This window comes from Cardiobacterium sp. Marseille-Q4385 (assembly GCF_916618745.1).
Classification (GTDB): Bacteria; Pseudomonadota; Gammaproteobacteria; order Cardiobacteriales; family Cardiobacteriaceae; genus Cardiobacterium.
The window spans coordinates 936099-1327500 of record NZ_OU745373.1; the positions used below are offsets into that span (position 1 = coordinate 936099).

The following is a 391402-nucleotide window of genomic DNA, read 5'->3' on the forward strand; positions in this document are numbered from 1 at the left end:
CCGAGGTGTAGCCAAGATGGGCCAGCAGCAGGCTCAACCAGAAAGCGAGTTGCAGGCGGCGGCTGGCGCGCTTGGCGCGGCGGTGTTTGTCGTGAAAGCGGGTGGGCATGGCGGCCTCGTGGTGGGTGAGCAGGCGGAGTATAGCGGGGTCTGCTTTTTTCGGTTTAGCACTGCGACAAGCGGGGTAAACTGCCGGTGTTGTCCGGCAGCAGGTGTCGGCAGCGTCATCTGGTTACAAGGAGTCATTACATGGAACCCATCCGTCAAGCCTTCGCGCAACTCATCGCCGCTCACAACGGCGAGTTGCGTCAGCAACTGCAACATGCCGCTGCCGCCTGCGCGCAGCAGGATTTTGCCCCTGCCCATACCGTGCTTGTCCCGCTGGCTGCCGCCGGCGAGGCGCAGGCGCAGTTCATCCTCGGCACGTTTTATTTGTATGCGCAGGGGGTGACGCAGGATGTGCATCAGGCTATTGTCTACTGGCAGCAGGCGGCGGCACAGGGCATGGCGTTGGCGCAAACTTCCCTCGGCGCGCTCTATGCGGCGCAGGGGCGGGACGATGAGGCACGCGGGCTTTTGGCGCAGGCAGCCGCTCAAGGCGAAGGTTATGCGGCAAGCGCCTTGCAGATGTTCGGTGAACAGCCGTCGGCAGCGGTGCAGCGCGCTATCCGCATTTTGCGGGAAGGGGATGCAGACGGCGCCCGGCGCAAGCTGGAAGCGCTGGCACGCGAGGGCAATGTGGAAGCTATCCGCTATTTGGCGGTGATGTTCCAGCGCGGCATCGGTGTAACGCAGGATTATGCGATTGCGCGTGAGTGGTGGGGCGTCGCCCTGGCGTTACAGGATGATGTGGCGCAGTACGCGATGGGCGAGCTTTATTTCAACGGCGATGGTGTCACGCGTGACTATGCGCAGGCGCGTAGTTATTGGGAGCAGGCAGCGGCGCAGGGCAACAGCGAAGCGCAGCGCGGCCTGGGCATGCTTTTCCGCGACGGGCATGGCGTGGCGCAGGATTATGCCGAGGCGCGGCGGTGGCTGGCGCAGGCGGCGGAACAGGGGCTGGCGGTGGCGCAGTATGAGTTTGGCGCGCTGCATCAGGCGGGCTTCGGCGGCGCAGTAGATGAGGCGGCCGCGCAGCACTGGTGGCAACTGGCGGCATTGCAGGGGCATGTGGATGCGCAGTTGGCGTTGGGCTCGCTATTTTTGCAGCGGCAGGATTTCACCGGCGCACGCGAGTGGTTGCAGCAGGCGGCGGCGCAGAATGACGCGCATGCGCAGTATTTGCTGGGCCTCAGTTATGTGTTTGCCGATGATGTTGAGGAGCATCTCGACGATATTCATACGCTATGGCACCGCGCCGCCGCTCAAGGACATGAAAAGGCGCAGGAGGCGCTGCGGAAACTGCACGGGGAATCGTAGAGGGTGGTGCCGCAGGTTGGGTGACGAAGCGGATGTATCCCGCTTGACGCGAGCCCAGGTTTTATCCCGCTTGGCGGGCTCAGTATTGACGCCGCTTGGCGGGCATGGTTGCGTCAGCGGCATGGCGTTTTATTGGTTTATCACGCTTTTGCGTTTTGCGGGTGGCTGCGTGAGGCGACGGCGGGCGCGGCGGCGCAGGTACCACGGAAGGAAGGCCCAGAGGATGAGGAAAGGAGGAATCAGGTCTGTCAGCCAATAGGGAACTCCGGATGCGAAGTCGGTCGCGAGGTTCAGGATGAAAGCCAATAATGGCAGGAAGTATAGGTACACCCGCCCAACTTGGCGCCAGTGAAGCGGCTGTTTTTGTATGTAGCAGCGGCTGGTATCGGTGTAGGGGATTAGCCAGAACAGGCGCTGTTCTTCGGCAATTTCCCACACACGCAGACTGTATAACGGGATGAGCGGGACGTACAGGGCGATAATCCAGCAGGTGGTGATGTAGCTGCCGTCTGTATGGAAGTCGCTTTTGCCGTACCAGGTGATGCCGAAGCCGTTGATGGAGGTGATGGAGCTGTTGAGCCCTGACATGATTGTTCTCCTGTGGGTGGTGTTTTATATCTGCCCGTGTTTGAGGGCGCGGATAAGGTAGCGCGTGGGGTTGATGCGTTCGAGTTGCGGCGCAGGCAGCGGAATGGGGGTGGCGTTGATGATGGCGGTGAGGATGTCGGCGTTCAGCCAGGCGTAGGTGCAGCCTTTGGAGCCGAGGCCCTGGTGCATGTATTGGCGCGGGTGGTGCGCGATGTCGCGCATGATGGTTTTGTGGGCATCGCGGCGCAGGGCGGCGTATTCGCGCAGGACGCTGGCGGTGTCGCCGATGGCACCGACGAGCGGCATGTGGTCGCGGCTGGCGCCCCGAATGCCGACGAAGTGTCCGCGCAGGCGGGTTTGTGCACCAGGCAGGTGTTGCAGGATGGCGGCGAGGTTTTTGGCATCGTCGCTGTCGCGCGGGGTCAGGTCGGTGTCTTCCGGGTCGAAACCGGCGCCGCTGTAGATGCTGTCGTCATCAGGGATGAGGGTGCGTTCGCCGCAGTACACGCCCGGCGGCACACGGTCGCTGTAGTAGGTGCTGCCCTGTCCGCGCAGGGGACGGATGGTGTCGCGCAGTGCGGTTGCCGGGTTGAGGGTTTGTTGCCAGCCGCAGCAGTGGATGATGGCAGCGTAGTCATCAAGCGCGGCAAGGCTGGTGATGGTGGTGTTTTCGCGGCGGATATTGGGATGGTCGGCAAGGGTAGCGAGCAGGGTGGGCAAGTGGATGACGCCGCCGCGCGGGTAGGTGAGGTCGGTGGCGTCGCCGCTGATTTCGTCGGCATTCAGCAGCTGGGCGTTAAGCAGGGCTTGCTGGCGTCGTGCTTCGCGCGGGTTTTCGGCGTGGTTGGTGACGCCGCAGGGGTTGTAGATGTTGCGCGGGTAGGTGTGCAGGGCGCGCATGGCGTGATGCCAGGTGGCGAGCTGGTAGGGGCGGTCGGGTGAGTCCTCGCTGTCGGGGTTGAGGTAGGGTACGGCGAGTGGAACGTGGCTGGCGGCGGGGTGGGCGTCGCTGTGGTAGAGGGTGACGCGGCGGCCGCTTTCAGCCAGGGCGCGCGCGGTGGTGCTGCCGGCGATGCCCGCGCCAATGATGGCGACGGGGCCGTCTGCGGCGGCGGGCTGGTTATTCCAGTGCGGGCGCGGTGCAGGCAGGGTGGTGAGGGTGGCGGTGAGCATGTCGCGTTTTGCGCCGTAGCCGGGGATTTTTTCGGGGGTAAAGCCGGCCTGGCTCAGGGCGTCGCGCACGGTAGCTGCGGCGCTGAAGGTGGCAATGGTCGCGCCCGGCGCGCTGTGGCGGGCGATTTCCTGCATGAGCGCAGGCGTCCAGCAGTCGGGGTTTTTCGCTGGTGCAAAGCCGTCGAGGTACCAGGCGTCCACACGGGCACGCAGCGGTGGCAGGGTATCGCGGATGTCGCCGAGGATGAGGTGCAGGTGGATGCGCGGGTGGATTATGAGCAGGTGGTGGCCCGCGTGGTTGTGCGGGTTTTGCGCCAGGATGGCGGCACGGAGGGTGGGCTGCGGCCAGTTTTGCCAGAGGCGGGCGAGGTCGTTTGCGGCGATGGGATGGCGCTCGAAGCTAAGATAGTGCAGGCGGGCGCTCGGCGGTGCGTCGTGTAGGAAGGTCTCGGCGGTGTGGATGAGGTTGAGGCCGGTGCCGTAACCGATTTCACCGATGGTGATGTTGCCGGTGCAGCGGGCAAAACGTTCGTGCAGATGGTTGCCGTTAATGTAGGTGTGTTCGGTTTCGGCAAAGCCGTTGCCGCTGTAATAAATGTCGTGGTAGCGCTCGCTGCGCGGGTTGCCCGCGTCATCCAGGTTGAGGTGGGCGTAATCGAGCAGCATGGTCAGGCAATGAGTTGGCGGATATGTTGCGCCTGGTGATTCAGGTAGTGGGTCAGGTTCTGCGGGTCGTCGATGGCACTCAAAGCAACAGACAGCGGGCGCTCTTCGGGTTTGATATCGAAAGCGGCAGCAAAGAGGGCTTCGTCGCCGCGCAGCAGTTCTTCGTTTTCTTTGCTGAAACCGTGACGCAGGCAGCGCAGCGGACGGAGGGTGTACTGGCGGCTGATTTCGCTGTCGTATTCGCTGGCATGGATGATGCGTTCGCGGATTTCCGGGTCAAGGCCGTTTTCGGCGCAGGCGAGGAAGGGACGATCGAGCATCACCGCCTGTGCACCGCTGATGATGGCTGCGACGATATCGGCACCGTCGGTGAAGTCGCCCCAGAGGACGAGCGGTTTGTCGCTGTATTTGCGCACTTGTTGCAGGAGCGAAAGGGCGCTTTGTTCGACGCGCGGCAGGTCGTTGCTGAAGTAGCTGCGTTCACCGCCCGCTTCCATGCCTTGCAGGACGAGGGCGTCCACGCCGTAGTCGTCCGCGCTGATGGCTTCAAGCAGGTTGCCGACGATAGCGAAGGTGAAGATGTTTTGTTCTCGGATGAGAGAGAGGGTTTCGCGGTCGGGCAGACCCTGGGCAAAGCCGATGGCGCGCGGTTTAGCGGCCATGGCGATGTCGAGCAGGTCAAGGAAGTGGTCGCCGCGCTGCGCCGTGAGCGGCTCGGTGAAGAGGCGGCGTTGCAGGATTTCGGCGGCGAAGCTGTCAGGGTTGTCGCCCTGCGGCTGCTGCGGCAGCAGGTGGGCAAAACAGAAAGACGGCGCGCTATGGTGTTTGCGGTAGGCGTTGATACGGGCGGTGAGGCTGTCGCGGTTGTCATGCGCGGCAATGCGGATGATGCCGTGTGCGCCATGAGCGCTGATTTTGCCGGACATTTCAGCGTCGATGAGATCAAAGGGCAGCGGCGCCTGCCAGAAGGGATATTGGCTTTCCAGTTGCTGGCTGAGGACGTTGGGGACGAGGTACATGCGTAATTTCCTTGATTGGTATATCTGCCGGAAATTATAGCGGAAAGCCGTTTGTTCAGCCGCGCATGCGGGATGAATGCTGTTTGGCCAGGCCATGTGGCTCCGCGATGCGATTAAAGGCAGCCGGGCTTTGTTTACGGCGTAAGGCGATGCTTGCGCTTAAAACAGACATAAAAAAAGCCGGGCTTTGCAGCCCGGCAAACAACCACCAAAGGAGGATATAGAGGAGATAACATCAATGATGTCGGGTGTGGATTATAGGGAGGTGCTATGGGGGTGTCAAGCTGGTGTGCGTTTGTTTTATTTTAATATCACTATTGCTTGTTTTTGCATCGTTTTTTATAAAGTTTTGAGGCTTCCTCCAGTCTGTTACCAACAATTTTTTGTGGAGTTGTTTGTTTTTTTGAATCTTGTTTGCGCCTTTGTTAGGTGTTATTTGAATTATTTTGATGCTTTTTGTGTATTCGGCGGCGTCGGATGGCAGTCACTCACGATGCAACATAAGTTTTCTGTGACTTCATTATGAATTTTGATGATGCAGTGTTTGTTCTTATCCACAGAGTGTCTGCAATACGGTCGTGCTTAACACCGATGGCTTGTGCCGTTTTAAGACTTATCGCGCAAGACTGACGCCCACCGCGTTAACGTGGTGGGCGTCAGCCGTTCTATTAATCTACGTTCAGAGGGTTTCGGCGATGATCTCGCCCATATGGATTTTCCGCCCGTCGTTCAGCGCTGCGCGTTCCCAGCCAATGACGCTGTTTTCGAAGAAGAGGATGACGGTCGAGCCAAGGTTGAAGCGACCGATTTCTGCGCCTTTCGGGTAGTGCAGGTTATCGGCGCGGTAGTCATAGTCGTTGTGGTTGTCGCGATTAAGGACGACGCCGTGCCACACAGTTTCGATGCTGCTGACGTTCAGTGCGCCAACCATGACGAGTGCCATCTTGCCGAAGGGGGTTTCAAAGAGGCAGACGACGCGCTCGTTACCCGCGAAGATGCCTGGAATTTTGTCGAGCAGCGGCAGGGCAACGCTGTGTTTATCGCCGGGGCAGAAGCGCATGGCGAGCAGTTGACCGTCGCAGGGCATGTGGATGCGGTGGTAGTCGTCCGGGGCGAGGTAGAGGGTGGCGCTGCTGCCACCGACGAAGTATTCCGCCCATTCTGCGCTGCCGAGCAGGGCGGCGACACTGTATGGCAGGCCTTTCGCTTGCAGGATGGTACCGGTGTCCACCGTGCCGTAAGTGGCGCAGCGTCCGTCCACCGGGCTGGTGATGGCGCTGTTTTCTGGAGCGATGGGGCGTGCGCCATCAGCGAGGGCGCGGGTGAAGTAGTCGTTCAGGCTGCGGTAGGCATAGGGATTCTTTTCAGCGGCGAAGTCGGTATTCGCACCGGTAATGCGGCTATAGGCGGCGATGATGCGATTTTTCAACCAGCGCGGTTTCTCGATGCGCGCGAGACGGTGCATGAGGGCACTCGTCAGGCGGCGCGGGATAAGGACGTAGAGGTGGATGTTCATGTCTGTGACTTCCTGTGGTTTGTTGTGCGCGCAGTGTATAGCGGGACTGGGGGGAATGCTATATGACCCAAAGCGGTGGTGAAAAAGCCGACGCTGACGTCGGCTTGCGGGTGTTTATTGGACGGCGGGCGGCGGTGGTGGCGGGCTTAACGGATGCGGTGGTGGTTCCGGAAGCGCCGTTTCTTCGCTGTCGCTTTTTTCGTTCTCGATTGGCTCGGGGTGTTTGTTCAGAATGGTTTCAAGGTTGGCAGGGGCGACGAAGCCGGGGATAAGGGTGCCGTCTTCAAGAATGATGGAAGGTGTGCTGCTGATGCCGAGTTTTTGCGCGATGGCATATTGTTCACGAATAATTTTGCTGCAATCGCCGCGCGAGTTGGGCAGAGGCTGGTCAGTCTGGGCGAGGAGCAGGGCACTCAGGCGGTCGGATGTGCACCACACTTGTGCCATGCGGAGGGCGGCGCTGCTGTTCGGGCCGCTGCGCGGGTAGGCGAGGTAGTGGATGGCGATGCCACGCTGGGTGTATTCAAGGATGTTTTGTTGCATCAGGCGGCAATAAGGACAGTCCACGTCGGTAAAAACAGTGATGTGGTACGCCGGCGCATTCGGCAGGACGCTGATCATGGTTTTTGGGTCAAGGGCGGCGAGGGTTTTTACCCGCTCGCTGGCGCGGAAAGTTTCAGTGACGTTGATTTGGGTTTGCAGGTCGATCATTTCACCCTGCATGACGTAGCGGCCATCGGCACTGATGTAGAAGACTTCGTTGCCTTGAGCGAACTGGTAGAGGCCGGGGACGGGGGATTCGACGGCATTGCTCATGATGCGCGGGTCGAAGACGGATTTGGCCAGTTCCATATTGGGTGAAGCGGCGTATGCCACCGTTATCCATACGGTGGTCAGCAGACTGAGGAGGATGCGCATTGTGTGGGTGTTTCCGGACGGTTCTTGCTGTGTATCTTACAGACAACAAAAGCGCCCTGTCATGAGGTTATTTTTAGATTACGGCCTGCGATCTTTGCAAAAATCGCTTTCTCTACTCCATCACCCACTCCTCTTAATTTTTCTTCCATTCCCTAAATTTCCTAGACCCAGAATTAGCGCACCATTCCAGCCCTCCCCCTCTATTTCCTCTTTCGTTATCCGTATTGCCCCACCAATAGCAGGCAACTTTCTTCATATGCGCCGCTTTCAGGAGACTTAAGCAAATCGCTTTAAATTGATCCCGCTTGAGGCGAGCCTGGATTCAGCCGCCGGGTGGCGGAAGTCGCATTATTGCCGTTTAAGGCGGAAGTCTTCGTCCGGCAGTTCCGGGTCGATTTTTTCGCCGTCGGGTTGGCGCAATTCGAGGTAGCCGTCGCCGATGTAGAAGGTGAGTCTGTCCGTCTGGTTGTCGAGTTGCAGGTATTGTTTGTCGGTAGTGGTGCGATACACGCCGCTGGTTTGTTCGCTGTTTTCGTCCAGTCCGAGGCGGATGCGGGTGAGATGGTAGTGGCCGTCATCGAGGGTGAGTTTGGTCTGGATGCCGTCGCAGACGGCGCAAGGCAGGGTGCCGCTGTATGTGCCGGTATGGTTGAGGGCTTGGGTTTCGGGGCTGTCGTCGCTGGCAGGCTGCGTGTCTGCGTCGGTGGCTATCTGGGTTGCGGCGCTGTCGTCGCTGGCAGCCTGGGCATAGGTGGTGGCGAGGAGGATGGTGGCGAGGGCGAGGGTTTTCATGGGGTGTGTGCCTCTGGCTGCGGTCGTGCTGCTGCGTTGTCTTGCAGGCTGCCGCCGAGGGCAAGGTGCAGGGTTACGCTGCGGGTGAGTTGCTGGTAGCGGTTGGCAAGCAGGGTTTCTTCAACGCTTCTGGTGGCGTCTTCTTTTTCCAGCACGTCTTGCAAGCTGGCGGCGCCTGCCTGGTAACGGATGCGGGTAAGGGCTTCGATGTCTTTGGCTTGTGCCAGGCGTTCTTGCAGGCTTTGTGCTTCTTGCTGGCTTTGCGCAAGGTTCAGGATGGCGTTTTGTGTTTCGCCGAGGGCGCGGTAGAGGGTCTGACGGAAGCTGGCGAGGCTTTGTTGGTAGCCAGTTTCGGCTTCGCGGCGCGCGATGTCTTTTTTGTGGTAGTTCAGGAATGGCAGGGTGATGTTGGCACTCAGTGCGGCGACGGGGTTTTGCAGGATTTGCAGGATGCGGTCGGCGCCGGTCGAGAGGTTCGCACCGAGGCTGAGGTCGGGGTAGTAGTCGCGTTCGGCGATTTGGATGTTGCCGATGTTTTGTTGCAGGCGGTATTGGGCGGCGCGCAGGTCGGGTCGTTGTGCCAGCAGGTGGGCGGGGATGGCGGCATTTATCGGCGGGACGCTGAGGCGGCTGAGGCTGGGTTCTTGGGTGATGACGCGCGTCAGTGGTTGGCCGCTGAGGCTGGCAAGGGTGGTTTCGGCCTGCTGGCGCTGGTTTTCGAGGGTGTTGCGGGTGTTTTCGAGGTTGGTGCGGTTTTGTTCGGCCTGGCGCAGGTCGAGACGTGAGGCGCTGCCCGCGTCCACTTTGGCCCGGGTGAGGCGCAGGGTTTCGGCGGCGTTTTTTTGGTAGGCGGCGTTCAGCGCGAGTTGGTCGTTGGTGTAGGCGATTTGCAGGTATTGGTTGGTGATGTCGCCGATGAGGCTGAGGCGGGTGGCAAGCAGGTCTTCGGCGCTGGCTTCTGTTTCCCAGCGTGCGTTGTTTTCGGCGAGGCGCAGTTTGCCCCACAGGTCGGTCTGGTAGTTGATGCCGAGGCCGGTTGTGTAGTTTTGTCCGGTCTTGCCGCCTTCGCTGAGGTTGCGGTTGGCGCTTGCGCCAAGGCTGCCGCTGTAGTCAGGCCCCCGGTTTGCGCCGGCGTTTTCCAGCGCCAGGCGGCTTTTTTGCCAGGCGTAGCCGGCGGCGGCGAGGTTCTGGTTGTGGGCGAGGCTTTGCGCGATGAGGTTATTGAGGGCGGGGTCGCCGTAGTCGCGCCACCATTCGGCCTGGCCGTTTTTTTGGTCGGCATGGGCGAACATCCATTGTTGCGGGATGGCGCTGGTCTCAATGTCTTGTTGCAGGTTGTGCGGGGGGGGGGTGGCGCAGCCGCTGAGGAGGAGGGCAAGGATGAGGGTTTTGCTGTTTTTCATGTGGGGTCCTTTGTGTTCGTGTCATTCGCGGCTGAGGGCTTCGACGGGGTCAAGGCGGGCGGCGTTACGCGCGGGCAGGTAACCGAAGAGGATGCCGATGCTGCTGGAGCAGATGACGGCGGCGATGACGGAGCTGGTCGAGTAGATGAGGCGGATTTCCGCGCCGCTCTGGTTGAAGAGCCAGCCGATGCCGTAGGCCAGCGCGATGCCGAGCGCGCCGCCGAGCAGGCACAGCATCAGGGCTTCGATGAGGAATTGCATGAGGATGTCGCTCTGGCGCGCACCGACGGCCATGCGGATGCCGATTTCCTGGGTGCGTTCGGTGACGGAGACGAGCATGATGTTCATCACGCCGATGCCGCCAACGACGAGGGCGATGGCGGCGATGGCCGAGATGAGCAGAGTGAAGACCTGGGTGCTGCTGGTGATGGCTTTGCGCAGGCTGTCGCTGTTGAAGAGCGAGAAGTCCTGGCTGCCGTGGCGGCGGGTGAGGATGCGGGTGATGGCGTCTTCGGCGGCGACGGGGTCGGCGTTGTCGCTGATGCGCAGGGTGATGCTGGAGACGTTGTTGCGCCCCAGCAGGCGGTTCATCGCCGAGGTGTAGGGCATGTACACGTTGATGCTGTTGCTGCCGCCGAAGCGGTTTTGTTTGTCGGTGTCGGCGATGCCGATGATGCGCACCGGAACGTTGTTGAGTAGCAGCACTTGACCGAGGGCGCCTGCATAGTTGTCCGTCGCGGTGCTGTTGTAGAGGGTTTCGGCGCCTTTTTTGTCGAGGATGGCGAGGGCGGCGTAGTCGTCGATGTCACGCGCGCTGAAGTTGCGTCCGGCGGTAATGGGGATGTTCTGCACCTGGAAGTATTGGTCGCCGACGCCGGTCAGGTTGCCGGTGTAGTCTTTGTTGCCGTGGCGGATGGTCGGGCTGGCGTTGACGGTCGGGGTGGCGCTGTCGATGAAGCTTTGCTGCGCGAGGATGGCGGCGTCCGCCGGGACGAGGGTGCGGATGCGACCGGCGCGACGATCGCCGAAGCGGCCGGGGAAGATTTCGATGGTGTTTGAGCCTAGGTCGCTGATTTGGCTGAGGACTTGTTGTTGCGCACCCTGGCCGAGGGCGACGACGCTGACGACGGAGGCGATGCCGATAATGATGCCGAGCATGGTGAGAAACGCGCGCAGTTTGTGGCCGAGGATGGCGCGCCAGGCCATGTGGATGGCGGAGGTGAAGCGCCCCGCCGCGCCGAAGGCGGTTTTTTTGCCAGTGGGGGCGGTGTCTGCCGTGCTACTTGCGGTTTCTTCGTGCTGCTGGCGGTGGTCGGCGATGATTTGGCCGTCCTTGATTTCGATGACGCGGTCGGCGTGTTCGGCGATGTGGCGGTCGTGGGTGACGAGGATGATGGTGTGGCCTTCGGCGTGCAGTTCGCCGAGGATTTTCATCACTTCTTCGCCGCTGTGGCTGTCAAGCGCGCCGGTGGGTTCGTCGGCGAAGATGATTTGTCCGCCGTTCATAAGCGCACGGGCGATGGAGACGCGCTGTTGCTGGCCGCCGGAGAGTTGGCCGGGTTTGTGTTCGGTGCGTTCGCCGAGGCCGAGGCGGGTGAGCAGCGCTTTGGCACGTTTTTCCCGCGCTTCGCCGTCCGTACCGGCGTAGATGGCGGGGATAGCGACGTTTTCCCAGGCTTTGAGGTCGGCGAGCAAGTGGTAGCGCTGGAAGATAAAGCCGATGTATTCGCGTCTGAGTGCGGCGCGTTCCTGCGGGCTGAGGTCGGTGGCGTTTTTGCCGTTGATGTAATACTCGCCGGCGCTGGGGCGGTCGAGGCAGCCGAGGATGTTCATCAGGGTGGATTTGCCTGACCCCGACTGGCCGATGATGGCGACCATTTCCCCCGCTTCGATTTCCAGGTTGAGGTCGTTGAGGATGGTGACCTCCCCTTCCCCGCTCTTGAAGCGGCGGTAGAGGTTTTTGATGCGGATAAGTGGTTCTGCCATTAGAACGGGCCTCCCGGTCCCATCGGGATGCTGCCTTCGCCGCTGCCCGAGCTGATGACGACTTCCTCGCCTTCTTTTAGCCCTTCTTTTATTTCGGTGTTGACGCCGTCGTTGATGCCGAGTTTCACCACGCGCGGCTGTGGCTTGCCGCCAACCATCACCTGCACTTCGTCCTCACCCTGGGCGTTGGTTTGCAGCGCCGTCATCGGGATGGTGAGGACGCCCTTCGCTTCTTCCACGGCAATGACCATGTTCGCGGTCATGCCGATGCGCAGTTTGCCGTCGGGATTGGGCACGTCCATCTTGCCGTAGTAATAGACGGCGGTATCGCTGCTGCCGGCGGTGGCGGTGGTGGTGTTTTTCGAGGTGGCGAGCGGGGCGGGGTCGATACTCTTCAATTTGCCCTCGTAGCGGGTCTTGTCGCTGCCAAGCAGGGTGAAATAGGCATTCATACCGGGTTTCAGCTCGCCGACATCGGCTTCGGCAATCTCCGCTTCGACCGTCATCGTCTTCGTCTGGGCGATAGTCGCCAGCGTCGGGCTGTCCTGCACCGCGTTCACCGTCTGCCCCTTTTCAACCGCGACGGAAATCACCACACCGTCCATCGGCGCCGTCACATTCGTATAACCGAGGCGCAGTCCGGCATTATCCAGTTCCAACTGGTTGCGGCGGATATCCGCTTTGGCCTGCTCAACGCTGCTCTGCGCCGCTTTCAACGTCGCCTGCGCCGCATCCAGCGTTTCCTGCGCTGCCGCGCCCTTCTTCACCAGCGACTGCTGGCGGTTGAAATTCTGTTGCGCCTCGCGCAACTTCGCCTGCGCCGAAGACAGCGCGGCCTTGCTGGAAGCGAGCGAAGCGGCGGCACTGTCGCGCGTGTTCTGCTGCGTGCTGGCATCAATCTCCGCGACCGGATCCCCCTGTTTCAACTGATCGCCAATCTGCACATAAAGCGCGCTGATCTCGCCGGACACCTGCGCGCCGACCTTGACCGATTTCAGCGGCTGCAACGAACCGCTGGCCAGCACCGTGTGGGCAATATCGCCCTTCGCAACCGGGGCGGTGATGTACTTGATACCGCCGTTGTCATCGACGGGTTTGTGGCTCGCCTGCCAATACCAAAAACCGCCCGCGCCCAGCACGAGCAGGAAGAACAAAAACTTCAAGGAAACACGACCGGATTGCTGATGCAGCATAATGACCCTCTATAAAGTCCGTGAGAAAATACCGATTGTAGCGGAAAGCCCTAAAGCGAAAATTAGCTGATAATTAGAAAGCGGCGAATCCGCGCAACATTGCCTAGCCTTCATTCAAACACAGGAAAACCTCCATGAAACACACTCTCCTCGCCCTGGCTCTCGTCGCTGCCCTGCCCGCTGCAGAAGCTGCCGGACGCCTCACCATCTATTGCAGCATGCAGAACGAAGTCTGCGAAAAAGCGGCCAAACGCTTTGCCGCCGAATACGGCGTGGAAACCCAGTTCATCCGGCAAAGCACCGGCACCATCCTCGGTAAAATCAAAAGCGAAAAAGACAACCCGCAGGCGGACGTGTGGTACGGCGGCACCGTCGAGCCGCACCTGCAAGCCGCCGACGAAGACCTGCTCGATTTAAGCGTGACCTCGCCCAAGCAGGCCGACATCCTGCCGCAGTTCCAAAAACTCGCCGAACAACCGCACGGGCGCCATCTCTCCCTTATCTACCTCATGCCCTTCGGCATCGGCGTCAATACCAAAAAACTGGCCGAACTCGGCATCGAGCCCCCCAAATGCTTCACCGACCTGAAAGACCCCAAATACCAACACCTCATCCAGTACGCCGATCCGCGCACCACCGGCACCGGCTACACCACCCTCGCCACCCTCATCACCCTGTGGGGTGAAGACGAGGCCTTTGCCTACCTCAAAGCCCTGCGCCCGAACATCGCCGAATACGTCAAAAGCGGACTTGCGACCAAAAGCCTCGCGACCGGCGAAGTCGCCGTGGATATTGGTTTCCTGCACAACTACATGCACGAAAAAGAACGCGGCGCGCCGGTCGCTGGCATCCTCCCCTGCGAAGGCGTGGGCTACGGCCTGGGCGCGGTCAGCGTCATCAAAGGCGCGCGCAACCGTGACAACGCGGTGAAATTCGTGGACTGGGCACTCGGCGTGGAAGCGCAAGAACTCGCCTGGCGCGAAACGAACTACTATCAACTGCCAACCAACCGCCACGCCAAAGCCCCGCCGCAAATGATCCCGGCTGCCGAACTGCAACTGATCGACATTGACTTCATCAACCGTTTCGGCGCTGCCAAAGAAGGCAAACGCCTCACCGACAAATGGCAGAAAGAAATCAAAGACGGGGAATGAAAACCGCCAAGCGGCGTAAATACTGGGTTTGTAGAGACGTTGCCTGCAACGTCCCAAAATCAGAAAACACGTAGCGTAGTTTCCCCGCTTGACGGTACGCTTGCCCGGAACGCAAAAAAAAAGCAGGTTACGCCCGCCCTATGCCCGTCAAGCGGCGTAGTTATTGGGTTCGCCAAGCAGCGTCAATACCGGACTCACCGTAACGTACTTTGCGCAGCATGAAAAAGCCCCTCTTGCGAGGGGCTTTGGCTGACACCGTGCTTTATTTCCCATTGCTGACATCATCGAGCAACTGCAGCACCCGCGTCATCGCGGCATCCAGTTCTTCTTTTTTCACGCTCTCCGGGCTGGCGGCAGGTTTGCCTGCGCTGTCCCAGATATTGAGATCCAGTTTGCCGTTGCTGACAGTTTGCCGCATCAGTGGGCTGCCGTCTGTGCGGTAGTAGAGCAGCACCGAAACATCGGGTTTGCTCAGGTCGCCCAAGGCGAGGAGGCTGCCGTCCGGGTAGTAGAAGCGGGTGCCGCGCGCCAGTTCACCTGCGGCACTGTACGGATCGTCTTTTTCCGGTGTTGCGGCGTCGCTTTCCAGGGCAAGGATGCCGTTCTGGTAGTAGCGGTTGCGGCTGGTGGGAATACCGTCTTTAAAGTCTTGTACGGCCTCGATACTACCGTCTTTGCGATACCAGACGGTTTTGCTGTCATTGATGTCGTTGGCAAAGCTGTGCGGATTCGCGTCTTTTTTCAGGATGACTGGTGCGGCTTGTGGTTTGTCGCCATCTTGATAGTAGTCCTGCACGACTAAACGACCATCGGCGGTTTTGCCGAGGGTTTTGCGGTAGTAGCCGCCAGCTGTAGCTTTGTCCACGGGGTTGCTGTCAGCGTCGAAGTAGTAGGTGTCGCCTGCGGCGGCGGTGTAGTCGAGGTTTATTTTTGCAGCTTCTTCGGCGCGCAGGATGCTATCTGGCAGGCGCGCGGTGAGACGGGCAGGCGCCGCTGCTTCGGTAACGGTGGGTGCAGACGCTTGTGGGGCGGCGATGGTTGGGGTGTGCGCACCAACGGCAAGGGCAATGGCGGCGGCGAGGATGGTGCTGAGTTGTGGCATGGATAGGCTCCGGTTATTGGGGGGGCGCATTATATGAGGTTTTTGTGATTTTTTCGGGAAGGAACCGGGTGATGCCGGGGATGTTGCGCTTGACACGGACCGTGCCACGGCAGCAGCCCCGCTATACTGGCATCATCACATAACCGCCCAATACCGGACCATCGCCAAGGAAACCCCATGCCGCCCAAACCTGCCCCGCGTCTGCTCACACCGGCCGATCCGCCCCGTGACCGCTCACGTTTCACCACCACCCACCTTACCCTGCTTGTGGTGCCTATCGTGCTGTGGTTGCTTTACAGCTGGCTGCGCCCCGCGCCGACCATCGTCGTTCCGCCGCCGCCCGCTGTGACCGCGCCAACCGCAGAAACAGCGCCCGCGCCAGCCGTGCGGCAGAAAGCCGCTCCGCCTGCCCCGCCGGCAGCGGATAACGCTGTGGCGCAGCAAGACCCGCTGGTGAACTATCCGCGCGCAGATAGTACCTGGGGCGACGTGCTCAATCCGCAAAAGCTCATCCCCGCCGAGGGTTACACCGCCTATTACCTTGACACGGGGCAGTCGCGTTCCCGCCACGTCGCTGACGATGGCCGGCCGCGCAGCATGTCGCAGACGCTGGATTACGTCATGCCCGCCTACACGCCCGAACCACACCATCTCCGCCATACAGAGCAGACCGAGCACATCCGCGTGCCCGATGTTGATACGCAGATCCCTTACGGCATTCCGGCCTACCGTTTTGCAGCGTACTGGGTTGGGCGGCTGCATGTCCCGCAGCGGGCGCGGTATCACCTCAACCTGACGCAACGCAGCGGCATAAGCCGCGTCCTCCTCGACAAACACATCCTGATGACCGGCAAGCCCATGGGCAGCCGCCTCTCCTTCGAACTGGAGGCGGGCGATCACCTGGTTGAGATCGAATACACCAACGATTGGAGCAGTGCCGATTTTCAGCTCTACCTTGACGCCGAAATTCCCGAAGTGCGCGTTGCAGACCTGCCCGCTACCCTGGCTGCCCTCGCCCTACCAACGAGTACCGTGGTCTATCTGGTCGATGTCCACGGCAGCGATGCCCCCAACGACAGCATCCGCCTATACGCGCCGCTTGATGGCACGCCCTACATCCTCCTCCTCAACAGCCGCCGGGCGGTGCAATGGACGCTGAACGGGCACCTACCCGCCGTCGTCGTCTATAACCTGGCCAACCGGGGCAGCCGCGTTCATGCCGACGGCCGGGTGCCGCTCCTCACCTGGGGCGAAGGTATCGAAACCGCACCACCTGACGAAACCCAAAACCCGCCGCAAAAGCCCGAATGCGAATGCCGGCAAGACGATTTCTATTGCCGCGAACGCAACCTCACCCTCTACGACTACGCCACCGCCATCCGGCAACTGACCGGCTACCCGCTGGCGGGCTTCAACCACGATGACAGCGTGCGGGAGCTGGCTATCCCCGCTATCCCCGTGACCGCACAAGACCTCGCCCCCGGAGAAAAAATCGTGCGCGAGATCAACGAACAGCGTATCTATTGCTACCGTACCCTATCCCGCTGACCGGAGTCCCCATGCCGCCAAAGTCCCCCAAATCCGCCCCGCGCCTCATCACCCCGGCTGCGCCGCATTACCGACCTTCGCGCCTTACCGTTACCTACCTTGCCCTGCTCGCCGTACCCGTCGTGTTATGGCTGCTCTACGCGCTGTTTCGTCCCGTGCCGGAAAAAGTCGTCCCGCCGCCTGCTGAAATCACCGCTCCCGTACCCACCGCCGATACCACAGCGCCGCCTGCAAGCGCACCGCCTGCACCGGTGGAAGCCGTGCCCTCCGCAGAAGAACGTGTCGCGGCGGCAGTCGCCGCAGCCAAGCAGCAAGCAGCGCCACCCGTGGTGCCGCCCTCCGCGTCCGTCGATCCCGCCGCCGTCCTGCATTACAGCGAGTCGGTGACGACGGAACCCGACGGGCAGGTGCAGACAGCTGTTGATATTGACCCGCTGGCGCACTATCCGCTGGCGGAGCACAATTGGGGCGACGACCTGAGCCCAAGCAGACAAATACCGGCAGCGGGTTACACCGCCTATTACCTCAATCTCAATACAACCAAGCCGCAGCGCAAACAGATCGTTGCCCGCGCACATGTAAGCGAGATCGCCGTGAATTACGGTTGGAGCGATTTCCACAACATCCCTTCGCAACAGTTCGCCGCCTACTGGGTTGGCAAACTGCGCGTACCCGCATCCACATCGGGGCTGTATCACATTGAGGGCGAAATCGGTCAGGCGAACGTGCGCGTCATGCTCAACCGGCGCATCATCCTTGATGCAAAAGGCAACCTTGACCATCAACCGTTCCGGCTGAATACCGGCGAATACCTGCTGGAAGTCGAATACAAAAGCCGCTGGCATACCACCGAATTCCGCCTCGACATCGTCCCCGCCCCCATCCTCAGGAATTCCCGCTGAAGCAAGATCCTTTAATCGGCTAATCGCCGCCGATAACGAATGGACTCAACCCATACCGCTGCGCAACCGCTATCCCTGCCCGTTACCAGCGGCAGCACCCAACAAAGTCAGGTATTCCCTCGCTTGGCGCAGTTTCAGCCTCTGTCGCACAAAGAGTTGGTTACACTGACTTCCCCCAATCACAGGAGAAAACATGAAGACCCAGCCCCTGACAGCCGTCCTTACCCTCTCCCTGCTCACCGCCTGCGGTGGCGGTGGTGGTGGCAACAATCTGCCTGCGGACAAACCCGCACCGGACAACCCGAATACGCCGACGCCGCAAGTCATCGATACCGTTGATGTCGGCGACATCAAACTGCCGCCGCATGCCGTTGCCCGGCCTCATGTCGAAATCCAGAAAAAAACACAGGAAGCACTCACCCTCGTCAATCAGGTGCGCGCCGAAAAAGGTCTCGCACCACTGCGTTACAACGAAAGCCTCGCGGCCTACGCCACCCTGCGCGCGCAAGAACTCGCCACCCTGAATGCGCACAAGCGCCCGAACGGCGAAAATCCGCTCGACGAACGCACCCTGACAGGCGGCGGCAACAAGGCGGCGGTGGGCGAAAGCATCGCCACCGGCAGCCCGTTTGCCCAGAACACCGTCGAACAATGGCGCAACAGCCCGAATCACTACAAGAGCATGACCGAAGCCGCCTACACCGACACCGGCATCGGTTACTACTACCGCAAAGGCAGCCAACACCTTCATCACTGGGCGGAAATCTTCGGCAGCAGCGGTGTGCGCAGCCACTACTTCTACGTTTCCCCGCTTTACGCCGTGACCATCCGCGCTGCCGTCGCCAAACTCACCAGCTATGACGCCAATGGCCGCCTCAGCCTGCACGGTATGGAAAACGCTGCCAACGCCAGCAACCATCGCGGCATATACAGCACCGCACAAAGTCTCGCGCTGGATAACGAACACACCATCATCCTGCGCCCGCATCAGGCAGCTGGCTGGTCATACCAGACCTTCGGCGAAATCGCCTCAACCCGGGGCGGTATTCCCGAAACCTACCTGAACGTCGGCAAACCCTTCATCCCCACAGAAAGCACCACCCTGCGCGCCAACTACAAAGGCAACGCTATCGGCGACATCAACCAAAGCAGCCGCGCCATCGCCGAAGTCAGCGCCAGCGTGGATTACAGCCGCAACAGCAAAACCATGACCCTGAGCCTCGGCAACAGCCAGAGCGGCAATCTTGACGGCAGCAACCTGCGCCGCGACAGCCGTCTGGATTTCAACGACACCCTGCACTGGGATAGCGGCACACAGCGCTTCCAGAGCAACAGTGGTCATGCCCGCCTCTACGGCCCGAATGGCGAAGAACTCGGCGGCCAGTTCAGCCGCAGTATCAGCGGCGGCGCCAGCTATCGTGGCGCTTACGGCGCAAAACGTGTCGAACCCTAAACGGCACTGCTATCGCCGGTTTTAGAGCGTGTTCATAGTCTTCGTAGCAGGACTCCCAAGAAAGCCAAAGCTACCATTTGCAGACTGGTACTCAACTTACGCTCGCAGTTTTTCCAAAGCCGTCTGTTCTTTTCCAACCAGGAAAAACTGCGCTCGACTACCCATCGCTTTGGCAATACCGCAAAGCGGTGTAATTCGTTTCGTTTGGCAATCTCTACCTCCGCACCAATCAACTCCTGTACTGACGAAGCAAATGCCTTACCCGTGTAACCACCGTCAGCAAGGATTTTTTGTACCGCCCCAAGATTATCCCGCCCACGTTCCAATGCTAGCAGGCAGCCTTTTCTATCCGTAACATCCGCCGTCGTTACCGCAAGCGCATGCGGCAAACCCTGCGTGTCAACCGCTATATGCCGCTTGATACCGCTAACCTTCTTGCCCGCATCGTAGCCTTTTTCCATGGCGGTATCCGTGTTCTTCACACTCTGCGCATCAATAATCAGGAAAGTGGTTGCTTCATGATGCCCCTGCTTGCGGCGCTCCGCAACTACCTGATTTTTTTAATGCTTCCTCAAGGATGCTGATGCCACTCTCGCGTGGCTCAGTCCATCTCTGGAAGTAGGAATGCACGGTGCGCCATTTGGGGAAATCGCCCGGCAAAGCGCGCCAGGAGCAGCCAGTGCGTTGCAGGTAGAGAATGGCACAAAAGACATCGTACAAGTCCACCTGACGTGGCGCTGTGCGTTTACGGGCACTTTCCAGCAGGGGGAGGAGAGGCGCAAATTGCTCGCGACTGATATCGCTTGGGTAGGTTTTTCTGTTCATGCCGATAGTTTACAGCAGAGGCTGAGACAATGAACACGTTCTTAGACATGACGCTGAGAAGGCGTTGCATTGCAGATAGTAGTAATCCCCCGCTTGCGGGGGATTTTTTATCGCGTGCCAAGCGGAATAAGCACTGGTTTTTTATCCCCCCTTCCGCCCTTCGGGCACCTTCCCCCGCAAGCGGGGGAAGGGATTTTTGTACGGAATTCGATATTGGGTAATCACCAAGCGGCGTGTGCTAGCCTCGCCAAGCGACGGAAATACTGGGCGCACCAAGCGGGATAAATACTGGCCTCGCGCGTAGGGTGAGCTTCAGCCCACCTTGACGTCAGAGCGTTGCGGTGGGCCAAGGCCCACCCTGCCTTAATCGGCCTTGCGGCAAGCGGGATAAATACCGACCTCGCGCGTAAGGTGAGCTTCAGCCTACCTTGATGTCAGAGCGTTGCGGTGGGCCAAGGCCCGCTCTACCTTAATCGGCCTTGCACCAAGCGATGTGTGCCGGGCTTGCCAAGCGGGTTTTTCAGGCGCGGTGGTCGAGCCAGGGTTGTAGCAGCGGGGCGTAGGTTGTAAGGGCGGCGGCAATGTGGTCGGCGAGGATGGCTTCGTTGCCGCGCCACAGGTGGCGCCACAGTTCGCCGCTGTCGGCTTTGCCCTGGTCGTCGTCTATCCATTTGTGGATGAGGAGCCGGTTTTTGTCCGCGCCGTCTTTTTTGTTGAGGTTGTCGAGGTAGGCCGGCATGAGTTCGATGGGGGCCAGCCACAGTTGTTGTTGTGCGCTGCGGCGCACGGCCAGCCAGGTGTGCAGTTGTTCTGCGGCGTCTTCTGCCGGCAGGACACGCAGTTGTTCGTCGCCATCGGCGTAGTGGATGTGGCTGTCGCCGCCGGTGCCAAGCGCGTTCCAGGCGAGGTGTTCGAGCCAGTAGCGGTATTGGTGTTTGGCTTTTTGGCGGCGGGCGGAGAGGCGCGGCCAGGTGTTGCCACTCGTCGGCAGGCGGGCGGTGAGGAGGGTGTCGCCGAGGTCCAGGGTCTGTTCGGCAAGCGCTGGCGGGGTGGTGCAGCCGCTCTGGGCGAGCAGGGCGCGGTAGTGTGCCTGGTTTTCGGCGAGGCGTTGCACGAGGAGGATGTTGCCGCTGATGCCTGCGGGCAGGAGGGGCAGGCGGGCGAGGCAGGCGGCAGGGTCGCGGCCTTCTTCGAGGGCGCGGTTGATGGTGTCGTTAATGTGGTAGTTGTCGAGGGCACTCGCGGCCAGCGGTTCGCGGGCGGCGGGGGTGTCGTCGTGGTTGTCGTGGCTGATGTTGTGGGCGCGGGCGTAGGCAGCGGCGGGGCGCAGGGTGTCGCGGATGAGTTGGTCCAGCGGGAGGGTGTCGGGGTCGGTAGGGTCGGCGGCGGAAAGGGTGGCGTGGCGGAGGCTGAGGAAGGGCGGCGCCGGCGGACGGGCGCGCCAGGGTTTGTCGCACGTTGTGCCAGAGCGGCGCAGGGCGGTTTCGGCGGGTCGGGTTCGAAGGTGGCGGGGTGGGTGATGTGGTAGTGGCGCGGGGCTTCTGCGCGCTGTTCGTCGAGGTATTGCAGGAGTTCCTGGATGGGGCTGGCGGGCAGGCGCGGTTCGTTGTCGCCGGGTTCGGCGGCGTTGTAGTAGATCCAGTAGGTTTCTCCGGCGCGGCTGATGCTGTCGAGCAGGGCGGCAAGGTCTTCTTGTTCGCGGTTGCGATCGCCGGGGCGGGGGCGGTCGAGGTCGATGAGGTTGTAGCGTTCGTCGTTTTGTCGCGCCGGGTAGCGGTCGTGGTCGGCGTTCATGAAGGCGATGAGTTTGTAGGGCAGGTTGCGCAGGCCGGTGAGGCTGCCGATGGTGATGACGCCGCTGGGTTCGCGGCTGTTTTGTTGGGCGCTGAGGTGGGTTTCGATGTTGTCGAGGATGAAGGGCAGCGGCAGGTAGAGTTGTTCGTTTTGCGGGGCGAGGTCGCGGTGCGCGCTGAGTTGTTGTTCGAGGCTGGTGAGGGCGCGGTTCAGGGTTTGCCAGGCGGTGCTGTCGTGGGCGTGCTGGTAGTCGCGGTGCAGGGTGTCGCGGATGTCGGCAAGCCATGCTTGGGCCGGGGTGTGGGCGGCAAGTTTGCGCCGCAGTTCGCGGCTGCGGTTGGCGTGTTTGGCGAGGGCTTCGAGGACGGGCAGGTCGGCGAGGCTGAGGCCGGGCAGCGGGATGGTGTCGCGGTTGTCGTCGTCGCTGCTGTCGGGCATGAGGACGCCGGCGATGAGGCGGTCGAGGGCGTAGGTGTAGGTGTAGCGGTGGTCGTGGTCGTCGGGGTGCAGGGTTTGTTGCAGGTGTTCGCTGTCGAAGCCGCGTTTGTAGCCAGCCTGGATGAGGGCGGCGGTGATGCGCTGGATGTGTTCGTGGTCGCTGCCGAGGCTTTGTGCGGTGTCGTCGTTGTGCAGCCAGTCGGTGATGGTGGGGGCGTCGTAGCGGCCACTCAGGTGGGTGTAGTGGCCGGCGAGGCTATGCCAGAGGCTGGTGGTGCCGGTGTCGGGGGTGCCGACGATGCGCGCGGGCAGGCGGTAGCCGTCGTAGTCGCCGCTGCTGGGGAAGACGGCGCGCAGTACGCTTTGTTCGGCGATGGGGTCGGGCAGGAGGATGAGGATGTCAGAGAGACGGCGTGTCGGGTCGGCGTTCAGCCAGGCGATGATGTCGCCGCGCAGGGTTTCGGCCTGGCGCAGGGTGCCGTGGCAGGCGTGGATGCGCAGGCTGTCGTCGTGGGCGTCGTGCGGGGCGGCGGCGGTGTGGGTTTCGTTTTGGCTGCGGATGTCGGCCTGCACGGCGCTGAGGAGGTTGCTGACGGTGATGGCGGGGGCGTCGTGCTGGGTGGTGTTGTCGTCGGTGCTGTAGGCGTGCAGGAGGCGGGCGCGGTCGCGCTGTTGTTTGCCGTAGCGTGAGAGCAGGGTGTTGCCGTGGTCGTAGTGTGCGGCTTCAGCCCGCGCCGGGTCGCGCAGTTTGAGGCGGCGCAGCCAGCGGCTGTCCACGATGTCGCTGTATTCGCCGTCGGCGGCGGTAAGGTGGTAGAGGCGGACTTCGCTGTATTCGCCGAGGCGGATGAGGGTGCGCAGGGTGGTTTCGGTGAGGTTGGTCGGCGCGTAGAGCGGGATGTAGGGCGGGAGTTTGTCGCGCGCGGCGGCGTCGTGCGCGAGTTTGTGCCAGAAGGTGCGGATGCGTTCGGCGCGGGCGGCGTAGGTGGCGGCGAGGGTGGCCTGCCAGAGGCGGTGTTGTTGTTGGTAGTGCTCGCGGTAGTGCCCGGCCAGCCAGGCGGGTTGGCGCTGCAGGCTGTTGCCCTGGAGGAGGTCGTCCAGCGCGGGCGGCGGGTCGTGCTGCCAGGCGTCCAGCCAGTCGGGACGCTGGTTGAGATAGTGGCTGTACAGGTTGGCGAGCTGGCCGCTGTAGTGCCAGAGGCGGCGTGTCATGTCGGCGGTGAGGCGGGTGGCGTCCGGCCAGTGCTGGTGCAGGTGCGGGTGAAGCGGGTGCGCGGGGTCGGCGAGGATGGTATCGCCGTGGCGGTAGAGATAGGTGTAGAGGTGCCAGCGGATGGCGGTGTTGTTGAGCGGGGTTTGCTCACCGCGCGGGGTGTAACCGGTGATGTGTTCGACAAGGCGCCAATAGAAGCTGGTCCAGTAACGCGGGCGGACGCCGCTGGCGATGCCGCGCGCATCCGCCAGTTTTTGCAGGAGGATGTCGCCTTCCGGCAGGGTGCTGATGATGAGGTCGTATTCGCTGAAAACGCCGCCGGTGTAGTGGTCGTGGTCGGCAAGGTAGGCGGCAAAGAGGGTGTCGTAGTCGGCGCTTTCGATGAGTTTGTACATGGTGGTGTTCAGCGGTCTTCGGCGAGGCCGTCCCGGATGAGATGGTAGTGGTCTTCGTGGAAGCGGTCGCGGTGCAGGTCGTTCAGCGGGTGCCAGTAGGCTTTGGCGGCGTCATCCGCTGCCTGCACGGGCGGCAGTGTGCCGTCGAGGTGGTAACGGTGCACATGGGTGATGACGCGGCCAATGGCGCTGCGGTCGGGGCGGTCGGCCGTGCGCACGCTGATGAGTTCGGCGGGATCGAGACGCAGACCGGTTTCTTCATGGAGTTCGCGCAGGGAAGCGGTGAGCAGGGTTTCTTCGGGATTCAGGAAACCGCCGGGCAGTGCCAGGAGACCGCAGCCGGGCTGGCCGCCGCGTTCGACGAGGAGGACGTGGCCGTCGCAGGTGATGAGGTTATCAACGGTAACGAAGATCGGCGGGTAGGGGCTGGCCGCCCAGGAGGCTTTGTAGTCGCAGACGTAGCGGGTTTCCTCGGCGAGGCGACGGTAATCGGGCGTGGTGCGGAAGGTGCGCAGCGCGGCTTCGACCGCGGGCGGCAGTTCGTCTTCACGCCAGTCTTCGCCATCTTTGAGCAGGAAGTAGCGCTCGCGCAGCGGTGTGGCGCTGAGATCGCGGTAGCGCGGCGCGCCGAGGTAGTCCCACTGCGGGAAAAGGCGCAGGTAGTAGGAGCTGGCGTCTTTTTCGTAGCCGTAGAGGGCGACGCTGGCATCCGCTGTGCCGCGCGCAGCGAGAACCTCGGCGACGGTGCGCTGGATTTGCGCCACCCAGCGCTCGTCGTGATAGGGGTCATCGTGAATGGGGCGCAGGGTGATGCGCGCGTTTTCTTCCGGGGTGAGGGCGGCGCGGATCATCGCTTCGCGTTCGGCGACGGTCCACGGATTGCGGCTGCTGCGCGCCACGTCTGCCGAGCCGCAGAGGATGATGAGGTGGTCGGCATGAGCGAGCGCACCTTGCACCATGTGCAGATGGCCACGATGGAAGGGCTGGAAGCGGCCAATATAGATGAGGGTGTCGTAGTGGGGCATGAGCTGTGATCGGTTGGGAGGAGGACGGCATTGTATAGTCGCTTGGCCGATTTTTTCCGCTGCGGCGAGAATCCGCCGCTTGGCGGCGGTTCAGGTAGCCCGACCGCACGACGGCAGAAAGAAAATGTAGAAACGTTGCCTGCAACGTCTCCCACCCAAAACCCAGCATTTACGCCGCTTGGTGTCGTTCTTACCCAAAATGCAAAAAGCAGGCTACGCCTGCCCGGTGGGCCGAGGCCCACCCTACGCGGACCCAGTGTTTACGCCGCTTGGTGGCTGTTCAGGTAGCACGACCGCACGACGACAGAAAGAAAATGTAGAGACGTTGCCTGCAACGTCTCCCACCCCAAAACCCAGCATTTACGCCGCTTGGCATCGTTCTTACCAAATATGCAAAAAAGCAGGCTACGCCTGCCCGGTGGGCCGAGGCCCACCCTACGCGAGTCCTGCGTTTACGCCGCTTGGCGGCTGTTCAGGCAGCACGACGGCAGGAAGAAAACGTAGAGACCTTGCCTGCAACGTCTCCCATCCCAAGATCCAGCATTTACGCCGCTTGGTGGCGTCCCAAAACGTAGAGCGGACTTTATAGTTGAATAGATAAAAAAGCGTAACAAGGCGCGTCGCCGCAGACAGTACAAGTAGTACGGCAAGGCGACGCAACACCGTTACGATTTTTTAGATGTTTAACTATAGTCCGCTGCAAACGTTCCTTCACTTCTTTTATGGCGGGCTGAAGCCCGCCCTACGCAAAAGCCGCTTATTTCCGCCGCAGGTAGATGAGCGCCTCGTAGGGGCGCAGCGGGGTGTGGGCGCTGAGGGCGGGCGCGGCAGGGTAGTTGCCGAGCAGCAGTTGGTAGTCGCCGGGGCGGGCGAGAGTTTCCGGCGGCAGTGCGGCGCTGCTTGCCTCGTCGTAGAAGTTGGCGAGCACGATGAGTTCGGCGTCGGCATTGTCGCGGCGGTAGGCAAAAATCTGCGGATCTTCGGCAAGCAGCAGAGTGTAGTCGCCGTCCTGAATGACGCTTTCCTGTTTGCGCAGGGCTATCAGCGCGCGGTAGTGATGGTAGATGGAGTGCGGATCGCGCACGGCATCGGCGGCGTTGATGCGCGGATAGTTAGGGTTGACGCGCAGCCAGGGCGTGCCGCTGCTAAAGCCCGCTTGCGGGCTGTCGTCCCACTGCATCGGGGTGCGGGCGTTGTCGCGGCTGCGCGCGCGCAGGAGGGTGTGGATTTCCGCCGCCGGGCGGCCTTGCGCCGTGAGTTCGGCGTAGAGGTTGGTGCTTTCCACGTCGCGGTAGTCATCAATGTCGTCGAAATAGGCGTTGGTCATGCCGATTTCTTCGCCCTGGTAGATGTAGGGCGTGCCACGCAGGCAATGCAGCACGCTTGCCAGCATGGTCGCCGAGGCATGGTGGTGTTCGCGGTCATTGCCGAAGCGGCTGAGGGCGCGTGGCTGGTCGTGGTTGTTCCAGAAAAGAGCGTTCCAGGCGTTTTCCGCCGCCATGCCGGTCTGCCAGTCGCTGATGAGGGTTTTCAGGGCGGCGAAGTCGAAGGGTTGCAGCGCCCATTTTTGCTGGTTTTTGTAGTCCACTTTGAGGTGGTGGAAGGTGAAGACGCTGCTGAGTTCGCCACTCTCCGCCCCGGCATAGTGGACGCAGGCGGCGAGCGTGGTCGAGCTCATTTCGCCAACGGTAAAGCTGTCCGGATCCTGCCCGAAGCTGGCGCGGTTCAGTTCTTGCAGCCATGCGTGGACGTGCGGGCCGTCGGTGTAGTACTGGCGGCCGTCGAAGTGGTTGGGGTCGTCCTCGAAGGCGCGTTTGCTGATGAGGTTGATGACATCGAAGCGGAAGCCGTGCACACCTTTGCCGCGCCAAAAGTTGACGACAGCGGCGAGTTCGGCGCGCACGTCGGGGTTTGTCCAGTCAAGATCGGCCTGGGTTTCATCAAAGAGGTGCAGGTAATACTGCCCGACTTCCGGCGCGTAAGCCCAGGCGGGGCCGCCGAATTTGGACTGCCAGTTGGTCGGCGCGCTACCGTCGGCCTTGCCGGGGCGGAAGAGGTAGTAGCGGCGGTATTTTTCCTCGCCGGCGAGGGCTTTCTGGAACCACGGGTGCGCGGTCGAGGTGTGATTGAAGACCATATCGAGCATGATGTGGATGCCGCGTTTTCCGGCCTCCTCGCAGAGACGCTCGAAATCGGCCATGCTGCCGTAGGCGGGGTCAATGGCGCAGTAATCGGCGACGTCGTAGCCGTTATCGCGCTGCGGCGAAGGGTAGATGGGATTGAGCCAGAGGTAGTCCACGCCGAGAGCGTGCAGGTAGTCGAGTTTGCTGATGATGCCGGGCAGGTCGCCGATGCCGTCGCCGTTCGTGTCGCAGTAGGATTTGGGATAGATTTGGTAAACGACTTTGTCTTTGAAGTTCATGGGGTTGTCCTGTTTGTAGTTTGTTCTCCTTACTCTTATGGGCAAGGGGTTTTCTATCTCTAGAGGTCAATAATGCCGCCCTCGCCGCGTGTGATGTCCACGTTTTTCTGCCGCACGGTAATGGCTTCGCCGTCGGTGAAGACGATGGGGGAAACCAGCGGTTTGCCCTGCGCCTTGATGTAAGCGAGATCGACTTCGGCCAGCACGTCGCCCTGGCGCACGCGGTCGCCCTGTTTGACGCGGGCGGTGAAGCCTTTGCCGCCGAGTTCAACGGTATCCATACCGATGTGGATGAGAACCTCCCGGCCGTTGTCGCAGGCGAGGCCGTAGGCGTGACCGGTCGGGAAGGCAACGGCGACGGTGCCGCTGTATGGCGCGATGACGGTGCCGTCGCTCGGTTCGATGGCGATGCCGTCGCCCATACTTTTGCTGGCAAAGCCCTGGTCGGCAACGTCTTCGAGGGCGATGAGGCGGCCGGTCATCGGCGCAATGAAGGTTTCGCTGCTGATGAGCTCTGCGGGCGCAGGGGCGGGCGTGTGGCCTTTTTCAGCGGCGCTGAGGCGGCGTTGGCCGATGAGACAGGTGAGGATGAAGGGCACGACGATAGCGGCAGCCATGGCGAGGGCAAAGGTTTGCCAAAATTGCGGGTTGATGGAGAGGATGCCGGGGATGCCGCCGACGCCGATACTGAGCGCCTGTACGCCACCGCCGACGGAGATGACGGCAGCAGTGGCCGAACCGATCATGCCGCAGATAAGCGGGAAGCCGTATTTGAGGTTGACGCCGAACAGCGCCGGTTCGGTAACGCCGAGGTAGGCGGAGACGCAGGCGGGTACGTTCACCTGCGCGGCGCGCGCGTTGTGGCGCTGCAAGACGCTCATGGCGAGCACGCTGGAACCTTGCGCGATGTTGGAGAGGGCAATCATCGGCCAGAGGATGGTGCCGCCGAATTTGGTGGTGAGCGTCATGTCGATAGCGTTGGTCATGTGGTGCAGGCCGGTCATGACCACGGGCGCGTAGAGGAAACCGAAAACAGCGGCGAAGAGGACGTTCCAGTCGGAGGTCAGGCCGTTATAGACGACATCGGCGATGCCGGAACCGATTTTCCAGCCGATCGGGCCGACGAGGACGTGAGCGATGATGACCGCCGGCACCAGCGAGCAGAAGGGCACGACGATCATGGAGATGACGGCCGGGGTGATGCGGCGGAAGAGGCGTTCGAGATAGACCAGCACGAAGCCCGCCATGATGGCGGCGATGACCTGCCCCTGATAGCCGATCATGTTGACGCGGGCGAAGCCGAAATCCCAATGCGGGATGTCCGCCGGGGCGGTACCCGCAACGGCAAAGGCGTTCAGCAGTTGCGGCGAGACGAGCGTCGCGCCAAGGACGATGCCGAGGATGGGGGTGGTGCCCATTTTGCGGGTAATCGACCAGACGATGCCGATGGGCAGCATATGGAAGACGGCTTCGCCGATGAGCCAAAGGAACTGGTACATCCCCGCCCAGAAGACGGAGGTCTGCGCCAGCGTCTGCCCGTCGAACATTTTGATTTCGCCGATGAGGTTGCGGAAGCCGAGGATGAGACCGCCGCAGATGAGCGCGGGGATGATCGGCGCGAAGATTTCGCCGAGGGCGCTCATGATGCGCTGCAACAGGTTCTGCTGGCTGCTGGCCGCAGCTTTTACCGCATCTTTGGATACGCCTTCGATGCCGGCCAGCGCGGTGAAGACTTTATAGAACTCGCTGACTTCGTTGCCGATGATGACCTGGAACTGCCCCGACTGGGTGAAGGTGCCCTTGACGCTGGTGATAGCCTCAATGCGCGACACGTCCGCCCGCTTTGGATCTTTGAGGACGAAGCGCAGGCGGGTAACGCAGTGGGTGATGGCATTGATGTTGTCCTTGCCGCCGATGGCATCAAGCAACAGGGCCGCGTCTTGCTGGAATCTGGACATGCAAATCTCCTTTTTTCAGGGTGGTATAGGAAAACCGATTTGCCGGATTATAGCCGCTGCCGCAGGAAAACCGGCACCGCCGCCCGGCATGCCACCGATCGCTGTTCTAACCCGTCAAGCGGGATAAACACAGGGTTCTGCCGCTATCGCCCTTTTATCGTTAAACCTCTAGAGAATGGCGTTGCGCCGCCTGAACAGGCCCCGCACAGACGCGCTATGCGGAAGAAATGTGTCGCACGGACAGAAAGCAGCGCATGACGTTCCTACCCAACGTCCATCTCTGTGTTTTCTTGTGGTTTTCCTGTTGATATGCATCAAATCTCCTGTGGTCTTTTTTTTGCTATGATGCGCAGACAACAAAAGCAATAATCATCGTGGGGCAAATCATGAGACAGTTAGCTTTCGCCGACTCGTTAGTACGGCGTTTTGCGGTAATGGTCATGTTGACCATTGCCGCTTTATTTTTTGCAGAAACCGCGTTAGCAGCACCAATGCCGACGGCGAAGGAGCTGCGCGCAGCGCTTTTCCACAGCGACGGCTCGTTGCAGGAATTCACCAGCAAGGTACCGGCGACGGAGTTCTTTCCGGATGCAACCGGCTACGGTGCGATTCAGGAACAGCCGCCGCTGGTGCCGGTGTTGAAAGGTGAGGAAACGATCGGCTATGTCTTCCTCAACTCGGATTATGTGCCGTCCGGTGGTTATTCCGGCAAGCCGATTCACATCATGATCGGCGTGGACAAGGATTTCACCATCACGAAGGCGAAGCTGGTCAAGCACTCGGAGCCGATTGTGCTGATCGGCATTCCGATCGAGAAGGTCAACGCTTATATCGACGCCTATACCGGGCGTAATTATCCGCGCGACGGCATGAATCAGGACGCGCCCGATGTCATCAGCGGCGCGACGGTAACGGTGATGGTCATCAACGAGACGATTGCCCGCTCGGCGATTGCCGCTGCGAAGGCGATGCAGGGTGGCGGCGCAGAGGAAGCCGCGCCCGCGCAGCCGAAGGAATTGACTGTCGTCGATATGGACAAGCAGGAGAAAAGCAGCTGGCAGGAGCTGACTGGCAGTGGCGCGGTGCGTTCGTTCCAGCTGCACGTCGGCGAAGTCAACGAGGGTTTCATCAAGGCGAAGCACCCTGAGGCAGCGGAGCGCGCGGAAAGCAGCAATCCGGAAGACGAATTCATCGAGATGTTTTATGCACCGGTATCGGTACCGTCTATTGGCCGCAGCCTGCTCGGCGACGCCGTTTATGAACAGATGACGAAACAGTTGCAGCCCGGGCAGCAGGCGATTTTAGTCGCCGGTAAGGGTCTGTATTCGTTCAAGGGTTCAGGCTATGTGCGCGGCGGGATTTTCGACCGCCTGAAATTGAAGCAGGACGGCAACGGTTTCCACTTCCGCGACCGCAACCACCGCCGCATCGGCGACATCATGGCCACCGGTGCGCCGCATTTCCCGGAAATCGCGCTCTTTACCGTGCCGGCCGAGCAAACGCTAGATGCCGCCCGGCCGTGGCAATTGGAACTCCTGGTACAACGCGCCACCGGCCCGCGCGACAAGGCTTTCATCACCTTTGATATGGATTACAACCTGCCTGCCGCCTACACCAAGCAAATCCCCAACCCGGATTACGTTGAGCCGCCGCCCACAGCCGCGCAAACCGCCGCTCCGGCAGATGCGGCAGGTGGTGTGGCTGCCGTCCATGATGACGGTGAATTGAGCGTGCAGGCGAAAATCGCGCAACAGGCGTGGCGTGACAAGACCGTCCAGATTGTCGTGCTGGGCATCGCCATCTTCGTGCTGGTCTGCGTTTTCATGTTCCAGGACTGGATTACCCAATACCCGCGCGCTTACAAGGCCTTCCGCAACTGCTACCTTGTCTTCACCCTGTTCTGGCTGGGCGGCTACCTCGGCGCGCAACTGTCGGTGAACGGGCAGTTATCGGTGGTGAACGTCCTCGCCTTCACCAACTCGCTCATCAAAGGCTTCGACTGGAACGTCTTCCTGATGGATCCCGTCATCTTCATCCTTTGGTGCGCGACGGCCTTCGGCTCGCTGATGTGGAATCGCGGCTTCTTCTGCGGCTGGCTCTGCCCCTTCGGTGCCTTGCAGGAACTCACGAACTACATCGCGAAAAAACTGCATGTGCCGCAGTTCAAATTCCCCTTCAAAGTGCACGAACGGATGACGGCCATCAAATACATCATCTTCCTGCTGCTCTTCGGCTTCTCGCTCTACGACATGGGGCTTGCCGAACATCTGGCGGAAGTAGAGCCGTTCAAGACCGCCATCATCCTCAAATTCGGGCGCGCCTGGCCGTATGTCGCCTTCGCCCTGATTTTGCTGCTCATCGGCCTCTTCATCGAGCGTTTCTACTGCCGCTACCTCTGCCCGATGGGCGCGGCGCTGGCCATCCCCGCCAAATTGCGTCTTTTCAACTGGCTGAAGCGCTATCCCGAATGCGGCAACCCCTGCCAAAAATGCGCGCAGGATTGCCCGGTGGAAGCCATCTTCCCCGAAGGCAACATCAACGAAAACGAATGTATCCAATGCCTGAACTGTCAGGTGCTGTATCATGACAAGTCGCGCTGCATGCACCTGCTGATTGCCATCGAAAAGGCGAAAAAACAGAAAGCACGCGAAGAGCGCAACGAAGAAATCCGCGCCGCCCGCGCCGGTGCCACTAAAGTGACACCTGAAAAGGCATAAACCCGTTAAACACAAACAACAGGAGAACACCATGTCAGACGAACAAAAAGCCGGCATCAAACGACGCGGCTTCCTCGGCGGTGTCGCCGCCGCTGGTGGCGCAGCCGTTGCCGGTGGCGCCGGCCTCTTGGCCTCATCACAAACCGCGAGCGCCGAAGCGGCCTCCGAACCCAGTGATCACGTTGCCCCGGGCGACCTTGACCAATACTACGTTTTCAACTCCGGCGGTCAGTCCGGCGAACTGCGCATCCTCGGTATGCCGTCCATGCGTGAGCTGATGCGTATCCCCGTCTTCAACTACTGCGGCGCCACCGGTTGGGGCCGTACCAACGAAAGCCGCCGCATCATGCGCGAAAAAATGCTGCCGGAAACCAAAAAATACCTTGAAGACAAGGGCGGCATCTACATGAACGGCGACCTGCACCACCCGCACATGTCCTTCACCGACGGCACCTACGATGGTCGTTACGTCTTCGTCAACGACAAGGCGAACACCCGCGTTGCCCGTATCCGCTGCGACGTAATGAAATGCGACGCGATAGTCGAAATCCCGAACGTCTCCGCCATTCACGGCATGCGCCCGCAGCGCTACCCGAAAACCGGCTACGTCTTTGCCAACGGCGAGCACATCATCCCGTGGCCGAACGACGGTAAAACCGTCCTCGACACCGAAGACCCGAAAAAAGACTACTGGACCGCCTTCACCGCTATTGACGGCGATACCATGGATGTCAAATGGCAAGTGCGCGTGGACGGCAACCTCGACAACCTCGATGCCGACTACCAGGGCAAATATGCCTTCTCCACCTGCTATAACTCCGAAAAAGGTCTGGACGTCGGCGAAATGTCCTCCAGCGAAACCGACTGGGTTGTCGTCTTCAACATCAAGCGCATCGAAGAAGGCGTGAAAAACGGCGACTTCAAAGAAATTAACGGTGTCCCTGTTCTCGACGGCACCCACGGCTCCAAATACACCCGCTACATCCCGGTACCGAACTCACCGCACGGCTGTAACGCTGCACCGGACGGCATCCACATCGTCCTGAACGGCAAACTCTCGCCGACCGTTTCTGTCCTCGACGTGCGCAAACTCGACGACTTCTTTGACGACAAGATCGAAGCCAAAGACCTCATCGTCGCCCAGCCCGAACTCGGCTTGGGGCCGCTGCACACCGCATTTGACGGCAAAGGCAACGCCTACACCACGCTCTTCATCGACAGCCAGATGGTCAAATGGAACATCGAAAAAGCGCGTCAGGCCTACCTGGGCGAAAAAGTTGAACCGGTTATCGAAAAAATCGACGTGCACTACCAGCCGGGCCACAACCACAGCTCGATGGGCGAAACCAAAGAAGCTGACGGCCAATGGCTGGTCTCGCTCAACAAATTCTCCAAAGACCGCTTCCTGAACGTCGGTCCGCTCAAACCGGAAAACGACCAGCTCATCAGCATCTCCGGCGACCACATGCGCCTCGTCCACGATGGTCCGAGCTTCGCCGAACCGCACGATATGATCATCGTTGCCCGCAACAAAGTGAACCCGCTCAGTGTGTGGAACCGTGACGACGACTTCTGGAAAGAAGCGCGCGAACAGGCGAAAAAAGACGGCGTCGATCTCGACACCGCCAACACCGTCATCCGCGACGGCGACAAAGTCCGCGTCTATATGACCGCGACGGCGCCCGCCTACGGTCTCTCCAAATTCGAAGTCAACGAAGGCGACGAAGTCACCGTTTACGTCACCAACAAAGAGCTCATCGAAGACCTCACCCACGGCTTCACCCTGGGCGACTACGGCATTGCAATGGAAATCAGCCCGCAGGCAACCGCATCCGTGACCTTCAAAGCAGACCGCCCCGGCGTCCACTGGTACTACTGCCAATGGTTCTGCCACGCCCTGCACATGGAAATGTCCGGCCGCATGCTGGTTAAAGCCAAAGCCTGATACGCGGTATAGAGAACGAACTCACGACGGCACTGCCGTCGTGAGTTTTTTTATGCCGGTTGCAAAGAGAGGAAGGCGAGGCAGTGCGGCAAAGACGGTACGGATAATGCAGCAAGTCAGCCAACACGGTGGCAGCCTTGCTGCCCTACTCTACCGCCGACGGAGAATCTCTTGGTTTCTCGCAAAAATGCCCCGCGAGCGGGGCTGTGTGCGAGGAAGTTTTTATGTTTTTACTGCCAGCCGCGTGTTATTCCGCTTGGCGGCGAGTCCAGTTCAATCGAAAACGTGCTCAAACGGCTCTTCTTCATCCCAGCGGTAGGCGCGCAAGCGGTATTTGGCACCCATCTGTTTTTTGTAGCGGGCGATGGCATCCGCCAGGTTTTCGACGACGACCTGCATGTGGTAGCCGCTGGCGTGGATGACGGTGTAGGCGTCGTTGGCCAGCATGACGTGACCCGGCAGGTAGATGAGGTCGCCCCGCATCAGTTCGCACAGTTCGACGCGCTGGTGCCGTTTCTTAAGAAGCATTTCTTGCAGATCGCTGTCGCGCGGGATGTTGCGTCCGGCGCGGCGATAGGCCCACTGGCTCAATGCCGAGCAGTCAAGCCCGGCGACGCCGCGTCCGCCCCACAGGTAGCTGCGCCCCAGTTGGCTGCGCGCGGCGGCGATGGGGTCGGCAATTTTGTCGGCAGCGGCGACATGGCGGCGGTGTAGCCAGTTACCGTCTGCGAGTTGCAGGTAATCACCCGCTTTGTCGATGATGGTGAGGCAGGAATCTTGCGGCAGGGCGGTGCGGTAGGGGCTTTTCAGGTCAGGTTCGGCAGTGATGGGGGTGATGGCAATCGTGGTGTAGGTGTAAGTGGGTTTATCAGGGACGGTTTCGATGGCATCTAGCGCCACCCAGCCGCTGTAATGGTCGCGCAGGGATTGGGCGTGGATATAGTCGCCGTCTTGCGCGTAGATTCGCAGCGGTTCGCCGTAGGTGTACTGGCTAAGGCGTGCGCTCGCGGTGTCGGGTGCGGCATACACCCAGGTTTCTGGCACGCGCACACGCGCGTAACCTTGCGGTTCTCCCGCCGGGTAGAGGCGGGCAGTGTTTCCGCTTTCGACTTCTATGTCGTACATAGTTGTTCCTTTGCCGCCAAGCGGCCATGGGTATGCCCGTCTCAGAAAGGCATCCGAGAAGGCGACGCGCCGCAGACCGTACTGGCGATACGGTCAAGGCGCGCTGATATGCTCAGGTGGATTGCCGGCCTGGCATCATTGATCGGGGTTGTCGCGGATCATCTCCATGACTTTGCCGACCATGTTTTTTGAGCCGACGTAAAGCGGCACGCGCTGGTGCAGGGCGGTCGGCTGGATATCGAGGATACGGCGGTAGCCATCGGTGGCACTGCCGCCCGCCTGTTCGGCGAGGAACGCTATCGGGTTCGCTTCGTAGTTCAGGCGCAGTTTACCGTTGGGGTAGCTGCTGCCGGATGGATACATATAGATGCCGCCTTTGAGCATGTTGCGGTGGAAGTCGGCGACGAGCGAGCCTATGTAGCGCGAGGTATAGGGGCGTTTGGTAGCGCTATCGAGTTCCTGGCAGTATTTGATGTATTTTTTCACGCCGAGCGGGAATTTGAGGTACTGCCCTTCGTTGATGGAATACATGCTGCCGTCTTCGGGAATGCGGATGTTTTCGTGCGAGAGGCAGAAGATGCCGAGTGAGGGATCGTAGGTGAAGCCGTTGACGCCGTTGCCGGTGGTGTACACCAACATGGTTGAGGAGCCATAGACGATGTAACCGGCGGCAACCTGTTTGTTGCCCGGTTGCAGGAAGTCTTCGAGCGTGACCGGGGTGCCGACGGGCGTCACGCGGCGGTAGATGGAAAAGATGGTGCCGACGGCGACGTTGACGTCGATATTGGACGAGCCGTCAAGCGGGTCGGTGAGGACGACGTATTTGGCGTTCTTGTTTTTCTCGCTGGGGAAGGCGACGAAGTCTTCTTCCTCTTCCGAGGCGAAGCCGGCGACGTTATCGCGCGCCATGAAGGCGGCCTTGATTTTCTGGTGGGCGAAAATATCAAGTTTCTTCTGCGCTTCGCCCTGCACGTTTTCTGAGCCCGCTTCTCCGAGGATGTCATTGACGAGACCGGCGCGGTTGATATCGCGGTGCAGCACCTTGGCGGCAAGGCGCAAGGCGGACAAGATACCGCTCAGTTCACCGCTCGCCTGCGGGTATTCCGCCTGCCGCATCACGATGAATTCACCCAGACTTTGCATGATTCCTCCAAAAATGCACAAAAATAAACACGACTTATTATAACGCCGCCTTGTCATGAGTCCAATGCCGCACAATGCGGGCAAAGGGGGCTAAAATTGCCCATTCATCCACAAAAGGAAATTCCCATGAGCGAACTCATCTGCCCGCAGTGCGGCTGCGACTATGCCTACCACGACGGCACCAGCAACATCTGCCCCGAATGCGCCTTTGAATGGCAGGACGGCGAGACCGTCGCTACTCATGACGACGATCAGGTGCTGGACGCTAACGGTACGCCGCTTGCCGACGGCGACACCGTCGTCCTCATCAAGGCACTGAAACCGAAAGGCAGCAGCCAGAGCATCAAGCAGGGCACCAAAGTGAAAAATATCCGCCTCATCCCCGGCGCTGACCACAACATCGACTGCAAAATCGACGGCTTCGGCGGCATGATGCTCAAATCCGAATTTGTGAAAAAGGCCTGACCATGCCCGCTCCGCTCTACCCGCAAGCGACTACCGCCGCCGAAATCACCGCCAACCTCGCCCATATCAACGCCCGCATCGCCGCCGCCTGTGCCGCCTGCGGACGCGATCCGGCCAGCGTGCGCCTGTTGCCCGTCAGCAAAACCGTGCCCGCCGAACGCCTGCACTACGCCTATGAAGCGGGCATCCGCCTGCTCGGCGAAAACAAAGTGCAGGAAGCCTACGACAAATGGCAGGCGCTGGCGGATCTGGATGGCCTCAACTGGGCCGTCATCGGCCACCTGCAAAGCAACAAGGTCAAATACGTCGCCCGCTTCGCCGCTGAATTTCAGGCGCTGGACAGCCTGGATATCGCCGAAAGCCTTGACCGCCGCCTGCAACAGGAAGGGCGCAGTCTGGATGTCTTCGTGCAGGTCAACACCTCGGACGAGCCGCAAAAATACGGCATCGCGCCTGACGCCGCCGCTGCCTTCATTCGTGCCTTGCCGCAGTACAGCAGCCTGCGCCTGCGCGGCCTCATGACCCTCGCCCTCTTTTCCGACGACAAAGACGCGGTGCGCCGCTGCTTCATCCGCCTGCGCGAACTGCGCGATGGCCTGCAACAACAAAATCCCGCCGTCGCCGAACTCTCCATGGGCATGTCCGGCGACTTTGAACTGGCCATCGCCGAAGGCGCGACCACCGTGCGCGTCGGCCAGGCCATCTTCGGTGCGCGCCGCACCCCGGATAGCGAATACTGGCCGGGACTCGCGCCGGAAGGACATTGAGCCACCGGCACTCGTCAATCTCCGGAAATTTCTTCTTCCGCAAGCGGGGCGCTAAGCGGGACAAAACCCCGCTTCCCGCCTGCTCACTGATGCCTTCGTAATCGCCATCGTTATCTCGTCAGCCGCCCTTTTCCCGTCTCGAACGAACCCCGCACATAAAGGAAATTACCATGTCCCTCGACTACGCCGCCCGCAACCCGCTACCGCTTGATGTCATCAGCATCCAGTCGCAAGTCGTCTATGGCACTGTCGGCAACAACGCTGCCCTGCCGACACTCGCCGCGCACGGCCTGCGTGCCGCCGCCGTGCCGACCGTCCTTTTCTCAAACACCCCGCACTACGACACCATCCACGGCGGCGCCATTCCCGCCGACTGGTTCGCGGGTTATCTCGCCGACCTCGACCGCCGCCGCGCGCTGGCAAGCACCCACGCCGTCATCCTCGGCTACCTCGGCAGCACCGAACAGGCGATACTGCTTGCCGACTGGCTCGACGCCCTGAAAGCGCGCGCCCCCACCATCCACATCGGCATCGACCCCGTTTTGGGCGACGATAACTGCGGCCTCTACGTCCGCCCCGAACTCGCTGCCTGCTACCGCGAACGCCTCGCCGCCTGCGCCGACCTCATCACCCCGAACCACTACGAACTCGGCTACTTGAGCGGCACCGCCCCGCAGCATGAGGCGGAAACCGTCGCCGCTGCGCGCAGCCTGCTCGGTGTACGGCTGCATACCGTCGTCGTTACCAGCAGCCCCGGCGGCGATAGCGACCACATCGCCAACCTCATCGTCACCCGCGATGACGTCGCGACTACCCGCCACCCGCGCATTGCCAGCGACGTCAAAGGCACCGGCGACGCTTTCCACGCTGCGCTCACCGCTGCCCTCCTTACCGGTAAACCGCTCCAAGACGCCGTGCAACAGGCGGGCGACTGGGTTGTCGCTGCCCTGCGCCACACCGCTGCCCACGACTATGGCGAGCTGGATTTCCCGCCGCGCGGTGCATAACGATGCCGCTTGGCGGCTGCTCAGGCAGCACAACACGGTAGAAAGGAAAACGTAGAGACGTTGCCTGCAATGTCTCAAAAACCACCCCCTCGCCTATCCCGCTTGGCATAAAAAAACCTCCCCACAGGGGAGGTTTTTTTATGCAGCACAGAGCAGGCATTCAGAGCAGCCCCTGCCGTTTCAGCTCGTTCTTCACATAGGCGTAATACACGGGGGCGATGATGATGCCGCCGATGCCGAAAATGCGCTCGAAGACAACCATCACCAGGAGCAGTTCCCAGGCGGTGGATTCGATTTCCGCGCCGATGATTTTGGCGTTGAGGAAGTATTCCAGCTTGTGGATGACGACAAGGAAGGTAAGCGAGGCCAGCGCCACATAGAGCGAGACGCCGAGACTCAGGATGATGATGACGGCGTTGGAGATGAGGTTGCCCACGACCGGAATTAGGCCGACGATAAAGGCAATCGCCAGCACGGTGAGGCGGAAGGGCAATTCAACGCCGAAGATCGGCAGCACCGCGTAGAGGTAGATGCCGGTGAGGGCGGTATCAATCAGCGAGATTTTGACCTGCGCGATGAAGACGCGCTCGAAGCTGCTCTGGAAGGTGATGACGCGGCGCAGCAGTTCGGCCTTGAACACGGGAATGACGCTGCGATCATGCTGTTTGTGCAAGCGGTGGAAACTGAGCATGGTACCGATAAGGATGCCGATGAGGATGTGCACGAAGATGGTGAGGCTGTTGCGGCTGATGCGGGTCAGGGTGTCGCTGTATTCGCGGATGAGGCCGGAGAGTGTGCTTTTGACTTCATCGAGATTGTCGGGGAGGAGGTTCAGGATAAAGGCGGGCAGGTCTTTGCTGTTTTTGGTGTCTTCGAGAATCGCCGCCAGCTTGCCGAGCATCACCCCGATGCGTTCACCGCTCAGCAGCTGAAAGGCGCTCAACGCGAACAGGAAAATGCCGAGCAGCACCAGGCCGATGGTCATGGTGGAGGAGAAAAGGTTGATGTGGCGCATGCTGGCGAAGCGTTGCAGTACGGTGTGACGCGGCAGCAAGCGGCGGCAGAGCCAGAGGATGAGGCCGTTGGTGCGGGTGATGAAGACGAAGGTGAGGATGATGGCGAGCAGGAGCGGCAGCAGGTGGTATTGCAGCACCGCCCACAGGGCGAGGGTCATCAGCAGGTAGGAAACGTTGCGGTAGAGCGCGTTATCGGACGGAGGCAGGGTGTGAGGCATGGTCATCAGGTAAAAAAACGGGGGGCGGGATTATAGCGGTTCCGCCTGCCGCGCGGCTTGCCCTGCGTGCTACCATGCCGCCCCCATCCGCAAGGAAACTCCGATGACCGCACCTGTTCCCGGCGATATTTTTGCCGCTTATTCCCCTCTCGGTGATTGTTATACCGCCTATCAATTCATCCGCTATCAGGAAACGAAGGCCAATCAACTGGCCACGACGCATATCCTGCCTTTTATCGGTTTTTATGCCCGCCCGGAGGATATCGATATTCATCATTTGACGCTGCCGCAAAAGCACATGATGTATGTCGGCGGACAGCATCATCAAACCGCCTTTCATGCGATTGAAGCTTTACACGGCTATATTCCGCAGGATCATATCCGCATCGGCCATTTGCCGCTCTTTGCCGATACCGAGCCGGTGATTTATGGCGGCAATATGAATGCCCCCGCCTTTATTCCTCAGGAAAACCGTGTGGCGCCTTATGACCGTCCCGTCGATAGCAGCGCCTGGCAGCACGATAGGGTGTTTGACATGGCTGCCTTTGTTGCCGCGCAGCCGCAGACGCGAGTATTGATCATGCGCAATGTCACGATTCTGCATTTCGAGAAAGTGACGCAATTAAGCCGATTGCGCGCGATTTCTTTTTTCGATGTGCGGATAGAAGCCGAGGTGATTCCCGATTTGTCGCTGTTGCCGGATTTGAATTTTGTCTGGATGGCGGGGGTGCCGCATGGCATCGGCAGTGCCGTGAAAAAGCAATTGCAGGCGCTTGCCAAGCAACGACCGCAGCGCATTACCTATGAAATGACCAAGTTGCGCAAACCGGAATGGTATGCCGCCTATGCGGACAATCCGTTATTTGCCTTTACCGAAGCGGAACATATTCCGCTGAAAGAGGCGAAAAAAGCCGTCAAGATTTATCAGGACACGCTCAAGCAGGCATTGGCTTTGCCCGCCGTCGCCCTGCAAGCCGGGCTGGAGCGCCTTGCTGCCGACTACGCCGCTGCTTTTAATCCGTTCGCCTGGATCGAAACGGAAGAACGCGAGTTGATCTGCGCCGCCTATTGGCAGATTGCCCATCTCGCCGCTGGGAAACACGGCGCAGAGGCTGATCTGGAAGCGGTACAAGCGGCCATTGACCGCGTGCGCGACTGGTGAACCCTCTCAGTAAAGGAACTTTGCATGACCGACCCGATTGAAGAACTGCGCAATACGATCCGCGCCCACGACCACGCTTACTACGTCCTCGATAACCCGACCATCGCCGATGCCGAATATGACGCGCTGATGCAGGAACTGCGTGCACTGGAAGCAGCCAGCGGCGCGCCGGTGCCCGATGATTCGCCCACCCGCCGCGTCGGCGGCAAGGCAGATGGCGCTTTTGCCCCCATCACCCATGCCGTGCCGATGCTGTCGCTGGATAACGTCTTCAACGCCGAGGATTTCGCCGCCTTCTACCGTCGCTTGCAAGAGCGCCTTGGCAGCGACGCGCTGCTGCATCTCTCCGCCGAGCCGAAATTCGACGGCCTCGCCATCAACCTGCGTTACGAAAACGGCGTACTGACCCGTGCGGCGACCCGTGGCGACGGCGCGACCGGCGAAGACGTGACCGCCAATGTGCGTACCATCCGCGCCATCCCTTTGCGCCTTTTGAGCGACACCCCGCCCGCCGTCATCGAAGTGCGCGGCGAAATTTATATGCCGAAGGCGGCCTTTACCGCGCTGAACGCGCAAGCCCTGCAAGCTGGCGGCAAGACCTTCGCCAACCCGCGCAACGCCGCCGCCGGCAGCCTGCGCCAGCTTGATCCCGCCATCACCGCCACGCGCCAGCTCAGTTTCTTCGCTTACGGCTACGGCGCGCACGACGGCTTTATCCTGCCCGCGACCTACACCGAGCTGCTCGCGCAATACCGCGCCTGGGGCCTGCCCGTCTGCCCGCTGCAACGCGCGCTCACCGGCGCGGATGCCGCCGCCGCTTATATGGTGGACATGGCTGCGCACCGCCACGACCTGCCTTATGAAATCGACGGCATTGTCTATAAGGCTGACCGTTTCGCCGAACAGCAGACCGCCGGATTCGTCTCGCGCGCGCCGCGCTGGGCGGTGGCGTGGAAATTCCCGGCAGTGGAAAAAACCACCATCGTCGAAGCCATCGACGTGCAAGTCGGCCGCACCGGCGCCGTTACCCCCGTCGCCCGCCTGCAAGCGGTGGAAGTCGGCGGCGTCACCGTCACCAACGCTACCCTGCACAACGCCGACGAAGTGGCGCGCAAGGACGTGCGCGTCGGCGATACCGTCTTCGTACGCCGCGCCGGCGACGTCATCCCCGAAATCGTCAAAGTTGTTCTGGAAAAACGCCCCGCCGACAGCCAGCCTTTCACCATGCCGACGCACTGCCCAATCTGCGCCTCCGAAGTCATCCGCCCCGAAGGCGAAGCGGTGGCACGCTGCTCCGGCGGCCTGCACTGCCAGGCGCAACGTGTGCAGGCGCTGATCCACTTCGCTTCGCGCAAAGCGCTGGATATCCAGGGGCTTGGTGACAAACTCATCGAACAAGTCGTGGCGAATGGCAGCGTGCAAAGCCCCGCTGACCTTTTCCGCCTGACGCTGGACGACTGGTCGGCGCTGCCGCGCATGGCGAGCAAATCGGCGCAGAACGTGCTGGACGCGCTAAATGCCGCAAAAGAGACGACGCTGTCCCGCTTCATCTACGCCCTCGGCATCCGCGAAGTCGGCAACGTCAGCGCCGAACTGCTCGCCCGCCACTACCGCGAACTGCCTGCACTGCTCGCCGCCGACGAAGAAGATTTGCAGGCCATTGACGGCATCGGTCCGGTGATGGCGCAGTACATCCGCCACTTCTTCCTGGATGACGCCAACCTCGCCGTCATCGCCGACTTGCAGGCCGCCGGTGTGCACTGGCCGGCAGTGGAAGCGCCTGTTGTCAACGCAGACAGCCCGCTCGCCGGTAAAACCGTGGTCATCACCGGCACCCTGCCGACGATGAGCCGCGATACCGCTGCCGCCCACGTCGCCGCTCTGGGCGGCAAAACGAGCAGCGCCGTGTCGAAAAAAACCGACTACGTGCTGGCAGGCGACAAAGCGGGCAGCAAACTGACGAAAGCACAGGAGCTCGGCGTCGCCATCATCGACGAAGCGCAATTATTGGCGTGGCTGGGCGAGCATTCCCACCACGCGGAGTAAATCCATGAACGACGACAACATCCTGCACATCTACACCGACGGCGCCTGCAAGGGTAATCCCGGCATCGGCGGCTGGGGTGCGTTGCTCTGCTACGGCCCGCACCAGAAAACGCTGAACGGCGCAGAAGCGCTGACCACCAACAACCGCATGGAGCTCACCGCCGCCATCGAAGCGCTACGCGCCGTCAAGCGCGCCTGCCCCATCGTCATCAGCACCGACAGCAGTTACCTGAAAAACGGCATTACCCAATGGCTGGCGGGCTGGAAGCGCAACGGCTGGAAAACCGCCGACAAGAAACCGGTGAAGAATATCGAATTGTGGCAGGCGCTGGACGCTCTGGTCAGCCAGTATCAAATCGAATGGCGCTGGGTAAAGGGACACAGCGGCCATCCCGGTAACGAAATGGCGGATCAACTGGCCAATGAGGCTATCCGCGCCTTGCAGCAGGGCGGTTAAGCGTGGCACCGTCCGTACTCGACATCGGTGCCATCAACCAAAGCAGCGGCGCTAACAAGCGGCGCAATTCAGCGCCGTAGCCGATTGCGGTACGCATTGTGCAGCGAGCAGTAGGTGGCGCTTTCGTCTGTCTGCATAATCTCGAAGCGGTGGATGATGCCGCTGTTGCGCCAATAACGGAGGCGGAGGGTGGTGGCGCTGCTCAGGGCAAGATGGGTGTCGAGACTGATACGCAGACTGTCGCCGCTGTCCGGCAAAATCAGGCGCTGGGCGAAAAGACGCGGGCGGGAACGATCGCAGCTTTCCAGGATAAAGTCGTGAACGGTGCGCGTCGTGGCGCCGCCGATAAGGTCAAGCCCGACAGGTGCGAGATGGAAAACGGCAGCGTATAAAGCGAGGGCGGCAGCGATCAGGCGCTGTTTCGGCGCATAAAGCAGCCAGGCCCCGCCGAGCAGGGCGATGCCGCCGAATGCGCGGGCGCAGAATGCAGCCATGCCTTCCTCGGGGAAAAGGATTTTCAGCGCAATCCAGCCGAGAGTGGACATGAGGCTGATGCCGCTGATGAAATGTCGCAACATGGGGGAAGCGTGAGACGAATAGACAAAAGCCCCGCCGAAGCGGGGCTCACAATTCTCCGCACAGTCTGCGGAAACTTTGCCGAAAGGGTTATTTGAGGAGATGTTCGATCGCAGCGCGTTCTTCACGCAGTTCGGCGGCGGTCGCATCCATTTTTTCACGGCTGAAGGCATCTATTTCCAGCCCCTGGACAATTTCGTAGTCGCCGTTTTTGCAGCGGCAGGGATAAGAATAGATGATGCCTGGGGCAATGCCGTAGGAACCGTCGGCAGGCACCGCCATGCTGACCCAGTCATCGCCCTGCGTGCCCAGCGCCCAGGTGCGCATGTGGTCAATCGCAGCGGAAGCAGCAGAAGCAGCGGAAGAAGCACCACGCGCCTTGATGATGGCGGCGCCACGTTGTTGCACGACGGGGATGAAGGTGTCCTTATACCAGGTGTCGTCCACCAAGCCTTTTGCTGCCTTGCCTTTAACGGTGGCATGGCTGATATCCGGGTACTGCGTGGAAGAGTGGTTGCCCCAGATGGTCATCTTGGCGACGTCGGTAGTGTGGGTGCCGGTTTTTTCGGCGAGTTGCGACAGGGCGCGGTTGTGGTCAAGTCGGGTCATTGCCGTGAAATTGCGCGGGTTGAGATCCGGCGCAGCCGCTTGCGCAATCAGCGCGTTGGTATTCGCCGGGTTACCGACCACCAGCACTTTGACGTCGCGCGAAGCGTGATCGTTCAGCGCCTTGCCTTGCGGCCCGAAAATGGCGCCGTTGGCAGTGAGCAGGTCTTTACGTTCCATACCGGGACCGCGCGGACGGGCACCCACCAGCAGGGCATAGTCGGTATCCTTGAAGGCTACGCTAGCGTCATCGGTCGCGACAACACCGGCGAGCAGCGGGAAAGCGCAGTCATTGAGCTCCATCACTACGCCTTGCAATGCACCCAGCGCCGGCGTAATTTCCAGCAGTTGCAGAATAACGGGCTGATCCGGCCCCAGCATATCGCCAGCAGCGATGCGGAAGGCCAGTGCATAACCGATATTGCCGGCGGCGCCGGTAATGGTGACACGGACGGGATTTTTCATGTGGATGCTCCGGTTGTTGAAAAAATGGGCAAAATGATTATAGCAGGATAGATTCTTGCCGAACAGTAATGTAGAATGCTTGCGTCCCTTCAGATAAGGAATTCACTATGTTTTTGAGAACTTCTGTATTGGCCTTCGCCGTGTCTTTCGCTGTTGCCAGCTCCGCGCAACAAGCGGCAACGTCGTCACCAGGCGATGGTAGCAATCCGCCCGCTCCGGAGATTTATCGCAACCCCAATGCCCAGCCGCAGCAGATTTTTTACAAGTGGTACTCACGCGGTCGTGCGCACTACGCAAAATATGCACCACGCGGTGTAAAAAACGTTATCAAAATTAATGGACAGGGGATGCTGGTCAGCGAACGTCCTGATAACAACACGTTTGCGGTTCTGCGTCCTGTACGTCCGGCAACGCCTAATGCACAAAATGCTAATGGCTCACAACCTTTGCCTGAGGGCACTATCACTCGCGAACAGCGTTGTGCAACGGCACGAAAAGATCTGGATACATTAAGTAAGCCCAAAGTTTTTCAGGATGATGGCAAAGGCAACTTGGTTCCGCTTTCGGCAGATGAAATAAGTGAGCGGAGCAAAATGGCTCAAGGCATTATTGATCAATTTTGTAACCCACAACCTAGTGTGCCTACCATTGGCGGTAGCCGTCCTCCGGCAGCCGGCAGCAGACCTGCACCCGGCGCATTGCCGCCACCTGCAGCACCCAGAAACCAACCACCGCAGCAACAAATGCCGGAAATGCCGGGTGATGTCCAGGGCAAAGAACGAGGATAAGACACAACACTATGCGCCTCTCACAATTCTGGCTCACCACGCAAAAAGAAACGCCGGCTGATGCAGAAGTTATCAGTCACCAACTGATGCTGCGTGCCGGCATGATCCGGCAAGCGGCGCTCGGCATATATTCCTGGCTGCCGCTGGGTTTACGAGTGCTGCGCAAAGTGGAGCAGATCATCCGCGAAGAAATGAATCGCGCCGGTTCGCTGGAAATTCTGATGCCGAGCGCCCAGCCTGCCGAATTGTGGCAGGAATCCGGGCGTTGGCAGGCGTATGGTCCGGAATTGCAACGTTTTATCGACCGTCATGAGCGCGAATACTGCCTGGGACCAACGCACGAAGAAGTCGTTACCGACCTGATGCGGCGTGATCTGTCCAGCTACAAGCAGCTGCCGCTCAACGTCTATCAAATCCAGACCAAATTCCGCGATGAAATCCGCCCGCGTTTTGGGGTGATGCGGGGTCGGGAATTCCTGATGAAAGACGCCTACTCTTTCCATCTTGACGAAGCCAGCCTGCAAGACACCTACCAAACCATGTTTGACGCCTACTGCCGCATCTTCGAACGTCTTGGCTTGGATTACCGTCCGGTACTGGCGGATAACGGCTCCATCGGCGGCACCGGCTCACACGAATTCCACGTTTTGGCGGCAACAGGCGAAGACGCCATTGTCTTTTCCACCAACGGCAACTATGCCGCCAATATCGAAAAAGCCGAGGCACAGCGCCCCGCCCAAATCCGCCCCGCTCCAAGCGCTGCGATGGAAAAACGGGAAACCCCGCACTGCAAGACCATTGCCGCCTTGGTCGAAGATTATGGCGTGCCAATTGAGCGCATCATCAAAACCCTGATGGTCGCCGGGGCGGAAGGTGGCGTCGTTGCCCTTATCATCCGTGGCGATCACGAACTCAATGCCATCAAGGCAGAACACCTGCCGGAAGTTGCCGCCCCATTGCGCATGGCCGAAGAAGCCGAAATTCGCGCTGCGCTGGGAGCAGGCGCCGGTTCCCTCGGCCCAGTCGGGGCAAACGTACCGATGATCGTGGATTACGACGCGGCGGTGATTGCCGATTTTGCGGCTGGTGCCAATGAAGACGGCTACCACTATTTCAACATCAACTGGGAACGCGATGTTCCCCTGCCCAAAATTGCCGACCTGCGCAACGTCGTCGAAGGCGATATGGCCCCTGACGGTAGCGGCACTCTCGCCATCCGGCGCGGCATCGAAGTCGGACACATCTTCCAGTTGGGAAAAAAATACTCCGAAGCAATGGGGCTGAAAATACAACTGGAAGACGGTGGCTCAGCTACCCCGCTGATGGGCTGCTACGGCATCGGTGTTACCCGTGTGGTTGCCGCTGCCATTGAGCAAAACCACGACGAACGCGGCATCATCTGGCCGCAGGCCATTGCCCCCTTCACCGTGGTCATCCTGCCGCTCAACGCTGCCAAATCGCCGGAAGTACAGCGTGCCGCCGAAACGTTATACGAACAACTGCTACAAGCCGGTGTGGATGTTGTGCTTGATGATCGCGGTAAACGTCCCGGTGTCATGTTTGCCGATATGGATCTCATCGGTATTCCGGAGCGGATCGTCATTTCGGACAAAACACTGGCCAACGGCGAAGTCGAATACAAACACCGCCGCTGCGAAAGTGCCGAAATGGTGCCGCTTGACGCTATCTTCGCCCGCCTGACCCAGGCATAAGCAAGCCATACCCAACCCAGGCCGTGATTCCCCGTGACTCACGGCTTTTTTTATCCACCTTGCGAGAACACACCATGAGCAAACCCACCGCCACCATCAAACAGCAACCGAGCGATTTTCATGTTGCCGAGCAGCTTGGCTTTGCCCCCAACGGACAGGGCGAACATCTGTGGTGTTATGTGGAGAAAACCGGCCTGAATACCGCCTATCTCAAACGCGAATGGGTGAGACTGCTTGGCTGCGCGCAAAAAGACATTGCCCACAGCGGTCTTAAAGACCGCCACGCCGTCACCTGCCAATGGCTGTCACTACCCGCCAAATACGGCACCCACCTGCCGGATAGCGGAGAAGGCTGGCGCATCCTGACACGCGCGCACAATGACCGCAAACTGCGCATCGGCACACATCGGGCTAACGAATTTACCCTTATCCTGCGCGATGTGCAGGGCGAACGCGCCGCTATCGACCATGCGCTTGCCGCACTGGCGCATGACGGCTTTGCCAACCTCTTCGGCGACCAGCGCTTCGGACACCACAATCTGCAAAAAGCCCGACACTGGGTTGAGCGCGGCGAACTGCCCAAAAAACACGACGAACGTGCCCTGGTGCTGTCCGTCCTGCGCGCTGACTGCTTCAACGCCCAACTGCAAGCCCGCATGGCGGCCAACACCCTGCACACACCACAAGCAGGCGACCGCGCCCTCCTGCGCGGCAGCAACAGCCATTTTCTCATTGAAAGTGTGGATGAAACCCTGCTGGAGCGCCTGCATAGCGGCGATATCGCACTCGGCGGCTGGCTACCCGGCAAGGAAAACAAACCGCTGCCGCCGGCAACGAAAACCTGGCTGGATAACGCTGATGCCGCCACACAAGCCGCCGTGCACTACCTCTGCCGCCATGCTGACAGCGGCTGGCGCGCCTTCACCGCCCGCGCACAAAACCTGCACCACGACTGGCAGGATGCGCACACCCTGTCACTCACATTCACCCTGCCGCGTGGCAGCTACGCTACAGCATTGCTGGCCGCCCTCTTTACCATTCATGATGCGGCGGAAAGCAAGCGGACATAAAAAAACGCAGCAAATGCTGCGTTTTTTATACGGATAAAAGATTCAGCCTTTACTCACGCTCACACTGCCATCGGCATTACGCAATGCGCTGACAAAAGCGTCCGCATCGAAAGAATCATCGTGGGTCACGACCACATTGTCATTATTGATATTGACCCAGCGGACACCTGCAATAGCCATGCCGGCGTCTTTGAGGGCATCTGCATTTGCCGGGGTCAGACCGGCTGCTTTAAATAAGGTTTGCGCCATGTTGTACTCCATTGATTAAGGGGAATGAAAACATGAATGACGATGCAAGCATTGTGCCAAAAGCCATCGTTAACCGATGAAATTCCACGTGTTTTTCAAAACAACATCATGAGCCTAAAATGATCATCCGCCTTGTCGCCCTCCGTCATCCCACCACCGGACACTGCCATGAACTTCTTCGAAAATCTCCTCGAAAACTTCCGCGAAGCCCCCGCCCTCACCGCCTGCGTCGTCTTTTGCGCCGCCGCCATCTTCTTCCTGCCCGATGAAGGCCGCATCGCCCTGCTGAAAAACCTCAGCGTCGGCGTCTTTGCCATCCCGCTTGGCATTCACATCTGGCGGAGAAGCAGACTCGATCACCTCGACGAAGGCTTCCCGCTCTTCACCACCCTCATCTTCCTCGCCGGCGGGGCCTACCTCGCCGTGCCGGCGCTGATCGACCTGCACCGCCCGCGTGTGACTGTTACCACCGAAGATTTCCACATCAAATGGCACAACTGCAAACATTGCTACGACAGCCGCTACCGCCTTGTCCTGCCGGAAAAACACGCCGAACTGGTGCTGGAAAAGAAACGCGTCCGCCCGTTGCAAAGCGCCCATGAAATCCGCGTCGAATACTGGCCGAAGAGCGACATCATCTACAAAATCGAGATCCTGCGCTGATGCCCCTGCCGCACAATTTTGCCGACCTTTATCGCGAAGCGCCTGTTTTCGCCGCTTGTGGTGCCGTCTATTTTGCCTGCGACATCTTCCTGCCAAACGAAGGCTGGCCCGCCCTGCTGCGCCCGCTCTTCCTGGCCCTTCTGCTTATTCCCTGCGCACGCTATCTGTGGCGCACCCGCCGACATGACCGCCTGGGCTGGCGTTACCAATACCCCCGCCTCTGCGTCGCTGCCGCAGGCACCGCTGCCATCATCATGGCCGCGCCCGTCTGCCTTGACCTCGTCGGCAGCAGCCGAAACCTGAGCACACGCGATTTCCACATCCGTGAGTCAATGCCTGACCGCGACAGCAGCGGCGATTTCCGCCTCGTTCTACCCGCCATCCGGCAGGATTTCCCTATTGATAACCGCCACTACCACCCGCTCAACCGCGCCACGAAGATCCGCGTCGCCTACTGGCCGCAGAGCGGCATCATCCAACGCATCGACATCCTGCAAAGCCGTTGAGCGGCACGAATCACTACTGGACAGCGACCTTCCTTCCATAAAAAACGGGGCGCACGGCCCCGTTTTTGATATTGCCGACACCCCTCAAGCGATGGTGATGCTTTTATCAAGATAGACATCCTGCACCGCATGCAGCAGCGCGACGCCTTCGTCGAAAGGTTTTTTGAAGCATTTGCGGCCAAGGATGAGGCCCATGCCGCCCGCGCGTTTATTGATGACGGCGGTACGTACCGATTCCGCCTTGTCGTTCGCGCCGCCTGCTGCGCCGCCGGAGTTGATGAGGCCGATTCTGCCCATATAGCAGTTGGCGAGCTGGTAGCGGGTGAGGTCAATGGGGTGGTCGGTGGTGAGTTTGCTGTACACCAGGTCGTCGGTGTTGCCAAAGCCGATTTTGCGATAGCCGTCGTTGTTCACCGCCTGTTTCTGTTTGACGATGTCCGCGCCGATGGTCACGGCGAGGTGGTTCGCCTGACCGGTGAGGTCGGCGGCGCTGTGGTAATCCACACCGTCGTGCTTGTAAGCGGGATTGCGCAGATAGGCCCAGAGCACGGTGAGCATTCCCAGCTCATGCGCACGGGTAAAGGCTGCGGCAACTTCTTCTATCTGACGACGGCTTTCCGGCGCGCCAAAGTAGATGGTGGCACCGACGGCGACCGCGCCAAGGTCGAAGGCCTGTTCAACGGTGGCGAACATGGTCTGGTCGTGCAGCGGCGGCAGGGTCAGGGTTTCGTTGTGGTTGAGTTTGACCAGGAACGGGATTTTGTGCGCGTATTTGCGCGCGACGCTGGCGAGTACGCCGTAGGTAGAGGCGACCGCATTGCATCCACCTTCGATGGCGAGTTTGACGATGTTCTCCGGATCAAAGTATTGCGGGTTGACGGCAAAGGAAGCGCCAGCCGAGTGTTCGACCCCCTGATCCACCGGCAGGATGGAAATGTAGCCGGTACCAGCGAGGCGGCCGTGGTCAACGATTTGCTGATAGGCGCGCAGCACGGCAGGCGAGCGGTCATTCTGCGCGAAGACGCGGTCGATGTAATCGGGGCCGGGCAGATAGAGGTTTTCTTTGGGAATCGCGGTGCAGCGGTGGTTGAGCAGGGTGTCGGCTTCTTGGCCAAGCAGTTGTTGCAAGTCTTGCATGATGAATCTCCGTACTAAGGGTGGTATGGCACGCGGTCGCCTGCGCACGAAGTCCAGAGGTTGCCGGAGGGCTGTCGGTACGGGTGGGCGGGAGACCGTCGAACCGCTGCGCAGTATAGCGCGTGGAAAGACGATGTTCACTGCCGCCGCCGGGCACAAAAAAAGCGCCTGACGGCGCTTTTTTATCGAGGGCTGTGAGGTTATTGGTAATAGGCGACTTCGACCGGCATACCGCTTTCTTCGCGCACCACTGCATCGATGAGATCGTTTTCGACACGCAGACCGCGTGAGGCGACGCTTTTATGTACGGTGTCGCGTGCTTCGGCGATGTTCTGCTCAAGGGTGCGCGCGTCCTCGCCCAGCGGTGCGTGAAATTCGAGGTACATGCTGTCGCCGAACCAGCCCACTTTCATCGGCTGGTTAACGATGTTGACCTGGGTGCCGACGCCCACCATGCCAAAGAGTTCTTCGATACCTTCCGGGTAGAGGCGGATACAGCCGTGCGAGACGCGCATACCCACACCTTCGGGCTTGTTGGTACCGTGCAGCAGGTAGGACGGGTTGGAGAGGCGCATGGCGAAGAGACCGAGCGGGTTATCCGGACCGGCGGGGACGACGGCGGGCAGCGGGTCACCGTTCGCCGCGTGTTCGGCGCGGATAGAAGCGGGCGGGGTCCAGGTCGGGTTGGCGCGTTTTTCCTTGATGCTGAGGATGCCTTTCGGGGTACCCCAGCCTTCACGACCGATGCCGATGGCGAAGACGTGAACGACATTGCTGTTCGGCGGGTAGTAGTAGAGACGCATTTCCGGCAGGTTGATGACGATGCCTTCGCGCGGCGCGTCCGGCAGGATGAAGCGGGTCGGTAGCAGGACCTGTTCGCCTTCACGCAGGTAGAGGCCATCCACGCCCTGGTTGGCGTGTTCCATCGCGTCGTAGCCGATGCCGTATTCACGGCCGATGTCGTAGAAAGTTTCGCCCTGCTTGGCGCTGATTTGCTGCACCTGGCCGATGACGTTGATGTCTGACGGCGGCAGGTCATATTTCTCGGCGAATGCCGTCGCCGCAAGCAGGACGGTTGCAGCGAGAAGAGTCTTTTTCATGGGGGCTCCGGTTATCTCGGGTTAACTGGTATTAAGCGGGGCTTTATATCAGGTCATGATGTGTCAGGCTAATGAGCGGATTTTCACGAAAACACCCTATTGCACGCCGCCTACCATCTGCGCGGACTGAAATACGCAACAGCTTCACCTATAATCACCCGCAAACACATAAAGCCACACAACTGCCACGAAATTCTCAATCTAATACGGAGCTAACCATGACCGACGCCGACATCGCCCGCCAGGCCACCATGCAACCCATTGACGCCATCGCCGCCAAAATCGGCATCAGCGCCGACGAACTCGAACACTACGGTAAATACAAAGCAAAAATCCGCCCGCGCGCGAGCGACAAGCCGGGCAAACTTGTCCTCGTCACCGCCATCAACCCGACACCGGCGGGCGAAGGCAAAACCACGGTCACCATCGGCCTTGCCGACGCCCTGAACCGTCTCGGCAAAAAAACCGTCATCGCCGTGCGCGAACCCTCGCTCGGCCCCGTCTTCGGCATCAAGGGTGGTGCGGCCGGCGGCGGCTACGCGCAAGTGCTGCCGATGGAAGACATCAACCTGCATTTCACCGGCGACTTCCACGCCATCGGTGCCGCCAACAACCTCCTCGCCGCCCTCATCGACAACCACATCCACCACGGCAACGCCCTGGAAATCGATCCGAAGCGCGTCACCTGGCGCCGCGCAGTGGACATGAACGACCGCCAGCTGCGCAACATCATCAGCGGTCTCGGCAAAAGCGTGGACGGCACCCTGCGCCCGGACGGCTTCGACATCACCGTGGCGAGCGAAGTCATGGCCTGCTTCTGCCTCGCGCGCGACCTTGACGACCTGAAAAACCGTCTCGGCGACATGATCGTCGCCTGGAACAAACGCGGCGAACCCGTGTACGCCCGCGACCTGCACGCACAAGGCGCAATGGCGGCGCTGCTCAAAGACGCCGTCAAACCCAACCTCGTGCAAACCATCGAAGGTACGGCGGCGCTGGTGCACGGCGGGCCGTTCGCCAACATTGCTCACGGCTGCAACAGCCTTATCGCCACCCGCACCGCCCTCGCCCTCGGCGACTACACCGTTACCGAGGCAGGCTTCGGTGCCGACCTCGGCGCGGAAAAATTCATTGACATCAAAAGCCGCAAAGGCGGCCTCAAACCCGATTGCGCCGTCATCGTTGCCACCGTGCGCGCCCTCAAATACAACGGCGGCGTCGCCAAAGACGCGCTCACCGCCGAAAACGTGGACGCGCTCGGCAAAGGCCTGCCGAACCTGCTGAAACACATCGCCAACCTCAAAAACGCCTTCGGCCTGCCGGTCGTCGTCGCCATCAACCGCTTCGTCAGCGACACTGATGCCGAACTCACCCTCATCGAAAAAACCTGCGCCGAACACGGCGCGAAAGTGGCCCTGTGCGAAGTGTGGGCACACGGTGGCAAAGGCGGCGAAGACCTCGCCCGCGCCGTCATCGACGCCTGCGAACAAGGCGAAAGCCATTGCGCCCCGCTTTATCCGGACGATATGCCGCTCGTCGACAAAATCCGCACCATCGCGCAGAAAATCTACGGCGCGGCGGACATTGCCCTGAGCGACGACGCGCGCAAAACCCTCGCTGATCTGGAAAAACTCGGCTACGGCAACCTGCCCGTGTGCATGGCAAAAACCCAGTACTCGCTCTCCGACGACCCGAAAGCGCTGGGCTGCCCGCAAGGCTTCACCCTGCACATCCGCGAAGTGCAAATCGCGGCGGGTGCGGGCTTCGTCATCGCCATCACCGGCAGCATCATGAAAATGCCGGGCCTGCCGAAAGCCCCCGCCTCGAACAACATCGACGTGGATAAAGACGGCAACATCACCGGCCTCTTCTAAGTATTCGCCGGATACACGAGAAACCCGCCGCGAGGCGGGTTTTTGCTGCGCGGAAGCAGGAACTAGCCCGCTTGGCGGGCGCAGTAATGACGCCGCTTGGCGGCCTCAACCCGCCGCAAGACTCTTTTCACGTTCTTGATGGTGGGCTGAAGCCTATTCTGCGCAAGAACCCGATATTTATCCCGCGTTGGCGCTTTTGTGGCGGCGGCGGCCCCGTCAGGATCTGTTGCAGGGCAAAGCGCAGGTAAGCCTGTTGCAGGGTAATTTCCGCTTTGCTGCGGTAATGGAGGTTCAGGGTGATGAGCAGATAGCGCCGAAAGATAGGGGCGAGGCGGCGCAGCGCCTCGCAGTGGTGGCAGAGTTGCAGGCCGGTTTTGCTACTGCCGGTATCGAGCGGCTGCCAGGCGGGCGTTTGCCCAAGCGGCAGGGCGCTGACTTCCAGCAGGTCCTCGTAGGTCGCTTGCGGATTCGGGTCGTCGGGGTCGTCGCAGGCGAGGAAGTTGTAGAGCCAGGCGATGTCGGCTTCGTGAGCGCGGTAATCGACGCCGCGACCAGTGATGCAGGTGGCGCGCCAAGCAATGAAGGCGGCGAGCTCATAGCGGCTGAGTTGGCCATCGTGCTCAATGAGGTGGCGAATGATGGGGTCGAGACGGTGCTTTTCGGCGATGTCGAAGGTGAACGCAGCGCGGCTGAGGTGAGCGGTGAGGGCGAGGCGCAGCAGCGGCTCACTTTGCGCGATGATGTCATAGGCGCGGCGGCAGGTAAAAAGACGTTCGCTGGGGAGGAGGCCCGCGCGTTCAAGATCAGCCAGTGCTGTGCCGCTGTGATAGGCGAAGATGGCGAGTAGCGCGGCGGCGGGGTCGGTAGGCGCAGGACGCAGTTCGGCAGCGAGGAGGCGGTCGTAGGCGGCAAGCGGGTAGGCGGGGTTCGGCTCGGGTGGCGGTGCGACGGGGCGCAGCGGGGTCGCGGCGCGGCTGCTGCGGCAGGCGTTGATGCGGGCGAGAATGGCGGGCAGGTCGGCATCGCTGATGTTGCCGCCCCAGGTCCGGATGCGTTCGCGCAGGGTGGGGTGGGTGCGTAACCGCCGCCAGCCCGGGCGACGGTAGTTAATGAAGTAGATGTGGGCGCGGTCAGGCGGTGGACGGCGCGGGTGGATGCCCTGTTGTTGCAGTGCCCAGGCTTTTTGCAGCGCGCCGATGAGGGCGGCGGGGTCACGGGTGTATTGCACGGCGCGGGCGTCCGCCATGGCTTCGCGCCGGCGGGCAAAGGCGGCTTGCAGGAGGCGGCCATAGAGGTAGAGGATGCTGATGTTGATACCGAATTGGTCTTTTTCGGGGCTGTCGCTGAGACCGCTCAGGCTGAGAACCTGGGTATCGGGGTCGGTGTAGAGCCGTTCTTGTTCTTCACGGCTGCCGGTGGCGAAGTAACCGGCAAGCATGGCGCTGAGGCGGTTGTAGAGCGCGGGGTCGCCGTTTTCGATGTGGCCGAATTCGTGGCCGAGGACGGCTTGCAGTTCGTCGCGCGTGAGGTTGTCGAGCGCACCCCGGCTGACGGCGAGGGCCAGGCTGTCGCCCGCGCCGCTGAGGGCGAAGGCGTTGATGCTGTCATCATCGCGCAGGACGTAGGCTGCGGGGGCAGGGATACCCGCAGCGAGGCTGAGTTCGGCAACGAGGTTAACGTAGCGGTTCTCCAGCGGATCATCATCGGGGCGGGCGGGACTGCCACCGAGGGCTTCGGCCTGTTCGCCCGCGCTTTGCTGCCCCAGCTCGCGTTTTCTGCCGTTATAGGCCTTTAACAGTTTGAAGACGGGCAGGAACACGGCAATGACAGCGACGCCAAACAGCACAAGCATCATGAGGTTGTTGAGACCAGCGTCGGGGCCGGTTGCGTTTGGCGTCATGAAGAGGGCCGCCATGAAGATGAAGAGCGGCACGATGATGATGAGGTAGCAAAGATAGCTGACGAGCGCCCCCAGCCAGAAGGCGAGGTGCAGACGGCGGCTGGCGCGCTTGGCGCGGCGATGTTTATCGAGGAAACGGGTGGGCATGGTGCTCTCGCAACAGAATGGGCAGATGGATTATAGCGAGACCCCTGCATCTCTGTGGGTGCGGCACCAGGGGGTAAGCGTGCACTTATCCCGCCTGGCGGTTTTTTTGTCCTGCGGACAAACCCTGCCAAGCGGGATAAAACCCAGGATTGTTGTTCAACGCCGTCCGCGCAGGTAGAGGATTTTGCCGTCGCCGCCGCTGATAATCATGCGGCAGGCGGGGCTTTGGATGCCGTAGCAGCCGTTTTCTTCAGCGATGGTGAGCGGTGCGGTCGGCAGTTGGTAGCGGGCAAGAATGGCGGTCGCGAAGCGGCGGGCGTCCCGGATGGTGGGCAGGCGGCGCATGGTTTAGTCCTCCTTTTTGGCTTTCAGGTTGTACCAGTCGAAGTTCCTGGTGCCGTACATCGTTGCGGCCAGGGCGGCAAAGAGCAGCAGGCTGCCGGCGAGCAGGGTGTATTCCTGGCTTTGCAGCAAGAGGTAGAGCACGGCGTAGGCGAGCGCGAGGATGCCGCCGAGGGTCAGGGCGCGGCTCGCACTGCCCAGCACGGCGCTGAGGTAGCCCGCGATAAGTCCGTTGCAGGCAAGCGCCGCAAGGACGTAGGCGGCGGTAAAGCCGATTTGCTCGCCGAGCGAGAGCAAGAGCAGGTAGAAGATGATGACCGCTGCGCCGACGAGGGTGTATTGCACGGGGTGGATGCGCAGGCCACGCAGGGTCTCGAAGAGGAAGCAGCCACCGAAGGTGATGATCAGGAAGAGGACGGCGTATTTGCTGCTGCGCTCGGTGAGGCGGTAGAGGTCGAGGCGGTTATCCAGGGTTTGGATCGCGCCGGGCTTGGGCGGGGTGTCCACCTGGGTGATGTTCTCGCGCGCGTGAGCCGCGTAGTGCTGGCGGTCGTTGATGATGCCGCTGAGTAGCTGCACGGCAATCAGCAGGATGGCGCTGATGACGGCGATGATGATGAGTTTTTGTGTGGTGTTTTCCATGTGGGGATTCCGGTGTGGGTGAGTGTGTAGTGTCGCGCCGTCAGTCCCGCCTTGCTTGAAGGCATCGTGAAGTGTCGGTGAATTTTCGTGCGGCAGGGTGAGCAGGGCGGCGACGGCGTGGATGCCGGCGAGGAGGACGGCGGGGTAGGTGATGGCAGCGGTGCTGACGCGTCCGCTGGTCAGGAGGACGAACGCGAGGGGGACGCAAAGCCAGGCACAGGCTCCGCTTGCGGCGGCAAGCAGGATGCCGCGCGTGTCGCGGCAGGCGCGACGGCGGGCAAGGAAGATGCCGCTGAGGACGGCAGGGGCGGGGTAGAGCAGCGTCGCGATGCAGGCGAAGATGAGGGTTTGCCGGTTATTGCCGCCAGCGAGTGGCAGCAGGACGAGCGCGGCGAGCAGGATGCCGAGGCAGGTGACGCCGGTAAAGCGGGTAATGACGCCGCCGGGATAGGGGGGTTGATGAGTCATGATGGGTTTCCATTGAGGGGGAAACCAGTATGGCGCGGTGCGGTCGGCGCTGTGTGAAGCGGTGGTGAAGTGTGTGGGGATTTTGGCGTGGGACAGGATGACGCCAGATTTGGCGCGGGGGCAGTATTTACGCCGCTTGGTGGCTTTTATTCCCCTTCCGCCGCAGTGCGACATTTTCCTACGCCAACGGGGAAGGGATTGGGGGTGTTTGCCGCGAGCCAGTGTTTACGCCGCTTGGCGGGATTTGGTACAGGATGATTGTTAGGATGGAGACGTTGCAGGCAACGTCTCTACATGTTCCTTTCTGCCGTAGTGCGGTCGTGCTATCTGAACAGCCGCCAAGCGGCGTCATTGCTGGGTTCACCAAGCGGTGTAGTTACTGGGCTCGCCAAGACTGAGCACGCGCACAAGTTCTGTGTTGTCCCGCTTGGCAACTTTTATTCTCCCCCTTTCGTCGCTGCGCGGCACTTCCCCCGGCAGCGGGGGAAGAGATTGGGGCGTTTGCCGCGCGCCCAGTGTTTACGCCGCTTAGCGGCGTTTTATGGGTCTTCGCGCGCAAGCAGCGGTTTGAGGAATTGGCCGGTGTAGCTCTTCGGGTTGGCTGCGATTTGTTCCGGTGTGCCGACGGCGATGATTTCCCCGCCGCCGCTGCCGCCTTCCGGACCCAGATCCACGATCCAGTCGGCGGTTTTGATGACGTCGAGGTTGTGTTCGATGACGACGATGGTGTTGCCGCCGTCGCGCAGGCGGTGCAGCACGTCCAGCAGTTGCCGCACGTCGTGGAAGTGCAGGCCGGTGGTCGGTTCGTCGAGGATGTAGAGGGTGCGGCCGGTGTCGCGTTTGGAGAGTTCGCGCGCGAGTTTGACCCGCTGCGCTTCGCCGCCGGAGAGGGTCACGGCGTTTTGCCCGAGGCGGATGTAGCTGAGGCCCACGTCGAGCAGGGTTTGCAGTTTGCGTTGCAGCGCCGGGATGTTTTCGAAGAAGTGCCAGGCTTCTTCGATGTCCATGTCCAGCACGTCGCTGATGGTTTTACCTTTGTAGGTAATGCCGAGGGTTTCGCGGTTGTAGCGCGCGCCGTGGCAGATGTCGCAGGCAACGTACACGTCCGGCAGGAAGTGCATTTCGACTTTGATGACGCCGTCGCCCTGGCAGGCTTCGCATCGGCCGCCTTTGACGTTGAAGGAGAAGCGCCCCGGCGTGTAGCCACGCGCGCGGCTTTCCTGGGTGCCGGCGAAAAGGTCGCGGATGGCGGTGAAGATGCCGGTGTAGGTGGCGGGGTTGGATCGGGGGGTGCGGCCGATGGGCGACTGGTCGATGTTGATGATTTTGTCGAACTGGTCGAGGCCGGTGATGCGTTCGTAGGGCGCGGGGTCGTCGCCGGCGCGGTTGAGGTGTTTAGCGGCGGCTTTGGCGAGCGTTTCGTTGACAAGGGTGCTTTTGCCGCTGCCGGAGACGCCCGTCACGCAGGTGAGGAGGCCGAGCGGCAGTTCGAGGTTGATGTTTTTCAGGTTGTGACCGCTGGCGCCGTAGAGGTGCAGCAGGCGCTTGTTGTCGCGCGGGGTGCGCGTGGCGGGCACGGCGATGGTTTCGCGGCCGGAGAGGTATTTGCCAGTGAGGGAATCGGGGTGGGCGCTGATTTCGGCGGGGGTGCCCTGCGCGGTGATGGCACCGCCGTGGATGCCGGCACCGGGGCCGATGTCCACGACGTAATCGGCGGCACGGATGGCGTCTTCGTCGTGTTCGACGACGATGATGGTATTGCCGAGGTCACGCAGGCGCAGGAGGCTTTCGAGCAGGCGGGCGTTGTCGCGCTGGTGCAGGCCGATGGAGGGTTCGTCGAGGACGTACATGACGCCAACCAGTCCCGCGCCGATTTGCGAGGCGAGGCGGATGCGCTGTGCTTCACCGCCGGAGAGGGTTTCGGCGCTGCGGGCGAGGGTGAGGTAGTTGAGGCCGACGTTGTTGAGGAAGCCCAAGCGGTCGCGGATTTCTTTGAGGATTTTGGCGGCGATTGCCCCGCGCGCGCCGCTGAGGTTGAGGTTATCCGCCCAGCGCTGTGCGTCGGCGATGGACCAGCGGTTAATGTCGGGCAGGGTGGTGTCGTCGATGTAAACGTGGCGGGCGGCGCGGTTGAGGCGGGTGCCATGGCAGGCGGGGCATTCGCGGTTGTTGAGGAACTGGCTGATTTCGTCGCGGACGTTGGCTTTGTCGGTCTCGCGGTAGCGGCGGTTCATGGTGGTAATGATGCCTTCGAAGGTGGCTTCGCGCAGGCGCACCGCACCGCCCGCGCCGATGCTCGGCATGGGGATTTTGGTGTCGCCGCTGCCGTAGAGGACGAGGTTCTGGATGTGTTCCGGCAGGTCTTCGAAGGCGGTGTTTTCGAGGTCGAAGTCGTAATGCGCGGCGAGTGCCTGCATTTGCGGGTAGAAGTAGGGGGTGCGGCGGTCCCAGCCTCGCACCGCACCGGCGGCGATGGAGAGGTAGGGGTGCATGATGACGCGGGCGGGGTCGATGAAGCTGTTCACGCCGAGGCCGTCGCATTCGGGGCAGGCGCCATGCGGGTTGTTGAAGGAGAAGAGGCGCGGTTCCAGCTCGCTCAGGGCGTAGCCGCAAACGGGGCAGGCGTATTTGGAGGAGAAGGTGTGCGTCGCGCCGCCGTCGTCCATGGCAACCAGCTGGACAATGCCATCAGCGAGACTGAGCGCGGTTTCCAGCGATTCGGCGAGGCGCTGCGCGATGCCGTCGCGGTTGACGAAACGGTCAACGACGACGCCGATGTCGTGCTTGCGTCGCCCGTCAATGGCGGGCAGGGTATCGAGATCGTAGGTTTCGCCGTCAATGCGCGCGCGCACGAAGCCCTGCTGGCGGATGTCCTGCAACAGTTTGCTGTGTTCGCCCTTCCTGCCCTGCACCAGAGGCGCAACCAGCATCCAGCGGCTTTCCGGCGGGAAGGCGAGGATGCTGTCCACCATCTGGCTCACGGTCTGCGCGTTCAGCTCGATGCCGTGTTCCGGGCAGCGCGGAATGCCGACGCGGGCGAAGAGCAGGCGCAGGTAGTCGTGGATTTCGGTGATGGTGCCGACGGTGGAGCGCGGGTTGTGCGAGGTGGATTTTTGCTCGATGGAGATGGCAGGCGAGAGGCCTTCGATGTGATCCACATCGGGCTTGTCCATGATGGAGAGGAACTGGCGCGCGTAGGCGGAAAGGGATTCGACGTAGCGCCGCTGTCCTTCGGCGTAGATGGTGTCAAAGGCGAGCGAGGATTTGCCGCTGCCGGAAAGACCGGTGATGACGATAAGCTTGTCGCGCGGCAGGTCGAGGTCGATATTTTTCAGATTGTGGGTGCGCGCGCCGCGTATGGCGATAGTGTCCATGTGAGTTCCGTATGGGTGAAAGGAAATATGATAAACCTTGCGCGCAAATGCCGTTACATAGCCGACACACAGCCGTATGCGTACGCTAATTTTCCCCTAACACAGGCCCGCCATAATGCGCAGCGTCGGCACCGCCCGACGACTCTTTTAAATCATTAAGGAGCCTTATATGAACCCCCTTCTCTTCGCAGGCAGCATTATCGCCGCTACTTTCGCCTTCGCCTCTGCCCCTGCTCTCGCCGATGATGATGACGCCTACTACGCCCGGCACCGCAAGCAGTTCATCACACACGAACGCGCCGCGCAGATTGCCCGGCAGGCCGTGAAAGGCGGACGTGTCACCAGCGTGGAATTTGATCACGAAGCCCGCGACGACCATTTCGATGTGGATGTGCGTACCGCCGATGGCCGCGAGTACGACGTAAAAATCGACGCACGCAGCGGCAAAGTGCGTTACGTCAAGCGGGACGATTAAATCCGCCGCCTATTCCAACAGCGCCACCCCGGCGCTGTTTTTTACGCCACTTGACGGGCGTAGGGCTGGCTTCAGCCCGCCGGGCAGGCATCGCCTGCTTTTTTGCATTTCGGGTAAACGCGGCCGCCAAGCGGGGTGAACTACGCACTTTTGCTTTTGAGACGTTGCAGGCAACGTCTCTACGAACCCCAGTATTTACGCCGCTTGGCGGTCCCAGTAATGACGCCGCTTGGTGGCCCCGGTAACCACGCCGTTTGGTGGCAGGATGGGATACGCGGCAGGGTGGGATAAGATGACGCCCCTGTTTACTACCCGCTCCCGCTATGAATTGCTGGCAAACCCTCGGCATCGCGCCGACCGGCGACGAAGCCGCCATCAAGACCGCCTACGCGGCACTCATCCGCCAACACCGTCCTGACCGTGATCCGGCAGGCTTCCGCCGCGTCCGCGCCGCTTACGAAGAAGCCCTGCGCCTGCGCCACCACTACGAAAACCGCCGCGACGAACCCCGCCGCCCCACGGGCTGGATGCCGGGCAAGCCGCCTGCTAGCGTCGCGGACAGTCGTGATAACAGCGTCAGCCCGCATGATCCCAGCCAGCCCTACCCGCTCGCTGAACCCGCCGCGCACAACTACCGCGATACCCCGCCCGCTGCCCCGGAACAACCTTACCCGCTCAGTGAGCCCGCCGCGCATGACTATCAGGACGGCAGCGCCCAGCCCACCTTTACCCCTTTCGAAGCCACCGTCCTCTTGCAGCAACTGCAACAGGCATGGCAGGGGCAGGACGACGCGCAACTGCTTGCCATCTTGCAAAGTCAGGCTGTCGAACCGGCACTCAGCAGCATCGACTTCCGCATCGACTATATTGCTGCTCTCAGTACCTTTTTCTACACGCACCGCGATCATCCTCTCAGCTACTTCTGGGCGCATGGACAATATCAACTTGGCCGTAACGACAGTTACGAACAGCAGCTTGCCGATTACTTGGAAGATTGCGAGATGGACTGGTGGAACAGCAATTCCGATGCCGATCTCTGCCGCCTCCTGCAACAACAGGCGGCAGAAGCGGCCCATGACATCATCGCCATCCATACCGCATGGCGCAGCCGCATGGCTGAATTTCTGCACAATAGTCTGACCTGCCCGCACAGTTACTACTGGGCAAGAGCCCGCTACCCTGAGGCTTTGCCTGAGCCTATCCCGCCTGTCTATAAAGATTACCCTGACGAACGCATTACTGAATTTGCCCGCGCCCTGACAGAAACAACGGATGATGACTCGCTGATAGCTCTGCTCGAAAATCAAGCCGCCGATCCTATTCTTGCCTATCCGCCTGCACGCCGTGACTACCTCACAAAACTTGTCATCCTTCGTAACGATTGGCACAACCGCCCCTCCGCGAACCACTGGCTGGAAACACACTACACCCTGCCCAACCTCAGCTTCGCTGACAAACAGCGCATCTATCTCAAATTGCTAATTGCCGACTGGCAGGATGCAGACGATGCCGAGCTACTTGACATCCTGCAAGCGCAAGCCTGCCGTCCAAGCCTTGAACACATTGATCTGCGCGGCGACTATGCCGCCGCCCTGCAGGCCCACCTCATGCAGCGACACCTGCCGCAAAGCACCCTGTGGGCGGATACCCATTACCAGCTTGGCCGCCACGACCCCGCCTGGCAGCAGCAGCGGCAGCTCGCATACATTGCCGAGGGCGACCATGCCTCCTTCATCGCCAGCCTTGATGACGCCTACCCCAACCTTGCCGCTTGGCTGGAAAAAACACCGCTGCGCCGCTACGCATCACTGTGGCGCGACTGGGCGGCAACGCGCATCCACCCCGCCTGCCGTGATTGGCAACGCCTGCGTACTGCTCTTGCCACCAGCATTCTCGCCATTCCCACTTACCGCTCGACGTGGCACAGAATCCGTCCCGTCCTCTTTGCCGCCGTCCTCATCCTTATCTTCCTTATCAGTAGTGCCGACATAGAAACTGTTGCCCCGCAAGAAGCCTTGCGCAGCATCATGATGCCAGTCTGCCTCTGTGTCTGTATCGTATTTGCACGGCTCACCTGGCCAAACAGGCCCATTACCTGCGATCCTGATCGCGTCCTCTTCAATGCCTGCCCGCCCTTGCGTATCCTACATGATCACTGTCGCCTCTTTCCCCAGGCGAGCTATTGGTTCGCTACAGATACTGTTATCGGCGTCATCATGTACCGCAGTGCCAACCAATTACTGCCATCATTCATGCCGCAACATCTCGTCTATACTCTCGGCACACTGTGGCTGATTGGCCGCATCGCGCAAACCCTGTGGCAATATAAACGCGCATTTGCCGCTGGCTGGCGTGCCATCTCCATCGAAGCCGACGGCAAAGAAATCTACTACATCCCCACCATAATCTGCCTGATCACCCTTTATACCAGCAACCCTCTGGTTCCGTGGCTACACAGCCTAGGGCTCAGTGCAGAGGCGGAAATGCCCGGCACCCGTACCCTCCGCATCATCACTCTCACCCTGGTAGCCATCATCTACCTCATTTACCTGTTGCGCATTCCGCTGGAAGAAAGCGCATTGCGCCGCGCCCTGTTCGATAACGGCTGCCTTGCCGTCCTCATCAGCTTGACCTTCGCCGCCTGCTACAACGAATCCGTTGCTTACATCATTGCGCTTGTCATGGGTCCCGTGACCGCACTGACCACCACCTACTACTATCGCGCATCACAACTTGCAGAAGACATCACCCAACTATTTGCACACCTTGCCACGGCCATTTTCTACCCGCTGTACGCGTCTGCCTGGTACTTCCCCCTGAGCACACAAATACCGCATAACGCGGCGCTGCTCACCGCACTCTTTCTTGCAGGTCTGACCCTCTACTACTGCCATCCCAGTGTCCTCTTCATCAAGGCCATCCTGCCCAATATCCTCTACTACCTCACCCGCACCTTGCTCTACCTCTTCACCGCCCAGGCGGCCATGCTCATCGCCGTGGTGCTCTTGGGTATCACGGGCAGTGCCATTCCTGCTGCCGCTTTTCTTGCCCTCATCGTCCTGCACATACTGGCTTCATGGAAAGCCGCATAAGCCGCGCCCCTTCCCAAACATGCCACAATATTCAGCCGCTCCATATCTTCCCCGCATCATGCCCATCCACATCCTCGCCCAATTCATCACCGCCCGGTGGCACCACGACAAATGGCAATACCAGCCCTTCTGGGGCCACACCCCATGACCGACCTCGCCCTCACCCTGCCCGCCGCGCTCAACATCAGCGAAAAAACCGCCGAACTCTTCGCCCGCGCCGGTATCACCACCCTGCGCGAACTCATCCTGCACCTGCCGCTGCGTTACGAAGACCGCTCGCACCTCACCCCCATTGCCGCCCTGCGCGACGGCGCGACCGTGCAAATCTGCGGCGAAATCGTCCACGCCGACCTCATCCAGCGCCAGCGGCGCATCCTCACCGTCACCGTACGCGACGAAGCGGGCGACCTGTGCAAACTGCTCTACTTCAACTACTACCCCAGCCAGCAAAAAGCCTTCGTCCCCGGGCGGCGCGGCCTCTACTACGGCAAAGCCTGCTGGACGCCACGCGGCTACCAGATCCACCATCCGGAAATCACCTGGCTCGAAGCCGGACAAATCCCGCAACTCGCCGAACACCTCTACCCCGTCTATCCCACCGTCAAAGGCCTCGGCCAAGCGCGCTGGCAGGGCATCATCAAAAAAGCGCTCGACCTCATCCTGCCCACCCTGCCTGAGGTCGACCCGCTCACCGCTGCCGGCTACCTCCCGCTGCCCGCCGCGCTCACCGCCCTGCACCGCCCGCCGGACAACAGCAGCCCGGACGCCCTGCTCGACCGCAGCCACCCCGCGCGCCGTCGCCTCATCCTCGAAGAACTCTGCGCACACCAACTCGCCATCCAGAACGCCCGTGCCCGCGTGCGCAGCCAGCGCGCCCTCGCCCTGCCTGCCGATGCCCCGCTCCTGCGCGACTTCCGCGCCGCCCTGCCCTACACCCTCACTCACGCACAAGAACGCGTCTGCGCCGAAATCGCCGCTGATCTCGCGCAAGCGACACCGATGATGCGCCTCGTGCAGGGCGATGTCGGCTCCGGCAAAACCATCGTCGCCCTCGCCGCCTGCCTGCAAGCCATCGCCGCCGGCAGCCAGGCCGTATTGATGGTGCCGACCGAACTGCTCGCCGAACAGCACGCCGCCAACATCCGCCACCTGCTCGCCAGACTCCCCGTCACCCTCACCACGCTCACCAGCAAAATGGCAGGCGCAGAAAAACGCGCCGCCCTCGCCGCCATCGCCGACGGCAGTGCCCAACTCATCATCGGCACCCACGCCGTCTTCCAGGAACACGTCGCCTACGCCCGCCTCGCCCTCGTCGTCATCGACGAACAACACCGCTTCGGCGTGCACCAGCGCCTGCAACTGCAAGAAAAAACCGCCGACTACGCCGCGCATCAGCTCGTCCTGACCGCCACCCCCATCCCGCGCACCCTCGCCATGAGCCTCTACGGCGAACTCGACCTGTCCATCATCGACACCCTGCCCGCCGGCCGCCGCCCCATCCAGACCAACGTCGTCGCGAACCACAAACGCGATGCCGTCATCGAACGCGTCGGTGCCAACTGCCGCAGTGGCCGCCAAGCCTACTGGGTCTGCCCGCTCATCGAAGAATCCGACGCGCTCGAATGCGAAAACGCAGAAGCGACCGCCAAACAACTGCAAACCCTGCTACCCGACATCCGGGTCGCCCTCATCCACGGCAAAATGGCGAACGACGAACGGCAGGCGGCAATGGCAGCCTTCATCGCGGGCGAAGCCCAACTGCTGGTCGCCACCACCGTCATCGAAGTTGGCGTGGACGTGGCGAACGCCACCCTGATGATCATCGAAAACGCCGAACGCTTCGGCCTCGCACAACTGCACCAACTGCGCGGCCGGGTCGGACGCGGCAGCGAACAATCCTACTGCCTGCTCATGTACCAGCCGCCGCTGGGCGACACCGCGCAACGCCGCCTGCGCATCATGCGCGAAACTACCGACGGCTTCCGCATCGCCGAAGAAGACCTTGCCATACGCGGCGCGGGCGAACTGCTCGGCACACGACAGACCGGCGAAGCCATGTTCCGCGTCGCCAAACTGCCGCTGGACGCCGACCTTCTCGGCGAAACCGAACGCCTCACCCGCGATTTCCGCGCCCATCACCCGGACTGGTGCCAGACCCTGCTTGATCGCTGGACGGCCTCCCGCGAACGCTACCTCAACGCCTGAATAGCCCCTCCCCTACCGATACGCGCCCGCTTGGCAAAAAATCAGCGTACATCCCGTTTAGCAACTGCCCACAAACCGGAAAGCGACACCAACACGCACCTCGCCCAGTGAGAAAAGCTCGGGAAGAGGTTAGACAAAACCCAGCGCTTGTCTCGCTTAACGGCCACCACGAACCTAGAATTTATCCCGCTTGACGGGGCATCCTCCCCTTCTCCAAGCTCTGGTTTGATCTCGCTTGACCCTGGTCAGGGAGCCCGCATTTACCCCGCTTGTCAGCTACCTGAAACGTAGGGCGGACTTTAGCCCACCAAGCGGCATACCTCGTGCGTCACCTGACCAACCGCCGCTAACGCAGTGTTTATTCCGCTTGGCGCATCTCCTCAAATAAATTGCATGACAGCCTCCCTCCCCTACCTTTGACAAGAAAGGGCTGCAGCATTTCATCTGCAAGACGCATGTATTCAACAAACCCAGCATTTATCCTGCTCGCGGCTACCTCAACCCCAAGATGAGCTTCAGTTCGCCAAACAGGTACAAGACCCAGCATTTACTCTGCTCGGTACTATTATCCCCCTTACGTCTACAGTCACCTCCCCCTCACGAATCTCATTCTGAAAGGATGAAATAGGCGCGCTACGCCGTCTATCCCGCAGCTTCAGCAGCAAGTTGGTCCAGCAGCGCTGCCAAAGCCATACGCTGATGTCCGCGAAAGCCACGGACACTCTCCGCACAGAGCAGGGCATCACGCACGGCATACTCGGTACCATCGGCAGCCGCACGGAAAAAGTCGTCCAGTGCACTTTCAGGATCAAGACGCCCCCCGCTGCGGTCGGTACTACATGCAAGAACAATATCGCCGGAACCATGCCCCCAATGACTGCCCATGCGCCCCAGCCCCGCTCCTGCCCGCTTGGCGAGACGGGTCAGCTGGCGGGCATCCAGCGGGGCATCCGTCACCATCACGATGATGATGGAGCCGCGTTCAGCAGGTGCAGGCGCGGCATCAAGAGCCTGTTGCAATACATCGCCACAGGGAATACCGTCCAGGCGAATATCCGGCAAGCGGCCAAAATTGGCCAGCACTAGCAGTCCGAGCGTGTGCGCACCAATGCGGCGCGATGCCGTGCCGATACCACCTTTGAGGCCAAAGCAGCTCATACCGCGTCCCGCGCCGACTGCGCCACGGGCAAAATCAGAGTGTGCAGCGGCGAGCGCTTCCGCCGCCATCGCTTCGCTGACGGCAAGACGCTGAATATCGTTGAGATAACCATCGTTGCATTCGAGGACGACCGGATTGACCGTTGATGTCTCGCGGCCGATATCGGGATTATCCGCGACAGCGTGGCGCACCAAAGCGGTATAGCAGGTACCGACGCTGAGCGTATTGGTCAAGAGAAGCGGAGTTTCAAGCGTACCAAGTTCACTAATTTGGATGAGCCCCGTACTTTTGCCGAAACCGTTCAGGACAGCGACACCACAGGGCAGTGGATCAGTGAAAAGATTACCGTCGGCGGGAATAATGGCAGTCACACCACTCTGACAATCACCATCCGCCAAGGTGTAATGGCCGACACGCACACCAGGCACATCGGTCAAGCGATCATATGTGCCGCTAGGCAAAATACTCGGCGGCAAAGCGCGGTGGAGACGCCAATAATCCAGCAATAATTGCAGACGAACATGATGATAGGCACTCATGGGGATACTCCGTGTTATGGATTTCCCCTAGCTTACACCGTTTATCCTGCATAGACAGCAAGAGTAAACTTCTCAACATACCCCGCAATAAAAGAGCCCTTTAACAGCAGAGGTGTTGCAAAAACCAATTGTCATAGACAAGGCTGTGGAAACGGGGCATAAAATAACTATACATACCACACAGATATTAACTAGGAGCATTCTCTTCCTTTAAGCGCACACATTGAAATGTAGTACGCCAAAACCTAGCAAAATATATAGTTGAATCGATAAAAAGCATAACAAAGTGTGCCACCGTAGATGTACAGACAGTAAGACAAGGTGATACAACGCCATTACAATTTTTCAGATGTTTAACTGAAAATTAAAACGTCCCTAATAACAGTAGCAAGAAGAATTAGGACTAGCTTTAGCCTTCACCATGTTATTATTCTTTATTTTGGCAATATCGTTTACAGTACGATATATCTTCATAATAATCACATAGTCATTTTATGAAATACCTGCCAAGCAGGCAACACAGCCAGATTATTTCTGGGATTAATACCACTTCCTACAATTGACAGATTCTTATATTTGGAAACGTAACAAGCTTTTACTTACTTCAGTGACTAGCTCCATAATACACATAGAATTAGTGCCTACAAACAGTATCATTTGTAGGCACTAAATTAACCAAGAATTATAAACAATTCTCTTACGACTCTTCTACCATCGCCGGACGATCAACAAATTCAACGTAAGCCATCGGCGCTTGGTCACCTGCACGATAACCACATTTCAGGATCCGTACATAGCCACCTGGACGCTCTTTATAGCGCGGTACAATTTCTGAAAATAATTTCTGCACAGCCTTGCGATCACGCAGACGCGAAAATGCAATTCGACGCCCCGCCACATCATCATGCCTTTTTGCATGAGTAATAATAGGTTCAATAACAGCACGCAGATCTTTTGCCTTGGGCAAAGTTGTTTTAATCAGTTCATGTTCAATTAGCGAAACTGACATATTTTTGAACATCGCTTTACGATGTGCGCTTGTACGATTAAACTTACGACCAGACAATTTATGTCTCATAAAAAACTCCCAATAACAAATGGAACGGGTTAGTGATTTTCACTACCAGACCAGTTATCTAAATCCATGCCAAGTTCTAAGCCATGTGCAGCTAGAACTTCTTTAATCTCATTCAGCGATTTCTTCCCTAGATTTGGTGTCTTCAAAAGCTCGACTTCCGTTCTACGGACCAAATCACCAATATTATTAATATTTTCTGCTTTAAGACAGTTAGCGCTACGTACCGTAAGCTCTAAGTCATCAACCGGCCGTAACAGCACTGGATCAACCTGAGCCTCTTCTACTGCCTCTGCCTCAATTTCTGTTGACTCCAAATTGACAAAAACAGCTATCTGTTTATGGAGAATAGTCGCTGCTTGTCGAATTGCTTGCTCCGGATCAATTGTTCCGTTTGACTCAATATCAATAACCAGCTTATCCAAATCAGTGTGTTGCTCAACACGAGCAGCCTCTACACGATAGGCAATACGCTTAATAGGGCTAAAAGAGGCATCAATACGCAAAATATTAGGCGTTGCATTATTCTCTTGAGCTGCGACCTGATAACCTCGCCCTTTCTCTACAACAACTGTCATATTGAAAGGAACATCTTGGGTTAGATGAGCAACTATATGTTCTGGATTACAAATTTCAATACTAGCAGGAGCCTTAAATTGTCCTGCTTTAACTGCACCAGCTTTACTAACGGACAAACGCATTTCTGCACGTTCACCTTCATGTAAAATCAAAGCTAGTCCTTTCAAATTTAACAAAACATCAATAACGTCTTCGCTAACACCCTCAATAGCTGAGTACTCGTGCAGAACGCCATCAATCTCACATTCAGTAACAGCAGCGCCTTCAATGGAAGACAGCAGAACGCGACGCAACGCTGTTCCCAACGTATAGCCAAAACCACGTTCCAGTGGCTCCAGCGTAACTCGTGACATATTCAATCCAATTTCTTGAATCTTAACAATACGCGGAGTCAACAATTCTGATAAAGCCATATCAAACGCCTATAAAAACAAAATAAAGAGACAGAAAATAACAAAAAATGCTTCACTTAGAATATAGTTCTACAACTAGCGATTCATTAATATCTGGAGACAAATCAATACGTTCAGGCACACGCTTAAACAAACCTGACATTTTCGCCGTATCCACCTCAATCCAATCAACAAATCCCCGTTGCGCTGCAACTTCTAAAGAACTTTGAATACGCAACTGCTTACGGCTTTTCTCACGCACTGCCACAATATCCTCTGCATTGACTTGATAAGAGGCTATGGTCACACGCTTACCATTAACTTCAATAGCTCCGTGTGAGACCAATTGACGTGATTCAGCACGTGTAGCACCGTACCCCATACGGTATACGACATTATCCAAACGCTGTTCCAAAAATTGCAGTAAGTTTTCCCCTGTAGAGCCTTTTCTCTGAGATGCTTTTTTATAATAATTACGAAATTGACGTTCCAACACCCCGTAAATACGCTTCAGCTTCTGCTTTTCACGCAACTGATTTCCATAATCAGACAACCGTCCACGGCGAACACCATGCTGACCTGGTGCAGAACCCATATTACATTTGGATTCAGTAGGACGAATCCCAGATTTCAATTCAAGATCAACGCCTTCTCTACGAGCCAGGCGACACTTAGGTCCGATATATCTAGCCATTAATCAAATACTCCGTGCAAAAATTAAACGCGACGCTTCTTAGGAGGACGGCAACCATTATGCGGAATGGGTGTTACGTCTGTAATGCTATGAATATTAAAACCTACTGTATTTAATGCGCGTACAGCAGACTCACGCCCTGGACCAGGACCTTTAATATTAACATCAAGATTCTGAACACCATATTCTTTAGCAGCATTACCTGCTCGCTCAGCAGCGACCTGCGCCGCAAACGGAGTACTCTTTCTTGATCCGCGGAAACCAGAACCACCAGCAGTTGCCCAAGAAAGCGTGTTACCCTGCCCATCAGTGATGGTCACGATAGTATTATTAAAAGAAGCATGGACATGCGCAACAGCGTCCACAACAACACGCTTTGCTTTTTTTCTTACATTTTTTTGTTTACTAGTAGTAGCTTTAGCCATAGGTTTTCTCTACATTTTATCGTTTAATTGGACGACGTGGACCTTTTCTAGTCCTAGCATTTGTTTTGGTGCGCTGACCGCGCACAGGAAGACTACGGCGATGACGCAACCCCCGATAACAGCCTAAATCCATTAAACGTTTTATACTCATGGAAACTTGGCGACGCAAATCACCTTCCACCTGATATTCAGCGACTGCCGCACGCAGAGCATCTACCTCTGCATCAGATAAATCGCGAATTTTTTTTGACGGTTCAACCTTTGCCGCTACACAAATATCTCGTGCGCGAGTCAAACCGATACCATAAATTGCTGTCAATGCAATAACAGCATGTTTTTGTGTTGGTACATTAATTCCAGCTATACGAGCCATTAAAAACTCCCAAAAATTACCGAATTATCAATATAATCCAGTTACAAACAAATTACAAGATAAATAACGGACAATAAAAATATAATGCGTTTATCTATTATAATAGCATAAAAAATCAACGCAACAAAAAGAATCTTCTAGCCTTGGTCGGGGCCAAACTTAGAGACCATTCCTATCAGCAAATCCGGATAGGTTCGCCCTCTTCATAAGTTGCTCATACTGTTTCGACATAACATAAGACTGAACTTGCGCAACAAAATCCATCGCAACGACAACAGCAATAAGCAAAGAAGTACCACCAAAGAGAAAGAGAACCTGACCGCTTGCCGAACCCATATTCAGTAAAGAAGGTAGAACACATACAAAGGCAACATACAATGCCCCTACCAAGGTAAGCCTCTCCTGAACCATATCCAAATACTCAGAAGTTTGCCTGCCAGGTCGGAAACCCTGAATGAAAGCATTTGATTTCTTCAAGTTATCCGCTAATTCACGATTTTCAAACATCATAGCCGTATAAAAGAAGGAGAATAGAACTATGAGCAAAGAAAATGTAGCAACGTACAACCAGTTCCCTTGAGAAAAACCATGAGCCATATCAGAAAAATATCGCCCGATTGCCCCAGACATTCCACCCAACAATGCAAGACCTGAAACTATCAAAGTTATTATTGCGGAAGCGAAAATTGCTGGTATAACACCTGCCATATTAATTTTTAATGGCAAATGTGATCTTTTTCCCATACCAAGAGAACCTAAACCTTGTCGCTTTGCATAATGTATTGCAATTTGTCGTTGTGCGCGTTCTATAAATACAATAAAAGCAAATAATGCTATTATAATCAACAACATTAAAAAAAATCTAAAAAAGGTAATATCACCTTCTTTAGCCTGCACTATTAAATTAACAATACCCGATGGTATATGGACAGCAATACCCGCAAAAATTAGCATTGAAATTCCATTACCAATACCACGTTCAGTTATTTGCTCTCCAAGCCACATCATGAATAAAGCACCAGTCGCTAAGGACATAGTTCCAAGGAGCAAGAAATGCTGTCCTTGATATAAGGTTAGCCCTTGAGCCATAACCATCTTGGAGATAGCATACCCCTGCACAAGAGCAAAGCCAAGAGCCAAGTAACGCGTATATTGACTAATCTTCTTTTGTCCACTACTCCCCTGTTGACGCAACTCTTTAAGCGGTGGATACATATGTGTAAATAGCTGCAAAACAATCGAGGCTGAAATATAAGGAGCGACACCTAAAGCAAGTAGTGATGCATTACTCAATGCACCACCAGAAAACATATTAAAAAGCTGAAATATCGAGCCTTCACCGCTCTCGAACAGTTGTTGAACCTTTGCATGATCTATACCTGGTACCGGAATATGTGCACCAATGCGATAAACTATTAATGCAAAAACTAAATACCAGAGCCTAGATACCAATTCTTTATTAGAATTACTAACCGCTTTCGACATGGTTAAGCATCCCCTGAAAAGTCACTCAACAACGGAACCACCCGCAGCTTCTATGGCTTTTTTTGCGCCTGAAGTGACATAAACTCCTTTCAACCGCAAAGGAACGGAAACATCTCCACTCAAAAACACCTTAGCCCCCAGGGCAAAAATAGGAACAAGATTATTTGCTTTCAAGATAGCTAAATCTATTGTTTCCGAAGCTGAAAATATCTTCAATTCTGAAGTTCGAATCTGCGCAATCTTTTGTGCAGATAAGCTACGAAAACCACGCTTAGGTAAGCGTCGCTGCAAGGGCATTTGCCCCCCTTCAAAACCAACCTTATGGAAGCCACCAGCTCTCGCCTTTTGCCCCTTATGTCCTTTACCGCTAGTTTTTCCTAGCCCTGAACCAACGCCGCGTCCTAAACGTTTACGCTTAACGTGAGAACCAGCCATCGGTTTTAAATTATTTAAAAACATTAGCACGCCTCTTCAATTTTTAAGAGATAAGAAATTTTATTAATCAGGCCTCTATTAGAAGGCGTATCATCTACAATGCATGATTGATGAATCTTCCTCAAACCTAGCGCAGATAAACACTGCTGATGATTATGCAATCGCCCAAATTTACTTTTAATCAACGTAACCTTTATTTTCTTATCCGACATTAGCCATCACCTCTTCAAGAGACTTTCCTCGCTTGGCTGCAATTTCACCAGGCGTAGTCATTCGCTCCAAACCAGCAATTGTTGCGCGCACAACATTTCCTGGGTTACGAGTTCCAATACATTTAGCCAAAACATCTTTAACCCCTAACACTTCAAAGACAGCTCTCATTGCCCCCCCCGCAATAATTCCTGTCCCTGCAGATGCAGGTTGCATATATACTTTAGCAGCGCCATGTGCACCTACAATAGGGTGTTGCAATGTATCATTATTCAAGATTATTTGAACCAAATTTTTCTTAGCTTGATCCATTGCTTTTTGAATTGCCATTGGCACCTCTTTAGCCTTTCCATAGCCGTAACCAACTCTACCGTTGCCATCACCGACAACTGTCAAGGCTGTAAAGGTAAATTGTCTCCCTCCTTTAACCACTTTTGTTACACGATTAACTGCTACTAGTTTTTCAAAAAACTCACTATCCAAAGGACGATCTTTTTGCTGAGCCATCAGTTACTTTCCTAAATCAAAAATTCAAACCTATTTCTCGAGCAGCATCCGCAAGCGCTTTAACTCGCCCATGATAGCGAAAACCACTACGATCAAAAACCACATCACAGAGCCCCAGTTCTTTAGCCTTCTGTGCAATTAATCTCCCAACTTTAGCTGCAGCTTCAATATTGCCTGTATATTTCAGATCGGTCTTAACTCCTAGTTGTAGAGTAGATGCATCCACCAAAACTCTAGAGCCATCTGCACTAATAATTTGCGCATACATATGCTTAGGTGTCTTGTGAACAACCAAGCTAAGTTTTCCAGCTTCCCGAATATTTAAACGCGACCGCTTGGCACGCCGCATACGATTGATCTTTTTTACATTCATTGTTATCTCCCTAAATTATTTCTTCTTAGCTTCTTTCATTAAAATTCTTTCCTCTGCGTAACGAACGCCTTTGCCTTTATAGGGCTCTGGTGGACGATAAGCACGTATTTTTGCCGCCACTTCACCAACTTGCTGTTTATCACTACCTTTAACGATAATTTCTGACTGGCTTGGCGTTTCAACAATAATACCTGGCGGAACAGAAAATTCAATGGGATGAGAGAATCCTAATGAAAGACTAAGCTTCTGCCCCTGAGCTTGGGCACGATAACCTACGCCGATCAGCTGCAAGCGCTTCTCAAATCCAACAGTAACGCCAATAACCATATTATGGACTAATGCGCGCATCGTTCCACACATGGCCCAATACGCCCCTTCTTGGCAGAGAGGTGACAAATAAAGAACTCCATTTTCTTGCTTAACCTTAATATAAGGATGCAACTCTAAAGTCAAAGACCCCTTGTCCCCTTTGACACTAACTGTCTGATCAGTAATTGAAACATCAACCCCCCTAGGTATAGATATCGGCTGTTTTCCCACGCGTGACATTTTCTTACTCCTTAAAATATATTAAGCTACATAGCAAATAATTTCGCCGCCTATCCCTTTCCGGCGGGCTTTCGAATCACTCATTACTCCTTGTGAAGTTGAAATAATCGCTATCCCTAAGCCACCGCGCACCAATGGAAGAGATTCCTTATTTCTAAAAAAACGAAGTCCCGGACGGCTTACACGCTTAATAAAATCTATAACAGGTCTACCCTGATAATATTTTAAGGTGATTACTAATTCGCTTTTTATATCTTCTCTTACGAAGAAGGATTGAATATACCCTTCTTCCTGTAGGACTGTAGCTATCGCTATCTTCTGTTTTGATGCTGGCATACTCACAACGGAGCGCCCTATGCGCTGCGCGTTACGAATACGTGTAAGCATGTCTGCAATTGGATCTGTTAACATATATACCTCATCAGTATCGGACATTATCTCGAATGTCTTGAACTTAAATTAAAAGAAATAAAAAAATAAATTACCAACTCGACTTCTTGATACCTGGAATTTCTCCTCGCATCGCCAATTCACGCAATTTATTTCGCGAAAGACCAAATCTACGATAAACCGCATGTGGACGTCCTGTAATTCTGCAGCGACGCTGAATCCTTGCTGGTGAAGCGTCCCTAGGAAGCCTCTGTAGCTTTTCCTGTGCTAGCAAGCGTTCCTCATCGGAATAAAAATCAATTTTACGAACAATGTCTTTAAGTTCTTTACGCTTAGCCGCAAACTTCTGCACAAGTCTAATGCGTTTGGACTCTCGATTTATCATGCTTTTCTTAGCCATTATCTTACTCAACTCCTAAAAGGAAATCCAAAAGATTCCAACAATGCCTTTGCATCAGTATCACTTTTTGCAGTTGTGGTAAAGGTAATGTCCATACCACGAACACCTTCCGTTTTCTCAAAATCTATTTCCGGAAAAATTATATGTTCCCGCACTCCAAAACTATAATTACCTCTACCATCAAATGATTTGGCGCTTAGGCCCCGAAAATCACGCGTTCTAGGTAAAGAAATATTAATCAACTTATCCAAGAATTCATACATTTGCTCTCTGCGCAATGTAACCTTACAACCAATAGGCCATCCATCTCTAATCTTAAAGCCCGCTATTGATTTTCTAGATTTGGTAATAAGAGCTTTTTGCCCAGCAATCAAGGACAAATCACGAACTGCACTATCCATTATTTTTTTATCATTTACCGCATCACCAACACCCATATTTATAGTTATCTTAGTTAACTTCGGCACTTCCATTATATTTCTTATCTTTAACTTAGATTGCAATTGCGAAACAAGCTCATTCTTATATTTTTCATATAATCTTGTCATATTGAACCTCAATCAATTCTTAAACCAGTAGATTTATAGATACGGAATTTTTTTCCTTCCTCTATCTTAAAGCCAACACGATCTCCTCTGTTAGTTTCTGGATTAAAAATCATAACATTTGAGATATGTATAGGGGCTTCTTTTCTTACTATATTTCCTTCAGTCTGTAGCTGTCGATTAGGCTTAACATGCTTCGAAATAAAATTCACTCCCTCAACAGTGACATACTCTTCACAGACAGAAGTTACCCTGCCACGCCTACCTTTATTCTCCGACTTACCCGAGATAACGATGACTTCATCACCTGTACGTATACGTTTCACTATACTTCTCCTTTACAATACTTCTGGAGCGAGTGATATTATTTTCATAAATTTTTCACCACGAAGCTCGCGTGCAATTGGTCCAAAAACACGAGTACCAATAGGCTCTAACTTATTATTTAGTAACACTGCCGCATTGCTATCAAATCGCAATACTGAACCGTCTCTGCGTCGCACCCCTTTTTTTGTGCGAACAATAAGAGCATTATACACGTCACCTTTCTTAACACGGGAACGCGGCAAAGCCTCTTTAACAGAGACTTTTATAACATCTCCTATTCCAGCATAACGACGATGCGATCCACCCAATACTTTAATACACTGCAACTCTCGTGCACCGCTATTATCCGCAACTGTTAAACTTGATTGCATCTGAATCATAATTCAACCTCCATCAATCTCGTGCATGTTCTACAATATCAACCAATTTCCAAGTCTTAGTCTTTGATATTGGTTTATTTTGCACGATTCGCACTACATCACCTTCATTACACTCGTTATTCTCGTCATGAATATGACATTTTAAAGTGCGTTTAATATATTTCCCATATACTGGATGTCGCTCATAGCGAACTATATTCACTGTTGCAGACTTATCTGTCTTATTTGAGGTCACTATTCCCTGAAAAATATGCTGTATATTATCTCTATTACTCATAACTATACCTTAACGTTATGCTGCCTTAATAAGGTTTTAACGCGCGCAATATTGCGTCTTACTTGACGAATCTGATGCTGCTTATCTAGATTGGAGCTGGCCTTCTGCATAATCAATTTCAGTTGCATTTGTCGCAGTACAATTAGCTCCTCACGCAAACCAGCAGTATCTTTACCTCGCAATAGACTTAACATTACATCACCTTACGCGTCTCAAACGTTGTTCCCACCGGAAGTTTAGCAGCCGCCAAGCGGAAAGCTTCACGCGCCAAATCCTCTGTCACTCCCTCAAGTTCATACATCACCGTCCCAGGCTGAACTTTTGCTACCCAATATTCAACATTCCCTTTACCTTTCCCTTGTCTAGTCTCTAGAGGTTTGTTAGTGACAGGAACATCAGGAAAAATACGAATCCACATTTTTCCACCTCGCTTAACATGGCGATTAATAGCTCGGCGTGCCGCTTCTATTTGACGTGCCGTAATTCTTCCGCGCGTAGTAGCTTTTAGGCCATATTCACCAAAACTAACCATATTGCCAGATTGAGCTAGCCCTCTATTCCGGCCTTTATGTTGCTTTCTAAATTTTGTACGTTTAGGCTGTAACATTATCTTTCACCTTTAATCCTTCTTTCTAGCTGCGCGAGTCTTATTATTGCGGCGCGACTTACGTTCCTCCGGAGAATCAGTGACAGTATCCGCCTGCAAATCCAAGCCCTCTAGATTCTCGCCCCTAAATATCCAGACTTTTACACCAATAACCCCATAAGTAGTATGGGCTTCTGCAAAACCATAATCAATGTCTGCACGCAAAGTATGAAGAGGCACCCGTCCTTCTCTATACCACTCTGTTCTGGCTATTTCGGCACCATTCAATCTTCCCGATATACTTATTTTTATACCTGCTGCACCTAGTCGCATTGTAGAGGCAACCGAACGCTTCATTGCTCTACGAAACATAACTCGACGCTCTAGTTGCTTTGCTATTCCGTCAGCAACAAGAAACGCATCCAATTCTGGCCGCCTAATCTCCTCTATATTCACTGAAGTAGGTACACCCATAATTAGGCTAATTTCTTGCTTCAATACCTCAATATCTTCACCTTTACGGCCGATTACAATACCTGGACGAGCCGTAAAAATGGTAATCTGCGCTCCATTACGTGGACGCTCAATTTGAATTTGGCTGACAGAAGCATGCGCTAGTTTTTTACGAATAAATTCCCTTATTACAAAATCTTTCTCTATAAAATTAGCGTAATCTTTACCCTCTGCATACCATTTAGAAGCCCAATCTCTCGATACCCCTAGCCGAAAACCAATAGGATGTACTTTTTGACCCATAATCCAAACTCCAATTTAGCGTTCCTGAACGCGAATAACAAGATTACTAGTGCGTTTAAATATGCGATTTCCACGTCCCTTAGCGCGAGCAGCAAAACGCTTCATGGTAATTCCTTCACCAACCTGAATCTCAGCAACATACAGCTCATCAATATCGGCCCCTTCATTATTCTCTGCATTAGCAATTGCAGCATTTAACAGCTTCAAAATAATACCTGCTGCTTTTTTATTGCTAAAGGTCAGAATTTTTATAGCATCTTCTATATGCTTTCCCCGAATTTGATCTGCGACCAGTCTAGTCTTCTGAGCAGATATCCTTACAGCTCTTAATTTAGCAGTTGATTGCATAATATTGCTCCTGTTATTTAGCGGCCTTTTTTATCTGCAGCATGTCCACGATAATTTCGAGTAGGTGCAAACTCGCCCAGCTTATGCCCAACCATATCTTCACTTATTAAAACTGGAATATGTTGCTTACCATTATACACAGCGATTGTTAACCCTATCATATCTGGCACAACCATAGAACGACGTGACCAAGTTTTTATGGGTTTTTTACTGTTGCTTTCCATCGCCAATTTAATTTTCTTCACTAAATGTAAATCAATAAAAAAACCTTTCTTTAAAGAACGCGGCATATTAACCTCTCTTATTATTTCGGCGCTGAACAATCATTTTATCGGTACGCTTATTTTTCCGAGTCTTATACCCTTTAGTAGGAATACCCCATGGAGATACTGGATGCCGACCACCGGATGTTCGGCCTTCACCACCACCATGTGGATGATCCACTGGATTCATTACGACACCCCGCACCGTTGGGCGAACACCACGCCAGCGTTTCGCGCCAGCTTTTCCCAATGCACGCAAACTATGTTCTTGATTGCCAACTTCACCAATTGTCGCGCGACAATCACTCAATATTTTGCGACGCTCACCCGACCTTAATTTAATGGTCGCATATTTACCATCACGGGCAACAATTTGAACTGAACAGCCAGCGCTACGAGCCAATTGAGCACCTTTTCCAGGTTTTAATTCTACACAATGAACGGTAGAACCTATGGGAATGTTACGGATAGGTAAACAATTACCTAATTTAATAGGAGCATCGTCTCCATTCCTAATAACATCATTATTTTTTAGCCCTCGTGGGGCAATGATATAGCGCCGCTCACCATCTGCATAGCAGACCAGTGCGATATGCGCCGACCGATTAGGATCATACTCTAAGCGTTCAACGATGGCATTAACACCGTCTTTGCGCCGTTCAAAATCAATACGACGATACTTTTGTGCGTGCCCTCCACCTTGGTGGCGCGTAGTAATCCGGCCAGTATTATTACGACCACCTGTAGAATTCTTCTTTTCAATTAATGCTGCATAAGGTTGGCCTTTATGAAGCATTGGGCGACTCACTTCTACCACAAAACGAACACCGGGGGAAGTCGGCTTTTTTCTAACAATAGACATTATATAGCTCCTCAGGCCTGCTGCTCAGACAATAATGCTTCCATATCAACATCTCTGCTCAAACTTATATATGCTTTTTTAAAGGACTTACGATAACCCTGGCGCTGACCAAAGCGTTTTAACTTACCCTTTAGATTAACCGTATTAACAGCGACAACTTTTACATCCAATAACTGCTCTACCGCCGTTTTTATATCTTCTTTATTTGCGTCACAAGCCACTCTAAAAACAATCTGCTTGTCTCTTATGGTCGAAGAGGACTTTTCGGTTACAACGGGGCCGCGAATAATTTGTAAAATTCTTTCTTGTTTCATGACAACCATCCATTTATTTTTTCAATCGCCATCTTGTCCGCGATAATTTCTTCATACTGAAGCAACGAGACTGGCGTCAATCCCTCAACATCAATAACCCCAATACCAGGAATATTGCGTGAAGCAAGGAACAAATGCTCGTTTAAAGAGTCTGTTATTATCAAAAAACTATTCTTCAATCCAAGCATATCCATATTGCTAATAAAATCTTTAGTTTTAAGCGAAGTAATTTTGAAATCCTCTACAACATGCAGGCGTTTCTGCCGGAGAAGCTCAGAAAAAATGCCGCACAAAGCACTACGATACATTTTTCTATTCACCTTCTTTGTAAAGGCACGCGGTTTTGCAGCAAAAGCCACCCCACCCCCCCTCCAAAGAGGAGAACGAATGGTTCCCGCACGCGCACGCCCAGATCCTTTTTGTTTCCACGGCTTTCTACCGCCACCAGAAACCTCTGAACGTGTTTTCTGAGCCTTAGTACCCATACGTCCACTTGCCAAATAACTGATGACAACCTGGTGCACTAAAGGCTCATTAAATGCAACATCAAAAACATCATCACTTACTGATACGTTCCCTGAATCATCTTTAAAATTAATATTCACGGTTGTTACCCTTTACGATTTGACTGATGGACGAATAACAATATACCCACCTTTGGCTCCAGGAACAGCACCTTTGATCAAAAGTAGATTATGCTCACCATCAATTCGGATGATCTCAAGATTCTGGACACTACGCATCACATTACCAAGATGTCCTGACATTTTCTTGCCCTTAAAGACCCTACCTGGAGTTTGATTTTGCCCTATAGAACCTGGCACGCGATGAGACAATGAATTACCGTGAGTTTTTCTTTGCCCACTAAAATGATGCCGCTTAATTGTCCCTGCAAATCCTTTACCAACACTTCTTCCCCTGACATCAACTTTTTGCCCCTCTGAAAAAAGCGCGACACCAAACGCATCACCAACAGAATAGCGAGAAACCTCACCCTCCGCGAGACGAAACTCTTTTGTTAAAAAGCCTGAGCTAATATTCGCTTTTACGAAGTGTCCTGCGACACCTTTTGTCAAGCGACTCTTTTTCTTTTCACCTATAGACACTTGCACAGCATCATAGCCATCAGTAGCTTGCAACTTTATCTGCGAAATCACATTTGGCTTCACTTCGATAACCGTGACTGCAACAGCGGTCCCATCATCATGAAAGATGCGGGTCATTCCTAACTTTTGACCCACTAAACCCATTTTCATAAAATTTCCTCATTTGTTAAATAAAAAAGGCGAGAGGAGGGCGGGAAACCCTCTTCGCCTTAGTTTAGAAAGGCGCGAAATTTTACTGCAATTCTATTTTCACGTCAACACCTGCTGCTAAATCAAGCTTCATCAACGCATCTACCGTTTTATCTGTTGGATCGATTATGTCCATAACGCGTTTATGGGTACGCATTTCGTACTGATCACGCGCATCCTTATTCACATGTGGAGAAATTAGTATAGTATAAATTTCCTTCTTGATAGGTAGGGGCACTGGTCCACGCACTTGAGCACCTGCACGCTTAGCTGTCTCCACAATTTGCTTTGCAGACGCATCAATAAGACGATGATCGTAAGATTTTAAGCGGATACGAATTTTTTGAGTATTTGCCATGTTCTTTACTCAACAATTTTAGAGACAACACCCGCACCTACTGTACGGCCACCTTCACGAATCGCGAATCGCAACCCTTCATCCATCGCAATCGGTGAAATTAAGTGTACGTTCATCTTGATGTTATCACCTGGCATGACCATTTCCACACCTTCAGGAAGAACACATTCACCGGTTACATCCGTAGTGCGGAAGTAAAACTGCGGACGATAGCCTTTGAAGAATGGGGTATGACGTCCACCTTCATCTTTAGACAGAATATATACTTCCGCCTCAAACTTGGTGTGTGGAGTAATTGTACCCGGCTTAGCCAACACTTGGCCACGCTCAACTTCTTCGCGCTTGGTGCCACGCAGCAATACGCCTACGTTATCACCTGCTTCACCTTGGTCCAGCAACTTGCGGAACATTTCAACACCGGTACAGGTGGTCTTTGCCGTTGGACGAATACCGACTATTTCGATTTCTTCGCCAACTTTGATAACACCACGTTCAATACGTCCGGTTACAACTGTGCCACGACCAGAAATAGAGAATACGTCTTCGATCGGCATCAGGAACGGTTTGTCGATATCACGTTGCGGCTCGGGTATGTAGCTATCCAACGCGTCTACCAGCTTGATAATGGAAGGAACTCCAATATCGGATTGATCACCTTCCAGCGCCTTCAAGGCTGAACCGATAATAATCGGGGTGTCATCGCCCGGGAAGTCGTATTCGCTTAGCAAATCACGCACTTCCATTTCCACCAGTTCCAGCAACTCGGCATCATCAACCATGTCAGCCTTGTTCAGATAAACAACGATGTAAGGAACACCTACTTGACGGGACAGCAGAATGTGTTCACGCGTTTGCGGCATAGGACCATCAGCAGCGGAACACACCAAAATAGCACCATCCATTTGCGCCGCACCGGTAATCATGTTTTTAACGTAGTCGGCGTGCCCTGGGCAGTCTACGTGCGCATAGTGGCGGCTCGGTGACTCGTATTCTACGTGCGCAGTTGAGATGGTAATACCACGAGCACGCTCTTCTGGTGCACCGTCAATTTGGTCATACGCTTTAAAGGTACCACCGAAGCGCTCCGCACCAACTTTGGTCAATGCTGCAGTCAGCGTAGTCTTGCCATGGTCAACGTGGCCAATTGTGCCCACGTTAACGTGCGGCTTGGTTCGGGTAAATTTCTCTTTTGACATATTTCACTCCAATAAAACTAAGATCTACTTTTTATAACTTCGTCAACAACGTTACTAGGCGCTTCGCTGTAGCAATCAAACTCCATAGAATAACTTGCACGACCTTGAGTCAACGAGCGCAGCGAAGTAGCATAACCAAACATTCTCGCCAAAGGAACTTGTGCACGGACAATCTTACCTGTCGCTTCGTCATCCATACCTTGAATAAGGCCACGGCGACTATTGAGATCCCCAATAACATCACCCATATATTCTTCAGGTGTTGACACCTCCACCTTCATCATTGGCTCCAGCAGCGCTGGCTTCGCTTTACGAGCTCCCAATTTAAAACCTTCCGAACCCGCCAGTTTGAATGCCATTTCTGATGAATCCACTTCATGGTAAGAGCCATCAAACAAGGTAACTTTCACATCTACCACGGGGTAACCTGCTAAAACACCATTTTGCATTTGTTCTTGTATGCCCTTATCAACCGCAGGAATATACTCTTTAGGCACAACACCACCAACAATGGCATTAACAAATTCATAACCAAAACCAGGTTCTTGTGGTTCTATTCTCAACCAAACATGCCCATATTGACCCCGACCACCAGACTGACGAACAAATTTACCTTCTTGTTCAACCGCTTCACGCAGCGCCTCACGGTAAGCCACTTGCGGGGCACCAACATTGGCCTCTACTTTGAACTCGCGCTTCATTCGGTCCACAATAATTTCCAAATGCAGCTCGCCCATACCAGAAATAATAGTTTGACCTGTTTCTTCATCAGTGTGTACACGGAAAGAGGGGTCTTCTTGGGATAGTTTGCCCAATGCCATCCCCATCTTTTCTTGGTCAGACTTGGTTTTTGGTTCTACTGCGACAGCAATAACCGGCTCAGGAAATTCCATGCGCTCCAAAATAATAGGATGATTAACGTCACAAAGTGTTTCGCCAGTAACAACCTCTTTCAGGCCAACACAAGCTGCAATATCACCCGCATAGACCTCCTTAATTTCTTCACGCGAATTGGCGTGCATCTGCACAATACGTCCAATGCGTTCGCGTTTATCTTTAACTGGGTTCAATACTGTTGTACCAGCTTCCAAAATACCTGAATAGCACCGGACAAACGTCAGCGTACCAACAAAGGGATCTGTGGCAATTTTGAATGCTAATGCGGCGAATGGTGCATCGTCATCGGCTGCTCTGCTATCTACCGCATCAGTAGTAGGGTTAATGCCTTGAATGGCATCAATGTCTATCGGGCTAGGTAATAGTTCAATCACTTTATCCAGCATTGCCTGCACACCTTTATTCTTGAACGATGAACCACAAACAACTGGAACAATTTCATTATTGATCGTACGATGGCGCAAACCAGCAATAATTTCTTCTTCGCTTAGAACTTCGCCGCTAAGATATTTTTCCATCAAATCTTCATTAGCTTCTGCCGCAGCCTCCACTAATATTTCACGCTGTTCTTCACAAGCGGCTTGCAAATCAGCTGGAATTTCTGCATATACAAAGGTCATGCCTTTGTCACCTTCATTCCAGATAATTTCTTTCATCTTAATGAGATCAACAACGCCTTTAAAGTTCTCTTCCGCCCCTACAGGCAATTGCAAAGGAATAGGCGTCGTATTCAGACGTTCTTTCATCTGTTTGACAACACGAAGAAAATCTGCCCCTGTGCGATCCATCTTATTGACATAAGCGATTCGTGGTACCTTGTATTTATTTGCTTGGCGCCATACAGTCTCAGTTTGGGGTTGAACACCACCAACAGCACATAATACCAAACAGGCACCATCCAAGACCCGCAGGGAACGCTCTACTTCAATTGTAAAATCAACGTGTCCCGGAGTATCAATAATATTGATGCGATGCTCATCAAACTGCTTAGCCATACCTTTCCAAAAGCAAGTTGTTGCAGCAGAAGTTATAGTAATACCTCGCTCCTGCTCCTGCTCCATCCAGTCCATAGTTGCAGCGCCTTCATGCACCTCGCCCAACTTATGTGACATACCGGTATAGTAAAGAATACGTTCTGTAGTTGTGGTCTTACCTGCATCAATATGAGCCATGATGCCAAGGTTGCGATATCTATTAATTTGTGTTTTGCGTGCCATAATATTTGTATTAACTCCTTTCGAGGATTTTCACGCTTACCAGCGGAAGTGAGCAAATGCTTTATTTGCTTCTGCCATACGGTGCATATCATCACGTTTTTTCACAGCGGCACCACGCTCTTCTAGTGCATCCAAAAATTCCGCTGCTAAGCGCTGCGACATGGATTTTTCATTCCGATTACGCGCAGCATCAATAAGCCAACGCATAGCCAATGCATTCTGCCGTACTGGACGGACTTCCACTGGCACTTGATAGGTGGCACCACCAACACGTCGTGACTTCACTTCTACAGCAGGGCGAACTTTTTCCAAAGCCTCTTCCAACACTTCCACTGGCTGCAATTGTTTCTTTTCTGCAGCTGCCGCCAGCGCTTCATAAACCACTTTTTCCGCAACGGACTTCTTGCCGCTAACCATGAGAATATTGATAAATTTTGCCACAACAACGTTTCCAAACTTGGGGTCGGGCAAAATTTTACGGACCGGTGCACGTACTCTTCTTGACATTGGTATTTCCTTACTAAATTAAGATTTAGGGCGCTTTGCGCCATACTTTGAACGACCTTGCTTGCGGTCTTTAACGCCCGCAGTATCCAAGGCACCGCGCACAATGTGATAACGCACACCTGGTAGATCTTTTACCCGTCCACCACGAATCAGCACCAAAGAGTGCTCTTGTAGGTTGTGCCCTTCACCACCAATATAAGCAGTTACTTCGTATTTATTAGTCAAACGCGTACGCGCGACTTTGCGCATAGCAGAATTTGGTTTCTTCGGCGTTGTCGTATACACACGAGTGCATACTCCGCGTTTTTGCGGACAGCCCTGCAAGGCAGGAACATTATTTTTCTCTTTCTGACGCGTACGCGGACTACGTACGAGCTGGTTAACTGTTGCCATGAATAAAGTTCTCCAAACTTTTATAAAGTCAATAAATTAGCGCCTCTAGGCCAAAGGTGGCGCATGGTATGCTCTTACTATCGGCTTTGTCAAGCATTGCGGTTTTTTCACTTTTAACTGCAATGTAGGCCTATGTGGTGGCTTACTCGGCGCTTTCACTACCGTCGACTGGCATTTCTGCTTCAGTCACCACAATTTTTTCCGACCGTTTCTCTTCGTTATTGTCTTTAACCATATCAAATAATGCCTGTTCTTCCGCGCGATTGATGCGGCGTTGCTGATGATAAGCCAAGCCGGTCCCCGCCGGAATCAAGCGTCCGACAATAACGTTTTCTTTTAAACCACGCAGTTCGTCAAAACTGCCCAGTACCGCAGCCTCAGTCAGCACGCGGGTGGTTTCCTGGAATGATGCGGCTGAGACGAAGGATTCCGTCGCAAGCGATGCTTTAGTAATCCCCATTAGCACCGGCTCGTATCGCACAGGCAATTTACCTTGCGCTTGCAATCGATCGTTCTCACTCAACACGCGCTGTAAATCAACTTGTTCACCAACGATCAACCGCGACTCACCTGCATCAAGTACGACGACTTTGCGCAACATCTGCCGTACGATAACTTCAATATGCTTGTCGTTAATTTTCACCCCTTGCAGGCGATAAACGTTCTGAATTTCACGCACAATATGGGCAGCCAATTCAGCCACACCACGCAAGCGCAGAATGTCATGCGGAGTCAACTCGCCATCGGCAAGTACATCCCCTTGTTTGACTTGTTCACCTTCAAAAACGTTCAAGCGACGCCATTTAGGAATCAGGATTTCGATCATCTCGCCGCTTTCTTCTGCATTGATAATCAGACGCTGTTTACCTTTCGTCTCTTTACCAAAAGATACTGTACCGGTCTTCTCCGCAAGAATAGCTGGTTCTTTTGGTTTACGTGCTTCAAACAGATCAGCGACACGTGGCAGACCGCCGGTAATATCTGCTGTTTTACCGGATGCTTGCGGCATCCGTGCTAACACGTCACCCACTTCAACTTTAGCACCATCATCCAAATGTACAATTGCGCCGCCCGGTAAAAAGTAGTTAACCGGGATATCAGAACCTGCTTGCTTTACCGGCCGTCCGTTGTCATCCAATAGTTGAATCAGCGGTCGCTTATCTTTAGCTGAAGTCGAGCGCAGCGCATTATCCATGATGGTACGCACTGTCAGGCCGGTATCGGCATCAGAGGATTCCTGCACGGTGACACCATCTTCAAAATCATGAAAAGCGATGCGTCCGCTGACTTCCGCGATAATCGGATGGGTATGAGGATCCCAGCTGGCAAGCAGTTGGCCTTGCTTCACTTCATTACCATTTTCAACGTTGAGCATCGCGCCGTATGGCAATTTGTAACGCTCACGTTCATGCCCGTTCAGGTCTATGACCGACAGTTCACTGGATCGCGATACCGCCACCAGCTTCCCGTCCTTATTGGTTACCGTTTTGATATTGGCAAGCCGTACCGTACCATTGGTTTTAGCTTCGACAGAACCAACTGCTGCCGCACTGGACGCTGCACCACCAATATGGAAGGTACGCATGGTCAGCTGAGTTCCCGGCTCACCAATGGATTGAGCAGCAATAACACCTACTGCTTCACCAACATTGACTCGATGGCCGCGCGCCAAATCGCGTCCGTAACATTGCGCACAAACACCATAACGTGATTCACAGGTGATGACAGAACGCACCACAACCCGATCCACACCGGCTTTTTCCAAAATAGTAATTTCTTTTTCTTCAAGCAGGGTTCCTGCATCCAGCACAATTTTACCATTTTGATCAGCAACCGGTTCAGCTAGAACTCGACCAAGAACACGATCACTCAGGCGCTCAACTACATCGCCACCCTCAACTACAGCCTGGATTTCGAAACCGCGAGTCGTTCCGCAATCTTCTTCATTAACTACCACATCTTGTGAGACGTCAACGAGACGACGGGTCAGGTAGCCGGAATTCGCCGTTTTCAACGCCGTATCCGCTAGACCTTTACGCGCACCGTGAGTAGAGATGAAATATTGCAAAACATTTAGACCTTCACGAAAGTTGGCGGTAATCGGCGTCTCAATGATGGAACCATCCGGTTTTGCCATCAGCCCTCGCATCCCCGCTAACTGACGAATTTGCGCTGCGGAACCCCGAGCGCCTGAATCAGCCATCATATAGACGGAGTTGAAGGATTCCTGCTTGACTGTCTCGCCTTCACGGTTGACAACATCTTCTTGCCGCAAGTTATCCATCATTGCTTTGGCCAGCTTCTCGTTAGCACGCGACCAAATATCAATGACTTTATTATATTTCTCGCCTTGGGTAAGCAAACCGGAAGCATATTGCTCTTCGATTTCCTTCACCTCTGTTTCTGAAGTGTGCAGAATTTCGGTTTTTGATTCCGGAACAACCATATCAACAATACCGATAGAGGCGCCTGAATAGGTCGCATAACGATATCCTGTGTACATCAACTGATCGGCGAGAATAACGGTTTCTTTTTGCCCCAACTGACGATAACACTGGTTAATCAGTGCAGAAATGGCTTTCTTATTCATTGACTTGTTAATCAAATCAAAAGACAGCCCTTCCGGCAAAATTTGTGAGAGCAATGCACGACCAACAGTTGTTTGAATACGGCGGAAGTGTTTTTTGTCACCTTCATATAAGTCAAGACGTACTTCTATTTTCGCTTGTAGATGCACTTCATCCGCTTGATAGGCACGCTCAACTTCTTTGATGTCCGCAAAACGCATCCCCTCACCTTTTGCATTGATACGCTCACGAGTCATGTAATACAGCCCCAAGACCACGTCTTGAGACGGCACAATGATCGGCTCGCCATTCGAGGGGGATAGGATATTATTTGAGCTCATCATCAGGGCGCGTGCTTCCAGTTGGGCCTCAAGCGAAAGAGGAACATGCACGGCCATTTGGTCACCGTCAAAGTCAGCATTGAATGCAGCACAGACCAACGGGTGTAATTGGATAGCCTTACCTTCAATTAAAATGGGTTCAAAAGCCTGGATTCCCAGACGGTGCAGTGTCGGAGCACGGTTGAGCATAACTGGATGTTCGCGGATAACGTATTCCAGCGCGTCCCAAACTTCCGGCTCGTCACGTTCCACCATCAATTTTGCCGCCTTAATGGTCGGTGCCTGCTCTTTTTCGATCAATTGCTGAAAGATAAACGGCTTGAATAACTCCAAAGCCATTCGTTTGGGTAGACCACATTGATGCAGACGCAAGGTCGGGCCAACAACAATCACCGATCGACCAGAATAATCTACCCGCTTACCAAGAAGGTTCTGACGGAAGCGTCCCTGCTTACCCTTAATCATGTCCGCCAGCGATTTCAGTGGCCGTTTATTGGAACCGGTAACAGTACGTCCCCGTCGACCGTTATCCAATAAGGAATCTACCGCCTCCTGCAACATCCGTTTTTCGTTGCGTACGATAATATCAGGCGCAAACAACTCCAACAGACGTTTCAATCGGTTGTTGCGATTAATGACTCGACGATAAAGATCATTCAAATCGGATGTGGCAAAGCGACCAGAATCCAACGGCACTAGCGGACGCAAATCCGGTGGTAATACCGGCAATACGTTGAGAATCAGCCATTCCGGTTTGCTCGCGACTTTATTTGGGTCATCAGGATCAGGCACAAAGGCATCAATTAGGTTAATCCGTTTGACCAGCCGTTTTTTCTTGGTCTCCGAAGAGGTTTGTTCCAACTCCTCTTTCAGATTTTGTAATACCTCGCGCCAATCGGTAGTACGCAGAATTTCCTGAATAGCTTCTGCCCCCATCATAGCCTTGAATTCGTGGCCGTATTCTTCTACTGCTTGCAGATAGGCTTCTTCGTTGAGTAACTGGTTCTTTTCCAGTGGGGTCATACCCGGATCAAGTACGATAAAAGATTCGAAATACAGCACCCGCTCGATTTCACGCAGGGTTAGATCCAGCAATAAACCAATGCGGGATGGCAGAGATTTCAAAAACCAAATGTGGGCTACCGGCGTAGCCAGTTCAATATGCCCCATGCGTTCACGACGTACACTGGCTTTGGTAACTTCTACCCCGCATTTCTCACAGACCACACCACGGTGTTTAAGTCGTTTGTATTTACCACACAGGCATTCATAGTCCTTAATCGGCCCAAAAATCTTGGCGCAGAACAAGCCGTCACGTTCCGGCTTGAAGGTTCGATAGTTGATCGTTTCGGGTTTTTTGACTTCACCAAACGACCACGAACGAATCATATCGGGCGAGGCCAGGCCGATGCGGATACGATCAAAATCATCCACACCGTCCTGTGGTTTAAACATATTAATGAGTTCTTTCATGATAAAACCTGCCTGCGTTGTTTATTCCTGTTCCAAATCAATATTGATGGCAAGAGCTTTAATTTCCTTGGTGAGTACATTGAACGATTCCGGCATGCCCGGATCAATTTGTAGATTGCCATCCACGATATTTTTGTACATTTTGGTGCGCCCTTCGACATCATCCGATTTCACCGTCAGCATTTCCTGCAAGGTATAAGCAGCACCATAGGCCTCTAGTGCCCACACTTCCATTTCTCCAAAGCGCTGTCCACCAAACTGAGCTCGTCCACCGAGCGGTTGTTGCGTGACCAGTGAATACGGGCCAGTTGAGCGCGCATGCATCTTATCATCGACCAAGTGATTTAATTTGAGCATGTACATGTAACCAACGGTAACTTCACGGTCAAAAGGCTCACCAGTGCGACCATCATAGAGACGAGTTTGTCCGGTTTTTGGCAGACCTGCCAATTCAAGCATCTTCTGCACTTCCGTCTCTTTCGCTCCATCAAAGACTGGCGTCGCCATCGGGACACCTGCACGCAGATTTTGACAAAGCGCAATAAAATCTGCATCACTCAACGAATCCAGTGATTCGCGTTGACCGTCATGGTTATAGACTTCATTCAGATAGGCGCGCAAAGGCTTGGTAGATTTGCCTTTCTGATCCAGCATTTCACCGATACGTAAGCCAATACCGCGAGCAGCCCAGCCCAAGTGGGTTTCCAATACCTGGCCAATATTCATTCGCGACGGTACGCCAAGCGGGTTAAGACAAATATCAACCGGCGTGCCATCGTCCATGTAAGGCATATCTTCCACAGGCACAATACGTGAGACCACGCCTTTATTACCGTGGCGTCCCGCCATTTTATCACCTGGTTGTAGGCGCCGTTTGACAGCAAGATATACTTTGACCATTTTCAATACGCCAGGAGCGAGGTCGTCACCTTGCGAGAATTTGGCCTTCTTCTCTTCATAGTAATCCTGCAGTTCACGACGTTTATCGAGCAGCAACTGATGCATTCCATCGAGCTGCTCACTGATGTCACCATCTTGCAGACGTAGGTCAAACCATTGTTCCGGCTTCAATTCATCCAACAATACCTGATCCACAAGATCACCCGCTTTACGCTTTGGTGCTTTTTTCACTGCTTGTCCGAGCAACAAGCGGGCAACTCGTTCATAGATGTCATTTTCGAATACCCGCAGCTGGTCTTTTATATTTTTCGCAATACTGGCGATTTCCATTGCCTCGATTTCTTTGGCACGCGTATCTTTCTCAACTCCATCGCGAGTATACACGCGCACATCTACGACTGTGCCATCCATACCGGCGGGGACACGTAATGAGCTATCTTTCACATCGGATGCTTTCTCGCCAAAAATCGCGCGCAATAGCTTTTCCTCTGGCGACTGCGAACGCTCTCCCTTGGGCGTCACTTTACCAACAAGGATATCGCCAGCCCTGACTTCTGCTCCGATATGTACAATACCGGTACTATCTAATTTGGCCAGCGCACTTTCTTTCACGTTTGGAATATCGCTACTGATTTCTTCCGAGCCAAGTTTGGTATCTCGTGCCACACAAGTCAGCTCTTCTATGTGGATAGTAGTAAAACGGTCTTCTTGTACTACCCGTTCGGAAATCAAGATGGAATCTTCAAAGTTGTAACCGTTCCAAGGCATGAAGGCGATCAGCATATTTTGTCCTAGCGCCAACTCCCCCATATCGGTAGACGGCCCATCGGCCAACACATCTCCCCGTGCGATTACATCGCCCGGCTTAACTTGCGGCTTTTGGTTAATACAGGTGTTCTGATTGGAACGTGTATATTTGGTTAGGTTGTAAATATCAACACCCAAGCCTCCTGGCTGCACTTCATCGTCATTGACCTTAACTACAATCCGCGAGGAATCGACCGAATCAATAACACCGCCACGCTCCGCTCTTACCAATACCCCAGAATCACTAGCCACAACCCGCTCCATACCGGTACCAACTAGCGGTTTATCAGCACGCAATGTCGGTACTGCCTGACGCTGCATATTCGACCCCATCAAGGCACGGTTCGCATCATCATGCTCAAGAAAAGGAATGAGTGAAGCAGCCACAGAAACGATTTGCTTCGGCGAAACATCCATGTAGTCAATGCGGTCGGCACGGGACAACATGAACTCATTTTGATAACGAGCGGAAACCAGTTCATCGCGGAAAGAGCAGTCTTCATTAAGCGCCGCATTCGCCTGCGCAATCACATACTTTGACTCTTCAATCGCCGACAGATATTCAGTCTCCATCGTTACTTTCCCATCGACAACTTTGCGGTAGGGTGTTTCGAGAAAGCCGTATTCATTGGTTTTTGCATAAACTGCAAGCGAATTGATCAGTCCAATGTTCGGACCTTCTGGCGTCTCAATCGGACAGAGACGTCCATAGTGCGTAGGATGCACATCTCGCACCTCAAATCCCGCTCGTTCACGGGTTAGCCCTCCCGGGCCAAGGGCAGAAATACGTCTCTTATGAGTAACTTCAGACAACGGATTATTTTGATCCATAAACTGCGACAACTGAGAAGAACCAAAAAATTCTTTAATTGCTGCAGAGACTGGTTTCTGGTTGATTAGATCTTTAGGAGTCAGTTGCTCAGATTCTACTTGACTGAGACGTTCTTTAATAGAACGTTCCAAACGTACCAAGCCTATACGGAAAGCATTTGCGGCCATTTCACCAACACAGCGGATACGACGATTACCCAGATGATCAATATCATCAACCGTTCCATCGCCGTCCTTAATAGCAATTAGGGTTTTCAGTACACGGATAACATCTTCTCGTGACAATACACCACTACCTGTATCTTCGGCGATACCAAGCCGACGATTAAATTTCATTCGGCCAACACGCGACAAGTCATAGCGTTCTTCGTTGAAAAATAAGTTATCAAACAGAGTATCTGCAGCATCTTTTGTCGGCGGTTCACCCGGACGCATCATACGGTAAATTTCGGCACGCGCATTATCTTGATCAGTGCTTTCATCTATTCGCAGCGTATCAGCAATATAGGCGCCACGATCTAGCTCATTGACGTATAAGGTTTCAAAAGACTTTACCCCCAATTCAACAAATTTCACCAAATGTTCTTCAGTCAAAATTGTATTGGCTTGTAAAATTAATTCTCCACTTTGTTTATCAATCAAATCCTTAGCAAGAATTTTACCAACAACAAAATCCATTGGCACAACTTGGCTAGTGACATTTTTATCTTCTAGCTGACGAACATGACGCGAAGTAATCCGTTTACCTGCTTCAACTAACACTTCACCATCCGCCATAATATCAAAAGCAACTGCCTCGCCTTTAAATTGGGATGGTTGGAATTTCATTTCCAATTTGCCTCTGGTGATTTTGAAACTTTGCGTTTCAAAAAATTCACTCAAAATATCAGCATTACTATATCCAAGCGCGTGCAACAGTACTGTAACTGGCAGCTTACGACGACGGTCAATACGACAATAGAGTAAGTCCTTAGCATCAAACTCAAAATCTAGCCAAGAACCACGATAAGGAATGACCCGCGCGGAAAAGAGCAATTTCCCGGAACTATGCCCTACACCTTTGTCGTGGTCAAAAAAGACCCCAGGAGATCGATGTAATTGCGAGACTATTACCCGCTCAGTTCCATTTATTACAAAAGTGCCATTGTCGGTCATTAAAGGCATTTCGCCCATAAAAACAGGTTCAGATTCAATAACTTGTCTTAATTTTCGCTTATCAGGATCGGGTTTGTCATAGATAGCTACCCGCATACGTACACGCAAAGGCGAGGAATAAGTAACGCCTCGCAGTTGACATTCTCGCACATCGAATTCGGGTTTACCCAAGTCATAACCTACGTATTGCAACTCAATGAGTCCATTATGGCTGACGATAGGGAAAATAGAAGAAAACGCTTCATGTAGACCTACATCCTCACGCTTGTTCGCTGGTATATTTTTTTGCAAAAAATCATGATACGAATCCAATTGCATTGCCAACAAATAAGGTGTATCCAATACGGTAGGATGTTTGCTGAAATTTTTGCGGATGCGTTTTTTCTCGGTGAACGTATAAGTCATAGCGGCATTAACCTCGGACGGCTAGAAGATGCGCAAAGCGCAGAAAAAATTTAGAAAGCTCATGCAACAATAAACGCCAAATTAAATAGCATTTCCAGTTGTATCAACTTTCGAAGACAACAAAAAGTACTGATGCAAAAACACCAGTACTTTTCAAAAAAATACAAAAGCGCTTACTTGAGCTCGGCTTTAGCACCAGCAGCTTCAAGTTCAGCTTTAATTTTTTCGGCTTCTTCTTTAGCGACACCTTCTTTCAAAGTGGAAGGCGCGCCGTCAACTGCTTCTTTGGCTTCTTTGAGACCAAGACCAGTAACAGTACGGACAACCTTAATGACGGCAACTTTATTAGCACCGGCATCAGTAAGAACAACATCAAATTCGGTTTGTTCTTCTGCAGCAGCAACGGGACCTGCAGCAACCGGGGCTGCCGCAACAGCTGCGGCTGCTGTAACACCGAATTTTTCTTCCATTGCAGAAATCAAGTCAACGATATCCATCACGGACATTTCAGCAATAGCATTGAGGATATCTTCTTTAGCGATAGCCATATGACAACTCCAAAAATTATTAAATCAGATAAAAGTTAAACAATACCCAAAGCTCTTAAGCGGCTTTATTTTGGCGAATAGCTTCGATGGTGCGAACCAATTTACCCGGAATCTCGTTGAGAGTACGCGCAAATTTATCAAGCGGCGCACGCATACATACCATAAGTAGCGCCAACGCTTCTTCTTTGGTTGGCAATTTTGCCAACCGCTCCAGTTCACTTCCCGGCAACAACTCGTTGGAGAGACTGACAAATTTGACCATTTTCTTATCAAGTTTATCATTTTCCTTAAAGAAGTCGCGCCACAGACGCGCCGCAGCACCGGGATCCTCCATTGAGAATGCCAAAACCAGCGGGCCAACCAAATGTTCTTGCGTGCAAGCAAAATCAGTTTCAGCTAGAGCCCTTCTGGCCAGGGTATTTTTAACCACCCGCAAATAAACACCTGTAGTGCGTGCACGGGCATGTAGTTGCGTCATGTGTTCAACAGTCAAACCATGATATTCCGTCGCAACCAGTGCGTGTGCTTTGCTAGCAATCTCGCTAATCTCAGCAACAACGACTTTTTTGCTGGTTAAATTCAAGCCCATTCCATACTCCTTAAGTCGGATCGGGTTACCCTAAAAACCACCGATAGAATCGGTGGACCTTGGTATAGCCTTCAGATAGCTGAAATAGCCTACCATCTATGCAGGAAATTAAGTTTTAACAAACACCTGCAGTCTTTGACAATAGCTGCCATGCAGCTATCCCAAAATCTATCTTATGCCGCCCCACTAAGCGACGTAACATCTATAATAATCCCTGGCCCCATGGTAGTGGATAAGAAAGCTTTTCTCAAATAAACTCCCTTAGCTGCTGCAGGACGCAATTTATTAATCTCAGAAACTAAAGCGTATAAATTTTCAGCTAATTGCTGTTCGTTGAAGCTTATTTTTCCTATCATGGCGTGTACTACACCACCCTTATCCGCACGGAAACGAACTTGGCCTGCCTTGGCATTTTCCACTGCAGTTTTGACATCTGGGGTAACAGTACCTACTTTAGGGTTTGGCATCAAACCACGCGGACCAAGCACCTGCCCCAATTGTCCAACAACTCGCATAGCCGCTGGTTCAGCAATGACGACATCAAAGTCACTACGACCATTTTTGATTTCATCTGCCAATTCTTCCATGCCAACCAAATCTGCTCCCGCTGCTTGAGCAGCCTCAGCAGCTGCACCTTGCGCAAATACTGCAACACGTACGGACTTGCCCGTCCCGTTCGGCAATACCGCGGCGCCACGTACCACTTGGTCAGACTTACGTGGATCAATACCCAAATTTATCGCCACATCTACCGACTCAACGAACTTAGCAGCAGGAACTGATTTCAACAAGGCCAAGGCATCCATTACCGAATAGACTTTTCCATTTTCTACTGCACTACGGAGAGCCTGAACACGTTTACTTAATTTAGCCATTATTTAATCCTCTACCTTTAAGCCCATAGAACGAGCACTGCCAGCAATAGTATTAATTCCTGCCTGCAAATCAGCAGCGGTTAGATCAGGCTGTTTAATCTTGACTATTTCTTCCAGTTGAGCAAGAGTAATCTTGCCTACTTTCTCTGTATTTGGACGTCCACTGCCAGATTTGATTCCAGCTGCTTTTTTCAGCAAATAGGCTGCTGGTGGAGTTTTTGTAATAAAAGTAAAACTACGATCACTATAAACCGTAATTACGACCGGAACAGGCATCCCGGCCTCCATACTCTGAGTTTCTGCATTAAATGCCTTGCAGAATTCCATAATATTAACACCATGCTGACCTAATGCTGGGCCAACCGGCGGGCTTGGATTTGCTTTACCTGCTGCAATTTGCAGCTTGATATAGCCAGTAATTTTTTTTGCCATATACTACTCCAGATGGGTATAACGCCTCACGGCTCCCCTAATTTATAGCCCTTTCTCCACCTGATGGAACTCAAGTTCTACCGGCGTAGGGCGACCAAAGATAAGCACAGAAACTTTCAGTCTGCTTTTTTCATACATAACTTCTTCAACTGTGCCAGTAAACTCGGCAAACGGCCCTTCTACAATGCGGACCTCTTCACCAATCTCAAACAATGTTTTTGGACGAGGTTTTTCAACGCCTTCCTCAATACGCTGCAGAATAGCAGTAGCCTCATGCTGTGAAATAGGCGCAGGCTTCTCTGCCGTTCCACCCACGAAACCTGAAACACGAGGAATACTACGCACGACATGCCATGTCACATCATTCATTTCCATTTCTACCAATACGTAGTTAGGAAAAAATTTGCGTTGCGAACTGCGTTTTTTCCCATCCTTAATTTCAACCACTTCCTCTGAAGGGATCAGAATACGACCAAAATATTCTTGCAATTCCTCACGTTCAATGCGCTCTTCTAAAGCACGCTTAACTTGCTGTTCAAACTGAGAATACGTTTGTAACACATACCATTGCATGGACATCAGAGCAGAGCCTCAACTATTTTCACCAAGATCCAATCAAAGATACTGAGGACAATGGCAAATAAGGCAACCAAGGCCAAAACCACTAAAGTGCTTTTAGTAGCCTCTTCTTTAGTTGGCCACCGTACTTTTCGCATTTCTATTCGTGCGCCTCGAAACAGCGCCAACAAATAATAACGATGACTGGTTGGCCATAAGGCCATGGCTGATACAAGGAGGGAGACTATTGCAATACCAAAACGGGAATAGCCGGACAACCCGGCAAAAAAGGAACTATTGGAACCTGCACAATAAAAGCCACCCAAAAATAAAATTACGGCTAGTGCCGTAAAAAAAGAATCAAGAGGCTTTTTCTGTTGTTCTACTGAACCTTGTTGCATTACCTTCCCTCTTAAAAATGGCAGGCGAGGAGGGACTCGAACCCCCAACCGACGGTTTTGGAAACCGCAACTCTGCCAATTGAGCTACTCGCCTATCTATATAGTTAAAAAAGGTGGTGATTACGCACCACCCTTTAAGTTCTTGCAAGATACGTTGATCTTTATATTCTTTACTCAACAATTTTAGAGACAACACCCGCACCTACTGTACGGCCACCTTCACGAATCGCGAATCGCAACCCTTCATCCATCGCAATCGGTGAAATTAAGTGTACGTTCATCTTGATGTTATCACCTGGCATGACCATTTCCACACCTTCAGGAAGAACACATTCACCGGTTACATCCGTAGTGCGGAAGTAAAACTGCGGACGATAGCCTTTGAAGAATGGGGTATGACGTCCACCTTCATCTTTAGACAGAATATATACTTCCGCCTCAAACTTGGTGTGTGGAGTAATTGTACCCGGCTTAGCCAACACTTGGCCACGCTCAACTTCTTCGCGCTTGGTGCCACGCAGCAATACGCCTACGTTATCACCTGCTTCACCTTGGTCCAGCAACTTGCGGAACATTTCAACACCGGTACAGGTGGTCTTTGCCGTTGGACGAATACCGACTATTTCGATTTCTTCGCCAACTTTGATAACACCACGTTCAATACGTCCGGTTACAACTGTGCCACGACCAGAAATAGAGAATACGTCTTCGATCGGCATCAGGAACGGTTTGTCGATATCACGTTGCGGCTCGGGTATGTAGCTATCCAACGCGTCTACCAGCTTGATAATGGAAGGAACTCCAATATCGGATTGATCACCTTCCAGCGCCTTCAAGGCTGAACCGATAATAATCGGGGTGTCATCGCCCGGGAAGTCGTATTCGCTTAGCAAATCACGCACTTCCATTTCCACCAGTTCCAGCAACTCGGCATCATCAACCATGTCAGCCTTGTTCAGATAAACAACGATGTAAGGAACACCTACTTGACGGGACAGCAGAATGTGTTCACGCGTTTGCGGCATAGGACCATCAGCAGCGGAACACACCAAAATAGCACCATCCATTTGCGCCGCACCGGTAATCATGTTTTTAACGTAGTCGGCGTGCCCTGGGCAGTCTACGTGCGCATAGTGGCGGTTCGGTGACTCGTATTCTACGTGCGCAGTTGAGATGGTAATACCGCGAGCACGCTCTTCTGGCGCACCGTCAATTTGGTCATACGCTTTAAAGGTACCACCAAAGCGCTCCGCACCAACTTTGGTCAATGCTGCAGTCAGCGTAGTCTTGCCATGGTCAACGTGGCCAATTGTGCCCACGTTAACGTGCGGCTTGGTTCGGGTAAATTTCTCTTTTGACATCTCAATCCGCCCAAAGGTTTAAAAATTCGGAAAATAAAGAATGGAGCCCATAACCGGATTTGAACCGGTGACCTCTTCCTTACCAAGGAAGTGCTCTACCTGCTGAGCTATATGGACTTACTTTTGACACTGGAGCGGGTGATGGGAATCGAACCCACACCATCAGCTTGGAAGGCTGAGGTTCTACCATTGAACTACACCCGCAAGTTAAATGGTGGAGGGGGTAGGATTCGAACCTACGAAGGCTGAGCCGGCAGATTTACAGTCTGCTCCCGTTGACCGCTTGGGTACCCCTCCGGGAAAGTGGGGGCGCATTATATACATCGACAAGAGAACGTCAAGCGCTGAACGTCCTTATTTCAGTAAAATTTTTCTAACCACGCCGATTGCAAACAGATTATTTCGCATTAATGACCGCCGCTACGCGGTTGCGTAATACATCATAAGCGACCAACTGCCCGCCCCAGGCATAACCACCATCGAGGCAAATCGCCTGCCCTTCCGTACGCAAACCCAAGCTTGCCCAATGACCAAACAGCTGTAACCAGCCACATTGCTGCGGCACACTGAACCATGGCAGCAGGCCCTCAGTTTTCTTAGGCTGATCCTTCGCGCGCAGATTCAGACTGAGGTCAGCATTAAGATAACGCATCCGGCAGAACGCATTTACGGTAAAACGCCAATAATCCATCCCTTGCAAATCCGCCGACCACCGGTCCGGCTTATCGCCAAAAATCTCGCGTAGGAACTCGCGATACCCATCGCCGCGCAACTGCGCAGAAACCGCATCACTGGCCTTCTGCCCATCCTCAATTGACCACAGCGGGAACAGTCCCGCATGCGTCATCAACACCTGCAGCCGTGGCTCAACATGCAGCAGCGGAAACTGGCGCAGACCATCAATCAACTCCTCACCATCCTCGGTGCGCAATACATCCAGCGTGGACTGCTGCATTCGGCCGCCTGGAAACCGCTGTGCCTGCACCAGCATAGAAAAATCATGGTTCCCCAGCACCATCCGTTTCAGGCGCAGACCATGTACAAAACGCAGTACCCCGGCCGAATCCGGACCGCGATTCACCAAATCACCGACGAACCACAACTCATCACTATCACCATAGCCCACCTTATCCAGCAACCGCAGCAGCCCATCCAAATGCCCATGCACATCGCCAATCGCAAAAATCGCCATATCGCGCCCCTATAATAAGCAGCCACAAAACGGTCATTTTACTGCACCCATGAACACCCTCTACAACCTGCTGCTGCACCTACTCACCCCCTTCGCCCTGCTTCGCCTCTATTACAAATCGCGACAAAACCCTGCTTACCGCGAACACATCCACGAACGCTTCGCCCGCCACCTGCCCCCTGCTTTACCGAATACCCTGTGGATACATACCGTCAGCGTTGGCGAATTTCTTGCCATTCGCCCACTGCTGGACGCCCTGCTCGCCGCTCACCCCGACCACAATCTCTGGCTTACCTGTACCACCCCAACCGGCCGCGCACAAATCGCCCAATACCACGCCCAGTACCCTGAGCGTACCGTTTACAGCTACCTTCCCTACGACACCACCGCCAATATCTGCCGCGCTCTCGATCACATCCGCCCGCGCCTCATCATCCTCATGGAAACCGAAATCTGGCCGAACCTCATCCGCCTCGCTGCCAAGCGGAGTATTCCCGTCCAACTCAGCAACGCCCGCTTATCTGCCAAGTCTCTGCGCGGCTACTACCGCTACGCCCGCTGCCTCATGCGCGAACCGCTCACCACCCTGCGCATCGACGCACAAACCCGCTTTGATGCCCGCCGCTACCGCGTCCTTGGCGTCCCCGCCGCACACATCACCATTACCCCCAACCTCAAATACCAGGCGCCCACCATCCTACCCTTGCCTGCTGACATCGCCGCTGCCCGCACTCCGGACACCTGGATCGCCGCCAGCACCCACCCCGGCGAAGAACAAACCATCATCGCTGCCCACCGCCTACTACAACAACACCTGCCACACGCCCGCCTCATCATCGCCCCGCGCCACCCCGAACGCCGCGACACCATCGCCCAACACATCTGCGACGCTGGCTACACCCCCCGTCTGCGCAGCCAGGACGAAACGCCGCGCGACAGCCGCGACATCTACCTCCTTGATACCCTCGGCGAACTCAAGCACTACTACCGCATCAGCGACCTGGCCTACATCGGCGGTAGTCTCATCCCACGCGGCGGCCACAACCCGCTCGAAGCCCTGCATGCCGGCATTCCCATCGTCTTCGGGCGCAGCATGTACAACTTCCAGCACATCCGCGATGCACTCGTCCACCAGCCCTTTGTGCGTGAACTCGCCGACGACCGCCCCGAAACCCTTGCCGCCGAGCTGCTTGCCCTGCACGATGCCCCGCTCAAAGACGCCATCCGCGCCTACATGGCGCCTTACCACAACATCGTTGCTGCCCACCAACAACACATTGATGCCCTGCTCAATGAACAAAAAGCAACAACCGCAAACATTGCCCAAACCTGAACAGCGGGCTACATTACGCGCCACCCAATCCACAACATACGGAGAACCCATGAAAAAACTGACCCCAGCCGGCCTCGCCCTGGCCATCTTCCTCGGCGGTTGTACCACCTTCGGCCTGGGCGGCGGTAACAACAACCCGCCACCGGCTGACAACAGCGGCCAAACCGCCCAACAACAACCCCAAACCGCCAATAACGCTGCTTTCCTTGGCACCTACAACGGCGTTCTGCCTTGTGCTGACTGCGACGGCCTGCAAATCAGCCTGACCCTGACTGGCGGCAACTACACCATCCAGTCCACCAAACTCGGCAAAAAACAAGAAAACAAACAAGACAGCGGCGTGTATCGCACCACCACCGACAAACAATACCTGCAACTCGACAACAACGCGGGCAACCTCACCTTCCAGATTGGCAACGGCTACCTCGAACTACGCCGCCCGGACGGCGAAAAACTCGACCCGTCCCAGCCGGACGAAAAATTCCGTCTCAAACGCCAATAAAACGCAAGAAACAAAAAGCCGGTCACACGACCGGCTTTTTAATATCCCGATTCCATAGTCCCTCGCCTGACGGCGCATCTAAAAAATATCTATATTGCGAACAATTCCCATCCATACTACTATCGCCATCCCCAAAACATAGGAATCCCCATGAAAAAACACCTCCTCAGCACTGCCCTGCTCCTCGCTATTCCAGCCAGCGCGCTCAACCTCAGCCTTGATATCACCATTCCCGATATCAAAAGCAGCGAATACCACCGCCCCTACGTTGCGGTGTGGGTAGAAGACAGCGAAGGAAAACTCGTCGAACACCTCAGCCTGTGGTACTTCATCAAAGGCAAAGCGGACAACCCGCAAGAGGGTCTGAAATACCTGAAAGAACTGCGTAACTGGTGGCGCAAAGGCGGGCGCAGTCTGAAACCATTGCCCGACGCTATCACTGGCGCGACGCGCAAACCCGGCAAACACACCATTGAAATCAAGGCAGACGACCCGCGCCTTGCCAAACTTAAAGACGGCAGTTACACCCTGAAAGTTGAGGCCACGCGGGAAGAAGGCGGCACCGAAAGCGTTGCCATTCCCTTCACCCTGCCCGTCAAGGACAAAACCGAAGCCAGCGCTGCCGGTAAAAGCGAACTGGGCGACATCAGCCTGACCCTCACCCCGTAACCACAAGGACACACCATGCAACACCAATACATCGCAGCTCTCTGCACCCTGCTGCTCGCCGAAGCCGCCCTTGCCCACAACGTCTGGATACGCCCCAGCTCAACCCAGCTATCCGGCGACAAAGACTACGTTACCATTGATGGCGGTGGCGCTGACTTCCCCTTTGACGTTAACCACCGTGGTCGCCCGGCTGATGGTCTGCACGCCTACGATCCCAGAGGTAAAGAAATTGAAAAAGAAAACCTGATGGTCGGCAAACTGCGCACCAGCTACGATGCTCTGCTAAACCAGCACGGCACCTACCGCTTCACTGACGGTATCGAATATGTCCAGTTCAACTACCCGGACGACAAAGGCGAAAGTGCGCGCTGGCGCGGCAGCCCGGAAAAATACAAAAAAGAAAACCCAATGGCGGACAAAAAACGGGAAAAATACAGACAGCTCACCATGAAAATCGAGACGTTTGCCACCCTGGGAGAGCCAACAGACACCGTCGCCAAACCTGATGCCAAAGGACTAGATTTGGAATACCTCACCCACCCGAATGAACTCTACGCTGGGGAAACTGCGACTTTCCGCGTTCTCTACGACGGCAAACCGCTACCTGACGCGCGTGTCCGCCTTGCCAAAGATGGCCTGCGCTACCGCACCCACGACTTCATCGAAATGAAGAGCGACAAAGACGGCAAACTGACCATTGACTGGCCGGGTCCGGGCATGTACTGGATTTCCGCCGAGCACGAAGTGCCGAGCGAACTCGTTAAAGACGCACCACATACCTTCGAATACGTCGCTGGTCTCGAAGTCCTGCCGCTCTGAGCGCATTGTCGCAAGTCTCCACAGCCACCCTTCGGGGTGGCTTTTATTTATCCCGCCTGACACGGAGCCAGTATTTACGCCGCTCGACGCGAAACCCAGCAATGACGCCGCTTGACACCCATGCCATATGTGAAAACTGCGCATAAAAAACGGCGCCGCAGCGCCGTTTTTCCTAGCCATAGCAAAGAAGTCAGTCGTCCAGTGCCGGTGCTATACCGCCGACGGCTTTGGCATGATCCGGTTTGAAGGCGATGAAGAACAGCACGGTGAAGACTGCTGCAACGATCACGCCGCTGGTCATGGCTGCCTGCCACAGGCGTTCCGGTTCGCCGAAGCCCACTTTTGCCCAAATCCAGCCGAAACCGATCTTCTGGTCGAAGAAGAGGTAGCAGGCGCAGATTTGCGTCATGAAGATTGCCGGGATAGTGCATACCCAGTGGAATTTGCCGTGGCGGTAGAGATAGGCCGCTGCCGTCCACAGCATGATAGTTGCCGTCGTTTGGTTCGCCCAGCTGAAATAGCGCCACAGCACACTGAAGTCGATTTTGGTCAGGATGACGCCGACCACAAAAAGCGGCACAGTAATCATCAGGCGTTTGCCCAGGTTGCGCTGATCCGCGTTCAGACCGTAGCCGTTCAGGAATTCGGCAATTTGCAGACGGGCGGCGCGGAAGGCGGTATCGCCGGAGGTAATCGGCAGCACAACGACACCAAGCACAGCGAGGATGCCGCCAAAGGTGCCAAGCATGCTCATCGCCGCATCATAGACAACTTTGGACGGCGTGCCAGCTTTGATGGTTTCTTGCAGCACCTGCACATCGGGGTAGAAGCTGATGCCGACCATGCACCAGATCAGCGCAATCACGCCTTCGGTGATCATCGCGCCGTAGAAAATGAAGCGGGCTTCGCGTTCATTTTCCGTACATCGTGCCATCATCGGCGTTTGCGTGGCGTGGAAGCCGGAAATCGCGCCGCAGGTGATGGTCACAAAAATCAGTGGCCAGATGGGCAGTTCGTTGCCGCCTTTCGGCTGGAAGTTGGTGAAGAAATCGCTAAGGGAAACGCCGTTTTGCAGGCCAACCGTCTGGAAGAGCGGAATGCCCTCAAAGAGCAGGCCGAAGAGCATACCGGCAGTCATGAACATCAGCAGCGCGCCGAAGAGCGGATAAATACGGCCGATGATTTTGTCGATGGGCAGCAGGGTCGCGATGATGTAGTACACGAAGATGATGCAAACCCAGGTCAGCGCCAGATTGTCGTGCAGCGGATTGCCTTTCATCACCGCTTCGCCACTTCGTCCCAGTATCTGCTCGGTGAGGCTGGTGAGGAGACCGGCGGGACTGGTAACGAAAACGACACCAACCAGCACCAGCAGGATAAGGGCGATAAAGTTGATGATGTGCTTCATTGGTGCGCCGATATAGCGCCCGGCCATGGTCGGAATGGAAGCCCCGCCATTGCGGATGGAGATCATGCCGCAGAAATAATCATGCACGGCGCCGGCGAAAACGCAGCCGACGACGATCCACAGCATGGCGACCGGGCCATAAAGCGCGCCGAGGATGGGGCCGAAAATTGGCCCGGTACCGGCGATATTGAGTACCTGAATCAGCCATACCTTCGCGCGTGACATCGGTACATAGTCCACACCGTCACCCATGGCATAGGCAGGCGTTTGCCGTTGCGGCTTGATGACGAAGATTTTCTCCATCAGCGCGCCGTAGATGAAGTAGCCCGCCACCAGCAGGGCTACGCAGAAAAAGAAAAGAACCATAAAGACTCCTGACTAAAAGACAAAAAATGACGCTGCACCTACAGCTCGCGCGAATCCTGCTGATTCGCAGCGGCATGACGCGCCGTCTCGTCATTGCGTTTTTGCAATCCGTCCGGCCATTGCAGCGGCGGATCTTCCTTCACCAGCGGCACGCAACGCCGACATGCACCGGGCTTGGACAAGCCCGTTTCGTCGCAGAACTCGGTGTATTTGCGCCACAACCATTTGAACAGGTTTTCACCTTCTTTTCTCATGGATGATTACCTCAGTGTGAATTCGCGCGCATTATACGTCGCCCGCTTAATGGCAGACAGTCGCCCTTCGCACAAAAAACCAATAATTAGCAGGCCGTTTGCAAAACGGAAGCGGGGCGTCTTACCGCCCCAATTCCACAAAAAACAACGCTCGCCCACGGTCGATTAAAGCGGCAATTCTGTGGATTCCTTGATCGTTTGCAACACAATCTCGGATTTGACGTTTTTCACCCCAATTTCCTTATTCAAATACTTGGTCTTGATGCGGTGAAATTCATCCAAATCAGCAGCCCGTATCTTGACAACAAAATCATAATCTCCTGCCATTAGATGGCATTCCACAATATTCGGCACCAGTTTCATCTCAAAGATAAAGCGCTCGCGTTTGCTGTTATCTTCTTCAATAAACGAGCCGAAGACATAAGCGGATAATGGGCAATGCAGTTTTTGCGGATTAAGGATGGCAGTGTAGTGGTCAATAATTTCATTCTCTTCAAGAATATTGACCCGCCGTAAACAGGCGGAATTGGATAAACCAATTTCCTGCGCTAATTCATTGTTATGCAGACGGCCATTTTTTTGCAGGGCGCGCAGAATCCGAATATCGATATTGTCCAGCGGCTTTTCTTTCGGCATCAGGTGATCCTTGGGATGATGGGCGTTATCCGGCAATGATACGGCATTTATAAAAAAAAGGCCGCCTGAACGGCGGCCTGTGTAGCGGTTAGTGACTGTACATCGACACCTGGATGAGCAGGAGCGTTGCGCCTATCGCTAGTAGCACGCCGATCATCGGCAGGACAAATTTCACCCACTTGTTGAAGGGGATATTGAGCATTTGCAGTGTGACCAGCACCAGCCCCGTCGGTGCGAGGAAGAGCATGGCGTATTGCCCCCAGTTGTAGGCAGAAACCACGATGAAGCGCGGGATACCAACGGCATCGGCAAGCGGTGCCATAATCGGCATGGCAAGCACGGCGAGACCAGAGGAAGAAGGCACAACCAGACCGAGGAAGATGAAGACCACGAGCTGTCCGAGGATGAACAGGCTAGGCGGCATACCGCTGACCAGTTGCGAGGTGTAGTCCAGAATCGTGTCAGAAATCATGCCTTGTTCCAGCACCAGGTTGACGCCACGGGCAAGGCCGATAATCAGCGACACACCGACCAGCTCGGAGGCACCATGCGTGAAAGAGTCAACGATTTCTTTCTCTTTCAAGCCGGAGATGAACATGATGATGATGGTGATGGTCAGGAAGGAAGCCGCCATTTGCGGGAACCACCAGCCGCCGGCCATAACACCCCACACCATAATCGGGAAGGCGATACAGAACAGGGCAAGAATCAATTTGCGGCGCACGGTGAATTCGATCACGGTATTCGGGTCAAACCCTTTCATGTAGTGTTCGCGGAAACTTTCCCGGTCTTCATAGGTATAAGAAAAAGCAGGATTCGCTTTAATCTTTTTCGCATACCAGTAGAGATAATAGATGACACAAGCAGCGCCCAATACCAAACCGACAGCGCGGAAACCTATACCTTCGGTAAAGGGAATACCAGCGGCGTTGGAAGCAATGACGACCGAGAAGGGGTTAATGGTTGAGAATGCCGTACCCATGGAAGATGCAAGGAAAATAGCGCCAACGCAGATAATCGCGTCATAACCAAGAGCGAGGAATACCGGCACCAATATCGGATAAAACGCCACCGCTTCTTCTTCAATACCGCAAGTGGTACCGCCGATGACCATCAGCACGGAGACACTGAAGACAATCATGAATTCATTGCCTTTGGTCCGCCGCGCGAGCGCCATCAGGCCGGAATTGAAGGCACCGGTTTTATTGATGACACCAATCATGCCGCCGAGGGTAAAGATAAATACCATAATATCGGCAGCTTCAATCGTACCGTGAATCATGCTTTCCGCAATATCGCCGATACCTTTCGGATTTTGCTCTACCCGTTGATACGTTCCCGGAATGGCAATCGGTTTTTTAATCGTGCCTTCGGTAAAATTATTCAGGTCTATTTTAATATTGAGCTGATCCAGCGTTTCCTTGGTTGCAGGATAAGTTTTATCCTCCTGCTGATACGTCTTCACCACAAACACCTTGTCGGTGCTGTTATACGTTAATTTGGAATAAGAACCGGATGGCACAATCCACGTCAAGCCGACAGCAATAATCAGGATAACGAAGAGAATCGTGAATGCGGAAGGAAAGACAAATTTCTTCTTGGCCGTTTCCATAAATAATTCCTTAGTCTGATATACAAGGCGGGTGACGCATGATCACCCACCCTTATACTGCATCAATAATAGTTAATACCCGTTACATTCGTGCTGATACGCGTTCCTGCCTTGCCTTTGACAATATCGACAATATCGGAGAGCGAACCAATCACCGCGTCTTTACCGCTATAGCGGGCAAAATTGATGGCAGCCTGCACTTTTGGCCCCATCGAACCGCTGGCAAAACCGATCTCTTTAATGGCATCGGGATGCGCGCTGGCAATCGCTTTTTGCGTATCTTTACCCCAATCGATAAAGGCAGCTGAAACGTCGGTAGCGATAATGAACAAATCGGCATCGAGATTTTCGGCGAGCAGGGCAGAGCACAAATCTTTATCGATAACGGCTTCTACCCCGTGCAGATTATGCTGTTCATCATAATATGTCGGAATACCGCCGCCACCGGCGCATATCACAATACTACCGCGCTCTAATAACCATTTGACCGGGCGGATTTCAAAAATTCGTTTCGGTAAAGGACTGGGAACGACGCGGCGGTATTTATCGCCGTCTTGCGCGATAGACCAATTCTTTTCTTTCGCCAGACGTTCAGCTTCTTCTTTGCTGTATACCGGGCCGATAGGCTTAGTCGGATTTTTAAAGGCCGGATCGTTTTTATCGACTTCGACTTGCGACAGAATTGTGGCTAACGGCACATCAAACGGCACCAGATTGCCTAATTCCTGCTGAATCATATAGCCGATCATGCCGACCGATTCCGCGCCCAACACATCCAGCGGATAAGTCGGGACTTCGGTATAAGCGGCACCTTGCAGCGCCAGCAGGCCAACTTGCGGGCCGTTGCCGTGCGCAATCACCAGCTCATTATTCGGCCAAACTTTGGCTATCTGTTCGCAGGCAATCTTGATATTTTGCCGCTGGTTTTCAAACGTGAGCGGTTCCCCGCGCCGTAAGAGCGCGTTCCCACCCAGAGCAATGACGATTCTCATGGCACATTCCTTATGTCAAGCTGGCATACATAACCGCTTTAATAGTGTGCATGCGGTTTTCTGCCTGCTCGAAGGCGATATTCATCGGTGATTCGAAAACATCTTCCGTCACTTCAATACCATTCTTCAGTTCCGGATATTTTTCGGCAATTTCTTTACCAACTTTTGTTTCACTATTGTGGAATGCCGGCAAGCAGTGCATGAATTTTACTTTTGGATTGCCGCTACGTTTCATCAATTCCGGGGTTACTTGATACGGCAGGAGAATCTTGATGCGTTCGCCCCAGCTTTCCAGCGGTTCGCCCATTGATACCCAAACGTCGGTATGAACGAAATCCACATCTTTCAGTGCTTTATCAATATCATCAGTTACCGTGATGCGTGCGCCGCTTTCTTTGGCAAAGCCTTCGCACATTTTCACCAGTTTGTCTTCCGGCAATAAGGCTTTCGGGCCGCAAATACGCACATCCATACCGAGTTTGGCACCAATCAGCAATAAGGAGTTGCCCATATTATTGCGGGCATCGCCGATATAAACATATTTGATTTCATGCAGCGGTTTATCGCAGTGTTCAATCATGGTGAGAACGTCAGCGAGCATTTGTGTCGGGTGGAATTCATCGGTCAGACCATTAAAAACCGGTACTCCGGCATATTCAGCCAATTCTTCAACGATTTTTTGGCTGAAACCGCGATATTCGATGGCGTCATACATTCTGCCAAGAACGCGCGCAGTATCTTTCATACTTTCTTTATGCCCGATTTGTGAAGAGCCTGGGCCAATATAGGTTACATGTGCCCCTTGGTCATGAGCGGCGACTTCAAAGGCACAACGGGTACGGGTGGAAGTTTTTTCGAAAATCAGCGCAATATTTTTGCCAACCAGTTTGGGCTGCTCGGTGCCGTCGTACTTCGCCCGTTTCAAATCGCGGGACAAATCGAGCAGATAGCGGATTTCCCGTTCAGAGTGATGTACCAGACTAAGCAGATGACGGTTTTTCAGATTAAAGGCCATGGTAATTCTCCCGATTGTTGATGAAATACGAAAGTTGGATTTTGTTAAAACCCTCTGTTCTTTCGCGGCGCATCATAGAAAAATAACCTTAGAATTTTTCGCCTAATTTCATCACTGATCATGGATTTATTAAAATTTTATGCTGTATAAACCTGTAATAGTCGCATAAAATTTCAAGAGCGCTGCCAAACGCATCACAAGACACCACAAAACAACGCCCACAGTCATCAAATAAGCTCGGAAAACATCATGATTGACCAAGCATATCCACACCCTGCACAACGGCAATTCCCTCATCCCCTCCTTTATAATGCCCGCCCATCTATCCCTATTCCCCTTCATCATGAAAAATACTCTGCATAAACGTCTGCAACACTGGGGCAGTCCCGCCGGTTTTGAGCGCCTGAGCGGGCGCATCCTGCCGTGGCTGACGCCGCTCGCCTGGTTGTTGCTCGCCATCGGCGTCGTTTGGGGTCTCGCCTTTGCCCCGCCGGATTACCAGCAAAAAGACAGTTTCCGCATCATTTACCTGCACGTCCCCGCCGCGATGCTCTCCATGAGCATTTATGTGTTTCTCGCTGTTGCCTCGCTCGTGCATTTCGTCTGGCGCAGTCGTCTTGCCGCCTGGCTGGCGCGCGCCGCCGCCCCGTATGGCGCACTGATGACGGCGCTGGCACTCGCGACGGGTGCGATTTGGGGCAAACCAACCTGGGGGACATATTGGACCTGGGATGCCCGTCTCACCTCCGAGCTCATCCTGCTTTTCCTTTATCTCGCTTACCTGCTGTTACAGGCGAGCATTGAGGAACGCGACCAGGCTGACCGCCTCGCTGCCATCCTCGCCATTGTCGGCGTCATCAACATCCCCATCATTCATTACTCGGTGGTGTGGTGGAATTCGCTGCATCAGGGCGCGACGCTTTTCCGCGCCGACGGCCCCAGTATTGACGGCACCATGCTGCGCCCGCTCATCATCACGCTGCTCGCCTTCTACGCCCTTTTTGCCGACTACCTCATCCGCGCCGTCGACAATCTGATTCTTGAACACCGCATCCGCCGCCAACTGGAAACCTGATATGACCTTCGCCAGCCTCAGTGAATTTATGCGCATGGGCGCGCACGGTGCCTACGTCTGGACGGCCTACGGCCTCACTCTCGCCGCCCTCGTCGCCATTCACGTATTCACCGCGCGCCGCCGCCGCCGCCTGCAACACACCCTCGACACCCTGAAACAACACGATGACTCCCGCTAGAAAAAAACGCCTCACCCTCATCGGCCTCATCTTCGCTTCCTTCGCTGCCGCCGTCGCCCTCCTGCTCTACGCCATGCAGAACGACCTGAACCACTACTACTCGCTGGAACAAATCGCCGCGCATGCCGCACCGCAGGAACAACCCGGCATCCGCGTCGGCGGCATGGTGGAAGACAAATCCCTGCAACGCGAGGGCGACAGCCTCACCGTGCGCTTCCGCATCACCGACTACCGCCACCCGCCGCTTACCGTGCACTACACCGGCATGTTGCCCGACCTTTTCCGCGAGGGACAAGGCGTCATCGCGCGTGGCACCTTGCACGCCAACGGCGACTTTCAGGCGAACGAAATCCTCGCCAAGCACGACGAAAACTACCTGCCGCCCGAAGTCAAAGCCGACATGGACAAAAGCGGCCACCAGCACCAAAGCCAGCAGACACAACCATGACCATCGCCCTCGGACACTACGCGCTGTGGCTGGCGGGCGCGCTCGCCCTCATCCAGGCCGTCATCCCCGCCCTGCTCGCGGACGAACGCCGCGCCTGCGCCATCGCCGTGAGTGCCGCCAAAACCCAGGCGGCACTCTTCACCCTCAGCATCGCCGCCCTCGCCTACGGTTTCCTCGCCAACGATTTCAGCGTGCGCTACATCGCCGCCCATAGCAACAGCCTCCTGCCGTGGTACTACCGCGCGACCGCCGTTTGGGGCGGACACGAAGGCTCACTGCTGCTCTGGATTACCATCCTCGCCTGGTGGGCGGCGGCCTTTGCTGCGAAAAGCCGCGACCTGCCGGACGCCGTGCGCGGCAAAACCCTTGCCATCCTCGGCTACATCAGCGTTGGCTTCACCGGCTTTATCGGCTTCACCTCCAATCCCTTCACCCGCATTCTGCCCGCCCCGTTTGACGGAGCCGACCTCAACCCCTTACTCCAAGACCCCGGCCTCATCCTCCATCCGCCGCTGCTTTACACCGGCTACGTCGGCTTCGCCGTCGCCTACGCCATCGTCCTCGCCAACCTCTGGCAAGGCCGCCTCGATACCCTCTCCCTGCGCCGCGCCCGCCCGTGGACACTCGCTGCCTGGTGCGCCCTCACCCTCGGCATCGCGCTGGGCAGCTACTGGGCCTACTACGAACTCGGCTGGGGCGGCTGGTGGTTCTGGGACCCCGTCGAAAACGCCTCACTCATGCCGTGGCTCATCGGCGCCGCCCTCATCCACAGCCTCATCGTCAGCGAAAAACGCGGCGGCCTGCGCACCTGGACGGCGCTGCTCGCCATCAGCGCCTTCACCCTCAGCCTCATCGGCACCTTCCTCGTCCGCTCCGGCGTCCTCACCTCCGTGCACGCCTTCGCTGCCGACCCGACCAGAGGCGTGTACATCCTTGCCCTCATCGTTGCCAACACCCTGCCCGCGCTCATCCTCCTCATCCTGCGCGCGCCACAACTCGCGAGCGACGCCCGCCACGGCCTGCTCGCCCGCGAAACCGGCATCCTCGCCAACAACTGGCTGCTGGCGGGCGCCTGCCTCATCGTCTTCACCGGCACCCTCTACCCGCTGCTCGCCGACACCCTGAACCTCGGCAAAATCTCCGTCGGCGCGCCCTACTACAACCGCCTCATCGTGCCGCTGGCACTCGCCAACCTCATCCTCCTCGCCGTTGGCCCGCTCCTGCGCTGGCAACGCGACCGTGCCCGCCGCCTCCTCCCGCGCCTTGCCATCATGACGACCGCTGCCGCCCTCGCCACCCTCGCCATCTGCCACGCGGCAGACACCTGGCAATGGCGCACCATCATCGCCGTCGCCTGCGCCACCTTTGCCGCCAGCGCCATCCCGCTCGACTACCTTGATCGCCTGCGTCACCACATCCCCGCCAGCCGCCCCTACCACGGCATGCAACTCGCCCACCTCGGCTACATCGTGCTGGCGCTCGCCATCACCGCCGCGAACCAGTACAGCATCGAAGAAGATCACAGCATCAAAGAAGGGGCGAGCGTGAACATCGCCGACTACCGCCTCACCCTCATGACGCTCACCGCCGAAAAAGGCCCGAACTACAGCGCGACCGTCGGCAAAATCCTTGTACAAAAAAACGATGGCACACCGCTCACCGTCCTCGCCCCCAGCAAACGGCAGTACCACATGAGCGCCATGCCGATGACCGAAAGCGCGCGCCGCGTTACGGCAACGCACGACCTCTACGTCGCTTTGGGCGAAGCCATCAATGCCGACACCTGGGCCATCCGCATCCAGTACAAACCCTACATCAGCTGGATCTGGATCGGCGGCCTGCTCATGGCGCTCGGCGCTGTGCTGGCAATGGGCGGCAGACGGGCGCAGGTGGATAGCGCCTGAGAAAGCGCCCAGCAGCCCCCGCATGTACGCCGTTTGACGGGCGTAGGACAGGCTTCAGCCCACCGAGCAGGCGCAGCCTGCTTTTTTGCATACCGGGCAAGCGCGACTGCCAAACAGAGAAACGACGCGTTTTTTCAATTCTGAGACGTTGCAGATAACATCTCTCCAAACCCCGTAACCACTCTGCCTGGCGCCCGTAGCCCCGGAAAAGGGCAGGCGATGGCCCTGGGGCACAGCGTAAAATACCCGCGCATTCACACCCATCCACCCGCTCATGAAAAAACCCCACATCGCCATCCTCCTCCTCGTCGCTTTTGCCGCCCTGATCGCCCTCTTCGCGAGCGGCCTCGGCCACAACCCGCAAGAACTGCCCTCCGTCACCACCGACAAACCATTACCCGCCTTCGACCTGCCCGCTCTTGACGACAGCCGCCGCTACACCAATGCCGACCTGCCGCAGGACACGCCCTACCTCATCAACATCTGGGGCAGCTGGTGTCCCGCCTGCCGCGTCGAACACCCCTACCTCATCGAACGCTCCGCGCAAATCCCCATCATCGGCGTCAACTGGCCGGCGGATAACAAAAACGAAATCGCCGACGCCACCGCCATGCTGACAACAAGCGGCAACCCCTACCGCCTGAACCTGCGCGACCCGGACGGCACCCTCATCACCGACCTTGGCGTCTATGGCGCACCGGAAACCTACCTCATCGGCCGCGACGGCACCATCCGCTACCGCCACGCCGGCCCGCTCACCCCGCAAGACTGGGCAACCCATTTCCAGCCGCTGCTCGACTAAACCACACAAGGAGAACCCCCGTGTATAAAACCCTCTGCCTTGCCCTCTGCCTCGCCGCAAGCGCCGCCCATGCTCTGACGGCGGAAGAAAGCCAAACCCTGCGCCAGGCCGCCATCACCGCCGGCAAACAGGGGAATGACGCCACCGTCTTCGCCCACTGGCAAACCCTCGCGGAAGCGGGCGATGCCGAAGCCCAACTCACCCTGGGCCTTCTCCACTACCAAGGCGACGGCACCGCGCAGGACAGCACCCAAGCGCGCGCATGGCTGGAAAAAGCTGCTGCCCAAAACAATGCCACCGCCCAATACATGCTCGGCGTCCTCTACCAGCGCGGCGAAGGCGGCGCGCAAGACCACGCCAAAGCGCGAGCGTGGCTGGAAAAAGCCGCCGCGCAAGGCTCACCCGAAGCCCAATACCGCCTCGGCCTCATCTACGAAAGCGGCATCGGTGTCACGCCGGACGACGCCCAAGCCGCCGCCTGGTGGGAAAAAGCCGCCGCCCAGGGCCACCCCGAATCCCAATACAACCTCGGTATCTTCTACAAACAGGGGCGGGGTGTCGCACAAAACACCGCCAAAGCCCGCGCCTGGTTCGAAAAAGCCGCCGCACAAACCCGCGACGAAGAAACCCGGCAGGCCGCACAAAAAGCCTTGCAAAACCTCGACCGAAAAACCGGGAAGCAGCCATGAAAATCCTTGTTCTCCTTCTCCTCGTCTTTCTCGTCGCCGGCGCTGTTTACGCCCTGAACGACAGCAAAAAAAGACCCGCCTCAGGTGCTACCCATACCCTGAGCGACAGCGACAAAGCAACCCTGCTGACTGCCGCCCAACAGGCTTACCAACAACAGGACTACGCCACTGCGTTGGAAAAATGGCTGACCCTCGCCGAGGCGGGCGATGCCGAAGCACAATTCGATCTTGGAACTGCTTACAGCGAAGGAAAAGCTATGCCACGGAATGACGCCAAGGCGCGTGAGTGGCTGGAAAAATCAGCGGCACAGAACAACGCCGCAGCGCAATTTAACCTCGGCCTTCTGTACTACGAGGGCAAAGGCACACCGCAAGACATTAATAAAGCGCGTGAATGGTTTGAAAAAGCCGCCATACAAGGCCTTTCTGAAGCCCAATTCAACCTTGGCGTTTTCTACGAAAAAGGGCGCGGCATACCGCAGAATTACGAAAAAGCGCGTGAGTGGTACGAAAAAGCCGCTGCCCAGGGGAATGGTTTCGCCAAATATAACCTTGGCACTCTCTATGCTGACGGCAAAGGTACACCGCAGGATTACGGCAAAGCGCGTGAGTGGTTTGAAAAAGCCGCCGCCCAGGGCTTCTCCGAAGCCCAGCACACCCTTGGCGTCCTCTACGATAACGGCACAGGTGTAGCGCAAGACTACGACCAAGCGCGCGAGTGGTACGAAAAGGCTGCCGCGCAAGGTCAGGCCGAATCCCAATACAATCTTGGTCTCTTCTATGACAACGGCCAAGGTGTGCCGCAAGACAGCACCAAAGCCGCAGCATGGTGGGGAAAAGCAGCAGAACAAAATTACGCCGCTGCCCAATACAGCCTCGGCCTCCTCTATGAAAACGGGCGGGGCGTCGCGCAGGATTACGATAAAGCGCGTGAATGGTACGAAAAAGCCGCTGCGCAGGGAGAAGCCTCCGCCCAATTCAACCTTGGCAACCTTTACGCCCAAGGCGATGGCATAGCGCAGGATTACAACAAAGCGCGTCAATGGTGGGAAAAAGCTGCTATCCAAGGTGAAGCCAGGGCGCAATTTAACCTCGGCGCCCACTATTCCAAAGGCGAAGGTGTGCCGCAGGACTTCAGCAAAGCCCGTGCATGGTTTGAAAAGGCCGCCGCACAAAAAAACGATGAAGAAGTGCGACAAGCCGCACAACACGCGCTGCAAATCCTCGATCAAGTAACCGGCAAAAAACCATGAAGCGCCTCCTCCCCGCCCTCCTCCTCGCCTGCGCCCTACCGCTCCACGCCGCCCTGAGCGACGCGCCGGAGTTTACCCAGCCGGGCGACAACGCGCGCTACCAGGCGCTCATCAAAAAAACCCGCTGCCCCACCTGCCAGAACAGCGACATCGCCGAATCGAACGCCCCGCTCGCCCGCCAGCTGCGCGAACAAATCGCGCGGCAAATCCAGGAAGGCCGCAGCGATAGCGAAATCGCCGCCTGGCTGCAAGCGCGCTACGGCGACTTCGTCACCTACGACCCGCCGCTGAAAAGCCAAACCCTCGCCCTGTGGCTCGCGCCATTTGCGGCGATGCTCGCCGCTGCCGCCTGGTGGTGGCGCGTGCGCCGCCGCCATCCCGCCGCCCACCGCTTGAGCGACGCTGAAAAACGCGAATTGCAGCAATGGGTCGCTGAAACAGAAAAAAACTGACCCGCGCCCAAGCCACCTAAGGAGAACCCCATGCACAAAACCCTCTGCCTAGCCCTCCTTCTCGCCGCAAGCGCCGCCCATGCCCTGGCCGCAGACGACGCCACCAGCAAGCAAACCGCCGATTTCAGGCAGTGGCAAAAACGTGCCGATGCCGAACAAGCCGCAGCGGACAGCGCCCTTGCCGACCTGCAACAACGCGCCGCAGCAGGCGATGCCGCCGCGCAATTCGGACTCGGCGCTCTCCACGACGAAGGCAAAGGCGTCGCGCAGGACTACGCCCAAGCCGCCGCATGGTGGACAAAAGCCGCCGCGCAAGGTCATGCCGCAGCCCAATACAACCTCGCCCTCCTCTACTACAACGGACAAGGCGTTGCGCAGGATTACGCCCAAGCCGCCACATGGTGGGAAAAAGCTGCCACGCAAGGTGCTGCCGTAGCCCAATTTAACCTCGGCCTCCTCTACGCCGAAGGCCAGGGTGTACCGCAGGACTACGCGCAAGCACGCGCGTGGTACGAAAAAGCGGCTGCACAAGGTGATGCCGACGCCCAATACAACCTCGGTGTCCTTTACGCCGAAGGTCAAGGCGTCGCGCGGGACATCGCCCAAGCACACGAATGGTTCAAAAAAGCCGCCGCGCAAGGTCATATCGTCGCGCAACGCAACCTCGGTCTCTTCTACTACAACGGGCAAGGCGTCGCGCAGGATTATGGCCAGGCGCGCGCATGGTGGGAAAAAGCCGCCGCCCAAGGTGATGCCGGTGCCCAATACAACCTCGGACTCCTCTATGGCAACGGCCAAGGCGTTGTGCAGGATTACGGTCAGGCGCGCGCGTGGTACGAAAAAGCCGCCGCCCAAGGTGATGCCAAAGCTCAATACAACCTCGGTGTCCTCTACGGCAATGGTCAAGGCGTGCCGAAAAATAATGCAAAAGCGCGCGCGTGGTGGGAAAAAGCCGCCACACAAACGGATGACAAAGAAATCCAGCAAGCCGCACAGCAGGCCTTGCAAAAAATCCCCCAATAAAACGGAGCCAAACCATGAAAACTACCCTCTGTCTAGCCATCCTCCTCGCCACAACCGCCGCCCATGCCTTGAGCGACAGCGAAAAAGAAACGCTGATGACCACCGCCGTGCAGGCTTACGAACAGCAGGACTACGCCACCGCGCTGGAAAAATGGCAAACCCTCGCTGAGGCGGGCAATGCCGAAGCGCAAAATAATCTAGGTATCCTCTACGATAACGGCCAAGGCGTCGCGCAGGACTACGGCAAAGCGCGCGCCTGGTGGGAAAAAGCTGCCGCGCAAGGCCATGCCCAAGCCCAATACAACCTCGGCACCCTCTACAACCAAGGCCAAGGTGTCGCGCAGAACTACGCGCAAGCGCGCGCGTGGTACGAAAAAGCCGCCGCCCAAGGTCATGCCCAAGCCCAAAGTAACCTCGGTTTCCTCTACGAAAACGGACAGGGTGTGACGCAGGACTACGGACAAGCGCGTACCTGGTACGAAAAGGCTGCTGCCCAAGGTCATGCCATCGCCCAATACAACCTCGGCGTTCTCTACAACAAAGGCCGGGGCGTCGCGCAGGACTACGGGCAAGCCGCTACATGGTGGGAAAAAGCTGCCGCGCAAGGTGACGCCGCAGCCCAATATAACCTCGCCCTCCTCTACTACAACGGGCAAGGCATGGCGCAAGATTATGGTCAAGCGCGGGCGTGGTACGAAAAAGCCGCCGCACAGAACCTTACCCAAGCCCAATTCAATCTCGGTGTCCTTTACGCCGAAGGCCAGGGTGTGGCACAGGACTACGCCCAGGCGCGCGCGTGGTATGAAAAAGCTGCCGCCCAAGGTCATGCCCAAGCCCAATTCAACCTCGGCGTCCTCTACGCCAAAGGCCTAGGCGTTGTACAGGATTACGGTCAAGCGCGTGCGTGGTACGAAAAGGCTGCCGCCCAAGGTTATGCCGATGCCCAATACAACCTCGGCGTCCTCTACTACAACGGCGAGGGTGTACCGCGTGACATCAGCAAAGCCGGCGAGTGGTTAGAAAAAGCCGCTGCACAAGGCGACGAAAGCGCCAAAGCAGCATTGCAGAAATTCGGCAAATGACACGGCAACGCGTCATGAACCCGCGCCGCAACAAAGCCCGCAACCACGCCGCTTGACGGTCATCCTCACCACCACACTGCCCGCCTCCAAAAACCTGCCACAAAATCCAGTTCCCAAACACCCGCCCCCCTGAACACCATGCCCTACCTCCTCCCGCCACTCCTCCTTACCCTCCTCGCCCTCCTGCCCCTGCTGCGCGCGGCGCACCGTCGCTATGCCCCCTCTGATCCTGCCGCCGAGCAGCGCGCGCTGATTGCCGCCTGGCGCGCCGCCGATGATCCGGCGGGGCAGGACGAGCGCGATTACCGTCTCTACCACGAACTCAAAGCCCTGCGCGCGGGCAAAACGCCGACCGCGACCCGTCTGCCGCCGTGGTTCTACCCCTTTGCCCTCTTTGCCGTCGCGACCGCCGTCGCCCTGTGGCAGCAGGCCGACCGTAACGGCGACCGCTGGCACAACCTGCAACAGCAACTCGCCCCCGCCCTCTTGCGCAGCCAGTACCTCGGCGACATTGAGCGCGTGCCGCAAGAAAGTCTCGCCATCTACTGCCAGGCCTTGCAGGCGCGCATTGACCGCCGCGACCCTGCGCAACTCGGCACCCTTGCCCGCTGTTACAGTCGCAACGACCAATACCCGCCGGCGGCGCAGATTTACGCCCGCGCACACAGCCTCGCCCCCGATGATGCCGCCATTGCCCTCGACTACGCGCAGGCCACCCTCTTTGCCCATCCCGACAAGCCCATGCCCGCCGACATCGAGACTATCCTGCGCGCGCAAAGCGCCAACCCACTCGCCAAAATCCTGCTGGCAGCGGGCTACACACAAAGCGGCAAGGTCGACCTCGCCACGCCGCTATGGGCGGAACTGCGCCACGACCTCGCGCCCGACCATCCGCTCTACCGCCTCATCCCGCCCGCCGCAGACAGCAAGGTGGCGGCCGCCGCGCCAACCATCACCGTGCATATCGCACCGGACACCCTTGCTGCCCTGCCGGATAAAGCCCGTCTCTACGTCAGCGCCAGCCTGCCGGGCGAGAAAATGCCGCTTGCCGTGCGCGCCCTCGCCCCCGCCGCCCGGCAAAGCATCGAGCTCACCGACCGCGACAGCATGACCGGCGAGAGCATCAGCCAGCACCCGCAACTCACCTACCGCGCGATTTTGAGCGCTGATGGCAACGTCAGCGGTACCCGTGTGGCTGAAGCGGAAACGACCGCTGCCGGCGACGCCGCCGTAATTCTCGAACTGCCTTAACCGCCTTGGGCGCGTGATTGCGCCGCTTGGCAGCTTTATTCCCCCCTTCCGCCCTTCGGGCACCTTCCCCCGTAAACGGGGGAAGGGATATTGCCCTGACGCGCAAAGCCCGTATTGCCGTCGCTTGGCGGGGTTGTGTTTACGCCGCTTGGCGACCCCAGCAATGACGCCGTCTGGTGAGATGAAGGGCGTCATTTATTCCGCTACGCGGAATCCCCTCATCCGCCCTTCGGGCACCTTCCCCCGTAAACGGGGGAAGGGATATTGCACTGACGCGCAAAGCCTATTGCCGTCGCTTGGCGGGGTCTGTGTTTATTCCGCTTGACGGCAACCCCAGCATTTATCCCGCTTGGCCATAGGTATCTACACATCTCAATAGTTGAGAAAATAGATGAAAAAACAAAGAGAAACCCCTCGCCCGCTTGCGGGAGAGGGGCAGGGGTGAGGGTGTTCGTCCGCAGGACGAATCTCGTCAAGCGGGACAGACAGGCGTTTTTTGCCCTCCTCCGTCGCTTCGCGACACCTCCTCCCGCAAGCGGGAGGAGGGATTATCCGCTGTTTTTAAAAAGATTTTCTTACTTTGCGAGATGGGTAGATATCTATGCCCGCTTGGCGGGTCATGATTGCGCCGCTTGGCGAAGCCAGCAATGACGCCGCCTGGTGAGATGAAGGGCGTCATTTATTCCGCTACGCGGAATCCCCTCATCCGCCCTGCGGGCACCTTCTCCCGCAAGCGGGAGAAGGGAAGTTCTGCCTGGCGAACCCAGTAACCACACCGCCTGGCAAGGGCAGTCATGACGTCGCTTAGCAAACCCAATATTTGCACCGCCTGACCCGAAATCCCTTCCCCTGCTTGCGGGGAAGGTGTCGCGAAGCGACGGAAGGGGGAAAAAACCAGAAATTACGCCGCTTGCCGCGATCCGGACGAAATGGCTCACTACGCCACCCCGCGCCGCCGCCGATATAATGCTGTCATCTTTCCGTCCGGTGTTCCTTATGCAAATCGTCCTCGCCTCCGCCTCCCCCCGCCGCGCTTTCCTCCTGCAAATGCTTGGTCTGGATTTCACCACCGCTGAACCCGCCATTGATGAAAGTGTGCAGGCGGGTGAGACGGCGCCGGAGCTGGTGCTGCGTCTGGCCTGTGCCAAGGCGGAAGCGGTCGCCCCCGATTTTCCAGATGCGCTTATCATCGCCGCCGATACGGTCGTTTCCTGCGACGGCGCCATTCTCGCCAAGCCGCAGGATAACGCCGAAGCGCTCGCCATGCTGCGTCAGCTTTCCGGGCGGCAGCATCAGGTCTTCACCGGCCTGGCCATGCGCTGCCGCCATGAACGCTTCACCCACGTCGCTTGCAGCAGTGTCACCATGCCTGAGCATCCCGACGCTCTCCTGCGCGCCTATCTCGCCAGCGGCGAATCGCTGGGCAAGGCGGGCGGCTATGGTATTCAGGGGCGCGGCGGCGTGCTGGTCTCCGCCATCACCGGCGATTTTTACAACGTGGTGGGGCTGCCGCTGCAAGCGCTGTGGCAGGGTTTCTGCGAACTGGGTTGCAGCGGCGAGTTTTTGCAGGCGCTAGGGAGTTGACATGGCAGACAACGTAACGGCGAGCACCGAGATTCTCATCAACCATACGCCCTACGAAACCCGCGTCGCCCTGCTCGGCGACGGCGTGTTGCAGGATATTTTTGTCGAGCGCGAGCGCAAGCGCGGCATCGTCGGCAACATTTACAAAGGCAAGGTGCAGCGCGTCCTGCCGGGGATGGACGCCGCTTTTATCGACATCGGCCTGGAACGCGCCGGTTTCCTGCACGTCAAGAACGTAGTGCGGCGCGGCGATAAGCCACCGACCCGCATCAGCGAGGTGATGCGCGAAGGGCAGTCGCTGCTGGTGCAAGTGCTGAAAGATCCCATCGGCAGCAAGGGCGCGCGGCTGACCATGGAAATCTCCATCCCCTCGCGTTTCCTCGTCTATTTGCCGACCGCCGAAGACATCGGCATCTCGGCAAAAATCTCCTCCGAAGAACAGCGGCAAAGCCTGCGCGAAGCCGTCGCCGGTTTCCACGAAGGCAAGCAGGGCGGCTTTATCGTCCGCACCGCGATTGAATCCGCCGATCTCTGGGCGATGCGCGCCGATATGCAATACCTGCAACGCGTCTGGGAAAACATCCTCTGCCAGCAGCGCCACTCCCGCCCCGGCGCCCTTATCTACGGCGAACTGCCGCTGTATCAAAAAGTGCTGCGCGACTATGTCACCCCGGAAGTGCGCCGCATCGTGGTTGACCACCCCAATGCCTACAAACAGATGCGGGCCTTTGCCGACAACTTCCTCGGCAACATGGCGGCCAGCCTAGAACTCTACGACGGCGACCGCAGCCTGTTCGAGCGCTACGGCATCGAGGAAGAAATCGCGCTGGCGCTGAAACGCCACGTCGCCCTCAAATCCGGCGGCTACCTCATCATCGACCAGACCGAGGCGATGACCACCATCGACGTCAACACCGGCGCCTTTGTCGGCAAACTCTCGCAAGACGATACCATCTACAAAACCAACCTCGAAGCGGCGCGCGCCATCGCCCGGCAACTGCGCCTGCGCAACCTCGGCGGCATCATCATGCTGGATTTCATCGACATGAACACCCCCGAACACCAGCAGGGCGTGATGGATGCACTGCTTGACGCGCTCGCCGGCGACCGCAGCAAATACACCATCAGCCCGCTCTCACCGCTGGGCATCATCGAAATGACGCGCAAGCGCACGCGGGAAAGCCTGCGCCAGGTGATGTGCGAACCCTGCCCCGCCTGTCAGGGACGCGGCTACGTCAAAACCATCGAAACCATCGCTTACGAACTCTTCCGCGACCTCATGCGCGAAGCACGCGACTTCAAGCCGAAGATGATGACCATCGTCGCCGCGCTGGATCTCATCGATTTCATCCGCGAAGAAGAATCGCTGACTTTCTCCGACCTGCAAGCACTCCTGAAAATCCCCATCCGCCTGCAAGTGGATGCGGGCTACCGCTACGGCCAATACGACATCGCGCTGGGGTGAGCAGGCAGCGACATGAAAAAAGCGGGGCAAGCCCCGCTTTTTTTATCTCTCTTCAGTGGTGTTTGCCGGGTTCATTCTTTGATGAGGGTGATGACGACCAGCGTGTCATCAACTGCTTCGCCGGCGATGAAGTTTTTGCCGTTAAAGACGAGGGTATCGCTCGCTTTCAGCTCATGCTCTTCACTGTCGTTCAGGGTGATTTTGATCGCGCCCTGCATGACGTTAAAGATGATGTCTTCACCTTCGTGGTTGTGTTTGTCGATTTTCTCGCCTTTTTTCAGCGCCTTGCGCACCACTGTGCCGTGATGGTTTGCAAAGACTTTACCTTCATCGGCAAGCACCTTGCCAGCGGGTTCAGCGGCAAACCCCGGCAGGGCGAGAGCGACAAAGGCAGTGGCGATCAGGACTTTTTTCATGGGATGGCTCCGGTTGTGAATGAAGGCCTGACTATACGACTAAATGCGAATTTCTGGTATTTACATTTATCAGCCACACATGTACCGTATGCTATTTCTCCTGTAAATACAGTCGGGTAACTAAGTTGAAATTGCGCATGGCCGTGCTTATTGTCACAATATCGGTTCTTATTTACGGAGTAGAATCCCAATGAGCACCATCCGCCGCCTTGTCGCTGCCTTGCTTTTTCTTTGCTGTCTGCCTGTCTTTGCCCAAGATTATCGTGCTTTTGCCGAGGACATCGCCGCACGGCTGGATGCTACCAACGAACTCTATCAGGCGGACAAGGTTGATGAGGCCAAGGAAAAGGTACAGATGGCCTATTTTGAGGTCTTCGAGAATCTGGAAGGGCCAATCCGCATCAATATTTCTGCGAAGAAAAGCGCCGAGATGGAAGCGGAATTTGGTGCCATCCGCCGCATGATCAGCCAGGGTGAGCCGAAAGACGCCGTCGCCGCCCGCTTGCAGGCGCTGCGTGACGAGGTGCGCGCAGTGGTGCCGACGCTGGAAAGCGGGCACAAGCTGGTGGCGCACGGCGCGCACAGCGCACTGGAAGGCATTGACCCCGGCTGGGCAGCAGCGTATCAAGCGATGGATGACCATCTTGCCGCCGCCGTCAGCGCTTTTGAGAAGAAAAATCCCGCCGAAGCGAAGGCGCGCGTGCAGCAGGCACAGTACGACGGCTTCAAGAACAGCGACATGGAAACCACCATCCGCATCCAGAAATCGGCGCGTGCAGCGGAAGTCATCAACCGCAAATTCGCCGCACTCATGAAGCAGGCGGAATCGGACGACACCATCAGCAGCTTCGGTTACAGCGTGACCACGTTGCTGGACGATGTGCAGGAAGCGCTGCAAGGCGTCCCTGCGCCGGTCGTTGCCGTGGCGGCGGATGATGCTGCCGCCACCGCCGACAGCGGCAAGGACTGGACAGCGGTACGCGGTGAGCTCTTCACCGCTTTGGGCGGGGCGAAGGCGACCTATCAGGCGGGGGATGCGAAAAAAGCGGTCAGCCAGGTGCAGGATGCCTACTTCGATATTTTTGAGGCGAGCGGCATGGAAAACGCCATCGGCGCCCGCGATACCGCCTTCAAAACGGAACTGGAAGGCCACTTCACCAAACTCGTCGGCTTGATGAACGCCGGCAAGGACGAAGCCGCCATCCAGGCCGAAATCACCGCCTTCTCCGTCAACATGGACAAGGCGATGGATATGCTCGGTGGCAGCACCACCGGTGTCGCCCTCTTCCTCGCCAGCCTCACCATCATCCTGCGCGAAGGGTTGGAAGCGCTGCTCATCGTCGCCGCCGTCATCGCCTACATCCACAAGAGCGGCCACAGCGACAAGCAGAAAATCATCACCGGCTCGGTGTGGTGGGCACTTGCCGCCAGCGTTGTGACCGCCCTGCTCTTCAAATGGCTGCTCGCGAACGCCGCTGCCGGGCGGGAAATCCTCGAAGGCGTCACCATGCTAATCGCCACCGTTATGCTCTTCGGCATGAGCTACTGGCTGCTCTCGAAAGTCGAGGCACAGCACTGGAAAGCCTATCTCGAAAAGAAAATCGGCACCTCGCTCAGCCAGGGCTCGCTTATCGGTCTGTGGCTGACCAGCTTCCTCGCTGTCTATCGCGAAGGCGCGGAAACCGTCCTTTTCTACTTCGCCCTTGCCGCCGAAGCGAAAACCGCGCTGGATTACGGCTACCTGGCAGGCGGCTTCGCGGTTGGCGTCGTCATCCTCGCTATTATCTACCTCATCATGCGCTACAGCGTGGTGCGTCTGCCGCTCAAACCCTTCTTCATGTTCACCGGCATTTTCATGTACCTGATGGCCTTCATCTTCGCCGGCAAAGGTGTCGCGGAACTCATCGAGGGCAAAGCCTTCACCCCGACCCTAATCGGCGACGGCACCGCCATTCCCGCTTGGATGACTAACTGGCTCGGCATCGCCCCCTACTGGGAAACCCTCTTGCCGCAAATCGTGTTGTTACTCGCGGCGCTCTTTGCGCTGTGGGTGCTGTTCATCCGCAAACCTAAAGCATCTTCCAACCGCTCGTAAACCTTCAGGAGGTATCCATGAGCATCAAAAAAACCGCACTGGCTACTGCCATGCTGCTGACCGCCACCGGCGCCTACGCCTTCACCGAATACCCGGCAGGCGAACCGCAAACCATCAACGAGATGGAAATCGCCGCCGTGTATCTGCAACCGATCGACATGGAGCCGCGCGGCATGGGCCTCTCGGCAGCCGAAGCCGACGTGCACCTTGAAGCGGACATCCACGCCACCAAAGGCAACAAAAACGGCTTTGGCGAAGGCGAATGGATGCCGTACCTGACCATCACCTACACCCTGGAAAACCTCGACACCAAAGAAAAACAAGAAGGCACCTTCATGCCGATGGTTGCCAGCGACGGCCCGCACTACGGCCAAAACATCAAAATGCTCGGCGTGGGCAACTACAAAGTGACCTACCACATTGAGCCGCCGCCGAAGGCCGGCATGCACCGCCACACTGACGAAGAAACCGGCGTGGGCAAATGGTGGAAACCATTCGACGTGTCCTACGAATTCAAATACACCGGCCTCGATAAGGACAAAGGCCAACCGGCGCCGAAAGTGAACAACTAAGCGGTACGGCTGCATAAAAAAACGGGCTTTACGCCCGTTTTTTGTTGTCCGTCCGCCGTTACGGCAGGAAGCGGAAGATGCCGAATGCACTATCCACATGGAAATCCGGCTGTGGCGTGTTCGGGTTAACCCACGAGATCCACTCCATCACCGGTTCTTCACCACCGCTGGGCGAGAATTCGGCGCGGAAAACGCCGGTGCGCATCTGGCCGTCGCGCAGCAGTTTCAGGTCTTGCAGGGTTTTCAGCGGGATTTTGCCTTCGACGCTGTAACCGTTTGCCGTCAGTTCAGCCTTGCTTTCCAGCCCCGGCAGGTTCCAGCTGCTGTCGAACTTGCGGTAATAGTCGATGGCATAGTCGTGCACCCGCCCCTGGGAATCGACTTCAATGGCGTAGTAGCGGCTCATGCCTGCTTCGCCCGGACGGTCAATTGGTTCACCTGCAAAGAAGAGTTCGACCCGGTCTTCGCCGTCCACGGTGCTTTCATCGCTCCAATGCTCGCTGGTGAGCACCTGCTTGTCGCTGACGACAAAGCTGAAATAGAAGTTCTCGCCATCGCTGAAAGCCTTGAAGATGGTTGCTGGAGCTTCTTTTTCCGCCCAGGGATAGTGGAAACTGCCGGCCAGGGCGGGAATTTGCGCCCAGATGTCTTCATTGATTTTGCCATCCAGCGCGACGGCTTCGCTGCGCTTCACCACGTCGTATTGGCTCATGCCGTAATTCGGGCTGATCACCGGGGTGTGCGCGGCCCAGGCAGCAGCACCGCCGCCGAGCAGGGCGGCAGCAAGCAGGTAACGGTAGTTCGGATTCATGTGCTTCTCCTGATTAAGAGATGGGGATACGCCCCAAGCGGGGCGTCGGGCGGATTATAGAACGCTTGGCAGGAGTGGTTAACCACTTCCCCAAAAAATCTCTGCCGTTCGCTATATCGCCGCTTGAACGGTCTTTTCCGCCTGCAATGCTCTCGTGAGCGGCGAATCAGGTTTGCCGCCTGCCGCCCAGCAACGGGTGGCAGGCGGTAGAATCAGCAGCTGTAATAGAGCTCAAATTCGAGCGGGTGCACTTGCAGGCGCATCCGTTCGACTTCCTGGCGTTTGATGTCTATGTAGCTGCGCAGCAGGTCGTCGTTGAAGACGTCGCCCTGTTTGAGGAAGGCATTGTCCGCTTCGAGCGCGTCCAACGCTTCTTCCAGCGAGAAGGCAACTTGCGGGATGTTGTCCGCTTCTTCCGGCGGCAGGTCGTAGAGGTCTTTGTCCATCGCCTCACCCGGATGCAGTTTGTTTTTGATGCCATCAAGACCCGCCATCAGCAGCGCAGCGAAGGCGAGGTAGGGGTTCGCGGTGGAATCCGGGAAGCGGATTTCGATGCGCCGCGCTTTCGGATTGGTGATGTAGGGGATGCGGATGGAAGCCGAGCGGTTGCGCGCGGAGTAGGCGAGCATGATCGGCGCTTCGAAGTGCGGCACGAGGCGTTTGTAGCTGTTGGTGGAAGGGTTGGTAAAGGCGTTCAGGGCGCGCGCGTGTTTGATGACGCCGCCGATGAAGTAGAGCGCCATGTCGGTGAGGCCGCCGTAGCTATCGCCACTGAAGAGGTTTTTGCCGTCTTTGTAGAGCGAGATGTGGACGTGCATACCGGAGCCGTTGTCGCCAACCAGCGGTTTGGGCATGAAGGTCGCGGTTTTGCCGGCGGCGTAGGCGACGTTATGGATGATGTATTTGAGCTGCTGGACTTCGTCGGCTTTGCGCACCAGGGTGTTGTAGCGCATACCGATTTCGCATTGGCCGGTCGCGACTTCGTGGTGCTGGACTTCGACGCCCTGGCCGACTTGGGTCAGCAATTCGCACATTTCGGCGCGCAGGTCGTGCAGGGAATCCACCGGCGCGACAGGGAAGTAGCCGCCTTTGATGTTCGGACGGTGGCCGCTGTTGCCGTTCGGCAGGTCGGCAGCGCTGTTCCAGATGCCTTCTTCGCTGACGATCTCGAACATGACTTTGTGCATGCTGGTTTGGTATTTCATTTCGTCGAAGACGAAGAATTCGTTTTCGGGGCCGAAGTAGGCGGTGTCGGCCAGGCCGGTGGATTTGAGGTAGGCCTCGGCGCGACGGGCGAGGGATCGCGGGTCGCGGGCATAGCCCTGCATGGTGTCCGGCTCGATGATGTCGCAGGTAATGTTCAGGGTTTTTTCGGCGTAGAAGGGGTCAATGTAGGCGGTCGCCGGGTCGGGCATGAGGATCATGTCGCTGTCGTGGATGCCTTTCCAACCGGGGAAGGAGGAGCCGTCGAACATTTTGCCTTCTTCGAAGAAGTCTTCGTCAATGTCGGCGGGATAGGTGACGTGGTGTTCTTTGCCCTTGCTATCGGTGATGCGCAGGTCGAGGTATTTGATTTTTTCGTCGCGGATGAGTTCGAGGATGTCGCTGGGGGTCATGATGGGCTCCGGTTGGTTTGAAGCGCGGTATTATGCATGAATCCGCCTTAGGCGGGGTGCGCTACAATGGCGCCCGTTTTTTGTTTTTTTGTGAGGTTTTTATGGTTGTTACGCGTTTTGCCCCCAGTCCGACTGGTGATTTGCATATCGGCGGGGTGCGCACGGCTTTGTATTGTTGGCTACACGCCCGGCAGCATCAGGGGACGTTCCGCTTGCGCATTGAGGATACGGACCGCGAGCGTTCAACCGAGGCGTCCACGCAGGTGATTCTCGACGGGCTGAACTGGCTCGGTCTGCATCATGATGGCGAGATTGTCTATCAGAGCCAGCGCTTTGACGCGTACAACGCGATTATTGACGAGATGATTGCGCGCGGGCAGGCGTATTACTGCTGGTGTTCTCCGGAGGAGCTGGATGCGATGCGCGAGGAACAGAAGCGGCTGGGTCTACCGCAGCGTTATAACGGCAAATACCGTGATGGCGGCGAGCCGGTGCCGGGAGTAACGCCGGCGGTGCGCTTCAAAAACCCGCTGGAAGGCAGCGTAACCTGGCATGACAAGGTGCGCGGCGTGGTGACGGTCAATAACAGCGAACTCGATGACTGGGTTATCCGCCGCTCGGATGGTGCGCCGACGTACAATTTCTGCGTGGTGGTTGATGATGCGGCAGCGAAAGTCTCGCTGGTAATTCGCGGTGAGGACCATGTCAGCAATACGCCGAAGCAGATTAATTTGTACCGCGCGCTGGGTTATGACGTGCCGGATTTTGCCCATGTGCCGATGATTTTAGGCGACGATGGCAAGCGTTTGTCCAAGCGACACGGTGCGACAAATGTGCTGGATTATCGTCGCGAAGGCTATTTGCCGCCGGCCATTTTGAATTATCTGGTCCGCCTCGGTTGGGCACATGGCGATCAGGAAATTTTCAGCATGGACGAGATGTTGCAGTTTTTCCGTATTGAGGACGTGCATAGTGCGGCGTCCACTTTTAATACAGAAAAGCTGCGCTGGCTGAACCAGCATTATATGAAGGAAGCTACGCCTGCCGATTTACTGCCGCAGTTGTTGCCGCATTTTGCCCCGCTGGGGATTGCGCCGGATGAAGCGGTTGTGCTAGGCGCTATCCCGCACTATCAGGAACGTGCCAAGACATTGAAGGAAATGGCAGAAAACATGGCCTGGCTGTTCCAGGCACCGCAATCGTTCCCGCCGGATGCGGCGAAAAAGGCGTTCAAGGGCGCAGATACCGTGCGTTTGTTGCAGGATTTGCAGTCGCGCATTGAGACATTGACGGTAGTGAACGAGGAAACCTTGCATGATGCGGTTGCCGCTTGCGTGGAAGCCAACGGTGTCGGCTTTGGCAAAGTCGGACAACCTGCACGTCTCGCTATTACCGGCGGCGCACCATCTCCTGATTTGGCCGTCACGCTGTCGTTGCTTGATAAAGCAGAAATCCTGCGCCGTCTGCAATTTGCAGCGGAATATATCCAGCAAAATCATGGATAAATAGAAAATATCCGGCAAGTTAAAAACGAACCATTGACGAAGGCGCGTTTTCTGCTAGAATGCCCGCCTTCCCGAATACGGGGCTATAGCTCAGCTGGGAGAGCGCCTGCATGGCATGCAGGAGGTCAGCGGTTCGATCCCGCTTAGCTCCACCAAATGTCCCCATCGTCTAGAGGCCTAGGACATCGCCCTTTCACGGCGGTAACAGGGGTTCGAATCCCCTTGGGGATGCCAATTCGGCATCACGTTATTTCGGGAACCCTCAAACCAAGTAGTTTCCATCACATTTTGTCCCCATCGTCTAGAGGCCTAGGACATCGCCCTTTCACGGCGGTAACAGGGGTTCGAATCCCCTTGGGGATGCCAAACGGTTATCCACGAAGCACGCATCAGCGTGTTTTTTATTGCCCATTTTCTCTATTTCGAGCCACATTGCCGAAAATTATGCGGAAGCGTATATTGCCCGCTTCCAAAGCAGTCCACGTCTTTTCATCATTTTCGGAGAAACCATGCGCAAAATCGGCAAATCGCACAAGCTGGACAATGTTTGTTACGACATTCGCGGCCCCGTTCTGGCGGAAGCGATGCGGATGGAGCGACAAGGCTACGACATCATCAAACTCAACATCGGCAATCCCGCCCCGTTCGGCTTTAATGCTCCCGATGAAGTGCGTGAAGACTTGATTGCTAACCTTGCCAAGGCGCAGGGATACAGCGAATCCAAAGGCGTTTTTGCCGCACGCAAAGCCATCATGCACGAGACTCAACGACTTGGCATCAAAGGTGTGACGGTAGATGACATCATCTTGGGTAACGGCGTATCCGAGCTTATCGTAATGGCCATGCAAGCATTGCTGGACAGTGGCGACGAAGTTCTGATACCGATGCCCGATTACCCGCTGTGGACAGCGGCGGTCAATCTTGCTGGTGGACGGGCTGTGCATTACCTGTGTGACGAAGAAAACGGCTGGAATCCTGCCGTGGACGACATTCGCGCTAAAGTAAATGCCAATACCAAAGCCATCGTCATCATCAACCCGAATAACCCGACAGGAGCTGTGTACAGCCCGGAAATCCTGCGCGAAATCGTGACAATTGCTGAAGAGCATGGCTTGGTTGTTTTTGCTGATGAAATCTACGACAAAATCCTTTACGAAGACGCCAAACACACGCCGACCGCTACTCTCGTTGAAAATACCCTTTGCGTCACCCTCAACGGCCTGTCCAAAGCTTATCGCGCCGCCGGCTTCCGCTCCGGCTGGATGATACTGTCCGGCAACCTGGCAATGGCGAAAGGCTACATTGAAGGGCTGGAAATGCTGTCATCCATGCGCCTTTGTGCCAATGTCCCCGCGCAATACACTATCCAAACCGCCTTGGGCGGCTACCAGAGTATCTACGATCTTACCCGTCCAGGCGGACGCTTGCGCGAGCAACGCGATCTCGCCTATGAAAAGATCAGCGAAATTTCGGGTTTGTCTATGGTCAAGCCAATGGGCGCACTGTACGGTTTCGTCAAGATAGATGCCAAGCGCTTTGGCATTCACAACGATGAACGCTTCATCCTCGATTTATTACGCAGCAAACAAATCCTGCTGGTACATGGTCGTGCCTTCAACTGGCATGCTCCGGATCACTTCCGTATCGTCTTCCTGCAATACAAAGATGACCTCAGCGCTGCATTAGACAAATTGGCCGCATTCCTGAAAATTTACCAACAAAAATAGCTTATTGTGAAAATAGTCAAATACTTGCTTGACGGTAAGGGGCGAGCTGCTTAGAATGCGCCGCCTCAAATGTATTCCCCGATAGCTCAGTCGGTAGAGCAAGTGACTGTTAATCACTGGGTCGGCGGTTCGAGCCCGTCTCGGGGAGCCACATTTTTCCTTCTAGATATTTTCATTATTCCCCGATAGCTCAGTCGGTAGAGCAAGTGACTGTTAATCACTGGGTCGGCGGTTCGAGCCCGTCTCGGGGAGCCACAACGCTTTCATCCTCCATCGCCGCTTGTAAAAGCGGCGATTTTTTTTGTCTTTACACTTATCTGTTCTCGTGTCTTTGCGACTTCATAGAAAAAACGCGTAACAAGACGAGCCAATATCGTATCGGTTCTACTCTACTGAAAACTGACTATAAAAATGTCGCCTACCGGTATGCCTCAACCAATCCCAAAGAATAGGCTTACCTTGCTGTACTGCCTTCGCCGCGCCTTCTTCCTACCTTAGAACGTGTTCATTGTCTCAGCCTCTGCTGTAAACTATCGGCATGAACAGAAAAACCTACCCAAGCGATATCAGTCGCGAGCAATTTGCGCCTCTCCTCCCCCTGCTGGAAAGTGCCCGTAAACGCACAGCGCCACGTCAGGTGGACTTGTACGATGTCTTTTGTGCCATTCTCTACCTGCAACGCACTGGCTGCTCCTGGCGCGCTTTGCCGGGCGATTTCCCCAAATGGCGCACCGTGCATTCCTACTTCCAGAGATGGACTGAGCCACGCGAGAGTGGCATCAGCATCCTTGAGGAAGCATTAAAAAAATCAGGTAGTTGCGGAGCGCCGCAAGCAGGGGCATCATGAAGCAACCACTTTCCTGATTATTGATGCGCAGAGTGTGAAGAACACGGATACCGCCATGGAAAAAGGCTACGATGCGGGCAAGAAGGTTAGCGGTATCAAGCGGCATATAGCGGTTGACACGCAGGGTTTGCCGCATGCGCTTGCGGTAACGACGGCGGATGTTACGGATAGAAAAGGCTGCCTGCTAGCATTGGAACGTGGGCGGGATAATCTTGGGGCGGTACAAAAAATCCTTGCTGACGGTGGTTACACGGGTAAGGCATTTGCTTCGTCGGTACAAGCGTTGATTGGTGCGGAGGTAGAGGTTGTCAAACGAAACGAATTGCACCGTTTTGCAGTATTGCCGAAGCAATGGGTAGTAGAGCGCAGCTTTTCCTGGTTGGAAAAGAACAGACGACTTTGGAAAAACTGCGAGCGTAAGTTGAGTACCAGTCTGCAAATGGTAGTTTTGGCTTTCTTGGGAGTCCTGCTACGAAGACTATGAACACGTTCTTACAACCGGGATTGGCATCATCCGTCAATTTTTGCCCGTTTCAGCCGCATCGCATTGCCCAGCACGGAGATGGAACTCAGCGCCATCGCCGCACCAGCGATAATGGGATTGAGGTAGCCGAATGCGGCAAGCGGGATACCCAGCACGTTGTAGATGAAGGCAAAGAACAGGTTTTGTTTGATGTTTTTCAGGGTGGCGCGGCTGATGAGCAGCGCATCCACCAGTTGATTGATGCTGTGCTGCATCAGGGTTGCTGAAGCGGTGTGCGCGGCGACATCCGCCCCGCCCTGCATGGCGAAACTAACGTTGGCGGCGGCAAGTGCGGGCGCGTCGTTGATACCATCACCAACCATTGCGACTACCTTTCCAGCAGTTTTGAGCGCCTGCACTGCGGCAGCTTTGTCACGCGGGCTCATGCCGCCAGTAGCCTGGGTAATGCCGAGTTGGGAAGCGATGTAACTAACAGTGTTTTGCGCATCCCCGCTCATGATGTGTGTGGCAATGCCGTACGCATGCAGGCGGGCGATGGCGGCGGCGCTATCGGCTTTAGGGGTATCGGCAAGGGCAAAGGCACCGATCGGGCAGTCGTCCACGGCAACAGCGACGATACTGGCGGTCTGCCAGATGGGATCAAGGTCGGCGGGCAGTTGCAGGCCACAGTAGTCAAGTTTGCCGACTTTGACGCTGCCAACGCCCACGATCTCTGCATGAATGCCTGCACCAGCATCAGTTTTAGCGTTGTAGGTTTCCGGCAAGTCGAGGCCGCGCGTTTGTGCCGCTTGCACGATGGCACGGGCGAGCGGGTGCGCGGCATGTCGTTCAACAGCAGCAGCGAGGCGATAGAGATTGTCTTCGTCGCCAGCAGGCGTGTAGGTGGCCACAATACTGGGTTTCCCTTCGGTCAGGGTGCCCGTTTTGTCGAGGACGACGGTATTGACGTGCGCGGCTTCTTCCATCGCAGCGGCGTCTTTGTAGCGGATACCGCGCTGTACTGCTTTGCCCATGCCGACCATGATGGCGGCGGGGGTGGCGAGACCGAGGGCGCAGGGGCAAGCGATGACAAGCACGGCAACGGCGTGCATCAATGCGCGCGTCCAGTCGCTTTTAATGAAGCCGGTGAGGATGAAGGTGGCGACGGCGATGGCAACGACGGCCGGCACGAAGATGGCAGCGGTTTTGTCGGCGAGGCGCGCAATCGGCGCTTTGCTGCCCTGAGCCTCGGACAGGGCGTTCATCATGTCACCGAGCAGGGTGTGGCTGCCGAGCTGTTCGGCGCGGTAGGTAATACTGCCATCGCTCATCAGCGCTCCGGCAAGGACGCGGCTACCCGCTTCTTTGGCTTCAGGACGCGATTCGCCGGTGAGGTGGCTTTCATCCGCCCAGCCGCTGCCACTCTCAACGGTACCATCGGCAGCGATACGCTCACCATGATTGGCGCGGATGTGGTCGCCGATTTGCACTTGATCCAGCGACAGGGTTTGCCAGTGGCCATCGCGCTCGACCATGACTTGCGGCGGGGTGAGTTTGAGCAAGAGACTGAGGCTGTTCAGGCTATTTTTTTTGGCGCGGTGTTCGAGGTATTTGCCGAGCGAGACAAAGCCGATAACCATCACCCCTGCCTCGAAGTAGATTTGTCCGCCGTGTGCGAGGTCATGTTCGCCGTGCGGGGCAAAGAAGAGCATGGCGGTGGAATAGGCGTAGGTAGCGACGGTACCGATGCTGACCAGTACGTCCATATTGGCCAGCCCGCCCTTGATGCTGGCCCAGGCGCTACGGTAGAACGGCACCGCGAGCCACAGTTGCACGATGCTGGCGAGTGCAAACTGCACATACGGCGGAATCATCCAGTCATGCCGCCCGAGCAACATCCCCGCCATGCCGATAAGGAAGGGGATGTTGATGGCAAAGAGCAGCCACAGCCGCCAGCCGATATGCGTTTCTGGTGCGGCCTGGGGTAACTCTTCCGTTTTTTCCTGTGCGCCGTAGCCGGTCTTCTGGATGATGGCGATGATGTCAGCGATGCTGGTTTTACTGTCGTCAAACGTGACCTGCGCCTCTTCACTGGCGAAGTTCACCCCCGCCGATTCGACAAAGTCTTTCTTATTCAGCACCTTCTCAATGCGCGAAGCGCAGGCCTGACAGGTCATACCCTCAATCTGGAAGCGGATTTTTTGTTGCATGGAATGTTCCTCTGTGAATGGTTAGGCGCATCTTGAGGCTTGACGCAGGGTCAGGGTCAAGCAGAAAAAACCCCGCCGGACGGCGGGGCGTCTCTTTTCTTTATAGGGAAGCGTCATAACCGCCGTCTTCCACGGCGGTAATCAGCACATCAACGCTGGTCTTCGTCGCATCAAACGCCACCTCGGCGCACTTATCAGCGAGGCTGACGGTGGCACTGGCCACGCCGTCCACACCTTGCAGGATTTTGGTGACGCTGGCGACGCAGCCGTTGCAGGTCATGCCGTCGATATTCAAAGTAATGTGTTGCATAAAAACCTCTTGAAAAACAAACAGAAAAAATGACGCGCGCTTGCATGCCCCCGCGTCGGGCGGCACTATAAACCTTTACCCGCAGACAAGGTCAACCCCCATGCACATCAGCGCCGCCGCCCGCCACACCGGTCTATCCGCCAAACAAATCCGCGATTACGAAAAACGCGGCCTGCTCGCGCCCGCCACGCGCAGCGCCGCTGGCTACCGCAGTTACGACAGCGCCGACCTTGCCCGCTTGCACTTCATCCGCCACGCGCGTGCCGTCGGCTTCTCCCTGCAACAAATCGCCACCCTGCTGCGTTTGCAGGAAAACCCCGCCCGCCACGCCGGCGAAGTGAAAGCGCTCACCGCCGCACACATTGCCACCCTGCGCGCACAAATCGGCGACTTGCAGGCGATGGTGGCGGAATTACAGCGCTGGCATGATGCCTGCCACGGTAACGACACACCCGCCTGCGCGATTCTGGACGGCTTGCAGCAGGATGACCCGCAGGGAGTGGAGGCATATAGTTGAATAGATAAAAAAGCGTAACAAGGCGCGTCGCCGCAGACAGTACAGGTAGTACGGCAAGGCGACGCAACGCCGTTTGTACGGCGCTTTTTTAATGTGCATAAAACCGGCTTTATTTGTGCATACCCAGCCAACTCCTCCGTTATTTAGATGTGCATAAAATGCAGATTTAAACGCCGCTAAATCCCCCTTAATTTTGACCCCCTATTTACCCCTCTGGCGTCAGCAATTTTGTGTCGGGGGAAGGCGGGTTCGAAGGTGGCGAGGGCGTCGTCCTGAGCGCGGTGAGGGAGCGCGCCGTCGGTGTGCAGGGTGTCCAGCGCCGCCATTATCAGCCTCACTCCCATCGGTGCCAGCTCGCGTCGCCACAGGCTCTCCGGGGTGTCATCCGGGCGAATGTGGCACCAGTCCTGCGCTACGATGTCACCGGTGTCGGTGCCGTCATCCATCAAATATACCGTGCCGCCCGTGACGGCCTCACGCATGTGGATGGCCCAGCGCACCGCATCGCGGCCACGGTGACGCGGTAGCAGCGACGGGTGATAGGCCAGCACGCCATGTCGCGCCCGCGCGCGGATAGCGGCGGGCAGGTAGTCATGCAGGTGGGCCGCCACTATCAGATCGCAAGCGGGGATCTGGGTGACAGTCTCGCCGTGCAACACTCCGGCAGCGTGAGCTGCGCGGCGGAAGGTGTCATCCCCGCCTGTTGCGACCGCCGAGATGGTGTAGTGCTTGGCGTGACACGCCTGCAATACCGCCGCCGCCAGCCATTTTTGCCCGACGATCACGACGTGCATGCGTCCTCCTCGCCCAAGTAGCGAAAGCCCTGCACCGCACGGAAATGCCCGCCGAAGCCCGACCCTGCGCCCGATTTGCGCAGGGTATCGCGTGACCGGCCCTTGTTGCTGCCGTAAAGCGTGCCGGAGACTTGCGTCCAGCGCGCGTCACGGCGCAACGCGGCGGCAAGGCCGGGATGACTGGTGTGGAAAAGCGTGCGCAGCGGCAAGCTGTAGCGATTTTGTCCGGCCAGCCACAGCGCGCAGCAGCCATTGAGGAAGCGCATCCCCACACCGGCGCCCTGCCACTCCGGCATCACAACCAAGCGGCAAGCGCGGGCCTCGGTCATCCCCGGTCGGGTGGAAAAGGCGATGTGCGCCACGGGCTGGCCGCCCACCAGCCCCATGTAGTGAGTGGCCGCTATCATCGGTGGCAGGTCTAGATAGTGATGCGCCGCAAACAGGGCCCAGTCGGCTTGGCGGCATTGGTATATTTCCAGGTCGATTGTGGGGCGTCGCCTGGGCCACCCCCATTGATAGGTGCCGCTGGCGGTGTCGAATACCCAATCAGGCGTAAGCCAGTCGAGGATGTCGTAGTGGCAGGATAGCAGCACCGCTTGTGGTCGTGCGGGCAGGCGGCGCCAGCTCTTGACAAAGGCACCGGCGCCAATTTGCGCGATTTGCCGGTCCACGACTGAGGAAAACTCGTCAATTACCACCAGTGGTGGTGCCTCGCAGATGACGCGGGCGAGGTTGGCGCGGAATTGTTCCCCATTGGAGAGCGCGGCGTAAGGTCGTAGCCACGCGGGCACCGTACCCAAACCAACGGAGGCCAGCGCCGCTGTGACGTCATCAAAGCTGCCGTCCGGTGCGATAGCGTCAACAATGGGACGGTCACGCGGCCAGGCGGGAGCGTAGAGTGCGCCCAGGCGTCTGCCGATGCTGGTTTTGCCAGTGCCGGAAGGCCCGACGATGACGCCGATTTGCCACGGCCGCGCATCAAGCGGCAGGTCGGCGTCAATGTAAACGTCCGCGCCGCTGTCCACGTTAAAGAGCGATTTAACCCGCGCCGCGCGGTAGGAGTTGAAGTCGGCGCAGCGGTGATGGATGCTGACCCTCATACACACACCACCTTGACCTTGAGGCCCAGCGCAGTGAGCTGTTTGTACAGCGCCTGTTGATGTGCCTCGTCCTTGCAGCGGACGATGACGCCGTATTGTGGCCGGTATTTATAGCCGTTTTTGCCGTATTGCATAAGCATCTCCGTGTAGATGCTCGCGGCATTCTTGATTGTTAAAGACCGCCACACGCTTGCAGCGCGGGCATTTGATTTCGAGCCGGCCGCGCAGGTTGTGGCTTTGCGCGAGCAGCTTGTGACAGACACAACAGCGGTGTTGCGTCGTGTATTTGTGCATAACGGTTCCTTTGATAAGATTCCGCCGCCTTCGCGAAGGTGGCAGCTTTGACTTGCAGGGACCATCTGCGGGTCGGCGCGCGCTGTGTTAGCGCACGGCGCGCGTCGCTGTCTTTGTCAGTGATGTTTAACCGCCTCGGCCAGCTGGCCGGGCGTCCATTGGCGTTTGCCGTCGTAACCGAGAGCGGCAGCGCACCACTCCGAGCAATACCAGCGCGAGTGCGCGGGCGGGAGAAAAGGCAGGATGAAGCGCAGGATGCCGATGTAGTCATAACGCCGTCCCTCCGTCTCACGAAACAGCGTCAGCAGCCGTCCATAATCCAGCGTGAGCGGCAACAGATCCCAATGCTCGCCGTCCAACACCATCTGCTTGCAGCGCACGCCACCGTCGGCAGCAAAGCTGCTGTAACACTCGAACACCCCCGATAGTCCTCTGACCGGCACGGCAATCTCGCAGTGCGAGTAGGGGCTGCGCGTAAATGCGCGGATGAGCCAGTCGCTGGCGTAGCGCCAGCGCACCCGCCACGCGGCATCACGCGGCGGCCGGTACTTATAGCAGGCGAGATAAGCGGTAACGGTACTCACGTGACCTCCGGCAAGGTAAATTGCACCTTGACCGCCTCCACTGCCGCCACATCGGCACAGGCCGCCACTTCATCCTCCAGCGCCTGCCGTTGTCCGGCAATAGCGGCGGTCAGAGTGGTATAGGCGCGGCTCTTGCTGAGGGCTTTTTGCCGCAGTAAATCGAGCGGCACACCACGCGCGGCAGCAATCCCAGCGAGGAGCGGCGTCTCCGCGTTGTTATCCGCCGCCCAGGCCTCGGCCTCACGCGCCTGTTGCGCCCAGCTCTCCTGCTCAAAGGCGGGAATGCCCGTAAGCCCCGCCGCTGTGCTGATAAAGTCCTGCGCGGCGGTGGCGATGGCGTGCAGCTTGTTCTCTTTGGCTTGCGCGAGGAGTGCCGCCTGTGCCTGCACATCCGCCTGCCAGCCCTTTTGCCGGTCGAAGACCATGCCGGGTGCGGGCGCGGGACCGCTCACGCACAGTTGCCCCTTGTCGTTAAGCCATACCTCGCCACCGTTAGTAATGCTGGCGCAGATGGCGTCAATACCGGCCTGTGAGGTAATACGTACCCAGCCGTCGCCGCTGGTGGTGAGGTTGCCCGCATCATCGCGGACGAGATCGGCAAAATAGTGATCACGCAAATGAAACTGGCGCATGTGTCCTCCTTACTTGTGATAGCCGATACAGATGAAATGGGCGATTAACCCAGCTGGTGCGGAGACGGCCAGGCCGTTACGACCATAAGGAGATACTCCGATGGCAAATTTGCCGGCACCAGAATCGCAACCGACGACGTTAAAAAAGCCCGAGAAGGACTCCGGCAGGTAAATCTGGCTGTTGCCGACGATGACGTCTGCGGTCATGGTGATAATTTTTAAGCCGCTGGCAGCGTGGTAAAACACCTGTGCACCCTTGTTGTGTCTCGGATACTGGTTCCAGGTCCAGCGTGCTTCGTCTTTCTTGGCGAAATAATCGTGCAACCAGCCGCCATAGGGCTGTAGCCAAAGCCCCGCGTTGTTGGCGCGCATAAGGGGGCCGACCAAGCCGGCCGAGTCGGCATTGGCGACATAGAAATCGCTGCCTTGACCGTCTGCGGTATAGCCCAGCCAGCCGCGTTGTTTATCGCCAAGCCACACATCAACACCAACGGCCGTATTGGTGGTCGTACCTTCGTTTTGTAATTTCAGCGCGGCGAAGCGTTGCCCCGGATAACTGCTCTTAACGGTCAGGGCGCCCGTCATCGTGTCGCCCGCCTTACTCACCTTGCCGTTGGCGTTTTGATTGGCCCCGCCGACGGCGGTGGTGACAATCTTGTTGATGGCTTTGAGCAGCTGCCCGTTGTCATTGTCATTAAGCGTCATCTCCGCCGCCTCAATCGGTGCAACAAGCTCGCCCTGCACCGCGTTGAGCCATTCGGCGGTGACGACCGTGCCTAACTCTTGCCGACCGTCGCCGTTATGAAACGTCTGGTCGGCACTCTTGATTTTTTGCATAGCTTAATCCTCGTATTGAAAAATCGCCGTCGTCCACGCCGGTTTGAGCTCTTGAAAAATATCCTCAATCTGCGGCGTGCCGTACTCGGAGAGGCGGTCGCCCGCACGCGAGACCCCGGCGCGGAAACGGGTACGGCGTACCGCCTGCCCGGAAACGCGGATGACCCACGTCCACACCGCATCCTCGCCGTTGAGACGCTCACCAGCGCGCCCAACGCCCGCGCGGAAGCTATCCAGCTCCTGAATGTCCACCGAAAAACCCTGCGCGGCGGCCAGGCGCTTGAAATAAGCGATGCTGAGACCACCGGTGGCATTGAGACGGGCGAGGACGGTGGCGGCGCGCAGCTGCATATTGCCGACGGGAGCAATCCCCAGCACTGCCTCCCAGCGCGCCAAAAAATCATTATCAGCGCGGGCAAAGGGAGCCAAAGCCAGCGCACCGGCGCGGCTCTCGATGCGGGTAAACGCTGCTGCTGCCGGCGCAAAGACGGCGGCCGCCTGCGGCTGATAGCTGACCGGCGGCAGCAGGGCGGCAAGCAGGTCGTGGTAATCCATCACATATCCCCGATTTGCAGCTGTCCGAGGCGCAGCCACGGCACGGCACTGGCGGTCACGGTGGCGCTGACATTGGCGGCGGGAGAGACAACGGCGCGGTCACGTACCCCGGCAACACCAGAGATGACAGCCTCCAGCTGGGAGCGCACCACATCCTCGCCGGGGCGCAAGCCTGCGAAATAGCCCCGGACGGCGGCGGTCACCGCCGCGTGTACCGTGGCGCGGTCGCTGCCCGCCACGAGGGCGAGGCGCAGCGACACATCCACCGTTTGCACCGTTGGCGCCAGCGCCAAGAAGCCGTTTTTCCGCGTCACCGGGCGGCGCTCGTCTACATAGGCCTGCACAGCGGCCAGCGTCTGCGCTGAGGGTAGTCCCTCAGCACCCAAAATCACCGCGTCCACAAAGCCATTGCCGCGCCGCAGCGGGAAAATCATCGCATCTGCCACCCCCTCGACCTCTAAGCACCAGCGACGAAAATCGCGGGCATTGCCGCCTGCCGGTGGATAGCGGAGACGGTCGAGATAACGTGCCAGCAATGCGGTGTCATCCTCAGCATCACTACCGCCCTGCATGGCGCCGACCGTAACCGCTGCCTCAACGCCGGACGGTGGCGATACCAACCGTCCCTCACCACCCCGCTCGCTGTTGCCGGCAATACCGGGACGGACGGCATGCGCCAGCACCGTGGCGCTGCCACCGCTGATAGTGACGGCGCTGTCGGTTTGATAGCGCACCTCGCCCAGCGTAAATGTGGTAGCGGCAGGGATGACGCTGCCATCACGACCGCGCAGGGTGACAGAACCACCGGCGGCGGCCGCCGCCTTGCGGTAGATACCGTACTGCACGGCGTGCATCTCGAGATAATCACTGTCGGCGCTGTCCGCAAACGACTGTTTGAGTAACCATGCCTGATGCTGATACAGCCCCTCGGCGACGGCGGCAAAGGCACTGGCGCGGACAAAATTGTCGCTGCCGGCGTGGGTGTGCGCGGTACTGTCCTGATTGGCGAGGTCGCGCAAATAGGCGTCGCGCACCTCCACAAAATTTTTCGCGATGCTCATAAGACCACCCGCAGATTGAGATGGGTGACGACGCCACCGTTATCCTCCGCCGCAATCGCGAGCAGCAGCCAGCCACGCGCGGGGCGGCTGACCGCAACAGCGATACGGCGCGCCCGCCCACCTTTGATGACGGGGTCCAAGGCCTGCTCGGCATATTGCCGTGCCAGCACCATCACGCGTGGCAGGTCTTTCTCGCGCTGCAACTCGTGCAGGCGTGAGCCCAAAGACGGGTCGGCCCACCACGAGCCCAGCGGCGTGAGCAGGCGGATGTAAATTTCGTTGCTGATGTCGGCGCAGCGGCCGTTAGCAATATAGCTGCCGGTGCGCGGATTGAGTTTGGCGTCCATTGCGCCATTATCGGCGGGCGTGGCGCGCGCGGCCGCCTGGCAGAGGTCAGTGAGGCGGCTGTGTGTTGTCGCTGCCGCCCTTGACGCCGCCGTGGGTGTGATGCACCAGCGACACACCGGAGGCAGTCACATCACCGCCGACCTCCACATCGCCGCTGATTTTGACTGTCTGCGCGGTAATCTCGACCACATTGCCCTCACGCAACACGATGGTGCTACCGTGCGCGCTGTATAGCGCCACCTCGCCGCTTTTGAGGCCTATTACCCGTGCGCCGCCGCCAGCGACGGCAATCACCACACCATGACTGGTCGCGCCACCCAGCGGCAGGACAAAACAATCGCAACCGGCGGGCGGATTGGCGGTCAATCCCCACGGCTCGCCGTGCTCCAGTGCCTGCACCGTCTCGCCGGCCAACCCCTCAATCTGGATGCGCTGCACTGCTGCGCCGCTGTCCACCTGCGCCACCGCGCCGCGAAAAGCACGACGCACACTGTCCAGGGCGCGCCGGATGCGACTGTCCACCTGTTTGCTGTCCATATAGCCCCCGTTTAACTCTGCCTTAAATGACCTGCAAGGCTTCATTGGCCTTCTTTTTATGGCGTTTCTTTTTGCGTCCGCCGCCTTTATCACCTTTGGGCGGATTGGCGTCCAGCACCCAGGCGCCGTCCTCTTTGAGGCGCAACTCGGTGACGGTGGGCTGATTGCGCCCGCCGCGCAGGGTGCGCCCCATCAGAAAATAGATGCCGTCGATGCCGTCCGGCTCGGACACCAGCCGCAAGCGCTGCCCGGGCGTCCATAAGGTGCCGTCATCGGTGCGGTGTCCCTGCACCGTCGCGGTGATGGACAACCCCGCCAGACGGCTGTCGGCAAGCAGCTTGCGTGCGCGCCGCTCCGCCTGTGCCTGACTGTCCACCTCGCCGTCTACCACCACCAGCGGGCGGTGATTGCCGACCTCGCTGTCGCGCGCCACCGCCTTGATGCCGCGCGCGCCCTTGTGGCTCTGCCCCAGCACCGTAATCTCGGAGTAGCGGGCGCTGATGTCGCGCTGGATGTTGAGGGTAAGGACATTGTTGTTGCGCCCGTCGCGGCGCAGCAGCAGATCGGCAACCGGCGGCGTGCTGTAATCGGGGCCGCCAATGACCAGCGTGCCGTCCGGGGTAAACCACGACCACACGCCATTAGCCTCGGCGTAAGCGGTGAGGGCGTCCCAGGCGCGCTGTCCGGGCTCAATTTGCACCTTGCTCTTTTTGCCGGCGGATTCAGCCGCGATGCGGATGTTGCTGATGCCCAGCGGCTTGACGATGCGTTCGGCAATCGCCGCCACGTCCATATCAAGGGCGTCAAAAAGCGGGCAGGAGCAGTCGAGCAGCACCGCCGCGCCGTCGCGGCCTTGTAGCGTCAGCTGCTTGCCGTCTTTGGCGGTCTCGGTGTTGACCTGGTCAATCTGGCCGGTGAGCACCACATCATCACCGACGCGTACCGTCACCGCCGCACCGGGCGCCACCACCTCCGGAATCCCCTCTGCCGGAAACGCCAGGCTGACGCGAAAATCATCGGCGGGGACAAGCAGGTCGGAATCAATCTCGTAGTCCGTCCAGCCGTCGTGTGCCTTGCCGCCGATGGCGAGGCTGACCCGCTCATCGCGCATAGGCATACAGCACCTCCCCGCGTAGCACAAAGCAGGGCAAACGCAGCTGCGGATTGAGGCGCAGCAACTCGCCGGCGCGGCGGTAATCGCCGTACCAGCGGTGTGCCAGCAGGTGCAGATTGCCGTCGGCCTCGACGCGGCGGCGGATCAGCGGCGGACGCAGGACAATCACCGCCAATGCCTGCCGCTGCACCTGTTGCGCCATCGTGCGCAGGGCATCGGCGAGTGCGGCGGTGGCGGCGAGATAATCTGCCTGCGGGCGCCAGCGGTCGTCGTACACCTCAATGCTGTCATTGCCGGCGAGGATGGCCGTCAAACGCCGCTGCATCTCCGCCTGCTGCCCCTTCGGCAAGACGTCGGCGAGTGCCTGCCCGCGTGCCACGGTGAGACTGCGTTGCAGGCGTTCGCGGGTGGCGGAGGCGATTTGCGCCACCTCGGCGGGAGTCATCTGTGGCGACTGCGCCTCGACGGCAAGGCGGTCGGCTGCCTCGGCGGCGAGCTCACAATGCACGATCAGCGCCACGGCGGCGGTCACCGCCACGGTGGCGGAGGCGTCCGGGCGTGCCTCGTCGGTGGCGAGCAGGGACGGCACGCTCTGCACCGCGCTGTCGGCGCTGCGTAACACCGCCTGCCAACCGCTGATGCCATTGTCCTTGTCGTGGCGGGCAAAGAGTAGGCCGACCACGGCGCGCGTCTCGTCGAAAAAATGACGCGGACTGCGGGCGAGGTCAACCGCACCCTGCCACAATGCACCTGCCTGCTGCGCCAGCGTGACCAGCACATGATTGACGGCGCGGGTGAGCGCCTGCACCCGGCCTCGCACCACATCCAGCCGCGCCAGCGCCTCGGTAAACGCCTGCAAACCCGTAAACTGCGCCAGCTCTGCCAGCGCGTCGAGTCCGTCGGCCAGTGCCTCCGGCAGCTCGCGGTCAAAAAACGGCGCGGCAGCGGTCGCCGGGCGGAAGGTCATCGTCACCTCGCAGCTGTCGGGACGGTCGGGGTCATGGCTTGCGCTGTAACCCTCTACCACGCAATCCGGCACACTGCCGTACACCGGATGCACCAGCTCGCCCGCGCCGCGCTCGCGCAGCACATTGAGCAGCGTTTGCAGGCGGCGCTCATAATCGTCGCCCCATAGCAACGCGGTGAGGCGGATGGAGAGACCGTCTGCGCCCATGTCCTCAATATCACTGCCTGCCACATAAGGATAGGCGTGCTCGTTGAGGGCGTGGCCGCCGTCGAGATTGTCGTCCGTCACGTCAAAACGCACCCCCTTGTAGGAGGCATCCAGCAAAGTGTCGCGCCAGCTCATGCTTGCTCCTTAATTTCTTCGTGCGTCGCGGGCGGCAGCCTCTTGCTGCGCCGCGACAATATTGCCGTTTTGCACGGATACCTCGACGCGCTGCGCCTGGCTGGCGGCACGCTCCATCGTTGCCGCTGCCGCCTGCATCCGCTGTGCCGCCGCATCCATATCACGCGCCTGAGTCGCCTGCGTGGTGGCGTGCTTGTCCACCGCGACGCGCATCACCCGCGCCGCCTCTGCCTCCTCGGCGGCAATCATCGCCGCGCGCTGCTCGTTAATCTCAAGATAACCTTGGGCATTGTCGTTACCCATTGCCGCCATTGCCCGACCGACACCCTCGCCGATGACGTCGTACAACCCCGACCAAAAGCCCGTGCTGCGCGCCGTGCCATCCGCTTCGCGCCGTGCAATGGCATCCTGGGCAAAATCCGAACCAAGTGTTGCCATCACCCGTGTGCCGACCTCGCCGATGGCGTCGGCGTACTCGCGTCCGGAGGCGGACTCGTCCAGATTGTTATAGACCTGTGTACCGTAGGACCATCCGCCGAGACCGGCGGCAAAGACGCCCAGCGCGCCACTGGCCTTACCAACCGCCGTGGCAAGGCCTCGTATGGCAGTACCAAGACCGCCGAGACCGCCGCCAAAGGCAATCGTCGCCAGTCCGGCCGCACCGGCCGCTGCCGCCAGCGCTTTCAGGGCGGTGACGGCGCCGGAGAGGGCCGCTGCCCACTCCGGATTGTCGGCGGCAGCATCGGCGGCCTTGCCTGCCGCCGCGCCGACTTTTTCAGCGGCGGGACTCATGGCACGGTATTCCGCGTCTGCGGCCAGTGCTTTGGCGCGTTCCGCTTGCGCCCAGCCGCGCTGGAGGATAAAGGCATTGTCCTGGGCAATCGTTCCCTTCGCGTTTTTTTGTCCCTCCATCAAGTCCCGCATCATCTGCGGGTTTTTCATGATCGGGATAAGGGCGGCGAAGGCTTGCCGGTCGGAAACCAGTTGCGACACCGCCGCGCCCTCAAACAGCTGCTTGCGCGATTCAAGGATGGCAATCGCCTCTTCGGTGTTGCCCGCTTTCGCCAGCTCTTTCATGAGCTGTTGGCTCTTTTTGTCCTTCGCGGCCACTTCGCGGGTGATGTCGACAAAAGCCTCCATCGAGCTCATGCCCTTCGCCATGCGGCGGTCAAGGCTTTTGTAATAATCAAAGCCCTCGCGCCCGTTGATGGTGATGTTTTTGGCCTTGTTTTTGGTGTCCTCACTGATGACTTTGGTGAGGAGATTGGCGAGGTTGTTGCCCGCCTCGTCGGCGCTACCGGCGGCGGTAAAGGCAATCTGTGCCCCCGACAGGATTTGCGAGAATTTGTCCTTGTCACCCGCCATACCGACTGCCTGCCCTTGCGCAAGCAGTTGCGGCAACCAACGTGCCATGTCGCGAAACTCAAAGCCGCCGTCCTTGCCGGATTTGACGGCGCGGTCGAGCAACTCCGGGATGTCGTCCAGCTTGAAGCCGTTTTGCAGCGCCTTGACCGTGACCGTTGCCACCTCTTCGGCGGTTGCGCCAGAAGCGCTCGAGGCGGCCATCAGCGACGGCAGCACCGTTTGCGCGTCTTGGGCGTTGACCGCGCCGGAAGACACCATCGCGGCAAGCGCCGCCACTGCGTCCTCACGCGAGCCGCCGGAGGAAGCCACCGCCTTGCGGATGGTCTCGTTAATCGTGGCAATACCCGTCGTTTTTTCGGCAATAGAGCCGCCCTCGTACATGGTGTTGGCGAGGTAGGTAAGCTGCTTGTCAAACGCCCAGGTGCGGTCTATCGGGCTTTTTAGTGTCGCCACGCCGGCGGTAATGCCGGCGCCAATAGCGGCCATGCCGCGCATCGCGGCCGCTACTTTGCTGGTGCCGCGCATCTCCGCGTTGAGCTCGCGCACCCGCGAGCGGTGCCGCTCCGTGGCGCGCGCCAGCTCGTTTTGCGTGGCAATACCGCTGCGGCGCAGATTGAGCAGCGCCCGCTCACTGGCGCGGATTTCCGCCTGGATTTGCCGCTCGCCTCTAATACCAAGCTGCGCCATCGCCCGCGACGCCTGGCCGCGCCGTTGCAGGTCGCGGTTAAAGTTATTGTTGGCGCGCGAGGTCTGGCCGGTCAGACGGGCGAGTGCCGCCGAGGCCTGGTCGCGCAACTGGATCGCGAGCTGGATGATGTTACTCCCCGCCATGCTGACTCCGTCTCTTGGCAATGATGGTGCGTCCGCCGCTGCTGTCGCTGCTCTCTTGTGGGGTGAGTGCGGCCAGCCACGCCAGCGCCTCGTCTCTGCTCATCGCGATGACCCTGTCATAAGGCAGGCCGGCGGCAAGCAGACGCATAATCAGGCGGCGCCAGAGGTTGCCGCGTCGGACAAACTCAGCCGCTTTTTTTTCAACGCGGCACTCGCTGCGTAGAGCGCATCAAAATCCGGGGCAGCGATGCTCGCGCGCAGCACCTCGTAATCCGGCACCTCTGTCAGCGAGCCGAGACGGGTGATGCTGGCAAGCGTCAGATAGATGGATTGTGCCAGTGGTGCCAGTCCACGCTCCTCCGCCGCCATCTGGTCGGCCAGCGTCGGCAGACGCAAGGCAAAGTCATAATGCAGCGTGCCGTCCACATCCGCGCCGAAAAGCAGGCGACCACTGGCGCTGCGTCCGTCATCGGCAACTTCCACCGCAAAGCGCTTGATGTCTGCCTCTAAGTCTTTTTCGTCGTACATAAAAACCCCGTTAAATCTGCTTTAAAAAAGCCCCCTTGCGGGGGCAAGCCTCTCTCTCTCAACAATCATTCGATAACGCGGCGGATGGCGAAGCCGGTGATATCAATCACGGCCTCGTTGTCCACGGTGTAGCTCGCGCCGACCTCGGTCGTGCAAAAGCCGAGATAGCTCTCGCTTTTTGCGCCGGCCACATCCGGCACGAGGGTGATCTTCGCATCCGAGATGCCGCCCCAGTCGATGGCGGTACCGTCGGTCGGGATGACCGCCGACACGGTCACGCTGTACTCGCCGACGCCACGGGTAAAGCCCTTGACGCGGTAGGTACGGTTCATGGTCTTGACCTGTTTGCGCCCGGTACTGTCTTTGACGTCAATCTTGGTGCATTCGATCTCGCGTCCGTCCACATACAGGGTGACGCTGCCCACGTATTCCACGCTCATGTTTCCTCCTTACAGATACAAATCCACAACCGCCGCGAAGACGTGCAGGCCGTTGACCACGTCTGCCGGGATGCGGGCGTCGAGCATCCCCGGATTCTGGCTGTCGCGCTCAACCAGCAGCTTGTCGAGGTTGGCCTCGACGTGTTCGAGGATTTCGAGCTCCTCGCAGCGCATCAGCACGTCAATCAATTCGCTTCTGACCCGCTGCGCCGTCTTGTCGTTCAATTTTTCGCGCGGGAAGCGCAGGGCGATGCGCTGGGTGACGGCGCGGCTGACGTAAATCAGGGTACGCACCGTAGTGACATCCAGCAGGCTCTCGTCGGCGGTGCCGTTACTTGATACGACGTAGGTCGTGATGGCGCGCACAATGCGCGCGGTGGTGCCGTCCGCGCCCGTCTCCACCGGCGCGACGCCGTTGTACAGCGCCGACTCCTGTTCGCTACGCAGGGTCTTGTCTTTGGAAGCGCAGACGGCGATGCCGGGCAGCGCCAGTGTGTTCAGCGGGCGTGCGGGGTCTTCTTCGCTCGCCATCACTACCCCGTAGGCGGCGGCGAGTGCCGATGGCAGCGACGGTGTACCGCGATACCAGGCACACAACATAAAACCGTTATTGAGCTTTTTCGCCAGCGTCGTTGCCTGGGCGAGGCTGCCGCTGTGCCCGTAAATGCCAATCGCCCAGCGTTTTTCATAGGGATTGGCGACGGTTTCGAGGTGGCGGCGCAGCTTGAGCAAGTTCTCCTCGCCGTTAAAGCCGCAGACGATGATGTCATGCCCCTCGGCGGCCACCGCCGAGAGCGCCGGCGCAATGTCGGGGTCGCCGTCGCCACCGCTGAGAGTAGTTGCCTGCACGCCAATCCCGGCGGCGCTGACCGTGGCGGCGAGCGTGATGCTGTTGCCCTCGGTGCCCTTGTTTTTGGCACTGATGTTGATGGTGGCGTCATTGGCGGCTGCCGTCACCGGCAGGCTGGTGTTATCGTTGATGGCCTTGGCGGCAGCCTCGGCGACGGTCTTGGCGGTGTCGTCGCGATTAACGGCGACCAGCAACGTATCGGCGGCGCCAAGGATGATGCGTAGGATGCCATCACTGGTTGCCGTGCCACTGATGACCAGGCTGCCTTTGGCGGCAACCCCGGCACTATGGTCGGCGATAGTAATCAGCGACAGCGCCGCATTGGCGTAGGCGGTGAGCGCGGCGCGCACCATCAAATGCGCCTGGCTGCCCGCGCCGTAGCGGTTGGCGATGGCATCCTCGCTGACCACTTCGGTCAGTTCGGTCAGCGCGCCGAGGCTCGCGGTGTGCGCGGCCAGCAGCAGCACCTTTTGCCGGTTGGTCGGCAGGTTGCGCAATGCCAGCTTGGTATTCCATTCGAGGTATTGCCCTGGCTTGCGGGTGCTGGAGAGGATTTGCTCAAAGCTGAAATTAGGACTTGCCATTGTCGGCCTCCTTCGCAGTGGCGGTGCGTGGCGCCTCGGTGCGGATGATGTCGCCGTCGGCCAGCGCACGACGGTAATAGGTGCTGTCCTCGACTTCGACCGCGCGCTTGTCGTCAATCAGACGCTGCGGTGCGTACTCCTGCGGCAGGGATAGCCCCGGCGCCGCTTTAATCCAGATGGTGTTGTTCATGGTTTCCTCAGGTTGATATGGGTTGGCATACGTTTCTCGCTGTCGGCAGCGGGGCGGTGCAGGTGGGTACCAACGGCCTCCAGCCATGTTGCGCCTTGGGTTTGCCCGCGATAGCGCAGCAGGATGTTATCGGCAGCGTCCACCGCCTGGCCGTTGTCCACCTCCGGCCAGGCACCATGCGGCAAGGCGGTCTCGATCCAATGCGTGGTAAATTCGCAGGCGAGTACCGACAGGGCCCGCCCCACCTCGCGTTGCGGGGTAAAGAGTGGTCGCACCGCCTTGGGCGTGAGCGGGTCGATGGCGAGGCCAAAGTCCTGCCGTGACAGCAGACGACGCACGCCATAGACGAGGTCATAACTGCCAATCTCCCAATGGCTGGTGCCACCATGACGGCTTGCCGCCTCGCTGCGCGCAGCGGTTGCGGCGACGATGACGGCAAAATCGGCAAAGACTTTGTCCTTGTTGCGCGCCGTCGAAAAGGTCTCGCTTTTGCAGCCGCCAAAGGCGACCCAGGCAGCGGGTAGTTGCACCGCTACCTGAAATATCCCCTCGTCGTCCATCTCGCCGCCGTAGCTGTGGACCCCCGCGACCAGCTCGCCGAGGCCGAGGCTCAGGCGGCGGATGATGGCGGCCTCAACAAGGTTTATCACGACCGAATACCTTGTCTGGCGGCGTCTGCATCACCACCGCGCCGACCGTGTCCACCTCACCCGCCAGCGGCAGCCCCGAAATCCCCGCCTGCCCGCGTGCCACCAGCTTTAAATAGCCGATAGCGGCGTCATAGCGGGCTTGGATGTCATCGGTCAGCTGACGCAATCCGGTAGCAAGACGGTAGCGGGCGATGTCGCAGCAATAGACGGTGAGGATGCGTGGCACGGTCGCAAAGGGACGGCGGTAGCGGTTGAGATAGCCGTCAATCTCGGCAGTGGCGTCATCCAGTGCCAGTTGCACCGTCGCCTCCACCATCTCGCCGCGCCGGGTTAGATCCGAGAGGCCGACCATCGTCGCCTCGCCGTAGCGGGCGAGCATGTCGGCGGGGGTGGCGTAACTCATGCCGCCTCTCCTGCCACTACCGCGCGCACCTCCAGATGCACATCGGCGGCAAGCCGTGCCCAGGCGCCGTCATCCGGCAGCTGGGCACGTGCCACGATGACAAAGGCAGAGCCAAACAGCAGGCCGCAGCGACGGTAAGGCGCGCCATGACGGCTCTTCACCGCGAGAAGCGTCTCCTGCATCACGTCTTCTGGTGCGTAGTCCAGGATGACGGGGGTACCGTCTGCCGGATGTTCCGCCGTGTCTGCGGCGGACATATCCTCGTTTTCAGTGGGCGCAGCCGAGCTCTCCGCACCTGCGGATAGCGTTTCCGTCGGGTTTTCCGTGGGTGTGTCCGTGTTTTCTGCCGGCGTCTCCGCGCTTGCCGTGATTTCGGTTGTGAGGTCATCATCGGCGTCCTGCGTGTCGTTGCGTTTTGCCATATGCCCTCCTTACGCCAACAGCGGCTCGACGTGCAGGCTGAGACGCCCCGCCCATATGTTTGTCGTGCCGTTCTGGATGGTTTGCTCCAGCAGCTCGCGCGCGGTTTCTTCGAGGGCGGGCGGCACCACCAGCAGCGAGGGACGGATGGCGAGCGTCTTGCCGCCGTCGGTCTTAATGGTTTTCATGGTTGCGACCACTTTGGCCAACGCCTCTTTGTTCAACTTGGTTTTCTCGGTCATGTGCGCGAGTTGCCACAAGCCAAAGCCGGCATTGCCACGAGCGCGCACGCCGTAGAGGTAGAGATCCTCCAAAAAGACCTTGTCCGATTTGCTCGGGTCAAACTTTTCTTCAAATTCTGGGCGGGTGCGCTCTTGGTAAATCAGCGGCATCACCACGTTGGTGGTGTCGATGACGTACCAGTTCGGCGCGTCATTGTCGGTGCCGGTGGTGAGGTTGCTCATCGTCGTCGGCGTGCCGGTGCCGTCTTCGTTTGCATACCAGACGTGGTCGGTATCGAAAAAGTTTTGCCCGTCGTAGCAAAGGGTGGTCTTGCCCTTGCCGAGTAGCGTCCAGACGAGGTGTCCGGCAGCTCGGCGGCGGCCACCCCCGCCTGTTTCATAACGGGGCGGTAGATGCCGACCTGGTCATCTTCAATGTCTGCGCGGGCGATGCTGACGGTGGTTTCAAAGGTTTTGTTCTCAATGGCCATCACCTGTGTTGCCATTTTTTTAATCAATCGCGAGCCGACCCATTCGCGCATCTGTGGAAAGGCGCCAAGCCAGCCGTAAGTGTTGGTGCGGGTGGTGGACGGGATGCGCATCGCCACCTTGTTCCAGCTGGGCTCGCGGTGCTTCAGCCCATCGGCAAACTCTTTGCGAAAAGCGGCGGTGAGTGCTTTCAGAATTTCGGTTTTATTCATTTTTTATCCTCTTTTGCTTCGCCTTTAACAGCGGTCTGATACTCTTCGGCGGTCATACCCAGCATTTTTGCGGCAGCGGTTTCTTCCGCCGAGAGTGCCGCGACTTTCCCGGCTTCCGGTGGTGCCTTGCCGTCGGTCTGCGTCTTGGTCAGTGCCGCCAGTGGCTTGACGGTGGCGAGATAGTCGGTGAGCGCTTGTGGGTTGCTTTTCGCCAGGCTCTCCGCCCAGTCTTTTTGCGCGGGCAACAGCCGCCCATCGGCAAGTGCGGCGGTGACCAGCGCGGCGTTGTCGGCCTGAGTGCGTGCCGTTAATTGCGCCTGCAAATCGGCGACCTGCTTTTGCAGCCCGCTCATCACGTCAACGGACACATATTTGCCGGCGTCCGGCGGCGCGGAGAGCGCAGCTTTTAGCGTTGTCTGCCCGCCAAGCTGTTCGGTCAGCGCGGCGAGAGCGGCGGTCAGTGACGCCTTGTCCTTGTCAAAAGTGAGACCAAGCAGGGCATAGAGTTTCTCCAGTTCGTTCATGTCATCTTTCTCTTCGGGTTTTGGGGATTCATCGGGGGTGGCAAACAGCGACAGGGCAGCGGCCAGGGTGACCGCATCCATGCCGTCAAGTGCCGGGGTGTTGGTGAGCGCGGCGGGCAACAGGCTGAGGATGGCGCCGGAGGCGTCGTACTCAAACATCGGGCTGATGTAGCGGTACTCACCGGCGGCAATCGCCGCTTTGGCGGCAGCCGTCCACTGCACGCGGGCATAGAGCCCTTTGCCCTCCTGCCATTCGAGCGCCTCAATCCAGCCGGCGGCGGGGTTGGGGCGGCCATTCGTGCGGGCGTAGAGGGTTTGATGCTCGTAATCCACCAGCAGGCGCGTCTTGCGCGCGGCCAGCACGGCATTGAGGCGGGCGGCGGTCGCCGCGTCCATCTGCCAGTGCGGCGCGTCCGTAGGGCGACCGTCCCCCGCACGGAAATTACCGGCGGGGAAAAGCTGGATGGTGTCGGGCGTATCGGAGTTGGCGGCAAGCGCCGCCGTGTAGAGGGCAATCTTGTTCATGGGCCAAGCATAAGCCCCGCACGGGGGCGGGGCTGGCTGGCGGGTGTCAGTAGGATTGCGGTGGGATTGGCGTTTGTTTGTTTCAACACTCAGGATCGCGCACAACGTGCTATGCGGTGTGCAATCCTGCCGGCAGGGGTGTCTTCCCCTCCCGCATCAATCCTATTCCTGCGGGGGGCGCGCTTCAAGCCTGCCGCGTATAGCTATCGTGATGGCGTTTAAAACCCGTTTAAATCCATTTAATTTTGTTTAAAAGAAGCGGGGTGGTAGTCCTGCCGCGCTTTGCCCTTTACGGGCGTGGGAGGAGCTTATAGGGGGCTGCCGGGAAGCGGCTATTTGAGAATCCGCAGTGACGGTGTTGCCGTCTGCGGCGGTGTGCCCCCGGCTCCACCACCATCAAGCACCTCCGGGCCGAAGGTTAATTCCAGCAAGCGTGGCAAGCCGTATTGCAAATCCCGCGCCATGCCGCTCCGTCCGGGACCTAGTTGTTGCAGGGCGGCAAAGATTTTGTGCCACAGTTGCGATGCTTCAAACGGCAGACCGGGCTGCGGTTCCGTATTGCGTCCCATCTGTGCCAGGGTGATGCAGTTGCTGCGGTACATCCATTCGCTGATGCGCCCCAGCTTGTGCAGGCGGTAATTGAGCGCGGCAGCCGATACCCGCCAGCGCTGCTTGATGATGACCAGTCTGTCCAGCGTACCTGCCCCGACAGGTTCCGCCAGCATAGCATCGCGCGGCATAAGCAATGCCGAGGCAAACTGGTCGGCTTCCTGCTCCGCTTCCCGCCCTTGCGGCTTGCCGCGCGTATGCAGCAATAAATGCCCCAGTTCGTGAGCGAGGTCGAAACGGCAGCGCTCGGCGGTCTTTTGCCGGTTCAGGAAAATCATCGGCAAGCCGTTATGCCAGACGGAAAAGGCATCGACCACGGCGGTATCCATGGCAAGAGAAAACACCATCACGCCGTGGCTTTCCACCACATCCAGCAAATGGGCAATCGGCATCTGTCCCAAGCCCCACGCTTGCCGCAGACAGGCAGCAGCGGTTTCCGGGTCACAATCGGCATAATCCGGAATATCCACAGCGGGCAGGGCCAACCGGTCATTCAACCAGTCCCGGATCTCCGCGCCCATATGCATGGAAGCGACGGCAGTATCCGTTTGCCCTCTTGTCATCTTGCTTCTCGCACGGAAACTGATTTTGTCGCGGTCGGCCTTGTCAATCACCGGGGCATTTTCTTTGTCGAAGTATTCCGGCGGGAAACGCAGGATGCGTGCCAGCGCCAGCAAGGTAGCCCCCTCAGGCTGTTGTTGGCCTGTCTCGTAGTTGGTAATGGTGCGCACACTGACCCCCGCCTGCGTGGCAAGTTCTGTTTTGGAAAGGCCCGCACGGAGGCGGGCAAGGGTCAGACGGTCGGGATTGAACATGGTCAGCTGGTTGTTTTGATACCTACGGGAATGTCTATGGGAGGAGAATCCTGCACCACTGATATTGCCACAGGCAGGAGTTTGTCGGTTGGGATGATTATACGATGGGCAAATGCGGTAAATGCTTTTTCATTAGCCCGCACGGGTAATGACAATTCGGCGCGCACCGTATCGGCGGTGACATAAACCAGCAGATACCAGCGCGGTCGTTGCCCGATGGTGATTTCTTCCCCTGGAAATAATGATAGCTGTCCGTTTATTTCCACTGCCTCATGCGTCATTTTGCCGATACGGCTTTGCTGGCTTGCGACGGTGGACAGGATGCCGGTCCATTTATTGCCTTTCTTCACGGTGAGACCGTAGCCGACTTTTGTATTTACCGTCTGCTCGTCATTTCCCTTCTTGACGGTTTGCCAGTGCCTGCCCAGTGACAACAGGCGTTCGCGCACAATTCCCTGACCCTCGCCGAATACCTTCTGCTCCCGAAAGTTGACCGGCACAAGCGGGCTGGTATGGCGCCATGCCTGTGCTATCAGGGCCACTATTTCCTGCAGCAGCGACATGGACAGTTCCATTGCCTGCAAGCGGACATCGTCCTCCTGATAGTCCGGTAAATCAAAGGATTTCAGGCCATTCATTGTTTATCTCCTGTATATGAATTTCCTGAAATTCTACCTCGATTGAGGTGAAAAAACAAGAAACACACCCGCCGAAACTGGGAATCCGCTCCGCGATGCAACTTCGTCCAGTTATACCCCACCATGCTGAATGGTCCCGGTTTTAGCCCGGTCATACTGGTTTTGCAGATTCATCCATAATTCCGCACTCGTACCAAACGCGGTGGCCAGCTGCTGTGCCGTCTGTGCGGTAATGCCCACCTTGCCGGCAATAATCCGGTTAATCAAGCGTAGCGGCCTCCCAATCATTTTGGCCAGTTCTGTTTGTGTCCATTCGCGCGTATCCAGCTCATCCTTGAGGTATTCCCCCGGATGGAAGGCCGCTTTTTCAATCGTATCCATATTTATTCTCCCGTCAGGTAATCCCCTGCAAACTGCACCATCTCGGCCACATCCTCGTCAGTCAGCTGCAAAAAGGGACGCGCGGGAATGCCGGGGTGGTTGACGCTTTTCCGGAAAATCGTGCGGTTGCCGACCTTGAAAGCCAGCGCCTTGGCGCGGCGCGCGGTGATAACGTGCGGCGCGGTGCCAAACTGGTGATAGGGGGCATAGCTGAGGCTGGAGCCGACCACCGCCTGCTTGCTGTCGCTTTCTGCGGTGATACTGTCGCGCAGCCGTCCGGTATCGAGCAGCGGCCCGCCACGCCGCGCTTTGAGCCCCGCCCATGCTGGGCGGCCACCGGCGCGGAAATTGAGCATCACCGCGCGTTGCATTCTTGCGGCAAGCAGCGCGGTGAGGTCATCGGGGTGTGCGAGCGTGCCCTCGATGCTGTTGAGCAGATTGGTGAGGGGGTCGAGGTTAACGCGGATGTCGAGTTCGGCCATCAGTACGTCATCCCCGGCGGTAATGGTCCGCCCGGGCCGCGAATTCTGTTTATGATCCCGTTGTCTTCCGGCAGGATGTCGTAGCCCGCGTAGAGCAAGGCGGCGAGCAGGTCGTCATCATAGAGCTCCGGGTGCGTCACCGGCCTGTTATAGCTGGGCGGCAAAGCACCGTTGTCAATTCCATCGGCAACGGCGCGGGCAGCGGCGGCCTCAACCAGGGCGACGGCCTGTGCGTCCCCCTCGAAACGGCCCTGGACGAAGCCGAGTGGTGGTTTTAATACTCCCAGCCGCGTCCAGCGCACTGTGCCAAGGGCGGCGCCGTCCCGGCTCAAGACAAAATCAATAATGATGGTTTTGCTTTTTTTCATGGGGTGTACCTTACCAGTAGCGCCAAACCGAAATGCAGGAAATCCGGCTTTGCCGCAAGCTCGGCGAATTTGCGTGGGTCGCCGCCGAGCAGTGCTTCAAAGGTCATGCTCATCATCTCAAGCGGCTGCGGGTCGTTTTCGTCGCCGTACATTCTGCCATAGTAGGGGCTGGGGAAATCGTCGCGTTTGCCCTGCTCATGCTCTTTATAACGTTTGCTACCGGTCATGGCGTTCATGCTTTGTACCGCTTCACCGGCGGTACGTTCCCGCCATATACGGGAAAAATAGCTGTCCAACTCCGGCATGACCCGCTGCAAGCGGTGGGCAAATTCGTGGACGTGGGTGGAGATGATGTAGCGTTTGCTGCCAAAGCTCAAGTCATTCTTGATCAGGCCGTCTCCCTGTTGGAAAGCGGGATTTCTGCCTTTAAACGCCCAGCTAAATTGCTCATAGTCGTATTCGTCCCATAGCGGTAGGGCTTTTTTCCGCATGGCGGTGATAAAGGCAGCGGCATCATCCGGTGTGTGGTGCCAGGCGCGGAGCAGGCTGTTTTCAACCAGCATCCGTCCCATTTTGTTGGAGGCATCAACCCACGCCTTTGGATAGATTCTCAGGCTTTCCACCAGTTCTGCCGCCGTTTCGGCGTCGCTACTGTATGCCGCCACTTCTCCGTCAATGGCAATGCCCTCGCGTCTCATGATTTCGAGGATGCCGAGGTGCGGCTCCTTTTTGGCGATGTATTCGTCCATCACCTCTTTGTAACGTGTATATAGCTGCTCGCCTTCGTGGATGATGCTGTCGCTGCTCGTGAAGCGGCTTTGCTCGGCCAGCCGCTCGGCAAAGGCCGCGCCGTGCTTCTCCGCCGCAATCTGCTGCAATCGGTCGAGATAATTCGCGCCAACATTGCGGTCAAAGCCCACATCGGCGCTGATGACCTGCCCGTTGGGCATTTTCAGCCCACGCGTGGTCACGGTGTCGCCATCGCGTCCGACCAGCTGCTCTACGTCCTCCCACTGCCCCTCGCTGCTCTCGGCAACACGACCCATTGCTTCGAGGTCGCGCGTGCTGTGCTGGATGACATTACAGCGGCAATTAAAGCCATTGGGAGGATAAAACGTTTGCCAAAACGGGTCGTCAATGGGGTAAATATGCCCATCCAGTGCCGCGTGTTCGTCGCGGGTACGGTCATCCATCACCGCCGTGTACTCAAGGTAGGGCATGGCCTTTTGTACGCGCGTGATTTCCTGCCAGCGTCCGGCGGCAAAGGCATTTTTGACGTTGGTGCGGTAGATGGTGTTAAGACGGTGCTCACCAAAGCGCACCGCCAGTTGCTCGCCGGTCTTGCTGTCCACCATCAGGCCGTCATCAAGCAGCCAGCCGTGTTGCGCCATGCGGCCGCCGACATCCTCGCGCCACTCACGCTGCGATTTGCCCTGATTGATGGCTTCTTGCAGCGAGGTGCGCAGTTCCTCTACCACGTCCTCGCGGTAGAGACCCGTGATAAAAAACGCCTGCTGCTCGGCAGCGATTTGCGCCTCGCGCCAGTTGGCGGGGGTGGCGTAGCCTAGGCCCTCAAAATAGCGGACGGCGCGCTCCGGCGGCAGCCCGAGGGCGAAACCGAGGTCAGGCGCGGGCATGGATTTGCCCCCACAGATTGGCGACAAAGAGGGCGCGCGCCAATACCTGCTGCATCTGCGCCCCATCCCAGTCGGGATAAGCCGCGCGCACGTCGGTGGCGAGCGCATCAAGGCTCACGCCCTGTTGCAGCAGCTTGCCGAGATGTTTCGCCAGCGCCTCGCCGCCCTCGTTAAGCGGATTATGCGCGGCGTCGCGATCAAGTATTGCTTCTAGCAGTTGTTGCCCGCTGGCATTGGCCGGCGTGACCGAGAGGGCCGCCTGCCGTGGCGCGCAACAAGGACATCCCGCGCCGGCAAAACCGGCAGCGGCAGCGAGCGGCGCGGGTGTGGCGTTATTGTCGGGCAGGTGCAACACGGCCTCGCCCTCCACCGCCGCCGGAATGGCGAGCTTTTCGCGCGCCCAAGCGGCGGGAATCTGCATGCCGATGCCGACCAGTTTTGGCAGAGCGTCGGCGTAAACGGCAAGGTCTTCGGGTTGTGACAGGTCAAACTCGAAATACGGCATCCGCGCCGGATCAATGCCACCACGGTTGAGCAGTACCAGCGGCGCAATCAACTGCCGTGTCAGTGTTGCCGCCAGTTGACGGGCATCGCTGGCGAGCAGGTCGTGCCGCACCTCGTTATGGACGTTGCCAAGGGCGTTGGTGCTGCTTTTACCGTCGGCCTGGCTGGTCAGGGTGCCGCCGAGGATGATTTTGCTCGCTGTTTTCTCACACCAGCTAATCATGGTCATGTACGCGTCACCGTTGCCGTCGGCGGCATCGAGTAGCTCCAGCGCCATGCCCTCGGGGATGATGCCGGCGGCGTTGTGACCGATGCCGACCACGGCGCGCAGCAGGGTCTTTTTATCCTCCTCGGTGGCACCGGCGCTGTATTTGCCGATGCGCACCGGCAGGCCGTAAATTTCCAAAAATTCGGCGAGGTCGCGGATCGAGTAATTTTTGAAGAGATACGGCCAAACTAATGACCGCATCAACCCGCCGCGTGCGGTGATGCCGCTGCGCGCCTGGGCACGATGCACAATCCAGCCGCAAGGCCACAGCTCCTCGCCCTCCGGATTGCCGTCCACCGCGCGCAGCCGTAATACATTTTTCCGCAGCTGAAACCAGCCCTGCGGCCGGTGCGTAAAGGTGGCGGGCAGCCATAGCCCGTCGCGCTGTTGCCAGGCGATTTCACAGGCGGCAAAGCCGTGGCCGAGCGCGTCAAGCAGGTCGAAAAGCAACGCCTCAAAATCATCCAGTCCGTACAGCCAGCGCTTGACCTCTTCGGCGAGCGCCTGCTCCGCCGCCGTGGCATCCACCGGCGGCAATACCTGCCACGGCAGGCCAATCAGCGCCCGCTTGCGCTTGCTCATCTCCGCAAAAATATGGCCGTCTTTTTCCTCGGCATCGGCAAAAAGCTCCGCCTGCGCGGTGATGTCGCCGTCCTCGGCGGATTCGAGGATGTCGTGCAGTTTCAGCGGCGTCAGCCCGCGTCCGGGATGGTCAAACGTGGTGCCGAGCCGTGCGGCCAACGCTGCGCTCTGTGTGCCTTTTGGGGCTTTAATGCGTTGTTGCACGGCGCTTAATGCCGCCTTAAACCAGTGTTGCATTGTCTCCTCCTACCATGCGCCGTCGCCAAAACGTGCCGCGTCGCTATGACGCGGCACCGCCGTGTAACCCACCTGCTGCCCGCCGTGCGCCACCGCCCCCGCCCACAGCATATGCAGTGCATCCGGTCCGTCATCGTGGTCGGCCTTGGGAAAATGTCTTAACTGGCTGATAAGCGTCGCCTGCTCGCTGTGCAGGCGGATCAGGCCGTTCGCCATATGCGGTTGCAGGCTCTCAATGCGCAGCATCTTGTCACTGTGCGGGCTGACGGCGCGCGCGGGGACGGGGATGCCCTGCGCGGCACTGCGGCGGATAAGCTCCGTCCGCAAAAATTCCTGGAATTGCACCGCCTCGACAAACCACACCAGACAGCGGTAGCGCTGGTGCAGGGCAATGACGTCACTGATGATGCGGTCGGGCAGACGTTTTTTAATCTGCGCTTCGACGACGTAAAGCGTGCCGCTCTGGCGCTCGTAGCCGCCGACAAGGATGGCGGACGGGTCGCGCGCTGCGCCCGCTCTGCCCAAAGAGGGGTCCACCGCGCCAAAATAGACGAGGTCGTGCGGCAGCTCGCTCCAGTACTGGATGACATGGGCAAAGGGGGCGTCCTCGCCGCTGACCGGGTCGTTTTGGTATTCACTGTCGAAGGTGGCATGCCCGTCGCGGGCGCGAATTTTCATCAGTGCCAAAAGCGGTCGCGCCGCCCAGCTCACCACCGCGCCGGCGTCCATCGCGGTGCGGTGCTCGTGGTAATAACGGTCGGCGGCGGCCTCGCCGCTGGACAGATAGAGGCTTTCCCATTCGTCCCACAGCACCATGTCGCTTGGTGGTTTGAGCAGCGCCTTAAAGCGCGCCGTCGTCCACGCCTTGTTGTTGAGGGTGCGCGCCAGCACGCTGTCGTAGTGCAGGATGGTGCCGATATAGACCACGTCCAGCTTTTCGCCGGCGGCGCCCAGCGGCAGCACGGTCTTGGTCAGCCAGCTGTGCAGCTTGTCGCGCTGCTCGGCGCTCCTCACCTGTTCGTCGTTTTCGAGGTCGTCGAGGATGACCAGGTCGGGGCGGTGTGCGCCGTGGCGCAGACCGCGCAGCTTTTTGCCGCTACCGGCGATGGTGATTTTGATGTTGTTGGCGGTGACCACGGTGCCCGCCTGCCATACCCGCCCCTTGCCCGCCGCCTCCGGGAAATCTATGCGCAAACGCGGATTGGCTTCCAGTTCAACCTTGATGGCTTCGAGCATCGGGTAGGCCTGGTCAATACTCTCCATAATCAGCACCGCGTAATGCTTGCGCCCGGTGACGATGCAGTACAGGGTAAAAAGCTGGGTGACGAGGGTGGATTTGGCTTCGCCACGCGGCGCAGCGATGGCGTCCAGCTCGCTTTTCGGGCTTTGCAGGATGCGCGGTAGGCGGTCGAAGAGGTAGCGGTGCAGGTCGCTCTTTTCCGGATGGCGCGTGTAATGCGGGAAATAGTGGGCAACAAAGTAGTCATAGCCCGCGCGCGGGTCGAAGACCAGCTTACGCCGCGCCGCCACCGCCTGAGCGCTGTCGTCCCAGCCCGCATAGTGCGCCTCAATATTGGCACGCAACGACGCCGACAGCGCGGCGAGATTTTCAAAAAATTCGGCTTTTTTCATACAAAAAGACCCCTCAGGATTGAGGGGTCATTCTAGGCAGCGCGCGCGGGGCGCCGTAGTTGGCGGATGTCAGCGGGTTAGGATGCTTCCGCCTCCATTTCCGCTGCATCCAGTGCGGCGGCAAGCTGCGCCAGATAGTGGCGGATGACCGGGGTATAGGCGCTGAGGGTGTATTGGGTGTCGATTTCGTTGAGGGCACCGGTGACCGCGTCGTTGATAAAGCGCAGTTCGTAGGCGAGCGTCTGGGCGCGGCTGATGGCCTGCGAGAGTTGCGGGGTCATGTCACACCTCCCCGTCGGCGAAGCGCAGGCGGCTGCCCTGCGGGGCGGCGAGCGGTAGCGCCTGCTGCTCACCGAAACCGAGCTGTTTGAGGCGGGCGAGGCGGCGACTGATGCTGCGCACCGAGCAGCCGAGCAGTTGCGCGCATTCGCGGCTGCTGAGACCGAGGCGGCGGTAGCGCAGCAGTTTCAGGGCGTCGCCATGCGTCTTGGTGTATGCGTCCTGCAATTCGTCCACCAGCCACAGCAGGCGGCTGTTCTCCGCGCGCAGGATGGTGAGTTCGGCGGTGTTGTCGCGGCTGTTGTGCTGTTCGAGTTCCTGCCAGCGTTTGACGATGGCGGCGGTAAAACGGGGGCAGAGTTGCGCGGCGACGGTGATGCTGTCCAGCTTGCCTTGTTCGCCGCTGAAAAAGTAGGTTTGAGTAGTGTAATTACGTGAATTTCCTTTATTTTCTTGCACGTCCACCATTGGTGGACATGCAATAATTTCTTGCTCAACGAGGCGTTCGATGGTGCGTTTGACGCTGTCGTGGCGGGATTGCACCAGCTCGGCGATTTGCAGGCTGTTCATGTGCTGTGCGTCGTGGCCGTGGAAATCAGCGGCGGTCAGTTGGGGTTTTGTGCTATCATAATTCATGGTTGGATTCCTCGTTCATGGGGGGTTTGACTTGCAACACTTCTTGGATCTCGGTAGATGGGGAAGTGTTGCCCAAAAAGTTTTCAATGGCCGTAACCATAATGCGGTTGGTGCTGGTCTGCCACGTGGTCGCCCGTTCTTTCAGCCGTCGGCCCAACGCCTGTGGCATCCGCACTTGGGTGCGGTAGAGTGGTTTCTGCATATGGTTTCTCCTTACTCGCCCGCCAGTTCAATATTGAGCTTGCGGGCGATTTCTTTACCGCGCCCGTAAAGGCATTTGCTCTGTCCGTTGAGCACGCGGTACACCTCGGTGCTGGTGCAGCCGTTAGCGCGTGCCCAGTCGGATACGGTCAGGTTTTGATCGCGAAACCATTGTTTGGCTTCCGCACGGGTTCTCTTTTTCATTGGATTCTCCAAATTTTTGTCGGATTTCTGTCGCTTGTGTCGCGACAGGTGTTATTATACGTGTTGTCAAAATTGTAGTCAATTTAATATTGTCATATTTGACATATTTTTTAATAACTGGGTGATTTTTATGGCAAAAACTGAAGACCTAAAACGTACTGTGCTGCGTTTGCCGCACGAGCTATACGACGCCGTCGCCGCGCGTGCGGGAGAGGAAAGAACCGCTGTCAATACCATGTTAGTCAACTATATCGAGCGGGGGCTAAAAGACGAACAGCTGCAATTTGATCTTGACCAGATGGCTATTGATCAAATGATCGAAAAAGATTATGAAATCCCTGATGAAGAAGAAATTCTCGCCCTAGTCAATCGCGACTTGGACGATGCCGAACGCGGGCGGATAGCCAAGCGTGTCCTGCTGGAAGGGCTGGTCAAGGCTGTAGATGATGTGCAGATGGGGAAAATCTTTGATCTGCTGGTTTTTGCAATTAACGAATACGACCATTCGGCAAATAAAAAAGAAAAGGAATAGGCAACATACCTCCTACTTCAACTCCTTTTCGAGCATTGCCCCAAACGGGATCAGTTCATCCAAAAACGCCCCCAGCAATTCGGGGCGTTTTGCTTTTATCCAGGCCGCAAATTTTTCCAGCACTTCCAAGGCAACAGCGAGACGCGAGGTTTCCGGCAGCAGTTTTTTGTTGGCACTGATGGCTTTGTTGTAGCTGTCAGAGAGCGAGGTCAGGAGCGTCACCCGTTCGCTCGCCGGGATGTCTTCACGCGCCAGCGCCTCCATCGTCGCCCTAAATTGCAGGACGAGGTCGGTGAGCAGCTGGCGCGCGATGTCTTCGAGTTCCGTGCCCGCCATCGTGTGCGCGGCGCGCAGTTTTTCCCAGTTGTCGCCCGCCACCTCCGCCTTGTCTTTCCAGCGGCGCGCGGTGGCAAAGGACACACCACACTGCCCCGCCGCCACCTCCAGCGAGAGACGCTCAAAGACGTAGAGCCTGCGCAGTTTGTCCTTTGTCGCCTGATCGTGCGCCATGTTTTACATCCCGTATTTGCCGCGCAGCAGAGCGATGCCGACGTTGACGATGCCGCCGCCGAGGATGCCACCGGCAAAGCCAACCACCGCTGCGCGCCGCGTCTGTGAGCGTTCGAGGGTGTCAATACGGGTGAGCAGGCGCTCGTTTTGCGCACGGATTTCGCGCAGGATCAGCATCATGTCGGCAAATGTCGGCTCCTGCTGTTTTTTGTCGGTCATGATGATGTTGCTCATGTTTTGTCTGCCTTGTTGTCGAGTTTGTCGTTAATCCGTTGTGTTTGCCCCTTGACCTCGTTCAAGAGGTCGTAGAGGCGGTTAAACTGATCTTTGGCGTCATCACGACGCTGGTAGTGCTCACCGATGGTGCGCAGCTCGGTATTGAGCTGGCGTTCAATACTGTCCATGCGCTGTTTGTCTTCGTCCTGCCGCTTGTCAATGCCGCGCACCCAGTACCAGCCGATGGCGATCAGCAGGCTGATGATGGTGTTAAACAGCTGTTCTTGCGTCATGGCACAACCTTGCCGCCGATGCAGGCAGCACGCCAGGCACGGTTGTGGATGAGGATTTGCCGCTGCGTTTCCATCGTGTCCTGCCGCGAGGGGTAGATAACGGCGAAACGGTCGCAGGCGCTGTCAATGATGACCGGCGCGCGGCTGGCGCAGCCGGTCAGCAGCAGGGCGAGGAGGAGGGTTGCATACCCATTCCGGGAATTTGGCTGCGAAGGCGGCGCGGCGAAGACAGTATGTGTAATACGGCGAGACGCGCCAACACACGCAGACGATTTACCGGGAGGGGTATTAGTCGCGGTAGTCATCGGCGAGTCCCTCCTGTACGGCGGTGTCATCCATGCGCTGCACATCGGCGGTAATAGCAGCGCGGTCGCGTACGGCGGCGAGTTGTGCAGCGGTAGCGGCAAGGCGTTGTTCGCAGTCGGCGAGCTGTGCCTGCACGCGGTGCAGACGCGCCGTCTGCCATTTGAGGCCGCCGAGTAGCAGGCCGCAGACAGCGGCGGCAGCGAGGATAAGGTTAAGCGTCATCATTGCCTCCTTTATTGCGCTCGCGGTAGGCGGTTACCGCTCCCTTGCTCACGGTCAATCCGCCACAGTAGGCGGCAAACCAGGCGTAGAGGTCGGTGGCGCTGGCGCGGTCAAGGGCTACACTGACAAGCAGGGTGACGGCAAGGACAATAAAGCCGCAAAACTGCACCGTCGCGGTGGTTGAAAGCCGTCCGTCGCTGTTGGTGACGAGTTCGAGGACGCGCGGGCTCATACGACCTCCTCTGCGGTGTGGTCGGGCAGCGGCTGCATCCCTTCTTCCAGCCATTCGGCGACGTCAAAGCCCGGGCAGAGTTTGATCCATTCGTTCGCGGTGATTTTGCCGTCGCCGTTCAGGTCGGGCGAGAGATCGCGATGGCCGCAGATGATGGCGTCGGGATAGCGGCGGACGCAGTCCTGCACGATTTCCGTGAGCGCTGCCCATTGCGCGCGGGTAAAGGCGGTGGTGCCGACCATGCAGATGCCGATAGAGCCGGTGTTGTAACCTTTGACATGCGCACCGGTCTCGCCCTCGGCACGGCCGCTCTCCAGCGTGCCGTCGGTATCGATAATGTAGTGGTAGCCAATCGCCCGTAAATGCGGGTTAAAGGTGTTGATATGCCACGGGCGGCGGGCAAAGCCGCGCCGTGCGTGCATATCGTCGATACGTTGCGCGGCGGTTTGCCGCTCGTTACCGAGCCGCTTGCCGTTGGGTGTCGCGGCGCAGTGGATGATGATGCGTTTAATGGTGTTATCAGCCATAAAAAAGCCCCCTGTTTGTTCAGGGGGCATTGTGGAATTCGGAGCGCCGCCGCGCGGTGTGGCGAATGTCAGTGAGGTAGGGTGCGGACTGCGGTCATGGTAGCACGTTACCAAATAATGCGCGTCTGCCTTGACGCGGGAGGGGTCTGATCGACCTCTTTGAGGATGCGCCAGATGTGGCGGTCGGTGAGGTGGTAGCGGCGCGCAATCTCGCGCACGCTGTCGGCGGCGGTCATGCCGCCGCCAATGGTGTGCCGGTCAAAGGTGGCGCGGATGCGGCGATTGCGCAATTCCAGCGTCAGCCCCTCGCATTTGGGTACCCAGAGCTTACCCTGCGCGCCGTAGGCGTGGCAGAGACGGTCTGCCGCCTCCTCACCGATGATTTCAGCGAGGACGGCGCGGGTGGCTTTACCAGTCACCGTTTTGCCGAGGGCGACTGGAAAGGTGGTGCCGCCGTAGTGGTCAATCAGCATCAGGGTGGCGTCGATACCGATGACAGTAATCAGCGCCAGCACACTGCCCGGCAGCAGGTGAGCGATGTCCGGATATTCGCTTGCGTCAAATACTGCCACGGCCTGCCTCCCGCCGTTGATAGACGGCCAGCGCCTGCATCAGTTTGTGCAGCTCCGGCGGACGCAGCCATTCGACACGCTCGCGTTCAAACATTCGTTTCGCCATGCCGTGCGCGTAGGCCCACGGTAGCTGTTTGTTGGCAAGGATGGCACCGATTTTGTCGAGGATGACGCGGTTTTCCGGCGCCACGCGCGGACGAGCGGCGCGGCCGTGCGCCGGCGTAAAACCGAGGCGGCGCAGGGCGTCAATCACGCCTTTAAGCTCCGGTAGGGTGCAGTCGGCGGCACTGGTTTTGCCGACGGTGCGCGCCAGCAGGGCGCGGTAGTCGTCCTCCTGCATCATCAGCGCACGGCGCGCGGTGTGGATGACTTTAAGCAGGTTTTTGCGGTGGGCTGCCTGGGCGGGTGTCATGGTCATGATGGGGTCTCCATGTCGTGCAATATGGCTTGCAATTTGTTGATGGCGGCGCGTAGTTCTTGCGGCGTCTTGCGCTCGTTGCGCTTGATGTCCACCGCTGTTTGCAGCAGGTGGCAGGCTACGGCAGCAATAACCGCAGCAGTCGTATCGCGAGTCATGTCCGCCCCCAGCGCAGTTTGTCAACGAGCCTTGTCAGCCAGGCGGCGTTGTCCTGGTGGTCTGCCGCTGTCAGCACCGGTGCCGGCAGTGCCGGTGGTGGGGGCGGCGGCGGCAAGTGGTCAAAAAACTGCGCCGGTGACGGCCAGCGGCGGCAGGCGGCGCACAGGCCGGCAAAGGCGCGGGCGACACGCACAGCGTCATCCTCGCGCCACGTCCGCTTGTAGCCGAGGGCGTCCAGCCACACGGTGGCAGTGGCTTGCAGGCTGTCGGCAGGCGGCGCGCCTTCGAGGCGCAGAGCGTAGAGGCGCTGGATGCCGTCGATAACGGCGTTATGTATGGCTTTTGGCAGGGCTGACATGGGGTGTCCTTAGTAGCGTTTCATGTTGGCGAGGGTGGCAAGGCCGCCTCTGGTTTTGCTCGGCGCAGCCTCCATGACCCGCACCGTATTGCCACCGCTGCTTACCGCTGCTTCCGGTTGCCAGTTAGCCAGCACGGTGTAGAGGTAGCCGTGGTTTTTCAGTGGGGGCACGAGGCGGCCGCTATCGCGCGCCTCCAGCACTTGTTGCAGTGCCCACAGCCACGCTTCCAGTGGTGCGTCGCAGGTTTTGCCACCGCGCTCGATGCGCTGCGCGTCTATACCGGCTTGCAGTTCGGTGAGCAGTTTCGCGAGACGCGGCATGGAGAGCACTGATTTCTCCGGCCTAAACAGACCGCAGTAGCGGACGAGGAGGCGGGTCAGCTCGCCGCCGAGGTCAGCGAGCCGGTCCAGGGCGGCGCGCGCGTCATCGTGGGCGATGAGGGCGTCAAGGCTGTTCACCGCGCCACAGCAGGGGCAGCGGATGTTCATTGCTGCCCCCTTTTGCCACCCTGTTGCAGCATCAGCAGCAGCGTCAGCCCGCTGATTGCGGTGTTGCCCAGCAGCAGGCCAACCGCCCCCACGGCCATGTCCTGCCGCAGCATCCCGCCCAGCACCATCACCCCGCCCAGCAGGGCCAGCGTCAGCGCCAGCGCGCATAGTAGGGTCAAGGTACGCCCGTTCATGCTTGCCATCCTTTGAGCTGGGCGAGCAGCAGGTAATCGCTGTGCGAGAGCTGCACCCGCCGCCACCCCTGGCGGATGGTGACGCTGCCGTCGGCGGCGAGGGTGTAGCGCATCTCGGCGCGGCGGCATAGGCGGCGGAGGAGTGTGTTCAAGATTTTCATGGTTATTGCACCTTCGCATGGTTTTTCATTCTGAGATGTAGTTGGTCACCCACGATTTCGATTGCCTCAACGTTGTGTCTGAGTACATCCAAATCGTTAATTTCCAGGCCTTTTCGCTGGATGATTTTGATGACGTCATTCAGGGCATCGTCAAAATCAGGATGATCACGGTTTATAGCCATCAGACAGTCGCCTCGTTTTGTAAGTGTTGGGTGATGGTGGCGCGGTCGTCATCGCTCAGGTAGGGCATGACGTAGTCGCTTTGTAACTGTTGCCATTCGGCAAGCGTCAGTCCCATCGCGTCCACCAGCGTTGTCAGGTTTTCGCCGGCGCGGTGGCGGCCATAGCCGAGTAGTTGCGCTTCGGCCAGTCCCAGTTGTTGTTCGGCGGTCATGGTTGCGTCTCCACTTCAAAGGGGACAATGACAAAGTCTTCTTTGCCGCGCACGACGGTAATACCGGCGATGGTCGCGGCGATGTCCGGCTCGTTCAGCATCGCTTCTTTGTTGACTTCTTCCTTCTGCCGGATAAAGCGCGCGAGGCCTAGGGTGCGCAGGTTTTCCAGCACCGATTCGATACCACGCACCGCAATGGATGGCGGACGCTGCCGCCAGCTCACTTCACCGGTAATCAGGTTCGCGGTTTTGCCGCCGCCGGCAGTAAGTTCGGCGCGATTCGCCTCGCACCACGCCTGGATGCCTTGTTGTAGCGCGGCGGAGCGCTCGGCCAGTGCGTTGAGTGCCGGTTTGGCCTCGTCGGTGAGCTCGGCGATTTTGTCGTTGAGGTCGTGGGTCAGGCGGGCGTGTTCGCGCTGAGTGTCGCCGAGGGCTTTGATCCAGCTCTGGGTTTCCTCGCGGCTTTTCGGGGCTTCGAGGGTCGCGGCTTTGAGACGTTTGTTGCTGGGTTTTGCCATGTCGGGTTCCTGTTTTAAGGTGGGTTTAAGGGTTGGTTAAGGGCAAATCGGCCTGCGCCGCACGGCGCTCGGCCAGATACTGTTGCAGGGCGCGGTTTTCTGCGCGCAGCCAGTCGAGGTGCCGGCGGGCAAGGGTGTCGATACTGTCGTCGGCGGTCATGTCGGCATAGCGGCTGGTTTTTGTGGTCACAAGAGCTTTGTCGTAGTCGTTGCCGTAGTAAAAGAGACTGTAAACGCTGCTCACGCCAATGTTCATCGCCGCATGGGCACGGTCGGCAAAAGTCAGGGCAATCTCCACGGCGCCCCCTTGCCACTTCTCCGCATTGCGGACGAATTCAATTCGGGGCTCATCGCCGCAAATGTCCTGCGCGATTTGCAGCGCACACGTCATGCGGTTTTGGATGTCGGCCAGCATGGCGTTGAGTCTGTCCGCGAGGGGGCGCAAGTCTTCGTGGTAGAGGATAAGCGGGTCGTAATCGCGTTCCCGTACCGCACGGCGGAAGCCTGCCCACAGTTGTTTTTCGGCGTCTGCGCGGTTCATGCGGCCTCCTCGTTGTCGTCTTCCCAAAAACTGTCCATCTCCCAATCTTCGTCCGCACCTTCCGGGGCGATGATTTTTAGTGAGAGTTCGGCGTCTTTGCCGCTGCCTGTTGATAGGACGGGGGCGAGGCGGGTTATGCCTTGTGCCTCCATCACTGCGGCCAGTTCCAGTGAGGCGTTTATCCACGCCTGCATGGCTTGTTCTAGGTCCATGTTTTTCTCCCGTTCGTTGGTTAATCAATCAGCATCTCTGCCATGCGTTTAATCAGCGCCTCGTCCACGGGGCGGCCGTGGTTATCAGCGATTTTCAGCGACCCCCGCAGCAGTTTGGCGAGGCGGCGGGCGTTGCCGCCGCTCACTTGGTAGAGCAGTTCGTTGTGCTCGCCGTTGCCCAGGGTGGCCTCGGCAATCTTGGCGATGTCCTCGGCGGGCAGCGCGTTCTTGATGTCCTGGCAAAAGCCGATGCGGCTGTACAGCTGCTTGTATTCGCCACGTGCGCCGCGCAGGTTGGCGCGCAGGCGCGGCATTCCCGCCAGCACGATGCCGATGCCGGTCAGGTCATGGATGCGGCGCAGGATTTCCAGGGGCTTGAGGCCAAGTAGTTCCGCTTCGTCGACGATCAAGAGGCGTTCGCTGCCGCGCAATTTGTCGCAGATGGCGGTCATCATTTCGTGGTTGGTGCGCGCCGGGGTGAGGCCCAGTGCCGCCGCGATGGTTTGCAGTAACACTTTGGCGTTGTAGGTCGGCTCAACCTCGACCATGACAACGTCGGCATTTTTTTTCGCGTATTCGGTCAGCGCCATTGTTTTGCCCAGCCCAGCCTCACCGATGATGAGATAGATTTCGCCCAGCGAGTGCGCCAGCATTGCGGTTTCGTGGATATGTTTCGCCGTTTTGGTCTTTACAAAGCCGATGTTCACGGCTTTGGCTTTCTCGCGGCTGCGCGCTATCAGTTGCACAACTTTTTCGTCCAGGGCGGCGGTGTCGCCTTTGTACTTGCCTTGCAAGTATTGGTTGACCGTGGCGCTAGACACATCCAGCTTGGCCGCTGTCTGTTGCTGGGTCAGGCCGTGCGCGTCCATGTAAGCGCGCAGGTCGTCTCTTTTGTTGCTCATGTCGTGTTGTCCTCACATCATGCTTTTCAAAAATTGGTATTGGGTCTCTTGTTCCGTCCCGCCCTCGGCGGTGCCGAGCAGGTCGTGGAGGGTTTGCGTCTTTTCGTGTTCGAGGGTGGGGCGGGTTTCGGCGATGGCTTTGGCGCGTTCGTCATCCAGCTTGCGCAGGCGGCGTTCGGCGCGCTGCCGACGGCTCCGTTCCACCAGCGACTCCGGAAAGGCGGCGCGCTTGTTGCCGTCGAGCCTGGCGTCACACAGCCAGTGCCCGTCGAGGTCGCGGATGATCGCCAGCGCCGGATCGTGCTGGTCGATCAGCGCTAGCACGGTTTCGCCGTCGTAGGCTTCGAGGGCGCTGTGCCAGTACTGGTTGTTCAGTACGGTCAGCCAGCCGCGTTGTACGACGCGTTTAAATCCTGGGCGGAAGAGGTCGCGAGCCTCCACGTCAGTGAGCGGATGAAATTCGTCGTCCGCCATTTCCGTGAAGATGTGCGCCCGCATCTGCGCCGGCGTCATCCCGCCCAGTTCGCGATGCTGATGCTCCTCGTTGTACCAACGCACCGCCGCCTCGACGGTTTTCAGCAGGTCATCCCATGACGGCAACTTGCCTTGCGCCCATGCCTGCTTCGGCGTGAGCTCCTGTTTGCCTTCGCGTTGCGCCTTGGCCAGCGACGCGGTAGCGGTGTGGATTTGCCGCACCGTGTCGCGGTCGGCGCCCGGACCGTGGTAGGTTGCAAACTGGCGCGCGATGGTGTGCGCCAGTGTCTTCATCACCCGTTCGATGATGCCGCGCCCTTGCGGATTGCCGGGGATGCCGGTTTCGTGGTGGATGCCGAGGCGGTCAAAGATGCCGCTGATGTCGGCATCCAGCGTTTTGTTCGTTTGCCCGCCGCCGTTGTCCGAGTAGTACATGGCGGGGATGCCGTTCTTTGTCATCGCGTGGCGCAGGGCATCGGCGACGGCAATGCAACTCTCCGCGTAGGAGAGCGACCAGCCGACGACGTAACGGCAAGCGGTGTCCATGATTAAGGTGAGCTCCGGCACAAACGGCTGCCCGTGGTCGGGGTGTTTGACCTTCATCTTCAGGCTGTGCCCATCGCCAACCCACACGTCGTTGTTTTTCAGGGTGGACCAGTCCCGTTTTGTGTAGGTTTTAAGGGCGCGCATCCGCGCTCCGGTAATCCGCCCCTGCTCGCGGATATAGGCGGGCATTTGGCTCATCACCGTCTCCACCACGCCGAGGCTGGGCAGCAGCGCCGCGCCATGTCGTGCCGCGTAGGCCTTTGCAAAGCTGCGGTAAGCCTCGGCGATACAGACGCCGTTGGTGTTGCGGTACACGCCCAAAAACTCCGGTAGCCATTCGCGCCGTGTCAGGGTGATGGGCGGCTGCCCCTGCTTTTGCGGAGCGAGGGCGCGCAGCCGCTCGGCGCCGTTATCGCACAGCTCCTCGTCCAGCAGCCACTGGTAGAGGACGCGTGTCCCCACGCCCGGCTTGCCCCCCTTGCGCGCGCAGGCGATGGCGCACTGCCGGTTAAGGTCGCCGGGCAGCTCACCAGCGCGGCTTAATTCACTCACACGCCGCACCGCTTCCTGCCGCGTTTTGCAGACGGCCTCCACCTCGCGTACATAGCGCGCCAGCGCCATCCGTGCATCCGCTACAGCGCGCTGCTTGTCGCTTAACGCACCGAGGTCGCGGTCAAGGTGTTTCACTTCGCGGACGACGACGGGGTTTTGCTTGGCAAGCGCTTGCAGGTGACGCTCACGTATCTCGGCCTGCACCTCAGCGGGCAGCGACGAGAGGGCGTATTCATTACCGCCGCCGCGACCGGTGCGCCGCCGTGATTCCCAGCCTTCTTCAATCGCTCGTGTGCGGATGCTGCGGGCGGTCAGCTTGATGGTGTGCAGCGCCATCGCCGCCAGCTCGGCGGCTGAGTAGTAGGGCTGCGTGACAAATTCGGCCATCACGCCACCTCTAACATCGCCTTCAAGCTTTTGATTTGTTGCGAGCGTTGATATTTGCGCGCTTTTTTTTCGGCGTAGAAGGGAAATGCCTGTTCAAACGGCAGCTTGGCGGCGACCGCAACTGCCCGGGCAATCCGTTCGCTACCACAGCCGTCCCGAATAACGGTGGCGACGGATTGCGGGCGTACTTCCAACGCTTCTGCAACCTTGCTGGCGTTGTACCCGTGCTTCCTGAGTGCTTGATAGATTTCTGCGGCGTTCATTACAATTTACCTTCAATTTTTACCTTCATTCATTGGGTTGCTGCGCAATTTGCAACCGCTGAAAGCAATCATAGCCAACAATTTTTGGCATGACAAATATTTTTATCACCCCAAAGGATAAGCTTATGATTTCAAAGAAAGATATGGCAGCAAGGCTGGTGGAAGAACGAACAAGACTAGGCTATACACAGGCAAATTTTGCCCACCAAGCGGGAAAAACACGAGAAATATTAAGGAAGTACGAGCATGGTGAAACGATGGTTTCTACCGATTTTTTGGTACATGTCGCACAACTGGGAGTTGATGTTCAGTATGTTCTGACGGGGGTACGGTCAAGTAACATGGAAACGGTGGCGAAGGCAGTCATCCCCAGCGAAAACGCGCCGGTCAATCAGGTTTCCGGAAATGTGACCAATAGTGTTTTGGCTGGTGCCGGCGCGGTCGTCAATCAAATCAATACGCAGCGGCACATCACACGTACCAAGGCCATAGTAAAGCCCGGCGAGGAGCACGTAACAGATGAAGAAAAAGCCAACCTGACCCGTCTAGTAAACGAAATTGTCAGTTTGGAAGCCCAATACCGGAGCGCCGGTTCTGCGAAGAGCCATAGGGCGGTGTGGTCAGCGCTGAACAAACATTGCAAGGTCACGTCCTATCACCTGATTCCGCTGGAGAAATATGAAATGGCATTGCGGTTTTTGCGGCGTTGGATAGGACGACTTAATTCAATGTCGTCGGCACCGAAAAAAGGGAAGAAGGATTGGCGCAACCGCCGCTACGCGTACATCAAACTCAATGTGCGAGAGCAGGGACTGGATTCTTGGTTGTTGGCTTACCTGCAAAAGAACTTTGCTACTGCCAGCCTCACAACCCTCAGCGACGAACAACTCGACAAAACCTATCGGGCGGTTGCCGCTAAAAAGCGTCGGTAAAGTTGTGAAACAGTGAAATGGTTTCCGCGAAACAGTGAAATTCCGCTTCCATATTTCTTTTTGTTAATGTTTGCTAAGTGTTTTTAACATTATGAAATAAAAGGATTTATTAACATGGAAACTTCCATCTTCGACTTTACGGATTTTCCGAGTTAGTTGCCTGTTAAGTCGTGCGCGGGTATGTGTCGCGTAGTGCATTGCCTACACTTCTGTGCCGCGCGGCGAGAAAAAGCATATTGCTGCACCGAAGCCCGCAGATGCGGCACAAGCGGCAATAGCGGGCATAAAAAAACGGCCTTAGCAGCCGCTTCACCCGCTTTTTAAATCCGTTTAAACGCCGCGTAATTTATGCACAAATAAGCAACGCAACAGCGCAAGTTTTGCCCGTTTTTTGCGCGTTCCTATGCATATCCTTTCCGCGCCTTCCCGCCACCTTGCATTTCCCCGCAACCCGCGCCGTTATTGGGCTGACTGCCAAAATTTGGCGCCGATTTTTCCTCTTCCTCTTTATGCACATTTAAACAGTCCCCCACACGTTACGATTTTTTAGATGTTTAACTATAAGCTTCATCAAGCGGTGTAATGGCTAGGTTCGCGCAAAAGAAATCCGCCGCAATGCGGCGGATTTCTTTGTTTTCACCAAGGCGAAAGATGCCGGCATTTATTGGCGTTGCAACATTTCCTCGTTGACCTTGATCTTGGCGTGGCGGTAGAGCCAGTCGCCGTAGCTATTGTAGGTCGTCGCCATGTCCTGTTGCTGCCAGGTGAAGGCAGCGCCCTGGCGAATGTTATCCGGCAGGGCTTTGATGTCGCCGTCGCGCACGCTATAGAGGCTGGCGATGATAAGGTCGCCGTTGGCGCTTTTCTGGGTGCTGATGCGCGCCGGGTTTTCAAAGAGTGCCGGCACGATCGGGTTGTCGCTGAAGCGGTTGGTCGGCTCAAGGGTGAGGGTTTCCACACCGTATTCCCGCGCGAGTTTTTCCGCTTCGTCGCGGTTGTTCTCGCTGAGGGCTTTTTGCAGGGCTTCACCGCGTGTTTGCAGGCCTTTTTCTGCCTCGGCGTTACGGTAGTCGCGTTCGACGTCGTTTTTCACCTCGGCGAAGGGACGCGGCTGCGGTTTTTCACGGCGGGTGACGGTGAAGAAGACGGTTTGTTGCGGCGCAATTTCGACCGGGTCAGCGGTTTTGTTCTCCGCCAGCGGTTTTTCGCCGAAGAGTTGTTCACGCACTTTCGGGTTTTGCAGCCAGGCGGCATCTGTACTGGCGGCGGTGATGTTTTTCAGGCTGGCGATGTTGCCACCGGTGATGCCGGTAATGGCGGGCAGCGGCTGGCCGTTTTGCGCGGCATCAAAAGCCTGGTTGGCGCGGCTGTCGTAAGTGGCGAGGTTTTGTTGGGCGGCGAGGCGGCGCAGTTCGTCGTCGCTGAGGGTGCTGGCTTCGATGTTGCCGAGTTCGATCAGCATGTCGCCGTATTCGCTTTTGATGACGGGGCTGGTGTCGCCGCTTGCCGCCAGGGCAAAGAGGGCTGCGCCGATTTCCGGGGTCACGCTTTTGTCTTTGCTGGCGGGGTCGAGGGTGCCGGTTTCGCCGGCGGTGGTTTTATCGGTAACGGCCTGCCAGTAGTCAGCGAAGGTTTTTTCGCCTGCCTGGATGGCAGCGGCGGCGTCAGCGGCAGTTTTACTGTCGTCAAAGATGATGTAGCGGCCACTACGTTTTTCACTGGCCTGGCGTGCGGCGGCGATTTGTTCGTCGCTCGCGCCGAGGTCGGCGATGTCGTAGAGGGTGTAGTCAATGTCCACCGCTTCCGGGGTGGTGTAGTTATCTTGGTGGGCGTCGTGGTAGGCATGCAGGGCGTCGTCGCTGACGCTAACAGCCTCCGCCAGCGGTGCACGCGGCAGGGTGTAGAGGGTGTAGCCGCGTTCTTGTGCCAGCGTTTGCAGGTAGGATTGCAGGAGCGGGTGGTTATCGCCCGGGTCGCTCAGCAGGGCGCGGTAGTAGGCGGCAACGGTTTGTTCGTTGCGCACACTGTTCTGGTAGGTTTCGGCGCTGAGGTGGTTTTGTGTCAGCCATTGCTGGTATTGGGTGTTGTCGCCAAACTGGCTTTTGATGATGCGGTAGAGGGCGGTTTCCGGCAGGATGTAGCGGCTGTCGAGGGCGTGCTGCTGGAAGAGGTTTTGCGTGATGAGGCGGCGCAGGGTGCGGGCTTTGGTCTCGGCTTCGCCCAGATCCGGGGCTTGCTGCTGTATCTCCCGGTAAACGTTGTTGTAGGCATTGATCGGGATGCTGTGGCCATTAACGGTAGCGACGGTGGCGCGCTCTCCGCCCGGCTGGTTAAAGAAGGGAACGCCGATAAACAGCATGCCGATGCCGGCGATGATGACGAGGGCGTAGGTGATGCGGTTGGTCTTTTTTTCGCGGATGTCTTCGAGCATGGGGTTTTCCGTGGGTTGGTGTGGGCGCGGATTGTATAGTGCGCCGGGAGATGTTGCCACCGGCGGCAGCCGCCTGTTCAGGCGGTTGGGCCGCTTTTGATGGCGATGATGTGGGTGTTGTCGGCAGTGGCGCGGATGCTGTGGGTTTCCAGCGGTGCGAGGCTGATGATGCGGTCCGGCAGCAGGGTTGCCGTGCTGCCGTCAACGCTGCTGTGGATTTCCGCACTGCCGCTCAGGGTGATGAGGATGATGGTCGCCGGGCTTTGGTAGGGCGGGATTTCGTTACCCGCGCGCAGGCGCATTTCGACGATTTGGTGCCGCTCGCTTTCTTCAAGGATGCCGCCGAGCGGGCCGCTGTGGTGCAGGGGCAGGGTTTGCATGGTCGCCTTCTTTATTCGGGCAGGTTAAGCAGGGTTTCGATGAGTTCCGGTGAGCCCGCTGTGTGCATGAGTTCCTGCGGGGTCAGGTATTTCAGCGCTTCGGCGTAGTGCCGCGCTTCTTGCAGTTTGGCCTTGGCGGTGATGTGCAGCAGGCGGTCTTTGGTGCTTTGCGGCGCGTTCAGATCGAGGGCGGCGATATGGGCGGCGGCCAGGGTGCGATCGCGACCGAGTTCATGGATGCGGCGGCGGCGGCAGGCGGCAAAGGCGGCGCTGTTTGCTTCAGCGGCAGTCTCAATGGCCGGCGGGCGGGTTTCTTCGGGGATGAGCAGGATGTGTTTTTTCGCGAGCCAGCCACCCAGGCGGGTGTTGCCGCTGTGGCGCGACAGCCACGGCGAGAGGAAAAGGCCGATGATGATGGGCGAGAGCCAGATGATCTGGTTCGGCGCCTGCCAGATGAGGCCGCAGAGGACGATAGTGGCGATGGCGACGTAGAGCAGGTTGCGCTTAATGGCGTCTTTCCACGGCAGCAGGGCGCCTTCACGGTTTTGCGTGCGCCAGCCGCTGTCGCGGCCAAGGAAGATGTCGATGACGTGCCGGGTCTGGATGAGCATGAGCAGCGGCGCGTAGAGGGTGGAGATGATGAGTTCGACGATGAAACCCTGGGTGACGGCAAGGGTGCCGCCAAAGGCGCGGCGGCGTTTGCTGCTAATGAGGACGCGGATCCAGCCGATGAATTTGGGCAAGAGCAGCAAACTGATGGCAGCGAAGAAGAGCCACAGCATCCGTTCGGGGTCGAAGGTCGGCCAGTCGGGGAAGAGCTGGCGCGCACTGGTGAAGTATTTGGGCTTGGTAAAGAGGGTTTGCGCGGTGATGCCGGTACCGACGATAAGCATGATGAGCCAGATGGGGCTCATGATGTAGCTGGCGATGCCGATGAGGAAGTGGATGCGGCTTGGCCAGCGCAGGCCTTTGCTACCGATGATGCCGAGGTGCTGCATGTTGCCCTGCGCCCAGCGGCGTTCACGACCAACGAGGTCATCGAGGGTCGGCGGCAGGCCTTCGTAGCTGCCGCCAAGGTCGGGATCCATGCGCACGTGCCAACCAGCGCGGCGCAGGAGGGCGGCCTCGACGAAGTCGTGGCTCAGGATGTGGCCGCCGATGGGGTTGCGCCCGCGCAGGATGGGCAGGCCGCAGCTGTCGGCAAAGGCCTGAACGCGGATGATGGCATTGTGCCCCCAGTAGTTGCCGTCTTCGCCCTGCCAAGCGGCGACGCCGCGCGCGACGATGGGGCCGTAGAGGGCGCCGGCGAACTGGATGGCACGAGCGAGCAGGGAGTTGCCACCGATGAGGCGCGGCATGGTTTGCAGCAGGCCGAGGCGCGGTTCGGCATCCATGCGCGCGACCATTTCGATCAGGGTGTCCGCTTCCATCAGGCTGTCGGCGTCCAGCATGATCATGTAGGCGTAACGCCCGCCCCAACGGCGCACGAAGTTTTCGACGTTGCCGGATTTACGCCCGCTGTTTTGCGCGCGGCGGCGGTACCAGACGGGAAGCGGCGATTTTTCGCGCAGGACGTGCAGGGCGGCGGTTTCGCCCAGCCAGGCGTCGGGTTTTTGCGTGTCGGAGATGATGAAGATCTCGGCGCGGTCGGCGAGCGCGGTGTGGCTGAGTTCTTGTGCCATCGCCAGCAGTGCGGCGTGGGTCAGCGCCGGATCTTCGCCATAAACGGGCATAAGCAGGGCAACTTTGCCGCCTTGCGGGTCAAGCCTACCCTGGTGACGGCGCTGCGGTAATAACCCCGCGAGGCAGGCGGTAGTGGAAAAGGCAACCCAGTAGAAAGTGAGCGCGAAGAAGACAAGCAGGATGTATTGCAACAGGGTGCTGCGTCCGTCGCCAAAAGCTTTGAGCATGTGCCAGCTGCCGAAGGTACCGATGGCGAGCGCGCCACCGAAGGCGACGAGGCGGGCAAGGTGGGTGCGCAGCGGGGTGTGGATGGGCGGCCGGCCGGGTGCTTTGCGCAGGGACTGAACCCGCATGTTGAGCGGGGCTTCCGGCGGCACGGCGGGGGTGGTGGTGTTCATGGGGTCTAGGTTCAGGTGATGTTATATGGCATGAAGGCGGGCTGATGCCCGCCCTTTCTAGCCGACGCCCTAGCTTCCTCCTGCGGTGTTGGCGAGCCTCGCCGTACTCATTTGTACTGTCTTCGGCTCACCGCCTTGCATGAGAAAGCAAGGGTGTTGGCTATGACTTGGCATAGTGTTGCCTCAGAGCGGCACCCAGCGGTAGAACCAGCTTTCGGCGACAGGGACACCGTTAGTATCGGTGAGGCGCAGTTGCAGCTCGGCCATGGTGTTGCTTTTCGGCTGGTAGTCGAAGGCGGCGCGCAGTCTGCCGCCTTCCGGCAGGCGGACGAGGTGAACGGCATGGATTTCCCCGGCGCTGGCATTGGTCGCAAGTTTCAGGGTATCGGGATCCAGCGGAGCGCTGCCTTCGGGCATGGCGAAGTCCACGGTGAAGGTAAAGCGTTCGGGATTGTTGACCGCCGCACCGCTACGGGTGCCGACGATGCGCGCGCGCCCGGAGAATTCGGGGCCGGCCTGCGACCAGGTGAGGTCGTAGGCGAAGTCGTGACGCTGCCCCGCTTTGAGCGGTTCGGCGGGCGACCAGAAGGCGATGATGTTGTCGTTAAATTCGTTGGTGACCGGGATTTCGACGAGCGAGATGCTGCCTTTGTCCCATTTGCCGCGCGGGGTGACCCAGGCGGAAGGGCGTTTGTCGTAGCGGGCTTCGGCATCCTGGAAGTTGTCGAAGGCGCGGGCGCGCTGCAAGAGGCCGAAGCCTTTCGGGTTATCGTCAATGAAGGCGGAGAATTGCAGGTCGCGCGGGTTACACAGCGGTCGCCACAGGCGCGCTTCACCGCCGGTGTACATGGCGAGGCCGTCGTTATCGTGTACGGCATTGCGGTAATCGTTGATGGCGGCACGGCGGCTGGGGCTGAAGAAATACATCGACGTGAGCGGCGCGATGCCATAGTGCTCGATGTCCTTGCGCGGAAAGAGGCTGGCCTTGATGAGGAAGACGGTTTCCGCACCGGGGATGATTTCCATCGCATAAGCGCCGGTGAGCGACGGACTTTCCAGCAGGGCTTCGAGGCGGATACTGCGGTCGTTTGCTTCCGGCTGGTAAATCCAGAATTGGGTGAAGCGCGGAAATTCTTCGCCGCCCGGGCCACCGGTACCGAGAGCAAGGCCGCGTGCCGAGAGGCCGTAGAGGGTGTCGCGGGCGATGGCGCGGAAGTAGCTCGCCCCCTGGAAGACGGCAAATTCGTCCATGTAATCGGGCGAGTTGATGGCGTAGCGCAGGCGGAAACCCGACCAGCCGAGGCCCTGACGCACGTCGTCGGGGAATTCGAGTTTGGCGGCATCAAACAGGTTCGGATCGAAGTCGAAGGCGCCCGGATCAAAGGCAATTTCTTCGGCCTTGCCGCCTTTGACGAGATGAATGCGCACGCGGTCTTTGTAGAAGAAGCCGGGCGGCAACAGGTCGAGGCCGAACTGGGAGTTGGCGTTCGCGGCGTGGATGGGATCAGCTTCGCGACGGAAGCGGATGCCCCGGTATTGATCGTAGGTCAGGTCGGAAAAGATGCCGCCGAGTCTATATTGCTCGGGCTTGTCGGGGCTTTTGGCGCGTTCTTGCGCGAGGGTGATGACGCGGCCGAAACTGTGCACATCGGCTTCGGCTTGCTGGGGTTTGTCCTGAGCGAAGGTTTTGCTGCTGAGTACGGCGGCACCGATAGCACCGGTAGCAGTGATGAAATCCCGTCTGTTCATTGTGGAATGCTCGTAATGGTGTGGGTTTCTTGGGGCGCGCGAGTATAGCATGTTTGTAATGTAACGGTTTTGCCCTCTGGGCGCGTTTTTTCCCTGTTTTTGCGGGAGGTTGCGCGTTTTTACACCACCCGTTCAGGCACAAAAAAGCGACAGCCGGGGCTGTCGCTTGGATCAGGCGGGTGATGTCAGGATTTCGCCGGAGCATCTGATGGCGGTGCCGCGTCCTGGCCTGCCGGAGCAGGCGGCGGTGGAGGCGGTGGCGGTGCGGCCTGTTCTTCCTGTTGCAACACCTCGGCGGCATCTGCCGCATTCGGCGTGACGATGGGCTTGCTGCCGCGCAGGATTTTGCCGTCATCGGCGCTGATCTCGGCGAAGTAGCGTCCACCGTCGGCGGCCAGCAGCTTGATTTCGTACACCAGTCCCTGACGGCGGCCTTCGAGTTCGGCGTCAATCACTTTCGCGCCCACTTCTTTTTCGGCCGTTTCTATCGCTTGGCTCAAGGTCACGGTAGCGTAGCGCGGCATGTTTTTTTCGTACTCGCTTTCGCGCTTGATGATCTCACTGTTCGTGGCATCAATGCGAAATTCGTGTTCCTGCTTGTCGTCGCGCAGGTCAATGTCATAAACGGGGCGGCCCCGTTTCATTTCCAGCTCGATGTTATCGGCGCGTGCACCGCTTTCTTTCTCGGCGATGGCCACGGCTTGAGCGGCGCTGATTTTGCTTTGCTGCAAGGCCTGGAACAGTTCACGGTGCGGACCGTGCGGGCCGGGACCACGGTGTCTGCCGTGGTCATTATCGTCTTTGGCGGCAGCCATACCGCTGGCGAGCAGCATGGCGAGGCCGAGCGGGGCAAGGATGGTTTTTTTCATATCCGTTCTCCTGGGGTTTAGGGGGTAGCGCCGCGCAGGATTTTGCCGTCGGCGGCATCAACATCCACATAGTGGCGTTCGCCGTTACCGCCGAGCAGCTCGACTTGATAGATGAGGCCTTGCACGCTGCGCTCCAGCTCAATATCAACGACTTTCGCCGACACCGCTTTCTCGGCAGCAGCGATGGCCTGCGTCATATTGATGCCGGGATTGTGCGCCTGATCGTCGTCGTGTTCATGATGGTTCTTGATAATGTCGCCGCTTACGGCATCAACATGGATATCGTATTCTTCATGACCATTGCGCAGGTCAAGATCAAATACGGCACGACCGTTTTTCATGTCGAGTTCAAGATTGTCGGCACGCGCGCCGCTCGCTTTTTCGGCGATAGCGACGGCTTCGGTGGCGCTAATTTTGCTTTGCGCCAACGCTTGCTGCTCGTCGCGCTGATCGGCGAAGGCGAAAGTACCGCTGGTCAGGACGGCCAGGCTGAGGGTAGCGAGGAAGGTTTTGTTCATACGAATCTCTCCGCTTGTGGAATGGAAGGAAATAGCCATGGAATTTTCTGCATCGGCAGGTCTCTCTTACCGATGGGGTGCATTGTAGGCAGGCATTCTTAGGGAAAAATTAGGGCTGCGGATCACGCGTTCATGCCTATGCGCGACATGCGCCGCTCATGTGAACAGCGCCGGACCGCTGCCCCATCCTAATACCTGAATTCTCTCCATCACCCCCGCATCGCGGGCTCTTTTGAGGCCTAAGAACGCAAAAATTCACTTTAATTTGTGGATAGTGCGTGGACTTATGTTTACAAACCGTAAGAAAGTGATACTGTGCACCTGATATTTCTCAACCAAAAGGTGCATCATGGGCTTAATTATCGGTTTTCTCACTATTTTTCTGGTGGGCTTTCTCATCATTCGCGGCTATAACGCCAAAGGCGTGCTCTTCGTCGCCGGTGTGGCATTGATGTTGTTTGCTGTGGCTTTCCTCGGCAAACCCATCGGTGGCGAGAAGGCGACGGGGCTGTTTTACGTTGATATCAGCAACCTCATCTACAACCTGATGGCGAACCGGGGCGGCGGTCTGGGCCTGCTCATCATGGTCCTCATCGGCTTTTCCGCTTATATGTCGCACATCGGCGCGAACGACACCGTCATCCGCATCCTCTCGCATCCGCTCGGCTACATCCGCTCACCGTATGTGCTGATGATCGGCGGCTTCTTCATCGGCAGCCTGCTCTCGTTCGCCATTTCTTCAGCGACCGCGCTCGGTGCCTTCCTCATGGCAACACTGTTCCCCATCCTCACCAGCCTTGGTATTTCCCGCCCCAGCGCGGCGGCAGTCTGCGCCACCACGGCGATGATGACCCTCGCGCCAACCGCGCCGGATGTGGTACTCGCCGCCGAACAGGCACACATTGCCGTGAAGGATTACGCCTTCACCTACATGATCCCGATGAGCGTGCTCGCCATCCTCGCGACAGCCGTCGCCCATTTCTTCTGGCAACCCTTCTGCGACCGTAGCGAGGGGTTGGTCGGTCAAAGCAGCGGTGAACGCGTCAGCATGGATCTCTCCAATCTGAAAAAGGCACCGGCGTTTTACATGCTGCTGCCCTTCCTGCCGATCGCCGGCATGCTCATCTTCGACGGCAAAATCGAAATTGGCGGCCGGGTCATGCCGGAAATGTCGCTCGGCGCGGTGGTCGTGCTCACCCTCATCATCAGCCTCATCATCGAGTACATCCGCAGCCTTTACCACCGCCTCAAAGGCGAACAGCAAGGTTCAGGCGCCAAAGCGCTCTACGAAGGGCTTGAAGTCGCCTACCGCGAAATGGGTGCAGCATTTGCCGGCGTGGTCATCCTCTTGATTGCTGCCGGCGTGTTCTCGGAAGGTCTGAGCAGCATCGGCTTCGTCAATGACATGATCGCGCTGGTGGAAAAGAGCGGCTCGGCGGCGACCATCATGATGCTGGCGCTGGTCGGCATCACCCTGCTGGTGGTGGTGGCTTCCGGTTCCGGCAACGCGGCGTTCTATTCCTTCGTGGAAATCGCGCCGAAACTGGCGGACAAACTCGGCATCAACCCCGCCTACCTCATCCTGCCAATGCAACAAGCCTCGAACGTTGGCCGCACCCTGTCGCCGGTATCAGGCGTCATCGTCGCGGTGAGCGGCGCGGGCAACCTCTCGCCGATGCTCCTGGTCAAACGCACGTCTGTCCCGACGCTGGCCGCCCTGACCGTGGTCATCGTCTATACGCTCGTTTTCGTGCCGCTGCATCTGCCAACCTAAGAGCGTGTTCATAGTCTTCGTAGCAGGACTCCCAAGAAAGCCAAAGCTACCATTTGCAGACTGGTACTCAACTTACGCTCGCAGTTTTTCCAAAGCCGTCTGTTCTTTTCCAACCAGGAAAAACTGCGCTCGACTACCCATCGCTTTGGCAATACCGCAAAGCGGTGTAATTCGTTTCGTTTGGCAATCTCTACCTCCGCACCAATCAACTCCTGTACTGACGAAGCAAATGCCTTACCCGTGTAACCACCGTCAGCAAGGATTTTTTGTACCGCCCCAAGATTATCCCGCCCACGTTCCAATGCTAGCAGGCAGCCTTTTCTATCCGTAACATCCGCCGTCGTTACCGCAAGCGCATGCGGCAAACCCTGCGTGTCAACCGCTATATGCCGCTTGATACCGCTAACCTTCTTGCCCGCATCGTAGCCTTTTTCCATGGCGGTATCCGTGTTCTTCACACTCTGCGCATCAATAATCAGGAAAGTGGTTGCTTCATGATGCCCCTGCTTGCGGCGCTCCGCAACTACCTGATTTTTTTAATGCTTCCTCAAGGATGCTGATGCCACTCTCGCGTGGCTCAGTCCATCTCTGGAAGTAGGAATGCACGGTGCGCCATTTGGGGAAATCGCCCGGCAAAGCGCGCCAGGAGCAGCCAGTGCGTTGCAGGTAGAGAATGGCACAAAAGACATCGTACAAGTCCACCTGACGTGGCGCTGTGCGTTTACGGGCACTTTCCAGCAGGGGGAGGAGAGGCGCAAATTGCTCGCGACTGATATCGCTTGGGTAGGTTTTTCTGTTCATGCCGATAGTTTACAGCAGAGGCTGAGACAATGAACACGTTCTAAGCGAAAGAAAAAGCGGGGCCTGCCCCGCTTTTTTATTCCCGAACCGCTGCCGCCAGAGCATTGACAGGTCTAAACGGACACATTACGTTAGCCGCGATTCCTGCAAGCCATTGGTGCAACATGCTGAAAAAAGCCCTCTTTCTCGCTGTCCTGCTCGCCACCGCTGCCCACGCCGTGGACACGCCCGACGGCTGGCAAACCCGCCGCGACAACCTCATGACCCACTATACCCCGGACAATATCGGTGACCGTATCTTCATGGTCAGCGTCCTTGACCCGCTGCCTGACGACGGCAAGGACGAAGTCGCCTGGCTGACCATGATGGCCGACAAACTCGCGCCCAATTACGGCGAAGTGCTGCAACGCGGCGAAGCGGGTGCGGGGCGCGGCATCGCTACCGCCATCTACCGAGTCAGCATCGCGGGCAAACCCGTCACCATCATCTTTACCGCCGTTCCGGCAGGCGTGGGCAACATGCGCCTCATTCAGCTGCTATCCGAAGAAGACCCCGCCCTCCTGCGCGACCATATGGACACCGTCAAGCGCCTTATTTCGGCCTACTACGCTGAAGGCGACAGTGCCGAAACCAGTGCTACCGCCACGGCACAAGCGGCGGAAAAACCCACCGTCAAACCCGCCGCCACCACGCAGGGCGGACCCAAACCCGTCACCAGCAACAGCAAAGAAAGCGACGCCCTGCTCGCCGGCCTCAAGCGCGACAACATGACCATCGGCGGCGCACTCACCTACGGCGACTACGACTGCGCCGTGCAGATGGACAAAGGCATGAAATACACCCTCTCGCTCTACGACAACGGCCAGTACCGCATCACGGGTGACGGCAGCAGCGACGGCGAATACCAATACAGCCCGAGTGGCTACATCAACGTGAACGACGACGTTTTCCTCTACAACCACACCTCAACCTTCGGCCACGGCGTGCGCGAACTCGCCTTCTACTTCACCGACCACGGCAAACCCGGCCTCTACGGACAAAATATTGCCAACAACATCATCGTCGTCTGTGCATACAGCGGCGCAGCGAAGGGTCCATCGCCCGCGCAGGAAGCCGTTGACCGTGCCGAAGCCGCGCGCTTCAAATGGGTGACGGCGCCGGGACAGGGCGTGCAGGCCAAAGACATCGAAACCCTCCTCTTCCACGGTGAGGCCGAATACTTTGGCACGGACATAACCTTTGTCGAAACACAATACCTGCTGCTCAAAGACGGCTGGGCGTACGACAACCTGCAAGTACCGCCTGCCGATCTCGACGTTGCCGCCTCACGCCGGCACGAGCCCGAACACTGGCGGCGCTGGCGCAAACAGGGCGATAACTACCAATACGAAAAAGACGGCCAATGGCAAGCCTACGACGCCACACCCGTGCGCCCGGGCAAAGCAGGCGAAATCCTGGCCGGCACCTACACCTACAGTACCTCCAGCGGTACCCTCTATACCGGCAGCCACGTCTCCTTCACCTACCTCACCTTCGGCAAAGATGGCAGTTTCAGCAGAAGCGGCTACAGTTCCAGCGCCTCGACGAACTATATCGACTCCTCCACCTTTGCCAACAGCGACGGCGTCGTCAGCGGTGTGTACGACGGCTTCCAGGATTCTGGCACTGTCACCGTCGGCAGCACAGGAACCGGTGGCAAAGGCGAAGAGCGTCCCGGTCACTACAAAATCGACGGCTACACCATCGAACTGACCGGCCCCGACGGCAAGACCGAGCGCAAACTGTTCTTCTTCTGGGCGGACGACAAAAACATCAGCGTCGGCGGCACAACCTACTCCCGCGAGGACAAATAAGTGTTCAAAAAAGACAGCATCACCGCGCCCTCCCCCGCATCCGCTATCCGCCTGCGCCCGCTCGAACGCGGCGACCTCTACTTCGTGCACCGCCTAGACAACAACGCCAACGTGATGCGCTACTGGTTTGAAGAACCCTACGAAACCTTCGACGAACTGACGCACCTCTACGACGAACACATCCGCGACCAGCGCGAACGCCGCTTCGTCATCGAATACGGCCCGGACGAAGGCGGCAAACGCAACAACATCGCCGGCCTGGTCGAACTCGTCGAAATCGATCACATCCACCGCCGCGCCGAATATCAAATCATCGTCGCGCCCGACCATCAGGGCAAAGGCATCGCCACCCGCGCCACCGAACTGGCGCTGGAATACGGCTTCAGCGTGCTGAACCTCTACAAAATCTACCTCATCGTTGATGTGGAAAACGCGGGTGCCCGGCACGTGTACGAGAAAATCGGCTTTCAGGCCGAAGGCACCCTGCGCCACGAATTCTTCATCAATGGCCAGTACCGCGACGTCACGCGGATGTGCCTCTTCCAGCACGAATACCTGCAACGCGCACTAACGGCAAACCCCTGACCGCGTAGCAAGCCGCCAAGCGGGATAAATACTGGTTTTTTATTCCCCCCTTCCGGCCTGCGGCCACCTTCCCGGGTACCCATGAAAAAAATGCGAGCATTTTTTTCATGGGAGCCCCGTCCCCCGCAAGCGGGGGAAGGGATTTTTTCGTGCAATGTTCGGACTTGGGCGCGCGCCAAGCGGGGTAAACGCTGGGCTCGTGGCGAGCCGCCAAGCGGGATAAATGCTGGGCTCGCGGACAGCCGCCAAGCGGGATAAATGCTGGGCTCGTGGGCAGCCGCCAAGCGGGATAAATGCTGGGCTTGTGGGCAGCCGCCAAGCGGGATAAACACTAGCCTTACGGACTGCCGCCAAGCGGGATAAACACTAGCCTTACGGACTGCCGCCAAGCGGGACAAACACTGGGCGCGTAGCGAGCCGCCAAGCGGGATAAACACTGGGCTCGCGGGTAGCCGCCAAGCGGGATAAATGCTGGGCTCGTGGTAAGCCGCCAAGCGGCGTAAATACTGGGTTCGTGGCTAGCCGCCAAGCGGGATAAAACCTGGGCTCGTGGCAAGCCGCCAAGCGGGATAAAACCTGGGTTCGTGGCTAGCCGCCAAGCGGGATAAATACTGGCCTCTACCAAGCATAAAAAACCCGCCTTACGGCGGGTTTTTTATTGCCTGCGGTGGCATCAGGCGGGTTTCTGATTTTGCGCCGCTTTGGCTTTTTCCCGTGCCACCAGTTCGCGGCGCAGGATTTTGCCGACGTTGGATTTCGGCAGTTCGTCGCAGAATTCGTATTCTTTGGGGCGCTTGTAACCGGTGAGGTTGGCACTGGCGAATTTTTGCAGCGCTTCCACTGTCGGTTTCGCGCCCGCACGCGGCACGATGCAGGCTTTGACTTTCTCGCCCGATCCTTCGTTCGGCACGCCGATGCACGCCACTTCCAGCACGTCCGGATGTTGCGCCAGCACAGCTTCGACTTCGCTGGGGTACACGTTGAAGCCGGAGACGAGGATCATGTCTTTTTTGCGGTCAACGATTTTCAGCGCGCCGTCCGGCTGCATCTGCGCGATGTCGCCGGTTTTCAGCCAGCCGTCCTGCATGGCGCGGCGGGTTTCGTCTTCGTGACGCCAGTAGCCTTTCATCACTTGCGGGCCGCGCACCCACATTTCCCCCGGCTCGCCCAGCGGCACAAGTTTGCCGTCGTCGTCGCGCAGGCTGACGTCAGTGCCGGGAATGGGGTAGCCGATAGTGCCGTTATAGGCCTTGGTGTCCATCTGGTTGACGCTGATAAGCGGCGAGGTTTCGGTCATGCCGTAGCCTTCGACGATGATGTTGCCGGTGAGCTGCTGCCATTCGTCCGAGACGGTTTTTTCCAGCGGCATCCCGCCGGCGATGACGAAACGCAGATGCGAGAAGTCGAGGCGGCGGAAGTCTTTGGTGTTGAGCAGGGTTTTGAAGAGGGTGTTGACGCCGGTCATCATGGTTGGCGGGTGGCGGCGCAGGATGGTGATGAAGGATTTGATGTCACGCGGGTTCGTCACCAGCACGGAATGCGCGCCGCGCCCGCTGAAAGCGATGCTGTTAATGGTGCAGCAGAAGATGTGGTAGAGCGGCAGCGCGGTGATGAGGACGTCATCCGGGCCGATGTTGTACGAGCCGATCCACAGGTTGATTTGGGCGGCGTTCGCGAGCAGGTTGGCGTGGGTGAGCATCGCGCCTTTGGCGACGCCGGTCGTGCCGCCGGTGTATTGCAGCATGGCCATGTCATCCGGTGCGGCCTGGTGCGGGGTATAGGGCAGGCGTCGCCCTTTGCGCAGGGCTTTTTTGAAGGAGATAACATCCGGCAGGTAGTAGGGCGGCACAAGTTTGCCGATGTGGCGCACGTAGAAATCGACGATGGGCGACCAGAACCAGCCCATTTCGTCGCCGTAGCAGGTAACGATGATGTCTTTGAGCCCCGGCACTTGCGGGCGCACTTCGGCGACGCTGCGGGTAAAGTTTTCCGCCAGCACGATGCCGCGCGCGCCGCTGTCGTTCAGCTGGTGTTCGAGTTCGCGCGCGGTGTAGAGCGGGTTGACGTTGACGACGACCACGCCCGCCAGCATGCAGCCGTAGAGACAGATGGGGAATTGCAGGATGTTCGGCATCATCAGGGAGAGACGGTCGCCGGGCTGGTAGCCGAGGTCGTGGCGCAGGTAGGCGGCGAATGCACGGGCACGTTCGCCGATTTCGGCGAAGCTCAGGGTGCGGCGGAAGTTGCTGAAGGCAGGCAGCGCCGCATGGCGGGCGAACATGGCTTCAAGGAAGGCGGCAAGGTTCGGGTATTCGCCACCCGCGCAGTCGTGCGGGACTTCAGCGCGGTAACTCGCCAGCCACGGGCGGGGGATGTCGTCTGTCGTCGTCATGGGGTTTTCCTTAAGTTGTGCGGGTTCAGTTGCCCGTAATACGTTCGAGTTCGGCGATCAGCGCCTGCCGCTCGCTTTTGTTGAGGCCGCCGATGGTTTTGAGTTTGCGGTCAAACGGCACAGCCGCGCCGCCATCGGCAGGTGCGAAAGCGAGGAGACGGGCAGTATCGCCGCTCACGTCCAGCAGCCACGGCTCCATTTTTTTGCCGAGGTTAATGGTGATTTTGCATTCCGTGCCATTGATGTCGGCGAAGAAGTGGGTGAGCGATTCGCCCTTGACGGCGGCATCGACGGTGGTCAAACGCCACGGGTAGGCGTCGCGCCCATTCAACCCGCGCAAGAGGGTGCGGACACGCGGCAGGGAGACGAACAACGCCTGTCCGGTGAGATAGAGGAAAACAATGCCCAAAACGGCGATGACGGCGGCGACAATCATGCGGTTCACCGCTTTCTCGGCGGCAAGGTCGAGGGTGACTTGACTTGGGTCGCTGTTGGCGGCAATCGCTACCACGCTGAAATCTTTGCCCATGCTGAAATCGAAGAAGAGGAAACTTTTTTCCCAGCTTTGGCCGCCGTCGCGGATGGTGGTATCGCAGTGCGTCACGAGGTAGTAATGGCTTTTGCACTTGCCGTCAATGTCGGCATTGAAGAGGACGCGGTGGTCTTGGCCGATTTGATAATCGGTGTAGGCGGCCTTGCCGAGATAAGCCGCCCACAAAAACAGTCCGACGGCAAAGAGCGGCAGAAATATCCCCGCCGCGAGGATTCTGCCCGGCGAATTGGCAAAGATACCTTTCATTTTCAGCGGTTTATCAGGAAGGTTAAGGGTGAAGTCAGTCATGGAGATTTCCGGTTAGTGAATGAAGGGCAATATTGTAAGCGAGCTTGGCAGACAGCTAAATCGTCCGCATGGTGCCCCATGTCGGCAGGACGTCAGCACGTTGAACGGAAAAACGTGCGGAGGATTTTTGCATCTACCAGCGACGGTTCTCTTCATCATGATTTTTAGCGCCACTCTACAGCCGCTTTGCTAGAATAAGCGCTCACGTTACTGTTTGTTTATCCATCGCCATGTTACTCACCAAACGTCAACTTCTGAGCCGCAGCGGGATGCTCGGCCTCGGTGCCGCACTGCCGCTTTACGCTCATGCCGCTACGCCACTCGAACAGGCCATCAATGAACGCGTGCAGCAATTGCGCGCGGAAGGTCGTCTGGCAAGCGATGAACGCACCGCCTGGCTGGTGCATGATTTGGTTGCCAATCGCCCGCTGGCGCAAATCAATGCCAATACGCCGTTGCAATGCGCCAGCCTGGTCAAGCCCTTTGTCATCCAGGCCTATCTGCTGACCCATTTTGTGAAAGATGCCGCCCTCTATCCAATGAGCGAGCGGGTGCAAAACGAAATGCGCGGCATGGTGGTGTCCAGCAACAACGAATTCACCAACCACCTATTTAAGCGCCTCGGCGGGCCGGAAGGCGTGCAGTGGATGCTGAAAAAACAGGCTCCGCAGATTTTCCGCAATATTCAAATCGTCGAGAATATTCCCGCTCAGGGACGTACTTACCGCAATCGTGCCTCCGTCGCCGACTATGACCGCTTCCTCCGCGCCATGTGGGCGAACCAGCTGCCCGGTGCACAGTTCCTGAAACAGATCATGTCCATTCCCAATCCCGACCGTATCCGCTCGAAAACACAATTCGTGCCGCAAACTGCCACGGTGTATGACAAAACCGGCTCTACCGCGATGCTCTGTGGCAATTTCGGCGTCATCGAATGCAAGGCAAACGGCCGCAGTTACCCCTACACGATTTCCGCCGTTATCGAAAAGGGCACCGCAGCGGGAAATTATTCGAGCTGGATTACCAGCCGCAGTAATGTCATCCGCGAAATTTCGGATATTGTGTACCTGCATTTTGCAGCCAACCATCAGATTGGCTAGGATTTATCGCTTTGACAGCCCAAAATGTTGAGAGTATGATGCGCCACCCTGCGACCCCGCTGTTACGGCATTTTGACCCATGGGCATATGCCAAAAACCGTTGCCGTGATTCCGGCACACTGCCACTGGCAGAAACGGAAACATTGCGACAATGGACGGGGACGCGCGATGACGTCGTGCACTACACCCTTGAAGGACAGATCGACAAGCACGGACAAACCCGTTTAAGCGGTAATGTGCGTGCTGTCTTGCATACCGAATGTCAGCGCTGCCTGGAGCCAATGGCGCTGGAAGTTGCTCATGACTTTGATTATGTCCTGATTCGGGATCAATCTCTGGAAGATAGAGTGGCCGATGGCAGCGAAACCCTTATTTGCGCCGGGGACGAACTGGACTTGGCGTGGTTTATTGAAGAAGAAGTCCTGCTGGCGATGCCGATGATTGCCAAGCATGATGATTGCAGCCTGCCGCAGATCGGCGCGCAAGACCCCCTGCCGCAGGCAGACGCGCAACCCAATCCGTTTGCGGCTTTGAAAGACTTACTGGAAGCTAAGGAGAATTCTCATGGCCGTTCAACAGAATCGTAAAACCCCCTCAAAACGCGGCATGCGCCGTGCCCACGATGCCCTTACCGGTAAAACCATTTCTACCGACAGAGCAAGCGGTGAGCATCACCTGCGTCACCACATTACCAAAGATGGTTTCTATCGCGGCCGCCAAGTGATTGTTCGCGCCAGCAACAAACAGATTGATATCGAAGAATAAAATCCACCTGCGCCATGAGCACGCACAAGCCGCCCGTCATTGCCATTGATGCAATGGGCGGCGATATCGGTTTGGACGTCACGCTGACCGCTATCGCCCTCATCCAAAAGCGGCATAACGACGTTCATATGCTGATCGTCGGCGATGAGAACGCTATCCGCGCCCACAAAGCCTTCCCCACCATTGATGATGGGCGTGTCCGTATTCGCCATACTTCCCAGGTTGTTGCCATGGACGAGGCGCCTGCCAGTGTGCTGCGTCACAAAACCGATTCATCCATGTGGAAGGCTATCGAAGCCGTTCGCGATGGTGATGCGCAGGCCTGTGTTAGTGCCGGTAATACCGGCGCATTGATGGCAAGCAGCCGTTACATCCTGAAAATGCTACCCGGCATCTCACGCCCCGCCATCTGTGCGGTGGTGCCTTCGCGTGGCGGTCATGTGCACTGGCTAGATCTTGGTGCGAATGTTGATGCCAAACCCGAGCAGCTGGTGCAATTCGCCGTGATGGGTTCGGAGCTGGTTAAGGCGGTGGATGAAAAAGCGCAACCGATCGTTGGTTTGCTCAATATTGGCGAAGAAGCCATCAAGGGAAATGACATCGTCAAGGAAACCAGCAAGCTGTTAGAACAAACCGGCCTCAATTACTGCGGTTTTGTGGAAGGCAACGACATCTTCCTCAAAGAACATTTGGATATCGTGGTTTGTGACGGCTTCGTTGGCAACGTCGCCTTGAAATCAGTCGAAGGTATCGCCAAATACATTCAGACCACCTTGGAACAAGAATTCCGGCACAGCATCTTCAGCAAAATCGCCGCACTCTTTTCCCTACCGGTTTTGCGTCGCACCAAGCGCCGCATCGACCCGCGCACCTATAACGGCGCTACCCTGCTCGGTTTACAGGGCATCGTCATCAAAAGCCACGGTAATGCCGACGCTTTTGCCTTTGCCAATGCTATTAACGTCGCGCGTCTAGAAATCACCAACGGCATCATCGGTCACATTCGTAAGCAACTCGAACAACCGCAACCCCGCATTCCGGCAGAAGATACCCCTGCATGATTTACAGCAAAATACTCAGCACTGGCAGCTATCTGCCACAGCAGGTCATGACCAATCATGACTTTGCCGAGCGGATGGATACATCCGACGAGTGGATTCGTACCCGCACTGGCATCGAACAACGCCATATTGCAGCGGCCAACGAAAGCAGCACCGATCTCGCTTACTACGCCGCACGTGATGCCCTGCAGGTGGCGAATATTGATCCCGCCAGCATTGACCTGATCATTGTTGCCACTTCCACACCGGAACACCTTTTCCCCAGTAACGCCAGCCAACTGCAAATGCGCTTGGGCTGCGGTAACATCCCGGCTTTTGACATGCAGGCAGCCTGCTCGGGCTTCGTCTTCGCGCTGGCTACAGCTGACAATTTCATCCGCGCGGGCAGCAGCAAACGCGCCCTGGTTATTGGTGCAGAAGTCTTCAGTAACATTCTGGACTGGAGCGATCGCAGCACTGCCATTCTGTTTGGTGACGGCGCCGGTGCCGTCATCCTTGAAGCCTCAGATACCCCCGGTATTCATGGCTCTGTGTTGCACAGTGATGGACGCTACAAGGATCTGCTACTGGTGCCGCGTGGCAGCGGTTCCCCGGCAGACAGCCTTGCTGACCGTCTGCCTTTCATCCACATGGAAGGGCGTGAAGTCTTCAAAGTTGCCGTGCGCACGTTATCTGGACTGGTGGGTGAATTGCTTGAGCAACAACACATGCAAGCGGAAGATATCGATTTTCTTATCCCGCATCAGGCTAATCTGCGCATTATCAAGGCGACTGCAGAGCACCTCAACCTCCCGATGGAGAAAGTCATCCTCACCGTAGCTGAACACGCCAATACATCCGCCGCATCCATCCCACTGGCATTGGACTACGGCATTAAAAACGGTACGATACAGCGCGGCCACAAACTACTGCTGGAAGCCTTTGGCGGCGGATTCGTTTGGGGCGGAAGCATTATTACTTACTAAGAGGAGCGTATATGACCACCATCGCACTCATCTTCCCTGGGCAAGGTTCACAAAGCACCGGTATGCTCAAAGAGTTGGCCACCGTCTATCCTGCCGTACAACGCCGCTTTGTCGAAGCATCCGATATCCTCGGACTTGATTTGTGGCACATCTCCCAAGAAAACCCAAGCGGCGAACTGGATCAAACTGCCATTACCCAACCAGCCCTGCTTGCCGCCGGCATTGCCTGTGCTGATATCCTGCATGAAACCTGTGGCTTCACTGCGTCTTACATGGCCGGGCATTCCCTCGGTGAATACACCGCGCTGTGTGCAGCTGGCGCTATGACCTTTGCGGAAGCAATACAACTCGTGCACATGCGCGGCAAAATCATGCAGGAGGCTGTTGCCACGGGCGAAGGCGCCATGGCAGCTATCCTGGGGCTGGACGATGAAGACGTTATCAGCGTTTGCAACCGCACCCCTGGTAAAGTAAGTGCGGCCAACTTCAATTCCCCCGGACAAGTTGTGATTGCCGGCGAAGCTAAAGCCGTTGCTACCGCAATAGAGAATGCCAAATTGGCGGGGGCCAAACGTGCCGTCCCGCTTGCTGTCAGCGTTCCTTCACACTGTGAACTGATGCGCGCTGCTGCTGCGCAACTCAGCCTGCACCTCAATAAAATTAACTGGCAACCGGCAAACGCCACCATCATTCACAACGTGGATGCCAAGCCCCGCGATACCGCAACCGGTATCGAAATAGCGCTCGGCGCCCAGCTCTACCAGCCAGTGCGCTGGGTAGACTGCATTGAGGCACTCGCTGCACATGGTGCTGATCTCTTCATTGAGGCCGGCCCCGGCAAAGTTCTGACCGGTCTGAACAAGCGTATTAATAAGAATCTACGCACTATCGCCTTTGATCACCCTGACAGCGTCGACGCCGTACGACAAGCCCTGGAGACAGCATGAACCTGCATAATCAAGTTGCCCTTATCACCGGTGCCAGTCGCGGCATTGGTCGCGCCATTTTAGATGCGCTTGCCCAAGCGGGTGCTACCGTCATTGGTACGGCCACCAGCGATAGCGGTGCAGAAGCCATCAGCCACTACATCGCTGAAAAAGGCTATCAGGGCAGCGGTAAAAAACTGCTGGTCAATGACAACGATGCCATTGAAGCCCTCATCAAAGATATTGCCGCAGAATTTTCTCCCGTCGCTATCCTTGTCAACAATGCCGGTATCACTCATGACAACCTGCTGATGCGGATGAAGCCCGAAGAATGGGACAAGGTCATCGATACCAACCTGAGCAGCGTGTACCGCCTCAGTAAAGCTGTCCTGCGTGACATGATGAAAGCCCGCTGTGGCCGCATTATCAATATCACGTCTGTGGTCGGCATCATGGGCAACGCCGGCCAAACCAATTACGCCGCTACCAAAGCGGGACTTATCGGTTTTTCCAAATCCCTGGCTCGCGAAGTCGGCTCACGCGGCATTACCGTCAACTGCGTCGCTCCGGGTTTTATCCAGACCGACATGACCGATAAATTGCCGGAAGAACAAAAAGCCCAGCTTGCCGCGCAAATCCCGCTGGCCAAACTTGGCCGGGTCGAAGACATCGCCGAAGCCGTCCTCTTCCTTGCCCAGGCTGATTACATTACCGGCGAGACCATCAACGTCAACGGCGGTATGTATATGGTGTAAAGCCGCTCTGTGGCAAACACCCCCTAAACCTTTTACAATGCCCCCCTCAATCACAACCTAGGAAAACACACACCATGAGTAATTCAATCGAAGAACGCGTCATCAAAGTGATCGCAGAACAACTGAGCGTTGATGAAGCGCAGGTCAAACCTGAAGCAGCCTTCATCGATGATCTTGGCGCCGATTCCCTTGACCTCGTAGAGCTCGTCATGTCGCTGGAAAAAGAATTCGACTGCGAAATCCCTGACGAAGACGCCGAAAAAATCACCACCGTGCAAACCGCCATCGACTACGTCAAAGCCAACAGCTAAGCGGGTCGAAAGGCAAGCCACGGTAGTACCCACTGCTGTGGCTTTTTTTATATCCCTTAACGGCAGAAACACATGACGCAACAAACTACCCACAGAGCCATACCTCGTGTCGTCGTGACCGGCATGGGCATCGTTAGCCCCGTCGGCAGCAGCATCGCCAGCGCATGGGACAACATCCTCGCAGGCAAAAGCGGCATCACCCCTATCACCGATTATGACCCGTCGGCATTGCCCGTGCGTTTTCGCGGTTCCGTGCAGGGATTTGACCTCGCCCGCTACCTGGACGCCAAAGAAGCCCGCAAAATGGACAGCTTCATCCACTACGGCTATGCCGCAGCGGTAGATGCCATCACAGACAGCGGCCTCGATTTCAGTAACAATCCCACCCTGCGCGAGCGCACCGGTATCATCATCGGCTCCGGCATCGGCGGCCTGCCCGGCACCCTGGAAGGCTATCGCGAATTTTTGGAACGCGGCGCACGACGCGTCTCGCCCTTCTACGTCCCGCGCAACATCATCAACATGATTGCGGGCAACATCTCTATCCACTACGGCATCACCGGCGCGACCCTCGCCACCGTTACCGCCTGCGCCAGTGCCACCCATTCCATCGCCCAAGCTTACCGCATGATCCAGATGGGTGATGCCGATGTCATCATCGCCGGTGGCGCAGAAAGTGCCGGTAACGACATGGGCATTGCCGGCTTTGCCGCCGCCAAAGCCCTCTCGACCCGCAACGACGCTCCCGAACAGGCCTCACGCCCGTGGGACAAAGACCGTGACGGCTTCGTTCTCGGCGACGGTGCTGGCGTCATCATCCTCGAATCCCTACCGCATGCTCTTGCACGCGGTGCCACTATCTACGGCGAAATCATCGGCATGGGTATGAGCTCGGACGCCCACCACATGACCGCCCCATTGGAAGACGGCTCAGGTGCCGCACGCTGCATGACCCTGGCGCTGGCAGATGCGGGCATCACTCCCGAAGACGTGCACTACATCAACGCCCACGGCACCTCAACTCCGGCCGGCGATATTGCCGAGACCCGCGCGATTAAAAAAGCTTTTGGCGACCACGCCTACAAACTGGCGGTGAGCAGTACCAAATCCATGACCGGTCACACCCTCGGTGCCGCAGGCGGTCTCGAAGCCATCTTCACCCTGCTCGCCCTGCGCGACCAAACCGCTCCGCCGACCATCAACCTCGACAATCCCGGCGAAGGCTGCGATCTGGATTACGTCCCGCACCAAGCCCGCCCGATGCTCATTGACATTGCCTTGTCCAATTCCTTCGGCTTCGGCGGCACCAACGCCAGCATTCTCTTCCGGCGGTATGCGGCATGAAACGCCTGCTGCTCAACCTCTTCCTCACCCTCATCCTGCTTGCCGGCTGGGGGGTGGGTATCTTCTACCTGCAATACCAAAAAACCCTGAATGCCCCGCTCGTTGCCGAGGGAGACGGCATCATCACCGTCAAGCGCGGCGACACCCTGGCTACACTCAATCGCGAACTCATTCGCCGGGGCGTCATCAGTGGCAGCGACTGGGTGTTGCCGCTCTACGCCCGCCTCAACCCGCAAGCTGCCAATATCAAAGCGGGCGACTACCGCATTGACGAGAACGCTACCCTGCCGTCGCTTATCAACGACATTACCAACGGCAAAGTCGTCGTGTATAGCGTTACCGTCATCGAAGGCAAAACCTTCAAAGACCTGCGCGAAACCCTCAGACAGACCGCCGGCCTCGAACACACCCTGAACAACAAGACCGATGCGGAAATTGCCACCCTGCTTGGCCTGCAAGGCAACCCCGAAGGATGGTTCCTGCCTGAGACCTACCAATTCAACCGGGGTACGACAGACCTTGACATGCTGAAGCGCATGTACGACGAAATGCAGCGTACCCTCGAAAAAGCCTGGGCAAGCCGCGCCGAGGGCCTGCCGCTTGCGACCCCCTACGAAGCGCTTATCCTTGCTTCCATCATCGAAAAAGAAACCGGCGTCGCTGCCGAACGTCCGCAAATATCAGGTGTCTTCACCCGCCGCCTGCAAAAAAACATGCTGCTGCAAACCGACCCGACCGTTATCTACGGCGCGGCAGACTACCACGGCGACCTCACCCGCAAACACCTGCAAACCGACACCCCCTACAACACCTACATCAACAAAGGTCTGCCGCCGACCCCCATCGCCCTGCCCGGCAAAGCCAGCATCGAAGCGGCACTGCATCCGGCAGACGGCGACAGCCTTTACTTCGTCGCCGACGGCACAGGCGGCCACACTTTCAGCGCCACCTACGAAGAACACCAACAAGCCGTCGCTGACTACCTGAAAAAACAACAAAACAAACCATGAACGGCCGTTTCATCACGCTGGATGGCAGCGAAGGCGTCGGCAAAACCACCCAACTCGCCCACATCCGTGCGTGGTGCAGCGCCAACCACATCGAAGCCTGCTTTGGCCGCGAGCCGGGCGGTACCCCCTTCGGCGAACAACTGCGCGCCATCCTGCTTGACCCCGCCACCCACGCCGACCCCATCAGCGAACTGCTGCTCATCCTCGCCGCTCGCCGTGCCCATCTCGAACAAACGATCCTGCCCTGCCTCGCGCGTGGCGCGTGGTACATCAGCGACCGCTACCGCGACGCCACCTATGCCTACCAGCACTACGGACGCGGTATCCCCGCCGCTACCATCGCTGCCCTCGAACAGGCAAGCGGCACCGACCGCGTCCCCGATCTCAGCCTCATCCTTGGCAGCAGTAGTGCCACCGCGCGTGACCGCCTGAGTGGACGCGGGCAAAGCGCCGACCGCTTCGAAAACGAAAATAGCGATTTTCATGCCCGCGTCGCCGCCGGTTACCGCGCCCGCGCCACCGCGCCACACGCCCGCTGGATAGACGCCGAAGGCGATCCGGATACCGTCTTCGCCCGTATCAGCCCGCATCTTGAAGCCCTGCTCCTCTGAAGCGGAAGGCATCAAGCGAGATAACCGCGCATAGCGCAATAAACCCCTCCCCGTGGGGAAGGGATGGGATAGAGGCATTCGTCCGCAGGACGACTCCTCAACGAACACTCAACTCAAAAACCAATCAACACATGCCCCTGCCTTGGACTGACCTGCACTATCGCGGCCTGGACCGCCTGGCCGACAACCTGCCCTCCACCCTGCTCCTGCTTGACCCGCAGCGCGGTAACGCTGACGACATGGCAGACGCCATCATCCGGCGCGCCCTCTGCCTTGATCCTGCCGCCCGCCCCTGTGGCCACTGCAAAAGTTGTCACCTGCTCGCGCAAGGCACCCATCCTGACACGGCGAGCTACTACGAGCCTTGCAAAATTGAAGACATCCGCACCATCGGCGACACCGTACAAACCACCCCCGCCATCGGTCGCCAGCGCCTCATCTACCTTGGCGCCATTGACAACTACAACCCTTACGCGCTGAACGCCCTGCTCAAAACCCTGGAAGAACCGCCGACGCACAGCCGCTTCATCCTCAGCGCCACCAACCGCCGCGCCGTGAAAGCGACCATCCTCAGCCGCAGCCACATCGTCACCCTGCCCAAACCCAGCCACCAACAGGCACGCGACTGGCTGATTACCGCTCATCACTTCACCCCTGAGCAAGCCGACGCCGCCCTCAACCTGCATCACGACAACCCGCACCGCGCTGCCGCCCACCCCGACGCGCCCGACCCCATGGCCGACATCGGCGAACTCATCGCTTACCTTGCCAACCCGCAGACGGCGACCGCCTACCTGCACCGTCTTGACCGTCTGAAAGACAACCAGAGCAACGACTACCTGCAAAACCAGCTGCACGCCCTCATCGCCTACCGCCAACTGGACACCCATGGGCAAACTTGGCACAATCGCCTGCGCGAACACGACGCAGCCCTGCAAGGACTCGACCTGAACCGCCTGCACACCCTCAACGCATGCCTCAGCGAACTGCGCCGTCCGGACCGGCAACAAATCGGGCAAACCCTGAACATCAAAGCCCTACTGCTGGAAACCTACGACAAAAGGAATAACACACTATGAGTGAACCCGCTCCGGCCGCCCAAGGCCAATCCAAACTCAAACAGGGCGTCATCAAAATCAACATTGACGACCTCAAAGACCTCTACCAGTACTACATGCCCTATGTGGACGGCTGCGGTATTTTCGTTCCCACCGAAGAAATCTACAGCCTCGAGCAGGAAGTCTTCGTCTTCCTCAAACTGCCGGACGATCTCGGCAAATTCGCCGCTTCCGGCCGCATCGTCTGGCTCAACCCGCCGAAGAAAGCCTCACGCCGGATGCCCGGTGTCGGCGTTCAGCTCAGAGGCAAAGAAGCACCACGTATCCGCGAAATCATCGAAGCGGGACTCGGCAAATCACTCGCCAGCGGACTGCCGACGGCCACCATGTAAAAACCAAACACCACCAACCAATACCCATCCCAGGAATTAAGCTGATAAGGCGGCGCGCCGCAGACAGAAAGTGTCAAAAGCGCGCTAACACACGCAGACTCTTTTCCGGGACTGGTATAAAACCAAAGGGCGGTAAAGGATGACCCCACATCCCTTACCGCCCTTTATCGTTGCCAATCCCAAAAACCGGAGCTCACCATGCAAAAGCCCCTTCTCATCACTGCCCTCGCTGCCGCGACCATCGCCACGAACGCCCAGGCGGATACCACGGCTGTGCCAGACGGCTACAAACTCGAAAAAGCCGTCATCCTCAGCCGTCACGGCATCCGCGCCCCGCTCATCGGCTACGGCAGCGCGCTGGCAGACGCCACCCCGCACACCTGGCCGACCTGGAAAGCTGAAGGTGGCCACCTCACCACGCGCGGCGGCGAACTCGAAACCCGCATCGCCCACTACGTCCGTACCTGGCTCGACAACACCGGCCTGACCAGCAAAGACAGCTGCCCGACCAAAAACGACCTGCTTATCTACGCCAACAGCCTGCCGCGCACCATCGACACCGGCAAGAGCTTCGTCAAGGGCGCCTTCCCCGGCTGCGACCTGCCCGTCCACAACCTTGAAGAAGTGGGCAAAATGGACAACACCTTCAACCCCATCGTGCGCAGCCCCGTTGACGACGCTTTCACTGCCAAGGCTGAAAAATCCATCGACGAGATGCTCGGTGCAGGCGGTTTCGCAGAGATCAACCAACGCCTTGCGAAAAACTACCAAATCCTCGAAAACGTGCTGGATTACGACCATTCCGCCACCTGCGAAAAAGAAAAACAGTGCGACCTCGACAAAATCAAAAACAGCCTGAGCTTCGCGCAAGACAAAGAACCCGGCACCAAAGGTCCGCTGCGTAACGGTACCGGTGCCGCTGACAGCTTCATCCTGCAATACTACGAAGGCTACCCGGAAGCGGACGTCGCCTGGGGCAAAATCAAGACCGCCGAAGAATGGCAGGCCATCGTGGATCTCAAAAACATCTACACCGATGTCCTTTTCACCTCGCCGGTGATTGCCAAAGAAGCCGCTTCACCGCTGCTTGCCTTCATCCAGAACAGCTTTGCCGACCACGGCTACGACCACCCGCTCATCAAGGACGCGCAAAAAGCGCGCACCGTGCTGCTGGTTGGCCACGACTCCAACGTCGCCTCGCTGCTGGCACTGCTCAACACCGCGCCCTATCAACTGCCCGATCAGTACGAAAAAACGCCGATCAGCGGCAAAGTGCTGTTTGAACAGTGGCGTGATAAAGACGGTAAGGCGCTGATGAAGATCGAGTACCTCTACCAAAGCACGCAACAACTGCGCGATGACAGCGTACTGGACGAAAAAAATCCGCCACAACGCGTCACCCTGAAACTGGCCGACTGCCCGACCGACACCAACGGCTACTGCCCGATGGACGACTTCAACCGCATCGCCAGCGCCGCCCTCAAACCCTGAGGCAGCATGTGCAAAAATCCCCGCTCAGGCGGGGATTTTTTTATGCCCTAACGCCGTCGTCATCGACACACATCAGGCAGAGCCATGCTTCTTGCCGTTAGCGTTTCCCTTCCGCCAGCAGGGCATCCAGTTCGGCTTTGGTTGAGGTGCCTTCCATCGGGCCGACGCGGGTCACGGCGCGGGCGCCGGCGGCGTTGGCGTAGCGCAGGGCGGTGGTGATGTCTGCGCCGTTTTTGCGGAGCGCGATGTAGGCACCGCCGAAGCTGTCGCCGGCACCAGTCGGGTCGGTCTCTGTCACGTTATGTGCGGCGATGTCCACGCGCCCTGCCTGGCTGTAATGGCTCGCGCCCGCCGCACCGCGTTTGAGGATGATTTCCGCGATGCCGCGCGCCAACAGTTCGGCTATCGCTTCTTCTTCGTTTTGTGCGCGGGTGAAAAGGTAGAGCTCGTCGCCGGAGGGCAGGAAGATGTCGGTGTGCACCAGGGTTTGTTGCAGGGCGTCATGCAGGCCGGGGGCGTCGAGCAGTTCGCGGCGCAGGTTGGGATCAAACGATATGCTGCCGCCGCGCGCTTTGATGGTGTGCAGGGCGTCGAGGGCGAGATCGCGCATGCCGGGGGCGGCCAGGGCGCTGCCCATGAGGTGCAGGTGGCTGCATCCGTTGATGAGGTCGGCGGCGGCCTGGTTTTTTTCGAGGCGGCCACAGGCACTGTGCGCGATGTTGAAGACGAAGCGGCGGCTGCCGTCTTCGCGGTAGCGGACGAAGGCGCTGCCGGTGCTCTCGCCGGGCGCGATGGCGATGCCGTTGGTATCAACGCCGTCGGCGACGAGGCGGCGCAGGTTGAGGGTGCCGAAATCGTCGTCGCCGACGCGCGAGATGATGGCGCAGGCGGCGCCAAGTTTGCCGACCTGGTCGATGAAGATGGCAGGCGCACCGGAGGGGTAGGGGCCGGTGAGCGGCTGGGCTTCGAGGAAACCGTCGCCTTTGGTTGTCGCGACGATTTCGACGAGGATTTCGCCGATGGTGAGGATTTTTGTGGTCATGGGTTAGTCCTTGCGTTGTTTGGCGCGCACGTCCAGCCAGACGGCGACGAGGATGACCGCGCCTTTGACGATGAGCTGGTAGAAGTAGGGCACGGAGAGCATGTTCATGCCGTTGTTGAGGACGCCGATGATGAGCGCGCCGATGAGGGTGCCGGGCATGGTGCCGACGCCGCCGGAGAGGCTGGTGCCACCGAGAACGGCAGCGGCGATAGCATCAAGTTCGTAGCTGAGGCCAGCGTTGGTCTGCGCGGAGTAGAGGCGCGAGGAGAGGAGGATGCCGGCGATAGCGGACATGATGCCGGATAGGGTGAAGATGATGATTTTGATGCGGTTGACGCGGATGCCGGAGTAGAGCGCGGCTTCGCAGTTGCCGCCAGTGAGGTAGGTCTGCCGCCCGAAGACGGTCATGGAGAGGGCGATGTGGTTGGCGAGAAAGAGGATGAGCAGTATCCAGATGATGAGCGGCAGGCCGAGGAAGCTGCTGGCACCGATGGCCTGCCAGTTGCTGTCGCTGATCATCGCCGGGGCACCGCCGGTGGGCAGGCTGACGAGGCCGCGATAGATGCTCATGGTGGCTACTGTCACGATGAAGGAGGGCAGGAGAAGGCGGGCAGTGAGAATGCCGTTTATGGCGCCAAGCAGGGCACCGGCGGCGATGGTGAGGAGCAGGGCGAGCGGGAAGCCGGTGCCGAGGGCAAGGGCTTGGGCGCCGACCATGCCGGCGACGGCGATGATGGAACCGACGGAAAGGTCGATTTCGCCGAGGAGGATGACCCAGGTCATGCCGAAGGCAGCGATGGCGACGACGGCGACTTGCTGGAAGATGTTCATGAAGTTCGCCAGCGTCAGGAAGCGGCTGTTGCTGAGGGCGAAGACGGTGCAGAGGACGATGAGTGCGATGATGATGCCGCCATATTGGCGCATCAGGCGGTGCAGGGTGGGGTTAAGGGCTGGGGCTGACATGGAGTTGTCCTGTGGCGGCGGCCATGATGGTTTGCGGGTTGAAGTCGGCCTGGGCGAGGGTGGCGCTTTGTGTGCCTTCGTGCATGACGATGATGCGGTCGGCAAGGCCGGTGAGTTCGGGCAGTTCGGAGGAGATGAGAAGGATGGCGGTGCCTTCGGCGGCGAGCTGGCGGATGATGCGGTAGATTTCGTATTTCGCGCCAACGTCCACACCGCGCGTCGGTTCGTCGAGGATGAGGACGTGCGGGTAGGTGCCGAGCCATTTGGCGAGGACGATTTTTTGCTGGTTGCCGCCGGAAAGGGTTGCCGCTGCCGCTTCGAGCGAAGCGGTACGGATGGCAAGCCGGGCAACTTCGCCTTGTGCCGCCTGTTTTTCGGCGGCAAAGCGCAAGAAGCCGAGGCGGGCGGCAAAGCGTTTCAGCGCCGCCATGCTGATGTTGCTGCGGACGGGGTGGCTGAGGACAAGCCCCTGTTCTTTGCGGTTTTCGGTAACGAAGCCGATGCCGTAGTGGATGGCTTCTACCGGATTTTTGATCTGCACGGTTTCGTCATCGAGGCGGATGGTGCCGCTCGCGGGCAGCATGCCGAAGATGGCGTTCATCACTTCGGAACGGCCTGCGCCGACGAGCCCGAAGAAGCCGAGGATTTCGCCGGGATGCACAGCGAAGTTGATGTCGCGGAAGGCGTGGGCATGGCTGAAATGCTGCACTTCCAGCGCGGGCGGGACGCCGTCTGTGGCAGGTGTCTGCGGCAGACGCGGCGGGTACATTTGTTCCATCCGCCGTCCGACCATGAGGCGGATGAGTTCGTCCACCGTGGTTTTTTCGCGCGGCAGGGTGGCGATGTATTCGCCGTCGCGCATCACGGTGATGGCGTCGGAGAGGCGCATGATTTCTTCCATGCGGTGTGAGATGTAGATAACGGCTTTTCCCGCCGCTTTGAGGCGGGCGATGATGGCGAAGAGGATTTCCGCTTCGGCATCGGAAAGTGAGGAGGTCGGTTCGTCGAGGATGATGACGCGGGCGTCGTGACTGAGACCTTTGGCGATTTCCACCAGCTGCCGCTGCGCGATGGAGAGATCGGCAACGCGCGCTTCCACGTCTATCGGCAGGTTGAGGTCTTGCACCAGTTCACGGGCGCGGCGGTACAGCGCTTTGCGGTTGATGATGCCGTAACGCGCCGGTTCGCGGGTGGCGAGGATGTTTTCCGCCACGGTCAGGTTGTTGCACAGGCTGAGTTCCTGAAAGACCACGGCGATACCGCGCGCTGCCGCTTGCCGTGGGTTGGCGGGGCGGTATGGCGTGCCGTCCAGCAGCATCGTGCCGCTGTCGGCCTGATGCACACCGGCTAAGATTTTGATGAGGGTGGATTTGCCCGCACCATTTTCGCCGAGCAGGGTGTGCACCTGCCCGGCGTGGATGGTGAGGTTGATGCCCCTGAGCGCGGCAACGCCGGTGAAGCTTTTGCTGATGTCGCTCAGGGTCAAAAGGGCCGGCGCTGCCGCTGTCATGGCATTACTGCGCTTTGCCGGTGTACACACCCGGTTCGATCGGCTGCTGCGCCGGAACGGTTTCGCCCTTCATGACGGCGACAGCCGTTTCTACCGCTTTCTTGCCCATCTGGTCGGGATATTGGCGGATAACGCCGACCATGACCGGGTCGTTATCAACCGCATCACGCGCTTCTTGCATGCCGTCAAAACCGATGACTTTGACTTTGTCCTGTAATCCGGCGGATTTCACCGCAACCGCAGCAGCCAGCGCGGCGTCGTCACCAAAGCCGAAGATGCCGTCAATATCAGGGTTCGCCTGCAACATGTTCTGCGCGGCAGCCAGCGCTTCAGCGCGGGTGATGCCGGTCTGTTCGGCGACAATTTTCACCTCAGGATGGCCTTCCAGCGCTTTTTTGAAGCCGTCAATACGCGAGACCACCGATTGCACTGTCGGATAATTGATGATGGCGACTTCGCCCTTGTTGTTCAGCACCTGCGCCATCAATTCGCCCGCTTTCTCGCCGCCCTTGTAGTTGTCGGTGCCGACGTAGGAAAGCACTTCTACCCCTTCGGCGGGCACGTCAACGGTGATGACCTTGATGCCTGCCTTCTGCGCCTTCTGAATGGCGGGCAGTACACCCTTGCTGTCCACCGGCGAGACGACCAGCACGTCCACGCCCTTGACGATCATATCTTCAATATCGGCGAGCTGCTTGCTGAGATCCTGGTTGGCGATGGCGACTTCCAGCGGCACGTTCTGCGCCTTGGCTTCCGCCTTCATCGCATCGGCAAGCTCGATATAAAACGGGTGCTGCTGGGTGAGCAGGGACGCACCGATACCGTCCGCCCAGGCAGAGCTGGAAGCACAGGCGAGGAGGGTTGCCGCCGCCAGCGTGGTCATTTTGCGTAAAGATTTCATAATGTTGCCTTCTATTGTGAGAGTCAGGAAAACGCTGCCGCGCCGTGCGTGACAACGCTGGGGCTAATGTAGCAGCAAGATGGGGAAAGAGTAAGATATTTTGTGGATTTCTGTGGCAACTACATGATTGTGCACATAATTTTGTAGCTGTTTTGGTCGATGTTTTTTGAAAACTGGTTGAACTATTCCACTAACATTCTGTTATTCATGATTTTTCTTCCAATAGAGCGGCGTGTTCTTTTGTGGTTATTTGTGGTTACTCCAAGATTTTTTGTGGCCGCTTTTCCTGCACGCGTGCTGCGGTTTTGTACACAAGTTATGCACAATGCCAGCGCTGATGCGGGATGGCATTTTTGCAACCGGAAAAAACGTTTACAGAACAGACAGGTTAGCGCAGCTATATGTTTTTAATGATGTTTTTATTTTCTATCCACCACGACAGCGGCGGCTGCAAGTCATGGTCAGCATTGGCTTTTTCGCCGTTATCCGCAGGTTGTACACAGAGTTATCCACAATTTTGTCCACCTGTGGATTGTCGTCATCTTGCCCGCTAAGATGCCGCCCCTTTCTCCCTTTTTGAGGTCATTATGGAAACCATCTTTGCCACGGCGATTACCCTGTTTCTCATCATGGACCCGCTCGGAAACGTGCCGGTGTTCCTCGTTGTCCTCTCCCCGGTCAAGGAAGAACGGCGGCGGCGTATCATCCTGCGCGAACTCTTGATCGCGCTCGCGGTGATGCTGATTTTTCTCCTCGCGGGCCCGTCGATGCTACGCGCCATCGGTGTGTCCCGCGAAGCGGTGGCGATTGCCGGCGGGCTGGTGCTGATGATTATCGCCATCCGCATGATTTTCCCGCTGCGCGGCAGCTCGGTCATGGGCGATAACGACATGGACGGTGAACCGCTGATTGTGCCGCTGGCTGTACCCCTTCTCGCCGGGCCATCGCTGCTCGCCACCCTGATGCTGCGCGCGGGTCAGGGGGATTTGTGGCGTCACACCCTGCCGGCGCTACTGCTCGCCTGGGCGGCATCGGCGCTGATTCTGCTTTCTTCACCGTTTTTGTACCGTGTCTTCGGCAATCGCGGTCTGAAAGCGATGGAGCGGCTGATGGGGATGGTGCTCATCTGTATTTCCGTGCAGATGCTGCTGAACGCGTTTGCCCATATTCTCCACTGAACCATACAATACGCGGCTTTTCTGCTATCCGGAGGCCGCTTTGCACGCTTTATCCCCTACGACTCGCTCGGAATTTGTCCGTGGCATCCGCGAAAGCGGGCCGCTGCTCATCGGCCTCCTGCCGTTTGCCCTGATTCTCGGCATGCAGGGCGGGCAGAAGGGCATGAGCTGGCTGGAAATGCTCTTGATGACCGGCATGAATTTCGCCGGCGGTTCAGAGTTCGCCGCCGTCAACGCTTGGGTACATCCGCTGCCGATCGCCCTGATTGCCGGGATGACGCTGATGATCAATTCCCGCCACATCCTGATGGGGGCGGCGCTGGCACCCTATCTGCGCCATCTGCCGATGAAAAAAATCCTGCCGGCACTCTTTTTCATGTGCGACGAAAGCTGGGCGATGGGCATGGCGGAGGCGCGGAAGCGACGGGCGCTGGGGCTATCGGCAGCGTTCAACCTGCCTTATTACGCCGGGGTGTGCTTCATCCTCTACACGACCTGGATTTCGTTTGCCGCCTGCGGTGCGGCACTGGGGCCGAAACTGGGTGATGTCGCCGCCTGGGGCTTCGGCATGGCCTTTCCGGCAGTATTTCTGGTGCTGATTCGCGGCATGTGGCGCGGGGTCAGGCCTGCCCTGCCGTGGTTGGTGAGCCTGATTGTCGCCGCCGTGGTGTATCGCGTATTCGGCGGCGCGTGGTATGTGCCGGCGGGCGCAGTAGCAGGCCTCGCCACTGCCTGGCTGATGGGCGCGGAAGCGGAGGCGGCATGATTGCGCTCGATTCTTTCCTGCTCTTTCTCGCCATGCTGACGGCGACGTATTCCACCCGTCTCATCGGCTTTTTCGCCCTGCGCAAGCGCACGTTGAGCAAGCGGGCGACGGCGGTGATGGAAGCGGCGCCGGGCTGTGTGCTGATTGCGGTGATTGCGCCGTATTTCGTCTCCGACAAACCGCAGGAGGTCATCGCCATTCTCTTGACCGCACTCGCCGCCAGCCGCTTTGCCATGCTGCCAACGGTACTGGTGGGGGTGGTGTCTTCCGGGGTGCTGGGGTATTGGCTGCGCTGATCAGAGCCGTAAGTATGCCGCTTGGCGGTTGCCCGTCATAAAAAAACCGCCCAGGGCGGTTTTTTTATTACAAACGTTACGGCAGCTCGCCGCTTGTCAGATAGCGAAAGGTGGTCGGCGGTACCAGCGGGCGGATAGCCTCCATGTCGCCCGCTGCCAGCAGGCGGCGCACACGTGAGGCGCTGATGACGTCGCCGTCTGCCTGCTGCCGTTCGATGATAACGAGCGCCGGCTGCCCGGCAAATTCGCGTTGCAGCGCGGCGTTATAGATAGCGGTCGCGGGACTGAGCGGCTCGCTGCCGACGTAGCGTTTCGTGATGCCAAGCGCGGGGGCGATGTGCTCTTTGAAGATGCGGGCATCCAGCCTCGCCTGAATTTCGGTGATGTTCGCGTCTTCGCGCAGGAAGTAGGCGGGAAAGGTCGCCGCCGAGATGATGTAGTCGCCGGTCGGGTGGACGTGGACGTTAGCAAGATCCGCCGTACCCGCCTTGACCAGTGCGAGGCGTACCGCGCCGGGAAATTGCGACAGGTCTTCACTCAACACGAAAAGGTGTACCACGTCGTTTTCCCGTGCCGCCTTTTCCACGAGGTAGCGGTGACCGTTGGTGAAGGGGTTGGCGTTCATGACGATGGCGGCGATGCGGCTGCCCGCCACGTACTGCCCGCGCAGCGCTTGCAGGTAATGCGGCAGGCCGCGCACGGCGTTTTCGAGGAAGTAGAGGGTGTCGTCCACATGGGCGATGTCGCAGAAGCCGAGATGACGGAAGGCATCACGGGCATCGGCTTTGGTATAGACGTAGCAGGCGCGGTGCCCACACGCGAAAACGTCGCGTATCAGGCCGCTCATCAGTTCGTTGAAGAGGCTGCCGCCCTGGTGCGCGCGATCAATAGCGATACATTTCAGGATGTTGCGATAGCGGGCACCGGTGGCAATCAAGGTGCCGTCGTCGCTGTATATGCCGTACACGGCATCAAGATTGGTCTCGCCCCGGATGCCTTCGCGTTGCAAGAGTTCAAGCCAGGCAACGCGGTCGGCGGCGATACGGGCGGGGAAAAGCTGCTGCATCAGCGCCAGCGCCGCTTGCGTTGCGGGTAGATGTTGAATTTGACCCAGCGGCGCTCTTCGCTTTCCGGATCGATAGTGACGATTTTGCCGCAGAGGCGGTCGCAGTCGCCGAGCAGGTTGTTCAGTTCGCGCGCGTATTCGCCGGGAACGTAGCCGATTTTGTTGTTGTGCCAGAAGATCATGATGGCGTGATCATCGTGTTCGTTATCCGGTTCGTGGCGCAAATCGAGCAGATCGCCCCGGTGCATCAGCGTCGCCAGATCTTCGGCGCGGTAGTAGGCCAGACCCGCCACCGGCACTTGTGCAACCACCGGCTGCGGCGCGCGGCGAAACCATTTTTTCAATTTTTTCCACATGGCGGTTCCTAAAAATGAACATTTGTTTATCGTGAAAATCATAGCGAAAAACGTGCCAAATGGCGATAAAGGCGGCGTTATTTTGCCGTCCGGCGATATAATCCCGCCCCGTTTTTCAGATCATTTAAGGAATCTCGCATGAGCCACACCCGCGTTCTCACCGGCATCACCACCACCGGCATCCCGCATCTCGGCAACTACGTCGGCGCCGTCCGTCCCGCCATCGCTGCAAGTCAGGCAAGCGGCGAAGAATCCTTCCTCTTCCTCGCCGATTACCACGGCATCATCAAATGCCACGACCCGGAGCAAATCCACCGTTCCACCCTCGCCGTCGCTGCTACCTGGCTCGCCTGCGGTCTTGATCCGGAACGTATCACCTTCTACCGCCAGTCTGACATCCCGGAAATCCCCGAACTCACCTGGATCTTCAACTGCGTCTGCGCCAAGGGTCTGATGAACCGCGCCCATGCCTACAAAGCGGCGGTGGACGCCAACGTCGCCGAGGGCAACAACGACCCTGACCACGGCGTCTCCATGGGGCTGTTTTCCTATCCGGTGCTGATGGCCGCCGATATCCTGATGTTCAACGCCACCCATATCCCGGTCGGGCGCGACCAGATTCAGCACGTCGAAATGGCGCGCGACATCGCCGGGCGCTTCAACCACCGCTACCGCGAGCTGTTTGTCCTGCCGGAAGCGGTGGTGGACGAAGACGTTGCCCTCCTCACCGGTCTCGACGGACGCAAGATGAGCAAAAGCTACGGCAACACCATCGCCCTTTTTGAAGAAGAAAAGGCACTGCGCAAGCAAATCATGAAAATCGTCACCAACTCGCAGGAGCCGGGCGAGCCGAAAAACCCCGACGAATCCACCATCTTTGAAATCTACCGCGCTTTTGCCGGTGAAGCCGAACAGGCAGAAATGCGCGCACGCTACGCCGCCGGTATCGGCTGGGGCGAAGCGAAACAGGCCTTGTTTGAGCGCATCAACGCCGAACTCAGCGAGCCGCGCGAACGCTTCCGCGAACTCACCGCGAATCCGGCACGCATCGAAGACATCTTGCAGGCCGGCGCGGCGAAAGCCCGCAAACACGCGCGTCCGTTCCTGGACGAAATCCGCGATGCTGTCGGTATCCGCAGGCTGGGGTAAAGCGGTTTGGGGTGGGTAATACCGCCCCGTGCCGGTGGAAAATGGCAAACGTACAACAAAACCGCATGGTTGTCGCTTTTTTGATACGGTCTCTGTGTCGCTTTAGTAATGAATCTGCTACGATAGCGAAAAATCCCTAATAAATAGCGCTAACTATGCAACTGTAAGGACGATATACGTGTACAGACGCCACTACCCCGAAGAACATTCCCCAGTGCTGATGCAGGCCGGCTGGGTCACATGGACGGTACTCATCCTGAGTCTCGTCGTGACCCTCTCCACCTGGGTCGGCACCAACAACCTGACCAACTGGTTGCGCTGGTCGGCGCACGACATCGCCGCCGGACAATGGTGGCGCACCATCACCCCCGCCTTTCTGCATTTCAAATCCTTCGATTCACTCGTCACCCACTTCCTGTTCAACGCCCTGTGGTGGCTGACCCTCGGCGGCCTGATCGAAACGCGCGAAGGCCCGCTGCGCCTCATCCTGCTCTTCCTCCTTGCCGCCGTCATCGGCAACACCACCGGCGGCTACTTCTACGGCAGCTACTTCGGCGGCCTCTCCGGCGTCTGCTTCGCACTCATCGGCTACGTCTGGCTGCGCGGCTACCAGATTGCCGCCTACCGTGCCGTCGTCAAACCAGGGTTGTTCTATGCCAGCGTCGTCTTCATGCTGGCGGGGTTCATCCATCTCATCGGCGGCATGGCGGACTGGGTGCACGCCGCCGGCCTCGCCACCGGCCTCTTGATCGCCCTGCCCTACTACCTCATCACCACCCGCTGGCCACAGCATCAGGAACAAGAATGAAGAAAACCCCGCACAGCGGGGTTTTTTCGTATGTATGCCTGTTTTTTATTCCGCTGTCCGGTGGCGTTTCCCTTCTCTGCAAAGATCTTTCACGCGGGAATGATTAAACGGTGGGCAAAACATTTATTCATTTGGCACGAAGTATTGGCCATTGAAGCGCCAGATTTCTTCTTTATCCGTCATTCTTCCATCAGAATATTTTGAATCGTTATAGTCAACTATGGGAACCCGCATTTCCTTACGATTGTCGTTATAAGAAAAATCAGGAACCTTAGAATAAAAAACAGGATTTTCCACAATACTGAAATAATCATAATCAAGCCTGAATTCATGCCCATATCTGCCATCAAAATCAATTAAATAAGCATATTCAAGCTTGTTATTGACAATATGAAGCCATATAGCGGTAGAGATGGTGATTTTGCTGGATGCTGGATGTACTTCTATCAGCCAATAAGCCGTTCCTTTTTCACCCAGGCGGGCGGTATAAAGTGCTTTAACAAAACCACTGTTGCCCCAGCGCTCCGGTTCTTCGGCTTCGGGATGGGCATCCATAATATGGGTCTTTCCTGCATCATCGCGATATTGCCATAAACCCCAAAAATAACGCATTGTGCCACCCTGTTGATCATCCCAAGCATAAGCGCGGAATTTCTTATCCTCAGAGGTAAAGATATTCAATTTACGGCTAGCCAACGGAAAGGCGCACTCCCAAGTATCATTATTTGCATTGGCTTTAAGGAAATTTTTTATCTCGGTATTCAGCCTAAGATTTTTCTTGTATTCATTGTCATCAGAATTAGGGGCTCTTACCTCTTCAAGCGCCTGTAATTGCGCCTTCAAGACCATATCCATCTCATAGCAATCCTGATTGGCGTGAGCAGTCATTCCGACGAACATCAGCAGGGCAGGCAGGGTGTGGCGGTATCTGTTCATGTTGGCTCCTTGTCGTGATGGAAGAGTGGCGGCCAGTATAGTGCTGCCGCGTACGGTGTTCTCCGCTCCTGCGCCACCCTTTGTGCAGAGGCGTACAATCGCGCCCCTCCTATGACAACAGCCCATTCCCATGTCCGAAACCAGCCCTGAAAAATCCGCCAACATCCACACCAACGACCCCTTCGGCAGCCTGCTTGGTTACGCGCCGGGCGGCATCGCCATCTATTCTTCCGACTATGACAGCGCCGACGAGCGCGAGTTTCCCGATGATGCCGCCTACCGCAGTTACCTTGGCGACGAATACATGGGCTACAAATGGCAGTGCGTCGAGTTCGCCCGCCGTTACCTTTACCTCAATCACGGCCTGGTCTTCACCGATGTCGGCATGGCTTACGAAATCTTCTCGCTGCGTTTCCTGCGCCAGGTGGTCAACGATGCCCTGCTGCCGCTACAAGCCTATGCCAACGGCAGCCGCAAGCGGCCTGAGCCGGGGGCGCTGCTGATTTGGGACGAAGGCGGCGAATTCGAGCGCACCGGCCATGTCGCCATCATCACCGAGGTATTGTCCGACCGCATCCGCATCGCCGAGCAGAACGTCATCCATTCCCGCTTGCCGCGCGGCCAGCAGTGGACTCGCGAGCTGATGATGACCGTGGATGCGTCTGGCGGCCACACCCTGCACGACACCTTCACCGACACGGACATCCTCGGCTGGATGATACAGACCGCCGATCCCGCACACAGCCTGGCGCAGCCCGTGCCGCCGCCGGCACTGCTCACCATCCGCAGTGCCCGCCTGCCGGAGCACGGCCAGTTCGCGCAGCCATGGCTGAATGAGGCCGACCCGCTCGAAGGCGCCTTTGTCGCCGCGATGGGCGGACAGCAACTGACCAGCGGCGATCCCTACCGCTACTACACCCTCTCGGAAAGCGCCCAGCACGAACTCATCCGCGCCACCAACGAAGTGCACCTGATGTACCTGCACGCCACCGACCGCGTCCTCAAAGACGACCGCCTGCTGCAAAACTTCAACATCCCGCGCCTGCTCTGGCCGCGCCTGCGCCTGTCGTGGCAAAACCGCCGTCACCAGACCATCACCGGACGGCTGGACTTCTGCCTTGACGCACGCGGCCTCAAATCCTACGAATACAACGCCGATTCCGCCTCCTGTCACGCCGAAACGGGCGCCATCCTTGCGCGCTGGGTGGCGGCGGGCGGCCTGCACACAGGCACAGATCCCGGCCGGGGATTGAAAAACGCGCTCACTGACTGCTGGAAACACCGCAACCACGCACCGCTGGTGCACATTCTGCAAGACCACGACAGCGAAGAAACCTACCACGCCCGCTTCATGCAAAGCGCGCTCGCCAGCGCAGGCATCCGCACCAAAACCGTGTACGGCACCGAAGGACTGCACTGGGACAGCCGGGGCCGCCTGCTTGACGACGACGATCAGCAAATCCTCTCCGTGTGGAAAACCTGGGCGTGGGAAAGCGTGCTGGAACAACTGCGCGAAGACGCGGATGGCCGCGAAGTCGCCCCACCCATCCGCACCGGCTACCCCGGCGACACCGTGCGCCTTATCGACGTGCTGCTGCGTCCGGAAGTGCTGGTGTACGAACCGCTGTGGACGGCGATTCCCAGCAACAAAGCTATCCTGCCCGTATTGTGGGAACTCTTCCCCAAACACCGCTACCTGCTCGATGCCGACTACCACCTCACCCCGGAGCTTGCTAGCGAAGGCTATGCGAAAAAACCCATCGGCGGCCGCTGCGGCGACAACGTTACCCTGATTGGCACCGACGAACTGGACGCCACCGCCGGCAAATTCGGCGCACAAGAACACATCTACCAGCAACTGTGGTGCCTGCCGCAAGTGGGCGATAACTACCTGCAAATATGCACCTTCACCGTCGGCGGCCACTACGGCGGTTGCTGCCTCAGAAGCGACCCGACACGCATCATCACCGGCGACAGCGACATCGCGCCGCTGCGCATCCTCAGCGACGAGGCCTTCCTGAAAGATGGAGCGTGACGGAGACACTTGGCGAGCCAGCAGGCGTAGTCTGCTTTTGCGTTTTGGGAGAAAAACCGCCAAGCGGGAAAGCGGCGCGTTTTTTGTCCTTTTGAGACGTTGCAGGCAACGTCTCGACGAAATCCAATATTTACGCCGCTTGACGGCATTTTCTCATCTGCCAAGCCCCGTCCCGGTACATCCTTTGGCGGTATCGGCGCGCCTCAGCGGCGCTGCCGCCTGCCCCGCGTGATTGCCGGGATTGGTATTACAATACCCCCTCATTTTTGACCACCGGAAACACACATGGCCGAAGCACTCAACTTCCAAAACATGATCCTCACCCTGCAACGCTTTTGGGCGGAGCAGGGCTGCGTCCTCCTCCAACCCTACGACATGGAAGTCGGTGCGGGCACCTTCCACACCGCCACCTTCCTGCGCGCCGTCGGCCCGGAACCGTGGAATGCCGCCTACGTCCAGCCCTCGCGCCGCCCCACCGACGGCCGCTACGGCGACAACCCCAACCGCCTGCAACGCTACTACCAGTTCCAGGTCGTGATGAAACCCTCGCCGCCGCGCTTCCAGGACCTCTACCTCGCTTCCATGCGCGCCATCGGCATCGACCCCGCCATCCACGACATGCGTTTCGTCGAAGACAACTGGGAATCGCCGACCCTCGGCGCCTGGGGCCTCGGCTGGGAAGTATGGGTGAACGGCATGGAAATCTCGCAATTCACCTACTTCCAGCAGGCGGGCGGCCTCGAATGCAAACCGGTGATGGGCGAACTCACCTACGGCCTCGAACGCATCGCCATGTACCTGCAAGACGTGGACAGCGTCTATGACCTCGTCTGGACCGAAACCCCGCAAGGCATCGTGCACTACGGCGACGTGTACCAGCAAAACGAACGCGAACAATCCGCCTACAACTTCGAACACGCCGACGTGGCCGACCTGCTCGCCCAATTCGACGCTGCCGAAAAAATGGCACACAAACTCGCCGAACTGGGCCTGCCGCTGCCTGCCTACGAACAGGCGCTGAAAGCCTCGCACACCTTCAACCTGCTTGACGCGCGCCGCGCCATCTCCGTCACCGAACGCCAGCGCTACATCCTGCGTGTGCGCGCGCTATCCAAAGCCGCCGCCGAAGCCTATTACAAAGAACGCGAAGCCCTCGGCTTCCCACTCTGCCGCAACCAAGGAGCCGCCGCATGACCACCACCCTGCTGATTGAAATCGGCGTCGAAGAACTGCCGACCAAAGCCGTTACCGCCCTCGCCGCCGCCGGACGCGACCTGTGGGCCCAAGCCCTCAGCGACGCCGCCCTCGCCTACGGCGACATCGACACCTTCGCCACCCCGCGCCGCCTCGCCTGGCGCATCCACGAGCTCGCGGAAAAACAGCCCGACCAGAAAATCGAGCGCAAAGGCCCGTCGCTGGCTGCCGCCAAAGATAAAGACGGCAACTGGACAAAAGCCGCGCTCGGCTTCGCGGCAAGCTGCGGCGTCGAAGCAAGCGACCTCGGCATCGAAGAAACCCCCAAAGGCGCCTGGCTGACCTACCACGGCGAACAGGCGGGACAAACGCTGGAAACCCTGCTACCCGAACTCTTCCGCCACGTCTGCGACAACCTGCCCATCGCCAAAAGAATGCGCTGGGGCGACAACGAACAAAGCTTCGTCCGCCCCGTGCTGACCCTCGTGGCTCTCGCTGACGAACGCATCCTGCCGCTTGACTACTTCGGCGTCCGTGCCGGCCGCGATACCCTCGGCCACCGCGTCCACCACCCCGAACCCGTCAGCATCCAGAGCGCCGCGAGCTACGAAGCCGACCTGCGCGCCGCGCACGTCATCGCCAGCCACGCTGAACGCATGGCGCGCATCCGCGAGCAGGTCGAAAAAGAAGCCGCCGCGCTCGGCGGAAGCGCCATCCTGCCCGAAGCCCTGCTGATAGAGAACGCCAGCCTCACCGAATGGCCGGTCGCCATCAGCGGCAGCTTTGACGAACGCTACCTCGCCGTCCCGCAAGAAGTCCTCATCACCACCATGCAGGACAACCAGAAAACCTGCGCCGTCGTCGGTGCCTGCGGCAAAATCCAGCCGCACTTCATCGCCATCGCCAACCTCGAAAGCCAAGACCCCGCCACCGTGCGCAAAGGCAACGAAAAAGTCATCCGCCCGCGCTTCGCCGACGCCGAATTCTTCTGGCAGCAAGACCTCAAACACCGCCTGGCCGACTACCTGCCGCGCCTCGAAGCCGTCACCTACCAGGACAAACTCGGTTCACTCGCCGACAAAACCCGCCGCCTCGAAACGCTGGCGCGCGAACTCGCCGCTGTAACCGGAGCGGACGCCGAACACGCGGCGACCGCTGCCCGCCTCTCGAAAAGCGACCTCCTCAGCGAAATGGTGATGGAATTCCCCGAACTGCAAGGCATCATGGGGCGCTACTACGCCGCTGCCGAAGGCCTGCCTGCCGACATCGCCGCCGCCATCGACGAACAATACTACCCGCGCGGCGCGGGCGGCGAACTGCCGCAAAGCCCGACAGGACTGACACTGGCGCTCGCCGAAAAACTCGACACCCTCGTCGGCGGCTTCGCCATCGGCGCCAAACCGACCGGCAGCAAAGACCCCTACGCCCTGCGCCGCATGGCCATCAGCCTCATCCGCCTCATTAACGAAAACAACCTGAACCTGCCGCTGGATCGCGCTCTCGCCGCCAGCGCCGCCACCTACCCCACTGCCCTCGCCGCAGACAAACACACCGCCGCCGTGCGCGACTACATCCGCGAACGCCTCGACAGCTACTACCGCGAACAGGGCATCCGCAGCGAAACTGTGCAGGCCGTGCTGGCGCTCAACATCGACGACCTCGTTGATAACGACCGCCGCATCCGCGCGCTTGACACCTTCGCTGCGGGCGACAACGTGAAAAACCTGCTGGCGAGTGCCAAACGCATCCGCAACATCCTGAAAAAGAACGGCGAACGCGACGGCGCAGTGCAAACTGCCCTGCTGCAAGAGCCTGCCGAACAGGCGCTGTGGCAAGCGTGGCAAGACAAACAGCCCGCCTTCGAACAAGCCCTCGCCGCCAGCGACTACCGCGCCGCCCTGGAACCACTCGCGACCCTCGGCGCACCGCTGGATGCCTTCTTTACCGACGTGATGGTGATGAGCGACGACCCGGCACTGCAACAAAACCGCCTGACGCTGCTCACCACCCTGCAACGCGGCTTCGACAAAATCGCCGACCTGTCGCTGCTTTCCGAGTAGCACACGAGCGCAGGCAGGTGGGCCTTGTCCCTCCTGCCTGAAACCAGCAGACGCGGCACCGTTCAGCCATGCCACAACCAGGAGAAAATCATGACGGACAACACCTACACCAACCGCTACGGCTTGGTCTTCGACAGTCGGGAAGAACTCGAAGCCTGGGATGCTTATGTTGAAGAACGCCTTGCCAAAGCGCGGCAAACGCCCGTTATCAGCTACGAAGAAGCAAAAGAAGAAATCCGCTTGCTACGTGAGAGCCTGCGCAATGTACCGCATACGATGGAATAAAGCGGCTATCCACGCCTTGCAAACCATCGCTGCATACCTGAAAGAAGAGCGTGGTGTGCCGTGGGTCGCGGACAGAGTCATCGCCGATATCGAAAGAATCATCGATGACTACATCGCCTTCATGCCGCGCATGTTCACCCAATTATCCGGCAGCACAGCGCACGCCTGCTGCCTGCCCTACCCCTACATCATCTACTACGACATTGACGAAATCCGCCACAGCGTGACCATCCTCGACATCATCCACGGCGCCCAAGGCGAGCGGCGCCGTTAACCACTTACCCGCATCCGGCGGGCGCGACAGATTGGCCTTCACTCATACGGAGAACATGCATGAAAAAAATCCTGACCTTTATCATCTTGGGCATCCTTGTTATTGCCACCGCTATTGGCGCCTATCTATACAGTCAAAATGAAATCGAAATTCCAGATGAAACCGTCATAACCGCTATCAAGGCCCAATTCCCGCTGGAAGTGAAAGAGTCCGTATTCTCGATCGGCACCATCAAACTCTCTCATCCCAACATTCGTATTGAAAATAACGAAATCATCATCGAAACCGCCTACGAATTTACCAATGCCGAACACACCGAGCACATACAGGCACAAGCGACCTTTAGTAGTGATGTGGATGACCGCAACGGTAAACTGTATCTGCGGCGCTTTGATCTGAAACAACTGCGCAAAGACGGACAGAATATCGAGGCGGACAAATACGCACTGACCATGATTGGCAGCCTGGATTTTGAACTGCGGGAGAAAAAACCGCTGCTGTATTTGGGCCATATCGTAAATCCTCAATCCATATACGACGTTAACGTTAAAAACAGCAAAGTCGTCATAGAGAAAAAAAGAATGAAATTGTGGTGAACACGCGCCCATACCAATAACTCGTTTTTATATCACTCACCCCCATGCCCCGCATCCAGCAACTGCCCAACAGCCTCATCAACCAGATCGCCGCCGGTGAAGTTATCGAACGCCCTGCTTCCGTGGTCAAAGAAATCATCGAAAACGCCATCGACGCCGGAGCGACCGACATCGACATCGACATCGAAGACGGTGGCGGCAAACTCATCCGCGTCCGCGACAACGGCTGCGGCATCCATCCCGACGATCTCGTCCTCGCCTTCGCCACCCACGCCACCAGCAAAATCCAGAACATCGACGACCTCGAACACATCACCACCCTCGGCTTTCGTGGCGAAGCCCTGCCGAGTATTGCCTCCGTCTCCAAAACCACCCTGACCAGCCGTGCCGAAGGACAAGAACAAGCCTGGCGCATCAGTCCGCATCTGGGGCTCACCGTCAGCCCCGCCGCACACCCGCCCGGCACCACCATCGAAATCCGCGACCTTTTCTACAACACCCCGGCGCGGAAAAAATTCCTCAAAAGCGAGCGCACCGAGCGTGCCCACATCCAGCAACTCGTGCAGAGCCTCGCCCTCAGCCATACGGGCATCCGCATCCACCTGAAAAACCACGGCAAAACCCTCGGCGACTACGGCGGCGACGACCTCACCACGCGCATCCAGAGCGTGCTTGGCGACGAACTGCTCGAACAGGCCGTCGCGATTGACGCCTGCGCCGCCGACATGCACCTCTATGGCCGCGTCGGCCTGCCCACCTGCACCCACACCCAGCCTGACCAACAATACTTCTACATCAACGGCCGCATCATCCGCGACAAAATCATCGCTCACGCCATCCGTCAGGCCTACCAGGACATGACCTACCACGGCCGCCACCCCATCTACGTCCTCTACCTCGACATCAACCCCGAACTCATCGACGTCAACGCCCACCCCGCCAAACATGAAGTCCGCTTCCGCGAAAGCCGCCTCACCCACGACTTCATTTACAGCAGCCTCAACCACGCCCTGCGCGGCAACATCCCCGCCAATGCACCCACGCCGCCGCCCGCCACTCCGCCCGCCGCTCCGCCTGTCCGCAGCAGCGCGGACGACAGCGCGCCGCGTCCACGGCAAACCCCGCTCTACCTCGCGGGCAGCGAACGCCGCCCCGGCCGCAGCGCCGTCGCCGAAAGCACCGCTTACTACCAATGGGCGCAACACATTCCCGCCCCACCACCGCCCGCCTCCGCCTATACGCCGCCGGCAGACGGCATCACGCCCAGCCCCGTCCTTCCCGCCGCCGCAGAACAGGCGCAGGAACACCCGCTCGGCTACGCCCTCGGCCAAATTCACAACATCTTCATCCTCGCGCAGAACGCGCACGGCCTCGTCATCGTCGATATGCACGCCGCGCACGAACGCATCCTCTATGAACGCCTGAAACAACAACTGCGCGCACAAAACCCGCAAACCCAGCACCTGCTCATCCCGCAAAGCCTCGCCGCCACTCCGGCGATCCTCGATACCCTTGCGCGGCACCATGACTGGCTCGCCCGCCTCGGCTACACCCTGGCGGCAAGTGCGGACGAAAGCCGTATCCACATCACCACCGTTCCCGCCCTGCTCAAACACGCGCCCGCGCCGGAAATCGTCGGCGAACTGCTGCATGAACTGGGCGAGTACCCGGCGAGCACCGCCATCGCCCGTCTCGAAGACCAGATCCTCTCGCGCCTCTCCTGCCACAAAGCCGTGCGCGCCCACGACGCCCTCAATCTCGACGAAATGAACCAGCTGCTGCGCGACATCGAAAACACCCCGGCCAGCGGGCAATGCAACCACGGCCGCCCGACCTGGATCCAGCTTTCGACCGACGAGATCGGCAAATACTTCATGCGCGGCGAATGAACGTCCGCGCTATCCCGGCATCCCGCCCATCCCTGGCGGCGGTGATGCGTGTTTTTTATCTTTAATGAGGAATCGCCATGAATCATGCCGTCGAACGCTTTTTGCACGTGTTACAGGAACAGGACGCTGCCGGCTACGCCTATCCGCCCGCCGATGCCGCTGCGCTGGCCGCATTTGAAGCGGCGCACGGCATCACCCTGCCTCCCGCCCTGCGTGAGCTGTACCAGGTCATGAACGGGCAGGAGAGCGAAGTGCTCAACGCCGTGCCGTACCGCCTGTTGCCGTTGACGGAAATCCCACAGGTGCAGGCGCGCCTGCTGGCGCATATCGAGCAGGCCTTCGGCGCGGACTGGGCGGCGTTCCGCCTGCCCGATTTTGAGGACGGCGCAGCGGTGCGCGAGGTGCTGTTTGATGCGGCACGCCTGCCGGTCTTCCAGAATACGAACAACGATTTCTACTGCCTGGATTTCATCCCGGCGCCCGACGGCGTGCAGGGCCAGATAGTCGCCGTGATGGGCGAACCGACGCCGGACGATATGGCGCCGCTGCTGCTGATGTTCGATACCTTTGAAGAGTGTCTGGAAGATATTGCCGTTGATATGAGCGATGACACCCCGCTGGATATCGAATCCTTCCTGGCACAAACGGGGGAGGATCTGGACGCCTTCGGCGATCTGCTCGGCATCGCGCAGCAGGATTTCGGCGCTTATGACGCGGCGGTCGAGGCGCATATCGTCCGCACACTGGGGGAAACCGACGGCGTGCTGCGCCATATGGCCGAAGACGACGAACTGAAGCGGATACACATCCACCACCTCGCGGCGAATGAAACGCGGCCGTTTCAGGTGCTCATCACCAGCGGCATGGGCGATCCGGCGCAAGCGGGGCAAGAAGAAGCGGCGGCGCGGACGGAACTGGTGCTGCTGCTGCCACCACAGTGGAATATTCAGGCGGACGACCCTGCTGCCGCCTGGCCGCTGCAATGGCTGCAAATCATCGCGCAAATGCCGGTTCCCCCCAGCTTCGCGCCGGGGCGGGGCAGGATTATCGCGCTCGATCGAGACCGGAAAGAGACCTTGCCCGGCACGCCGTTCGGCGGTTTTTTCCTCTATCCGCCGCTGGTCAGCCTGCCGCAGGATTTCCTGCACCTGACCCTGCCCGATGGCGGGGAGGTAACGTTCCTTGCGCTACTGCCGCTCTATCCCGCCGAAGTCGCCCTGCTGGAAGAAGAGAACGGCCTGGCGCGCCTCTTTGCCGCCTTTTCGCAGCATCAGGTAACGGAATGCGTGGATGTGACCCGCCCCGATTGCGCTTCATGACAAACCGTAGTGCCGCCAAGCGGGCAAATACGCCGCTTAACGGGCCCAGCATTTACGCCGCTTGACGGGCCCAGAATTTACGCCGCCTGGCGGGCCCAGCATTTGCGTCGCTTGGCGGACCCAGCATTTGCGCCGCTTGACGGACCCAGCATTTGCGCCGCTTGACGGACCCAGCATTTGCGCCGCTTGACGGACCCAGCATTTGCGCCGCTTAACGGGCCCAGCATTTACGCCGCTTGACGGGTCCAGCATTTGCGCCGCTTGGCGGGCCCAGCATTTGCGCCGCTTGGCGGGCCCGGTGCCCCCCCAGTAATGAAGTCGCTATAACAAACCGCAGTGCTGGAAATAGCGGCGGTAAGCGGCGATTTTCTCCGCGAGTTTGAGCGGATAGGCGCGAGAGGTGGAAGGGAGGCGGGTCAATTCCAGCGTCCGCCCGTCCAGCTGGAAAGTCAGGCTCTGCCCGGTTTTCAGCGCCGCTTTCCCGCCGGGGACAAAGCCGAGCAGGACGTCGGTCGCCTTGCCGCCGGTGGTGAAGATATGGCGCAACTGCGGCAGATCTGCCAGCACGGCGGGCAGAACCAGGGTCTCGACGATGCGCAGGTGGGCATCGGCGGCATTGCCCTTCTCGCGGATGGCGCGGCGCACACTGGGGCAGATGGCGATGCCGCGTGCGACGAGGAAGGCACGGATACGCCCGGCATCAAAGCGTTTTTCCCCGACCACTTCGAAATAAGCGGGGTCGTCAAAGAAGAGGCTGCCATAGACGCGCCACATATCGTTCTGGTAGTTGGGATAGTGGAATGCCATGCTGCGCTTTTCCGCCGGCGGCGGGAAACTGCCGCTCATCATCACGGTCGCCTGCGGCGGCAGTAGCGGCGGGAAGGGGGGGGTTTCGATTTCCATAAAAACTCCGGGAAGAAAGCAGGGTCATGAAAAAAGGGCTGCGATGCAGCCCTTTTTTGTTGCGCCAGGCGGTTATGGTTGCAGCGCGAGATAGAGGTTTTGCCCATTACGGGAGATGAGCAGCGGTACCGGACGCTTGCTGTTGGCTTTTTCCAGCAGGCTGCGCGCCGTTTTCACGTCTTCAACGCGCTTTCCGCCGACTGCGACGAGGATGTCGTTCTCGCGCAGACCAGAGCGTTCCGCCGCCGAACCGCTTTTCACGCCGCTGATGCGCACGCCTTTACCTTTGTATTTCAAGGCCTCGCGGCTTTCTTCATCGAGTGCGCTCAGGCTCAGGCCGCGCACCGCCTGCGTCGTTGCTTTACCCGCACCAAGTATGTCGTCACCTGCGTCATTGAGGTTGCCGATTTCGACTTTGACGATGATTTCTTTACCGTCGCGCAGCAGTTTGACATCAACCTTGTTGCCAATCGGTGCGGTAGCGACCAGCGCCGGCAGGTCGGCAGATTTCTGCACGGGTTTGCCGTTAAATTCGATGATGACGTCGCCGTTTTCGATGCCCGCTTTGGCGGCTGGCGAGTTTTCCATGACTTCGGCAACGAGTGCGCCATGCGGGCTGTCCATGCCGAAGGATTCGGCCAGGGTTTGATCCAGCCCCTGAATCAGCACGCCGAGCCAGCCGCGCACCACTTCGCCCTTGTCTTTCAACTGGTCGGCGATGTTTTTCGCCATGTTGATGGGGATGGAGAAAGCGAGGCCGTTGAAGGCGCCGCTGCGGCTGTAAATCTGCGAGTTGATGGCGATAACTTCGCCTTTACTATTAAAGAGCGGGCCGCCGGAATTGCCGGGGTTGACCGCCGCATCGGTCTGGATGAACGGTACATAATCGCCGCGCGGCAGGTTGCGGGCGACTGCGCTGACAATGCCCTTCGTCGCGGTGTGGGTGAAGCCGAAGGGCGAGCCGATGGCCAGCACCCAGTCGCCGACCTGTACCTGATCAGAATCACCGAGTTTGGCGACGGGCAGGTGTTCACCCTGGATTTTCACCAGCGCGATGTCGGTGCGTTTGTCGAGGCCGATGACTTCGGCGCTGTATTCCTTGTTGTTATTGAGCTGCACGCGCACCTTGTCCGCCCCTTCGACAACGTGCGCATTAGTGAGGATGTAGCCGTCGCTATCGATGATGAAGCCGGAGCCCTGCCCTTCCAGCACTCGCTCCCTGGGTGCATCCTGCTCAAAGGGTAAGGCACCGAACGGGGCGGGCAGGCCAAAGAAGTCTTCAAACACCTCTGGCGGCAGGCCATTAAACGTCGTCGGCTCCTTGACGCGGCTTTCCACCTCGATGCTGACCACCGCATCCTTGGTCTTTGCGACCAGAGCGGTGAAGTCGGGGGCGGGGTCGGCAAAACCTGTCGGGATGGTAAACGCCAAAGCCAACATAACCAATGTTTTATTCATCAATACCTCTGCTTGCTTTAAGATAGGTCGCGCATTTTGGCCAACCCCACCTTACATCAGCCGAAACGGTCGATTAAAGAAAAATAAGGAGCAACTCATGCACGTTTTGATCATCGAAGACGACAAAGACGTCGCCGCCTACATCACCAAAGGACTCAGCGAAAGCGGCTACGTCGTCGATGCCGCACATACCGGCAGCGAAGGGCTTGCCATGGCGCAAAGCGGCCAGTACGACATCCTTATCGTGGACCGCATGCTGCCCGAAATGGACGGCCTCTCCGTGATCGCTCAACTGCGCAAGGAAGGCATGAGCACCCCCGTCCTTATCCTCTCGGCGCTCGGCGAAGTGGATGACCGCGTCGAAGGGCTCGCCGCCGGCGGCGACGACTACCTCGTCAAGCCCTACGCCTTCTCCGAACTGCTCGCCCGCGTGCGTGCGCTGACCCGCCGCCGCGGCGGCGAAATCCAGGATCAGATGATGCTGGAAGTCGCAGATCTGCAACTTGACCGCTTAAAACGCAAAGTCACCCGTGGCGGTAAAAAAATCAACCTGCAACCGCGCGAATTCCGCCTGCTCGAATACCTGATGAGCAACGCCGGCCAGGTCGTCACCCGCACCATGCTGCTCGAAAAAGTCTGGGAATACCATTTCGACCCGCAGACCAACGTCATCGACGTCCACATCTCGCGCCTGCGCAGCAAAATCGACAAAGACTTCGAACCCCCTCTAATTCACACCGAGCGTGGCGCAGGATACAGCCTCTATGACCCAAGCGGCTATAACTAAGCGCCTGCGCGATTGGGGGAAGGCGGTGCGCACCACCGCCTTCAAATTTTCCCTGCTCTTTACCCTGGCATCGAGCTTCGTCACCGGCATCTCGATGTACACCCTCTACCGCAGCGCCGAAAAAGAAATCCGCGAACAAATCGACTCCCGCCTCCTCGCCGAAACCACCAGCCTGCGCCGCCGCTTCGAAGAACGCACCAGCATCGGCCTCTACACCCCGGTGCTCGGCATCATCGAACGCGTCCCCGGCGACCCGAACATCACCTTCTGCGTCACCGCCCGTAGCAGCGGCACGAACAGCGTCAGCGGCTACAGCGACAACAACCCCTTCACCAACGGTTTTGCGACCAACAGCCCCATCAGCGCACCGAGCGACGGCGTATCCACCAGCGTGGACAGCAACGTCGCCGACCTCATCATCCTCGACAGCAGCGTCGCCGACCTCTGCCGCATCAATACTGCCGATGCCGACAACAGCGTCGGCAGCAGCATGCGCATCAACCTCGTCATGCGCGTTGTCGTCGTCAACACCGCCGACAACCGCTACACCCTCATCACTGCCTACGACACCACAAACGAGCGGAAAATGCTGCGGCGGATGCTCGATAACACCATCTACGTCACCGGCTTCCTCATCCTGATCGCCTTCATCGGCGCCTTCCTCATCGGCTACACCATCATCCACAGCATCTCGCGCATCTCGCGCACCGCGCGGCGTATCGTGGACGGCGACTTCGCCGAACGCGTCCCCATCCGTGCCAACGATGCCGACGAAATGAACCAGCTCGCCGATGACCTGAACCACATGCTCGATCGCATCGAAGCCCTCATCACCAGCCAGCGGCAAGTGACAAACAACATCGCCCACGACCTCAGAAGCCCGCTGAACCGCCTGCGCAACCGCATGGAAGTGGCACTACTCGACCGCAACAGCGACAACAAAACCCTGCGCGACGTCATCGCCGACTCCGTCGAAGACGCCGAAAACCTGCTCAAAACCTTCAACGCCCTCCTCAGCATCGCGCAAGTCGAAAGCCGCGCCAAAGACGACTTCACCCACACCAGCCTGAGCGACATCTGCGAAGACCTTGCCGAACTCTACGACGTCTTGAGCGAAGACGGCGAACACACCTTCGCCGCCAGCATCGAACCCGGCCTCGACATCATGGGCAACCGCCAACTCATCGCGCAAGCCATCACCAACCTGCTCGACAATGCCGTCAAATACACGCCGAGCGGCGGCAACATCCGCCTCAGCGCCGAAAAACGCGGCGACAACATCCTGATCAACGTCGCCGACAACGGCAAAGGCATCCCGCCGGACAAACGCGACGACGTGCTGAAACGCTTCGTCCGCCTCGACAGCGCGCGCAGCACCCCCGGTAACGGCCTCGGCCTGTCGCTGGTCAGCGCCATCGTCGCCCTGCACAACGGCAGCCTGACCCTGCACGACAACAAACCCGGTTTGCGCATCCAGATTACCCTGCCGACAGAAACCGCCTACCTGCGCCGCCAGCACGAAAGCCAGTACTGAAAAACCGCATCGCGGCCCCACCTGAAGGCAATCACCCAAACCACAAGGAGCCCCCATGAACCAAACCTTCTGGCGCTGGATACGCATCATCCACTGGACCCTCGGTGCCTACATCCTCACTGCGCTGACCTTCTTCGCCGCCACCGGCTTCATGCTCAACCACGGTGCCTGGTTCGAGCGCGACCCCATCGAAACCCAATGGCAGGCCAACCTGCCGGACGACCTCCCCCTGCCCGCACTCAGCGACGACGAAAACGCGCCCACCCCCGCCCTCAGCCCCAAACTCACCGCCTGGCTGGCCGAACGCAGCCCCTACCCCATGCACACCTACACCCTGAAAGCCGAACCGCCGCAGCTCATCCTCGAAACCAGCGCCCCCGGCAGCGAAGCCAGCATCACCATTGACAGTGAAACCCGCAGCGTCGAATACAGCGGGCGCAAAAACGGCATCATCAGCCTGCTCAACAACCTGCACAAAGGCCGCCACGCCCCGCGCATCTGGCACCTCTTCATGGACAGCTTCGCCATCCTCACCATCCTTGTCGCCATCAGCGGCCTGGCGCTGCTCGTTTACTACCGCAAACAGCGCAGCAGCACCTGGCTGTGGACGACCACCGGCATCAGCATCCCGCTCATCATCATCTTCCTCAGCATCCACTACTGACCCATCCCGGAAATCCATCCGGGTGTCGGCGCGCCGCCTTCCCGGCTTGATTTCCGGAACAGGCCGGCCCCGCCCGCCAAAAAACAAACCACGCCCAACCGAGACGCCCGCATGAATCCAACCCTCGCCTACCTCCTCATCGCCGCGCAAAGCCTTGCCTGGCTCATCTGGCTGTGGAGCCGCCGCCCGCAGCGCACAAGCGACGACAACAGCCCGCTGCTCCTGCTCTACGCCAGCCAGGGCGGTCAGGCCGAAACCCTCGCCCGCACCTTGGCGCCGCAACTCGGCGTGACCGCGCAGAGCCTCGACGCCTGGCACGCGCACCACCCCGTGAAAGCCCTCGACCACAAAACCCTCATCCTCATCGCCAGCACCACCGGCGAAGGCGATGCGCCCGACAACGCCGTGCGCTTCACCCGCTCCCTGCGCAAACACAGTACACCGCTTGCCGACACCCGCTACCACCTGCTGGCACTTGGCGACAAACGCTACCCGCACTACTGCGCCTACGGCCATACCCTTGACCGCGAACTCAAACGCCTCGGCGCCGCCGCCGCGAGCCCCCTCGCCACCGTGGACAACCTCGACCCGCAAACCATCAGCTACTGGCAACAACAACTCGCCGCCGCGCACGACCTCACCATCACCGCTCCCGTCCAGACACCCGCGCACCACGCCACCCTCGGCGCGCGTACCCTGCTCAACCCCGAAAGTGCCCAACCTATCTACCACCTGCGCCTCGACTGCTCGGCCATCCCCGCCGACACCGCACTGATAGAAGTCACCATCCCGCAAACAAACGAACAAGAAATCCGCCGCCAATACAGCGTCGCCGCCATTGCGCCGGACGGCAGTCGCGGCCTCGACCTCATCGTCCGCCTGCAAACCCACCGCGACGGCACCCCCGGCCCCGGCTCGGCCTACCTCACACAAACCCTCAGCACAGGCGATACCCTGCGCATCCGCGCCCTCACCCACCACCCCGCCGACCTGCCCGCCGCTCCCCGCTCGCTCATCCTCATCGCCAGCGGCAGCGGCCTTGCCGGTATTCTCGGCATCCTCACCCGTATGGAAGCCCGCTACCCCGCACGCGCAAACGGCCTCAAACACTGGCTCATCTACGGCGAACGCCACCCCGAACACGACCGCATCTACGCCTCCTGCCTCGAAAAACAGCGCGAAGACGGCATCCTCGCCTGGCTTGACCGCACTTACAGCCAGGGCAACCCGCCGCAATACGCGCAGCACATCTTGGAAACCCAACAAGAGCGCCTACTCAGTCAACTGGAAGTCGGTGCCGTCATCTACATCTGCGGTAGCGCAGACAAAATCGGTACGGGAACGATGGACACCCTGCGCCAACTGCTCGGCGAGAAAACCTGCGACCGCCTGACGAAAGAAGGCCGTCTGCACCTCGACACCTTCTAAATCGCGCCGTTGCCCTGTTTAACGACCGCCCTGCCCAACCCCCGTGCTTATCCCGCCTGGCGCGGCGTTACAGATTACCGCCCGGTTGTCCGTCCGGCGGGACATAGACGTTCAGCGCCGCTTCGGCCAGCAGGGTGTCACCGTGATAGAGACGGCTATCGAAAACGCCGAAGCCGGTGCTGTCGCGCGTGGATTCTTGCGCCTCAACACGCAGGATGGCGGGCAGCGGCAGTGCGCCCTGGTGCAAGGTTAGCTTGCGCGTGCCGAGCAGGTAGCCGAGACGCACGGGTTCGCCCGCATCCAGAGCCAGCGCACCCGCCAGGGCACCAATGGCCTGCGCCATGATTTCAAGATAGGCCCACACGGGCAGATGGCCGTCTTCGGCAAAGATGTTGTCGTGCGTGACGTCGGTTTCGGTGATGATGTGGTGCACGTCGTAAGCGAGGACGCGGTCGATGAGCACCATGTGGCCGCCGTGCGGCAGGAGCGGGGCGGCGGGGGCGATTGGGGTTTGCATGGGTCGTGAGCGGTTAGGCGGGTGATTTTAGTCCTGTTCGGTTCCGGCGCTTTTGCGCGCCAGCATGCTGCGCGCGTGTTCGCGGCTGGTGTCGCTGTCGGCGCTGCCCAGCATCCGCGCGATTTCGATGATGCGCGCGTCGTCATCTAGCGCGGTAACGCGGGTTTGGGTTTCTTTGTCGTCGCTGGTTTTTTCGATACGGTAATGCGCGTCCGCGTAGGCGGCGACTTGCGGCAGGTGGGTGATGCACAGCACTTGCCGGCTTTGCCCCAGGGTGTGCAGCAGGCGGCCGATGGTGTCAGCGACTTCACCGCCGATGCCGCTGTCGATTTCGTCGAAGATGACGGTCGGGGTTGGGGCTTCGTCAAGGCAGGCAACTTCGATGGCGAGGCTGACGCGCGAGAGTTCGCCGCCTGAGGCGACTTTCGCTAGCGGTTGCAGGGTCTGGCCGGGGTTGGCGCAGAGGGTGTAGGTGATGTCGTCCGTGCCATGCGTGGCCGGGCGCGCGGCAGGGGCGATGTCGATGGTAAAGGTGGCTTTGTTCATGCCGAGCTGGCGGATCCAGTGTTCGACTTCGTGCGCGAGTTTGGGCGCGGCCTGCTGGCGCGCGGCACTGAGGGCGGCGGCGCGTTCGTGGTAGGCGGTTTCGGCGGCGTGGCAGGCGGCAGCGAGTTGGCTGCCATCTTCGTTTTCTGCGGCCAGTGCCGCGTGTTCGTCGGCGAGTTTTTGCCAGTGCGCAGGCAGGTCGGCGGGGTCGCAGTGGTGTTTGCGCGCGAGGCTGTGCAGGGCGCTCATGCGTTCTTCGACGGCGGCCAGGGCTTCGGGGTCGTGTTCGATTTTGTTCAGTTGTTTGTTGAGGGCGTCGCTGGCTTCGTCGAGGTAAACGACGGCCTGCTCGAGCAGTTCGGCGGTTTCCTGGAAGGTGTGGCTGGTGGTGGCGAGGTGGTTGGCTTCGCGCAGGGCCTGGCGCAGGGCGGTTTTCAGGTTGTGGTCGCTTTCGCTCAGTTGGGCGCTGAGTTGGCCGCCTTTGCCGAGGATTTCGTCGGCAGCGGCAAGCAGGCTTTGCCGCTCGGCTAGGGTGCTGAATTCGTCCGGCTGCGGCGCGATGTTCTCGATTTCTTCAAGCTGGTAGGCGAGCAGGGCCAGGCGTTCTTCTTGTGCGGCGCGGTTTTGTTGCCAGTCCTGTTGTTGTTTTTCAAGGGCCTGCCAGTGGCGGTAGGCTTCGGCGCAGGCGGCGAGCTGGTCGTGATGTCCGCCGTAGCGGTCGAGGCGGCGGCGCTGTTCGTCATTTTTGAGCAGCGCCTGGTTGCTGTGCTGGCCGTGGATGTTGACGAGTGTGGCAGCGAGGGTTTTGAGTTTGGCGCCGGTAATGTTCTGGTCGTTTGCCCAGGCTTTGCTGCCGCCGTCACGCAGGCTGCGGCGGATGTGGATTTGTCCGGGGTTGTCGGGGTCGTCTAAGGCATCTTCTGCCAGGGGTTGGCAGATGGCGGGGCTGAGGTGGGTAAAGGTGGCGCTGACGGTCGCGCGTTCTGCGCCATGGCGGATGTGGCTGGCGTCGGCACGCTCGCCGAGGACGAGACCGAGGGCGTCAATGAGGATGCTTTTGCCCGCGCCGGTTTCGCCGGTGAGGACGTTGTAGCCGGGGCGGAAGCGGATGTCGCTGTGGGCGATGATGGCGATTTGGTCGATGGTGAGTTGTTCGAGCATGGGGGTCTGGGGTGGGTAGGCGCGTGGTTATCCCGCTTGGTGTTATTTGGGCTGGCTGTCTTCGGGGGCGACGCCCCAGTTCAGTTTGGCGCGCAAGCGGTCCTGGAAGTGGTAGTCGGCGGGGTGCAGCACGGGCAGGGGGATGCCGGCCCGGATGGTGATGCGGTCTTTGGGGTGCAGGCGGTGCTGTTGTTGGCCGTCGATGCTGAGGTGGGCGCCGCTGCCGCAGGGGGTGATGGTGATGGGGCTGGCGGCGTCTATGACGACGGGGCGCTGGGTAAGGGTGTGCGGGCAGATGGGGACGACCAGGCTGACCGGCAGGTTGGGTTCGATGATGGGGCCGCCGGCAGCCAGGGCGTAGGCGGTCGAGCCGGTCGGGGTGGCGATGATGAGGCCGTCGGCGCGGTAGTGGCTGAGGTGGCGTGCATGGGTGTACACGTCGAGTTCGATCATGCGCGCTTTGCTGCTGTGGATGACGGCGTCGTTGATGGCGGTGTGGTCGTAACTGCCGTCACGGGTGTCCACGGTGACGTGCAGGGTGTGGCGCTCTTCGCGGTGGTAGGCGCCGGAGAGGATGTGATCGAGTCCGCTGTCGATATCGGCGAGGGTGAGGTCGGTGAGGAAGCCGAGGCGGCCGGTGTGGATGCCGATAAGCGGGATTTGCCGCGCGATAAGGGCACGTCCGGCGTAGAGGAAGGTGCCGTCACCGCCGACGACGATGCAGAGGTCCACGTCGCCCCAGGCGGCAATGGGCAGGGCGGCAGGGTCGTTTTGGTATTGCGGCGGGGCGGTGTCGCGGTCGAGGGTGTAGGTGAGGCCACGTGCGGTGAGGGCGGCGATCAGGCGGGCGATGGTGTCATCAACGCGCACGGCACCGTATTTGCCGACGATACCGATGTGTCGGATGTGTAGGGACATGTTTTTTAATGGGTTGGATTTGCCTTTATTATACGCAGTTGTTTGTTTTCTTTTGTTTTTGCGGCGCTGTCGCGGGAGGATGTGATGGAATTTTTTCTGGTCGGCGGGGCAGTGCGCGACAAGTTGCTGGGTTTGCCGGTGCAGGATCGCGATTGGGTGGTCGTTGGTGCGACAGCGGAGGCATTGCTGGCACAGGGTTTTCGCCAGGTCGGGCGGGATTTTCCGGTGTTTTTGCATCCCGATTCGGGCGAGGAATATGCGCTGGCGCGGCAGGAGCGTAAATCCGGCCCGGGGCATCAGGGCTTCGCTTTTTATTTCGCGCCGGATGTATCGCTGGAAGCGGATTTGTTGCGCCGCGATTTGTCCATCAATGCAATGGCGATGGATGCGGACGGGCGGGTGATTGACCCTTACGGCGGACAGGCGGATTTGGCGGCACGGCGACTGCGCCATGTTTCGCCCGCATTCGTCGAAGATCCGCTGCGGGTGCTGCGCTTGATGCGTTTTTGGGCACGCTTCGCGCCGCTGGGATTCGTGATTGCCGAAGAGACACTGGATTTGTGTCGGGAGATGGTGGCAGCGGGCGAATTGCGCCATTTGAGCGCGGAGCGGGTGTGGGCGGAATGCGAGAAGGCGTTAGGCTCGCCTGCACCGCAGCAGTTCTTCATTGGTTTGCAGATGGTTGGCGCGCTGGATGTGCTGGGAATCTCGATTGGTGACGCCCAGCTTGCGGCGATGAATGCCCGTTTGCAGACGGCTGTCGCGGTTACCAATGCACCTGAGCAGCGCCTCGCGCGGTGGTTACAGGAGGAAGACTGCGCGGCAGCGCGGACGGGTTTGCAGGAAACGCTGCCGCTGCCGAAGCGGTTTGTGTATTGGCTAGCGCTGGTGGCTACTTATGGCACAAGTGTGCAGATGTGGGCAGAACTCACCGGCGAAGCGCGTTGGGCGCTCCTGAAAGCCTGCCACAGTCTGCGTGAGGCTGGTGATGTGCTGACGCTTGCCCGTCTGATGCTGGTGGACGACGCCATATATGCCGCTATTAAAAACGCCCGCGAACGGGTGCGGGCGTTGTCGGTGGATGCGCTGGCGAGGCAGTATCAAGGCGCTGCTCTGGGTGCTGCCATCCGCGCGGCGCAGGAGGCGGTATTGGCAACAAGTTAGTTTTGTACCTGCTCAAGCTTGCGCTCAAAGGTATAGTGGGTAATTTTGCTGTCTTTGAAAATAGGACTTTTGACAGTGATTTTGGTTGTTGTTTTACCTACAAGAATATCTCCTTCTTTGGTAATCAGATCTGGCACTGTCTTTTGTACTTTGGTAGCAAAGGTAATCTCGGCATAATCTTTGAACAGGTTTTCATGATTGATGGTGTACTCAGACAAACGGTCCCATACATAGCCATTTTTTTCTTTTTGGGGCTTTTGAAAGTTCTTGGCTGACTTCGCAAAGTAATCACAGGCGGCTTCTTTATCGCCGTTATTAATGGTGTACTTGTAGCGCGTATATTGATCCTTGATATTGACAACCACATCCGGCGCCAGTAAATCACATAAGGCTTGTGGATCACCTTCACGATTGTAATTAACCTGCTCCACCACCCATGGCCGCATATAAGCATCATGGAATGTCTGGTAATTATGGAAGAGATAAGCGGCAAGACCTAAAGCAATCAGTATCAGGATATGAATCATGGTTGTTCCTTCATTTAAAATTTTCCCAAAGCATGGGCGGTAATACCCATCATTTTGTAAGCGAGATCGGCGGCGGTGAAATCATAAACATGCAGACCGCGAATCGGTGCGAATTCCACCAAATCCAACCCCACGATTTGCCGCTGCCGGGCAATGCTGCCGAGTAAATCCAGCAGCTGCCACCAGCCAAGGCCGCCCGGCACCGGGGTGCCGGTCGCCGGCATCAGGGCACCATCCAGCCCGTCGATATCCACTGTGACGTAAATCTTTTGCGGGAAATTTTCCGGTAAGCGCAGATCATGCTGCGGCGGGCGGCAGATAATGCGCGCATCGTGAGCAGTAATTTGCGCCGGAAATTCGTGACGTACCGCCTGTTCATCCAGACTCAGCGCACGTACACCAATCTGGCACAGTGGCAGCCCTTCATCCACCAAACGCTTCATCACGCAGGCATGGCTCCAGATACTGCCTTCATAGCTTTCGCGCAGGTCAGCATGGGCATCGAACTGCACCACACCAATGCGTTCGCCGGGGAAGGCATCCACCACCCCCATCACCGCGCCATAACTCACGGTATGTTCGCCACCGAGCACAAACGGCAGGTTGCCGCTTTCAGCGGTAGCCCGAGTACGCTCGCGAATACGTTGCAGGATATCGCCCGCCTCGCCCCGGCAATCCACCGCTTCCTGCGTGTAAATGCCCAAGCGGCAGGGTTCGCCGTGCAACTGGTCGTAAGTTTCGAGCTGATTGGAGGCTTCGATGATGGCCGCCGGGCCTTCCGCCGTGCCGCCACCGTAGCTGACGGTCTTTTCATACGGTACGGGTATCACATGAAACAGTGCGTCATCCGGCGCAGGTTGACGGATTTCCGAGCCGAGAAAGATGCGCTCTGCCATAAATCCCTCGCTTAACGTGCCAAATCGCCTTTCAGGGCGACACCGACCCGCTGTCCGCCGGCATGGCATTCATACAGGCTGGCGCTGGAATAAGGCTTCTTGCGGTAATAGCTGATGATATTGATGACTTTGGTGGCACCGGCACGGCGCGCTTCTTCCTGGAGCTGCTTAACAGCCGAGACGAAGGTACGGATGCAGTCGGCATTCAGGGTTTTATCGCTGGCTGCTTCTTTCTTATTGCTTACTTGGCCATCGCGCAACACGGTTCCTTTGCCGGCAGCAAATTCCAGTTTGATGGACGGATCCAGCGATGCTTTTGCCTCTTTGGAATTCAGGGCTTCGGTAATGGAAAGCGTATGGCTACCACTGGTAACGCAGCCACTTGCCAATAGCGCCGCAGTGCAGCAGATAACGGCCAGCTTGACGGAAGTTTTCATGTAAAATCCTTGTGTTAACGAAGATAATGGCTCGAAATGCAGGCTGCATCTCAACTTAATCGTCATTGTAACCAAAGCCTTACCGATTGCCAATGTTCGCCCCTGTCCTCTACTACACCGCGCCGCAAGGCGCTGCTTACGCTCCGGATCAGCTGGACGACAGCGATCGCACCCGCCTGCAACATGCCCCGCAACTGGAACGGCGTGCTGACTGGCGCAGCAGCCGCGCCCTCAAACAGTTACTGCCGCAGCCGTGTCCGCCGTACAGTCTCACCCATAAAAAAGGGCACGCTGTGCTGCTCACAGGCGCGCCCGTCGTTGGCGTCGATATGGAAGCGTTATGGCCGCGTGATTTCACCGCTCTTCTGCCGTGGTTCGCGAATCAGGCAGAACAGCGCTGGTTCAACGCGCAACCTGACCCGGTTCTCGCCTTCTATCGCTTGTGGACTTTCAAGGAGGCGCTCTTGAAAGCATTGCATGCCGATTTTGCCGATCTGCCGCACCTTACGGCAGACACACCTGCTCCGGTGGGGCTGCACTGGCAGCGTTATGCTTGGCTGCTGGCAGGAGAGTGGCTGGTCAGCGCCGTACTGGCAGCGCCCACGCCCCTGCCACCACCACGCATCATCGGCACGGCAGATGTGCAGCATTTGCCCGCCTACACCGCCACATGCGCCTGAATCCAGGCCAACATATCCGCTTGCCCCGCCTGCGCATCGCCAGCATTGTCGATGCGCACGCCGCGCTCATCGGCCTGTAATTCTTCGAGAATGGCCAACTGCGAATCAAGCATGTCGGCTTTCATGTAATGCCCTTGCCGCGCCAGCATCCGTTCCAGGTTGACCGCCTGCGGTGGCGCCAAATGGATGAAGATAACCTCGCCCGTCGCCTCGCGCAGAATGTCGCGGTACTGCCGCTTCAATGCGGAACAGGTGACGACGCTGACCGCCGCCCCCTGTTTGGCCTGCGCCGTCATCCAGTCGCGCAGATTGCGCAGCCAGGGATAGCGGTCTTCATCGGTCAGCGGTATCCCCGCCCCCATCTTGTCGCGGTTTTCCTGAGTGTGAAAATCGTCGCCCTCGGCATAGGGACATTGAAAATGCGCTTGCAGGACGCAGGCAGCGGTTGTCTTGCCGCAGCCGCAAACCCCCATAATGACGAAATGCACGGTCATAACCACCTCACAATAAAGAGAACGCCAGCGCCGACAGGGCAAAGCCGATGACGGCAATCAGCGCCTGGTTGACCGTCCAGGTTTTCAGCGTGGTCGGTACGTCCATGTCGAGCAGGCGCCCGACCAGCCAGAAGCCGGAATCGTTGACATGGCTGGCAAAGACCGAGCCGGAAGCGGTTGCGAGCACGATGGCGGCGAGCTGCCAGTCGTTGTAACCGGCAGCGGCGACCGCAGGCGCCATCAGGGCTGCTGCCGTGGTCAGTGCTACTGTGGCCGAACCCTGGGCGACGCGCAGCACCAGCGCAACCAGAAAGCAGCCGACGATCACGGAAATACCCATATGCGCCATGCTGTCCGCTAGCGCCTTGCCAATGCCGGAGGCACGCAGTACACCGCCAAACATCCCGCCGGCGCCGGTAATCAGGATGACCGAGCAGACCGGCCCAAGTGCGCCGTCCACAGTCTTTTCCAGCGCCGAGGCGTGTTCGCCGCGCTTGCGTCCCAGCACAAACAGGGCCACCAGCACCGCGATCAAAAGCGCAATCGGCGTCGCTCCGAGCATTCTGAGCAGCTTGACCCAGGTGGCATCGGCGCTGACGACTTTTTGGCTGATTAACGTCATAAGGCCGGTATTGAGGAAAATCAGCACCATGGGAATCAGCATGATGCCGATGACTGTGCTCGCCGCCGCAGGCGCACGCGGCGTATCCGTATCACGTTTGCCACCGCTCAGAAAATCCGGCACCGGCACATGAAAATGCCGCCCCAAAAACTGCCCCAGCAAATAACCGCTGAAATACCAGGTAATCACGGCGATAGGCAGGCCGAGCAGCAGCACATGACCGATATTGGCACCATAATATTCGCCGGCGGCAATTGGCCCAGGATGCGGCGGCAGGAATACGTGCATCACCGAAAAAGCGCCAATGGAGGCCAAGCCATACGGCAACACCGGCTCATTCATACGGCGCGCGGTGGCAAACACAATCGGCAGCATGACCACCAGCCCAGCATCGAAGAAAATCGGGAAACCGAAAATCAGCGATGCGACACCGAGGGCAAAGGCCGCCCGCTTCTCGCCAAAAAGACGCACCAAGGCATCTGCCAGCGATTGCGCGCCACCGGAGGTTTCTACCAGCCGCCCCAGCATGGCACCAAAGCCGACCAGAATCGCCACACTGCCCAGCGTGCCGCCGAAATTCTTGATCAGCACCTGATCAACAATGGCTTCCAGCGGCAGCCCGGCGACAATAGCCGTCAGTAGGCTGACCAGCACCAGGGTAAGCAACGCATGCACACGGAAGCGGATGATCATCACCAAAATCAGCAGGATTGCACCGGCAGCGATAGCCAGCAGCGGGCCTGCACTCAGAGACTGTGTCCAGTTATCCATCAATATCTCCCTCTCTCAAATACGACGGTTTGGGTGCTCTCCACCAAACACACGGTAAACAACACACCACTCACGGAAACTCCCGTGTATTTCACGGAAAATCCACCGTTATCATATAGAGGAACATACCCGGCTGCACGATAAAATCGTGCCGCTACCCCGGCTCGCGGCCCAATCGGCCTGCGTGATGGTTTGCCCTGCGTGCATTGCGCAAGCCCAAGTTTTATCCCGCTTGGCGATACTGTGGCAACGGATATTCGGGATGGAGACATTGCAGGTAGCATCTCGACAAACCCAGCATTTACGCCGCTTGACGACTCCGGTGTTTATCCCGCATCCGCTTTGCATTCATAAAAAACCGCCACAGTGGGCGGCTTCGGTAGCGGGGCGCGTCATTCCCGCCAGCGTTTGAAGATGAGTGAGGTGTTGACACCGCCGAAGGCGAAGTTATTGTTCATTACTACCTCGGTATCAATGGCGCGTGCTTCGTCGCGGATGAAATCCACCTGACCGCAGCGTTCGTCCACGTGGCGCAGGTTCAGGGTCGGCATGAACAGGCCGTCGCGCATCATTTCTACCGCAAACCAGCTTTCCAGCACGCCGCAGGCGCCCAAAGTGTGGCCGAAGTAGCTCTTCTGCGAGCTGAGCGGCACACCGCGCGGGAAGAGACGGGCGGTGGCCTGCGTTTCGGCAATGTCGCCCTGTTCGGTCGCAGTGCCGTGGCCGCTGACGTAGCCGACGGCTTCCGGTGCGATACCCGCCTGTTCAAGCGCCATCGCCATGCAGCGGTACATGGTGGCCTGTTCGGGGCGGGTGACATGAGTGCCGTCGCAGTTGCTGGCGAAGCCGATGATTTCCGCGTAGATCCGCGCCCCGCGCGCTTGTGCGCTGGCCAGCGATTCCAGCACCAGCATCCCCGCACCTTCGCCGATGACCAGGCCGTCACGATCGCGGTCATACGGCGCGGGAGTGGTCTTTGGCGCGTCGTTTTTCAGGCTGGCGGCATAAAGCGAGTCGAAGACGCATACTTCGGAATGACAGAGTTCTTCGCCACCACCCGCCAGCATCATCGGAATCAGGCCGAAGCGGATGGCCTCGTAGGCGTAACCGATAGCCTGGCTGCCGGAGGTGCAGGCGCTGGAGGTGGGGATCAACCGCCCTTGCAGGCCGAAGAAGATGGCAAGGTTGGCGGCGGTGGTGTGCGGCATCATGCGGATGTAGGTATTGGCGGAGAAGCCGTCCGAGTGGCCATCCATAATCAGCTTCGCCATATCGCAAATGTCACGGGTGCTACCGGTGGACGAGCCGCTGGCTACGCCCATGCGTCCATCGCGAATGCCAGGATCATCCAGTAATCCCGCGTCGGCAAGCGCCCGCTCGCCTGCTTCGACACACATTTGCGACACCGGCCCCAGACTGCGTAGCTGTTTGCGTGTCCAGTGCGCGGGCGGGGCGTAGCCATCAATCGGCGCGGCAAGTTTGGCGCTTAAATCTTCCACATCTCGCCATTCCGGCATCGCGCGTACGGCGTTTTCGTAACGCAACATCCGCGTGCGTACCGTCGGCCAGTCCTTGCCAAAAGCCGTCACTGCGCCAAAACCCGTAATCACCACTCTGTTCAACACAATCCTCCGTTCACCGCCAATACCTGCCGGGTAATGTAACCCGCGCCGTCGCTCATCAGGAAGCGTACCGCCTGCGCGACCTCATCCGCCTCGCCGCAGCGGCCAAGCGGGATCATTTTCAGAATCTCGGCAACCGGCACCCGTTCATCCACCATGTCCGTGGCTATCAGCCCCGGCGCGACGGCGTTCACTGTGATGCCACGTTTACCGAGTTCGATGGCCAGCGCCTTGACCGCGCCAATCAGTCCCGCTTTTGCGGCGCTGTAATTGACCTGGCCGCGATTGCCGATAAGACCCGATACCGACGATACAGCGACAATCCGTCCACCGCGCCGCAGGCGGATCATCGGCATGATGAGCGGGTGCAGTACGTTGAAAAAACCGTCGAGATTGGTGCGTAGCACAGCATCCCAGTCTTCATCGCTAAGCGCGGGAAAGGCACCGTCGCGACTGAGACCGGCATTCAGCACCACACCATAATAGGCGCCATTTGCGGCAATATCCGCTTCCAGCACCGCCCGCGCCGCCTCACGATCGGCAACATCAAAGGCGAGCAGACGTGCCGCACCACCTGCCGCCGTAATCTGCGCGACGGTGGTAACAGCATCGTCATGCCGGCCGCGATAGTGCACAGTCACAGCAAAACCGTCTGCGGCGAGACGCAGGGCAATTGCCCGCCCGATACCGCGACTCGCCCCGGTGACCAATACCGCTTCAGCCATGCGCTTTCTCCTTGGGAAAATAAAGATGCGGGCATTGTAACCGTTCCCTCCGGCGGGCAGGGAACACGTCCTTGGCGACATGATGCACGAGGAAGATGTTGATTCGGGAAATATCCGCTACGCGGGCCGATGTTGAGAAGGCGGGCAAAGCCGCCACCGATGAGAAGTTCGCTTGACGCGAATAAAGAACGACGTGTAACAAAAAGTGCCAGAAACTGCTCTGGCAATACCGCATGCTGGGTTATGAAAAAGATAAAGCAGGTTCCGGATGGAGCCTGCCGAAAGATGATTGATGTTTATTCTGCCGAGGAGGAGGTGTTGCCCGGATTATTTTCGCCCATCAGACGCTGATAAATTTCTTCCCGGTGCACCGCGATATGATCCGGTGCCTTGATGCCCAAGCGCACCTGATTACCCTTTACTGCCAACACTGTGACTTCTATCTCGTCGTCAATAATGATGGTTTCTCCTACCCTGCGGGTAAGTATCAACATAATGAATACTCCTAAATTTTCCTGATACGCCTTATTGCGCAATTCTTTGGCGCTCCATGATTGCCCCACGAGGCGCGCTTACCCTCTCGGGAAACGGCACCGTTTCTTATCGGTCTACCTTTTCCCTGCTTTTTCTGTCACTTAGCGGCACATGGCACCGCAGCCGTTGTCGGTCGTGTTGTATCGTATTTGAGAAAAACGCTGCCTCGACAATGAAAATCTGCCTAGGCAACTTTGTGGATTAGATGTGAACTTTGCTTCCAATTAACAATTTTTTCACATTTACAACCGCCAAGAGCGCCGCAAAATTTGCAAAAAAAGCGACTCGCATTTTAAGCAAAAAGGTTGCCGCTTCCAAATATAATCGGGGAAATATTCAAGATAGAAAAAAAATATCAGTATTTATACGTGGTTAAGTTCCCAATCTAACTGAATGGCTACTTTGAATATTATTATCGAGCTGTGCCCATAAGATGGCATCCGCTCCTGCTTTTGTAGTGTGGATTAGTGTGAAAACATCATAGCAATCAAAGTAACGTATTGAATACCCACGACTTTCTAAAATCTGTCTGCCGCGCTGCAAAGCGCCAACCACATCCTGCCCTGCACTAATAGCCTGGGCACAGCGCTGCAACACGGTATGCAGCAGTTGTTCTTGAGCGTCATTCGTCGGGGTAGGAGCGAGCGCGGCGGCTGTGATATTCACAGGCAGGAAACATTCTTCATTGATGCGATTGGCCAGCCAGTATTGCGGTAGATCGTGCAGGCTGAAGATGGCTATTTGCGGACGCAGCAGGCTGAACAGGCGCAGCAGTTGCAGCCCGAGGCGTTGATAATGGGGCGTGCGTACCAATTCAGGATAAGGCTCGGCAAATTGCAGACTGAGACCGGTACCACAGGGGCAGTTCAGTTCTGCATCAAGCAGCAAGACGGCATCGCAGTCACTATCACTCAGGCTGCTCAGCGTCGTACGGTTGTTTTCACTGTTGCCGTCCAGCACGGTCAATACCAAATCGCAGCGGATACGGGCGCCATGCAGCAGAGCATTGCTTTCGCGCGGCAGTTTGTTCAGGAAAGGGAGGAGAGCCCAGGTTTTGCCGCTATCTTGCTGGGTAAGTTGCCATTCCTTGAGTTGTTTGACGGTTTGGATAATACGCATCGCCACTTCCCTGTTACTGGACGTGACTCAGTCGTCGTCGCGGTATTCGTCGTCGTAGCCGTAATCATCGAAGTCGTCACGCTCGTCGCCTTCGTCATCGTAATACCAGCCATCTTCACCGCTACGTTCTGCGCCGTCCCAATCTTCCTGATAGTCATCGGCGTCTTCTTCATCTTCCATTTCCCGCCATTCGCGTTCCAGCTCCGCTTCGCGGTCGAAATTGTCGTAATCAAAGTCATCATCTTCGGGGGACATATTCAGGACTCCTATGGGGCAATGCGTAGCGATTAAGCAATATTCATGCCGCTTGCCAGTTGTCGTGCAAAATTCGGGTGATACCGCTGGCGTCGCAGCGGGCCAGCCATTCGCGCACACTGATGCCGTCAAGCAGATGTTCCGGGTTCAGATCCGCCAAGGGGTACAGGACGAACGCCCGCTCGCGGATACCGGGATGCGGCAGGGTCAACTGCGGCAGGTCGAGGCGCAGATCATCATAAAGCAGCATATCGAGATCCAGGGTGCGCGGCGCGTTTTTGAAGGGGCGCTCGCGCCCCTGTTCCTGCTCGACGTGTTGCAGCAGTGCCAGCAGTGCCAGTGGCGACAGGTCGGTGCGGTAGCGGATGACGGCGTTAATGAAATCAGGCTGGTCGGTATAGCCCCACGGCGGGGTACGGTAGAGCGCGGAAGCGGCGTCTTCCTGCAACACCGCTGCCAGCGTCTGCCGCGCGCGCAGCAACTGGGCGACAGGCTCGGCCTGATTGCTGCCGAAAGCGATCCAGGCGGTAGGCATGATGCATCCCTAGCCGCGTTTACGTCGTGCACCGCTGCGCGACCGTCGCCGGCGCGTGCCGTTGCCGCCTTCCTCCTGGGTAACGCGCATTTGCGCAATATCAACGGAGATATCCGGGTCTTCCTGCAATGCCGTCCACAGCGCGACCAGATCATCAATTTGCTCACCCGCACCCTGACGTACCAGCAAGAAGTCATAGGCAGCACGGAAACGCGGATGGGCGAGGACGCCGTGCATCTTGCGCAAATTGCCGCGTGCTGCCTGTTCCAGCCGTGCCTGCAATGTCCAGATCTCGCGAATCATGCCGCGCAGCCGTACCGGTATCGCCAGGCGCTCGCTAGCGGCAATATGCACCACATCCACCGCTTCGTGCATGGCACTGTGCCAGTTGTCGCGCTCTTTCAGCAAGCCGCGATACTGCAACTGATACACCGGCCAGAGAATGGCAGCGAGCAGGAAGGCAATCGTCACCGGCTTGTCCTCGGCAACCCGCGCATCGGTATTGGCGAGCGCAATACGCACCAGGCGCTGCGCATATTGCGCATAGACGGCGTTCGGATGCTCGAACACATGGCCGGCATCGGGAAAGAGCATCGCAAACAGCCCATAACGCTGCAACACTTCAAAACACGCCTCGCCATAGCCGCTCATAAACAGCTTCTGCGCCTCATCAAAAAGACGCGCGGCGGGTACGGCACGCAAATTGTCGCGGCAATCGGCAATCGCCGCTTCCGTCGCCGCTTCCAGCGGCATACCGAGTTTGGCGGCAAAGCGGGCGGCGCGCAGCATCCGCACCGGGTCTTCTGTGTAACGCGTCGCTGGATCACCGATGATGCGGATTATCCGCGCCTCAATATCCGCCAGTGCGCCGACATAATCGCGCAGCTCATCATTTTTCACATCGTAATAAAGCGCATTGATGGTGAAATCGCGGCGCACGGCGTCATCCTCAATCGAGCCATAGTGATTGTCTTCCAGCACTGAGCCGAAACTGTCGGTGCGCGCCAGACGTTCGGGCGGGGCACGGAAGGTCGCCACCTCGATAATGTCCCGACCAAAATGCACATGGGCGAGACGAAAACGCCGCCCAATCAGGCGACAATTACGGAAAATCGCCGCAACCTCTTCCGGGCGGGCATTGGTGGCAATATCAAAATCCTTTGGCCGCTTGCCGAGCAGCAAATCGCGCAGGCAGCCGCCGACGAGAAAAGCCTCGAAACCGGCTTCATCCAGCTGGCGCACGATCTTCAGCGCGCGCGGATCAATATCATGCACATCTACAGGATGTTCGCCGTGCTTGCGGCAAACGGGAAACAGAGCAGTGTCATTCATCTATGAATCCTTTGGTTGGGAACCCCGCCCTTCGGGGCGGTGCAGGGTTGGGAGGAGCGCATCTCCTGCCAGGGTCTGTTGACATTCAACATTGCGGCGGCTTTTCGGCCAATTTTTGGCATCCGTTGTGTTAACAATGCTCGCAAGGTATCCAACCTTAGCTAAATCTCAACAGGCTCCAGGGCGGGGCAGCGTTGGCCATGCGTCCGGGTAACTCCATGAATGGAAAAAATACAAGCGCCAAAAGCGCGGGAAAAATACGGGCGACGGCTTCCCTGTCGCCCGCTGTGGACGCGCATTGTAACGTGCCGACTGTGCGGAAATCCATTACGCGCGAGGCTGTCCAAGCGACGCATTTTCGCGGTAGGCGGCATACATCATGCACAGCGGCAGGGCGAAAAAGAGGAAGCCGCTGTTGTGGCTGTACAGCGCCGCTTGGGTCATGCTGAAACCGCTGTACAGGAGGATGTGCGCACTGCCGGCGAGGCGTAGCGCAGCAGCGTCCGTATCTGCCGGTTTACCGTGGCGGCGATAGTAGTAAAGCGGGACAAGGAAAAGGTAGAGAACGATGGCGAGGCCGACAGCGCCGCGTCGCGCGAAGGCATCCAGGTATTCGTTGTGCATATGGCCGAACTGGCTGATGGTCGGCCAGCTGGCTTTGTCGGCCAGCATTTGTGCCGTGCCAGGCCCGAAGACGGGATGGCTGCTGCCTTCCAGCCAGGCAAAGTGCCACATTTCAAAGCGCGCCCCGATGGAGGTGTTGCTGTTACCTTGCTGGTAGAGTTCGATGTCGTGCCGCGCTTCCGCGAGGCGTTCGGCGATGAGGTCGCCTTTGCCCAGCCAGAAGGCACCGCCGAGGATGAGTAGGACAGTGGCGCTGATGGCGATACTGCGCGCGCGGAAGTGGCGGCGGCGCAGGGAGAGAATGGCGAGAATGGCGAGGGTCCAGGCCAATGCGGAGAGGCTGCCGCGCGTTTGTGAGAGGACGACGGTGTAAAGCCCGGCAAGGATGCCCGCCAGTGGCGGCAGGAGCGCCCAGCCGCGCGGTTGGCTGCGCAGGCTGCATGCACAAAGGAGGGCAAAGAGCATAGCAAGGTTGCCAAGCTGGATGGGGTGCAGGTAGCGCGCGGCGCGACCATCTGGCAGGCATTCAGGGGCGTAGAGGGTGTAGTAGAGGGCCGAGGCAAGGCCGAGCAGGGCGCCTGCGGCTGCCCCCCACCAGATGGCGCGCGGGTCAGGCGGGTAAGCGGCGAGGTAGGCGAGGATAAGCGGCACGGCGAGGTATTTGACGGGGATGTTGTAGTAGGTGCCGCTCAAGCCGGAATACCAGGCATCAATGATGGCGATGCTGCCCATCAGCAGGAATCCCAGCATGATGAGGTACAGGTCGCGCCCGCGCGGGCGCTTCTGCCACCACTTCGGCAGGGTGAGGAGGGCAGCAAGGAAGAGGATGCCCGCGCCGTAGTTGTAGCCACCCTTGACGGCGAGGCTGAGGGCAAAGGTGAGGAAAGTTGCCGCGTTATTGAAGCGGGTGAGGGTGGTGTTCATGGTGTCCCTTTTTTTGGTACGCGAGCATGAGGTATTTGTTGTAGTGGTAGCAGGCGGTGCTGGCGGCGAGGAGGAGGCCGTAACCGCCGCCGCAGAGTGCGCCGCGCATCAGATATTCACGCAGGAAGGCGACGAGGCTTTTCAGCGGCAGTGTCCACAGGTTGGGGGCGCGGCGCGCACGGTGTTCTTCCGCCCATTCGCGGCTGTAGCGCAGGTTTTTTTCGAGGAAATGGGCGAGGTTGTCGTTGGTGTGGTGCAACAGGCTGCCGGGCAGGGTGATCACGCGAGCATCGCCGCTATCGAGCGATTCGTGCACTTCGTAGGGGCGGTATTGGTAGTGCGCGCGCGGGTAGAGACGGGCGATGCGGTCGTGATACCAGCCATGTACGCGCGTACCGCAGAAAATGTTAGTGCGGCGCACGGCATAGACGGTGCCGGTCTGCGGCGGGAGGGTGAGGACTTGGGCGATGGCGGTGCGGAGGGCGGCATCGGGCTGTTCGTCGGCATCGAGCATGAGGATGTACTCGCCGCTAGCGAGAGCCTGCGCGCGCTGGCGCTGGATACCGAAGCCCTGCCAGTCGCGGTTTTCGTACCACTTGGCACCGAAGTGGGCGGCAATGCGTGCGGTGTCGTCCTGACTGCCGGAATCCAGGATGAGGACTTCGTCGGCGAGGCCTTGAATGGAGGCCAGACAGGCGGGCAGATGGCGGCTTTCGTTTTGGGTGATGAGGACGACGCTGAGAGGGTGCGGGTGCGGCGTCGCGGGCGGGGTGTTTTCCGGCAGGTTATGGATGTTAACGGTGTGCGGCTGGTAGTCGGCGCTGTAGCTCTGCGGGCGGCGATTATGGTCGCAAAGCAGGGCGTATTTGTTGTAGGTGTATTGCGCAAAGAGGCAGGCGTAGATCCAGCCGATGCGACCGCGCAGGAAGCGGCCATCAGCGAGGTATTGTTTGAGGAGCGCCCACAGGCCACGCACGACAGCTCCCAGCGCGCTGCTTTTTTTGCCGCGCGCGGCGGCATCTGCCGCCCAGGTTTCGGCGTAGGCGAGGCGTTTTTGCAGCCAGTGGTAGGGATCTGTCGCGGTGTGGTGGTGCAGGTAGCCGGGCAGGATGGCCGTGGTCGCGCCGGCGAGTTCGACGGATTCGTGTACGGGGTTGGCGTTGTAGTGGTAGTGGCGCGGGTAGAGGCGCCAGTGCGCTTTGTTGCGCCAGCGCGGGTGGTCGATGGGCTGGCCGAAGAGGTTATCGAGGCGGCGGATGCCGTAGATGGTGCTGGCGGGCGCTTCTTTTTTGATGTCCGCCAGTGCGGCGAGCAGCGCGGCGTCGGGCGCTTCGTCCGCGTCCAGTGTCAGTATCCAGTCGCCTGTAGCCAGGGCTTGCGCGCGCTGACGCTGGATGCCGTAGCCCTGCCAGTCGTGGTTTTCGTGCCACTGCGCACCATATTGGGCGGCAACAGCGGCGCTGTCATCGCTGCTGCCCGAATCCAAAATAATGATTTCGTCGGCGACGGTGGCAACGAGCGGCAGGCAGCGGCGCAGGTTGTCCGCTTCGTTTTGGGTAATCATCACCACGCTGAGGCGGTACATGGCTTACCCCCAGTGCTCGGCCAGCCACGGCGCGGGGCGGATGTGGCGGTACCATTTGCCGCCGCCGCCCCGGATGGCACCGTCCGGATTGACTTCGCCGTGGAAGATGAGGATGTCGCAGTCGGGGCGGCGCGGGGTACAGAACAGCGATAGCGGCAGCGGGTAGAGGGCGTGGTATTTGTAGCTCTTGCACCAGTTGTCCGGCCAGTAGCGCAGGGCATCGCGTTCGCGCAGGTAGTGCGACAGCCACGCCTGTTCGTTGCGGAACTCGCGGCGGATGGTGGTGAAGTGGGCACGGAAGGTCGCCAGTAAATCAGGGTAGGCGTCAAGGGTGAAGCGATAGACGGAGCTGTTGCCGACTTTGCGCCATGGCCGCCGCCAGTCGCGGATGATGTAGGTGCGCGCGCTATCGTCCGCATGGTGAGTGAAGAAGTGGTCGATGTTGCGCAGGATGACGACGTCGAGGTCGAGGAAGAGCGCCGTGCCGCTCAGGCCGTACAGGCCGGGGGTGAAGGTGGTGAGTTTGCGCCAGCCGCGCTCAGGCAGGCCGTCAGGCAGGTCAAGTGAGGGAATGGGGTGGCAGACGATAGCGGGGTCGATGCCGTGCGGGTCGTCGGTGAGACAGTGGGTGGTAAAGGGCAGGGTGAGGTGGCGCGAGACCATGCGGTGCAGGCGATTGACGTATTCGGCGGGGTATTTGTCGCCCCATTTCATGCAGAGGATATGGTGTGTATTCATGTTGTTTCTTGTGTTTTTTGGTGAATATGTGCAGCCAGTATAGCGGAAAGGTTATGCTGCTCCTGTTGCATTTCGGATAGCTATCCCTATCCCTGCGCAGGCGACAAAACTTCGCCAAGCGACGTAAATCCTGGACCCGCCAAGCGGTGCGGTTGCTGGCTTTGCCAAGCGGTGTCGTTATAGCAAACCCGGTCAGACGCGCGAACACACTCAGATTATTTTCCGGGATCGGTATCGCTCCTCTGAAACGACGATGTTTCAGGCGGGTGGTAAAAATCCCCGCAAGCGGGGATTTCGGGGTTTCAGGCGGCGGCAGGTGGTGGGGGCGTATCACTGAGTTTGCCGCCGACGAGGTAAAGACAACGATCCATTTGCTGTGCCAGATTCATATCGTGAGTGACGATGATCATTGCGCCATGCTGTTCGCCGATGAGTTTTTTCATTAGGGCGAAAGCGTGGGCGGCGTTGTCCTGGTCAAGGTTGCCGGTCGGTTCGTCCGCAAGCAAACAATCGGGGCGGTTGACCAGCGCGCGCGCAATCGCTGCCCGCTGCCGCTCGCCACCGGAGAGTTCACCGGGACGGTGTTTCAGGCGTTCGCCAAGGCCGACTGCTGCCAGCAGTTCGCCTGCCTGCTGGTAGGCTTTGGTGGGTTTGTCGCCGCGAATGAGCAGCGGCATGGCGACGTTTTCTACCGCGCTGAATTCAGGCAGCAGGTGGTGGAATTGGTAAACAAAACCCATGTGGCGATTGCGCAGGCGGGTACGGCGGCTGTCGCTGGCACGGTTGAGGTTTTCGCCGCAGAGGGTGATGTCGCCCTGCTGCGGAGTGTCAAGCCCGGCAAGGATGTGCAGCAGGGTGCTTTTGCCGGTACCGGAGGCGCCGACGACAGCGACGGTTTCGCCCCGCGCAAGGGCAAGGTCGGTACCGCTGAGGATGGTGAGGTTTTCGCCTTTGCTTTGGTAGGCGAAGTGCAGGTTGCTGGCGGTGAGGACGTATTCGCTCATGGTTTACTCGTGGGATAGGGCGCGGGCGGGTTCGGTGCGGGCGGCCATCATCGCCGGGATGACGGAGAAGAGCAGGGTCAGCACGAGGGTGACGATGCTGATGCCGCTGATCACAGCCGGATCGATTTTTGCGGGCAGTTCGTTGATGAAGTACATCTGCGCGGGCAGGGCGTAGCCGGTGTGTTTTTCCAGGAACGCCATGATGGCGGGCACGTTGATGGCGATGAGGATGCCGAGGCTGACACCGAGCACGGTGCCGAGTGCGCCGAAGGTAAGTCCTTGGGTGAGGAAGATGCGGCCGATTTGCCGCCGCGTCATGCCCATGGTGCGCAGAATGGCGATGTCGCGCCGTTTTTCGGTAACAACCATGTACATGGAAGAGAGCAGGCCGAAGGCGGCGACCATGACGATAAGGCAGAGGATGATGAACATGGCGTGTTTTTCGGTCTGCACGGCGCTGAAATAGGAGGCGTTGTCGAGGCTCCAGTCGCTGGCATAGACGCCGGGCGGCAGCTCTGGATTGAGGGCGTCGCGCACCAGGGGCGCCTGCATCGGGTCATGCAGCATGATGTGATAGCCGGTGACGCCATCGGGCAGTTGCAGCAGTTTGGCAGCATCCTTGAGGTTGACGAGCGCCACGCCGTTATCGAAGGCATAGTGGCCACTGCTGAAGGTGCCAATCAGGGTGAAGCGCTTGATGCGCGGCAGGAGACCGGCGGCGCTCGCGGTCACTTGCGGCACGATGATGGTGACTTTGTCGCCGGGTTTGGCGTTGATCTGTTTGGCCAACACTTCGCCCAGGATGAGGTTGTAATCGCCCGCTTGCAGTTGTGCGGCCATATCCGGGTCGAGGTTGGCAAAGGTTTTCGAGACTTTGCCCTCTTCGTTCGGGTCCACGCCTTGCAGAACGACGCCCTGGAAGCGTTCGCTGTCGCCAATCAGGCCCTGCCCCTGCACATAGGGAGCATAAGCGATAAGTTCGGGGCGGTTCGCAAGGTATTGCGCCGGATCGAATTCGGGCGGAATGACACCCGTGCCGTCATTGCTGCGCAGCATGGCGTGTGAGGTCATGGAGAGCATTTTGTCGCGCACCTGGGTGACGACGCCGTTCATGACGGAGAGGACGACGATCAGCGCAGCGATGCCGATGGTGATGCCGATGACGGCAAGGATGGCGTTCAGACCGATGAAGCGCGCACCGCTGCGCGCATAGCTGTAGCGCAGGCCGATTTTGAAGGGCAGGAGTTGCATGGTGTTGTCCGCTTGCCGCTTAGCCGGCGAGAAGGGCGTCGAGTTTGCCCGCGTTTTCGAGGGCGTAGAGATCGTCGCAGCCGCCGACGTGGGTCGTGCCGATGAAGATTTGCGGCACCGTCTGGCGCCCGTTCGCGCGCTTAATCATTTCGTCGCGGCGCTCAGGCTCGCGGCTGATATCGATACCTTCGTACTGCACGCCTTTGGCAGTGAGCAGGCTGTGCGCGCGCTGGCAGTAGGGGCAGGTCGGTTTGAAATACATGGTGACGGGTTGCATGGGAGGCCTCGTGTGTGAACTTGAAAAGGAAAAGCGTGTGGTTGTTCCGCTTAGCAGCGATACCAGTTTTATTTGCTAACGACGGGGAGGTTTTCCGCCAGCCAGCCGTTAATGCCGCCTTCGAGGACAAAGACCGCTTCAAAACCACCCGCGCGCAAGATTTTTGCCGCTGCGTTGACGGAGAAACCATCTGTGTCATAGACAATCAGCGGACGATTTTTTGCGCCCCGGATTTTATCGAGTTGCGTGGCAAGGTCGGCAAGCGGGAAGTTCTTGGCGCCGGCGATGTGTGCCTGGTGGAAATCGGGGGTGGGACGGATGTCAATGAAAGTGCCGTTATCGTTGGCGAGGATGGCCGCGCGCGAATTGCCGACTTTTTGCCCGGCTGCACCGCGATCACGCATTTCAAAGAAGATGATGCCCGCGATACAGGCGAAGAAGAGGAGGAAGAGGAAGAGGTTGTCTGCGAAGAATTGTCCGAAGGTCATGATGGGGTCCGTAGGGTTGGAAAAGGGCGGAATTATAGTCGCTTACCCGCGCTTTCCCTAGTTCAGGACGTTTCTATCGTCGAATGGATGAAAAAGCATCACCAAGGCACGCCGCCGCAGATAGTACGGCGCGGGGTTATCTTAAAAATCGTGCAGTAATTTTTATGGGCCCCGGTCAGGCGACACAATGCCGTTACGATTTAGATGTTTAACTATATATGCGGGAGAGCGGCAACGCTGCCTTGTCAGCAAAACGCCCACCGGACGGTGGGCGTGATATCCGGCTGGTGGCAGCAACGGTTTTCAGGCGGTGGTGAATTGGCCATAGTGACGGATTTTATCCATCCGCTGTGCGAGGCGTTCTTCTCCGCTCAGAGCTTCAAGGCGGGTGAGTTCGTCAATGAGGGTGGTGCGCAGGTTTTCCGCCATGGCAGCTTTGTTACGGTGCGCGCCGCCAAGTGGTTCGGCGATGATGCCGTCAATGAGGCCGAGTTTTTCCAGTTTACCCGAGGTCACTTGCATGATTTCCGCCGCTTCGCTCGCTTTTTCTGCACTGTGCCAGAGGATGGAGGCACAGCCTTCCGGCGAGATGACGGAATACATGCCGTATTGCAGCATCAGCACACGGTCGGCAACGCCGATGGCCAGTGCCCCGCCGCTACCGCCTTCGCCAATGATGACAGCGATGGTCGGGATGTTCAGTTTGGCCATTTCGTAGAGGTTGCGCGCGATGGCTTCTGATTGTCCGCGTTCTTCGGCGCCAATGCCGGGATAGGCTCCGGGTGTGTCGATAAAGGTGATGAGCGGGATGCTAAAGCGTTCGGCCATTTTCATCAGGCGCAGGGCTTTGCGGTAGCCTTCGGGGCGCGGCATGCCGAAGTTGCGTTTGACTTTTTCTTTGGTATCGCGCCCTTTTTCGTGGCCGATGATCATCACCGCGCGCCCATCGAGTCGCGCCAAGCCACCGACGATCGCCGCGTCGTCGGCGTAGTGGCGGTCGCCGTGCAGTTCGCGGAAGTCGGTGAAGGCGGCGTTGATGTAGTCGAGGGTGTAGGGGCGCTGCGGGTGGCGCGCCAGTTGCGCAATTTGCCAGTCGTTGAGGCCGGCGAAGATGCTTTCTGTGAGGGTGCGGGTTTTGCTTTGCAGGCGCTCGACTTCGTCGCTGAGGTCAACTTCGGTCTGGCTGCTGAACTGGCGCAGTTCGGCCAGTTTGTGTTCGAGTTCGGCGATGGGTTGTTCAAATTCGAGGTAGTCGGGGTTCATGCGTCAGCTCATGGTCAGTTCGGCTTCCAGTGCCGGCAGGTTGGGAAGGATGATGTGTTTGTCGCTATCGTAGCCGCTGAATGAGACGTAGCGGGAGATGTAGCGGTGGCTGCCTTTGCCAAGCGAGGTGAGGTCGTTTGCCCCGATGTTGGCTATCTGTGGCTGGCCGTGCGCAAGGATAGCATATTGCATGAACGGCGATTGGCTGGTGACGGCCGAGACGAGGACAACGCGGAAGCTGTTGCGGTCTTCTTCTTTGCTTTCCGCCTCGGTGGTGAACAGGTCAAGCAGCGGCAGTTTGTCGGTACCAATAAGCAGGCCGCCGATGACAAATTCGCTCGCCTGGTCGATGAGCAGCGGCGGCGCGTAGGGGTAGATGTGAGCGACGATGGCCGACGGCAGGATGAGGGTTTCATGCGCCGTCGGCACGAGGGTGATGCTGAGCTGTTCCATTAGTTATCCCCCCCTTTTTTCAGCAGGAATTCCAGGGTCTGTATGAGCATGTCCTCGCTGTACGGTTTGCCGAGGTAGCCCTGCACGCCGATAGCATCCGCCCGCTCGCGGTGTTTGTCGCCGGTACGCGAGGTAATCATCACGATTGGCACGTCGGGCACGTTGCTGCCGTGGCGGACGTGCGAGGCGAATTCGAAGCCGTCCATGCGCGGCATTTCGATGTCGAGCAGGATGACGTCCGGGGTGAAGCTGTTGAGCACTTCGATGGCATCCAGACCGTCTTTCGCGGTTGCCACGTTGTAGTGGTGGCGTTCGAGCAGACGGGTGCTGACTTTGCGCATGGTGACGGAGTCGTCCACCACGAGGATGTTCGGCACGGTGACTTCGACTTCTGCCGCGCGCTGTGCGTGCAAGGTGGTGAGGTCAGCGATGCGGCGCGACAGGTCAAGCAATTCGAGCACCGGCACGACGCGTCCGTCACCGAGGATGGTGGCGCCGGAGATGCCCGGGATGTTGAGCACTTGCCGGTTGACGTTTTTGACGATGATTTCCAGGCGGTTGAGGATGCGGTCCACATGGAAGGCGACCGGGTTGTCTTCGCTGTTGATGAAGAGTACCGGGGCACCTGCTTCTTCGTCGCTGAGGGTGTACTGGTCGGGTCTGAAGTAGGCGCCGAGCACGAACTGGCGGTAATCCTTGTCTTCGTAGTTCTGGTACACGATTTCGCCGTCCACACTGCGTTGCAGGATGTTGTGGCTGACCTGGCCGATAGCTTTGATGGAGGACATCGGCGCGGCAAAGGTTTGTCCGGCGATTTCGACCAGGAGGACTTCGGCGATGCTCATCGAGAACGGCATGTTCAGGGTGAACATGGTGCCTTCGCCACGTTTGGAGCGGACGACAATTTGCCCGCGCCGCTGCTTGACCATTTCGTTGACCACGTCCATGCCGACACCGCGTCCTGCCAGTTGCGAGAGGGACTCGGCGGTGGAGAAGCCAGAGCGCAGGATGAGGCTGCTGAGATAGCTTTCGTCATCGGCGCGTTCGGGGTCAAGCATGCCTTTGGCAGCCGCTTTGTCACGGATACGTTCGTAGTTGAGGCCCTGACCGTCATCGAGCACGTCCACCGAGAGTTCGGCCGCATGCACACCAACTTTGACTTTGATGGTGCCAGTCTCGGATTTGCCGGTCGCGAGACGCGATTCCGGCGTTTCGATACCGTGCGCCAGCGAGTTACGGATCATATGTTCGAGCGCGGGCAGGATGTCTTCCAGCAGGCGGCGTTCGACTTCAACTTCGCCGCCTTCAAGGATGAAGTTGACATCCTTGCCGACGCTTTTCGCGGTCTGGCGCACCAGGCGGCGCAGTCGGGCTTCGTGGACATCGAAGCGCATCAGCTGGGTGGTGAGCAAGTGGTCCTGAATACCGCGCTGGATGATGCCCTGCTGGATGGAAAGGTTGCGCAGGGTGGTGTTGTCCTGGCTCAGGGTGTCTTGCAGGTTCTTCAGGTCATCGATGGCCTCGGAGAGCTGCCGTGACAATTGCTGGATTTCCGAGAAACGGTCCATTTCCAACGGGTCGAAGTGCAGGTCGTCCTCACCCTGTTGTTCGCGACGATAGAGCATCTGCGCTTCGGTTTCGCTGTCGAGACGGCGCATTTGCTCGGCGATACGGGTGGCAACACGGGTCAGCTCGGTGAGGTTGAATTCGGCCTCGCTGATGATGTTTTCCATCCGTGAACGCATGATGGCGGTTTCGCCGGTCATCGCGATCATTTCGTCGAGCAGCTGTGCGTCAACGCGGACGTAGCGCGGCAGGTTGTCACCGCTGGTGCTGTCCTTGCTGTCTTTTTCTTTGTCTTTCGCCGTCTCGGGTTTGTCGGCTTTCGCTTCCGGCACACCGCTGATATCGCTGCCGCGTTCTTTTTCGAGGTCCGGGGTGTGATCCGGCGGCGTATCGTGTTTGTCCGCTTGGGCTACAGGCGCTTTGTCGGCGGCTTTGCTGTCGTCGTGTGCTTTGTCGCTGTGCGCCGGAGCAGGCGTAGCGGATGATGGTGCAGTAGAGGCGGCAGCTTCGTCCGTGTGTCCGCCGCTGCTGTGGCTGCCGGCTCGGGCCGGTTCGCTGTGGGAGGCGCCCTCGCCTTTCGCGCTACCGGCTGCGCCTGTATCCGCTGCGCTCTCGCTTGGCGTTTGACCGCCTTTGCTGTCGACGCCTGCTGGTTCACCTGGCGCTTCGCTCGGCACGTTATCGGCCGTAGCTTGTTCGTCCGGTGTGCCTTCGTCTGCTCCTGCTCTGCCTTTACCTTGCGACGGTACACGGTATTGGCCGCTGTCAGCGAAGACTTTCAGCGACTCGTTGACTTCCAGCGCCGGTTGCGGCATTTCGTGACGCATGACGCTGTCGAGCATTTCGTAATGGGCGTCGAGACCAAAATGGAGCAGGGTCTTCGCCTGACGCACTTTGCCTTCGGCCAGATCAGGGATTTTGTCGATGACGGATTCCATCAGGTGCGCGGTGTCGCCGATGGCAGTAAAGCCAACCAAGCGCGCGCCACCTTTCAGGGTGTGCATGGTGCGTTGCAGTTCTTCCACCACTTCGCTCTTGCTGAAATCGTCTTCCAGCAGCTGGCTGGTGGTTTGCAGCAGTTCTTGGGCTTCGTCAGTGAAGATATCCACCAGGACCGGATCGATGTTGTCGTCAAATTCGGTCACGACCGCCACTTCTTCAACCGGGGTTTCTTCCGCCGGTTCCGGGGTGAGGTCTTTGACCTCGATGCGCGCAGCCTGTGCGGCAGCAGCCGCAGCGGCTTCTTCACGCGCTTCCTGCCGCGCCACTTCGGCGGCTTCGGCCACTTCCGGATAAGGTAGCGGTTGGTTGAGGTAGCTGTGGATGTTATTGAGTATGTACGGGTCGGTTTGCGGCAGGTAGCCGTCGCGCACGGTGTCGAGCATCAGCATGCCCTGCCACATCGCGCCGACGAGGATGCTGGTCGCTTTGCTGCTGGCTTCGGCCTGACCGCTGACGATACCGTCGATCAGTGATTCGACGCCGTGGGTGAGGTCGCCGATGGCGTTGTAACCCGCCATGCGCGCGCTACCTTTCAGGGTGTGCATGTCGCGGCGGATAGCGTCAAGGCGGCTCAACTGGTCGCGGTTTTCATCCCAGCGTTCGGCTTCTTCCTGGCTGTGGGCGAAGAGCGACATGGCCTCATCAATAAAGGTTTCCGCCAGCATGGTGTTGGCGTTCGGATCTTCGACCAGTTCGCTGCCAAGCGGATCACCACTGTACGGCAGGGCGGTTGGTTCGCTGCTGCTTTTGCCACCGCCCGCTTCACGTCGTGCATTGAGCAGGGCGTTAATGGCCTCTATCGCATCTTCTTCGTTGGCGTCTTCTTCAAAGTTTTCAATCAGGCGCGCACTCTGCCGCAGGACGGAGGCGGAACTCAGGCTGACCGGAGTGCCTTCCTGTTTGTGGGTAAGCAGCAGTTGTTCGATGGAATCAAGCAGTCGCCAGATCCACGGCGGGGCGACTTCGCTGTCGATACTGTCTTCAATGTCGTACACAGCATCGATCAGGTCGTCGATGATTTCTGGCGATTCGTTTTTATCGGCGAGTTGTGAAAGGGTATCGAATTGGTCCACCGCACGCAGGAAGCCGGCGCGGTTATTGGTCGCGCTGCCTTCGCCCGCTTTAGCGCCCTGAACAGCGCCATCCAGTCCGGGATGTTGTGCCAGCGAGGCAAGTTCACGATTGAGACGTTCGGCAGGGCTCATACCGCGCGACGGGGCAATTTGCACCACGGAAGTCGGTGTAGCCGAGATGGCGGGGCCGCCTTTACCCTGACTGTCGATGGTGGTGGCAGCCATGCCGCCCAACAGCACAGGCAGTTCGTCTTCTTCCGGCAGGGGCTCGACATCGCCAGGCACACCGGCGGTGTCAATAAAGTCGCTTGTAGCCTCGTCGGCATCAGCGGTCGGATAGATTTCGGCATCCGCCGCACTGTGGCTGTCAGCAGCAACATCGAGGAAATCGGCGGCAACGTGAGTGTGGTCGTTATGCGCATCGACTGCGGCATCAACAAAGGTGGTGGCCGGCTCTGCAGCCGGGGTGTTTTCTGCGGCCATATCGACGAAGTCGTCGTGCATGTGTTCGCTGGCAGCGGCTTTGACGACCGGCGCGTCGACGGCGGCAGCTGCATCGGCGCTGTCCTGCGACAACACCGCTTTGACCACCACTTCACCGCTTGGTTGTCCGCTACCATGCAGTCCGGCTGCGGAGAAGATTTGCGCCAGTTGCGCGCCGTCAATGCCGTCGGCGGCTAGCTGTTGCTGCACGGCATCAACCGCAGCAGCGTCTTGCGGCAATGCTTGTTTCTGCCATTGGCGTTGCAGGGTGGCGGCCAGCGCTGCCTGGGTATCGGCATCGCCGTCTTTCAGACCGCGCCGCAGCAGGGATAGCAGATGGTTGTAGCTGTCGGCTGACAGGCTATCCGGCTGGGCGGCATCGTCAGCCGCTTTGACAGCAGCATGTTCAAGGATGGCGGCGACGGTCGCGGCATCAACCTCTCCACCGAGGGAATCACTGAGTTTTTGCGCCATCGCGGCACGGATAGCCGGGTCTTGCAGAGTGTGCTGTTCCTGCCATTGCGTGCTAATGCTGGCCGCGAGCGCCTCTTGTGCGACGGCATCGTCTTTGGCCGCACCGATTCCCGCTTGCAGGGTTTGCAGCATCGCACCATAAGCGCCCTGCTTGACGCCTTGTGGCAATTCGCCCGCTTGGGCGGCGGCACGATTCAAGACGGCCTCAATGTTGGCCGCATCGGCTTTGTCGCCGAGGGCAGCGGTAAGTTGCTGGGCGACGGCGGCTCGCGTAGCGGGATCGTGCAGGGTATGCGCTTCTTGCCATTGCGCGCCAATACTGGCAGCGAGGGCTTCGGCAGCGACAGCATCGTCCTGCCCTGCGCCGATACCGGCATGCAGGGTGTGCAGGATGTCGCCGTAGGCCTCTTGCCGCACGTCTGGCGGCAGGAAACCTGCTTGCGCAGCGGCACGGTTGAGCACCGCTTCGACAGTGGCTGCGTCAGCAGCATCGCCAAGCGCAGCGGTCAGTTGTTGTGCGACGGTGGCGCGGGCAACCGGGTCTTGCAGGGTGTGTTCTTCCCGCCAACGTGCGCCAATAGCAGCAGCCAGGGCTTCCTGAGCGGCAGGATTGTCGCGGGCTTCGCCAATATCGGTGTGTAGTTTTTGCAGCACCGCGCCATAGGCGGACTGATGCACGTCCTGCGGCAGTTGTGCCGCTTGTGCGGCAGCACGGTCAAGCACGGCGACGACGGCGGTTTCTTCCATCGCGCCATCAAAAGCGGCGCTGATTTGTTGCGCAAAAGCGGCACGGGCGGCATCGTCTTGCAGGCTGTGCGCGTCTTGCCATTGTGAACCAATGGTCGCAGCCAGTACTTCCTGCGTGGTGGCATCGCTAACGTCGGCGTCAAGATGGCTGCGCAGGGCTTGCAGGATAGCGCCATAGCCGTCCTGGTTAACACCTGCCGGCAGTTGCGCGGCCTGATGGGCGGCGCGGTCGAGGATGGCGGATACGGCAGCGGTATCGGCGACACCGCCCAGCGCCGTCGCCAGTTGCTGCGCGACGCTGGCGCGAGTGGCGGCGTCTTGCAGGCTATACGGTTCTTCCCATTGTGCGCCGACGGCGGCAGCCAGCATTTCCTGCTCGATACCTTCGCCGTGGATTTCGCCGAAACGCATGCTGTGCAGCATACGACCATAGGCTTCCTGCCGCACACCTTGCGGTAGTTCCGCCGCTTGGTGGGCAGCACGGTTCAGTACCGCTTCGACATCGGCCACGTCGGCTTTGTCGCCGAGGGCGGCAGCGATTTGTGCCGCCACAGTGATGCGCGCAGCATCGTCTTGCAGGCTCTGCGGCTCTTGCCACTGCGCACCGACGGTTGCTGCCAGCATTTCCTGAGCGGCGGTGTCACTTTGCGCGATGCCAATGCCTGCTTGCAGGGTTTGCAGCATGCTGCCGTAAGCGTCCTGTCTGACGCCTGGCGGGAGAAAGCCCGCTTGCACGGCGGCGCGCTCCAATATGTGTTCGATGCTGGCCGTATCGGCTTTATCACCGAGGGCAGCGCTGATTTGTTGCGCGACGGTAGCGCGGGCGGCGGGATCATGCAGAGTGTCGGCGGTTTGCCACTGCGCACCGATGCTGGCAGCCAGCGCTTCCTGCGCGACGGCATCATCTTGCGCCGCACCAATCCCCGCTTGCAGGGTTTGCAGCATGGTGCTGTACGATGTCTGCTCGACGCCCTGTGGCAGGCCGATCGCTTGCGCGGCAGCGCGATTCAATACAGCTTCAACGGTAGCCGTATCCGCACTATCACCGAGTGCGGCACTGATTTGTTGCGCGACAGTTGCGCGGACTGCCGGATCTTGCAGGCTTTCTGCACTTTGCCACTGCGCGGCAATGCCGGCAGCGAGCGTTTCTTGGGCGGCGCTATCGCCTTGCGCGGCACTGATACCCGCTTGCAGGGTTTGCAGCATTGCACCGTAAGCAGCTTGTTCGACACCTTGCGGCAGTTCGCCTACTTGCGCCGCAGCACGATTCAGCACTGCTTCGACGGTGGCCGTGTCAGCCTGGTCACCGAGGGCCGCACTGATTTGCTGCGCGACGGCGGCACGGGCAACCGGGTCTTGCAGGGTGTGGGCTTCCTGCCACTGCGCGGCAATGCCGGCAGCGAGCGTTTCTTGGGCGGCGCTATCGCCTTGCGCGGCACTGATACCCGCTTGCAGGGTTTGCAGCATTGCACCGTAAGCAGCTTGTTCGACACCTTGCGGCAGTTCGCCTACTTGCGCCGCAGCACGATTCAGCACTGCTTCGACGGTGGCCGTGTCAGCCTGGTCACCGAGGGCCGCACTGATTTGCTGCGCGACGGCGGCACGGGCAACCGGGTCTTGCAGGGTGTGGGCTTCCTGCCACTGCGCGCCAATGCTGGCAGCCAGCGCTTCTTGCGCGACGCTGTCGCCTTGCACGGCGTTGATACCCGCTTGCAGGGTTTGCAGCATCGCGCCATAGGATTCTTGGCGTACGCCCTGCGGCAGGATGGTGGCTTCGATGGCCACGCCTCTCACGGCATCGCCTGCGGGATGTTCGCTTGGTGCCAGGCTGATGCTGGCGGCCTGTTCGTCTGCGCTGTCCGCCGTTATCTCGCTTGGCGTGAGTTGAACGCCGGCGCCGTGGGCAGCGGTGAAGCCCGCTGTTGTCTCGCTTGGCGCGGCAGCAGCTTGTTGTTGCGCCATTTTTTCGGCAACACGGTTCAGGACGGCTTCAACGGCAGCGCTGTCGGTTTCGGTTTTGCCACCGAGGGCGGCGATGATGCGTTGCGCCACGGCGTCACGGGTGGCTTCGTCTTGCAGACTTTGTTCCTGCCAGTGGGCGCTGATGCTGGCAGCGAGAGCGTCTTGCGCTTCGTCACTCTGCGCATTGCTGATGTTGCTGCGCAGGGTATCCAGCATATTGTGGTAATCGTCGGGACGGATGCCCGTCGGGATTTCCCGCGCTTTCTCGGCGGCGCGGTTCAGGACGGCTTCGACCAGGGCGCTATTTTCCTGGCCGTTACCACCGAGGACGGCAGCCATTTGTTCAGCGACGGCGGCACGGATGGCGCTGTCTTGCAGGCTGTTCTGGTTCTGCCACTGATTGCCGATGGCGGTAGCCAACATTTCCTGTACGTCGGCGCTGGAGGCGTTACTGAGGCCGGCGCGCAGGGTTTCCATCATGATGCCGTAGGAATCCTGACGCACGCCTTCCGGCAACACACTCGGCACGCGGTGCGGCACGGTTTCCAGCATGGCGTCGAGTACGGCTTCGTCGGCCACACCCTCTTCCAGCAACGAGGCTTTCAGCTGACTGATGATGGCATCACGTGTCTCGCCTTCAGTATCGATGCCCTGTTGCAGCCACTGGCGGCTGATGGTATCGGACAATACCGCCTGCATATCTTCGTCCGCCCCAGCAGCGAGGCCACGACGCAGGGTGGTGAGCATACGGTCATAGGCCTCTTGTGAGATACCCGACGGCGCGACGTGCACCGGCGCCCCGGCCATCTGCGGTACGAGACCAGGCTGCACGGGGACGGAAGCGTTACCGGCCGCATTCGCCTGGGCAAGGATATCCGAGACCCATTGCGCCTGGCCGACACTGTCACCCTTGAAAGATTCAATCAGGCTTTGCGTCATGGCGGCGCGCATGGCTGGGTCATCCATCATGCTTTGCTGCCACTGGCGGCGGATAGTTTCGGCCAGCGCTGCCTGCATATCGGCATCCGGCTCACCCATACGCAGACCGCGTTGCAGGGTGCGCAGGGCTTTGTCGTAACTCTCGCTGCCGCTGACATCGACGGCTTTTATTTCCTCTGCCGGAGTAGCGGAGGTTATATCGCTTGTCGCGTGGCTATCGCTCAGGGCGAAATCCATAGCGACGGTATCGTCGTGCTGTGCTGCGTGATGAACAGAGGCAGCGACGGTCTGCCCTGCTGCATGGTTTGCGTCGTCTTCGACGAAGGCGAAATCTATGCCGCCATGCTCACCGTCGGCAGCGGCATCGTGCCGAGCGGTTGCGGTGTGTGCTGCTGCATGACTGACGTCGTCTTCAACAAAGGCAAAATCCATGCCACCATGCTCACCATCGGCTGCGGCATCGTTGCGGTCGGTTGCGGTGTGTGCTGCTGCATGGCTGCCACCGTCTTCGACGAAGGCGAAATCCACGCCACTGTGTTCACCATCGGCAGTGGCATCGTGCCGAGCGGTTGCGGTGTGTGCTGCTGCGTGGCTTGTGTCGTCTTCAGCGAAGGCGAAATCCATGCCGCCATGCTCACCGTCAGCGACGGTATCGTGGCTGGTAGTCGCAGTATGTTCATCGGCGGGGGCGAAATCGATACCCGCACCGTCGTGATGAGTTGTTGTGGCACTAGCGGTTTCTTCAGGAGAAATACGCTCTTTTTCGACGCTGAAATCGTCTTCTGCCAGGGTGATGGTTGGTGGTTCGTCGCTGGTCGGGGTATCGAGGGCAATATCATCAAAGGCAGCCCAGTCGTCCGCAGTCTCGCTTGCCGGGGTAGTCGTAACCGCTACCGCGTTTACCGGTTCGCCGCTTGGGACGTCGCCGCCGTCAGACAAGCGCAGTTTGCGGGACAGGGCGTCCAGTGCGTCCTGTTCGCTCTGCGGCGCATCCAGCAGGGACAGGCGGACACGCTCGGCCACCAGCGCCTGCTGCAACAACGCCCCTTTGTGTTCAACAAATTCTTCGCCCTGATGCAGGACATTGAGCAGGGAAATGGCGTCGCCAACGGTGTCGCGCACCAGTGAGTTCGCCGGGTAATCTTTTTCGATAACGCGGTTAAGCAGTTGTTCGTGCTGCCAGGCAAATTCGCCCAGCGATTCGTAACCCACCGTGCGCCCCGAACCTTTCAGGGTGTGGAAGGCGCGGCGGATATCGCCGGTCAGGCGCGCATCATCTGAGGCTTCGCGCCATTGCGGATAAACATCGTTCATGGTTGCGACGATTTCCGCCAGCTCTTCGTTAAAGAATTCGCGGATTTCTTCATCCATGACGGCATCAGCATGGCTGCCAACGAAGGAGACTTTCTCGGCTGGCACATCCATCGTCTGCAAATCGTCCAGCGATTTGCTGGCAAAATAGGCGACTGCCGGTAGGGCACCGCTTGCAGCAACGGCAGCCTGCTGTCCACTGCCGGATGCGCTGGGTGCCTCGCTTGGCGCAGTTTCTGCGACAGGTGCTACTGTTGTCTCGCTTGGTGCAGTTACAATTTCTGCGACAGGTGCCATCGTCATCTCGCTCGGTGCAGTTTCTGTCGCAGCTCCTCTCGCTGCTTCGCTTGGGGCACTTTCTACCGTCGCTGTTACCCTGCTTGGCGGGATTTCTGCCGCTGCCGTCGCTGTTGCCCCGCTTGGCGGGATTTCTGCCGCTGCCGTCGCTGTTGCCCTGCTTGGCGGGATTTCTGCCGCAGGTGTAGCAGCCGTTTCCGCACCACCCGCCTGTTCTGCCGCGCCCTGTCCGGCAAGCGGCGCATTGATACCGACACCGGCGGCGTTTTGATTGACGGGAATAGCAGCGGCACTGTCACTGTGTTCCAGTTGTGCCAGCCCGGCAGCAGCCGTAGCCGGCGCCCCGGAGCCTGCGTGCGTTCCGGCCAGCATGACTGAGGGCAGTTCCGGCTCTTCCTCTTCTTCCAGTTCCTCTAGCATGGAGAAGTCGTCGTCCAGCACATCCAGTGCCGATTCCAGCACATCCTTGAATTCCTCGATGTCACCACTACCTTCTTCTTCGCCATCATCCGGTGGCGCCATGTTGGCGAGCTGGACAAAGAGATTTTTCGCCTGCGCGCTAACCGGGCAGACTTTATCGATATTGCCGACTGCTTCGGCGAGGAAGCCAACGTCATGCAGGGAGATCTTGCCGGTCTCCGCCAAATCGTTGAAGAGGTATTCGACAGCCACCAAGGCATCGATCACCGACGCATAGGTTTTCGCCAGCGTCTCGTCCTTTTGCAGGGTAAATTCGGCACAGAGCAGACCAAAATGTTGCAGCTGTGCGGCCAGTTCTTTCAGCCCGGCCAAAGCAGTAATCGCACTGTAATGCACCAGCTGCGTGGTAGCTTCCCGCCAAGGCTGCTCTTGCTTGATCGTCTCGGCATGTAGCACTTCCTTGCGCAACGCTTCAAAAAAGCGCCGCCCCAGTTTGCCGGTGTCGTGTATCAGTTTTTCAACTTCCAGCAAACGCGAATGCGCCGCTTGAGCCTGCACGGCATCACGGAAATTATCCGTCTGCCGGATCGTTTCATCATGCTCGGCATGTTTCAGAGATTCCTGCACCAGAATCATGGCCTCGGCGATATCGATCCATTGCTGCTCGGATAATTGTGCCGAGATTTGCTGATTGATTTGTTGCAATAAGGCTTGCGGCGTCTTTAATTCGAGGACGGCAAAAAAGCTAATCAGATTTTTATTGGCCTCAATAATCGTCGTCGTATTAAAAGGAGCTTCCGGATTGCGGATATATTCTTCAATTTGGTTGCGGCTGGTTTCTATAATTTCATTGATCTTGGCCGCAAGTGCCTGATAGGTTTCTTTGCTGATAAATGGTTGGGCAGCAACATGTACTGTGCCTTTATCGGCAGCGGTAATGCTTTTCACCGCTTCGGTTGCCTGGATAACCGCTTGCCGGTTGTGCTCGCTGAGATGATCAAGGCGCTCGATGTAATCAGTCAGCACCAAGAGGCCGGCAGCGAGTTCCGCCCCGTACCCGGGAAAAGCCGCATCCACGCCGTGCTGCGCCACGCCCTGACTTAAATCGGTCACACCCGCAATGATGGCGTCTGCCAAAGCAACCGCTTCGTCTTGCCCTATCAGGGACAGGCCGCCGCTGATTTCCGCAAGTTTGTCACGCAAAATCTCAATACCGCCGGATTCGGGACGTTCCAGCCATTCGATGAGTTGCCGTTTGATGGTGGCGATATTGCGCCCCATCTCATCCCGGACACGCGCCAGTAATTGATTGCCTATTTCAGTTGCCATGAAAACTCCTGTACCCGGTTAATGGCACAAAACCCAAACCATTATCGTTAAGTTATTGTTAATAGCCGACCGGCAGTTTGAAGCCGGAAACGGAATTTTTCAGTTCTTGGGAAAGCAAACTGAGGTTCTCGATGGAATCGGATGTCTTGACTACGTTTTCCGTCGTTGTTACTGCCATCTGGTTGATTTGCGCCATATCGCTGGCGATACCTTCCGCCATGGTGGACACTTTGCGCGTCGAATCAGACACTTTTTCGATAAGCGAAGCCAAAGAGGTGGAAACGTCTTCGATCTTGCTGAGTGCGGTGCCGGCTTCTTCAGCAATATTCGCGCCTTCCACCACTTCTTTGGTCGAACGTTCCATGGAAGCTACCGCCGCATTGGTATCATTCTGAATGGTCTTGACCAGACCCTCAATTCGCTTCGTCGCATTGGACGAACGCTCTGCCAGGCGTTGTACTTCGTCGGCAACAACCGCAAAACCGCGCCCCGCCTCCCCGGCCGAGTTGGCCTGGATGGCAGCGTTGAGCGCGAGGATGTTGGTCTGATCGGCAATACTCTTGATGATTTCGACGATATTGCCGATTTCCTGTGAGCTTTCGCCCAAGCGCTTGATCAGCGTGCGGGTTTCCTGAATGTTGCCACGAATGTTGTTCATACCGTTGATGGTATTACGCACCTGTTGCGCACCTTCACGCGCGATGCGCACGGAATTGTGGGCAATTTCTGCCGAATCACTGGTACTGGTGGCGACGCGGTCAAGTGAGCGCACCATGTCGCCGATAATTTTGGTGATGGTATGAATTTTTTGCGCCTGCTCGGTGGACGAACTTTGCATTTGTTCGGCAATGAGGCGTGTACTGTTAGAGGCATTGGATACTTGGGTGGAAGTACGGTTAATGGTACCGACCAATTCGCGCATAGATTCAATCGCGTAGTTAACGGAATCTGCAATAGCGCCGGTAAAGTCTTCCGTCACCTGTGCTTCAACGGTCAAATCGCCATTGGAAAATTCCGCCAGTTCGTCCATCAGACGCAAAATGGCATCCTGATCCCGCTTGGCACGAAATTCCGCTTCAGTAGAAACGTGCTGGATTTTGGAATATTGCGCATCAACAAATTTGTACCAAAGGAAACCTGCAAGGGCGGCGCATACAATCATGGCGGGCAGAATAGTGCCCAACATGCCGCCGTCACCCAGATAGATTTGAAAGAGACAAAAGAGCGCCAATGCAGCAGCGATACCCGAACAAGCCAGTGCAGCAATACGAAAAGTGTTGCCGCTATTGCCTTCAGCGGCAGTTATTCTATTTCGTGAATTCAACATAAATCACCCGATATTATTGTACATTTTGAATGAATGAAGCATCTGTCACCAGATTCTTCAAGTCGATACGCAACCATTGACGTCCATCCATAGCGGCCTGTCCATCCAGCCAATTGCGCGAGGATTGATAAGAAGAGACTTCACAGGAACGAATACCCTGAATGGCATCCACTTTCAGAATATAGCCCTGCCCTTCATTGTGCAGCACGATAAATCCGCTTCTGCCTTTGGTATTTTTCACTGCAGGATCCACAAAACGTTTGAATTCCACCACGGAAAAAACTTCCCCACGAATACCGGCCAGTCCCAACAACCAACTCGGTGTGAAAGGTAATGGCGTAATATCCTGAATAGTGGTGGATACTTCCTGCACCATTTTCATATCCAGCAGATAATTCTTATCGCCGGCGGTAAAAGCCAAATAGCTTTCGCCGATATCGTGATATTTATCGACGATCTGTTTGCGGGCTTCGGCTTTTTCCACATAGTCGCAGAGGATAGTGAATGGTGTGGTTTCCGTGCCTTTGACGTTTTCACTGCTCATATCAATGACCGGATTTGTGCCAGCAATGCTTCTTTTTCCGGCGGTTTAACAAAATATTCGCGCGCTCCGTTACGAAGCCCCCAGGCACGATCACTTTCCTGATCTTTGGTGGTCAGCATAATGACGGGGATTTCACGGGTTTCCGGGTTACGCATCAATTTACGCGTCGCCTGGAATCCGCTCATGCCGGGCATTACCACATCCATCAGAATCAATTCGGGGCGTTTCTCTTCCGCCATTTTGATGCCTTTGTCGGCAGTATCGGCCCACAGCACGCTGTAACCTTCGCTTTCCAGCATGACCCGCACGACTTCTGCTTCGGTCGGCGAATCATCCACAATCAGAATCGTAGCCATCGGGGAATTCCTTTATTTAACGTGCGTACGGATTGCGTTCAGCAATTCATCACGCGAAAAAGGCTTGGTCATAAAAAATTCCGAACCGGCAATGCGTCCGCGCGCCTTGTCGAAGATACTGTCTTTACTGGACAGCATCAGCACCGGCGTTTTTGCAAATGCAGCATTGCTTTTAATCACGGAACAGACCTGATAGCCGTCCAGACGCGGCATCATGATGTCGAGAAAAATCAGATCCGGCTTGAACGACATGACTTTGGACAAGGCGCTGAAACCGTCTTCGGCAGTAGCTACGGTGTAGCCTTCCCGGCTAAGAATGGCTTCGGCGGTTTTCCGGATCGTGCCACTATCGTCCACCACGAGCACTTTCACGGATTTATTATCAGACACGCGAACTCCTTAATTTTCGCTAATACATCGGACATAGAATAACGGATTGTCATCAAAATTGCGACGACCCCATGCTATCCCCCCGTTCTTCTGCAGCCAGCCAGTCCTCTGCAATAACCACGGCGGCCATGGCATCGACCTCTTTGGCGGCCGGCAGACGTACCCGCGCTTCGTGCGAACTCAGATATTCATCTGAAAAATACACCGGCAGGGCAAACGCCTCGCGGCATTTATCGGCCAGACGACGGATGGCGGGTGCCAGCGGATGCTCCTTGCCATCGCGCAATTGCGGCCAGCCGATCACGATGGCAGAGACCGACCATTCCGCAACCCACGCGGCAAACTGCGCCGCTTCCAGCGTCGCTGCAGGATGACGGATGACCGCGAGCGGTCGCGCTGTCGCGGTCAAAGTTTGCCCGACGGCCACGCCGGTTTTACGCTGTCCGACATCCAGCGCGAGAATCCATTTAGCAGCCACACCACCTCCCATAAAGCCTCGCAAGGCATGATGCACATTAACTTTGTGAAATGCAAGCGTAATGTTTATGCCATTTTTTATCCATGAATGGAAAAAAACGGCCCCATCCCCATATCCACATTTCCCCCATATTTAAGGAATTCCCATGATCCCAGCCAAAGTCCTCATCATCGGTTCCGGCCCGGCCGGATACACCGCTGCCGTGTATGCTGCCCGTGCCGGTCTGAACCCTATTCTCATCGCCGGCCTCGAACAGGGCGGACAACTGATGACCACCACCGAAGTGGACAACTGGCCCGGAGCGGCGCAAGGTATCCAGGGCCCGCAACTGATGCAAAACATGCTGGCGCACGCCGAACGCTTCCAGACCACTATCGTGCGCGACATTGTCACCGCCGTTGATTTCACCACCTACCCCTTTACCGTGACCACCCGCAATGACACCTACGCCGCTGAAGCCGTCATCATCGCGACCGGGGCGAGCGCCAAATATCTCGGCCTGCCTTCCGAACAGGCTTACAAAGGCCGGGGTGTTTCCGCCTGCGCCACCTGCGACGGATTCTTCTACCGCAACAAAGCGGTGGCCGTGGTCGGCGGCGGCAACACCGCCGTGGAAGAAGCGCTTTACCTCGCCAACCTCGCCGCGCACGTTACCCTCATCCACCGCCGCGACGCCTTCCGTGCCGAAAAAATCATGCTTGACCAACTGCACGACAAAGTCGCCGCCGGCAAAATCACCCTGAAGCTCAACGCCGAACTGAAAGAAGTCCACGGCGACGCAGCAGGCGTGAATGGCGCGAGCATTCACTATAAAGACGGCAGGGACGAAACCCTCGACGTGGACGGCATCTTCATCGCCATCGGCCACAGCCCGAACACTGCCCTCTTCACCGGCCAACTCGACCTCGATAACGGCTACATCACTATCCAGAGCGGCAACCACGGCAACGCTACCCAAACCTCCATCCCCGGTGTCTTCGCCGCCGGCGACGTCACCGACCAGACCTACCGTCAGGCCATCACCTCGGCGGCAAGCGGCTGCATGGCGGCGCTGGATGCCGAGCGTTTCCTGGCGCAAAAAGCCTTAGGACAGTGATAAAATCAGCCGCTGATACATTTGTTTCATTTCAGTTAACAGTGAGGTAACACATCATGGCAACCCAACCCATCATCGTCCCCGACCTTGGGGACTTCACCAACGTTGACATCATCGAAATCCTGGTCAAAGCCGGGGACAGCGTGAAAAAAGAAGACTCTCTTATCACCCTCGAAACCGATAAAGCCTCCATGGACGTGCCTGCCCCGGCAGACGGTGTCATTGCCACCCTGACCGTCAAAGTAGGCGACAAAGTCTCCGCCGGCGACACCATCGGCACCCTCGACATCGGCGGTGCTGCCGCCCCTGCCGCAGCCGCAGCTCCTGCTGCCGACAAACCCGCCGCTGCACCTGCCGCAGCCCCCGCAGCTGCCGCCAGCGGCCCCGAAGGCGCTGTGGATATGCTCGTCATCGGTGCCGGCCCGGCCGGTTACTCCGCCGCCTTCCGCGCCGCCGACCTCGGCATGAAAGTCACCCTTATCGAGCGCTACCAAACCCTGGGCGGCGTCTGCCTCAACGTCGGCTGTATCCCGTCCAAAGCGCTGCTGCACGTCTGCGAAGTCGTCGAAGAAGCGCATAGCGTCGCCGGCAGCGGCATTACCTTCGAAGCGCCGAAAATCAACGTTGACAGCCTGCGCAAACACAAAGAGAGCGTCATCAACAAACTTACCGGCGGCCTCGCCGGCATGGCAAAAATGCGCAAAGTCAACGTCGTGCACGGCACCGCCAAATTTGCTACCAGCCACGAAGTTACCGTCACTGACGACAAAGGCGCGACGCAAACCATCCCCTTCAAACAATGCATCATCGCCGCCGGTTCACGCAGCGTCAAACTGCCCTTCATGCCGCAGGATGACCGCATCATCGACTCCACCGGCGCCCTTGCCCTGCAAGACGTGCCGAAGCGCCTCCTCATCGTCGGCGGCGGCATCATCGGCCTGGAAATGGCGACCGTGTACGCCACCCTCGGCACCCAAGTGGACATCGTTGAAATGGCTGACACCCTGATGGCAGGTGCCGACAAAGACCTCGTTAAAGTCTGGGAAAAACGCAATAACCACCGCTTCAACAACATCATGACCAGCACCAAGACCGTCGCGGCTACCGCTGAGAAAGACGGCATCCACGTCACCTTTGAAGGCACCCAGGCACCGACCGAGCCGCAAGTGTACGACCGCGTCCTCGTCGCCGTCGGCCGCACCCCGAACGGTCACCAGCTCAACCTGGACGCAGCCGGTGTGTACGTCAACGAGCGCGGCTTCATCAAAGTGGACAAGCAAATGCGCACCACCCAGCCGCATATCTTCGCTGTCGGCGACATCGTCGGTCAGCCGATGCTGGCGCACAAAGGCGTGCACGAAGCCCACGTCGCCGCGCAAGTCGCCGCCGGCGATGCCAACAGCTTCTTCGACGCCCGCGTCATCCCCAGCGTGGCCTACACCTCGCCGGAAGTCGCCTGGGTCGGTGTGACCGAACTGCAAGCCGCTGCGCAGAACCTCGACGTGCGCAAAGCCGTCTTCCCCTGGGCTGCCTCCGGCCGCGCCCTGGCTAACGGCTGTGACTACGGCTTCACCAAGCTCATCATCGACAAAAACACCGACCGCGTCGTTGGCGGCGCCCTCGTTGGCCCAAGTGCAGGCGACATGATCTCCGAACTGGCACTAGCCATCGAAATGGATGCCACCGTTACCGACATCGCACTGACCATCCACCCGCACCCGACCCTCGGCGAAAGCATCGGCATGGCTGCCGAAGTGGCCGAAGGCACCTGCACCGACCTGCCGCCGCAGAAAAAATAACGCCGTGGCATAACAAAAAGCCCCCATCTGGGGGCTTTTTTGTGGTCAAGCGGCATCATTACTGAGCCTGCCAAGCGGGATAAACCCTGGGTTTGCGAATGGCCGCCAAGCGGAGTAATCCCGCGTTTTCACTCGCCACGCTTGGCGACGCACCAGCCGACACCGCGCACGTTTTTGATGCTGTCCGAGCCGAGTTTTTTACGCAGGCTGTGGATGAGGTAGTCGATGGCGTTGCTTTCCACTTCCTCGCCCCAGCCGTAGGTTTTGTCTTCGAGATCGCCGCGCGAGAGGATATGACCGGGGCGCTGCATCAGCGCATGCAGGATGGTGTATTCGCGTGCGGTGAGGATGGTGGCGGTGTCGCCATCCAGGCGGCGCACTTCGCGGGTGGCGGGGTTCAGGCTGAGGACGCCGTTATCCAGCAGGCTGTCAGCACTGCCGCTGCGGCGGCGCAGCACGGCGCGCATCCGCGCCAGCAGTTCCGCCATGTCGAAGGGTTTGATGAGGTAGTCATCCGCGCCGCCGTCGAGACCGCGCAGGCGGCTGTCGAGGTCATCGCGGGCGGTGAGGATGAGGATGGGCGCGGCGCTGTCGCGGCGGATGTCGGCAAGCACGTCCAACCCGTCTTTCTTCGGCAAACCGAGGTCAAGCAGGATGCAGTCGTAAGTCTCGCTGGCGGCGGCGCGGGTCGCCATCGCACCATCCCTGACCCAGTCCACGGCATAGGCGGCGTCTTTGAGGCCGGCGACGACGGCTTCGCCAATCATGCGGTCGTCTTCGGCAAGCAGGATGCGCATCGCGGCCTCAGTGGCTGCCGGTATGGCCAAAGCCGCCGGTGCCGCGCGCGCTGGCGGCAAAGTCGCTGACGGGGTTGAGCGCCGGGCGGACGACCGGCTGGATGAGCATTTGCGCGATGCGCTCGCCGAGGGTGATGGTGTAGGCACTGCGGCTGCGGTTCCAGAGCGGGATTTTCAGCTCGCCCTGATAGTCGCTGTCGATGAGGCCGACGAGGTTGCCAAGGACGATGCCGTGTTTGTGCCCCAATCCTGAGCGCGGCAGGATGAGGGCGCAGTAGCCGGGGTCGGCGATGTGGATGGCAAGTCCTGTGCCGATAAGCGCGCCTGCGCCTGCGTCCAGGGTGTAAGTGTCGGTGTCAAAAACGGCGCGCAGGTCCATCGCCGCGCTGCCGGCGGTGGCGTAGGCGGGCAGCGGGATGGTATCGCCGAGGCGGGGGTCGAGGATTTTCAGGTCGAGGCTGTGCATGAGGGTTCCTTGTTCTGTAGGGGAGGGCGGCTATCTTAGCGGTTCGCAGCTTGTTTTTGCGTGCGCGAATCCGTAATCTGCGGCGCGGCGGTTCTGCCGCTGTAATCCATTTTTTTAAGGAATTCATGATGAAACGTACTTTATGCACCACCCTATTTTTGGCCGCCGCGCTATCCGCTTGCGACAGTAAAAGTGATGATGGCAAGGCACAAGCGGAAAACGCTGCTGCCTCCTCTGTCGCTTCCACGCAAGAGAGTACGCCAGCAGCCAGCAGTCAGAAGATTGTGGATGTGTATCAACTGGATATTGCCGGTGTCCGCCTGGGCATGAGCTGGGATGAAGCCACAGCAGCGGTGAAGGAAAAAATGCAGTTGACGGATAAGGACATCGAGCCCGAACCATACCCGGATAAAGATGAAAAAACGGGCGAAAAAATTCCTGCGTATTTCAGTGTCAAGCATGGTCACGGTGCAGGAAACAAAATGACAGTGCGTTTCCGGCCGGATTATCTGCATGGGCAGCCGGAAAAGCGGGTGGTCTCGTCAGTTGATTATCAAAAGGAAAGAGGTGCCAAAGAAGATGGCTCCGAGATGTTCAAAGCTGCCGAGGAGAAATATGGGGAACCGGTGAGAATGACCGGGAATGAAGGCAGCGGGACGGTTTTCTATATCTGGTGTGGCGATGATTGCGGTATTGACAGCGACCCGAAGCTGTCACTCGTCAAATCAACGTTTTTTATCAATTTGCGCCTGGATGATCCGCGCTATGAAAACGCCATCAAGGAGCAGGAACGCAAGGACAACCCGCCGAAGTTTTGAGGGTTAGCGGCGAAACGGGGCGCTGCGGCGTCCCGTTTTTTTGTGCGCGAGGGCAAGGTGTTGCCGCTCAAGCGGGATAAAACCTGGGCTTGCCGCTACTTACGCGGGCGCGCGAAGTGGATGGCGGCAAGGGTAGCCGGGGCATGGCGGCATGAAACCCGCCGCAGCGGGTTTTTATGACCGAAAAAGCTTAATACACGCTGCCGAAAAGGTCGTGGTCGTCGCTGTCGTCAATGTTCACATGGACGATGTCGCCCGCTTTTATGCCGCTGACGCCGCTGATGTGTACCACGCCGTCGATTTCCGGCGCATCGTAGGGCGTGCGGCCAATGGCGCTGTCGCTGCCCGCATCCACGCTGTCGATGATGACCGGCAGCACGTCGCCGACTTTTTCCGCGAGCAAACGCGCGCTGATTTCCGCCTGTTTTTCCATGAAGCGCTGCCGGCGTTCTTGTTTGACGGCTTCCGGCACCGCGCCGGGCAGGGCGTTCGCCGCCGCACCGTCCACCGGTGAGTAGGCGAAGCAGCCGGCGCGGTTGATGTCGGCAGCTTCAATGAAATCAAGCAATTCTTCGAAATCCGCTTCGCTCTCGCCGGGGAAGCCGACGATGAAGGTGCTGCGGATGGCGAGATCGGGGCAAATCTCGCGCCAGCGGCGGATGCGTTCGAGGACGCGTTCGCTGTTGCCGGGGCGGCGCATCGCTTTGAGGATGGCGGGGCTGGCATGCTGGAAGGGGATGTCGAGGTAGGGCAGGATGCGGCCATCGGCCATGAGCGGGATGAGCGCGTCCACGTCCGGATAGGGATAGACGTAGTGCAGGCGCACCCAGGCATCGAGCTGGCCCAGTTCCTGCGCCAGTTCGTAGAGGCGGGTCGGCAGCATCGCGCCATTCCAGTTGTCCATTTGGTGCCGGCTGTCTGCGCCGTAGGCGGCGGTGTCCTGGGCGACGATGAGCAGTTCTTTCACGCCGTTTTTCACGAGGTTCGCCGCTTCGCGCATGACTTGCCCGATGGGGCGGCTTTGCAGGCGGCCGCGCAGGTCGGGGATGATGCAGAAGGTGCATTTGTGGTCGCAGCCTTCGGCGATTTTCAGGTAGGCATAGTGGCGCGGGGTGAGTTTGAGGCCGGAGGAGGGAATGAGGTCGAGGTGCGGGTTGTAGGGCGGCTTGGGCAGGTGTTCGTGCACCGCGCTCATCACCGATTCGTAGGCCTGCGGCCCGGTGATGGCGAGCACGGAGGGATGCACGGCGCGGATTTTTTCCGGCTGCACGCCGAGGCAGCCGGTGACGATCACTTTGCCGTTTTCGCGGATAGCCTCACCGATGGTCGCGAGCGATTCGGCCACGGCTTCGTTGATGAAGCCGCAGGTGTTGACGATGACGAGGTCGGCGTCGTCGTAGTTTTTGGTAATGGCGTAGCCATCGGCGCTGATTTGCGTGAGGATGCGTTCGGAATCGACCAGCGCTTTCGGGCAGCCGAGGCTGACGAAGCCGATGGTGGGTTGGTGTGGGGCCTGGTTCATGATGATGGTGTCGTTGTAAAAAAGGGCGGCGATTGTAGCGGTTTCGCCGCGAATCCCCTACAAAAGGAAAGCGCTCCCGGTAGCAAGGGGCTTGGCGACACGAATGTTTGCCCTGGCCATCCGCTAGGCGGGATAAAATCCGGCCTCACCACCGCCCAATCACGCAAGTAATCCGATTATGCCCCGCGCCCTTTTCCCCCTCATCCTCAGCCTTCTCGCCGCGCTGTTCCTCTTGATGCGCGCGCCTTTCGCCGCCAGCGACATGGACGCGCTGTTGCCGCCTGATGCCGCCCTGCCCGCGCGGGAGCAGGCTTTGTTGCAGGCGGCAGAGATGGCGCAGGGGCGGCAGTTGCTGCTGCTCGTCGGTGCCGACGTACCGCTGCCCGCCGCGCAGGCCGTCGTCCGCGACTGGCAGGCCAGCGGTCTCGTTGCTGATATCGCCATTGCGCGCACGCCGCCACTGGACGAACTGCGCGCGGCTTTTTTCCAGCGCGGCTTCCTCGCCCTGCCGCCCGCCGCGCGGCAACAGTTGCACAACGACCCTGCCGCGTATTTCGCCGCCCGCGCCGCCGATCTGGCCAACCCGTTCGCCGTCGCCATGCTGCCGCCGCAGGAGGACTGGCTAGGTTTCAGCCGCTTCCTGCCCGCACCGCTCGCCGCGCACTGGCAGGCCGATGGCGCGGGCTATCTCGTGCGCGAGGCAGACGGCAGACGCTGGTTGCTCATCCGCGCCACCCTCGCTGACGCACCAAATATTCTCGGCGAGGCGCGCCTCATCCCGCTGATTGAGCACAGCGCGGCACAAGCCGCCGCGCAGGGTGCCATCCTGCATGTAGCCGGCACGGCGGTGTTTGCCGCCAGCAGCCGGCAGGCGGGCGAAGCGGAAGGGCGCTGGATGTCCGCCCTCGGCGCGACGCTGACCCTGCTCCTCGCCGGCGTCGTCTTCCGCCGCGCGCGCGTGCTGCTCATCGCCCTGCCGCTCGCCTGCGGCCTTGTCTGCGGCCTCGCTGCCGTGGTCGCGCTATGCGGCAGCGTGCATCTGCTGACGCTGGTTATCGGCAGCAGCCTCATCGGCCTTCTCCTTGATTTCCCACTGCACTGGCTCGGCAAAAGTACCGCGCCGGACTGGCAGGCGGAGGGCGCCCTTGCCGCGCTGCGCCGTCCGTTCCTGATCAGCCTGCTGATAACGCTGGCCGGTTACGCCTTTTTGCTGGCAACGCCCTTGCCCATCCTGCGGCAAAGCGCGGTGTTCGCCCTCGCCGCCCTGCCGATCGCCTGGCTGACGACGCTGTGGACGCTGCCGCCGCTTTTCCGCCGCTTCCGCCCGCGCGCGAACCCCGCCTTTGGCCGCCTCGCCGGCATCTTGCTGCGCGGCAGCCGCGCCCTGCGCCGCCGGGTGCTGCTTATCCCTGCCATCGCCTTGCTGGCCGTTGGCCTGTGGCACAGCGACTGGCAGGACGATATCCGCCAGTGGGTCGCCCTGCCGCCGCAATGGTTGCAACAGGCGGCGGAGGTGGCGCGTATCAGCGGGGTCGAACCTGCCGCGCAGCAATACCTGCTGTACGCGACGGACGAAGACGCGCTACTGCGTCTTGATGCGGCGCTGGCGGCGCGGCTTGATGCCGCCAAAGCGGCAGGTGCAGTGCAGGATTACAGCGCCATCAGCCAGTGGGTGTGGACGAAGGACGTACAGGCGGCGACCCTTGACGATTTGTACGACCTCGCCGCCAAACCGGCGGCGTGGCAGGCGCTGACCGACCTCGGCATCCCCGCCGACAATATCCGCGACGCGCTGCAACGCGCCCGCCCCTCCGCCCCGCAAGGCATCGCCGCACAGCTCGACAACCCGATCGCCGCACGCTGGCAGGGGCATTACCTGGGGCGGCCCTGTGCACCGCCCGCGCCAAGCGATGCAGGCCCAAGCGACGTAGGGTGGGCCTTGGCCCACCGTTCACCCGATGACGACGGCGTACAACGACAACCGATGACGACCGACGACTGCCCCGTTTATACCCGCATCACCCTCTACGGCGTGCGCGACAGCGCCGCCCTCGCCACCCTGGCCGACGGCGACGCCATCCGCTACCACGACCGCCGCGCCCGCCTGAATACCCTGTTCGGCGCGACGCGCAGCGAGGCGCTATGGCTGAAACTCGCCTCCTACCTTGTCGCCTGGGGCATTTTGCGCGCAGCCGGCTTTAACCGCCGCGACAGCCTGAGCATCCTCGCCGTGCCGCTTGCCGCTGCCATCGCCACCGTCGCCCTGTTGCGCGCGCTTGCCATCCCCATCAGCCTTTTCGCCGCCTTCGGCCTGCTGCTCATCAGCGCCATCGGCGTGGACTACGCCGTGTACGCCAAAAGCGGCGGCGCGCCTGCCGCCATACGCTATCGCGGCATGCTGCTCGCCGCTTTGACCACTATAACCAGCTTCGGTATTCTTGCCCTGTCCGCAACCCCGGCGGTTGCCGCCTTCGGCGCCACGGTCGCCATCGGCATCGCCCTCTCGCTGACCTTCGCCACCTGGCTCTTCCCACCCACCACCAAGGAACCCCATGGAAACCCGTGACATCCTCATCATCGGCGGCGGCCCCTCCGGCGCCGTCGCTGCCGCCCTGCTGCGCCAGCAAAACTTCAACGTCCTCATCCTCGAAAAAAGCCACTTCCCGCGCTTCGTCATCGGCGAAAGCCTGCTGCCCGCCTGCATGGAAGTGCTGAGTGAGGCAAAGATGACCGCCGCCGTACAGCGCGCCGCTGCCAACCGCGCCTTCCAGATGAAAAACGGCGCCGCCTTCACCTGGGGCGAGCGCTACACCGCCTTCGACTTCACCCAGAAATACACCGCCGGCCCCGGCGTCACCTACCAGGTCAAACGCGCCGATTTCGACCAGGTGCTGCTTGAAGAAGCCGGCAAACAGGGCGCAGAAATCCGCTTCGGCCACGAAGTCACCGCCTACCACGACACCGGCGACGGCGCGGAAGTTACCGTGCAGGCAGAAGACGGCAACCGCTACACCGTGCACGCCCACTTCGTGCTCGATGCCAGCGGTTATGGCCGCGTCCTGCCGCGCCTCCTTGACCTCGAACGCCCGTCCGTGCTGCCGGAACGTATGGCCGTCTTTACCCACATCAAAGACCACATCACAGACCCCGCCTACGACCGCAACAAAATCCTCATTTCCACCCCGACCCAACTGCGGGACGTGTGGCTGTGGCTCATCCCCTTCGCCGACGGCACCGCCTCCATCGGCGTGGTCGGCGAACCGGCGCGTCTTGCCGCGCTTGGCGCTGATAATGAAAGCATCCTCAAAACGGCCGCTGCCGATGTACCGTTGCTCACCCGCTTCCTGAAAGACGCCAACTGGGATAACGGCATGCCGATACGCAGCATTCGCGGCTATTCGGCCAACGTCAGCACCCTCTACGGCGACCACTACGCCCTGCTGGGGAACGCCAGCGAATTTCTGGATCCCGTCTTTTCCTCCGGCGTCACCGTGGCGCTCGTGTCGGCGCAACTCGCCGCCCAGGCCGTTACCCGCACCTTGCGCAATGAGGCGGTGGACTGGGCCCAGGATTACGCCGCCAAACTCACCATCGGCGTGGAAGCGTTCAAAACCTACGTCCTCGGCTGGTACGACGGCAGCTTCCAGGATGTCATCTACGCCAGCGACGATAACCCTGACATCCGCGCCATGATCTGCGCCATCCTCGCCGGCTATGCCTGGGATACGACCAACCCCTACGTCGCAAAACCCGCGCGCCGCCTCGCCGCCCTGGCTGAAACCGTGCGTGGACGGGTATGACCCCCGACCCCTGCCCGCTCATCCGCCGTCTCTACGCCCTGGATGACGGCGACTACGGCTACAGCACCGCCGAACTCGCGCCGCTGCACGCGCTCTACGGTGCCCTGCCTGCCGTCCTCGCCCACTACTACCGCACGCTGGGCAAGCACCGCGAACTGAACCACACCCAGGACGACCTGCTCACCCCGGACAATGCCGCCCGGCAGCAGGCCCCCGGCCATCTCGTGTTCTATAACGAGAACCAAGGCTGCTGCGTGTGGGGCATCCGCCATGCCGACCTGCACCTCCCCGATCCGCCGGTGTGGGTCAGCGAAGACCGCCAGCACTGGCAGCAGGAAAGCGCAACAACCAGCGCCTTCCTGCTGGCGATGGCGCACCTGCAAGCGATGTTCGCCCTGCCTTACGGCGGCGATGACGGCTTCTACCAGCTGGATGGCACCGCCCGGGCGACACTGGAACGACATTTCCGCCGCAAACCCTTTGGCTTCGCCCATTGGCTGTGCGGCATCGCCATCTACGGCAACCACGACAGCGACAGCATCGTCCTGCTCAATGCCAACGAAGCCGACACCCAGCTCAAATACGCTTCTTCGGACGCGGCGCATTTCGCCGCGATGGATGCCGTTCTGGGCCAATTGGGTGAACCCTTATAGCTCGCCGAGCGGTGGGCCAAGGCCCACCCTACGCGCGATACGGCATCCCACCAAAAAACACCCCGCTTGAGCGGGGTGTTTTCGTGTGCGGCAGAGAAATGGCATTCAGCGCAGCGTGACCAGTTCTTCGCTGCTGGTCGGATGGATGGCGACGGTATTATCGAGGTCGCGTTTGCGCGCGCCCATGTTCACCGCCACCGCGAAGCCTTGCAGCATTTCATCGACGCCGTCGCCGATCATCTGGATGCCGACGACGCGTTCATCTTCGCCCACGCAGACCAGTTTCATCAGCGTTTTCGCCGCATGGGCGGCAAAGGCGCGCGCCATCGGGTTGTAGGCGGCGCGGTAGGTTTTGACGTTATCCGCGCCATATTCCGCGCGTGCCGCCGCTTCATCCTGGCCGACGACGCCGATAGGCGGGTGGGTAAACATCACGGTCGGGATGTTTTCGTAATCCAGACGGGCATCCGCGTCGCCTTTGAAGAGGCGGGCAGCGAGGCGGCGGCCGGCGGCGATGGCGACCGGGGTCAGCTCGGCGGCACCGGTGATGTCGCCGATGGCATAGATACCGGGCACGTTGGTGTTCTGGAAGGCATCGACCGGGATTTGCCCGTTGTCGCGCGTGGTAACGCCGGCAGCGGCAAGGTTGAGCGCAGCGGTGTTGGCGCGCCGCCCCATCGCCCAGAGGAGGAAGTCGGCGGTGAGGGTGCTGCCGTCATCGAGGGTGATGCTGTAATCGGCGCCGCTTTTTTCCACCTGCCGCACCTGCGTGCCCCGGTGGATGGTGATGCCTTGCGTGCGCATGGCATCCGCCAGTGTCTCGGCGATGTCGGCATCGTGGGCGCGCAACAGGCGTTCGCCACGGATGACGATATGGCATTGCGTACCCAGCGCCTGCAAGACGCCCGCAATTTCGCAGGCGATGTAACCGCCGCCGACGATGACGGCACGCTTGGGCTGGCGTTCCAAGGCGAAGAAGTCGTCCGAAGTGCTGCCGAGTGCGGCCCCTGCGATGTGCGTGGGGATTTCCGGATAGCCGCCGGTCGCGATAACGATGTGCTTGCCACGATAGGTATCGTCGCCGACGCACACGGTATCGGCGGACACAAAGCGCGCCGCGCCATGGATAAGGGTGACGCCGCTTTTGTCGAGGTTAGTGGCATAGATGTCGTTCAGGCGGGCGATGTAGGCGTCGCGGGCTTCTTTGAAGGCATCCCAGCGGAAAGCGGGCTGCGCCGGGATGCCGTCGAAGAAGCGCGGTGCGTTAGCGAGCGCCTCGGCGGTGTTCGCGGCGTACCAGAAGAGTTTTTTCGGCACGCAGCCGACGTTGACGCAGGTACCGCCGAGGCGGGCGCTTTCGATAACGGCGACTTTCGCGCCGTATTCGGCGGCGCGGCGGGCGGTCGCGATGCCGCCGGAACCGCCGCCAATGCAGATGAGGTCGAAGGTTTGCATGGAATCTCCGTGTGCTTGACTGAAAGAGGGGCATTATAAAAAGTCAGCCGCCCGGCGGATATGCGCGCGTTTCGTCAGGGGCGGCGGGCGAAAAGCCGCTCACCGTAGAAGTTGAGCAGGATGAGCAGGAAGAAAAGGATTTGTGCCGGGATGGTCGTTCTGCCCGGCATCAGCGCGGGCGTGATGGCGATGAGCGGTAGCAGCAGGAAGTTGAGCCAGAACAGGATGCGGCCACTGCGGCTGGGCGCGGGGGTGAGGCCGCTAGTCTGCGGCGGCGGGGTTTGGCGGTGGAGGATGGCATCGGCGCAGGTGGCGATTTCCTGCACGATGTCATCGTTTGCGAGGTAGCCCGCCCAAAAGCGGTGGCTGTCACCGTAACGGTCGCTGAGGCGGAAATGGGTAAGCGGGTCGTGTTTTGTCCGCCGCAGCACGGCGCGGATGCTGCGCATGTCCTGCCAGGCCATGCTGTCGCAGCGGCCATTGGGGCGGCAGAGGTGCAGGCCGTGGGCGTCGAGACGCGCCATAACGCGCGGCGCGGGGTCGTAGTAGTAGCGGTAGTGGTGATAGAGGCGGCGCAGCAGGTAGGCGAGGAGGGCGAGGCCGGCGAGGTTGGAGACGATGAGCAGGGGCAGCGGCAGTTGGGCGTCAAGCGAGTACCAGCCGTCGTAAAAAAGCCAGAGAATGAAGGCGATGGCGGTCTGCAAGAGCAGGAGGGTAATGTTGGCGAAGTTCACGGTGCTGCAATCTTTGTACCAGTTACGCTGGCCGCTAATGCTGACAGGCGGCGTGGTGCGCTGGTGCAGGTAGTCCTGCGCGACGCGGGCGATGTCGGCGTAATCGTCGGCACTGAGGCGCGGATGGCGGTAGAGCTGTTTTGCACCACTGCGCGGGCAGATGACGAGTTGCTCGCCGCTCGTGAGGGTAAAGACATCGGCCAGTGCCTGCCAGCGCCATTGCGCGCGGATGCGGTTGCCGTGATAGAGGGTCAGCCCCTGGGGGTCGCAGACGACGAGCGGCGGACGCTGGCGGCAGCTGAAGTAAAGCCAGAGGGCGCTGCCCAGCGCCCACAACGGCGTCCAGATGGCCCAGACGCGCAGGCTGTATTGCCCGCTGATCATCAGGTACAGCGGCCAGAGGAGCAGGCAGATGATGACGCGCTCGCCGGGGCGGCGGCGCAACTGCCCGCCCCAGCCGTAGCCGCCCGGGGCGTGCAGGGTGGGAGTGAAAGGGGTGGTGGGCATGGGTATTGATCCGGGTGGAGAAGGTTTTGCAGCATCCTACGCGACGCGTTGGGCAGCCGCCAGGCGGGGTAAATGTTGATGCTGCCAAGCGGCGTAAACACTGGCCCCGCCAAGCGGGGCACTGCGGGCTTGGTGTATCTTATGCGCTTCTTTTGATTTTGAAGGGAGTGCACGATGCGGTGGTTGGTGTTGGTTTTGAGCTTGCTGATGGCGCCGCTTTGGGCGGCAGATGACGGCAAGGCAGGCGGCAAAACGGATGAGGCCACCGCTTGGGCGGCGCTCGCCGATGTGCTGGAGAATCCGACGCAGCGCAAGGCGCTGGTGGCGGAGTTGCGGCGGCTGGAAGCTGCCGGGAAGACGACGGGCAAGGCGCAGGCAGCCACGACGGAGACGCAGACTAGTGATGCGGCAGCATCTGCGGATACGGCGGCATCTGGCGAGACAACGGAAGGACAGGAAGCGGCTGCGACGGAGGCACCCGCCGGGGAGAAGAAGGACGAGGTGCAGGCGGAGGCGGTGGCGTTGCAGTCGGTCGCCGAGAATGCACGCGCGGCGGTGGTGTCTGCTGCTGCCTGGCCGAAGAAGGTAGCGGAAGCCGGGGTGCAGGTACTGCGCGAGGTGGGCTCTCGTTTTACCGAGAGTTGGAATGCGCTGGTCGGCGCGTTCAGCGGTCGCGATTTGATGTTGCAGGCAGTGAATTGGGAGGTGCTGCAGCAAATGGCGCTGAATCTGGCACTGCTGGTGGCAGCGACGTTGTCGTTCTTGTGGGGCTTGCACCGCGCCACGCGCGGGGTGAAGGCGCGGTTGCAGGGCTGGGTGTTGCAGGGCGCGCAGTTGTCGCCGCTGTCGCGCCGTCTGTTGGGCGTCGGCATGGCTGCGCTCTTCGATGCCCTCTTGCTGCTCTTTGCTTATGTGTTTGCCAATGTGCTGGCGGTGTTTGTGGTCGGCGAGACGGGGGCGCTCTCAACGCAGGCGGCATTTTTTATGCGCGCATTTGTGGCGGTGGAGGCGCTGCGCATCGGGGTTCGCCTGGTGTTTTATCCGCGTTTTCCCGGCCTGCGCCTGCTGTCCTGCACGGATAAGGCGGCAGCATACTGGAACCGCTGGTTTGTGACGCTGTTGCAGTTGCTCGGTTATGGCTATTTGGTGGTGTTCCCGCTGATCCGGATTTTTTTGTCGCCGTCGCTGGGGCTGGTGTTTTCGGCGCTGCTCGCGTTGAGCGCTTTTGTTTATGGCATGGTGGTGGTCATCCGCCGACGCACGGCGGTGCGCCATGCCCTGCGGCAGGCAGCGGATGCCTCCGGTAGCGCGATTTTTTCCGGAACGCTGCGGGTATTCGCCCCGCTATGGCATTGGTTGGCGATTGCTTATTTTTCGATGCTGCTGGTGTTGACGCTGCTGAGCGGCGAGAAGTCGCTGCCGTTTGTACTGCGCGGTACGCTGTATTCGCTGGCGCTGGTCGTCGGGGCGCTGCTCGCGTCAATGCTGCTGTCGCAACGGATCCGCCGCCCCATCCGTTTTTCGTCCGATACGGCACGGCGTCTGCCCGGTCTGGAAAAACGGCTGAATTTTTATGTGCCGCTGGGGTTGCGTCTGGTGCGGATAGCAATGCTATGGCTGGTGTTTTTTGAACTGCTGGCGACGTGGCATGTGGTGGATGTCAGTGCCTGGGAACATTCAGCGCTCGGTCATGCCCTGCTCGCCCGCTTCTGGAATGTTTGCCTGATCCTGGCGGTGGCGCTCGCGGTGTGGCTGGTGTCGCTGGTACTGATCGAGCGGCATTTGAGCCCGGAAGTGGGTGGTGGCGCGCCGGGGGTGCGCACGCAGACGCTGCTGTCGCTCTTCCGCAGCGGCTGGGCAGTGGTGATTTTTGCCAGCGCGGCGCTGATGGTGCTGACGGAGATTGGCATCAATATCGGCCCGCTGATTGCCGGTGCCGGGGTGTTCGGTCTTGCGGTCGGTTTCGGCGCGCAAACGCTGGTGAAAGACGTGATTACCGGGATTTTTTTCCAGATCGAAAATGCCATCAACACCGGCGATATTGTCACCGTGGACGGCATCACCGGTCGTGCCGAACAGGTCGGGATCCGTTCAGTCGGCATCCGCGACAGTTCAGGGACGTATCACCTGATTCCGTTTTCCAATGTCACGCGGGTATCGAACTATATGCGCGGCCACGCCAACCATATCGCCGAATACGGCGTCGCCTACCGCGAGAATGTGGACGAGGCGATGGAGCAACTGCGTGCGGCGTTCAATGAATTGGTCAAGGGCGAGATGAAACGCTACATCCTGGAACCGATTAATATTCAAGGGGTTTCCCAGCTCGCCGACAGCGCGGTGATGCTGCGCGTGTCGATCAAAACGACGCCGGGCGATCAGTGGACGGTCGGTCGCGCCTATAACCGTCTGGTGAAAATGTATTTCGACGCGGCAGGAATCGAGATGCCCTATCCGCATATGGAAATTTATTTTGGGCAGGACAAGGACGGCAGCGCACCGCCGCTACACGTCCGCTATCGTGCCGAAGAGAAGGCTGCACCTGCCGTGCCGGTTATGGAAAAAGCCGCCGCCCCGTCGCCCGTCAGCAAGCCGGATGACCTCAGCAACCTGCCTGACAGCGGTGCTGGCGATGCGCCCACTTCACCATAGCAGAGAAAGCGCTTGACGATGCGCAGGGCGCTCACTAGAATGCGCGCCTCATCCCGCGTCGGAGTATAGCGCAGTCTGGTAGCGCATCTGGTTTGGGACCAGGGGGTCGGGGGTTCGAATCCCTCTACTCCGACCAGTTAAGGTTAAGTGCCCGTAGCTCAACCGGATAGAGCAACGGCCTTCTAAGCCGTAGGTTACAGGTTCGAGTCCTGTCGGGTGCGCCATAAGAATGGTGGGTGTAGCTCAGATGGTTAGAGCGCCGGATTGTGATTCCGGAGGTCGTGGGTTCGATTCCCATCATCCACCCCATTAAATCAAGAGAAGTGCCGCAAGGCGCTTTTTTTATGCCTGCCAAACAGCCTTGACAGGAATCATTCCTATTCGCCATCTCCATTCCTATAATGCCCGGACTATTCATCACCGGAGCATGACATGTTGAAACGTCGTCAATTCATCGGCGCGACCGCCGCCGCCTTTGCCGCTACCGCCCTGCCGTTGCGTGCTGCCGACAGCGCCTTTACCTTGTGGGGACCGCCGGTCACACCGACCGTACTACTCGCCGTCGCGGCACAAATGGGCGAAGCGCGCAAAATCCGTCCCTTCACCGTAAAAAGCTGGACCAGCCCCGACCAACTGCGCGCGGGACTTTTGAATAAAAGCATCGAAATCAGCATTGTGCCCAGCTACGTCGCCGCTAACCTGCGCGCACAAGGCCAGCCCGTCATCTTGCACAACATCATGACGCGCGGCCTACTCGCCGTGATGAGCAAAAACAAACCCATCACCGGCCTCAAAGATCTCGCCGAGCAAAAATTGGTCATGCCGTTCAAGGGCGATATGCCCGACCTCGTCCTGCAAATCCTCGCCAAGCGGGCGGGCATCGACCTCACCAATCTTGTCACCTACACCGCCACCCCGCCGGAAGCCGTCACCCTCTTTCTGCAAAAAGACTTCCCGTACGCCCTGCTGCCCGAACCGCTCGCCAGCGCCTCCATCCTCAAAGGCAAACAGGAAGGCGTGAACGTGGTGCGCAGCTTCCCCATCGATAAAATCTGGAATGAATCCTTCGGCACGCAGAACGGCATCGCCCAAGCGGGACTGATGGTGTCGGAGACGGTCGCCAAAGAGCAGGCCGATTTCCTCGCCGCCCTGGATAAAGACCTGCTCGCTGCACTGGACTGGGTCGCTGCCAACAACAAAAGCGCAGCGGAAATCGCCGCTAACTACATGCCCGCCCCTGTGCCCGCACTGGAACGCGCCTTTGAACATTCCGCGCTGACCGCCCTGCGCACCAAAGATATCAGCACAGAAATCCTGCAATTCCTGGGCGAAATGTACCAACTCAATCCGAAAATCGTCGGCGGCAAAGCGCCGGACGCCAGCCTTTTCGGCTAGTTCTGCTCGGCAAAAGCCCCGCCCAGCGGGGCTTTTTTATTGCCATCGCGCTGCCTACGGCAGTTTCACCCGCACGACGCGCTGATCCAGCTTGCTGCCCGCGCCGAGGGCGTAAAGCAGGCGCAGGAAAAGCGGATAGCGTTTGCCGCAGGTCTTGCTCAACGGCAGCTCTTCTTCCAGCGTCAATCCGGACAGCCAGGTTTCCAGTTCGCGGCTGTCCTTGACTGACCACTTCATCTCCGGCGGGGCTTTTTTCATGCTGCCGAGGGCATCATGCCGCTTGGCGCGGCCGACCAGGATGGTCGGGATGATGTCGAATACCAGCGTCGCTTGCGGCAGGTGTTGCGCGAGAGTCGCCAGCCAGGCGCGCACGTCGCTGGCAGCGAAGTACATCAGCACCCCTTCGCAGAGCAGCAAGACCGGTTTGCCGTGGGCAGCGGCGCGATCCATCCAGTCGGAAGCAAAGAGCGATTCACTCAGGTAGATATTGCCGGATTCCGGCAGCAGCTCGCGGCGCAAAGCGATGACTTCGGGCAGGTCAAGGTCGTACCAAGCGGTGACGGCCGGACGACCGAGGCGCTCATAACGCGCATCCAGTCCCGCACCAATCTGCACCACCACGGCATCAGGATGGGCGGCGATAAAGCGGCGTGCCTGCTCGTCAAACAGCCAGGCCCGCCCGCAACAGCCCGCCTGCGAAGCGGTGGCTTTGGCGTATTGACTGAAATCGTAGTCAAGTCGCGCCAGCATTTGCGGCGCAACGGGATCCACGAGCAGCGGCACGGACTGCTGTTGCTCAACGGCCTTCGCCCACAACGGGATGAGCAGGGTTTCGGAGAGAGCGGTGAGGTCAAGGGGAATTTTGCCGGACATGGGGACTTCCTTCTTAATGAGAGAGATTCGCGATTGTACGCCGCCTGAATACACCTTGTCGTTGTGTAAAAAGATGGTAACATCTCCCCGTGTTTCCACCTCTTTGCACGGATTTCCCCATATCGGCACGATGTCGAGCCTGTGCAGGCCGCCTATTGGCAGCAGCGTAACATCCTGCGTCAACCAACTGTTTTTACAGAAAATAATTTTCTAATAGTACTAGACTTTCCTATTTTTACCCTCAATAATGCGCAATAGCGATAATTTTTCGCCAATAGTCCACAGCTTTTGCACGCTGTTTGTTGTTTATTCATCATCGAGGTGTTTATGCAGGAAAATCTCTCTCCCGCCGCTCCGCCTAAAGCGGGCGTTGGCGCTTATATCGCGTTGTTGTTCGCGGTAATTTTCTTCTCCGGCATCAGCGTCAGCGAGCCGGTCAAAAATTTCGGTACTACCCTTGCGCGGCAGCTGAATGTCGAGCCAAAGAAAGTGCACGATATTTTCAGTGTCTTTGACTTCAATACCCTGAACGGCAAGTTCGGCAAAGTTATTATCCCTGACGCCAAAGCGAAAGATACCAAGGCAAAAGACGCTGCTGCGAAAGACGCTGCTGCGAAAGACGCTGCTGCGAAAGACGCTGCTGCGAAAGACAGCGGTGCGAAAGACGCCAAAGCGAAAGAAGCAGCCTATACCACCGGCAATTTCAGCGGTGAAGGCGGCGTGGGTGCGCGGCAGGGCTTCATGTTCGCCCTGACCCTGGCACCAACGACGCTTTTTGCGATGGGCATCATCGCCGTGCTCGAACACTACGGCGCACTAGAAGCAATGCGCCGCCTGCTGCAACGAACCCTCAAATGGCTGATGGGCATCCCCGGCGATACCGGTCTCGCCATGATTGCCAGCTTCCAGTCCACCGATGCTGGTGCAGCGTTGACCCGCTCGCTTTATGACCAGGGGCAACTCAGCACGCGCGAGCGGGACATTTTTACCATGTTCCAGTTCAGCGCAGGCGCGACCATCACCAACTTCCTCGGCTCCGGCGCAGCCCTTCTGGCGCTGACCTCGGTCGCCGCTGACGGCACCACGCAAGGCGTACCGACCACCATCGGTATCTGCTTCGCCGTCCTCTTCTTCTTCAAATTCTTCGGCGCAAACCTGATGCGGCTGTATCTCAACTTCGCCGACCGTAAACCACAGACACCAGCGGAGAACCAGCCATGAGCGAGCAAAACGAAAAAGTGATGATCACCGACGTCTTCGTCAGCGGGGTCAAACGTGGCTGGAATATCGCTATCGGTAGCATGCTGCCGAACGTGTTGATGGCCTTCGTCCTCATCTACTTCCTCAAGCTAACCGGCATTCTTGATCTGCTTGGTAGTGTCTGCGCACCGATGATGCGTCTCTTTGGCCTGCCCGGCGAAGCCCTGATGGTACTGCTCGCTTCCTGGCTGTCGATGGGCGGCGGCGTTGGCGTCGCCTCCAGCCTGTTCGCCGTCGGCACCCTCAGCCTGCATGACGTTGCCGTCCTGGCCCCGGCCATGTACCTGATGGGCTCGCAGGTGCAATACATCGGGCGTCTGCTTGGCGTGGTCGGCGTGCCCGGCAAATACATCCCGGTGATGGTGCTCATCTCCGTCATCAACGCCCTACTTTCCCTTGTCGTCATGCAAATCCTCGTATAGGAGAAGATCATGAAAAAAGAAACCTTCCTGGAACACCTGAAACCCCTCATCAACACCGACTGCGGCAGCTATCAGCCGGAAGGCGTCGGCAAAATCGCCGATATGCTCACTGATAAATACACCGCGCTTGGCTGGCATGTGACGCGCAAACATCTGCATGACGAAGTTGGCCCGGGCCTGCTCATCACCAACCGCGAGAATCCCGACCATTACGACGTGATGCTCATCGGCCATATCGATACCGTCTTCCCCGCCGGTACCGCCGCCGCCCGCCCCTTCAAAGTCGAAGGCAACCGTGCCTACGGCCCCGGCGTCGCCGACATGAAAAACGGCGTCGTTGCCATGTATGCCGCCCTTAGCGAACTTGAACCGGCGGTGCGCGACAAACTCTCCATCGCCGTGTTGCACAACCCGGATGAAGAAATCAGCTCCATCCACTCCGAACCGTGGATACTCGAAGAAGCGAAAAAAGCCGCTTACGTCCTCGTCTGCGAATCCGCGCGCGCTGACGGCTCGCTGGTCAACCGCAGAAAAGGCAGCGCCACCTTCGGTCTGCACTTCCACGGCATCGCCTCGCACGCCGGCAACGATCCGGAAAAAGGCCGCTCGGCAGTCGTCGAAATGGCGCACTGGATTCTCGAACTCGGTAAACACAACGACTACGCTAACGGTACCAGCCTGACCATCGGCCTGGTCAAAGGCGGCAGCGCCAGCAACGTCGTCCCCGAATACGCCGAAGCCACCCTGGACCTCCGCTTCTGGGACAACAACAAATTTGACGAAATCAAGGCACTGCTCAACAAACTCGCCGCCAAACCGTTTGTGGATGGCGTGAAAGTAGAAGTCCGCGTACAAGCGAAAAAACCGGCGATGGTCATGAACGCCGGCACGGAAAAACTGATGCACTTCGTCGAAGCGGCAGGCAAAAAAATCGGCCTGCCCATCACCTGGCAGGCGGTCGGCGGCGGCTCAGACGCTAACGTCACCTCAGCCCACGGTATCCCCTCGCTGGACGGCTTTGGCCCGATCGGCGCCTGCTTCCACAGCGACAAAGAATATTTGGAAATCGACAGCATCGAACAACGTGTCGCCCTGCTGAAAGCGACCATCGAAGAAATCGCCGCTGCCTGAGCGGATGATGACAACACCAAACGCCCCCGCTAGGGGGCGTTTCCTTTTGGCGCCTTGGCAAATACGCTGTCTGGCGGGCCCGGTAACTACGCCACTTGACGCCCCCGGCGAATACACCGCTTGGCGGGCGTAGGGCGGGCGTAGGGCGGGCTTCAGCCCGCCGAGCAGGCGCGGCCTGCTTTTGCGCTTCGGGTAAACATGACTGCCAAGCGGGGAAACAACGCGCTTTTGTTTTTGAGACGTTGCAGGCAACGTCTCTACAAAACCCGGTAACCACGCCGCTTGGCGCGTCCAAACGAGAGACCCCCCCGTGAAGAAGGTCGGGGGGGTGGTTTCAGCCCACCGGGCAGGCATAAGCCCGCTTGGAGCGATCTTTGCAGTAGCCTGGAAGCAGTGCCGCCAAGCGGCGTAAATGCCGGATCTACCAGACGACCATGGGGGCTTTTGTTGTACATGAAGGCTGCATATACAGGACCATTTACGAAAAGGGGATAAATCAGCGCCGTATAACGCTCTGGTAACGGCTATGCCTCAAAGCGGAGGCCATCGCCATCTATAACGACCGCCTGATGCTGCGGGGGCGGCGTGTCCGCGAAGGCAAGAATACAGTCGCCAAGACCGCTGCCGCTGATTTTCACCGCATGGGCATGCGGGCGCGCGGCGGCGAGATGCGCTGCCTGCACCGCATCGCAAACACCGAGCTCCTCCAGCAAATGCTGGTAGTCATTCAGCAGACGGTAACCCTCCGCCCAGTCGCCGCACGAGATAGCAGCAATCGTCGCCGCGCTGTTTTCGCCCATGCGCGCGTAAATATCCTGATAATGCAGCGGCTCGGCAGCAGCACGGGTAGCAATTTGCGCCAGCACCTCAGCTGTCGGCGTCTTATAACCCGCATAACGCAGACTGAGGCCGGTCGGCGGCAGGGGCAGTGCGCTAATGTGGGCTGGTGCAGCATCCGTGGCGGGTGTGTAGGCAACCATACCGCCTGCAAGCGAAGCGGCAAGATCCGCACCGCTGCCACGCTGCTGCACGGCAAGGATGGTACGGTGCGCCGCTTGGTGCAAGGCGAGGAGATCAAAAGCGTCACCGCGCAGGCGGGCAAGTAAGGCGGTGAGCGTGGCGGTAACGGCAGCAGAAGAGCCGAGGCCGAGGGTAGGGTCAATATCGCTCACAATATCGAGTTCCAGACCGCAGACAGGCGGCGCCTGACGCAGGGCGGCGAGGATAAAACGCAGCTTGGGATGATCGGCGAGGGTATCAAGATCGGTCGCGTGGTCGGCGAGGGCGCTGTGGATAAGAATGCGGCGGTCAGTGCGGGAACGCAGATGAATGCGGACGCGTGCAGCGACGGCACAGACAATAGCGGGCGCGCCATACACCACGGCGTGCTCACCGCTGACCATGAGGGAGCCGGGGGCAGAGGCAGTGAGCTGCATTTCAAACACCACCGTTTTTTTGTAAGACGGCGACTAGAGTGCGCAACGTCTCGATTTCACGCGCTTGCTGGGCGATAAGCGCATCCTTTTGCGCACCCAGAGCTTCCTGATGCCGCAATTGCTGTTGCAGACGGTTGATTTCGGCGGTGAGCGCTTGTTGCGAGGTGGCGTAATCATTCCTGCCATGCTGACTCTTTTCGCTAATCAGACAAATAATGCTGCGTTCATTTATAGCCATTAATTCCTTGAGGTCAACATTAAATACACTGGCTATCTGTTCTAATCTGGAAATGTTAAGACGGGTTTCGCCATATTCTAATTTGGCATAGCCATCAGTGGACATACTCAAACGGGTAACCATATCTTCTTGTGGCCGGCGCCACAATTCACGCTTAGTGTAAAGTTTATTGTATATCTTCATTAGAACCCTCTTTATTAGAGATAGTCACAAATAAAAATTGTAGCCAGCAGAGATTAGCAATTCTAGTGAAAATAATCAAACCGTTTTCATCCTATCGAGAATATATTGGGGAATAGTAGATATAATAGATCTATCCAAATATTGGATCTATACCATGAACATATCTATAAGTTGTAGTATTCTTTACCTTACACTTATTATGGCAAGGTTATTTTTGTATATCCCATGTGGGTATATCATTTTGCAATTATTTATAGAGATCATGCCTACTTAATATTCTCTTAGAGCAGTCTATAAAAGTACCGCTTGAATATGGTTTTTCAGACTCTTTGCCAAGATTGGTATAACATCTGCCGCACTGTGGAATTGACGCACCATATACCGGAGAGCTGCCGTGTCTGGAAAGCTGAACCACGCCCGCGCGGTCGCTCGCCGGTGCGTCCCTATCTGCGCTTATGCCAGGCACGCGCACCCTGAAAATCGTCCGCATCCTGGCGCGGTAAATGCTACCTGCCCAATGCCTACAGCCCCGCTGAGAGACGCCCCGCCGCGTCTCTTTTCATAGCACAACTGGAGCCCACCATGACCCGCAAAACCCTCCTCCTCCTCCTCGCTGCCCTGCCGCTTGCCGCCTCCGCTTTCGATGACAACGGCAGCTATTTTGAGCACAAAAACTGGGAAATTGCCTGCGATAACACCGGCACCTGCCGCGCAGCCGGCTACCAGGCTGGCGAGGAAGATCAGGCCATCTCCATCCTTCTCATGCGCGGCGCCGGGGCGGATGCCGCCATCACTGGCGAAATTACCGTCATCGACCCCAACGGGGACGACAAGAACCGGCAAGCACTCAGCGGCCACCTCTACCTTGATGACAAAAACCTCGGAAACGTCACCCTCAGCGACGATGAAGCCGGGCTAAAAGGACGCCTCAGCCCCGCCCAGAGCGAAGCCGTCAGCAAAGCCGTCGTCGGCAGCGGCAAAATCACCTTCCGCACGGACAAACTGACCTGGGCCCTCTCCAGCGAAGGTGCCAACGCCGTGCTGCTGAAAATGGATGAATATCAGGGTCGGGTCGGTACTCCAACTGCCCTCATCAAGCGCGGCAAGGACAAAAAAACCATCCCCGCTCCGGCTGCCAAACCCATCATCCATGCCGCTGCCGTGCCGGACACCCCGCCGCGCGTCCTGAAAGCAGGGGACACCGAATACAGCGCCCTGCGCCACCTGCTCGCCGAAAAGGCTGGGGACGAATGCATTGACATCAGCGAAAGCGAGAACAGCATCACCCTCTACCCACTCGACAGCAGCCACATCCTCACCGAAACCAGCTGCTGGGTCGCTGCCTACAATAGCGCCAACTACTACGCTATCCTCAGTGCTGACCTGAAAACCATCACCGCCAGCGTGGACGTCGAAGATGGCTACGATTACAGCGACGGTACCATCGAAGGTGGCGGACGCAAGCGCGGCCTTGGTGACTGCCTCTTTATCACCCGCCACACCTGGGACGGCAAGCGCTTCGTCCCCACCTATAAAGCAGGCAGTGGCCAATGCAAAGGCTTCCCCGGCGCCGCCTGGATGCTGCCGACCCGTGTCACCACCGTGCAAAAACCCTGACCCATAAAAGGACAACACCATGATCCGCAAACCCCTCACCCTCCTCGCGGCGCTGCCGCTTGCCGCCCTCGCTTTCGACGATAACGGCAGCTATTTCGAACACAAAGACTGGGAAATCGCCTGCGACAACACCGGCACCTGCCGTGCTGCCGGTTACCAGGCCGGCTACGAAGCGCAGGCTATCTCCCTCCTCCTCGTGCGCGACGCCGGCGCAGATGCTGCCGTGAGCGGCGAAATCGCCGTAACCGACCTCAACTGGGACGATAAAGCCCCGCAACCGCTCAAAGGCAGCCTCTACCTCAACGACAAAAACCTGGGCGAAATCACCCTCAGCGGCGATGACGTCGCACCGAAAGCCCGCCTCAGCCCCGCCCAGAGCGAAGCCGTCAGCAAAGCCGTCGTCGGTAGCGACAAAATCACCTTCCGCACAGACAAAACCACCTGGACCCTCTCCAACGAAGGTGCCAACGCCGTGCTGCTGAAAATGGACGACTATCAGGGCCGGGTCGGCACCCCGACTGCCCTCATCAAGCGCGGCAAGGATCAAAAAACCATCCCCGCCCCGGCTGCCAAACCTGTCATCCATGCCGCTACCTTGCCGGGCACCCCGCCACGCGTCCTGAAAGCAGGGGACGGCGAATATAGTGCCCTGCGCCGCCTGCTCGCGGAAAAAGCAGGCGATGACTGTGACCGCATGAGCGAAGGCGAGAACGAGATCACCCTCTACCCGCTAGACAGCAGCCACACCCTTGCCGAAACCGCCTGCTGGCTTGCCGCCTACAACAGCGCCAACTACTACGCTATCCTCAGCCCCGACCTGAAAACCATCGCCGCCACCGTGGACATCGAAGACGGTTACGATTACAGCGACGGCACTATCGAAAGCGGCGGACGTGGGCGTGGCCTCGGCGACTGCTTCTCGCTTACCCGCCACACCTGGGACGGCAAGCGCTTCGTTACCACTTACAGCGCCGGCAGCGGCCAATGCAAAGGCTTCCCCGGTGGCGCCTGGGAGCTGCCGACCCGCGTCACCACCGTGCAAAAACCCTAACCCATAAAAGGAAAACACCATGATCCGCAAACCCCTGACCCTTGCCCTCATCCTTGCCGCGACGACGGCCGCAGCAGCCCCCCTGCCGCTGGCTGACAACCTCCCCGCCGGAAAAGACGGCGCCCTGAGCTACATCGGCAAAGAAAGCAAAACCACCGCGCCGCTCGCCCTCACCCTCAAGCCTGAAGGTGGCGCGACCGTCGCCATCATCCCGCAGGGCGGCAAAGTCACCGCACTCATTAGCGACGGCAAAGGCCATACCCTCGTCGCCAACCACTTTGGCCTCACCGGCTGGGCGCAACCCGCCACCGCCGCAGACGACAACGACGACTTTCCCGCCCTGGAAAAAAGCGAACTGCGCGAGAAAGGCGGCGACCCGATTTTCAACCTGCGCTACCTGCCGACGCTTGGCAAGGCCACGCAGGAGACCTACTACCTGGATGACAACGGCAAACAGCACCAGGGCACCCCGCCTGAGGGCAAACCGGAAGAAGCCTCCCCATACTACGAAGTGTATGACCACCTGCTCGATACCGCCCTCAAAGCAGGCGGCGCCACCTACCGCATCGACTGCTCGACCGGCATGAGCGATGACTTCTATTGCCTCTTCCAGCCCGCCGGTGCTGCCCGCGATGACGCCGCCACCCTGAGCGGGCGGGATTACTACCTCCCCGGCAACGGCTATGTGTACACCGACTACGACGACAGCGGCAGCAGCTACTACCGCAAACGGCAAAAATGGGCGCTGGACGGCAAAACCTTCAAAGAAGTTGCCCAACCGTATTACTACCTCGGCCTCGACAGCACCTACCACGGCAACTACGAAAATAAAGATGCCCCCCTGACGCTGACCGACGACAGCGGCAAAAAAGTGGCGACCCTGAAAGCGGGCGACAAACTCACCCTGCTGCTGGCGGATGCCGGCTACGACTGCCCAGCCAACGCCCGTATCGGCAACGAAAACGACCCCATCTGCACCGAAGCCCGTCTGCTCATCAAAACGGCAGACGGCACCCTCGGCTGGCTGCTGCTTGATTACAGCAAAGAAGATGCCCCCAGTATTGACGGTCTGCACCCGCTGGCGGGCTGAGCGTTAAACGTCAATAAAAAGGGTGGACGATACTGTCCACCCTTTTTATTTGGGCAAGCCGCCTTTATCCGTCACTTGTCAGCCAGCGCGGGCGAGCGGCAAGAATCCGGGCATACACCGGACAATCGCGGCGGTGTGCGCCTTCGAGATAACCGCTGCTCATCAGAAATTCGCCGGTGATTTCAGGGCCGGTGAAGGCAAAGGTTTTCTTGAATAGCTTGACCCAGACGGCTTTGTCCGCGCCTGCCTGCGCGTCCAGCCAGGCACGGAAACCGCCGTGTGCCGCTTGCAGCTCGCGGATGACGCGGGCGTTGTGGATGGCGGCTGCTATTTTGCGGCGGTTACGGATGATGCCGGCGTCTGCGAGCAGGCGGGCGATGTCGGCCTCACCGTAGGCGGCGACGTGCTCAATAGCGAAATGGGGCGTATAGGACAAAAAAGGAGCCAAGAATCGCTGTAAGCCTTATGCTGCGAGGGTTTAAGCGGGGTCAAAGGCTTTGAACACAAAAAATGCTTTTTCTGCGGCTCAAAGCAGATCAAAAAAGATGGCTGGCAAAATGGCAAGCAACGATATAAATGCAAGGCTTGCGGCAAACGTTTTGACGGCGGCAAGCGCCTTCAAAACGACGAGCTTTGGACAGCTTATAGCGCAGGCAAACAAACGGCCGCGCAGCTTGCCAAGCAGTACGGATGCGGCAGCAAAACCATCTATCGCCGCCTTCGCAGTGTGCAAATCAGGGAGCGCTACCCGCTGCCCGAAAAAGCCAACATCATCATGGATACCACCTATTTCGGGCGCAGTTTCGGCGTGATGGTGCTGATGGACAGCATCAGCCAACAGGCTCTGTCCGTCGATGAAGTCAAATACGAAACCAACGCCCTGTATGCCGCGGCGCTGAACGAGCTTCGGGAAAAAGGCGTTGAGATACAAAGTATTGTCTGCGACGGGCGAAAGGGATTACTACAGATGTTTCCCGAGATTCCCGCGCGGCTATGCCAGTTTCACCAGGTCAAAACCGTCAGCCGTTATCTGACACGTAACCCGAAAACGGCGGCAGGCAAGGCGCTGTGGCGACTGACGCTCACCCTGAAGGACAGCGGCAAGACAGCGTTTCAAGGCGCGCTGCAGGCATGGTTTGGGCAGCATGAGGGCTTCCTCAACGAACGAACGGTCAACGAGGAAACCGGCAGTTCGCACTAAACGCACAAGACGCTGAGAAGCGCGTATTTGAGCCTGAAACGGAACTTGGACTACCTGTTTACCTTTGAAGCGTATCCCGTTTTGGGCATGTGCAACACCACCAATTTGCTGGATGGGCGCTTTGCCGACTTAAAGTGCAAATTGGGGTGTCATCACGGGATGAAAAGAGAGAATAAAGTCAAGTTTATAAAGGATTATTTCGCCATGCCTGACGATAGATAGCTCCTTTTTTGTCCTATAGACACAAGGTCCTCCAAGATAGCTCCTTTTTTGTCCTATACGCCCGAAATGGTCGTAGGCGCGGCGCAGGTTGTCCGCCTTGTTGAGAATGGTCGTCCAGCTCAAGCCTGCCTGGTTGATTTCAAAAACGAGACGCTCAAAGAGGCGGTCATCTTCCGCGATGGGAAAGCCGTATTCGTGGTCATGGTAGCGGCGGTGCGGGTTATCGGGCGGCAGTGTCGCAGTGTAGTCGCAGTAGTGCATGGGGGTGGGCGGAAGCTAAAAGAAAAGGGCGCGCCGTAGCGCGCCCCGGGTGATGGCGAGTGTCGCTCAGCGGATCTGGCTGCCGATGACGCCGCCCAATGCAGCACCACCGAGAATGGCGCCAGTATCGCCGCCGATCATGCTGCCGGCGGCACCGCCGACAGCGGCACCGATTGCGGTATTGCGTTGTGCCGGGGTCAGGCTGTTGCACGCGGTCAGTGAGGCGAGCAATGCGAGGGCAAGGATGCCTTTGTTTAGTGCGGATTTCATGGATATCTCCCTGTGTAAGTGCGGATGCACATGGTGTGCGCATTCAGTATCGCACAGCGGCACCCGTGCGAATCTGAACGGTGCCTTACGTTTCCGCAAAGCAGCCACTGCCGGTTTAACGCATCACCACCAGCGGTGAAAGTGGTGCAGCGGACCATGACCGCTGCCGACATGCAGGCGGTCGGCGGCGGCAATGGCGGCACCGATGTAGTCCTTAGCCGCATGTACGGCATCAACGAGCGCCAAGCCGCGTGCGAGGCCGGCAGTGATGGCAGCCGACAGGGTGCAGCCGGTGCCGTGCGTATTTTTGCCGGGGTGACGCGCGGCGGAAAGCCAGGTAGCACCGCCGGTGGTGAGGAGCAGGTCGTCGCTGGCATCGCCGGCGAGATGCCCGCCTTTGAGCAGCACGGCGTGGCAGCCGAGGGCGAGCAGATCGGCGGCAGCTTGCGGCATATCGTCACGCGTGGTGACGGGACGGCCAAGCAGTTCGCCCGCTTCGGGCAGGTTGGGGGTTATCAGGGTGGCAAGCGGGATGAGACGCTCACGCAGGGTGGCGATGGCGGCATCGGCGAGCAGTTTGTCGCCGCTTTTTGCGACCATCACCGGGTCGATGACGAGATACGGCAGAGCGACGGCGGCGAGGCTCTCGGCGACGGTGCAGATGGTTTGACTGTCGCCCAGCATCCCCGTTTTTACCGCTTGCGGCGGCAGGTCGGCAAAGACGGCTTCGATTTGGGCGCGGATGAGGGCGGGACTGATGGCCTCGACGGCAGTGACGGCGCGGGTGTTCTGCGCAGTGACGGCGGTGATGACGGAGGCGCCATAAACGCCAAGAGCGGAAAAGGTTTTGAGATCGGCCTGGATGCCGGCGCCGCCGCCGGAATCGGATCCGGCAATGGTGAGGGCGATGGAAGTGGGCATATGGATTCCCTTGCTGTTGTGACGAGTGAACGGGAACCGGCGTGTACCTTGTTCCCTCCGACGGTGCTAACCGTTTCAGGTTCTACGGGTATTTCTCAGTTCCATAAGGAACACCCCGACAAGCGGCGCCGATTATATCGGGCAGCACGCCGTCTTTGTTCTTTCGCCTCCAATTTTGTGCTCGACAGGATTCTGCTCAGGCGACGTAGTTGCTGGGCCCACCAAGCGGCATCAATACTGGGTTTTTACTCCCCCTTCCGCCCTTCGGGCACCTTCCCCCGCAAGCGGGGAAGGGATTTTCGTGCCAAGCAGCGGCTATTTCTTTTTCACGCCCTGTTTGGCGATTTCCGTCATTTCGCGTTCGTACTGGGTGCAGCGGTAGCGCCAGGCGTCCTTGTAGTCTTCGGCGAGCGGTTTGTTTTCTGGCAGTTGTACGGTCATCGGGTCGTAGGGAATGTCGTCGATGCGCACTTCGTAGTGCAGGTGGCTGCCGGTGCTCATGCCACTGTTGCCGAGGCGGCCAACGGTCTGGCCGCGCGAGATTTCCTGTCCGGTTTCAACGTCGAGATCGGAGAGGTGGGCGTAGCGGGTCTGGTAGCCGTTGGCATGGTCGATGATGACAACACGGCCATAGCCGCCACGCCAACCCGCGTAGTTGACGATGCCGTCGCCGGTGGCGCGCACGGGAGCGCCGTGTGCCGCCTTGAAGTCGGTGCCTTCGTGCGGGCGGATGATGCGGGTGATGGGGTGGACACGGGCGGGGTCAAACGGCGAGCTGATGTGGTCGTAGTGATCAAGCGGGATGCGGTCCATCGCCACTTCCGGCGCATTGCCTTCGCGGTCGTAGTACCAGATGTTTTTGCCTTCGAAGCGGGCGTAGTAGGTGTAGGTGTAGCGGCCTTCGCGCAGGCGGGCGGCGATGATTTTGCTGTTTTCGGGGTTGGTTTTGCCGTCTTTGGTGTAGGTGCTGTAGAGGATTTCGACGGTGCTGATGGCTTCGTCCTCGATTTTGTGTTGCAGCGGTTCGAGTTGTTTGATGAGGACGGGGTTGAGGTCGCTTTTTGCGATGTGTTGCCACTGGTTGCCGACGGCGCGGAAGCTACGGTAGTGCTTGCGGAAGCTGCCTTTGCTCTCGACGATTTTTTCTTCGCCGGACGGGGACTCAGGTTTTTCCCCGCTGGGTGGGGTTTCGGGTTTTGTCTCGCTGGGAGGAGTTTCCGGTTTTGTCTCGCTGGACGGGGTTGCAGGTTTTGCCTCGCTGGGCGGGGTTTCCGGCTTTGTCTCGCTGGGCGGGGTTTCGGGCTTTGCTCGCTGGGCGGGTTTCGGGTTTTCTCGCCGGGCGGGGTTAGGGGTTTTGGCGCGCCGGGCGGGGTTTCGGGTTGTGGCCCGCGGGGAGGGGTTTCCGGTTTTGTCCCGCTGGGCGGAGCTTTGGGTTTTTCTTCACCTGACGCTTGGTCGTCGTCAACGATGTCGCCCTCTGCCTCGTCCGGCGGGATGTCGTCGGGTAGGGCTTCGCCGCTTGTTACGGTATGATGCGCGCTCTTGTATTCCGGCAGCCAGAAGTCCAGCGGCAGCAGCGCGTACAGGGCCACGCCAAGGAAGCCAATCAGGGCGAGCCAGGGCAGCAGGCGCTGTAAGATGCGGTCGTTGTGCGGATGTTGTGGCATGGGCTTGGCGGCGCGGGGTTAGGCTGAAAGTGCCGCATTGTACTGTTTTTTCGGAGGTGTTTATGTCTATGAGTGTGGATGCGCAGTTGGCGCTGTTTCGGCGCGGCGCCGAGGATTTTATCGGCGAGGAAGAGCTTGTCGCCAAGTTGAAGGCGGGCAAGCGGCTGCGGGTGAAACTGGGCATGGATCCGACCGCACCGGATTTGCATTTCGGCCACACGGTAGTCTTGAACAAGTTACGCCAGTTCCAGGAAGCCGGGCACACAGTGCTGTTTTTGATTGGCGATTTCACCGCGATGATTGGCGATCCCTCCGGCAAGAATGCGACGCGTCCGCCTCTGTCCAAGGAGCAGGTGCTGACAAATGCGGAGACGTACAAGGAACAGGTATTCAAGGTGCTTGACCGCGACAAGACGGAGGTGGTCTTTAATTCGCACTGGATGGAGGGGCTGTCGTCCACGGATTTTGTCCGCCTCGCCGCGAAGTACACGGTGGCGCGGATGCTGGAACGCGATGATTTCCACAAGCGCTATACGGAAGGCCGCCCGATTGCGGTGCATGAGTTTTTGTACCCGCTGACGCAGGGCTATGATTCGGTGGCGCTGGAAGCGGATGTGGAATTGGGCGGCACGGATCAGAAGTTCAATCTGCTGGTCGGACGCGATTTGCAGCGCGAGTACGGGCAGTCGCCGCAGGCCATCATCACGATGCCGATTCTGGAAGGCCTCGACGGTGTGCAGAAGATGAGCAAGTCGCTCGGCAATTACATCGGTATTTTCGACGCGCCAAACGAGATGTTCGGCAAGGTGATGTCGATTTCGGATGACTTGATGTGGCGCTGGTTCACGCTGCTGTCTTTCCGCTCGCTGGATGAGATCAAGGCGCTGCAAGCGGAGGTCGCAAGCGGCCGCAATCCGCGTGATGTGAAGTTCGAGCTGGCGCGCGAACTGGTCGGGCGTTTCCATAATGCAGCGGCAGCGGAGGCGGCGCAGGAAGCTTTCGTCAACCGCTTCGCCAAAAACGAGATTCCGGAAGATCTGGAAGAGATCACTATCGCTTGCGAGGATGCCGAAATGGCGATTGCCCATGTGCTGAAAGCAGCCGGGATGGTGCCGAGTACGTCCGAAGGGCTGCGCATGGTGGATGGCGGCGCGGTCAAGGTGGACGGCGAGAAGGTCGCCGACCGCAGTTTCAAGCTGCCGCGCGGTTTCAGCGGCATTATTCAGGCGGGCAAGCGCCGTATCGCCAAGGTTGTATTGGCATGAAGAAGCTGCTGATGTTCCCGCTTGCGGCGGCGATAGCGGCTGCCGTCTGCGCGCAACCGCTGCCGTCCGCGCCAAGCGGGAAAAAACCCGAATCCGCGCCAAGCGAGATAAATACTGGGCTTGCGGCGGATGCTGACCACCCTGCCCCGCCGCCGCTGCTCGCCGCACAGCAGGACACACCGTTTTCCGTCAAGGCACTGTTCTCGTCCTATAAACCCAGCATCTATCAGGTGCGCACCATCAACACCGCCACCGGGCAGAAAACCAGCATCGGCTCCGGTTTCGTCATCGGCAACGGCAAGATGATTGCCACCAACTACCACGTCATCGCCGACGCGGTGAACAAGGAAAAACACGCCATCGAATATATCGCCACCGATGACAAGGAAGGCCAGCTGCGCCTGCTCGCGGTGGACGTGGTGCATGACCTCGCCATCGTCGCCGCTGATCACGACCTCGGCAAACCCTTCAAGCTCGGCGGCGTACCCGAACAGGGCGAAGCCCTCTACTCCCTCGGCAATCCCGGCGATCTCGGTTTCATCATCGTTGACGGCATCAACAACGGCATCCTGCAAAAGAGCGCGCGCTCGCGCATCCTCTTCTCCGGCGCCATCAACTCCGGCATGAGCGGCGGCCCGACCGTCAACAAGGCGGGCGAAGTCATCGGCATCAACGTCGAAAGCCAGGGTAACGACATCGGCTTCCTCGTTCCGGCCAGCCACCTCGCCGAACTGCTCAAGCAGGCGGAAAGCGGTGCGGTCAACATCAACGAAAGCATCGCCGACCAGCTTATCGCCGACAACGACAAATACTACGCCCCGTTTTTCAAAAACGACTGGAAAAAAGCGACCATCGGCCACTACACCGTGCCGACCGAACTCGGCGGCGACCTGCGCTGCTGGGACGTCTCGCCGCAACAAGAGCTGGAAGACCTCGCCGCGAGCGAATCCGTCATCTGCCAGTCTGACCGCGTCACCTACATCAGCGGCGACACCCAGGTCGGGCGCATGGGCTTCGTGTACAGCAATTTCTACGCCCGCGAACCCATGCCGACCGCGCGCTTCTACCACCTCTACAGCCGCGAATACCGCCTGCCCTACGAAATGCGTTCGCGCCGCGACTTCGGCGACTTCGCCTGCACCGCCGACTTCGTCGCCATCGGTGGCAAACCCTTCAAGACCACTTACTGCACCCAGCCGTCGAAAAAATACATCAAAAACGGCGAAGCCATCTCCGACCTCTACCTGATCGCCGCGCAAATCGGCGAAAAACAACAAGGCTTCACCATCACCATGATGCTCACCGGCATCCAGGAAAACCTCGGCAAACGCGTCATGGCGCACCTACTGGAACAAATCACATGGCAAGCGAACTGACCATCGAAACCCCCGACCACGTCCACCGCATCCACCACTACCCCGTGCGTATTGGTCGCAGCCCGGACAACGACATCACCATCAAAAGCCCGTTTATCGCTGACCACCACGTCGTCATCGAAGAAACCGGCCAAGGCCTCACCATCCGCAGCCTCGACGAAAGCCATGCCAACGGCACGCGCATCTGCAGCACCCGCGCCCTCGACGGCAACACCCTGCTGCAAATCGGCGCGGCGACCCTGAAAATCTGGACGGATCGCAGCAAACCCATGCCGTATGCCGACAAAAAACGGCGCTGGTGGCCGCTGCTCACCCACCCCGCCGCCGTATTCTGCTGGTTCGCCGCCGCCATCGCCCTGCCGATGTGGGACGGCTACCTCGACAGCCCGCAAAGCTACATCTTCGACTACAACCGCTTCATCACCTTGCTCATCACCCTGCTCGGCATCACCTGGATCGTGCACAGCATGATCCTGCCGCTCTCACGCCGCTACCTCATCCTGCCCGTACTCGGCATCATCAGCGCCTATAGCGCCGGTAGCGACATCGTGGACAGCCTCGCCGGCTGGTACGGCTTCCAGTTCAACAGCGCCGCTGCCGCCACCTGTGGCACCGTCCTCGCCTACCTCGGCTACCTGTGGCTGCACCGTGCCTTCCTGCGCGACCACATCCCGCTTGCCGGCCGCGTCCTGCGCCGCGCCACCCTGCTTACCGCCCTGCCCGTCACCCTGCTCGTCAGCTACGCCTACCTGCGCGATCACGACTTCTTCAGCCAGCGTCCCGGCAGCTACCCCGTTTACCAGAGCGAGCTGGGCAGCAGCGTCCTCTTCAATAGTCAAATAAAACCAATCAAAAACTTCTTTTCGATTGACAAAAATGAACAGTGCGCAAATAATCCGCGCCATTGCCGCGCGACCGCGTGGTAATACAACCCAATGAACATACGGAGAAAAATATGACCATCAACATCGGTATGAGCGAAAGCCAACGTAAAACTATTGCCGAAGGCCTGACCAAAGTGCTGGCCGACAGCTACACCCTTTACCTCAAAACCCACAATTACCACTGGAACGTCGAAGGCCCGCAATTCCGCACCCTGCACCTCATGTTTGAAGAGCAGTACACCGAACTTGCCACCGCTATCGACGAAATCGCCGAACGCATCCGCGCCCTGGGCTACTACGCACCGGGCTCATACAGCGAATACGCCGCACTGACCAGCATCAAAGAAGGCAAGGCGGGCACTGACGCTACCACCATGATCCGCGAACTCGTCGAAGGCCAGGAAACCGTGGTGCGCACCTGCCGTGTTCTCCTGCCTGCTGTGGACGAAGCCAGCGATGAACCAACCAACGATCTGCTCACCAACCGCATGCAAACCCACGAAAAAGCCGCGTGGATGCTGCGCTCCCTGCTGGAAAAATGAGCCAGCCCACCCAATACGAATAACACACACAAACTCGCGCGCCCGCTGACCACGGGCGCTTCTTTTTTATTGCACTGCTGCCCGGCAAAATTCGCCTAGCGGAATCCGGAGAAAAATACGTTTTTCAAATGTTCATGAAAAATCGGCTGTATAGATTTCAGGGGAAAGCGGCTATACAATGCCCCCACTTCCACTGGGGAAGACAACAACTGGAGACACCCATGAAAAAACTGACCCTGACAGCCGTCCTCTTCGCCTTTGCCGGCCTGCTCTGCGCCTGCAACACTACCCAGGGCTTAGGTCGCGATGTGCAAAAAGCGGGACAAGGCATCTCGAACGCCGCCGAACGCGCCAAACACGGCTGATCCGCCGCCTCATAACAAACGCTTCATCCTCTCAAGGATGAAGCGTTTTTTTGTGTCCACGTACCACCCCGCCGCCGGACAGGTTTTTATCGGCAAAGTTCGCCCGAAAAAGGGCTTTTTTGTGCGATAAATCCACAAAAAACCAAACAAAATCCACAATTTACACAGTACAAAATAGCCGCCGGCAGGCGTATCATGCCGCCCCGAAAAATCCACTACCCATGAGGGTCCCACCATGACATTAAACGAACAGCAAAAATATCCCTACCTCGCACCGGGTAGCGACGTACAAAGCCTGAAAGAAGCATTGGTGTACAAGCTCATCTTCGGCCTCGGCTGCCCGCCGTCGGAAGCGACCAAAACCAACTGGCTGAATGCCGCCCTGCTTGCCGTGCGCGATCTTGCCGCCGAACGCTGGCTGCAAACCACCCTGCACCTGCATCGCGAACACCTGCGCCGCGTCTATTACCTCTCCATGGAATTCCTGATGGGCCGTGCCCTGTCGAACGCGCTCATCGCCGAAAACGTCTATGACGCCATGCGCGAAGCGCTCGCTGAACTGGGGCAGGACATCAATGAAATCGTCGCCGAAGAAGGCGACCCTGGCCTTGGTAACGGTGGCCTCGGTCGCCTCGCTGCCTGTTTCATGGACAGCCTCGCCACCCTGCGCATCCCCGCTATCGGTTACGGCATCCGCTACGAATACGGCATGTTCCGCCAGGTCATCGAGAACGGCAAACAAGTCGAGCAGCCCGATACCTGGACCGAGCAGGATATCGCCTGGCAATTCCGCCGCCCCAGCAAGCGCTATACCATCCGCTTCGGCGGCAACGTCCACTACCAGGGCGAGCAGTGCATTTGGAACAATAGCGAACAAATCACCGCGCTGGCCTATGACCAGATCATCCCCGGCTTCGACACCGACGTCTCTGACACCCTGCGCCTGTGGTGGGCACACGCGGGCGACGTCTTCAACCTCGGTGACTTCAACAAAGGGGATTACTTCGCCGCCATCGAAAAACAAAACTCCTCGGAAAACGTCTCGCGCGTCCTCTACCCGGACGACTCCACCTCCGTCGGCCGCGAATTGCGCCTGCGCCAGGAATACTTCCTCGTCTCCGCCTCGGTGCAGGACATCGTGCGCCGTCACCTCAAAGAGAACGACGACCTGACCAACCTCACCGAGACCATCGCCATCCACTTGAACGACACCCACCCCGTGCTCGCTATCCCTGAGCTGATGCGTATCCTGATCGACGAATACGCCGTCAAATGGGACGACGCTTGGGCAGCCTGTCAGAAAATCTTCTCCTACACCAATCACACCCTGATGAGCGAAGCGCTGGAAAGCTGGCCGGTAGAAATGATCGGCCGCATCCTGCCGCGCCACCTGCAACTCATCTTCGAAATCAACGAACACTTCCTGAGCAAACTGCGCGAACAGGGCATGGATGACGACTTCATCCGCCGCGTCTCCATCATCGACGAAGAAGGCGGTCGCCGCGTGCGCATGGCCTGGCTGGCCGTCATCGGCTCGCACAAAGTCAATGGCGTCGCCAAAATCCACTCCGACCTTATGGTCAAATCCCTCTTTGCTGACTTTGCCCGCCTCTGGCCGGAACGCTTCACCAACGTCACGAACGGCGTTACCCCGCGCCGCTGGATCGCGCTTGCCAACCCCGGCCTTGCGCAAGTGCTCGACCGCCACATCGGTAAAGACTGGCGTCGCGACCTTGAGCAGTTGGCAAAACTCAACCCGCTCAAAGAAGATGCCGCCTTCCGCGCTGAAATCCGTGGCGTCAAACTTGAAAACAAACGCCGCCTTGCCGAGTACATCAAAGACGAACTCGGCATCAAAGTGAACCCTGAAGCCCTCTTTGACGTACAAATCAAGCGCATCCATGAATACAAGCGGCAACTCCTGAACGTGCTGCACATCGTCAGCCGTTACAACCAGATCCTGAAAAACCCGCATGGCGAATGGGTGCCGCGCGTCTTCATCTTCGCCGGTAAAGCAGCGAGTGCCTACTACGCGGCGAAGAAAATCATCCACCTCATCAACGACGTGGCGAACGTCATCAACAACGATGGCCGCATCCACGACCTGATCAAAGTCGTCTTCATCCCCAACTATGGCGTCAGCCTGGCGCAAATCATCATCCCCGCCGCCGATGTCTCCGAACAAATCTCGCTGGCGGGCACCGAAGCCTCCGGCACCAGCAACATGAAATTTGCGCTGAACGGCGCACTGACCGTGGGTACGCTGGACGGCGCCAACGTGGAAATCCTGAACGCCGTTGGCGAAGACAACATCTTCATCTTCGGCAACACCGTCGAACAGGTCGAGGCCCTGCGCCAGCGCGGTTACTCCCCGCTGCTCTACCTTGAAAACGACAAAGAACTGCACGAGACCGTGATGCAAATCACCTCCGGCGCCTTCTCGCCGGAAGAACCGAGCCGTTATCACGAAAACCTGCACGTTTTCAGTGACTACTACCAAGTGCTGGCTGACTTCCGCAGCTATGTCGAAGCGCAGGCCCATATTGACCGCCGCTACCGCAACCAGGACAAATGGGTGAAATCGGCGATCGCCAACATCGCCAACATGGGCTACTTCTCCTCCGACCGCTCGATCGCCGACTACGCACGCGATATCTGGCGCATTCAGCCGCTGCCCGATGTCCGCGCTCTCACCGGCAAACAGCCGGAAGATGGCAAACCCGCCGTAGAAGCGGCTAAACCTGCCGCAGCGGCACCGCAAAAACCGAAATCGCGCAAGCACTGATTCGCTCATCGCTCTTGACTCGCCGCTTCTCTGGCACCCGCCGGGAAGCGGTAGAAAGGGCAAGTGCGTCGCTCACAACAACGCCCCGCCGATGCAACCCGGCGGGGCGTTCTTTTCAGGTCTTTGAACGGAAAAGCAAAGCCCGCCTGACCATGCCGTCCGGTAGCGCAACGCCGTTACGATTTTTTAGATATTTGCCTATATCAAGCAGGCAGCAGTCCGTCCTATGATGATAGGGAGGCGTCAACCCGCCCCGCCGGCGCGGCAAAACCGCGTCGCTTCCCGCAACCTCCCAAGGAGCCGACATGAAAATCCCCCTGCTGACCTTGTCCCTGCTTGCTGCCTGCGGCAGTATCCATGCCGCCAGCCTCTGCGACGACCTGCACCCCGCCACGCCCCCGTATGAGCGCGACTTCGCCTATAGCGTCGCACCGCAGATGGCAATGAAACGCGCCCCTGCTGGCGCTGTGGGAGCTGTGGCACCCGCCCCACAAGCCGAAGCCGCCGCCAATGATGCCGTCGCTCGTTTCGGCATTGGCGGTACGGTCATCACCACCCCCAAAAACACCGAAAAATATGCGCATCAGGACATCAACCCCGTGCAGCGCACCGCCGACAATCCCGTCTCCACCTTCAGCATCGACATCGATACCGGCAGTTACAGCAATGTGCGCCGCATGATCGAAAAAGAAAACCGCCTGCCGCCTGCCGACGCCGTGCGTATCGAAGAAATCACCAACTACTTCGCCTACCACTACCCGCTGCCGACGGACGGCAAACCCTTCGCCGTGCACACCGAAACCGTTGCCTCGCCGTGGAAGGCGGATGCCCAACTCATCCGCATCGGCGTACAGGCAGCCGACCTCGACCCCAATAAACGCCCGCCCGCCAACCTCGTCTTCCTCATCGATACCTCCGGCTCGATGGATGCCCCCGACAAGCTGCCGCTGGTGCAGAAAACCGTCTGCCACTTCGCCGAAGCCCTGCGCCCGGACGATCACATCAGCCTCATCACCTATTCCGGCTTTACCAAAGAATTGCTGCCACCGACCGCCGGCAGTGAAAAAACCAAAATCGTGGACGCGCTGAAAACCCTCTATGCTGACGGCAGTACCGCCGGTGGCGAAGCGCTACGCATGGCCTACGACGCCGCGAAAAAACACTATCGCGCGGATGGTATCAACCGCATCCTGCTTGCCACTGACGGCGACTTCAACGTCGGCATCAGCGACCCGGAAGCGCTGAAAACCTACGTTGCCGAGCAGAAAAAAAGCGGCATCAGCCTCACCACCCTTGGCTATGGCAGCGGCAACTACAACGATCAACTGATGGAACAGCTGGCGGACGCGGGCGATGGCAATTACAGCTATATCGACAGCCTTGATGAAGCGAAAAAAGTGCTGGTACGCCAGCTCACCTCGACACTTGCCACCGTCGCACAAGACCTGAAAATCCAGGTCGAATTCAACCCGGCGACCGTCAAAGAATATCGCCTGGTCGGCTACGAAAACCGCGTGCTGCGCCAGGAAGACTTCAACAACGACAAAGTGGACGCAGGCGACATCGGCGCCGGCATGAACGCCACTGCCCTCTACGAAATCATCCCGCAGGGCAAACCCGGCTGGCTGGATGAAAGCCGCTACCAGAAAACCGCCGCAGCGCAGGGCAAAACAGACGAATACGGCTGGCTGAAACTGCGCTACAAAAACCCCGGTGCAAGCGACAGCCAACTGCTGGAATTTGCCATCCCCGCCCACAGCATCCCGCTTGCAGAAGCCAGCGAGGCGACCCGCTTTGCCGTCGCTGCCGCCAGCTACGCACAGGCGCTGCAAGGCGGGACGCAAAACGGCAACCTCGACTGGGATGGCATCCTCCGCCTCGCGCAAGCGGCAAAAGGCAACGACCCCTACGGCGAACGCGCAGGCCTTTTGACACTGATTGAGAAGGCAAAAAGCCTGGCAGCGGGAAAATAACCGCTTGTTTCGCCAAGCGGCGCAGCATACGCTTGCCACCATCAAAAACGCCGCATTAGCGGCGTTTTTGATGAGTGGATAAGCCCATAACAATCCCGGTTGTAAAGTGCAGAAGCGGCGTAAGAAGACAGCGGTGCATGCGCGGATTCTCGGCAGAAGTGGCGGATAGAATAAGCAGGATGGCGCAGGATTCACCGAAAGCTGCCGCCAAAGCGTGCATAATGCCGCCACCATTGAAACCCTCAATAATCACCAGGAGAAACACACATGACTCGCTCTCGCTTCATCCGCCTCCTTGCCGCCCTGTGCGCCTGCGCCACCCTGCCCGTCCACGCCGCCATCAGCGTCGCCGACATCACCGCGCAACTGCGCCGCCAGCCCGAACCGGCAGGCACCTTCACCCAGACCCGCTACCTGCGCGGCATGAACCGCCCGCTCATCGCCAGTGGCCGCTTCGCCCTGCAACAGGGCGCACTCTACTGGAACCTGGAAAAACCCTTCGCCAGCAGCCTGCGCATCACCGCCGACGGCGTCAGCCAGTGGCAGGGCGAAGACTGGCAGCCGGCGGGCACCACAGCGGCAAACGAAGCGCAAACCCGCCTCTTCCTTGCCTTCCTCCGTGCCGACGAAGCCACCCTGAGCGAATACTTCAACATCACCGCCGGCGGCGAAACGGCGGCATGGACGCTGCAACTGCTGCCAAAAACGGCGCTGATGCGGCAGATATTCGACCGCATCGACATCCGTGGCGGTGCCTACGTCGAACAAGTGATCCTGGAAGAAACACAGGGCGACAAAAGCGAACTGCGCTTTCATGTCGAACAATAACACCGCCCAGTGAACTTCCTCGGGCACGCACTGATTTCCCTCACGCTGGACGAAACGCAGCAGCGGCAGACACTGTATGGCAACTTCGCTGGCGATTTCTATAAAGGGCCGCTGGCGGATCTCGCCCTGCCCGCCGCCCTGCGCGAAGGCGTGCGGCTGCACCGCATTATCGACAGGCTTTCCGACCGTGCCGATAACCCGCTCTACCCGCTGCTGGACGGCTTTGGCCGCTACAAAGGCATCGTCGCCGACATGTTCATCGACCATTTCCTCTGCCGCGAATTTCAGCAGCTGTTCCGGCAGGACCTGCACGCCGTCGCAGCGAACATCCTGCACCGCGTTGCCCGCTACCGCCCGCACTTCCCTGACGCCTTCGCGCGCACCTTCGCTTGGCTCGACACAGAACAGATACTGTCTCGCTACGGCGACCACGCCGTCCTCACCCGGGCCTTTGCCGGCATCGCACGACGACTGCGACAGGGCGATATCCTCACCACCGCCACTGCCGTCCTAGCCGCAAATGATGCCGCCTTTGCCGACAAGGCCGTGCAGGCATTTTTTCATGTGCGGCAGGAAAGCATCGCGCAGTTCTTGCGTGATGACGCTTGAAGCGCTGCGGCAGATTGACCGCTGGTGCGAGCGAGGCATACCGATGCCGGATGAGTGCCCATAAAAATCGCGTAACGATTTTTATGGGGCCCGGTCAGGGCGTCAACACCGCCAGATGCCTTTCCCGGGATTGGCAGAGGATTTAACGCAGTGGCGGAGCGAACATGATGCCACCCTGATTCCACAGGCGGTTCAGGCCGCGTTCGATGGCAAGCGGCGAGTCTTTGCCGACGTTTCTGTCATAGGCTTCGCCGTAGTTGCCGATGTTTTTCACGATGTGGTAGCAGAAATCCTGGCCGACGCCGAGTTTGTCCGCGCCGTTTGCTTCCACGCCGAGCAGACGGCGGATGTTCGGATTGTTGCTGTTTTTCATCTCGTCAGCGTTCGCCTGGGTCACGCCGTATTCTTCAGCGTTCACCATGCAGTGATGCGTCCAGGCGGCGAGATCTTTGAAAGCGGGATCTTCCTGGCGCACCAGCGGGCCAAGCGGTTCTTTGGAGATGACTTCCGGCAGGATGTCGTGCGCATCGGGGTTGGCGAGCAGTTTGCGCTGCACGTAGAGGCCGGAGACGTCCGAGGAGTAGGCGTCGCAGCGGCCGGCGTCGTAGGCACTTTTCACTTCTTCGGATTTTTCGAAGATGACGGGTTTGTATTCGAGGCCGTTCGCCTTGAAGTAGTCCGCCATGTTGGTTTCGGTGCTGGTACCGGTGTTGGTGCAGATGGAGGCGCCGCTGAGGTCTTTCACGCTTTTGATGCCGAGGTCTTTGCGCACCATGAAGCCCTGGCCGTCGTAGTAGTTGACGCCGATGAAGTCAAACGGCATATCGACGTCACGCGAGGTGGTCCAGGTGGTCACGCGCGCCAGCACGTCAATTTCACCCGATTGCAGCACGGTGAAGCGTTCTTTGGATGAGGTTGGGCGGAAGGTGACTTTTTCCGGATCGTGGAAGATGGCGGAGGCCAGCGCGCGGCAGTAATCGACGTCAAGTCCGGTCCAGCGGCCTTTGTCATCGGCGACGGAGAAGCCGGCAAGCGCCTGGGTGACGCCGCAGCGCAATTCGCCACGTTTTTTGATGTCATCCAGCGTTCCCGCATGGGCGGCGCTGGTCGCGAGTGCTGCACAGGTGATGGCGGCGGTGAGTAGGGTAGTTTTCATGGGTAGGTCCTCGTGTGGGTAATGAAGGTGGGGAATTTACCGGATTGGCCCCGTTTGGCGGGGAACGAATTGTAGAGTGAACTTCAGCCCAACGGGTAGATGCGCATTCTTGGTACGACCGCTATTTCCGCCCTGCTGTCCACTGGAAACCCCAACCGAAGGCGCGGTCCATGTCGCGGTGGCCGGGAAAGTAGCGGTTGATGCGTTCGACGCGGATGCTGCCGCCATCGTTAATCAGGCGGGCGATGGCGCACATGCTGTGTTGCGGGTTGCCGTCGGTGAGGTGGGTTTCGATTTCCTGCCCCTGCACATGGAGGGTGACGATGCCGTCAGTAGCGTTCCAGTTCGGCACACCGTCGTAGATGAAGGCGAAGACGAGGACTTCGGCGATATCCGACCAGCGCGAACCGTTGATATGCAGCCATTCGCCGTCAATCACCGCGCCGGTGCGGTCGTCGCCGCTCAGGCGTACATACGGTGGGCGGTCGAGGCTGCCGAAGCGGTTGCCAAGCGCCTGCACGCAGTCGCGCTCATCGCTTTTCAGGCGGATGAAGGCGCCGAGGTCGAGGTCAATCCCCTTGTTTTTATTGAAAAGGCTGCCGAGGAAGCTGCTTTTTTGCGGGGGGGCGCCGGCGTGATTCCAGTTGAGGTTGATGCGGATCGTGCCGTAATCCGTCTGTTTGGCGAGGCTGACAGCGGGGTTGCGTTTATCGAGGGTGATTTTGCTGAGGCTAAGGCGCGGCGGGGTAGTAGGGGCGGGCTTAGGTGCGGGAGCGGGGGTATCGGCAATTTCCACGCCGAATTGTTCGGAGAGCGGTTTCAGACCGCCGTTGTAGCCTTGCGCGACGAAGCGGATTTTCCACGTGCCGTTTCTGCGGTAGCACTCGGCGAGGATGAGCGCGGTTTCGCTGCGCCCGGCGCTATCGAGCGGACAGGTGATGACCGCTTCACCACGCACTTCGACACTCAGCAGGATGTCGCCAAGCTGCGCCGTGGGACAGGCGGCGGAGTAAGCAATGGCGATGCGTTCGATAGCCGCCGGCTGGCGAGCAAGGTCAAGCGTAAAGCGGCTGTTGCGTTCACTGCCGGAAAACTGCACGCTGCCGTCGTCGCTTTGCTGCTGGCCGTAGAAAATCATGTCGCCATCGCCGCGCACTTTGCCGGCGGCGGTGAGGCGGTAGGCGGCAACGTCAATATCAGCACCGCTGGTGATGCGGATAGCGATGGGGCCTTCTGGCAGGGCGGCATTACCGCCGGGGGTGAGTTGCTGGGGCATGGGGGCTCCTGTCGGATGGGGGAATGGATATTGTAGCCGTCCCCGCGCGGCGCCGCCCGGCGTAAAGCGGCATATAATCACACTTCCTTTAAATAACTACGACCTCTCATGAGCAGCAATACCCCCGATTGGGACGCCCGTGCCCCGGAAATCCAAAAAGACCAGCGCGCCGCCTACGACAAGATGCGCGACGAATGCCCCGTCGCCTACGATGATTATCTCGGCTATACCCTCTTCCGCCACGAAGATGTTACCTACGCGCTGGCACATCCCGAGCTGTTTTCCAGCCGTGTTTCCACACGCCACATTGCCGTGCCCAGCGGCATGGATGCACCGGAACACACGGCCTTCCGCGCCATCAACGACAAGTATTACACCCCGGCGCGCATGGCTGCCTTTGCCCCCGCCTGCCGCGCCGTCATCCGCGCCCTGATTGCCGAAACGCCGCGCGGCGAGGTGGTGGATATCATGACGGGCTTCGCGCAGCGTTACGCCATGCGCATTCAAAATGCCTTTCTCGGCTGGCCCGACGCCCTCGAAGCGCCGCTGACCGCCTGGATTGAGAAGAACCGTCGCGCCACGCTGGCTCGTGATCCTGTCGCCATCGGTCAAGTTGCGCTGGAATTTGACGGCTATATCCACGATCTGCTGCAACAACGCCGCGATGCGGGCGAGGCCGCGCCTGATGACATTACCACCGAGCTGCTTTATGACGAGGTTGATCTGCCGACCGGCAAGCGGCGCATGACCGAGGAAGAGTTGATTTCTCTCCTGCGCAACTGGACGGTGGGCGAACTCTCGACTATCTCCGCTTCTGTCGGCATTGTCGTTCATTTCCTCGCCGCCCATCCTGCCGAGCAGGAACGTCTGCGCGCCCATCCTGATGCCATCCCGGCGGCGGTCGAAGAAATCATGCGCTTGGAAGATCCGCTGGTGACGAACCGCCGCATCACCACCTGTCCCGTGCATATCGGTGGGCGGGATCTGCCCGCAGGCAGCCGCGTCACCCTGAACTGGCTCAGCGCTAACCGCGACGAAGCGGTTTTCCCCGATGCCGACCAGTACCGCCCGGAACGCGACCAAAGCGCCAATCTCGTCTATGGTGCGGGCATCCACGCCTGCCCTGGTGCCCCGCTCGCCCGTCTCGAATTGCGCCTGCTGGTGGAGGAATTGCTGGCGGCAACAGCGAGCATCCGCTTCGCCGCTGACGGGCAAGCGGTCAGCACCAACGCCGTTTATCCCGTCGCCGGATACAGCAGTGTGCGGGTGATGCTGGGCTGAACCGTCCCCCGCTTTCGCCCGCCAATACACAAACGCCCCGGTAATGGGGCGTTTGTCATGAAACGTACTACGGTCAACGCGCTTGCTTTCCCATACGCTGTTAGCAAGCCACGCCGTCTCATACAGACTGCCTTCTGTTGGCTAGCCGCCTCAAGTCAACCTTGTTGCAGGGCGGCAGCAGCCCCGACCAGGCCGGGGTTCTTTGCCGTCACCAACCAGATGGGTACAGCGGCGAGGTAGCCTTCGAAGCGGCCTTTGTCGACAAAGCGGGTTTTGAACGGGCTTTCGTTGATGAAGTAATCGGCGATACGAGGCAGGATGCCGCCGCAGAGGTACACACCGCCGCGTGCACCGAGGGTCAGGACGAGGTCGGCGGTGACGGTGGCCAGCGCAGCGCAGTAGGTATCAAGTGTTTGCCGCGCCGTTGCCTCGCCGGCGAGTGCCGCAGCGGTGATATCCGCCGGGCGGCGATCAGGTGGCGTTTCGCCGCGCAGGGTGGCAAGGGCATTGTCGATGAGGGTCAGACCGGCGCCGTTGGTGATGCGTTCAGCGGAAACGTGGCTGCGGCGGGCATGCGCATATTTCCAGATGGCCACTTCGGTGTCGTTTCTCGGCGCGAAGCTGACGTGTCCACCTTCGCCGGCGAGTGCCACCCAGCCACCGTGCCCGTCCGGAACGAGGGCGGACACACCGAGACCGGTGCCGGGACCGATGACGGCAAGCGGGGTGCCATCCGCCGCTTCGCCGGCACTGACGAGGCGTTTCTCATCGGCACCGAGATGCGGTACGGCCAGCGCCTGCGCGGTGAAGTCGTTGATGACGCGCAGTTTATCCAGCTGAAACTCAGCTTGCAGAGCGCGGATGGAAAATTTCCAGTGGTGGTTGGTCATCTGCACGCTATCGCCGGTGACGGGGTTGGCGATGGCAATCGACGCCTGTTTGACGCTGACATTCTGCGCACGCAGGTAGGCAGCGATGGCGTCTTCAAGGCGCGGATAGTCGGCAGTGGGCAGGGTGTCGATAGCGTGCAGGCGGGTGCCGTCGCCAAGGGCGAAACGGGCGTTGGTGCCACCGATATCGGCGAGTAGGACGTAAGTTGACATAGGCTTCTCCTGGGGTTGCGGGGTTTGATGGGCAGTGTGTCATGTTTTGGTAGGAATGACGCAAATTTTCTGTCATCTTAGCTTTTCCTGTGTATAATGCAGGCACATTTCATTAATATGTACCTGAAAACTTGGCCGCTTCTTCGGAAGCGGTATTTTTTTGCCCGCTCAACCCTCGTGGGAGACGGGTCACTCCCCATCTGGAGGCGTACTTGAGGGCATGCGCCTAAGCCCGTATCATGCCGCCGTTTTCACAGATTCCCGCATGGCCATGAGCGACCCCATCCCTTTCAAAGGACGCAACATCAGTATTACCGCCGTCCTGCTGCAAGACGCCGACACCACCGGCATTGATGAACTATTGGAAGCCAAAATCGCGCAAGTACCCGCCGGATTCTTCGCTACCCAACCGCTGGTTGCCGATTTGTCCGCCCTGGACGGTTTTCAGGCGGACGGCAAATGGCTGAAAACACTGAAACGGATTTTCGAGCGGCACGGTCTCTGCCTGATCGGCATCAGCAGCGGCCAGCTGGCCGACGGTGCCCTGGCTGCGGCAGGGCTGGCAGAAATCAGCGGTGAAAGCAAAAGCAGCAAGGCCGCACCCACCGCCAAAACAAGCGAAGAACCCCCTGTCTCCCGACCCGCACCGCCCGCCGCCGTACCGACCAAACTGGTACGGCACAACATCCGTTCCGGGCAGCGCGTTCTCGCACCGGGCGGTGACCTGGTCATCATCGGCAGCGTCAGCCCGGGGGCGGAAATTTACGCCGACGGCAACATCACCGTGTACGGTGCCTTGCGTGGGCGTGCCTTCGCCGGCGGACAGGACAACACCGCCGCCTACATTTATTGCCACACACTCGGCGCCGAGCTGGTTTCCATCGCCGGCTTTTATCAGGACATGGAACAGTTGCAGGCAAACGGCATCCACCACAACGTCTTTATCAGCCTGAATGCGGATGAAAGCATGCGCATAGTGTCGGTATAATGCCGCGCCACACCATAACAAAGAGACAAAAACATGAGTAAAGTTATCGTCGTCACCTCAGGTAAAGGCGGAGTAGGGAAGACCACGACCAGCGCCAGCATCGCCTGCGGTTTTGCCATGAAGGGACACAAAACCTGCGTGATCGACTTCGACGTTGGCCTGCGCAACCTCGACCTCATCATGGGCGTAGAACGCCGCGTGGTGTACGACTTCGTCAACGTTATCAACGGCGAAGCCAGCCTGAAACAGGCGCTCATTAAGGACAAGCGGGTGGAAAACCTCTACGTGCTCGCCGCCTCGCAAACTCGCGACAAGGAAGCGCTTACCAAAGAAGGGGTGGAAAAAGTCATTAACGACCTGAAATCGATGGACTTCGAATACATCATCTGCGACAGCCCCGCCGGCATCGAACAAGGCGCCCTGATGGCGCTTTACTTTGCCGATGAAGCCATCATCACCACCAACCCCGAAGTTTCCTCCGTACGCGACTCCGACCGCATCCTCGGCATCCTCGCCAGCAAATCGCGTCGCGCCGAGCTGGGTGAAGACGCGGTCAAAGAACACCTCGTCATCACCCGCTACAAACCCGAACGCGTACAGCAGCAAGAAATGCTTTCCGTGGAAGACGTCATCGAAATTCTCTCCATTCCCCTGCTCGGCGTCATCCCCGAAGACCATGACAACGTCCTGATCGCTTCCAACCGGGGCGAACCGGTCATCCTCTTCTCCGACAGCCACGCAGGCCAAGCCTACTCCGATCTGGTCGAACGCTTCCTCGGCAAAGACTTGCCGCACCGCTTCCTTGATGTCAAACGCAAAGGCATCTTCTCCAAACTCTTCGGAGGTTAGGATCATGAGCTTGTTTGATTTCTTCAGAAAAAACCGGCCGCAGCATTCAGCGGCAACGGCCAAAGAGCGTCTGCAAATCATCGTCGCGCATCAGCGCAACCAGAGCAGCCAGCCGCAACTGCTGGAAACCATGAAGCGGGAAATCCTCGAAGTGGTGAAAAAATACTTCGCCATCAACCTTGAAGACATCAGCGCTGATTTCTCGCGCGAAGGGGAAACGGAAATCCTCGAACTCAACATCAACCTGCACAGTAAAGACAACCTGCCGGAAAACGCGTAAATCCCATGAACGATGCTGCGGGCGTCCGCCTCGACCAATGGCTGTGGGCGGCACGTTTCTACAAAAGCCGGGCGCTCGCCAAAGCCGCCATTGAAAACGGTCAGGTTCTTGTCGGCGGACAGCGTGCCAAAGCGGCACGCGCCATCAAAAGTGGCGATCTGCTGCATATCGACAAACACGGCGAACAGGTTTACGACGTGACCGTCATCCGCTGCGAGAACAAGCGCGTCAGTGCGCCCATTGCGCAAACCTTCTACGCCGAGACCGCAGACAGCATCGCCCGCCGCGCCGAACTGCACGCTCAACAACAAGCCGCCCGCGACATGGTGCATTACCCCAACCGCCGCCCGAATAAACGCGACCGCAGACAAATCCGCGCCTTCCGCCATGGCGAATAGGCGACAGTCGATGAAAAAAACGGGCCCCGGGCCCGTTTTTTATGGCAACGCCTCCGTACATGAATTGACGCTTATAGTTGAATAGATAAAAAAGCGTAACAAGACGCGTCGCCGCAGACAGTACAGGTAGTACGGCAAGGCGGCGCAACGCCGTTACGATTTTTTAGATGTTTAACTATATGGCCGCTTGACGAGCCCAGTAACGACGCCGCTTGACGAGCCCAGTAACCACGCCGCTTGGCGAGCCCAGTAACCACGCCGCTTGGCGAGCCCAGTAACCACGCCGCTTGGCGAGCCCAGTAACCACGCCGCTTGGCGAGCCCAGTAACCACGCCGCTTGGCGAGCCCAGTAACCACGCTGCTTGGCGGACCCAGTAACGACACCGCTTGGCGGTCACAATCTCAACGGTTTGCCGGGCCGTGCGAACGGATAAGGGCGACAGCGTGATACGGCAGGTCGGGACGGTGTTCAACGATGGCCTGTTTTTCAGCGGCGAGTTGCACGAGGTGGGCAGTCGCGGGAGCGGCAGGGTCGCGCAGGATGAGACGTTCCGGATGGCGGCGCAGCAGGACACGCGTTGCTTCGCCGATGCCGGGTTTGATGAAATTGTCGTTGCTGATGCCGTAGCGGGCGCGGATGTCGGCGAGCAGGTGTTGCGCGGTTGCGGCAGCCTGTGCCGTGTCGGCAGGCGCGGCGCTAGGCAGCTCGCCGTCGGCCAGTGTGCTGATGCGGTCGGCGAAGGTTTGCGAGAGATCGTGCGGCGCGAGATCGCGGTAATAAACACAGCCGTGGTAGTCGTCCGCAGCAATTTGTTCGTTCAGGATGCTGCGGCTGATGAGGCCGCTGATGGTGGCATTCAGGAGGGCGGACGGGATGAGGTAGTCGTCGGCGGTGGCGGCGCAGGCGGCCGTGCCGGAGAGGTCAGCGAGGACGTAGAGGCCGCTGTCGATGTTCGTCCCCGCTTGCGCGTTGTAAGCGGCGATGAAGCGGTGCAATTCGCGGGCGATGACGCCTTTGCCCGTCCAGCCGTCGATGAAGACGAGATCGGTGTCGGCGTGATGGGCGAGGATGTGGCGCAGGGCGTTCTCGTCGATGTCGCGATCGCGGATGATCGAGATGCTGTAATGGGCGACAGATGCGCCGTAGTGGCGGCTGAGAATGGCGCGCAAGATGACGCCGACCGGCGTACCGGCGCGCGCCAACGAGACAAGTGCAGGCGGGCAGTGGTGCCGCGCGGCAATGCAGGCGGCAAGCTGGCGGCAGTCAGCGGCCATGCGCGCTTCATTCTGCGCGCAGGCGGCGCGGAAGAGCTCAAGGTAGCGCGTGCTGGGCGGGTATTCGGGCGAGAGCATTTCGCTGTAATGCTTTTGCCCGCTCTGGATGAGCGCTTCTTTGGCGGCTGTGTCGGCGATGGGCGCCAGCTGGATGGGTTTCAGCAGGAAGGTCACTTGTTCGGCGCGGTAGCTACCGTGGAAGGGCATGTTCATAGTTGGCGGGCAATTTGGCTGGCGGAAGGGGCAAGAAGGTAGTCGCAGAGGCGCATATAGGGCAGGTCGCTGCTGCTGTCGCCCATGCCGATGCTGACCAGTGCCGGATGGTCGGCGCGATACTTGGCGAGCAGATGGGCGACGGCATGCGCCTTGTCGAGCCAGGCGGGGAGGACAGCGAGGTTGTTGCCGTTCCGGTGCAGACGGTAGTCATCGCCCAAATGTGGGCGCAGGCGCCCGGCGGCATCATCCAGCGGGGCGAGATCAGCGCTGGTACTTTTCATGAGCAGATAGAAGGGAATGTCGTAATCGCGGATGAGGCGGGTGTTAAGCGCGGCTGTCGCCGGCAGGTGCGCGGCAAGGGCTTCAAGTCCGGCGACGCTTTGGGCGGCATTGGCACGGCTCTGCGCCAGCCAGGCGGGATCGGCGCTACCATCCGGCAGGAGGATGACGCCGCCGTGGTTGATGACGGCATGGGCGGTGAAAGGAATACGCACGCGGCGGTAGGCATCAAGATTGCGCGCGGTGACAGGAATCATCGTGGCGTGCGCCTGCCAGTGCGCCAGCAATGCCTGCTGACACGGCGAAGCGTAGGAAATCGGTGCGCCGTCTTTGAGATAGGCGAGCGGCACATGCGCGGGCGTCGGCGCTGCCTTGCGCGCGCTGGTGAAAAGGGTATCGTCGAGGTCGGTGAAGAGAAGGAGCATCGGATTCGTCGGATCGGCCAAGCGGAGAAGGCGGCATTGTAAGCTGCTTTGCCTGCCATTCCGGCGTTTTGGCTACAAGGAGGGCGCGGGAGCGGAACAATATCGTTGATTAAGTTCCGTCGCAATTTCACTGTTGACAGAAATAACTGTTATTCCTTATGATCTCACCCCATGAAACTCAATCCGACGACTGAAAAATTTGTCCTGCACTGGGGCGAAATGGGCACCCAATGGGGGGTGAACCGCACCGTGGCGCAAATCCATGCCCTGCTCTACATCCTGGGACGCCCGATGCCTGCTGATGAAATCGCTGAAACCCTCGGCGTGGCGCGCTCTAACGTCAGCAACAGCATCAAGGAGCTGCAAAGCTGGCAACTGGTGCAGACCGTGCATATCCTTGGCGACCGCCGCGACCACTTCACCACCTCCGGCGATGTGTGGGAACTCTTCCGCATCATCGTTGCCGAACGGCAGCGGCGCGAAATCGAGCCGACCGTGCGTTTCCTGCAAAGCCTGATGGACAGCCCCGAATACGCCCAGGAAAACGAAACCGCGCGACAGCGCATCGCGCAAACGCACGAATTTGTCGGCACCCTGACCAGCTGGACGCAGGAAATGCTGCGTCTTTCCACCACAACGCTGGCCAAAGTGCTGAAACTGGGCGCGAGCATCCAGAAACTGCTGCGCTGAACCCGCCTGATTGCCAACGGCAGACAGGCATTCTTTTTACCTTTGGATTTCTCTTATGACAGAAAATTCGAAAACAGAAAACGACCTGAACTACATCCCGGCGAAAGTTGTCCTGCTTTATTCCCTATGGGGTGGGGCGGTGGCAGGGTTCTGGTCAGGACTCGTTATCTCTCCGCCGCTGATTTTTCTCACCGTACCGGCCGGCATACCCATCGGCTTCCTCCCAGCCTTTCTCTGCGGCTGCTACCTAGCCTGGCGGCGCGTTTATAACGACAATCCGTTCTACGCCGCACTTGCCGGAGCCATCAGCGCCATATTGTGTGCCGCCCCATTGGATTGGCTCATCCATGACAAATTGACAGGAGACACTGCTATCCTCACCCTCCTTGGTGCCATCAGCGCCTTTACCCTCGCCTTCTTCATCCTGCCCTCACCGCCGGAGGGCGTATGAAAATCCCGACCTATCTCACCATTTCCCTCGCCTTTCTCTGGCTGTGGAGCGGGCTACAACCCGCCCTGACCGCGCCCGACGTTTCGCTGCAACTGCTGGCGGATATCGGCATTGCTGCGCCGTGGCGCCATCCGCTTTTCTACGCGGCATCCGCCTGGGATGTGCTGCTCGGCATCCTCATTCTCACGCCGCTGCGCCGACTGCCCGCGCTGTGGCTACTGCAAAGTGCGAGTATCGCCGCCTACACCCTCATCATCGCCTGCTGCCTGCCCGCTTACTGGCTGCACCCCTTTGCGCCGCTTGTCAAAAACCTGCCGTTGCTGGCGCTCACCGTCTATTTCTACCAACAAACCCGGAGCAGCCGATGGACTACCTGATCGTAAAAACCCTGCACATCCTTTCGGCCACCATCCTGGTCGGCACCGGCTTCGGCAGCGCCTTTTACCTATTCTGGATCAACCGCAGCGGCTCAGTCGCTGCCCAAGCGGTGGTGGCGCGCTGGGTTATCAAGGCGGACTGGTGGCTGACTACGCCAGCGGGCATCTTCCAACCGCTCTCCGGCCTGTGGCTGGCGCACTACGCCGGTTTCCCGCTCACCGCGCGCTGGATTTGGCTGACTTTTGCGCTGTACGCTTTCGCCGGACTGTGCTGGTTGCCAGTCTTATGGCTGCAACTGCGCATGGCGGCAATGGCGGAAGAAGCCGTTGCCCAAGAAAAACCGCTGCCATCGCGCTACCGGCGTTACGCCCGCTACTGGGAATGGCTGGGCTATCCCGCTTTCTGCGCGATGGTGGTGGTGTACTTTCTGATGGTACTAAAGCCGCAATATAGTTAAACATCTAAAAAATCGTAACGGCGTTGCGTCGCCTTGCCGTACTACCTGTACTGTCTGCGGCGACGCGCCTTGTTACGCTTTTTTATCTATTCAACTATAAGTGGTAGACCTCACCACTGTCGCGATGTCTCCACTCTTTTCTTCTGCCCAGGCACGAAAAAAGCGGGGTATTGCCCCGCTTTGTGCGCCGGACGGTGTACTTACACGTTGATGTGGAAGGTGACGTCGATGTTGCCACGGGTAGCGCGGGAATACGGGCAGACTTCGTGCGCTTTGGCGACAAGTGCTTCGGCAGCGGCTTTATCCATGCCGGGCAGGGCGATGTTAAAGACGACGCCGAGGCGGAAGTGGTCTTGCGCGTCTTTGCCGAGGGCAACATCGGCATCGATGGCGAATCCTTGCGGCAGGGCAATTTTTTCATTGCCAGCGACAAGGCGGGCGGCACCGATGAAGCAGGCGGCATAACCGGCGGCAAAAAGCTGTTCCGGGTTGCTGCCGGCACCGTTACCACCGAGTTCAGCCGGCGGGGCGAGTTTGAGGTCGAGTTTACCGTCGCTGGATTTGGCAGCACCGTCGCGGCCACCGGTAACGTGTACATGAGCGGTATAGAGTGTGGTCATGGTTAGTTCCTCTTGGGTTTGTGGATAGTTCTTCATTCCGAACGCTTGTGGTTCGAATGAGCGGTGCATGGTAACTGCTGGAATGCGCGGGGCATAGTCATGATTTTTTATAGTCATTCCAAATAGAACTGATACGGTATTGTCTCGCTTCTATCTGAAACGGCTATATCGCTGTCATCGGTTATGCCCCGGTGCGACACTTTACGCCGCTGCGCGGAAAAGCAACACGATCAGCACCTGCCCAACCATAATGCGCATGAAGGTAGTAAGCGGGTAGACGGCGGCATATTTGAGTGCGGCTTCGTCCGATTGGGAGATTTCACAGGCAAAAGGCAGCACCGGTGCGCCGGTGTGCGAGCCGGTGAGCAGACCACAGATTTCTGGGAAGGTCAGCTTGCCCCAGAGGCGGGCAGTAAAGCCGGCGATAAGCAGCGGCACCAGGGTAATGACGATGCCGAGGGTCATCCAGTAGAGACCGTCGCCGTCTTTGAGGGCAGCGAAGAAGGCCGGGCCGACGCTGAGGCCGACGCTGGCGAGGAAGAGGGCAAGGCCGAGTTCGCGCACCATCAGGTTGGCGCTTTGCGAGACGTAGTGGGTGACGGAGAAGCGTCCACCATAGCGGCTGATGAGGATGGCAACGACCAGCGGTCCGCCGGCAAGGCCGAGTTTGACTGGCACCGGCACGCCCGGAATCGGGATGGGAATGGCGCCGAGAACAATACCGAGGGTGATGCCGAGGAAGAGTTCGGCGATGTGCGGGATTTGCAGGTCGCGCTTGGAGTTACCGAAGGCGGCAACGGCAGTTTTGATATGCGCAGCATCGCCGATGATGGTGATGGAGTCACCGAATTGCAGGCGGGTGTTGCGGTCAGGGATGAATTCGATACCGGCACGCATGACACGGCTGATGTTCACGCCGTAGCGCTCATGGATGTTGAGCGAGGAGAGCTTTTTGTTGCAGACGGCGTTTTGTGTCACGTTGACCCGGGTCGAGGTGATGTAGGCGGGCGAAGCGGACTTGGGCGAATCGCTGAAGATGCTGCTGCTGGTCGGGCTGCCGATAAGGGTGATGAGGCGATCCACTTCGTCATCGCGGGCGATGATGAGGAGGATGTCATCAATGTGCACCTGGGTTTGCTCGTCAGCGAGGCGGATGTTGCCCTCGTGACTGATGCGCGAGATGGCGAAGCTGAACGGCATGGTGCGGCGGATATCGCCAATGGTCTGATTTTCCAGCATCGGGTTGCTCACTTGCAGGGCGATGCGGGTGACGACGGAGGTACCAGCGCGCAAGCGGCGCAGGGTGAGACGTTTTTCCGCCAGCACGTTGATGCCGAAGGCGTACTTGATGATAAACATGGCAGCAATCAGCCCTATCACCCCGCCCGGATAGGCGGCGGCGTAACCGGCGGCCATTTGCACCGCCTGTTTGCCGTCACCGACGAGGTTGGTCAGCGTTTGCTGCGCGGCACCCAAACCGGGGGTGTTGGTGACAGCCCCCTGCATCACGCCGATGAGTTCGTGCAGGGGCGCACTGCCAGCGAAGTAATAGGCGAGCACGATGAGGATGTCGGCGATGACGACGATGAGCATCAAGAGATTCAGTTTTAGCCCCTCTTTCTGGAAGGAGGCGAAGAAGCCGGGACCGACTTGCAGACCGATGGTGTACACGAAGAGGATCAGGCCAAATTCGCGGATGAAGTGGGCGGTGTGTTCGTTCACCGTGAAGCCGAGGTAGGAGATGATGATGCCGCTGAAGAGGACGATAGTGACGCCAAAGGTGATGCCGAAGATGCGCAGACGGCCAAGGGCGGCACCGCTAAAGATGACCAGGGCGTAGATGACAGCGGTGTAAGCGACGCTGTTGGTTTGGGTAAAAAGCTGGGTAAACCAGTGCATGTGATGTCTTCCATATGCTGTTGGTGGAGGGGGTAGCATTTTACTGCTTTACTGCGGCGGCGACGGCGAGGTTTTGCCGTTTTTTGCGCGCTACGGGGGATTTTTCAGGCAGGGCTAACGCTACCACTGAGGTTACTCAGGCGCTGCATGTCATCGAAGGTGGCGGTAATCTGGCTGTCAGCGCGCTGGGCACGGATGTGTTGTGCGTCTTCGTTGAGCTGGTAGCCTTTGGTTTGTAGGTAGGCACGTACGGCGTTTTGGTGGTTGAGGTCAAAGTGGTTGATGGTCTGTGGGATGATGCTGAGGATGCGTGCCGGACTGTCGTCTTCCTGCCAGGCGGCGGCAACGCGCGGGTCGTGGATGGCGAGCAGGGCAATGCCGTCGCCATAGTCGCCGAGGTAGTAGGCATCCGCTCCCGTCAGGCCACAAGCGACGGCAGCGAGGTTGTGCAGTTCGGTTACATCCAGTTTGAAGCCTTCTTGTGTGAGGAGAGCGGTATCAGCCGGATTCTGGAAAAGGTTGGTGCTGTCATCGCCCTCGGCAGCGGCGTCGGGCGCGATATAGGCGCGCAGGATGTCGGCACTGGCGGCGTCGTTTGTGGTCATGGTGAGGTGCGGGTTGGCCCAAGCCCACAGCCAGCTGCCGCTATGATGCGAATAGGTACCAAGCCAGTGAATAGTGAAGTGCTCGTCGCCGAGGGTAAGCTGACCGATGTTCTGATCTACAAACCAGGCGGCGGCGGTGTCTGTGAGGCGTTCCAGGGTGGTTTGTTTGTCGAGGGCGAGGGCGGCGTATTGTTCGAGGAGGGTGGTCATGGTGTTTTCCTGTTATGGAAAAGCCCTTCCGGGGAAGGGCTTTTTGGTTGGGCAAGGGGATTATCAGGGGGCGAGGATTTTCAGCCAGAAGCCGAGGATACCGATGCCGAAGAGGCCGAAGATAAGCCACAATGCGTTCACGCCTTTGCGCAGCAGGTACATGCAGAGGAAGGTTAGCCCCAGCGCGGGCAGGCCGGGCATGAGGTCATCCAGCACGCCTTGCACGGTGGTGACGGTGGTTTCGCCGACCTGGTTGGTCACTTCCGCAATTTTCACGGGGATGTTGATGTGCGTCCATTTGTTCACCAGTGCGCCCATGACGAAGAGGCCAAGGATGGAAGCCGCTTCGGTGATTTTTTGCAGCGCACCGCCGCCCATATCGGAGACGATTTCCAGACCTTTTTTGTAGCCGTACTGGATACCCCAGTAGCGCACGAAGAGGCGCACGGCGTTAAAGAGGACGAAGAAGAGGATGGGGCCGAGTAGGCTGCCGCTTTGCGCGATACCCGCGCCGAGGGCGGCGAAGACCGGACGCGCCGTGCCCCAGAAGATGGGGTCGCCAACACCGGCAAGCGGGCCCATGAGGCCGACTTTGACGCCGTTGATGGCGGCATCGTCAATCGGCGCACCGTTTGCCCGCTGTTCTTCCATGGCGAGGTTAACGCCGAGGATGGGCGCGGTGACAAAGGGCTGGGTGTTGTAGAACTCCAGGTGGCGCTTGATGGCGTCTTTGCGTTCCTGGCTGCCTTCGGGATAGAGGCGGCGGATGGCGGGGACGATACCGAAGCAGTAGCCGAGCGCCTGCATGCGTTCGAAGTTCCAGGAGCCTTGCAGCAGGTTGGAGCGGATGAAGCAGGCGTTGAGGTCGCCTTTGGTCAGCTGGACTTTTTGGTTTTGGTTTTCCATGGGTGGCTCCTAGTCGAGTTGGTCGTCGAGTTTGCTGCGTTGGGCAACGGCGGCTGTCGTGCTGCCTGTGCCTTTGTGGTATTTCGGGTGCATCTGGATGTAGAAGTAGGCCAGCGCCACGCCGAGTACACCGAGGGCGACAAGGTTGAAATTGGTGAAGGCGGCAACGACGAAGCCGACGAAGAAGAACATCATCAAATGTGGCGCGCGCATCATATTGATCACCATCGCGTAACCGACGACGACGATCATGCCGCCGGCAACGTTGAGTCCGCCGGTGACGACAGGCGGGATGGCATCGAGCATTTCTTTGACGGCGTTGGTGCCGACGGTGGAAGCGACGATGACGGCCGGGATGGCGACGCGCATCGCTTGCAGGAGCAGGGCGCTCAGGTGCAGCCAGGTGATGGCGTGGAGGTTGCCGGTTTTCACGGCGTTATCGGCGGCGTGCTGGAAGCCGACGGTGATGGTGCGCACGAGGATGGTCAGCACTTGTCCGGCGGCGGCGAGCGGGATGGCAAGGGCGATACCGGTGCCCATTTCCTGTTTGCCGGCGATGACGAGGATGGTGGAGATGATGGAGGCCAGCGCGGCGTCCGGGGCGAGTGCGGCGCCGATATTCATCCAGCCGAGAGCCATCATTTCCAGGGTACCGCCGATGATGATGCCGGTGGTCATGTCGCCGAGGACGAGGCCGGTCAGCGTACAGGCGATAAGCGGGCGGTGTGTCTGGAATTCGTCGAGGATGGAGCCCATGCCGGACAGGCAGCCGACGAGGAAGACCAGGATGATTTGCAGAGATGAGATTTCCATGAGGTGTCTCCGTTAGGGTTTGTATTTTTCGGCGATGAGGGTCAGCACCGGCACTTTTTTGTCGGAAGCGACTTTACGCACTTCCAGCTCAATGCCTTTGCTGTCCAGCTCTTTGAAGGCTTCTACGTCTTTGGCGTCAACGGAAACCGAGGTGTCGAGCATGGTGCGTCCTTCTTTGTAGGCCATGCCGCCGATGTTGATGGACTGGATGGTCACGCCACGGCGTACCAGTTCGAGGGCGTCCGTCGGGTTGGTGAAGAGCAGCATGACTTTGTCGTCCGCATATTCGGGGTTGTTATAGACGCGCATCATTTTGTCCACGCTGACGACGTGCGCGGTGACGCCTGGCGGCACAGCCTGTTTCAGCATGGTGGAGCGGGTTTTGTCCTTCACAACCTGGTCGTTGACGACGATGATGCGCTTCACGCCGGTTTCTTTCGTCCAGCGGGTCGCGACCTGACCGTGGATGAGGCGGTCATCAATACGCCACAGGCCGAATTTCATGTGCGGGCCGTCGTTGGCTTTTGCTGACGCCTCGGCGCGCAAACGCTGGATTTCCGGGTCGTTCTCGTCGAAATCGGCAGCAGCGGGCGCAGCAGCAGGAGCTGCGGCTGTTGCGGCAGAAGCAGCCGTCGCTACTTTCTGCGTTTTCAGCGCTTTGACGCCGTCTGCCCCTTCACGCAGGGCAAGGGCGGCGAGTTCGTTGAGATCATTCACGTCTTCGCGCTCCATCAGCACGGAAACGAGCATCGGCACATTGACGCCGGTGATCACTTCACAGTTTGCGTCATCATGAGCGATGCCGCTGGAGGCGTTGAAGGGCGTACCGCCCCACAGATCAACCAGCAGCAAGAGACCTTGCGACGTATCGAGTTCGGCGGCAGCGGCGCGGATTTTGCCCGCCAGCACTTCGCCGTTCTCTCCGGGGACGAAATCCACACAGCGCACGTTTTCCTGTGCGCCGATGATCATCTCCGCCGTGGCCAGCAAGGCCTTGGCAGCATGACCGTGTGTGGTGATTACAACCGCGATTGTCATGTATGAGTACCTCTCAGGGTGGGTTGGGAAGTAATACCAATCCCAGAAATACGCGGAGAGTGTTGGCGCGTCTGAGCGGAGCCCATAAAAATCGCTGTGTGATTTTTATGGCGAAGCCGCACCGTATTAAACATACGGCCTTGGCGCGCCGCCTTCTCACCTTACCCAAGGATTGGTATAACAAAATGCGGAAACCGCTTTTGTTTGCGTGATTTTAACGCCGAGGCAAGATAATCACAATTTGATGTGAATTTTGTTAGGAATGGCTGTGGTTTTTACTGTTCTGCACAACAAGCATAAAAAAGCCGCCTGACGGCGGCTGGCAAGGAGGATGATTACAGGCGCATTGGCATGATGATGTAGCGCACGCCCTCATCTTCGCTGCTGGTAATGAGGCAGGGACTGTTTTTGTCGGTGAAATGCAGCTGCACGTTATCACCGCTGATGGTCGAAATGGCATCGATCAGGTAGTTGATATTCAATGCCGCTTCAAGTTCGAGGTTTTGCGGGTTAATGATGTCCAGTGCTTCTTCGACGGTTTCGTTTTCAAGGTTGCGTGCCGAGAGTTGCAGGCGGGTACCGGCAAAGCCGAGACGGATACCGTCGTGGCGATCGAGCAGCAGCACTTTGGCACGTTGCAGCGAATCAAGGAAGGCTTGGCGCGAGACGAGCACCGGGTTTTCCTGCGCCGGCGGCAGGACTTGTTCGTAATTGGGGAAGTTACCGTCAATAAGTTGGCTGGTAAGGCGGGTGCCGCCGATGGTCAGGCGAAGCTGGCGTTCGCCGAGATTGAGGACAACCGGCTGGCTGACCCGTGCCAATTGGCGGATAAGCTCGTTTACGCCCTTCTTCGGCACGATGAGGTTAGTGCCAGCAGTGGCAGCGGTATCGAGAGCACTGCGTGCGCAGGAAAGGCGGTGACCGTCGGTGCTGACAGCATGGATAGCCTGGCCGTCTTCGACGATGTTGAGGTACATGCCGTTCAAGTAGTAGCGCACATCTTCGTTAGCCATGGAGAAGCGGACTTTCTGCATGATGTCGTGCAGGGCGCGGCTCTGGATTTCGATGCGTCCGTCCATGTCGGCTTCCGCCAGCGCCGGAAAATCTTCGGCGGGCAGGGTGGCAATGCGGAAAACGCTGCCAGCAGCTTTCACCAGCAGTTGTTCTTTGTCGAGCGAGCAGTACACGGTAGCCTGCGCCGGCAAGTGACGCACCACATCAAGCAGTTTGCCTGCTGGTACGGTAACAGCGCCTTCTTCCTGGATATTGAGCTCGTGCAGAAGGATTTGCAGGGTTACTTCGGTATCAGTGCCTTTCAGTAACAGACTGCCGCCGCTTGCCTGGATGAGGGCATGGCTGAGAATGGGTTTGGTGGTTTTGCGTGCCACGATGTTGCTGATGTCGGCAAGCGCTTCAAGGAAGTGCTCTTTGCTGATGTCGAATTTCATAAGTAACCTCTTTTATGTATTTTCGTCGTCGCAGTCGTTCCTGTGGATATGTGGAAAAGTGCGCTAGACGTCGGTAGTGTAAAGAAAAATAGTCCGGTTTGTTGGGGAAAAACCCGGTGGAAAACGGGTGGACAGTATGTTGATAAGTGAGCGATGTTTTTTATACACGGGCTATACACGTACTGTCCACCGGGTTATCCACCAAGTTATCCACAGGATTTTACCCGGTGATGATGGCTTTAACGGTCTCGTATTCTTCGCGAAAACGCAGGTCGTTTTTGCGCCGTTCCTCGACATTCTCGATGGCGTTCAAGACGGTGCTGTGATCCTTGCGGTGAAAGGATTCTGCTATGCTTTTCAAGGACATATCGGTAAGTTCACGCGTTAATGCCATCGCCATCATGCGTGGGTCGGCGAGGTTTTTGCGTCGACTGGCTGAGAGCAGGTCGCCGATGCTGATGCTGTGGTATTGCGCCACGACCTTTTGAATGTTATCCACATTGCTCTGGTTCTTCTGGATCTGCAACTGGTCGTACAGCGCTGCCTTGGTGATGGCAATGGTTGCCTCGGTGTCGCCCTTGATAACCTGGCACTGGAAGATGACTTTTTTCAGCGCGCCTTCGAGGTCGCGCACGTTGGAATTGATATTTTCGGCGATGAAGAAGGCGACATCGTCGGGCAGGTTGAAATGCTGTTCTTTCGCCTTGCTTTTCAGGATGGCGTAGCGGGTTTCCGGTTCAGGGGCGCGGACGGAGACGGTCAGCCCCGCGCCGAAGCGGGATTTCAGGCGTGCTTCCAGGCCTTCAATTTCTTTCGGGTAGCGGTCGCAGGTGAGGATAATTTGCCGCTTCTTGTCTATCAGTTCATTGAAAGTGTGGAAAAATTCGGCTTGCGACTGGTCTTTGCCGCCGAGGAACTGCACGTCGTCCACCAGCAGGGCATCGACGTTGCGCAGACGGTTGGAGAAGGCTTTTTGCGTTTTCCCGGCGAGTGCGGCAAGGAATTCGTTAACGAACTGTTCGCCAGTCATGTACATCACGGCGTTGCGGCCGTGGCGGCGCAGGGCGTTGCCGGCGGCGTGCATCAGATGCGATTTGCCAAGGCCGGTGCCGCCGTAGATGAAGAGCGGGTTGCTGTCAGCGAAGAAGGTTTTACCGGAGACGCGTTCGGCGGCGGCAAAGGCTTCGTTGTTTGACGGTGCGGTAACGAAATTCTCGAAGCGGTAATCGGGGTTGAGGTTGCTTTCAAAGGACGCGGTGGCACCGCCGCTTTTTTTGCCCGGCGCCGGGGTATTGAACAGGTCGGGGTTGTCGGTGGCTTTCAGCTCGACTTTGGTCACACCCTTGTTGTGCAGCGTCATTTGCAGCACCGGCAACAGGGTTTTTTCGATTTCTTTCTGGGCAAATTTGTTCGGCGCAAGCAGTACCCACGAGGTGGGGTTGACCACTTGCGGCGTCAGTGATTCCAGTGCCACCATCTGGTCGTTGTTGCAAATGCCCTTCATGCTGAGGAGGACATCCTGCCAAAGGTGATGGTATTGCTCGTGGTTGGCGGGGGTTTTATGACTCATGGGCGAACCTCAGACGTAAGGCCTGTTCCAGCAGGGTGAAGGTGCGCTCGAAATCTTCCGCCTGGCCGAGATACGGGTCGGGCAGTGCCGGGCTGTCCGGCAGGGTTTCCAGCATGAAGCCGACTTTGCTGCGCTGCGCGTCATCGCTGGCGAGTGCGGTTACATCCTGATAGTTGCGCCGGTCGGCGACGAGGATGCGGTCAAAGCGGTTAAAGTCATCCAGGTTGAAGACGCGGGCGCGCAGGTCGTCAATCGGCATGCCGTGCGCGCGCATGACGCGGCGGGCGCGCGGGTCGGGAGCGTCACCGTCGTGATAAGTGGCGTGGGTGCCGGCGGAATCGAGGATGACGTCATCGCGGCCCATCTCGCGCAACAGATAACGGGCAACGCCTTCCGCCATCGGTGAGCGGCAGATGTTGCCCATGCAGACCATTAAGATTTTCAAGTTTTTCATAGCGTTACTGATAATGCTGGGACAGCAGTTTAGCATAACTGCCCCCCCGCCCGAGCAGTTCGGCGTGGCTGCCGCTTTCCACGATATGCCCCTGTTCGAGGACGACAATACGGTCGGCATTGCGGATGGTCGAGAGGCGGTGCGCGATGATGATGGCGGTGCGTCCCTTGCGCAGCCGCTCCACCGCTTCCTGCACCTTGGCCTCACTGTGGTTGTCCAGCGCCGACGTCGCTTCATCCAGAATCAGAATTGGTGCGTCCTTATAAAGGGCGCGGGCAATGGCAATGCGCTGCTTCTGCCCGCCGGAGAGGCGCCCACCCTGCGGCCCGATGTTTTCCGTGTAACCATGCGGCAGCTTGGTGATGAAATCGGCTGCGTTGGCCGATGCCGCCGCCATTTCAATGCGCGCTGCATCCGGCTCAGGGTCGGCGTAGGCAATATTGGCGGCGATGGAGGTGGAAAACAGCACGGTGTCCTGCGAGACAAAAGCAATGGCGCGGCGGCGGTCGGCGAGAGACATTTCAGCCGTATCCGTGCCGTCAATCAGGATCGTCCCCGCCTCCGGTGTATAAAAACCGGCGAGCAGCGCGGCAATGGTTGATTTGCCGCTGCCTGACTCGCCAATCAGAGCCACCGTTTCGCCCGCTTGAATATGCAGATTGAAACCGGATAGCACCGGCTGTTCCGGATAAGAAAAAGACACATCGCGGAAGACAATCTCGCCGCGCGTGATGGTGCAGGGTGGCAGGGCAGGCTGCGGTTCTGCTGGCGTATCCAGAAAATCGAAAATACTCTGCGCCGCTGCCAGCCCGCGTTGAATCGGCTCATTGACCTTGCCGAGGCGTTTGATCGGCGGGAACAGCAGCGCCATGGTGCCGAGGAAAGAGACAAACACCCCGGTCGTCATCTGATCCGGCGTGGCGCGCGCTTTCAGGGCAAAGAGAATAATCACCGCCGACAGCGCAGCAATAATCGTCATTTCGACGACAGGCGACGCCCCGGCGGCGATTTGCGTCGAACGCACCGCATGAAAACGCACCGCCTCTGCCTGACGGTCAAAGCGGGCGAACTCAAAATCCTGACCGTTATAAATGCGCACGATCGCCCGCCCGCGCAGCGCCTCATCCACCACATGATTCATGCCGCTCATATCCTCCTGCATCGCCCGTGCCATGCGGCGCAGCTTGCGTGATACATGGATGATGACAAACGCCAGGACCGGCGCGACGACAAAAAGCAGCAGCGTCATTTTCCAGTCGAGATAAAGCAGGAACACCGTCAGCGCGATGATGGTTACCACCTCGCGCAGCAAAATGGCGACCGCATCCGTACTCGCCGCCATAAGCTGCAAGACATCATAAGTAAAACGCGAGACGATGCTGCCGGCGCTGTGCGCATCAAAATAGCCCATCGGCAGGCGCAGCAACTGGCGGAACATCAGGCCGCGCAGCGTGTACACCACCTGCTGCGCCAGCCAGTTCATGCTGCACGTCGCCGTATAACTGGCCAGCCCTCTCAGGGCAAAGCCGAAAAAGAGCAGGGCGGTGAGGATGTACACCGTGCGCATGCTGCCCTCGGCAAAGCCGCCATCAACCAGCGGTTGCAGGACAAACGGCACCAGCGGTTCGGTGAGGCCGTAGAGCACCGTGCCGACGATGGCGAGCAGCACGACCTTCCAGTGCGGGCGGATGAAAGCAAGCAGACGCGCATAACGCGCACGGTCTTCGGCATTAAACATGAGTGGTTACAGGATGATTAAGGAGGAAAGGGCATTGTAGCCCAAGCGGCGCAAATACTGGGCTCGCGCCAAGCGGCGTAAACACTGGGCCCGCCAAGCGGCGTAAATACTGGGTTCGTACCAAGCGGCGTAAATACTGGGTTCGTACCAAGCGGCGTCATTGCTGGTTCCGTCAAGCGGACATAGGTATCTACCCATCTCAATGACTATGGAAACAAAGAGAAAGCCTCGCTCGCTTGCGGGAGCGGGACAGCGCACGGAGCGAGAAAAGGGTAGGGAGTGAGAGCGTTCGCCGGCAGGACGAAGCATGCCAAGCTGGACGAGCAGGTATTTTTGCCCTTTGTCGCTTCGTGCCACCTCCCGGGTTTCCATGAAAGAAATGCGAACATTTTTTCATGGAACCCTCCTTTTCTCCGCAGGTGACAGGAGGGATTGTCGGCTGTTTTTTAAAGATTTTTCCTCTCTGCGCGATGGGTAGATATCTATGCCGCCTTTGGTGCACCTGATTTGCAAAATTGGTAAACCATTACACCATTGTGCGCGAAGAGGCGTACAATGCGCACCGGGATAAACAACCTGACTTTCATCAACCATGAGCAATACTCCTTATACCTTTAGTATTGATGGCACCCTGCAACAAGCCTTTGTCCTCGCCGCCCGCCAGCCGGACAGCGATAGAGCGGCGCTGCTGCGCGACTATGTGCGCGCCATCGTCTCTTATCAGGTGCAAAGTGGTGAGTTGCCGCCCGATTCTTACGCGCTATAAGTGGTCGCCATAAAAACGGCGCGGTTTCCTGGTGGGAACTGCGCCGTTTTTTGTTGTGAAAGGGCTGGGCAACGGCAAAAGTTGCCCGATTGGCGGCAAACTTACCCTATCCGCCAAGCGGGATAAATGCTGGCTCGCGACAGGCCGTCAAGCGGTTAGCCGTTTTGCAGGGCGAGCAGGGCGTTGGCTTCCTGCTCTTGTTGCAGCGGGATGACGACGGCATCCAGGCCGCCTTCCAGTACTTCGGCAAGGCTGTACAGGGTGAGATTGATGCGGTGGTCGGTGATGCGGCTTTGCGGGTAGTTGTAGGTGCGGATGCGTTCGCTTCTGTCACCGCTGCCGACCAGGCTTTTGCGTTCTGCTGCCTGTTCGCTTTGCGCTTTTTGCCGCTCGATGTCGAGCAATCGTGCGGCAAGCAGGCGCATGGCTTTGGCGCGGTTTTTGTGTTGTGAGCGTTCTTCCTGGCATTCGACGACGATACCGCTCGGCAGGTGGGTGATGCGGATGGCGCTGTCGGTTTTGTTGACGTGCTGACCGCCGGCGCCGGAGGCGCGATAGGTGTCCACTTTGAGGTCGGCGGGGTTGATGTCGATGGGCTCGACTTCGTCGCCAACGGGCAGGATGGCAACGGTCGCTGCCGAAGTGTGGATGCGCCCGCCGGATTCGGTTTCGGGCACGCGCTGCACGCGGTGCGCGCCCGATTCGTATTTGAGGGTGGAATAGACGTTCTGGCCGCTGATTTGGCTGATGATTTCTTTGTAGCCGCCGTGTTCGCCGGGGTTTTCGCTGAGGATTTCGAGTTTCCAGTTTTTTTGTTCGGCGTATTTGCCATACATGCGGAAGAGGTCGCCCGCAAAGATGGCGGCTTCGTCGCCGCCGGTGCCGGCACGGATTTCGAGGTACACGTCGGCGTCATCCAGCGGGTCTTTGGGGATCATGTGCCGTGCGAGTGTTTGTTCGTTAGCGGCGATTTGTGCTTCGAGTTGCGGGCGTTCGGCGGCGACAAGTTCGGCCATGTCGGGGTCGTGTGCGAGTTCGGCAAGTCCGGCGAGTTCTTGTTCGAGGCGGGCGGTGTCGTCCAGGATGGTGATAACGGGCGCAATTTGCGCATGTTCCTGGGCGTAACGGCGCAGCAGGTCAGCATTGGCGGCGGTCGCCGGATCGGCAAGCAGGGCGTTCAGTTCTTCGTGGCGCTCGCGCAGGGTGGCGAGTTTTTCGCGGATGGCAGGGTGCATTCAGGGGTTCTCGTGGGTTTCGGTTTTGAAGGTATCGGCGATGATGGCCAGCCAGTCTTTGTGATCCGGCGGGATGGCATGGATGAGTTCGCTGGGGTTGTGTAGCAGTTTGTTGGTGAGTTTGCGGCTGAGTTGTTCGAGCAGGTGTGCCGGGTCTTCGCCGTGGGCGAGGCGGCGGTAGCTTTCTTGCAGGAGTTGTTCGCGGATGATGTTGGCGTTTTCCCGCATTTTGCGCACGATTTGTTGCTGGGGTTTGGAGCGCAGCCAGCCAATGAGGTCGTCGCTGTAGAGGCTGATGATGGCTTCGGCCTGACGGGCAGCGCTTTGCCGTGCTTTGAGGTTGTCGTCGATGATTTGCGCGAGATCGTCCACGTCGTACAGGAAGGCCTGATTCAGGCTGTCTATAGCGGGGTCGAGGTTGCGCGGGATGGCAAGATCGATGAGGACTTGCAGGCGGTTGCGCCGCCGTTTGAGTGCTTCTTTGATGTGTTCACGATGGACGAGGAGGCAGTCGCTGCGTGCCGCGCCGATGATGATGTCGGCTTCGTGCAGTTGTGCCGGCAGTTGTTCGAGGCTGATGGCGAAACCACCGTGTTCTTCGGCAAGTTTTTGCGCGTGGGCGAGGGTACGGTTGGCGATGATGAGGCGTTTGATGTCGGTATCTTTGAGGTATTTGGCGACGAGTTGGGCGGTTTCGCCCGCGCCGATGATGAGGGCGGTGCGGCGGTTATGGTCGTCGAAGAAGCGGTGGGTGAGTTTGACGCCGGCAGCGGCAACGGAGACGTTATTCGCGCCGATGGCGGTGCTGTGGCGGATTTGTTTGGCGACGGCAAAGCTCTGCTGGAAGAGGCGTTCGAGGACGCTGCCGATAGTGCCCGCTTGTTGGCCGAGGCGGTAAGCCTGTTTGATTTGACCGAGGATTTGCGGTTCGCCGAGGATGAGGGAGTCAAGGCCGCTGGCGACGCGGTAGATGTGGCGGATGGCGTCGCGGTTGTGCACCTGGAAGGTGAGCGGGGCGAGGGCTGTGGGGTCGAGGTGTTTGTAGGTGGCAAGCCAGGCAGCAACATGCGCGCTGTGGCCACCGACGGTATAGAGTTCGCTGCGATTGCAGGTGGAGAGCAGGGCGACTTCGTCCACGCCGGTTTGCCGACGGCAGTCGGTAAGGGCGGAGGCGGTTTCTGCGGGGCTGAAGGCGATTTTTTCGCGCACGGCGGCGTCGGCGGTGTGATGGTTGATGCCGTAGGCAGTTATGGTTTTTATGGTTTCGTCAAGGGGGGTCAACATATGGTCATGATTTTTTTGGTGCTTCTATTTTAAGCTATCGCGCTTTCTCTTTCAGCCGATGGTGGATAGGTTGCCACGCCGTAATTGTTTGTCTTTTGCTTTGTTCTGTGTGCTGCCGTCTTTGTACGTGCAGGTCATGGCTGTGCCTGTGCAAAAGCGGGCGCAGCAGGAGTGGTCACAGTCTTCGCAATGGCTTTATGGTGCAATGACGGCGCGTTTTGAGGATCATGCCGGCAAGTACGCAGCAGCACTGGATACGATGGCTGATGTGGCGGTGCAGAGCGGCGAATATGATGCACTGGAATATGGGTTTGGTCTCGCCTGGGATACGCGGGATTTTGCCCGCGCAGAAAAGATTGCCCGCGCCTGGCTCGGCGCTTTTCCCAAGGATGATGCGGCACGATTGGCGTTGCTGCGGGTACTGCTCGCCGATGGGCGCAGTAATGAAGCACTGGGGCATATGCAGGCTTTGCTGGAACAGGATGGCGGCCCGCAGATGGTGGCGCAGGTGTTCCGTGCGCTCGCCGATCTGCCTGATGGCGCCGCACGGCTGGATTTGTTGCAGCAGTTGAGCGGGCAGTTCCCGAAGAACCCGTATATTTTTTATTATTTGGGATTGATGGCCAAGGAACAGGGTAAGGTGACGTTTGCCGTGGACGCGTTTGACCGTGCGATTGCCCTGGACGGCAACTGGCGCGAGCTGGAATTGATGCAGGCGCAAGTGCTGGCAAGCATCGGCAAGTTGCAGGAAGCGCGCAAGGTGATGGATAAGATGACGACGCGTTATCCGCAGGATACCAATGTGCTTTCGGCTTATGTGGATATGCTGGCGGCGCATTATCAGTGGCAGGATGCGCTGCCGTTAGCCCTGCGTTGGCAGGAATTACAGCCGCACGATAGCGCAGTACGGCAGTTGGTGGCGCAATTGTATGCCTCTGCCGGGAATTTCCCCGCTGCTTCGCAGGCGTTTCGTGAGTTACTGGATGCGCGGCGTATTGACCTCAATAGTTATCTGTTTTTTGTCGCCAACGCCGCCGAGCGCGCCGGACAGACGGATACGGCGGTATCGATGCTGGGTAAGGTCAGCAAGGACTCCACCCGCTATTTGCAGGCGCAGGAACAGTTGGCGCTGCTTGCTTTCCGGCGTGGTGCCTATGATTCAGCACAGACACGTTTTGCCGCACTGCGCCAGGATTTTCCCGATGATGCGCAGGTGCTGGATACTTATCTGATTGAAGCGGCGCAGTTGCAGCAGGCGAAGCAGTGGAAGCGGTTGGAAACACTGCTACAAGAAGCACTGGCCCGCTATCCTGATCAGGTGGATTTGCTGTATGTCCTCGCCGAATATCATGCCGCGCGTGGGCAAATTGAGGATGCTGCCGCGCAATTCGCAAAAATTCTCGCCATTGATCCGGCAAATATTGATGCACTCAACGCTTATGGCTATTTGCTATTGACGCAGACGGATGACGCAGAAAAAGCAGCGCAGTTAATCGAGGAAGCGATCAAGCTGTATCCCGACTCACCGGCGATTCAGGACAGCTATGGTTGGCTGCTATTTCGCCAGGGCAAAATGGAAGAAGCATTATCCTGGCTGCGTCGCGCTTACGCCGCTTATCGCAGTAACGAAATCTCGGCGCATTACATCGAAGTGCTCTACGCCACTGGTGAAAAAGCGCTGGCACAAGAAGTGTATCGCTATGAACGACAAGGGCAGCCGGATAACACGCCGCTGAAAGAAATTGGTAAAAAACTGAAATTGAACGATGACAAAAAAAAGTAACGCAAGCTATAAATGGGCATTTGCATTGGGGCTGTTACTGGCAGGGTGTGCACAAACACCACCGCCGGATACCACACAACCGCAGGTGTATGTCGCTTTCAACCCGCAACGCTGGCTGGCAGAAGGCAAAATTGCCCTCCGCTATCCGGAATGTTCAAAAGTGCATGGTTGCAAAGAAAAAAGCGTGATGGCGACCGCTGCCTGGACACACCAAAACAAGACCGAAATGCTGGTTCTGTCCGATCCGATGGGGCAGGAAAGAATGCGCATCACCTATGCTAACGGCGTGGTCAACGTGCGCGAAGGCTCACGTGAACGTAGCTTCAATCGTGAAGACATGATCCGCGAAATGGGGATCCCTCTGCCGTTTGAATCGTTAGCCGCATGGTTAACGACGAAACGCGCTGATGAAGCCTTTGATGCTGAAGGCTGGCATGTTGAACTAAGTAACTGGCAGGGTACGCATTACCGCAGCATCCGGTTGCGGCAGAAGGATTATCAGACGCGTCTCGTTGTGCAAAATATCTATGCGATATAGAGAGATGCACAAAAAACCAACTTTTCCCTTGCGGCGGAATGATAAATCGCTATAATGCCCGCCTCGCGCTGACAGCGGCAGAGGCCAAGCGGAACATCCGCCACAATACTGGGGTGTCGCCAAGTGGTTAAGGCACCGGGTTTTGATCCCGGCATTCGTAGGTTCGAATCCTTCCACCCCAGCCATCTTTCCTTTCCATATGTAAGGTGAACACGTGTCCAGAGGCAGCATGACCGTATTCACGGGCAATGCCAATCCACAGCTTGCTCGTCAGATTGTTCAGCATCTTGGCTTGCCACTCGGCAATGCCGTCGTCGATAAATTCTCAGATGGCGAAATTCGCGTTGAACTGCAAGAGAACGTACGTGGTAAAGACGTTTTTGTTATCCAGCCAACCAGCCATCCAACTAACGACAGCATCATGGAATTGCTCATTTTGAGCGATGCTTTACGTCGTGCATCTGCTAACCGTATTACAGCTGTTATCCCCTATTTTGGCTATTCCCGTCAGGATCGCCGTCCCCGTTCGGCGCGTGTACCGATATCGGCTAAAGTAGTGGCTAACATGATCGTCGGCGTCGGTATAGACCGAGTCCTCACCCTTGACTTGCATGCCGATCAAATCCAAGGCTTTTTTGATTTTCCGGTGGACAACATCTATGCCACACCGATAATCCTCAATGACCTGATGGCGCAAGATTTCAAAAACCCGGTGGTCGTATCGCCGGATATAGGTGGTGTGCTACGGGCGCGGGCTACCGCCAAACAAATGAACGCCAAACTGGCTATCATTGACAAACGTCGCCCCCGTCCGAATGAATCGGAAGTGATGAATATCATTGGCGACAGTATTGAAGGTTGCGATTGCATCTTGGTCGATGACATGGTTGATACCGCTGGAACCTTGACTAATGCGGCGACTGCACTGAAAGAACGCAACGCACGCTCTGTCACCGCATATTGCACCCATGCTATTCTGTCTGGCAAGGCAATTGAAAACATTGAGAAATCTGGCATGGATCAGCTGATTGTGACGGATTCCATCGCCCTGCGTGAACCGGCAAAAGCGTGTAAAAAAATCCGTGTACTTTCTATTGCTGGATTGGTGGCTGAAAGTATTCGGCGCATTCACGTCGAAGAATCGATTTCTTCGCTGTTCGTTAACTAATCCTGAACGAACGCGAAAAACGGGAGAGCGCTGGTCGCAAGCGCTCTTTTTTATACTATGGAGAAAACTATGAGTAACTATGCTTATATCCTGAGTGCCACTGTTCGTCAGGACAACGGGAAAGGTGCGAGCCGCCGCCTGCGTCGTGAAGGACTGGTACCCGCTATCGTCTATGGCGGTGAAGAAAAACCGCTGTCTATCGCTATCTCGCAAGATTCGCTTGTTCGTTACGGCAAATTTGATAGCTTCTATTCACAAATCATCTGCCTGCAAGTCGAAGGGCAGGGCGATATCGAAGTGATCGTCCGTGACGTACAGCGCCACCTCTATAAGCCGCTGTATCAACACCTTGACTTCCAACGTATTGTGCGTGGTCAAGAACTGCAAGCGACTGTCAGCTTGCACTTCATCAACGAAGAAAGCAGTGTTGGCGTCAAAGCGGGCGGTTTGGTAGAACACCACCTCAACAGTGTGGACATCATTTGCTTACCGCGTAACCTGCCGGAAAACATCGAAGTTGATATGGCGGAAGCTGCCTTGGGTGACGTTATTCACCTGCGTGACCTGAAACTGCCGCAAGGTGTGCGCCTCGTCCACGACGACGAACGTGCCGAAGCCGTGGTGGCGCAAATCGTTCACCCGAATCGTGCTGTTACTGATGATGAAGTCGCAGGCGATGAAAGTGTTGCCACAGACGGCGACAGCGACGCTGAATAAACATGATCAAACTGATCGTCGGCCTCGGAAATCCCGGGGATCGCTACCAAAAAACCCGCCACAACGCGGGTTTTTGGTTATTAGACCAACTGGTTGCCAGTGAGCATAGCCGTCTTGCCGAAGACAAAAAATTCCAAAGTGAATACGGCAAAATCTTCTTGGCCAACCACCCGCTGCACCTGCTTAAACCGCTGACTTTCATGAATGCCAGCGGACGTGCGGTGAGTGCTGCGGCAAAATTCTATGACATTGCCCCGGAAGAAATCCTGGTCGTTCACGACGAACTAGATCTGCCGGAAGGTGCGGTCAAACTTAAATACGGTGGCGGCCACGGTGGCCATAATGGTCTGCGTGACATCATCGCGGCACTCGGCAGTAAAGATTTCTACCGTCTGCGCATCGGTATTAACCATCCCGGCGATCGCAACCAAGTTGTGGATTACGTCCTGCATCCGCCCGGCAAGGCAGAACAGGCACAAATCGATACTGCTATCACACGCGGTCTGAACATCCTGCCCATCCTGCTGCAAGGTGGTGCGGAAAAAGCTATGCACCGCCTGCACAGTACCGAATAACCCGCTATACGGACACACCAGCTTCACAACATTGCCGTTTCACACGAAACAAGAGGACATACCATATGGGATTCAACTGCGGCATCGTCGGCTTGCCAAATGTCGGCAAGTCCACCCTCTTCAATGCCCTGACCAACGCAGGCATTGACGCCCAAAATTACCCCTTCTGCACCATTGAACCAAATACCGGCATTGTCTACATGCCCGATCCACGACTGGATGCGCTGGCCGCCATCGTCAAACCCGAACGCGTCCTGCCGACCACCATGGAATTTGTGGATATTGCCGGCCTCGTTGCGGGCGCATCCAAAGGCGAAGGCCTGGGCAACCAGTTCCTTGCCAACATTCGCGAAACAGACGCCATCGCGCAAGTTGTGCGCTGCTTTGATAACGATGATGTCGTTCACGTTGCCGGCAAAATCGACCCGTTGAGCGACATTCAGGTCATCGAAAGCGAACTCATCCTTGCCGATATGGCCTCACTGGAAAAAGCCCAGCAGCGCCTGACCCGCGTTGCCAAAGGCGGTGACAAAGACGCCAAGCTCAAACTCGACATCATCGCCCGTCTCACCCCGCACCTTGAAGACGGCAATCTCGCGCGCACCCTGCCGCTTACCGACGAAGAGAAAAAAGCCCTGCGCGAACTCTTCCTGCTCACCATGAAGCCGATGATGTATGTCGCCAACGTGGATGAAGCGCACATTAACGGCGACAACGCCTACGTCCAGCAAGTGCGCGACAAAGCCGCACAAAGCGGCGCTGTGGTTGTCACCGTTTGCGCCGCTATTGAGGCCGAACTGTCCCAGCTGGAAGGCGACGAACAAAGCGAATTACTCGCCAGTTACGGCCTTGCCGAACCCGGTTTGAATCGCGTCATCCGCGCCGGTTACGACCTGCTCGGCCTCGGCACCTACTTCACCGCTGGCGTCAAAGAAGTTCGCGCCTGGACCATGCCCGCCAATGCCACTGCACCACAAGCCGCGGGCGTCATCCACACCGACTTCGAACGCGGCTTCATTCGCGCCGAAGTTATCGCCTACGACGACTTCATCCGCTACCACGGTGAAGCGGGCGCCAAAGAAGCCGGCAAATGGCGGCTCGAAGGCAAGGATTACCGCGTCCAAGAAGGCGACGTTATCCATTTCCGCTTCAACGTCTGAGACCAATACCGGAAATAGAGCCGGGAAGGCGGCGCGCCGCTGACCGTATGTTGAATACAGCAAAGCGCGCCAGCGTAGCCAGATAATTTTCTGGTATTGGCCTGATTCCGCTAACATAGCACCCTCACAACACCACAACTAAGGAACCCCAATGGCAAACTACTCAACCAACGAATTCAAAGCCGGCCTGAAAATCATGCTCGACGGCGACCCCTATAACATCGTCGAAAACGAATTCGTCAAACCCGGCAAAGGACAAGCCTTTAACCGCGTCAAAGTGCGCAACCTCAAAACCGGCCGCGTCATCGAGCGTACCTTCAAATCCGGCGACAGCGTCGAAGCGGCCGATGTGCACGAAACCGAAATGCAATACCTCTACAAAGACGAAAGCAGCTGGCACTTCATGCACCCCGAAACCTTCGAACAACTGCAAGCTGACGCCGCCGCCGTAGCGGATGCTGACAAATGGATGCTCGAACAGGCGCTGTGCACCGTCGTCCTCTGGAATGGCAACATCATCAGCGTCACCGCGCCGAACTTCGTCGAACTCAAAGTTGTGGACACCGACCCCGGCCTGCGCGGCGATACCTCTGGCGGTGGTGGTAAACCGGCTACCCTCGAAACCGGCGCTGTCGTCCGCGTACCGCTCTTCATGAACATCGGCGACGTCATCCGCGTCGATACCCGCAGCGGCGAATACCTCGGGCGCGCCAAAGAATAACCCCCTATCGGGAAGGAGCACACCATGCTCAGTCGCAGCCTCGCTCTGCTTGCCCCCATCGCCGTCGTCTCCTGTGTCACCGTCAACATCTACTTCCCGGCGGCAGCTGTCGAAAAAGCTGCCGACCAAATCATCCTGGATGTGTGGCACAAACAGGGTGGCGATACCCCGGCAGGTGAAGAAAACAAGACCCTACCTGCCACCCCGGGCAAAAAAGCCGAACAGAGCGCGCTTGACCCGCGTCACATCCTCATCGCCGTACTGAACGGCATCAGCAGCGAAGCCCACGCCCAAAACGTGGACTTCAACGCCACCTCGCCGCAAATCGAACAAATCAAGGCGCGTATGGCGGGCCGCTTCGGTGAGCTGCGGCCCTTCCTCGATAAAGGCGCGATCGGGCTTACTGCCGACGGCCTTATCGCCGTGCGTGACGCAGGTGCCGCCGAAATGCGCGACCGGGCCCGCATGAACCAGCTCGTCAGCGCCGAAAACAAAGACCGCAAAGCCCTCTACCAGGCCATTGCGGAAGCCAACAACCAGCCAAGCTGGGCGGCACAAATCCAGAAAACCTTTGCCGAACGCTGGATAACCCAGGCCAACAAAGGCTGGTGGTACCAAAGCGGCGGTGGCTGGAAACAAAAATAAAACCTTCTGCGTGAGATGACGAACAACACAGGCTTCTCACAAATATAGACAGCATGGAAAACATTTCCACCGCTGAAACGCAACCATTAAATTAGGAGTAAAAAATGAGCAATTTTGCCAGCGGCATTCTTTTTGTAATTATCGGTGTAACCTGTTTGTTGATTATCGGCAGGAGACGATTTTATCGCCGCAATGAATCAGGCCTAGAAGAATTTGATAACTATACAAAAGCCGTAGCTACCTCATTTATAGAAGGCATAATACAAATTATCGCTACAATAATGATTTTTTTGGGTGGATTGTTTGCTGTTGTTTTTTATTTTGTTGGATAGTTAATCTAAAGCAAAATATAAAAGCCGTTATCACAATGGTAGTGAATGATGTGGCGGGCAAAAAACCCGCCACATCATTATCCAAACACTTCGCTAAGCGAGATAAAAAAGCATTTCTTATCACGCGGCATCAACACTGGGCTCGCCAAGCGGCGAAGGCACAGGCTTCTTCACCCATTTCCCCTTCACACAGCATGACCATGAAAAAAGACATCCTCGACCGTATTCAGGCCCTTGGCGGAGACATCAGCCAAGTCAGCGGGGTATCGCTGCAAGATGACTTGCAATCCATTACCTTCAATACCGTGCTGTATCCACGGCCGGTAGATACCCCGTGGAAAAAAGCGGAGGATGCAGAGCCCATCTATGGGCTGGGTGCATTTGTCGAAGCACACATGGCGCTCTATCAAGCCGACAAAAACGCCTTCTACGAAAAAATGATCGCGCATTATTACCGCCTGACCGAAGAACCCTATGGTCAGCATTTCTGGATTGCCCAACCCTTCACCCCGTATAAACAGGGCACGGCGGATTACGACGAATGGCATGCCGACTTTGCCGATCCTGATGAAGTGGATTTACAAGAAATCACCGCCTTTACCGGGGACGACACCCCGGATTTCATCCGCCTGTTTTATGCCTATGGTTATCCGGATAACCTCTACATCACACTCAGCGATCCCAATCCCGATAATCCCACGCTATTTGGCACCGATCACGAAGTCTTTTTCCGCGAAATAACGAACGAAGGAACATTGGCAGACTACCTCAATACCTTCCTTACCCCTGACGAACTGATCGCTATCGTCGAAAAAACCATCAACAAATCACGGCAGGGATGAACTGATCCTTCCCTTTATTCCTAATTATTTGAATAAACGGGAATTTTTCATCTATTGCCCCGCCCGCATGGTTTCCTTTTGCCCGCGCTATAATGCGCGCTTTGTCAACCACAGGAATCCGCATGCGCCTTGCTACCCTCTGCCTGCTTGCCCTTGCCCTCGGTGGCTGTGGCAGCTACACCCCGTATCTGTATAAAACCGACGTCATCCAGGGCAACGTCTATTCCGACGCCGACATCGCCCGCATCCAGCGCGGCATGCCGCGTGCAGAAGTCGAGCGCATCCTCGGTACGCCGCAGCTGGTTGACCCCTTCCACCCTGACCGTGCCAACTACCTCTACCGCTACTTCGCCGGCGACAGCAAACACACCTTCAGCCGCCGCCTGGTCGTGTACTACACCGCTGACAACACCGTCGCCCACGTTGAGCAACAAAACCTCACCGCAAAATAAAAGGAAAACATCATGATAGACAGCAAACTCCTGCGTCAGGACGCCGCCGCCATTGCCGAGCGCCTGAAAACCCGTGGCTACGAATTCCCGCTCGCCGAATACCAGCGCCTTGAAGAAGCACGCAAAACCGCGCAAGTCGCCGCCGAACAATTGCAAGCGCGGCGCAACGCCCTTTCCGCGCAAATCGGCCAGGCGAAGCGCAGCGGCGAAGACGCCTCAGCGCTCATGGCCGAAGTCAGCGCGCTGGACGGTCAGCAACAAGCCAGCGAGCAGGAATACGCGAACATCCAGAACGCGCTGGACGCCCTGCTCGCCAGCATCCCCAACCCGCCGCACGAAAGCGTGCCGACCGGTAAAGACGAAGACGACAACGTCGAAGTGCGCCGCTGGGGCACGCCGCGCGTCTTTGACTTCCCGCCGAAAGAACACGCCGACCTGGAAAACATCGGCCTCGACTTCGACGACGGCGTCAAAATCGCCGGCGCGCGCTTCACCGTCCTGAAAGACGGCCTTGCCCGCCTGCACCGCGCCATCGCCCAGTTCATGCTCGACACGCACACGCGCGAACATGGCTACACCGAAATGTACGTCCCCTACCTTGCCAACGCGCAAACCCTTTTCGGCACGGGACAACTGCCCAAATTCGAAGAAGACCTCTTCAAAACCGCCCTCGGCGAGCGTTCCTTCTACCTCATCCCGACCGCTGAAGTCAGCCTCACCAACCTCGTCGCTGACACCGTCCTTGACGAAGCCGACTTGCCGCTCTACATCACCGCGCAGACCCCGTGCTTCCGCAGCGAGGCGGGTGCACACGGCAAAGATACGCGCGGCATGATCCGCCAGCACCAGTTTGAAAAAGTGGAAATGGTGAAAATCGTCGCGCCGGAAACCAGCTTCGACGAACTGGAAAAACTCACCGCTAACGCTGAAACCATCCTGCAAAAACTCAACCTGCCCTACCGTGTCGTCCTGCTCTGCACCGGCGACATGGGCTTCTCGGCAACCAAAACCTACGACCTGGAAGTCTGGCTGCCGGGACAGGGTAAATACCGCGAAATCAGCTCGTGCAGCAACTGCGGCGACTTCCAGGCGCGGCGGATGCAGGCGCGTTACCGCCCGAAAGACAGCAAAAAACCGCAGCCGGTGCACACCCTGAACGGCAGCGGCCTCGCGGTTGGCCGCACCCTCGTTGCCATTCTCGAAAACTACCAGAACGCCGACGGCAGCATCACCATCCCGGAAGCGCTCATCCCCTACATGGGCGGCATCACCGAAATCCGCCCGCACTAACGGACCCGCTGCATGAAATCCCCTCCTGTGAGGGGATTTTTCTATCCCAACCCACCCATGCCATGAGCGACAGCCAACTCAAACACCACTTTGACGGCCAATGCGCCTGCCGCATCGCCGCCATGCTGCAACCCCTGCTCCCCACATTTGCCGGCGACGACTACGCCGCTGCCGTTGACGCCCGCGTTGCCCCGCTCGAACTCAAAGCACGCGTACAAGTCCTCAGCGAAGAACTGCGCGCCCGCCTGCCGGATGACTACCCCACCGCCGTACAACTGCTTACCGCCTCGCTTGGCGAAGAACTGCGCGAAGGACAAGGCATGTTCAACGAAAGCTGGTACCTCATGCCGGTGGCGCACTACATCGAAACCTACGGACTGGCGCACCCCGAACAATCCCTCGACGCCATCGAACAAATCACCCGACGCCACACTGGCGAATACGCCATCCGCCCCTACCTGCGGGACTGGCACGAACTGACCATGCAGCGCGTCGCCGCCTGGGCACAATCCCCCAGCCACAACGTGCGCCGCCTCGCCTCCGAAGGCATCCGCCCGCGCCTGCCCTGGGCGACACGCTACGAGCCCTTTATCCAGAACCCCGAACCCGTTATCCACATCCTCGACCTGCTCAACGACGACCCCTCGCCCTATGTCCGCACCTCCGTCGCCAACAACCTCAACGACATCAGCAAAGACCACCCCGCCCTCGCCCTCAACACCGCCGCCCGCTGGCTGGTGGAAAGCGACAGCGACGCGACCCGCTGGATTATCCACAAAGGCCTGCGCAGCCTCATCAAAGCGGGCCATCCCGAAGCCCTGGCCCTGATCGGCGCCGCCCCCGACCCCGCAATCCGCGTCAGCGCCATCCGGCTCGATAACGACCGTCCCCGCATCGGCGGCCACATGACCATCACCGCCACCATCAGCAACCACAGCCGCCAGACACGCGACATCCTCGTCGATTACCACATCCACTACCGCCACGCCGACGGCAGCCTGCATCCCGCCGCCTACAAAATGGGGCGACTGCGTCTTAGTGCCGGCGAAAGCGCCACCATCCAAAAACGCCACCCCTTCCGCCTCATCAAAACGCGGCGCTACCACCCCGGCCAGCACGGCCTCACCATCCAGGCCAACGGTAACCGCAGCGACCTCCACCCCTTCGACCTCGAACCCTGAACCATGCGCCGCCTCGCCAAAATCCTTGCCGCCCTCCTTGCCCTGCCGCTCACCTACCTGCTCGCCGCGTGGCTGCTCGGCAGCGTCGTTCTCACCCCGGAAGACGCCGCAGGGGACGACATCACCGTGTACCTCATCACGAATGGCATCCACACCGACCTCGCCCTACCGCTCAAAAACGACACCTTCGACTGGACGACCATCATCAACCCCGGCGACACCCGTGCCGCCAGCAGCGACTGGGGCTACGCCGCCTTCGGCTGGGGCGATCGCGGTTTCTATGTGGAAACCCCGCACTGGCGCGACCTGAAAATCAGCACCGCCCTCAGCGCCGTGAGCGGCCTCGGCGACAGCATCATCCACGTCACCTACTACCCCACGCTGTGGGAAAACGAATACAGCATCGCTATCCCCATGCCGCGCGCCTACTACCGCCGCCTCGCCGAGAGCATCCGCGACCAGTTCGCCCTGCACGAAGGCCGCGCCGTTGTTGCCGCGCCCGCTTATGGCGACAACGACACCTTCTACGCCGCGCGCGGCCATTACAGCCTCTTCCACACCTGCAACAGCTGGACCAACCACCGCCTGAGCGACGCCGGGCTGAAACACGTTCTCTGGACGCCCTTTGCATACAGCCTGATGCGGGCTTACCATCCATAATAGTCAAACATCTAAAAATCGTAACCGCGTTGCGCCGCCTTGCCGTACTGCTTGTACTGTCTGCGGCGTCGCGCCTTGTTACGCTTTTTTATTTGTTCAACTAAAGCGGCCCACCTTCGTACATGCAAAAAGCGGCCAAGCGGCGCAAATACAGGGCTCGCCAAGCGGGCCACCGGGAGAGGTTTTTGCCGTATACGAAGACCGCCTACAACAATACCTAGGAGAACCCCATGAAAATCGACCACATCGCCCTTTACACCGATGATCTGGAACGCGCCCGCGCATTCTATGAGCACTACTTCGCGGCCACGGCCAATGACCGCTATCACAACGTGAAAACCGGCCTGCAAACCTATTTCCTGCGCTTCCCCGATAGCGATACGCGTCTGGAACTGATGACCCGCCCCCAGCTCACCGATAGCAGCGAGCGCACCCTGCGCACAGGCTTTATCCATCTCGCCTTCAGTGTCGGCAGCCGGGAAGCGGTGGATCGTCTGACGGAAACCCTGGTGGCCGCCGGTTATCCCTGCCTGAGCGGGCCGCGCACCACCGGCGACGGCTATTATGAAAGCGTCGTCACCGATCCGGACGGCAATCTGCTGGAAATCACCGTGTGAAAAACCGCGCAACCCTGTGGAATCTTCCGTTATGATATTCAGCAAACCACGCGCAACTCACACGTGTGGCGTTTTTTCATTCACATAAATTAGGAGACACCACTATGAAAATACTTGCCGTATGCGCCCACGGTCTTGGCAGCAGCTTCCTGATGGAGATGAACATCAAGAAGGCGCTTGTCAAACTCGGTATCGAAGCGGAAGTCGGCCATTCCGACCTCTCCATCACCGCCAGCGGCGACGCCGATCTCTTTGTGATGGGTGCGGACATCGTCGACAGTTCCAGCATCGAGCGCAGCAAAATCATCGTCATCAACAACCTGGTCAGCGCCGACGAGTTCGAACACAAGCTGGCCGTGTATTTCCACCGTGATTAGGGGGGTGTCATGAAAGCCATCCTCGACTTTATCGTCGATATCCTCAAAGTGCCGTCAGTGCTGGTCGGCGTCATTGCCCTCATCGGCCTGATTGCGCAGAAAAAACCTGCGGCAGACGTTATCAAGGGCACGATCAAGACCATCCTCGGCTTTATCGTCTTGAGCGGCGGTGCGGCGGTGCTGCTCGGCTCGCTCAACCCGCTGGGTGAAATCTTCCAGGAAGCCTTCCATGTGCAAGGTGTGGTGCCGAATAACGAAGCCATCGTCTCCGCTGCGCTGGGACAATACGGCACGGCGACCGCGCTCATCATGGCCTTCGGCATGGTGGCAAACATCGCCATCGCCCGCTTCACCCGCCTGAAATTCATCTTCCTCACCGGCCACCATACCTTCTATATGGCGTGCATGATCGCCGTCATCCTCGTCGTTGCCGGATTCAGCGGCACACTGCTGGTGCTGGTTGGTTCGCTCACCCTCGGCCTCATCATGGCGTTCTTCCCCTACATCGCCCAGCCGTTCATGCGCGACATCACCGGCAGCGACGAAGTCGGCTTCGGCCACTTCGGCACCGTCGGCTACGTCCTCGCCGGCTCGGTTGGCCGTGCCCTGCGCCCGATGAAATCGCGCTCCACCGAAGAAATGAACCTGCCGAAGAACCTCAGCTTCCTGCGCGACAGCTCGGTCTCCATCGCCCTCACCATGATGGTCATCTACCTCGTGCTGGTCATCGCTGCCGGGCAGGATTTCGTGCAGCAGGAAAAATTTGCGAACGGACAGAACTTCCTCGTCTGGGCGGTCATCCAGGCGATCACCTTTGCCGCCGGCGTCTTCATCATCCTGCAAGGCGTGCGCCTCATCCTCGCGGAAATCGTGCCTGCCTTCACCGGCTTCTCGCAAAAACTGGTGCCGAACGCCCGCCCCGCGCTGGATTGCCCCATCGTCTTCCCCTACGCGCCGAATGCGGTGCTTATCGGCTTCCTGTCGAGCTTTGCCGGCGGCCTCATCGGCCTCTTCATCCTCGGCAAACTGAACTGGGTGCTGATCCTGCCCGGCGTAGTGCCGCACTTCTTCTGCGGCGCGACCGCAGGCGTCTTTGGCAACGCTGCCGGCGGCCGCCTCGGCGCCATCATCGGTGCCTTCCTGCACGGCGTGCTGATCACCTTCCTCCCGGTGTGGCTGCTGCCTGTACTCGGCGAACTCGGCTTTGCCAGCACCACCTTCTCCGACACCGATTTCGGCGTGGTCGGCATTGCCCTCGGTAAAATCAGCCAGACGGGGCAATTCACCATCACCGCGCTGGTTATCGGCATCGTCGCAGCGCTTGTCGCCTACAACTACCTTGTCCCGGCAAAACCCGCTGCCAAAGCGGACGATAAACCGGCGGCATAAAACAGCCCTCTCCCCGCTTGCAGGGGAACTCGTAGCGTTCGCACTTTAGCGACAGCCCCGCTCCGGCGGGGCTTTTTATCGCGGCATCTCTGCTAATATGCCGCCTCTTTCACATCACACAGGAACCTATCATGGACACCATTGCCCGCATCAAAGAACAAATCGCCACCAACCCCGTCCTTATCTACATGAAAGGCACGCCCGACCAGCCGATGTGCGGCTTTTCCGCCAAAGCCGTCACCTGCCTGAAAGAAGTTGGTGAGCCCTTTGCTTACGTCAACATCCTGCAAGACCCGGAAATCCGTGCCGAGCTGCCGAAATACGCCGACTGGCCGACCTTCCCGCAACTGTGGGTGAAGGGCGAGCTCATTGGCGGCTGCGACATCGTCGTCGAAATGCACCAGGCGGGCGAGCTGGCCGAACTCTTGAAAGACATCGAGTGGCCGGAAGAAGCATGAAATACGACGACGCCTCCTGGCATTACGAAGGCGAATACCCTGCCGACCTGCCGCCGGAAGCGGGGGCGACACACATCGGCATGTTCCTCGCCTGGATGCTGCTGCACGGTTTCGCATCCGGTGATGTGCAGGAAGATGCCGCTGCCGAACTTGCCGCCCTGCAACGGCGTGAAATCAGCGGTGCAGAATTTCTGCGCCGCGTCTGCGATGAAGCGCTGACCGATGGCGAATTCAGCGAGGAAGGTAACGCCTTCGCTACCGCCTACTACCAGAGCGAAGACGGCGAAGGCTACGGCCTTTACATTGACGACTACATCGCCACCTTCGCCCTCAGCGATGACACCGATGACGACAACTGCCTGTACCGTCTTGACGACAGTTGGGACAACTACGACAAACTCGCCGCCGTCATTGACCGCCGCTACGACGAATGGCGGGCACAAGGCCGCCCGGCATCCTTGTGAATATAGGGGGATTGAGCCAGCCCCCACCGTTCTTTTTCTTCAATATCTACGAGGGGCTGCTTTCATCCCGCCCGATACGCCCCAAGTCTGACATTCGCACAAAACCCCCTCACGGGCTTCCTTGTTTGGCAGTGGGGGCGGCAGAAAGAACCATGCAGGAGTCTCGCCTGCGACGTCTCCTTCCCTATCATCAATCTGCCCCTCGCCCGCCAAGCGGGATAAATCCCGGTTTCCCGCCTATTCCAGCCACAGCGGGTCAACATCCACCGCGCACCGTACCCGAAACGCCTTCGCCTGCGCCTGCAACCACGCCACCAGTTGCGGCAGTTCGCGTTGCAGGCTGCTTTTATCCGCCGCCTGCACCAGCAGTTGCGCGCGTTGTTGACCGTCCTTGCGCGGCATGACGGCAGGCGCGGGACCGAACCATTGCCAGTCCCGCCCAATCCCCGCCGCTTGTGCACCGTCGCGGGTGAAGGCGAGTGCCTGCATGACGCGGGCGGCGTCACGGTGGCGGGCGAGCAGCGATACTTGCGCGCTGTGTGGCGGCAGGCCGGCGGTGTGGCGTTCGCTGTCGAGGCGGCGCGCGGTCGTTTCATATAGCGCGGTGAGGACGCCGAATACGGGATGCTGCGGCTGCCGCGTCTGCACCCACACCTGCCCCGCCGTTTCCCGCCCCGCCCGGCCGCCGACTTGCACGAGTAATTGCGCGAGGCGTTCTTCGCCGCGATAGTCCACGCTGAACAGCGCCTGGTCGGCATCGACGATGGCAACGAGGTGCAGGTTGGGGAAGTGGTGGCCTTTGGACAGCCACTGTGTGCCGAGGATGATGTCCACCGCGCCCGCGTGTACTTGTGCCACGGCGGCCTCGAACTGGCGGCTGGTGGTGAAGGCGTCGCTGTCGATGCGCAGCACACGCGCCTGCGGGAATTGCCGCGCCACAGTCTGTTCAAGGCGCTGGGTGCCGAGGCCGATCATCTGCAAGCCGTCGCTGCTGTCGCAGGCGGGGCAACGCAGCGGCACGGGCTGGGCACGGCCACAGTGGTGGCATTGCAGCTGGCGGCTGGCGGTGTGCACGGTCATCATCGCGTCGCAGGCGGGGCATTCGCTGCACCAGCCGCAGGCGTCGCAGCGCAGGAGCGGCGCGTAGCCCCGGCGGTTCAAGAACAGCATCACCTGTCCGCCCGCTGCCAGCGCCTGGCGCATGGCGCGCATCAGTTCGTGCGCGAGGCCGCCGCTGGCTTCGGCGCTGCGCATATCGAGGATGCGCACGGCAGGCAGCGCCACGGTTGCCGCCCGTGCGGGCAGGCGCAGATGCTGCCAGGCGCCCGCCCAGGCGTGTTGCAGGGTTTCCAGCGACGGCGTCGCCGAGCCGAGCAGGAGTGGCACGCCCGCCTGCCGCGCCCGCACTACCGCCAAATCGCGGGCGTGGTAACGGAAGCCGTCCTGCTGTTTGTAAGCGCCGTCGTGTTCTTCATCGACGATGATGCCGCGCAGGTCGGCAAAGGGCGCGAACACCGCCGAACGTGTGCCGACCAGCACCTGCGCCTCGCCTGCGCGTACCGCCAGCCAGTTGTCGAGGCGTGCGCCATCGGCCAGCGCGGAATGGGATACGGCGACCTGTCCGGCAAGCCGCGCTGCGAGCCGCGCCGCGAGCGCTTGCACCAGGCCGATTTCCGGCACGAGCAGCAGTACCTGCCCGCCGTCCGTGCTCAGGCGCTCAATCCAGCGCAGATAGACTTCGGTTTTGCCCGAACCGGTGACGCCGTCGAGCAGGGTTACGGAATGCCCCGCCTGCGGCAGGGCGGCGAGCGCCGCCGCTTGCGCCTCGTTTAAGGTTGGGGCAGCGACGGCTTCCGCCGCCACGCCGCGCCAGCTCGCGTGACAGGTGAGCCAGCCGCGCCGCTGCAAGTCCATCAACCAGGCGGGCGAAGCAGCGCAGGCCTCGCGCAATGCCGCTTCATCCACCTCGCCATGCTCTGCGAGAAATGCCAACGCCGCCGCCTGTTTCGCGCCGAGGCGTCCCGCTTGCGCCGCCACGCCTGCCTCCGTCAGCCGCCAACGGCGCGGCAGTTGCCGCAGGACAGGCCGCCCTTCGCGCAGCGGCACGGGCAGCGCCGCCTGCACCACCTCGCCGATAGGGTGCTGGTAATAGCGGGCGGCGAAGCGCAACAGGGCGAGTTGCGCGGCATCAAGCAGCGGCGCGCTGTCCAGCACCGCCTCGACCGCTTTCAGCCCGTCGGTGTCGTCCATCGCCGCCACCGCCAGCACCACACCGATGACGCGGTCCCGCCCGAAAGGCACCCGCACCCGCGCCCCGACCGTCACCGGGCTGTCGCAGAGATAATCAAAACATCCGGCCAGCGGGCGTGGCACGGCAACGCTGACCTTACGCATGGCGGTCATGGGAGATCCCTGAAAAGCGCGTGGTTGACCTGCTTGGCGGGGTTTGCCCTGTGCACAAATACGCCCTCCTCCATTGGGGGTGGAGAGAGGTTGGATAAAACACACCAGCGGCAAAATCCGGCCTCCGCCTCACGCGCCGGCAAAAAGCAAAACCCCGCCCCGCAAAGATAGCGCTTACCCCGTGCAAACCCGATAACATATAACCCTACCCCGAACCACAAAAAAACACACATCCATGACCGACCAACCCCTCATCGAACTGCGAGACGTCGCCTACCACGCGGGTGGGCGCAGCATTCTACATGACATCACCCTCACCATCCGCCGCAACCAGATCCTCACCATCGTCGGCCCGAACGGCGCCGGCAAAAGCACCCTGCTCGCCCTCATTCTCGGCCACCTCGCGCCGACGGCAGGCAGCATCTACCGCAGAAAACCGCTCAAAACCGGCTTCGTGCCGCAAAAATTCCATCCGCCGCCTGATTTGCCCGTGACCGCGCGCCGCTTCCTGCGCGACATCCCGCAGGCGGCGCAAAGCGAACTGCTCGCCCGCCTCAACATCGCCCGCCTGCTCGACACCCCGCTGCAAACCCTCTCCGGCGGCGAAACCCAGCGCCTGCTCCTTGCCCGCGCCATGCTGCGCCACCCCGACCTCATCGTGCTGGACGAACCGGCGGCGGGCATCGACCCCGTTGCCCTCGGCGACTACTACCAGACCATCCGTGACTGGCAGCGCACGCACCGCACCGCCATCCTCATGGTCAGCCACGACCTGCACCTCGTCATGGCGGCGAGCGACCACATCCTCTGCCTGAACCGCCACATCTGCTGCCACGGCAGCCCGGAAAGCATCATCGGCAACCCCGAATTCCTGTACCTCTTGGGCGACGACGCCCGCCACCCCGAAGCCATTGGCGTTTACACCCACCACCACGACCACAGCCACCTATGAATTACCCTGCCTATATCGCCCATATGGAAGCCCTCACCGGCCGCCGTCTGCCCGCGCTTTACCATCGCCTTGCCGCTGACGGCATGCTCGATTGGGGGACAGGCGCGCCGGACTGGTACAAAACCACCTACCCACGCCTGCTCACCCACCCGCCGCTGCTCCTCATCGGCAACGACTTCGAAATCCCCGCCGCCGACAAACTGCCGCCGGAAATCGACGACGACCTCTGCTTTACCCTCAAACCCACCTACCGCCACCGCTTCATCGCCTTCGGCCAAAGCGGCGCGGGCGACGCCTACGTCTTCGCCTACCTCGATGATGCCGCCGCAGAACCCTGCATCGCCTGTATCTACCACGACGACAGCAGCCGGCTGCTCGCCGCCGACCTGCACGACTTCATCTACATCATGCTGCTGCAAGCCAATCGCACCTGGGGCAGCGAAGACGATGACGACGCCACCTACCGCGCCAAACTTTACGCCCAGCTAGAAAGCCACCGTCCCTACCTCAAACCCGCCCACTACGACAACCTGCACGCCATCTACGCGCGCGACTTCATCCCCATCCACTACGGACGCGGCGGCGCATACACTGGCTACCGCCAGACCACGGACGACGAAGAAGCACAGCTCATCGCTACCCACGCTCCCTTTGCCCGGCGCGGCGAAACCTTTGACCCTTTTGAGGCCTGACCCGTCATGATCCTAAACCTCATCCTCATCCCTTGGCTCTGCGCCCTCATCACCGGCATCATCGCTGCTCCCATCGGCGCGCTTATCGCCTGGCGCCGCCTCGTTTACTTCGGCGAAGCCCTGTCGCACGCCTCCCTGCTCGGCATCGCGCTGGCCCTGAAAAGCGGCCTGCCGCCGGTCGCTGGCATCTGGAGCATCACCCTGCTGCTCGTCGCCCTGCTCTACCTCATCGAAAAAGACGGGCGGGAAAACCCCAGCAACATCCTCGGCAGCCTGTCGCACATCGCCCTTGCCCTCGGCATGGTCTTGCTTTCGACCATGGAAAACATCCGCACCGACCTCATCAACTACCTCTTCGGCGACATCCTCGCCACCGGCGCGGGCGATCTTGCCAACATCACCATCGTCGCCCTCATCGGCGGTGCCCTGCTCTACCGCCTGTGGCAACCGCTCATCCTCATGACCATCAGCCCGGCCATCGCCCGCACCGAACACCCGCGCGCGCGCCACTACGACCTCGCCTTCCTGCTGCTCATCGGCCTCTTCATCGGCACCACCGTGCAGTACTTCGGCCTGCTGCTCGTCATCGCCCTGCTCATCATCCCGGCCAACACCGCCAACCGCCTCGCCAAAACCCCGGAACAAAGCGCCGCCCTCGCCGCTGCCCTTGCCGCCCTCTCGACCACCCTCGGCACAATACTGGCCTGGACCGCCGACCTGCCGCTCAGTCCGGCCATCATCAGCATCGCCGGCGGCCTGTACTTCGCGGTGCTCATCGCCACGCACCAGTGGCGCCGCCCGCAAAGCCCACCCCCTGAAAAAACCTGAAAAAATAGACAGAAAACGGTAAGACAGACCCGTATAATCCCGGAAAGCCACACCGGAGCCACAAAATGTCACGCCAAATCCTCACCCTGCTTGCGGCTGCCCCGCTCGTCGCCCTCACCGCCGCCGACGATGGCCGTTTCGAACACAAAGACTGGCAACTCGTCTGCGAAAACAACGGCACCTGCCGCGCCGCCGGTTACCAGAAAGCCGATGACAAGCGCCCCATCTCCATCCGCATTACCCGCGAAACGGGTGCCGATGCCGTCGTCAACGCCCGCCTCGCCATCACCTACCACCTCTGGAAAGACAAGCCCGCCCTGCCCAGCAGCGGCGAACTCTTCCTCGATGGCACGAGCCTCGGCACCCTCACCCTGAAAAAAAGCGGCCATGCCACCTACGCCGACCTCGACCCGGCGCAAACCGCCGCCGTGCTTGACGCCGTCATCCACACCAGCAACATCACCTTCACTGCCGACGGCAACACCTGGGCGTTGTCCGGCGCAGGCGCGACTGCCACCCTGCTGAAAATGGACGAATACCAGCAGCGCACCGGCACCCCGTCCGCCCTGGTCAAACGCGGCGACAGCAACGCCCCCGTGCGCCAGGCGAAAAACCATCCCGTCATCCAGGCGGCCGCCGTCGCCAGCGACCCCGGTCGCACCGTCGCCCCCACTGACCCGGACTACCCCGCATTACGCGCCCTGCTCCTCAGCAAAGCCGATGCTGGCTGCAACGTCCTGCGCGAAAGCCAGCAACCCATCACCCTCTACCCGCTCGATAACAAACACACCCTCGCCGAAACCGCCTGCTGGCAGGGCGCCTACAACCGTAACAACTACTACGCCGTGCTTAACGCCGAACAAAACCGCGTCCTCAACACCGTGCCGATTTCCGACATCCCCGATGACAACGGCCGCGACAGCGGTGCCGGGCCCATCGCCTACAAAGACGGCGTCATCACTGCCTTTGCCCGCGAAAGCGAAGAAGGCGACTGCGTCGTCAACAGCCGCTACACCTGGAACGGCAAAACCTTCGCGTACAGCTACCGCAGCGAAAGCAACCTGTGCCGGGGCTTCCCCGGTAACGCCTGGAAACTGCCTTCCTTTGCTGCCGCAGTGAAAAAACCGGCCAGCGCAGGAGAGAGCGGCCAGAGCGCGGCGACGCCAGTGGCGCAAGACAACAAAAACATCCCGCCCGCCGTCACCATCCGCGCCAGCAGCGAACCCGCCGCTCCCGTTACCGAAAACACCACCCCTGCGCCCGCTCCGGTGCAAAAAACCGACAACAGCACACCGCCGTCCGCTCCGGTACAAAAAACCGACAACAGCACACCGCCACCCGCCAAAACCCTGCCGCTTGCCGCCAACCTGCCCGCTAGCGCAGAAGGTACCCTCGCCTACCTCGGCACCGAAACCACCACCACCGCGCCGCTGATACTCACCCTCGACCCCGGCGGCGGCGCAACCGTCGCCGTCATCCCGCGCGGCGGTAAAATCACCGTGCTGCTGACAGACGACGCCGGTCACTACCTCGTCAAAAACCACTTCGGCCTCACCGGCTGGGCACTTGCCAGCGAAAGCAGCAAAAACGACGACTTCCCCGCCCTCGCCACACAAGAACAGCCCATCCCCAACAGCGAAGCGCGCTACACCCTGCACTACCTGGCCAACCTCGGCAGCACCATGCAGGACGACTACCACCGCGAGCCAAACGGCGTGCTGAACAAAGGCGCCCCCCCGGCGGGAGCCGAAAAAAACAGCCACTACCGCCACCTGCTCGACACCCGCCTCAAAACGGGCGGACCGCGCTACCACATCCTCTGCCTGAACGAACCAAGCGACAGCCCCTACTGCTACCTGGCGCAGGCCGCAGACGGCTGGGAAAAAGAAACCCTGCCGACCCTGCACGCCACCACCTACTACCTCCCCGGCAACGGCTACCTCTACACCGCCAACGACGACCCCGGCCACTACCGCAAACGGCAAAAATGGCAACTCAATGGCGGCACCCTGCAAGAAGAAACGCAGCCCTACTACGCCCTCGACCTTGCCAGCACCTACCGGGGCCTCGGGCAAAATCAGGACGCCCCGCTTGAGCTGCATGATGCGGACGGCAAACGCGTGGCGACCCTCGCCCCCGGCGACAGCGTCACCCTGCTCCTCGCCGACGGCCAATACAACTGCCCGACGGACGCGCGCGCGAGCGACAACCGCTGCCACGAAAACCGCCTGCTGCTGAAAACCGCCGACAACACCCTCGGCTGGGTCACCGTGAACGATAAACAGGACAAGGCCCCCAAATTCGACGGCCTGACCCCCTCAGCAGACTAAAAAACACTGGCCCGCCAGGCGGATGCAGGATCTATCCCGCTTGGCGGGCTCAATAATGACGCCGCTTGGTGCGCCTCAAACCGCAGGGCCGGCTGCTGCTGCGGTTCGGGCAAATTTGTGACCTAAGCGGTACGGATTATAATTGTCAAGAAATCCCATACCCGCAGGTGCTGCCATGACCGGAATCATAGACAAACACTACCTCTTCGCCCCCCTCTCCGAGGCGGACCGGCAACGTCTGACCCAGCGCAAAAACCGCCGCTCTTACCACGCGGGCAGCATGATCTTCACCCGCAACCAAGCCACCACCGACTTCTTCTTCGTCATCTCCGGCACCGTCCGCCTCTACTTCTCTGCCCCTGACGGCAAAGAAAAAACCGTCAAACTGTTCAGTCGCGGTCAGAGCTTCGGCGAAGCGCTGATGTTCATGCGTCACGATACCTATCCCGCCAACGCCATCGCCACTGAAGACACCGAGCTGCTGGTTATCAACAATCGCGAATTCCGCGAAATCCTCTCGAAAAACAACGAATTGTGCTTCGCCATCATGGGGGCGTTGGCCGAATACGTGCAATCCCTGAGCTCGCAGATAGAAATGTTGAGCGTCTTTGACGCCCGTACCCGCCTCCTGCATTACCTGCGCGAACATATGCGGGGCGAACGGAAGAACGGCGCGCTCTGCACGCTCGACATCAACAAAAAAGACCTCGCTGAATACCTCGCCATCCGCGCCGAAACCCTGTCGCGCCTGCTCAAACAGCTGGAGCAGGAACACGTCCTGGTTTGGGACCAGCGCGGCGTGATTGTGCATGACTGGAAGAAATTGCAGGACGCCTGAGCCGCCAGAATGATGACAGCGGGCTGCGGCCCGCTTTTTCATGCCGCTTCCGATGAAACCTGGCCTCGCCAAGTGGCGTGATTGCCGGGTTTCGTAAGACGTTGCCTGCAACGTCTCAAAACCAAAAAACGCGTGGTTTCCCCGCTTGGTGCTTGCCTTTACCCGAAACGCAAAAAGCAGGCTACGCCTGCCCGGCGGGTCGAGCCTGCCCTACGCCCGCTAAGCGGCGTCAAGACAGGGTTCGCCAAGCTGCTATGGAGAGGTTTTGGCCGGGTCCGCAGGGGACGGGTGTAAAAAACCTTCTTCTTGTCACAGCCCCGCTATAAGATGCCGCCACGCCGCTTACGGAGCCCTCCATGTTCACCACCATCGCCCTCTGCCTCATCGACTTCGCCTTTGCCGTTTTCCTCATCTACGACGGCTACATCCAGGCCAACCGCTTCGGCAAGACGCAAGTCGCCGTGCGTCTGCGCCGCCGTGTCGCCGACGCCGTCTTCCTCAACCTCATCGTCGCCGCCGGGCTGTACCACGAAATCAGCGTGCACCACACCGTGAACAGCCTCGCCCTCGGCCTCTTCTTCCTGCTCGTCCTCATCCACGGCCTGCGTTACCCGAAATGGCGCCTGAAAAAAGACGGCTTCACCGCCGGCGGTCGCTACTGGCCTTACGACGCCATCGTCGCCATGCAGCTTTCCGAAGACGGCGTGCTCGTCCTTACCCTGCAAAACGGCCAACCCGTCGTCCTCCCCGTCGCCCGCATCGAAGATCTGGAAGCCGCTGCTGCCTTCTTCACCGGCGAAGAAGCGCTGCAACACCTCTTTAACCGCGCCGCGCCGCCCGCTGCCGGAGAAAACGAGGCCTGACGGCGGCGAGACGCAGCGCCACAAAAGGGGTAGCATGGCGGCACACCCACACACGGAGACCCACCATGCTTTACCGTTTGCACGGCACCATCCAGCCCTACGCCTGGGGCGGCCACGACTACATCCCGCAACTGCTGCGGCGCGAACCTGGCAACAAACCCGCCGCAGAACTGTGGTTTGGTGACCACCCGCAGGCACCCTCCACCATCGAAGCGGACGGCCGCCAACTGCCGCTGGACGCCTGGATAGCTGAAAATCCCGCGCGTGCCCTTAGCGCTCAATCGCGGCAGCGATTCGGCGACCGCCTGCCGTTTCTGCTGAAAATCCTTGACGTGCGCCTGCCGCTCTCCATTCAGCTCCACCCCGACAAGGCACAGGCTGAAGCGGGCTACGCGCGCGAAGAAGCGGCGGGAATCGCCCGCGACGCCGCGACGCGCAACTACCCCGACGACAACCACAAACCGGAAAGCATGATCGCCCTCGGCGACTTCTGGTTGCTGCACGGTTTCGCCCCGCTCGATACCATCTACCGCCGCATTGACAGCCGCCCCAGCCTCGCCCCGCTGGCCGCGCTCATCAGTGCGCACGGCCTGCTCGACGCCTACACCCGCATCATGCAGGCAACCCCGGCGACGCTTGCCGCTTGGCTCGATCCGCTCTTTGCCCGCCCCGCGCCGCAAGACGTTTCCACCGACCCCGCCTACTGGCTGCACTACGCCCCGCGCGCCATCCACATCGATCCCGCCCGCCCCGACCCCGGCCTGCTCTCCTTCTACCTATTCAACATCGTCTACATGAAAGAAGGCGAGGGCATCTTCCAGCGTGCCCGCCTGCCGCACGCCTATCTGCGCGGGCAGAACATCGAACTGATGGCCGCCTCCAACAACGTCCTGCGCGCCGGACTAACCCCGAAACACATCGACATCGGCGAACTGCTGCGCATCGTTGATGCCAATCCGGTCAACCCGGCCATCCTCGCACCGCCCGCGCCCCACGAACATGCGCCCCACGTTTACCCGGCGCCGGTGGACGACTACACCCTGACCACCATCCGCCTGCCTGATGGCATGAACCTGCCGCTCGCCAACCCCGAGGCGACCATCCTGCTCAACCTGGAAGGACGCCTGCGCGTCACCGCCGGCGAGGACAGCCTCGAACTGCGCAGCGGCGAAGCGGCCTACCTCACCCCCGGCACCCCGGTGCATCTAGATGCGCATGAAGGCTGCTATATCGTGATAGCCAGCAACCGTTGAACCGGCATCAATACTGGACTCGCGTAGGGTGGGCCTCGGCCCACCAAGCGGGATAGGTGCGGAATTGGTTTTGGAGACGTTGCAGGCAACGTCTCTACGTTTTTCTTTCTACCGTAGCGTTGTTTTGTGCCGTTTGAGCAGCCGCCAAGCGGCGTAAATGCCCGGGCTTGCGTAGGGTGGGCCTTGGCCCACCAAGCGGGCGTAGCCTGCTTTTTGTGTTCTTGATAGCAGCACGAAAAAATGCCGCCAGGCAGCGTGGTTGCCGGGTTCCCACCAAGCGGCTAACCGTGCTAGCCGCCTTTCTGCATTTCCGTATAGCGGTCGCGCCGGGCGTAATCCTGTCCGGTCGCGATATGCCGCCAGGCGGGATAACGCGCAGCGCGGGCGCGCAGGGTGTCGCCCTGCTGCCAGCCATGCTCCATGATGAGCCAGCCGCCTGATTTCAACACGCGCGGTGCATCGTCCATGATGACGTTGAGGTCGCGGTAGCCGTCCTCGGCAGCGACGAGGGCGCTTAACGGTTCATGGCTGAGGGCGGCGAGATGTGGATCGTCCGGGGCGATATAAGGCGGATTGCTGATGATGAGGTCGGCGCTTTCATCAACAAAGGGCGCAAGCCAGTCGCCGTGCCGGAAGCGGACATTAGGTATGCCGAGACGGCGGGCGTTTTCCGTAGCGACCGCCAGCGCCGCCGTGCTTTGATCGCTGCCGGTGACATCGGCATCGGGGCGGGCGGCAGCGATAGCCAGCGCCAGCGCACCGCTGCCGGTACCGAGATCAAGCACCGTCGGGCGGGTAACGTCGCGCAGATGATGGAGGGCACGCTCCACCACCGCTTCGCTGTCGCTGCGCGGGATGAGGGTGGCGCGGCTGACGGCGAGATCAAGCCCGTAGAAAGATTGATTGCCGAGCAGATAGGCGAGCGGTTCGCCCGCGTGCAGGCGAGCGGCGAGGGCGTCAAGCGTCGCTACAGCATCGGCGCTGAGATCGGGGTCGTGGATGCGCTGCTGCGTCAGGCTGAGGCCGGTCACGAAGGCGGCAAGATGGCGGGTTTCCAGCAGCGCGGCCTCGCTATCGGGATGGGCGGCGGCGCTGCGGTGGATCCAGAGGCTGAGTTTCATGATGACGAATGCAGGCGGATGAGGGTGATGTACTGCGCCGGACTGATATCGCCGGCAACGAGATGGCGGATGAGCTGTGCCTCAAAGGCATCGGGCGGCGGCAGGCCCTCAATACGGTTTTTGCGCGCGAGATAAGCCTGATGGCGGGCGCGTTCCTGTTGCGCGGCAGGGCTGCGGTCGAGGTCAGGATAGCCGGCGGCGGCATTGGCGGCGAGGATGGCGGAGAGTTGGGCGGTAGCGGTCATGGTAGGAGGGGAGGGCGATGGTGCAGGATGTAGTTAAACATCTAAAAAATCGTAACGGCGTTGCGTCGTCTGACCGGTCCCCATAAAAATCGCTACGCGATTTTTATGGGGACCCGCCGTACTAGCTGTACTGTCTGCGGCGATGCGCCTTGTTACGCTTTTTTATCTATTCAACTACTAAGCCGATACGCAAAAAAGCCTGTCTTTGCGACAGGCTTCTTCTGCAAACCGGCGCCGTCTCACTGCGGATTGGCGGAAGGACGCGCGGAAACACGCGCCTCGTTCAGACGCTCAATGGCGGCGACACCGGAGGCATTGCTCTTGTCGGGCGAGGTGATCGTGCTGATGCGGATGAGGGTGAAATAGACGGTCAACCCAAGCACGATCGGGATGAACAGGGCGAGAAGAACCGAGAAAGTCGGGGATTTGATGGTGCGTTGATCTGACATGGAACCTCCAACAGGTTTGATAAAACGGGAGGGCTTTATATCAGATTATCCGCTTGTGTGGCAGGGCGATTGCCAACAGCCTCCCTCATCCGTCCGCACCCGCCGCTCAGTAGGCGGCGCGGTAGAGGGCGAGGAGTCTCTACCGGAGTTCTGCCTGGGGCGGGAAAGCGGGAAAAACGCTGCGACGTCCGCTGTCGTTACGGAACATAAAATGGGCAGACGACAAGCGAGCAAACATCGCCTTTCCGTCCTATCCATCCAGCCAGGAAATCCCCATGACAGAGCACGAAAACGATTATGACGACTATCGGCAGCGCGAAATCAAGCGGTTACTCGCCGACACCATTTTCTACCTGCAAGAGGCCAGTGAGCATCCGGATAGTATTGCCGGCATCCCGACCGGTTTCCGCGATCTTGACTGCATGACCGGTGGCCTGCAACGCGGCGATTTGATCGTTATTGCCGGGCGTCCCAATATGGGCAAAACCGCCCTGGCCATGAACATTGCCGAAGCTGTGGCTATTGGTGCCAGAGAAGCTGTCGCTCTCTCCTCGCTAGCTCAACCTGACCGCGTACTCATGCTACGTTTGTTGTCTTCGCTGAGCGGTATTGCTCACGACCGGTTGCGCAAAGGCGACATCATGGACGAAGGGGCACGCGAGAAACTGGCGCTTGCCGTCAGGCAGCTGGTCGAAGCCCCCCTCGATATTAACGACGACCTGAATCTCACCGCAGTCGATCTACATGCGCAAACGCGGCGGCTGCAAGAAAAGCGCGGCGCACTCGGCCTGATCCTTATCGATGATTTGCAAATGATAGAGCAGGATAATCCCGGCAATAACCGCATGACGACGGTGGACCGCATCATGCGCAGCCTGAAGCTGCTTGCCAGAGAAATGTATGCGCCGGTCATTGTTCTCTCGCAGGTCTCACAGCGCGCCGAACAGCGGGCAAACAAACGCCCGCTGCTCGCGGATCTTCCTGCTGCGGGGGCGATAGAGCAGCATGCCGACGTCGTCCTCTTTATCTACCGCAGCGAAGTCTATGACCCGGACTCGCCGGAACGGGGCATCGCCGATATCAACATTGCTAAACAGCACAACGGCCCCATCGGCACCGTCAAACTTGCCTTTCAGGCTGAGTACCTCAGATTTGGGGATCTGGCCTCTGGCTACGATGAAGCGTTCGATGACTGACTGCCGCATGAACCCGCCGCCGGGCGGGATAAAATCCGCCTTTTGCCCCCACCCCCGGAACACCCCATGAACGACGACACCGCCAGCACCTTCAACCACCAACCTGCCATGACCTTTGCCAACGGTGCCCACGGCACCAGCCTGAGCCCGCCGCCCCCGCAGCAGGCGGGGCATTGCATGGATGTCTGGGTGGTATGCGAAAGCCTGCTGCAAGCGGACGGCACCCTGCCGACGAAAGCGCAGGTGCTGGCAGATGCCCGCCTGGCACAATCCAACCGCAATAACGTTGAGCAGGAATACTACCGCTGGCGGCGCTGGCGTAGCGGTGGGAGTTCCTCCCTATCTGACGGTGTTAATCCGGCAGCTTTCACCTTCCATACAGGAGACAACAACATGGAAAAGCCCCCTAAAAAAATTCCTTTTACAAACACCATCTATTACGGCCCGCCCGGTACGGGGAAAACCTATTGTCTTTCTCAATTATTAGAAGGCTATACGCGTCCTGCGCCCTCGAATCTCAATCAAGAAGAAAAATTGGACATATGGCGACAAGAATTTATAAAAAACAATATATCTAATTTGGCTTGGTGGAAAGTTATAGTGGCTGTTTTACTTCACCTAGGTAGAGGAGCAAGAATTGATGAAATACTTGAGCATGAATTTATTAAGGAAAGAGCTCCTAATGGTAAAATTAATGCTCCTAATGTATGGAATAGTCTGACATTTCATGCCGTTGATAATTTGCCTAATATTAACATAAAAACAAGACACAAGCCTATTGTCTTTAGGAAGGATAATGAAGGTATATGGTCATTGCTCGAAAATGCACAAGAGAATTGCAAAGATGCCAATGATTTCTTTGAGTCCTATGAGAATGGATTTCCGCCCGATTGGAATCCGGAAACTTCCGAGGTACTACGCAATTATAAAATCGTGACCTTCCATCAATCCTATGGCTACGAAGAATTTGTGGAAGGACTACGTCCTGTTCTGAGCAATAAAGAGAACAAAGAGGATAGTGAGGAAACAGAGAGTGATAAAGCAGGCATAGTGCGCTATGAAATTCGTGACGGTATTTTCAAGGAACTGTGCAATGAAGCCCGCAAAGCGCCAAAGCAGCGCTTCGCCATCATCATCGACGAAATCAACCGGGGCAATATCAGCAAAATCTTCGGCGAATTGATTACGCTGATAGAAGCGGACAAGCGGGAAGGCATGAGAAATGCCATCAGCGTTAAATTGCCTTATTCCGGAGAATATTTTTCCATCCCGCAAAACGTCGATATTATCGGCACCATGAATACAGCCGACCGTTCTTTGGCCGTGCTTGATACTGCCCTGCGCCGCCGTTTTGCATTTGTCGAAATGATGCCGGATTATAAAGTCCTGAAAGATATTACGGTTGATGGTATCAAGATGGATGAATTATTGCGTCGTCTGAATGAGCGCATCGAAGTACTGTATGACCGTGACCATATGATCGGCCATGCTTATTTCATACCACTAAGAGACCAACCAACGCTGGAACATTTGGAGCAAATATTCCAGCAACGCATTATTCCGTTATTACAGGAATATTTCTTTGATGACTGGGAAAAAATCCGTCTGGTGCTGGGTGATAATCAGAAAGCAAAAGAAGAACATCAATTCATTAAGTGTGAAGAAAATACGGCAGGGGAAGCAAAACGTCTCTTTGGTGACAAACATCCGCTTGGCGACTATGGCATCAAGCCGCGCTATGTCATCAATGAAAATGCTTTCAAGGAAATAGAAGCCTATCGCGGTATCTATCAGCCATCAGCGGCGCAAGCGGGGAACACATAGTGCATGACGTCACGCTGTTTGAGTACGACGCCCTGATCGCCGGGAAGGCGGTAGAGGAAGTGGGGGCAGGCGTCCACGTCATCCCGGCGCACGATTTCCGCTGGCTGAAAGCGCGCTGTTTAAGCATGAAAAAGGCCTGGCAGTGGTTGACGCTGACCAGGCGGTGTGGGCAAGAGGCACTGCGAACTGCCAACTACGCCGGCATCGTCCGTTGCCCCAGCGGGCTGCAACTGGAAATCCTGCCGAAGACCGGGCGGGCGGTGGGTGATGCGGATCGTGCTGATCATGCCCGCCGCGTCCTGATGCGGATGCTCGCCTGCCTGCCCAACTTCCGCCACCTCCGCCTTGATGCCGCCGAACGTGCTGCCACCTCGCAGCCGCTGTGGGAAATCTTCATCGGCGAGGCGCTTGCAGCCATGGCTTCCGTCATCAAACACGGCTTGCGCCGCGATTACCGCACCTACGAAGGCAACCTCTTTCTCCTACGCGGCAAGCTACTGCCCACCGCACACCTGCGTCACAACCTCTTCCGCGCCGACCGCTTCTACACCGCGCACGATGAATACAGCCCCGACCGCGCGGAAAACCGCCTGCTGCACAGCGCCGTGTTGCAGGCCCTGCAACGTACCCGCCACCCCGGTCATCAGCGCCTTGCCCGTGAACTGCGCTTTGCCCTCGCTGACATTCCGCCTTCCACGCGGCCCGGCGATGATTTTGCCCGCGTCCGCTTTGAGCGCGGCATGGGTTACTACCGCGAGGCGCTCGCTTGGGCGCAGCTCTTGCTGGCGGAGACCAACCCGCTTGGCGACGGGCGCGACGATAGGCTGCCCGCGCTGCTGTTCCCGATGGAAGCGCTGTTTGAAGCTTACGTGGCGCAGCATCTCACCCGCACCTTCCCTCATCTGCGCGTGCACACGCAGCATCGCAAGCACTGCCTGCTGGCTGGCGACGGGCCAAACCGCTTTTTGCGCCCCGATCTCGTTCTCAGTGACACCGAGGACGGCAGCACGCAATGGGTACTGGATTGCAAATGGAAGGTGCCGGAAGGGCAGGACATCAGTGGCGTCGCGAGTAGCGACCTCTACCAACTGCTGGCTTACGGCATCAATTACTATGACGACCGGGCAGGCAAACTGGCGCTGGTGTACCCGCAAACGGCACTGTTTTCGCAACCGCTGCCTGTGCAGTTCCGCAACACGCAACTGCAACTGTGGCTGTTGCCGTTTGATTGTGATGCGGAAGAATGCCGCCTGCTGCTGCCGGATGATTGTCCGCCTGCGCAGCCGCCAAGCGGGATAAAGACTGACCTGCGCTACGCCGGAGCGGTGGACTGAAGTCTACCCTGCGCCCGCCAAGCGGCGTAGTTGCTGCGCCTGCCAAGCGGGGCAACCGCGCGCTTTTCCCGCCCGCTATACTAGCCCCCTCTCATCACGCCGCTTGCGGCAGGAGTTTGTATGCAACTGATCCTCTGGCGCCATGCCAGCGCCAACAGTTTTAACGGCTATGACCGCATGCTCGACCCGACCGGACACAAGCAGGCGGCGCAGGGCGGGCAGTGGCTTGCCACCCACTACCCCAATCTGCCCATCCTCACCTCGATGGCGCGGCGGGCGATCGAGACAGCGGCACATTATCCCTTCCCCAGCGAGGCGGTGGCCGCGCTCAATCCGGGCAAGGCGACGATGAGCGTCTATGATTTTCTTGTTGCGCGCGGCGAGAGCAATCTCATCGCCGTCGGTCATTTGCCGTGGATCGGCCAGCTCGGCGCACATCTCTTGCGCACCGGCGGCTATTACCCCTTCAATCACGGCATGGTGCTGGTCTTTACCGGTGATGACGGCGAAAACTGGCAGCTGTGTGATTCTTTCCAACCACAACCCGTGACGGGCTAAGGAGTTCTTATGCGTTTTCTTTTCCCCCTGCTGGCGGCGCTGGCCGCCCCGTTTGCCGCCGCACTCAGCGAAGCGGATTTGCTTGGCCGCTGGTCGTGCAGCACCTCGTATCCGGAAATCAATGCCAAGATTGACGATGTGCGCATTTTTAATGCCGACGGTACCACCACCAGCGACGGCACCACCATCTTCTTCATCCGCGACGGTCTCTTGCAATACACGACGCACAACGAAGAAACGTGGACGCTGAAAGACGGCGTGCTGCGCGTGGAGACGGTAAAAAGCGCGGTTGAGCGGGCAATGCCGCCGCGCATTCAGAAAATGCTGGACGAAAAACCCGATGTGGCAGCGTTTGAAGCGAAGATGTTTGGCGTGCTGCGCGCCGTGAAGACGGGTGATGCGGTTTCGCTGACCGTTGATAAGGCCGACAAGCAGCAGCTTAATATGCACGACGAACGCGACAATCCGACGGAATGCACGCGGGCGGAGGTTAAACCGGCGGCGAAGCAGAAGAAAGGCAAGTGAAGCCGATGCGCGACGCCCTGCTCGTCATCGATATGCAAAACGGCGTGTTCGCCACGCCGCGTCATGCGCGCGTGGCGGTGGTTGGTAACATCAACCGCCTGATGGCCGCTGCCCCGCATACCGTCGTCATCCGCCATACGGGCGACGATTTGCCGGCAGACAGCGCGGCGTGGCAGTTATTGCCGGAACTGCACATCCCCGCTGCTGCGGTGTATCTCGACAAGACTGCCTGCAACGCCTTTTACCGCACCGCGCTTGCCACTACGCTGGCTGAGTGGCACTGCCACGACCTGACCATCTGCGGCTGCACGACCGATTACTGTGTGGACAGCACCATCAAGGCGGCAGCCGCGCTGGATTACCGCGTGACGGTCGCCGCCGATGCCCACACCACCGGCGACCGCCTGCCCATCGCGGCGGATGTGCTCATCGCCTACTACAACGACCTCTGGGCGCAGCTCATCCTGCCGGACAACCCCATCCGCGTCCGCCGCAGCGACAGCATCATTGCCGCCTGGCAGGCCTCCCCTGAATCTGCTGGTGTCGCCCAAAAAAGATAACGCCATCTCCTCTACCGCTTGCCGGGCTGAGGCCCACCCTACTTTGGAATCCCCCATGCTCCTCTTTTCCCGACGCTTCCTGCCGTTCTTCATCACCCAGTTTGGCGGCGCTTTCACCGATAACCTCTACAAAAACGCGCTCTTGGTGTACCTCACCCTGCGCCTCAGCGACAGCAAAACCCTCAGCTTCTACACCAACCTGAGCATGGCGCTCTTCATCTTTCCGATGTTCCTTTTCTCCGCCTGGTCCGGCCTGCTCGCCGACCGCTTCGAGAAGCGCTTTCTCATTGTGCGTATCAAATGGCTGGAAGTGTTCATCATGGCCGTCGGCATCGTCGCCTTCGTCTTTGACCTCATTCCGCTGATGGTCGCCGTGCTCTGCCTGCTCGGCCTGCAATCCACCTTCTTCGGACCGGTGAAATACGGCATCCTGCCGGAACGGCTGCGCGAAGAAGAACTGATGCTGGGCAACGGCCTCGTCGAAGCAGGCACCTTCCTCGCCATTCTCGGCGGCACCCTGGCGGGCGCCTCGTTGGTTGCGCGCGAATCGCTGTATCCGCTGCTGTACACGGCGATGGTCGCTGCCGTCACTATCGGGCTTATCAGTGCCTACCTCATTCCCGCCGCCCAGGGCTCAACCGACCGCAGTGCCCTGCCACCGTTCCACCCCTGGCAGCAGACCAAAACCCTGCTCGCCTACACCTACCAGCAGAAAACCATCTACCAGTGCATCCTCGCCATCTCCTGGTTCTGGCTGCTCGGCGGCGCGCTTTTGACGCAAATCCCGCAGTACGCCAAAGAAGTGCTGAACAGTGGCCCGGAAGTCACCACCTACCTGCTGGTGCTGTTCTCCGTCGGCATCGGTATCGGCTCGCTCCTCAGCAACTTCCTTGCGCGCGGGCGGATTGAGGCGGGGCTTGTCCCCGTTGGTGCCTTCATCCTCGCCGCCGGCATGGCGGGTGTCATCACCATCAGCGCCAACCCCGCTCTCAGCGAATTGCACACCTTCCGCACCTTCCTGCATGACCCGCGCTTCCTGCACACCACACTTTCCTTCTTCGCCATCGCCTTCGGCGGCGGTATCTACGCCGTGCCGCTCTACGCCATCATCCAGCACCGCGCCGAAAGCGGCCACAAATCGCAGATGATCGCGGCGAACAACATCCTGAACGCGCTCTTCCTCGTGCTGGTGAGCGTCCTCTCCATCATAATCCTCAGCGTCTTCGGCTGGTCGCTGCAAGCGCTCATCGCGCTCCTGCTTGGTGTGCACCTTGCCATCTCGCTCTACATCTTCACCGTCGTCCCGGAATTCATCATGCGCTGCCTCGTCATCCTCATCGTCGCTTGCTGCTACCGCCTGCGCGTACGTGGCCGCGACAACATCCCGCGCAGCGGCGCGGCCATCATCGCCTGCAACCACATCTCCTACATGGATGCGCTCATCCTCATGGTCACCATCCGCCGTCCGCTGCGCTTCATCATGTACTACAAAATCTTCCGCATCCCCGTGTTGCGCTACATCTTCAAAAGCGCGCGCGCCATCCCCATCGCCGGACGCAGCGAAGACGCCGCGCTCTTCCGCCAATCCTTTGAAGACGTACACACGGCGCTCGCCGACGGCGACATCGTCGCCATCTTCCCCGAAGGCGAACTGACCCGCGACGGCGAAATCGGCGTGTACCGGCGCGGCATCGAAAAAATGCTGGAACGCGACCCCGTGCCGGTCATCCCCGTCGCTATCGATAACCTCTGGGGCAGCCTCTTTTCACACGCGGGCGGACTGATGAAAGGCGGGCCGCGCAAATGGTTCGCCCGTATCGACGTCCTCATCGGTGCGCCGCTGCCGCCGGAGACCGATGCTGAAACGCTGAAAGAAAAGACGCTGGCCTTGCTGGCGCAACACAAAACACAACCCTAAACAAGGAAGCCACCATGCACAAAACCCTCTGTCTTGCCCTCCTTCTCGCCGCGAGCGCCGCCCATGCCCTGAGCGACAGCGAAAAAGGAGCATTGAAGAGCGCCGCCGAACAGGCTTACCAACAGCAGGACTACGCCACCGCGCGGGAAAAATGGCAAACCCTCGCGGAGACCGGCGATGCAGACGCGCAACATATCCTCGGTTACTTCTACTACAACGGCCAAGGTGTAGCGCAAGACTACGGAAAAGCACGTGAATGGTGGGAAAAAGCCGCTGCACAGGAAAACGCTTCCGCCGCCAACAACCTCGGCCTCCTCTACAAAGAAGGACAGGGCGTCGCGCAGGACTACGACAAAGCGCGACAGTGGCTGGAAAAAGCGGCTATCCGGGGCAATGCCGCCGCACAAGGCAACCTTGCCGTCCTCTACTACGAAGGGAAAGGAGTAGCGCAGGATTACGGCAAAGCGCACGAATGGCTGGAAAAGGCTGCCGCCCAAGGCCATGCCGATGCCCAATACAATCTCGGTATCCTTTACGACAAAGGACAAGGTGTCCCACAGAATATCGGTAAAGCGCGCGAGTGGTATGAAAAAGCCGCCGCCCAAGGTGATGCCAGTGCCCAATACAACCTTGGCGTCCTTTACGATAACGGAGATGGCGTGGCGCAGGACTACGCCCAAGCGCGCGCGTGGTACGAGAAAGCGGCCGCCCAAGGGGATTTATATGCCCAATACAACCTTGGCGTCCTTTACGATAACGGAGATGGCGTGACGCAGGACTACGGTAAAGCGCGCGCGTGGTATGAAAAAGCTGCTGCCCGGGGTCATGTCAAAGCCCAATATAACCTCGCCATCCTCTATTACCAGGGCAATGGAGTGCCGCAGGACATCAACAAAGGGCGCGAATGGCTGGAAAAAGCCGCCGCCCAAGGCCATGCCCGGGCACAATACCAGCTCGGTGTCCTGTATCGGGACGGACAAGGAGTACCGCAGGACTATGTCAAAGCGCGGGCGTGGTTTGAAAAAGCCGCCGCTCAAAATGATGCTCGGGCGCTATTTAATCTAGGGGCTCTCTACTAAAGCGGCATAGATGTGCCGAAAGACATCGACAAAGCCCGCGAATACTTCGCACAAGCCGCCGCTCAGGGCGACGAAGCGGCCAAAGAAGCCTTGCAGAAACTCGGCAAATAAAACAGCGGCACGTCATAAATCCGCACCGCGAAAGCCCGGCAACCACGCCGTTTGGCGGGGTTTTCTTATCTGCAAAAATGGCACGGTTGACCCGCCTGTCGCCTTCCCCGTAGCATCCCTGCCACTCACTCACCCACCCACATCCGGAGCCGTCCATGAATGCCCACCAACTCGGCGCCTGCCTTTACGTCCCCGCGACCCATCCGCAGCTAGCCGCCATCGCGCGCGGCGAAAAACTGCCCGGTGTGCGCTCGCTCATCTACTGCACCGAAGACAGCGTAGCTGCACGCGACCTGCCGCAGGCGCTAGCCAACCTCGCTGCTGCGCTGGCCGCCACGCCGGACGACTGCCCGCGTCACCGCTTCATCCGCCTGCGCGATGCCGGCGTGATGCGGCAGGTGTTGACCATGCCGCATATCGAGCGCATCCACGGCTTCGTCCTGCCGAAAATCACCGCTGCCAGCCTCAGCGATTACCGCGACCTGCGCGGCACGGCTTTCCGCCTGATGCCGACCCTGGAAACACAGGAAACCTACCGGGAGAACGAAGTGCTACGCCTGCTGGATACCTTCGACCGCGACGGCTGGCGCGCGCACATCCTCTGCCTGCGTATCGGCGGCAACGACCTGTTGAGCCAGTTGCACCTGCGCCGCCCGCCGGATGTCACCCTCTACGCCACCCCGCTTGGCACATTGATTGACCGCTTGGTCGGCCTCTGCAAACCGGCAGGCTACCTCCTCTCCGCTCCTGTCTTCGAATACCTCGACCGCCCCGACCTCCTCGCGCAGGAAGTGCGGGAAGACCTGCGCCACGGTCTCACCGGCAAAAGCGCCATACATCCCACGCAGGTGGCGGTGATTGAGCGGGAATATCGCGTCAGCCAGGAAGAACGCGACCTCGCGCAGCAAATTCTTGCCAGCGAAGAAGCCGTATTCCGCGCCGGCGGAGCGATGCAGGAAACCGCCGTGCACCGCAACTGGGCGCAGGCGACGCTGCACCGTGCGGCGGCGTTTCCCGCCGCAGCGGAGGATGGGGTGTGAACATGATGACGGTTGCGTGGATGGATGCCGCGTTTCGCGTGAAATTCGTAGGAAAAACGGTGTCACGGCAGCTATCCCGCTGACGCGCGCCAGTCTGCAAGAGATTGTCGTTTTAATAGGGATGACACAGGGCGGCGCAACGCCGTTACGGTTTTTGAGAAGTTTGACTATAAAAAACGCCCACCGATGGTGGGCGTTTGTCTTTGCCGTGCCTTACGGCATTTGCAATGGGTTGATGAGAAGAGGCGGGGTTAGCAGGTTGCTGCTATGGGGCTCAATCTGCGCAGGAGCCGCCTGAGCGCCGGTAAATGCCGCCATTGCGTTAATCAGCTGCTGTGCCTGTACCGCACTGCGCGCATCCAGACCGGATTGCCGCCGGATATCGTCAAGCGAGATCGTCTTGTCGGCAAAGGCAAAACGCTCGATACGGCTGCTGCCATCGGCAGCGAAATAATCACGGATACGCAGTGAATCTTCGCCGTTGTAGCCGTAGAGCAGCAGGTCTTGCGCCTCCTGACGGAATTGCACCTCGGCCAGGCGGATATCTTCCAGTTGCAAGGTGTCGTTATCCGTATCGTTGCCCCGGTCGTGGATGACATCCTGTCCGTGTCCTTTGCTGACGCGGTAAGTATCATCCCCTGCGCCGCCACTTTGGTAGTCGTTGCCGGCACCGCCGATGAGCACATCGTCGCCGTTCTGACCGAAGAGAATGTCATCCCCCTCGCCGGCATAGAGCGTGTCTTCACCGTCGCCACCCTGCAATTCATCATTGCCGGCTTCGCCGAAGAGGATGTCATTGCCCTCATTGCCAAAGAGACGGTCATTGCCCAGGCTGCCGTAGAGTTCATCCTCGCCCGCGCCGCCGACAAGAGCGTCATCTCCGGCATCGCCGAAGAGTTTGTCGTTGCCGTTCTGGCCGAAGAGGATATCGTCGCCGTTGCCGCCGTAGAGTTCGTCTTCACCGTCGCCACCCTGCAATTCATCATTGCCCTCATCGCCGTAGAGCTTGTCATTGCCTTCATTGCCGAAGAGATGGTCGTCGCCGTGGCCGCCGAAGAGCTCGTCTTCGCCCGCGCCACCGACCATTTTGTCGTTGCCGTTGTCGCCAAAGAGTTTGTCGTTGCCGTTCTGGCCGAAGAGGATATCGTCGCCGTTGCCGCCGTAGAGTTCGTCTTCACCGTCGCCGCCCTGCAATTCATCATTGCCTTCGTCGCCGTAGAGCTTGTCATTGCCGTTCCGGCCAAAGACGAGATCATTACCCGCGCCGGCAAAGATTTGATCATCGCCGTTACCGCCGAGGAGCGTGTCGTCCCCGTTCGTGCCATACAGCGTGCGGCCCGCTTCGGGTTCTACTGGTTGCGGGTCAACGGGATTCGGGTCAACGGGTTTCGGGTCAACGGGTTTCGGGTCAACGGGTTTCGGGTCAACGGTCTTCGGGTCAACGGGTTTCGGGTCGACGGGCTTCGGGTCGCCGGGTTTCGGGTCAACGGGTTTCGGGTCAACGGGTTTCGGGTCAACGGGTTTCGGGTCAACGGGTTTCGGGTCAACGGGTTTCGGGTCAACGGGTTTCGGGTCAACGGGTTTCGGGTCAACGGGTTTCGGGTCAACGGGTTTCGGGTCAACGGGTTTCGGGTCAACGGGTTTCGGGTCAACGGGTTTCGGGTCAACGGGTTTCGGGTCAACGGGTTTCGGGTCAACGGGTTTCGGGTCAACGGGTTTCGGGTCAACGGGTTTCGGGTCAACGGGTTTCGGGTCAACGGGTTTCGGGTCAACGGGTTTCGGGTCAACGGGTTTCGGGTCAACGGGTTTCGGGTCAACGGGTTTCGGGTCAACGGGTTTCGGGTCAACGGGTTTCGGGTCAACGGGATTCGGGTCAACGGGTTTCGGATTCACCGGATCGTCACTGCTGCTATCGGCCAGATTTATCCCGTAGAGACCATTGGCAAAAACGGGGATGCTGATGATGCCGGGTTTGTCAGCGTAGGTAATCTGCGCGCGGTCGCCATACCACGCCAGTTTCCAGCCCTGACCGCTGTCCCAGTGGTGCTCGTCAACCTTGCGCCAGGTCAAATTGGCGGCACGGCTGCTGTCCAGATAGATGTGATCAGTCTTGCCGTCGTCGTCCACAGTATCCGTGGTGTTTTCGTCCAGCTCGCTGCTTGTAAAGTAGTAATCGTCGCTGTCGGCACCACCGCGAAGGATGTCACTGCCTGCGCCACCTATCAGCTTGTCCTTGCCGATGCCGCCATAAAGCGTGTCGTTGCCAGCATCGCCATAGAGGGTATCGTCATTATCAGCCCCTTCAGCAGGCGCAATATCGCCGCTGCCCGCATGGCCGTTGTCGTCGCCCCAGAGGATATCGTCCCCCTCGCCACCATGCAGGGTGTCGCCGCCGTCCTGACCGATGATGAGGTCATCCCCATCGCCGCCGTAGAGGAAATCCTGGGCGCCACCGCTGGCGGCGCGGTGTTCCTCCTTGTCCTGATGCTTGAACGGGGCGTGAATCTCGTAGTCGCCCTCGACACGCAGAATACTGATCGTCCAGATGGCACGATCTGAAGGTAGATTGGCAGTATTCTGATTGCCGGACAACTCCCAGCCGTTACTGCTAAAAGTGTGATCCCAAGTGGGATAACGGGCCATCCCTTTCTCTATCTCGGGGGTGATGATGGTCGTGCCGCCGGGCCCATATGAAGGCTTGTATCTCACCGTGACATCTTCCGCCGTGCCATGGAATGTCCGTTTCATCTGCACATCGGCACGCATTACGCCATCGCCGAGGATGACGTCGTTACCGGCACCGCCACGAATCGTATCGCTGCCTTCACCGCCTTGCAGAAAATCCTGGCTGGCGCTGCCGAAAACCTGGTCATTTCCTTCACCGCCAAGCACCCAGTCGCCTTGCTCTGTGCTGGCAGTATTATCCAAATGGCTCTCTTGCTTATTGGCATAGAGCACATCATCCCCGGCCATGCCGTTGATAAAGTCCCCGCCGCCGCCGCCGATGATGACATCACCGTCCTTCGCCTTCTTCTCGGCATCGCGCCACTCCTTGCTCGGCAACACAAACGGACTGCCGTTCAGAAGATCGGCATCATCGCCGCCATCAATCCAGTCGCGTTCATAACTGCCGAAGACAGAATCATTGCCTGCGCCGGTCTGTGCGATCAGGGCATAACCCGATTTACCCGCTTTTAGCGCGCCAGCCTGGATACTGTCGCGTGTCTTGGTGCCCACGACGCGAAAACTGCCGGAGGCATTGAAAGCAAACACATTCTCCTTGCCGGCAACACCGCTGACGACGGGCGTATCCCCCGCCTCGGGTGGCGTCGTCGGCACAGCGGGTTGCGGTGGCGTTTCATCCTCTTCGATAAAGAGCCCCAAGTCCCCGTTCTTCCAGTGGTGAATATCGGCAAAAGCCTTGTAGCTGCCGTCCTTCAGCACGGAAATCTCCCAGCGGTCATTCATCAAATTGCGGAAACTGAAGCGCTTGTCATCCGTGTAATAGCCGCCGCGCGGCTTGAACACCAGCTTGTGATAAGCCGTGCCGTCCACCTGCAGCAAACCCTTGCCGTCGGCATCAAAAACCGTGCTCTTATCGTTGTAGCTGCTGGCGAACACATACGTATCCTGCCCCAAGCCGCCTTCCAGATAATCCTTGCCGCCCTTGCCGTCGAGCACATCATCCTGATTGCCGCCGTACAAATGATCCTTATCCGTGCCGCCGCCTAGCGCATTACGCTCGTTCGGCTTGCCGAATACGACACGGTTGAGATCCTGCCTCGGCTTGTCCTGTCCGGCGGAAACCTTCCAGCTCTCCGCATCGCTGACAAAAGGATGGGAGCCGAGATCAACATACGACCACTCCCCACGCGCGACATCGCTCACCTGCGCCGCCGTCAGCGCCTTCTGTCCATTCTTCAAATAGCGCGCCTGCAATAGCAGCATCGTCGCGCGATCGCGCAGATAAGGCGCAGTCATCCCCTGCGGATGCTGCGCATCCCAAAGCGCCAGCGAACCGTCCGCATTATCGGCGGACACATCGGCACCGGCAGCGATCACGGGCGCCAGATGTCGCAGGGCATAGCGGTAAGCCATATCCCCCTGCGCCTGCTGCACCAGCTCATCCACAGCCATCTCGCTATCGCGCAGCATGACCTTCTTCTCCGCCAAAGCGGTGGGAATCTGCGCGGCGCCGCCATCCTTGCCGAAGACCTGCCCACCCAGATGATCAAACAGTGCCTGCTGCCGCGCAGCATCAAGAGAATGCGTGAGCTGCCGCAAACCCTGCGGGAACGCCTCGCCGTACAGACCGGTGGAAACCGCGTTTGCCAGCCCTGCCGCCCGGCTCACTTCCGGCGCAAAACCATAGCGGTCTGCGCCGAGAATGGCGGCAAACAGCGGCGTGAACGTCGCGCGGCTTTGCACTGTTTCGCTGTCCATATCCATCGCCCAGCCCATCCACGCCGCCTTGGCCTTGCCGGCATCGGCGGCATCCTTCACCGCCCGCGTCGCTGTGGCGGCAAAATCGATCAGCCCGCCCATGACCCCGGCCTTGCGCAGAAGCCTGAGCGTGCTGTCGGCAAAAGCATAATGATTCGTGCCGAATTCCCCCTTGCCCTTATCGTATTGATGACGGTTATAAAGAATTTCCTCGGGAATATCCCGCCCATATCCCTGCACCAATTTGCCGTAGTTCTCCGCCGTAATTTCTGTATAGACAAAGCTATTGGCAAAATCCCTGACGGTTTCATCAAGCGTGCCCTTATTGGCAAAATCAGCATTCGGTGACAGGGTCAGGCGGGTATGCTTGCTGCCCGAAAGCAGCATGATATTTCTCAATGCCTGTTTCTTACCAGTAACATCGGCATCATGATAAATATTGCGCAAAGTATCGGCAGAAATGCCATTGACCGATGTTAGGCTATTATTCTGCGTGATACCGTCAATTAAAGTGGGTATTTCCGTTTGCAGCAGGACTGAATCCGGACGCGGCCTGACGGTCATAATCCGTACCGCCTTTGTGGTAGCCTCGGCAAAGCGCTTGGAAGTCTTTGCCCATAGTCCCTCAGTACCATCAAACATAAAGGCCGTCTTCTGTTTGCCAAGCTCGCTTTCATAAGGTAAATTATTGTATTTATTTATAATTTGTTTTTCGTTTTCTCCTTGAATAGCTAGGGAAACAGCCACTAAATATTTAAAGTCATTATTATCCAATGTTTTTGCAGCAATGGTTTTATCAATTACCCTGATATTTTTGTCTTTTGCCATTGCCTTTGATACATCAGCCGTGCCTATTACGGCATTATTATGATTAATACTACCGGCATACAAAACGGTAGTGTCGCCCTTGGCATCAATAGACAATTGCCGGATAAAACTGGCTAAACGATGTCGCAATTTCTCACCTTGCAACCCGGAGCGTTTAATATTTTCCAGTTTTTGTGTGATGTCATCGCTGTTCATTACGCACCTCGATATTTAAAACTCAAAAATGAAATCTGTTGGCTCAGTCTTACTAGGAAACCCGCATATTCCATGAATCCTTAACGCTTCTTTCAGTACAGAGAAAGATTCCTCTTTTTCCTCATTAGGAATAGTGGAAGCAATAATATAGCGTAAAATAAAGGTATCCTCTTTAATTTTGTGTTCTTTATCATCCCTCAGATAAATGCAGGATGAAAACTCCATCACTTTTCCTCTATAAAAGTAAAGCCAATTATTAAGTATATAGGGTGGAGAATCTGGTGGTTCCTCCCTATAATTAACAGTTTTATTTACAAAAATGTCTCTATCCTGATTGATCGCCCAATATCGGGCAATGCCGAAATTAACCCCCATGGCTTGATACTTCTCCCGGTCAGCATTACTGATTCTTTCATTAGTGAATTTCATATCGTTTTTCCTTGTGGTAAATAAAGGCGGTAGACAAAGCCGTCGTCGATTCCTATGCGGCGTACAGGCAGCATATTTCTTTTTGATGACCCGTGTTTTTCCAATCCCGATCCTGCATCCCTTTTTGCAATGCTTCCTGATAATAAAACAACCAGTATTCGTAGGGTCTTTCGGATCCTCCTACATCTAAACCTACTAGAATCACGGTCTAAATATCTGAGAAAACAGCCACGTTCTCTATCAATAACCCAATTATTTTCTCTCGCTTCGGGAATATAAGAATCCAGCCTGTATCTTTCTTTGTCTGCTTCGCTGATAAACTCTGCGATGAAAGTCATCTCTTCTCCTCCATTATGGATAACAACGGAAGTGCGTTGCCGACTTTGCAGGGATCGGTATAAAAACGCCACGCATTGTGTGGCGTTTTTCGTAGGCGCGGTGAATGTTCAGGCGACTTTATGAATCCAGCCGTAGCGGTCGGGGGCGATGCCGTACTGGACGTCGGTGATGGCTTTACGGATGGCGAGGCCGCGTTCTTGTCCGCCGGTGACAGGTACTTCTTTGCCGTCGATGACAAAGGCGGTCACGGGTGAGATCACCGCCGCTGTGCCGGTCAGTATCGCTTCTGCGCCGCCTTCTACTGCCTGTTTGAGTTCGGCGACGGTGAAATCGCGTTCGCTGATGCGGTAGCCGAGGTCGGGCGCAATTTGCAGTACCGAAGCGCGGGTGACGCCGTGCAGGAATTCGGCGGTAAGCGGTTTGGTGATGATTTCATCGCCCTGTATCAGCATGAAGTTGGAAGCGCCGGTTTCCTGTACGTCGCCGCCCGGGCAGAAGAGTACCTGGTTGGCGCCGTATTTTTCTTTGGCGTCCACCACCCACGGTAGGGCGGAGGCGTAGTTGCCGCCGCATTTGATGCGGCCCATGTGCGGGGCGCAGCGCATGTGTTCGGTTTCGACCAGGAGTTTCATCGGCGAGCCGACTTTGAAGTAGTCGCCGACCGGTGAAGCGAGGATGTAGAGCAGGGCGGAGGTGGTGCCGCTGCCCGCCTTGCCGATGACCGGGTCGGTGCCGACCAGAGTCGGGCGCAGGTAGAGGGCGTTCGGTGCGTCGGGGACGATGTCGGCAGCGCGTTTGACCAACTCGAAGAGGGCCGCGCGGTAGGTGTCCGCTTCTGGCACCGGCATGTGCAGCAGGCGGGCACTTTGCCGCATACGCGCGATGTTGTCGTCCGGGCGGAAGATGACGATGTCGCCGTTTTGTTGGCGGAAGGCTTTTAGTCCCTCGAAGCATTCGCTGCCGTAGTGCAGAGCGTGCGCGCCGGGCGGGAAAGGCATTTCCGCGCTGCTTTGCCAATGCACGTTTTGCCAGGCGTTGTTTTCGTAAGCAATCACGGGCATTTCGGGGTAAAAGACGCTGCCGAAGACGGCGGGAACTTCTCGACTCATGGGGTTTCCTTTGTGCTATGGGTTGGAAGTGGCACGATAGCGCGCCGCCTGATGCTTGGCAAGGTAAAAGATGCGCGTCGGGCGCGGTTTTCGTGCTTGATCGCGGTAATCGTGGTGTTTATCGCCAGTATTGGGGTTTGCAGAGGCGATTTATGGCGCGGTGAGCGTGAATGTCGCCAGCACTATTGGTTTTTTGTCTCGCGCGGCGGGTAGGGCAGCGGCGGGATGCCGCTAAGGCGGGCGCGGATGTCGTCCCAGCTCCACAGGCGGAAGGCGGGATGGGCGTCGATGCCGACATCCAGCGCCGCGCCGCACAGGCGCACGGTGCCGTGGGTGTGGCCATAGAGGTGCCAGCTGCCGCGCTGCGCACCGCGCCATTCGAGGATGGGGTAATGGAACATGACCAGGGCGATGCCGTCGCGGGTTTCTTCGTGGTAGGGCTTGATCCAGTGGAAGCGCTCGGCGAGGTAGGGATCGGTGCTGAGTTCGTCGTCGTGGTTGCCGCTAATCAGGCAGATTTCGCCGTTGAGTTCGGCGAGCAGGCGGAAGGTTTCGGCGAGGCCGCCAAAGGAGACATCGCCTAAGTGATAGACGCGGTCGCCTTTGCCAACCTGGGCGTTCCAGCGGGCGATGATGGCTTCGTTCATCTCGCGCACGCTGCGGAAGGGGCGGTGGCAGTATTTGATGATGCCGTGGTGAAAAAAGTGCGTATCCGCGGTGAAAAATACTGCCATGCCTGTTTCCATTAGGGTTTTCGCGGCATGATAACAAAAAAGCATGTCGCCTTTTCGCCTGCCCAGCGATAAAAAGGCCCCTTCGGGAAGGGGCAGGCAGGAGAAGACAATCCCATGTGTGTTAATGGGTGCCGGTGCCACGCGACCACTGTTGCGTGCCGCCGAAGGCACCCTGGAAGTTTTCCTTCGCGTTCGTGTAGTGGCCGGCCATTTCTTTGGCGTCGTTGCCGTAGAAAGCGCCATCCACATGCGTGTCGTTGCTGAGGCCGCTGAATTTGTTGCCGTTGATCGTCGCTTCCAGGTTGCGGTTGACGAAATTGCTCTTGTCGCCCGGTTTGGTAAAGGCCATCTTCAGGGTCTTGTCGGCGAAATTGGCTCTGGCAATCATGATGCCGTTGGTATAGCTGTTATCGGCATTGTTGACATGAATGACGTCGCCGACATATTCCGCTTCGCCTCGTGTTGGTACCTGGGCAGACAAATGTCCCTGATGGAAGACGATATTGCTGCCGTCGTAATTGAGGGCGCCGAAGCGGGCATTCGCCTGCCGCGTGGTGCCGACATAGAATTTCTTGTATGAAACGCCGCCCAGTTTTACGCCCCGATCCAGGGCGACAATCCGCCCGTTCTTGATATTTTCAACCACCAGCGGCAATTCCCGTCCGTTGAAGGTCAGCGTGTCAAAGCTGGGGGCATTGTTGGAGACCGAGCCGTCGCTGGTGTGCTTCGTGCTGTTATAGGAACTCATGCTGCGGTAAACGTTGTTGCCCGGTTTTGGATTGGGCGAAGGAATGTCAGGCGTGGGTTTGGGCGACGGAATGACTTTTATATCGGAACCGCTGCCGCCGCAACCGGTGAGTAATAGCGCGAATGCAATACTGCTCGTAATGCCAATGGATTTGAAGGACATGACAATCTCCTAGAAACGGATAAGAACAACAAGGGATTCATCGCAAAGAAGATGCAGGCATCGGGCAATGATTTTTAGGGATTGTCCGGAATCTTTCACCTGCATGCAGGTAATGGAGAATCCGGGGATTATTATGAAAATGACTCCGTATTTCTGCAAGTAAACGGTATGTCATGACGCCTTTCTTGCAATTCTATCCCAATGAATTTATAGAGTTTATTGGCGGATTACGGAAGTTGCAGGGGATGTTCATCTTTTCTTAAACCTTTATCGCTGCTATTAAAAGATCTTTGTCCGATATATTAGCCTAATAGGGAATTCATCTATTTAGGATAAGAAGTATGGTTAATATGACTAGGGAAAGAAATAGAGGCGAAGAAAAAACATCGTTTTTGCCATGGCTAAAGATACCATCATGACGGTATCTATCATGATTCCTCCGGCGAATCGCTCCACTATTCCGATGGGTAAGTCATTTGTCATCGGGCAGGTTTCCGTCCGCTATATGTATCATGTAAATGGTGGGCTAAGTACGCCCTACCGTTCGGAAAGTCGCCAAGCGGGGTAAACACTGGGTTCTTGTTTTTTGAGATGTTGCAGGCAACGTCTCTACGTTTTTCTTTCTGCGTAGCGTCATCGTGCTAGTGGAAATCGCCAAGCGGGATAAATGCTGGTTTTATATTCCCCCCTTCCGGCCTGCGGCCACCTTCCCGGGTACCCATGAAAAAAATGCGAGCATTTTTTTCATGGGAGCCCCTTCCCCCGCAAGCGGGGGAAGGGATTCTTTCCGTACAAGGTTCAGGATTTGGCGCGCGCCAAGCGGGACAAATACTGGGTTCGTGGGCGGCCGTTAAGCGTGATAAACACTGGGTTTATGGGCGGCTGCCAAGCGGGATAAACGCTGGGTTTGCGGGCGGCTGCCAAGCGGGATAAACACTGGGCTCGTGAGTAGCTGCCAAGCGGGATAAATACTGGGCTCGTGTCAGCCGCCAAGCGGGAGAAACATGGGGTTTGTGGGCAGCAGCCAAGCGGGATATAGCTAAAATTCTTATTTTTTCATACAGGAGAATGATTATGGCCTACTCTCCCGACTTTCGTAAAAAAGTCCTGGAAACATTAAGTCGTGGATTATCAGTTCGAACTACTGCTGCACTATTTGGGATCCATTTCACGACCATTCAAAATTGGAAGAAACATCCTGAAAAAGCCAAAACACCACAAAAACGACCACCGAAAAAGATCCGCACAGAAGAACTCCTGGCTGATATTGAGATGTATCCAACAGATTATCTAAGCGAACGTGCCAAACGATTCAAATGCACACCCGCTGCTATCAGAAAGACTATGCTACGCAATAAATTTAGTAAAAAAAGACGATACTGAAACACCCCAAGGCTTGTCCGATTAAACGGAATTGGTTCCAACGTTTTCAGACCTGCTTCCGTAAGCGCAATCTACCTTTGGTATATATTGACGAGAGTGGCTTCCGCAAAGACTGGATCAGGCGATATGGTTACTCACTTAGAGGACAGCGTTGTTACGCTGAGCATGATTGGCATGGTAAAAATCAAGTTAATGCTATAGGTGCGGTATATGAGAACAAGCTATTTGCTGTTGGCTTGTTCGAGCATAGCATTAATACTGATATTTTTAAGGCATGGGTGGAGCAAACCTTGTTACCTGAACTGCCAAAAAACAGTGTAGTTGTGATGGATAATGCAGCTTTTCATAAAAGCAGCGAGATAGCTGATTTATTAAAGAAGAATGGGCATAGGATATTATGGCTTCCACCTTATAGCCCTGACTTAAACCCAATCGAGCATAAATGGGCATGGATTAAATCTATTCGCAATAAACTTCGATTAAATAATATTGACCTATTATTTAATATCTGTATGAATAATTAAGTATATTAGACATAAACACTAGGTTTATGGGAAGGGCAGGGCGCCAAGCGGGATTAAATCTGGCTTCTCGTCAGGTATAAAAAATCCCGCCGTAGCGGGATTTGGCTTTGCCGGAAACGGCGGGGCCTCAAACCACGAGGTTCACCAGTTTGCCGGGCACAACGATGCTTTTTTTCGGCGTTTTGCCCTCGGTGTGGCGGGCGACGTCGGGATGGGCAAGGGCGGTGGCAATGATGGTGTCGTTATCCGCATTCGCAGCCACGCTGATTTCCGCACGGCGTTTGCCGTTAACTTGCACGGCGAGGGTGATGTTGTCCTGTTGTAGTGCAGCTTCGTCCGGCTCAGGAATGGCCGTGTCAAGGATGTTCCCTGTGTAACCGAGTTCTTGCCACAAGGCAGCGGTGATGTGTGGCGCGATCGGCGCGAGGACGAGCAGCAGGATGCGCAGGCCTTCGTAGCGCAAGCGGTTGTTCGCAGCATCTATTTCGCTGATGGCGTTCAGGATTTTCATCGTCGAGGAGACGACGGTGTTGAACTGGTTGCGGCTGTAGTCGTAGCGAGCGCTGCGCAGTTCGCTGTGGATGGTGTGGCGGATGGTTTTGTGTTTGGCGTCGAGTGCTGCCGGGTCAACGGGCGCGGCGTCCAGCGCGTCGCGGTGCTCGTAGGCGTAGCTCCAGAGGCGGCGCAGATATTTGTACGCGCCTTCAACGCCGCTCTCGCTCCATTCGAGGGTGGATTCGGGCGGCGCGGTGAACATGGTGTAGAGGCGGGCGGTGTCAGCGCCGTATTTTTGTACGAGGGCTTCGGGATCGACGCCGTTGTTTCTGGATTTGGACATTTTTTCCATGCCACCGTATTGCACGGGCTGGCCGTCGGCAATCAGGGTACCGCCGGTGATGCGGCCTTTGTCGTCAAGAATGGGCTCAACCTCAGTTTTGTTAAACCATATTTTTTTACTCGGTTCCGGTTCGCGATACCAAGTCTCTGCCAGCACCATGCCCTGGGTCAGCAGGCGTTTGAAGGGTTCGTTGACTTGCACGAGGCCTTCGTCGCGCATGAGTTTGGTGAAGAAGCGGGCGTAGAGGAGGTGGAGGATGGCGTGTTCGATGCCGCCGATGTATTGGTCCACGTCCTGCCAGTAGGCGGCATCTTCCGGCGCAACCATGCCGCCGGTGTAGTTGGGCGACATGTAGCGGAAGAAGTACCAGCTGGATTCGACGAAGGTGTCCATGGTGTCGGTTTCGCGCCGCGCGGGCTGGCCGTTGGCGTCGGTCGTCTGGTAATAGGCAGGGTCTTTGGCGAGCGGGCTGCCGCTGCCGTCCGGGATGATGTTCTCCGGCAGGACGACGGGCAGGTCGCGGTCGTCCACCGGCAGGTCGCGCCCTGCGGCGTCGTGAATGATGGGGATGGGGCAGCCCCAGTAGCGCTGGCGGCTGATGCCCCAGTCGCGCAGGCGGTATTGGGTTTTTTCTTCGCCCGCGCCGCTTTTGCCGAGCGCCGCGCCGATGGCGTCGAAGGCTTGCGCGAAGTCGAGGCCGTCAAAGGTGCCGCTCGCGATAAGGCGGGTGTTTTCTTTGGCGGCGTACCATTCTTGCCAGGCGGCGGGGTCGTAGTGCTCGCCGTCTTTGGCGACGACTTGTTTGATGGGCAGGCTGTATTTGTGGGCAAATGCGAAGTCGCGTTCGTCATGCCCCGGCACGGCCATGACCGCACCGTCGCCGTAGCCCCAGAGGACGTAGTTGGCGACCCACACTTCCAGCGCTTCGCCACTGAGCGGGTTGATGACGTAGCGCCCGGTCGGCATCCCTTTTTTTTCCATGGTCGCCACATCGGCTTCGGCGACGGATCCGGCCTTGCATTCGTTGATGAAGGCGGCAAGCGCCGGGTTATCGATGGCGGCAGCGGTTGCCAGCGGGTGTTCGGCGGCAACGGCAAGGTAGGTCGCGCCGAGCAGGGTATCGGGGCGGGTGGTATAGACCTGCACGTTTTGGATGTCATCCGGCAGGCCCGCGCGGCTATCGTCGCGCAGGGCGAAGCGGATGGTCATGCCGCGCGATTTGCCAATCCAGTTGCGCTGCATGGTTTTGACGCGCTCCGGCCAGCCGTCCAGCGTATCGAGGTCGCGCAGCAGTTCTTCGGCGTAGTCGGTGATGCGGAAGTAGTACATCGGGATGTCGCGCTTTTCCACCAGCGCGCCGCTGCGCCAGCCGCGCCCGTCGATGACTTGTTCGTTGGCAAGTACGGTTTGGTCCACGGGGTCCCAGTTGACGGTGCCGTTTTTGCGGTAAATCAGCCCTTTCTCGAAGAGGCGGGTGAAGAGCCATTGTTCCCAGCGGTAGTAGTCGGGTTTGCAGGTCGCGATTTCGCGCGACCAGTCGATGGCAAAGCCCAGCGCTTTCAGCTGGGTTTTCATGTAGTCGATGTTGCTGTATGTCCAGGCGGCGGGGGCGACCTGGTGGTTCATCGCCGCGTTTTCAGCGGGCATTCCGAAGGCGTCCCAGCCCATCGGTTGCAGCACGTTTTTGCCGAGCATCCGCTGGTAGCGGGCGATGACGTCGCCGATGGTGTAGTTGCGCACATGCCCCATGTGTAGCCGTCCGGACGGGTAGGGGAACATCGACAGGCAGTAGAATTTTTCGCGCGTCGGGTCGGTTTTCACTTCAAAGGTGCGGTTCTCCGCCCAGCTTTGCTGGATGGCGGCTTCGAGGGTCTGTGGTTGGTAATGCGGCTGCATGGGAGTTCCTGAATTCTGGTCAATGAAAAGGCGGCAATCATACACCAACCGCCCCACGCGGGCGGCTGAGGCACGGGGTTGTTCTGCTTGGGTTATGCGGTCTCTGCCGCGTGCTGCGTTTCCGCAAAGGGCAAGACTTCTTCCGGACGGAAGCTTTGCATGGCGATTTTGATGTCGTAGGTGCTTTGCAGGCTCAGCCACAATTCCGGCGTGGTACCAAAGTAACGCGCCAGGCGCAGGGCGGTATCAGGCGTGATGCTGCGCTCCTCTTTGACAATCGCGTGCATTCGCGTGGCGGGTACACGCAGCGCCAGAGCGAGTGCGTTCACGCTGAGGCCCAGCGGAGCCAGGTATTCCTCGCGCAGGATTTCGCCCGGATGTATGGGGCGCATACCGTTCTTGGTCATCATGAAATAACTCCTGTTTAGTGATAATCGACGATTTCCACATCATACGCGTCGCCGTCCTGCCAGCGGAAACACAGACGGTATTGTTGATTGATGCGGATGCTGTGCTGGCCGTTACGATCCCCCCCTGAGCGCTTCCAGTTTGTTTCCCATCGGAATTTTCAGATCATCCAAGGCTTTGGCTTCATCCAGCAGTGTCAGTTTCCGCTCGGCAGCCGCCGCAAACGCTTGATAACGTTTAACCATATCGCCTGCAAAAAAGGCTTTGGTCTCTTTGGATGCAAAAGATTTGATCATGTCGGCAAGCTTATTTCTTTTCCGTGCATTGTGTTACGTATTACGGAATACGTCAATCGTGTTCGATGTCGCATACCCACAGGTTATAAGCCCCGAAAAAACCGCTATTGGTCAGCGATGGCAGAAATTCCTACTATGCCCGCATTGCCAATCACCAGGAAAATCCATGAAAAAAATCCTCCTTGCTGCCCTCTTTGCCGCCAGCGCCCTGCCGACCTTTGCCGCTGATAAAGAGCTTCTCAACGCCTCCTACGACATCGCGCGCGAACTCTTTGTCCAGTACAACGCGCTGTATCAGAAGGAACATCCGGACGTAAAAATTACCCAGTCGCACGCCGGTTCCTCGAAGCAGGCGAACGCCATCCTGCAAGGGCTGAAAGCCGACGTCGTCACCTTTAACCAGGTGACCGATATTGATGTCCTCGCGCAGAAAGGCAAACTGCTGCCGGAAAACTGGCGCGAACGCCTGCCGCATCACAGCTCGCCTTACTACTCCACCACCGCCTTTCTCGTGCGCAAGGGCAACCCGAAACACATTGAAAACTGGGGGGATCTCGTCAAAGACGGCGTGGAAATCGTCTTCGCCAACCCGAAAACCAGCGGTAACGGCCGCTACGCCTATCTCGGGGCGCTCGGCTACGCGCAGGACGCATTCAAAAGTGAAGCCGAACAGCACAACTTCCTGAAAAACGTCCTCGGCCACGTCAAAGTTTTCGATACCGGCGGACGCGGCGCGACCACCAGCTTTGTAGAGCGCAAAATCGGCGATGTGCTCATCACCTTCGAATCGGAAGTGCACGGCATCCGCCAGGAATACGGCGCGGATGACTACGATGTCGTCATCCCGAAAGTCTCCATCCTCGCCGAATTTCCCGTTGCCTGGCTGGACAAAAACACCGAGGCCAAAGGCACGACGGATACCGCCAAAGATTATCTGAAATACCTGTACAGCGAACCGGCACAGCGTCTTTTGGCGGAAAATCACTATCGTGTGCGTGACGAAAAAGTTGCTGCCGCATTCAAAGACCGTTTTCCCGAACTCAAGCTGAAAACGATTGAAGATATCAGCGGCTCGTGGGACAAGGCGATGAAAGAACACTTTGCGAGCGGCGCGCTGCTGGATCAGTTGCAAAAGCGCTGACACAGACGGCGTAAAGAAAGAGGCGGACAAAAGTCCGCTTCTTTCTTATCTGAATCCTTGCTGCCGTATTCAGACGATGCCAGCGTCGCGCCAGGCGAGGAGTTCGTCGGCGCTGATGACACAGACGCCGGCACCGCCGCGTGTGAGTTCAGCCCAATCGAAGGCGGCGTCGGGGTAGGCATTTTCGAGGTTTTGCCCGCTCATGCCGACTTCCAGCACGAGGAGGCCGCGTTCACTCAGGTAGTCGCCCGCTTCGTGTAGCAGGTGGCGGGTGAAATCGAGTCCATCCGCGCCGGAGGTAAGGGCGTGGCGCGGTTCGTGGCGGTACTCGGCAGCGATGTCGTCCATTTCGCTCTCTTCGACGTAGGGCGGGTTGCAGAGGATCCAGTCAATGCCGCCGGTTACGTCGCGATAAGTGGCGCCTTGTGCGCGCGCGGCAGCAGCTTCTGCGCCGTAGAGGTTGGCAATGGCGGCATCCAGCGCGGCAAGGCCGTCGCCTTGCAGAAGCGGGATGCTGTCGCTGAGTTGGTAACGGGCGAGGTTTTTAGCAGCGACGGCCAGGGCATCCGGGTCAATATCGGCAAGGATGACGTCAGCCTGCGGCTGGTGGATTTGCGCGAGGATGCCGATGCAACCGCTGCCGCAGCAGAGGTCGAGGATGGTTTCGGGAGCGTCGCCCCGCCACCACGGGCTGAGGCCGCGTTCGATGAGTTCGGCGATGGGTGAGCGCGGGATGAGGACGCGTTCGTCCACATAAAATTCGTAGCCACCGTAGAGGGTGCGGTGGGTAAGGTAGGGCACGGGAATGCGTTCGTTGATGCGGCGGTCGAGGGCATCGCGCAGCGCGGTGCTTTCGTCGGTGGTGAGGTGGGCGGAAAAATAGGCCGGGCTCAGGTCGTAGGGGAGGTTGAGGAGGCCAAGGACGAGGGCAGCCGCTTCGTCGAGAGGCGTGTCGGTGCCGTGACCGTAGGCGATGTCGGCGGTGGCGAGGCGGCTTGTGGCGTAGCGGATCCAGTCGAGCAGGGTGCTGAGGTGTTGCATGGGGGCCTTTTTGTTAGAATGCGGGCTTGTTTTTTCGCATTTTTTTGTTGGTTTTGCAAGGCAGTAGTGGTTACCCTGCTGCTGCGAGTGAGGGATTTTATGCGCTTTGGTTTGCCTGTGGTGTTGTCGGTATCGTTTATGCTCACGGCCTGTAGTAGTGCGATTGATGAAAGGGGTTTTTCTTATGATCCCTGGGAACCGGTGAACCGCAAGGTGTTTGTGTTTAATGACACGCTGGATACGTATTTGTTGAAGCCGATTGCCAAGGGGTATGACGTGGTGACGCCGAAACCGGTGAAGACGGGTGTGAGCAATTTTTTCGGCAATCTGGATGATATGGGCTCGTTTGTGAATAGTGTGTTGCAGTTGGAGTTCCGCAAGTCGCTGCAGATTTTGGCGCGGGTCATTAATAACACGGTGTTTGGCCTGGGCGGTCTGTTTGATGTCGCCACCCCGATGGGGAATCCGAAGATTAGCGAGGATTTTGGCAAAACGCTGGCGCACTATGGGGTGAAATCGGGGCCGTTTGTGGTGCTGCCGTTCCTCGGCCCATCAACGGTGCGTGACGGTTTTGGTCGCGCGGTGGATATGCAAGTTAGCGCGCCGTTACACTATGTACGCGATGACAAGGTCTATTGGTCGCTCACTGGAGTAAATGTGGTGCAGTCCCGTGCCAAGTTGTTGCCGCTGGAAAAGACAATGGATGCGGCGGGAAGTGACAAGTATTTGTTGATGCGTGACGCGTGGTTGCAGTATCGCTTTGGTCAGGTGACGGGAGAGTTGCGCAGTAAAGGCGAGCAGGAAGCGCTTGACGATGTGTTTCGGCAAGAGCAGGAGCAGGCCGGTGAGCAGACTCAGTAAGCAGCAGCAACGTCGTATCGTTGCACAGCGCGAGAATAGGCTCGCTGCGCAGGAGGCAGAAAATATCGCCACAGTGGTCTGCCA

The 391402-nt window shown here is 58.4% G+C and carries 386 protein-coding genes, 13 tRNA genes, 5 pseudogenes and 1 riboswitch (2 of these 405 only partly in view); of the genes and pseudogenes, 166 read left to right on the top strand and 238 right to left on the bottom strand.

The window, feature by feature from the left end:
• Nucleotides 1–109, bottom strand: the start of a protein-coding gene (locus LG374_RS04465) for a M48 family metalloprotease (RefSeq protein WP_225756571.1). 1745 nt of this gene lie to the left of the window's left edge; the window shows 109 of its 1854 coding nt (coding positions 1–109); the start codon lies at nucleotides 107–109; the stop codon falls past the left edge of the window.
• A gap of 140 nt (nucleotides 110–249) precedes the next feature.
• On the opposite strand from LG374_RS04465, the gene LG374_RS04470 reads away from it, so the two are divergent.
• Nucleotides 250–1419 (top strand): SEL1-like repeat protein, encoded by a 1170-nt coding sequence (locus tag LG374_RS04470; protein ID WP_225756572.1) that lies wholly within the window; start codon nucleotides 250–252, stop codon nucleotides 1417–1419.
• A gap of 129 nt (nucleotides 1420–1548) precedes the next feature.
• Here LG374_RS04470 and LG374_RS04475 read toward each other — a convergent pair whose 3' ends face one another.
• From LG374_RS04475 to LG374_RS04515, 9 genes are all read right to left on the bottom strand, one after another.
• A complete protein-coding gene (locus LG374_RS04475; protein ID WP_225756573.1) occupies nucleotides 1549–2007 on the bottom strand; it encodes a hypothetical protein in 459 nt (152 codons plus the stop codon).
• 24 nt (nucleotides 2008–2031) lie between these two features.
• On the bottom strand, nucleotides 2032–3846 hold the full coding sequence (mnmC, locus tag LG374_RS04480) for an FAD-dependent 5-carboxymethylaminomethyl-2-thiouridine(34) oxidoreductase MnmC (protein ID WP_225756574.1): 1815 nt from the start codon (nucleotides 3844–3846) through the stop codon (nucleotides 2032–2034).
• A gap of 2 nt (nucleotides 3847–3848) precedes the next feature.
• Nucleotides 3849–4865, bottom strand: a complete 1017-nt coding sequence (locus tag LG374_RS04485; protein WP_225756575.1) for a nitronate monooxygenase — start codon at nucleotides 4863–4865, stop codon at nucleotides 3849–3851.
• Nucleotides 4866–5544: 679 nt separating this feature from the next.
• Nucleotides 5545–6381 (bottom strand): archaetidylserine decarboxylase, encoded by an 837-nt coding sequence (asd, locus tag LG374_RS04490; protein WP_225756576.1) that lies wholly within the window; start codon nucleotides 6379–6381, stop codon nucleotides 5545–5547.
• 114 nt (nucleotides 6382–6495) lie between these two features.
• A complete protein-coding gene (locus tag LG374_RS04495) occupies nucleotides 6496–7299 on the bottom strand; it encodes a DsbC family protein (protein WP_225756577.1) in 804 nt (267 codons plus the stop codon).
• A 348-nt stretch (nucleotides 7300–7647) separates the two neighbouring features.
• A complete protein-coding gene (locus LG374_RS04500; RefSeq protein WP_225756578.1) occupies nucleotides 7648–8091 on the bottom strand; it encodes a copper resistance protein NlpE N-terminal domain-containing protein in 444 nt (147 codons plus the stop codon).
• Nucleotides 8088–9494: an efflux transporter outer membrane subunit gene (locus LG374_RS04505; RefSeq protein WP_225756579.1), complete on the bottom strand. Its 1407-nt coding sequence runs from the start codon at nucleotides 9492–9494 to the stop codon at nucleotides 8088–8090. Before LG374_RS04505 ends, LG374_RS04500 begins: the two co-directional genes overlap by 4 nt.
• Before the next feature lie 21 nt (nucleotides 9495–9515).
• Nucleotides 9516–11480, bottom strand: a complete 1965-nt coding sequence (locus LG374_RS04510; RefSeq protein ID WP_225756580.1) for a MacB family efflux pump subunit — start codon at nucleotides 11478–11480, stop codon at nucleotides 9516–9518.
• Nucleotides 11480–12673, bottom strand: a complete 1194-nt coding sequence (locus LG374_RS04515; protein ID WP_225756581.1) for an efflux RND transporter periplasmic adaptor subunit — start codon at nucleotides 12671–12673, stop codon at nucleotides 11480–11482. The genes LG374_RS04510 and LG374_RS04515 overlap by 1 nt, the downstream gene beginning before the upstream one ends.
• Nucleotides 12674–12807: 134 nt before the next feature.
• Between LG374_RS04515 and LG374_RS04520 the strand changes: the two genes are divergently transcribed.
• Nucleotides 12808–13827 carry an ABC transporter substrate-binding protein gene (locus tag LG374_RS04520; RefSeq protein ID WP_225756582.1) on the top strand — a complete coding sequence of 340 codons (1020 nt, stop codon included), beginning with the start codon at nucleotides 12808–12810 and terminating at the stop codon, nucleotides 13825–13827.
• Between the two features lie 262 nt (nucleotides 13828–14089).
• On the opposite strand, the gene LG374_RS04525 is transcribed toward LG374_RS04520, so the two are convergent.
• Nucleotides 14090–14929 (bottom strand): hypothetical protein, encoded by an 840-nt coding sequence (locus LG374_RS04525; RefSeq protein ID WP_225756583.1) that lies wholly within the window; start codon nucleotides 14927–14929, stop codon nucleotides 14090–14092.
• A gap of 177 nt (nucleotides 14930–15106) precedes the next feature.
• Here LG374_RS04525 and LG374_RS04530 point away from each other — a divergent pair, with 177 nt between their 5' ends.
• The 3 genes from LG374_RS04530 to LG374_RS04540 all read left to right on the top strand — a co-directional run bounded on the left by LG374_RS04530 (nucleotide 15107) and on the right by LG374_RS04540 (nucleotide 18832).
• The gene (locus LG374_RS04530) at nucleotides 15107–16477 is read left to right on the top strand and encodes a hypothetical protein (RefSeq protein ID WP_225756584.1); all 1371 of its coding nucleotides are present in this window, start codon (nucleotides 15107–15109) and stop codon (nucleotides 16475–16477) included.
• An 11-nt stretch (nucleotides 16478–16488) separates the two neighbouring features.
• Nucleotides 16489–17379: a hypothetical protein gene (locus tag LG374_RS04535; protein ID WP_225756585.1), complete on the top strand. Its 891-nt coding sequence runs from the start codon at nucleotides 16489–16491 to the stop codon at nucleotides 17377–17379.
• A 193-nt stretch (nucleotides 17380–17572) separates the two neighbouring features.
• Nucleotides 17573–18832, top strand: a complete 1260-nt coding sequence (locus tag LG374_RS04540) for a CAP domain-containing protein (protein WP_225756586.1) — start codon at nucleotides 17573–17575, stop codon at nucleotides 18830–18832.
• Between the two features lie 32 nt (nucleotides 18833–18864).
• Here the strand turns inward: LG374_RS04540 and LG374_RS04545 are convergent.
• From LG374_RS04545 to treP, 7 genes and pseudogenes are all read right to left on the bottom strand, one after another.
• Nucleotides 18865–19657 (bottom strand): IS5 family transposase gene (locus LG374_RS04545; protein ID WP_225756001.1). Its coding sequence is split into 2 segments (ribosomal slippage): nucleotides 18865–19392 and nucleotides 19394–19657, totalling 792 coding nucleotides; the frame shifts between segments, so codons are not numbered across the junction.
• A gap of 520 nt (nucleotides 19658–20177) precedes the next feature.
• Complete coding sequence (locus LG374_RS12405; protein ID WP_255594595.1) at nucleotides 20178–20396, bottom strand: hypothetical protein; 219 nt, start codon at nucleotides 20394–20396, stop codon at nucleotides 20178–20180.
• Nucleotides 20397–20435: 39 nt separating this feature from the next.
• Nucleotides 20436–21737, bottom strand: a pseudogene (locus tag LG374_RS04550) (hypothetical protein); the annotation flags it as partial.
• 764 nt (nucleotides 21738–22501) lie between these two features.
• Nucleotides 22502–23497, bottom strand: a pseudogene (locus LG374_RS12505) (exodeoxyribonuclease V subunit gamma); the annotation flags it as partial.
• Nucleotides 23498–23505: 8 nt separating this feature from the next.
• Nucleotides 23506–24522, bottom strand: coding sequence for a bifunctional nicotinamide-nucleotide adenylyltransferase/Nudix hydroxylase (locus tag LG374_RS04560; RefSeq protein WP_225756587.1), 1017 nt, complete (start codon nucleotides 24520–24522; stop codon nucleotides 23506–23508).
• Nucleotides 24523–25279: 757 nt separating this feature from the next.
• A complete protein-coding gene (gene treC, locus LG374_RS04565) occupies nucleotides 25280–26944 on the bottom strand; it encodes an alpha,alpha-phosphotrehalase (protein ID WP_225756588.1) in 1665 nt (554 codons plus the stop codon).
• A gap of 59 nt (nucleotides 26945–27003) precedes the next feature.
• Nucleotides 27004–28902: a PTS system trehalose-specific EIIBC component gene (treP, locus tag LG374_RS04570; RefSeq protein ID WP_225756589.1), complete on the bottom strand. Its 1899-nt coding sequence runs from the start codon at nucleotides 28900–28902 to the stop codon at nucleotides 27004–27006.
• 440 nt (nucleotides 28903–29342) lie between these two features.
• On the opposite strand from treP, the gene LG374_RS04575 reads away from it, so the two are divergent.
• Both LG374_RS04575 and nosZ read left to right on the top strand, forming a co-directional pair.
• Nucleotides 29343–31619, top strand: coding sequence for a NosR/NirI family protein (locus LG374_RS04575; RefSeq protein ID WP_225756590.1), 2277 nt, complete (start codon nucleotides 29343–29345; stop codon nucleotides 31617–31619).
• A 31-nt stretch (nucleotides 31620–31650) separates the two neighbouring features.
• Entirely contained in the window at nucleotides 31651–33564 is a 1914-nt protein-coding gene (gene nosZ / locus LG374_RS04580) for a TAT-dependent nitrous-oxide reductase (RefSeq protein ID WP_225756591.1), read from the top strand.
• A 273-nt stretch (nucleotides 33565–33837) separates the two neighbouring features.
• Here the strand turns inward: nosZ and LG374_RS04585 are convergent, their stop codons facing one another.
• Together LG374_RS04585 and fbp are read right to left on the bottom strand one after the other, a co-directional pair.
• Nucleotides 33838–34689 (bottom strand): NlpC/P60 family protein, encoded by an 852-nt coding sequence (locus LG374_RS04585; RefSeq protein WP_225756592.1) that lies wholly within the window; start codon nucleotides 34687–34689, stop codon nucleotides 33838–33840.
• A 135-nt stretch (nucleotides 34690–34824) separates the two neighbouring features.
• The gene (gene fbp, locus LG374_RS04590; protein ID WP_225756593.1) at nucleotides 34825–35832 is read right to left on the bottom strand and encodes a class 1 fructose-bisphosphatase; all 1008 of its coding nucleotides are present in this window, start codon (nucleotides 35830–35832) and stop codon (nucleotides 34825–34827) included.
• A 126-nt stretch (nucleotides 35833–35958) separates the two neighbouring features.
• On the opposite strand from fbp, the gene LG374_RS04595 reads away from it, so the two are divergent.
• The 3 genes from LG374_RS04595 to pdxK all read left to right on the top strand — a co-directional run bounded on the left by LG374_RS04595 (nucleotide 35959) and on the right by pdxK (nucleotide 38071).
• Nucleotides 35959–36297 carry a zinc ribbon domain-containing protein YjdM gene (locus tag LG374_RS04595; RefSeq protein WP_225756594.1) on the top strand — a complete coding sequence of 113 codons (339 nt, stop codon included), beginning with the start codon at nucleotides 35959–35961 and terminating at the stop codon, nucleotides 36295–36297.
• A gap of 2 nt (nucleotides 36298–36299) precedes the next feature.
• On the top strand, nucleotides 36300–37064 hold the full coding sequence (locus LG374_RS04600; RefSeq protein WP_225756595.1) for a YggS family pyridoxal phosphate-dependent enzyme: 765 nt from the start codon (nucleotides 36300–36302) through the stop codon (nucleotides 37062–37064).
• A 170-nt stretch (nucleotides 37065–37234) separates the two neighbouring features.
• Nucleotides 37235–38071 carry a pyridoxine/pyridoxal/pyridoxamine kinase gene (gene pdxK, locus LG374_RS04605; protein WP_225756596.1) on the top strand — a complete coding sequence of 279 codons (837 nt, stop codon included), beginning with the start codon at nucleotides 37235–37237 and terminating at the stop codon, nucleotides 38069–38071.
• 160 nt (nucleotides 38072–38231) lie between these two features.
• On the opposite strand, the gene LG374_RS04610 is transcribed toward pdxK, so the two are convergent.
• A complete protein-coding gene (locus tag LG374_RS04610; RefSeq protein ID WP_225756597.1) occupies nucleotides 38232–39305 on the bottom strand; it encodes an AI-2E family transporter in 1074 nt (357 codons plus the stop codon).
• A gap of 103 nt (nucleotides 39306–39408) precedes the next feature.
• On the opposite strand from LG374_RS04610, the gene LG374_RS04615 reads away from it, so the two are divergent.
• Genes LG374_RS04615 through rnhA form a run of 3 tightly spaced genes read left to right on the top strand, consistent with a single transcriptional unit; the run spans nucleotide 39409 to nucleotide 42970 of the window.
• Nucleotides 39409–40467: a hypothetical protein gene (locus tag LG374_RS04615; protein WP_225756598.1), complete on the top strand. Its 1059-nt coding sequence runs from the start codon at nucleotides 39409–39411 to the stop codon at nucleotides 40465–40467.
• A 24-nt stretch (nucleotides 40468–40491) separates the two neighbouring features.
• The gene (gene ligA / locus LG374_RS04620) at nucleotides 40492–42513 is read left to right on the top strand and encodes an NAD-dependent DNA ligase LigA (protein WP_225756599.1); all 2022 of its coding nucleotides are present in this window, start codon (nucleotides 40492–40494) and stop codon (nucleotides 42511–42513) included.
• 4 nt (nucleotides 42514–42517) lie between these two features.
• Nucleotides 42518–42970 carry a ribonuclease HI gene (gene rnhA, locus LG374_RS04625; RefSeq protein ID WP_115610575.1) on the top strand — a complete coding sequence of 151 codons (453 nt, stop codon included), beginning with the start codon at nucleotides 42518–42520 and terminating at the stop codon, nucleotides 42968–42970.
• A gap of 68 nt (nucleotides 42971–43038) precedes the next feature.
• On the opposite strand, the gene LG374_RS04630 is transcribed toward rnhA, so the two are convergent.
• Nucleotides 43039–43548, bottom strand: a complete 510-nt coding sequence (locus tag LG374_RS04630; RefSeq protein ID WP_225756600.1) for a hypothetical protein — start codon at nucleotides 43546–43548, stop codon at nucleotides 43039–43041.
• An 88-nt stretch (nucleotides 43549–43636) separates the two neighbouring features.
• Nucleotides 43637–44617, bottom strand: a complete 981-nt coding sequence (locus tag LG374_RS04635) for a malate dehydrogenase (RefSeq protein WP_225756601.1) — start codon at nucleotides 44615–44617, stop codon at nucleotides 43637–43639.
• A gap of 107 nt (nucleotides 44618–44724) precedes the next feature.
• Here LG374_RS04635 and LG374_RS04640 point away from each other — a divergent pair, with 107 nt between their 5' ends.
• The 3 genes from LG374_RS04640 to truD all read left to right on the top strand — a co-directional run bounded on the left by LG374_RS04640 (nucleotide 44725) and on the right by truD (nucleotide 48187).
• On the top strand, nucleotides 44725–45405 hold the full coding sequence (locus LG374_RS04640) for a hypothetical protein (RefSeq protein ID WP_225756602.1): 681 nt from the start codon (nucleotides 44725–44727) through the stop codon (nucleotides 45403–45405).
• A gap of 11 nt (nucleotides 45406–45416) precedes the next feature.
• Nucleotides 45417–47117, top strand: coding sequence for a proline--tRNA ligase (locus tag LG374_RS04645; protein WP_225756603.1), 1701 nt, complete (start codon nucleotides 45417–45419; stop codon nucleotides 47115–47117).
• A 74-nt stretch (nucleotides 47118–47191) separates the two neighbouring features.
• Nucleotides 47192–48187 carry a tRNA pseudouridine(13) synthase TruD gene (gene truD / locus LG374_RS04650; protein WP_225756604.1) on the top strand — a complete coding sequence of 332 codons (996 nt, stop codon included), beginning with the start codon at nucleotides 47192–47194 and terminating at the stop codon, nucleotides 48185–48187.
• 42 nt (nucleotides 48188–48229) lie between these two features.
• Here the strand turns inward: truD and LG374_RS04655 are convergent, their stop codons facing one another.
• Nucleotides 48230–48436, bottom strand: coding sequence for a hypothetical protein (locus LG374_RS04655; protein ID WP_225756605.1), 207 nt, complete (start codon nucleotides 48434–48436; stop codon nucleotides 48230–48232).
• Between the two features lie 168 nt (nucleotides 48437–48604).
• Between LG374_RS04655 and LG374_RS04660 the strand changes: the two genes are divergently transcribed.
• Entirely contained in the window at nucleotides 48605–49099 is a 495-nt protein-coding gene (locus LG374_RS04660; protein ID WP_225756606.1) for a hypothetical protein, read from the top strand.
• Nucleotides 49099–49605 carry a hypothetical protein gene (locus tag LG374_RS04665; RefSeq protein WP_225756607.1) on the top strand — a complete coding sequence of 169 codons (507 nt, stop codon included), beginning with the start codon at nucleotides 49099–49101 and terminating at the stop codon, nucleotides 49603–49605. Before LG374_RS04660 ends, LG374_RS04665 begins: the two co-directional genes overlap by 1 nt.
• Before the next feature lie 84 nt (nucleotides 49606–49689).
• Here the strand turns inward: LG374_RS04665 and LG374_RS04670 are convergent, their stop codons facing one another.
• Nucleotides 49690–50742, bottom strand: coding sequence for a class I fructose-bisphosphate aldolase (locus LG374_RS04670; protein WP_225756608.1), 1053 nt, complete (start codon nucleotides 50740–50742; stop codon nucleotides 49690–49692).
• Nucleotides 50743–50942: 200 nt separating this feature from the next.
• The gene (locus LG374_RS04675; protein WP_225756609.1) at nucleotides 50943–51842 is read right to left on the bottom strand and encodes a L,D-transpeptidase family protein; all 900 of its coding nucleotides are present in this window, start codon (nucleotides 51840–51842) and stop codon (nucleotides 50943–50945) included.
• Nucleotides 51843–52060: 218 nt separating this feature from the next.
• On the opposite strand from LG374_RS04675, the gene LG374_RS04680 reads away from it, so the two are divergent.
• A complete protein-coding gene (locus LG374_RS04680; RefSeq protein ID WP_225756610.1) occupies nucleotides 52061–53716 on the top strand; it encodes a formate--tetrahydrofolate ligase in 1656 nt (551 codons plus the stop codon).
• A gap of 127 nt (nucleotides 53717–53843) precedes the next feature.
• On the opposite strand, the gene LG374_RS04685 is transcribed toward LG374_RS04680, so the two are convergent.
• From LG374_RS04685 to uvrA, 4 genes are all read right to left on the bottom strand, one after another.
• On the bottom strand, nucleotides 53844–55763 hold the full coding sequence (locus LG374_RS04685; protein ID WP_225756611.1) for a M48 family metalloprotease: 1920 nt from the start codon (nucleotides 55761–55763) through the stop codon (nucleotides 53844–53846).
• A 156-nt stretch (nucleotides 55764–55919) separates the two neighbouring features.
• The gene (locus LG374_RS04690) at nucleotides 55920–56108 is read right to left on the bottom strand and encodes a hypothetical protein (RefSeq protein ID WP_115610564.1); all 189 of its coding nucleotides are present in this window, start codon (nucleotides 56106–56108) and stop codon (nucleotides 55920–55922) included.
• 3 nt (nucleotides 56109–56111) lie between these two features.
• Complete coding sequence (locus tag LG374_RS04695) at nucleotides 56112–57215, bottom strand: inner membrane CreD family protein (RefSeq protein WP_225756612.1); 1104 nt, start codon at nucleotides 57213–57215, stop codon at nucleotides 56112–56114.
• Nucleotides 57216–57754: 539 nt separating this feature from the next.
• On the bottom strand, nucleotides 57755–60589 hold the full coding sequence (gene uvrA / locus LG374_RS04700) for an excinuclease ABC subunit UvrA (protein ID WP_225756613.1): 2835 nt from the start codon (nucleotides 60587–60589) through the stop codon (nucleotides 57755–57757).
• Nucleotides 60590–60758: 169 nt separating this feature from the next.
• Between uvrA and LG374_RS04705 the strand changes: the two genes are divergently transcribed.
• The 3 genes from LG374_RS04705 (at nucleotide 60759) to recG (ending at nucleotide 66361) form a co-directional block, all read left to right on the top strand.
• On the top strand, nucleotides 60759–61064 hold the full coding sequence (locus tag LG374_RS04705) for a PepSY domain-containing protein (RefSeq protein WP_225756614.1): 306 nt from the start codon (nucleotides 60759–60761) through the stop codon (nucleotides 61062–61064).
• Between the two features lie 323 nt (nucleotides 61065–61387).
• A complete protein-coding gene (locus LG374_RS04710; RefSeq protein WP_225756615.1) occupies nucleotides 61388–64156 on the top strand; it encodes a J domain-containing protein in 2769 nt (922 codons plus the stop codon).
• A gap of 144 nt (nucleotides 64157–64300) precedes the next feature.
• Complete coding sequence (recG, locus tag LG374_RS04715; RefSeq protein ID WP_225756616.1) at nucleotides 64301–66361, top strand: ATP-dependent DNA helicase RecG; 2061 nt, start codon at nucleotides 64301–64303, stop codon at nucleotides 66359–66361.
• A 642-nt stretch (nucleotides 66362–67003) separates the two neighbouring features.
• Here recG and LG374_RS04720 read toward each other — a convergent pair.
• The 46 genes from LG374_RS04720 to LG374_RS04945 form a co-directional block, all read right to left on the bottom strand.
• On the bottom strand, nucleotides 67004–68059 hold the full coding sequence (locus LG374_RS04720; RefSeq protein WP_225756617.1) for a P1 family peptidase: 1056 nt from the start codon (nucleotides 68057–68059) through the stop codon (nucleotides 67004–67006).
• A gap of 697 nt (nucleotides 68060–68756) precedes the next feature.
• The gene (gene rplQ / locus LG374_RS04725; RefSeq protein WP_225756618.1) at nucleotides 68757–69137 is read right to left on the bottom strand and encodes a 50S ribosomal protein L17; all 381 of its coding nucleotides are present in this window, start codon (nucleotides 69135–69137) and stop codon (nucleotides 68757–68759) included.
• Nucleotides 69138–69166: 29 nt separating this feature from the next.
• A complete protein-coding gene (gene rpoA / locus LG374_RS04730; RefSeq protein ID WP_225756619.1) occupies nucleotides 69167–70126 on the bottom strand; it encodes a DNA-directed RNA polymerase subunit alpha in 960 nt (319 codons plus the stop codon).
• A gap of 52 nt (nucleotides 70127–70178) precedes the next feature.
• Nucleotides 70179–70799, bottom strand: a complete 621-nt coding sequence (gene rpsD, locus LG374_RS04735; protein ID WP_225756620.1) for a 30S ribosomal protein S4 — start codon at nucleotides 70797–70799, stop codon at nucleotides 70179–70181.
• 23 nt (nucleotides 70800–70822) lie between these two features.
• Nucleotides 70823–71224 carry a 30S ribosomal protein S11 gene (gene rpsK, locus LG374_RS04740; protein ID WP_006984560.1) on the bottom strand — a complete coding sequence of 134 codons (402 nt, stop codon included), beginning with the start codon at nucleotides 71222–71224 and terminating at the stop codon, nucleotides 70823–70825.
• Between the two features lie 16 nt (nucleotides 71225–71240).
• A complete protein-coding gene (rpsM, locus tag LG374_RS04745; RefSeq protein WP_225756621.1) occupies nucleotides 71241–71597 on the bottom strand; it encodes a 30S ribosomal protein S13 in 357 nt (118 codons plus the stop codon).
• Between the two features lie 159 nt (nucleotides 71598–71756).
• Nucleotides 71757–73082: a preprotein translocase subunit SecY gene (gene secY / locus LG374_RS04750; protein ID WP_225756622.1), complete on the bottom strand. Its 1326-nt coding sequence runs from the start codon at nucleotides 73080–73082 to the stop codon at nucleotides 71757–71759.
• Between the two features lie 21 nt (nucleotides 73083–73103).
• Nucleotides 73104–73541 carry a 50S ribosomal protein L15 gene (rplO, locus tag LG374_RS04755; RefSeq protein ID WP_225756623.1) on the bottom strand — a complete coding sequence of 146 codons (438 nt, stop codon included), beginning with the start codon at nucleotides 73539–73541 and terminating at the stop codon, nucleotides 73104–73106.
• Nucleotides 73541–73729: a 50S ribosomal protein L30 gene (gene rpmD, locus LG374_RS04760; RefSeq protein ID WP_225756624.1), complete on the bottom strand. Its 189-nt coding sequence runs from the start codon at nucleotides 73727–73729 to the stop codon at nucleotides 73541–73543. Before rpmD ends, rplO begins: the two co-directional genes overlap by 1 nt.
• On the bottom strand, nucleotides 73719–74234 hold the full coding sequence (rpsE, locus tag LG374_RS04765) for a 30S ribosomal protein S5 (RefSeq protein ID WP_225756625.1): 516 nt from the start codon (nucleotides 74232–74234) through the stop codon (nucleotides 73719–73721). Before rpsE ends, rpmD begins: the two co-directional genes overlap by 11 nt.
• 16 nt (nucleotides 74235–74250) lie before the next feature.
• Complete coding sequence (gene rplR, locus LG374_RS04770) at nucleotides 74251–74607, bottom strand: 50S ribosomal protein L18 (RefSeq protein WP_225756626.1); 357 nt, start codon at nucleotides 74605–74607, stop codon at nucleotides 74251–74253.
• 15 nt (nucleotides 74608–74622) lie between these two features.
• Nucleotides 74623–75156: a 50S ribosomal protein L6 gene (gene rplF / locus LG374_RS04775; protein ID WP_225756627.1), complete on the bottom strand. Its 534-nt coding sequence runs from the start codon at nucleotides 75154–75156 to the stop codon at nucleotides 74623–74625.
• Between the two features lie 21 nt (nucleotides 75157–75177).
• Nucleotides 75178–75567, bottom strand: coding sequence for a 30S ribosomal protein S8 (gene rpsH, locus LG374_RS04780; RefSeq protein ID WP_225758001.1), 390 nt, complete (start codon nucleotides 75565–75567; stop codon nucleotides 75178–75180).
• 70 nt (nucleotides 75568–75637) lie between these two features.
• Nucleotides 75638–75946, bottom strand: coding sequence for a 30S ribosomal protein S14 (gene rpsN / locus LG374_RS04785; protein WP_225756628.1), 309 nt, complete (start codon nucleotides 75944–75946; stop codon nucleotides 75638–75640).
• Between the two features lie 8 nt (nucleotides 75947–75954).
• Nucleotides 75955–76494, bottom strand: a complete 540-nt coding sequence (gene rplE, locus LG374_RS04790; protein WP_225756629.1) for a 50S ribosomal protein L5 — start codon at nucleotides 76492–76494, stop codon at nucleotides 75955–75957.
• 8 nt (nucleotides 76495–76502) lie between these two features.
• Complete coding sequence (rplX, locus tag LG374_RS04795) at nucleotides 76503–76817, bottom strand: 50S ribosomal protein L24 (RefSeq protein WP_370639306.1); 315 nt, start codon at nucleotides 76815–76817, stop codon at nucleotides 76503–76505.
• 12 nt (nucleotides 76818–76829) lie between these two features.
• Nucleotides 76830–77198: a 50S ribosomal protein L14 gene (gene rplN, locus LG374_RS04800; RefSeq protein ID WP_225756630.1), complete on the bottom strand. Its 369-nt coding sequence runs from the start codon at nucleotides 77196–77198 to the stop codon at nucleotides 76830–76832.
• A gap of 13 nt (nucleotides 77199–77211) precedes the next feature.
• Nucleotides 77212–77475, bottom strand: a complete 264-nt coding sequence (gene rpsQ, locus LG374_RS04805; protein WP_225756631.1) for a 30S ribosomal protein S17 — start codon at nucleotides 77473–77475, stop codon at nucleotides 77212–77214.
• Nucleotides 77476–77477: 2 nt separating this feature from the next.
• Complete coding sequence (gene rpmC, locus LG374_RS04810) at nucleotides 77478–77669, bottom strand: 50S ribosomal protein L29 (protein WP_225756632.1); 192 nt, start codon at nucleotides 77667–77669, stop codon at nucleotides 77478–77480.
• Nucleotides 77669–78082, bottom strand: coding sequence for a 50S ribosomal protein L16 (rplP, locus tag LG374_RS04815; protein ID WP_225756633.1), 414 nt, complete (start codon nucleotides 78080–78082; stop codon nucleotides 77669–77671). The genes rpmC and rplP overlap by 1 nt, the downstream gene beginning before the upstream one ends.
• A 12-nt stretch (nucleotides 78083–78094) precedes the next feature.
• Nucleotides 78095–78817, bottom strand: a complete 723-nt coding sequence (gene rpsC, locus LG374_RS04820) for a 30S ribosomal protein S3 (protein WP_225756634.1) — start codon at nucleotides 78815–78817, stop codon at nucleotides 78095–78097.
• A gap of 15 nt (nucleotides 78818–78832) precedes the next feature.
• Nucleotides 78833–79165: a 50S ribosomal protein L22 gene (gene rplV / locus LG374_RS04825; protein WP_225756635.1), complete on the bottom strand. Its 333-nt coding sequence runs from the start codon at nucleotides 79163–79165 to the stop codon at nucleotides 78833–78835.
• A gap of 17 nt (nucleotides 79166–79182) precedes the next feature.
• Nucleotides 79183–79455, bottom strand: coding sequence for a 30S ribosomal protein S19 (gene rpsS, locus LG374_RS04830; RefSeq protein ID WP_006984577.1), 273 nt, complete (start codon nucleotides 79453–79455; stop codon nucleotides 79183–79185).
• A gap of 1 nt (nucleotide 79456) precedes the next feature.
• On the bottom strand, nucleotides 79457–80290 hold the full coding sequence (gene rplB, locus LG374_RS04835; protein ID WP_225756636.1) for a 50S ribosomal protein L2: 834 nt from the start codon (nucleotides 80288–80290) through the stop codon (nucleotides 79457–79459).
• 11 nt (nucleotides 80291–80301) lie between these two features.
• Nucleotides 80302–80604, bottom strand: coding sequence for a 50S ribosomal protein L23 (gene rplW / locus LG374_RS04840; protein ID WP_225756637.1), 303 nt, complete (start codon nucleotides 80602–80604; stop codon nucleotides 80302–80304).
• Complete coding sequence (gene rplD, locus LG374_RS04845) at nucleotides 80601–81209, bottom strand: 50S ribosomal protein L4 (RefSeq protein WP_370639307.1); 609 nt, start codon at nucleotides 81207–81209, stop codon at nucleotides 80601–80603. The genes rplW and rplD overlap by 4 nt, the downstream gene beginning before the upstream one ends.
• A 12-nt stretch (nucleotides 81210–81221) precedes the next feature.
• Nucleotides 81222–81860 (bottom strand): 50S ribosomal protein L3, encoded by a 639-nt coding sequence (gene rplC, locus LG374_RS04850; RefSeq protein WP_225756638.1) that lies wholly within the window; start codon nucleotides 81858–81860, stop codon nucleotides 81222–81224.
• An 82-nt stretch (nucleotides 81861–81942) separates the two neighbouring features.
• A complete protein-coding gene (rpsJ, locus tag LG374_RS04855) occupies nucleotides 81943–82257 on the bottom strand; it encodes a 30S ribosomal protein S10 (RefSeq protein ID WP_225756639.1) in 315 nt (104 codons plus the stop codon).
• Nucleotides 82258–82262: 5 nt separating this feature from the next.
• Nucleotides 82263–83453 (bottom strand): elongation factor Tu, encoded by a 1191-nt coding sequence (gene tuf / locus LG374_RS04860; RefSeq protein ID WP_225756640.1) that lies wholly within the window; start codon nucleotides 83451–83453, stop codon nucleotides 82263–82265.
• 17 nt (nucleotides 83454–83470) lie between these two features.
• On the bottom strand, nucleotides 83471–85567 hold the full coding sequence (gene fusA / locus LG374_RS04865) for an elongation factor G (RefSeq protein WP_225756641.1): 2097 nt from the start codon (nucleotides 85565–85567) through the stop codon (nucleotides 83471–83473).
• Between the two features lie 36 nt (nucleotides 85568–85603).
• A complete protein-coding gene (gene rpsG / locus LG374_RS04870; RefSeq protein WP_006984584.1) occupies nucleotides 85604–86074 on the bottom strand; it encodes a 30S ribosomal protein S7 in 471 nt (156 codons plus the stop codon).
• 18 nt (nucleotides 86075–86092) lie between these two features.
• Entirely contained in the window at nucleotides 86093–86467 is a 375-nt protein-coding gene (gene rpsL, locus LG374_RS04875) for a 30S ribosomal protein S12 (protein WP_006984585.1), read from the bottom strand.
• Between the two features lie 142 nt (nucleotides 86468–86609).
• Nucleotides 86610–90848, bottom strand: coding sequence for a DNA-directed RNA polymerase subunit beta' (rpoC, locus tag LG374_RS04880; RefSeq protein WP_225756642.1), 4239 nt, complete (start codon nucleotides 90846–90848; stop codon nucleotides 86610–86612).
• A gap of 21 nt (nucleotides 90849–90869) precedes the next feature.
• Nucleotides 90870–94946, bottom strand: coding sequence for a DNA-directed RNA polymerase subunit beta (gene rpoB, locus LG374_RS04885; RefSeq protein WP_225756643.1), 4077 nt, complete (start codon nucleotides 94944–94946; stop codon nucleotides 90870–90872).
• Nucleotides 94947–95119: 173 nt separating this feature from the next.
• The gene (rplL, locus tag LG374_RS04890; RefSeq protein ID WP_225756644.1) at nucleotides 95120–95494 is read right to left on the bottom strand and encodes a 50S ribosomal protein L7/L12; all 375 of its coding nucleotides are present in this window, start codon (nucleotides 95492–95494) and stop codon (nucleotides 95120–95122) included.
• Between the two features lie 55 nt (nucleotides 95495–95549).
• Nucleotides 95550–96083, bottom strand: coding sequence for a 50S ribosomal protein L10 (rplJ, locus tag LG374_RS04895; RefSeq protein WP_225756645.1), 534 nt, complete (start codon nucleotides 96081–96083; stop codon nucleotides 95550–95552).
• 173 nt (nucleotides 96084–96256) lie between these two features.
• A complete protein-coding gene (gene rplA / locus LG374_RS04900) occupies nucleotides 96257–96958 on the bottom strand; it encodes a 50S ribosomal protein L1 (protein WP_225756646.1) in 702 nt (233 codons plus the stop codon).
• 3 nt (nucleotides 96959–96961) lie between these two features.
• On the bottom strand, nucleotides 96962–97390 hold the full coding sequence (gene rplK / locus LG374_RS04905; RefSeq protein ID WP_006984592.1) for a 50S ribosomal protein L11: 429 nt from the start codon (nucleotides 97388–97390) through the stop codon (nucleotides 96962–96964).
• 42 nt (nucleotides 97391–97432) lie between these two features.
• Nucleotides 97433–97969 carry a transcription termination/antitermination protein NusG gene (gene nusG, locus LG374_RS04910; protein WP_225756647.1) on the bottom strand — a complete coding sequence of 179 codons (537 nt, stop codon included), beginning with the start codon at nucleotides 97967–97969 and terminating at the stop codon, nucleotides 97433–97435.
• Nucleotides 97969–98349 carry a preprotein translocase subunit SecE gene (secE, locus tag LG374_RS04915; RefSeq protein WP_225756648.1) on the bottom strand — a complete coding sequence of 127 codons (381 nt, stop codon included), beginning with the start codon at nucleotides 98347–98349 and terminating at the stop codon, nucleotides 97969–97971. The genes nusG and secE overlap by 1 nt, the downstream gene beginning before the upstream one ends.
• A gap of 18 nt (nucleotides 98350–98367) precedes the next feature.
• Nucleotides 98368–98443 (bottom strand) — tRNA-Trp (locus tag LG374_RS04920).
• Nucleotides 98444–98519: 76 nt separating this feature from the next.
• On the bottom strand, nucleotides 98520–99710 hold the full coding sequence (tuf, locus tag LG374_RS04925; protein WP_225756649.1) for an elongation factor Tu: 1191 nt from the start codon (nucleotides 99708–99710) through the stop codon (nucleotides 98520–98522).
• Nucleotides 99711–99751: 41 nt separating this feature from the next.
• Nucleotides 99752–99827 (bottom strand) — tRNA-Thr (locus LG374_RS04930).
• A 13-nt stretch (nucleotides 99828–99840) separates the two neighbouring features.
• Nucleotides 99841–99914: transfer RNA gene (locus LG374_RS04935), tRNA-Gly, on the bottom strand.
• Nucleotides 99915–99922: 8 nt separating this feature from the next.
• A tRNA-Tyr gene (locus tag LG374_RS04940) sits at nucleotides 99923–100007 on the bottom strand.
• A gap of 100 nt (nucleotides 100008–100107) precedes the next feature.
• Nucleotides 100108–100902, bottom strand: coding sequence for a symmetrical bis(5'-nucleosyl)-tetraphosphatase (locus LG374_RS04945; RefSeq protein WP_225756650.1), 795 nt, complete (start codon nucleotides 100900–100902; stop codon nucleotides 100108–100110).
• A gap of 49 nt (nucleotides 100903–100951) precedes the next feature.
• Here LG374_RS04945 and LG374_RS04950 point away from each other — a divergent pair, with 49 nt between their 5' ends.
• The 4 genes from LG374_RS04950 (at nucleotide 100952) to LG374_RS04965 (ending at nucleotide 104225) form a co-directional block, all read left to right on the top strand.
• Entirely contained in the window at nucleotides 100952–102235 is a 1284-nt protein-coding gene (locus LG374_RS04950; protein WP_225756651.1) for a 3-deoxy-D-manno-octulosonic acid transferase, read from the top strand.
• A gap of 49 nt (nucleotides 102236–102284) precedes the next feature.
• Nucleotides 102285–102737: a copper resistance protein NlpE gene (locus LG374_RS04955; protein ID WP_225756652.1), complete on the top strand. Its 453-nt coding sequence runs from the start codon at nucleotides 102285–102287 to the stop codon at nucleotides 102735–102737.
• A 150-nt stretch (nucleotides 102738–102887) separates the two neighbouring features.
• Entirely contained in the window at nucleotides 102888–103406 is a 519-nt protein-coding gene (locus tag LG374_RS04960; RefSeq protein ID WP_225756653.1) for a DUF2271 domain-containing protein, read from the top strand.
• 15 nt (nucleotides 103407–103421) lie between these two features.
• The gene (locus LG374_RS04965) at nucleotides 103422–104225 is read left to right on the top strand and encodes a DUF4198 domain-containing protein (protein WP_225756654.1); all 804 of its coding nucleotides are present in this window, start codon (nucleotides 103422–103424) and stop codon (nucleotides 104223–104225) included.
• A 190-nt stretch (nucleotides 104226–104415) separates the two neighbouring features.
• On the opposite strand, the gene LG374_RS04970 is transcribed toward LG374_RS04965, so the two are convergent.
• From LG374_RS04970 to LG374_RS04995, 6 genes are all read right to left on the bottom strand, one after another.
• Nucleotides 104416–105999: a carbon starvation protein A gene (locus LG374_RS04970; protein WP_225756655.1), complete on the bottom strand. Its 1584-nt coding sequence runs from the start codon at nucleotides 105997–105999 to the stop codon at nucleotides 104416–104418.
• A gap of 38 nt (nucleotides 106000–106037) precedes the next feature.
• Nucleotides 106038–106253 carry a DUF5363 domain-containing protein gene (locus LG374_RS04975; RefSeq protein WP_225756656.1) on the bottom strand — a complete coding sequence of 72 codons (216 nt, stop codon included), beginning with the start codon at nucleotides 106251–106253 and terminating at the stop codon, nucleotides 106038–106040.
• Nucleotides 106254–106418: 165 nt separating this feature from the next.
• Nucleotides 106419–106889 carry an Lrp/AsnC family transcriptional regulator gene (locus tag LG374_RS04980; protein WP_225756657.1) on the bottom strand — a complete coding sequence of 157 codons (471 nt, stop codon included), beginning with the start codon at nucleotides 106887–106889 and terminating at the stop codon, nucleotides 106419–106421.
• A gap of 88 nt (nucleotides 106890–106977) precedes the next feature.
• Entirely contained in the window at nucleotides 106978–108501 is a 1524-nt protein-coding gene (locus tag LG374_RS04985; RefSeq protein WP_225756658.1) for a YfcC family protein, read from the bottom strand.
• Nucleotides 108502–108563: 62 nt separating this feature from the next.
• Complete coding sequence (gene arcC, locus LG374_RS04990) at nucleotides 108564–109493, bottom strand: carbamate kinase (RefSeq protein WP_115610515.1); 930 nt, start codon at nucleotides 109491–109493, stop codon at nucleotides 108564–108566.
• Between the two features lie 10 nt (nucleotides 109494–109503).
• A complete protein-coding gene (locus LG374_RS04995; RefSeq protein ID WP_225756659.1) occupies nucleotides 109504–110508 on the bottom strand; it encodes an ornithine carbamoyltransferase in 1005 nt (334 codons plus the stop codon).
• A 343-nt stretch (nucleotides 110509–110851) separates the two neighbouring features.
• On the opposite strand from LG374_RS04995, the gene ccmC reads away from it, so the two are divergent.
• The 13 genes from ccmC to LG374_RS05060 all read left to right on the top strand — a co-directional run bounded on the left by ccmC (nucleotide 110852) and on the right by LG374_RS05060 (nucleotide 123714).
• A complete protein-coding gene (gene ccmC, locus LG374_RS05000; protein ID WP_298049732.1) occupies nucleotides 110852–111583 on the top strand; it encodes a heme ABC transporter permease CcmC in 732 nt (243 codons plus the stop codon).
• Nucleotide 111584: 1 nt separating this feature from the next.
• Nucleotides 111585–111761 (top strand): heme exporter protein CcmD, encoded by a 177-nt coding sequence (ccmD, locus tag LG374_RS05005; RefSeq protein ID WP_225756661.1) that lies wholly within the window; start codon nucleotides 111585–111587, stop codon nucleotides 111759–111761.
• Entirely contained in the window at nucleotides 111748–112209 is a 462-nt protein-coding gene (gene ccmE / locus LG374_RS05010; RefSeq protein WP_225756662.1) for a cytochrome c maturation protein CcmE, read from the top strand. Before ccmD ends, ccmE begins: the two co-directional genes overlap by 14 nt.
• Nucleotides 112206–114113, top strand: a complete 1908-nt coding sequence (locus LG374_RS05015; RefSeq protein ID WP_225756663.1) for a heme lyase CcmF/NrfE family subunit — start codon at nucleotides 112206–112208, stop codon at nucleotides 114111–114113. Before ccmE ends, LG374_RS05015 begins: the two co-directional genes overlap by 4 nt.
• Before the next feature lie 274 nt (nucleotides 114114–114387).
• Nucleotides 114388–114915 (top strand): DsbE family thiol:disulfide interchange protein, encoded by a 528-nt coding sequence (locus LG374_RS05020; protein ID WP_225756664.1) that lies wholly within the window; start codon nucleotides 114388–114390, stop codon nucleotides 114913–114915.
• A gap of 20 nt (nucleotides 114916–114935) precedes the next feature.
• Complete coding sequence (locus tag LG374_RS05025) at nucleotides 114936–115604, top strand: tetratricopeptide repeat protein (protein ID WP_225756665.1); 669 nt, start codon at nucleotides 114936–114938, stop codon at nucleotides 115602–115604.
• Nucleotides 115601–116857 carry an SEL1-like repeat protein gene (locus LG374_RS05030; protein WP_225756666.1) on the top strand — a complete coding sequence of 419 codons (1257 nt, stop codon included), beginning with the start codon at nucleotides 115601–115603 and terminating at the stop codon, nucleotides 116855–116857. Before LG374_RS05025 ends, LG374_RS05030 begins: the two co-directional genes overlap by 4 nt.
• Nucleotides 116854–117309: a cytochrome c-type biogenesis protein gene (locus LG374_RS05035; protein ID WP_225756667.1), complete on the top strand. Its 456-nt coding sequence runs from the start codon at nucleotides 116854–116856 to the stop codon at nucleotides 117307–117309. Before LG374_RS05030 ends, LG374_RS05035 begins: the two co-directional genes overlap by 4 nt.
• Nucleotides 117310–117339: 30 nt before the next feature.
• Nucleotides 117340–118332, top strand: a complete 993-nt coding sequence (locus LG374_RS05040) for a tetratricopeptide repeat protein (RefSeq protein WP_225756668.1) — start codon at nucleotides 117340–117342, stop codon at nucleotides 118330–118332.
• Between the two features lie 14 nt (nucleotides 118333–118346).
• Nucleotides 118347–119414 (top strand): SEL1-like repeat protein, encoded by a 1068-nt coding sequence (locus LG374_RS05045; RefSeq protein WP_225756669.1) that lies wholly within the window; start codon nucleotides 118347–118349, stop codon nucleotides 119412–119414.
• Between the two features lie 138 nt (nucleotides 119415–119552).
• Nucleotides 119553–120665, top strand: coding sequence for a hypothetical protein (locus LG374_RS05050; protein WP_225756670.1), 1113 nt, complete (start codon nucleotides 119553–119555; stop codon nucleotides 120663–120665).
• 996 nt (nucleotides 120666–121661) lie between these two features.
• Nucleotides 121662–122249 carry a nucleoside triphosphate pyrophosphatase gene (locus LG374_RS05055; RefSeq protein WP_225756671.1) on the top strand — a complete coding sequence of 196 codons (588 nt, stop codon included), beginning with the start codon at nucleotides 121662–121664 and terminating at the stop codon, nucleotides 122247–122249.
• A 1-nt stretch (nucleotide 122250) separates the two neighbouring features.
• On the top strand, nucleotides 122251–123714 hold the full coding sequence (locus tag LG374_RS05060; RefSeq protein WP_225756672.1) for an Rne/Rng family ribonuclease: 1464 nt from the start codon (nucleotides 122251–122253) through the stop codon (nucleotides 123712–123714).
• 71 nt (nucleotides 123715–123785) lie between these two features.
• Here LG374_RS05060 and LG374_RS05065 read toward each other — a convergent pair whose 3' ends face one another.
• The gene (locus LG374_RS05065; protein WP_225756673.1) at nucleotides 123786–124130 is read right to left on the bottom strand and encodes a cupin domain-containing protein; all 345 of its coding nucleotides are present in this window, start codon (nucleotides 124128–124130) and stop codon (nucleotides 123786–123788) included.
• A 190-nt stretch (nucleotides 124131–124320) separates the two neighbouring features.
• Here LG374_RS05065 and LG374_RS05070 point away from each other — a divergent pair, with 190 nt between their 5' ends.
• Nucleotides 124321–126225 carry an FTR1 family protein gene (locus tag LG374_RS05070; RefSeq protein ID WP_225756674.1) on the top strand — a complete coding sequence of 635 codons (1905 nt, stop codon included), beginning with the start codon at nucleotides 124321–124323 and terminating at the stop codon, nucleotides 126223–126225.
• 17 nt (nucleotides 126226–126242) lie between these two features.
• Entirely contained in the window at nucleotides 126243–126797 is a 555-nt protein-coding gene (locus LG374_RS05075; protein ID WP_225756675.1) for an iron transporter, read from the top strand.
• Nucleotides 126798–126855: 58 nt separating this feature from the next.
• On the opposite strand, the gene LG374_RS05080 is transcribed toward LG374_RS05075, so the two are convergent.
• Together LG374_RS05080 and glnA are read right to left on the bottom strand one after the other, a co-directional pair.
• On the bottom strand, nucleotides 126856–127608 hold the full coding sequence (locus LG374_RS05080; protein ID WP_225756676.1) for a carbohydrate-binding family 9-like protein: 753 nt from the start codon (nucleotides 127606–127608) through the stop codon (nucleotides 126856–126858).
• 212 nt (nucleotides 127609–127820) lie between these two features.
• Nucleotides 127821–129224: a type I glutamate--ammonia ligase gene (gene glnA / locus LG374_RS05085; RefSeq protein ID WP_225756677.1), complete on the bottom strand. Its 1404-nt coding sequence runs from the start codon at nucleotides 129222–129224 to the stop codon at nucleotides 127821–127823.
• A gap of 32 nt (nucleotides 129225–129256) precedes the next feature.
• Here glnA and gltX point away from each other — a divergent pair, with 32 nt between their 5' ends.
• The 8 genes from gltX (at nucleotide 129257) to LG374_RS05125 (ending at nucleotide 133787) form a co-directional block, all read left to right on the top strand.
• Nucleotides 129257–130729, top strand: a complete 1473-nt coding sequence (gene gltX / locus LG374_RS05090; RefSeq protein WP_225756678.1) for a glutamate--tRNA ligase — start codon at nucleotides 129257–129259, stop codon at nucleotides 130727–130729.
• Between the two features lie 79 nt (nucleotides 130730–130808).
• Nucleotides 130809–130884, top strand: a tRNA-Ala gene (locus LG374_RS05095).
• Nucleotides 130885–130887: 3 nt separating this feature from the next.
• Nucleotides 130888–130963, top strand: a tRNA-Glu gene (locus LG374_RS05100).
• A gap of 56 nt (nucleotides 130964–131019) precedes the next feature.
• A tRNA-Glu gene (locus tag LG374_RS05105) sits at nucleotides 131020–131095 on the top strand.
• 143 nt (nucleotides 131096–131238) lie between these two features.
• Nucleotides 131239–132456: a pyridoxal phosphate-dependent aminotransferase gene (locus LG374_RS05110; protein WP_225756679.1), complete on the top strand. Its 1218-nt coding sequence runs from the start codon at nucleotides 131239–131241 to the stop codon at nucleotides 132454–132456.
• A 75-nt stretch (nucleotides 132457–132531) separates the two neighbouring features.
• Nucleotides 132532–132607 (top strand) — tRNA-Asn (locus LG374_RS05115).
• Nucleotides 132608–132635: 28 nt separating this feature from the next.
• Nucleotides 132636–132711, top strand: a tRNA-Asn gene (locus LG374_RS05120).
• 283 nt (nucleotides 132712–132994) lie between these two features.
• A protein-coding gene (locus LG374_RS05125) for an IS5 family transposase (protein WP_225756680.1) occupies nucleotides 132995–133787 on the top strand; the annotation gives its coding sequence in 2 pieces (ribosomal slippage) (nucleotides 132995–133258 and nucleotides 133260–133787; 792 coding nt in all).
• A gap of 26 nt (nucleotides 133788–133813) precedes the next feature.
• Here LG374_RS05125 and LG374_RS05130 read toward each other — a convergent pair.
• On the bottom strand, nucleotides 133814–135976 hold the full coding sequence (locus LG374_RS05130) for a cation-translocating P-type ATPase (RefSeq protein ID WP_225756681.1): 2163 nt from the start codon (nucleotides 135974–135976) through the stop codon (nucleotides 133814–133816).
• Between the two features lie 100 nt (nucleotides 135977–136076).
• Complete coding sequence (locus LG374_RS05135) at nucleotides 136077–136286, bottom strand: heavy-metal-associated domain-containing protein (RefSeq protein WP_225756682.1); 210 nt, start codon at nucleotides 136284–136286, stop codon at nucleotides 136077–136079.
• A gap of 100 nt (nucleotides 136287–136386) precedes the next feature.
• Here LG374_RS05135 and LG374_RS05140 point away from each other — a divergent pair, with 100 nt between their 5' ends.
• Nucleotides 136387–136803: a MerR family DNA-binding protein gene (locus LG374_RS05140; RefSeq protein WP_225756683.1), complete on the top strand. Its 417-nt coding sequence runs from the start codon at nucleotides 136387–136389 to the stop codon at nucleotides 136801–136803.
• 176 nt (nucleotides 136804–136979) lie between these two features.
• On the opposite strand, the gene LG374_RS05145 is transcribed toward LG374_RS05140, so the two are convergent.
• The 35 genes and pseudogenes from LG374_RS05145 to LG374_RS05315 all read right to left on the bottom strand — a co-directional run bounded on the left by LG374_RS05145 (nucleotide 136980) and on the right by LG374_RS05315 (nucleotide 163673).
• Complete coding sequence (locus LG374_RS05145) at nucleotides 136980–137597, bottom strand: formyltransferase family protein (RefSeq protein ID WP_225756684.1); 618 nt, start codon at nucleotides 137595–137597, stop codon at nucleotides 136980–136982.
• Complete coding sequence (locus LG374_RS05150) at nucleotides 137585–138697, bottom strand: ABC transporter ATP-binding protein (protein WP_225756685.1); 1113 nt, start codon at nucleotides 138695–138697, stop codon at nucleotides 137585–137587. The genes LG374_RS05145 and LG374_RS05150 overlap by 13 nt, the downstream gene beginning before the upstream one ends.
• Nucleotides 138694–138831 (bottom strand): hypothetical protein, encoded by a 138-nt coding sequence (locus LG374_RS05155; protein WP_172542378.1) that lies wholly within the window; start codon nucleotides 138829–138831, stop codon nucleotides 138694–138696. The genes LG374_RS05150 and LG374_RS05155 overlap by 4 nt, the downstream gene beginning before the upstream one ends.
• Nucleotides 138806–138991, bottom strand: a complete 186-nt coding sequence (locus LG374_RS12510) for a hypothetical protein (RefSeq protein ID WP_006984815.1) — start codon at nucleotides 138989–138991, stop codon at nucleotides 138806–138808. Before LG374_RS12510 ends, LG374_RS05155 begins: the two co-directional genes overlap by 26 nt.
• A 116-nt stretch (nucleotides 138992–139107) precedes the next feature.
• Complete coding sequence (locus LG374_RS05165) at nucleotides 139108–139575, bottom strand: hypothetical protein (RefSeq protein WP_225756686.1); 468 nt, start codon at nucleotides 139573–139575, stop codon at nucleotides 139108–139110.
• On the bottom strand, nucleotides 139572–140207 hold the full coding sequence (locus LG374_RS05170) for a hypothetical protein (protein ID WP_225756687.1): 636 nt from the start codon (nucleotides 140205–140207) through the stop codon (nucleotides 139572–139574). The genes LG374_RS05165 and LG374_RS05170 overlap by 4 nt, the downstream gene beginning before the upstream one ends.
• 9 nt (nucleotides 140208–140216) lie before the next feature.
• Nucleotides 140217–141044 (bottom strand): hypothetical protein, encoded by an 828-nt coding sequence (locus tag LG374_RS05175; protein WP_225756688.1) that lies wholly within the window; start codon nucleotides 141042–141044, stop codon nucleotides 140217–140219.
• A gap of 3 nt (nucleotides 141045–141047) precedes the next feature.
• A complete protein-coding gene (locus LG374_RS05180; protein ID WP_225756689.1) occupies nucleotides 141048–141599 on the bottom strand; it encodes a putative phage tail protein in 552 nt (183 codons plus the stop codon).
• Nucleotides 141599–142660: a baseplate J/gp47 family protein gene (locus LG374_RS05185; RefSeq protein WP_225756690.1), complete on the bottom strand. Its 1062-nt coding sequence runs from the start codon at nucleotides 142658–142660 to the stop codon at nucleotides 141599–141601. Before LG374_RS05185 ends, LG374_RS05180 begins: the two co-directional genes overlap by 1 nt.
• On the bottom strand, nucleotides 142657–143007 hold the full coding sequence (locus tag LG374_RS05190; protein WP_006984821.1) for a phage GP46 family protein: 351 nt from the start codon (nucleotides 143005–143007) through the stop codon (nucleotides 142657–142659). Before LG374_RS05190 ends, LG374_RS05185 begins: the two co-directional genes overlap by 4 nt.
• Before the next feature lie 46 nt (nucleotides 143008–143053).
• The gene (locus LG374_RS05195) at nucleotides 143054–143545 is read right to left on the bottom strand and encodes a phage baseplate assembly protein V (protein ID WP_225756691.1); all 492 of its coding nucleotides are present in this window, start codon (nucleotides 143543–143545) and stop codon (nucleotides 143054–143056) included.
• Between the two features lie 22 nt (nucleotides 143546–143567).
• Nucleotides 143568–144662: a phage baseplate assembly protein gene (locus LG374_RS05200; RefSeq protein ID WP_225756692.1), complete on the bottom strand. Its 1095-nt coding sequence runs from the start codon at nucleotides 144660–144662 to the stop codon at nucleotides 143568–143570.
• Entirely contained in the window at nucleotides 144646–145968 is a 1323-nt protein-coding gene (locus LG374_RS05205; protein ID WP_225756693.1) for a DNA circularization protein, read from the bottom strand. Before LG374_RS05205 ends, LG374_RS05200 begins: the two co-directional genes overlap by 17 nt.
• A gap of 9 nt (nucleotides 145969–145977) precedes the next feature.
• The gene (locus tag LG374_RS05210; RefSeq protein ID WP_225756694.1) at nucleotides 145978–148164 is read right to left on the bottom strand and encodes a phage tail tape measure protein; all 2187 of its coding nucleotides are present in this window, start codon (nucleotides 148162–148164) and stop codon (nucleotides 145978–145980) included.
• 150 nt (nucleotides 148165–148314) lie between these two features.
• Nucleotides 148315–148692 carry a hypothetical protein gene (locus LG374_RS05215; RefSeq protein WP_006984827.1) on the bottom strand — a complete coding sequence of 126 codons (378 nt, stop codon included), beginning with the start codon at nucleotides 148690–148692 and terminating at the stop codon, nucleotides 148315–148317.
• A gap of 65 nt (nucleotides 148693–148757) precedes the next feature.
• The gene (locus LG374_RS05220) at nucleotides 148758–149132 is read right to left on the bottom strand and encodes a phage tail protein (protein WP_115612657.1); all 375 of its coding nucleotides are present in this window, start codon (nucleotides 149130–149132) and stop codon (nucleotides 148758–148760) included.
• A gap of 9 nt (nucleotides 149133–149141) precedes the next feature.
• Complete coding sequence (locus tag LG374_RS05225) at nucleotides 149142–150566, bottom strand: phage tail sheath C-terminal domain-containing protein (protein WP_225756695.1); 1425 nt, start codon at nucleotides 150564–150566, stop codon at nucleotides 149142–149144.
• Nucleotides 150553–150756, bottom strand: coding sequence for a DUF2635 domain-containing protein (locus LG374_RS05230; protein WP_225756696.1), 204 nt, complete (start codon nucleotides 150754–150756; stop codon nucleotides 150553–150555). Before LG374_RS05230 ends, LG374_RS05225 begins: the two co-directional genes overlap by 14 nt.
• Nucleotides 150753–151406, bottom strand: coding sequence for a phage protein Gp37 (locus LG374_RS05235; protein ID WP_225756697.1), 654 nt, complete (start codon nucleotides 151404–151406; stop codon nucleotides 150753–150755). The genes LG374_RS05230 and LG374_RS05235 overlap by 4 nt, the downstream gene beginning before the upstream one ends.
• On the bottom strand, nucleotides 151390–151809 hold the full coding sequence (locus tag LG374_RS05240) for a gp436 family protein (RefSeq protein ID WP_115612660.1): 420 nt from the start codon (nucleotides 151807–151809) through the stop codon (nucleotides 151390–151392). Before LG374_RS05240 ends, LG374_RS05235 begins: the two co-directional genes overlap by 17 nt.
• Nucleotides 151806–152231, bottom strand: a complete 426-nt coding sequence (locus LG374_RS05245; protein ID WP_115612661.1) for a hypothetical protein — start codon at nucleotides 152229–152231, stop codon at nucleotides 151806–151808. Before LG374_RS05245 ends, LG374_RS05240 begins: the two co-directional genes overlap by 4 nt.
• A 9-nt stretch (nucleotides 152232–152240) precedes the next feature.
• Nucleotides 152241–153151, bottom strand: a pseudogene (locus tag LG374_RS12515) (Mu-like prophage major head subunit gpT family protein).
• A complete protein-coding gene (locus LG374_RS05255; RefSeq protein ID WP_225756698.1) occupies nucleotides 153148–154200 on the bottom strand; it encodes a phage protease in 1053 nt (350 codons plus the stop codon). The pseudogene LG374_RS12515 and the gene LG374_RS05255 overlap by 4 nt, the downstream one beginning before the upstream one ends.
• 332 nt (nucleotides 154201–154532) lie before the next feature.
• Nucleotides 154533–155624 carry an ImmA/IrrE family metallo-endopeptidase gene (locus tag LG374_RS05260; protein ID WP_225756699.1) on the bottom strand — a complete coding sequence of 364 codons (1092 nt, stop codon included), beginning with the start codon at nucleotides 155622–155624 and terminating at the stop codon, nucleotides 154533–154535.
• Between the two features lie 2 nt (nucleotides 155625–155626).
• The gene (locus tag LG374_RS05265; RefSeq protein ID WP_225756700.1) at nucleotides 155627–156262 is read right to left on the bottom strand and encodes a hypothetical protein; all 636 of its coding nucleotides are present in this window, start codon (nucleotides 156260–156262) and stop codon (nucleotides 155627–155629) included.
• A gap of 111 nt (nucleotides 156263–156373) precedes the next feature.
• A complete protein-coding gene (locus LG374_RS05270) occupies nucleotides 156374–156643 on the bottom strand; it encodes a HigA family addiction module antitoxin (RefSeq protein WP_225756701.1) in 270 nt (89 codons plus the stop codon).
• Between the two features lie 2 nt (nucleotides 156644–156645).
• The gene (locus tag LG374_RS05275; RefSeq protein ID WP_225756702.1) at nucleotides 156646–157125 is read right to left on the bottom strand and encodes a phage virion morphogenesis protein; all 480 of its coding nucleotides are present in this window, start codon (nucleotides 157123–157125) and stop codon (nucleotides 156646–156648) included.
• Nucleotides 157125–157493, bottom strand: coding sequence for a hypothetical protein (locus LG374_RS05280; protein ID WP_225756703.1), 369 nt, complete (start codon nucleotides 157491–157493; stop codon nucleotides 157125–157127). The genes LG374_RS05275 and LG374_RS05280 overlap by 1 nt, the downstream gene beginning before the upstream one ends.
• Entirely contained in the window at nucleotides 157490–159130 is a 1641-nt protein-coding gene (locus LG374_RS05285) for a phage minor head protein (RefSeq protein ID WP_225756704.1), read from the bottom strand. Before LG374_RS05285 ends, LG374_RS05280 begins: the two co-directional genes overlap by 4 nt.
• Nucleotides 159117–160721 (bottom strand): DUF935 domain-containing protein, encoded by a 1605-nt coding sequence (locus LG374_RS05290; RefSeq protein ID WP_225756705.1) that lies wholly within the window; start codon nucleotides 160719–160721, stop codon nucleotides 159117–159119. Before LG374_RS05290 ends, LG374_RS05285 begins: the two co-directional genes overlap by 14 nt.
• Nucleotides 160722–160730: 9 nt before the next feature.
• Nucleotides 160731–162353, bottom strand: coding sequence for a phage terminase large subunit (terL, locus tag LG374_RS05295; RefSeq protein WP_225756706.1), 1623 nt, complete (start codon nucleotides 162351–162353; stop codon nucleotides 160731–160733).
• Nucleotides 162354–162430: 77 nt separating this feature from the next.
• Nucleotides 162431–162634 carry a hypothetical protein gene (locus LG374_RS05300; protein WP_225756707.1) on the bottom strand — a complete coding sequence of 68 codons (204 nt, stop codon included), beginning with the start codon at nucleotides 162632–162634 and terminating at the stop codon, nucleotides 162431–162433.
• Nucleotide 162635: 1 nt separating this feature from the next.
• On the bottom strand, nucleotides 162636–163268 hold the full coding sequence (locus tag LG374_RS05305) for a Rha family transcriptional regulator (RefSeq protein ID WP_225756708.1): 633 nt from the start codon (nucleotides 163266–163268) through the stop codon (nucleotides 162636–162638).
• Entirely contained in the window at nucleotides 163258–163470 is a 213-nt protein-coding gene (locus LG374_RS05310; RefSeq protein ID WP_225756709.1) for a hypothetical protein, read from the bottom strand. The genes LG374_RS05305 and LG374_RS05310 overlap by 11 nt, the downstream gene beginning before the upstream one ends.
• A gap of 11 nt (nucleotides 163471–163481) precedes the next feature.
• Complete coding sequence (locus LG374_RS05315; protein WP_225756710.1) at nucleotides 163482–163673, bottom strand: DNA-binding protein; 192 nt, start codon at nucleotides 163671–163673, stop codon at nucleotides 163482–163484.
• 130 nt (nucleotides 163674–163803) lie between these two features.
• Here LG374_RS05315 and LG374_RS05320 point away from each other — a divergent pair, with 130 nt between their 5' ends.
• The gene (locus tag LG374_RS05320) at nucleotides 163804–164205 is read left to right on the top strand and encodes a hypothetical protein (RefSeq protein ID WP_225756711.1); all 402 of its coding nucleotides are present in this window, start codon (nucleotides 163804–163806) and stop codon (nucleotides 164203–164205) included.
• Nucleotides 164206–164217: 12 nt separating this feature from the next.
• On the opposite strand, the gene LG374_RS05325 is transcribed toward LG374_RS05320, so the two are convergent.
• From LG374_RS05325 to LG374_RS05430, 22 genes are all read right to left on the bottom strand, one after another.
• A complete protein-coding gene (locus LG374_RS05325) occupies nucleotides 164218–164715 on the bottom strand; it encodes a DUF1804 family protein (RefSeq protein WP_225756712.1) in 498 nt (165 codons plus the stop codon).
• 3 nt (nucleotides 164716–164718) lie between these two features.
• The gene (locus LG374_RS05330; RefSeq protein ID WP_225756713.1) at nucleotides 164719–164949 is read right to left on the bottom strand and encodes a hypothetical protein; all 231 of its coding nucleotides are present in this window, start codon (nucleotides 164947–164949) and stop codon (nucleotides 164719–164721) included.
• The gene (locus tag LG374_RS05335) at nucleotides 164946–165224 is read right to left on the bottom strand and encodes a hypothetical protein (RefSeq protein WP_225756714.1); all 279 of its coding nucleotides are present in this window, start codon (nucleotides 165222–165224) and stop codon (nucleotides 164946–164948) included. The genes LG374_RS05330 and LG374_RS05335 overlap by 4 nt, the downstream gene beginning before the upstream one ends.
• A complete protein-coding gene (locus tag LG374_RS05340; protein ID WP_225756715.1) occupies nucleotides 165221–165529 on the bottom strand; it encodes a hypothetical protein in 309 nt (102 codons plus the stop codon). Before LG374_RS05340 ends, LG374_RS05335 begins: the two co-directional genes overlap by 4 nt.
• Nucleotides 165513–165752: a hypothetical protein gene (locus LG374_RS05345; RefSeq protein ID WP_225756716.1), complete on the bottom strand. Its 240-nt coding sequence runs from the start codon at nucleotides 165750–165752 to the stop codon at nucleotides 165513–165515. The genes LG374_RS05340 and LG374_RS05345 overlap by 17 nt, the downstream gene beginning before the upstream one ends.
• Nucleotides 165742–165984, bottom strand: a complete 243-nt coding sequence (locus tag LG374_RS05350) for a DUF2644 domain-containing protein (protein WP_225756717.1) — start codon at nucleotides 165982–165984, stop codon at nucleotides 165742–165744. Before LG374_RS05350 ends, LG374_RS05345 begins: the two co-directional genes overlap by 11 nt.
• On the bottom strand, nucleotides 165981–166511 hold the full coding sequence (locus LG374_RS05355) for an N-acetylmuramoyl-L-alanine amidase (RefSeq protein ID WP_225756718.1): 531 nt from the start codon (nucleotides 166509–166511) through the stop codon (nucleotides 165981–165983). Before LG374_RS05355 ends, LG374_RS05350 begins: the two co-directional genes overlap by 4 nt.
• A gap of 107 nt (nucleotides 166512–166618) precedes the next feature.
• Nucleotides 166619–167083 (bottom strand): Mor transcription activator family protein, encoded by a 465-nt coding sequence (locus LG374_RS05360; protein WP_225756719.1) that lies wholly within the window; start codon nucleotides 167081–167083, stop codon nucleotides 166619–166621.
• Nucleotides 167070–167501 (bottom strand): gp16 family protein, encoded by a 432-nt coding sequence (locus LG374_RS05365; protein ID WP_225756720.1) that lies wholly within the window; start codon nucleotides 167499–167501, stop codon nucleotides 167070–167072. Before LG374_RS05365 ends, LG374_RS05360 begins: the two co-directional genes overlap by 14 nt.
• The gene (locus LG374_RS05370; protein ID WP_006984855.1) at nucleotides 167498–167659 is read right to left on the bottom strand and encodes a hypothetical protein; all 162 of its coding nucleotides are present in this window, start codon (nucleotides 167657–167659) and stop codon (nucleotides 167498–167500) included. The genes LG374_RS05365 and LG374_RS05370 overlap by 4 nt, the downstream gene beginning before the upstream one ends.
• Nucleotides 167656–168018 (bottom strand): hypothetical protein, encoded by a 363-nt coding sequence (locus LG374_RS05375; RefSeq protein WP_225756721.1) that lies wholly within the window; start codon nucleotides 168016–168018, stop codon nucleotides 167656–167658. The genes LG374_RS05370 and LG374_RS05375 overlap by 4 nt, the downstream gene beginning before the upstream one ends.
• Nucleotides 168019–168027: 9 nt before the next feature.
• The gene (locus LG374_RS05380) at nucleotides 168028–168507 is read right to left on the bottom strand and encodes a hypothetical protein (protein ID WP_225756722.1); all 480 of its coding nucleotides are present in this window, start codon (nucleotides 168505–168507) and stop codon (nucleotides 168028–168030) included.
• The gene (locus LG374_RS05385; RefSeq protein ID WP_225756723.1) at nucleotides 168504–168686 is read right to left on the bottom strand and encodes a hypothetical protein; all 183 of its coding nucleotides are present in this window, start codon (nucleotides 168684–168686) and stop codon (nucleotides 168504–168506) included. The genes LG374_RS05380 and LG374_RS05385 overlap by 4 nt, the downstream gene beginning before the upstream one ends.
• 11 nt (nucleotides 168687–168697) lie before the next feature.
• Nucleotides 168698–168862, bottom strand: a complete 165-nt coding sequence (locus LG374_RS05390; protein WP_225756724.1) for a MarR family transcriptional regulator — start codon at nucleotides 168860–168862, stop codon at nucleotides 168698–168700.
• A gap of 2 nt (nucleotides 168863–168864) precedes the next feature.
• Entirely contained in the window at nucleotides 168865–169044 is a 180-nt protein-coding gene (locus tag LG374_RS05395) for a hypothetical protein (protein ID WP_225756725.1), read from the bottom strand.
• Nucleotides 169044–169256: a hypothetical protein gene (locus LG374_RS05400; RefSeq protein WP_225756726.1), complete on the bottom strand. Its 213-nt coding sequence runs from the start codon at nucleotides 169254–169256 to the stop codon at nucleotides 169044–169046. Before LG374_RS05400 ends, LG374_RS05395 begins: the two co-directional genes overlap by 1 nt.
• Nucleotides 169253–169774, bottom strand: a complete 522-nt coding sequence (locus tag LG374_RS05405; protein WP_225756727.1) for a host-nuclease inhibitor Gam family protein — start codon at nucleotides 169772–169774, stop codon at nucleotides 169253–169255. The genes LG374_RS05400 and LG374_RS05405 overlap by 4 nt, the downstream gene beginning before the upstream one ends.
• 25 nt (nucleotides 169775–169799) lie before the next feature.
• A complete protein-coding gene (locus LG374_RS05410; protein WP_225756728.1) occupies nucleotides 169800–170315 on the bottom strand; it encodes a hypothetical protein in 516 nt (171 codons plus the stop codon).
• Nucleotides 170312–170527, bottom strand: a complete 216-nt coding sequence (locus LG374_RS05415) for a molybdopterin biosynthesis protein MoeC (RefSeq protein WP_225756729.1) — start codon at nucleotides 170525–170527, stop codon at nucleotides 170312–170314. Before LG374_RS05415 ends, LG374_RS05410 begins: the two co-directional genes overlap by 4 nt.
• A 20-nt stretch (nucleotides 170528–170547) precedes the next feature.
• Nucleotides 170548–171429 (bottom strand): AAA family ATPase, encoded by an 882-nt coding sequence (locus LG374_RS05420; protein ID WP_225756730.1) that lies wholly within the window; start codon nucleotides 171427–171429, stop codon nucleotides 170548–170550.
• 12 nt (nucleotides 171430–171441) lie between these two features.
• Nucleotides 171442–173388, bottom strand: a complete 1947-nt coding sequence (locus tag LG374_RS05425; RefSeq protein WP_225756731.1) for a Mu transposase C-terminal domain-containing protein — start codon at nucleotides 173386–173388, stop codon at nucleotides 171442–171444.
• Complete coding sequence (locus LG374_RS05430; RefSeq protein ID WP_225756732.1) at nucleotides 173388–173651, bottom strand: hypothetical protein; 264 nt, start codon at nucleotides 173649–173651, stop codon at nucleotides 173388–173390. Before LG374_RS05430 ends, LG374_RS05425 begins: the two co-directional genes overlap by 1 nt.
• 89 nt (nucleotides 173652–173740) lie before the next feature.
• Between LG374_RS05430 and LG374_RS05435 the strand changes: the two genes are divergently transcribed.
• Entirely contained in the window at nucleotides 173741–174583 is an 843-nt protein-coding gene (locus tag LG374_RS05435; protein ID WP_225756733.1) for a helix-turn-helix domain-containing protein, read from the top strand.
• Between the two features lie 661 nt (nucleotides 174584–175244).
• On the opposite strand, the gene LG374_RS05440 is transcribed toward LG374_RS05435, so the two are convergent.
• The 6 genes from LG374_RS05440 to LG374_RS05465 all read right to left on the bottom strand — a co-directional run bounded on the left by LG374_RS05440 (nucleotide 175245) and on the right by LG374_RS05465 (nucleotide 182611).
• The gene (locus LG374_RS05440) at nucleotides 175245–177014 is read right to left on the bottom strand and encodes a peptidylprolyl isomerase (protein WP_225756734.1); all 1770 of its coding nucleotides are present in this window, start codon (nucleotides 177012–177014) and stop codon (nucleotides 175245–175247) included.
• A gap of 77 nt (nucleotides 177015–177091) precedes the next feature.
• The gene (locus tag LG374_RS05445) at nucleotides 177092–177394 is read right to left on the bottom strand and encodes a hypothetical protein (RefSeq protein WP_225756735.1); all 303 of its coding nucleotides are present in this window, start codon (nucleotides 177392–177394) and stop codon (nucleotides 177092–177094) included.
• An 11-nt stretch (nucleotides 177395–177405) separates the two neighbouring features.
• Entirely contained in the window at nucleotides 177406–179475 is a 2070-nt protein-coding gene (gene mdoH, locus LG374_RS05450) for a glucans biosynthesis glucosyltransferase MdoH (protein ID WP_225756736.1), read from the bottom strand.
• A 183-nt stretch (nucleotides 179476–179658) separates the two neighbouring features.
• Nucleotides 179659–181224, bottom strand: coding sequence for a glucan biosynthesis protein (locus tag LG374_RS05455; RefSeq protein ID WP_225756737.1), 1566 nt, complete (start codon nucleotides 181222–181224; stop codon nucleotides 179659–179661).
• Between the two features lie 185 nt (nucleotides 181225–181409).
• Complete coding sequence (locus tag LG374_RS05460) at nucleotides 181410–182093, bottom strand: PepSY domain-containing protein (RefSeq protein WP_225756738.1); 684 nt, start codon at nucleotides 182091–182093, stop codon at nucleotides 181410–181412.
• Between the two features lie 17 nt (nucleotides 182094–182110).
• On the bottom strand, nucleotides 182111–182611 hold the full coding sequence (locus tag LG374_RS05465; protein WP_225756739.1) for a PepSY domain-containing protein: 501 nt from the start codon (nucleotides 182609–182611) through the stop codon (nucleotides 182111–182113).
• A 349-nt stretch (nucleotides 182612–182960) separates the two neighbouring features.
• Between LG374_RS05465 and dcuC the strand changes: the two genes are divergently transcribed.
• The gene (dcuC, locus tag LG374_RS05470) at nucleotides 182961–184385 is read left to right on the top strand and encodes an anaerobic C4-dicarboxylate transporter DcuC (RefSeq protein ID WP_225756740.1); all 1425 of its coding nucleotides are present in this window, start codon (nucleotides 182961–182963) and stop codon (nucleotides 184383–184385) included.
• Nucleotides 184386–184393: 8 nt separating this feature from the next.
• On the opposite strand, the gene LG374_RS05475 is transcribed toward dcuC, so the two are convergent.
• Nucleotides 184394–185186, bottom strand: a protein-coding gene (locus LG374_RS05475) for an IS5 family transposase (RefSeq protein ID WP_225756001.1) whose coding sequence is annotated in 2 segments (ribosomal slippage) — nucleotides 184394–184921 and nucleotides 184923–185186 — 792 coding nt in all. Because the reading frame shifts where the segments join, the coding sequence is not laid out codon by codon here.
• Nucleotides 185187–185350: 164 nt separating this feature from the next.
• Between LG374_RS05475 and LG374_RS05480 the strand changes: the two genes are divergently transcribed.
• Both LG374_RS05480 and speG read left to right on the top strand, forming a co-directional pair.
• Nucleotides 185351–187039: a hypothetical protein gene (locus LG374_RS05480; RefSeq protein ID WP_225756741.1), complete on the top strand. Its 1689-nt coding sequence runs from the start codon at nucleotides 185351–185353 to the stop codon at nucleotides 187037–187039.
• 18 nt (nucleotides 187040–187057) lie between these two features.
• Entirely contained in the window at nucleotides 187058–187624 is a 567-nt protein-coding gene (gene speG, locus LG374_RS05485; RefSeq protein ID WP_370639330.1) for a spermidine N1-acetyltransferase, read from the top strand.
• Nucleotides 187625–188297: 673 nt separating this feature from the next.
• On the opposite strand, the gene LG374_RS05490 is transcribed toward speG, so the two are convergent.
• A complete protein-coding gene (locus LG374_RS05490) occupies nucleotides 188298–189998 on the bottom strand; it encodes an AMP-binding protein (RefSeq protein ID WP_370639331.1) in 1701 nt (566 codons plus the stop codon).
• Between the two features lie 43 nt (nucleotides 189999–190041).
• Nucleotides 190042–190857, bottom strand: a complete 816-nt coding sequence (locus tag LG374_RS05495; protein ID WP_225756744.1) for a hypothetical protein — start codon at nucleotides 190855–190857, stop codon at nucleotides 190042–190044.
• A gap of 230 nt (nucleotides 190858–191087) precedes the next feature.
• Between LG374_RS05495 and LG374_RS05500 the strand changes: the two genes are divergently transcribed.
• The 14 genes from LG374_RS05500 (at nucleotide 191088) to agp (ending at nucleotide 202646) form a co-directional block, all read left to right on the top strand.
• Nucleotides 191088–191957, top strand: a complete 870-nt coding sequence (locus LG374_RS05500; protein ID WP_225756745.1) for a serine hydrolase — start codon at nucleotides 191088–191090, stop codon at nucleotides 191955–191957.
• Between the two features lie 11 nt (nucleotides 191958–191968).
• On the top strand, nucleotides 191969–192544 hold the full coding sequence (locus LG374_RS05505; RefSeq protein WP_225756746.1) for a DUF177 domain-containing protein: 576 nt from the start codon (nucleotides 191969–191971) through the stop codon (nucleotides 192542–192544).
• Nucleotides 192522–192722, top strand: a complete 201-nt coding sequence (gene rpmF, locus LG374_RS05510) for a 50S ribosomal protein L32 (protein WP_115610477.1) — start codon at nucleotides 192522–192524, stop codon at nucleotides 192720–192722. Before LG374_RS05505 ends, rpmF begins: the two co-directional genes overlap by 23 nt.
• Before the next feature lie 14 nt (nucleotides 192723–192736).
• Nucleotides 192737–193783, top strand: coding sequence for a phosphate acyltransferase PlsX (gene plsX, locus LG374_RS05515; RefSeq protein WP_225756747.1), 1047 nt, complete (start codon nucleotides 192737–192739; stop codon nucleotides 193781–193783).
• On the top strand, nucleotides 193780–194748 hold the full coding sequence (locus LG374_RS05520) for a beta-ketoacyl-ACP synthase III (RefSeq protein WP_225756748.1): 969 nt from the start codon (nucleotides 193780–193782) through the stop codon (nucleotides 194746–194748). The genes plsX and LG374_RS05520 overlap by 4 nt, the downstream gene beginning before the upstream one ends.
• A gap of 11 nt (nucleotides 194749–194759) precedes the next feature.
• Nucleotides 194760–195695: an ACP S-malonyltransferase gene (fabD, locus tag LG374_RS05525; RefSeq protein ID WP_225756749.1), complete on the top strand. Its 936-nt coding sequence runs from the start codon at nucleotides 194760–194762 to the stop codon at nucleotides 195693–195695.
• On the top strand, nucleotides 195692–196429 hold the full coding sequence (gene fabG / locus LG374_RS05530) for a 3-oxoacyl-ACP reductase FabG (protein WP_225756750.1): 738 nt from the start codon (nucleotides 195692–195694) through the stop codon (nucleotides 196427–196429). The genes fabD and fabG (LG374_RS05530) overlap by 4 nt, the downstream gene beginning before the upstream one ends.
• Before the next feature lie 74 nt (nucleotides 196430–196503).
• Nucleotides 196504–196740 carry an acyl carrier protein gene (gene acpP / locus LG374_RS05535; protein ID WP_225756751.1) on the top strand — a complete coding sequence of 79 codons (237 nt, stop codon included), beginning with the start codon at nucleotides 196504–196506 and terminating at the stop codon, nucleotides 196738–196740.
• Between the two features lie 72 nt (nucleotides 196741–196812).
• Nucleotides 196813–198084 (top strand): beta-ketoacyl-ACP synthase II, encoded by a 1272-nt coding sequence (gene fabF / locus LG374_RS05540; protein WP_225756752.1) that lies wholly within the window; start codon nucleotides 196813–196815, stop codon nucleotides 198082–198084.
• Complete coding sequence (gene mltG / locus LG374_RS05545) at nucleotides 198081–199094, top strand: endolytic transglycosylase MltG (protein ID WP_225756753.1); 1014 nt, start codon at nucleotides 198081–198083, stop codon at nucleotides 199092–199094. The genes fabF and mltG overlap by 4 nt, the downstream gene beginning before the upstream one ends.
• Nucleotides 199091–199705 carry a dTMP kinase gene (gene tmk, locus LG374_RS05550; RefSeq protein WP_225756754.1) on the top strand — a complete coding sequence of 205 codons (615 nt, stop codon included), beginning with the start codon at nucleotides 199091–199093 and terminating at the stop codon, nucleotides 199703–199705. Before mltG ends, tmk begins: the two co-directional genes overlap by 4 nt.
• A 131-nt stretch (nucleotides 199706–199836) precedes the next feature.
• A complete protein-coding gene (locus LG374_RS05555; RefSeq protein ID WP_225756755.1) occupies nucleotides 199837–200784 on the top strand; it encodes a DNA polymerase III subunit delta' in 948 nt (315 codons plus the stop codon).
• On the top strand, nucleotides 200781–201155 hold the full coding sequence (locus LG374_RS05560; RefSeq protein ID WP_225756756.1) for a PilZ domain-containing protein: 375 nt from the start codon (nucleotides 200781–200783) through the stop codon (nucleotides 201153–201155). Before LG374_RS05555 ends, LG374_RS05560 begins: the two co-directional genes overlap by 4 nt.
• A 198-nt stretch (nucleotides 201156–201353) precedes the next feature.
• Nucleotides 201354–202646 carry a bifunctional glucose-1-phosphatase/inositol phosphatase gene (gene agp / locus LG374_RS05565; protein ID WP_225756757.1) on the top strand — a complete coding sequence of 431 codons (1293 nt, stop codon included), beginning with the start codon at nucleotides 201354–201356 and terminating at the stop codon, nucleotides 202644–202646.
• A gap of 97 nt (nucleotides 202647–202743) precedes the next feature.
• On the opposite strand, the gene LG374_RS05570 is transcribed toward agp, so the two are convergent.
• Genes LG374_RS05570 through LG374_RS05585 form a run of 4 tightly spaced genes read right to left on the bottom strand, consistent with a single transcriptional unit; the run spans nucleotide 202744 to nucleotide 207062 of the window.
• Entirely contained in the window at nucleotides 202744–203688 is a 945-nt protein-coding gene (locus tag LG374_RS05570; protein WP_225756758.1) for a sugar kinase, read from the bottom strand.
• Nucleotides 203689–203691: 3 nt separating this feature from the next.
• The gene (locus tag LG374_RS05575) at nucleotides 203692–204651 is read right to left on the bottom strand and encodes an ABC transporter permease (protein WP_225756759.1); all 960 of its coding nucleotides are present in this window, start codon (nucleotides 204649–204651) and stop codon (nucleotides 203692–203694) included.
• A complete protein-coding gene (locus LG374_RS05580; RefSeq protein WP_225756760.1) occupies nucleotides 204632–206161 on the bottom strand; it encodes a sugar ABC transporter ATP-binding protein in 1530 nt (509 codons plus the stop codon). Before LG374_RS05580 ends, LG374_RS05575 begins: the two co-directional genes overlap by 20 nt.
• Nucleotides 206162–206165: 4 nt before the next feature.
• Entirely contained in the window at nucleotides 206166–207062 is an 897-nt protein-coding gene (locus tag LG374_RS05585) for a substrate-binding domain-containing protein (RefSeq protein ID WP_225756761.1), read from the bottom strand.
• A gap of 587 nt (nucleotides 207063–207649) precedes the next feature.
• On the opposite strand from LG374_RS05585, the gene LG374_RS05590 reads away from it, so the two are divergent.
• From LG374_RS05590 to LG374_RS05600, 3 genes are read left to right on the top strand one after another with little or no spacing between them, the layout of a single operon-like run.
• Nucleotides 207650–208240 (top strand): MarC family protein, encoded by a 591-nt coding sequence (locus tag LG374_RS05590; RefSeq protein ID WP_225756762.1) that lies wholly within the window; start codon nucleotides 207650–207652, stop codon nucleotides 208238–208240.
• A 40-nt stretch (nucleotides 208241–208280) separates the two neighbouring features.
• Nucleotides 208281–209006 (top strand): AzlC family ABC transporter permease, encoded by a 726-nt coding sequence (locus tag LG374_RS05595; protein ID WP_225756763.1) that lies wholly within the window; start codon nucleotides 208281–208283, stop codon nucleotides 209004–209006.
• Nucleotides 209003–209302 (top strand): AzlD family protein, encoded by a 300-nt coding sequence (locus LG374_RS05600; RefSeq protein ID WP_225756764.1) that lies wholly within the window; start codon nucleotides 209003–209005, stop codon nucleotides 209300–209302. The genes LG374_RS05595 and LG374_RS05600 overlap by 4 nt, the downstream gene beginning before the upstream one ends.
• Before the next feature lie 76 nt (nucleotides 209303–209378).
• Here the strand turns inward: LG374_RS05600 and citC are convergent, their stop codons facing one another.
• Both citC and LG374_RS05610 read right to left on the bottom strand, forming a co-directional pair.
• Entirely contained in the window at nucleotides 209379–210368 is a 990-nt protein-coding gene (citC, locus tag LG374_RS05605) for a [citrate (pro-3S)-lyase] ligase (RefSeq protein WP_225756765.1), read from the bottom strand.
• Complete coding sequence (locus tag LG374_RS05610; RefSeq protein ID WP_225756766.1) at nucleotides 210368–210724, bottom strand: HIRAN domain-containing protein; 357 nt, start codon at nucleotides 210722–210724, stop codon at nucleotides 210368–210370. The genes citC and LG374_RS05610 overlap by 1 nt, the downstream gene beginning before the upstream one ends.
• Before the next feature lie 138 nt (nucleotides 210725–210862).
• Here LG374_RS05610 and trpS point away from each other — a divergent pair, with 138 nt between their 5' ends.
• Complete coding sequence (gene trpS / locus LG374_RS05615) at nucleotides 210863–211873, top strand: tryptophan--tRNA ligase (RefSeq protein WP_225756767.1); 1011 nt, start codon at nucleotides 210863–210865, stop codon at nucleotides 211871–211873.
• 178 nt (nucleotides 211874–212051) lie between these two features.
• The gene (locus LG374_RS05620; RefSeq protein WP_225756768.1) at nucleotides 212052–212681 is read left to right on the top strand and encodes a rhomboid family intramembrane serine protease; all 630 of its coding nucleotides are present in this window, start codon (nucleotides 212052–212054) and stop codon (nucleotides 212679–212681) included.
• A 123-nt stretch (nucleotides 212682–212804) separates the two neighbouring features.
• Here the strand turns inward: LG374_RS05620 and LG374_RS05625 are convergent, their stop codons facing one another.
• Nucleotides 212805–213617, bottom strand: a complete 813-nt coding sequence (locus tag LG374_RS05625) for a hypothetical protein (RefSeq protein WP_225756769.1) — start codon at nucleotides 213615–213617, stop codon at nucleotides 212805–212807.
• A gap of 130 nt (nucleotides 213618–213747) precedes the next feature.
• Here LG374_RS05625 and gss point away from each other — a divergent pair, with 130 nt between their 5' ends.
• From gss to LG374_RS05665, 8 genes are all read left to right on the top strand, one after another.
• Nucleotides 213748–215652 carry a bifunctional glutathionylspermidine amidase/synthase gene (gene gss / locus LG374_RS05630; protein ID WP_225756770.1) on the top strand — a complete coding sequence of 635 codons (1905 nt, stop codon included), beginning with the start codon at nucleotides 213748–213750 and terminating at the stop codon, nucleotides 215650–215652.
• Nucleotides 215653–215937: 285 nt separating this feature from the next.
• A complete protein-coding gene (gene glyQ, locus LG374_RS05635; protein ID WP_225756771.1) occupies nucleotides 215938–216846 on the top strand; it encodes a glycine--tRNA ligase subunit alpha in 909 nt (302 codons plus the stop codon).
• Nucleotides 216843–218906, top strand: a complete 2064-nt coding sequence (glyS, locus tag LG374_RS05640) for a glycine--tRNA ligase subunit beta (RefSeq protein WP_225756772.1) — start codon at nucleotides 216843–216845, stop codon at nucleotides 218904–218906. The genes glyQ and glyS overlap by 4 nt, the downstream gene beginning before the upstream one ends.
• 90 nt (nucleotides 218907–218996) lie before the next feature.
• The gene (locus LG374_RS05645) at nucleotides 218997–219191 is read left to right on the top strand and encodes a hypothetical protein (RefSeq protein WP_225756773.1); all 195 of its coding nucleotides are present in this window, start codon (nucleotides 218997–218999) and stop codon (nucleotides 219189–219191) included.
• On the top strand, nucleotides 219169–219465 hold the full coding sequence (locus LG374_RS05650) for a type II toxin-antitoxin system RelE/ParE family toxin (protein ID WP_225756774.1): 297 nt from the start codon (nucleotides 219169–219171) through the stop codon (nucleotides 219463–219465). Before LG374_RS05645 ends, LG374_RS05650 begins: the two co-directional genes overlap by 23 nt.
• A 59-nt stretch (nucleotides 219466–219524) precedes the next feature.
• Complete coding sequence (locus LG374_RS05655; protein ID WP_225756775.1) at nucleotides 219525–220061, top strand: hypothetical protein; 537 nt, start codon at nucleotides 219525–219527, stop codon at nucleotides 220059–220061.
• A gap of 44 nt (nucleotides 220062–220105) precedes the next feature.
• Nucleotides 220106–221950 (top strand): DNA mismatch repair endonuclease MutL, encoded by a 1845-nt coding sequence (mutL, locus tag LG374_RS05660; protein ID WP_225756776.1) that lies wholly within the window; start codon nucleotides 220106–220108, stop codon nucleotides 221948–221950.
• A 77-nt stretch (nucleotides 221951–222027) separates the two neighbouring features.
• The gene (locus LG374_RS05665; protein ID WP_225756777.1) at nucleotides 222028–223269 is read left to right on the top strand and encodes a suppressor of fused domain protein; all 1242 of its coding nucleotides are present in this window, start codon (nucleotides 222028–222030) and stop codon (nucleotides 223267–223269) included.
• Nucleotides 223270–223590: 321 nt separating this feature from the next.
• Here the strand turns inward: LG374_RS05665 and LG374_RS05670 are convergent, their stop codons facing one another.
• Complete coding sequence (locus tag LG374_RS05670) at nucleotides 223591–224172, bottom strand: DNA glycosylase (RefSeq protein WP_225756778.1); 582 nt, start codon at nucleotides 224170–224172, stop codon at nucleotides 223591–223593.
• A 72-nt stretch (nucleotides 224173–224244) separates the two neighbouring features.
• A complete protein-coding gene (locus LG374_RS05675) occupies nucleotides 224245–225630 on the bottom strand; it encodes a DegQ family serine endoprotease (protein ID WP_225756779.1) in 1386 nt (461 codons plus the stop codon).
• 97 nt (nucleotides 225631–225727) lie between these two features.
• On the opposite strand from LG374_RS05675, the gene LG374_RS05680 reads away from it, so the two are divergent.
• The 4 genes from LG374_RS05680 (at nucleotide 225728) to LG374_RS05695 (ending at nucleotide 230043) form a co-directional block, all read left to right on the top strand.
• Nucleotides 225728–226417 carry a response regulator transcription factor gene (locus tag LG374_RS05680; RefSeq protein WP_225756780.1) on the top strand — a complete coding sequence of 230 codons (690 nt, stop codon included), beginning with the start codon at nucleotides 225728–225730 and terminating at the stop codon, nucleotides 226415–226417.
• Nucleotides 226395–227951, top strand: coding sequence for an ATP-binding protein (locus LG374_RS05685; RefSeq protein ID WP_225756781.1), 1557 nt, complete (start codon nucleotides 226395–226397; stop codon nucleotides 227949–227951). Before LG374_RS05680 ends, LG374_RS05685 begins: the two co-directional genes overlap by 23 nt.
• Nucleotides 227952–228006: 55 nt before the next feature.
• The gene (locus LG374_RS05690) at nucleotides 228007–228615 is read left to right on the top strand and encodes a PepSY-associated TM helix domain-containing protein (protein WP_225756782.1); all 609 of its coding nucleotides are present in this window, start codon (nucleotides 228007–228009) and stop codon (nucleotides 228613–228615) included.
• A 111-nt stretch (nucleotides 228616–228726) separates the two neighbouring features.
• On the top strand, nucleotides 228727–230043 hold the full coding sequence (locus tag LG374_RS05695) for an NADPH cytochrome P450 oxidoreductase family protein (RefSeq protein WP_225756783.1): 1317 nt from the start codon (nucleotides 228727–228729) through the stop codon (nucleotides 230041–230043).
• A 67-nt stretch (nucleotides 230044–230110) separates the two neighbouring features.
• Here the strand turns inward: LG374_RS05695 and LG374_RS05700 are convergent, their stop codons facing one another.
• Genes LG374_RS05700 through LG374_RS05710 form a run of 3 tightly spaced genes read right to left on the bottom strand, consistent with a single transcriptional unit; the run spans nucleotide 230111 to nucleotide 233185 of the window.
• The gene (locus LG374_RS05700; RefSeq protein WP_225756784.1) at nucleotides 230111–230560 is read right to left on the bottom strand and encodes a thioester dehydrase; all 450 of its coding nucleotides are present in this window, start codon (nucleotides 230558–230560) and stop codon (nucleotides 230111–230113) included.
• A gap of 27 nt (nucleotides 230561–230587) precedes the next feature.
• A complete protein-coding gene (gene recN / locus LG374_RS05705; RefSeq protein WP_225756785.1) occupies nucleotides 230588–232267 on the bottom strand; it encodes a DNA repair protein RecN in 1680 nt (559 codons plus the stop codon).
• A gap of 42 nt (nucleotides 232268–232309) precedes the next feature.
• Complete coding sequence (locus LG374_RS05710) at nucleotides 232310–233185, bottom strand: NAD(+)/NADH kinase (protein ID WP_225756786.1); 876 nt, start codon at nucleotides 233183–233185, stop codon at nucleotides 232310–232312.
• Between the two features lie 84 nt (nucleotides 233186–233269).
• Between LG374_RS05710 and LG374_RS05715 the strand changes: the two genes are divergently transcribed.
• Complete coding sequence (locus tag LG374_RS05715) at nucleotides 233270–234349, top strand: tRNA nucleotidyltransferase (protein ID WP_225756787.1); 1080 nt, start codon at nucleotides 233270–233272, stop codon at nucleotides 234347–234349.
• Here LG374_RS05715 and LG374_RS05720 read toward each other — a convergent pair.
• From LG374_RS05720 to LG374_RS05730, 3 genes are read right to left on the bottom strand one after another with little or no spacing between them, the layout of a single operon-like run.
• On the bottom strand, nucleotides 234346–234876 hold the full coding sequence (locus tag LG374_RS05720) for a hypothetical protein (RefSeq protein ID WP_225756788.1): 531 nt from the start codon (nucleotides 234874–234876) through the stop codon (nucleotides 234346–234348). The genes LG374_RS05715 and LG374_RS05720 overlap by 4 nt on opposite strands.
• 14 nt (nucleotides 234877–234890) lie before the next feature.
• Nucleotides 234891–235772 (bottom strand): agmatinase, encoded by an 882-nt coding sequence (speB, locus tag LG374_RS05725; protein ID WP_225756789.1) that lies wholly within the window; start codon nucleotides 235770–235772, stop codon nucleotides 234891–234893.
• A gap of 11 nt (nucleotides 235773–235783) precedes the next feature.
• On the bottom strand, nucleotides 235784–236209 hold the full coding sequence (locus LG374_RS05730; protein WP_225756790.1) for an excinuclease ABC subunit A: 426 nt from the start codon (nucleotides 236207–236209) through the stop codon (nucleotides 235784–235786).
• Between the two features lie 92 nt (nucleotides 236210–236301).
• On the opposite strand from LG374_RS05730, the gene LG374_RS05735 reads away from it, so the two are divergent.
• Nucleotides 236302–236889 carry a 4'-phosphopantetheinyl transferase superfamily protein gene (locus LG374_RS05735; protein ID WP_225756791.1) on the top strand — a complete coding sequence of 196 codons (588 nt, stop codon included), beginning with the start codon at nucleotides 236302–236304 and terminating at the stop codon, nucleotides 236887–236889.
• On the opposite strand, the gene LG374_RS05740 is transcribed toward LG374_RS05735, so the two are convergent.
• The 24 genes from LG374_RS05740 to ruvX form a co-directional block, all read right to left on the bottom strand.
• Complete coding sequence (locus LG374_RS05740; protein WP_225756792.1) at nucleotides 236868–237383, bottom strand: gluconokinase, GntK/IdnK-type; 516 nt, start codon at nucleotides 237381–237383, stop codon at nucleotides 236868–236870. The two genes, LG374_RS05735 and LG374_RS05740, sit on opposite strands and share 22 nt — an antisense overlap.
• A 7-nt stretch (nucleotides 237384–237390) precedes the next feature.
• Complete coding sequence (locus tag LG374_RS05745) at nucleotides 237391–238776, bottom strand: GntP family permease (RefSeq protein WP_225756793.1); 1386 nt, start codon at nucleotides 238774–238776, stop codon at nucleotides 237391–237393.
• A gap of 392 nt (nucleotides 238777–239168) precedes the next feature.
• Nucleotides 239169–240398, bottom strand: a complete 1230-nt coding sequence (locus LG374_RS05750) for a beta-ketoacyl-ACP synthase (RefSeq protein ID WP_304518572.1) — start codon at nucleotides 240396–240398, stop codon at nucleotides 239169–239171.
• Nucleotides 240395–241123, bottom strand: a complete 729-nt coding sequence (gene fabG, locus LG374_RS05755; protein ID WP_225756795.1) for a 3-oxoacyl-ACP reductase FabG — start codon at nucleotides 241121–241123, stop codon at nucleotides 240395–240397. Before fabG (LG374_RS05755) ends, LG374_RS05750 begins: the two co-directional genes overlap by 4 nt.
• A gap of 296 nt (nucleotides 241124–241419) precedes the next feature.
• Nucleotides 241420–241617 carry a carbon storage regulator CsrA gene (csrA, locus tag LG374_RS05760; protein WP_225756796.1) on the bottom strand — a complete coding sequence of 66 codons (198 nt, stop codon included), beginning with the start codon at nucleotides 241615–241617 and terminating at the stop codon, nucleotides 241420–241422.
• A gap of 412 nt (nucleotides 241618–242029) precedes the next feature.
• Entirely contained in the window at nucleotides 242030–242776 is a 747-nt protein-coding gene (locus LG374_RS05765; RefSeq protein ID WP_225756797.1) for a hypothetical protein, read from the bottom strand.
• 27 nt (nucleotides 242777–242803) lie between these two features.
• Nucleotides 242804–243031 (bottom strand): hypothetical protein, encoded by a 228-nt coding sequence (locus tag LG374_RS05770; RefSeq protein WP_225756798.1) that lies wholly within the window; start codon nucleotides 243029–243031, stop codon nucleotides 242804–242806.
• 43 nt (nucleotides 243032–243074) lie between these two features.
• Nucleotides 243075–243566: a 2-amino-4-hydroxy-6-hydroxymethyldihydropteridine diphosphokinase gene (gene folK, locus LG374_RS05775; protein ID WP_225756799.1), complete on the bottom strand. Its 492-nt coding sequence runs from the start codon at nucleotides 243564–243566 to the stop codon at nucleotides 243075–243077.
• 9 nt (nucleotides 243567–243575) lie between these two features.
• Nucleotides 243576–244898, bottom strand: coding sequence for a polynucleotide adenylyltransferase PcnB (gene pcnB, locus LG374_RS05780; RefSeq protein WP_225756800.1), 1323 nt, complete (start codon nucleotides 244896–244898; stop codon nucleotides 243576–243578).
• A 327-nt stretch (nucleotides 244899–245225) separates the two neighbouring features.
• Entirely contained in the window at nucleotides 245226–246446 is a 1221-nt protein-coding gene (locus LG374_RS05785; protein WP_225756801.1) for an O-antigen ligase, read from the bottom strand.
• A complete protein-coding gene (locus tag LG374_RS05790; protein ID WP_225756802.1) occupies nucleotides 246418–248031 on the bottom strand; it encodes a glycosyltransferase family 2 protein in 1614 nt (537 codons plus the stop codon). Before LG374_RS05790 ends, LG374_RS05785 begins: the two co-directional genes overlap by 29 nt.
• A 3-nt stretch (nucleotides 248032–248034) precedes the next feature.
• The gene (locus tag LG374_RS05795) at nucleotides 248035–248769 is read right to left on the bottom strand and encodes a glycosyltransferase (RefSeq protein ID WP_225756803.1); all 735 of its coding nucleotides are present in this window, start codon (nucleotides 248767–248769) and stop codon (nucleotides 248035–248037) included.
• A 302-nt stretch (nucleotides 248770–249071) separates the two neighbouring features.
• Nucleotides 249072–249773 carry an ABC transporter ATP-binding protein gene (locus LG374_RS05800; protein WP_225756804.1) on the bottom strand — a complete coding sequence of 234 codons (702 nt, stop codon included), beginning with the start codon at nucleotides 249771–249773 and terminating at the stop codon, nucleotides 249072–249074.
• A 3-nt stretch (nucleotides 249774–249776) separates the two neighbouring features.
• Nucleotides 249777–251024 (bottom strand): lipoprotein-releasing ABC transporter permease subunit, encoded by a 1248-nt coding sequence (locus LG374_RS05805; protein WP_225756805.1) that lies wholly within the window; start codon nucleotides 251022–251024, stop codon nucleotides 249777–249779.
• A 19-nt stretch (nucleotides 251025–251043) separates the two neighbouring features.
• Entirely contained in the window at nucleotides 251044–251301 is a 258-nt protein-coding gene (gene grxC / locus LG374_RS05810; protein ID WP_225756806.1) for a glutaredoxin 3, read from the bottom strand.
• 68 nt (nucleotides 251302–251369) lie between these two features.
• Entirely contained in the window at nucleotides 251370–251789 is a 420-nt protein-coding gene (locus tag LG374_RS05815) for a rhodanese-like domain-containing protein (protein ID WP_225756807.1), read from the bottom strand.
• Between the two features lie 303 nt (nucleotides 251790–252092).
• Entirely contained in the window at nucleotides 252093–253052 is a 960-nt protein-coding gene (gene accA / locus LG374_RS05820; RefSeq protein ID WP_225756808.1) for an acetyl-CoA carboxylase carboxyl transferase subunit alpha, read from the bottom strand.
• A 3-nt stretch (nucleotides 253053–253055) separates the two neighbouring features.
• Nucleotides 253056–253505, bottom strand: coding sequence for a hypothetical protein (locus LG374_RS05825; RefSeq protein ID WP_225756809.1), 450 nt, complete (start codon nucleotides 253503–253505; stop codon nucleotides 253056–253058).
• Nucleotides 253505–265108, bottom strand: coding sequence for an Hpt domain-containing protein (locus LG374_RS05830; RefSeq protein WP_225756810.1), 11604 nt, complete (start codon nucleotides 265106–265108; stop codon nucleotides 253505–253507). Before LG374_RS05830 ends, LG374_RS05825 begins: the two co-directional genes overlap by 1 nt.
• 58 nt (nucleotides 265109–265166) lie before the next feature.
• Nucleotides 265167–266435: a methyl-accepting chemotaxis protein gene (locus LG374_RS05835; RefSeq protein ID WP_225756811.1), complete on the bottom strand. Its 1269-nt coding sequence runs from the start codon at nucleotides 266433–266435 to the stop codon at nucleotides 265167–265169.
• Nucleotides 266436–266448: 13 nt separating this feature from the next.
• On the bottom strand, nucleotides 266449–266979 hold the full coding sequence (locus tag LG374_RS05840; RefSeq protein ID WP_225756812.1) for a chemotaxis protein CheW: 531 nt from the start codon (nucleotides 266977–266979) through the stop codon (nucleotides 266449–266451).
• Nucleotides 266976–267335: a PleD family two-component system response regulator gene (locus tag LG374_RS05845; protein ID WP_006985532.1), complete on the bottom strand. Its 360-nt coding sequence runs from the start codon at nucleotides 267333–267335 to the stop codon at nucleotides 266976–266978. Before LG374_RS05845 ends, LG374_RS05840 begins: the two co-directional genes overlap by 4 nt.
• Nucleotides 267336–267347: 12 nt before the next feature.
• Nucleotides 267348–267725 carry a PleD family two-component system response regulator gene (locus tag LG374_RS05850; RefSeq protein WP_040389146.1) on the bottom strand — a complete coding sequence of 126 codons (378 nt, stop codon included), beginning with the start codon at nucleotides 267723–267725 and terminating at the stop codon, nucleotides 267348–267350.
• 52 nt (nucleotides 267726–267777) lie between these two features.
• On the bottom strand, nucleotides 267778–268203 hold the full coding sequence (gene ruvX / locus LG374_RS05855) for a Holliday junction resolvase RuvX (protein WP_225756813.1): 426 nt from the start codon (nucleotides 268201–268203) through the stop codon (nucleotides 267778–267780).
• A 145-nt stretch (nucleotides 268204–268348) separates the two neighbouring features.
• Between ruvX and trxB the strand changes: the two genes are divergently transcribed.
• Nucleotides 268349–269299, top strand: a complete 951-nt coding sequence (trxB, locus tag LG374_RS05860) for a thioredoxin-disulfide reductase (RefSeq protein ID WP_225756814.1) — start codon at nucleotides 268349–268351, stop codon at nucleotides 269297–269299.
• Nucleotides 269300–269355: 56 nt separating this feature from the next.
• Complete coding sequence (lpdA, locus tag LG374_RS05865) at nucleotides 269356–271098, top strand: dihydrolipoyl dehydrogenase (RefSeq protein WP_225756815.1); 1743 nt, start codon at nucleotides 269356–269358, stop codon at nucleotides 271096–271098.
• Between the two features lie 128 nt (nucleotides 271099–271226).
• On the opposite strand, the gene LG374_RS05870 is transcribed toward lpdA, so the two are convergent.
• On the bottom strand, nucleotides 271227–271895 hold the full coding sequence (locus LG374_RS05870; protein WP_225756816.1) for a response regulator transcription factor: 669 nt from the start codon (nucleotides 271893–271895) through the stop codon (nucleotides 271227–271229).
• A gap of 7 nt (nucleotides 271896–271902) precedes the next feature.
• Nucleotides 271903–272361, bottom strand: coding sequence for a dUTP diphosphatase (dut, locus tag LG374_RS05875; RefSeq protein ID WP_225756817.1), 459 nt, complete (start codon nucleotides 272359–272361; stop codon nucleotides 271903–271905).
• 128 nt (nucleotides 272362–272489) lie between these two features.
• Between dut and LG374_RS05880 the strand changes: the two genes are divergently transcribed.
• A complete protein-coding gene (locus tag LG374_RS05880) occupies nucleotides 272490–273179 on the top strand; it encodes a hypothetical protein (RefSeq protein WP_225756818.1) in 690 nt (229 codons plus the stop codon).
• 190 nt (nucleotides 273180–273369) lie between these two features.
• Here the strand turns inward: LG374_RS05880 and rimO are convergent, their stop codons facing one another.
• Nucleotides 273370–274701: a 30S ribosomal protein S12 methylthiotransferase RimO gene (rimO, locus tag LG374_RS05885; protein ID WP_225756819.1), complete on the bottom strand. Its 1332-nt coding sequence runs from the start codon at nucleotides 274699–274701 to the stop codon at nucleotides 273370–273372.
• A gap of 178 nt (nucleotides 274702–274879) precedes the next feature.
• On the opposite strand from rimO, the gene LG374_RS05890 reads away from it, so the two are divergent.
• From LG374_RS05890 to LG374_RS05900, 3 genes are read left to right on the top strand one after another with little or no spacing between them, the layout of a single operon-like run.
• Nucleotides 274880–277267: an MMPL family transporter gene (locus LG374_RS05890; protein WP_225756820.1), complete on the top strand. Its 2388-nt coding sequence runs from the start codon at nucleotides 274880–274882 to the stop codon at nucleotides 277265–277267.
• Nucleotides 277254–278501, top strand: coding sequence for an NAD(P)/FAD-dependent oxidoreductase (locus tag LG374_RS05895; protein ID WP_225756821.1), 1248 nt, complete (start codon nucleotides 277254–277256; stop codon nucleotides 278499–278501). The genes LG374_RS05890 and LG374_RS05895 overlap by 14 nt, the downstream gene beginning before the upstream one ends.
• Entirely contained in the window at nucleotides 278498–279154 is a 657-nt protein-coding gene (locus tag LG374_RS05900) for a hypothetical protein (RefSeq protein ID WP_225756822.1), read from the top strand. Before LG374_RS05895 ends, LG374_RS05900 begins: the two co-directional genes overlap by 4 nt.
• Nucleotides 279155–279259: 105 nt before the next feature.
• Here the strand turns inward: LG374_RS05900 and gorA are convergent, their stop codons facing one another.
• Nucleotides 279260–280609 carry a glutathione-disulfide reductase gene (gorA, locus tag LG374_RS05905; RefSeq protein ID WP_225756823.1) on the bottom strand — a complete coding sequence of 450 codons (1350 nt, stop codon included), beginning with the start codon at nucleotides 280607–280609 and terminating at the stop codon, nucleotides 279260–279262.
• Between the two features lie 74 nt (nucleotides 280610–280683).
• Nucleotides 280684–281850, bottom strand: a complete 1167-nt coding sequence (locus LG374_RS05910) for a hypothetical protein (protein ID WP_225756824.1) — start codon at nucleotides 281848–281850, stop codon at nucleotides 280684–280686.
• Between the two features lie 174 nt (nucleotides 281851–282024).
• Between LG374_RS05910 and LG374_RS05915 the strand changes: the two genes are divergently transcribed.
• The 5 genes from LG374_RS05915 to LG374_RS05935 all read left to right on the top strand — a co-directional run bounded on the left by LG374_RS05915 (nucleotide 282025) and on the right by LG374_RS05935 (nucleotide 285897).
• Entirely contained in the window at nucleotides 282025–284502 is a 2478-nt protein-coding gene (locus LG374_RS05915; RefSeq protein ID WP_225756825.1) for a mechanosensitive ion channel domain-containing protein, read from the top strand.
• A gap of 59 nt (nucleotides 284503–284561) precedes the next feature.
• Nucleotides 284562–284638, top strand: a tRNA-Pro gene (locus tag LG374_RS05920).
• A gap of 11 nt (nucleotides 284639–284649) precedes the next feature.
• Nucleotides 284650–284726: transfer RNA gene (locus LG374_RS05925), tRNA-Arg, on the top strand.
• 8 nt (nucleotides 284727–284734) lie between these two features.
• Nucleotides 284735–284811: transfer RNA gene (locus LG374_RS05930), tRNA-His, on the top strand.
• A gap of 123 nt (nucleotides 284812–284934) precedes the next feature.
• Entirely contained in the window at nucleotides 284935–285897 is a 963-nt protein-coding gene (locus LG374_RS05935; RefSeq protein WP_225756826.1) for an ABC transporter substrate-binding protein, read from the top strand.
• 54 nt (nucleotides 285898–285951) lie between these two features.
• Here the strand turns inward: LG374_RS05935 and LG374_RS05940 are convergent, their stop codons facing one another.
• Nucleotides 285952–286770, bottom strand: coding sequence for a class I SAM-dependent methyltransferase (locus tag LG374_RS05940; RefSeq protein WP_225756827.1), 819 nt, complete (start codon nucleotides 286768–286770; stop codon nucleotides 285952–285954).
• Nucleotides 286771–287097: 327 nt separating this feature from the next.
• Between LG374_RS05940 and LG374_RS05945 the strand changes: the two genes are divergently transcribed.
• From LG374_RS05945 to LG374_RS05955, 3 genes are read left to right on the top strand one after another with little or no spacing between them, the layout of a single operon-like run.
• A complete protein-coding gene (locus tag LG374_RS05945) occupies nucleotides 287098–287991 on the top strand; it encodes a nucleoside recognition domain-containing protein (protein WP_225756828.1) in 894 nt (297 codons plus the stop codon).
• Nucleotides 287988–288452 (top strand): YjiG family protein, encoded by a 465-nt coding sequence (locus tag LG374_RS05950; protein ID WP_225756829.1) that lies wholly within the window; start codon nucleotides 287988–287990, stop codon nucleotides 288450–288452. The genes LG374_RS05945 and LG374_RS05950 overlap by 4 nt, the downstream gene beginning before the upstream one ends.
• A 9-nt stretch (nucleotides 288453–288461) precedes the next feature.
• Nucleotides 288462–289583, top strand: coding sequence for a M20 family metallopeptidase (locus LG374_RS05955; protein WP_225756830.1), 1122 nt, complete (start codon nucleotides 288462–288464; stop codon nucleotides 289581–289583).
• 524 nt (nucleotides 289584–290107) lie between these two features.
• Here LG374_RS05955 and LG374_RS05960 read toward each other — a convergent pair.
• Together LG374_RS05960 and LG374_RS05965 are read right to left on the bottom strand one after the other, a co-directional pair.
• Nucleotides 290108–291019, bottom strand: coding sequence for a mevalonate kinase (locus tag LG374_RS05960; protein ID WP_225756831.1), 912 nt, complete (start codon nucleotides 291017–291019; stop codon nucleotides 290108–290110).
• Between the two features lies 1 nt (nucleotide 291020).
• Nucleotides 291021–291440 (bottom strand): helix-turn-helix domain-containing protein, encoded by a 420-nt coding sequence (locus LG374_RS05965; protein WP_225756832.1) that lies wholly within the window; start codon nucleotides 291438–291440, stop codon nucleotides 291021–291023.
• A 582-nt stretch (nucleotides 291441–292022) separates the two neighbouring features.
• Here LG374_RS05965 and LG374_RS05970 point away from each other — a divergent pair.
• From LG374_RS05970 to LG374_RS05980, 3 genes are read left to right on the top strand one after another with little or no spacing between them, the layout of a single operon-like run.
• Entirely contained in the window at nucleotides 292023–293057 is a 1035-nt protein-coding gene (locus LG374_RS05970) for a DUF1176 domain-containing protein (protein ID WP_225756833.1), read from the top strand.
• 19 nt (nucleotides 293058–293076) lie between these two features.
• Nucleotides 293077–294108, top strand: a complete 1032-nt coding sequence (locus LG374_RS05975) for a DUF1176 domain-containing protein (protein WP_225756834.1) — start codon at nucleotides 293077–293079, stop codon at nucleotides 294106–294108.
• 19 nt (nucleotides 294109–294127) lie between these two features.
• Nucleotides 294128–295198, top strand: a complete 1071-nt coding sequence (locus tag LG374_RS05980; RefSeq protein WP_225756835.1) for a hypothetical protein — start codon at nucleotides 294128–294130, stop codon at nucleotides 295196–295198.
• A gap of 64 nt (nucleotides 295199–295262) precedes the next feature.
• Here LG374_RS05980 and LG374_RS05985 read toward each other — a convergent pair.
• Together LG374_RS05985 and LG374_RS05990 are read right to left on the bottom strand one after the other, a co-directional pair.
• Nucleotides 295263–295616 (bottom strand): annotated as a pseudogene (locus tag LG374_RS05985) (DNA-3-methyladenine glycosylase I); the annotation flags it as partial.
• A gap of 108 nt (nucleotides 295617–295724) precedes the next feature.
• Entirely contained in the window at nucleotides 295725–296036 is a 312-nt protein-coding gene (locus LG374_RS05990) for a hypothetical protein (protein WP_225756837.1), read from the bottom strand.
• On the opposite strand from LG374_RS05990, the gene LG374_RS05995 reads away from it, so the two are divergent.
• Nucleotides 296019–296399, top strand: a complete 381-nt coding sequence (locus LG374_RS05995) for a hypothetical protein (protein ID WP_225756280.1) — start codon at nucleotides 296019–296021, stop codon at nucleotides 296397–296399. The genes LG374_RS05990 and LG374_RS05995 overlap by 18 nt on opposite strands.
• A gap of 129 nt (nucleotides 296400–296528) precedes the next feature.
• On the opposite strand, the gene LG374_RS06000 is transcribed toward LG374_RS05995, so the two are convergent.
• The 4 genes from LG374_RS06000 to LG374_RS06015 form a co-directional block, all read right to left on the bottom strand.
• The gene (locus tag LG374_RS06000) at nucleotides 296529–296882 is read right to left on the bottom strand and encodes a DNA-3-methyladenine glycosylase I (protein ID WP_225756838.1); all 354 of its coding nucleotides are present in this window, start codon (nucleotides 296880–296882) and stop codon (nucleotides 296529–296531) included.
• Between the two features lie 66 nt (nucleotides 296883–296948).
• Complete coding sequence (locus LG374_RS06005) at nucleotides 296949–297152, bottom strand: glycine zipper 2TM domain-containing protein (RefSeq protein WP_225756839.1); 204 nt, start codon at nucleotides 297150–297152, stop codon at nucleotides 296949–296951.
• 123 nt (nucleotides 297153–297275) lie between these two features.
• Nucleotides 297276–298073 carry a bifunctional hydroxymethylpyrimidine kinase/phosphomethylpyrimidine kinase gene (gene thiD, locus LG374_RS06010; protein WP_225756840.1) on the bottom strand — a complete coding sequence of 266 codons (798 nt, stop codon included), beginning with the start codon at nucleotides 298071–298073 and terminating at the stop codon, nucleotides 297276–297278.
• Between the two features lie 35 nt (nucleotides 298074–298108).
• Nucleotides 298109–298201, bottom strand: a riboswitch (TPP riboswitch).
• 187 nt (nucleotides 298202–298388) lie between these two features.
• Nucleotides 298389–298886, bottom strand: coding sequence for a M23 family metallopeptidase (locus LG374_RS06015; RefSeq protein WP_225756841.1), 498 nt, complete (start codon nucleotides 298884–298886; stop codon nucleotides 298389–298391).
• Nucleotides 298887–299802: 916 nt separating this feature from the next.
• Between LG374_RS06015 and tyrS the strand changes: the two genes are divergently transcribed.
• From tyrS to LG374_RS06050, 7 genes are all read left to right on the top strand, one after another.
• Nucleotides 299803–301005 (top strand): tyrosine--tRNA ligase, encoded by a 1203-nt coding sequence (tyrS, locus tag LG374_RS06020; protein ID WP_225756842.1) that lies wholly within the window; start codon nucleotides 299803–299805, stop codon nucleotides 301003–301005.
• A complete protein-coding gene (locus LG374_RS06025; protein ID WP_225756843.1) occupies nucleotides 301002–302381 on the top strand; it encodes a serine protease in 1380 nt (459 codons plus the stop codon). Before tyrS ends, LG374_RS06025 begins: the two co-directional genes overlap by 4 nt.
• A complete protein-coding gene (locus tag LG374_RS06030; RefSeq protein ID WP_225756844.1) occupies nucleotides 302366–303307 on the top strand; it encodes an FHA domain-containing protein in 942 nt (313 codons plus the stop codon). The genes LG374_RS06025 and LG374_RS06030 overlap by 16 nt, the downstream gene beginning before the upstream one ends.
• A gap of 29 nt (nucleotides 303308–303336) precedes the next feature.
• The gene (locus LG374_RS06035; protein ID WP_225756845.1) at nucleotides 303337–303807 is read left to right on the top strand and encodes a Dps family protein; all 471 of its coding nucleotides are present in this window, start codon (nucleotides 303337–303339) and stop codon (nucleotides 303805–303807) included.
• A 221-nt stretch (nucleotides 303808–304028) separates the two neighbouring features.
• The gene (locus tag LG374_RS06040) at nucleotides 304029–304172 is read left to right on the top strand and encodes an entericidin A/B family lipoprotein (RefSeq protein WP_225756846.1); all 144 of its coding nucleotides are present in this window, start codon (nucleotides 304029–304031) and stop codon (nucleotides 304170–304172) included.
• A gap of 235 nt (nucleotides 304173–304407) precedes the next feature.
• Nucleotides 304408–306957, top strand: a complete 2550-nt coding sequence (locus LG374_RS06045; RefSeq protein WP_225756847.1) for a glycogen/starch/alpha-glucan phosphorylase — start codon at nucleotides 304408–304410, stop codon at nucleotides 306955–306957.
• Between the two features lie 305 nt (nucleotides 306958–307262).
• Nucleotides 307263–308930 (top strand): VWA domain-containing protein, encoded by a 1668-nt coding sequence (locus LG374_RS06050; RefSeq protein ID WP_225756848.1) that lies wholly within the window; start codon nucleotides 307263–307265, stop codon nucleotides 308928–308930.
• 55 nt (nucleotides 308931–308985) lie between these two features.
• Here LG374_RS06050 and LG374_RS06055 read toward each other — a convergent pair whose 3' ends face one another.
• Nucleotides 308986–309195: a hypothetical protein gene (locus tag LG374_RS06055; protein WP_225756849.1), complete on the bottom strand. Its 210-nt coding sequence runs from the start codon at nucleotides 309193–309195 to the stop codon at nucleotides 308986–308988.
• Nucleotides 309196–309197: 2 nt separating this feature from the next.
• On the opposite strand from LG374_RS06055, the gene LG374_RS06060 reads away from it, so the two are divergent.
• A complete protein-coding gene (locus LG374_RS06060) occupies nucleotides 309198–309758 on the top strand; it encodes an outer membrane lipoprotein carrier protein LolA (protein WP_225756850.1) in 561 nt (186 codons plus the stop codon).
• A gap of 9 nt (nucleotides 309759–309767) precedes the next feature.
• Nucleotides 309768–310367 (top strand): ACP phosphodiesterase, encoded by a 600-nt coding sequence (locus tag LG374_RS06065; protein ID WP_225756851.1) that lies wholly within the window; start codon nucleotides 309768–309770, stop codon nucleotides 310365–310367.
• Between the two features lie 142 nt (nucleotides 310368–310509).
• Here the strand turns inward: LG374_RS06065 and LG374_RS06070 are convergent, their stop codons facing one another.
• Nucleotides 310510–311523 (bottom strand): amino acid ABC transporter substrate-binding protein, encoded by a 1014-nt coding sequence (locus LG374_RS06070; RefSeq protein ID WP_225756852.1) that lies wholly within the window; start codon nucleotides 311521–311523, stop codon nucleotides 310510–310512.
• Nucleotides 311524–311644: 121 nt separating this feature from the next.
• On the bottom strand, nucleotides 311645–312799 hold the full coding sequence (locus LG374_RS06075) for a TerD family protein (protein WP_225756853.1): 1155 nt from the start codon (nucleotides 312797–312799) through the stop codon (nucleotides 311645–311647).
• A 108-nt stretch (nucleotides 312800–312907) separates the two neighbouring features.
• On the opposite strand from LG374_RS06075, the gene LG374_RS06080 reads away from it, so the two are divergent.
• Nucleotides 312908–314080 carry a cytochrome P450 gene (locus tag LG374_RS06080; protein WP_225756854.1) on the top strand — a complete coding sequence of 391 codons (1173 nt, stop codon included), beginning with the start codon at nucleotides 312908–312910 and terminating at the stop codon, nucleotides 314078–314080.
• Nucleotides 314081–314235: 155 nt separating this feature from the next.
• Here the strand turns inward: LG374_RS06080 and LG374_RS06085 are convergent, their stop codons facing one another.
• Nucleotides 314236–315183: a glucokinase gene (locus LG374_RS06085; RefSeq protein WP_225756855.1), complete on the bottom strand. Its 948-nt coding sequence runs from the start codon at nucleotides 315181–315183 to the stop codon at nucleotides 314236–314238.
• Between the two features lie 271 nt (nucleotides 315184–315454).
• Between LG374_RS06085 and minC the strand changes: the two genes are divergently transcribed.
• From minC to LG374_RS06105, 4 genes are read left to right on the top strand one after another with little or no spacing between them, the layout of a single operon-like run.
• Nucleotides 315455–316171, top strand: a complete 717-nt coding sequence (minC, locus tag LG374_RS06090; protein WP_225756856.1) for a septum site-determining protein MinC — start codon at nucleotides 315455–315457, stop codon at nucleotides 316169–316171.
• A 33-nt stretch (nucleotides 316172–316204) separates the two neighbouring features.
• On the top strand, nucleotides 316205–317020 hold the full coding sequence (gene minD, locus LG374_RS06095) for a septum site-determining protein MinD (protein ID WP_225756857.1): 816 nt from the start codon (nucleotides 316205–316207) through the stop codon (nucleotides 317018–317020).
• A 4-nt stretch (nucleotides 317021–317024) separates the two neighbouring features.
• Nucleotides 317025–317300 (top strand): cell division topological specificity factor MinE, encoded by a 276-nt coding sequence (minE, locus tag LG374_RS06100; protein WP_006985479.1) that lies wholly within the window; start codon nucleotides 317025–317027, stop codon nucleotides 317298–317300.
• A 5-nt stretch (nucleotides 317301–317305) separates the two neighbouring features.
• The gene (locus tag LG374_RS06105) at nucleotides 317306–317698 is read left to right on the top strand and encodes an RNA-binding S4 domain-containing protein (RefSeq protein WP_225756858.1); all 393 of its coding nucleotides are present in this window, start codon (nucleotides 317306–317308) and stop codon (nucleotides 317696–317698) included.
• A gap of 402 nt (nucleotides 317699–318100) precedes the next feature.
• On the opposite strand, the gene LG374_RS06110 is transcribed toward LG374_RS06105, so the two are convergent.
• Nucleotides 318101–319186 carry a cysteine protease StiP family protein gene (locus LG374_RS06110; RefSeq protein ID WP_225756859.1) on the bottom strand — a complete coding sequence of 362 codons (1086 nt, stop codon included), beginning with the start codon at nucleotides 319184–319186 and terminating at the stop codon, nucleotides 318101–318103.
• Nucleotides 319183–319893, bottom strand: a complete 711-nt coding sequence (locus LG374_RS06115) for a hypothetical protein (RefSeq protein ID WP_225756860.1) — start codon at nucleotides 319891–319893, stop codon at nucleotides 319183–319185. Before LG374_RS06115 ends, LG374_RS06110 begins: the two co-directional genes overlap by 4 nt.
• Nucleotides 319894–320064: 171 nt before the next feature.
• Between LG374_RS06115 and LG374_RS06120 the strand changes: the two genes are divergently transcribed.
• The 4 genes from LG374_RS06120 to LG374_RS06135 are packed head-to-tail and all read left to right on the top strand — an operon-like array spanning nucleotide 320065 to nucleotide 321869.
• On the top strand, nucleotides 320065–320583 hold the full coding sequence (locus LG374_RS06120; protein WP_225756861.1) for a GbsR/MarR family transcriptional regulator: 519 nt from the start codon (nucleotides 320065–320067) through the stop codon (nucleotides 320581–320583).
• Between the two features lie 55 nt (nucleotides 320584–320638).
• On the top strand, nucleotides 320639–321034 hold the full coding sequence (locus LG374_RS06125; protein WP_225756862.1) for a hypothetical protein: 396 nt from the start codon (nucleotides 320639–320641) through the stop codon (nucleotides 321032–321034).
• On the top strand, nucleotides 321031–321411 hold the full coding sequence (locus LG374_RS06130) for a DoxX-like family protein (RefSeq protein WP_225756863.1): 381 nt from the start codon (nucleotides 321031–321033) through the stop codon (nucleotides 321409–321411). The genes LG374_RS06125 and LG374_RS06130 overlap by 4 nt, the downstream gene beginning before the upstream one ends.
• Entirely contained in the window at nucleotides 321399–321869 is a 471-nt protein-coding gene (locus LG374_RS06135) for a DUF2269 domain-containing protein (RefSeq protein WP_225756864.1), read from the top strand. Before LG374_RS06130 ends, LG374_RS06135 begins: the two co-directional genes overlap by 13 nt.
• A 200-nt stretch (nucleotides 321870–322069) precedes the next feature.
• Here the strand turns inward: LG374_RS06135 and LG374_RS06140 are convergent, their stop codons facing one another.
• From LG374_RS06140 to msbA, 10 genes are all read right to left on the bottom strand, one after another.
• Nucleotides 322070–322489: an organic hydroperoxide resistance protein gene (locus LG374_RS06140; RefSeq protein ID WP_225756865.1), complete on the bottom strand. Its 420-nt coding sequence runs from the start codon at nucleotides 322487–322489 to the stop codon at nucleotides 322070–322072.
• A 201-nt stretch (nucleotides 322490–322690) separates the two neighbouring features.
• Nucleotides 322691–324388: a putative transporter gene (locus LG374_RS06145; protein WP_225756866.1), complete on the bottom strand. Its 1698-nt coding sequence runs from the start codon at nucleotides 324386–324388 to the stop codon at nucleotides 322691–322693.
• Between the two features lie 104 nt (nucleotides 324389–324492).
• On the bottom strand, nucleotides 324493–325203 hold the full coding sequence (locus tag LG374_RS06150) for a DUF6882 domain-containing protein (protein ID WP_225756867.1): 711 nt from the start codon (nucleotides 325201–325203) through the stop codon (nucleotides 324493–324495).
• 63 nt (nucleotides 325204–325266) lie between these two features.
• Complete coding sequence (locus LG374_RS06155; protein WP_225756868.1) at nucleotides 325267–326109, bottom strand: PTS mannose transporter subunit IID; 843 nt, start codon at nucleotides 326107–326109, stop codon at nucleotides 325267–325269.
• Between the two features lie 9 nt (nucleotides 326110–326118).
• The gene (locus LG374_RS06160; RefSeq protein WP_225756869.1) at nucleotides 326119–326922 is read right to left on the bottom strand and encodes a PTS mannose/fructose/sorbose transporter subunit IIC; all 804 of its coding nucleotides are present in this window, start codon (nucleotides 326920–326922) and stop codon (nucleotides 326119–326121) included.
• A gap of 12 nt (nucleotides 326923–326934) precedes the next feature.
• Nucleotides 326935–327960 carry a PTS mannose transporter subunit IIAB gene (gene manX / locus LG374_RS06165; RefSeq protein ID WP_225756870.1) on the bottom strand — a complete coding sequence of 342 codons (1026 nt, stop codon included), beginning with the start codon at nucleotides 327958–327960 and terminating at the stop codon, nucleotides 326935–326937.
• Between the two features lie 335 nt (nucleotides 327961–328295).
• Nucleotides 328296–329408, bottom strand: coding sequence for a DNA polymerase III subunit beta (dnaN, locus tag LG374_RS06170; RefSeq protein WP_225756871.1), 1113 nt, complete (start codon nucleotides 329406–329408; stop codon nucleotides 328296–328298).
• Nucleotides 329409–329628: 220 nt separating this feature from the next.
• Nucleotides 329629–330978: a chromosomal replication initiator protein DnaA gene (dnaA, locus tag LG374_RS06175; RefSeq protein ID WP_225756872.1), complete on the bottom strand. Its 1350-nt coding sequence runs from the start codon at nucleotides 330976–330978 to the stop codon at nucleotides 329629–329631.
• Nucleotides 330968–331432, bottom strand: coding sequence for a low molecular weight protein-tyrosine-phosphatase (locus tag LG374_RS06180; protein WP_225756873.1), 465 nt, complete (start codon nucleotides 331430–331432; stop codon nucleotides 330968–330970). Before LG374_RS06180 ends, dnaA begins: the two co-directional genes overlap by 11 nt.
• Before the next feature lie 4 nt (nucleotides 331433–331436).
• A complete protein-coding gene (msbA, locus tag LG374_RS06185; RefSeq protein ID WP_225756874.1) occupies nucleotides 331437–333170 on the bottom strand; it encodes a lipid A export permease/ATP-binding protein MsbA in 1734 nt (577 codons plus the stop codon).
• A 592-nt stretch (nucleotides 333171–333762) separates the two neighbouring features.
• On the opposite strand from msbA, the gene LG374_RS06190 reads away from it, so the two are divergent.
• Nucleotides 333763–333936 carry a hypothetical protein gene (locus tag LG374_RS06190; protein WP_006984528.1) on the top strand — a complete coding sequence of 58 codons (174 nt, stop codon included), beginning with the start codon at nucleotides 333763–333765 and terminating at the stop codon, nucleotides 333934–333936.
• A 155-nt stretch (nucleotides 333937–334091) separates the two neighbouring features.
• Here the strand turns inward: LG374_RS06190 and prfA are convergent, their stop codons facing one another.
• The gene (prfA, locus tag LG374_RS06195) at nucleotides 334092–335171 is read right to left on the bottom strand and encodes a peptide chain release factor 1 (RefSeq protein WP_225756875.1); all 1080 of its coding nucleotides are present in this window, start codon (nucleotides 335169–335171) and stop codon (nucleotides 334092–334094) included.
• Nucleotides 335172–336455 (bottom strand): glutamyl-tRNA reductase, encoded by a 1284-nt coding sequence (hemA, locus tag LG374_RS06200; protein WP_225756876.1) that lies wholly within the window; start codon nucleotides 336453–336455, stop codon nucleotides 335172–335174.
• Nucleotides 336456–336513: 58 nt separating this feature from the next.
• Here hemA and LG374_RS06205 point away from each other — a divergent pair, with 58 nt between their 5' ends.
• From LG374_RS06205 to LG374_RS06300, 20 genes are all read left to right on the top strand, one after another.
• Complete coding sequence (locus tag LG374_RS06205; RefSeq protein ID WP_225756877.1) at nucleotides 336514–338238, top strand: tetratricopeptide repeat protein; 1725 nt, start codon at nucleotides 336514–336516, stop codon at nucleotides 338236–338238.
• A complete protein-coding gene (locus LG374_RS06210; RefSeq protein WP_225756878.1) occupies nucleotides 338222–338776 on the top strand; it encodes an outer membrane lipoprotein LolB in 555 nt (184 codons plus the stop codon). Before LG374_RS06205 ends, LG374_RS06210 begins: the two co-directional genes overlap by 17 nt.
• A gap of 109 nt (nucleotides 338777–338885) precedes the next feature.
• Nucleotides 338886–338961 (top strand) — tRNA-Gln (locus tag LG374_RS06215).
• Between the two features lie 44 nt (nucleotides 338962–339005).
• Complete coding sequence (locus LG374_RS06220; protein WP_225758004.1) at nucleotides 339006–339944, top strand: ribose-phosphate pyrophosphokinase; 939 nt, start codon at nucleotides 339006–339008, stop codon at nucleotides 339942–339944.
• A 69-nt stretch (nucleotides 339945–340013) separates the two neighbouring features.
• Complete coding sequence (locus LG374_RS06225; RefSeq protein ID WP_225756879.1) at nucleotides 340014–340661, top strand: 50S ribosomal protein L25/general stress protein Ctc; 648 nt, start codon at nucleotides 340014–340016, stop codon at nucleotides 340659–340661.
• A 2-nt stretch (nucleotides 340662–340663) separates the two neighbouring features.
• Nucleotides 340664–341236, top strand: a complete 573-nt coding sequence (pth, locus tag LG374_RS06230) for an aminoacyl-tRNA hydrolase (RefSeq protein WP_225756880.1) — start codon at nucleotides 340664–340666, stop codon at nucleotides 341234–341236.
• Nucleotides 341237–341301: 65 nt separating this feature from the next.
• A complete protein-coding gene (ychF, locus tag LG374_RS06235) occupies nucleotides 341302–342396 on the top strand; it encodes a redox-regulated ATPase YchF (RefSeq protein ID WP_225756881.1) in 1095 nt (364 codons plus the stop codon).
• 151 nt (nucleotides 342397–342547) lie between these two features.
• Entirely contained in the window at nucleotides 342548–343117 is a 570-nt protein-coding gene (gene efp, locus LG374_RS06240; protein WP_006984540.1) for an elongation factor P, read from the top strand.
• Nucleotides 343118–343141: 24 nt separating this feature from the next.
• A complete protein-coding gene (locus LG374_RS06245) occupies nucleotides 343142–343762 on the top strand; it encodes a YdbL family protein (RefSeq protein WP_225756882.1) in 621 nt (206 codons plus the stop codon).
• 104 nt (nucleotides 343763–343866) lie between these two features.
• Complete coding sequence (locus LG374_RS06250) at nucleotides 343867–344094, top strand: hypothetical protein (protein WP_225756883.1); 228 nt, start codon at nucleotides 343867–343869, stop codon at nucleotides 344092–344094.
• Between the two features lie 200 nt (nucleotides 344095–344294).
• Nucleotides 344295–344936, top strand: coding sequence for a hypothetical protein (locus LG374_RS06255; protein WP_225756884.1), 642 nt, complete (start codon nucleotides 344295–344297; stop codon nucleotides 344934–344936).
• Nucleotides 344937–345058: 122 nt separating this feature from the next.
• Complete coding sequence (locus LG374_RS06260) at nucleotides 345059–345388, top strand: outer membrane protein assembly factor BamE (RefSeq protein ID WP_225756885.1); 330 nt, start codon at nucleotides 345059–345061, stop codon at nucleotides 345386–345388.
• A 12-nt stretch (nucleotides 345389–345400) separates the two neighbouring features.
• Entirely contained in the window at nucleotides 345401–346678 is a 1278-nt protein-coding gene (serS, locus tag LG374_RS06265; RefSeq protein ID WP_225756886.1) for a serine--tRNA ligase, read from the top strand.
• 62 nt (nucleotides 346679–346740) lie between these two features.
• The gene (locus LG374_RS06270; protein ID WP_225756887.1) at nucleotides 346741–347859 is read left to right on the top strand and encodes a hypothetical protein; all 1119 of its coding nucleotides are present in this window, start codon (nucleotides 346741–346743) and stop codon (nucleotides 347857–347859) included.
• Nucleotides 347860–347862: 3 nt separating this feature from the next.
• Complete coding sequence (locus LG374_RS06275) at nucleotides 347863–348519, top strand: TIGR02117 family protein (protein WP_225756888.1); 657 nt, start codon at nucleotides 347863–347865, stop codon at nucleotides 348517–348519.
• Between the two features lie 230 nt (nucleotides 348520–348749).
• Nucleotides 348750–349136, top strand: coding sequence for a VOC family protein (locus LG374_RS06280; RefSeq protein ID WP_225756889.1), 387 nt, complete (start codon nucleotides 348750–348752; stop codon nucleotides 349134–349136).
• 104 nt (nucleotides 349137–349240) lie between these two features.
• Nucleotides 349241–349513, top strand: coding sequence for a PTS sugar transporter subunit IIB (locus LG374_RS06285; protein ID WP_225756890.1), 273 nt, complete (start codon nucleotides 349241–349243; stop codon nucleotides 349511–349513).
• A 9-nt stretch (nucleotides 349514–349522) separates the two neighbouring features.
• On the top strand, nucleotides 349523–350902 hold the full coding sequence (locus LG374_RS06290; RefSeq protein WP_225756891.1) for a PTS ascorbate transporter subunit IIC: 1380 nt from the start codon (nucleotides 349523–349525) through the stop codon (nucleotides 350900–350902).
• Between the two features lie 131 nt (nucleotides 350903–351033).
• On the top strand, nucleotides 351034–351360 hold the full coding sequence (gene grxD / locus LG374_RS06295) for a Grx4 family monothiol glutaredoxin (RefSeq protein ID WP_115610390.1): 327 nt from the start codon (nucleotides 351034–351036) through the stop codon (nucleotides 351358–351360).
• Nucleotides 351357–351824 (top strand): hypothetical protein, encoded by a 468-nt coding sequence (locus tag LG374_RS06300; RefSeq protein ID WP_225756892.1) that lies wholly within the window; start codon nucleotides 351357–351359, stop codon nucleotides 351822–351824. Before grxD ends, LG374_RS06300 begins: the two co-directional genes overlap by 4 nt.
• 237 nt (nucleotides 351825–352061) lie before the next feature.
• On the opposite strand, the gene LG374_RS06305 is transcribed toward LG374_RS06300, so the two are convergent.
• Entirely contained in the window at nucleotides 352062–354227 is a 2166-nt protein-coding gene (locus LG374_RS06305; RefSeq protein WP_225756893.1) for a primosomal protein N', read from the bottom strand.
• Nucleotides 354228–354462: 235 nt separating this feature from the next.
• Between LG374_RS06305 and LG374_RS06310 the strand changes: the two genes are divergently transcribed.
• The 7 genes from LG374_RS06310 to manA all read left to right on the top strand — a co-directional run bounded on the left by LG374_RS06310 (nucleotide 354463) and on the right by manA (nucleotide 361983).
• Nucleotides 354463–355179: a metal ABC transporter ATP-binding protein gene (locus LG374_RS06310; RefSeq protein WP_225756894.1), complete on the top strand. Its 717-nt coding sequence runs from the start codon at nucleotides 354463–354465 to the stop codon at nucleotides 355177–355179.
• Complete coding sequence (locus LG374_RS06315) at nucleotides 355176–355871, top strand: hypothetical protein (protein WP_225756895.1); 696 nt, start codon at nucleotides 355176–355178, stop codon at nucleotides 355869–355871. Before LG374_RS06310 ends, LG374_RS06315 begins: the two co-directional genes overlap by 4 nt.
• A 6-nt stretch (nucleotides 355872–355877) precedes the next feature.
• Nucleotides 355878–356699 carry a metal ABC transporter permease gene (locus LG374_RS06320; protein WP_225756896.1) on the top strand — a complete coding sequence of 274 codons (822 nt, stop codon included), beginning with the start codon at nucleotides 355878–355880 and terminating at the stop codon, nucleotides 356697–356699.
• A gap of 65 nt (nucleotides 356700–356764) precedes the next feature.
• Entirely contained in the window at nucleotides 356765–359029 is a 2265-nt protein-coding gene (locus tag LG374_RS06325; RefSeq protein ID WP_225756897.1) for a DUF1176 domain-containing protein, read from the top strand.
• A 175-nt stretch (nucleotides 359030–359204) separates the two neighbouring features.
• On the top strand, nucleotides 359205–359867 hold the full coding sequence (locus tag LG374_RS06330) for a Crp/Fnr family transcriptional regulator (protein WP_225756898.1): 663 nt from the start codon (nucleotides 359205–359207) through the stop codon (nucleotides 359865–359867).
• 356 nt (nucleotides 359868–360223) lie between these two features.
• Nucleotides 360224–360730: a DUF986 family protein gene (locus LG374_RS06335; RefSeq protein WP_225756899.1), complete on the top strand. Its 507-nt coding sequence runs from the start codon at nucleotides 360224–360226 to the stop codon at nucleotides 360728–360730.
• A gap of 65 nt (nucleotides 360731–360795) precedes the next feature.
• Entirely contained in the window at nucleotides 360796–361983 is a 1188-nt protein-coding gene (gene manA, locus LG374_RS06340; RefSeq protein ID WP_225756900.1) for a mannose-6-phosphate isomerase, class I, read from the top strand.
• A gap of 290 nt (nucleotides 361984–362273) precedes the next feature.
• Here the strand turns inward: manA and prmC are convergent, their stop codons facing one another.
• From prmC to LG374_RS06355, 3 genes are all read right to left on the bottom strand, one after another.
• Nucleotides 362274–363104 (bottom strand): peptide chain release factor N(5)-glutamine methyltransferase, encoded by an 831-nt coding sequence (gene prmC, locus LG374_RS06345; RefSeq protein WP_225756901.1) that lies wholly within the window; start codon nucleotides 363102–363104, stop codon nucleotides 362274–362276.
• Nucleotides 363101–363349: an antitoxin VbhA family protein gene (locus LG374_RS06350; protein ID WP_225756902.1), complete on the bottom strand. Its 249-nt coding sequence runs from the start codon at nucleotides 363347–363349 to the stop codon at nucleotides 363101–363103. Before LG374_RS06350 ends, prmC begins: the two co-directional genes overlap by 4 nt.
• Before the next feature lie 239 nt (nucleotides 363350–363588).
• Nucleotides 363589–363798, bottom strand: a complete 210-nt coding sequence (locus tag LG374_RS06355) for a hypothetical protein (protein ID WP_225756903.1) — start codon at nucleotides 363796–363798, stop codon at nucleotides 363589–363591.
• A 275-nt stretch (nucleotides 363799–364073) separates the two neighbouring features.
• Here LG374_RS06355 and LG374_RS06360 point away from each other — a divergent pair, with 275 nt between their 5' ends.
• From LG374_RS06360 to LG374_RS06400, 9 genes are all read left to right on the top strand, one after another.
• Entirely contained in the window at nucleotides 364074–364994 is a 921-nt protein-coding gene (locus LG374_RS06360) for a DnaB-like helicase C-terminal domain-containing protein (RefSeq protein ID WP_225756904.1), read from the top strand.
• 66 nt (nucleotides 364995–365060) lie between these two features.
• Entirely contained in the window at nucleotides 365061–366818 is a 1758-nt protein-coding gene (locus tag LG374_RS06365; protein WP_225756905.1) for an McrB family protein, read from the top strand.
• The gene (locus LG374_RS06370) at nucleotides 366818–368152 is read left to right on the top strand and encodes an McrC family protein (RefSeq protein ID WP_225756906.1); all 1335 of its coding nucleotides are present in this window, start codon (nucleotides 366818–366820) and stop codon (nucleotides 368150–368152) included. Before LG374_RS06365 ends, LG374_RS06370 begins: the two co-directional genes overlap by 1 nt.
• A 120-nt stretch (nucleotides 368153–368272) precedes the next feature.
• Nucleotides 368273–368710, top strand: a complete 438-nt coding sequence (locus tag LG374_RS06375; protein ID WP_225756907.1) for a histidine phosphatase family protein — start codon at nucleotides 368273–368275, stop codon at nucleotides 368708–368710.
• Nucleotides 368711–368719: 9 nt separating this feature from the next.
• Nucleotides 368720–369235: a hypothetical protein gene (locus LG374_RS06380; protein ID WP_225756908.1), complete on the top strand. Its 516-nt coding sequence runs from the start codon at nucleotides 368720–368722 to the stop codon at nucleotides 369233–369235.
• A gap of 5 nt (nucleotides 369236–369240) precedes the next feature.
• Nucleotides 369241–369795 carry an isochorismatase family protein gene (locus LG374_RS06385; RefSeq protein ID WP_225756909.1) on the top strand — a complete coding sequence of 185 codons (555 nt, stop codon included), beginning with the start codon at nucleotides 369241–369243 and terminating at the stop codon, nucleotides 369793–369795.
• Nucleotides 369796–369850: 55 nt separating this feature from the next.
• Nucleotides 369851–371713 carry an MFS transporter gene (locus tag LG374_RS06390; RefSeq protein WP_225756910.1) on the top strand — a complete coding sequence of 621 codons (1863 nt, stop codon included), beginning with the start codon at nucleotides 369851–369853 and terminating at the stop codon, nucleotides 371711–371713.
• 14 nt (nucleotides 371714–371727) lie between these two features.
• The gene (locus LG374_RS06395) at nucleotides 371728–372792 is read left to right on the top strand and encodes an SEL1-like repeat protein (RefSeq protein WP_225756911.1); all 1065 of its coding nucleotides are present in this window, start codon (nucleotides 371728–371730) and stop codon (nucleotides 372790–372792) included.
• 266 nt (nucleotides 372793–373058) lie between these two features.
• Complete coding sequence (locus tag LG374_RS06400) at nucleotides 373059–373943, top strand: HpcH/HpaI aldolase/citrate lyase family protein (RefSeq protein WP_225756912.1); 885 nt, start codon at nucleotides 373059–373061, stop codon at nucleotides 373941–373943.
• Nucleotides 373944–374156: 213 nt separating this feature from the next.
• Here the strand turns inward: LG374_RS06400 and LG374_RS06405 are convergent, their stop codons facing one another.
• The 6 genes from LG374_RS06405 to LG374_RS06430 form a co-directional block, all read right to left on the bottom strand.
• Nucleotides 374157–378785: a calcium-binding protein gene (locus LG374_RS06405; protein ID WP_225756913.1), complete on the bottom strand. Its 4629-nt coding sequence runs from the start codon at nucleotides 378783–378785 to the stop codon at nucleotides 374157–374159.
• 639 nt (nucleotides 378786–379424) lie between these two features.
• Entirely contained in the window at nucleotides 379425–379838 is a 414-nt protein-coding gene (locus LG374_RS06410) for a hypothetical protein (RefSeq protein ID WP_225756914.1), read from the bottom strand.
• Nucleotides 379835–380176: a hypothetical protein gene (locus LG374_RS06415; protein ID WP_225756915.1), complete on the bottom strand. Its 342-nt coding sequence runs from the start codon at nucleotides 380174–380176 to the stop codon at nucleotides 379835–379837. Before LG374_RS06415 ends, LG374_RS06410 begins: the two co-directional genes overlap by 4 nt.
• A gap of 108 nt (nucleotides 380177–380284) precedes the next feature.
• A complete protein-coding gene (ilvE, locus tag LG374_RS06420) occupies nucleotides 380285–381286 on the bottom strand; it encodes a branched-chain-amino-acid transaminase (protein ID WP_225756916.1) in 1002 nt (333 codons plus the stop codon).
• Nucleotides 381287–381468: 182 nt separating this feature from the next.
• Nucleotides 381469–382020 carry a metallophosphoesterase gene (locus LG374_RS06425; RefSeq protein ID WP_225756917.1) on the bottom strand — a complete coding sequence of 184 codons (552 nt, stop codon included), beginning with the start codon at nucleotides 382018–382020 and terminating at the stop codon, nucleotides 381469–381471.
• Nucleotides 382021–382141: 121 nt separating this feature from the next.
• Entirely contained in the window at nucleotides 382142–382930 is a 789-nt protein-coding gene (locus LG374_RS06430) for a transferrin-binding protein-like solute binding protein (RefSeq protein WP_225756918.1), read from the bottom strand.
• Between the two features lie 1074 nt (nucleotides 382931–384004).
• Here LG374_RS06430 and LG374_RS06435 point away from each other — a divergent pair.
• Together LG374_RS06435 and LG374_RS06440 are read left to right on the top strand one after the other, a co-directional pair.
• Complete coding sequence (locus LG374_RS06435) at nucleotides 384005–384313, top strand: IS630 transposase-related protein (RefSeq protein ID WP_225756322.1); 309 nt, start codon at nucleotides 384005–384007, stop codon at nucleotides 384311–384313.
• Between the two features lie 20 nt (nucleotides 384314–384333).
• Nucleotides 384334–384837: an IS630 family transposase gene (locus LG374_RS06440; RefSeq protein ID WP_255594586.1), complete on the top strand. Its 504-nt coding sequence runs from the start codon at nucleotides 384334–384336 to the stop codon at nucleotides 384835–384837.
• Nucleotides 384838–384964: 127 nt separating this feature from the next.
• On the opposite strand, the gene leuS is transcribed toward LG374_RS06440, so the two are convergent.
• The 3 genes and pseudogenes from leuS to LG374_RS06460 form a co-directional block, all read right to left on the bottom strand.
• Nucleotides 384965–387571 (bottom strand): leucine--tRNA ligase, encoded by a 2607-nt coding sequence (gene leuS / locus LG374_RS06445; protein ID WP_225756920.1) that lies wholly within the window; start codon nucleotides 387569–387571, stop codon nucleotides 384965–384967.
• Nucleotides 387572–387663: 92 nt separating this feature from the next.
• Nucleotides 387664–387978, bottom strand: coding sequence for a HigA family addiction module antitoxin (locus tag LG374_RS06450; RefSeq protein ID WP_370639332.1), 315 nt, complete (start codon nucleotides 387976–387978; stop codon nucleotides 387664–387666).
• Nucleotides 387979–387995: 17 nt separating this feature from the next.
• Nucleotides 387996–388275: pseudogene (locus LG374_RS06460) on the bottom strand (type II toxin-antitoxin system RelE/ParE family toxin).
• 166 nt (nucleotides 388276–388441) lie between these two features.
• On the opposite strand from LG374_RS06460, the gene cysP reads away from it, so the two are divergent.
• Entirely contained in the window at nucleotides 388442–389416 is a 975-nt protein-coding gene (gene cysP, locus LG374_RS06465) for a thiosulfate ABC transporter substrate-binding protein CysP (protein ID WP_225756923.1), read from the top strand.
• 69 nt (nucleotides 389417–389485) lie between these two features.
• On the opposite strand, the gene LG374_RS06470 is transcribed toward cysP, so the two are convergent.
• A complete protein-coding gene (locus LG374_RS06470; RefSeq protein ID WP_225756924.1) occupies nucleotides 389486–390457 on the bottom strand; it encodes a HemK family protein methyltransferase in 972 nt (323 codons plus the stop codon).
• Between the two features lie 66 nt (nucleotides 390458–390523).
• On the opposite strand from LG374_RS06470, the gene LG374_RS06475 reads away from it, so the two are divergent.
• Nucleotides 390524–391318 carry a VacJ family lipoprotein gene (locus LG374_RS06475; RefSeq protein WP_225756925.1) on the top strand — a complete coding sequence of 265 codons (795 nt, stop codon included), beginning with the start codon at nucleotides 390524–390526 and terminating at the stop codon, nucleotides 391316–391318.
• Nucleotides 391302–391402: the 5' end (the start) of a ribosome small subunit-dependent GTPase A gene (gene rsgA, locus LG374_RS06480; protein WP_225756926.1), read on the top strand. 844 nt of this gene lie beyond the right edge of the window; 101 of the gene's 945 nt are visible here — the first part of the coding sequence; its start codon is at nucleotides 391302–391304; its stop codon lies beyond the right edge, outside the window. The genes LG374_RS06475 and rsgA overlap by 17 nt, the downstream gene beginning before the upstream one ends.

Bases quoted from the DNA above. Each gene is read 5' to 3' on its own strand.
- terL (WP_225756706.1), bottom strand. From the start codon at position 162,353: ATGAAAAAAGCCGAATTTTTTGAAAATCTCGCCGCGCTGTCGGCGTCG.
- rpmC (WP_225756632.1), bottom strand. From the start codon at position 77,669: ATGTTAAGTCTATTGCGAGGTAAAGATACTGCTGGTTTGCGTGAGGAG.
- LG374_RS06005 (WP_225756839.1), bottom strand. From the start codon at position 297,152: ATGAAATCCGCACTAAACAAAGGCATCCTTGCCCTCGCATTGCTCGCC.
- rplP (WP_225756633.1), bottom strand. From the start codon at position 78,082: ATGTTACAGCCTAAACGTACAAAATTTAGAAAGCAACATAAAGGCCGG.
- LG374_RS04695 (WP_225756612.1), bottom strand. From the start codon at position 57,215: ATGACTCATCAACCCCCCTATCCCGGCGGCGTCATTACCCGCTTTACC.
- LG374_RS05210 (WP_225756694.1), bottom strand. From the start codon at position 148,164: ATGGCGGGGAGTAACATCATCCAGCTCGCGATCCAGTTGCGCGACCAG.
- dnaA (WP_225756872.1), bottom strand. From the start codon at position 330,978: ATGAGTCATAAAACCCCCGCCAACCACGAGCAATACCATCACCTTTGG.
- LG374_RS06155 (WP_225756868.1), bottom strand. From the start codon at position 326,109: ATGGAAAACCAAAACCAAAAAGTCCAGCTGACCAAAGGCGACCTCAAC.
- rplC (WP_225756638.1), bottom strand. From the start codon at position 81,860: ATGAAAATGGGTTTAGTGGGTCAAAAGTTAGGAATGACCCGCATCTTT.
- LG374_RS05315 (WP_225756710.1), bottom strand. From the start codon at position 163,673: ATGAAAAAGAGAACCCGTGCGGAAGCCAAACAATGGTTTCGCGATCAA.
- LG374_RS06135 (WP_225756864.1), top strand. From the start codon at position 321,399: ATGGACTACCTGATCGTAAAAACCCTGCACATCCTTTCGGCCACCATC.
- LG374_RS05825 (WP_225756809.1), bottom strand. From the start codon at position 253,505: ATGGAACAGCTCAGCATCACCCTCGTGCCGACGGCGCATGAAACCCTC.
- uvrA (WP_225756613.1), bottom strand. From the start codon at position 60,589: ATGGACACTATCGCCATACGCGGCGCGCGCACCCACAATCTGAAAAAT.
- glnA (WP_225756677.1), bottom strand. From the start codon at position 129,224: ATGACCCCCAGCGACATCCTCGAACTCATCCGCGACGAAAAAATCAAA.
- LG374_RS05895 (WP_225756821.1), top strand. From the start codon at position 277,254: ATGGAAACCCGTGACATCCTCATCATCGGCGGCGGCCCCTCCGGCGCC.
- pdxK (WP_225756596.1), top strand. From the start codon at position 37,235: ATGTCCCTCGACTACGCCGCCCGCAACCCGCTACCGCTTGATGTCATC.
- LG374_RS04470 (WP_225756572.1), top strand. From the start codon at position 250: ATGGAACCCATCCGTCAAGCCTTCGCGCAACTCATCGCCGCTCACAAC.
- LG374_RS05650 (WP_225756774.1), top strand. From the start codon at position 219,169: ATGTACCGCATACGATGGAATAAAGCGGCTATCCACGCCTTGCAAACC.
- rpsQ (WP_225756631.1), bottom strand. From the start codon at position 77,475: ATGAGTAATAGAGATAATATACAGCATATTTTTCAGGGAATAGTGACC.
- LG374_RS05370 (WP_006984855.1), bottom strand. From the start codon at position 167,659: ATGACTCGCGATACGACTGCTGCGGTTATTGCTGCCGTAGCCTGCCAC.
- rpsH (WP_225758001.1), bottom strand. From the start codon at position 75,567: ATGTTAACAGATCCAATTGCAGACATGCTTACACGTATTCGTAACGCG.
- fbp (WP_225756593.1), bottom strand. From the start codon at position 35,832: ATGCAAAGTCTGGGTGAATTCATCGTGATGCGGCAGGCGGAATACCCG.
- LG374_RS06220 (WP_225758004.1), top strand. From the start codon at position 339,006: ATGACCGTATTCACGGGCAATGCCAATCCACAGCTTGCTCGTCAGATT.
- LG374_RS05320 (WP_225756711.1), top strand. From the start codon at position 163,804: ATGGCAAAAACTGAAGACCTAAAACGTACTGTGCTGCGTTTGCCGCAC.
- LG374_RS05585 (WP_225756761.1), bottom strand. From the start codon at position 207,062: ATGAAATCTTTACGCAAAATGACCACGCTGGCGGCGGCAACCCTCCTC.
- truD (WP_225756604.1), top strand. From the start codon at position 47,192: ATGAGCAAACCCACCGCCACCATCAAACAGCAACCGAGCGATTTTCAT.
- rpsS (WP_006984577.1), bottom strand. From the start codon at position 79,455: ATGCCGCGTTCTTTAAAGAAAGGTTTTTTTATTGATTTACATTTAGTG.
- LG374_RS04720 (WP_225756617.1), bottom strand. From the start codon at position 68,059: ATGAGTGCCTATCATCATGTTCGTCTGCAATTATTGCTGGATTATTGG.
- LG374_RS05570 (WP_225756758.1), bottom strand. From the start codon at position 203,688: ATGACCACAAAAATCCTCACCATCGGCGAAATCCTCGTCGAAATCGTC.
- LG374_RS05375 (WP_225756721.1), bottom strand. From the start codon at position 168,018: ATGTCAGCCCTGCCAAAAGCCATACATAACGCCGTTATCGACGGCATC.
- manX (WP_225756870.1), bottom strand. From the start codon at position 327,960: ATGACAATCGCGGTTGTAATCACCACACACGGTCATGCTGCCAAGGCC.
- LG374_RS04520 (WP_225756582.1), top strand. From the start codon at position 12,808: ATGAAACACACTCTCCTCGCCCTGGCTCTCGTCGCTGCCCTGCCCGCT.
- LG374_RS05975 (WP_225756834.1), top strand. From the start codon at position 293,077: ATGATCCGCAAACCCCTCACCCTCCTCGCGGCGCTGCCGCTTGCCGCC.
- LG374_RS05495 (WP_225756744.1), bottom strand. From the start codon at position 190,857: ATGACTGACTTCACCCTTAACCTTCCTGATAAACCGCTGAAAATGAAA.
- LG374_RS06400 (WP_225756912.1), top strand. From the start codon at position 373,059: ATGAATGCCCACCAACTCGGCGCCTGCCTTTACGTCCCCGCGACCCAT.
- LG374_RS05225 (WP_225756695.1), bottom strand. From the start codon at position 150,566: ATGGCAAGTCCTAATTTCAGCTTTGAGCAAATCCTCTCCAGCACCCGC.
- rpsD (WP_225756620.1), bottom strand. From the start codon at position 70,799: ATGGCTAGATATATCGGACCTAAGTGTCGCCTGGCTCGTAGAGAAGGC.
- LG374_RS05200 (WP_225756692.1), bottom strand. From the start codon at position 144,662: ATGCCTATGCGCGATGAGCGGGTCAGCCTCGCCATCGGCGGCAAGGCA.
- tuf (WP_225756649.1), bottom strand. From the start codon at position 99,710: ATGTCAAAAGAGAAATTTACCCGAACCAAGCCGCACGTTAACGTGGGC.
- asd (WP_225756576.1), bottom strand. From the start codon at position 6,381: ATGAACATCCACCTCTACGTCCTTATCCCGCGCCGCCTGACGAGTGCC.
- glyS (WP_225756772.1), top strand. From the start codon at position 216,843: ATGACCACCACCCTGCTGATTGAAATCGGCGTCGAAGAACTGCCGACC.
- LG374_RS04995 (WP_225756659.1), bottom strand. From the start codon at position 110,508: ATGGCCTTTAATCTGAAAAACCGTCATCTGCTTAGTCTGGTACATCAC.
- prmC (WP_225756901.1), bottom strand. From the start codon at position 363,104: ATGAAACTCAGCCTCTGGATCCACCGCAGCGCCGCCGCCCATCCCGAT.
- LG374_RS06025 (WP_225756843.1), top strand. From the start codon at position 301,002: ATGAAGAAGCTGCTGATGTTCCCGCTTGCGGCGGCGATAGCGGCTGCC.
- rplL (WP_225756644.1), bottom strand. From the start codon at position 95,494: ATGGCTATCGCTAAAGAAGATATCCTCAATGCTATTGCTGAAATGTCC.
- LG374_RS06190 (WP_006984528.1), top strand. From the start codon at position 333,763: ATGAGCAATACTCCTTATACCTTTAGTATTGATGGCACCCTGCAACAA.
- LG374_RS05035 (WP_225756667.1), top strand. From the start codon at position 116,854: ATGAAGCGCCTCCTCCCCGCCCTCCTCCTCGCCTGCGCCCTACCGCTC.
- LG374_RS05395 (WP_225756725.1), bottom strand. From the start codon at position 169,044: ATGGCTATAAACCGTGATCATCCTGATTTTGACGATGCCCTGAATGAC.
- LG374_RS05890 (WP_225756820.1), top strand. From the start codon at position 274,880: ATGCCCCGCGCCCTTTTCCCCCTCATCCTCAGCCTTCTCGCCGCGCTG.
- LG374_RS06330 (WP_225756898.1), top strand. From the start codon at position 359,205: ATGACCGGAATCATAGACAAACACTACCTCTTCGCCCCCCTCTCCGAG.
- ligA (WP_225756599.1), top strand. From the start codon at position 40,492: ATGACCGACCCGATTGAAGAACTGCGCAATACGATCCGCGCCCACGAC.
- LG374_RS04950 (WP_225756651.1), top strand. From the start codon at position 100,952: ATGAACACCCTCTACAACCTGCTGCTGCACCTACTCACCCCCTTCGCC.
- LG374_RS06450 (WP_370639332.1), bottom strand. From the start codon at position 387,978: ATGACCAAGAACGGTATGCGCCCCATACATCCGGGCGAAATCCTGCGC.
- leuS (WP_225756920.1), bottom strand. From the start codon at position 387,571: ATGCAGCCGCATTACCAACCACAGACCCTCGAAGCCGCCATCCAGCAA.
- LG374_RS06320 (WP_225756896.1), top strand. From the start codon at position 355,878: ATGATCCTAAACCTCATCCTCATCCCTTGGCTCTGCGCCCTCATCACC.
- LG374_RS06270 (WP_225756887.1), top strand. From the start codon at position 346,741: ATGAGCGACAGCCAACTCAAACACCACTTTGACGGCCAATGCGCCTGC.
- LG374_RS04505 (WP_225756579.1), bottom strand. From the start codon at position 9,494: ATGAAAAACAGCAAAACCCTCATCCTTGCCCTCCTCCTCAGCGGCTGC.
- LG374_RS04985 (WP_225756658.1), bottom strand. From the start codon at position 108,501: ATGGAAACGGCCAAGAAGAAATTTGTCTTTCCTTCCGCATTCACGATT.
- LG374_RS05830 (WP_225756810.1), bottom strand. From the start codon at position 265,108: ATGGCAACTGAAATAGGCAATCAATTACTGGCGCGTGTCCGGGATGAG.
- rpmD (WP_225756624.1), bottom strand. From the start codon at position 73,729: ATGTCGGATAAGAAAATAAAGGTTACGTTGATTAAAAGTAAATTTGGG.
- LG374_RS05940 (WP_225756827.1), bottom strand. From the start codon at position 286,770: ATGTCCGGCAAAATTCCCCTTGACCTCACCGCTCTCTCCGAAACCCTG.
- LG374_RS06395 (WP_225756911.1), top strand. From the start codon at position 371,728: ATGCACAAAACCCTCTGTCTTGCCCTCCTTCTCGCCGCGAGCGCCGCC.
- LG374_RS05935 (WP_225756826.1), top strand. From the start codon at position 284,935: ATGTTGAAACGTCGTCAATTCATCGGCGCGACCGCCGCCGCCTTTGCC.
- LG374_RS06035 (WP_225756845.1), top strand. From the start codon at position 303,337: ATGACCATCAACATCGGTATGAGCGAAAGCCAACGTAAAACTATTGCC.
- LG374_RS05305 (WP_225756708.1), bottom strand. From the start codon at position 163,268: ATGAATTATGATAGCACAAAACCCCAACTGACCGCCGCTGATTTCCAC.
- LG374_RS05600 (WP_225756764.1), top strand. From the start codon at position 209,003: ATGATTGCGCTCGATTCTTTCCTGCTCTTTCTCGCCATGCTGACGGCG.
- rpsL (WP_006984585.1), bottom strand. From the start codon at position 86,467: ATGGCAACAGTTAACCAGCTCGTACGTAGTCCGCGTACGCGTCAGAAA.
- LG374_RS05480 (WP_225756741.1), top strand. From the start codon at position 185,351: ATGCTGAAAAAAGCCCTCTTTCTCGCTGTCCTGCTCGCCACCGCTGCC.
- rpoA (WP_225756619.1), bottom strand. From the start codon at position 70,126: ATGGCTTTATCAGAATTGTTGACTCCGCGTATTGTTAAGATTCAAGAA.
- LG374_RS05215 (WP_006984827.1), bottom strand. From the start codon at position 148,692: ATGTACGACGAAAAAGACTTAGAGGCAGACATCAAGCGCTTTGCGGTG.
- LG374_RS05670 (WP_225756778.1), bottom strand. From the start codon at position 224,172: ATGGAAATCGAAACCCCCCCCTTCCCGCCGCTACTGCCGCCGCAGGCG.
- minC (WP_225756856.1), top strand. From the start codon at position 315,455: ATGAGCGACCCCATCCCTTTCAAAGGACGCAACATCAGTATTACCGCC.
- LG374_RS05290 (WP_225756705.1), bottom strand. From the start codon at position 160,721: ATGCAACACTGGTTTAAGGCGGCATTAAGCGCCGTGCAACAACGCATT.
- LG374_RS06255 (WP_225756884.1), top strand. From the start codon at position 344,295: ATGAAAAAAGACATCCTCGACCGTATTCAGGCCCTTGGCGGAGACATC.
- LG374_RS05390 (WP_225756724.1), bottom strand. From the start codon at position 168,862: ATGAAAATCTTGAACACACTCCTCCGCCGCCTATGCCGCCGCGCCGAG.
- rnhA (WP_115610575.1), top strand. From the start codon at position 42,518: ATGAACGACGACAACATCCTGCACATCTACACCGACGGCGCCTGCAAG.
- LG374_RS06410 (WP_225756914.1), bottom strand. From the start codon at position 379,838: ATGAAATTCACTAATGAAAGAATCAGTAATGCTGACCGGGAGAAGTAT.
- LG374_RS05300 (WP_225756707.1), bottom strand. From the start codon at position 162,634: ATGACCCCGCAACTCTCGCAGGCCATCAGCCGCGCCCAGACGCTCGCC.
- LG374_RS05465 (WP_225756739.1), bottom strand. From the start codon at position 182,611: ATGAACAAAACCTTCCTCGCTACCCTCAGCCTGGCCGTCCTGACCAGC.
- rpsE (WP_225756625.1), bottom strand. From the start codon at position 74,234: ATGGCTCAGCAAAAAGATCGTCCTTTGGATAGTGAGTTTTTTGAAAAA.
- dcuC (WP_225756740.1), top strand. From the start codon at position 182,961: ATGGGCTTAATTATCGGTTTTCTCACTATTTTTCTGGTGGGCTTTCTC.
- LG374_RS06060 (WP_225756850.1), top strand. From the start codon at position 309,198: ATGACTCGCTCTCGCTTCATCCGCCTCCTTGCCGCCCTGTGCGCCTGC.
- mdoH (WP_225756736.1), bottom strand. From the start codon at position 179,475: ATGAACACCACCACCCCCGCCGTGCCGCCGGAAGCCCCGCTCAACATG.
- LG374_RS05835 (WP_225756811.1), bottom strand. From the start codon at position 266,435: ATGTTGAATTCACGAAATAGAATAACTGCCGCTGAAGGCAATAGCGGC.
- LG374_RS06225 (WP_225756879.1), top strand. From the start codon at position 340,014: ATGAGTAACTATGCTTATATCCTGAGTGCCACTGTTCGTCAGGACAAC.
- treC (WP_225756588.1), bottom strand. From the start codon at position 26,944: ATGAACTTCAAAGACAAAGTCGTTTACCAAATCTATCCCAAATCCTAC.
- LG374_RS05020 (WP_225756664.1), top strand. From the start codon at position 114,388: ATGAAAAAACCCCACATCGCCATCCTCCTCCTCGTCGCTTTTGCCGCC.
- LG374_RS12405 (WP_255594595.1), bottom strand. From the start codon at position 20,396: ATGCCGGCCTACCTCGACAACCTCAACAAAAAAGACGGCGCGGACAAA.
- LG374_RS06385 (WP_225756909.1), top strand. From the start codon at position 369,241: ATGCGCGACGCCCTGCTCGTCATCGATATGCAAAACGGCGTGTTCGCC.
- LG374_RS05365 (WP_225756720.1), bottom strand. From the start codon at position 167,501: ATGACCATGACACCCGCCCAGGCAGCCCACCGCAAAAACCTGCTTAAA.
- LG374_RS04965 (WP_225756654.1), top strand. From the start codon at position 103,422: ATGCAACACCAATACATCGCAGCTCTCTGCACCCTGCTGCTCGCCGAA.
- LG374_RS05560 (WP_225756756.1), top strand. From the start codon at position 200,781: ATGAGTGAACCCGCTCCGGCCGCCCAAGGCCAATCCAAACTCAAACAG.
- LG374_RS05955 (WP_225756830.1), top strand. From the start codon at position 288,462: ATGAAAAAAGAAACCTTCCTGGAACACCTGAAACCCCTCATCAACACC.
- rplV (WP_225756635.1), bottom strand. From the start codon at position 79,165: ATGCAATCAACTGCTAAATTAAGAGCTGTAAGGATATCTGCTCAGAAG.
- rplK (WP_006984592.1), bottom strand. From the start codon at position 97,390: ATGGCAAAAAAAATTACTGGCTATATCAAGCTGCAAATTGCAGCAGGT.
- LG374_RS05580 (WP_225756760.1), bottom strand. From the start codon at position 206,161: ATGACAGCGGCAGCGCCGGCCCTTTTGACCCTGAGCGACATCAGCAAA.
- LG374_RS05710 (WP_225756786.1), bottom strand. From the start codon at position 233,185: ATGTCCCTACACATCCGACACATCGGTATCGTCGGCAAATACGGTGCC.
- secY (WP_225756622.1), bottom strand. From the start codon at position 73,082: ATGTCGAAAGCGGTTAGTAATTCTAATAAAGAATTGGTATCTAGGCTC.
- LG374_RS05625 (WP_225756769.1), bottom strand. From the start codon at position 213,617: ATGAACAGATACCGCCACACCCTGCCTGCCCTGCTGATGTTCGTCGGA.
- LG374_RS05715 (WP_225756787.1), top strand. From the start codon at position 233,270: ATGGAATTTTTTCTGGTCGGCGGGGCAGTGCGCGACAAGTTGCTGGGT.
- LG374_RS05720 (WP_225756788.1), bottom strand. From the start codon at position 234,876: ATGATTCATATCCTGATACTGATTGCTTTAGGTCTTGCCGCTTATCTC.
- LG374_RS05220 (WP_115612657.1), bottom strand. From the start codon at position 149,132: ATGAGCGTGGAATACGTGGGCAGCGTCACCCTGTATGTGGACGGACGC.
- LG374_RS06335 (WP_225756899.1), top strand. From the start codon at position 360,224: ATGTTCACCACCATCGCCCTCTGCCTCATCGACTTCGCCTTTGCCGTT.
- LG374_RS05730 (WP_225756790.1), bottom strand. From the start codon at position 236,209: ATGAAAACTTCCGTCAAGCTGGCCGTTATCTGCTGCACTGCGGCGCTA.
- LG374_RS04980 (WP_225756657.1), bottom strand. From the start codon at position 106,889: ATGCCGAAAGAAAAGCCGCTGGACAATATCGATATTCGGATTCTGCGC.
- LG374_RS05690 (WP_225756782.1), top strand. From the start codon at position 228,007: ATGAACCAAACCTTCTGGCGCTGGATACGCATCATCCACTGGACCCTC.
- minD (WP_225756857.1), top strand. From the start codon at position 316,205: ATGAGTAAAGTTATCGTCGTCACCTCAGGTAAAGGCGGAGTAGGGAAG.
- LG374_RS06350 (WP_225756902.1), bottom strand. From the start codon at position 363,349: ATGACCGCTACCGCCCAACTCTCCGCCATCCTCGCCGCCAATGCCGCC.
- LG374_RS05795 (WP_225756803.1), bottom strand. From the start codon at position 248,769: ATGAATACACACCATATCCTCTGCATGAAATGGGGCGACAAATACCCC.
- LG374_RS04525 (WP_225756583.1), bottom strand. From the start codon at position 14,929: ATGCCACAACTCAGCACCATCCTCGCCGCCGCCATTGCCCTTGCCGTT.
- LG374_RS04640 (WP_225756602.1), top strand. From the start codon at position 44,725: ATGTTTTTGAGAACTTCTGTATTGGCCTTCGCCGTGTCTTTCGCTGTT.
- efp (WP_006984540.1), top strand. From the start codon at position 342,548: ATGGCAAACTACTCAACCAACGAATTCAAAGCCGGCCTGAAAATCATG.
- nusG (WP_225756647.1), bottom strand. From the start codon at position 97,969: ATGTCCATGCAATGGTATGTGTTACAAACGTATTCTCAGTTTGAACAG.
- LG374_RS04680 (WP_225756610.1), top strand. From the start codon at position 52,061: ATGACCGACGCCGACATCGCCCGCCAGGCCACCATGCAACCCATTGAC.
- LG374_RS06375 (WP_225756907.1), top strand. From the start codon at position 368,273: ATGCAACTGATCCTCTGGCGCCATGCCAGCGCCAACAGTTTTAACGGC.
- lpdA (WP_225756815.1), top strand. From the start codon at position 269,356: ATGGCAACCCAACCCATCATCGTCCCCGACCTTGGGGACTTCACCAAC.
- LG374_RS05410 (WP_225756728.1), bottom strand. From the start codon at position 170,315: ATGAACCGCGCAGACGCCGAAAAACAACTGTGGGCAGGCTTCCGCCGT.
- LG374_RS05500 (WP_225756745.1), top strand. From the start codon at position 191,088: ATGTTACTCACCAAACGTCAACTTCTGAGCCGCAGCGGGATGCTCGGC.
- LG374_RS05460 (WP_225756738.1), bottom strand. From the start codon at position 182,093: ATGAAAAAAACCATCCTTGCCCCGCTCGGCCTCGCCATGCTGCTCGCC.
- LG374_RS06425 (WP_225756917.1), bottom strand. From the start codon at position 382,020: ATGGCAGTATTTTTCACCGCGGATACGCACTTTTTTCACCACGGCATC.
- LG374_RS06145 (WP_225756866.1), bottom strand. From the start codon at position 324,388: ATGCACTGGTTTACCCAGCTTTTTACCCAAACCAACAGCGTCGCTTAC.
- rplF (WP_225756627.1), bottom strand. From the start codon at position 75,156: ATGTCACGCGTGGGAAAACAGCCGATATCTATACCTAGGGGGGTTGAT.
- LG374_RS05645 (WP_225756773.1), top strand. From the start codon at position 218,997: ATGACGGACAACACCTACACCAACCGCTACGGCTTGGTCTTCGACAGT.
- ccmE (WP_225756662.1), top strand. From the start codon at position 111,748: ATGACTCCCGCTAGAAAAAAACGCCTCACCCTCATCGGCCTCATCTTC.
- LG374_RS05260 (WP_225756699.1), bottom strand. From the start codon at position 155,624: ATGTTCAATCCCGACCGTCTGACCCTTGCCCGCCTCCGTGCGGGCCTT.
- LG374_RS05150 (WP_225756685.1), bottom strand. From the start codon at position 138,697: ATGAGGGTCAGCATCCATCACCGCTGCGCCGACTTCAACTCCTACCGC.
- LG374_RS05055 (WP_225756671.1), top strand. From the start codon at position 121,662: ATGCAAATCGTCCTCGCCTCCGCCTCCCCCCGCCGCGCTTTCCTCCTG.
- LG374_RS06275 (WP_225756888.1), top strand. From the start codon at position 347,863: ATGCGCCGCCTCGCCAAAATCCTTGCCGCCCTCCTTGCCCTGCCGCTC.
- LG374_RS05205 (WP_225756693.1), bottom strand. From the start codon at position 145,968: ATGAGCTGGCGCGACACTTTGCTGGATGCCTCCTACAAGGGGGTGCGT.
- LG374_RS05590 (WP_225756762.1), top strand. From the start codon at position 207,650: ATGGAAACCATCTTTGCCACGGCGATTACCCTGTTTCTCATCATGGAC.
- tyrS (WP_225756842.1), top strand. From the start codon at position 299,803: ATGTCTATGAGTGTGGATGCGCAGTTGGCGCTGTTTCGGCGCGGCGCC.
- rplQ (WP_225756618.1), bottom strand. From the start codon at position 69,137: ATGAGACATAAATTGTCTGGTCGTAAGTTTAATCGTACAAGCGCACAT.
- grxD (WP_115610390.1), top strand. From the start codon at position 351,034: ATGGACACCATTGCCCGCATCAAAGAACAAATCGCCACCAACCCCGTC.
- LG374_RS06110 (WP_225756859.1), bottom strand. From the start codon at position 319,186: ATGAACATGCCCTTCCACGGTAGCTACCGCGCCGAACAAGTGACCTTC.
- LG374_RS04645 (WP_225756603.1), top strand. From the start codon at position 45,417: ATGCGCCTCTCACAATTCTGGCTCACCACGCAAAAAGAAACGCCGGCT.
- LG374_RS06105 (WP_225756858.1), top strand. From the start codon at position 317,306: ATGAACGATGCTGCGGGCGTCCGCCTCGACCAATGGCTGTGGGCGGCA.
- LG374_RS05255 (WP_225756698.1), bottom strand. From the start codon at position 154,200: ATGAACAAGATTGCCCTCTACACGGCGGCGCTTGCCGCCAACTCCGAT.
- LG374_RS04635 (WP_225756601.1), bottom strand. From the start codon at position 44,617: ATGAAAAATCCCGTCCGTGTCACCATTACCGGCGCCGCCGGCAATATC.
- LG374_RS04610 (WP_225756597.1), bottom strand. From the start codon at position 39,305: ATGCCTCACACCCTGCCTCCGTCCGATAACGCGCTCTACCGCAACGTT.
- rpsG (WP_006984584.1), bottom strand. From the start codon at position 86,074: ATGTCAAGAAGAGTACGTGCACCGGTCCGTAAAATTTTGCCCGACCCC.
- LG374_RS06435 (WP_225756322.1), top strand. From the start codon at position 384,005: ATGGCCTACTCTCCCGACTTTCGTAAAAAAGTCCTGGAAACATTAAGT.
- LG374_RS05765 (WP_225756797.1), bottom strand. From the start codon at position 242,776: ATGCGTATTATCCAAACCGTCAAACAACTCAAGGAATGGCAACTTACC.
- LG374_RS06015 (WP_225756841.1), bottom strand. From the start codon at position 298,886: ATGGACCGCATCCCGCTTGATCACTACGACCACATCAGCTCGCCGTTT.
- LG374_RS06040 (WP_225756846.1), top strand. From the start codon at position 304,029: ATGAAAAAACTGACCCTGACAGCCGTCCTCTTCGCCTTTGCCGGCCTG.
- LG374_RS05040 (WP_225756668.1), top strand. From the start codon at position 117,340: ATGCACAAAACCCTCTGCCTAGCCCTCCTTCTCGCCGCAAGCGCCGCC.
- LG374_RS05740 (WP_225756792.1), bottom strand. From the start codon at position 237,383: ATGACCGTGCATTTCGTCATTATGGGGGTTTGCGGCTGCGGCAAGACA.
- cysP (WP_225756923.1), top strand. From the start codon at position 388,442: ATGAAAAAAATCCTCCTTGCTGCCCTCTTTGCCGCCAGCGCCCTGCCG.
- LG374_RS06030 (WP_225756844.1), top strand. From the start codon at position 302,366: ATGGCAAGCGAACTGACCATCGAAACCCCCGACCACGTCCACCGCATC.
- LG374_RS05190 (WP_006984821.1), bottom strand. From the start codon at position 143,007: ATGGACGCCAAACTCAATCCGCGCACCGGCAGCTATATTGCTAACGGC.
- LG374_RS06160 (WP_225756869.1), bottom strand. From the start codon at position 326,922: ATGGAAATCTCATCTCTGCAAATCATCCTGGTCTTCCTCGTCGGCTGC.
- gss (WP_225756770.1), top strand. From the start codon at position 213,748: ATGTCCGAAACCAGCCCTGAAAAATCCGCCAACATCCACACCAACGAC.
- LG374_RS04660 (WP_225756606.1), top strand. From the start codon at position 48,605: ATGAACTTCTTCGAAAATCTCCTCGAAAACTTCCGCGAAGCCCCCGCC.
- LG374_RS06075 (WP_225756853.1), bottom strand. From the start codon at position 312,799: ATGCCCCAGCAACTCACCCCCGGCGGTAATGCCGCCCTGCCAGAAGGC.
- LG374_RS05195 (WP_225756691.1), bottom strand. From the start codon at position 143,545: ATGGACAGCAAACAGGTGGACAGTCGCATCCGGCGCGCCCTGGACAGT.
- tuf (WP_225756640.1), bottom strand. From the start codon at position 83,453: ATGTCAAAAGAGAAATTTACCCGAACCAAGCCGCACGTTAACGTGGGC.
- LG374_RS04575 (WP_225756590.1), top strand. From the start codon at position 29,343: ATGTTGACCATTGCCGCTTTATTTTTTGCAGAAACCGCGTTAGCAGCA.
- LG374_RS05325 (WP_225756712.1), bottom strand. From the start codon at position 164,715: ATGGCGCACGATCAGGCGACAAAGGACAAACTGCGCAGGCTCTACGTC.
- fusA (WP_225756641.1), bottom strand. From the start codon at position 85,567: ATGGCACGCAAAACACAAATTAATAGATATCGCAACCTTGGCATCATG.
- nosZ (WP_225756591.1), top strand. From the start codon at position 31,651: ATGTCAGACGAACAAAAAGCCGGCATCAAACGACGCGGCTTCCTCGGC.
- rplO (WP_225756623.1), bottom strand. From the start codon at position 73,541: ATGTTTTTAAATAATTTAAAACCGATGGCTGGTTCTCACGTTAAGCGT.
- LG374_RS04500 (WP_225756578.1), bottom strand. From the start codon at position 8,091: ATGAAAACCCTCGCCCTCGCCACCATCCTCCTCGCCACCACCTATGCC.
- trpS (WP_225756767.1), top strand. From the start codon at position 210,863: ATGAGCCACACCCGCGTTCTCACCGGCATCACCACCACCGGCATCCCG.
- rplW (WP_225756637.1), bottom strand. From the start codon at position 80,604: ATGAAACAAGAAAGAATTTTACAAATTATTCGCGGCCCCGTTGTAACC.
- LG374_RS05555 (WP_225756755.1), top strand. From the start codon at position 199,837: ATGCCCCTGCCTTGGACTGACCTGCACTATCGCGGCCTGGACCGCCTG.
- mutL (WP_225756776.1), top strand. From the start codon at position 220,106: ATGCCCCGCATCCAGCAACTGCCCAACAGCCTCATCAACCAGATCGCC.
- thiD (WP_225756840.1), bottom strand. From the start codon at position 298,073: ATGCCCACTTCCATCGCCCTCACCATTGCCGGATCCGATTCCGGCGGC.
- LG374_RS04960 (WP_225756653.1), top strand. From the start codon at position 102,888: ATGAAAAAACACCTCCTCAGCACTGCCCTGCTCCTCGCTATTCCAGCC.
- LG374_RS06205 (WP_225756877.1), top strand. From the start codon at position 336,514: ATGGTGGATAGGTTGCCACGCCGTAATTGTTTGTCTTTTGCTTTGTTC.
- LG374_RS06470 (WP_225756924.1), bottom strand. From the start codon at position 390,457: ATGCAACACCTCAGCACCCTGCTCGACTGGATCCGCTACGCCACAAGC.
- LG374_RS05050 (WP_225756670.1), top strand. From the start codon at position 119,553: ATGCCCTACCTCCTCCCGCCACTCCTCCTTACCCTCCTCGCCCTCCTG.
- LG374_RS05685 (WP_225756781.1), top strand. From the start codon at position 226,395: ATGACCCAAGCGGCTATAACTAAGCGCCTGCGCGATTGGGGGAAGGCG.
- fabF (WP_225756752.1), top strand. From the start codon at position 196,813: ATGACGCAACAAACTACCCACAGAGCCATACCTCGTGTCGTCGTGACC.
- LG374_RS05145 (WP_225756684.1), bottom strand. From the start codon at position 137,597: ATGCACGTCGTGATCGTCGGGCAAAAATGGCTGGCGGCGGCGGTATTG.
- rplN (WP_225756630.1), bottom strand. From the start codon at position 77,198: ATGATTCAGATGCAATCAAGTTTAACAGTTGCGGATAATAGCGGTGCA.
- LG374_RS04495 (WP_225756577.1), bottom strand. From the start codon at position 7,299: ATGCGCATCCTCCTCAGTCTGCTGACCACCGTATGGATAACGGTGGCA.
- LG374_RS05075 (WP_225756675.1), top strand. From the start codon at position 126,243: ATGAGCATCAAAAAAACCGCACTGGCTACTGCCATGCTGCTGACCGCC.
- LG374_RS05065 (WP_225756673.1), bottom strand. From the start codon at position 124,130: ATGAAAAAAGTCCTGATCGCCACTGCCTTTGTCGCTCTCGCCCTGCCG.
- LG374_RS05110 (WP_225756679.1), top strand. From the start codon at position 131,239: ATGCGCAAAATCGGCAAATCGCACAAGCTGGACAATGTTTGTTACGAC.
- LG374_RS05340 (WP_225756715.1), bottom strand. From the start codon at position 165,529: ATGACTACCGCGACTAATACCCCTCCCGGTAAATCGTCTGCGTGTGTT.
- LG374_RS04665 (WP_225756607.1), top strand. From the start codon at position 49,099: ATGCCCCTGCCGCACAATTTTGCCGACCTTTATCGCGAAGCGCCTGTT.
- pcnB (WP_225756800.1), bottom strand. From the start codon at position 244,898: ATGAATGACACTGCTCTGTTTCCCGTTTGCCGCAAGCACGGCGAACAT.
- LG374_RS06310 (WP_225756894.1), top strand. From the start codon at position 354,463: ATGACCGACCAACCCCTCATCGAACTGCGAGACGTCGCCTACCACGCG.
- LG374_RS05950 (WP_225756829.1), top strand. From the start codon at position 287,988: ATGAGCGAGCAAAACGAAAAAGTGATGATCACCGACGTCTTCGTCAGC.
- fabG (WP_225756750.1), top strand. From the start codon at position 195,692: ATGAACCTGCATAATCAAGTTGCCCTTATCACCGGTGCCAGTCGCGGC.
- LG374_RS06125 (WP_225756862.1), top strand. From the start codon at position 320,639: ATGACAGAAAATTCGAAAACAGAAAACGACCTGAACTACATCCCGGCG.
- LG374_RS05285 (WP_225756704.1), bottom strand. From the start codon at position 159,130: ATGCCCGCGCCTGACCTCGGTTTCGCCCTCGGGCTGCCGCCGGAGCGC.
- csrA (WP_225756796.1), bottom strand. From the start codon at position 241,617: ATGTTGATACTTACCCGCAGGGTAGGAGAAACCATCATTATTGACGAC.
- LG374_RS05970 (WP_225756833.1), top strand. From the start codon at position 292,023: ATGACCCGCAAAACCCTCCTCCTCCTCCTCGCTGCCCTGCCGCTTGCC.
- trxB (WP_225756814.1), top strand. From the start codon at position 268,349: ATGATCCCAGCCAAAGTCCTCATCATCGGTTCCGGCCCGGCCGGATAC.
- glyQ (WP_225756771.1), top strand. From the start codon at position 215,938: ATGGCCGAAGCACTCAACTTCCAAAACATGATCCTCACCCTGCAACGC.
- LG374_RS05030 (WP_225756666.1), top strand. From the start codon at position 115,601: ATGAAAATCCTTGTTCTCCTTCTCCTCGTCTTTCTCGTCGCCGGCGCT.
- dut (WP_225756817.1), bottom strand. From the start codon at position 272,361: ATGCACAGCCTCGACCTGAAAATCCTCGACCCCCGCCTCGGCGATACC.
- LG374_RS04970 (WP_225756655.1), bottom strand. From the start codon at position 105,999: ATGGTTCTTTTCTTTTTCTGCGTAGCCCTGCTGGTGGCGGGCTACTTC.
- LG374_RS05140 (WP_225756683.1), top strand. From the start codon at position 136,387: ATGCACATCAGCGCCGCCGCCCGCCACACCGGTCTATCCGCCAAACAA.
- LG374_RS05610 (WP_225756766.1), bottom strand. From the start codon at position 210,724: ATGTGGAAAAAATTGAAAAAATGGTTTCGCCGCGCGCCGCAGCCGGTG.
- LG374_RS05245 (WP_115612661.1), bottom strand. From the start codon at position 152,231: ATGGCAAAACGCAACGACACGCAGGACGCCGATGATGACCTCACAACC.
- LG374_RS05695 (WP_225756783.1), top strand. From the start codon at position 228,727: ATGAATCCAACCCTCGCCTACCTCCTCATCGCCGCGCAAAGCCTTGCC.
- LG374_RS04510 (WP_225756580.1), bottom strand. From the start codon at position 11,480: ATGGCAGAACCACTTATCCGCATCAAAAACCTCTACCGCCGCTTCAAG.
- grxC (WP_225756806.1), bottom strand. From the start codon at position 251,301: ATGCAACCCGTCACCATGTATTTCAAACCGACCTGCCCCTACTGCCAG.
- ychF (WP_225756881.1), top strand. From the start codon at position 341,302: ATGGGATTCAACTGCGGCATCGTCGGCTTGCCAAATGTCGGCAAGTCC.
- LG374_RS06245 (WP_225756882.1), top strand. From the start codon at position 343,142: ATGCTCAGTCGCAGCCTCGCTCTGCTTGCCCCCATCGCCGTCGTCTCC.
- LG374_RS05175 (WP_225756688.1), bottom strand. From the start codon at position 141,044: ATGCAAAAAATCAAGAGTGCCGACCAGACGTTTCATAACGGCGACGGT.
- LG374_RS04975 (WP_225756656.1), bottom strand. From the start codon at position 106,253: ATGAGAAAAGAAGGTGAAAACCTGTTCAAATGGTTGTGGCGCAAATAC.
- rplR (WP_225756626.1), bottom strand. From the start codon at position 74,607: ATGAATGTAAAAAAGATCAATCGTATGCGGCGTGCCAAGCGGTCGCGT.
- LG374_RS04710 (WP_225756615.1), top strand. From the start codon at position 61,388: ATGAATTGCTGGCAAACCCTCGGCATCGCGCCGACCGGCGACGAAGCC.
- LG374_RS05910 (WP_225756824.1), bottom strand. From the start codon at position 281,850: ATGCCCACCACCCCTTTCACTCCCACCCTGCACGCCCCGGGCGGCTAC.
- LG374_RS05700 (WP_225756784.1), bottom strand. From the start codon at position 230,560: ATGCAAACCCCAATCGCCCCCGCCGCCCCGCTCCTGCCGCACGGCGGC.
- LG374_RS06290 (WP_225756891.1), top strand. From the start codon at position 349,523: ATGAAAGCCATCCTCGACTTTATCGTCGATATCCTCAAAGTGCCGTCA.
- LG374_RS06360 (WP_225756904.1), top strand. From the start codon at position 364,074: ATGACAGAGCACGAAAACGATTATGACGACTATCGGCAGCGCGAAATC.
- LG374_RS06250 (WP_225756883.1), top strand. From the start codon at position 343,867: ATGAGCAATTTTGCCAGCGGCATTCTTTTTGTAATTATCGGTGTAACC.
- LG374_RS05155 (WP_172542378.1), bottom strand. From the start codon at position 138,831: ATGCAATACGGCAAAAACGGCTATAAATACCGGCCACAATACGGCGTC.
- LG374_RS05840 (WP_225756812.1), bottom strand. From the start codon at position 266,979: ATGAGCAGTGAAAACGTCAAAGGCACGGAAACCACACCATTCACTATC.
- LG374_RS05070 (WP_225756674.1), top strand. From the start codon at position 124,321: ATGAGCACCATCCGCCGCCTTGTCGCTGCCTTGCTTTTTCTTTGCTGT.
- LG374_RS06325 (WP_225756897.1), top strand. From the start codon at position 356,765: ATGTCACGCCAAATCCTCACCCTGCTTGCGGCTGCCCCGCTCGTCGCC.
- LG374_RS06080 (WP_225756854.1), top strand. From the start codon at position 312,908: ATGAGCAGCAATACCCCCGATTGGGACGCCCGTGCCCCGGAAATCCAA.
- LG374_RS04690 (WP_115610564.1), bottom strand. From the start codon at position 56,108: ATGCGCCGCCTGCCCACCATCCGGGACGCCCGCCGCTTCGCGACCGCC.
- LG374_RS05350 (WP_225756717.1), bottom strand. From the start codon at position 165,984: ATGAGCCCGCGCGTCCTCGAACTCGTCACCAACAGCGACGGACGGCTT.
- LG374_RS04585 (WP_225756592.1), bottom strand. From the start codon at position 34,689: ATGTACGACATAGAAGTCGAAAGCGGAAACACTGCCCGCCTCTACCCG.
- recN (WP_225756785.1), bottom strand. From the start codon at position 232,267: ATGCTCGAACAACTCACCATCGACCAAATCGCCATCATCGCCCACAGC.
- rpoC (WP_225756642.1), bottom strand. From the start codon at position 90,848: ATGAAAGAACTCATTAATATGTTTAAACCACAGGACGGTGTGGATGAT.
- LG374_RS05790 (WP_225756802.1), bottom strand. From the start codon at position 248,031: ATGTACCGCCTCAGCGTGGTGATGATTACCCAAAACGAAGCGGACAAC.
- mnmC (WP_225756574.1), bottom strand. From the start codon at position 3,846: ATGCTGCTCGATTACGCCCACCTCAACCTGGATGACGCGGGCAACCCG.
- LG374_RS06315 (WP_225756895.1), top strand. From the start codon at position 355,176: ATGAATTACCCTGCCTATATCGCCCATATGGAAGCCCTCACCGGCCGC.
- LG374_RS05170 (WP_225756687.1), bottom strand. From the start codon at position 140,207: ATGCGCCAGTTTCATTTGCGTGATCACTATTTTGCCGATCTCGTCCGC.
- LG374_RS05430 (WP_225756732.1), bottom strand. From the start codon at position 173,651: ATGAACGCCGCAGAAATCTATCAAGCACTCAGGAAGCACGGGTACAAC.
- LG374_RS05770 (WP_225756798.1), bottom strand. From the start codon at position 243,031: ATGTCCCCCGAAGATGATGACTTTGATTACGACAATTTCGACCGCGAA.
- LG374_RS05310 (WP_225756709.1), bottom strand. From the start codon at position 163,470: ATGCAGAAACCACTCTACCGCACCCAAGTGCGGATGCCACAGGCGTTG.
- LG374_RS06285 (WP_225756890.1), top strand. From the start codon at position 349,241: ATGAAAATACTTGCCGTATGCGCCCACGGTCTTGGCAGCAGCTTCCTG.
- LG374_RS06070 (WP_225756852.1), bottom strand. From the start codon at position 311,523: ATGAAAACTACCCTACTCACCGCCGCCATCACCTGTGCAGCACTCGCG.
- fabG (WP_225756795.1), bottom strand. From the start codon at position 241,123: ATGGCTGAAGCGGTATTGGTCACCGGGGCGAGTCGCGGTATCGGGCGG.
- LG374_RS05425 (WP_225756731.1), bottom strand. From the start codon at position 173,388: ATGGCCGAATTTGTCACGCAGCCCTACTACTCAGCCGCCGAGCTGGCG.
- rpsN (WP_225756628.1), bottom strand. From the start codon at position 75,946: ATGGCTAAGAAAAGCATGATAAATCGAGAGTCCAAACGCATTAGACTT.
- minE (WP_006985479.1), top strand. From the start codon at position 317,025: ATGAGCTTGTTTGATTTCTTCAGAAAAAACCGGCCGCAGCATTCAGCG.
- fabD (WP_225756749.1), top strand. From the start codon at position 194,760: ATGACCACCATCGCACTCATCTTCCCTGGGCAAGGTTCACAAAGCACC.
- secE (WP_225756648.1), bottom strand. From the start codon at position 98,349: ATGCAACAAGGTTCAGTAGAACAACAGAAAAAGCCTCTTGATTCTTTT.
- LG374_RS06305 (WP_225756893.1), bottom strand. From the start codon at position 354,227: ATGACCGCCATGCGTAAGGTCAGCGTTGCCGTGCCACGCCCGCTGGCC.
- LG374_RS05900 (WP_225756822.1), top strand. From the start codon at position 278,498: ATGACCCCCGACCCCTGCCCGCTCATCCGCCGTCTCTACGCCCTGGAT.
- pth (WP_225756880.1), top strand. From the start codon at position 340,664: ATGATCAAACTGATCGTCGGCCTCGGAAATCCCGGGGATCGCTACCAA.
- LG374_RS05130 (WP_225756681.1), bottom strand. From the start codon at position 135,976: ATGCAACAAAAAATCCGCTTCCAGATTGAGGGTATGACCTGTCAGGCC.
- LG374_RS06085 (WP_225756855.1), bottom strand. From the start codon at position 315,183: ATGTCAACTTACGTCCTACTCGCCGATATCGGTGGCACCAACGCCCGT.
- LG374_RS04945 (WP_225756650.1), bottom strand. From the start codon at position 100,902: ATGGCGATTTTTGCGATTGGCGATGTGCATGGGCATTTGGATGGGCTG.
- LG374_RS05845 (WP_006985532.1), bottom strand. From the start codon at position 267,335: ATGGCTACGATTCTGATTGTGGATGATTCGCCGACCGAAGCAGAAGTC.
- LG374_RS05880 (WP_225756818.1), top strand. From the start codon at position 272,490: ATGAAACGTACTTTATGCACCACCCTATTTTTGGCCGCCGCGCTATCC.
- LG374_RS04515 (WP_225756581.1), bottom strand. From the start codon at position 12,673: ATGCTGCATCAGCAATCCGGTCGTGTTTCCTTGAAGTTTTTGTTCTTC.
- LG374_RS05380 (WP_225756722.1), bottom strand. From the start codon at position 168,507: ATGAACATCCGCTGCCCCTGCTGTGGCGCGGTGAACAGCCTTGACGCC.
- rplA (WP_225756646.1), bottom strand. From the start codon at position 96,958: ATGGCTAAATTAAGTAAACGTGTTCAGGCTCTCCGTAGTGCAGTAGAA.
- LG374_RS05405 (WP_225756727.1), bottom strand. From the start codon at position 169,774: ATGGCAAAACCCAGCAACAAACGTCTCAAAGCCGCGACCCTCGAAGCC.
- acpP (WP_225756751.1), top strand. From the start codon at position 196,504: ATGAGTAATTCAATCGAAGAACGCGTCATCAAAGTGATCGCAGAACAA.
- LG374_RS05785 (WP_225756801.1), bottom strand. From the start codon at position 246,446: ATGAACACCACCCTCACCCGCTTCAATAACGCGGCAACTTTCCTCACC.
- gltX (WP_225756678.1), top strand. From the start codon at position 129,257: ATGCATGAATCCGCCTTAGGCGGGGTGCGCTACAATGGCGCCCGTTTT.
- rpsJ (WP_225756639.1), bottom strand. From the start codon at position 82,257: ATGGCAAATACTCAAAAAATTCGTATCCGCTTAAAATCTTACGATCAT.
- LG374_RS04675 (WP_225756609.1), bottom strand. From the start codon at position 51,842: ATGAAAAAGACTCTTCTCGCTGCAACCGTCCTGCTTGCGGCGACGGCA.
- LG374_RS06430 (WP_225756918.1), bottom strand. From the start codon at position 382,930: ATGTCCTTCAAATCCATTGGCATTACGAGCAGTATTGCATTCGCGCTA.
- LG374_RS06355 (WP_225756903.1), bottom strand. From the start codon at position 363,798: ATGTCAGATCAACGCACCATCAAATCCCCGACTTTCTCGGTTCTTCTC.
- LG374_RS06300 (WP_225756892.1), top strand. From the start codon at position 351,357: ATGAAATACGACGACGCCTCCTGGCATTACGAAGGCGAATACCCTGCC.
- LG374_RS06045 (WP_225756847.1), top strand. From the start codon at position 304,408: ATGACATTAAACGAACAGCAAAAATATCCCTACCTCGCACCGGGTAGC.
- LG374_RS05435 (WP_225756733.1), top strand. From the start codon at position 173,741: ATGACAAATATTTTTATCACCCCAAAGGATAAGCTTATGATTTCAAAG.
- manA (WP_225756900.1), top strand. From the start codon at position 360,796: ATGCTTTACCGTTTGCACGGCACCATCCAGCCCTACGCCTGGGGCGGC.
- rpsC (WP_225756634.1), bottom strand. From the start codon at position 78,817: ATGGGTCAAAAAGTACATCCTATTGGTTTTCGGCTAGGGGTATCGAGA.
- recG (WP_225756616.1), top strand. From the start codon at position 64,301: ATGACCGACCTCGCCCTCACCCTGCCCGCCGCGCTCAACATCAGCGAA.
- LG374_RS05345 (WP_225756716.1), bottom strand. From the start codon at position 165,752: ATGACGCTTAACCTTATCCTCGCTGCCGCCGCTGTCTGCGGCCTGCTA.
- LG374_RS04600 (WP_225756595.1), top strand. From the start codon at position 36,300: ATGCCCGCTCCGCTCTACCCGCAAGCGACTACCGCCGCCGAAATCACC.
- rpoB (WP_225756643.1), bottom strand. From the start codon at position 94,946: ATGACTTATACGTTCACCGAGAAAAAACGCATCCGCAAAAATTTCAGC.
- LG374_RS05330 (WP_225756713.1), bottom strand. From the start codon at position 164,949: ATGAGCAACATCATCATGACCGACAAAAAACAGCAGGAGCCGACATTT.
- agp (WP_225756757.1), top strand. From the start codon at position 201,354: ATGCAAAAGCCCCTTCTCATCACTGCCCTCGCTGCCGCGACCATCGCC.
- plsX (WP_225756747.1), top strand. From the start codon at position 192,737: ATGAGCACGCACAAGCCGCCCGTCATTGCCATTGATGCAATGGGCGGC.
- LG374_RS06210 (WP_225756878.1), top strand. From the start codon at position 338,222: ATGACAAAAAAAAGTAACGCAAGCTATAAATGGGCATTTGCATTGGGG.
- LG374_RS04485 (WP_225756575.1), bottom strand. From the start codon at position 4,865: ATGTACCTCGTCCCCAACGTCCTCAGCCAGCAACTGGAAAGCCAATAT.
- LG374_RS06415 (WP_225756915.1), bottom strand. From the start codon at position 380,176: ATGACTTTCATCGCAGAGTTTATCAGCGAAGCAGACAAAGAAAGATAC.
- LG374_RS05455 (WP_225756737.1), bottom strand. From the start codon at position 181,224: ATGAACAGACGGGATTTCATCACTGCTACCGGTGCTATCGGTGCCGCC.
- folK (WP_225756799.1), bottom strand. From the start codon at position 243,566: ATGCCTACCGCCTGGATCGCTTTCGGCAGCAATCAGGCCGAGCCTGTC.
- LG374_RS05915 (WP_225756825.1), top strand. From the start codon at position 282,025: ATGCGGTGGTTGGTGTTGGTTTTGAGCTTGCTGATGGCGCCGCTTTGG.
- LG374_RS05280 (WP_225756703.1), bottom strand. From the start codon at position 157,493: ATGAAAAAAAGCAAAACCATCATTATTGATTTTGTCTTGAGCCGGGAC.
- LG374_RS05675 (WP_225756779.1), bottom strand. From the start codon at position 225,630: ATGAATAAAACATTGGTTATGTTGGCTTTGGCGTTTACCATCCCGACA.
- ccmD (WP_225756661.1), top strand. From the start codon at position 111,585: ATGACCTTCGCCAGCCTCAGTGAATTTATGCGCATGGGCGCGCACGGT.
- serS (WP_225756886.1), top strand. From the start codon at position 345,401: ATGATAGACAGCAAACTCCTGCGTCAGGACGCCGCCGCCATTGCCGAG.
- LG374_RS06180 (WP_225756873.1), bottom strand. From the start codon at position 331,432: ATGAAAAACTTGAAAATCTTAATGGTCTGCATGGGCAACATCTGCCGC.
- LG374_RS05355 (WP_225756718.1), bottom strand. From the start codon at position 166,511: ATGGCTGATAACACCATTAAACGCATCATCATCCACTGCGCCGCGACA.
- rpsK (WP_006984560.1), bottom strand. From the start codon at position 71,224: ATGGCTAAAGCTACTACTAGTAAACAAAAAAATGTAAGAAAAAAAGCA.
- LG374_RS05665 (WP_225756777.1), top strand. From the start codon at position 222,028: ATGAATCATGCCGTCGAACGCTTTTTGCACGTGTTACAGGAACAGGAC.
- LG374_RS05960 (WP_225756831.1), bottom strand. From the start codon at position 291,019: ATGCAGCTCACTGCCTCTGCCCCCGGCTCCCTCATGGTCAGCGGTGAG.
- LG374_RS06120 (WP_225756861.1), top strand. From the start codon at position 320,065: ATGAAACTCAATCCGACGACTGAAAAATTTGTCCTGCACTGGGGCGAA.
- LG374_RS05400 (WP_225756726.1), bottom strand. From the start codon at position 169,256: ATGACCGCCGAACAACAACTGGGACTGGCCGAAGCGCAACTACTCGGC.
- LG374_RS05335 (WP_225756714.1), bottom strand. From the start codon at position 165,224: ATGACGCAAGAACAGCTGTTTAACACCATCATCAGCCTGCTGATCGCC.
- LG374_RS06260 (WP_225756885.1), top strand. From the start codon at position 345,059: ATGCGCCTTGCTACCCTCTGCCTGCTTGCCCTTGCCCTCGGTGGCTGT.
- LG374_RS04560 (WP_225756587.1), bottom strand. From the start codon at position 24,522: ATGCCCCACTACGACACCCTCATCTATATTGGCCGCTTCCAGCCCTTC.
- LG374_RS05060 (WP_225756672.1), top strand. From the start codon at position 122,251: ATGGCAGACAACGTAACGGCGAGCACCGAGATTCTCATCAACCATACG.
- rpsM (WP_225756621.1), bottom strand. From the start codon at position 71,597: ATGGCTCGTATAGCTGGAATTAATGTACCAACACAAAAACATGCTGTT.
- LG374_RS04685 (WP_225756611.1), bottom strand. From the start codon at position 55,763: ATGCCCACCCGTTTCCTCGATAAACATCGCCGCGCCAAGCGCGCCAGC.
- LG374_RS04655 (WP_225756605.1), bottom strand. From the start codon at position 48,436: ATGGCGCAAACCTTATTTAAAGCAGCCGGTCTGACCCCGGCAAATGCA.
- LG374_RS04475 (WP_225756573.1), bottom strand. From the start codon at position 2,007: ATGTCAGGGCTCAACAGCTCCATCACCTCCATCAACGGCTTCGGCATC.
- LG374_RS04615 (WP_225756598.1), top strand. From the start codon at position 39,409: ATGACCGCACCTGTTCCCGGCGATATTTTTGCCGCTTATTCCCCTCTC.
- LG374_RS05800 (WP_225756804.1), bottom strand. From the start codon at position 249,773: ATGAGCGAATACGTCCTCACCGCCAGCAACCTGCACTTCGCCTACCAA.
- LG374_RS04670 (WP_225756608.1), bottom strand. From the start codon at position 50,742: ATGCAAGACTTGCAACAACTGCTTGGCCAAGAAGCCGACACCCTGCTC.
- LG374_RS12510 (WP_006984815.1), bottom strand. From the start codon at position 138,991: ATGCACAAATACACGACGCAACACCGCTGTTGTGTCTGTCACAAGCTG.
- LG374_RS06140 (WP_225756865.1), bottom strand. From the start codon at position 322,489: ATGACCACACTCTATACCGCTCATGTACACGTTACCGGTGGCCGCGAC.
- accA (WP_225756808.1), bottom strand. From the start codon at position 253,052: ATGAACCCCGACTACCTCGAATTTGAACAACCCATCGCCGAACTCGAA.
- LG374_RS04530 (WP_225756584.1), top strand. From the start codon at position 15,107: ATGCCGCCCAAACCTGCCCCGCGTCTGCTCACACCGGCCGATCCGCCC.
- LG374_RS05805 (WP_225756805.1), bottom strand. From the start codon at position 251,024: ATGCAACTCCTGCCCTTCAAAATCGGCCTGCGCTACAGCTATGCGCGC.
- LG374_RS05230 (WP_225756696.1), bottom strand. From the start codon at position 150,756: ATGAACAACACCATCTGGATTAAAGCGGCGCCGGGGCTATCCCTGCCG.
- LG374_RS06115 (WP_225756860.1), bottom strand. From the start codon at position 319,893: ATGCTCCTTCTCTTCACCGACCTCGACGATACCCTTTTCACCAGCGCG.
- LG374_RS04630 (WP_225756600.1), bottom strand. From the start codon at position 43,548: ATGTTGCGACATTTCATCAGCGGCATCAGCCTCATGTCCACTCTCGGC.
- LG374_RS05680 (WP_225756780.1), top strand. From the start codon at position 225,728: ATGCACGTTTTGATCATCGAAGACGACAAAGACGTCGCCGCCTACATC.
- LG374_RS05440 (WP_225756734.1), bottom strand. From the start codon at position 177,014: ATGCTCGAAGACATCCGCGAAAAAAAGACCAACCGCATCACCTACGCC.
- LG374_RS05815 (WP_225756807.1), bottom strand. From the start codon at position 251,789: ATGACCTTCGGACAATTCTTCGCAGACAACCTCTTCCTCTTCCTCCTC.
- gorA (WP_225756823.1), bottom strand. From the start codon at position 280,609: ATGCAAACCTTCGACCTCATCTGCATTGGCGGCGGTTCCGGCGGCATC.
- LG374_RS05015 (WP_225756663.1), top strand. From the start codon at position 112,206: ATGACCATCGCCCTCGGACACTACGCGCTGTGGCTGGCGGGCGCGCTC.
- LG374_RS06365 (WP_225756905.1), top strand. From the start codon at position 365,061: ATGAACGACGACACCGCCAGCACCTTCAACCACCAACCTGCCATGACC.
- rplE (WP_225756629.1), bottom strand. From the start codon at position 76,494: ATGACAAGATTATATGAAAAATATAAGAATGAGCTTGTTTCGCAATTG.
- LG374_RS04955 (WP_225756652.1), top strand. From the start codon at position 102,285: ATGAAAAAACTGACCCCAGCCGGCCTCGCCCTGGCCATCTTCCTCGGC.
- rpmF (WP_115610477.1), top strand. From the start codon at position 192,522: ATGGCCGTTCAACAGAATCGTAAAACCCCCTCAAAACGCGGCATGCGC.
- LG374_RS05420 (WP_225756730.1), bottom strand. From the start codon at position 171,429: ATGAGCAACAAAAGAGACGACCTGCGCGCTTACATGGACGCGCACGGC.
- LG374_RS05045 (WP_225756669.1), top strand. From the start codon at position 118,347: ATGAAAACTACCCTCTGTCTAGCCATCCTCCTCGCCACAACCGCCGCC.
- tmk (WP_225756754.1), top strand. From the start codon at position 199,091: ATGAACGGCCGTTTCATCACGCTGGATGGCAGCGAAGGCGTCGGCAAA.
- speB (WP_225756789.1), bottom strand. From the start codon at position 235,772: ATGGCAGAGCGCATCTTTCTCGGCTCGGAAATCCGTCAACCTGCGCCG.
- LG374_RS05980 (WP_225756835.1), top strand. From the start codon at position 294,128: ATGATCCGCAAACCCCTGACCCTTGCCCTCATCCTTGCCGCGACGACG.
- LG374_RS06150 (WP_225756867.1), bottom strand. From the start codon at position 325,203: ATGACCACCCTCCTCGAACAATACGCCGCCCTCGCCCTCGACAAACAA.
- LG374_RS05240 (WP_115612660.1), bottom strand. From the start codon at position 151,809: ATGAGTTACGCCACCCCCGCCGACATGCTCGCCCGCTACGGCGAGGCG.
- mltG (WP_225756753.1), top strand. From the start codon at position 198,081: ATGAAACGCCTGCTGCTCAACCTCTTCCTCACCCTCATCCTGCTTGCC.
- LG374_RS04595 (WP_225756594.1), top strand. From the start codon at position 35,959: ATGAGCGAACTCATCTGCCCGCAGTGCGGCTGCGACTATGCCTACCAC.
- msbA (WP_225756874.1), bottom strand. From the start codon at position 333,170: ATGTTTAATGCCGAAGACCGTGCGCGTTATGCGCGTCTGCTTGCTTTC.
- LG374_RS05965 (WP_225756832.1), bottom strand. From the start codon at position 291,440: ATGAAGATATACAATAAACTTTACACTAAGCGTGAATTGTGGCGCCGG.
- arcC (WP_115610515.1), bottom strand. From the start codon at position 109,493: ATGAGAATCGTCATTGCTCTGGGTGGGAACGCGCTCTTACGGCGCGGG.
- dnaN (WP_225756871.1), bottom strand. From the start codon at position 329,408: ATGAAATTCGACATCAGCAAAGAGCACTTCCTTGAAGCGCTTGCCGAC.
- LG374_RS05575 (WP_225756759.1), bottom strand. From the start codon at position 204,651: ATGTCAGCCCCAGCCCTTAACCCCACCCTGCACCGCCTGATGCGCCAA.
- citC (WP_225756765.1), bottom strand. From the start codon at position 210,368: ATGCAGCAGCTTTTCCCCGCCCGTATCGCCGCCGACCGCGTTGCCTGG.
- LG374_RS05265 (WP_225756700.1), bottom strand. From the start codon at position 156,262: ATGAATGGCCTGAAATCCTTTGATTTACCGGACTATCAGGAGGACGAT.
- ccmC (WP_298049732.1), top strand. From the start codon at position 110,852: ATGAAAAATACTCTGCATAAACGTCTGCAACACTGGGGCAGTCCCGCC.
- LG374_RS04540 (WP_225756586.1), top strand. From the start codon at position 17,573: ATGAAGACCCAGCCCCTGACAGCCGTCCTTACCCTCTCCCTGCTCACC.
- LG374_RS06390 (WP_225756910.1), top strand. From the start codon at position 369,851: ATGCTCCTCTTTTCCCGACGCTTCCTGCCGTTCTTCATCACCCAGTTT.
- LG374_RS05445 (WP_225756735.1), bottom strand. From the start codon at position 177,394: ATGCAAACCCTGCCCCTGCACCACAGCGGCCCGCTCGGCGGCATCCTT.
- LG374_RS06280 (WP_225756889.1), top strand. From the start codon at position 348,750: ATGAAAATCGACCACATCGCCCTTTACACCGATGATCTGGAACGCGCC.
- treP (WP_225756589.1), bottom strand. From the start codon at position 28,902: ATGTCCAGATTCCAGCAAGACGCGGCCCTGTTGCTTGATGCCATCGGC.
- LG374_RS05870 (WP_225756816.1), bottom strand. From the start codon at position 271,895: ATGCGCATCCTGCTTGCCGAAGACGACCGCATGATTGGCGAAGCCGTC.
- LG374_RS06130 (WP_225756863.1), top strand. From the start codon at position 321,031: ATGAAAATCCCGACCTATCTCACCATTTCCCTCGCCTTTCTCTGGCTG.
- rplB (WP_225756636.1), bottom strand. From the start codon at position 80,290: ATGTCTATTGTTAGAAAAAAGCCGACTTCCCCCGGTGTTCGTTTTGTG.
- LG374_RS05995 (WP_225756280.1), top strand. From the start codon at position 296,019: ATGGACAGCATCAGCCAACAGGCTCTGTCCGTCGATGAAGTCAAATAC.
- LG374_RS04705 (WP_225756614.1), top strand. From the start codon at position 60,759: ATGAACCCCCTTCTCTTCGCAGGCAGCATTATCGCCGCTACTTTCGCC.
- LG374_RS05185 (WP_225756690.1), bottom strand. From the start codon at position 142,660: ATGAGCATCGCGAAAAATTTTGTGGAGGTGCGCGACGCCTATTTGCGC.
- LG374_RS05945 (WP_225756828.1), top strand. From the start codon at position 287,098: ATGCAGGAAAATCTCTCTCCCGCCGCTCCGCCTAAAGCGGGCGTTGGC.
- LG374_RS05745 (WP_225756793.1), bottom strand. From the start codon at position 238,776: ATGGATAACTGGACACAGTCTCTGAGTGCAGGCCCGCTGCTGGCTATC.
- LG374_RS05415 (WP_225756729.1), bottom strand. From the start codon at position 170,527: ATGGACCTAGAACAAGCCATGCAGGCGTGGATAAACGCCTCACTGGAA.
- LG374_RS06050 (WP_225756848.1), top strand. From the start codon at position 307,263: ATGAAAATCCCCCTGCTGACCTTGTCCCTGCTTGCTGCCTGCGGCAGT.
- LG374_RS05735 (WP_225756791.1), top strand. From the start codon at position 236,302: ATGTTCGCCCCTGTCCTCTACTACACCGCGCCGCAAGGCGCTGCTTAC.
- LG374_RS06380 (WP_225756908.1), top strand. From the start codon at position 368,720: ATGCGTTTTCTTTTCCCCCTGCTGGCGGCGCTGGCCGCCCCGTTTGCC.
- prfA (WP_225756875.1), bottom strand. From the start codon at position 335,171: ATGCACCCTGCCATCCGCGAAAAACTCGCCACCCTGCGCGAGCGCCAC.
- LG374_RS05180 (WP_225756689.1), bottom strand. From the start codon at position 141,599: ATGGATTACCACGACCTGCTTGCCGCCCTGCTGCCGCCGGTCAGCTAT.
- LG374_RS05080 (WP_225756676.1), bottom strand. From the start codon at position 127,608: ATGAATCCGAACTACCGTTACCTGCTTGCTGCCGCCCTGCTCGGCGGC.
- rplJ (WP_225756645.1), bottom strand. From the start codon at position 96,083: ATGGGCTTGAATTTAACCAGCAAAAAAGTCGTTGTTGCTGAGATTAGC.
- rimO (WP_225756819.1), bottom strand. From the start codon at position 274,701: ATGAACCAGGCCCCACACCAACCCACCATCGGCTTCGTCAGCCTCGGC.
- LG374_RS05135 (WP_225756682.1), bottom strand. From the start codon at position 136,286: ATGCAACACATTACTTTGAATATCGACGGCATGACCTGCAACGGCTGC.
- LG374_RS05275 (WP_225756702.1), bottom strand. From the start codon at position 157,125: ATGGCCGAACTCGACATCCGCGTTAACCTCGACCCCCTCACCAATCTG.
- LG374_RS06000 (WP_225756838.1), bottom strand. From the start codon at position 296,882: ATGCACTACTGCGACTACACTGCGACACTGCCGCCCGATAACCCGCAC.
- LG374_RS05655 (WP_225756775.1), top strand. From the start codon at position 219,525: ATGAAAAAAATCCTGACCTTTATCATCTTGGGCATCCTTGTTATTGCC.
- LG374_RS05270 (WP_225756701.1), bottom strand. From the start codon at position 156,643: ATGGATACGATTGAAAAAGCGGCCTTCCATCCGGGGGAATACCTCAAG.
- LG374_RS05520 (WP_225756748.1), top strand. From the start codon at position 193,780: ATGATTTACAGCAAAATACTCAGCACTGGCAGCTATCTGCCACAGCAG.
- ilvE (WP_225756916.1), bottom strand. From the start codon at position 381,286: ATGAGTCGAGAAGTTCCCGCCGTCTTCGGCAGCGTCTTTTACCCCGAA.
- LG374_RS04535 (WP_225756585.1), top strand. From the start codon at position 16,489: ATGCCGCCAAAGTCCCCCAAATCCGCCCCGCGCCTCATCACCCCGGCT.
- hemA (WP_225756876.1), bottom strand. From the start codon at position 336,455: ATGTTGACCCCCCTTGACGAAACCATAAAAACCATAACTGCCTACGGC.